The sequence below is a fragment of the Pseudomonas sp. IAC-BECa141 genome, assembly GCF_020544405.1.
In the GTDB taxonomy this organism is placed as follows: domain Bacteria; phylum Pseudomonadota; class Gammaproteobacteria; order Pseudomonadales; family Pseudomonadaceae; genus Aquipseudomonas.
In genome coordinates, this window is record NZ_CP065410.1 from 4350895 (window position 1) to 4812267 (window position 461373).

430 protein-coding genes, 12 tRNA genes, 14 pseudogenes and 1 riboswitch (2 of these 457 cut by a window edge) are annotated in these 461373 nt (G+C 59.7%); of the genes and pseudogenes, 166 read left to right on the forward strand and 290 right to left on the reverse strand.

The annotated features are described in order from the left end of the window. Positions 1-125, reverse strand: the 5' end (the start) of a protein-coding gene (locus tag I5961_RS19815; protein WP_227233147.1) for a sulfite exporter TauE/SafE family protein. 625 nt of this gene lie to the left of the window's left edge; 125 of the gene's 750 nt are visible here — the first part of the coding sequence; its start codon is at positions 123-125; the stop codon falls past the left edge of the window. Between the two features lie 112 nt (positions 126-237). Between I5961_RS19815 and I5961_RS19820 the strand changes: the two genes are divergently transcribed. From I5961_RS19820 to I5961_RS19835, 4 genes are all read left to right on the forward strand, one after another. Then, positions 238-1194: a LysR family transcriptional regulator gene (locus I5961_RS19820; RefSeq protein ID WP_227233148.1), complete on the forward strand. Its 957-nt coding sequence runs from the start codon at positions 238-240 to the stop codon at positions 1192-1194. An 83-nt stretch (positions 1195-1277) separates the two neighbouring features. Next, positions 1278-1742 (forward strand): MarR family winged helix-turn-helix transcriptional regulator, encoded by a 465-nt coding sequence (locus tag I5961_RS19825; protein WP_085700031.1) that lies wholly within the window; start codon positions 1278-1280, stop codon positions 1740-1742. 271 nt (positions 1743-2013) lie between these two features. After that, positions 2014-2433 carry an organic hydroperoxide resistance protein gene (locus tag I5961_RS19830; RefSeq protein ID WP_085700029.1) on the forward strand — a complete coding sequence of 140 codons (420 nt, stop codon included), beginning with the start codon at positions 2014-2016 and terminating at the stop codon, positions 2431-2433. Positions 2434-2466: 33 nt separating this feature from the next. Next, positions 2467-3480 carry an alpha/beta hydrolase gene (locus I5961_RS19835; RefSeq protein WP_085607156.1) on the forward strand — a complete coding sequence of 338 codons (1014 nt, stop codon included), beginning with the start codon at positions 2467-2469 and terminating at the stop codon, positions 3478-3480. Positions 3481-3545: 65 nt separating this feature from the next. Here the strand turns inward: I5961_RS19835 and I5961_RS19840 are convergent, their stop codons facing one another. Together I5961_RS19840 and earP are read right to left on the reverse strand one after the other, a co-directional pair. After that, complete coding sequence (locus I5961_RS19840; protein ID WP_007955690.1) at positions 3546-4115, reverse strand: elongation factor P; 570 nt, start codon at positions 4113-4115, stop codon at positions 3546-3548. Positions 4116-4163: 48 nt separating this feature from the next. Beyond that, positions 4164-5306 carry an elongation factor P maturation arginine rhamnosyltransferase EarP gene (earP, locus tag I5961_RS19845; RefSeq protein WP_227233150.1) on the reverse strand — a complete coding sequence of 381 codons (1143 nt, stop codon included), beginning with the start codon at positions 5304-5306 and terminating at the stop codon, positions 4164-4166. Between the two features lie 124 nt (positions 5307-5430). Here earP and I5961_RS19850 point away from each other — a divergent pair, with 124 nt between their 5' ends. Continuing rightward, the gene (locus I5961_RS19850) at positions 5431-5838 is read left to right on the forward strand and encodes a hypothetical protein (protein ID WP_227233151.1); all 408 of its coding nucleotides are present in this window, start codon (positions 5431-5433) and stop codon (positions 5836-5838) included. A 2-nt stretch (positions 5839-5840) separates the two neighbouring features. Further along, positions 5841-6323 carry a GreA/GreB family elongation factor gene (locus I5961_RS19855; RefSeq protein WP_085704410.1) on the forward strand — a complete coding sequence of 161 codons (483 nt, stop codon included), beginning with the start codon at positions 5841-5843 and terminating at the stop codon, positions 6321-6323. A gap of 22 nt (positions 6324-6345) precedes the next feature. Here I5961_RS19855 and cysB read toward each other — a convergent pair whose 3' ends face one another. The 5 genes from cysB to I5961_RS19880 all read right to left on the reverse strand — a co-directional run bounded on the left by cysB (position 6346) and on the right by I5961_RS19880 (position 10304). Further along, positions 6346-7320 (reverse strand): HTH-type transcriptional regulator CysB, encoded by a 975-nt coding sequence (gene cysB / locus I5961_RS19860; RefSeq protein WP_085700020.1) that lies wholly within the window; start codon positions 7318-7320, stop codon positions 6346-6348. 113 nt (positions 7321-7433) lie between these two features. Further along, a complete protein-coding gene (locus I5961_RS19865) occupies positions 7434-7937 on the reverse strand; it encodes a universal stress protein (protein WP_007955683.1) in 504 nt (167 codons plus the stop codon). 98 nt (positions 7938-8035) lie between these two features. Further along, complete coding sequence (locus I5961_RS19870; protein WP_085700018.1) at positions 8036-8941, reverse strand: 5'-nucleotidase; 906 nt, start codon at positions 8939-8941, stop codon at positions 8036-8038. Between the two features lie 23 nt (positions 8942-8964). Continuing rightward, positions 8965-9921: a putative 2-dehydropantoate 2-reductase gene (locus I5961_RS19875; RefSeq protein WP_227233152.1), complete on the reverse strand. Its 957-nt coding sequence runs from the start codon at positions 9919-9921 to the stop codon at positions 8965-8967. Beyond that, positions 9918-10304: a thioredoxin family protein gene (locus I5961_RS19880; RefSeq protein WP_085700014.1), complete on the reverse strand. Its 387-nt coding sequence runs from the start codon at positions 10302-10304 to the stop codon at positions 9918-9920. Before I5961_RS19880 ends, I5961_RS19875 begins: the two co-directional genes overlap by 4 nt. Here I5961_RS19880 and I5961_RS19885 point away from each other — a divergent pair. Together I5961_RS19885 and I5961_RS19890 are read left to right on the forward strand one after the other, a co-directional pair. After that, positions 10303-10746 (forward strand): PilZ domain-containing protein, encoded by a 444-nt coding sequence (locus I5961_RS19885; protein WP_227233154.1) that lies wholly within the window; start codon positions 10303-10305, stop codon positions 10744-10746. The genes I5961_RS19880 and I5961_RS19885 overlap by 2 nt on opposite strands. A 130-nt stretch (positions 10747-10876) precedes the next feature. Further along, complete coding sequence (locus I5961_RS19890) at positions 10877-11953, forward strand: 3-deoxy-7-phosphoheptulonate synthase (protein WP_011335309.1); 1077 nt, start codon at positions 10877-10879, stop codon at positions 11951-11953. Positions 11954-12021: 68 nt separating this feature from the next. Here I5961_RS19890 and I5961_RS19895 read toward each other — a convergent pair whose 3' ends face one another. Then, positions 12022-12303 (reverse strand): GNAT family N-acetyltransferase, encoded by a 282-nt coding sequence (locus I5961_RS19895; RefSeq protein WP_007955658.1) that lies wholly within the window; start codon positions 12301-12303, stop codon positions 12022-12024. Between the two features lie 636 nt (positions 12304-12939). Between I5961_RS19895 and oprI the strand changes: the two genes are divergently transcribed. Then, entirely contained in the window at positions 12940-13191 is a 252-nt protein-coding gene (oprI, locus tag I5961_RS19900) for an outer membrane lipoprotei OprI (protein WP_011335311.1), read from the forward strand. Positions 13192-13314: 123 nt separating this feature from the next. Here the strand turns inward: oprI and I5961_RS19905 are convergent, their stop codons facing one another. The 3 genes from I5961_RS19905 to I5961_RS19915 all read right to left on the reverse strand — a co-directional run bounded on the left by I5961_RS19905 (position 13315) and on the right by I5961_RS19915 (position 15393). After that, the gene (locus I5961_RS19905; RefSeq protein ID WP_064383316.1) at positions 13315-14286 is read right to left on the reverse strand and encodes a L,D-transpeptidase family protein; all 972 of its coding nucleotides are present in this window, start codon (positions 14284-14286) and stop codon (positions 13315-13317) included. 150 nt (positions 14287-14436) lie between these two features. Continuing rightward, positions 14437-14730 (reverse strand): hypothetical protein, encoded by a 294-nt coding sequence (locus I5961_RS19910; RefSeq protein WP_003226812.1) that lies wholly within the window; start codon positions 14728-14730, stop codon positions 14437-14439. A gap of 57 nt (positions 14731-14787) precedes the next feature. Further along, the gene (locus tag I5961_RS19915) at positions 14788-15393 is read right to left on the reverse strand and encodes an arylesterase (protein ID WP_085704408.1); all 606 of its coding nucleotides are present in this window, start codon (positions 15391-15393) and stop codon (positions 14788-14790) included. Positions 15394-15403: 10 nt separating this feature from the next. Here I5961_RS19915 and I5961_RS19920 point away from each other — a divergent pair, with 10 nt between their 5' ends. From I5961_RS19920 to greB, 3 genes are read left to right on the forward strand one after another with little or no spacing between them, the layout of a single operon-like run. Beyond that, positions 15404-16087, forward strand: a complete 684-nt coding sequence (locus I5961_RS19920) for an ABC transporter ATP-binding protein (RefSeq protein ID WP_007955651.1) — start codon at positions 15404-15406, stop codon at positions 16085-16087. Next, positions 16087-18591: an ABC transporter permease gene (locus I5961_RS19925; RefSeq protein ID WP_085704406.1), complete on the forward strand. Its 2505-nt coding sequence runs from the start codon at positions 16087-16089 to the stop codon at positions 18589-18591. The genes I5961_RS19920 and I5961_RS19925 overlap by 1 nt, the downstream gene beginning before the upstream one ends. Before the next feature lie 34 nt (positions 18592-18625). After that, positions 18626-19123: a transcription elongation factor GreB gene (greB, locus tag I5961_RS19930; RefSeq protein WP_039770483.1), complete on the forward strand. Its 498-nt coding sequence runs from the start codon at positions 18626-18628 to the stop codon at positions 19121-19123. Between the two features lie 3 nt (positions 19124-19126). Here the strand turns inward: greB and I5961_RS19935 are convergent, their stop codons facing one another. The 3 genes from I5961_RS19935 to I5961_RS19945 all read right to left on the reverse strand — a co-directional run bounded on the left by I5961_RS19935 (position 19127) and on the right by I5961_RS19945 (position 21649). Next, positions 19127-19435 (reverse strand): hypothetical protein, encoded by a 309-nt coding sequence (locus tag I5961_RS19935; protein ID WP_085607170.1) that lies wholly within the window; start codon positions 19433-19435, stop codon positions 19127-19129. Positions 19436-19685: 250 nt separating this feature from the next. Then, entirely contained in the window at positions 19686-20120 is a 435-nt protein-coding gene (locus I5961_RS19940) for a DoxX family protein (protein ID WP_085704404.1), read from the reverse strand. Positions 20121-20227: 107 nt separating this feature from the next. Next, positions 20228-21649 (reverse strand): transglycosylase SLT domain-containing protein, encoded by a 1422-nt coding sequence (locus tag I5961_RS19945; RefSeq protein ID WP_227233155.1) that lies wholly within the window; start codon positions 21647-21649, stop codon positions 20228-20230. Positions 21650-21884: 235 nt separating this feature from the next. Here I5961_RS19945 and I5961_RS19950 point away from each other — a divergent pair, with 235 nt between their 5' ends. The 3 genes from I5961_RS19950 to I5961_RS19960 all read left to right on the forward strand — a co-directional run bounded on the left by I5961_RS19950 (position 21885) and on the right by I5961_RS19960 (position 24767). After that, entirely contained in the window at positions 21885-22691 is an 807-nt protein-coding gene (locus tag I5961_RS19950) for a TatD family hydrolase (protein WP_227233157.1), read from the forward strand. A gap of 108 nt (positions 22692-22799) precedes the next feature. Beyond that, complete coding sequence (locus I5961_RS19955) at positions 22800-24281, forward strand: methyl-accepting chemotaxis protein (RefSeq protein WP_227233158.1); 1482 nt, start codon at positions 22800-22802, stop codon at positions 24279-24281. Between the two features lie 120 nt (positions 24282-24401). Next, entirely contained in the window at positions 24402-24767 is a 366-nt protein-coding gene (locus I5961_RS19960; protein WP_039770492.1) for an Mpo1-like protein, read from the forward strand. A 1-nt stretch (position 24768) separates the two neighbouring features. On the opposite strand, the gene I5961_RS19965 is transcribed toward I5961_RS19960, so the two are convergent. The 3 genes from I5961_RS19965 to I5961_RS19975 all read right to left on the reverse strand — a co-directional run bounded on the left by I5961_RS19965 (position 24769) and on the right by I5961_RS19975 (position 26808). Next, complete coding sequence (locus tag I5961_RS19965; RefSeq protein WP_085699998.1) at positions 24769-25563, reverse strand: acyl-CoA thioesterase; 795 nt, start codon at positions 25561-25563, stop codon at positions 24769-24771. Between the two features lie 121 nt (positions 25564-25684). Beyond that, positions 25685-26452 (reverse strand): CHAD domain-containing protein, encoded by a 768-nt coding sequence (locus tag I5961_RS19970; protein WP_085699996.1) that lies wholly within the window; start codon positions 26450-26452, stop codon positions 25685-25687. 77 nt (positions 26453-26529) lie between these two features. Further along, positions 26530-26808, reverse strand: coding sequence for a hypothetical protein (locus I5961_RS19975; protein ID WP_007950948.1), 279 nt, complete (start codon positions 26806-26808; stop codon positions 26530-26532). A gap of 217 nt (positions 26809-27025) precedes the next feature. Between I5961_RS19975 and I5961_RS19980 the strand changes: the two genes are divergently transcribed. After that, entirely contained in the window at positions 27026-28063 is a 1038-nt protein-coding gene (locus tag I5961_RS19980; RefSeq protein ID WP_085699994.1) for a patatin-like phospholipase family protein, read from the forward strand. Here the strand turns inward: I5961_RS19980 and I5961_RS19985 are convergent. From I5961_RS19985 to kdpF, 6 genes are all read right to left on the reverse strand, one after another. Then, positions 28060-28758 (reverse strand): response regulator, encoded by a 699-nt coding sequence (locus I5961_RS19985; RefSeq protein WP_039770498.1) that lies wholly within the window; start codon positions 28756-28758, stop codon positions 28060-28062. The two genes, I5961_RS19980 and I5961_RS19985, sit on opposite strands and share 4 nt — an antisense overlap. A 48-nt stretch (positions 28759-28806) precedes the next feature. Next, a complete protein-coding gene (locus I5961_RS19990; protein WP_227233160.1) occupies positions 28807-31458 on the reverse strand; it encodes a sensor histidine kinase in 2652 nt (883 codons plus the stop codon). 153 nt (positions 31459-31611) lie between these two features. After that, positions 31612-32157 carry a potassium-transporting ATPase subunit KdpC gene (gene kdpC, locus I5961_RS19995; RefSeq protein ID WP_085699990.1) on the reverse strand — a complete coding sequence of 182 codons (546 nt, stop codon included), beginning with the start codon at positions 32155-32157 and terminating at the stop codon, positions 31612-31614. Between the two features lie 57 nt (positions 32158-32214). Next, positions 32215-34272 (reverse strand): potassium-transporting ATPase subunit KdpB, encoded by a 2058-nt coding sequence (kdpB, locus tag I5961_RS20000; protein ID WP_227233162.1) that lies wholly within the window; start codon positions 34270-34272, stop codon positions 32215-32217. A 10-nt stretch (positions 34273-34282) separates the two neighbouring features. After that, positions 34283-35977 carry a potassium-transporting ATPase subunit KdpA gene (gene kdpA, locus I5961_RS20005; RefSeq protein ID WP_085699986.1) on the reverse strand — a complete coding sequence of 565 codons (1695 nt, stop codon included), beginning with the start codon at positions 35975-35977 and terminating at the stop codon, positions 34283-34285. An 8-nt stretch (positions 35978-35985) separates the two neighbouring features. Next, entirely contained in the window at positions 35986-36075 is a 90-nt protein-coding gene (kdpF, locus tag I5961_RS20010) for a K(+)-transporting ATPase subunit F (RefSeq protein WP_007899818.1), read from the reverse strand. Between the two features lie 431 nt (positions 36076-36506). On the opposite strand from kdpF, the gene eat reads away from it, so the two are divergent. Continuing rightward, entirely contained in the window at positions 36507-37871 is a 1365-nt protein-coding gene (gene eat, locus I5961_RS20015) for an ethanolamine permease (protein WP_085704392.1), read from the forward strand. A 119-nt stretch (positions 37872-37990) separates the two neighbouring features. Continuing rightward, the gene (locus I5961_RS20020) at positions 37991-38158 is read left to right on the forward strand and encodes a DUF2897 family protein (protein WP_007950938.1); all 168 of its coding nucleotides are present in this window, start codon (positions 37991-37993) and stop codon (positions 38156-38158) included. A gap of 44 nt (positions 38159-38202) precedes the next feature. Here I5961_RS20020 and I5961_RS20025 read toward each other — a convergent pair whose 3' ends face one another. Beyond that, entirely contained in the window at positions 38203-39054 is an 852-nt protein-coding gene (locus tag I5961_RS20025) for an urea carboxylase-associated family protein (protein ID WP_085607190.1), read from the reverse strand. Between the two features lie 175 nt (positions 39055-39229). On the opposite strand from I5961_RS20025, the gene I5961_RS20030 reads away from it, so the two are divergent. After that, entirely contained in the window at positions 39230-39787 is a 558-nt protein-coding gene (locus I5961_RS20030; RefSeq protein ID WP_085699980.1) for a TetR/AcrR family transcriptional regulator, read from the forward strand. On the opposite strand, the gene fabF (I5961_RS20035) is transcribed toward I5961_RS20030, so the two are convergent. The 6 genes from fabF (I5961_RS20035) to I5961_RS20060 form a co-directional block, all read right to left on the reverse strand. After that, positions 39784-41058 carry a beta-ketoacyl-ACP synthase II gene (gene fabF / locus I5961_RS20035; RefSeq protein ID WP_227233163.1) on the reverse strand — a complete coding sequence of 425 codons (1275 nt, stop codon included), beginning with the start codon at positions 41056-41058 and terminating at the stop codon, positions 39784-39786. The genes I5961_RS20030 and fabF (I5961_RS20035) overlap by 4 nt on opposite strands. 26 nt (positions 41059-41084) lie before the next feature. Further along, a complete protein-coding gene (locus I5961_RS20040) occupies positions 41085-41879 on the reverse strand; it encodes an SDR family NAD(P)-dependent oxidoreductase (protein ID WP_227233165.1) in 795 nt (264 codons plus the stop codon). A 217-nt stretch (positions 41880-42096) separates the two neighbouring features. Continuing rightward, positions 42097-42432 (reverse strand): ComEA family DNA-binding protein, encoded by a 336-nt coding sequence (locus tag I5961_RS20045; protein ID WP_085699974.1) that lies wholly within the window; start codon positions 42430-42432, stop codon positions 42097-42099. A 110-nt stretch (positions 42433-42542) separates the two neighbouring features. Beyond that, positions 42543-44537: a polysaccharide biosynthesis protein gene (locus I5961_RS20050; protein WP_085704507.1), complete on the reverse strand. Its 1995-nt coding sequence runs from the start codon at positions 44535-44537 to the stop codon at positions 42543-42545. Between the two features lie 109 nt (positions 44538-44646). Further along, complete coding sequence (locus tag I5961_RS20055; protein ID WP_085704384.1) at positions 44647-45675, reverse strand: MraY family glycosyltransferase; 1029 nt, start codon at positions 45673-45675, stop codon at positions 44647-44649. Then, positions 45672-46643 (reverse strand): UDP-glucose 4-epimerase family protein, encoded by a 972-nt coding sequence (locus I5961_RS20060; protein ID WP_085704382.1) that lies wholly within the window; start codon positions 46641-46643, stop codon positions 45672-45674. The genes I5961_RS20055 and I5961_RS20060 overlap by 4 nt, the downstream gene beginning before the upstream one ends. Before the next feature lie 469 nt (positions 46644-47112). Here I5961_RS20060 and I5961_RS20065 point away from each other — a divergent pair, with 469 nt between their 5' ends. The 10 genes from I5961_RS20065 to I5961_RS20110 all read left to right on the forward strand — a co-directional run bounded on the left by I5961_RS20065 (position 47113) and on the right by I5961_RS20110 (position 59550). After that, positions 47113-48093 (forward strand): glycosyltransferase family 2 protein, encoded by a 981-nt coding sequence (locus I5961_RS20065; RefSeq protein WP_227233166.1) that lies wholly within the window; start codon positions 47113-47115, stop codon positions 48091-48093. Between the two features lie 191 nt (positions 48094-48284). After that, positions 48285-49118: an ABC transporter permease gene (locus tag I5961_RS20070; RefSeq protein WP_085704378.1), complete on the forward strand. Its 834-nt coding sequence runs from the start codon at positions 48285-48287 to the stop codon at positions 49116-49118. Then, the gene (locus I5961_RS20075; RefSeq protein ID WP_227233168.1) at positions 49108-50448 is read left to right on the forward strand and encodes an ABC transporter ATP-binding protein; all 1341 of its coding nucleotides are present in this window, start codon (positions 49108-49110) and stop codon (positions 50446-50448) included. Before I5961_RS20070 ends, I5961_RS20075 begins: the two co-directional genes overlap by 11 nt. Positions 50449-50452: 4 nt before the next feature. Continuing rightward, a complete protein-coding gene (locus I5961_RS20080) occupies positions 50453-54043 on the forward strand; it encodes a glycosyltransferase (RefSeq protein ID WP_176247765.1) in 3591 nt (1196 codons plus the stop codon). Then, positions 54040-54285: a hypothetical protein gene (locus tag I5961_RS20085; RefSeq protein WP_227233169.1), complete on the forward strand. Its 246-nt coding sequence runs from the start codon at positions 54040-54042 to the stop codon at positions 54283-54285. The genes I5961_RS20080 and I5961_RS20085 overlap by 4 nt, the downstream gene beginning before the upstream one ends. Positions 54286-54303: 18 nt before the next feature. Then, positions 54304-55398, forward strand: a complete 1095-nt coding sequence (locus I5961_RS20090) for a glycosyltransferase (protein ID WP_227233171.1) — start codon at positions 54304-54306, stop codon at positions 55396-55398. Positions 55399-55473: 75 nt separating this feature from the next. Further along, positions 55474-55929, forward strand: coding sequence for an acyltransferase family protein (locus I5961_RS20095; protein ID WP_227233172.1), 456 nt, complete (start codon positions 55474-55476; stop codon positions 55927-55929). A gap of 125 nt (positions 55930-56054) precedes the next feature. Next, positions 56055-57143, forward strand: coding sequence for an acyltransferase family protein (locus tag I5961_RS20100; protein WP_227233174.1), 1089 nt, complete (start codon positions 56055-56057; stop codon positions 57141-57143). 57 nt (positions 57144-57200) lie between these two features. Beyond that, positions 57201-58592 (forward strand): glycosyltransferase, encoded by a 1392-nt coding sequence (locus I5961_RS20105; RefSeq protein ID WP_085704368.1) that lies wholly within the window; start codon positions 57201-57203, stop codon positions 58590-58592. 16 nt (positions 58593-58608) lie between these two features. Beyond that, the gene (locus tag I5961_RS20110; protein ID WP_085704366.1) at positions 58609-59550 is read left to right on the forward strand and encodes an NAD-dependent epimerase/dehydratase family protein; all 942 of its coding nucleotides are present in this window, start codon (positions 58609-58611) and stop codon (positions 59548-59550) included. 381 nt (positions 59551-59931) lie between these two features. On the opposite strand, the gene I5961_RS20115 is transcribed toward I5961_RS20110, so the two are convergent. From I5961_RS20115 to mtnA, 22 genes and pseudogenes are all read right to left on the reverse strand, one after another. Next, on the reverse strand, positions 59932-60429 hold the full coding sequence (locus I5961_RS20115; RefSeq protein WP_227233175.1) for a glycosyltransferase family 2 protein: 498 nt from the start codon (positions 60427-60429) through the stop codon (positions 59932-59934). A gap of 14 nt (positions 60430-60443) precedes the next feature. Then, the gene (locus tag I5961_RS20120) at positions 60444-60800 is read right to left on the reverse strand and encodes a multidrug transporter (protein ID WP_085704364.1); all 357 of its coding nucleotides are present in this window, start codon (positions 60798-60800) and stop codon (positions 60444-60446) included. Next, positions 60797-61633 carry a sugar phosphate isomerase/epimerase family protein gene (locus I5961_RS20125; protein ID WP_085704362.1) on the reverse strand — a complete coding sequence of 279 codons (837 nt, stop codon included), beginning with the start codon at positions 61631-61633 and terminating at the stop codon, positions 60797-60799. The genes I5961_RS20120 and I5961_RS20125 overlap by 4 nt, the downstream gene beginning before the upstream one ends. Further along, positions 61630-62412 (reverse strand): NAD-dependent epimerase/dehydratase family protein, encoded by a 783-nt coding sequence (locus I5961_RS20130; protein WP_085704360.1) that lies wholly within the window; start codon positions 62410-62412, stop codon positions 61630-61632. Before I5961_RS20130 ends, I5961_RS20125 begins: the two co-directional genes overlap by 4 nt. A 32-nt stretch (positions 62413-62444) precedes the next feature. After that, a complete protein-coding gene (locus I5961_RS20135) occupies positions 62445-64223 on the reverse strand; it encodes a hypothetical protein (RefSeq protein WP_227233177.1) in 1779 nt (592 codons plus the stop codon). A gap of 225 nt (positions 64224-64448) precedes the next feature. Beyond that, positions 64449-65570 carry an FAD-dependent oxidoreductase gene (locus tag I5961_RS20140; RefSeq protein ID WP_227235623.1) on the reverse strand — a complete coding sequence of 374 codons (1122 nt, stop codon included), beginning with the start codon at positions 65568-65570 and terminating at the stop codon, positions 64449-64451. Continuing rightward, positions 65563-66600 carry a glycosyltransferase gene (locus I5961_RS20145; protein WP_227233179.1) on the reverse strand — a complete coding sequence of 346 codons (1038 nt, stop codon included), beginning with the start codon at positions 66598-66600 and terminating at the stop codon, positions 65563-65565. The genes I5961_RS20140 and I5961_RS20145 overlap by 8 nt, the downstream gene beginning before the upstream one ends. 110 nt (positions 66601-66710) lie before the next feature. Further along, positions 66711-67625 carry a glycosyltransferase gene (locus I5961_RS20150; RefSeq protein WP_085704352.1) on the reverse strand — a complete coding sequence of 305 codons (915 nt, stop codon included), beginning with the start codon at positions 67623-67625 and terminating at the stop codon, positions 66711-66713. Positions 67626-67675: 50 nt separating this feature from the next. Further along, positions 67676-68566, reverse strand: a complete 891-nt coding sequence (rfbA, locus tag I5961_RS20155) for a glucose-1-phosphate thymidylyltransferase RfbA (RefSeq protein WP_085704350.1) — start codon at positions 68564-68566, stop codon at positions 67676-67678. Further along, positions 68563-69455: pseudogene (rfbD, locus tag I5961_RS20160) on the reverse strand (dTDP-4-dehydrorhamnose reductase). Before rfbD ends, rfbA begins: the two are co-directional and overlap by 4 nt. Continuing rightward, entirely contained in the window at positions 69452-70528 is a 1077-nt protein-coding gene (gene rfbB, locus I5961_RS20165; protein WP_085704346.1) for a dTDP-glucose 4,6-dehydratase, read from the reverse strand. Before rfbB ends, rfbD begins: the two are co-directional and overlap by 4 nt. Positions 70529-70757: 229 nt before the next feature. Beyond that, positions 70758-70997 carry a LapA family protein gene (locus tag I5961_RS20170; RefSeq protein ID WP_227233180.1) on the reverse strand — a complete coding sequence of 80 codons (240 nt, stop codon included), beginning with the start codon at positions 70995-70997 and terminating at the stop codon, positions 70758-70760. A gap of 27 nt (positions 70998-71024) precedes the next feature. Beyond that, positions 71025-71321, reverse strand: coding sequence for an integration host factor subunit beta (ihfB, locus tag I5961_RS20175; protein ID WP_007950920.1), 297 nt, complete (start codon positions 71319-71321; stop codon positions 71025-71027). A gap of 151 nt (positions 71322-71472) precedes the next feature. Beyond that, on the reverse strand, positions 71473-71751 hold the full coding sequence (locus tag I5961_RS20180) for a hypothetical protein (RefSeq protein WP_085699939.1): 279 nt from the start codon (positions 71749-71751) through the stop codon (positions 71473-71475). 206 nt (positions 71752-71957) lie between these two features. Continuing rightward, positions 71958-73643: a 30S ribosomal protein S1 gene (gene rpsA / locus I5961_RS20185; protein WP_085699937.1), complete on the reverse strand. Its 1686-nt coding sequence runs from the start codon at positions 73641-73643 to the stop codon at positions 71958-71960. A 120-nt stretch (positions 73644-73763) separates the two neighbouring features. Next, positions 73764-74453 (reverse strand): (d)CMP kinase, encoded by a 690-nt coding sequence (gene cmk, locus I5961_RS20190; RefSeq protein ID WP_227233182.1) that lies wholly within the window; start codon positions 74451-74453, stop codon positions 73764-73766. After that, positions 74450-76657: a bifunctional prephenate dehydrogenase/3-phosphoshikimate 1-carboxyvinyltransferase gene (locus I5961_RS20195; RefSeq protein WP_264373535.1), complete on the reverse strand. Its 2208-nt coding sequence runs from the start codon at positions 76655-76657 to the stop codon at positions 74450-74452. The genes cmk and I5961_RS20195 overlap by 4 nt, the downstream gene beginning before the upstream one ends. Positions 76658-76685: 28 nt before the next feature. Further along, positions 76686-77798 (reverse strand): histidinol-phosphate transaminase, encoded by a 1113-nt coding sequence (gene hisC, locus I5961_RS20200; RefSeq protein ID WP_227233185.1) that lies wholly within the window; start codon positions 77796-77798, stop codon positions 76686-76688. 12 nt (positions 77799-77810) lie between these two features. Further along, complete coding sequence (gene pheA / locus I5961_RS20205; protein ID WP_007950913.1) at positions 77811-78905, reverse strand: prephenate dehydratase; 1095 nt, start codon at positions 78903-78905, stop codon at positions 77811-77813. Then, entirely contained in the window at positions 78905-79990 is a 1086-nt protein-coding gene (serC, locus tag I5961_RS20210) for a 3-phosphoserine/phosphohydroxythreonine transaminase (RefSeq protein WP_085699929.1), read from the reverse strand. The genes pheA and serC overlap by 1 nt, the downstream gene beginning before the upstream one ends. Before the next feature lie 64 nt (positions 79991-80054). Further along, positions 80055-82718, reverse strand: coding sequence for a DNA gyrase subunit A (gyrA, locus tag I5961_RS20215; RefSeq protein WP_085699927.1), 2664 nt, complete (start codon positions 82716-82718; stop codon positions 80055-80057). A gap of 439 nt (positions 82719-83157) precedes the next feature. Beyond that, complete coding sequence (gene mtnA, locus I5961_RS20220; RefSeq protein ID WP_085705401.1) at positions 83158-84234, reverse strand: S-methyl-5-thioribose-1-phosphate isomerase; 1077 nt, start codon at positions 84232-84234, stop codon at positions 83158-83160. 108 nt (positions 84235-84342) lie between these two features. Here mtnA and I5961_RS20225 point away from each other — a divergent pair, with 108 nt between their 5' ends. The 5 genes from I5961_RS20225 to I5961_RS20245 all read left to right on the forward strand — a co-directional run bounded on the left by I5961_RS20225 (position 84343) and on the right by I5961_RS20245 (position 89221). Continuing rightward, the gene (locus I5961_RS20225; protein WP_227233187.1) at positions 84343-85677 is read left to right on the forward strand and encodes a TRZ/ATZ family hydrolase; all 1335 of its coding nucleotides are present in this window, start codon (positions 84343-84345) and stop codon (positions 85675-85677) included. A gap of 57 nt (positions 85678-85734) precedes the next feature. Then, positions 85735-86433 carry a bifunctional 2-polyprenyl-6-hydroxyphenol methylase/3-demethylubiquinol 3-O-methyltransferase UbiG gene (gene ubiG / locus I5961_RS20230; protein WP_065257165.1) on the forward strand — a complete coding sequence of 233 codons (699 nt, stop codon included), beginning with the start codon at positions 85735-85737 and terminating at the stop codon, positions 86431-86433. A 4-nt stretch (positions 86434-86437) separates the two neighbouring features. After that, entirely contained in the window at positions 86438-87109 is a 672-nt protein-coding gene (mupP, locus tag I5961_RS20235; protein WP_085699919.1) for an N-acetylmuramic acid 6-phosphate phosphatase MupP, read from the forward strand. 82 nt (positions 87110-87191) lie between these two features. Next, positions 87192-87932, forward strand: a complete 741-nt coding sequence (locus I5961_RS20240) for a YciK family oxidoreductase (RefSeq protein ID WP_085705398.1) — start codon at positions 87192-87194, stop codon at positions 87930-87932. Between the two features lie 362 nt (positions 87933-88294). After that, on the forward strand, positions 88295-89221 hold the full coding sequence (locus I5961_RS20245) for a GGDEF domain-containing protein (protein WP_227233188.1): 927 nt from the start codon (positions 88295-88297) through the stop codon (positions 89219-89221). Positions 89222-89281: 60 nt separating this feature from the next. Here the strand turns inward: I5961_RS20245 and I5961_RS20250 are convergent, their stop codons facing one another. Continuing rightward, on the reverse strand, positions 89282-90076 hold the full coding sequence (locus tag I5961_RS20250) for a TenA family transcriptional regulator (protein ID WP_085705394.1): 795 nt from the start codon (positions 90074-90076) through the stop codon (positions 89282-89284). A 46-nt stretch (positions 90077-90122) separates the two neighbouring features. Beyond that, the gene (locus I5961_RS20255; RefSeq protein ID WP_085705393.1) at positions 90123-92585 is read right to left on the reverse strand and encodes an EAL domain-containing protein; all 2463 of its coding nucleotides are present in this window, start codon (positions 92583-92585) and stop codon (positions 90123-90125) included. 389 nt (positions 92586-92974) lie between these two features. Here I5961_RS20255 and I5961_RS20260 point away from each other — a divergent pair, with 389 nt between their 5' ends. After that, positions 92975-93121, forward strand: coding sequence for a hypothetical protein (locus I5961_RS20260; RefSeq protein WP_227233190.1), 147 nt, complete (start codon positions 92975-92977; stop codon positions 93119-93121). A gap of 18 nt (positions 93122-93139) precedes the next feature. Here the strand turns inward: I5961_RS20260 and I5961_RS20265 are convergent, their stop codons facing one another. From I5961_RS20265 to I5961_RS20285, 5 genes are all read right to left on the reverse strand, one after another. Next, complete coding sequence (locus tag I5961_RS20265) at positions 93140-94957, reverse strand: ABC transporter ATP-binding protein (RefSeq protein WP_085705391.1); 1818 nt, start codon at positions 94955-94957, stop codon at positions 93140-93142. Beyond that, entirely contained in the window at positions 94950-95585 is a 636-nt protein-coding gene (locus I5961_RS20270; protein WP_227233191.1) for a DsbA family protein, read from the reverse strand. The genes I5961_RS20265 and I5961_RS20270 overlap by 8 nt, the downstream gene beginning before the upstream one ends. Before the next feature lie 2 nt (positions 95586-95587). After that, entirely contained in the window at positions 95588-96538 is a 951-nt protein-coding gene (locus I5961_RS20275) for a rhodanese-related sulfurtransferase (protein ID WP_085699904.1), read from the reverse strand. A gap of 117 nt (positions 96539-96655) precedes the next feature. Next, entirely contained in the window at positions 96656-96955 is a 300-nt protein-coding gene (locus I5961_RS20280) for a BolA family protein (RefSeq protein WP_065257175.1), read from the reverse strand. A 12-nt stretch (positions 96956-96967) separates the two neighbouring features. Beyond that, entirely contained in the window at positions 96968-97486 is a 519-nt protein-coding gene (locus tag I5961_RS20285; protein WP_085699902.1) for a DUF2059 domain-containing protein, read from the reverse strand. A gap of 193 nt (positions 97487-97679) precedes the next feature. On the opposite strand from I5961_RS20285, the gene I5961_RS20290 reads away from it, so the two are divergent. Then, on the forward strand, positions 97680-99074 hold the full coding sequence (locus tag I5961_RS20290) for a class II fumarate hydratase (RefSeq protein ID WP_227233193.1): 1395 nt from the start codon (positions 97680-97682) through the stop codon (positions 99072-99074). Between the two features lie 123 nt (positions 99075-99197). Here the strand turns inward: I5961_RS20290 and I5961_RS20295 are convergent, their stop codons facing one another. Further along, a complete protein-coding gene (locus I5961_RS20295; protein ID WP_227233194.1) occupies positions 99198-100157 on the reverse strand; it encodes a DMT family transporter in 960 nt (319 codons plus the stop codon). A gap of 214 nt (positions 100158-100371) precedes the next feature. Here I5961_RS20295 and I5961_RS20300 point away from each other — a divergent pair, with 214 nt between their 5' ends. After that, positions 100372-100566: a DUF6316 family protein gene (locus tag I5961_RS20300; RefSeq protein ID WP_227233196.1), complete on the forward strand. Its 195-nt coding sequence runs from the start codon at positions 100372-100374 to the stop codon at positions 100564-100566. Between the two features lie 129 nt (positions 100567-100695). On the opposite strand, the gene I5961_RS20305 is transcribed toward I5961_RS20300, so the two are convergent. After that, on the reverse strand, positions 100696-101880 hold the full coding sequence (locus I5961_RS20305; protein WP_064383416.1) for a thiolase family protein: 1185 nt from the start codon (positions 101878-101880) through the stop codon (positions 100696-100698). Between the two features lie 102 nt (positions 101881-101982). Then, on the reverse strand, positions 101983-103497 hold the full coding sequence (pap, locus tag I5961_RS20310; protein WP_085704678.1) for a polyphosphate:AMP phosphotransferase: 1515 nt from the start codon (positions 103495-103497) through the stop codon (positions 101983-101985). 173 nt (positions 103498-103670) lie between these two features. Here pap and mnmC point away from each other — a divergent pair, with 173 nt between their 5' ends. The 5 genes from mnmC to I5961_RS20335 all read left to right on the forward strand — a co-directional run bounded on the left by mnmC (position 103671) and on the right by I5961_RS20335 (position 110877). After that, positions 103671-105650: a bifunctional tRNA (5-methylaminomethyl-2-thiouridine)(34)-methyltransferase MnmD/FAD-dependent 5-carboxymethylaminomethyl-2-thiouridine(34) oxidoreductase MnmC gene (gene mnmC / locus I5961_RS20315; protein ID WP_227233198.1), complete on the forward strand. Its 1980-nt coding sequence runs from the start codon at positions 103671-103673 to the stop codon at positions 105648-105650. Positions 105651-105816: 166 nt separating this feature from the next. Next, positions 105817-107589, forward strand: a complete 1773-nt coding sequence (locus I5961_RS20320; RefSeq protein ID WP_227233199.1) for an N-acetylglutaminylglutamine amidotransferase — start codon at positions 105817-105819, stop codon at positions 107587-107589. A 3-nt stretch (positions 107590-107592) separates the two neighbouring features. After that, positions 107593-109338, forward strand: a complete 1746-nt coding sequence (gene ngg / locus I5961_RS20325) for an N-acetylglutaminylglutamine synthetase (protein WP_227233201.1) — start codon at positions 107593-107595, stop codon at positions 109336-109338. Positions 109339-109399: 61 nt separating this feature from the next. Continuing rightward, complete coding sequence (locus I5961_RS20330) at positions 109400-110590, forward strand: osmoprotectant NAGGN system M42 family peptidase (RefSeq protein WP_085704684.1); 1191 nt, start codon at positions 109400-109402, stop codon at positions 110588-110590. A 59-nt stretch (positions 110591-110649) separates the two neighbouring features. Further along, positions 110650-110877, forward strand: a complete 228-nt coding sequence (locus I5961_RS20335) for a YheU family protein (protein ID WP_003192759.1) — start codon at positions 110650-110652, stop codon at positions 110875-110877. A 6-nt stretch (positions 110878-110883) separates the two neighbouring features. On the opposite strand, the gene csrA (I5961_RS20340) is transcribed toward I5961_RS20335, so the two are convergent. From csrA (I5961_RS20340) to I5961_RS20350, 3 genes are all read right to left on the reverse strand, one after another. Beyond that, the gene (csrA, locus tag I5961_RS20340; protein ID WP_227233202.1) at positions 110884-111069 is read right to left on the reverse strand and encodes a carbon storage regulator CsrA; all 186 of its coding nucleotides are present in this window, start codon (positions 111067-111069) and stop codon (positions 110884-110886) included. A 138-nt stretch (positions 111070-111207) separates the two neighbouring features. Next, positions 111208-111540, reverse strand: a complete 333-nt coding sequence (locus tag I5961_RS20345; RefSeq protein WP_007950874.1) for a YnfA family protein — start codon at positions 111538-111540, stop codon at positions 111208-111210. Positions 111541-111604: 64 nt separating this feature from the next. After that, the gene (locus I5961_RS20350) at positions 111605-112420 is read right to left on the reverse strand and encodes an SDR family oxidoreductase (RefSeq protein WP_085696956.1); all 816 of its coding nucleotides are present in this window, start codon (positions 112418-112420) and stop codon (positions 111605-111607) included. A 256-nt stretch (positions 112421-112676) separates the two neighbouring features. Between I5961_RS20350 and I5961_RS20355 the strand changes: the two genes are divergently transcribed. Next, complete coding sequence (locus I5961_RS20355; RefSeq protein WP_169432680.1) at positions 112677-112835, forward strand: DUF3309 family protein; 159 nt, start codon at positions 112677-112679, stop codon at positions 112833-112835. A gap of 61 nt (positions 112836-112896) precedes the next feature. Here the strand turns inward: I5961_RS20355 and I5961_RS20360 are convergent, their stop codons facing one another. The 10 genes from I5961_RS20360 to I5961_RS20405 form a co-directional block, all read right to left on the reverse strand. Further along, the gene (locus I5961_RS20360; protein ID WP_227233204.1) at positions 112897-114990 is read right to left on the reverse strand and encodes an LTA synthase family protein; all 2094 of its coding nucleotides are present in this window, start codon (positions 114988-114990) and stop codon (positions 112897-112899) included. 313 nt (positions 114991-115303) lie between these two features. Then, the gene (locus tag I5961_RS20365) at positions 115304-115909 is read right to left on the reverse strand and encodes an START domain-containing protein (RefSeq protein WP_085704686.1); all 606 of its coding nucleotides are present in this window, start codon (positions 115907-115909) and stop codon (positions 115304-115306) included. 41 nt (positions 115910-115950) lie between these two features. Beyond that, positions 115951-116205: a YkgJ family cysteine cluster protein gene (locus tag I5961_RS20370; RefSeq protein WP_085683506.1), complete on the reverse strand. Its 255-nt coding sequence runs from the start codon at positions 116203-116205 to the stop codon at positions 115951-115953. A gap of 166 nt (positions 116206-116371) precedes the next feature. Next, on the reverse strand, positions 116372-116851 hold the full coding sequence (locus tag I5961_RS20375) for a translation initiation factor 2 (RefSeq protein WP_085696959.1): 480 nt from the start codon (positions 116849-116851) through the stop codon (positions 116372-116374). Between the two features lie 74 nt (positions 116852-116925). After that, on the reverse strand, positions 116926-118365 hold the full coding sequence (locus I5961_RS20380; protein ID WP_007950868.1) for a PLP-dependent aminotransferase family protein: 1440 nt from the start codon (positions 118363-118365) through the stop codon (positions 116926-116928). A gap of 201 nt (positions 118366-118566) precedes the next feature. Beyond that, positions 118567-119379 (reverse strand): OmpA family protein, encoded by an 813-nt coding sequence (locus tag I5961_RS20385; protein WP_085704690.1) that lies wholly within the window; start codon positions 119377-119379, stop codon positions 118567-118569. After that, on the reverse strand, positions 119376-119732 hold the full coding sequence (locus I5961_RS20390; RefSeq protein WP_170929698.1) for a DUF4398 domain-containing protein: 357 nt from the start codon (positions 119730-119732) through the stop codon (positions 119376-119378). Before I5961_RS20390 ends, I5961_RS20385 begins: the two co-directional genes overlap by 4 nt. Before the next feature lie 9 nt (positions 119733-119741). Continuing rightward, the gene (locus I5961_RS20395) at positions 119742-120578 is read right to left on the reverse strand and encodes a substrate-binding periplasmic protein (protein ID WP_085696962.1); all 837 of its coding nucleotides are present in this window, start codon (positions 120576-120578) and stop codon (positions 119742-119744) included. 80 nt (positions 120579-120658) lie between these two features. Continuing rightward, positions 120659-121588, reverse strand: coding sequence for an electron transfer flavoprotein subunit alpha/FixB family protein (locus I5961_RS20400; RefSeq protein WP_085704692.1), 930 nt, complete (start codon positions 121586-121588; stop codon positions 120659-120661). A 2-nt stretch (positions 121589-121590) separates the two neighbouring features. Continuing rightward, positions 121591-122340, reverse strand: coding sequence for an electron transfer flavoprotein subunit beta/FixA family protein (locus I5961_RS20405; RefSeq protein WP_085704694.1), 750 nt, complete (start codon positions 122338-122340; stop codon positions 121591-121593). A gap of 525 nt (positions 122341-122865) precedes the next feature. On the opposite strand from I5961_RS20405, the gene I5961_RS20410 reads away from it, so the two are divergent. Next, positions 122866-124530, forward strand: coding sequence for an electron transfer flavoprotein-ubiquinone oxidoreductase (locus tag I5961_RS20410; RefSeq protein WP_085704696.1), 1665 nt, complete (start codon positions 122866-122868; stop codon positions 124528-124530). 66 nt (positions 124531-124596) lie between these two features. On the opposite strand, the gene I5961_RS20415 is transcribed toward I5961_RS20410, so the two are convergent. Beyond that, a complete protein-coding gene (locus tag I5961_RS20415) occupies positions 124597-125487 on the reverse strand; it encodes an AraC family transcriptional regulator (protein WP_085704809.1) in 891 nt (296 codons plus the stop codon). A gap of 190 nt (positions 125488-125677) precedes the next feature. On the opposite strand from I5961_RS20415, the gene I5961_RS20420 reads away from it, so the two are divergent. After that, positions 125678-126730, forward strand: a complete 1053-nt coding sequence (locus I5961_RS20420; RefSeq protein WP_085704698.1) for an NAD(P)-dependent alcohol dehydrogenase — start codon at positions 125678-125680, stop codon at positions 126728-126730. Between the two features lie 4 nt (positions 126731-126734). Here the strand turns inward: I5961_RS20420 and I5961_RS20425 are convergent, their stop codons facing one another. The 6 genes from I5961_RS20425 to I5961_RS20450 form a co-directional block, all read right to left on the reverse strand. Beyond that, positions 126735-127544, reverse strand: coding sequence for an IclR family transcriptional regulator (locus I5961_RS20425; protein ID WP_085704700.1), 810 nt, complete (start codon positions 127542-127544; stop codon positions 126735-126737). Between the two features lie 60 nt (positions 127545-127604). Beyond that, positions 127605-128915, reverse strand: coding sequence for an MFS transporter (locus I5961_RS20430; RefSeq protein ID WP_085696968.1), 1311 nt, complete (start codon positions 128913-128915; stop codon positions 127605-127607). A gap of 175 nt (positions 128916-129090) precedes the next feature. Continuing rightward, a complete protein-coding gene (gene dgoD, locus I5961_RS20435; protein ID WP_085704704.1) occupies positions 129091-130239 on the reverse strand; it encodes a galactonate dehydratase in 1149 nt (382 codons plus the stop codon). Between the two features lie 47 nt (positions 130240-130286). Further along, positions 130287-130907 (reverse strand): 2-dehydro-3-deoxy-6-phosphogalactonate aldolase, encoded by a 621-nt coding sequence (locus tag I5961_RS20440; protein WP_085704706.1) that lies wholly within the window; start codon positions 130905-130907, stop codon positions 130287-130289. A gap of 19 nt (positions 130908-130926) precedes the next feature. After that, positions 130927-131916 (reverse strand): 2-dehydro-3-deoxygalactonokinase, encoded by a 990-nt coding sequence (locus I5961_RS20445; protein ID WP_227233205.1) that lies wholly within the window; start codon positions 131914-131916, stop codon positions 130927-130929. Positions 131917-132109: 193 nt separating this feature from the next. Next, on the reverse strand, positions 132110-132592 hold the full coding sequence (locus tag I5961_RS20450; RefSeq protein ID WP_039770630.1) for a GNAT family N-acetyltransferase: 483 nt from the start codon (positions 132590-132592) through the stop codon (positions 132110-132112). 242 nt (positions 132593-132834) lie between these two features. Here I5961_RS20450 and I5961_RS20455 point away from each other — a divergent pair, with 242 nt between their 5' ends. From I5961_RS20455 to I5961_RS20470, 4 genes are all read left to right on the forward strand, one after another. Next, positions 132835-133503 carry an HD domain-containing protein gene (locus tag I5961_RS20455; RefSeq protein ID WP_227233207.1) on the forward strand — a complete coding sequence of 223 codons (669 nt, stop codon included), beginning with the start codon at positions 132835-132837 and terminating at the stop codon, positions 133501-133503. A gap of 82 nt (positions 133504-133585) precedes the next feature. Continuing rightward, positions 133586-133930, forward strand: coding sequence for a hypothetical protein (locus I5961_RS20460; RefSeq protein ID WP_227233209.1), 345 nt, complete (start codon positions 133586-133588; stop codon positions 133928-133930). A gap of 52 nt (positions 133931-133982) precedes the next feature. After that, entirely contained in the window at positions 133983-134237 is a 255-nt protein-coding gene (locus I5961_RS20465; protein WP_227233210.1) for a hypothetical protein, read from the forward strand. Between the two features lie 87 nt (positions 134238-134324). Continuing rightward, the gene (locus I5961_RS20470) at positions 134325-134705 is read left to right on the forward strand and encodes a Rho termination factor N-terminal domain-containing protein (protein ID WP_227233212.1); all 381 of its coding nucleotides are present in this window, start codon (positions 134325-134327) and stop codon (positions 134703-134705) included. A 130-nt stretch (positions 134706-134835) separates the two neighbouring features. Here I5961_RS20470 and I5961_RS20475 read toward each other — a convergent pair whose 3' ends face one another. From I5961_RS20475 to I5961_RS20605, 27 genes and pseudogenes are all read right to left on the reverse strand, one after another. Next, positions 134836-135765: a PfkB family carbohydrate kinase gene (locus tag I5961_RS20475; RefSeq protein ID WP_227233213.1), complete on the reverse strand. Its 930-nt coding sequence runs from the start codon at positions 135763-135765 to the stop codon at positions 134836-134838. Further along, positions 135758-137224 (reverse strand): purine-cytosine permease family protein, encoded by a 1467-nt coding sequence (locus I5961_RS20480; RefSeq protein ID WP_227233215.1) that lies wholly within the window; start codon positions 137222-137224, stop codon positions 135758-135760. Before I5961_RS20480 ends, I5961_RS20475 begins: the two co-directional genes overlap by 8 nt. Before the next feature lie 234 nt (positions 137225-137458). Next, a complete protein-coding gene (locus I5961_RS20485; RefSeq protein WP_085696978.1) occupies positions 137459-138457 on the reverse strand; it encodes an ADP-ribosylglycohydrolase family protein in 999 nt (332 codons plus the stop codon). After that, positions 138454-139167, reverse strand: a complete 714-nt coding sequence (locus I5961_RS20490; RefSeq protein WP_085704720.1) for a GntR family transcriptional regulator — start codon at positions 139165-139167, stop codon at positions 138454-138456. The genes I5961_RS20485 and I5961_RS20490 overlap by 4 nt, the downstream gene beginning before the upstream one ends. Positions 139168-139353: 186 nt before the next feature. Then, positions 139354-140322, reverse strand: coding sequence for an L-arabinose ABC transporter permease AraH (gene araH, locus I5961_RS20495; RefSeq protein WP_085697229.1), 969 nt, complete (start codon positions 140320-140322; stop codon positions 139354-139356). A 12-nt stretch (positions 140323-140334) separates the two neighbouring features. Further along, positions 140335-141879: an L-arabinose ABC transporter ATP-binding protein AraG gene (araG, locus tag I5961_RS20500; protein WP_227233216.1), complete on the reverse strand. Its 1545-nt coding sequence runs from the start codon at positions 141877-141879 to the stop codon at positions 140335-140337. A gap of 56 nt (positions 141880-141935) precedes the next feature. Beyond that, positions 141936-142940 carry a substrate-binding domain-containing protein gene (locus I5961_RS20505; RefSeq protein WP_085696981.1) on the reverse strand — a complete coding sequence of 335 codons (1005 nt, stop codon included), beginning with the start codon at positions 142938-142940 and terminating at the stop codon, positions 141936-141938. A 143-nt stretch (positions 142941-143083) separates the two neighbouring features. After that, positions 143084-143902, reverse strand: coding sequence for an SDR family oxidoreductase (locus I5961_RS20510; protein ID WP_085696982.1), 819 nt, complete (start codon positions 143900-143902; stop codon positions 143084-143086). Positions 143903-144172: 270 nt separating this feature from the next. Continuing rightward, positions 144173-145048: an SMP-30/gluconolactonase/LRE family protein gene (locus tag I5961_RS20515; protein WP_227235624.1), complete on the reverse strand. Its 876-nt coding sequence runs from the start codon at positions 145046-145048 to the stop codon at positions 144173-144175. Positions 145049-145081: 33 nt separating this feature from the next. Beyond that, positions 145082-145789, reverse strand: a pseudogene (locus I5961_RS20520) (FadR/GntR family transcriptional regulator); the annotation flags it as partial. Positions 145790-145890: 101 nt separating this feature from the next. Beyond that, on the reverse strand, positions 145891-146451 hold the full coding sequence (locus I5961_RS20525; RefSeq protein WP_085696984.1) for a DUF1285 domain-containing protein: 561 nt from the start codon (positions 146449-146451) through the stop codon (positions 145891-145893). A 15-nt stretch (positions 146452-146466) separates the two neighbouring features. Next, positions 146467-147072: a DUF4823 domain-containing protein gene (locus tag I5961_RS20530; RefSeq protein ID WP_007950810.1), complete on the reverse strand. Its 606-nt coding sequence runs from the start codon at positions 147070-147072 to the stop codon at positions 146467-146469. 121 nt (positions 147073-147193) lie between these two features. Then, positions 147194-148162: a GTP 3',8-cyclase MoaA gene (locus I5961_RS20535; RefSeq protein ID WP_227233218.1), complete on the reverse strand. Its 969-nt coding sequence runs from the start codon at positions 148160-148162 to the stop codon at positions 147194-147196. 138 nt (positions 148163-148300) lie between these two features. Continuing rightward, a complete protein-coding gene (locus I5961_RS20540; protein WP_007950805.1) occupies positions 148301-148939 on the reverse strand; it encodes a TetR/AcrR family transcriptional regulator in 639 nt (212 codons plus the stop codon). 340 nt (positions 148940-149279) lie between these two features. Then, on the reverse strand, positions 149280-150065 hold the full coding sequence (locus tag I5961_RS20545) for a TatD family hydrolase (RefSeq protein WP_085704732.1): 786 nt from the start codon (positions 150063-150065) through the stop codon (positions 149280-149282). A gap of 15 nt (positions 150066-150080) precedes the next feature. Then, a complete protein-coding gene (locus I5961_RS20550) occupies positions 150081-150437 on the reverse strand; it encodes a PilZ domain-containing protein (protein WP_085704734.1) in 357 nt (118 codons plus the stop codon). 42 nt (positions 150438-150479) lie between these two features. Further along, positions 150480-151463, reverse strand: coding sequence for a DNA polymerase III subunit delta' (locus I5961_RS20555; RefSeq protein WP_085704736.1), 984 nt, complete (start codon positions 151461-151463; stop codon positions 150480-150482). Then, positions 151456-152088: a dTMP kinase gene (gene tmk, locus I5961_RS20560; RefSeq protein ID WP_085696988.1), complete on the reverse strand. Its 633-nt coding sequence runs from the start codon at positions 152086-152088 to the stop codon at positions 151456-151458. Before tmk ends, I5961_RS20555 begins: the two co-directional genes overlap by 8 nt. A gap of 19 nt (positions 152089-152107) precedes the next feature. Beyond that, positions 152108-153288, reverse strand: a pseudogene (gene mltG, locus I5961_RS20565) (endolytic transglycosylase MltG). A 3-nt stretch (positions 153289-153291) separates the two neighbouring features. Beyond that, positions 153292-154107, reverse strand: a complete 816-nt coding sequence (gene pabC / locus I5961_RS20570; RefSeq protein ID WP_227233219.1) for an aminodeoxychorismate lyase — start codon at positions 154105-154107, stop codon at positions 153292-153294. Continuing rightward, positions 154107-155351: a beta-ketoacyl-ACP synthase II gene (gene fabF / locus I5961_RS20575; RefSeq protein WP_038860467.1), complete on the reverse strand. Its 1245-nt coding sequence runs from the start codon at positions 155349-155351 to the stop codon at positions 154107-154109. The genes pabC and fabF (I5961_RS20575) overlap by 1 nt, the downstream gene beginning before the upstream one ends. A gap of 108 nt (positions 155352-155459) precedes the next feature. Beyond that, a complete protein-coding gene (acpP, locus tag I5961_RS20580; protein ID WP_085696991.1) occupies positions 155460-155696 on the reverse strand; it encodes an acyl carrier protein in 237 nt (78 codons plus the stop codon). Positions 155697-155892: 196 nt separating this feature from the next. Continuing rightward, entirely contained in the window at positions 155893-156636 is a 744-nt protein-coding gene (fabG, locus tag I5961_RS20585; RefSeq protein WP_085696992.1) for a 3-oxoacyl-ACP reductase FabG, read from the reverse strand. A gap of 16 nt (positions 156637-156652) precedes the next feature. After that, positions 156653-157591: an ACP S-malonyltransferase gene (gene fabD / locus I5961_RS20590; protein WP_227233221.1), complete on the reverse strand. Its 939-nt coding sequence runs from the start codon at positions 157589-157591 to the stop codon at positions 156653-156655. A 125-nt stretch (positions 157592-157716) separates the two neighbouring features. Beyond that, positions 157717-158727: a phosphate acyltransferase PlsX gene (gene plsX, locus I5961_RS20595; RefSeq protein WP_085704742.1), complete on the reverse strand. Its 1011-nt coding sequence runs from the start codon at positions 158725-158727 to the stop codon at positions 157717-157719. Positions 158728-158731: 4 nt separating this feature from the next. Next, positions 158732-158914, reverse strand: coding sequence for a 50S ribosomal protein L32 (gene rpmF / locus I5961_RS20600; RefSeq protein WP_003179396.1), 183 nt, complete (start codon positions 158912-158914; stop codon positions 158732-158734). A 13-nt stretch (positions 158915-158927) separates the two neighbouring features. Then, positions 158928-159455 carry a YceD family protein gene (locus tag I5961_RS20605; protein WP_003204262.1) on the reverse strand — a complete coding sequence of 176 codons (528 nt, stop codon included), beginning with the start codon at positions 159453-159455 and terminating at the stop codon, positions 158928-158930. A 106-nt stretch (positions 159456-159561) separates the two neighbouring features. On the opposite strand from I5961_RS20605, the gene I5961_RS20610 reads away from it, so the two are divergent. Beyond that, positions 159562-160140: a Maf family protein gene (locus I5961_RS20610; RefSeq protein ID WP_227233223.1), complete on the forward strand. Its 579-nt coding sequence runs from the start codon at positions 159562-159564 to the stop codon at positions 160138-160140. A gap of 47 nt (positions 160141-160187) precedes the next feature. Here the strand turns inward: I5961_RS20610 and sppA are convergent, their stop codons facing one another. The 3 genes from sppA to rluC are packed head-to-tail and all read right to left on the reverse strand — an operon-like array spanning position 160188 to position 162813. Then, positions 160188-161177 carry a signal peptide peptidase SppA gene (gene sppA, locus I5961_RS20615; RefSeq protein WP_085697230.1) on the reverse strand — a complete coding sequence of 330 codons (990 nt, stop codon included), beginning with the start codon at positions 161175-161177 and terminating at the stop codon, positions 160188-160190. Between the two features lie 24 nt (positions 161178-161201). Next, positions 161202-161864, reverse strand: coding sequence for an HAD-IA family hydrolase (locus tag I5961_RS20620; RefSeq protein ID WP_227233225.1), 663 nt, complete (start codon positions 161862-161864; stop codon positions 161202-161204). Then, positions 161851-162813 carry a 23S rRNA pseudouridine(955/2504/2580) synthase RluC gene (rluC, locus tag I5961_RS20625; RefSeq protein ID WP_227233227.1) on the reverse strand — a complete coding sequence of 321 codons (963 nt, stop codon included), beginning with the start codon at positions 162811-162813 and terminating at the stop codon, positions 161851-161853. Before rluC ends, I5961_RS20620 begins: the two co-directional genes overlap by 14 nt. 699 nt (positions 162814-163512) lie before the next feature. On the opposite strand from rluC, the gene rne reads away from it, so the two are divergent. Beyond that, complete coding sequence (rne, locus tag I5961_RS20630; protein ID WP_227233228.1) at positions 163513-166743, forward strand: ribonuclease E; 3231 nt, start codon at positions 163513-163515, stop codon at positions 166741-166743. Positions 166744-166810: 67 nt separating this feature from the next. Here rne and I5961_RS20635 read toward each other — a convergent pair whose 3' ends face one another. The 12 genes from I5961_RS20635 to I5961_RS20690 all read right to left on the reverse strand — a co-directional run bounded on the left by I5961_RS20635 (position 166811) and on the right by I5961_RS20690 (position 178275). Next, entirely contained in the window at positions 166811-167407 is a 597-nt protein-coding gene (locus I5961_RS20635) for a nucleotidyltransferase family protein (protein WP_227233230.1), read from the reverse strand. Further along, positions 167404-168384: an XdhC family protein gene (locus tag I5961_RS20640; protein WP_085704750.1), complete on the reverse strand. Its 981-nt coding sequence runs from the start codon at positions 168382-168384 to the stop codon at positions 167404-167406. The genes I5961_RS20635 and I5961_RS20640 overlap by 4 nt, the downstream gene beginning before the upstream one ends. Next, positions 168384-170705 carry a xanthine dehydrogenase family protein molybdopterin-binding subunit gene (locus I5961_RS20645; protein ID WP_085704752.1) on the reverse strand — a complete coding sequence of 774 codons (2322 nt, stop codon included), beginning with the start codon at positions 170703-170705 and terminating at the stop codon, positions 168384-168386. Before I5961_RS20645 ends, I5961_RS20640 begins: the two co-directional genes overlap by 1 nt. Continuing rightward, positions 170702-171172: a (2Fe-2S)-binding protein gene (locus I5961_RS20650; protein ID WP_039770687.1), complete on the reverse strand. Its 471-nt coding sequence runs from the start codon at positions 171170-171172 to the stop codon at positions 170702-170704. Before I5961_RS20650 ends, I5961_RS20645 begins: the two co-directional genes overlap by 4 nt. Positions 171173-171431: 259 nt before the next feature. Then, positions 171432-172451 carry a UDP-N-acetylmuramate dehydrogenase gene (gene murB / locus I5961_RS20655; RefSeq protein WP_085704754.1) on the reverse strand — a complete coding sequence of 340 codons (1020 nt, stop codon included), beginning with the start codon at positions 172449-172451 and terminating at the stop codon, positions 171432-171434. After that, positions 172448-172912, reverse strand: a complete 465-nt coding sequence (locus I5961_RS20660) for a low molecular weight protein-tyrosine-phosphatase (RefSeq protein WP_007950772.1) — start codon at positions 172910-172912, stop codon at positions 172448-172450. The genes murB and I5961_RS20660 overlap by 4 nt, the downstream gene beginning before the upstream one ends. Further along, positions 172912-173676 carry a 3-deoxy-manno-octulosonate cytidylyltransferase gene (gene kdsB, locus I5961_RS20665; RefSeq protein ID WP_085704756.1) on the reverse strand — a complete coding sequence of 255 codons (765 nt, stop codon included), beginning with the start codon at positions 173674-173676 and terminating at the stop codon, positions 172912-172914. The genes I5961_RS20660 and kdsB overlap by 1 nt, the downstream gene beginning before the upstream one ends. Next, positions 173673-173858, reverse strand: coding sequence for a Trm112 family protein (locus I5961_RS20670; protein WP_003179363.1), 186 nt, complete (start codon positions 173856-173858; stop codon positions 173673-173675). The genes kdsB and I5961_RS20670 overlap by 4 nt, the downstream gene beginning before the upstream one ends. Before the next feature lie 24 nt (positions 173859-173882). After that, positions 173883-174893 (reverse strand): tetraacyldisaccharide 4'-kinase, encoded by a 1011-nt coding sequence (gene lpxK, locus I5961_RS20675; RefSeq protein WP_085697004.1) that lies wholly within the window; start codon positions 174891-174893, stop codon positions 173883-173885. Beyond that, the gene (locus I5961_RS20680; protein ID WP_085697005.1) at positions 174893-175321 is read right to left on the reverse strand and encodes an ExbD/TolR family protein; all 429 of its coding nucleotides are present in this window, start codon (positions 175319-175321) and stop codon (positions 174893-174895) included. The genes lpxK and I5961_RS20680 overlap by 1 nt, the downstream gene beginning before the upstream one ends. Continuing rightward, the gene (locus I5961_RS20685) at positions 175318-175953 is read right to left on the reverse strand and encodes a MotA/TolQ/ExbB proton channel family protein (protein WP_085704813.1); all 636 of its coding nucleotides are present in this window, start codon (positions 175951-175953) and stop codon (positions 175318-175320) included. Before I5961_RS20685 ends, I5961_RS20680 begins: the two co-directional genes overlap by 4 nt. 78 nt (positions 175954-176031) lie before the next feature. Further along, a complete protein-coding gene (locus tag I5961_RS20690) occupies positions 176032-178275 on the reverse strand; it encodes a DNA internalization-related competence protein ComEC/Rec2 (protein ID WP_085704758.1) in 2244 nt (747 codons plus the stop codon). 136 nt (positions 178276-178411) lie between these two features. Between I5961_RS20690 and I5961_RS20695 the strand changes: the two genes are divergently transcribed. Next, complete coding sequence (locus I5961_RS20695) at positions 178412-178930, forward strand: DUF2062 domain-containing protein (RefSeq protein WP_085697008.1); 519 nt, start codon at positions 178412-178414, stop codon at positions 178928-178930. A gap of 54 nt (positions 178931-178984) precedes the next feature. Here the strand turns inward: I5961_RS20695 and I5961_RS20700 are convergent, their stop codons facing one another. The 4 genes from I5961_RS20700 to I5961_RS20715 form a co-directional block, all read right to left on the reverse strand. After that, entirely contained in the window at positions 178985-179764 is a 780-nt protein-coding gene (locus I5961_RS20700; RefSeq protein ID WP_085697009.1) for an ABC transporter permease, read from the reverse strand. Next, entirely contained in the window at positions 179761-180693 is a 933-nt protein-coding gene (locus tag I5961_RS20705; protein ID WP_085697010.1) for an ABC transporter ATP-binding protein, read from the reverse strand. The genes I5961_RS20700 and I5961_RS20705 overlap by 4 nt, the downstream gene beginning before the upstream one ends. A 131-nt stretch (positions 180694-180824) precedes the next feature. Continuing rightward, on the reverse strand, positions 180825-181448 hold the full coding sequence (locus I5961_RS20710) for a glutathione S-transferase family protein (protein ID WP_085697011.1): 624 nt from the start codon (positions 181446-181448) through the stop codon (positions 180825-180827). 43 nt (positions 181449-181491) lie between these two features. Continuing rightward, on the reverse strand, positions 181492-182151 hold the full coding sequence (locus tag I5961_RS20715) for a transglutaminase-like domain-containing protein (protein ID WP_085704761.1): 660 nt from the start codon (positions 182149-182151) through the stop codon (positions 181492-181494). 248 nt (positions 182152-182399) lie between these two features. On the opposite strand from I5961_RS20715, the gene I5961_RS20720 reads away from it, so the two are divergent. Together I5961_RS20720 and I5961_RS20725 are read left to right on the forward strand one after the other, a co-directional pair. After that, positions 182400-184847: an acyl-CoA dehydrogenase gene (locus I5961_RS20720; RefSeq protein WP_085704763.1), complete on the forward strand. Its 2448-nt coding sequence runs from the start codon at positions 182400-182402 to the stop codon at positions 184845-184847. Between the two features lie 74 nt (positions 184848-184921). After that, on the forward strand, positions 184922-185329 hold the full coding sequence (locus tag I5961_RS20725) for a PA2817 family protein (protein WP_007950758.1): 408 nt from the start codon (positions 184922-184924) through the stop codon (positions 185327-185329). A 57-nt stretch (positions 185330-185386) separates the two neighbouring features. On the opposite strand, the gene I5961_RS20730 is transcribed toward I5961_RS20725, so the two are convergent. After that, on the reverse strand, positions 185387-186382 hold the full coding sequence (locus tag I5961_RS20730) for a LysR family transcriptional regulator (protein WP_085704765.1): 996 nt from the start codon (positions 186380-186382) through the stop codon (positions 185387-185389). 90 nt (positions 186383-186472) lie between these two features. Between I5961_RS20730 and I5961_RS20735 the strand changes: the two genes are divergently transcribed. The 4 genes from I5961_RS20735 to I5961_RS20750 all read left to right on the forward strand — a co-directional run bounded on the left by I5961_RS20735 (position 186473) and on the right by I5961_RS20750 (position 190535). Then, a complete protein-coding gene (locus tag I5961_RS20735) occupies positions 186473-187099 on the forward strand; it encodes a hypothetical protein (protein ID WP_085704767.1) in 627 nt (208 codons plus the stop codon). A 90-nt stretch (positions 187100-187189) separates the two neighbouring features. After that, positions 187190-187960, forward strand: a complete 771-nt coding sequence (locus tag I5961_RS20740; RefSeq protein ID WP_227233231.1) for a 2OG-Fe(II) oxygenase — start codon at positions 187190-187192, stop codon at positions 187958-187960. A gap of 1 nt (position 187961) precedes the next feature. Continuing rightward, positions 187962-188600 carry a LysE family translocator gene (locus I5961_RS20745; protein WP_085697017.1) on the forward strand — a complete coding sequence of 213 codons (639 nt, stop codon included), beginning with the start codon at positions 187962-187964 and terminating at the stop codon, positions 188598-188600. A gap of 195 nt (positions 188601-188795) precedes the next feature. Then, the gene (locus tag I5961_RS20750) at positions 188796-190535 is read left to right on the forward strand and encodes a dipeptidase (RefSeq protein WP_227233233.1); all 1740 of its coding nucleotides are present in this window, start codon (positions 188796-188798) and stop codon (positions 190533-190535) included. Between the two features lie 121 nt (positions 190536-190656). Here I5961_RS20750 and I5961_RS20755 read toward each other — a convergent pair. The 6 genes from I5961_RS20755 to I5961_RS20780 form a co-directional block, all read right to left on the reverse strand. Continuing rightward, positions 190657-190732: transfer RNA gene (locus I5961_RS20755), tRNA-Gly, on the reverse strand. A gap of 2 nt (positions 190733-190734) precedes the next feature. Continuing rightward, a tRNA-Glu gene (locus I5961_RS20760) sits at positions 190735-190810 on the reverse strand. A gap of 58 nt (positions 190811-190868) precedes the next feature. Then, a tRNA-Gly gene (locus I5961_RS20765) sits at positions 190869-190944 on the reverse strand. Positions 190945-190947: 3 nt separating this feature from the next. After that, a tRNA-Glu gene (locus I5961_RS20770) sits at positions 190948-191023 on the reverse strand. A 104-nt stretch (positions 191024-191127) separates the two neighbouring features. Further along, positions 191128-191203, reverse strand: a tRNA-Gly gene (locus I5961_RS20775). 2 nt (positions 191204-191205) lie between these two features. After that, a tRNA-Glu gene (locus I5961_RS20780) sits at positions 191206-191281 on the reverse strand. A gap of 389 nt (positions 191282-191670) precedes the next feature. Between I5961_RS20780 and I5961_RS20785 the strand changes: the two genes are divergently transcribed. Further along, positions 191671-192429: a hypothetical protein gene (locus I5961_RS20785; protein WP_011335462.1), complete on the forward strand. Its 759-nt coding sequence runs from the start codon at positions 191671-191673 to the stop codon at positions 192427-192429. Between the two features lie 500 nt (positions 192430-192929). Here the strand turns inward: I5961_RS20785 and I5961_RS28875 are convergent, their stop codons facing one another. The 4 genes and pseudogenes from I5961_RS28875 to I5961_RS20800 all read right to left on the reverse strand — a co-directional run bounded on the left by I5961_RS28875 (position 192930) and on the right by I5961_RS20800 (position 197360). Beyond that, the gene (locus I5961_RS28875) at positions 192930-193811 is read right to left on the reverse strand and encodes a methyl-accepting chemotaxis protein (protein WP_371807389.1); all 882 of its coding nucleotides are present in this window, start codon (positions 193809-193811) and stop codon (positions 192930-192932) included. Further along, positions 193791-194894 (reverse strand): annotated as a pseudogene (locus tag I5961_RS28880) (HAMP domain-containing protein); the annotation flags it as partial. The gene I5961_RS28875 and the pseudogene I5961_RS28880, both read right to left, overlap by 21 nt. 108 nt (positions 194895-195002) lie before the next feature. Then, positions 195003-196403, reverse strand: a complete 1401-nt coding sequence (locus I5961_RS20795) for a PLP-dependent aminotransferase family protein (RefSeq protein ID WP_085704773.1) — start codon at positions 196401-196403, stop codon at positions 195003-195005. A 195-nt stretch (positions 196404-196598) separates the two neighbouring features. Continuing rightward, the gene (locus I5961_RS20800) at positions 196599-197360 is read right to left on the reverse strand and encodes an SDR family oxidoreductase (protein ID WP_007917441.1); all 762 of its coding nucleotides are present in this window, start codon (positions 197358-197360) and stop codon (positions 196599-196601) included. A gap of 227 nt (positions 197361-197587) precedes the next feature. On the opposite strand from I5961_RS20800, the gene I5961_RS20805 reads away from it, so the two are divergent. Continuing rightward, positions 197588-198592: an NADP-dependent oxidoreductase gene (locus I5961_RS20805; protein ID WP_085704775.1), complete on the forward strand. Its 1005-nt coding sequence runs from the start codon at positions 197588-197590 to the stop codon at positions 198590-198592. Positions 198593-198643: 51 nt separating this feature from the next. Here the strand turns inward: I5961_RS20805 and pyrF are convergent, their stop codons facing one another. Continuing rightward, the gene (gene pyrF, locus I5961_RS20810) at positions 198644-199342 is read right to left on the reverse strand and encodes an orotidine-5'-phosphate decarboxylase (protein ID WP_170929700.1); all 699 of its coding nucleotides are present in this window, start codon (positions 199340-199342) and stop codon (positions 198644-198646) included. Positions 199343-199625: 283 nt separating this feature from the next. Between pyrF and I5961_RS20815 the strand changes: the two genes are divergently transcribed. The 3 genes from I5961_RS20815 to xopAW all read left to right on the forward strand — a co-directional run bounded on the left by I5961_RS20815 (position 199626) and on the right by xopAW (position 202182). Beyond that, positions 199626-200387 carry a response regulator gene (locus tag I5961_RS20815; RefSeq protein WP_371917913.1) on the forward strand — a complete coding sequence of 254 codons (762 nt, stop codon included), beginning with the start codon at positions 199626-199628 and terminating at the stop codon, positions 200385-200387. Further along, positions 200387-201442, forward strand: a complete 1056-nt coding sequence (locus I5961_RS20820; protein ID WP_227233235.1) for a sensor histidine kinase — start codon at positions 200387-200389, stop codon at positions 201440-201442. The genes I5961_RS20815 and I5961_RS20820 overlap by 1 nt, the downstream gene beginning before the upstream one ends. Before the next feature lie 104 nt (positions 201443-201546). After that, positions 201547-202182 carry an EF-hand domain-containing protein gene (gene xopAW, locus I5961_RS20825; RefSeq protein ID WP_085697026.1) on the forward strand — a complete coding sequence of 212 codons (636 nt, stop codon included), beginning with the start codon at positions 201547-201549 and terminating at the stop codon, positions 202180-202182. Between the two features lie 232 nt (positions 202183-202414). On the opposite strand, the gene I5961_RS20830 is transcribed toward xopAW, so the two are convergent. From I5961_RS20830 to I5961_RS20870, 9 genes are all read right to left on the reverse strand, one after another. Continuing rightward, positions 202415-203467: an AI-2E family transporter gene (locus I5961_RS20830; protein ID WP_085697027.1), complete on the reverse strand. Its 1053-nt coding sequence runs from the start codon at positions 203465-203467 to the stop codon at positions 202415-202417. A gap of 68 nt (positions 203468-203535) precedes the next feature. Then, positions 203536-204342, reverse strand: a complete 807-nt coding sequence (locus tag I5961_RS20835) for a DUF4892 domain-containing protein (RefSeq protein WP_085697028.1) — start codon at positions 204340-204342, stop codon at positions 203536-203538. A 127-nt stretch (positions 204343-204469) separates the two neighbouring features. Beyond that, positions 204470-205324, reverse strand: coding sequence for an alpha/beta hydrolase (locus tag I5961_RS20840; RefSeq protein WP_085704777.1), 855 nt, complete (start codon positions 205322-205324; stop codon positions 204470-204472). Continuing rightward, positions 205321-206127, reverse strand: a complete 807-nt coding sequence (locus tag I5961_RS20845; RefSeq protein ID WP_085697030.1) for an alpha/beta fold hydrolase — start codon at positions 206125-206127, stop codon at positions 205321-205323. The genes I5961_RS20840 and I5961_RS20845 overlap by 4 nt, the downstream gene beginning before the upstream one ends. A 118-nt stretch (positions 206128-206245) precedes the next feature. Beyond that, positions 206246-206689 (reverse strand): hotdog fold thioesterase, encoded by a 444-nt coding sequence (locus I5961_RS20850; protein ID WP_025112971.1) that lies wholly within the window; start codon positions 206687-206689, stop codon positions 206246-206248. A gap of 31 nt (positions 206690-206720) precedes the next feature. After that, on the reverse strand, positions 206721-208376 hold the full coding sequence (locus tag I5961_RS20855; RefSeq protein WP_227233236.1) for an AMP-binding protein: 1656 nt from the start codon (positions 208374-208376) through the stop codon (positions 206721-206723). Positions 208377-208457: 81 nt separating this feature from the next. Then, positions 208458-208910: a phosphohistidine phosphatase SixA gene (gene sixA / locus I5961_RS20860; protein WP_085697032.1), complete on the reverse strand. Its 453-nt coding sequence runs from the start codon at positions 208908-208910 to the stop codon at positions 208458-208460. After that, on the reverse strand, positions 208907-209254 hold the full coding sequence (locus I5961_RS20865) for a DUF4389 domain-containing protein (RefSeq protein ID WP_085697033.1): 348 nt from the start codon (positions 209252-209254) through the stop codon (positions 208907-208909). The genes sixA and I5961_RS20865 overlap by 4 nt, the downstream gene beginning before the upstream one ends. Positions 209255-209272: 18 nt before the next feature. Continuing rightward, a complete protein-coding gene (locus I5961_RS20870) occupies positions 209273-210298 on the reverse strand; it encodes an NAD(P)H-dependent glycerol-3-phosphate dehydrogenase (protein ID WP_085697034.1) in 1026 nt (341 codons plus the stop codon). 196 nt (positions 210299-210494) lie between these two features. Here I5961_RS20870 and I5961_RS20875 point away from each other — a divergent pair, with 196 nt between their 5' ends. The 6 genes and pseudogenes from I5961_RS20875 to I5961_RS20900 all read left to right on the forward strand — a co-directional run bounded on the left by I5961_RS20875 (position 210495) and on the right by I5961_RS20900 (position 217908). Then, positions 210495-212618, forward strand: coding sequence for a TonB-dependent receptor plug domain-containing protein (locus I5961_RS20875; RefSeq protein ID WP_227233238.1), 2124 nt, complete (start codon positions 210495-210497; stop codon positions 212616-212618). Beyond that, positions 212619-213539, forward strand: a pseudogene (locus I5961_RS20880) (ABC transporter substrate-binding protein); the annotation flags it as partial. Between the two features lie 7 nt (positions 213540-213546). Next, a complete protein-coding gene (locus I5961_RS20885; protein ID WP_085697037.1) occupies positions 213547-215448 on the forward strand; it encodes an ATP-binding protein in 1902 nt (633 codons plus the stop codon). Positions 215449-215695: 247 nt separating this feature from the next. After that, positions 215696-216211 (forward strand): 3-hydroxyacyl-[acyl-carrier-protein] dehydratase FabA, encoded by a 516-nt coding sequence (gene fabA, locus I5961_RS20890; protein ID WP_085697038.1) that lies wholly within the window; start codon positions 215696-215698, stop codon positions 216209-216211. Between the two features lie 11 nt (positions 216212-216222). Continuing rightward, positions 216223-217443 (forward strand): beta-ketoacyl-ACP synthase I, encoded by a 1221-nt coding sequence (gene fabB / locus I5961_RS20895; RefSeq protein WP_085697039.1) that lies wholly within the window; start codon positions 216223-216225, stop codon positions 217441-217443. 276 nt (positions 217444-217719) lie between these two features. Continuing rightward, on the forward strand, positions 217720-217908 hold the full coding sequence (locus I5961_RS20900; RefSeq protein ID WP_007957795.1) for a hypothetical protein: 189 nt from the start codon (positions 217720-217722) through the stop codon (positions 217906-217908). A gap of 97 nt (positions 217909-218005) precedes the next feature. Here the strand turns inward: I5961_RS20900 and I5961_RS20905 are convergent, their stop codons facing one another. The 7 genes from I5961_RS20905 to I5961_RS20935 form a co-directional block, all read right to left on the reverse strand. Next, complete coding sequence (locus tag I5961_RS20905) at positions 218006-218548, reverse strand: DUF2058 domain-containing protein (RefSeq protein ID WP_085697040.1); 543 nt, start codon at positions 218546-218548, stop codon at positions 218006-218008. Positions 218549-218574: 26 nt separating this feature from the next. Beyond that, positions 218575-219408 (reverse strand): nucleoside triphosphate pyrophosphohydrolase, encoded by an 834-nt coding sequence (gene mazG / locus I5961_RS20910; RefSeq protein ID WP_085697231.1) that lies wholly within the window; start codon positions 219406-219408, stop codon positions 218575-218577. A gap of 5 nt (positions 219409-219413) precedes the next feature. Then, positions 219414-221657 (reverse strand): GTP diphosphokinase, encoded by a 2244-nt coding sequence (gene relA, locus I5961_RS20915; RefSeq protein WP_085697041.1) that lies wholly within the window; start codon positions 221655-221657, stop codon positions 219414-219416. Between the two features lie 88 nt (positions 221658-221745). Further along, the gene (gene rlmD / locus I5961_RS20920; RefSeq protein ID WP_227233240.1) at positions 221746-223131 is read right to left on the reverse strand and encodes a 23S rRNA (uracil(1939)-C(5))-methyltransferase RlmD; all 1386 of its coding nucleotides are present in this window, start codon (positions 223129-223131) and stop codon (positions 221746-221748) included. Continuing rightward, positions 223131-224033 (reverse strand): cysteine synthase CysM, encoded by a 903-nt coding sequence (gene cysM, locus I5961_RS20925; RefSeq protein ID WP_085697043.1) that lies wholly within the window; start codon positions 224031-224033, stop codon positions 223131-223133. The genes rlmD and cysM overlap by 1 nt, the downstream gene beginning before the upstream one ends. A gap of 141 nt (positions 224034-224174) precedes the next feature. Further along, positions 224175-225599 (reverse strand): sensor histidine kinase, encoded by a 1425-nt coding sequence (locus tag I5961_RS20930; protein WP_085697044.1) that lies wholly within the window; start codon positions 225597-225599, stop codon positions 224175-224177. Continuing rightward, on the reverse strand, positions 225586-226308 hold the full coding sequence (locus I5961_RS20935) for a response regulator transcription factor (RefSeq protein WP_085697045.1): 723 nt from the start codon (positions 226306-226308) through the stop codon (positions 225586-225588). Before I5961_RS20935 ends, I5961_RS20930 begins: the two co-directional genes overlap by 14 nt. Before the next feature lie 216 nt (positions 226309-226524). Between I5961_RS20935 and I5961_RS20940 the strand changes: the two genes are divergently transcribed. Together I5961_RS20940 and I5961_RS20945 are read left to right on the forward strand one after the other, a co-directional pair. Continuing rightward, positions 226525-229278, forward strand: coding sequence for a response regulator (locus I5961_RS20940; protein ID WP_227233242.1), 2754 nt, complete (start codon positions 226525-226527; stop codon positions 229276-229278). Between the two features lie 83 nt (positions 229279-229361). Next, entirely contained in the window at positions 229362-230351 is a 990-nt protein-coding gene (locus tag I5961_RS20945) for a 2-hydroxyacid dehydrogenase (protein WP_085704795.1), read from the forward strand. A 10-nt stretch (positions 230352-230361) separates the two neighbouring features. Here I5961_RS20945 and I5961_RS20950 read toward each other — a convergent pair. Next, a pseudogene (locus I5961_RS20950) lies at positions 230362-230801 on the reverse strand (hypothetical protein). A gap of 133 nt (positions 230802-230934) precedes the next feature. Here I5961_RS20950 and I5961_RS20955 point away from each other — a divergent pair. Together I5961_RS20955 and I5961_RS20960 are read left to right on the forward strand one after the other, a co-directional pair. Continuing rightward, positions 230935-231369: a hypothetical protein gene (locus tag I5961_RS20955; protein ID WP_227233244.1), complete on the forward strand. Its 435-nt coding sequence runs from the start codon at positions 230935-230937 to the stop codon at positions 231367-231369. Further along, complete coding sequence (locus I5961_RS20960; protein WP_039772881.1) at positions 231369-231773, forward strand: META domain-containing protein; 405 nt, start codon at positions 231369-231371, stop codon at positions 231771-231773. The genes I5961_RS20955 and I5961_RS20960 overlap by 1 nt, the downstream gene beginning before the upstream one ends. Before the next feature lie 155 nt (positions 231774-231928). Here the strand turns inward: I5961_RS20960 and I5961_RS20965 are convergent, their stop codons facing one another. Then, on the reverse strand, positions 231929-232396 hold the full coding sequence (locus tag I5961_RS20965; RefSeq protein WP_007957768.1) for a TlpA disulfide reductase family protein: 468 nt from the start codon (positions 232394-232396) through the stop codon (positions 231929-231931). A 114-nt stretch (positions 232397-232510) separates the two neighbouring features. On the opposite strand from I5961_RS20965, the gene arsC reads away from it, so the two are divergent. The 3 genes from arsC to I5961_RS20980 are packed head-to-tail and all read left to right on the forward strand — an operon-like array spanning position 232511 to position 233884. After that, a complete protein-coding gene (arsC, locus tag I5961_RS20970; protein ID WP_085704803.1) occupies positions 232511-232864 on the forward strand; it encodes an arsenate reductase (glutaredoxin) in 354 nt (117 codons plus the stop codon). Next, on the forward strand, positions 232861-233457 hold the full coding sequence (gene wrbA / locus I5961_RS20975) for an NAD(P)H:quinone oxidoreductase (RefSeq protein WP_085683574.1): 597 nt from the start codon (positions 232861-232863) through the stop codon (positions 233455-233457). The genes arsC and wrbA overlap by 4 nt, the downstream gene beginning before the upstream one ends. 1 nt (position 233458) lies before the next feature. After that, on the forward strand, positions 233459-233884 hold the full coding sequence (locus I5961_RS20980) for a DUF2069 domain-containing protein (RefSeq protein ID WP_085704805.1): 426 nt from the start codon (positions 233459-233461) through the stop codon (positions 233882-233884). Between the two features lie 153 nt (positions 233885-234037). Here I5961_RS20980 and I5961_RS20985 read toward each other — a convergent pair whose 3' ends face one another. Further along, positions 234038-234712 carry a DNA-3-methyladenine glycosylase I gene (locus I5961_RS20985; protein WP_085697051.1) on the reverse strand — a complete coding sequence of 225 codons (675 nt, stop codon included), beginning with the start codon at positions 234710-234712 and terminating at the stop codon, positions 234038-234040. Between the two features lie 145 nt (positions 234713-234857). Further along, entirely contained in the window at positions 234858-235682 is an 825-nt protein-coding gene (gene ttcA / locus I5961_RS20990; protein WP_064598661.1) for a tRNA 2-thiocytidine(32) synthetase TtcA, read from the reverse strand. 289 nt (positions 235683-235971) lie between these two features. Here ttcA and I5961_RS20995 point away from each other — a divergent pair, with 289 nt between their 5' ends. Together I5961_RS20995 and I5961_RS21000 are read left to right on the forward strand one after the other, a co-directional pair. Continuing rightward, positions 235972-236574 (forward strand): Yip1 family protein, encoded by a 603-nt coding sequence (locus I5961_RS20995; protein WP_007957761.1) that lies wholly within the window; start codon positions 235972-235974, stop codon positions 236572-236574. A gap of 172 nt (positions 236575-236746) precedes the next feature. Then, positions 236747-237241: a SprT family zinc-dependent metalloprotease gene (locus tag I5961_RS21000; protein ID WP_085697052.1), complete on the forward strand. Its 495-nt coding sequence runs from the start codon at positions 236747-236749 to the stop codon at positions 237239-237241. Between the two features lie 83 nt (positions 237242-237324). Here I5961_RS21000 and I5961_RS21005 read toward each other — a convergent pair whose 3' ends face one another. Then, positions 237325-238506 carry a CaiB/BaiF CoA transferase family protein gene (locus I5961_RS21005; RefSeq protein ID WP_085697053.1) on the reverse strand — a complete coding sequence of 394 codons (1182 nt, stop codon included), beginning with the start codon at positions 238504-238506 and terminating at the stop codon, positions 237325-237327. Positions 238507-238651: 145 nt separating this feature from the next. Further along, entirely contained in the window at positions 238652-239986 is a 1335-nt protein-coding gene (locus tag I5961_RS21010) for a dicarboxylate/amino acid:cation symporter (protein ID WP_085697054.1), read from the reverse strand. A 352-nt stretch (positions 239987-240338) separates the two neighbouring features. On the opposite strand from I5961_RS21010, the gene I5961_RS21015 reads away from it, so the two are divergent. Next, on the forward strand, positions 240339-241337 hold the full coding sequence (locus tag I5961_RS21015) for an AraC family transcriptional regulator (protein WP_085697055.1): 999 nt from the start codon (positions 240339-240341) through the stop codon (positions 241335-241337). Positions 241338-241341: 4 nt separating this feature from the next. Here I5961_RS21015 and I5961_RS21020 read toward each other — a convergent pair whose 3' ends face one another. From I5961_RS21020 to I5961_RS21030, 3 genes are all read right to left on the reverse strand, one after another. After that, positions 241342-242688 (reverse strand): ATP-binding protein, encoded by a 1347-nt coding sequence (locus I5961_RS21020; protein ID WP_085697056.1) that lies wholly within the window; start codon positions 242686-242688, stop codon positions 241342-241344. Further along, positions 242685-243362: a response regulator transcription factor gene (locus I5961_RS21025; RefSeq protein ID WP_085683580.1), complete on the reverse strand. Its 678-nt coding sequence runs from the start codon at positions 243360-243362 to the stop codon at positions 242685-242687. The genes I5961_RS21020 and I5961_RS21025 overlap by 4 nt, the downstream gene beginning before the upstream one ends. A 104-nt stretch (positions 243363-243466) precedes the next feature. After that, positions 243467-244072: a hypothetical protein gene (locus tag I5961_RS21030; protein WP_085683581.1), complete on the reverse strand. Its 606-nt coding sequence runs from the start codon at positions 244070-244072 to the stop codon at positions 243467-243469. A gap of 142 nt (positions 244073-244214) precedes the next feature. On the opposite strand from I5961_RS21030, the gene I5961_RS21035 reads away from it, so the two are divergent. Together I5961_RS21035 and I5961_RS21040 are read left to right on the forward strand one after the other, a co-directional pair. Continuing rightward, the gene (locus I5961_RS21035; RefSeq protein WP_227233246.1) at positions 244215-245006 is read left to right on the forward strand and encodes a dienelactone hydrolase family protein; all 792 of its coding nucleotides are present in this window, start codon (positions 244215-244217) and stop codon (positions 245004-245006) included. 98 nt (positions 245007-245104) lie between these two features. Continuing rightward, positions 245105-245830, forward strand: coding sequence for a 4'-phosphopantetheinyl transferase family protein (locus I5961_RS21040; RefSeq protein ID WP_227233247.1), 726 nt, complete (start codon positions 245105-245107; stop codon positions 245828-245830). Positions 245831-245945: 115 nt separating this feature from the next. On the opposite strand, the gene I5961_RS21045 is transcribed toward I5961_RS21040, so the two are convergent. Together I5961_RS21045 and I5961_RS21050 are read right to left on the reverse strand one after the other, a co-directional pair. Then, positions 245946-247556 carry an ATP-binding protein gene (locus I5961_RS21045; RefSeq protein WP_085697059.1) on the reverse strand — a complete coding sequence of 537 codons (1611 nt, stop codon included), beginning with the start codon at positions 247554-247556 and terminating at the stop codon, positions 245946-245948. Beyond that, positions 247553-248275 carry a response regulator gene (locus I5961_RS21050; protein WP_085697060.1) on the reverse strand — a complete coding sequence of 241 codons (723 nt, stop codon included), beginning with the start codon at positions 248273-248275 and terminating at the stop codon, positions 247553-247555. Before I5961_RS21050 ends, I5961_RS21045 begins: the two co-directional genes overlap by 4 nt. A 735-nt stretch (positions 248276-249010) precedes the next feature. Between I5961_RS21050 and I5961_RS21055 the strand changes: the two genes are divergently transcribed. After that, positions 249011-251905: a ribonucleoside-diphosphate reductase subunit alpha gene (locus tag I5961_RS21055; protein ID WP_085697061.1), complete on the forward strand. Its 2895-nt coding sequence runs from the start codon at positions 249011-249013 to the stop codon at positions 251903-251905. A 252-nt stretch (positions 251906-252157) separates the two neighbouring features. On the opposite strand, the gene flgE is transcribed toward I5961_RS21055, so the two are convergent. The 6 genes from flgE to I5961_RS21085 form a co-directional block, all read right to left on the reverse strand. Continuing rightward, positions 252158-253489 carry a flagellar hook protein FlgE gene (gene flgE / locus I5961_RS21060; protein ID WP_085697062.1) on the reverse strand — a complete coding sequence of 444 codons (1332 nt, stop codon included), beginning with the start codon at positions 253487-253489 and terminating at the stop codon, positions 252158-252160. A 30-nt stretch (positions 253490-253519) separates the two neighbouring features. Further along, positions 253520-254248, reverse strand: coding sequence for a flagellar hook assembly protein FlgD (flgD, locus tag I5961_RS21065; RefSeq protein WP_085697063.1), 729 nt, complete (start codon positions 254246-254248; stop codon positions 253520-253522). 15 nt (positions 254249-254263) lie between these two features. Then, positions 254264-254707 carry a flagellar basal body rod protein FlgC gene (gene flgC, locus I5961_RS21070; protein WP_054593596.1) on the reverse strand — a complete coding sequence of 148 codons (444 nt, stop codon included), beginning with the start codon at positions 254705-254707 and terminating at the stop codon, positions 254264-254266. 3 nt (positions 254708-254710) lie between these two features. Next, positions 254711-255118 carry a flagellar basal body rod protein FlgB gene (gene flgB, locus I5961_RS21075; RefSeq protein ID WP_085697064.1) on the reverse strand — a complete coding sequence of 136 codons (408 nt, stop codon included), beginning with the start codon at positions 255116-255118 and terminating at the stop codon, positions 254711-254713. 241 nt (positions 255119-255359) lie between these two features. Beyond that, the gene (gene cheR / locus I5961_RS21080) at positions 255360-256187 is read right to left on the reverse strand and encodes a protein-glutamate O-methyltransferase CheR (protein WP_085697065.1); all 828 of its coding nucleotides are present in this window, start codon (positions 256185-256187) and stop codon (positions 255360-255362) included. Between the two features lie 47 nt (positions 256188-256234). Continuing rightward, complete coding sequence (locus I5961_RS21085) at positions 256235-257167, reverse strand: chemotaxis protein CheV (RefSeq protein ID WP_085697066.1); 933 nt, start codon at positions 257165-257167, stop codon at positions 256235-256237. Positions 257168-257249: 82 nt separating this feature from the next. Here I5961_RS21085 and flgA point away from each other — a divergent pair, with 82 nt between their 5' ends. The 4 genes from flgA (at position 257250) to I5961_RS21105 (ending at position 259903) form a co-directional block, all read left to right on the forward strand. Further along, positions 257250-258011, forward strand: a complete 762-nt coding sequence (gene flgA / locus I5961_RS21090; protein WP_227235625.1) for a flagellar basal body P-ring formation chaperone FlgA — start codon at positions 257250-257252, stop codon at positions 258009-258011. 207 nt (positions 258012-258218) lie between these two features. Beyond that, entirely contained in the window at positions 258219-258545 is a 327-nt protein-coding gene (flgM, locus tag I5961_RS21095) for a flagellar biosynthesis anti-sigma factor FlgM (RefSeq protein ID WP_007960324.1), read from the forward strand. Positions 258546-258593: 48 nt separating this feature from the next. Then, positions 258594-259061, forward strand: coding sequence for a flagella synthesis protein FlgN (locus I5961_RS21100; protein WP_085683591.1), 468 nt, complete (start codon positions 258594-258596; stop codon positions 259059-259061). Positions 259062-259156: 95 nt separating this feature from the next. Further along, complete coding sequence (locus I5961_RS21105) at positions 259157-259903, forward strand: flagellar brake protein (protein WP_085697068.1); 747 nt, start codon at positions 259157-259159, stop codon at positions 259901-259903. 60 nt (positions 259904-259963) lie between these two features. On the opposite strand, the gene I5961_RS21110 is transcribed toward I5961_RS21105, so the two are convergent. The 5 genes from I5961_RS21110 to I5961_RS21130 form a co-directional block, all read right to left on the reverse strand. Next, the gene (locus I5961_RS21110; protein ID WP_085697069.1) at positions 259964-261328 is read right to left on the reverse strand and encodes an MFS transporter; all 1365 of its coding nucleotides are present in this window, start codon (positions 261326-261328) and stop codon (positions 259964-259966) included. Positions 261329-261396: 68 nt separating this feature from the next. After that, entirely contained in the window at positions 261397-262638 is a 1242-nt protein-coding gene (locus tag I5961_RS21115; RefSeq protein ID WP_227235626.1) for a glutamine synthetase family protein, read from the reverse strand. A 219-nt stretch (positions 262639-262857) separates the two neighbouring features. Further along, positions 262858-263550, reverse strand: coding sequence for a sensor histidine kinase (locus tag I5961_RS21120; protein WP_007960318.1), 693 nt, complete (start codon positions 263548-263550; stop codon positions 262858-262860). Next, the gene (locus I5961_RS21125) at positions 263547-265151 is read right to left on the reverse strand and encodes a tetratricopeptide repeat-containing response regulator (protein ID WP_085697072.1); all 1605 of its coding nucleotides are present in this window, start codon (positions 265149-265151) and stop codon (positions 263547-263549) included. The genes I5961_RS21120 and I5961_RS21125 overlap by 4 nt, the downstream gene beginning before the upstream one ends. Positions 265152-265427: 276 nt before the next feature. Further along, positions 265428-265504 (reverse strand) — tRNA-Arg (locus tag I5961_RS21130). A gap of 284 nt (positions 265505-265788) precedes the next feature. Here I5961_RS21130 and I5961_RS21135 point away from each other — a divergent pair. Beyond that, positions 265789-266016, forward strand: coding sequence for a hypothetical protein (locus I5961_RS21135; protein WP_085701582.1), 228 nt, complete (start codon positions 265789-265791; stop codon positions 266014-266016). Between the two features lie 19 nt (positions 266017-266035). After that, on the forward strand, positions 266036-266215 hold the full coding sequence (locus tag I5961_RS21140) for a PA3371 family protein (RefSeq protein ID WP_007960291.1): 180 nt from the start codon (positions 266036-266038) through the stop codon (positions 266213-266215). Here the strand turns inward: I5961_RS21140 and phnN are convergent. After that, on the reverse strand, positions 266190-266759 hold the full coding sequence (gene phnN / locus I5961_RS21145; RefSeq protein WP_227235627.1) for a phosphonate metabolism protein/1,5-bisphosphokinase (PRPP-forming) PhnN: 570 nt from the start codon (positions 266757-266759) through the stop codon (positions 266190-266192). The two genes, I5961_RS21140 and phnN, sit on opposite strands and share 26 nt — an antisense overlap. A gap of 389 nt (positions 266760-267148) precedes the next feature. On the opposite strand from phnN, the gene I5961_RS21150 reads away from it, so the two are divergent. Further along, positions 267149-267475, forward strand: a complete 327-nt coding sequence (locus tag I5961_RS21150) for an Arc family DNA-binding protein (RefSeq protein WP_003178899.1) — start codon at positions 267149-267151, stop codon at positions 267473-267475. Positions 267476-267589: 114 nt separating this feature from the next. Here the strand turns inward: I5961_RS21150 and mgtE are convergent, their stop codons facing one another. Next, on the reverse strand, positions 267590-269032 hold the full coding sequence (gene mgtE / locus I5961_RS21155) for a magnesium transporter (RefSeq protein ID WP_011335525.1): 1443 nt from the start codon (positions 269030-269032) through the stop codon (positions 267590-267592). A 320-nt stretch (positions 269033-269352) separates the two neighbouring features. Here mgtE and I5961_RS21160 point away from each other — a divergent pair, with 320 nt between their 5' ends. Further along, on the forward strand, positions 269353-269871 hold the full coding sequence (locus I5961_RS21160) for a cell envelope protein SmpA (RefSeq protein WP_085697075.1): 519 nt from the start codon (positions 269353-269355) through the stop codon (positions 269869-269871). 19 nt (positions 269872-269890) lie between these two features. Here the strand turns inward: I5961_RS21160 and I5961_RS21165 are convergent. From I5961_RS21165 to ltaE, 8 genes are all read right to left on the reverse strand, one after another. After that, positions 269891-269967, reverse strand: a tRNA-Arg gene (locus I5961_RS21165). 72 nt (positions 269968-270039) lie between these two features. Beyond that, positions 270040-270116, reverse strand: a tRNA-Arg gene (locus I5961_RS21170). 72 nt (positions 270117-270188) lie between these two features. Further along, positions 270189-270265, reverse strand: a tRNA-Arg gene (locus I5961_RS21175). A 107-nt stretch (positions 270266-270372) separates the two neighbouring features. After that, positions 270373-270463: transfer RNA gene (locus tag I5961_RS21180), tRNA-Ser, on the reverse strand. 62 nt (positions 270464-270525) lie between these two features. Next, positions 270526-270714: a carbon storage regulator CsrA gene (csrA, locus tag I5961_RS21185; RefSeq protein WP_002554426.1), complete on the reverse strand. Its 189-nt coding sequence runs from the start codon at positions 270712-270714 to the stop codon at positions 270526-270528. Positions 270715-270900: 186 nt separating this feature from the next. Continuing rightward, the gene (locus tag I5961_RS21190) at positions 270901-272142 is read right to left on the reverse strand and encodes an aspartate kinase (protein ID WP_007951048.1); all 1242 of its coding nucleotides are present in this window, start codon (positions 272140-272142) and stop codon (positions 270901-270903) included. A 90-nt stretch (positions 272143-272232) separates the two neighbouring features. Beyond that, the gene (alaS, locus tag I5961_RS21195; RefSeq protein WP_227233249.1) at positions 272233-274857 is read right to left on the reverse strand and encodes an alanine--tRNA ligase; all 2625 of its coding nucleotides are present in this window, start codon (positions 274855-274857) and stop codon (positions 272233-272235) included. 146 nt (positions 274858-275003) lie between these two features. Beyond that, the gene (gene ltaE / locus I5961_RS21200; protein ID WP_085701586.1) at positions 275004-276008 is read right to left on the reverse strand and encodes a low-specificity L-threonine aldolase; all 1005 of its coding nucleotides are present in this window, start codon (positions 276006-276008) and stop codon (positions 275004-275006) included. A gap of 197 nt (positions 276009-276205) precedes the next feature. Next, a riboswitch (FMN riboswitch) is annotated at positions 276206-276377 on the forward strand. 102 nt (positions 276378-276479) lie between these two features. On the opposite strand from ltaE, the gene I5961_RS21205 reads away from it, so the two are divergent. Next, positions 276480-276989 (forward strand): 6,7-dimethyl-8-ribityllumazine synthase, encoded by a 510-nt coding sequence (locus tag I5961_RS21205; RefSeq protein ID WP_039772077.1) that lies wholly within the window; start codon positions 276480-276482, stop codon positions 276987-276989. Positions 276990-277136: 147 nt separating this feature from the next. Here I5961_RS21205 and astE read toward each other — a convergent pair whose 3' ends face one another. From astE to I5961_RS21240, 7 genes are all read right to left on the reverse strand, one after another. Next, the gene (astE, locus tag I5961_RS21210; protein WP_007951052.1) at positions 277137-278147 is read right to left on the reverse strand and encodes a succinylglutamate desuccinylase; all 1011 of its coding nucleotides are present in this window, start codon (positions 278145-278147) and stop codon (positions 277137-277139) included. A gap of 12 nt (positions 278148-278159) precedes the next feature. Next, on the reverse strand, positions 278160-278450 hold the full coding sequence (locus I5961_RS21215) for a hypothetical protein (protein WP_011335531.1): 291 nt from the start codon (positions 278448-278450) through the stop codon (positions 278160-278162). A gap of 59 nt (positions 278451-278509) precedes the next feature. Continuing rightward, complete coding sequence (astB, locus tag I5961_RS21220) at positions 278510-279856, reverse strand: N-succinylarginine dihydrolase (RefSeq protein ID WP_085701588.1); 1347 nt, start codon at positions 279854-279856, stop codon at positions 278510-278512. Between the two features lie 137 nt (positions 279857-279993). Then, positions 279994-281463 carry a succinylglutamate-semialdehyde dehydrogenase gene (astD, locus tag I5961_RS21225; RefSeq protein WP_227235628.1) on the reverse strand — a complete coding sequence of 490 codons (1470 nt, stop codon included), beginning with the start codon at positions 281461-281463 and terminating at the stop codon, positions 279994-279996. Further along, a complete protein-coding gene (astA, locus tag I5961_RS21230) occupies positions 281460-282485 on the reverse strand; it encodes an arginine N-succinyltransferase (protein ID WP_011335534.1) in 1026 nt (341 codons plus the stop codon). The genes astD and astA overlap by 4 nt, the downstream gene beginning before the upstream one ends. A 51-nt stretch (positions 282486-282536) precedes the next feature. Beyond that, on the reverse strand, positions 282537-283556 hold the full coding sequence (gene aruF, locus I5961_RS21235; protein ID WP_064598807.1) for an arginine/ornithine succinyltransferase subunit alpha: 1020 nt from the start codon (positions 283554-283556) through the stop codon (positions 282537-282539). Positions 283557-283757: 201 nt separating this feature from the next. After that, positions 283758-284978, reverse strand: coding sequence for an aspartate aminotransferase family protein (locus I5961_RS21240; protein WP_085697082.1), 1221 nt, complete (start codon positions 284976-284978; stop codon positions 283758-283760). Between the two features lie 306 nt (positions 284979-285284). Between I5961_RS21240 and I5961_RS21245 the strand changes: the two genes are divergently transcribed. Together I5961_RS21245 and I5961_RS21250 are read left to right on the forward strand one after the other, a co-directional pair. Beyond that, positions 285285-289682: a dermonecrotic toxin domain-containing protein gene (locus I5961_RS21245; RefSeq protein WP_227233251.1), complete on the forward strand. Its 4398-nt coding sequence runs from the start codon at positions 285285-285287 to the stop codon at positions 289680-289682. Then, the gene (locus I5961_RS21250) at positions 289679-293017 is read left to right on the forward strand and encodes a leucine-rich repeat domain-containing protein (protein WP_227233252.1); all 3339 of its coding nucleotides are present in this window, start codon (positions 289679-289681) and stop codon (positions 293015-293017) included. The genes I5961_RS21245 and I5961_RS21250 overlap by 4 nt, the downstream gene beginning before the upstream one ends. A 48-nt stretch (positions 293018-293065) precedes the next feature. Here the strand turns inward: I5961_RS21250 and argR are convergent, their stop codons facing one another. The 7 genes from argR to acs form a co-directional block, all read right to left on the reverse strand. Beyond that, positions 293066-294046, reverse strand: a complete 981-nt coding sequence (gene argR, locus I5961_RS21255) for a transcriptional regulator ArgR (protein ID WP_085709719.1) — start codon at positions 294044-294046, stop codon at positions 293066-293068. Between the two features lie 111 nt (positions 294047-294157). Then, positions 294158-294922, reverse strand: a complete 765-nt coding sequence (locus I5961_RS21260) for an ABC transporter ATP-binding protein (protein ID WP_003227281.1) — start codon at positions 294920-294922, stop codon at positions 294158-294160. 23 nt (positions 294923-294945) lie between these two features. Continuing rightward, positions 294946-296058, reverse strand: coding sequence for a succinylglutamate desuccinylase/aspartoacylase family protein (locus tag I5961_RS21265; protein WP_227233253.1), 1113 nt, complete (start codon positions 296056-296058; stop codon positions 294946-294948). A gap of 1 nt (position 296059) precedes the next feature. Further along, the gene (locus tag I5961_RS21270; protein ID WP_085697085.1) at positions 296060-296758 is read right to left on the reverse strand and encodes an ABC transporter permease; all 699 of its coding nucleotides are present in this window, start codon (positions 296756-296758) and stop codon (positions 296060-296062) included. Next, the gene (locus I5961_RS21275; protein WP_007951063.1) at positions 296755-297444 is read right to left on the reverse strand and encodes an ABC transporter permease; all 690 of its coding nucleotides are present in this window, start codon (positions 297442-297444) and stop codon (positions 296755-296757) included. The genes I5961_RS21270 and I5961_RS21275 overlap by 4 nt, the downstream gene beginning before the upstream one ends. 91 nt (positions 297445-297535) lie before the next feature. Next, positions 297536-298309, reverse strand: a complete 774-nt coding sequence (locus I5961_RS21280) for an ABC transporter substrate-binding protein (protein WP_064383630.1) — start codon at positions 298307-298309, stop codon at positions 297536-297538. A 730-nt stretch (positions 298310-299039) separates the two neighbouring features. Further along, a complete protein-coding gene (gene acs, locus I5961_RS21285; RefSeq protein ID WP_085697086.1) occupies positions 299040-300995 on the reverse strand; it encodes an acetate--CoA ligase in 1956 nt (651 codons plus the stop codon). A gap of 452 nt (positions 300996-301447) precedes the next feature. On the opposite strand from acs, the gene I5961_RS21290 reads away from it, so the two are divergent. Then, positions 301448-301708, forward strand: a complete 261-nt coding sequence (locus I5961_RS21290; RefSeq protein WP_085683611.1) for a DUF2790 domain-containing protein — start codon at positions 301448-301450, stop codon at positions 301706-301708. A gap of 555 nt (positions 301709-302263) precedes the next feature. Further along, the gene (locus I5961_RS21295; protein ID WP_085683612.1) at positions 302264-303514 is read left to right on the forward strand and encodes a ribonucleotide-diphosphate reductase subunit beta; all 1251 of its coding nucleotides are present in this window, start codon (positions 302264-302266) and stop codon (positions 303512-303514) included. 70 nt (positions 303515-303584) lie between these two features. Here I5961_RS21295 and I5961_RS21300 read toward each other — a convergent pair whose 3' ends face one another. The 6 genes from I5961_RS21300 to dcm all read right to left on the reverse strand — a co-directional run bounded on the left by I5961_RS21300 (position 303585) and on the right by dcm (position 310462). Continuing rightward, positions 303585-304337: a DUF6339 family protein gene (locus tag I5961_RS21300; protein ID WP_227233255.1), complete on the reverse strand. Its 753-nt coding sequence runs from the start codon at positions 304335-304337 to the stop codon at positions 303585-303587. A gap of 4 nt (positions 304338-304341) precedes the next feature. Then, positions 304342-305160 (reverse strand): hypothetical protein, encoded by an 819-nt coding sequence (locus I5961_RS21305; protein WP_227233256.1) that lies wholly within the window; start codon positions 305158-305160, stop codon positions 304342-304344. Positions 305161-305448: 288 nt separating this feature from the next. Next, positions 305449-307041: a hypothetical protein gene (locus I5961_RS21310; protein WP_227233258.1), complete on the reverse strand. Its 1593-nt coding sequence runs from the start codon at positions 307039-307041 to the stop codon at positions 305449-305451. A gap of 99 nt (positions 307042-307140) precedes the next feature. Then, positions 307141-307602, reverse strand: coding sequence for a very short patch repair endonuclease (locus tag I5961_RS21315; RefSeq protein ID WP_227233260.1), 462 nt, complete (start codon positions 307600-307602; stop codon positions 307141-307143). A gap of 14 nt (positions 307603-307616) precedes the next feature. Further along, positions 307617-308747 (reverse strand): MvaI/BcnI family restriction endonuclease, encoded by a 1131-nt coding sequence (locus tag I5961_RS21320; protein ID WP_227233261.1) that lies wholly within the window; start codon positions 308745-308747, stop codon positions 307617-307619. A gap of 278 nt (positions 308748-309025) precedes the next feature. Beyond that, positions 309026-310462 carry a DNA (cytosine-5-)-methyltransferase gene (gene dcm / locus I5961_RS21325; RefSeq protein WP_227233263.1) on the reverse strand — a complete coding sequence of 479 codons (1437 nt, stop codon included), beginning with the start codon at positions 310460-310462 and terminating at the stop codon, positions 309026-309028. A 572-nt stretch (positions 310463-311034) separates the two neighbouring features. On the opposite strand from dcm, the gene I5961_RS21330 reads away from it, so the two are divergent. The 5 genes and pseudogenes from I5961_RS21330 to I5961_RS21350 all read left to right on the forward strand — a co-directional run bounded on the left by I5961_RS21330 (position 311035) and on the right by I5961_RS21350 (position 313859). Beyond that, entirely contained in the window at positions 311035-311544 is a 510-nt protein-coding gene (locus tag I5961_RS21330) for a Bro-N domain-containing protein (RefSeq protein ID WP_227233264.1), read from the forward strand. Between the two features lie 170 nt (positions 311545-311714). Next, a pseudogene (locus I5961_RS21335) lies at positions 311715-312700 on the forward strand (hypothetical protein). Between the two features lie 65 nt (positions 312701-312765). Continuing rightward, a pseudogene (locus I5961_RS21340) lies at positions 312766-313176 on the forward strand (helix-turn-helix domain-containing protein); the annotation flags it as partial. Between the two features lie 93 nt (positions 313177-313269). Next, the gene (locus I5961_RS21345; RefSeq protein ID WP_227233266.1) at positions 313270-313587 is read left to right on the forward strand and encodes a helix-turn-helix domain-containing protein; all 318 of its coding nucleotides are present in this window, start codon (positions 313270-313272) and stop codon (positions 313585-313587) included. A gap of 20 nt (positions 313588-313607) precedes the next feature. Beyond that, positions 313608-313859, forward strand: a complete 252-nt coding sequence (locus tag I5961_RS21350) for an XRE family transcriptional regulator (protein ID WP_227233267.1) — start codon at positions 313608-313610, stop codon at positions 313857-313859. 42 nt (positions 313860-313901) lie between these two features. Here I5961_RS21350 and I5961_RS21355 read toward each other — a convergent pair whose 3' ends face one another. Then, a complete protein-coding gene (locus I5961_RS21355; RefSeq protein WP_085701599.1) occupies positions 313902-314954 on the reverse strand; it encodes an MBL fold metallo-hydrolase in 1053 nt (350 codons plus the stop codon). Between the two features lie 213 nt (positions 314955-315167). Between I5961_RS21355 and I5961_RS21360 the strand changes: the two genes are divergently transcribed. From I5961_RS21360 to I5961_RS21375, 5 genes and pseudogenes are all read left to right on the forward strand, one after another. Further along, on the forward strand, positions 315168-315776 hold the full coding sequence (locus I5961_RS21360; protein WP_085701600.1) for a TetR/AcrR family transcriptional regulator: 609 nt from the start codon (positions 315168-315170) through the stop codon (positions 315774-315776). Positions 315777-315923: 147 nt separating this feature from the next. Next, positions 315924-316976 carry a diguanylate cyclase gene (locus tag I5961_RS21365; protein ID WP_227235629.1) on the forward strand — a complete coding sequence of 351 codons (1053 nt, stop codon included), beginning with the start codon at positions 315924-315926 and terminating at the stop codon, positions 316974-316976. A 175-nt stretch (positions 316977-317151) separates the two neighbouring features. Beyond that, a pseudogene (locus I5961_RS28885) lies at positions 317152-317925 on the forward strand (PAS domain-containing protein); the annotation flags it as partial. 108 nt (positions 317926-318033) lie between these two features. Then, positions 318034-318471 (forward strand): annotated as a pseudogene (locus I5961_RS28890) (methyl-accepting chemotaxis protein); the annotation flags it as partial. A 125-nt stretch (positions 318472-318596) separates the two neighbouring features. Continuing rightward, a complete protein-coding gene (locus I5961_RS21375) occupies positions 318597-319139 on the forward strand; it encodes a DUF1003 domain-containing protein (protein ID WP_227233269.1) in 543 nt (180 codons plus the stop codon). 7 nt (positions 319140-319146) lie between these two features. Here I5961_RS21375 and I5961_RS21380 read toward each other — a convergent pair whose 3' ends face one another. Beyond that, positions 319147-320088 carry a LysR family transcriptional regulator gene (locus tag I5961_RS21380; protein WP_085701602.1) on the reverse strand — a complete coding sequence of 314 codons (942 nt, stop codon included), beginning with the start codon at positions 320086-320088 and terminating at the stop codon, positions 319147-319149. 15 nt (positions 320089-320103) lie between these two features. Here I5961_RS21380 and I5961_RS21385 point away from each other — a divergent pair, with 15 nt between their 5' ends. Both I5961_RS21385 and I5961_RS21390 read left to right on the forward strand, forming a co-directional pair. Then, positions 320104-320811: a CTP synthase gene (locus I5961_RS21385; protein ID WP_227233270.1), complete on the forward strand. Its 708-nt coding sequence runs from the start codon at positions 320104-320106 to the stop codon at positions 320809-320811. Further along, positions 320808-321122 carry an antibiotic biosynthesis monooxygenase family protein gene (locus tag I5961_RS21390; RefSeq protein WP_085701604.1) on the forward strand — a complete coding sequence of 105 codons (315 nt, stop codon included), beginning with the start codon at positions 320808-320810 and terminating at the stop codon, positions 321120-321122. The genes I5961_RS21385 and I5961_RS21390 overlap by 4 nt, the downstream gene beginning before the upstream one ends. An 85-nt stretch (positions 321123-321207) precedes the next feature. On the opposite strand, the gene I5961_RS21395 is transcribed toward I5961_RS21390, so the two are convergent. After that, positions 321208-321534, reverse strand: coding sequence for a DUF2025 family protein (locus tag I5961_RS21395; protein WP_085701605.1), 327 nt, complete (start codon positions 321532-321534; stop codon positions 321208-321210). Between the two features lie 217 nt (positions 321535-321751). Between I5961_RS21395 and I5961_RS21400 the strand changes: the two genes are divergently transcribed. Together I5961_RS21400 and I5961_RS21405 are read left to right on the forward strand one after the other, a co-directional pair. Further along, on the forward strand, positions 321752-322879 hold the full coding sequence (locus tag I5961_RS21400; RefSeq protein ID WP_227233272.1) for a glycerophosphodiester phosphodiesterase: 1128 nt from the start codon (positions 321752-321754) through the stop codon (positions 322877-322879). Positions 322880-323017: 138 nt separating this feature from the next. Next, complete coding sequence (locus I5961_RS21405; protein WP_007951089.1) at positions 323018-323323, forward strand: PepSY domain-containing protein; 306 nt, start codon at positions 323018-323020, stop codon at positions 323321-323323. A gap of 60 nt (positions 323324-323383) precedes the next feature. Here the strand turns inward: I5961_RS21405 and I5961_RS21410 are convergent, their stop codons facing one another. From I5961_RS21410 to I5961_RS28900, 3 genes and pseudogenes are all read right to left on the reverse strand, one after another. Continuing rightward, positions 323384-323827, reverse strand: a complete 444-nt coding sequence (locus I5961_RS21410) for a hypothetical protein (protein WP_085701607.1) — start codon at positions 323825-323827, stop codon at positions 323384-323386. Positions 323828-323939: 112 nt separating this feature from the next. Further along, positions 323940-324707, reverse strand: coding sequence for a methyl-accepting chemotaxis protein (locus I5961_RS28895; RefSeq protein ID WP_371917914.1), 768 nt, complete (start codon positions 324705-324707; stop codon positions 323940-323942). A 165-nt stretch (positions 324708-324872) separates the two neighbouring features. Then, positions 324873-325562: pseudogene (locus tag I5961_RS28900) on the reverse strand (methyl-accepting chemotaxis protein); the annotation flags it as partial. A 275-nt stretch (positions 325563-325837) separates the two neighbouring features. Between I5961_RS28900 and I5961_RS21420 the strand changes: the two are divergent. Together I5961_RS21420 and I5961_RS21425 are read left to right on the forward strand one after the other, a co-directional pair. Then, on the forward strand, positions 325838-326860 hold the full coding sequence (locus tag I5961_RS21420; protein ID WP_085606510.1) for a transporter: 1023 nt from the start codon (positions 325838-325840) through the stop codon (positions 326858-326860). A gap of 250 nt (positions 326861-327110) precedes the next feature. Further along, a complete protein-coding gene (locus I5961_RS21425; RefSeq protein WP_227233274.1) occupies positions 327111-328724 on the forward strand; it encodes an inorganic phosphate transporter in 1614 nt (537 codons plus the stop codon). A gap of 25 nt (positions 328725-328749) precedes the next feature. On the opposite strand, the gene I5961_RS21430 is transcribed toward I5961_RS21425, so the two are convergent. Then, a complete protein-coding gene (locus I5961_RS21430; protein ID WP_227233276.1) occupies positions 328750-329646 on the reverse strand; it encodes a LysR family transcriptional regulator in 897 nt (298 codons plus the stop codon). 121 nt (positions 329647-329767) lie between these two features. On the opposite strand from I5961_RS21430, the gene I5961_RS21435 reads away from it, so the two are divergent. After that, a complete protein-coding gene (locus tag I5961_RS21435; protein WP_227233277.1) occupies positions 329768-330523 on the forward strand; it encodes an SDR family NAD(P)-dependent oxidoreductase in 756 nt (251 codons plus the stop codon). A 58-nt stretch (positions 330524-330581) separates the two neighbouring features. Here I5961_RS21435 and I5961_RS21440 read toward each other — a convergent pair whose 3' ends face one another. Next, positions 330582-331019, reverse strand: coding sequence for a multidrug/biocide efflux PACE transporter (locus tag I5961_RS21440; protein ID WP_227233279.1), 438 nt, complete (start codon positions 331017-331019; stop codon positions 330582-330584). Between the two features lie 88 nt (positions 331020-331107). Here I5961_RS21440 and I5961_RS21445 point away from each other — a divergent pair, with 88 nt between their 5' ends. Then, a complete protein-coding gene (locus I5961_RS21445) occupies positions 331108-331962 on the forward strand; it encodes a LysR family transcriptional regulator (protein WP_085701613.1) in 855 nt (284 codons plus the stop codon). Between the two features lies 1 nt (position 331963). Here I5961_RS21445 and I5961_RS21450 read toward each other — a convergent pair whose 3' ends face one another. Continuing rightward, positions 331964-332800: a LysR family transcriptional regulator gene (locus I5961_RS21450; RefSeq protein WP_227233280.1), complete on the reverse strand. Its 837-nt coding sequence runs from the start codon at positions 332798-332800 to the stop codon at positions 331964-331966. 111 nt (positions 332801-332911) lie between these two features. Between I5961_RS21450 and I5961_RS21455 the strand changes: the two genes are divergently transcribed. Continuing rightward, positions 332912-333637, forward strand: a complete 726-nt coding sequence (locus I5961_RS21455; RefSeq protein ID WP_085697110.1) for an SDR family oxidoreductase — start codon at positions 332912-332914, stop codon at positions 333635-333637. A gap of 122 nt (positions 333638-333759) precedes the next feature. On the opposite strand, the gene I5961_RS21460 is transcribed toward I5961_RS21455, so the two are convergent. From I5961_RS21460 to I5961_RS21470, 3 genes are read right to left on the reverse strand one after another with little or no spacing between them, the layout of a single operon-like run. Further along, positions 333760-334989, reverse strand: coding sequence for an RNA polymerase sigma factor (locus I5961_RS21460; protein WP_227233281.1), 1230 nt, complete (start codon positions 334987-334989; stop codon positions 333760-333762). Continuing rightward, positions 334982-335326 carry a YciI family protein gene (locus tag I5961_RS21465; protein ID WP_007951101.1) on the reverse strand — a complete coding sequence of 115 codons (345 nt, stop codon included), beginning with the start codon at positions 335324-335326 and terminating at the stop codon, positions 334982-334984. Before I5961_RS21465 ends, I5961_RS21460 begins: the two co-directional genes overlap by 8 nt. 40 nt (positions 335327-335366) lie before the next feature. Continuing rightward, positions 335367-335792 (reverse strand): YybH family protein, encoded by a 426-nt coding sequence (locus I5961_RS21470; protein WP_227233282.1) that lies wholly within the window; start codon positions 335790-335792, stop codon positions 335367-335369. Between the two features lie 141 nt (positions 335793-335933). Here I5961_RS21470 and I5961_RS21475 point away from each other — a divergent pair, with 141 nt between their 5' ends. Continuing rightward, positions 335934-336419 carry a GNAT family N-acetyltransferase gene (locus I5961_RS21475; RefSeq protein WP_227233283.1) on the forward strand — a complete coding sequence of 162 codons (486 nt, stop codon included), beginning with the start codon at positions 335934-335936 and terminating at the stop codon, positions 336417-336419. A 115-nt stretch (positions 336420-336534) separates the two neighbouring features. Here I5961_RS21475 and I5961_RS21480 read toward each other — a convergent pair whose 3' ends face one another. The 3 genes from I5961_RS21480 to I5961_RS21490 form a co-directional block, all read right to left on the reverse strand. Continuing rightward, positions 336535-337023 carry a GNAT family N-acetyltransferase gene (locus tag I5961_RS21480; RefSeq protein WP_085697114.1) on the reverse strand — a complete coding sequence of 163 codons (489 nt, stop codon included), beginning with the start codon at positions 337021-337023 and terminating at the stop codon, positions 336535-336537. Positions 337024-337340: 317 nt separating this feature from the next. Beyond that, a complete protein-coding gene (locus tag I5961_RS21485) occupies positions 337341-337835 on the reverse strand; it encodes a GyrI-like domain-containing protein (RefSeq protein WP_085697115.1) in 495 nt (164 codons plus the stop codon). A gap of 68 nt (positions 337836-337903) precedes the next feature. After that, positions 337904-338566: a LysE family translocator gene (locus tag I5961_RS21490; protein WP_085701618.1), complete on the reverse strand. Its 663-nt coding sequence runs from the start codon at positions 338564-338566 to the stop codon at positions 337904-337906. Positions 338567-338705: 139 nt separating this feature from the next. Between I5961_RS21490 and alaC the strand changes: the two genes are divergently transcribed. After that, positions 338706-339914, forward strand: coding sequence for an alanine transaminase (gene alaC / locus I5961_RS21495; protein WP_085697117.1), 1209 nt, complete (start codon positions 338706-338708; stop codon positions 339912-339914). A 192-nt stretch (positions 339915-340106) separates the two neighbouring features. Here the strand turns inward: alaC and I5961_RS21500 are convergent, their stop codons facing one another. Next, positions 340107-341459, reverse strand: a complete 1353-nt coding sequence (locus I5961_RS21500; RefSeq protein ID WP_085697118.1) for a GntP family permease — start codon at positions 341457-341459, stop codon at positions 340107-340109. 82 nt (positions 341460-341541) lie between these two features. Continuing rightward, positions 341542-342075 (reverse strand): gluconokinase, encoded by a 534-nt coding sequence (locus I5961_RS21505; RefSeq protein ID WP_085701620.1) that lies wholly within the window; start codon positions 342073-342075, stop codon positions 341542-341544. 216 nt (positions 342076-342291) lie between these two features. Here I5961_RS21505 and I5961_RS21510 point away from each other — a divergent pair, with 216 nt between their 5' ends. Continuing rightward, positions 342292-343323, forward strand: coding sequence for a LacI family DNA-binding transcriptional regulator (locus tag I5961_RS21510; protein WP_085697120.1), 1032 nt, complete (start codon positions 342292-342294; stop codon positions 343321-343323). Between the two features lie 70 nt (positions 343324-343393). Here the strand turns inward: I5961_RS21510 and I5961_RS21515 are convergent, their stop codons facing one another. Continuing rightward, positions 343394-344266: a LysR family transcriptional regulator gene (locus I5961_RS21515; protein ID WP_227233284.1), complete on the reverse strand. Its 873-nt coding sequence runs from the start codon at positions 344264-344266 to the stop codon at positions 343394-343396. Between the two features lie 120 nt (positions 344267-344386). Here I5961_RS21515 and I5961_RS21520 point away from each other — a divergent pair, with 120 nt between their 5' ends. From I5961_RS21520 to I5961_RS21530, 3 genes are all read left to right on the forward strand, one after another. Continuing rightward, on the forward strand, positions 344387-344827 hold the full coding sequence (locus I5961_RS21520; RefSeq protein ID WP_085697122.1) for a PACE efflux transporter: 441 nt from the start codon (positions 344387-344389) through the stop codon (positions 344825-344827). Between the two features lie 125 nt (positions 344828-344952). Further along, positions 344953-346374 (forward strand): MFS transporter, encoded by a 1422-nt coding sequence (locus I5961_RS21525; protein WP_227233285.1) that lies wholly within the window; start codon positions 344953-344955, stop codon positions 346372-346374. Positions 346375-346528: 154 nt separating this feature from the next. After that, positions 346529-347095 (forward strand): hypothetical protein, encoded by a 567-nt coding sequence (locus I5961_RS21530; protein ID WP_085701623.1) that lies wholly within the window; start codon positions 346529-346531, stop codon positions 347093-347095. An 86-nt stretch (positions 347096-347181) separates the two neighbouring features. On the opposite strand, the gene I5961_RS28905 is transcribed toward I5961_RS21530, so the two are convergent. The 6 genes and pseudogenes from I5961_RS28905 to I5961_RS21555 form a co-directional block, all read right to left on the reverse strand. Next, a complete protein-coding gene (locus I5961_RS28905) occupies positions 347182-347721 on the reverse strand; it encodes a methyl-accepting chemotaxis protein (protein ID WP_371320920.1) in 540 nt (179 codons plus the stop codon). Between the two features lie 9 nt (positions 347722-347730). Further along, positions 347731-348501, reverse strand: a pseudogene (locus I5961_RS28910) (PAS domain-containing protein); the annotation flags it as partial. 579 nt (positions 348502-349080) lie between these two features. Continuing rightward, entirely contained in the window at positions 349081-350094 is a 1014-nt protein-coding gene (locus I5961_RS21540) for an ABC transporter substrate-binding protein (protein ID WP_227233288.1), read from the reverse strand. Further along, positions 350091-350636, reverse strand: coding sequence for a sigma-70 family RNA polymerase sigma factor (locus I5961_RS21545; RefSeq protein WP_227233289.1), 546 nt, complete (start codon positions 350634-350636; stop codon positions 350091-350093). The genes I5961_RS21540 and I5961_RS21545 overlap by 4 nt, the downstream gene beginning before the upstream one ends. Positions 350637-350763: 127 nt before the next feature. After that, entirely contained in the window at positions 350764-351555 is a 792-nt protein-coding gene (locus I5961_RS21550; RefSeq protein ID WP_085701627.1) for a phosphate/phosphite/phosphonate ABC transporter substrate-binding protein, read from the reverse strand. Between the two features lie 7 nt (positions 351556-351562). Next, positions 351563-352504: a fatty acid desaturase gene (locus tag I5961_RS21555; protein WP_227233291.1), complete on the reverse strand. Its 942-nt coding sequence runs from the start codon at positions 352502-352504 to the stop codon at positions 351563-351565. Between the two features lie 120 nt (positions 352505-352624). Between I5961_RS21555 and I5961_RS21560 the strand changes: the two genes are divergently transcribed. Next, positions 352625-353044: a GNAT family N-acetyltransferase gene (locus I5961_RS21560; protein WP_227233292.1), complete on the forward strand. Its 420-nt coding sequence runs from the start codon at positions 352625-352627 to the stop codon at positions 353042-353044. On the opposite strand, the gene def is transcribed toward I5961_RS21560, so the two are convergent. The 3 genes from def to I5961_RS21575 form a co-directional block, all read right to left on the reverse strand. Further along, positions 353045-353584: a peptide deformylase gene (def, locus tag I5961_RS21565; RefSeq protein ID WP_007951144.1), complete on the reverse strand. Its 540-nt coding sequence runs from the start codon at positions 353582-353584 to the stop codon at positions 353045-353047. Between the two features lie 2 nt (positions 353585-353586). Beyond that, positions 353587-354537 carry a YihY/virulence factor BrkB family protein gene (locus I5961_RS21570; RefSeq protein ID WP_085697131.1) on the reverse strand — a complete coding sequence of 317 codons (951 nt, stop codon included), beginning with the start codon at positions 354535-354537 and terminating at the stop codon, positions 353587-353589. Positions 354538-354714: 177 nt separating this feature from the next. Then, positions 354715-354906 (reverse strand): CsbD family protein, encoded by a 192-nt coding sequence (locus I5961_RS21575; RefSeq protein WP_039766114.1) that lies wholly within the window; start codon positions 354904-354906, stop codon positions 354715-354717. Between the two features lie 197 nt (positions 354907-355103). Here I5961_RS21575 and I5961_RS21580 point away from each other — a divergent pair, with 197 nt between their 5' ends. Continuing rightward, positions 355104-355481 (forward strand): hypothetical protein, encoded by a 378-nt coding sequence (locus I5961_RS21580; RefSeq protein WP_007951149.1) that lies wholly within the window; start codon positions 355104-355106, stop codon positions 355479-355481. Between the two features lie 92 nt (positions 355482-355573). Here I5961_RS21580 and fadD1 read toward each other — a convergent pair whose 3' ends face one another. Together fadD1 and fadD2 are read right to left on the reverse strand one after the other, a co-directional pair. Beyond that, on the reverse strand, positions 355574-357271 hold the full coding sequence (gene fadD1 / locus I5961_RS21585) for a long-chain-fatty-acid--CoA ligase FadD1 (RefSeq protein ID WP_085697133.1): 1698 nt from the start codon (positions 357269-357271) through the stop codon (positions 355574-355576). 347 nt (positions 357272-357618) lie between these two features. Continuing rightward, positions 357619-359307, reverse strand: coding sequence for a long-chain-fatty-acid--CoA ligase FadD2 (fadD2, locus tag I5961_RS21590; RefSeq protein ID WP_227233294.1), 1689 nt, complete (start codon positions 359305-359307; stop codon positions 357619-357621). 258 nt (positions 359308-359565) lie between these two features. On the opposite strand from fadD2, the gene I5961_RS21595 reads away from it, so the two are divergent. Together I5961_RS21595 and I5961_RS21600 are read left to right on the forward strand one after the other, a co-directional pair. Further along, positions 359566-360510: an alpha/beta hydrolase gene (locus I5961_RS21595; protein ID WP_085697135.1), complete on the forward strand. Its 945-nt coding sequence runs from the start codon at positions 359566-359568 to the stop codon at positions 360508-360510. Positions 360511-360552: 42 nt separating this feature from the next. Further along, positions 360553-361023: a MaoC family dehydratase gene (locus I5961_RS21600; RefSeq protein ID WP_085697136.1), complete on the forward strand. Its 471-nt coding sequence runs from the start codon at positions 360553-360555 to the stop codon at positions 361021-361023. Between the two features lie 69 nt (positions 361024-361092). Here the strand turns inward: I5961_RS21600 and I5961_RS21605 are convergent, their stop codons facing one another. Then, positions 361093-361569 carry a ferritin-like domain-containing protein gene (locus I5961_RS21605; protein ID WP_227233295.1) on the reverse strand — a complete coding sequence of 159 codons (477 nt, stop codon included), beginning with the start codon at positions 361567-361569 and terminating at the stop codon, positions 361093-361095. A 205-nt stretch (positions 361570-361774) separates the two neighbouring features. Here I5961_RS21605 and I5961_RS21610 point away from each other — a divergent pair, with 205 nt between their 5' ends. After that, on the forward strand, positions 361775-362011 hold the full coding sequence (locus tag I5961_RS21610; RefSeq protein WP_003213031.1) for a DUF3820 family protein: 237 nt from the start codon (positions 361775-361777) through the stop codon (positions 362009-362011). 30 nt (positions 362012-362041) lie between these two features. After that, on the forward strand, positions 362042-363223 hold the full coding sequence (locus I5961_RS21615; RefSeq protein ID WP_085701633.1) for an aminotransferase class V-fold PLP-dependent enzyme: 1182 nt from the start codon (positions 362042-362044) through the stop codon (positions 363221-363223). Here I5961_RS21615 and I5961_RS21620 read toward each other — a convergent pair. The 4 genes from I5961_RS21620 to zwf form a co-directional block, all read right to left on the reverse strand. Beyond that, positions 363220-363906, reverse strand: a complete 687-nt coding sequence (locus tag I5961_RS21620) for an intradiol ring-cleavage dioxygenase (RefSeq protein WP_227235630.1) — start codon at positions 363904-363906, stop codon at positions 363220-363222. The genes I5961_RS21615 and I5961_RS21620 overlap by 4 nt on opposite strands. 231 nt (positions 363907-364137) lie before the next feature. Further along, positions 364138-364803 carry a bifunctional 4-hydroxy-2-oxoglutarate aldolase/2-dehydro-3-deoxy-phosphogluconate aldolase gene (locus I5961_RS21625; protein ID WP_011335602.1) on the reverse strand — a complete coding sequence of 222 codons (666 nt, stop codon included), beginning with the start codon at positions 364801-364803 and terminating at the stop codon, positions 364138-364140. A 17-nt stretch (positions 364804-364820) separates the two neighbouring features. Further along, a complete protein-coding gene (pgl, locus tag I5961_RS21630; RefSeq protein WP_227233297.1) occupies positions 364821-365534 on the reverse strand; it encodes a 6-phosphogluconolactonase in 714 nt (237 codons plus the stop codon). Beyond that, positions 365521-366987, reverse strand: coding sequence for a glucose-6-phosphate dehydrogenase (gene zwf / locus I5961_RS21635; protein ID WP_085697141.1), 1467 nt, complete (start codon positions 366985-366987; stop codon positions 365521-365523). Before zwf ends, pgl begins: the two co-directional genes overlap by 14 nt. Positions 366988-367213: 226 nt before the next feature. Between zwf and I5961_RS21640 the strand changes: the two genes are divergently transcribed. After that, on the forward strand, positions 367214-368074 hold the full coding sequence (locus I5961_RS21640; protein ID WP_169842436.1) for a MurR/RpiR family transcriptional regulator: 861 nt from the start codon (positions 367214-367216) through the stop codon (positions 368072-368074). Between the two features lie 41 nt (positions 368075-368115). Here I5961_RS21640 and I5961_RS21645 read toward each other — a convergent pair whose 3' ends face one another. The 11 genes from I5961_RS21645 to edd all read right to left on the reverse strand — a co-directional run bounded on the left by I5961_RS21645 (position 368116) and on the right by edd (position 381490). Next, positions 368116-368970, reverse strand: a complete 855-nt coding sequence (locus tag I5961_RS21645) for a D-hexose-6-phosphate mutarotase (RefSeq protein WP_227233298.1) — start codon at positions 368968-368970, stop codon at positions 368116-368118. A 114-nt stretch (positions 368971-369084) separates the two neighbouring features. Continuing rightward, positions 369085-370431: a carbohydrate porin gene (locus I5961_RS21650; RefSeq protein ID WP_085697143.1), complete on the reverse strand. Its 1347-nt coding sequence runs from the start codon at positions 370429-370431 to the stop codon at positions 369085-369087. Positions 370432-370563: 132 nt separating this feature from the next. Continuing rightward, the gene (locus I5961_RS21655; RefSeq protein ID WP_227233300.1) at positions 370564-371724 is read right to left on the reverse strand and encodes an ABC transporter ATP-binding protein; all 1161 of its coding nucleotides are present in this window, start codon (positions 371722-371724) and stop codon (positions 370564-370566) included. A 2-nt stretch (positions 371725-371726) separates the two neighbouring features. Next, the gene (locus I5961_RS21660) at positions 371727-372572 is read right to left on the reverse strand and encodes a carbohydrate ABC transporter permease (protein ID WP_007951164.1); all 846 of its coding nucleotides are present in this window, start codon (positions 372570-372572) and stop codon (positions 371727-371729) included. Continuing rightward, a complete protein-coding gene (locus I5961_RS21665) occupies positions 372565-373473 on the reverse strand; it encodes a carbohydrate ABC transporter permease (protein ID WP_085697145.1) in 909 nt (302 codons plus the stop codon). The genes I5961_RS21660 and I5961_RS21665 overlap by 8 nt, the downstream gene beginning before the upstream one ends. A gap of 93 nt (positions 373474-373566) precedes the next feature. Next, positions 373567-374868: an ABC transporter substrate-binding protein gene (locus tag I5961_RS21670; protein WP_085701636.1), complete on the reverse strand. Its 1302-nt coding sequence runs from the start codon at positions 374866-374868 to the stop codon at positions 373567-373569. 118 nt (positions 374869-374986) lie between these two features. Then, on the reverse strand, positions 374987-376246 hold the full coding sequence (locus I5961_RS21675) for an AGE family epimerase/isomerase (RefSeq protein ID WP_085701637.1): 1260 nt from the start codon (positions 376244-376246) through the stop codon (positions 374987-374989). Between the two features lie 104 nt (positions 376247-376350). Further along, positions 376351-377778 carry an ATP-binding protein gene (locus tag I5961_RS21680; RefSeq protein WP_170929627.1) on the reverse strand — a complete coding sequence of 476 codons (1428 nt, stop codon included), beginning with the start codon at positions 377776-377778 and terminating at the stop codon, positions 376351-376353. A gap of 31 nt (positions 377779-377809) precedes the next feature. Continuing rightward, positions 377810-378541: a response regulator gene (locus I5961_RS21685; protein WP_085697149.1), complete on the reverse strand. Its 732-nt coding sequence runs from the start codon at positions 378539-378541 to the stop codon at positions 377810-377812. A gap of 172 nt (positions 378542-378713) precedes the next feature. Beyond that, positions 378714-379667 carry a glucokinase gene (locus I5961_RS21690; protein WP_227233301.1) on the reverse strand — a complete coding sequence of 318 codons (954 nt, stop codon included), beginning with the start codon at positions 379665-379667 and terminating at the stop codon, positions 378714-378716. Next, positions 379664-381490: a phosphogluconate dehydratase gene (gene edd, locus I5961_RS21695; protein ID WP_227233303.1), complete on the reverse strand. Its 1827-nt coding sequence runs from the start codon at positions 381488-381490 to the stop codon at positions 379664-379666. Before edd ends, I5961_RS21690 begins: the two co-directional genes overlap by 4 nt. A gap of 221 nt (positions 381491-381711) precedes the next feature. Between edd and gap the strand changes: the two genes are divergently transcribed. The 9 genes and pseudogenes from gap (at position 381712) to I5961_RS21735 (ending at position 392263) form a co-directional block, all read left to right on the forward strand. Beyond that, complete coding sequence (gene gap, locus I5961_RS21700) at positions 381712-382713, forward strand: type I glyceraldehyde-3-phosphate dehydrogenase (RefSeq protein ID WP_227233304.1); 1002 nt, start codon at positions 381712-381714, stop codon at positions 382711-382713. Positions 382714-382903: 190 nt separating this feature from the next. Continuing rightward, positions 382904-383422 carry an RNA polymerase sigma factor gene (locus tag I5961_RS21705; RefSeq protein WP_085697151.1) on the forward strand — a complete coding sequence of 173 codons (519 nt, stop codon included), beginning with the start codon at positions 382904-382906 and terminating at the stop codon, positions 383420-383422. Positions 383423-383544: 122 nt separating this feature from the next. Next, complete coding sequence (locus tag I5961_RS21710; RefSeq protein ID WP_227233306.1) at positions 383545-384510, forward strand: FecR family protein; 966 nt, start codon at positions 383545-383547, stop codon at positions 384508-384510. A gap of 122 nt (positions 384511-384632) precedes the next feature. Further along, the gene (locus tag I5961_RS21715) at positions 384633-387218 is read left to right on the forward strand and encodes a TonB-dependent receptor (protein ID WP_227233307.1); all 2586 of its coding nucleotides are present in this window, start codon (positions 384633-384635) and stop codon (positions 387216-387218) included. A 111-nt stretch (positions 387219-387329) separates the two neighbouring features. Beyond that, entirely contained in the window at positions 387330-387926 is a 597-nt protein-coding gene (locus I5961_RS21720; protein WP_227233309.1) for a biliverdin-producing heme oxygenase, read from the forward strand. A 180-nt stretch (positions 387927-388106) separates the two neighbouring features. Continuing rightward, positions 388107-388502 (forward strand): YbaN family protein, encoded by a 396-nt coding sequence (locus I5961_RS21725; protein ID WP_085697155.1) that lies wholly within the window; start codon positions 388107-388109, stop codon positions 388500-388502. 453 nt (positions 388503-388955) lie between these two features. Beyond that, positions 388956-389963 (forward strand): annotated as a pseudogene (locus tag I5961_RS28915) (HAMP domain-containing protein); the annotation flags it as partial. Between the two features lie 102 nt (positions 389964-390065). Continuing rightward, complete coding sequence (locus tag I5961_RS28920) at positions 390066-390821, forward strand: methyl-accepting chemotaxis protein (RefSeq protein ID WP_371320921.1); 756 nt, start codon at positions 390066-390068, stop codon at positions 390819-390821. A 92-nt stretch (positions 390822-390913) separates the two neighbouring features. Next, a complete protein-coding gene (locus tag I5961_RS21735) occupies positions 390914-392263 on the forward strand; it encodes a CoA transferase (RefSeq protein WP_227233312.1) in 1350 nt (449 codons plus the stop codon). 74 nt (positions 392264-392337) lie between these two features. Here the strand turns inward: I5961_RS21735 and arcD (I5961_RS21740) are convergent, their stop codons facing one another. Beyond that, positions 392338-393765 (reverse strand): arginine-ornithine antiporter, encoded by a 1428-nt coding sequence (arcD, locus tag I5961_RS21740; RefSeq protein ID WP_085701644.1) that lies wholly within the window; start codon positions 393763-393765, stop codon positions 392338-392340. Positions 393766-394213: 448 nt separating this feature from the next. Here arcD (I5961_RS21740) and arcD (I5961_RS21745) point away from each other — a divergent pair, with 448 nt between their 5' ends. From arcD (I5961_RS21745) to I5961_RS21800, 12 genes are all read left to right on the forward strand, one after another. After that, positions 394214-395641 carry an arginine-ornithine antiporter gene (gene arcD / locus I5961_RS21745; RefSeq protein WP_227233313.1) on the forward strand — a complete coding sequence of 476 codons (1428 nt, stop codon included), beginning with the start codon at positions 394214-394216 and terminating at the stop codon, positions 395639-395641. 34 nt (positions 395642-395675) lie between these two features. Continuing rightward, a complete protein-coding gene (arcA, locus tag I5961_RS21750; RefSeq protein ID WP_085697159.1) occupies positions 395676-396932 on the forward strand; it encodes an arginine deiminase in 1257 nt (418 codons plus the stop codon). 69 nt (positions 396933-397001) lie between these two features. Beyond that, positions 397002-398012, forward strand: a complete 1011-nt coding sequence (locus I5961_RS21755; RefSeq protein ID WP_085697160.1) for an ornithine carbamoyltransferase — start codon at positions 397002-397004, stop codon at positions 398010-398012. 149 nt (positions 398013-398161) lie between these two features. Then, entirely contained in the window at positions 398162-399091 is a 930-nt protein-coding gene (arcC, locus tag I5961_RS21760) for a carbamate kinase (RefSeq protein ID WP_227233315.1), read from the forward strand. A gap of 62 nt (positions 399092-399153) precedes the next feature. Next, positions 399154-399516, forward strand: coding sequence for a DUF5064 family protein (locus tag I5961_RS21765; RefSeq protein WP_085697162.1), 363 nt, complete (start codon positions 399154-399156; stop codon positions 399514-399516). 209 nt (positions 399517-399725) lie between these two features. Next, on the forward strand, positions 399726-401234 hold the full coding sequence (locus I5961_RS21770) for a sigma-54-dependent transcriptional regulator (protein ID WP_227233316.1): 1509 nt from the start codon (positions 399726-399728) through the stop codon (positions 401232-401234). 450 nt (positions 401235-401684) lie between these two features. Further along, a complete protein-coding gene (gene gcvH / locus I5961_RS21775; protein WP_007951190.1) occupies positions 401685-402068 on the forward strand; it encodes a glycine cleavage system protein GcvH in 384 nt (127 codons plus the stop codon). A gap of 10 nt (positions 402069-402078) precedes the next feature. Further along, the gene (gcvP, locus tag I5961_RS21780) at positions 402079-404931 is read left to right on the forward strand and encodes an aminomethyl-transferring glycine dehydrogenase (protein ID WP_227233318.1); all 2853 of its coding nucleotides are present in this window, start codon (positions 402079-402081) and stop codon (positions 404929-404931) included. Positions 404932-405006: 75 nt separating this feature from the next. Then, positions 405007-406383, forward strand: a complete 1377-nt coding sequence (locus I5961_RS21785; protein WP_085701648.1) for an L-serine ammonia-lyase — start codon at positions 405007-405009, stop codon at positions 406381-406383. 116 nt (positions 406384-406499) lie between these two features. Next, positions 406500-407624, forward strand: a complete 1125-nt coding sequence (gene gcvT, locus I5961_RS21790) for a glycine cleavage system aminomethyltransferase GcvT (RefSeq protein WP_227233319.1) — start codon at positions 406500-406502, stop codon at positions 407622-407624. A gap of 405 nt (positions 407625-408029) precedes the next feature. Beyond that, positions 408030-408242 (forward strand): cold-shock protein, encoded by a 213-nt coding sequence (locus I5961_RS21795; protein ID WP_011335634.1) that lies wholly within the window; start codon positions 408030-408032, stop codon positions 408240-408242. Positions 408243-408339: 97 nt separating this feature from the next. Further along, positions 408340-408828, forward strand: coding sequence for an RDD family protein (locus tag I5961_RS21800; protein ID WP_085701649.1), 489 nt, complete (start codon positions 408340-408342; stop codon positions 408826-408828). Positions 408829-408886: 58 nt separating this feature from the next. Here I5961_RS21800 and nadA read toward each other — a convergent pair whose 3' ends face one another. The 19 genes from nadA to I5961_RS21895 form a co-directional block, all read right to left on the reverse strand. Beyond that, positions 408887-409945, reverse strand: a complete 1059-nt coding sequence (nadA, locus tag I5961_RS21805) for a quinolinate synthase NadA (protein ID WP_039766022.1) — start codon at positions 409943-409945, stop codon at positions 408887-408889. A 271-nt stretch (positions 409946-410216) separates the two neighbouring features. Continuing rightward, positions 410217-410292, reverse strand: a tRNA-Lys gene (locus I5961_RS21810). A gap of 63 nt (positions 410293-410355) precedes the next feature. Continuing rightward, entirely contained in the window at positions 410356-411048 is a 693-nt protein-coding gene (queC, locus tag I5961_RS21815; RefSeq protein ID WP_085701650.1) for a 7-cyano-7-deazaguanine synthase QueC, read from the reverse strand. A 1-nt stretch (position 411049) separates the two neighbouring features. Beyond that, the gene (queE, locus tag I5961_RS21820; RefSeq protein ID WP_085701651.1) at positions 411050-411697 is read right to left on the reverse strand and encodes a 7-carboxy-7-deazaguanine synthase QueE; all 648 of its coding nucleotides are present in this window, start codon (positions 411695-411697) and stop codon (positions 411050-411052) included. A gap of 165 nt (positions 411698-411862) precedes the next feature. Continuing rightward, positions 411863-412702: a tol-pal system protein YbgF gene (gene ybgF, locus I5961_RS21825; RefSeq protein WP_085701652.1), complete on the reverse strand. Its 840-nt coding sequence runs from the start codon at positions 412700-412702 to the stop codon at positions 411863-411865. A 6-nt stretch (positions 412703-412708) separates the two neighbouring features. Beyond that, positions 412709-413206, reverse strand: coding sequence for a peptidoglycan-associated lipoprotein Pal (gene pal, locus I5961_RS21830; RefSeq protein WP_003178634.1), 498 nt, complete (start codon positions 413204-413206; stop codon positions 412709-412711). Between the two features lie 52 nt (positions 413207-413258). Next, positions 413259-414539, reverse strand: a complete 1281-nt coding sequence (gene tolB, locus I5961_RS21835; protein WP_166742344.1) for a Tol-Pal system beta propeller repeat protein TolB — start codon at positions 414537-414539, stop codon at positions 413259-413261. 17 nt (positions 414540-414556) lie between these two features. Beyond that, positions 414557-415636 (reverse strand): cell envelope integrity protein TolA, encoded by a 1080-nt coding sequence (gene tolA / locus I5961_RS21840; RefSeq protein WP_085697170.1) that lies wholly within the window; start codon positions 415634-415636, stop codon positions 414557-414559. Next, entirely contained in the window at positions 415636-416088 is a 453-nt protein-coding gene (gene tolR / locus I5961_RS21845) for a protein TolR (RefSeq protein ID WP_162803534.1), read from the reverse strand. The genes tolA and tolR overlap by 1 nt, the downstream gene beginning before the upstream one ends. A 23-nt stretch (positions 416089-416111) precedes the next feature. After that, entirely contained in the window at positions 416112-416807 is a 696-nt protein-coding gene (gene tolQ / locus I5961_RS21850) for a protein TolQ (protein ID WP_007912733.1), read from the reverse strand. Continuing rightward, positions 416797-417264: a tol-pal system-associated acyl-CoA thioesterase gene (ybgC, locus tag I5961_RS21855; protein WP_007951203.1), complete on the reverse strand. Its 468-nt coding sequence runs from the start codon at positions 417262-417264 to the stop codon at positions 416797-416799. Before ybgC ends, tolQ begins: the two co-directional genes overlap by 11 nt. Positions 417265-417391: 127 nt before the next feature. Beyond that, positions 417392-418453, reverse strand: a complete 1062-nt coding sequence (gene ruvB / locus I5961_RS21860; protein ID WP_085689401.1) for a Holliday junction branch migration DNA helicase RuvB — start codon at positions 418451-418453, stop codon at positions 417392-417394. After that, positions 418454-419062: a Holliday junction branch migration protein RuvA gene (gene ruvA / locus I5961_RS21865; RefSeq protein ID WP_007951205.1), complete on the reverse strand. Its 609-nt coding sequence runs from the start codon at positions 419060-419062 to the stop codon at positions 418454-418456. Positions 419063-419176: 114 nt separating this feature from the next. Next, positions 419177-419704 (reverse strand): crossover junction endodeoxyribonuclease RuvC, encoded by a 528-nt coding sequence (gene ruvC / locus I5961_RS21870; RefSeq protein ID WP_007951206.1) that lies wholly within the window; start codon positions 419702-419704, stop codon positions 419177-419179. Between the two features lie 158 nt (positions 419705-419862). Continuing rightward, positions 419863-420609: a YebC/PmpR family DNA-binding transcriptional regulator gene (locus tag I5961_RS21875; RefSeq protein ID WP_085697172.1), complete on the reverse strand. Its 747-nt coding sequence runs from the start codon at positions 420607-420609 to the stop codon at positions 419863-419865. Positions 420610-420732: 123 nt separating this feature from the next. Then, the gene (gene aspS, locus I5961_RS21880) at positions 420733-422508 is read right to left on the reverse strand and encodes an aspartate--tRNA ligase (RefSeq protein WP_085697173.1); all 1776 of its coding nucleotides are present in this window, start codon (positions 422506-422508) and stop codon (positions 420733-420735) included. A gap of 108 nt (positions 422509-422616) precedes the next feature. Continuing rightward, positions 422617-422838 (reverse strand): FmdB family zinc ribbon protein, encoded by a 222-nt coding sequence (locus I5961_RS21885; protein WP_007951210.1) that lies wholly within the window; start codon positions 422836-422838, stop codon positions 422617-422619. A 113-nt stretch (positions 422839-422951) separates the two neighbouring features. Further along, positions 422952-423299: a ribbon-helix-helix domain-containing protein gene (locus I5961_RS21890; protein WP_085697236.1), complete on the reverse strand. Its 348-nt coding sequence runs from the start codon at positions 423297-423299 to the stop codon at positions 422952-422954. 241 nt (positions 423300-423540) lie between these two features. Then, positions 423541-424011, reverse strand: coding sequence for a Dps family protein (locus I5961_RS21895; RefSeq protein WP_085697174.1), 471 nt, complete (start codon positions 424009-424011; stop codon positions 423541-423543). A gap of 308 nt (positions 424012-424319) precedes the next feature. Between I5961_RS21895 and I5961_RS28705 the strand changes: the two genes are divergently transcribed. Continuing rightward, positions 424320-424922 (forward strand): cold-shock protein, encoded by a 603-nt coding sequence (locus I5961_RS28705; RefSeq protein ID WP_085697175.1) that lies wholly within the window; start codon positions 424320-424322, stop codon positions 424920-424922. 87 nt (positions 424923-425009) lie between these two features. Here I5961_RS28705 and I5961_RS21905 read toward each other — a convergent pair whose 3' ends face one another. Continuing rightward, on the reverse strand, positions 425010-425216 hold the full coding sequence (locus I5961_RS21905; RefSeq protein WP_085689409.1) for a SlyX family protein: 207 nt from the start codon (positions 425214-425216) through the stop codon (positions 425010-425012). A 3-nt stretch (positions 425217-425219) separates the two neighbouring features. Continuing rightward, positions 425220-425645, reverse strand: a complete 426-nt coding sequence (locus tag I5961_RS21910) for an HIT family protein (protein ID WP_085697177.1) — start codon at positions 425643-425645, stop codon at positions 425220-425222. An 899-nt stretch (positions 425646-426544) separates the two neighbouring features. Here I5961_RS21910 and I5961_RS21915 point away from each other — a divergent pair. Beyond that, entirely contained in the window at positions 426545-427894 is a 1350-nt protein-coding gene (locus I5961_RS21915; RefSeq protein ID WP_085701655.1) for an OprD family porin, read from the forward strand. Between the two features lie 122 nt (positions 427895-428016). Here I5961_RS21915 and I5961_RS21920 read toward each other — a convergent pair whose 3' ends face one another. Next, complete coding sequence (locus tag I5961_RS21920; RefSeq protein ID WP_064599011.1) at positions 428017-428856, reverse strand: mechanosensitive ion channel family protein; 840 nt, start codon at positions 428854-428856, stop codon at positions 428017-428019. A 139-nt stretch (positions 428857-428995) separates the two neighbouring features. After that, positions 428996-429481, reverse strand: coding sequence for a YajQ family cyclic di-GMP-binding protein (locus I5961_RS21925; RefSeq protein ID WP_065258535.1), 486 nt, complete (start codon positions 429479-429481; stop codon positions 428996-428998). 140 nt (positions 429482-429621) lie between these two features. Between I5961_RS21925 and I5961_RS21930 the strand changes: the two genes are divergently transcribed. The 3 genes from I5961_RS21930 to I5961_RS21940 are packed head-to-tail and all read left to right on the forward strand — an operon-like array spanning position 429622 to position 433209. Next, the gene (locus tag I5961_RS21930; protein ID WP_227233321.1) at positions 429622-430539 is read left to right on the forward strand and encodes a putative 2-dehydropantoate 2-reductase; all 918 of its coding nucleotides are present in this window, start codon (positions 429622-429624) and stop codon (positions 430537-430539) included. 45 nt (positions 430540-430584) lie between these two features. Continuing rightward, positions 430585-432621, forward strand: a complete 2037-nt coding sequence (locus I5961_RS21935) for a HAMP domain-containing sensor histidine kinase (RefSeq protein ID WP_085697180.1) — start codon at positions 430585-430587, stop codon at positions 432619-432621. 3 nt (positions 432622-432624) lie between these two features. Then, complete coding sequence (locus tag I5961_RS21940) at positions 432625-433209, forward strand: cob(I)yrinic acid a,c-diamide adenosyltransferase (RefSeq protein WP_227233323.1); 585 nt, start codon at positions 432625-432627, stop codon at positions 433207-433209. 137 nt (positions 433210-433346) lie between these two features. Here the strand turns inward: I5961_RS21940 and I5961_RS21945 are convergent, their stop codons facing one another. The 4 genes from I5961_RS21945 to secA all read right to left on the reverse strand — a co-directional run bounded on the left by I5961_RS21945 (position 433347) and on the right by secA (position 439061). Beyond that, positions 433347-434291: a Nudix family hydrolase gene (locus I5961_RS21945; RefSeq protein WP_227233325.1), complete on the reverse strand. Its 945-nt coding sequence runs from the start codon at positions 434289-434291 to the stop codon at positions 433347-433349. Next, entirely contained in the window at positions 434288-434920 is a 633-nt protein-coding gene (locus I5961_RS21950; protein ID WP_085697183.1) for a glutathione S-transferase family protein, read from the reverse strand. The genes I5961_RS21945 and I5961_RS21950 overlap by 4 nt, the downstream gene beginning before the upstream one ends. A gap of 62 nt (positions 434921-434982) precedes the next feature. Next, entirely contained in the window at positions 434983-436200 is a 1218-nt protein-coding gene (gene argJ, locus I5961_RS21955) for a bifunctional glutamate N-acetyltransferase/amino-acid acetyltransferase ArgJ (RefSeq protein ID WP_064383762.1), read from the reverse strand. A gap of 122 nt (positions 436201-436322) precedes the next feature. Further along, the gene (gene secA, locus I5961_RS21960; protein WP_227233327.1) at positions 436323-439061 is read right to left on the reverse strand and encodes a preprotein translocase subunit SecA; all 2739 of its coding nucleotides are present in this window, start codon (positions 439059-439061) and stop codon (positions 436323-436325) included. A gap of 307 nt (positions 439062-439368) precedes the next feature. Between secA and I5961_RS21965 the strand changes: the two genes are divergently transcribed. Then, positions 439369-439824, forward strand: a complete 456-nt coding sequence (locus I5961_RS21965; protein ID WP_085697185.1) for a DUF721 domain-containing protein — start codon at positions 439369-439371, stop codon at positions 439822-439824. A gap of 10 nt (positions 439825-439834) precedes the next feature. On the opposite strand, the gene I5961_RS21970 is transcribed toward I5961_RS21965, so the two are convergent. Then, positions 439835-441322 (reverse strand): helicase HerA-like domain-containing protein, encoded by a 1488-nt coding sequence (locus I5961_RS21970; protein WP_227233329.1) that lies wholly within the window; start codon positions 441320-441322, stop codon positions 439835-439837. A 187-nt stretch (positions 441323-441509) separates the two neighbouring features. Here I5961_RS21970 and I5961_RS28925 point away from each other — a divergent pair. From I5961_RS28925 to I5961_RS21990, 5 genes and pseudogenes are all read left to right on the forward strand, one after another. Then, positions 441510-442541, forward strand: a pseudogene (locus I5961_RS28925) (cache domain-containing protein); the annotation flags it as partial. A 93-nt stretch (positions 442542-442634) separates the two neighbouring features. Then, the gene (locus tag I5961_RS28930; protein WP_371917915.1) at positions 442635-443399 is read left to right on the forward strand and encodes a methyl-accepting chemotaxis protein; all 765 of its coding nucleotides are present in this window, start codon (positions 442635-442637) and stop codon (positions 443397-443399) included. Positions 443400-443557: 158 nt separating this feature from the next. Continuing rightward, positions 443558-444670: a glycosyltransferase family 4 protein gene (locus I5961_RS21980; RefSeq protein WP_085697187.1), complete on the forward strand. Its 1113-nt coding sequence runs from the start codon at positions 443558-443560 to the stop codon at positions 444668-444670. After that, the gene (locus I5961_RS21985) at positions 444663-445439 is read left to right on the forward strand and encodes a DUF2334 domain-containing protein (RefSeq protein ID WP_227233332.1); all 777 of its coding nucleotides are present in this window, start codon (positions 444663-444665) and stop codon (positions 445437-445439) included. The genes I5961_RS21980 and I5961_RS21985 overlap by 8 nt, the downstream gene beginning before the upstream one ends. After that, complete coding sequence (locus I5961_RS21990) at positions 445436-446434, forward strand: lysylphosphatidylglycerol synthase transmembrane domain-containing protein (protein ID WP_227233334.1); 999 nt, start codon at positions 445436-445438, stop codon at positions 446432-446434. Before I5961_RS21985 ends, I5961_RS21990 begins: the two co-directional genes overlap by 4 nt. Here I5961_RS21990 and I5961_RS21995 read toward each other — a convergent pair. Next, a complete protein-coding gene (locus I5961_RS21995; RefSeq protein WP_007951232.1) occupies positions 446418-446594 on the reverse strand; it encodes a hypothetical protein in 177 nt (58 codons plus the stop codon). The two genes, I5961_RS21990 and I5961_RS21995, sit on opposite strands and share 17 nt — an antisense overlap. A 58-nt stretch (positions 446595-446652) precedes the next feature. Further along, entirely contained in the window at positions 446653-447501 is an 849-nt protein-coding gene (gene purU / locus I5961_RS22000) for a formyltetrahydrofolate deformylase (RefSeq protein ID WP_011335666.1), read from the reverse strand. A gap of 339 nt (positions 447502-447840) precedes the next feature. On the opposite strand from purU, the gene mvaT reads away from it, so the two are divergent. Continuing rightward, positions 447841-448218, forward strand: coding sequence for a histone-like nucleoid-structuring protein MvaT (mvaT, locus tag I5961_RS22005; RefSeq protein WP_007951234.1), 378 nt, complete (start codon positions 447841-447843; stop codon positions 448216-448218). 101 nt (positions 448219-448319) lie between these two features. On the opposite strand, the gene sbcB is transcribed toward mvaT, so the two are convergent. Continuing rightward, positions 448320-449750 carry an exodeoxyribonuclease I gene (gene sbcB, locus I5961_RS22010; RefSeq protein ID WP_227233336.1) on the reverse strand — a complete coding sequence of 477 codons (1431 nt, stop codon included), beginning with the start codon at positions 449748-449750 and terminating at the stop codon, positions 448320-448322. A 180-nt stretch (positions 449751-449930) separates the two neighbouring features. Between sbcB and I5961_RS22015 the strand changes: the two genes are divergently transcribed. The 6 genes from I5961_RS22015 to I5961_RS22040 are packed head-to-tail and all read left to right on the forward strand — an operon-like array spanning position 449931 to position 456653. Further along, on the forward strand, positions 449931-450656 hold the full coding sequence (locus tag I5961_RS22015) for an RDD family protein (protein WP_227233337.1): 726 nt from the start codon (positions 449931-449933) through the stop codon (positions 450654-450656). Further along, positions 450653-451630, forward strand: coding sequence for a stage II sporulation protein M (locus tag I5961_RS22020; RefSeq protein WP_227233339.1), 978 nt, complete (start codon positions 450653-450655; stop codon positions 451628-451630). The genes I5961_RS22015 and I5961_RS22020 overlap by 4 nt, the downstream gene beginning before the upstream one ends. Then, positions 451617-453161, forward strand: coding sequence for a DUF4129 domain-containing protein (locus I5961_RS22025; protein ID WP_227233340.1), 1545 nt, complete (start codon positions 451617-451619; stop codon positions 453159-453161). Before I5961_RS22020 ends, I5961_RS22025 begins: the two co-directional genes overlap by 14 nt. Continuing rightward, positions 453158-454324, forward strand: coding sequence for a DUF4350 domain-containing protein (locus tag I5961_RS22030; protein WP_227233342.1), 1167 nt, complete (start codon positions 453158-453160; stop codon positions 454322-454324). Before I5961_RS22025 ends, I5961_RS22030 begins: the two co-directional genes overlap by 4 nt. Beyond that, positions 454321-455322, forward strand: a complete 1002-nt coding sequence (locus I5961_RS22035; RefSeq protein ID WP_227233343.1) for an AAA family ATPase — start codon at positions 454321-454323, stop codon at positions 455320-455322. The genes I5961_RS22030 and I5961_RS22035 overlap by 4 nt, the downstream gene beginning before the upstream one ends. Beyond that, positions 455319-456653 (forward strand): DUF58 domain-containing protein, encoded by a 1335-nt coding sequence (locus I5961_RS22040; RefSeq protein WP_227233344.1) that lies wholly within the window; start codon positions 455319-455321, stop codon positions 456651-456653. The genes I5961_RS22035 and I5961_RS22040 overlap by 4 nt, the downstream gene beginning before the upstream one ends. A gap of 23 nt (positions 456654-456676) precedes the next feature. Here I5961_RS22040 and I5961_RS22045 read toward each other — a convergent pair whose 3' ends face one another. The 4 genes in view from I5961_RS22045 to I5961_RS22060 are tightly spaced (at most 23 nt apart) and all read right to left on the reverse strand, a layout consistent with a single transcriptional unit that may run on beyond the window. Next, the gene (locus I5961_RS22045) at positions 456677-457129 is read right to left on the reverse strand and encodes a hypothetical protein (RefSeq protein WP_227233346.1); all 453 of its coding nucleotides are present in this window, start codon (positions 457127-457129) and stop codon (positions 456677-456679) included. Positions 457130-457152: 23 nt separating this feature from the next. Next, positions 457153-457653: a hypothetical protein gene (locus tag I5961_RS22050; RefSeq protein WP_227233348.1), complete on the reverse strand. Its 501-nt coding sequence runs from the start codon at positions 457651-457653 to the stop codon at positions 457153-457155. After that, positions 457646-461368, reverse strand: a complete 3723-nt coding sequence (locus tag I5961_RS22055; RefSeq protein ID WP_227233350.1) for a hypothetical protein — start codon at positions 461366-461368, stop codon at positions 457646-457648. Before I5961_RS22055 ends, I5961_RS22050 begins: the two co-directional genes overlap by 8 nt. After that, positions 461365-461373, reverse strand: partial view of a neuraminidase-like domain-containing protein gene (locus I5961_RS22060; protein WP_227233351.1) — the 3' end only. It continues 4095 nt past the right edge of the window; only the last 9 of its 4104 coding nucleotides appear in the window; its start codon lies off the right edge, out of view; the stop codon is at positions 461365-461367. Before I5961_RS22060 ends, I5961_RS22055 begins: the two co-directional genes overlap by 4 nt.

A 461373-nucleotide genomic window follows, 5' to 3' on the forward strand; every position in this document is an offset into this window, starting at 1 on the left:
TGCTGATCAAGCCCGAACCACACGCCCAGCAGCGGAATGGCAATCAAGCCACCGCCGATGCCGAATATTCCGCCCAAAGTGCCGAGGGCGGCGCCAAATACCAGGTACAGCATAAAATCGATCACAGCGGCATTCCTCATACGTCAGTCAGCGCATCGTACGCAGTCGGTGCTGGCACGGAAACGCATAGCAACGCACAATGGCTTTGCCAAATTCGCATAGGCGCTGAGCTGATCGATGAACCCCAATCAATTGACCGAACAACTTGGACTGTTCCTCGATGTGCTGGAGAGCGGCAGCTTTTCTGCTGCTTCACGGCGACATCCGCTGACGCCCTCGGCCGTCGCCCGGCGCATCGACAGTCTGGAAAGCGCTGTCGGCAGCCAGTTGTTTATCCGCAGTACTCATGCGGTGCGCGCCACGCCCGCCGGTCTTGCGTTTGCCGAACGGGCACGGCGCATCGTGGCGGAGTTGCAACTGGCCCGGGCTGAAGCGGTGTCTCTAAGCAGCGCGCCGGAAGGCTTGATTCGGGTGGATGCGCCGGCGGCATTCGGGCGTCGGCATTTGGCCCCGGTGATTGCCGATTTTCTGGTGCTGTATCCGGGACTCGACGTGCAACTGCATCTGATAGACAGCTTCGTCGACATGGACGGCTCGAACCTGGGCAAGGTCGACCTGGTGCTGCGTGCCGGACAGATGGCCGACACCCGCCTGGTGGCCACGCCATTGGCGAGCATCGTGCGCATTGCCTGCGCCAGCCCCGACTACCTGAAGCGTCGGGGCGTACCGGGCGAGCCCGCGCAATTGAGCGAGCATGACGGCCTCGATTGGGACGGCCTCGCCCCACCTTTCGCCTGGCGTTTCGAGCAGGACGGACAGATGCAATTGCACCGCCCGGCACGGGTGCGCATGAGCGCTAACAACGCCGAGGCTTTAGTCTGCGGCGCACTGGCGGGGCTTGGGATTGCGCATCTGCCGACCTGGCTGGCCAGCGAATACCTGTTGCGTGGCGAGTTGCTGCCGCTGTTCTGTGAAAATGGCCTGCCTACACCGGAAAGCGCCGGCATTTACGCGCTGCGGCTGCAACAGCAGGCCAGCTCCCGCAGCCGCCTGTTGCTGGAATACCTCAAGACCCGGTTCAGCCCAGTGCCGCCGTGGGATCTGGCCCTGCAACGAGAGTTGGGCCGGCACTGACCGATTCGCCACCGGGCACAATTGTCTGGCGCATTAAAGATTCGAGCGCTAGATTCATCGGTATCACCGTTCAAGGCACCGACATGACCAACGACCGCAACACCTCCGATCACTGCGAAGACCTGCTGCTCGATAATCAGGCCTGCTTCGCCCTGCATTCCACTTCGCTGATGATGACCAAGGTCTACAAGCCACTGCTGCAAGCGCTTGGCCTGACCTATCCGCAATACCTGGCGATGATGGTGCTGTGGGAGAAGGATGGTTTGACCGTCGGAGAAATCAGCACGCGCCTGCTGACCGATCCGGGCTCGCTGACCCCGCTGCTCAAGCGTCTGGAGGGTGAAGGTTTGCTGAGCCGTACGCGAAGCCGTGAGGATGAGCGGGTAGTGATCGTTGAACTGACTGCCCAGGGACGCGCCTTGAAAGACAAGGCCCGAACCGTTCCACAATGCATCCTCGGTGCCAGTGGCTTCACGCTGGAGCGTCTGCAAAACCTGCAAGCCGAGTTGCAGGCCTTGCGGGGTCATTTGCAGGACAGCCTCGCTTAAGACCTTCCCTTCCCTACGGGCGCAGCCTTGCGCCTGTAGGCGAATCGCCCCTTCCCGGCTTACCCACGAAAAAAAATTTCCTCTCGCTTACGTTAAAAAAATCTTATATATCAAAAACTTGAGATCACGACTCCACCTGATCCAAGTGCCAATTGCCGATCTTTTCGAAAATTTATCTTGCACGCTAAATATTCGCGCAGTACATTTACTTCGCACCTAGTTAGCGCGCAAACAATTAGCGCAACAAATCACACTTAATGAGGCTCACACCATGCAAACTCTCTACACCGCAATCGCAACTTCCACCGGCGGCCGTGACGGTCGTGCGATCTCCAGCGACAACATCCTCGACGTCAAACTGGCCACCCCGAAAGAACTCGGCGGTGCCGGCGGCGCGGCCACCAACCCTGAGCAACTGTTCGCCGCCGGTTACTCGGCCTGCTTCATCGGCGCGCTGAAATTCGTCGCCAGCCAGACCAAACGCAAAATCCCGGACGACTCGTCGATCACCGCTCACGTCGGCATCGGCCAGATTCCTGGCGGTTTCGGTCTGGACATCGACCTACACATCAGCCTGCCGGGCCTGGAACAGGCTGACGCGCAAAGCCTGGTCGACGCTGCGCACCAGGTCTGCCCGTACTCCAACGCCACTCGCGGCAACGTCGATGTGCGTCTGCACGTCACCGTGTAATCACTGACACTCAGGCCCGTACAGGAAATGAACATGAACACTTTCAGCAAAGTCTTGACCGGTACCCTTCTCGCTCTGTCCATCCACAGCGCATTTGCCGGGGAGGTTGAACACAACACCCAGGCGTTCCTCGATGTGCTGAATGCCGGCACCGGCAAACCGATGGAACAGCTGACACCCAAGGATGCCCGAGCCGTTCTGACCGGCGCACAGTCCGGGGTCAAACTGACGTTGCCCAAGGCGGACGTCAGCGAGAAGACCATCCAGGTCGATGGCCAACCGTTGAGCCTGACCATCGTCCGGCCGGCCGGAGTCAAGGGCGAGCTGCCGGTGTTCATGTTCTTCCACGGCGGTGGCTGGGTGCTGGGGGATTTCCCGACCCACGAACGTCTGGTGCGGGATCTGGTGGTCGGTTCGGGGGCGGCGGCGGTGTTCGTCAACTACACCCCTTCGCCGGAAGCGCATTACCCGGTGGCGATCAACCAGGCTTACGCGGCGACCAAGTGGGTGGCCGAACACGGCAAAGAAATCAACGTCGACGGCAAACGTCTGGCGGTGGCGGGCAACAGTGTTGGCGGCAACATGGCGGCAGTCGTCGCCCTGATGGCCAAAGACAAAGGCACCCCGGCGATCAAATTCCAGGTGCTGCTGTGGCCGGTAACCGATGCCAATTTCGATACGGGTTCGTATAACCAGTATGCCGAGGGGCACTTCCTCACCCGCAACATGATGAAGTGGTTCTGGGACAACTACACCACCGACGCCAACCAGCGTAACGAGATCTACGCCTCGCCGCTGCGGGCCACCACCGCGCAGTTGAAAGGTCTGCCGCCTGCACTGGTACAGACTGCGGGGGCCGACGTACTGCGTGACGAAGGCGAAGCCTACGCCCGTAAACTCGACGAAGCCGGCGTGCCGGTAACCTCGGTACGCTACAACGGCATGATCCACGACTACGGTTTGCTCAACGTGGTCAGCCAGGTGCCGGCGGTGCGTTCGGCGATGCTGCAGGCTTCGGAAGAACTGAAGCAACACCTGAAGAAGTAATTTTCATCAGGTACAAAAAAGCCCGACTCAATGGTCGGGCTTTTTCTTTCCGCAAAAAACAGTGCTTATTTGGCACGGCCTTTGTAGGAACCGCCTTCGCGGGTATCGATCTCGATCATGTCGCCGATTTCGATGAAGTCAGCAACCGACAGCTCGGTACCGTTCTTCAGTTTGGCAGGCTTCATCACCTTGCCGGAAGTGTCACCGCGAGCGGAACCTTCGGTGTAGTCAACCTGACGCACGATGGTGGTCGGCAGCTCTACGGAAACCAGACGGCCTTCGAAGAATACCGCTTCGCAAACGTCGGTCATGCCTTCTTCCACGAATGGCAGAACGCTTTCGATGTCTTCGGCGTTCAGCTCGTACATGGTGTAGTCGGTGGTGTCCATGAACGTGTAGGAGTCACCGCTGATGAAGGACAGGGTCGCTTCTTTACGATCCAGGATCACGTCGTCCAGCTTGTCGTCCGCACCGTAAACGGTTTCGGTCTTGTAACCGGTCAGCAGGTTCTTCAGCTTGGTCTTCATGATCGCGCTGTTACGGCCCGACTTGGTGAATTCAGCTTTCTGAACCAGCCAAGGATCGTTGTCGATACGGATCACGGTACCGGGTTTGAGTTCTTTACCAGTTTTCATTGCGAATATCCGAATTTGGATGGGATTTACAAAAATCTAGGCCGCGTATCATATCCAATTTCGGTAAAACTGTACCAGCGCCGTCGCAAGATCCGCCTGGGAGGCCTGTTCCAGACACCACGCGCGGGCATTTTCCTGCAGTGCAGGCCAGTGTTTTCGGGCCTCGAGCCAGTGATCGCCGATAGGCTGCCCGGCACTCCAGGCACGCCAGAGACCGTTCATCGCCTCGGCAGCTACGGGCGAAAGGCGCTTTGTGTAGAGCGCAAGGAAGGCGTCGAGCTTGTCGAGATGGATGTCTTCGTCCTGCTGATAGATGTGCCACAGCATCGGACGCCCCGCCCATTGCGCCCGGACAAACGAGTCCTCGCCGCGCACCGCATTGAAATCGCAGCACCAGAGCAATTGGTCATATTGATCCTGCCGGACGAACGGCAGCACCTGCACGGTTAGCGACTGGCGAACATGTTTCGACCCGACTGCCAGCGATTCGACTTCGAGCCAGCGCGCGACATCACCGAGAATCCGCCCTTCCGGCACCAGCAGATGAGTGGGCGTCGAGTCAGCGGCGAGTACATCCAGCCAACTGGCGAGTCCGGCATTCTCGTAGGCAAACAGCGAAATCAACTGCGCACCGGGCACAGGAACGATCCCCAGACCGTGCAGGAATTGTCGCTGCGCCTCGGGATCCTGCTGAAACTGCTGGCGCCGCTCCAGCAAACCGCTCTCACGCAACAGGCCACCGGTCCCCGGCTGGAATCCCGGAAAGAAAAAGTACTTCTGCACCGACTTGTACTTCACTGACGGCAGACCGTGGCAACCGACCACCCAGTCTTCGGCACTGAGGTAGTCGAGGTTCATCCACAACGGCGGCTTCTGCCGCGCGGCCATGGCGTCCATGTAGAGACTCGGCAACTGGCAGGCAAACGCGGCGATCACTACGTCGGCGGCGTCCGTTTCCGACCATTCAGCCGGCCAGTGTCGGACTTCGACACCCTGCTGCCTTTGCTGGTCAAGATGGATGTCGATTTCCGGGCAGATGCGCTCGAAGGCGCGCAGGTCATCGACCCACAGTCGCACCGTCATTGCATGTTCACTGACCAGTTGCCGGGCCAGACGCCAGGTCACGCCGATGTCGCCGTAGTTGTCGACGACCGTACAAAAAATGTCCCAGCGGGTTATCGGTTGCGGCATTCAAGGCTCCCGTTGGCAAAAGCGCCGATTGTCCGCATAAATGTCTCCATGCAGAAGAGCCGACGGTAATTAATCTTCGTGCGACAATCGCCACTCGCCCGCATTCATCCGCCAGGAGGCAGCCATGCCCTATCGTCCCAATCCCCGTCGCCCCTTGCCTGTTCAGCTTAGCGCGCTGCAATTGACCGGCAGCATTGCGCTGGGTTTGTGGCTGGGTTTCCTGGCCATTGCGCTGACGTGCTGGCTCGCCTCGTCTCTCTTCAGCCATCAGTTGCAGCCGGTGGCGCAGGCGGTACAACAACTGAGCAAGCCTGCGGTGGCCGCCCAGCCACAGCCAGAACCTGAGCCACAAAACCGCCTGTTCGAGCAGTACGAAGAAAACCTGCGCAAGAACGAACAACAGGCACGCCTGGATCAGGCCCGAGGCAACACACGCAATCTGTCGAATCCCAAATGCCAGTTCTGGCTGCAACAGGATCAGACGGCCCCGAGCGAAAAAAGCCGCGCCAATGTCCTGCAATTCTGCGATTGATCATGAATAAACAGACGGTTCACCAACTGATTCTCGACAGGCTGCGCGTCGACCTCGACATCGCCGAACGCGCGGCGCAAACCGCTTACGAAACTGCGACCCACGAAGAGAACATCGCCGAAAACAAGTACGACACCCTGGGACTTGAGGCTTCGTACCTGGCGGCGGGCCAGGCAAAACGGGTCGAGGAGATTCGTCACTCGCTGGCGCTGTGCCAGAACCTGACGCTGCGTGCATACGACGATCAGCGAGGGATTGAAGTCGGCGCCCTGCTTGGTCTGGAAGACGAAAAAGGTCGCGAGCAATGGCTGTTTCTCGCGCCGGATGCCGCGGGCTTGAAAGTCGACGTGGTGGGTCAGCCGATTACCGTCATCACCCCGCGCTCGCCGCTGGGCAAAAGCCTGCTGGGCAAGTTCGAGGGTGACGAGGTGGAGATTCTGGTGGCAGGCACCCGGCAACAGTTTGCTGTCACCGAGGTGCTGTAGACAGGCGCTTGGTGACAGGGGCTTAGTGGACCGGCAGTTCGACGCCTTCGAACAGCTCTTCCAGTTCCTGCTTGTTGTGGCACTGAATGGCCTTGGCCATGACATCGCGAGTCAGGTGCGGCGCGAATTTTTCAATGAAGTCGCACATGAAGCCGCGCAGGAAAGTGCCACGACGGAAACCGATCTTGGTCACGCTGGACTCGAACAGCTCGCTGGCATCGAGCACCACCAGATCGTTATCGAGTTTGGTGTCGACTGCCATTTTCGCCACGATGCCCACACCCAGCCCCAGGCGCACATAGGTTTTGATGACGTCGGCGTCGGCAGCGGTGAACACCACTTTCGGCGTCAGGCCGCGATGGCTGAAGGCTTCGTCGAGTTTCGAACGGCCGGTGAAACCGAACACGTAAGTCACGATCGGGTATTCGGCCAGCGCTTCGAGGGTCAGCTTCGGCAGCTTGGTCAGCGGGTGGCCCTGAGGCACGACCACGCAACGGTTCCAGCGGTAGCACGGCATCATCACCAGATCGCCGAACAGCTCCAGCGCTTCAGTGGCGATGGCGAAATCGACGGTGCCGTCAGCGGCCATTTCGGCGATCTGCATCGGCGAACCCTGGTGCATGTGCAGCGCCACGTCCGGGTATTGCTTGATGAAGTTGCTGATCACCGGCGGCAGTGCATAACGCGCCTGGGTGTGAGTGGTGGCGATCGACAGGGTGCCCTTCTTCTCGTTGGAGAATTCCTGAGCGATCTGCTTGATGCTTTCGACCTTGCGCAGAATCTCACCGGCAGTGGTGATGATGCGCTCGCCGGCCGGGGTGACGCGGGTCAGGTGCTTGCCGCTGCGGGCGAATACTTCGACGCCCAGTTCGTCTTCCAGCAGACGGATTTGTTTACTGATGCCCGGTTGCGAGGTATAGAGGCTTTGGGCTGTAGCGGAAACGTTGAGGTCGTGGTGCGCCACTTCCCAGATGTAGCGCAATTGTTGAAGCTTCATATGAATCCCTCAAAGCAGGTAGACGCCACGGGCATCAGCGACGATATATAACTATATTAATGGTTTGAATAATAAATCTAGAACTTTTTTATCAAAGGGCCATTATTCCTGCTTCAGCGATCCTCCCGACGCCGACGCTCCACCAACGGCACCAGATAAACCGGCACCTTGGACAATTGCAGCAGCCGTGCTGCCGTTCGCCCCAGGGGTGTCTCCGCCCCGACCCCATGGCTGTGACTCCCTACGATCAGCAAATCGACAGAGAGTTTCTGCACCTGATCGAGAATCACCTGTGACGGATCGCCCTGCAGCACCCGTACTGCGCGTATCCGCTGCAGGTCCTGCTCGCCCTCGTCCCCCAGCTCTTCACGAAAGCTGTCGAGCACCCGTTGCTCGATATTGGCGATAACGGTTTTCAGACCCTGACTGTGGAATTCGTTCAATGCCTGTTCGTCGAGATAGCTCTGCAACACCGATTCGGCAAACAGCCCCATGGGCTCCACCGCGTGCACCACGTACAGATCGGCATTGAACGTTCGTGCCATTGCCAAGGCATGCTGCATCACTAACGGTGCGTACAGACCGAGGTCAGTGGCATACAGCATCGAACGAATCATATGACCTCCTCGCGTGCCAACATGGCGGAGATTTGATTCAGCTTAGCAGTGCCTTCGCGAGTACGACGTGCGACGCAACGTCTTGAACCACGTGCGCTCTAGACCGCCGGTTCGTTGCTGATGCCGTGAGGTACGTGACCGGTTGCCACGACTTCCCGGGCCAACTCGCAGTGGCCGGCCTGATCGTCGAAAAACACGTCGGCGGCGAAGGCTTCGAGGAACGCCGATTTGTTCAAGCCACCGAGAAACAGCGATTCGTCCAGACGAATGTCCCACTCACGCAAGGTGCGAATCACCCGCTCGTGGGCCGGAGCCGAACGCGCAGTGACCAGTGCCGTACGGATCGGGCATTCCTCATCGGAGAATTCGCGCTGCAACAGATTGAGTGCCGCGAGGAAGCCCTTGAACGGACCGCCGCGCAACGGTTCGCGCGCGGATTCACGCTCCTTGGCCTGGAAGGCTTCGAGGCCACCGGATTGATAAACCCGTTCCGACTCGTCGGAAAACAGCACCGCGTCCCCGTCGAAGGCGATGCGCAATTCATCGCTGGCCGCACGGCTGGCGCCGCCGGACAGAATGGTCGCCGCCGCAAAACCGGCATCCAGTGCGGCGCGCACGTCTTCGGCATGGGTGGAGAGAAACAGGTCGCAACCGAAAGCCTTCAGGTACGGATAAGGACTGCGCCCGCCGACAAACGCAGCACGGGAAATCGCCAGGCCGTAATGACCAATGGAATTGAAAACGCGCAGGCCGGTGTCAGCACTGTTGCGCGACACCAGAATCACCTCGACCCGGGCGCGGCCGAGGCGACTGTTGAGGTTGAGCAGTTTTTCCACCAGCGGAAAGGCATCGCCCGGCGCGAGAATTTCGTCTTCGTGATCGATCTGATATTGCCGGTAGGCTTCCACGCCACTCGACTCATACACCTTGTGACTTTCGCTCAGGTCGAACAGGGCACGGGACGAAATCGCCAGCACCAGTTTGTCATCGATATTCTTGGCCATGCCTTTCCCCCCGTGCGACCGGTTTATACGTTGCGCCGATCGATAAAGCTCAATGTGCGATACAACGACTCGATACGCGGCAACTCGCAGCCTGCCGCTTTTGCCGCCGCCAAAGGACGAGCGTAGATCGCCTCCAGTTCCAGTGGTCGCTTGTGCAAAAAGTCGTGGTACATGCTCGGCCAATAGTCGGGCATTTTCTCGGTCATCATGAACAGGTATTCGGCGTAACCGGGCGGCATGTCGTGGCCGCAGGCCCTGGCGCCCTGCACCACTTCAGCCATCAGCGCCTGAATCAATGCGCGGCTGTCAGTGTCGGCCATCAATGGCGTGGTGCCGGCACCGAGCAACACCGAAAGCCCGTTGTAGGGAATGTTCCACACCAGCTTCTGCCAGCGCGCCTGATGCAGGTTCGGCATCGCCTGGGAGTCGAGACCGGCGGCCCGAAACAGGCCGGCGCCCTCCTCGACGATCGCCATGCGCGCCGCTTCATCCGGTGCCGGGCCGCTGTGATAACCGACGTTCACCGCCCCCAGCGCCTGGTGAGTGACCTGCCCCGGCCCTTCACGGTGGACGCAGATCAGGCACAAGCCGCCCAGCAAATGCAGGGAATCGGGCAGCAATGCACGCAAGCTGTCTTCGACATCGAGGCCGTTTTGCAACAACAGCACTTTCGCGTCGGGTTTCGCCGCCTGAATGATCGACGGTGCCAGCCCGGCATTGCTGGTGGTCTTGGCGCCGACCAGCAGCCAGTCGCAGGGCGGCATGTCTTCTGCCGACGAATAGGCCTGCACCGGGTTCAGCGTCAATGCGCCATGCACGGCACTGTCCACTTGCAAGCCGCGCTCGGCGACTGTTGAAAATTCACTGCGCAATAGAAAGTGCACATCGAATCCGGCCCGAGCCAGCATCACTCCGTAAAACCCTCCGATGGCGCCGGTGCCAATGATCCCCACCACCGGTTTGTTGACTGCTCCCATCACGGCAACTCCTCTGCAATTCGACCCAGCGCCTGCGCCACGGCTGCGTTCAGCTCATCGACATTCAGGCGCGTGTGCACTGCCCCAAAAAACTCGCCGTCGCGCACCACAAACAGCGCCGGCAAATGAAAGACCTGATAACGCTCGACCAGTCCGCCGTTGTCACCGGCATCGATCCAGCACACGCGATCGACGGTCAAGTCGAACCCCGGCAACACTTCGCGGGCATAGCGACAACTGGCGCAGCCGACACTGGTGAAGATCACCAGCGAAACGCCGTCCATCGCCAGCAGCCGTTGGTCGGCGTCGAAATCGGTCAGCTGCGATTCGACCACTATACTGGGGGAAACAATGTCAAATGGCCGACACAGGGAGTCTGTGCTCATGGGACGGTTTATTCCTCATCCGGATGATGTGCCCGTTGAATTGACCTTGCTCACACCGGAGTGTATTTCGCGTCAACGGCTGCACACTATCAGCCTCGGCGGCATCGCTTGCAATTACCACCGTGCCTGGCGCCATGGCACCGCCTTGCAGGTACGCATGCCGACCCTCAACGCCGACATCTGTTATCCGGGCTACGTGGCCTGGTGCCTGCGACGTAAAAAAGGCTATCTGGTGGGCATCGCCTTCACCGACGAACAGACGCTGTTCAGTGCGCGAATGGGTGAACAGGTGTGTCAGATCGAACGCTATTGCCGACTCAACGATGCCCACGACGATCTCCAGGATATTCAGGCCCTGGCCCTGCAATGGGTCGAACAACACGCCGACGAGTTCTCTCACGACACCGTTCGCAAAGCTTTTGCGCATCCAGTGCTGGACTGAACAGTTACTTGCCCATTGTCTAGCAGGCGCCTAACGCGATAAGGTTCGGCTCCCCGACGCGCTTAAATCCGCTGTGCTCCGCCGCGCGGGGATCGCTGGCGGCCGGCACCCGTGACCTGACGAGTAAACGATGGCTGATTTACCGATCAACGACCTGAACGTCGCTTCCAACGAGACCCTGATCACTCCTGATCAGCTCAAGCGTGATATCCCTCTGAGCGACGCTGCCCTGCGCACCGTCACCAAGGGTCGCGAAGTCATCCGCAACATTCTCGATGGCACTGACCATCGTCTGTTCGTGGTTATCGGCCCCTGCTCGATCCACGACATCAAGGCTGCCCACGAATATGCCGATCGCCTGAAAGTGCTGGCGGCAGAAGTGTCGGACACCCTGTATCTGGTCATGCGCGTTTACTTCGAGAAGCCACGGACCACCGTCGGCTGGAAAGGCCTGATCAACGACCCATACCTGGATGACTCGTTCAAGATCCAGGACGGTCTGCACATCGGTCGCCAGTTGTTGCTGGACCTGGCCGAGAAAGGCCTGCCGACTGCCACTGAAGCCCTCGACCCGATCTCCCCGCAGTATCTGCAGGACCTGATCAGTTGGTCGGCCATCGGCGCACGGACCACCGAATCCCAGACCCACCGCGAAATGGCTTCCGGCCTGTCCTCGGCGGTCGGTTTCAAGAACGGCACCGACGGCGGCCTGACTGTGGCAATCAACGCCTTGCAGTCGGTTTCCAGCCCGCACCGTTTCCTGGGCATCAACCAGGAAGGTGGCGTGTCGATCGTCACCACCAAGGGCAACGCCTACGGTCACGTGGTGCTGCGCGGTGGTAACGGCAAGCCGAACTACGATTCGGTGAGCGTCGCCCTGTGCGAGCAGGCGCTGAACAAGGCGAAGATCAAGCCGAACATCATGGTCGATTGCAGCCACGCCAACTCCAACAAGGATCCGGCCCTGCAACCGCTGGTGATGGAGAACGTTGCCAACCAGATCCTTGAAGGCAACCAGTCGATCATCGGCCTGATGGTCGAGAGTCATCTGAACTGGGGCTGCCAGGCGATCCCGAAAGACCTCGCCGACCTGCAATACGGCGTGTCGATCACCGATGCGTGCATCGACTGGTCCGCTACCGAAAACACCTTGCGCAGCATGCACGCCAAGCTCAAGGATGTCCTGCCGAAACGTCAGCGCGGCTGACAGCCGTTTCGCAGGCATAAAAAAACGCCGGGCATTGCCCGGCGTTTTTGTGTGTGCGGTGAGGTCAGTCAGATCTTGGCGGTGCGCCGCTGATGACGCTCCATATAACGCTCCACGTAGGAGCACGAAGGAATGACCGTGTAACCCATTTCATCGGCGTACTGCAACGCCCGCTCGGTGAGGGCAGCCGCGATGCCTCGGCCACGCAAGGCGTTGGGCACGAAGGTGCGGTAGATATCCAGGGTCTGTTTCCCCAGATCCATATAGGTCAGGTAGGCACGATGACCGTCCACATTGGTCTCGAACTGATGACCAGCCTGGTCATGGTGGATGGACAACGCCTCGCTCATCACTACTCCTCGCGGGTCTCGAATTCTGACCCCTACCTTACCGATGTTTTCCCGGCGAAGGAACATCTACGCCACCCTGTGCCTGATGGACACCGAGAAGAACTGCACCGATCTCGCGCAACCCGAGCACGTATCAAATAGTAGGCACCATTGGCGAAAATGCTCAAGGTACGCTCGTCTTTACTCAGATCGACGGGGCAATTTCAGTGGACTCAGGTCCGGTTCGGGAGACGATCTTCCCGAGCCGAAAGGCTGAACATCGCCGGATGTTGAGACTTAAGACGAGCCCCCTGTTTTAAAGTCACCTCAACATGGACAAAGATATGCGAGGCGCTGCGCAAATTCGCAACAGAAGTGTGGACGAATCCATATAGACAGACTTTAGCCACTACCTGCAAAACAGCGAAGGGCAACGGGAACTTTTTCTCATTAACTCACTCATCTCGCGGCTTACAGGTGGATATTTTTTATACAGCCCAGTTAAAAGTTGCTCGAAAAAGAATCAACGCCTACAATTTTTTTGCTTCTTGCCTCACGTCAGTTTACTTACTACAAGTAATGGGTAGTATGTACGCCGGCTATTTCCTCAATCGGAGGAGACAGCCACTTAATTGAAAGTCCTTGAAGGGGAACACGATGAACAACGTTCTGAAATTCTCTGCTCTGGCTCTGGCCGCAGTTCTGGCTACCGGTTGCAGCAGCGCATCGAAAGAAACCGAAGCACGTCTGACCGCTACTGAAGACGCAGCTGCTCGCGCCCAGGCTCGTGCAGACGAAGCTTACCGTAAAGCTGATGAAGCTCTGGCTGCTGCTCAAAAAGCACAACAGACTGCTGACGAAGCTAACGAGCGTGCTCTGCGCATGCTGGAAAAAGCTAGCCGCAAGTAATAGTCCTTCGGGATTGTTATCAAGCCGACCCGTTTTTCGGGTCGGCTTTTTTGTGCCTGCGGTTTTCGGCAGGCAACAAAAAACCCGCCGCTGCGCAAGCCTCGGCGGGTTTCATCTTTCAGCTTATTGCTGCAGGTCGATCGGTGCGCTGGAGACCATTGGCGCCGAGGTGTTCGGTGTGCCGATTTCGGTTGGCAGGCCATCTTCGGCCGCCACCACATCACGTACCACATCCCAGTTCATGCGCAGGTTGTTGGTGATGTCTTCGCGCTTGAGCATCGCGTTGATCACGGCGGTGTGCTTGTCGACCACCGACGGGTTGCCCTTGTCGTCGATCGGCGTGTGCGCTTCCAGATAGATCTTGCCGCCACTGCGACCGAACTTGTAAGCGTCGTTGAGGATTCGTACCGAAGTACCCACCGGCACCATGCTGGCCATTTCCAGCACGTTGTTGTTGAACATGCGGAAACAGCCATGGCTGGTACGCATGCCGATACCGAACTTCTTGTTCGAGCCGTGGATCAGGTAGCCCGGCGTGCCCAGAGTGAACTTGAACGGACCCAGTGGATTGTCCGGACCCGCCGGCACCACGTTCGGCAGCGGATCACCATCAGCGGCGTGTTCCGCCTTGATCGAGGCCGGTGGCGTCCAGGTCGGATTCGGTGTCTTGGCAGTGATCGTGGTGTGGGCGATCGGCGAGCCCCAGCCTTCACGACCGATACCCAGCGGGAAGGTGTACACCACGTTCCGGCCTTTCGGGTAGTAGTAGAGGCGGTATTCGGCGAGGTTGATCACAATGCCTTCACGCGGGCCCGGTGGCAGGATGAAGCGGGTCGGAAGAACGATTTCGGTGCCGGCGCCCGGCAGCCAGGCATCGACGCCCGGGTTGGCCGCGACCATTTCCGAATAGCCAAGATCGTAGGTGGTGCCCAGATCGGCAAAGGTGTCTTCGTACTTGGCCTTGATCACCTGCACCTGGCCGATGATGTCTTCACCAGGCGGTGGCAGGGGAAACTCCAGTGCGGCAACGGGACCGGCCACGCACAGGGCGGCAAGAGACAGGCAGCGGGTGACGGCAGGAAAACGCGGCAACATCCGGAGAATCCTTCGCAAGATCGACAAGGGTAATAAGAACGCGATTGTACACCGCGCCCAGAGAATTCGGGGAGATGCGCCGATGGGCTGGCATCACTCTTCACGATTGAAGCTGGCGCTAGCTCCGACTGCATTCGGAGATGGCTGAGCTTAAAGCTCGAAACGCAACTCGGGCCAGATCGGCGAGGTGCCGCGCTTCTGCGATTCGAGGATCGCCCGGCACAGCGAGCACAGGCGCTGATCCTGAAACACCCGGCGATCCACGCTCGACCAGCGCGGTTGCGCCGGCAGCAGACTGCCGCACAGGGTCCGGTCTGCCGAGCCGCCGAGCTCCAGTTGACGGGTCACCAGATGCACCCGCACTTCCTGGCAGGCGAACAGATCCAGCTGTTCGTCAGGCTCGATCAGTTGGTAGGCAAACAGGGACCAGGCAGGACGCGGCATCGGGGGCTCCAAATAAGGGGGCGCCACATTAGCCGAAAGCCTGCCGCTAGAAAAGCCTCATAGCAGCGGTTTTAGCGTCGGCCAGACATTTTCCAGCAACTTGCCCTGAGCCCCGGCTGCCGGGTGCAGACCGTCGGCCTGCATCAGGTCCGGATGCCCGCCCACGCCGTCGAGGAAAAATGGCACCAGCGGGATTTTTTTCTCCTCGGCGAGTTTGCCGTAAACCTCGGCAAAGGCATCGGTGTAGCGCTTGCCGTAGTTGGGCGGCAATTGCATGCCAAGCAACAGCACCTTGGCACCGCTCTGCCGGGAGCTGTCGATCATCGAAGCAAGATTTTGTTGCAATTGCGTGGGCGGCATTCCGCGCAGGCCATCGTTGCCGCCCAATTCGAGGATCACCAGTTCCGGTTTGTGCTCTGCAAGCAGCGCAGGCAGCCGCGCCTGGCCTCCAGAACTGGTGTCGCCACTGATGGACGCATTGACCACTTTGTCGTCAAACCCTTCGGTCTTGAGCCGCTGTTCGAGCAACGACACCCACCCCAGCCGGGTATCCAGTCCGAAACCGGCGCTGATACTATCGCCAACGATCAGGACTGTACCCGCCGCTGCGTTCTGGGCCATGCACATCAGGGCCAGGCCAGCACTCAAAAACCACACACGCATCGGATTCTCCATGGGCGCAAGCATTCTCACCGCGAAGAACCTTAGCAAAGTGGTTCCCAGCGCGGAAGGTGAACTGACCATCCTGCACGAACTCAGCCTGGAACTGAACAAGGGCGATAGCCTGGCCATCGTCGGCGCGTCCGGTTCCGGTAAATCCACCCTGCTGGGTCTGCTTGCCGGCCTCGACCTGCCGAGCAGCGGCGAAGTGACTCTCGCCGGGCAAGGCCTGAGCAATCTCGACGAAGACCAGCGCGCGCGCATTCGTGCCGAGCATGTGGGTTTCGTCTTTCAGTCGTTCCAGTTGCTCGACAGCCTCAACGCGCTGGAAAACGTCATGCTGCCGCTGGAGCTCGACGGCCGCAAAGACGCCAGAAGCCGCGCCACCGAACTGCTGCAACGGGTCGGCCTCGGCCAGCGCCTGACTCACTCGCCGCGCCAACTCTCCGGGGGTGAGCAGCAACGCGTTGCAATTGCCCGGGCCTTCGCCGCCGAGCCGGACGTGCTGTTCGCCGACGAACCCACCGGCAACCTCGACAGTCACACCGGCGAGCGCATCAGTGACTTGCTGTTCGAATTGAACAAGGAACGCGGCACCACCCTGGTGCTGGTGACCCACGACGAACGCCTGGCCCATCGGTGCCGGCGCCTGATCCGTCTTGAAGCCGGCCTGTTGGTCGCCCCTCTGGAGCCTTGATGGCACGTCTGCCGCTGTTGCGTCTGTTCAGTCTCGCCCTGCGCCAACTGATGCGCGATGCCCGCGCCGGTGAACTGCGGGTGCTGTTTTTCGCCTTGGTCGTGGCGGTGGCGGCGAGTACCGCGATCGGTTATTTCGGCGCCCGCCTCAACGGCGCAATGATGCTGCGCGCCACCGAGTTTCTCGGCGCCGACCTGTCGCTCGAAGGCAGCTCGCCAGCCCGACCGGAGCAGATCCGGAGCGGCACCGAGCTGCGGCTGGACCATGCGCAGGTGGTGGAGTTTTCCAGCGTCATCGCTACGGACAACGGCATTCAGCTCTCCAGCATCAAAGCTGTCGACCGCGCCTATCCGCTGCGCGGCGAGCTGAAAAGCGCCCCCGCCCCTTACGCGACGGAAGAAGCCGGAGGCGAGCCGCAGCCCGGTGAAGCCTGGGTCGAAGCACGCCTGCTGACGGCGCTGGACCTGAAAATCGGCGACAGTATCGACGTCGGCATGAAGACATTGAAACTGACGCGAGTGCTGACCTACGAGCCCGATCGCGCGGGCAACTTCTACAGCCTCACACCACGCGTAATGATCAACCTTGACGACCTCGCCGCGACCGGCGTGGTGCAACCCGGCAGCCGGGTGAGCTATCGCGAACTCTGGCGCGGTGAGCCGCAAGCGCTGGAAACCTATCGTCAACTGATCAAACCGGGCCTCGCCGCCAACCAGCGGATTCAGGATGCCCGCGACGGCAACCGACAGATCGGCGGCGCACTGGGCAAGGCCGAACGTTATCTGAACATGGCCAGTCTGGTCGCCGTGCTTCTGGCGGGGGTGGCGGTGGCGTTGTCGGCCAACCGCTTTGCCAGTCGACGTTTCGATGCCAGCGCCCTGCTGCGTTGCCTGGGCTTGTCGCGCCGGGAAACCCTGGTGCTGTTCAGTCTGCAACTGACAGTGCTCGGCCTGCTCGCCAGCCTCAGCGGCGCCCTGCTCGGCTGGCTCGCACAATTGGGATTGTTCGCGCTTTTGCATGATCTGCTGCCGACCGACGTACCGCCGGGTGGCTTGCTGCCGGCGCTCGCCGGAATCGGCACCGGACTGGTCGCCCTGGCAGGTTTCGCCCTGCCACCGCTCGCCGCACTGGGCCGCGTGCCGCCATTGCGGGTATTGCGCCGGGACATGCTGCCGATTCCGTCGAGTACCTGGATGGTCTATGGCGCGGCACTCGGCGCGCTTGGGCTGATCATGTGGCGCCTGAGTCTGGACCTGCTGCTGACATTCGCCCTGCTTGGCGGTGGCGTGGTGGCCGCGCTGGTGCTCGGCGGCTTGCTGCTGTTGCTGCTGCAGAGTCTGCGTCGCCTGCTCGCACGCGCGTCCCTGCCGTGGCGGCTTGGTCTGGGTCAGTTGTTGCGCCATCCTTTGGCGGCGGCTGGCCAGTCATTGGCCTTCGGGCTGATTCTGTTGTCCATGGCTTTGATTGCACTGCTGCGCGGCGAACTGCTCGACACTTGGCAAAACCAGTTGCCGAAAAACGCACCCAACTACTTCGCTCTGAACATCCTGCCGGCGGACAAACAGGCCTTCACCGATCACCTGATCAATGTCTCGGCCCAGGCCGCGCCGTTGTATCCGGTGGTGCCGGGACGGCTGATCAGCATCAATGGCGAGGCGGTGCAGCAGATCGTCAGCAAGGATTCGGCCGGCGACCGTGCCATCCAGCGCGACCTGAGCCTGACCTGGGCGGCCGACCTGCCGGCGGGCAATAAAATCACCGCCGGCTCGTGGTGGACCGGTCAACCTTCGGATGACGTTCCGGGCGTTTCGGTCGAAGGCAAAGTGGCCGAAAGCCTGAAACTCAAACTGGGCGATCACATGGTGTTCAGCGTCGGCGGGGTCAATCGCGAGGCGAAGGTCACCAGTCTGCGGGAGATCAACTGGGACAACTTCCAGCCGAACTTCTTCATGATCTTCCAGCCCGGCACCTTGAAGGATCTGCCGGCGACTTACCTGACCAGCTTCTATCTGGCGCCCGGCCACGATCAGCAGATTGTCGAGTTGTCGCGAGCGTTTCCGGCGGTGACCATCCTGCAGGTCGAAGCCTTGCTCGAACAGCTGCGCAGCATCCTCGCCCAAGTCACCCTGGCGGTGGAGTATGTGCTGTTGTTTGTGTTGGCGGCGGGGATGGCGGTGCTGTTTTCAGGGTTGCAGGCAACGCTGGATGAACGCATTCGCCAGGGGGCGCTTTTGCGTGCGCTGGGTGCCGAGCGGCAGTTGTTGATCAAGGCGCGACGGATCGAGTTCGGCTTGCTCGGCGCGGTCAGCGGATTGCTCGCGGCCATCGGTTCGGAAGTGGTGAGCCTGGTGCTGTATCGCTTCGCCTTCGATCTGCCTTGGCATCCCCATCCGTGGTTGCTGCTGTTGCCGTTGATCGGCGCGGCGCTGATTGGTGGCGCCGGGGTGTTCGGCACACGGCGTGCGCTCAACGCCAGCCCGCTGACAGTGTTGCGTGAGGGTTGATAGACTCCAGCCGTCTCCCTCAAAAGAACTTGCCATGAGCCGTTATCGCCCTCCCCGCACCGCTGGCACCGCGCTGATCACCCCTGAGGGTGAAGCGCGGATGCGGGCCGAATTCCATGAGCTGTGGCATGTGCGCCGTCCGCAAGTGACGCAATCGGTCAGCGAGGCAGCGGCTCAGGGTGATCGTTCGGAAAATGCCGAGTACACCTACGGCAAGAAAATGCTGCGCGAGATCGACAGTCGCGTGCGTTTTCTCACCAAACGCCTTGAAGCGCTCAAAGTGGTCAGCGAAAAACCGAGTGATCCGAACAAGGTCTATTTCGGCGCCTGGGTGACCATCGAAGACGAGGACGGCAAACAGTCGCGCTATCGCATCGTCGGCCCGGACGAACTGGACCTGAAACTCGGCCTGATCAGCATCGACTCACCACTGGCCCGCGCCCTCATCGGCAAGGCGCTGGATGCGGAAGTGCGGGTACAGACGCCGACCGGCGAACAGTTCGTCTACATCGTGGCGATCGAATATCCCTGACGCTCAGCGCCGGGTAATCAGGCCCTGGCGTGCGACGCGGGTCAGTTGGCGAATCATTTCCGGCGCTTCTTCAAGACTCGGAGCCTGAATGACGGCCAGATCGAAGCTGTCATCGGCAAAACGCGCCAGCGACTCACCGTCTTCGACAAACTGGATCAGAAATGCGGCAGGACCGCCGCTGCGACGTGGCCAGCCATCGAGATAACGCAACAGCGTCGGCTGATGTTTGCCGCCAAGCAGGATTTTCGGATTGCGCTGGGTGATGTGTGCCGTGATCGGCGCGGGACGTGCTGGAGGGCGTAGTGCATTCATCGTGTCGTGTCTCTGCCTCAAAAGTCTGCATGGCAGGTGAGAGGCAACACCGAACCAGCGCTTTAGCGGTATTTCGAAGCCCTGTTCCGGCTTCTGACGGCAACTGAAGAATAGTCACCTGGCGCCCCGCAAGTAGCTGTTTAAATCGGCGCATGAGCGGCATCCTAGAGAACGTGACCGGCCAGTGTCAAGAATCAGCCGCAACAAAAAAGGCCCGCATAATGCGGGCCTTTTGCTTGAGCCAGAGCCTTCAACCGGCGATGGCGCGATCCACCGAGAGCTTGCCGGCACCTTCGATCAGTACCGCGAGGCTGCCACCGAGCAGAGCCAGGGCGAACTCGTAACCATTGTTGGCCATGAACAGACCGTTGCTGATGTGCACAGTGAAAATGGCCACCAGCGACAGGAAGGTCAGACCCAGTGCCGCCGGGCGCACCAGCAGGCCGATGATCAGCGCCAGACCGGCGAAGAACTCGGTGCCGCCGGCCAGTGTGGCCATCAGATAACCCGGGGTCAGACCGATGCTTTCCATGTATTGCGCGGTGCCTGCCAGACCGTAGCCACCGAACAGACCAAAGAGTTTCTGCGAGCCGTGGGCGGCGAAGATCACGCCGACGGCAATGCGCAGAAGGGTCAGACCGTAGCCGGCGCGGGTGAACAGGACCTTGTTGATCAGAGAGCTCATGTTGCGTTTCCTTGTGGTCAGAAGTGCTTGTTGGTTGGCCGCTATATTAATCAGTTAATTTCATGTTAAAAGCGCAAAAAATCCGCCATAACAATCAACTTATTAGATCATTTGCGTGAGACCACTTTTTGCCCTGCGGGCTCCAACGACTCCCGCTCCCGGTCGAACGCCAAGTAATACTTGTTCACGCTATTAACATAGCTGACGGCTCCCATTCCCACCTGCTCCATGGCGATGCGCTCGACCTGGAAGAACCATTGGTTGGGATTCAGGCCGCGACGCCGCGCTTCTGCACGCATGCCTTGCACCCGCTCCGGCCCGATGTTGTAGGCGGCCAGAGTGAACGCCATGCGCTCGCGCTCGTTGAGTTTCGGGCTATTGAAGAACTTGCGGCGGATCATCGCCAGGTACTTGGCCCCGGCCTGCACATTCGCATCGAGATTCTGGATATTGTTGACGCCGACCCGCTGCGCAGCGGACGGCGTGATCTGCATCAACCCGGTTGGCCCGCCGCCGCTGCGCGCGCTGGGTTGCAGCGCAGACTCCTTGAAGGCCAGCGCCGCCAGGTTGAGCCAGTCCATATTTTGCGCTTCGGCGTGTTTCTGCAGCGTCGGGCGCAGTTTTTCCAGTCGCTGACGGTCAGCCTTGGCCAACGGATAGTGCACTTGATAGAGGCGGCGGTAGATCCGCAGGAATGCCGCATCTTCGTTCGACGGTTTTTTGTAGCCGGTCAGGAAGCGGTCGATGCTGGCCCGTAACATCGAGGCATCGCGGCGCACGAACCAGTATTCCTCGCCCGGTTCGCTGATCATCACCTGCCGGTCGAAACGCAGCTTGGGCAGGATCTTGCCCCAACGCTCGGCAATCGGTTGCTCGACGATGGTCAGGTGGAAGATACCGCCCTGGACCATTTCCAGCACATCTTCGACCGCCAGCGTCGGATCGACCCATTCGATCTTGATCGGCGCCAGTTTGTGTAGCGCCAGCTTCTGGTTGAGCTGACTCACCGCCTCCCCTGCCGCACTGCCGGTGGGCAATGCCAGGGTTTTGCCGGCCAGTTGTTCGACCTTGGTGTAGCGCTTCTCGCCCTTGATGCCGACCAACACCAGCGGCACGTTGCTGGCAATCGGCTCGCTGCTTGCGACCGCGTGGCCCGGTTGCAACTCGAGCAGTTCGCCCGGCGCAACAAGATCACCTTCGCCGCGCTGCAACGCGCCGAGCAATTGGTCCTTGGCTTTGGGGATGATCTTGAGGGTGACTTCCTGGCCGTCGCGGGCGTGGCCGTTGAGGTACTGCTCGAAGGCACGCAGACGGTGGTATTCGACGCCGATGGCCTGACCCTGGACTTCGCCAGAGCTGTTGCGGCTCTGGTTGACCAGCACCCGCAGGACGCGGCTGCTGCGGATCTCGGTCAGGTCGCGGACCTTGGCGGTCGGCACGGCTTGCAGCGGCCCGGGCAGCCGCGCGACCGCCGTCATCGGCAGCAGCAACGAACCACACAGCAGGAGCAAAACCGACGGACGAACCATCCACTCTCCGGAAAGAATACGGGCGTTTTCACCGCTGAACGGTCGCAAAACACCGACGAAAACAGAGCGCCTGGAGCGCTGATAAAGTGCGAGAGACTGGCACAGTGATAGCAATGCTGTCACACCTGCCTGCCTCGCGGCCTCAACAGACAGCCATAAGCCGTTGTAGTTCTTGGCTTTTCTTATAAATCTACAGCTCTGATATGCTTTCCGGCCTTCGGCCCGAGGTAGCACCATGCAACTCATCGATATCGGCGTCAACCTGACCAACCCCAGTTTCGCCGACAAACACCAGGCCGTGCTCGACCGCGCCTACGCTGCCGGGGTCTGCCAACTGGTGCTGACCGGCACCAGCGTCGAGGGCAGCGAACAGGCGCTGGAACTGTGCCAGCAACTGGATCCGGACGGCCAGCGACTGTTCGCCACCGCCGGCATTCACCCGCATTCGGCCAGCGACTGGAATGCCGACAGCGCACGGCGTCTGCGCAGCCTGCTGCAAGAATCGAACGTAGTGGCGGTGGGCGAGTGCGGGCTGGATTTCAACCGTGATTTCTCGCCGCGCCCGCAGCAGGAAAAAGTCCTCGAAGAACATCTGGCGCTGGCGGCCGAACTGCAATTGCCGGTGTTCCTGCACGAACGTGATGCGAACCAGCGCCTGCTGGAAATCCTCCGAGACTTTCGCGACAGATTGCCCGCCGCCGTGGTGCATTGCTTCACAGGTGAGCAGAAAGCGTTGTTCAGTTACCTCGACCTGGATCTGCACATCGGCATCACCGGCTGGATCTGCGATGAGCGTCGCGGCACTCATTTGCATCCGCTGGTGAAGGAGATCAAACGCGGTCGCCTGATGCTGGAAAGCGATGCGCCGTACCTGCTGCCACGCACATTGCGGCCAAAACCGAAGAACGGTCGCAACGAGCCGGCGTATCTGACCGAAGTGCTGCGTGAAGTGGCCTTGCATCGAGGCGAGACCGAGGAAGATCTGGCGGCCCACACCACCGCCTGCGCGCGGGCGTTTTACGGTCTACCTACCCTGCCCTAGCCGGGGCGAATGCATCACTTGTTGATGCACATCAAAATCCGGGCACCTGGGTAGCGGCACAATAATGGCACCTTGCCAAAACTGTTTCCGCTATCAGAGAAGACCTCCATGGGTGCCTGGCTTAGCAATATCTCGCTGAAATACAAATTCTGGGCGGTCAACGCGGTCGCCTTTGTCACCACCCTGTTGCTGGTGCTGTACGCCGTACAGCTCGAACAACAGGCCCGCAGTCACGCCGCGCAAACCTCGGCCCAGGCCCAGGCACAGTTGCTCAAGGCCTGGCCGGCCGGGCAGGCGCTGCCCAAATCCGATCAAGTGCTGACGTTCAAACGCGGCGAAGCACCGCGCCTCAACGATCAGCCGTTGCTGGAGATCACCGACACCAACGGCTGGATCGAGATCAGTCACTTGCCGTTGTTCGGCGAAAACCCGCTGCTCGGCGCGGAGGTATTCAGCCGTGCCGATGGCCAGCAGGTCGCCGTGATCGCCTGCGCGCCCAGCCTCAGTCAAGTGTTCAGCGAGCGCTTCGCCAACTATGCGGTGGCGGTGCTCATCCTGATGCTGGCGATGCTTGGCGCTTCACAGTTGCTGATCCGCTTTCTGCTCAGCCAGCTCAACACCCTCAAGGACGTAATGCTGCACGTGGAGAAAACCGGCGACCTCGCCGCTCGGGTGCCGCTGGCCTGCAAGGATGAAGTCGGGCAGATGGCCAATGCGTTCAACGCGATGCAGGCCGGTTATCAGCGGGTGGTCACCACCGTGGCCAACACCGCGCGGCAACTGGATATCGGCGCCGCGCGACTGGCGTCGAGCATGAACGAAGTGCGCCACGGCATGCTCGGCCAGCAGAGTGAAACCGATCAGGCCGCCACGGCGATCAACGAAATGACCGCCACCGTCTACCACATCGCTCAGCACGCCGGCGCCACGCGCGACCTGTCGCAGACCGCCGACGGCCTGGCCGGCAGCGGTCAGCAAGTGGTGAGCCGAGTGCAGACGTCGATTGCCGGGCTGTCCAGCGGCGTGCAGCAGACCGCCGAGATGATTCAGCGCCTGGCCGAGGACAGCCAGAAGATCAATGGCGTGGTCAGCGTGATTCACAGCATCGCCGAACAGACCAACCTGCTGGCACTCAACGCCGCCATCGAAGCGGCCCGAGCCGGGGAAATGGGCCGCGGGTTCGCGGTGGTCGCCGACGAGGTGCGCAACCTCGCCAAACGCGTGCAGACCTCCACCGATGAAATCACCACCATGGTGTCAGCGTTGCAGGCCGGCACCCGTGACGCGGTGGACTTCATGCAGGAGAGTTCGTACAAGGCCGACGACTGCGTGCAGCAGGCGCAAGAGGCCGGCGAAGCGCTGGCGGAAATCACGGGGGCGGTGGCGCAGATGCGTGAGAGCAACACGCAGATTGCGGTGGCGGCAGAACAGCAAAGTCAGGTTGCCGAAGAGATGAATCGCGCCGTGGTGAGCATTCGCGATGTCACCGAGAACACTGTGCAGCAGACCGTGGATTCGGCGACCACCAGTAACGAGTTGGCGACGCTGGCCGGGGAACTGAACAAGGCGATCGGTCAGCTCAAGCTCTAGGGCGCAACATCAAAAATGGCCATTGTCCCTATTACTTCAATAGCCAACCTTGATTCGCCGCTCTGGCTGCCCGGGCCTATTCTTCAACCATGTACTGAACATGGATCGAGGAGCAGCAACATGGGCAAACGTCACCCCAACCTTCCCGCGTGGCAATGGCGCGCATATCCGAACAACCATCAGCATCCGACCAATCTGGTGCTGCACCTGATTGCCGTGCCGCTGTTCATCGTCGCGTTTCTGTTGATCGTCTCCGGTGTGTTCAGCCTGAGTCTGGCCAGTGTGGCGATCGGCGTGATTGGTATCATCGCGGCGCTGGGTCTGCAGCGCCACGGTCACAGCCTGGAGGCGCAAGCCTCCGAGCCGTTCAGTGATCGCAAGGACGCCGTCTCGCGTCTGCTGGTCGAGCAGTTTCTGACGTTTCCGCGGTTCTTCCTCAGTGGCGGCTGGTACCGGGCCTGGCGTGAGCGTCACCGCCGCCATTGAGTCAGGCGAAGATCGTCACCGTCTGCCGGCTCATGGCAATCAGTTCACCCTGCGCGCTCCACAGCTTGGCGGCGACATGGCCGTAACCGTCGGCCGCATACTCGATGTCCGCCAGGTACTGGCAAAAATCCAGCGTGCTCAAATCCCGTAACGGCTGAACGAATTCGATGGTCCAGGTCAACGTGCTGCCCGGTGCCGGTTTCTTCAGGTACGGCAACAGCGCCGGTGGCCAGGCATCGACCAGCGCAAGCAGGTGCGCCTCGTTGACCGGCTCTTCCTTCACATCCCCGCGCAAGCGCACCCAACCGCCCATCAGCCGCGATTGAATGCCGGTGAACGGCATGCCGCCGACACTCCAGCGCATCGCCAGATGACGCATGAATTCCGGGGTTACGCCTTTGATGTATGGCAGTTCCTGGCAGTCGTCCCAATGTTTCATCTCGGGTGCCGGATAGGCTTCCACCGCCACTTCCGACGGCCGCGAAGCCCCGAAGCTGCCTTGCACCATCGTCACCACCTGACCGTTCTGCACGGCGCGCCCCAGCACCTGACTGACCGCCTTGCCTTCGCGCAGCACTTCGACTTCAAAGCTCACCGGCACTTCGGGCTCGACCGGGCCGACAAAGGTGATCGCCAGCGAACGTACCGGCCGATCAGTCGGTACTCGGGTGCGCATCACTTCAAATTGCAGTGCTGCCACCAACCCGCCAAAACTGGCCCGGCCCTGGCCCCACTCCGCCGGAATCGTTACCTCCGGTTGACGACGGACAGCATCGATCAGATCGCAAAAGCGCATGGAAACCTCGGACACGAAAAAGGGAATGACCGGATCTTAACCAGCGCGGCAGAGCCGCGCAGCGTCCATTCCGGTCAAAGAGACTGACAGATAAGACAGCGGCGCTGCGCGCCAGCGGGTTTCAGGACTTGAAGCAGGCCGCGCTGAGTTTATCCAGTACCCGGTCGGCCTTGATTTCGGCTTTGGCCATGGTCGCCTGCCAGGTGGCGACGCAGGGTCGCAGATCCGGCTCCAGTTCGGCACGCGCCAGCCATTGCCAGCAATCGTGCCAGTCACCGAGGGCACCTTGTGCGGATTTCAGACGGGTTAATGCGGCTTCCGGCAGACGATCGAGTTCCGGGTAAGCCTCGATGCCGTAACGCACGCGCTTGATCAGCAAACGCAGACGATGGCGGTCGTGGGCCGGGTCGTGCAGCGCCACGTCGAGGTTTTTCCATTGTTTGCCCAGACGTTTCTCGATGCGTTTGTCCAGGCGCTTGAGCAATCCCTGGCGCTGGGACGCTCGCAGAAAGCGCGGGAAGGCGTCGAGGATCATCAGCAGCGAAGCCACTTCGGCGCTGGCCGCCAGCGTCGGATACGCCTCGGCCATTTGCGCCATGCGGCGCTGCGCGGCTTCGGGCTGATCATGTTTGATCAGCCAGGCCGCCAGCACTTCGCGGTCGCGCCATGGCGTGGTCAGTTGCCCCACCGCAGCCGCCGCATCTTCCAGTTGCTCGACACCGGGCAAACCGCGCAACGGCCGCAACAGGCTGCGCAAACGGCGCACGGTGGTGCGCAAATCATGCAGCGCCTCAGGGTCGGTCCGCGCAGTCAGACGGGCCTGACAGCCCAGCAGCCGTACTTCCAGGCTCAGGACATGGGCCACCAGCCGATCAACCAACGCAGACATCGCTTGCTCCTGAATTCAATGGCTTTGCACGAGTGTGAACTGGCGCAAGACACCTGCCCTTGCGCCACGTCAGCAGCTTAGCGTCCGGCGCGGGATTCGCGAATGTAGAAACGCGCCTTTTCGGCCTTCTTGGTGCAGCCTTCGAAACCCTCGAATTGCTGCTGAGTCTTGGCCGCCGTCAACAGCGACAACGCCTTGGAATAGCTGACGGTGCCGGCAAACCCTTCGGCCTTCGCCAGGTCCAGTTCATGCCACGCCGCGTCGAGCTGGCTGCCGCAGCTGTCGCGATAAGCGGTCTTGCCGGCGCAACCGGCCAATGCCAGAGCCATCAACGGCACACAGATCCAGGCTTTCATCACTCACACCTCAAAGATAGGTCAACAGTCGTGCAGGTAAGACGGTAAGGCAGCGAAAAAGTGCCTTGTACCCCGCAATTGCACCGCACTGCAAAAGATAGCGCCGACGGGTCATGAAGTATCGAAAAAACGACGCCATGGCCGCCCCGAGCGACCCCGGCGATTGAAGCCCGGCCCTCGATGGGTGCATTGTGGAACCTTGCCGGGAGGAAGACGGATGAAAAAACGTGTCGCACTGGTGCTGGGCTCCGGTGGCGCCCGGGGCTATGCCCATATCGGGGTCATTGAAGAGATCGAACGACGGGGCTATGACATCAGTTGTATTGCCGGCTGTTCAATGGGGGCCGTGGTCGGCGGAATCTACGCCGCCGGCAAGCTCGACGAGTACCGCAACTGGATCGAAAGCCTGGATTACCTCGACGTGCTGCGCCTGGTGGATGTCAGCTTCCGTCTCGGCGCGATCCGTGGCGAGAAAGTCTTCGGCCAGATCCGCAAGATCGTTGGCGAGATCAACATCGAAAACCTGCGCATTCCCTACACGGCGGTGGCCGCCGACCTCACCAATCAGCAGGAAATCTGGTTCCAGGAAGGCTGCCTGCATCAGGCCATGCGCGCCTCGGCAGCGATTCCCAGTCTGTTTACCCCGGTGATGCAAGGCAACCGGATGCTGGTGGACGGCGGCATTCTCAACCCGTTGCCGATCGTGCCGGTGGTGTCGAGCCACTGTGACCTGATCATCGCGGTCAATCTCAACTCGACCAACCAGCGCCATTACAAACTGCCGGTGATCCAACGCCCCGCCGCGTTCCGTACGCGCTTCGACAGCCTGATCAGTTCGCTGGGTTCGAAGATGCCGTTCCGCCGCAAACAGGCCGAGCAACTGCTGATCCTGGAACAGGAAGCGCTGCGTGCCGAAGCGGCGGACATCAATCCTTGGGTCGAAAGCGCCGAGCCGGAAGCCCAGCAACCGGCCGCCGCCCCGGAGCGCGACGGCGCACCCAAGTCCGCCACCGGTTCGTTCATCGTCGATAACGTCGGGCCGGCGTCATTGCTGGACCTGATCAACCAGAGTTTCGAGGTGATGCAGACCTCGCTGGCGCAGTACAAGATCGCCGGGTATCCGCCGGACATCCTGATCAACGTGCCGAAGCGGGTGTGCCGGTTCTTCGAGTTCTACAAGGCGCCCGAATTGATCGCGCTGGGTCGCGAGATCGCCCGGGATACGCTGGATCGCTACGAGAGCGAACAGAACTAAAGGCTGCTCTCGCTCAACAAGCGATAACCGACACCGGCCTCGGTCACGATGAAACGGGGCCGGGTCGGATCGTCCGCCAGTTTCTGTCGCAGATGACCGACCACGATCCGCAGGTAGTGACTGTCCTCGGTGTGAGTCGGGCCCCAGATGTCCTTGAGCAATTGCTGCTGGGTGATCACCCGCCCCGGATGCCGCGCCAGTTGCGCCAACACTGCATATTCCTTGCGGGTCAGGGCGACTTCGACGCCGTCGAGCAACACGCGGCGATATGCCAGGTCCACGGTCAGCGGGCCGAAATTCAACGCGGCCTGCTGCGCTTCGCCGGCCGGCGCCTGACGCAGCAACGCGCGCACCCGGGCGAGAAATTCCTGAATGCCGAACGGCTTGGTCACGTAGTCATTGGCGCCGCCATCCAGCGCCTGGACTTTCTGCCCTTCGCTGGCACGCACCGAGAGCACCAGCACCGGCGCCGTGGCCCACTCGCGAAACTCGCGCAGCACTTGCTGGCCGTCCATGTCCGGCAGGCCGAGGTCGAGCACCAGCAGATCGGGTTTGTTCAGCGCCGCCTGGGCCAGGCCCTCGGCGCCGGTGCCGGCCTCCAGCACTTTGTAGCCCTGGGAAGCGAGGCTGATACGCAGGAACTTGCGGATCTGCGGTTCGTCATCGATGACCAAAATGGTCGCGGTCTGGCTCATGAATTCACATCAACACAAAAGAGTGGCAAGAGAGTAGCGCAGCGCGGTTCAGGCTTCACCGTCCATCCCCGGTTGCGTCTGCAACGGCAAGTGCAGGGTGATGCAGGTGCCGCGTCCGTCGATGCCGTCGCCGACACTGATCCGCCCGCCATGGGCGCCGACCATACCCTGACAGATCGCCAACCCGAGTCCCGTGCCCTGGCCGCCACGATCACCTCGGGCGGCGGTGTAGAACATGTCGAAAATCTTCGCCCGCTCATCGACGGGAATCCCCGGCCCTTCATCGCTGACCGAGAAAAACACTTCGCTGTCATCCGCCCCGGCGCGCAGTTGCAGACGGCCGTGAGACGGCGAGAAGCGTGCGGCGTTTTCCAGCACGTTCACCAGCGCCTGTTCAATCAACGCGGCATGCACGTACAGCAGCGGCAGTTCGGCTGGCACATCGGTGCTCACCTGCAAAGATGAGAGCACTGCCCGCAGTCGATTGAGCGCACTGCCGACGATGTCCGCCGGCGACACCCAGTCCCGCGCCAACTTCAACGCACCATGCCCGAGACGGGTCATGTCCAGCAGGTTCTGAATGTAGCGATCGAGACGTTCGGCTTCGTCGCGTGTGCCTTCGAGCAGCTCGCGGCGATCCTCCAGCGGGATCGCTTTGCCGAGGGCCAGCAGGCTGTCGATGCTGCCGCGCATCGAGGTCAGCGGCGTGCGCAGATCGTGGGACACCGAGGCCAGCAAAGCGCTGCGCAGTTGCTCGGTTTCACCGTGCAGGCGCGCGGCTTCCAGATCATCGGCCAATTGCGCCCGGGCCAATGCCTGGGCCAGCGGCTGACTCAACGCGGTCAGCAAACGACGACGCTGGCCGCTCAAGGTCCGGCCCTCTTTGGCGCACACCCCGAGCAGCGCCAGCGGTCCGTCCTCCACCGACAGCGGCCACCACCACCAGCGACCGAACGGCAACGTGCCGGTGCCCATGCCCGCCGGTTGATCGTGTTGCCAGGCCCAGTCGGCGGCGGCGCGTTCGGATTCGGTGAACTGCAACGGCCCGCCGGTTTCGACTTTCCAGCCACCCTGCCCGTCACGATTTAGCAGGCACAGTTGCAGATCGCTCCAGCCATTGAGGTGTTGCGCGGCGGCGCTGACCACGGCCTGACGGTCGGTGGCGGCGGTGAGTTTGCGTGACAGGTCGAGCAGTTCGGTGGTCTCTTCCTGGGTATCGCGCAGCGCCTGCAATTGCCGCCGCTGTCGCGCCGCGAGGTTGCCGGTGAGCGCCGCCATCAGCAGGAAGAACAGCAAGGTCAGCACGTCTTCTTCGCGCTGGATGCTGAAGGAGAAATTCGGCGGGATGAACAGAAAGTCATAGGTCAGAAACGACAGCGCCGCACAGGCCAGCGCCGGGCCGAGGCTGCTGCGCACCGCCACCAGCAGCACCGCCGCAAGGAACACCAGCGAGATATTCGGCAACGGCAGCACGCTGGACACCGCCCACGCCAGCGCACTGGCCAGCACTGTGGCGACCAGCACCAGCGCATAGTCGAACCACACCAGCGTCGGCGCTACACGCGGGCGCGGCTGATGCTGTTCCTGGTCACTGTCCAGCACGTTGATTTCCAGGCCATGAGCCTGACGCAGCAAACGCGCCGCCAGCCCACCGCCGAACAGGCGCCTGCGCAGACGCGGCCGGGACTGGCCGACCAGCACCAGACTCGCCCGTCGTTCAGCCGCATGCTGGATCAGGGTTTTCGCCACTTCGCCGGCCCGCAACAGCACCACCTCGCCGCCGAGGCGTTCGGCCAGTTGCTGGGCGCTTTGCAGGCGCAGGCGCGATTGCTCGTCGCGCACGCTGCCGTTATCGACGTGCACCAGACTCCATGGCAGATGTCGCCGCTGGGCGACGCGGCTGGCGTGACGCACCAGCCGTTCGGCCTGCGCATCGCCATCGACCCCGACCAGCAAGCGCCCGCGCACCGCCGGCGCGGCCTGGCCGAGCTGGCGATAGCCCTGAGCGAGATCGTTATCGACCTGCGCGGCAGCGGTCTGCATCGCCAGTTCGCGCAGTGCGGTGAGGTTGGTCTGAGTGAAGAATGCATCGATCGCGGCGCGTGCCTGCTCAGGCACGTAGACCTTGCCTTCGCGCAGGCGCTCGAGCAGTTCGCGGGGCGGCAGGTCGATCAGCAGCAGTTCGTAGGCTTCTTGCAGCACCCAGTCCGGGAGGGTTTCGCGTACCTGGACACCGGTGATGCCGCGCACCTGATCGTTGAGGCTTTCGAGGTGCTGGACGTTGACCGTGGTGTACACGTCGATACCGGCGGCGAGCAGTTCCTGAATGTCCTGCCAGCGTTTGGCGTGGCGGCTGCCGGGGGCGTTGCTGTGGGCAAGCTCATCGACCAGCACCAGTTTCGGCCGGGCCGCGAGCAGGCCATCGAGGTCCATTTCTTCAAGCGTCACGCCACGGTATTCCGAGCGCACCAACGGCAGTTGCGGCAAACCGCCAAGCAGCGCTTCGGTTTCGGCGCGACCATGGGTTTCAACCACTCCGGCGATGACTTTCACGCCCTGGCGCAATTGGCTGTGGGCGGCCTGCAACATCGCGTAGGTCTTGCCCACACCCGGCGCAGCGCCGAGGAAAACCTTGAGCCGGCCGCGTCCATCGCGGGGCAAGTCTGCTAACAGCGCGTCGGCGCGGCCGGAGTCACTCATGCTTGAAGCTCTCTTCCTGAAGTTGATCGTTCCCACGCTCTGCGTGGGAAAGCAGCCCAGGACGCTCTGCGTCCCGCACAGGCTGACGCACAGCGTCTTTTAAGGCGTTCCCATGCAGACGGTTCGACGCCTGGACGTGGGAACGAACATCCACTACAGCTTTTCCAGCGCCATGTTCAGCGTCAGCACATTCACCACCGGCGGGCCCACCAGCGGCTGTTCGATGTGCGCGTCGAGCAGTTGCTGCAAGGTCGCCACCGGCAGATTGCGCGCGGCCGCAACACGCGCCAGTTGATAGGCAATCGCCGCCGGTGGCAAGTGCGGATCGAGGCCACTGCCGGAGGTGGTCAGCAGCGCCAGCGGCACCGGGCCCTGACCGGGCACCTGCAGCTTGTTGGCGTCATCGATCACCCGAGTGGCCAGCGCCGGATTACTTGGCGACAGGTTGCTCGCGCTGCTCGACACGGTGGCAAAGGCACCGGCCGAAGGGCGCGGATGAAACCAGGCATCGCCGACAAAGTCCTGCGCGATCAGCGACGAGCCGCGCACCTTGCCTTCGGCGTCGCGCACCAGGCTGCCGTTGGCCTGCTCGGGGAAGGCGACCTGGGCAACGCCGGTCACCACCAGCGGATAGGCAACGCCGGTGACCAGGGTCATCAGCACCAACAGGCTCAGGGCCGGACGTAACATTGTGGACATTTCAAAATCCTCGAATTCGTGCTTGAAGCGGTGTGCCCGGCACACCGCTGTTCAGGTTCAAACCAGATGCAACGCCGTCAACAGCATGTCGATCGCCTTGATCCCCACAAACGGCACCAGAATCCCGCCCAGGCCGTAGATCAGCAGATTGCGTCGCAGCAACGCCGCCGCACTCGCTGCCTGCACCCGCACGCCGCGCAGGGCCAGCGGAATCAGCACCACGATGATCAACGCGTTGAACACGATGGCCGACAGGATCGCGCTCTGCGGACTGCTCAACTGCATGATGTTCAGCACGCCCAGTTGCGGGTAGATCGCGGCAAACAGCGCCGGCAGGATCGCAAAGTACTTGGCCACGTCGTTGGCGATGGAAAAGGTCGTCAGCGCGCCACGGGTCACCAGCAGTTCCTTGCCGATCTGCACCACGTCCAGCAGCTTGGTCGGGTCGCTGTCGAGGTCGACCATGTTGGCCGCTTCGCGCGCGGCTTGCGTGCCGTCGTTCATCGCCATGCCGACGTCAGCCTGGGCCAGCGCCGGGGCGTCGTTGGCGCCGTCGCCGCACATCGCGACCAGACGACCGTCGTTCTGCTCATGACGGATGCGCGCCAGTTTTTTCTCCGGTGTGGCTTCGGCCAGTACATCATCGACACCTGCTTCAGCGGCAATCGCGGCGGCGGTCAGCGGGTTGTCGCCGGTGACCATCACCGTGCGAATCCCCAGCTTGCGCAGCTCGGCGAAACGCTCGCGGATGCCCGGCTTGACCACGTCTTTCAGGTGGATCGCCCCGAGCAGTTTGCCGTCGGCGCAGACCAGCAACGGGGTCCCGCCGCTCTGGGCAATCTTGTCGATTTCCCGGGACAACGGCGGGGCCAGATCCTTGCGTTGTTGACCGAGGAAGGCCAGCAGCGAATCCACCGCGCCCTTGCGAAATACACGGCCCTGATAGTCGACTCCGGACAAGCGGGTTTCGGCACTGAACGGCACGGCGGTCAGGGTTTCCGGCGAAGGTTCCGGCTGCGGATTGGTGCCGCGCAGGTACTCGACGATGGACTTGCCTTCGGCAGTTTCGTCAGCCAGCGAGGCGAACAGAGCGCCTTCCGCCAGCTCACGGGCGTTCACACCCGGCGCGGCATATACCGCGCTGCAACGACGGTTACCGAAAGTGATGGTGCCGGTCTTGTCCAGCAGCAACACGTGCACATCACCCGCCGCTTCCACTGCACGACCGGACTTGGCGATCACGTTCAGGCGCACCAGGCGATCCATCCCGGCAATACCGATCGCCGACAGCAGACCGCCGATGGTGGTCGGAATCAGCGTGACCAATAACGCCACCAGGAACACCAGCGGCAAGCTGCCGTTGGCGAAGTGGGCGAACGGTTGCAGGGTCACGACCACCAGCAGAAAGATCAGGGTCAGGCCGATCAGCAGGATATCCAGCGCCACTTCGTTCGGGGTCTTCTGGCGTTTGGCGCCTTCGACCAGCGCGATCATGCGGTCAAGGGTCGATTCACCGGGGTTGGCGGTGATCTTCACCAGCAGCCAGTCGGACACCAGCCGGGTGTTGCCGGTGACGGCGGAACGGTCGCCGCCGGACTCGCGAATCACCGGCGCCGATTCACCAGTGATCGCCGCTTCGTTGACCGCCGCAATACCTTCGATGACTTCGCCGTCACCGGGGATCATCTCCCCCGCTTCAACGCGCACCACGTCGCCCTTGCGCAGGCTGGTGGCCGGTACGACCTGGAAGCTGCCGTTGGCCAGTTTGCGGCGGGCGCTGAGGCCTTCGCTGCCGGCCTTGAGGCTGTCGGCGCGGGCCTTGCCACGACCTTCGGCCAGCGCTTCGGCGAAGTTGGCGAACAGCACGGTGAACCACAGCCACAGGGCAATTTGCGCGGCCACGAAAGTCGGCACGCCGTTGTCGGGAATGAAGCACAGCACGGTGGTCAGGATCGCCGTCAGTTCCACCACCAGCATCACCGGCGAGCGCTGCAACTGGCGCGGGTCGAGCTTGACGAACGCTTGCACCAGCGCCGGACGCCACAGGGCGCTGATCGCGGTTTTCGCTTGTTCCGGCGCCTTGGCGACGACGGGTTTGATTGCGGGCATATTCATCATCAGCTCCTTAGAAGCCCATGCTCAGGTGTTCAGCGATTGGGCCCAGTGCGAGGGTCGGCAAGAATGTCAGGCCGCCCACCAGCAAAATGGTCACGGTCAACAGGGTCACAAACAGCGGGCCGTGGGTCGGGAAGCTGTTCTGGCCGATCGGTGCGGTTTTCTTCATCGCCAGGCTGCCGGCCAGAGCCAGTACCGGCAGGATGTAGCCGAAGCGACCGATCAACATGCCCAGTCCCAGCATCAGGTTGTGGAACGCGGTGTTGGCGCCGAAGCCGCCGAACGCCGAACCGTTGTTCGCGCTGGCCGAGGTGTAGGCGTAGAGCAACTGACTGAAACCGTGCGGGCCGGGATTGCTCACCGCCGCCACTGGGCCCGGCAGACTCGCGGCAATCGCGCCCAGCACCAGCACGCCGACCGGCATCACCAGCAGAGTGACAACCAGCAGCTGCACTTCACGGGCCTGAAGTTTCTTGCCGAGGTATTCCGGGGTGCGGCCGATCATCAGGCCGGCGAGGAACACCGCGATCAGCACGTTCAGCAACATGCCGTAGAGCCCCGCGCCGACGCCGCCGAAGATCACTTCGCCGACCATCATGTTGACCAGCGCAACCATGCCGCTGAGCGGGTTTAGGCTGTCATGCATGCCGTTGACCGAACCGTTCGACGCCGCCGTGGTGGTCACCGACCAGAGCACGGTGGCGGTGGTGCCGAAGCGCGCTTCCTTGCCTTCCAGCGGCGCGGTCTGTTCGACGGCGACGTTGTTCAGCGCCGGATTCGGCTGGTACTCGGCCCACAGCGAAGTGGCGCCGCCGATGATGAACAGCGCGAGCATGCAGCCGATGATGGCGCGGCTCTGACGCAGGTCCTTCACGTAATGGCCGAAGGTGAACACCAGCGCTACCGGGATCAGGATGATCGATGCGACTTCGAACAGGTTGCTCCAGGCAGTCGGGTTCTCGAACGGATGCGCCGAGTTGACGCCGAAGAAGCCGCCACCGTTAGTGCCCAGTTGCTTGATCGCAATCTGGCTGGCGGCCGGGCCTAGCGGGATCACCTGATCAACACCCTGCATCGTCACTGCATTCACATATTGCGCGAAGGTCTGCGGCACGCCCTGCCACACCAGGTACAGCGCCAGCAGCAGGCACAGCGGCAGCAGACCGTAGAGCGTGGCGCGGGTCATGTCGACCCAGAAGTTGCCGAGGGTTTTGGTGGACTTGCGCCCGATGCCACGGCACAGCGCAACCAGTACGGCGAGGCCGGTGGCGGCACTGACGAAGTTCTGCACGGTGAGGCCGACCATCTGGCTCAGGTAGCTGAGGGTCGCTTCACCGCTGTAGGACTGCCAGTTGGTGTTGGTCATGAAGCTGACGGCGGTGTTGAACGCCTGGGTCCACTCCTGGCCCGGCAGGTTTTGCGGGTTCAGCGGCAGGTGATCCTGAAACAGCAGAATCGCGAACAGCAGCAGGAAACCGGCGAGGTTGAACGCCAGCAGTGCCAGCGTGTACTTCTGCCAGCTCTGTTCGTCCTGCGGATTGACCCCGGCGATGCGGTAACAGCCGCGCTCGACCGGGCCGAGAATCGGCGTCAGCCAGGTGCGCTGACCTTCCATCACTTTGTAGTAGAACCGCCCGAGGAACGGCGCCGGCAGCAACACCAACGCGAAAAACGCGAGGATCTGCCAATAGTCATAACTGTGCATAACCGCTCCTAGTTCCGATCCGCGCGCAACAGCGCAACCAACAGATAAATGAACAGCCCCACTGCCAGCAGCAGTGACACCCCGTCCAGAACGCTCATGGAAGATCTCCGTGTTACGGCGTATTGCCGCGTGTGGAGGCATTGTCGGAAAGGAGGCTGTAAAGGAACGAGACCGAGGGTGCGCGCGGGGCATAAAGAAAGCGTAAAGAGTGGGTTTACGCGGGCGTTACAGCAGAGTTTTGCGTCGTGTGGACGGGCCTCTTCGTCGGATCGCCGCCCGGACCAGGCCCGCTCCCACGTTTTGAAACGCGCTCGTCCAGACACCACTTACACCTGTGGGAGCGGACTTGCCCGCGAAGACGGCAATACAGACAACATCGCACCCAACTGGCGCACAACTCTGTGGGCATTGCGCCGCGAACATCCCCGATACGACAGCTTTAAGCGCATTACGACCCGCCAATACAAAATGGCACGTCCACTGCACACGCCTTTCCCCGAGCTTTCCAAACCGTTCAGGGAGCAAACGCATGAACACTCAACTCAAACCCACGCTGGGCACGTTGCATCTGTGGGGCATCGCGGTGGGGCTGGTGATTTCCGGGGAATATTTCGGCTGGAGTTATGGCTGGGGCGTCGCGGGAACTCTCGGCTTTCTGGTGACCTCATTCATGGTCGCAACCATGTACACCTGCTTCATATTCAGCTTCACCGAACTGACCACGGCGATTCCCCACGCGGGCGGGCCATTTGCCTACAGTCGCCGGGCTTTCGGTGAAAAAGGCGGATTGATCGCAGGCCTGGCGACACTGATCGAATTCGTCTTCGCCCCGCCGGCGATCGCCCTGGCGATTGGCGCGTATCTGAACGTGCAGTTTCCGGCCCTCGACCCGAAACACGCGGCGGTCGGCGCATACATCGTGTTCATGACCTTGAACATCCTCGGGGTGAAACTGGCAGCGACCTTCGAACTGGTGGTCTGCGTGCTGGCAGTGGCCGAGTTGCTGGTGTTCATGGGCGTGGTCGCCCCGGCGTTCAGTTTCAGCAACTTCGCGCTGAATGGCTGGGCCGGCTCGGACATCTTCGGCGCTCCGGCGATTGCCGGGATGTTCGCGGCGATTCCGTTTGCGATCTGGTTTTTCCTCGCCATCGAAGGCGCGGCCATGGCCGCCGAAGAAGCCAAGGATCCGAAACGCACGATTCCCAAGGCCTACATCAGCGGCATTCTGACCTTGGTGTTGCTGGCCATGGGCGTGATGTTCTTCGCCGGTGGCGTCGGCGACTGGCGCACCCTGTCGAACATCAATGATCCGCTGCCGCAGGCGATGAAAACCGTGGTCGGCGACAACTCCGGCTGGTTGCACATGCTGGTCTGGATCGGCCTGTTCGGGCTGGTGGCGAGTTTCCACGGGATCATTCTTGGCTACTCGCGGCAATTCTTCGCCCTCGCCCGCGCCGGTTACCTGCCCGCTTCGCTGGCGAAGCTGTCGCGCTTCCAGACCCCGCACCGCGCCATCATCGCCGGCGGCGTGATCGGCATCGCGGCGATCTACAGCGACGGGCTGATCAACCTCGGCGGCATGACCCTCACCGCCGCGATGATCACCATGGCCGTTTTTGGCGCAATCGTGATGTACATCATGAGCATGCTCAGCCTGTTCAAACTGCGTAAATCCGAACCAAATCTGGAGCGCACCTTCCGCGCGCCGTGCTATCCGCTGATTCCGTTGATCGCGCTGGCGCTGGCCGTGGTGTGCCTGGTAGCGATGGCCTGGTTCAATGCGCTGATCGGGCTGATCTTTCTCGGCTTCATGGCGGTCGGTTTCGGCTACTTCCTGTTGACCGGCCAATTGCGCGCCAACGCCCCGGCAGACGCCATGCTCACCGGACTGTAAACCGCGACGGGCATAACCGGCCTAGAATGGAACCACTGCGAATGCACTTCGCTCAAAGTGGTATGCAGCGTTGAACGGCGAAACCCTCGCCCGTCGACCTGTCTTTAAGGAGAGCCGTTATGCCCTGGTATGCCTGGTTGATTCTGGTCGTTGCAATCGGCTCGATCGTCGGCGGTCTGATGATGTTGCGTGACACCGCCAACAAGGTCGAACTGACCGATGAACAGCGCAAGCGCGTCGCTGAACGCAATGCCGAAGCGGACATCAAGGACGCGCAGGACCGCTGAACGAAAAACCCCGCCTGAATCGGCGGGGTTTGTTTTTATCGCGGCTATTTTTCCCATTCAGCCTTGGCGATGTGCAAGCCATGCAGGCCTTTGTACGCCGCGCGTTCCGGCTGGCTCCAGCCTTCGAGCAGCGCATCGTCCAGACGATAGATTTCCACGCCGAGCGGGCGGCACACGGTCAGCGGATCCTGCGCATCCGGCCCCCACATCGCCAGCGACAGATCACCGCCGGGGCACGTCGACAATGCACACAGCAAGTCGATTTCCGCAAAGAACTCCAGATAGTCACCCTTCTGCGCCGGGCAGGCCTTCATGAAGTACAGGTCATCGTGATTCAGGCCCGTGCACTGGAAGATGTTCAGCACGTCATGCACGTCGAACTCGGTCAGGCCATGGGGCAACACGGCGCGGGTCAGGTTTGAATGGCAGTGATGATGGAAATCCTCGCCGGTGAGCATCTTGTTCACGTAGGGATCACAGCGCGTGCCGAGCAAATCGTGCAGGCGCCCACCGTGCTCGTCGATGCCATAGTCGGCCAGGCTGTCATCGGTGATGGTCACCAGCGGACGAAGAAAAGGCAGGTTCGACCAGAGCCGGTCGTGGGTGCTGACATGGGCGCCCTGCAATTGCCGGGTGCGCGCCGCCCACATCCGTTCACGCGGATCGTGTGCGTTCCACACATTGAAATCGCCCACTTGTGGCCCGACCGGTGTGGTGACACGAAACACATGCCCCGCCGGCACATGCCAGGCACGACCGGTGCGGATCGGCACTTCGAATTGTTCGATCAGTGTGCGCCCGTCCTTGCGGTCGCGAATCCGTTCGTAGAAAGGTGTATTGACCTGTAGCGCCGAGCCTTTGCTGACCTGATAGGCGGCCGGGTAGTCTTTGTACATGATTCTCCTGCTCCTCAAGTGATGGCAACTTTGCAAGCTGCAACCACTATCCGTGCCAACCGTTTATGGTTGTTACGAACTTGTTGGATTCACCGGCAGGCTTTTTAGAAGTAGAAGTACAGTCACCATTCAATTTGCATTGGTTAAGATGGCGGTCTTGTTGCGGAGAGTTTAAATGCGTTACTCGCAGGATCATAAAGCCCAGACCCATCAGCGCATTATCAAGGAAGCGTCCGAGCGGTTTCGCAAGGACGGCATTGGTGCGACCGGGCTGCAACCCTTGATGAGGGCACTGGGCCTGACGCACGGCGGCTTCTATTCGCACTTCGCGTCCAAGGACGAACTGGTGGAAAAAGCGCTGCAAGCTGCCGGCGAGCAGGTAGCGGGGCTGTGCGCGGAAATCTTCGCCCAGGACAAACCGTTGGAGGTGTTCATCGACACCTACCTGTCCGAATGGCACCAGACAAGTCCCCATGAAGGCTGTCCGTTGCTGACCATTTCTTCGGAGCTTGGACTGCGTGGCCAGCCTAGTCCGACCAGCGATTCAGTCTTGAAGGCTCGCCTCGACCAGATCGAAGGCACCCTTGAAGGCGAGAACGCCGCCGAACGCAGCATCGTCATCATGGCGACACTGGCCGGGGCGCTCCTGCTGTCACGCAGTGTTGCGGATGCCGAATTTGCGCAGCAGATCCTCGACGTCACCCGCGAACACCTCAAGCGCTCCGAAGGCTAAGCCTGCCAGCGCTTGAACAGCACGCTGGCATTGACCCCACCGAAGCCGAAGCCGTTGGATAACGCATACTCGATCGGCATCGACCGCGCCTGACCGTGGACGATGTCCACGCCTTCGCTCGCCGGATCGGGATTCTCGAAGTTGAGCGTTGGCGGAATGGTTTGATCGCGGATCGCCAGCAACGTGAAAATCGCCTCCAGACCTCCCGCCGCACCCAGCAAATGCCCCGTCGCGGATTTGGTCGAGGTCACGGCAATCTCGTTCTGGGTCCCGAATACCGATTTAATCGCGGCCAGTTCACCGAGATCACCCACTGGCGTCGAGGTCGCATGTGCGTTCAGATGTTGCACCTGATCCGGCGTGACACCAGCCTGGGCCAGCGCCAGAGTCATCGCCCGGCGTGCACCGCTGCCGTCTTCCGGCCCGGCGGTCAGGTGATAGGCGTCGGCGCTGGTGCCATATCCGACCAGTTCGGCTAATGGCTGCGCCCCCCGTGCCAATGCGTGCTCAAGTGATTCGATCACCAGCAGCCCCGCACCCTCGCCCATCACGAAACCGTCGCGCCCGCTGTCGAACGGGCGTGAGGCGCGCTCAGGCGTCTCGTTGTAGCCGCTGGACAAGGCCCGCGCCGCCGCGAATCCGGCAAGGCTGACGCGATCGATGCATGCTTCCGCACCGCCGCACACGGCAATATCGGCCTCGCCGACATGAATCAGCCGAGCGGCATCACCGATCGCCTGCACGCCGGCGGCACACGCCGTGACCGGCGCACCGAGCGGGCCCTTGAGACCGTGCTGGATCGAGACATGGCCCGCCGCAAGGTTGACCAGAAACGAAGGGATAGTGAACGGTGACAAGCGACGCGGACCACGGCTGTCGGTGGTGCGAACCGCATCGGCGATTGCACCGAAGCCGCCGACACCTGAGCCGATGATGGTGGCCGTGCGTTCCTGAGCGTGGGATTGCGTCGGGTGCCAGCCCGCCTGTTCAAGCGCCTGCCGTGCAGCCTCCATCGCGAACAGAATGAAACGATCCATTTTCTTCTGTTCTTTGGGCGGCGTGGCGCGATCCGGATCGAACCCCGCTTCGGCGTCCTCCTCCATTGTCGGCACCACGCCGCCGACCCGCGTCGGCAGATCGGCAATGACCGCTTCCGGCAGGTTTCGCAATCCCGACCGCCCGGCCAGCAAGCGCTGCCAGACAACTTCGACGTCGCTTCCCAAGGGCGATACCAGGCCCATACCCGTGACAACTACTCGACGCTGATCCATATCGGGTTGACCTCTCACGAATCAATTTACTTGTAACGGCTGGCCGCCGAACTGTGGGACAGATTCGGGGCCATTACATGACGCGCGGCGACAAAGGCTTGCCATTCCCCGGCATCGGGCAGCGAAGGAATCGTGACGAGTTCGCCCTGATCCAGACCGGACAGCGCAGCATCGACCATCTCGCCCGCCTCCATGACCATTTCCGCCGGAATACCGCTGGCATCGAAACCGGAGCGATCCCAGATTTCGGTGCGTGTCACACCGGGCAATACCGCTTGCACCTTGACCCCGGTGCCTTCGAGTTCGGTATTGAGCGATTGAGTCAGGCTTAGCACGTAAGCCTTGCTGGCGCTGTAGGTGGCGTTGAAACGTTCGGGGAATAAGGCAACCACCGATGCAATGTTGATGATCGTGCCACGCCCGGCGCGGGTGAACGCCGAGGCTGCTGCGGCTGCCAGCCGGGTCAGGGTTGTGACGTTCAACTGGATCAGTTGCTCCAGCACCTCGGGATCGGCGTTGGCCAGCAAGCCGTTTACCGCTACGCCCGCATTGTTGACCAGCAGGCTGATACTGGAGTCGCTGCGCAGGCGCTGCTCAAGCTTGAGCACTTCATTCTTCTGGGTCAGATCGGCTTTCAGGACTTCGACCTGAACGCCATGTGCGTCCCGAAGCTTGCTGGCCGCGGACTCCAGACGCTCCTGATCGCGAGCCACCAGCAACAGATCAAAACCACGTGCCGCCAACCGCTCGGCATACACCGCACCAATGCCGGAAGAAGCGCCAGTGACCAGCGCCGTGCCTTGGGATTTCGGGGAATTCATGACGATACTCCTGGAATGCGTGAGGAATGAGCGACCGCTGAAAAGCAGAGGGCTTCAGTGGCGACTGAAATTATTATAGGCATAATCTCAAAGCAATATGATAGCCGTAATTTTCTATTTTCCGACGGAAAGGCTGTCGTCCTTCTGCGATGTACCCAAGAATCGGGAACCAAAAAGGGCCGGTCAATGACCGGCCCCTTGGCGTTGAACAATCAGCTTAGTTCACTTCCAGCTTGTCGCGATTGCGATCCAGGATCGCCTTGCCGATACCTTTCACCTCAAGCAATTCGTCCACCGATGCAAACGGCCCGTTTGTTTCACGATAAGCAACAATCGCTTTCGCCTTGGCCTCGCCCACGCCTGCAAGTTCCTTCTGCAGAGTGGCCGCATCGGCACCGTTCAGATCGACCTTCTGATTTTCAGAAGCGGCTGACGCGTCCATCACCACAGGCGCCCTGTTCGTTTCGGTAGACGCCAGAGGCGCAGCGATTGCGGCAATCGAGGCGCTGGTCAGCAAGGCAAAAATCAGGGAGTAGAAATAACCGGTACGCATAAGTGACGCTCCATCATCAATTGAGAAAGCAGCTTTTCCGAAGCTGCTCTCCAAACTTAGGCGATGATGGGAGCCTGTCAAAAACGTGTCCGTTACAGGATGTGAAACAATCAGGGTTCGAGACGGCGCTGCTGGTAGATCCAGTCAACGATTTCGCCGTCAGGGGTGTAGCCGCTGACGGTTTCGCGCAGAATCTGGCGGACGCGGGAATAGTCATCCGCATCGACAGCAGCGAGCAGCTCTCCCAACCGGGATTTAAGAACATCCCAAGGCAAGTGATCCTCACTGGCGGTCATAATCATCGGATGCGGCGTCGCGGCAACGTTGTCGCCAATCAGCAGTTCTTCGTAGAGCTTTTCACCCGGGCGCAAACCTGTGAACTCGATGGAAATGTCGCCCTGCGGATTGCGCTCGGAACGAATACTCAAACCGGACAGATGAATCATTTTCTCGGCCAGTTCCACGATTCTCACCGGCTCGCCCATATCCAACACGAACACATCGCCACCCTGCCCCATGGAGCCCGCCTGAATCACCAGTTGGGCGGCTTCCGGGATCGTCATGAAGTAGCGGGTGATTTTCGGGTGTGTGACCGTCAGCGGACCGCCGGACTTGATCTGACTGTGAAACAGCGGGATTACGGAACCGGACGAACCCAGCACGTTGCCGAATCGGACCATGGTGAAGCGGGTCTTGTTGACCCGGGAGACGTTGGCTGCGTCACCAAACAATACCGGCGCCACCTCACGACTCAGCGCCTGGAGAGTCAACTCTGCAAGACGTTTCGTGCTACCCATGATATTGGTCGGACGGACAGCCTTGTCAGTCGAGATCAATACGAAATTCGAAACGCCTGACTGCAAAGCGGCTTGCGCAGTATTAAGCGTACCAATCACGTTGTTCAACACACCTTCAGCAATGTTGTGCTCGACCATCGGTACATGTTTGTAGGCCGCTGCGTGATAGACCGTGTCGACCCTCCAAGATTTCATCACGTCGAGAAGCTTTTGAGAGTGCCGGATCGAACCGAGTATCGGCAGTAACCGGACAGGGATCGATTCGCGACTGCCACGCTGTTCGAGTTCAGACAGAATGCTGTAAAGGTTGAATTCGCTGTGTTCGAACAGAATCAGGGTAATCGGTCCCAGCGCAAAGATCTGACGGCACAACTCAGATCCGATCGAGCCTCCCGCCCCCGTCACCATCACGGTCTTGCCCTTGATGCAACGCTCCAAAAGGTCAGGCAACGCAGGAACAGCATCACGCCCCAACAAGTCGCCGATATCTACTTCTTGAATATCTTCGACCCTGACCCGACCACTGGCCAGGTCGGTAAAGTTAGGAACACTTCGAACATGTAGTGGAAAGCCTTCCAGAACGTTCAGGATTTCCCTGCGTCTTGCCCGGGTCGAAGAAGGCAAGGCGAGAAGAATTTCCTGCGCACCAGTAACATCAATCATTTGTTGAATATGTTTGGGTTTGTAGACCTGCAATCCTGAAATGGAGCGATCGGAAATACCCGGATCATCATCGATAAATGCTACCGGACGCATGACACGCCCCATGCGAAGGGCCGCCACCAACTGATTTCCGGCAACGCCGGCGCCATAGATGGCTACCTTGGTCAAACCATCATCGCGATTGGTAAAGGGAACGTGCTGGGCGGCAGTGAACCAGTCGCCCATGAAATATTGACGCATCAGCAGGCGCAGGCCGCCGATGATCACCATGCTCACCCACCAGTAATTGAAGATTATCGAGCGAGGAACGACAGTTTCGTGATTGCTGTACCAGTAAACAATCAACGCCAGAATTAACGATGAAAGGCTGACGGCCTTGATGATCGCAACCAGCGCATCATTGCCGAAGTAACGCATCACAGCCCGGTACATACCAAAACGAATGAACAACGGAATAGCCACGAAAGGCGCCGAGGCAAACAACCAAAGATGAACACGCAGCGGGTTGTACATGTCATCGATGCCAAGACGAACGATAAAGGCCAACCAGAGTGCCAGCCACACCAATACTATGTCGGTGGCGACCTGAATCAGCCTTTTACGACGCCGGGGCAAACCCAGCAAATACGTTCTTACCTTGTCCATCATCCCGTCAAACACCTCAGCACTGTTCCTTTCAACTGACCTTACTATCACGCCTTCCCCTCAATGAGAGAGGGAGTAACACAGCATAACCAAACAGTAACATTGTTTTTCACGTGTTTGACGACCGGCTCTCCAACTGCCCTGCCTCGTACCTCACAGCCAGCCAAACAAGAGGCAAGTAGGCCAGGATCAGAACCAGGGCACCATCCCAGTGAAAAACGACGACTCCCAACGCGAGTGGCAACAACCACAGCAAATTGATCAAACCAACCGTCAATGTTACTGGCAAGTGAGCGCCATGGACGCGTGACGCAAACTGATAGGCATGACTGCGATGCGCCTCATAAACCTTATCACCACGTATGAGGCGTCGCAGCAAAGTGAATGTGGCATCAACAATGAAAACCCCCAGTAGAATCAGCCACCCCCATAACAACCCGGGACTGTTCCAGGCCGCCTGCAAAGACATAAGCCCTAACACGATGCCAAGAAAGCCGCTGCCCGCATCGCCCATGAAAATTTTTGCCGGCGGGAAATTCCAGCATAGAAATCCCGCTACGCATGCGGCAAGCATTACGGATGGCCAGGCGACATCGGCTGCTCCACTGACCCAATAAAGAAGTGCGGCACCTAAACAGACACTCATCGCTTCGATACTGGCGATCCCATCGATACCATCCATGAAGTTGTAAAGGTTGAGCATCCATACCAGATAAATCACGGCCAGAAGATGTCCGCTCCATCCGGAATCAAGGGTGAAACCGAAGAGTGTCACAGGCGCAAGCCCACCCAGCCAGTAAACGCCCCAACCTGCGGCCACAAAATGCGCAAGCAATCGCCACCGAGCTGCAATGTGTCCGTGGTCATCAAGAAAACCGATGACAGCGATGACTCCGCCTGCTCCAAGGAATGCCACAAAAGCGTCGAAAGAGATCAGTTTCCAGCCATACATCAACCCGAGTGCAGCGAGGAAGCTCAGGACGATCGCCACACCGCCCCCACGAGGCGTCGGCATGGAATGGGAACTGCGATCATTGGGAACATCGAGAAGGCTACGAGACATCGCATAACGGCGCAATGTGGCGGTAAGTACAAAAGAAAGACCGGCCAGCGCCGGAGCAAGCCAACAAAAGTTCATTGTGATTGCGATTCCAGATAAGACTGAACGGTAGTTCTGATTCCGTGATCCAGACTAAAGGGTGGCACCCATCCCAAGAGCTGTCTGTTTTTGCTTATATCAACTTGAAGGGATCCGAAGAGACGCTGAGCGAGCGCATCCTTTCCAACAAGCTTCGCCCCAAATCGCATCAAGACTACGGGGAAAGAAATAAGCCTTGCCGGCTTGTTCAACGCATGACTGATTTTTCTTAGCAACTCAGTGGTGGAGACATCGGCCCCATCACTTGCAAGGAATGTCTGATTTGCCGCCCCGGGATGATCAAAACAAGTGACGATCAGGTCGATCAGATTATCAAGGCTTACCAGGCTGCGTTTATTGTCGACTGCACCGAATGGCAGCGGCACACCACGTTCCAGCCAGCGAATCATGGTGAGAAAATTGGCCTTTACCCCTGGGCCGTAGACCAGTACCGGACGAATGATGACCAGCTCCATTTCCGTCGAAGCAACGAATTCAGCAAGCGCCTGTTCTGCTTCATGTTTGGAAAGACCGTAGGGATCGGCGGGCGAAGCCGGGTCGTTTGCAGTAAACGCTACCCCTGGCGCAGTGTTCTCACCATTGACCTTTACGGAGCTTATATAGATAAACCGCCGCACACCTGCCTGCGCAGCCTGTTGCGCCAGATTCATCGTGCCGTCGACATTGACCAGACGGAATTCTGCGAGTGGGTTCCGAGAGGACTCTTCCATTACATGCACCCGTGCAGCAGCGTGAACGACGATATCGACGCCGGACAACGCTTGTCGCCAATCTTGCTGAGGTGTAAGACCCTCGATCGGGAAAGTTTGTACTGATGACGGCAGATCCGCAGCCTGGCGCCTTGATGCTGTACGCAGAACGTAACGATTCAAGGGAACCAATGTCCTTAACAAGGCGCCGCCCAGAAAACCTGATCCACCTGTAACAAGTAGGGTACTTGCGCTCATTAATCTCGTTCTTCTCAAGCATAATCATTTAAAAGCGAACCTGAAGGCTCAAGTCCTGGAGCGCTCCCCTGGATGCCAGTATCCACAGCGCTCCGCAAAAGGTGCAACCCACAGCTGGCATGTCTTCAAGACCGGCGGGGTTGATAAGGGTAAAGCCTTACAATTTTCAGCGTCACTGGATGAGGAACATCATGAAATCCCTTGGTGAAGACTTCATGCGATCAAAGCGGTGAATCGATATCTTACCTGATAGCGGGTCGTCCGCCGGTCAATCTCCCTGCTCCATGGCAGTCAGGCACTATCAAGCACAAGCGCATTTTCGCTACAATGCCCGTTTTGATTTGGGTCATTCGATCTAGTATGTGCGTTGCATTCAGCAATCATGCTCTCGTTGAAAACCTTTCTGACCTTCGAGTCATTTTTGCAATGGAGTGCTAGGTTGCTTAACCCTTTACCACCAGATCATCAAGTGGACGCCACCTCCCAAAGCCAAAGCAGGCATACAGATACTCTTCTTGGATCTTCGTCTAAAAGCGTTGCAGTGCTTATGTGCACGTATAACGGTCAGCGCTTTCTCGCCGAGCAATTGACGTCCATAGGGCGTCAGACCCACGACAACTGGACAGTCGTGATATCGGACGATGGTTCGACTGATAAGACCCTCGAGGTTATTGAATCGTTTGCCAATCGCCTCGATCAAATCGGTAAAGTCAGCGTCGTGCAAGGGCCTAAACGGGGATTTGCAGCCAATTTCCTGACTTTAGCCTGTCGTAAGGAAATCCAGGCAGATTTCTATGCCTGGTCTGATCAGGACGATATCTGGCAGGAAAATAAAATTGAAACAGCTTTGGACTGGATCAAGACAATTCCTTCCCAGGTACCTGCGCTCTATTGCGGAAGAACCCGAGGAATGGACTCGCAGGGCACCCCCCTCGAATGCTCACCTCTTTTCTCTCGCCCCCCAGCCTTTGCCAATGCACTCGTGCAGAGTCTCGCGGGTGGCAACACCATGGTATTCAACCAAGCAGCGCGGGAGCTGTTCATCAGTGCGGGGGAGCAACTGGATATCGTTTCTCATGACTGGTGGGCCTACCTGCTGGTGACCGGTGCGGGCGGCCAGGTGTTCTATGACGCACAACCGTTCGTTCTTTACCGGCAACATGAAGACAATCTTGTAGGCTCGAATTCAGGCTTTACAGCACGGCTGTCCCGGTTGCGCATGATGCTCAAGGGTCGATTCTCGAACTGGACCGAGCAAAACATCAACTGCCTGGGCTCAGCACACCACCTGCTGACAGTCGAAAACCAGCAAATACTGGAGCGGTTTCGCCTGGCAAGGCAGAGCCCTCTTCCACGCCGCCTGGTGGGGCTATTGCGTGCTGGTGTCTACCGACAAACATTGCCAGGCAATATCGGACTGTTCCTCGCAGCCATTGTGAGGGGCATTTGACCGATGAACAAAACACGAGTGTTGCATTCCATAATCGTCAACGCATGTCGATGCACGAGCCTCGGCGAGCATGAAACGGGAGAGACTTCTACGCGATCCCTGGATCGGCCATCGTCCCCAACGCACGAAATATTCAGCGCCGCTCATAAAATTTTTCGACATAAAGAACGGCTGCCATTGGAGCTATTGCCTTGAACATGCATGATTCATTTCCAACGTCGCCCCTGAGAATGTTGACGAGTGCGATCAGGAATCGCCAGTTGATCATTCAACTGACGAAACGGGAAATTTCTTCTCGCTACCGCGGTTCTGTCGGAGGCGTGGCATGGTCATTCATAAACCCGCTGCTGCTGCTCGCGATATACACGTTTGTATTTTCAACAGTATTCAATGCCCGGTGGGGAGGTGGCGCGGCCACAGGCTCCAAAGTCGATTTCGCGCTGATCCTTTTTACCGGCCTCATCATTCATGCATTCTGCGCTGAGTGCATAAATACCGCGCCGAAACTGATCACGAGTAATGTCAACTTTGTAAAAAAAGTGGTTTTCCCTATTGAAACCCTCGCACCGACTTCCGTACTGAATGCGTTGTTTCATCTATGTGTCAGCCTTTCAGTCCTTTTGGTTGCGCAAATGGTATTCAACCATTCGATTCCACTTACTGCGCTCCTTTTTCCGCTGGTCCTGCTCCCGTTGATTCTGATGGTGATCGGTCTGTCCTGGATCCTGTCCGCGCTCGGCGCCTATATTCGCGACATAGGCCAGGTAACCGGCATGGCAGCAACGGCCCTGCTGTTCCTTTCACCTGTTTTCTACCCGATCAGCGCCCTGCCGGAAGAGTACCGTGGCTGGCTCTACATCAACCCCCTGACGGCCATCATCGAGAATGGCCGTGCAACCCTGCTTTTCGGTCAAATTCCCGACCTGCATACACTCGGCACAAGCTACATCGTCGGGATCGTCATTTGCTGCCTCGGCTTTGCATTCTTTCAAAAAACTCGCGCAGGCTTTGCTGATGTCCTCTAAAGATGTTGCCATTCACGTCAATGGCCTCTCAAAGCGTTTCAACATGTATGAGAAAGCACACGACCGCTTGCTCCAGATGATCCTGCCATCGAAAAAGCTTCACCATGAATTCTGGGCGCTGAAGGACATAAACTTTGAAGTGGCACGTGGTGAGTCCGTGGGCATCATTGGCAAAAACGGATCGGGCAAGTCCACACTCTTGCAGATCATTTGCGGCACGCTCACGCCAACTACCGGAACGGTCAATGTTGACGGGCGTATTGCCGCACTGCTTGAGCTTGGTTCCGGGTTCAATCCGGAGTTCAGCGGGCGGGAAAACGTTTATCTGAACTGTGCGATTCATGGCCTGAGCCGAAGCAAGACCGACGAACTGATGGACGACATCCTGTCATTTGCGGATATCGGGGAATTTGTTGACCAGCCCGTCAAAACCTACTCAAGCGGCATGTTTGTACGCCTGGCATTCTCTGTGCAGGCCAACCTGAAACCCGAAATCCTGATCGTCGACGAAGCTCTCGCCGTCGGCGATGCGCTGTTTCAGAAACGTTGCTATGAACGCATTGAAAAGCTCACAAGCAGCGGAACTACTCTGCTGTTCGTTTCTCACGATGAAGAATCCGTTCGAACTTTGACACAGCGAGCAATTTTTTTATCGAACGGCAAAATCGAAAGCATTGGTTCATCGGCTGACGTCATTCTCGACTACCGCAGAAACCTGCACGAACAGGAAAGTCTTTACCTGCAACAGCTGACCAAAAGTCTTTCCGATAAAGCGGTTCAGCATCAGAAAGACAGCGGCCAGACAGAGAAGGCTGAATCGAAAACAGCGGATCGTTTCTCTTTCGGGAATCAGGACGCGGAAATTCTGGATGTCAGGGTTCTCAACGCAGCAGGCGAGGAAACTCAGGTTTTTTACGCAACAGACATCGCCGTCATTCGGGTCTCTTTCCGTAGCAATGTGGATCTTGAGCATCTAAACGTCAGTCTGCGTCTACGCAACAAGGAAGGCGTCAAGATTTACTCGTGGGGCACACTGAATCAGGACATGGCCATTGCCGCCAACCTGGCAACGGGCGAAACATTCTGGAACAAGACGTTCTCCGCAGGCACGGAATCATCGGTGGACTTTCAATTTGAATGCAGCCTGGGCGCCAACCTTTATGAAATTCAGGCGGCCGTTTCCCAGGAAGGCAAACCTTACTACGCAGAACAACGCATTCTCCATTGGAGAGACGAAGCAGCATTCTTCACGGTGGCAACCAAGCCACGGGAGTATCACTTCGGCGGTGTATTGGATCTTCGCATGAAAGCAAATGAAATTAAGGGCTGAGCCTATGACTATCTCTGACACAAACATTTGCTCGGCCGCCGAAGCACACACGACCTCGCTGACAGCGGGAGAGCGCGCACAACTGGTGTCGCAGGTACTTTCCGCCTGTGGCAATGGCAACCTGCTGCATATCGGCCTGCCTGATACAGAACTGCTACGCTCGTTCCTGTTGGAAGGCGTCCAGGTTTCCAGCGTTTACCCGGGAGCCGAAGTCGGCAATTACAATGCCCAGCTACCGGGTCGATTCATCGAATGGAAGAGCGACGATCTGCCATTGGGCGATGAGAGCTATTCGACGGTTCTGATCACCACCCGTGCTGACGACATTGAATTGTCGCTTCAGCGCTTGGCCATTGAGGCGACAAGAGTTTCTCGGCGCAATATTTTCCTGTTCCTGGATACTCGCACTGAACCCGATACGAAAGAGGCTCGCAAAGCCTGGGAAATGGTGTTTTTCGACAACGGCGCTCGAAAACATCCGGCCTACTATCGCGTCAACGATTACCAATCCCTGCAATACGAACAGGGCAAAATCGCGATTCCACTTGAAAAACTGCCCAAGGAAGCCGCAGCCATTTATCCATTGGAAGCGCTTAAAGAAGAGCGCGACCTGCATATGGACATGACGCGCGAACCTGGCAGTCGCTCCGATGGCCATATCATTCGCTACTTGCTGGCAAGTCGTTATGTGCGCAATGGCGACCGTGTCCTGGATGCGGCCTGCGGACTGGGCTATGGCGCCTATACCCTGTTCAATTGCTCGGACGCCAGTTCGATCCTGGGTGTTGACGGAAGCAACTACGCGATCAAATACGCAGAAAAGAATTTCTCCGCCGTCAATCCACAACTGACCTTCAAAGAAGGCTGGTTGCCGGAAGCATTGAACGATATTCCGGACAACTCAATCGACCTGATCACATCATTTGAAACACTGGAGCACGTTCCGGACCCGGTCGGCCTGCTTGCCGAGTTCTACCGCGTCCTCAGCCCTTCAGGGCGAATTGTGCTTTCTGTTCCAAATGACTGGTCCGATGAAACCGGAGAGGATCCGAACGAATTCCATTTCCATGTCTATACGTGGGAACGCATTCTCAAGGAACTTGAGAAGGACTTCATTGTTGAAGCGGCGTACGCTCAGACCGCCGATCAATACAAACCGAAAATCAACAACTCCTATGAATGGGCAGTCGGCGTTCGTGAAATGTACGAAGTCGACACCAAGACACTGATCGAAAAAGATCCGTCTTGCGAATGGTGCATTCTGGTCGGGATGAAATCGCCGACACTGGGTGCGACAGTGCCTTACCGTGAAAGCACGTATGACCTTTATCCGGAAAATCCCGAGTGGAAAGTCACGCGCTTCGACGATTACGCCAACCCCTGGCTGGTAAAAGGACTGGTCACGATAGGTGACCGCATCGAGGATCGTCAGCAACTGCTTGAACTGTCCCGCGAAGCAGCCAGTCAGGCGTCGTCGACATCTCCCGATCTCGGCGCGGCGCTCTGCATTCAGGCCTATCAGCTCCTGCAAGCTTCAACGCTGACGGTGAGCGAGTTGGAAGTGTTTGCCCAAGGCACCGACACATACATGAACCAACTCGACCATTCCCCCCAGCAATTGCGCTGGAAAGTGTCGCTGGCGTTCGTCATGGCTCAACTCTGGCAGGTCGTCGGCAATACGGCTCGCGCTATCGAACTGTATGAACGCTGCGTGGCATACGACTGCTTGCAGTACAGCCCGACACTGATCACCAAGCAGATTCGATCGTACCTGAATCTTGGCTTGATCGAGTCGGGCGCAGGCAACTATCAAAAGGCTGTGGAGTATTGGCGTGCAGGTGTTGCCGGCGCAGAAAAAGCGCTTGGTGCAGACTGGCGCTCGTCAATCGGTTCGCTCGACAAACCGACTGATTTCGGCCTGTCCGAGCTCGGTGCCATTGTCGAGCTCGCCTCCTCATGCGCTTATGCCTTACGGTATGTTTCCAACGCTCAGAATCGCACCCCGCAATGGTGGCACCAACACCTTCGCGACCGCGACTCTCAATTGTCGAAAGTACCAGGTATCGTCGCCGAAACCGCGCGTCTGAATAAGGTGATCCTGCAGAAGGATGCGGCACTGCAGTCCATTATTTCAGACGCCAGCAAGGCCGCTCTGGAAGAGGCCAGGGCGGCAGCCAATGCAGCTCGGGAAGAGGCCAATGCAGCTCAAGAGCAGATCAACGCCCTGAACCAGCACCTGGAGCAGAAAAACGCGATTGTCCAGCTGCTGAATGCTGAAGTTGCACAGCGTGAACAACGCTTGCAAACCATTGCCCGGAGCCGTTTGTTCCGTTTGAGTCAAGCGTTTGCAGCTCAGCCCAGCGACCTGAAAAAATACCTTCGCGTGGCTTACGTACTGGCTTCCTTGGTGACACCAACACCGGTTCGACGCTTGCTGAGTCCGGCAGTTTCAGCTCTGAAGAAAAATCTCAAGCGCGAACCTGCCGCCACGCAGGTCACCGAAAAGACTTTCGACATCAACCAAGACACCTACATCGTCAAGCAACCGACCTCGCTCAACGCAGCAAGGCCGCAAGTGCTGCATGTGATTGCGAACTTCATGACCGGGGGCTCCTCTCGTCTGGTGGTGGACATCTACGAGTACCTGGGCGGTCGGTTCGATCAAAGCATCCTGACCAGTTTCGCACCAAATCCAGCGGCTTATTCCGGTATTACCATCAAGGAAATCAAACTGTCTGCAGATGAAGCGCCTTTTGTCGAATATCTGCAGACCTTGCAGCCAGACGCCATCCACATGCACTACTGGGGTGATTGCGACGAACCCTGGTATGACCAAACCATGCGCGCTGCACAACAACTCGGCATTCCAGTCATTCAGAACATCAATACACCCGTGGCTCCCTATGTATCGCCGGCCATCAAGCGGTACGTCTATGTCAGTAACTATGTGCGCAATGTATTTGGTACTGCCGAGGCACCGAACGCAACGGTATACCCTGGCTCTGACTTCTCAATCTTTGAAGCCGACGCTCCCAACCAATCGGCGACCGACACAATTGGCATGGTTTATCGACTGGAGACGGACAAACTCAACGCTGATTCCATTACGCCGTTCATCAAAGCCGTACAAAAGCGCCCTCAGACTCGCGTACTGATTGTCGGCGGCGGCAGCCTGATGGAGACGTTCAAGGAAGCAGTAAACGCTGCGGGGTTGACCGATAACTTTGAGTTCACCGGCTATGTGGCTTACGGGCAACTGCCGGACCTGTACCGCCGTATGAAATTGTTTGTGGCACCGGTCTGGAAAGAAAGCTTCGGCCAGGTCAGCCCTTTCGCAATGAATATGCACGTTCCCGTCGTCGGGTACGACATTGGTGCAATCGGTGAAATTGTCGACGATACAAGCTTGCTGGCACCTTACGGTGACGCAGACAAACTGTCGGACATCATCGTCAACCTGCTGGATGACAGCGCACGTCGAACCTTGATTGCCAACCGCCACAGCGAGAGAGCGCAGGCTCACTTCTCGATCAAAGCAATGATTGAGAACTACGACCAGATCTATGCCGAGACCCTGGCGGAAACCAAACAATGAAGATCGTATTTTTTGTGCACTGTTTCTTTCCTGACCACTTCTACGGAACAGAGACCTATACGCTGGAACTGGCCAAGAACTACCGCAACTGGGGACACGAGGTGGTCATCGTCAGCGCCTTGTTTCAGGGTGAACCCGCGGCAGCGGAGCTGATTACTGCCTATGAGCATGAAGGCTTTAAAGTTGTCCTTATCGACAAAAACAAAATCCCTCATGCCAACATCAAGGAAACGTACTACTAGGCAGAAATGCGCCCGGTCTTGACCGATATCCTCTCCGACTTGAAACCGGACATCGTTCACGTCACGCACTTGATCAACCATACCAGCGCCTTGCTCGAAGCCACCAAGGCTTTGGGCATTCCAACCTATGCAACTTTCACGGACTTTTTCGGCTTCTGCCTGACCAATAAGCTGGAAGCCGCCGATGGTGCACTTTGCGCAGGCCCGTCCAGGACTCGCAGCAACTGCGTGGCGTGCTACTTGAAAGAGACGGCGCGCACCTCGAAAGACGGTTGGATCAAATACGCAAATAATGGCACTTCAGCAAAATTGATCGCGAGCGCTGTCACCGCCCTACGAAAACTGCCGGGCGTGAAAAACAGTGTTTTCGATAAAACGATCGACTACATCGCAGAGCGACCTGACATCCTGGGTGCCCTCTACAACGGTTCTTACGCGGGAGCCGTCGCCCCAACCACCTTTTTAAGGGAAGCCTACGTCAAAAACGACATCAAGGTACCTATGAAAACCTTGTGGTTCGGCATCGACGTCGATCGTACACCGAAGCCGGTACGAGACGCCGACCACATACCCGTGATTGGTTTCATTGGCCAGATAGCACCGCACAAAGGTACAGATTTGTTGATTGATGCCTTCAATCGATTGCCAAAAGGCAGTGCACGATTGTTGATCTATGGGCCGACCGATCAGGATCCGGCATACATGGAAGAGCTGAAAGCCAAAAGCGCCGGCACACAAATCGAGTTCCGCGGCGTTTTCGAGAGCAAGGACATGGTCAACATCCTGCGTGACATGGACACTTTAGTGATTCCTTCGCGCTGGTATGAAAACAGCCCGCTGGTACTGTTGAACGCTCTCGCAACCCATACCCCGGCACTCGTTTCGGATGTGCGCGGGATGACGGAGTTCGTTGAAGCCGGCGTAAACGGAGAGATCTTCGATCGTGGCAGCGCAGAAGACCTGTATCGAAAGCTGTCGGCCTGGGTTGCCAACCCGAAAGTCCTCTATGACCTGGCGAAAACCACGAACTACGAACGGACGCCGGAATTAATGGCGAGGGAAACATTTGCCATGTATTCAAAAACAGCAGCTGCGTCTAACAAGATAGCTTGATCAACGAGGGCCAAGGAGGGCCCTGACAAGTTTTTTAAAATTCGCATCAAATATCAAGCTCACAGGATTCATGTTATGCATGCGACAGTAAAACTTGACGCCCTGACATCATTACGTTTTTTTGCCGCCGCGATGATTGTATTGGGGCATACTCACGGCGCCTTCGGTTCACTGGGTCTGGCAACTACATTATCCTTGGCACAAGGTGTATCTTTCTTTTTTGTACTTTCCGGCTTTATCCTTGCTTATAACTACCCCTCTCTATCATCGCGCCAAGAACTCTCCCATTTCTTTAAAGCCCGAATTGCACGTATCTGGCCAGCACATATTGCAGCAATCATTTTGCTTTACCTGCTCACGTCAGGTCTCAACCTCGGAGGATTGACACATTTACAGGCTGCCTTCACTGCTGTAGCAAACATATTTCTAATTCAATCACTTATACCGCTAAGAGATGTGTATCTGACATTTAACGGTGTCGCCTGGAGCATCTCTACGGAGATGTTTTTTACTTCAGCTTTCCACTTCTAATTTCCAGCCTTATACCGGGATGGAAAATAAAAATACTGTTTTTAGGTACAATCGCGGCGTTGTTTTTCGGATTCGCCGTTGCCTGGAACCTCCCAGCAGACGATGGAGCCCCCCAAGTCAGCCTGATGGGATTACTTTACGTAAATCCGCTTGTCCGAATCGTCGAGTTTTTTGCGGGAATTCTCGCTTGTGGCGTATATAAAACAATATATCACCGCATCAAGAGCGAAACAGGCGTCCTTTTTTCCGTAATCGAATTACTGGCCATCTGCTTGGCAGTAGTCGCCATGTGGCTGACCCCCAAGCTTATAATGTATATTGGAATTCACAGCACTTTCGGAAGTGTCATAAATTATTACTTGATCAAATCGGGGAGCTTCCCGGTATTTGCAGCTTTAATTGTTATTTTCGCCTTGGGCAAAGGAATATTTTCAAAAGCGCTCTCCGCCCCTTTTCTGGTACTGCTGGGTGAAATAAGTTTCTCTCTGTACCTGGTACACATGACAATATTTCAGTGGTACCAGTCCAACATCTTGTACTTCAGTCATGTTCCGCTCATCGTTCAGACTACAGGTTATTGGGCTATTGCCCTTTCTATGGCTTTTCTCATGCACAAAGCAGTAGAAAATCCGTGCCGCAAGTTTATTCTTGGCATCAACAAAACCACAGTTTCAAACGCGCTGTCCTCAGCTTACAACGTCCGCTCACTTGCTTATCTCGTAACAGCAAGTGCTCTGATCCTGGCGCTTAACACACTACCTGCGGCGTTTGCCCCTAGAGGTTGCCAGTCGGATGAATGCACCTCGCTGGTAAGAAACCATGTTTTAAACAACTCACCTATATTTGGTGAAAACCTGCGTCTTATTGCTGCAAAGTCTCTGAAAAACGACTCAGGCAGTAACACTATCGAACTGGCGTTCGAACTGATAAAACCTCTTCCCAAGGGATATATACTGGCTGTTCACCTCTTGGATAAAGACGCGCAGATTCTCGACAAATCGGATTCGGCACTCTCGAAGTCTGAAAAATTGAGGCCCGGCGATCAATGGGAAGAAGTTGTTACTCTAAAATCAGGTTTAGACAAACCCATGCCGGAAATGCTGGGGTTGGCGATATACTCGGATCCCGCCAGCCCTATAACAGTACATGACACTCGCTCTGACTATAATGGGCGCCGAGCACTACTACAACTTTCGAACATTCAGACGAATTGAGAACTACGACCTTGGTAAAAATGACTGGATATATCGACATGGACATCGTTGCTTATCATGCACAGTGATTTGGCTATTGCCAATGGCAAACGCATTCTATTGTGCGCCCATCAATTTTTCCCGCATTTTTCTGCTGGAACAGAAGTGCTTACCTTGTCGACCGCTCAAGCGTTAAAAGAAGAAGGTTATGCGGTAGAAATTGTAACTGCACAGCTTGGGGCGCAAGATACGCTGAGAACCCGCTCCTATAATCACAAGGGCTTCACAGTACATCAGTTGGAGATTCCTTACATCGCAGGAAAATTCTCCAGCACAATTGTAGTGAACGAATACAACAACCCATCGGTATACACGCCATTCAAGAATCTGCTCGAGCAGATCAAACCGGATCTGGTGCACTTCTTCCATCTCAAGAATCTGACTTTATCGGCGCTTCAGGCCTGCATTGATAGCAAGATTCCGACGGTGTACACGCCCACAGATTATTGGATCAACTGTCGCTCCTGCCAGTTGGTTAAGCCATGGGGCAAAAATGAATGCCCCGGGCCAAGCTTATTGGCCGGAAACTGCCTCAAACACATAGTCGTGAACAACAGAAGGGGTATTGTTAGAAAGATTTCAGCGATGACTCCTCAGCTCCTGTTTTCAACAATAGTGGCCCTTGCCCCCGCGTTTGTAAGAACACGACTGAGGAGTGCCGCTCAGGCGATGACCGATTTACGCGATCGAGAACAGACCATTTCCCAAGCGCTGCTCAAAATCGACCAGATCCTCCCGCCGACCCAATTTATAGAGAATTTGCTCATCAGTGCCGGGGTCCCACAACAGAAGATCAGACGACTAAAATACGGGATTCAGCCTCCGATCATTTACCCGGTCGCGCCGGACTTGATCAATACAGCGAAAAAACGCGCTGCAATCGGCTTCATTGGAACGCTGTCTGATCATAAAGGCTGCCATGTACTTATACAGGCAATCAAATTAATCCCCAATATCGATGCCGACTTTCTAATTTACGGCGACATTCAACAAAACCCTGATTACCTGAAAAAGCTAAAGTCTATTTCTCAAGGCGACCCCCGAATACGCTTCGTGGGAACTTTCCCTCATGAAAATATCGGCAATATTTTGAGCACATTGGATGTACTCGTCATACCCTCAACCTGGAGGGAAAACGCTCCATTGGTTCTTTTGAATGCTTTGGCTTGTGGCACCCCTGTGATTGCCAGCGATGTAACAGGCATAACTGAATATCTTGGAGAGGAGGACAATGTAACCGTCTTCAAGCCTGGGAACGCCCAAGAGCTGGCCCAACAGCTTAAGTCGTACCTTGCATTGGGTGGTGAGCCAGCCCACAATCGGGGCGCAGGAAGGATAGCGGGTGAACCACTGCACGCCTATGTCAGCGTACTGTCGGGCGTTTATGCGGACCTCATCCAAATCTCATGAAAAATTGGAATAAATTATGAAGTACGTAATCTTTGGCGGCGGGGGCTTCATCGGCTCGAACATAGCAGACAAGCTCCTCGAAGAGGGGCACAGCCTGCGTATTTTCGAGCGACCACGTGTCCCGCCGTACCGCACGTTTGAATCCCATGAGGACGTTGAATGGATCTCTGGAGATCTTCAGAGCAAACACGACCTTGAAGAAGCAATCCGGGGCGTAGATGGCGTACTCCACCTGGTATCTACTACCCTACCTAAATCGTCTAACGATGATCCAATTTATGACATTCAAACTAATGTCATCGCAACTCTAAACATGCTGAATGTCATGGTAGAGCAAAAAGTAGAGCAGATCGTCTTTATTTCATCTGGAGGAACGGTTTATGGCAAACCTATCCAGTGCCCACTACCGGAAAGTCACCCTACCGATCCAGAAGTTTCTTACGGCATCAGCAAACTGACTATTGAAAAATATCTATATCTGTATAAGAAGCTTCACAATATCAAACCGGTAATTTTAAGGGTTGCCAACCCTTATGGTGAAAGACAAAGAATTGAAACTGCACAAGGAGCAATCGCCGCCTTTGTTAGCAGAGCTACAGCAGGAAAAGCGATAGATATATGGGGTGATGGTTCAGTCACAAGAGACTATATATACATAAAAGATATCGCCAATGCTTTTTCAAAAGCCCTTCAATACAAAGGTTCAGAAACAATTTTCAATATTGGCTCAGGTGAAGGAACTTCACTCAACACCTTGATCGGGCTTATTGAGAGCATAACTCACAACGTGGTGGAATGTAATTTCTCACCCGCAAGAGCTTTTGATGTTCCCATCAATGTACTTGATTGCTCACTTGCAGAAAGAGAACTGAACTGGAAGGCAGAGTTCAGCCTTCACGAAGGTTTAACACAAACAATAAACTGGTACATTGATAGCCTGAAATCTACCGGAAAATAATATAACGCTTAATATCCAAACGGGGTAAGAAGCAATCTTTACCCCGCTTTACAAATCAATATCAAGAACACTATTTCGGGTTGTAGTAACCACTGCATGCACGAAACAATACGGCCAAAACTGCAAAATTCCCCTTCATGCCGTTAATTTTTGTCGGAACTTTGCCGACAGGGTAACGCCTTACCGTTGCCAACTCTTTGCACCAAAATCCGAGTTTGGGGGCTATATAACTCAGATAGGCAAGCAGTTCATATGTCATAAAGACACTACGAAATGGTGAAATTCTAGTATCCAAGAGCATTTTCCGACTATAAGCGCGGAAACCTTGAGTAGTGTCGGTCCATTTAAACCCTGAAGAAATACTTAGTAAGGGTGCATGAATCAGCCGGATGGCCAGATCTCTGGATTTCGGCGTATTTTCAGCAAGTCCCCCTCCAGAAATCTGGACGCTTGAACGAAATCAACTCCTTTCTCCAGCTCGCTAATGAATCTCGGGATCGCTTCTGGATCATCCTTATCATTACCGTCGATAGTTACAATTCCGTCATAGCCCTGATCAAGAGCGAAAGCATATGCGCAACGTAACTGCGCACTCAGCTTCCCTGGACCGCGCTTGATCAACAAACCGCGAACGTTATTATTATGCAAAAACTCTAGAGCGAGAGAGTTATCCGTACTCCCACCATCCACAATAATGACATCTGCGATCTCACTGATATTCAGATGTGTCATTCTTTCAAGAAGATTTCTAATTCGATCACCTTCGTTAATGACGGGAATCACAACACACCAAGGTTTTACACGCCCCTGCCAAAAGGCTTCCTCGTACGCCGGCACCTCCCAACTGAAACGCTCATCAACCATTTTGTCTACTTTCATGTTCGTTATTACCATTAAGTCGAGCGAAGTGTGATCAAAAACACACCGACAATTACTAATACTATTCCAGCTATTGTAGTGGTATGAAACGGCTCTCTAAAAATAACCACAGAGGAAACAGCGACCGTTGCAACTGCACCGGCTGTAAGAACAGGGTGCGCTATATTCAGTGGTAGGCGCGCTAGCGCGGCTGCATACAACAGGAATGCAGCGCCGTACAATCCCAAGCCAAGCCAAAATGGCCAGTTCGCCAACGCCGCGAGCGGGTCAGTAAACGAAGGAAACTTACGCGGCGCCATCATGGCCATTTTAATTAATACACTGGCGGATGCATTAGACAAAATCCCTACGATCAAAATAAGCCATTTCATGATAAACATCCGGAGATATTTTCTCGATAGCAACCGACAGCAATGCCCAAGGCACGCTCAATCGATACAATATTTGGCTCGTTTTTTTGACCTAACATCTCGATACAGACTATATGTTTCGGTAAGTAATCGTGAAGTGCACGGCTCATCACTTTATGGTCAGTGGCACCATCGCCAAGCGGGACCAGGTTGGGCTCACTGGAGTGAACATGGCCAATCAGATCAGCAAACTGCTCCAAAGCCGTTGAGGGCTGTTCACGAGTAATCGTCAACGCTCCAGTATCAAACTGCATCTTGATGAATGGATGATCGACTTCGCGGACGACCTGCGCGGTTTCAGCACTGGTTACCATATAGTTTGCACCATAGCAGACAGGGTTCGGCTCCAGGCATAGAGTGGTGCCATACTCTCCGGCTACGTCTCCGAGTTTTCGGAAAAAAGGAATTGCAATTGAGGCGGCTTCCGCATCCGTTAATCCGCTGCGATCCCTGTTTTTGGGGGATCCAAAAACCAAATGCTTTGCACCCAGCCCTTCCCCGATCCGGCATATATTAGACAGATGCTTGATCATCTCACTTCTACTTTCATCTGTGCCGAATACATTTAATCCGGTAGTTCCGAAAAGCAAGGACTGCATGCCGACTATTTCAATGCCCCTAGAATTCCACCAATCTCTGACACTCGATATGTCTGAACTTCGAGCTTTGGCAGGTTCCGAAAAATACTTACTCGGAGCCACATCTATAGCATCAACCGAAAACCTGTTCAATATACTCGCAACAGCTTCGTCGTGTTCAACGCTCCAAGCTATATTTGAAATGGAAATCCTCATAGAGCAGACCCCTTGGTCTTTGGCTCGGATTGCGCGTAAGCTCTGACCGCCTGAATTGTTTCACGATAACTATATTGATAATTACTTTTCACACCGAAAAGACTAGCATGTATAGTTCGCATATCGTAAACAGGGGATGGCTTATCATTAGTATTCTGAAATTCCACGCCGAAACCGGATTTTGATATATCACCAACCGATATGGGAGCAGCTGTCAGATGAACAAGCTTTAGATTTGCATTAACTGCTATCGATATATCGTACCAAAGGTTAACCATAGGATAAAATTGAAAAACCGCATTACTGTCGATAGACTCAACATTATTATTATTCAAAAAATCATAAATAACATTTTTTCGCAACCCCGGTCCTACTAAGCCAGGCAACCTTACAATCAGGTGGTTGGAAAACTGTTCTTCTACAAATTTCTCAAGTAGCCGTCTATGAAGACCATAGGGATGAAGGTCAATCTCGTTAATCTGTGTATTTTCATCGACAGCTACTGCATGCATGAAAACATCTACTGTACTTATCAAAATAAATTTTTTACATTTTAAGCTCTTGAGAATATCAATAAGCCCCAGTATGTTTTCTAGGTCAGCTTCAGGTCGGGAGTTGGCAATCCATTTTTGCGCAGGTGCGCCGGCGCAAACAACAGTGTCAAATTCCTTACCCTGAATTTCAGCAATATTCGTGGAGCGATAAAGAAAATCAAAATGGGTTTGATTTTGCAGTGTTCCTCCGACGAAACCACTGTAACCGATAAGTGCATTAGCCATTCTACCCTCCATTTAAGAAACATTGACCTTCATTACCGAACCTCAATAAGATTCGGGTAGCCATCAAGACTTGGACTTAAGGTCTTACCACTAACTGTCACATTAATAAATTGATCGCTATATTCCAGCGCAGTAACTTTACGAAAGCCAGAGGCGGAAAAATTCAGTCCAACATCAAGAAATAGAGACTGTCTATTTGAAAAATTATTTTTAACGAAAAACCGAACTCCAGAAACTCCATTAACCCAGTTCAAGTCCGTCATATTAAATGCAACGATTTTTTTATTGTTTGCCTGCTTATCAAGAACCATTGAGTCACGCCAAATGATATTTATGGAATTACCCAAAACGGTATACTGGCCAAAATCAATTTTTTCGACACTGTAATTTGGCAGTTTTACCAGGGCCGCGCACGATGCCGCATATTTTGAGGGCCACAACGGCGAGGGCAATTCAAAGCGCTTCCATTCGAAATCCAGATTTTCATATTGATTGGGACTTGATGACGCGCCATTTTTGTATACATGCAGATAAAATGTCTTACTTGTGTCTAACTGACTGCAGTCGTGGGAGTAAAAAGCCAACTCTCCTTGCTGGGTGACTTTCACCATTATACCTACCGAAGTTTTAATCTCACGACCAGGATCCGCCAGTAGATTCGCGAAAGTCTCCTCGAACAACGTTCCACGCTCGTAATTCGCCCCGAACACCACCATCAAAAGCAGTACTAAAATATGACAAACCAATAACGCAGGCTTATAAAATGAGCGCTGCTTCGCCGATTGCCACAGATCCTGAACACAAAGAATTAGACAAGAGATCGTAATATACGCTAACGCTTGAACAAAACCAAAATACCACAGCACGTAGTTTAATTGAGTGTGGATATAAGAGTGGCCTTTAGCTAAGACCAGCCAAGATGCAGAAGCAGCAAAAAACACTAAAAACACAACACTGTTCTTTGCGCAAAACTTCCGACTGGAAATAGATACATAAAGAAGGCCCGCCAAAGATATCAGTATCAGCCACTTAAAAGCAGCACCAGGCAAGTAAAAGAAAAGCTGAGTTTCCCAGACATTAATATAGCGCTGCACTACATCAAATGGAGAGCTTTGAAGCGATGCTTTGAAAACATCATCAAAAGTAGATGGATCACCGTAGGTTCGTCGCTTCACATCTTGCTCGAAAATGTTCTGCAGACCAGCGACGATAGTATCTCCACGCATTCCAGCATGAAGCAATAGTGCAAAAATAAAACCAACCACGCAAAACGAAAACGTTAATAAAAAGAACTTCAGATTGCGACGACAATCAGATTCTTGCCTACTAAAAAACGGTGCAACGATAAATATGGAACAGGCAAATAGAGTAATCGCCGAAAGATATTCATATCCCGCCAAGCTCTTTATAAAAACTGCCAAACCTGTCAGTACGCAGTAGGCCAGTCTTTTGGCATTCCCAATAGACTTGTATGCTAAAGCTGAAAAAACTGCTGGTAAAAACCAAAGCACCGGAACCCAATAAAGATTTCTGGCAAATGCAACGACCCATGGAGAGCTAATCATTACGACAAAAAAAACCAATGCAAAGCGACTACTGTAGACTTTCGAATACAATAGTGAAAGAACACCAACAACTAAAGCAAACAATACAGAATTAATAAGTTGCAACTTATCGATGCTATCAAGACCAAGCAAAGCATATGCCGTTGAAAAGAAAAGTCCCTGAATACCATATTGCGATTTGTAGGGTGAAAAATATATATCTTTACCAGACGCATCTCCGGCAAATACAGGATAAGCGTCCAGCATATTTTTTGCGTAATCAAATTTCTGCCCAATCGAGATAAAACCTATATGGGCACCATCTTTGGCAAGTCCGGAGTTATCAGCCGTAATCCCCCTAGGATTAACGCCTGAGACCCCTTGTCGAAATTATCAAAAAAATACTGGTCGGAGAATTTGAAATAATTAAACTGATAGCTGAACGTGGCCACGACCACCATAAAAAATAAAGCTAAAAGATTGAACTTATTCTTAGTCAAGATGTTCAGCATCGAGCTTCTCCAGCACATCATAGATATTATCGATTTTTCCACCAAGTATTGAAAAGCATCTCGGTAAGTCTTCATATTTCTCGAACAAGATTGGACGACCGTCATCACTTTCGTTTTTCATCAAGATCGTCTTTACTTCAAACAATGATTCAACGTACTGCGCCTTTGAAAGCGACGGAAGATACCTGGACACGTCTCGCACCATACGGTCTACTTGTGAAATCCGCGGATAATCGCTGAGTTTTTCATAAGGACTTATCCCGGGTTCATCACGCCATTGAAGGTGTGGCGTGTATCGAACGTGAGATAACGTATGAAGCCCTTTTGCGGGGAAAGGCATTAACGAAAAAAAAGGCCCATCCATCACGGTGATACCCAAATCTGCCAGAGGAGCAGGCATTTTCATGAGCGCCATTTCGGTAATTTCCTGCTTCAACTCCGTTTTTACACCTGGAAAATCACCCTTCAATTGGTTTATCCCGCTATAACTGCAATTGAAAATATATCGACTTGATAATACTTTACGCTCTCCGCCCGTATCGCAAATCGCGATGGAGAGTTCTCCGGATGTTGCCTTGGAGATGGATGCCACTTGGGTATCAAGCAACAGGTCAACCCCTGACTCTAACAGTTCAAGCCGTGCTTTATTGGCAATCAAAGTTGAGTTGAAAGCATACTCCTTGACCAAGTAAACATCTTCAATCAGCCGAGGTTCAAATAGCTTGCGCATTGCCGGATCGGCTGTTTGTATTTCCGCACCAATATCGGTACAGAAACGAACAAATTGCTTTGCGGTGACTTTTGAGTTTCGTCGAGAAATAGCGTACAGCTTTGTGAACTCTTGATTTACGGCTTCAGGCCAATCTCGCACAAATTTTGGCAAATTCAGGCGGCTGCGGTAAGCGGTAGTGAAGCTTCGCGGATAATGATAGCCATTGTGCACACGCGCTTGATTATTGTAAGAAGCTCTTAGGAGAAGAGACGATTCTCTTTCTACTAAAAGCACTCTTTTAAATCCGCGATTTTTTGCAAGATAGATAGCGATGGCACAGCCATAAAAGCCGCCACCAATAATTACTGCGTCGAAATCCGTTTCAGACATTGGCATTATCAACTTGCTCATCATCTGAATTTGTGTTTCGTTTGGAATAGGCGGACACTTCTTCTATGTTCAACTTTTCACGGCGCGTAACTTTCGAACTCGTCATTTCCTGAGCCACATGATATAGCGGTGCTTCGTTAGAAAGGCTCGCCATATGCAGGATATATTCGCCAAGCACAAACAGCACTAAAGAAATCAGGAAAAACATGCCTGACTGTTGAAGCGAGACACTAATCCACCCTGGAGCAACATCAGTTTTAAACAAGCCTACTGCAATAACATAAACACAATAAAGTAAATTCGCCATCGCCCCAAACAAGGAGAGAGAAGTGACAAGTCGCATAGGTGCTCTGGTAGTGGATACCAACAATCGCATCCCTCTATCAATACTTTCTGCCAGTCGTTTTGGCTGAGATGCCTTAGGTGGCGCGCTATACGAAAGTCGAACCTGTGAAAACCCTCCCGTCGCCGGCAGATGGCGATATGTCATGGCTGACTGAGGATGTTGCAAAATAAAATTAATTACCTTCTTGCTCAACAGCCTAAACTGCGGCGCCTCTTTAGCAAGGTGAACTCCGTTGAAATGATTGTACATACCATGAAAAACGGCGAAAGCTGCTCGGTATCCGAGGCTATGAGTAGGTTTTTTCTCGTTATTTGCAAAGACGACATCAACTCCATCAATTGCCTTTTGCAGCATTGATGGCAAAAATTCTATACTATCGACAAGCGGATCAATTACTGCGACATAGTCACCCAAAGCACTTTCTAGCCCAACCCACGACGCAGTATCTGAATCGACTTCTTTTGTCAGTGCGTAAACTTGCAGATTGGCAATGCCATCTTCACTTGTCAGTCGCTTCATTACTGAAATGCTTTCATCTTCAGAAGCATTATCTACAATAATAATCTCGTAATCACGCACGACTTCAGAGACTACACTAGTAGCATCCGTGATAATCTTTTCAAGATCCAGCGCTTGATTCCTGACGACAAAAACAACAGAAACAAAACAAGGAAAAAAACTCATACCATCGCCCCTCTAAAGCCCACAAAAAAATCAACTTCCAAGTCACCCTTTTGTTATCGTTGCTGCAATTGTCGCCCCTCCGAGCAGCAAAGACTTTTCAAGATCAAATTTCAGCTCCCCCGATTCACAGCCCGGAGGCAACAGACAAAGAAAAAGAGAATTTTATCTCGCAAACGGCGACGACACTTCCAGGCATGCAGGGATAGCGTCAGAAACTCCAACCTTCCCATCATTTTCCATGAACTGAAAAATGGATGTTGGTTCATACCCACTAGCGCAGCTATTAACCTGACCTGTGAAAACCACCAACCATCCTGAATGGTTTTATATCTTGAAATAAGCGACTTTATCCCAGCATTCGCACCGACCTGATTCCTTTCATGCTGTCGATAGCGCAGTGTTGAGCGAGGATCGATAAACCATTCAAACCCCCTGCTTCGGGCAAACGCATAAACATACCAATCATGCAGGGAAACAGATTGAAGTTTTTCCCAACTCTGCAGCATTAATGCCTTTAACGGGTCGGCGACTTTCCGGCTCATCAAATAAGTACAGCCCGGACCCGCGGCCTCAAATAGATAATCCCACTCGACCTGAGGTTGCGCCTTGTCCAACAAGAGAGTTTTGCCGCTTGGCCAAAATGCGGTGACGTTACTGGAATACGCATCAACATTATGACTCTGAAGCATCCGGACAGAGTGATCGAGCTTGTTCGTATCCCAGATATCATCCTGATCAGAAAACGCTACGTAGTCATAGCCTTCAAAACTAACGTCGCGAATCAGACGGAAAAAGTTACGGGCAGCGCCTCCGAACTTCTCGGAGACAGGCAGGAGAACCACCTCGGTATGCTCGGCCGCACAAGCGGCGCACCACTGCTCGGTACCATCAGAGGAAGGGTCGACACTGATGTAAATTGTCAGGTCCACCGCCGTCTGGTGGCGGATTGACTCAATCTGTTCCTCTAACCAGTGCACGCCATTATAAGCCGCCAGTAAAACAGCGATTCGGGGTTTTACTGGCATATGGTTTTTTCGAGCACTCACGAAACATCCTTTGCATCAAATCGCTATTTTCAGCGATTAGTTGGTTCCAAGAGTTTCTGCAAGTACTGTCCGTATCCCGTCTTCTTCAGCGCATCAGCCTGCGCACCCAGCTGCTCAGCATTGATCCAGCCATTGTGGTACGCGATCTCCTCCAGGCAAGCCACCTTGAGCCCCTGACGCTGCTCGATGGTGTGTACGAAGTGGCTGGCTTCAAGCAGCGAATCGTGTGTACCTGTATCGAGCCAAGCGAACCCACGACCGAGCATTTCAACACTCAGTGTCTTTCTCTCAAGATACGCACGGTTGACGTCAGTGATTTCCAACTCACCGCGCTCCGATGGCTTGATGCTCTTCGCAATCTCGACGACATCGTTATCGTAGAAATAAAGACCGGTCACGGCGTAGTTGGATTTTGGCTTGAGCGGTTTTTCTTCAATACTCAGAGCACGACCCGTTTTGTCGAATTCGACAACACCGAAACGCTCTGGATCGGACACGTGATAACCGAAGACCGTAGCACCTTTCTGCTGAGTAGTTGCCGAACGCAAATTATCCGAGAAATGCTGACCATAGAAGATATTGTCGCCAAGAATCAGGCAGCAAGGGTCTTTGCCGATGAATTCTTCACCGATGATGAAGGCTTGAGCCAGACCATCCGGGCTAGGCTGCTCGGCATAGGTAAGCTTGATACCGTAGAGGCTGCCATCACCCAACAACTTGCGGAAACATGGCAGATCTTCCGGTGTGGAGATGATCAGAATTTCACTCATTCCCGCCAGCATCAGTACAGATAGCGGATAGAAGATCATCGGCTTGTCGTAGATCGGCAGCATCTGCTTCGACACGCCAAGGGTTAACGGATGCAGGCGTGTGCCCGAGCCGCCAGCGAGGATGATGCCTTTACGATTTGTCGTAATCATTTGTTCAGAACTTCCCTAAGCATTCGGGTTACACCACTTTGCCAATCCGGCAAGTGTAGAGAAAAATTGTCACGCAGCTTCTGAGTATTCAGTCGCGAATTCAGCGGCCGACGCGCGGGCGTGGGATAAGCGGAGGAATCAATCGGATTGACCACCTTGACGGCGAGTTCCTCGCCATTACCCCTCGCAAATGCAATCACATGGCTGGCGTAGCCGTACCAGGACACTTCGCCACTCGCTGCGAGGTGATACACACCTGACAGCTCTGGCCGCTCCGCAGCCTGGCGGATGGCCAGCGCGGTGACATCGGCAATCAGATCAGCTCCTGTAGGGGCGCCGACCTGATCATCAATCACGTTCAACGTTTCACGGTCTTTAGCCAGGCGCAACATGGTCTTTGCAAAGTTATTGCCGCGAGCGGCATACACCCAGCTCGTGCGAAAAATCAGATGCTTGCAGCCCGACGCAATGATCGACTGCTCCCCAGCCAGCTTACTTGCGCCGTATTGATTCACCGGGGCGACTGGATCTGACTCCTTCCACGGCTTGGAGCCTTGGCCATTGAAGACATAATCAGTCGAGTAATGAATCAACCAGCCCCCAGAGCCTTGGCTTCCTCCGCCATGAGCTGGCTGGCTTGAGCATTCACGCGATCGGCCAGCACCGCCTCCACTTCAGCCTTGTCGACAGCAGTATAAGCTGCAGCGTTGACAATGATGTCTGGCTTGAGCTTTCGAATTGTGACGCGAAGCGCCTCCAGATTGGACAAGTCGCCGCATAATCCATCATCGGCATGGCGATCAAGCGCTATCAGCTCGCCCAGTGGCGATAGCGAACGCTGCAGCTCCCAACCTACCTGGCCATTTTTGCCCAACAGGAGAATTTTCATGCCTTGTCAGAGCGATCTGCGTAGTTCTGATCGATCCATTGCTGATAGGCACCGCTCTTCACGTGCGACACCCACTCAGAGTTATTCAGATACCACTCAACTGTTTTGCGGATACCTGTTTCGAAGGTCTCTTCTGGCGTCCAGCCCAGCTCGCGCTGGATTTTGCTGGCGTCGATGGCATAACGCTGATCATGACCCGGGCGATCCTGAACGTAGGTGATCAGGCTCGCGTGCGGGCGGTGTGCGGAATTCGGGCGCAATTCATCGAGTAGTGCACACAGTGTATTAACTACTTCAATGTTTTGTTTCTCGTTATGGCCGCCGATGTTGTAGGTCTCACCGATGACGCCTTCTGTAACAACCTTGTACAGCGCGCGAGCGTGATCTTCGACATACAACCAATCGCGAACCTGATTACCTTTGCCATAGACAGGCAGCGGCTTGCCTTCCAGGGCATTGAGAATGATCAACGGGATCAATTTCTCGGGGAAGTGGCAAGGACCATAGTTATTCGAGCAATTGGTGACCAGCGTCGGCAAACCATATGTACGAGCCCAGGCGCGGACCAGGTGATCGGAACTGGCTTTACTGGCCGAGTACGGCGAGCTTGGCTGATACGGGGTGGTTTCCGTGAAGAGATCTTCCGGGCCTTCCAGATCGCCGTAAACTTCATCCGTCGAAATATGGTGGAAGCGGAAAGCGGCCTTGCGGGCATCATCCAGCGCCGCCCAGTAATGGCGCGCGGCTTCCAGCAAGGTGTAAGTACCGATGATGTTGGTCTGGATGAACTCGGAAGGACCGGAAATAGAGCGATCTACATGGGACTCTGCCGCCAAGTGCATGATTGCATCCGGTTGATGCTCCTTCAGAACGCGGTCGATCTGCTCACGATCGCAGATATCGACGCGCTCAAATGTGTAACGCGAGTTTCCGCTGACTTCGGCCAGCGACTCAAGGTTACCGGCATACGTCAGCTTGTCGACGTTTACCACTGCGTCGGTAGTATTGGAGATGATATGACGGATAACAGCTGAGCCGATAAACCCGGCGCCGCCGGTTACTAGAATTTTCACGCGAAACCATACCCTTGAGTTGCTGACAGGGCTGCCAACCGAGCGCTGTCTAATCCATGAATGCAAAAGCCATCAGCTAGCTGTGACTTCTGACAGAGTCAGTCTGTACCGATGTGGGAATACGTCACTATCGGACAAGCACAGCATTTTACAGCTTAATGAACGTTTTACTAATGGATATAGACAAGCTGTGGCTAAAGTTTAGTTCGCCTTTCCTTCCATGTTGCAATCAGACCAGACGCTTGCGTAAGGCCCTGGACGAACGTCCCAGAAACCAGCCAAAAACCGGCCCGATCAGCATACCCACCAGAAATGCACCAACCGCAATCACTGATATAGGAAGTTGTGGTCCTGCCCAACCAAGAAACAACAGGGAGACCGATTGCTGATTTTCGAGAACGAACGCAAGGATCGCCAACACAAGCAATAGAATTAAAACGGAAAACAAAATGCGCTTGAGATTACTCATAAGCGACTCCTTGCGTAACGGTGACCGTCAAGCCCCCTCCTCCTCTTCTTCATTCACGCGATCGCGCAGCTCTTTGCCTGGCTTGAAATGCGGGACGAATTTTCCATCAAGGCTGACGGACTGGCCGGTTTTCGGATTACGCCCAACACGCGGCGCGCGATAGTGCAATGAAAAACTGCCAAAACCACGGATCTCGATGCGATCACCCGTAGCCAGACACTGGGACATTTGCTCAAGCATGGTCTTGATGGCCAGCTCCACATCCTTGGATGAGAGCAGCCCCTGATGGGTGACAATTCGTTCGATCAACTCCGACTTCGTCATATTTTTCCCTTCTTTTTCAAGCAGCTAGATCAGCGCTTGAAAGGTTTTAGCACGCCCTGAAGATTTTGAACAGCCCAGGGCTTGACATATCTTTCCGCTCGCCGAAACGCCCATTTTCAGGGCATCGGATCGCAAGCAGGCCAACGCTCACTCACCGACAAATCACCAGCATTGTTCGAGTTACGTAACCGGCAGGATTAAAGCCAAAGGGAAACTCATCCTCATCCCGGGCATCATCAGATCGCGTAATCACCTTATAACCTGCACCCTTGCACTCCTTGGCTGCGCGCTTCTGACACCTCTCCCAGCCCGACCCCAAACCCGAGCAATCGACTTCGATGCCGCTAACTCCGCGCACCGCATGGGTCTTGGCGCTGGTAGTACACCCTGCCAACACCAACACACCCAACAGAACTATAAACTTGTTCATTCACATCCTTATGCCAGGCACCTGCCCGACTACTGCGATCTTCAGACTAAGCCTAGACGCGAATAGACGATTGATCCGATTAAAGAAACAGACCGCCGCACAAAGGGAATGGTTTCACCGGGACAACGCACAGCATGACGCCAAATAAATCACAGGCACAAAAAAGGGCGACCGAAGTCGCCCTTTTTTTAATGATCAGACAGAACTCAGTTCTGTTTGGCCATTGCTTGACGCAGCAGTGCCGCCATGGTGGTGTCAGCTGCTTCACCTTCCGGAGCTGCTTTCAGGCTCTGGATGGCTTCTTTCTCTTCAGCATCGTCTTTCGATTTGATCGACAGCTGGATTACGCGGCTCTTACGATCAACGCTGATGATCTTGGCTTCTACTTGCTGGCCTTCTTTCAGAACGTTGCGCGCGTCTTCAACGCGGTCACGGCTGATTTCGGAGGCTTTCAGAGTCGCTTCGATATCGTCGGCCAGAACGATGATGGCGCCTTTGGCGTCAACTTCTTTCACGGTGCCAGTAACGATTGCGCCTTTGTCGTTAACCGAGACGTACTCGGAGAACGGATCGCTTTCCAGTTGCTTGATACCCAGGGAGATACGCTCACGCTCCGGGTCAACCGACAGGATAACGGTGTCCAGCTCGTCGCCCTTCTTGTAACGACGCACGGCTTCTTCGCCGGTTTCGTTCCAGGAGATGTCGGACAGGTGAACCAGACCGTCGATGCCGCCGTCCAGACCAATGAAGATACCGAAATCGGTGATCGACTTGATGGTGCCGGAGATCTTGTCGCCCTTGTTGAACTGGCCAGAGAAGTCTTCCCATGGGTTCGACTTGCACTGCTTGATGCCCAGGGAGATACGACGACGCTCTTCGTCGATATCCAGAACCATGACTTCCACTTCGTCGCCGACTTGTACGACTTTCGAAGGGTGGATGTTCTTGTTGGTCCAGTCCATTTCCGAAACGTGTACCAGACCTTCAACGCCTTCTTCCAGCTCAGCGAAGCAGCCGTAGTCGGTCAGGTTGGTTACGCGAGCGGTAACGCGAGTGCCTTCTGGGTAACGGGCTTTGATAGCAACCCATGGATCTTCGCCCAGTTGCTTCAGGCCCAGGGAAACACGGTTGCGTTCGCGATCGTATTTCAGAACCTTGACGTCAATCTCGTCACCAACGTTGACGATCTCGGAAGGATGCTTGATGCGCTTCCAGGCCATGTCGGTGATGTGCAGCAGGCCGTCCACGCCACCCAGATCGACGAATGCGCCGTAATCGGTGAGGTTTTTGACGATACCTTTGACTTGCTGGCCTTCCTGCAGGGATTCCAGCAGAGCTTCACGCTCGGCGGAGTTCTCGGCTTCCAGGACGCTGCGACGGGAAACGACAACGTTGTTGCGCTTCTGATCCAGCTTGATGACCTTGAATTCCAGCTCTTTGCCTTCCAGGTGCGTGGTGTCGCGCACTGGACGGACGTCAACCAGGGAACCTGGCAGGAACGCACGGATGCCGTTAACGTCGACAGTGAAGCCGCCTTTAACCTTACCGTTGATAACGCCCTTGACCACTTCCTCAGCTGCGAAGGCTGCTTCCAGAACGATCCAGCATTCAGCGCGCTTGGCTTTTTCACGGGACAGCTTGGTTTCACCGAAACCGTCTTCAACCGAGTCCAGAGCAACGTGAGTTTCGTCACCGACGTTGATGGTCAGTTCGCCAGCTTCGTTGTAGAACTGCTCAAGCGGGATGAGCGCTTCAGACTTCAGGCCCGCATGAACGGTAACCCAGCCATTTCTGTCGTCAATATCAACGATAACGCCGGTGATGATGGAGCCTGTCTGAAGGTTCAGAGTCTTCAGGCTTTCTTCAAAGAGTTCCGCAAAGCTTTCGCTCATTTTAATTCCTGTTGATTAGGGCGAAAAATACGCCCATCTCCACATCCCAGACGATGCGGGTCAGTTTCATGTAAAGGAAGCCACCGCAGGACTATGACTGGTCCCCTGCGGCCTTCCTGGTCACCCGGCGATATCGCGAATGGCAATCTCGCTCATGATGCGTTCAAGCACCTGATCGATGGACAACTCCGTGGAATCCAGCTGTATCGCGTCGGCCGCCGGCTTGAGCGGGGCCACCGCTCGCTGGGTATCACGCTCATCGCGCGCACGGATCTCATCTAGCAGACTCGACAGACTAACACCCTCGACTTTGCCCTTCAACTGCAAATATCGACGGCGCGCCCGCTCCTCGGCACTGGCGGTCAGGAAAATCTTCAAGGGTGCGTTCGGAAAAACCACCGTTCCCATGTCGCGACCATCGGCCACCAGACCAGGCACTTCCTGGAAAGCGCGCTGGCGCTGCAGCAGCGCCTCGCGAACGGCCGGCAATGCAGCCACCTGGGAAGCGCCGGAACCGACGCTTTCAGTGCGGATGACATCGCTGACTTCGTCACCTTCCAGAATGATGCGCTGCAACTGACCGTCGGTCGCGGCGATGAACTGCACATCCAGATGAGCGGCCAGTTTCTTCAGCAGCTCTTCATTGGTCAGGTCGACACCATGATTGCGCGCAGCAAACGCCAGCAGGCGATAAAGCGCGCCGGAATCCAGCAGATTCCAGCCCAGACGCTTGGCCAGAATCCCGGCTACGGTGCCTTTGCCCGAGCCGCTTGGCCCATCGATGGTGATGACCGGTGCAATGTTGTTCACGACTGAGCCTCTTGCGCCACACGAATGCCGACCTGCGCGCACAGCGCCAGGAAGTTCGGGAACGACGTCGCGACGTTGGCGCAATCATGGATGCGGATCGGTGCAGTGGCGCGCAGCGAGGCCACGCTGAAAGCCATCGCGATGCGGTGATCGCCATGACCATGCACTTCGCCGCCGCCGATCTGGCCGCCGTCGATGATGATGCCGTTCGGGGTCGGCTCGCACTTGACGCCCAGCGCCAGCAAACCGTCCGCCATGACCTGGATACGGTCCGACTCCTTGACCCGCAGCTCCTCGGCGCCGGTCAGCACGGTGCGCCCTTCGGCACAGGCCGCAGCCACGAACAGCACCGGGAATTCGTCGATGGCCAGAGGAACCAGCGCCTCCGGAATCTCGATACCCTTGAGTTTAGCCGCCCGCACGCGAAGATCCGCTACTGGTTCGCCGCCTACTTCACGCTGGTTTTCCAGGGTGATGTCGGCGCCCATCAGGCGCAGGATGTCGATTACGCCAGTACGGGTCGGGTTGATGCCGACGTGTTCGAGCACCAGCTCCGAACCTTCAGCGATCGACGCTGCTACCAGGAAGAACGCCGATGACGAGATATCACCCGGCACCTCGATGTGGGTCGCAGCCAGCGTGCCACCGGACTCGACGGACGCAGTCGCGCCGTCAACGCTCACCGGATAGCCAAAGCCGCGCAGCATGCGCTCGGTGTGGTCACGAGTCGGAGCCGGCTCGGTCACGGTGGTCTTGCCTTCGGCGTACAGACCCGCCAGCAACAGGCAGGATTTAACCTGGGCACTGGCCATCGGCATGGTGTAGGTCAGGCCTTTGAGCTTGTGACCGCCACGAATGGTCATCGGCGGACGACCGTCGGCAGCGGTTTCGATCACTGCGCCCATTTCCCGCAGCGGGTTGGCGACGCGATTCATCGGGCGTTTGGACAGCGACGCGTCACCGGTCAGGGTGCTGTCGAAGTCCTGCGCGGCCAGCAGGCCGGACAGCAGGCGCATCGAAGTACCGGAGTTGCCCAGATAGATCGGGCCCGGCGCAGGCTTCAGGCCGTGCAGGCCGACACCGTGGATGGTCACGCGGCCGTGATGCGGGCCTTCGATGACCACGCCCATGTCGCGGAACGCCTGCAAGGTCGCCAGGGCATCTTCGCCCTCGAGGAAGCCTTCGACTTCGGTAACGCCCTCAGCCAGGGAACCGAGCATGATCGAACGGTGGGAAATCGATTTGTCACCCGGTACGCGAATCCGACCGGACAGGCGGCCACCAGGTTGAGCCAGGAAAATCAGATCGTTGGAATTCATAGCGTCCACATAGGCCCTGCGGGCCAGGATTTTACTGAAATGCTCGCGGGCAACCCGGGCGCGCGTGAAGACGCCCAACAATTGGTGCCCATCCCCTGCATCGACCGCGTCGCGCAAGGCGTCGAGGTCGCTGCGAAATGTATCGAGTGTGCGCAGGACAGCCTCGCGGTTGGCGAGAAAGATGTCATGCCACATGACCGGGTCGCTTCCGGCAATTCTTGTGAAATCACGGAAACCGCCCGCAGCGTAACGGAAGATCTCAAGATTTTCATTGCGCTTGGCCAACGAATCGACCAGACCGAAGGCCAGCAAGTGCGGCAGATGGCTGGTCGCGGCCAGCACTTCATCGTGACGCTCGACCTGCATGTGCTCGACGTCGGCGCCCAGCTCGCGCCACAAGCGATCAACCACCGCCACGGCAGACGGATCGGTCTGCTCCAGCGGGGTCAAAATCACTTTATGACGGCGGAACAGCTCCGAGTTGGAGGCTTCCACCCCGCTCTGCTCGGAACCGGCAATCGGATGCCCCGGTACGAAACGCGTCGGCATGCCGCCAAACGCTTCGGTCGCCGCGCGCACCACATTGCCCTTGGCGCTGCCGACGTCCGTCAGGATTGCCTGCCCAAGATCCATGCCGGCCAGACGAGCCAGCACTTTTTCCATGGCCAGGATCGGCACCGCCAACTGGATCACGTCCGCGCCCTGGCAAGCGGCCACCAGATCGTCTTCGCAGCGATCCACCACGCCCAACTCGACCGCCAGCTTGCGCGATTGCGGGTCGAGATCAACGCCGACCACTTCGCGGCACACACCGCTTTCACGCAAGCCTTTGGCAAACGAACCACCGATCAACCCCAGACCGACCACCACCAGGCGCCCGATCATAGGTGCAGCAGATTGCAGCGCAGTGACATCACCCACGAGCCAGAACCTTGCGCAGCGCTTCAAGGAAGCGGCTGTTTTCCGCCGGCAGACCAATGGTCACTCGCAGATGGTTCGGCATGCCGTAGTTGGCCACCGGACGCACGATCACGCCTTCGCGCAGCAGGCCCTGGAACACCGGAGCCGCCACTTGACCCAGATCGACACAGATAAAGTTGCCCTTGGACGGTATCCAGCTCAGACCCAGCTCGCGAAAACCCGCTTCCAGCTGCTGCATGCCGGACTCATTGAGCTGACGGCTCTGCGCCAGATATTCCTCGTCCTTCAGCGCCGCACAGGCCGCGGCCAAGGCCAGGCTGTTGACGTTGAACGGCTGGCGTACACGGTTCAGCACGTCTGCCACTACCGGAGTGGACAGACCATAGCCAACGCGCAGCGCCGCCAGACCGTAGGCCTTGGAGAAGGTGCGCGAGACCAGCAGGTTCGGGTAAGCCGCGAGGAAGTCCAGGCCATCCGGCAGATCGCCGCCTTCGGCATATTCGATGTAGGCTTCGTCCAGTACCACCAGCACATGCTCAGGCACGTCCTGCAGGAACTCATCCAGCGCTTCAGCGCCGAACCAGGTACCGGTCGGGTTGTTCGGGTTGGCGATGAACACGACGCGAGTGTTGGCGTCGATGGCCGCCAGCATGGCCGGCAGGTCATGGCCCCAATCCTTGGCCGGAACGACCTTTGCCTGAGCGCCGACCGCCTGGGTCGCGATCGGGTAGACCGCGAACGCGTGCTCGCTGAACACTGCATTCAGGCCCGGCGCCAGATAGGCGCGCGCCACCAGTTCGAGAATGTCGTTGGAGCCATTGCCCAGCGTCACCTGGTTCAGCTCGACGCGACACTGCTCGGCCAGCAGGGATTTGAGTGCGAAGCCGTTGCCGTCCGGGTAGCGGGTCAGCTCGTCCAGCGCTTCGCGGATCGCGGCCAGCGCTTTCGGACTTGCGCCCAACGGGTTTTCGTTGCTTGCCAGTTTGACGATGCTTGCCGGATCCAGGTCCAGCTCGCGCGCCAGCTCGTCCACGGGCTTGCCCGGCACGTATGGCGAAAGTTGTTGCACGCCCGGCTGTGCCAGAGCGAGGAAGTTGCCACTCATTGCTACCACCCCTTAAAGAACTGCTTTCGGGTAGGAACCCAGCACCTTGAGTGCTACTGCTTCCTGACTGATCTTTTCCAGTACACCTTTGATCAGCGGATCACGGTGGTGACCGACGAAGTCGATGAAGAACACGTAGGTCCACTTACCGCTGCGCGACGGACGGGTTTCGATCCGGGTCAGGTCGATCCCGTTGTCATGGAACGGCACCAGCAGCTCATGGAGCGCGCCGGGTTTGTTGCTCATCGACACGATGATCGAAGTTTTGTCGTCGCCGGTCGGCGGCACTTCCTGGTTACCGATCATCAGGAAGCGCGTGGAGTTGTCCGGACGATCCTCGATCTTCTCGGCCAGACGCGTCAGGCCGTACAGCCCGGCCGCCATGTCACCGGCGATCGCCGCCGAGTTCCACTCACCCTTGACCCGCTTGGCCGCTTCGGCGTTGCTGGACACCGCCACACGCTCGACATTCGGGTAATGGGCATCCAGCCATTTGCGGCACTGGGCCAGCGACTGGGCGTGGGAATAGATGCGGCTGATGCTGTCGGTCTTGGTGTTTTCACCGACCAGCAGGTGGTGGTGAATCCGCAGCTCGACTTCACCGCAGATCACCATGTCGTGCTCAAGGAAGCTGTCGAGGGTGTGGTTGACCGCGCCTTCGGTGGAGTTCTCCACCGGCACCACGCCGAAATTCACCGCACCAGCCGCCACTTCACGGAACACTTCGTCGATCGCCGCCATCGGCTTGCTGATCACCGCGTGCCCGAAGTGCTTCATGGCCGCCGCCTGGGTGAATGTGCCTTCCGGACCGAGATAAGCGACTTTCAGCGGGTTCTCGAGGGCCAGGCACGAAGACATGATTTCGCGGAACAAGCGCGCCATCTCTTCATTGCCCAGCGGCCCCTTGTTGCGCTCCATCACGCGCTTGAGGACCTGCGCCTCACGCTCGGGACGATAGAACACCGGCTGCTCGCCCTCGGCCAGACTGGCCATCTTGACCCGGGCAACCTCTTCGGCACAGCGCGCGCGATCGCTGATCAACTGGAGGATTTTCTCATCCAGGTTGTCGATGCGAACGCGCAGCGCCTTGAGCTCCTGCTCGGACATCAGGAATGCTCCTTCTCGAATTCAGCCATGTAGCCAACCAGGGCTTCGACGGCGTCCAGCCCCAGGGCGTTGTAGATCGAGGCACGCATGCCGCCGACCGAACGATGGCCCTTGAGGTTGAGCAGGCCACGGGCGTCGGCGCCAGCCAGGAACGCTTTGTCCAGACGTTCGTCAGCCAGACGGAACGGCACGTTCATCCACGAGCGGGCGTTGGTGCTGATCGGGTTGGTATAGAAGTCGCTGTTGTCGATGAAGCCGTACAGGCGATCTTTCTTCGCCTTGTTGCGCTGCTCCATCGCGGCGACGCCGCCCTGCTCCTTCAGCCACTCGAAGACCAGACCCGAGAGGTACCAGGAATAGGTGGCCGGCGTGTTGTACATCGAACCGTTGTCGGCCGAAACCTTGTAGTCGAGCATGGTCGGGCACGAACTGCGGGCACGACCCAGCAGATCCTCACGAACGATCACAACGACGAGACCACTCGGGCCGATGTTCTTCTGTGCGCCGGCATAAATCAGGCCGTACTGCGACACATCGATGGGACGCGAGAGGATGTCAGAGGACATGTCGACCACCAGCGGAACGTCACCGGCCTCGGGAACCCAGTCGAACTGCAGGCCGCCGATGGTTTCGTTCGACGCGTAATGCAGATAGGCCGCACCCGGGGTCAGCTCCCACTCGTTCTGACCAGGGATGGCCAGGTAGTCATAAGGCTTGGCGCTGGCAGCGACGTTGACGTTGCCGAAGCGACGCGCTTCCTCGATGGCTTTCTTCGACCAGATGCCGGTTTCGACATAGTCGGCAGTGCCGTTCTCGGGCAGCAGGTTCAGCGGAATCTCGGCGAACTGCTGGCTCGCACCGCCCTGCAGGAACAGCACTTTGTAATTGGAGGGGATGGACAGCAGGTCGCGCAGGTCTTGCTCGGCCTTTTCGGCGATGGCCACGTAGTCATCACTGCGATGGCTCATTTCCATGACCGACAGACCCTTGCCATGCCAGTCGAGCATCTCGGACTGGGCACGCAACAGGACAGCTTCAGGCAGCGCAGCGGGACCTGCGCAGAAGTTAAAGGCTCGTTTGCTCACATCCACTCTCGCTATGCAATCACGGTAGCGGACAGAGCAAACACTCTGCCCTGCTACGATTTGGTTAGTCTTGCGACTCTTCTTCGTCTGCGGCGTCCGCCTGCAGGTTGTCGACCGCATCGTCCGGTTCGGCGCCGGTCACGCCTTGTTCCAGCTCGACACCTTCTTCACCCTCCAGCTCGTCACCTTCGACTTCCGACGGTTCCTGGACCCGCTCCAGACCGACCAGGGTTTCATCCTTGGCCAGTTTGATCAGGGTCACACCCTGGGTGTTACGACCCAGGCTGGAAACTTCGTCGACACGGGTACGCACCAGCGTGCCCTGGTCGGAAATCAGCATGATCTCCTCGCCGTCGAGCACCTGAACTGCACCGACCAGACGGCCGTTACGCTCGTTGCTGACCATGGCGATCACGCCCTGACCGCCACGCTTGTACTCAGGGAACTCGGTGATCGCGGTGCGCTTGCCATAACCACGCTCGGAAGCGGTGAGGATCTGGCTGCCTTCTTCCGGGATCAGCATCGAAATCAGCTTCTGCCCTTCCGGCAGACGCATGCCGCGCACACCACGAGCGGTACGGCCCATGGCACGAACGTCGGATTCCTTGAAGCGAGTCACCTTGCCGCCGTCGGAGAACAGCATCACTTCACGCGCGCCATCGGTGATGGCTGCGGAAATCAGCACGTCGCCTTCGTCCAGCTCCAGCGCGATCAGACCGACGCTGCGCTGACGGCTGAAGGATTCCAGTGGAGTCTTCTTCACGGTGCCGTTGGCGGTGGCCATGAAGATGTAGTGACCTTCAGTGTATTCCTCGACCGGCAGCATGGTAGTGATGTATTCACCGTCATCCAGCGGCAGCAGGTTGACCAGCGGACGACCACGGGCAGCACGGGATGCTTCCGGGATTTCGTAGGTTTTCAGCCAGTACACCTTGCCCTTGCTGGAGAACAGCAGCAGCGTGGTGTGGCTGTTGGCAACCAGCAGGTGAGCGATGTAGTCCTCATCCTTGACGCCGGTAGCCGATTTGCCTTTACCGCCACGGCGCTGGGCCTGATACGCAGCCAGCGGCTGGGTCTTGGCATAACCGCCGTGGGAGATGGTCACGACGCGCTCTTCTTCCGGGATCATGTCGCCCAGGGTCAGGTCGAGACGGGCATCGAGGATTTCGGTGCGGCGCACGTCGCCGTATTCGGCGCGGATCACTTCCAGCTCTTCGCGAATCACTTCCATCAGGCGCGTGGCGCTGTTGAGGATGCGGATCAGCTCGCCGATCTGGTTGAGGATCTCTTGATACTCGGCCAGCAGCTTTTCGTGCTCCAGACCGGTCAGACGGTGCAGACGCAGCTCCAGAATGGCTTGCGCCTGTTCCGGCGACAGGAAGTACTTGCCGTCGCGCAGACCGTATTGCGGATCGAGGTTTTCCGGACGGCACGAATCGGCACCGGCGCGCTCAACCATGGTCATCACCGCACTGGATTCCCACGGCGTGCTGACCAGCGCTTCCTTGGCTTCCGACGGGGTCGGCGAGGCCTTGATCAGGGCGATGACCGGGTCGATGTTCGACAGGGCGACGGCCTGACCTTCGAGAATGTGACCACGCTCGCGCGCCTTGCGCAGTTCGAACACCGTGCGGCGGGTAACCACTTCGCGACGGTGACGGACGAAGGCTTCCAGCAGGTCCTTGAGGTTCAGGATCCGTGGGCGGCCGTCGATCAGCGCAACGATGTTGATGCCGAATACCGATTGCAGCTGGGTCTGGGCGTAGAGGTTGTTGAGGATAACCTCAGGCACTTCGCCGCGACGCAGTTCGATCACGACGCGCATACCGTCCTTGTCGGACTCGTCGCGCAGCTCGGTGATGCCTTCGAGCTTCTTCTCTTTTACCAGCTCGGCGATCTTCTCGATCAGACGCGCCTTGTTCAGCTGATAAGGGAGTTCAGTGATGACGATCTGCTGACGGCCACCGACCTTGTCGATGTCTTCAATGATCGAACGGGCGCGCATGTAAATGCGGCCGCGACCCGTGCGGTAGGCTTCAATGATGCCGGCGCGACCGTTGATGATCGCGGCCGTCGGGAAGTCCGGACCGGGGATGTATTGCATCAGCTCATCGACGGTCAGCTCAGGGTTGTCGATGAGGGCCAGGCAACCGTCGATGACTTCACCGAGGTTGTGCGGCGGAATGTTGGTTGCCATGCCCACGGCGATACCGCTGGAACCGTTGACCAGCAGGTTCGGCACGCGGGTCGGCATGACCGCCGGGATCAGTTCGGTGCCGTCGTAGTTCGGCACCCAGTCCACGGTTTCCTTGTGCAGGTCGGCCAGCAGCTCGTGCGCCAGCTTGGTCATGCGCACTTCGGTGTATCGCATGGCCGCGGCGTTGTCGCCGTCCACCGAACCGAAGTTGCCCTGGCCGTCGACCAGCAGGTAACGCAGGGAGAAAGGCTGCGCCATGCGGACGATAGTGTCGTACACCGCGGTATCACCGTGCGGGTGATACTTACCGATCACGTCGCCGACGACACGGGCAGATTTCTTGTACGGCTTGTTGAAGTCGTTGCCCAGCTCGCTCATCGCGAACAGCACGCGACGGTGCACGGGCTTCAAGCCATCGCGCGCATCCGGCAGTGCACGGCCGACGATCACGCTCATCGCGTAGTCGAGATAGGACTGTTTCAGCTCGTCTTCGATATTGACCGGGAGGATTTCTTTGGCCAGTTCGCCCATGAGAAGCCTGATTCCTTTTTCTGGTGAAACTTCGCCATATCCATAGGGGACGCACGAAGCTCGTCGATGCAGGCCGAGTGCCATGCGCCGACTTACGACAAATCGACAAGTTGACCCTGGATTTGCGCAGTGAAGACAACCCCGTGGGACTGCCTCGGAAAACGCCGGATGTTATCACAAGAGCCGCCACGCACCTATCCCCCAGATGCGCATGGAGCATAGTTAGATGACCGATGACAGGCTTAACGGGGACGAGAGAGGCTCAGAGCTTCCCTGAATGCAAATTTGAGGTCAGGTTTGGGGATGTTTATTGACATTTATGGCCTCATCGCTGGCACGTCGAGTCGTCGCACCGCAGCTCCCACAAGATCGGCGGCATGCACAAAACCTGTGGGAGCTGGCTTGCCAGTGATAGCGTCCGAACAGACGCCAGAGTCAATCAATGCAGGCGCTTGCGGCACATCAACTGCGCCATTTTCGCGGTATCCGGCCGTTCGACGATGCCTTTCTCGGTGACGATCGCATCGATCAGGTCTGCCGGGGTCACGTCAAACACCGGGTTGAACGCTTCAACTTCAGCGCCGACGCGCTTGCCGCCAACTTCCAGCAATTCGGCGCCGGCGCGCTCTTCGATCGGGATGTCATCACCGCTGGCCAGATTCATGTCGATGGTCGAACTCGGCGCCACCACCATGAAACGAACGCCATGATGCATGGCGTTGACTGCCAGTTGATAGGTGCCAATCTTGTTCGCCACGTCGCCGTTGGCCGTGATCCGGTCGGCGCCGACGATCACCCAGGTCACGCCTTTGGTTTTCATGATGTGCGCAGCGGCGGAGTCAGCGTTCAGGGTCACCGGAATGCCTTCGTTGGCCAGTTCCCACGCGGTCAGGCGCGAGCCTTGCAGCCACGGCCGGGTTTCGTCGGCGTAGACGCGCTCGACCATACCCTCGATGAATGCTGCGCGAATCACTCCGAGTGCCGTGCCGAAACCGCCGGTGGCCAGGGCGCCGGTGTTGCAGTGCGTCAGAATGGCCTGAGCATTGCCCTGATGCTTGCGGATCAGGTCAACGCCGAGCTGGGCCATGGTCAGGTTGGCTTCGCGATCGCTTTCATGGATGGCGATGGCTTCGGCCTCCAGCGTCGCCAGCGGATCGGCGTTTTCTTTCAACCGGTCCAGCCGGTCATGCATGCGGTTCAACGCCCAGAACAGATTCACCGCCGTCGGCCGGGAATCGGCCAGCAGCATGAAATCCTCTTCCAGCGCCGCGTACCAGTCGCCACCTTCGGCAATCCGGGCACGGGCGGCCAGCACGATGCCGTAGGCCGCACTGATGCCGATGGCCGGCGCACCGCGCACTACCATCGAACGAATCGCCTCGGCCACGCCGGCGGCGCTGGTGTAGGCGATCCAGTTTTCCTCGAACGGCAAAACGCGCTGATCCAGCAGGTGGAGCGCGCCATCACGCCAATCGATGGCCTTTACTTTCTCCGCAGCCAATAGTCGATCGCGCATCCCTCACCCCGCACTCATGAACAAAAGCCGCCGATTATAGCGATCCCCCCGCGAAGACGCTCGGGTATACTTCGCCATCCTTTACAAAAGCACTGGAACCGACCCTCGATGCCGAAACCTGCCGTTGCGCTCGACTTATTATTGCTGCCGACCTGGCTGGTACCCGTCGAACCTGCAGGCGTTGTGCTCAAGGAGCATGGCCTGGGCATCCGCGACGGCCGCATCGTGTTTATCGGCCCGCGCGCCGAAGCGCTGAAGTGTAACGCCGCCGAAGTCCGCGAACTGCCGGACGTACTGCTCAGTCCCGGTCTGATCAACGCTCACGGCCACGCCGCGATGACGCTGTTTCGGGGCCTGGCCGACGATCTGCCGCTGATGACCTGGCTGGAAAACCACATCTGGCCGGCCGAGGGCAAATGGGTCGATGAAGATTTTGTGCGTGACGGCACCGATCTGGCCATCGCCGAACAGATAAAAGGTGGCATCACCTGTTTTTCGGACATGTACTTCTTCCCGAAGGTTGCCAGCGAGCGCGTGCACAACAGCGGAATCCGCGCACAGATTGCGATTCCGATCCTCGACTTCCCGATTCCGGGGGCCGCCAGCGCCGATGAAGCCATTCGTCAGGGCGTCGAACTGTTCGGCGACCTCAAGCATCACGAGCGCATCAAGATCACTTTCGGCCCTCATGCACCCTACACGGTTGGCGATGAGAACCTGGAAAAAATCCGTGTGATCGCCGAAGAGCTGGACGCCTCGATCCACATGCACGTCCACGAAACCGCTTTCGAAGTACAGCAAGCAGTCGAACAGCGCGGCGAACGCCCGCTGGCCCGGCTCGGTCGCCTCGGCCTGCTCGGCCCGCGCTTCCAGGCCGTGCACATGACCCAGATCAGCGATGACGACCTGGCGTTGCTGGTAGAAAGCAACACCAGCGTGATCCACTGCCCGGAGTCGAACCTGAAACTGGCCAGCGGTTTCTGCCCGGTGGAGCGCCTGTGGCAGGCCGGGGTCAACGTCGCGGTCGGCACCGATGGCGCCGCGAGCAACAATGACCTGGACCTGCTGGGCGAAACCCGCACCGCCGCCCTGCTGGCCAAAGCCGTCGCCGGCTCGGCCACCGCGCTGGACGCCCATCGGGCGCTGCGCATGGCCACGCTGAACGGCGCGCGAGCCTTGGGGATCGAAGCCGAGACCGGCTCGCTGGAACTCGGCAAGGCGGCAGACATCGTCGCCTTCGACCTGTCCGGCCTGGCGCAGCAACCGGTCTATGACCCGGTCTCGCAGCTTATTTACGCCACCGGCCGCGACTGCGTGAAACACCTGTGGGTTGCCGGCAAGCAGTTGCTCGACGACCGCCGTCTGACCCGCCTGGACGAACAACAGCTCGGCGAAACCGCCCGGGCCTGGGGCCGTCGCATCAGCGGCCACACCGAATCGTAAACACCCCGGGCAGACTCCGGGGCTACAGCCCTTTTTCAAGTTTTAGAGGATTGAATCATGAGCAACGTCGACCACGCCGAAATCGCCAAATTCGAAGCCCTGGCCCATCGCTGGTGGGATCGCGAAAGCGAATTCAAACCGCTGCACGACATTAATCCGCTGCGGGTCAACTGGATTGACGAACGGGTCAATCTGGCCGGCAAGAAGGTTCTGGACGTCGGTTGCGGCGGCGGCATCCTCAGCGAAGCCATGGCCCAGCGCGGCGCGACCGTGACCGGCATCGACATGGGCGAAGCGCCGTTGGCGGTCGCGCAACTGCATCAGCTGGAGTCCGGCGTGAACGTTGAGTACCGGCAGATCACCGCCGAAGCCCTGGCCGAAGAAATGCCCGAGCAGTTCGACGTCGTCACCTGCCTGGAAATGCTCGAGCACGTACCGGATCCATCCTCGGTGATCCGTGCCTGCTTCCGCATGGTCAAGCCCGGCGGCCAGGTGTTCTTCTCCACCATCAACCGCAACCCGAAGGCGTACCTGTTCGCCATCGTCGGCGCCGAATACATCATGAAGCTGCTGCCGCGCGGCACCCACGACTTCAAGAAATTCATCCGCCCTTCCGAGCTCGGCGCCTGGAGCCGCATGGCCGGCCTGACCGTCAAGGACATCATCGGTCTGACCTACAACCCGCTGACCAAGCACTACAAACTGTCGGCGGACGTTGACGTCAACTACATGATCCAGACCCTGCGCGAGGAATAAGCCGATGGCCATCAGAGCAGTCCTTTTCGACATGGACGGCACTCTGCTCGACACCGCGCCGGACTTCATCGCCATCTGCCAGGCGATGCGCGCGGATCGTGGCTTGCCGCCCATGAACGACAAACACATCCGCGATGAAATTTCCGGCGGTGCCAAGGCCATGGTCGCGGTGACATTCTCGATGGATCCGGAGTCGCCGGGTTTCGAGGAACTGCGCCTGGAGTTCCTTGAGCGCTACCTCGTCGGTTGCGCCGTGCACAGCAAGCTGTTCGAGGGCATGGGCGAATTGCTGGCCGACATCGAGAAAGCCAATCTGGTCTGGGGCGTGGTCACTAACAAACCGCTGCGCTTCGCCGAGCCGATCATGCAGCAACTGGGGCTGGCCGAGCGCTCGGCACTGCTGATCTGCCCGGATCACGTGAAGAACAGCAAGCCGGATCCCGAGATGCTGATCCTCGCCTGCAAGATGCTTGATCTGGATCCGTCGACCGTTCTGTTTATCGGCGATGATCTGCGCGATATCGAATCCGGCCGTGACGCCGGCACCAGGACCGCTGCCGTGACCTATGGCTACATTCACCCGGACGACAACCCTCGGCACTGGGGCGCGGACGTGGTGGTGGATCATCCGCTGGAGCTGCGCAAGGTGCTGGATAACGCACTTTGCAGCTGCTGAGGCCTGACGCGGAGCGTTATTGGCTGCATTCCCGCGCCGACGGTTCGACGTGGGAATGATCTGACTCTTGATGAGGTTTTTTATGTTTGATTACTCCGCTCGCCCCGAATTGCTCAAGGATCGGGTCATTCTGGTCACCGGTGCCGGTCGTGGCATCGGCGCGGCTGCCGCCAAGACCTACGCCGCCCACGGCGCGACCGTGCTGTTGCTGGGCAAGACCGAAGCCAACCTGACCCAGGTCTACGACGAGATCGAAGCGGCCGGGCATCCGCAGCCGGCCGTAATCCCGTTCAACCTCGAAACCGCCCTGCCCCATCAATACGATGAGCTGGCGGCGATGATCGAGACCGAGTTCGGCCACCTCGACGGCCTGCTGCACAACGCCTCGATCATCGGCCCGCGCACGCCGATCGAGCAGTTGTCCGGTGAAAACTTCATGCGCGTCATGCAGGTCAACGTCAACGCCACTTTCATGCTGACCAGCACGCTGTTGCCGCTGCTCAAACTGTCGCAGGACGCGTCGGTGGTCTTCACCTCCAGCAGTGTCGGGCGCAAGGGTCGTGCTTACTGGGGCGCCTATGGCGTGTCGAAGTTCGCCACCGAAGGCTTGATGCAAACCCTGGCCGACGAAGTCGAAAACGTGGCCCCGGTGCGCTCCAACAGCATCAACCCGGGTGCCACCCGCACCAGCATGCGCGCCCAGGCTTACCCGGGTGAAAACCCGCTGAACAACCCGACACCGGAAGAGATCATGCCGGTCTATCTGTACCTGATGGGCCCCGACAGCACCGGTATCAATGGCCAGGCCTTCAACGCCCAGTAATACCATACGTCGCATTTGTTGCCGTGGCGGAATCCCGTCGCGGCATGCAATTGCCGCTCTGAGTAGCGCAAACTCAGTCAAATATCCATCATCTTTACCGCCTACAAAGTCCCAACCTGTTGATTCAAAACGGTTTTCAAACAATATGAACCGTATGGCACGACTTTCGCTCTACATTTCCTCAAAGCACGCCGAGTGAAGGCAGTCGGGCGAGGCCCGATTCGATAGCTGACTAATCGTCATCGCGCAGACTAAACTTGTGACAAATGTCCTACGGGACTGATGGATCAGTATGACGCGCAGCCCATAGCCGCTCTCACCCAGCCTGTAAGACAGACTTACTGCTTAGGGGCTCACGCCATATGAAATCACCCTCCCAGACCACTGCAATTGACTTCGACAGTGCCAAATTGCAACGCCTGGGCTTTGGTCAGCATCCGTCTCTGCTGGCGCGACCTGTCAGCCTGGCGCAATTGCGCCAGCAAATGAGCCTGCAACTGCAAACCAGCCTCGAGCCACAACGCATCCTCGGTCTGTTTTTCCGCGAAGTTCAGCGCCTCGTGCCGCTGGACGCTCTGACTTATATGCACAGCGGCAGCGACCTGCGCCTGGAATTCGGCGCCCGCGGACACCACTCGGCCAGTTACAGCCTCAGTCACGAAGGCGAGCACATGGGTGAACTGGTATTCCGCCGCAACCAGCGCTTCAGCGAACAGGAACTGGGCAATCTCGAGTCGCTGCTGTCGGCCCTGCTGTATCCGATGCGCAATGCCCTGCTGTACCGTGCCGCCACGCAAAGCGCCTTGCGTGATCCGTTGACCGGTGCCGGCAACCGCATTGCCATGGAGCAGACGCTGCAACGGGAAATCGAGATGTCCCGCCGGCACCTGCAACCGCTGTCGTTGCTGATGCTGGACATCGATCATTTCAAACAGGTCAACGACCTTCACGGCCACGGCGCTGGCGATGACGTACTCAAAGCCGTAGCCGCATCGATCAAGGGCCAATTGCGCAATGTCGACATGGTGTTTCGCTATGGCGGCGAAGAGTTTCTGATCCTGCTGTCCAACACCGCCCGCGATGCGGCCGCCATGGTCGGCGAGCGCCTGCGTCAGGCAGCGCAGGCCCAGGATTACTACGCCAATAATCAATTGATCGAACTCACCGTGAGCCTCGGCTGCTCGACCCTGTTGCCGGGCGAATCCGCCGACAGCCTGCTGCGCCGCGCCGACAGCGCGCTATATGTCGCCAAGCGCGAGGGTCGCAATCGCCTGACCATGGCGGGCTGATTTTTCGCAGCCGACAAAAACGGGAGCCGAGGCTCCCGTTTTTTATTGATGTCGCCGAAATCAGCTCTCGACCAGCGCCCGACGCTCACGTCCGACCATCACCCGCTCCGACAGCTCAAGCTGCATGCAGCGCTCCAGAAACAGGTACATGTAGTCGTAGCTCTTGCAAATCGCCTGTCGCAGTTCCACCTGCAAGGCCTTGCTAGGGTTCGTCCCGGCCAGGGTGCAGATGATCTCCAGTGCTTCCCAAGGGTGGGCATCGTCGTACTGGGCGTGCATCTTCAGCCACTTCATCGCCCGCTTGCGATCCTCTTCAGGGAAGGCGGCGGCATAGACACCCGTCGAACACACCAGCGCCGACCACTCCCCGGTCGCGCCTTCGATGGCGTAGTTGGTGGCCGCAATGGCCACGATCAGTGAATCCGCCGAACTGGTGTGCCAGCACCAATGGCTCAGAGCATGCAGCTCCGGTGGCACTTGCTGCGCCTGCAAATCTTCCAGGCTCACCCCATGGGCCCGGCTCCAGTGCAGCCAGTAATCGGCATGGTTGAGTTCAACGCGGATGTTGCGCATCAACCAGCGCCGCGCCATGTCTTCACCCGGGTGACGGGCGAATTTGGTTTTGGTGAGGTTCTGCGCCATGTACAAGGCGAATTGCTCAACGACGGGCCAGCCCCCGATCAGGTACTGGCGCATGGTTTTGGCGCTGAGCTTGTTATCACGCATGCGCAGATAAAGTTCATGTTCGACAACCCGGCGTTTGCTCTCGCTGCAATCCTGGATCAACTGTTGCGCCCAGGCGGGATAACTTGCAGCTTCCATGAGTGGTCCGGTTCGGTTGAATGTGTCGATCACTGTTCGGCTCCTTTTGATTTGTGATTGTAAGGATCGGCAAGAGACTTCAACGGAATTTGCCAGGCGCCTTGAATAACAGTGGCTGCGGTCTGGCGGGCCGACTTTGCAAACTGTCACAGGTAAACAACTGCGGGCGTTCCACAACATAACCCTGAGCGTAATCCACGCCGATTTCAAGCAACGCCTGCTCGATCTGCGCCGTTTCAACAAACTCGGCAATTGTCTGCTTACCCATGACATGCCCGATGTGATTGATCACTTCGACCATTGCACGGTTAATCGGGTCGTCCAGCATATCCTTTACGAAACTCCCGTCGATCTTCAGGAAGTCTACAGGCAAATGTTTCAAATAAGCGAATGAAGACATTCCGGCACAAAAGTCATCGAGCGAAAAATAACAACCCAAGCCCTTGAGTTCATTAATAAATCTGATTGCACTACCGAGATTTGCAATGGCACTGGTTTCTGTAATTTCAAAACAAATCATTTCAGGCGGTATGCCGTAGTTATCAAACTGCTCGCGTAGAAAGTGCAAAAAAGCGTCATCTCCGATAGTAATGCCTGAAAGATTAATCGCACACATTGCCAGAGGCCCTTCGCACTCTTCGTTAATACATTGAGCAATAACCTTAAATACATTCTGCACAACCCAGCGATCCAATGAGGTCATCAAACCGTAACGCTCAGCCGCCGGTATGAAACTGTCCGGGAGAATCATCCGACCCGCTTCGTCATGCAGGCGCAGTAGAATTTCGATGTGCCCGCGGGAGCCTCCGGCAACCGAATTCAGCGGAGCGATTTCCTGGGCGTAGAGACAGAAACGGTTTTCCTCCAGGGCCATGTGCAGGCGCTGTACCCATGCCATCTCGCCGAAGCGCAGAGACAGCTCCGAATCGTCGGCGTGATAGACCTGCACCCGGTTGCGGCCCTTTTCCTTGGCCATGTAGCAGGCCATGTCGGCGGCCCGCAATGAGGCTTCGAGGGTGGTCGGGGTTTGCGCGACGTGCACCAGGCCGATGCTGACAGTGGTCAGGAACGGCCGGCCCTTCCAGACGAAATGCAGGTTCTGCACGGTCTGGCGCAGCCCCTCGGCGATTTTCTCGGCCGCCTCCGGCGCGCAGTTCTCCAGCAGGATGCCGAACTCGTCCCCGCCCAGCCGCGCCAGGGTGTCGCCCTCGCGCAGGCCCGATTGCAGCAACGCACAGATATGCCGCAACAACTCATCGCCGGCCGCATGCCCGCAAGTGTCATTGACCAGCTTGAACTGATCGAGATCGAGGAACATCAGCGCATGCCGTCCCGGCTGCCGGGTCAGGTTGTGCAGGGCCTGTTCGAGGCGGTATTCGAACTCGCGACGGTTGGCCAGCCCGGTCAGCGCATCGTGAGTGGCCTGCCACGACAGATTGGCGATGTATTGCCGCTCCTGGGTCATGTCATGCAGCACCAGCACGGTACCGCTGACCTTGCCGGCGTTGCGGATCGGCGCGCCGACCAGGGTTACTGACACGGTGCTGCCATCCAGCCGCTGGATCAGCTTCGAATGCTCGCTGCCGCCCGTGAGCTGGCCGCTGAGAATGTGCTCGATCAGCGTCAACCCCTCATTCTGGGCGTTGTCATCCAGCAGGTTGAACAACGCCGCCAGCGGGAGACCGGCAGCCTGCTCGGCCTTCCAGTGGGTCAACGCCTCGGCGGCCGGGTTCATATAGTCGATCGCCCCGCTCACATCGGTGGTGATCACCCCGTCGCCGATCGAGTGCAAGGTGACATGGGCGCGGTCCTTTTCCAGTTGCAGCGCTTCGGCGAAAGCGTGCCGCTGCTTGAGCAATTTGCGGGTGCGCAGCAGTGCCAGCACAATCAGGCCCAGCGCGGTGGCAAGGTTGGTGAACAGCAGCAGGCGCAGGATCATCCGCGAGCCTTCGCCCAAGGCATCGCTGAACGCCTTGGCGGCCGGGGTCACGCCATCATTGATGGCAAAAATCCGCTCTTTCCAGCGCCGGATATCGGCCTCGGTGGCGGCATTGGCAGTGATGCGCTGATGCATCTCCTGCGCCACGCCGTCGAGCTCCACCAGATAGGCATCGCCCAGCGTCCAGCGGTCGATGGCGGTTTCCAGGTAACTGAAGTGACGGAAATTCAGGTACAGCCAGATCAGACTGGACACGTCGTCCGGATGATTGCCGCCCTTGAGGATGCCTTCGCGCGCCGCTTGCAGGTCGGGCGGTTGCTTGTCCAGCGCCAGACGCAACTGATGGCCACCCTGAGGCACGGCAATCGCGGTCTGGTATTTGAGGTAAATCGCCTCGTCTCGGCTGTCGGCATACAGATTGAGGTAATAGATGGCGTCTTTCTGGCCCTTGGACCAGAGGCTTTCGCCCGCCACATAACCTCGAACGGCCGACAGGACGTAAAGACTCACGCCCCCCAGCAAGGCTTGAAACAACACGACGGCAATGAATGGCCAGACGATGCCCAGCAACCGAGGCGTTCCGAGAGTCCGCTTTTGTTTCATTGGATTCCTTGCGTGGTCACTGCCTGATCGTCCGTCTCTATCAGACCAACTCCCAAAGACTAGGAGGCGTTCGGGGTTACGGCAAGCGGCGGATCGGCCCTGATTCAGTACAAACGCAGCCTTATATATATGTAACGCCGCACAATTGGCTGGCGGCGTTTCACTGGCACTCCAGTTGTTCCCTCTCAGGGCAGGAAATCGTTCTCGCGGAGTGCTGCATCACATCGATCTCTCTTGCTACAACCGACACACCAGACACTCAGGAGTTTCGTGTCAGACAAGCATCGGGACTTGATTCGGGCCCCGACATCAAAGACCTGGTTCCCTCACCCGTCGCACGAGAAAACCATCAATCGCATAAGGCGAGAAACATCGCGCATGCCGACGTCGTGACCGCCAGCAATGACGTGCCGACCTCACTGGAAAGCGAGGCCAAACTGGTGGGCTTGTTGCGGAAAAAGTATCGCCTCGGTGGACGTGGCCACAAGCCTGCCGCCGAGCAACAGCTGGTCACGACGCCACGACAGATGGATTGAAGGTGCTGCGCAGCTGATCTACAACCGCTGCAAATGCCCATAAAGCTTGGCGTACAACCCGCCATCGGCAATCAGTTGCTGATGGTCGCCATCCTCGGCCACTTGCCCGCCGTCGAACACCAGCACCCGGTCCGCCTGCTTCACCGCTGACAAGCGGTGGGCGATGATCAGCGTGGTGCGGCCATGGAGGAACCGCGCCATGGCCTGGTGCAGGTTGTATTCGGTGGCGGCGTCGAGGGCTGACGTCGCCTCGTCGAGAATCACCACTTTGGGTTCGGCGAGAATCATCCGCGCGATCGCCAGACGTTGCCGCTGACCGCCGGACAAGCGCACGCCGGAGCGGCCGACGATGCTGTCCAGCCCGTCCGGCAAGGCGCGGATGGTGGGTTCGAGCTGGGCGATTTCCAGTGCCTGCCAGCAGGCTTCGTCGCTACGGGTGCGGCCCATGGTCAGGTTGGCGCGCACGCTGTCGTTGAACAGCGCCGGATGTTGCAGCACCACCGCGACATTTTCCCGAACCGTTTCCAGGCCGATTTCCTGCTGGGTCGATCCGCCGAAGCGGATCGTCCCGGCCAGTGGCGTGTAGAGCCCCAGCAGCAATTGCACGAGGGTACTTTTGCCGCCACCACTGGCGCCGACAATCGCCACTTTTTCACCAGGAGCGATGGACAGATTCAACTGGTCCAGCACCAGTTCGTCGCCGTAACCGAAGCTCAACCCTTGCACCTGAATCCCGACGGTATCGCGGCCCTTGAACGGATCGACACCGCCGGGGTATTGCGGCTCGTCGGCGCGCGCCAGCAGTTCGTTGATCCGCGACAGCGCACCGCCTGCCGCGTAGTAGGCGTATTGCAGGTTCAGCAGTTGTTCGACCGGGCCGATCATGAACCACAGATAGCTGAACACCGCGAGCATCTGGCCGATCGACAGATCGGAGAACAACACCGTGAGCATGGCCGCCGCGCGGAAGATATCGATGCCGAACTGAAACAGCAGACCACTGGCCCGGTTCGAGGCGTCGGTCTTCCATTGCGAATTGACTGCATAGTTGCGCACTTCCTGCGCTCGCAGGCCGAGGCGCCCGAGAAAAAAGCCCTGACGGTTGCCTGCGCGCACTTCCTGTATCGCATCAAGGGTTTCGCTCAGCGCCTGAGTGAAGCGCGAGGTGCTGTCGTTCTCCAGTTTCTTCAGGTGCTTGACCCGCTTGCCCAACTGCACCGTGGCGTAGATCACCAGCGGGTTGAACAGCAGGATCAGCAATGCCAGTTTCCAGTGCATCCACATCAGGATGCTGGCGGTGCCGACCAGGGTCAGCATCGCCACCAGGAAACGGCTGAGGGTTTCGCCGACAAACTTGTCGAGGGTGTCGAGATCGGTGACCAGGTGGGTGGTGACCGTGCCGCTGCCCAGGCTTTCGTATTCACCGAGGGAAATGCGTTTCAGACGCTCGATCAGCCGCACGCGAATGCGATAAACGATGTCCTTGGCCAGCCGCGCAAACAACCGCGCCTGCAATACGCCAAAACACAGGGCGCTGCAGCGCAGGGTCAGCGTCACCACCAGCATCAGGCCGATATAGCCTGCCGCCTGCTGCCACATCGAAGGCAGTACATGGTTCATGACTTTCAGCGCCGCATCGCCGTGACCGAGCAGGACTTCGTCCACCAACAACGGCAACAGCAGCGGAATCGGCACGCTGCACAGCGTCGCCAGTACGGCCACGCCGTTGGCGATCCACAGGGATTTTTTGTGATGAAGTGCCAATCGCCGGACTTCAGCCCAGCTCAGCCGGTCGACACGCTTGACGGCTGGCGTGTCATCGGCCGGGTCAGACACAGGCCGCGCGCTCCAGCCATCGACCGAGCAACGGCGACAGTTCACTGAGCGGCTGGTAACCGTTGGTCAGCAACGCCAGTTGGCCATTGCGCTCGGCGAGCAGGGTCGGGAATCCGGCGATGCCCAGATCCTGCACCCAGCTGAAATCGGCCTGGGTCGCCTTGTGTTGATCGGCATGATCAAACAGGGCAGCAAATTCGATGCGCGGGACGCCGGACTTCTCGGCCAGCTCCACCAGAACGCTGGCCTGGGTGACATCGCGACCTTCGACGTAAAACGCGTGCTGGATCAACCCGACCAGTTTCCACGCGCAATCCGGCGCCAGGCTGCGCGCGGTGACGATGGCCCGGCAGGCAGGTTCGGTGTCGTAGACAAAACCTTCCGGCAATGCGCCTTCCAACTTGAACGGCTGGCCAGTGGCCTCGGTAACCGCCTGCCAGTGTTCGAGAATGTAGCGCCGGGTGGTCGGCTCAAGCGCCGCACCGCTGCCGGTGCGCAACCCGCCGACCACCAGGTGCAGTTCCACCCCGGCTGCCTGCGCCTGCTCCACCAATGCCTTGGCTACCGGAGCAAATCCCCAGCACCACGAACACATCGGATCCATCACATAGAGCAGGCGTGCAGACATGATTAAGCCTCGGTGGATGCTTGCTTATCTTGCTTATAGTTGTAGCCGATCGGGTGCGGCATGTTGCGCGCTTTTGCCAGTTCGATCTGCTTCTGGCGGTCGATGGCGCTGCGGCGGGTCTTCTCGCTCAGGGTGTCCCAGCAGTGCGGGCAGCTGATGCCGGCCACGTAATGCTCGGAGGCGCGATCTTCAACGCTGACCGGGGTGCGGCAGGCATGGCACTGATCGTAGTCGCCTTCGCTCAGGTCATGGCGCACGGTCACGCGGTTGTCGAACACAAAGCAGTCGCCCTGCCATTTGGTTTCTTCCTGCGGCACTTCTTCGAGGTACTTCAGGATGCCGCCCTTGAGGTGGTAAACCTCTTCGAAACCTTCGCCGAGCATGTAGCTCGAGGCTTTTTCACAACGAATGCCGCCGGTGCAGAACATCGCGACCTTCTTGTGCACGGCCGGATCGAAGTGTTCTTTGATGTAGTCGGGGAATTCGCGAAAACTGGTGGTTTTCGGATCGATGGCGCCTTCGAAGGTGCCGATCGAGACTTCGTAATCGTTGCGGGTGTCGATCAGCAACACTTCCGGATCGCTGATCAGCGCATTCCAGTCCCGCGGTTCAACGTAGGTGCCGACCTTCTTGTTCGGGTCGACGCCTTCGACGCCCAGGGTCACGATCTCTTTCTTGAGCTTGACCTTGGTGCGATAGAACGGCTGCTCGTCGCAGTACGATTCCTTGTGATCGATATCGACCATGCGCGGATCGTTGCGCAGCCAGGCCAGCAGGCCGTCGATGCCTTCACGGCTGCCGGAAACCGTGCCGTTGATGCCTTCTTCGGCGATCAGCAGAGTGCCTTTGATGCCGTTGTCGACCATCGCTTGCAACAGGGGCTCGCGCAGGCTGACGTAATCTTCGAGGGTGACGAACTTGTACAGTGCCGCCACGACAATCGGTTGTGTCATGGGTATTTCTCCAGGTGGCTACCCTCGTAAAGGGTGAACCGGATGCGAAAAAAAACGCGCCGGGTCAGCGGCGCGTTGCGGATTCTAGCAAAAAACCTCAGTTCATTGCTGCAAGGCTCAATGCTTGCTGCCGCCGGCACAGGTCGGCGACGCCGGAGCGGCACCCACCTCTGCCCATTCCTGCGGGGTGTAGGTGTGCAGCGCCAACGCATGGAACTCGCCCATCAGCTCGCCGAGCGTGCCGTAGACTTTCTGGTGGCGCTTGACCCGGTTCAGGCCTTCGAACTGCGCACTGACCACCACTGCCTTGAAGTGGGTCTGCAACCCGCGACTGTGCATGTGGCTTTCGTCCAGCACTTGCAGATGCTCAGGCTGAAGCAGCGCCAGCGTCGATTCGATGCGTTGTTGCATGGTCATCACGAACTCCGCTTACTTCTTCTTGGCCGGAGCCGCGCCTTTCGGTGCCAGCTCGTTGGTCATGTCGTCCAGCAGCTTGTTGACCACCGGTACCGCGCTTTCCAGTTTGGCCTGGGTCATCTGGGCCGATTGCTGAGTCAGCTGCGGCATTTTTTCCAGGACTTTCTTGCCCAGTGGCGACTGGTAGAACGCGACCAGATCTTTCAACTCCTGTTCGCTGAAGTTGCTGGTGTAGAGCTTGACCATGTCCGGCTTCAGCTTGTTCCAGCCGATGGCCTGGTCCAGGGCGGCGTTGGCCTTGGCCTGGTAGGTATCCAGTACGGCTTTCTTGGATTCCGGCGCCTTGGTCTGTTCAAAACGCTGGGCAAACATCTGCTGAACCTGCATGTACACCGGAGTGCCCAGCTTGTCAGCGTGCGCCAGGGTCAGGAAAGTTTCGGCACTGGCGTTGTGGCTGGCGGTATCGGCAAACACCTGGCCGCTGGCGCAAACCAGGGCAACCGCGGTGCAGATGGCACGAAGACGAATCATCGAGTTTCCTTTTCAGCTAGGCGAGGTCAAACCCCAAGGGCGACCATTCTGCGCCTGAATAACGCTGCGGCTCAACCCCCGGCCCTTGCCGCGCTTGATTGGCGGGGATTTGCCAGTCAACAATCGGCCGGAGGGAACCACCCGGGCCGACACCGGCCTAAACTGCGCAAACAGACCAACAGGAGTGTGCACGATGAGCCGTAACGAAACCGACAGCCTGGGCCCGATCGAAGTCCCGGACGACGCTTACTGGGGCGCTCAGACGCAACGCTCGCTGATCAACTTCGCCATTGGCCAGGAACGCATGCCCTTGCCGGTCCTGCACGCCCTGGCCCTGATCAAGAAAGCCGCGGCCCGGGTCAACGACCGCAACGGCGACCTGCCAGCCGACATCGCCCGCCTGATCGAACAGGCCGCCGACGAAGTGCTCGACGGCCAGCATGACGACCAGTTCCCGCTGGTGGTCTGGCAGACCGGCAGCGGCACGCAAAGCAACATGAACGTCAACGAAGTGATCGCCGGTCGCGCCAACGAACTGGCCGGCAACCCGCGCGGTGGCAAGACGCCAGTGCACCCCAACGATCACGTCAACCGCTCGCAGAGTTCCAACGACTGCTTTCCCACCGCCATGAGCATCGCCACTGCGCAAGCGGTGCAGGCCCAACTGCTGCCCGCCATCGCCGAGTTGTCGGGCGGCCTCGCCGAGCTGTCGGCACGGCATATGAAACTGGTGAAAACCGGTCGCACCCACATGATGGACGCCACGCCGATCACTTTCGGCCAGGAAATCTCCGGCTTCATAGCGCAGCTGGATTACGCCGAACGAGCGATCCGCGCAGCGTTGCCCGCAGTCTGCGAACTGGCGCAGGGCGGCACGGCCGTCGGCACCGGACTCAATTCGCCACACGGTTTCGGCGAAGCGATTGCCGCGGAACTGGCGGCGCTGTCGGGCCTGCCATTCGTCACCGCGCCGAACAAGTTCGCAGCCCTCGCCGGCCATGAGCCGCTGACTACGCTGTCCGGCGCCCTGAAAACCCTCGCCGTGGCGCTGATGAAAATCGCCAACGACTTGCGTCTGCTGGGCTCGGGCCCACGCGCAGGTTTTGCTGAAGTGAAATTGCCGGCCAACGAACCAGGCAGTTCGATCATGCCCGGCAAGGTCAACCCGACGCAGTGCGAAGCGTTGTCGATGCTCGCCTGTCAGGTGCTGGGCAACGACGTGGCAATCGGTTTTGCCGCCAGCCAGGGTCATCTGCAACTGAACGTGTTCAAACCGGTGATCATCCACAACCTGCTGCAATCGATCCGCCTGCTGGCCGACGGGTGCAGCAACTTCCAGCAGCACTGCATCGCCGGGCTTGAACCGGATGCCGAAGTCATGGCGAAACATCTGGAACGCGGGCTGATGCTGGTGACGGCGCTGAACCCGCACATCGGCTACGACAAGTCGGCGGAAATCGCCAAGAAAGCCTACAGCGAGGGCAAGACCCTGCGCGAAGCGGCGCTGGAGCTGGGTTATCTGACCGATGAGGAGTTCGACGCCTGGGTACGGCCGGAGAACATGATCGAGGCCGGGGCCAAGGGCTGAATCCCGTAGCGCCAGAAAGTCCGTCATCGCGAGCAAGCTCGCTCCCACAGTTGACCGCATTCCCCTGTCAGGAATGCGGTTGAATGTGGGAGCGAGCTTGCTCGCGAATGAGGTTGACGCGGTTTAGCTGGCGGCCATCTTCATCCGCCGGGCCTTTAGCCCGGCAATCAGCGAAGGCCCGAGCGCCACCAGCGCCGACCCCAGCACCACCAGCACCGCCCCGCCATACCCCAGCAGATTGATTTGCTCGGCATGCACATACTCGGGCCACACCACGGCCGCCACCGCTACTGCGCCGAACGTCACCAGCGGCGTGATCGCGAGCGTCGCACTGACCCGTGAGGCTTCCCAATGCGCCAGTGCCTCGGCAAATGCGCCGTAGGCGATCAGGGTGTTCATGCAGCACGCCAGCAGCAGCCAGCCCTGCAACGGGCTCAGCGACAGTGCTTCGAGCGGATGCACCCAAGGCGTCAGCAACATGGCGCAGAACAGGTAGATCACCATCATCACCTGCAACGAATTCCACACCGTCAACAATTGCTTCTGCCCCAACGCGTAAAAGGTCCAGACGGTCGAGGCCAACAGCACCAGCAACACGCCGGCGGTGTAATCAGATAAAGAGGTGAGCAATTCCGCCAGACGCTGATTGAAGAACAGCGCAAAACCGATCAGCAGCACCACCAGGCCAATGCCCTGGCCGATGCTGAAGCGCTCCTTGAACACGAACAGACTGGCGATCAGCAACATGATCGGCCCCATCTGCACCACCAGTTGCGCAGTGCCGGGGCTGAGCAGGTTCAGGCCCATCAGGTACAGCACGTAGTTGCCCACCAGCCCGAGCACGGCCATCAGTACCAGCCAGCCGCCCTTCGGCCCGAGCACCTTGCGACTCGGCAGCCGTTTGGTCGCCGCCAGATAAATGAACAGACAGCCGCCGGACACCAGCAGACGAAACCAGGTCACCGTGACCGGATCCATCACCATCAGCACCTGCTTGAGCTTGATCGGCAGGATTCCCCACAGAAACGCCGTCAACAGCGCCAGGAACATGCCGTACACCCAACGACCCGATGAAACGTGCATGAGAACCCCAAGCGCCAGAGACAGGAGCGCTCATTCTAGGCGCACAGATCCGCCCGACACAGGGACAGTTGCGCTCAAGCCGCAAATGAAACTGTGCAGGTCGCAGCAGAAAATTGACGAAGGGCCGTTGATCGGCTGGCCGGGCAAGGTAAGTGGTTCAGGCATAAGCTCCTTGGATCCAGCCCGGGACAACACTCACCAAGGAGACGCCGTCATGTTAGGCATGCGCGCCCAGGACACCGCCCCCGCCATGCACTTTCGCAGCGACCGCGTATGCCGGGTCAATGGCGAGCTGTATTTCAGCACCCGGGAAAACACCCTCGAAGGGCCGTTCGACAGCCCCGAGAAAGCCGAGCAGCAGATAAAGGCCTACATCGCGCGGATGCAGTTGCTGGATTCCGGCAGGTAGATCCGGTCGCCCCATTCGCGAGCAAGCTCGCTCCCGCATTCGATCACATTCCTTCAATAAGAATAGGGTCAACTGTGGGAGCGAGCTTGCTCGCGAAAGCCATCGAGAGAGCAAAACAAATTCCCGGACTTAACGCACGGCCTCAAACAATCCGGTCGCGCCCATTCCGCCGCCCACGCACATGGTCACGATCCCATAGCGCAGATTGCGTCGCTGCAACTCGCGCACCAGATGCCCGACCTGCCGCGACCCGGTCATGCCGAACGGGTGACCGATGGAAATCGAGCCGCCGTTGACGTTGTATTTCTCGTTATCGATTTCCAGTCGGTCACGGGCGTACAGGCACTGCGAGGCGAACGCTTCGTTCAATTCCCAAAGATCGATGTCCGCCACCTGCAAGCCTTTGGCCTTGAGCAGTTTCGGCACCGAGAACACCGGGCCGATGCCCATTTCGTCCGGCTCGCACCCGGCTACGGTAAACCCACGGAAAAACGCTTTCGGCTTGAGCCCCAGTTGCAGGGCTTTTTCCAAGCTCATCACCAGCGTCATCGAGGCGCCATCGGACAACTGCGACGAGTTGCCGGCGGTCACCGAACCGTCCTCGGCGAATACCGGTTTCAATCCGGCGAGGCTTTCATAAGTGGTATCCGGACGGTTGCAGTCATCGCGATCAACGATGCCGTCGAGGATCTGCACTTCACCGCTGTTCTTGTCTTCAACGCGGTACTTCACCGCCATCGGCACGATTTCATCGTTGAACAGCCCTGCTGCCTGCGCCTGGGCAGTACGGATCTGACTTTGCAGCGAGTAACGATCCTGCGCCTCGCGACTCACGCCATAACGGCGCGCCACCACTTCGGCGGTCTGGCCCATGGTGTAGTAGATACCTGGCGTCTGCTGCTTGAGCAACGGGTTGATCAGGTGATCAGTGTTGACGCTTTTCAGGGTCAGGCTGATCGACTCGACGCCGCCGGCGACGATGATGTCGCTGCAACCCGATGCAATCTGGTTGGCGGCAATCGCAATCGCCTGCAAGCCCGACGAACAGAAACGGTTGAGGGTCATGCCCGCCGTGCCAGTGCCCAATTGCGAGAGCACCGCCACGTTACGACCGATGTTGTAGCCCTGGGCGCCTTCGTTGGAGCCGGCGCCGACGATGCAATCCTCGACGCTGGCCGGGTCGATGTCGTTGCGCGAGAGCAACGCATTGACGCAATGGGCCGCCATGTCATCGGGACGGGTCTGGTTGAACTTGCCGCGAAAGGACTTGGCCAGGCCGGTCCGTACGCTGTCGACGATCACCACTTCACGCATGGCATACCTCATTGTTGCAGTCAGTTGAGAGTGGACCGAGCATATGTCCACTCAATCGCCGACCGCGACAATCATTCACCTCGCGTATGCGGGCCCATCGGCTCAGTCCTTGTGTTTCCTGGCTCGTTTGTCGGACTTCTCGAAAGCTTCTTCCAGCGCACGGTTGATCGTGCGCAAGACCTTGACCCGAGCCCAGCGCTTGTCGTTGGCCTCAACCAGGGTCCAGGGGGAAATTTCGGTGCTGGTGCGGTCGACCATGTCGCCCACCGCGGCACGATAGGCGTCCCACTTGTCGCGGTTGCGCCAGTCGTCTTCGGTGATCTTGAAGCGCTTGAAGGGGATTTCTTCACGCGCCTGGAAGCGTTCAATCTGCGTGTCCTTGTCGATGGCCAGCCAGAACTTGACCACGATCACCCCGGCATCGGCGAGCTGCTCTTCGAAGTCGTTGATTTCGCCGTAGGCACGCATCCAGTCGGCGGTGCTGCAAAAACCTTCGATCCGCTCTACCAGCACCCGGCCGTACCACGAGCGGTCGAACACGGTGAACTTGCCCCGGGCCGGGATGTGTCGCCAGAAACGCCACAGGTAAGGCTGTGCCCGCTCCTCCTCGGTCGGCGCGGCAATCGGCACGATGTTGTACTGACGCGGATCGAGCGCCGCCGCCACCCGACGGATCGCCCCGCCCTTGCCCGCCGCATCGTTGCCTTCGAAAACCGCCACCAGTGCATGGCGGCGCATGCGTTTGTCGCGCATCAGGCCGGACAGCCTCGCCTGTTCGGTGATCAATTGTTCTTCGTAATCTTTCTTTTCCAGACGCTGATCCAGGTTGAGGCTGTCGAGCAGATTCAACTGATCCACCGACGTGCCCAGCGGTTGGGCACTGACCGCACTCGAATGCACGTCGGGGCGCTTCAACGCGTTTTGCAGGCCTTCAAGCAAAATCTTGCCAACGGTCAGGCTGCGGTAGTTGGCGTCCACCCCTTCGATGACATGCCACGGCGCATAGTCGCGGCTGGTTCGGCGCAACACACGTTCGCCGTATTTGACGAACTTGTCGTAGGTCTGCGATTGCTGCCAGTCCAGCGGGCTGATCCGCCAGCTGTGCAGCGGGTCGTCGGCCAACGCCTTGAGCCGCGCCTTCATTTGCTTCTTGGAGAGGTGGAACCAGAACTTGAAGATCAGCGCACCTTCGTCGCACAGCATCTTTTCCAGGCGTTCGGCCCCGGCGATGGCCTGATCCAGTCGCGGATCCTTGAACAAGCCGTGGACCCTGCCCTGCAGCATCTGGCTGTACCAGTTGCCAAAGAAAACCCCCATCCGCCCCTTGGCCGGCAGCATCCGCCAGTAACGCCAGGCCGGTGGCCGCGCCAGCTCTTCATCGGTCTGCTGGTCGAAAGTGCGCACTTCGATCAGACGCGGATCCATCCACTCGTTGAGCAATTTCACCGTCTCGCCCTTGCCGGCGCCTTCGATGCCGTTGATCAAAATGATCACCGGAAAACGCTTCTGCTGCTGCAACTCGAACTGGGCTTCCAGCAACGCTTCACGCAGAGCGGGCACGGCGGCTTCGTAGGTGTCTTTGTCGATGGCGTGACCGATTTCAGCGGATTCGAACATAGGGACGGCTCCTTCCAGGATTCAGCAAGACTAGCGGATTGGGCTCTGGCGCGGCACAGAAATTCCCGTCGGCGGCGGATTGTCCTCGAGTGATCGTCAGCCAGGCTTGCCATGGATCAAGCGCCGCCTGCGTGATCGGCTAGAATGGCCGCCTTGTCGTTGCCGAGCCTGCCATGAAACCTGTAATGCCCCACGCCCAAATCGACTGGGATGACCAGGGACGCCCGCGTTCGCGAGTGTTCGACGATGTGTATTTTTCCGACCAGTCGGGGCTGGATGAAACCCGCTACGTGTTCCTCGAACAAAACCGTCTGGCCGAGCGTTTTGCCGCGCTGCCGGCGGGTGGGCGACTGGTGATCGGTGAAACCGGGTTCGGCACCGGGCTGAATTTTCTCTGCGCCTGGCAGTTGTTCGAACAGCATGCGGTGGCCGGTGCGCGGCTGCATTTCGTCAGCGTGGAAAAGTACCCGCTGAGCCCTGCCGACCTGCAGCGGGCGTTGGCGTTGTGGCCGGATCTCAAGCCGCTGTCCGATCAACTGCTCAAGCATTACGTGGCAATCCATCAAGGCTTCCAGCGTATTGTTCTGGATAACGGTCGCGTGACCCTGACGCTGCTGATCGGCGATGCGCTGGAACAGTTGCCGCAACTGGACGGCCAGATCGACGCCTGGTTTCTCGACGGTTTCGCCCCGGCGAAAAACCCGGAGATGTGGACCGCCGAACTGTTCGCCGAACTGGCGCGACTGGCGGCGCCCGACTCGACCATCAGCACCTTCACCAGTACCGGCTGGGTGCGGCGCCTGCTCAACGCTGCCGGGTTCAAAATGAAGCGCACGCCGGGCATCGGCCACAAGTGGGAAATCCTGCGCGGCGAGTTTCTGGGCTGGCCCGAGGATGTGCCTTTACCCGTTGCGACCAAACCATGGTTTGCCCGCCCGGTTCAGTTGAGCAGTGAGCGTCGCGCTCTGGTGATCGGCGCCGGTCTGGCCGGTTGCGCCACGGCGGCCAGCCTCGCGGCGCGGGGCTGGCAGGTCAGTCTGCTGGAGCGACATGACGCCGTGGCCCGGGAAGCCTCGGGCAATCCTCAAGGCGTGCTGTACCTGAAACTGTCCGCCCACGGCACCGCACTGTCGCAGTTGATCGTCAGCGGTTTCGGCTACACCCGGCGCCTGCTGGAAACCCTGCAACGGGGTACCGACTGGGACGACTGCGGCGTGCTGCAACTGGCGTTCAATGAAAAGGAACGCGAGCGTCAGGGGCAACTGGCGGCGGCGTTTCCCGAAGACCTTCTGCAATGGCTTGATCAACCCGAAGCGCAGGCCCGTGCCGGGGTCGGTCTGGCCCATGGCGGTTTGTACTATCCCGAGGGCGGCTGGGTGCATCCGCCCGCGTTGTGTCAGGCGCAATCCGCACAACCGGGCGTCACGCTGCTCACCCATCAGGAAGCCGTGGAACTGCGCAAGGTTGACGGCCAGTGGCAGGCCTTCGACGGTGATCGATTGATCGCAACAGCACCCGTCGTGGTGTTGGCGGGTGCCGCCGAGATCAAGCGTTTCCCCCAGAGTGCCGACCTGCCCCTCAAACGCATTCGCGGACAAATCACCCGACTGGCGCAGACCACACAAAGTCAGGCACTGGCCACCGTGGTGTGCGCCGAGGGTTATGTCGCACCGGCACGCTTGGGCGAGCACACTCTCGGCGCCAGTTTCGATTTCAACAACGACGACCTGACCCCGACCACCGCCGAACACCTGGGCAATCAGGCGATGCTCGAAGAAATCTCCACGGATCTGGTCGCACGCCTGCACATCAGCGAACCCGACGCCGACTGCTTCGAGGGTCGCGCCGCCTTCCGTTGCACCAGTCCCGACTACCTGCCGATTGTCGGCCCGCTCGCCGATCACGAAGCCTTCACCGACGCGTATCGCGCCTTGAGCAAGGATGCCCGGCAAGTGCCGGACGTTCCCTGCCCATGGCTGGACGGTCTGTACGTCAACAGCGGTCATGGTTCACGCGGATTGATCACCGCACCCCTGTCTGGCGAGTTGCTGGCCGCGTGGCTCGATAACGAACCGCTGCCGCTGCCGCGCAGCGTGGCCGAAGCCTGTCATCCCAACCGGTTTGCCCTGCGCCGTCTGATTCGTGGCAAATGAACCCGGGCTCGATCAGTCAGCGGGCACAATGCGATCGGTCAGGTCGACACGCTTATAACCGATCGTTCTAAAACTCCCACATGCGTGCCGGGTCAGTTTCTGGGTACCGGCCATTTCGGCGCGGTTCAGCAACACCCTCCCCAACGGAAAAACCGGTAAGGACTTTATGTGCGGATTAGCTGGCGAGTTACGTTTTGATCAACAACCTGCAGACCTTGCAGCCATCGAGCGAATCACCCATCACCTGGCCCCTCGCGGCCCCGATGCGTGGGGCTTCCATGCCCAGGGACCGATTGCCCTGGGCCATCGACGCCTGAAAATCATGGACCTGTCGGACGGCTCGGCGCAGCCGATGATCGACAGCCAACTGGGCCTGTCCCTGGCCTTCAACGGCGCGATCTACAACTTCCCGGAACTGCGCGCCGAACTCGAAGCGCTCGGTTACGCGTTCTATTCCGGCGGCGACACCGAAGTGCTGCTCAAGGGGTATCACGCCTGGGGCGAAGCACTGCTGCCGAAACTCAACGGCATGTTCGCCTTCGCCATCTGGGAGCGTGACGCCCAGCGCCTGTTCATCGCCCGCGACCGTCTCGGTGTGAAGCCGCTGTACCTGTCGCGCACCGGCCAGCGCCTGCGTTTTGCGTCGGCCCTGCCGGCGCTGCTCAAGGGCGGCGACATCAACCCGATCCTCGATCCGGTGGCGCTCAATCATTACCTGAATTTCCACGCCGTGGTGCCCGCGCCGCGCACCTTGCTGGCCGGCATCGAAAAGCTGCCGCCGGCGAGCTGGATGCGCATCGAAGCGGACGGCACCACCGAGCAGAAAACCTGGTGGACCCTGCCCTACGGCCCACACGACGACGAGAAGAATCTGACACTCGAAGACTGGCGCGACCGCGTGCTCGACAGCACCCGCGAAGCCGTGGCGATCCGCCAACGAGCGGCAGTGGATGTGGGCGTGCTGCTTTCCGGCGGCGTCGATTCCAGCATGCTCGTCGGCTTGCTTCGTGAAGTCGGCGTGGAAAACCTGTCGACCTTTTCCATCGGTTTCCAGGATGCCGGCGGCGAGCGCGGTGACGAATTCCAGTATTCCGATCTCATCGCCAGGCACTACGGCACCCGGCACCATCAATTGCGCATCGATGAAAAAGAGATCATCGAGCAACTGCCCGCCGCGTTCCGCGCCATGAGCGAGCCGATGGTCAGCCACGATTGCATCGCCTTCTATCTGCTGTCCCGCGAAGTGGCCAAGCACTGCAAAGTGGTACAGAGCGGCCAGGGCGCCGACGAACTGTTCGCCGGTTATCACTGGTATCCGCAAGTCGACGGCGCGGCCGATCCGTATGCGGCCTATCGTGAGGCGTTCTTCGACCGCAGCTACGACGATTACGCCGCCACGGTGCAGCCGAAATGGCTGACCGCCAATGACGCCGCCGGCGACTTCGTGAAGGAACATTTCGCACAGCCCGGCGCCAATGCAGCAGTCGACAAGGCTCTGCGCCTGGACAGCACTGTGATGCTGGTGGACGACCCGGTCAAACGGGTCGACAACATGACCATGGCCTGGGGCCTGGAGGCGCGCACGCCGTTTCTCGACTATCGCCTGGTGGAGTTGTCGGCCCGTATTCCCGGCAAATTCAAACTGCCGGACGGCGGCAAGCAGGTGTTGAAAGAAGCCGCGCGACGGGTAATTCCGAGCGAAGTGATCGACCGCAAGAAGGGTTACTTCCCGGTGCCGGGTCTCAAGCATTTGCAGGGCGATACCCTGAACTGGGTACGCGAACTGCTGCTCGATCCAAGTCAGGATCGCGGCCTGTTCAACCCCGCCATGCTCGACAAATTGCTGACCGATCCACAAGGTCAGTTGACCCCGCTGCGCGGCTCCAAGCTATGGCAACTGGCGGCCCTGAACCTGTGGCTCAGCGAACAAGGAATCTGATCGATGAAACCTCACGCCACGGCTTACAGCCAACGGCTGCTGCGCGGTCAGACGCCGTCCTACGAGCGCTTGCAGGCGCGACTGGCCGAGGACGGCAGCGAGCCGGCCGCCGAACCGATTGCAGTGCACTGCGGCTGGGGCCGATTGCTGATCGGCCACACCTTTCCCGATCCGGCGAGCCTTGCCCGGGAACTGCTGAACGAGCAGACCGGCGAGCGCGACATCGCGTTGTACGTCGCCGCGCCGCAGCAGATTCTCGGCCTGGAACCGACCCAACTGTTTCTCGACCCGTCCGACACCCTGCGGTTGTGGTTCAGCGATTATCGTCAGGCAACCCGGGTATTTCGTGGCTTTCGCATTCGTCGTGCGCAAAGTGACGCGGACTGGCAGGCGATCAATCAGCTGTATCAGGCACGCGGCATGTTGCCGATCGATCCCACCCTGCTCACCCCGCACCATCAGGGCGGCCCGGTGTATTGGCTGGCGGAAGACGACGACAGCGGCGCGGTAATCGGCAGCGTCATGGGCCTCAATCACCAGAAGGCTTACAACGACCCGGAAAGCGGCAGCAGTCTCTGGTGCCTGGCAGTCGATCCACAGTGCTCGCGTCCCGGTGTCGGCGAAGTGCTGGTACGGCATCTGATCGAGCATTTCATGAGCCGCGGCCTGAGCTACCTCGATCTGTCGGTGCTGCATGACAACCGTCTGGCGAAAAATCTCTACGCCAAGCTCGGTTTTCGCAACCTGCCGACCTTCGCCATCAAGCGCAAGAACGGCATCAATCAGCCGCTGTTCCTCGGGCCGGGGCCGGAGGCGCAGTTCAACCCTTATGCGCGGATCATCGTCGAGGAAGCCCATCGGCGCGGCATCGATGTGCAGGTGGACGACGCCGACGCCGGGCTGTTCACCCTCAGCCACGGCGGGCGCCGGGTGCGCTGCCGCGAATCCCTGAGCGACCTGACCAGCGCCATCAGCATGAACCTGTGTCAGGACAAGAGCCTGACCCACAAGGTGTTGAAAACTGCCGGACTGAATGTGCCGTCACAGCAATTGGCGGGGAACGCGGACGACAATCTGGCGTTTCTCGACGAATACCAGCGAGTAGTCGTCAAACCGCTGGATGGCGAACAGGGACAGGGCGTGGCGGTGGATCTGCAGACCATCGAGGACGTGCAGCAGGCCATCGAAGCCGCCAGGCAGTTCGACACTCGCATACTGCTCGAAAGCTTCCACGAAGGCCTGGACCTGCGAATTCTGGTGATCGGCTTCGAGGTGGTTGCAGCGGCAATCCGGCGGCCGGCAGAAGTGGTCGGCGACGGTCATCATTCCATCGGCGCGCTGATCGAAGCCCAGAGCCGGCGACGGCAAGCGGCGACCAGCGGCGAAAGCAAAATCCCGCTGGATCACGAAACCCAGCGCACCCTGCACGCGGCCGGTTATGACTACAACAGCATCCTGCCGGCCGGTGAGCATCTGTTCGTGCGACGCACGGCGAACCTGCACACCGGCGGCACGCTGGAAGACGTCACGGCGATTCTGCACCCGACTCTGGCCGACGCTGCCGTGCGCGCGGCCAGGGCGCTGGAGATCCCGATGGTCGGCCTCGACCTGATGGTGCCAGCGGCGGATCAACCGGCGTACGTGTTCATCGAAGCCAACGAGCGGGCGGGTCTTGCCAACCATGAACCGCAACCGACGGCCGAGCGGTTTGTCGATCTGTTGTTTCCGCACAGTCAGCCGGCCGTTTGATTTCTCTTCGGCGTCATTCCCGCGTTCAACGCGCGAATGACGCCCCGCAACAGGAGTTTCCATGACCACCCAAATTCCCGAACCGGACCTGGACTACCTGCAGAAAGTCCTGCTGGAAATGCTCGCCATTCCCAGCCCCACCGGGTTCACCGACACCATCGTGCGCTACGTCGCCGAGCGTCTCGAAGAACTTGGCATTCCCTTCGAAATGACCCGTCGCGGAACGATTCGCGCCACCCTCAAAGGCAAGAAAAACAGCCCCGACCGCGCAGTGTCGGCGCACCTCGACACCATCGGCGCCGCCGTGCGCGCGGTGAAAGACAATGGGCGTCTGACCCTGGCCCCGGTGGGTTGCTGGTCGAGCCGGTTTGCCGAGGGCAGCCGCGTCAGCCTGTTCACCGACAACGGCGTGATTCGCGGCAGCGTGTTGCCATTGATGGCTTCCGGTCATGCCTTCAACACTGCCGTGGACGAGATGCCGATCAGTTGGGATCACGTCGAGCTGCGTCTGGACGCCTACTGCGCAACCCGCGCCGATTGCGATTCGCTGGGCATCAGTGTTGGCGATGTGGTGGCCTTCGATCCTTTGCCCGAGTTCACCGAAAGCGGCCACATCAGTGCCCGCCATCTGGACGACAAGGCCGGTGTCGCCGCGCTGCTGGCCGCGCTGAAAGCCATCGTCGACAGCGGCCAGGAGTTGATGATCGACTGCCATCCGCTGTTCACCATCACCGAGGAAACCGGCAGCGGCGCGGCGGCAGCGTTGCCGTGGGACGTCAGCGAATTCGTCGGCATCGACATTGCCCCGGTCGCACCGGGCCAGCACTCCAGCGAACATGCCGTGAGCGTGGCGATGCAGGATTCCGGCGGCCCGTACGACTATCATCTGTCGCGGCACCTGTTGCGGCTGGCGGGTGAACACGAGCTGCCGGTGCGCCGCGACCTGTTCCGCTATTACTTCAGCGACGCCCATTCGGCCGTCACTGCCGGTCACGACATCCGCACCGCCCTGCTCGCCTTCGGCTGCGACGCGACCCACGGCTACGAACGTACGCACATCGACAGCCTCGCGGCACTCAGTCGCTTGCTCGGGGCCTACATTCTGAGCCCGCCGGTGTTCGCCAGCGATGCACAACCGGCCAATGCTTCACTGGACCGATTCAGTCATCAGATCGAACACGAAACGCAGATGGAGAGCGACACCCGTGTGCCGTCGGTGGACAGCCTGGTGGGGCAACGCTCGGAGAGTTGAGTCTGGCCCTCGGCGGTCATTCGCCGTAGCATCCCGACATTGATTTAGCCGAGGTGCCCATGCTGATTCCCTACGACGCGCTAGAAGTCGACACCCTCACCCGCCTGATCGAGGATTTCGTCACCCGTGACGGTACCGACAACGGTGACGACACGCCGCTGGAAACCCGCGTGCTGCGGGTTCGCCAGGCACTGACCAAAGGTCAGGCGCTGATTGTCTTCGATCCGGAAAGCGAGCAATGCCAATTGATGCTCAAGCACGACGTGCCCAAGCACCTGTTCGACTGAAAACGGTCAGCGGCCCTTGCCGCTGGCCTGTTTGCGCTGGATCCGTTCGTAGACCTCGGCGCGATGCACGCCGACCTGCTCCGGCGCTTCGACGCCGAACCGCACACTGGAGCCGTTGACCGCCAGAACGCGCAGAGTGAGGTTGTCGCCGATGGAAATCAGTTCACCGACAACACGGCTGAGTACAAGCATGGGAGGTGTCCTTCAAGGTTTGCGAGCCTTGAAGATGCGCGGGTTTCGCCCGCCCTACAATGCACGCCGGGCAATTCAGTCATTCCCTACGCGCCAAGGCGCGCAAGCCTTCAGACGTTTCCTTCAGGCCTGCGAGATTCAGCTCGCGGAAAACCTCGGCCCGAACAGAATCACACTCGCCCCGATCACACACAACGCCACTCCGATCCAGTCCGAACCCAGCGGGCGGATGCGTTCGACCACCGCCAGCCAGCCAATCGAAGCAATGATGTAGATGCCACCGTATGCGGCATAGGCGCGACCGGCGTAGGTCGCTTCGACGCGCGTCAACAGCAGCGCGAACAGGGTGAGGCTGATCAGCGCCGGGATCACCCACAGAGCGCTCTTGCCCTGGCGCAACCACATCCAGAACGCGAAACAACCGGCGATTTCGAACAGCGCGGCGAGGAAAAACCACAGGTAGTTGAGCATGCAAAACATCTCGTCGGGGTGACTGTTGCGGCCACCCTAACGATGCGGCGAACGCGGGGCAAGTTCAGCCGTTGTTCTGCCTGGCCTTGGCGCGCATCTTTTCAGCCATCGCGGTCATTTCGTTGTAAAGCAATTGCGGGTTCTTCTGCTTGAGCGCCCAGGCCATGCGTCCTTGTTCGTGGGGCAGGATCATGAACTCACCGGCCGCGACTTGTTTGTAGATGTAGTCAGCAATATCGCTGGCGGTAATCGGCGAACTTTCCAGCAACTTGCCGACCTGGGCTTTCATCGCCGGCGTCGGGCCACGGAAAGAATCCAGCAGGTTGGTCTGGAAGAACGACGGGCAGACCACATGAACCCCGACTTCCTGTTGAGCCAGTTCGATCAACAGACTTTCCGACAGCGCCACCACGCCAGCCTTGGCCACGTTGTAGTTGCTCATCGCCGGGCCCTGCATGAGCGCGGCCATCGAGGCAATGTTGATGATCTTGCCCTTGCTCTGCTCCAGCAACGGCAGGAACGCCTTGCAGCCCTTGACCACGCCCATCAGGTTGATCGCGATCTGCCAGTCCCAGTCCTCCAGCGACAGCTCGCTGAAGAAACCGCCCGAGGCCACCCCGGCGTTGTTGACGATGATGTCGATGCCGCCAAGTTTCACTTCGCAGGCCTGGGCGAATGCGGTGAGCTGGCTGTAATCACGCACGTCGCAGCGCTGGATGAAGCCATCGCCGCCAGCCTCGCGAACGAGTTTCAGGGTCTCTTGCAAACCGGGCTCGCTGACGTCGGACAAGGCCAGTTGCCAGCCTTCACGCGCCCAGCGCAGCGCGATTTCGCGACCCAGGCCTGAGCCCGCGCCAGTGATCATCATGCGATTTTGCATAGCAGACAGCCTTGTTGTTCCGGGGAAGATGCGCGGAGTGTAGCGAAGGATCATCAGCGACCCACGCTCCATCAGATTGCTGAATGGCGAGGGCAAACCGCGACAACAAACGAAATAAGCACGCGAGCCAAATACCTTAAAAAAACATTGAATTTTCTTTCATGCGCACCAGTCGGAATTTGTAAGCCGTCTGGAATTAGTTCAACTTCCAGCCGCCCTTGAACACCAAGACTTCACAGACGCTATCAACAAGGAAATAGACATGGGCACAATTCTAATCATCATCCTGATCCTGTTGCTGATCGGTGGTCTGCCGGTCTTCCCGCACTCCAGAAGTTGGGGTTATGGCCCTTCGGGCATTATCGGTGTGGTGCTGGTAGTACTGTTGGTGCTGTTGTTACTCGGTCGGATATGACTGTTTGACCGACAAAAAAAGAGGCCCTTCAAAAGGGCCTCTTTTTTATTGCGCCGAATGATCAGTCCGGCTTGCCGTTAATCACACCGGCGGTATTGTCGAGCAGGCTCTTGGTAGCCGTCTGCAGGAACGCTTCGAGCTTGAGCTTCAGCTCGGCGGTGCGCGGTGCGTCCGGAATGATTTCGGCAGAAGGATTGGCGCCCAGTTGGTACTGATAGATCTTCGGTGCCATTTCCTTCTCTTTCGGCAGCACCAGGATCTGGTCGGCGGTGACGATGGCGGTGGTCTGCTCGCTGCCCGACGGCTTGATCACACCGAAACCGGTGTCACCCTGCGGCAGGTTCAGCAGATCGCGGCCCCAGCACTGATGGCGCACTTCGCCGCCGAGGCGACCCATGATGGTCGGCACGATGTCGATCTGGGTGCCCACAGTGTGGTCACGGGTACCGAATTTCTCCTGGATGCCCGGTGCGATCATCAGCATCGGCACGTTGAAGCGGCCCAGGTCCATTTCGGTGATCTGACGCTCGTTGCCAAAACCGTGGTCGCCGACGATGACGAACAGGGTTTCCTTGAAGTACGGCTCCTTGCGGGCCTTCTCGAAGAACTGGCCCAGCGCCCAGTCTGCGTAACGCATGGCGGTCAGGTGCTCGTTGAGCGGGCCACGATCGGTGACGCGCTCGACCGGCAACGGCGTCGGCAAGGCATACGGCGTGTGGTTGGACAGGGTCTGCAGCAGCGCGTAGAACGGCTTGCCGTTTTCCCGCGCCTTGAGCTCCACCAGACCACGGTCGAACATGTCCTGGTCGGACACGCCCCAGGTCGGATCGGAGAACACCGGGTTCACGAAGTCGTTGCGGCCGACGAAGTTGGTCATGCCCTGGTTGCTGAAGAATCCGGACTGGTTGTCCCAGGCAAAGTCACCGTTGTAGACGTAGACATCGTCATAGTCGCGCGCGCTGAGCAACTGCGGCAGACCGGACAGTTTGTGGCTGCCCTCCGGGGTCTGCATCAGATACTCGAAACCCGGCAGGTTCGGGAAGCAGGCCATGGTGGCGAACATGCCCTGGTGGGTATGGGTGCCGTTGGAGAAGAAGCGGTCGAACAGCAGGCCTTCCTTCGACAGCTTGTCGAGGTACGGCGTGATGTTGCCCGGCGCGCCCAGAGCACCGACCGAGTGACCGGCCATGCTTTCCATCAGGATCACGACGACGTTCTTGATCGGCAGGGTCTTGTCGGCAGGCGGCGTGTATTCACGACGCACGGCGGCGATATCGGCATCTACCAGTTTGTCGTCCGGCATCACCAGCATCTCGCGCACGACTTTCTGCGCCTGATCCTGCGGCAGCGTAGCTTTCCAGATGTTGTCGCGATCCTCGCCCATCCGGTCCTTGGCCGCCGCGATCAGCGACAGCGTGCCGTTGAGGCCGAGCTGGTTGGCGAAGTTCGAATCGGTGGTGTACACGTCACCCCAACGCAGCGGCGGGCCTTGACGCAGAGTGCCGCGAGCGGCGACCACGCAGATCAGCAGGCACACCACGAACACCGCCAGACGCGCATACCAAGGCGCCACTTGACGGGTGCCGACGTTGCCACCGCTGAACGGGCCACGTGGGCGGGTCAGACGGTCGGCGCCCTTGAACGCCAGGGTCAGGATCAACGTGCCCACGACCCACGCCAACAGGTAGCGCACCACCGGGAAACCGTACCAGAGCATGCTCATCACGGTTTTCGGATCTTCCTTCACGTACTGGAACACCAGGCCGTTGAGGCGCTGGTGGAACTCGCGATAGAAGTCCATCTCCATCAGGCCGAGGAACAGCGCGATGCTCGAAGCGACAGTCAGCCACAGACGGAAGAACCCGCGCGCCGCCATGGCCCGGGCACTGAATAGCGCCAGCACCAGCGGAATGCAGACATACACCACCAGGCGAATATCGAAGCGCAGGCCGTTGGCGAAGGCTTCGAGGAACGTCGAGGCCGGGGTGTCGAGGATCATCTCGCGGTTGTAGACCAGCAGCGCGAGGCGCAGCACGGAAAACATCACCATCATGACCAGCGCGCACAGGAGCGTGTAGGCCAGATGCGATTTGACGGTCGGTTGCAGCAGGCGACTGGAAGATCGCTGCTGACTCAGGGCGTCCGGGTTTGCCATGTCGTTTTAGGACCCATTGGAAGTTGAAGTTGCAAAAATTCAGCTGCGCCCTGCCCTCTGTTGGCCGTTCCAGGCCCCGGGGCTTGCGCGGAGCGCAAATGTTGCACGATCACCGGCGGCATTGCCATTGATTAGTGCCCGCTGCCGGACGCTTTCATTCAAGGCACAGCGCATCGGGACAGGTGCAAACAGCGCGGGCGAATTGTCTTGGAGACTTTGTGAAAATTTCGTTCAACGCATATCCGGAAACACAATAAGCCTTGAAAACAAAACGCCCCGAATTCTTCGGGGCGTTTACAGATGAACGCGATATTTATTTCTCGGCGCGTTCTTTCAAGGCTTTCAGGGTGTTGAACGGTGCATCGACCACAAACTTGTTGGCGATCATCGACGGCACGCTGCCACCTGGCTCGGTGTGAACCTGATAAGTCACTTCAACCTGATCGCCCTTTGGCACGAACTTCCAGAAACCTTTGACCTGCGCGACCCGCACAAAGCCCTTCTCTTCGGGCAGGTACTTCGGCAAGCCTTCCAGATTGCGGGTCAGGCTGCCATCGGCGCCTTCAACAGTGGTGACATGCAGGATGGAGTCGCGCGGAGTGACCGGCCATGGCGTGTTGAACTGAGTGTAGGTCCAGCTCTGGTCACCTTCGTGCTTGAGCAGTTTCTGGGTCTTGCACTCGTGAATCCAGGCGCACGCACCGGAAACGTCTTCCTGCAAGGCGCGCAGTTTGGCGACGGTGGTCTTCATCAAGGTCACGCCCTGATAAGACTTGTAGTCCGAACCCGGCACTTCGCTCAGGGAGACCTTGATGCCGTCCTCGTTCTTGGCGACTTTCCAGTCTTCAGCCTGGGCGGCCGAGGTGGCCAGCACGGCAGTCAAACCACACAACACAGCGATACGATGCAGCGAACCCATAGTCTTATTCCTTATTGTTGAAGTTCCGTTCGTTTGACACATCACGCCGCCGTCATCTGCTCCCACCAGCCGAGCAGTCTGATCGCGTCTTCCTGGCTGCTGCCGCAGACGTCGGGATCGGCCTTGAAGCCTGAACAGACCGCCGGACGCTCCGGTCGGCCGAAAATGTTGCACAGGTTATCGACCGACAACTGAACGCAGCGTTCACCGGCAGGTTTGCCATCGGGCATGCCTGGAATCGGCGAACTGATGGAGGGGGCAATGCAGCAGGCGCCACAGCCTTCACGGCATTTCATGACGACGCGTTCCTCGCAGCGGGCAATGTGTTAAAGGGACGCGGAACAGGGTAACCGCTTAAACGGCTGTTTTAAATTCCCTGAACCGGGGTTTTTACGCAGAAACGAAAGTGACTGACCAGTCTCCGACAAAGCGTCTGGTCTGCGGGTCACCGATGGGGACGATTTATTGCTTGAACTCGAAATCCAGCGCCGCGCCTTCGACTTCCCGACGCTCCTCATTGCGCAGCTGCAACTGCATTTCGTTGCTGAGCAAACGGCCGTTGAGCTGGAACCCGCTGTTCTTGTCGCCGAACATTTGCGGCAGGATCGGTTCGCGCTTGGGCAGCGTCACGGAGCCAGGTGGTTTCAATTCCTGGACCATGTCTTTGGGCAGACTCAAATCGAGCTTCGTGGACGGCAACGGCGTCTTGGCCACTTCTTTCGCCGACTTGGACTTGGAAGCGACCGGAGCGCGCTTCTTGGCTGGAACAGCCTTTTTCTGCGGTTCTTTCTTCGCTGGAACGGCTTTCTTGACCGTGACCGTTTTTTTCGCGGTGGCTGCAGCCGGCGTCTTTTCCTGAGCCGCGGCCGCCGTCGCGCCAGGCACATGACCCATCATCAACAGGCAGAGCACAACCCATGCGACAGAAAATTTCGCTTTCATGAACCCAACGAAGCTAACGGCAGAGGGCCATATGCTCGCCTGTTGGACGCCACATGACAAGCTCCGCCACTGTTTCAAAATCCGCCGGCCATCTCCTGGCAGAGCTGGGTCGCCAACATGCCAAGGGTCATCAGCGCCCGTTCCGCTTCACGATTCCACGGTATGCCGCAGTTCAACCGGATGCAGTGGTTAAACTGCTCGGTGTTGCTGAAAATCAGGCCCGGCGCAATGCTGATGCCCTGTTGCAGCGCCCGCACGTGTAATTCCTGAGTATTGACCCGCCCCGGCAGACTGACCCACAGAATGAATCCGCCGGTCGGCCGGGTCATCTGTGTGCCTTCGGGAAAGTATTGCTGAACCGCCAGCTGGAACGCACTGAGATTTTTTCGGTATTCCTGGCGGATGTACCGTAAATGCCGGTCATAACCGCCATTTTCCAGGTAAGCCGCGATGGCCATTTGCGTGACACTGCACGCCGAATGGGTGCTGAAGGTCTGCAAGCGCTGGATTTCCTGCTGATACTTGCCGGCGATCATCCAGCCGATGCGCACACCGGGGGACAACGTCTTGGAAAAACTCGAGCAATAGATCACCCGATCGAGCCGGTCGTAGGCCTTGAGCGACTTGGTGCGGCCCTGCTCGAACATCAACTCGCCATAGATGTCGTCTTCGACAATCTGGATATCGAAGTCCGAAGCCAGTCTCAGCAGTTGTTTTTGACGCTCCTCTGGCATGGTGCCGCCGAGCGGATTACTCAGGCGCGTGGTCAGCACCAGCGCCTTGATCGACCATTGGTTGGCCGCCAGTTGCAGGGCTTCGAGGCTCATGCCGGTGGCGGGGTCGCTGGGGATCTCGATGACTTTCAGGCCCAGCAGATCCGCCAGTTGCAGCAGTCCGTAATAAGTCGGTGATTCGGCGGCGATCAGGTCGCCGGGGCGGGTCAGCACCCGCAACGACATCTGCAAGGCGTCGACGCAGCCGTGGGTGATCACTACTTCCGAGGGGTCAACGACCACGCCTGCATCGCGCATGCGAATTGCCACTTGCCGGCGCAACGGTTCGAAACCGGGGCTGAACATATAGCTGAACGCCCGAGGGCTGTGAAACCGGGTGACCTTGGCCAGTTGCTGATGCAGGGCACGCACTGGCAAGTAATCGACACTCGGCACCGCCGCTCCCAGCGGGAACACGCCTTCACGACGTGATTCGACCAATACTTGCTGAATGATGCTGCTGCGGGTGACCAGGCCTGGCCGTTCGACCCGGGCGATGTCCGGCGTGGGCGCCGTCAGTGCGGGAGTCTGGTGCACGTAGTAACCGGACTGCGGCCGCGCGCGGATCAGGCCCTGATCCTCGAGGTTGGCGTAAGCCTGCAGCACCGTGGCATGGCTGACGTTGAGCTGCGAACTCATCTTGCGCACCGAAGGCACGCGCTCGCCCGGTTGATAGACGCCACGGCGGATATCTTCGGCCAGCTGTTGAGCAATACGTTGGTAGAGCAAGAGATTGGTCATGACGCAGCACTCGATTTCACGGGCGTTTTATTCTTGTGTGAAACAATACCGGAACAGTTTGGAAGTGTACTGGGACAGTTGCCATATTAGTCAACCATACAGTGCAGTGTCGGTGAAATCTGTACTGCTTTGTGAGGTAATCGACAGACGTAAAAAAGCCCGGCGCTGCCTGACAGCCCGGGCTTTCCAGTAACGCCACCCTCAGCGGGCGGCGCCGAGCTGGCCTTTTTCGTCGGAGAACACGATTTCCACCCGACGGTTCTGTGCACGCCCGCGCTCGGAAGCGTTGGCGTCCACCGGGTATTCGTCGCCGTAACCTTCGACCTGAATACGCTTTTCGTCGATGCCCAGATCCGTCAACACGTCTGCTACCGACTGCGCGCGATCGCGGGACAGTTTGAGGTTTTCCTGTTTGCCACCGGTGCTGTCGGTGTAACCCTCGATACGCACCACGCGTTTCGGGTTGAGTTGCAGGAACTGCACGATTTTCAGCACAACGCGGTTGGCCGAGTTTTTCAGTTCGGCTTCACCGGTGTCGAACAGCACGTCACCCAGGGTCATCACCAGACCACGGTCGGTCTGGGTAGTGGCCAGTGCAACGATCTGCTCTTCCAGCCATTTACCCTGCTGTTGCACGCTCAGCAGTTTGGACTCGCGCAGTGCCAGTTGCAGGCGTTGGCGCTCCAGTTCCAGCTTCGCTGCGCGCTCTTCGTTGAGGACATGATTGGTGTGCTCACGGGCAATTTCGCTGTAGCGCTGACTCAGGTAGGCGTAATGCACCACGTCCGAGCCGCTGCCCCAGTACGTCGACAGTCGATCGGCACGGGCCAGGGACTCGCCGGCACGAATCACGTCTTTCGGCGCGATGCGCAGCACGTTGGAATCCTCCTTGACCTTCTGGAAATCGGTGCTGGCCTGCTGCAATGCGGATTCGCTGTGCTGACCGGCGCAGCCGTAAAGGCTGGCGCAACCGGCAAGGAGCAGAGCGCCAATGGCTTTGGACTTCGGGCTCATTGGGCATCCCCCAGTTGCTTGCGCAGTCGGACGATGCGGGTATTGAGCACATTCACATGCTCTTCGCTCTTCTGGGTCAACACTTTGGCTTCCGCCAGACGTGCGTCGAGTTCGGCCTGTTCGAATCGCATTCGCGCATTTTTGTAAGACTCACCCGCCATACTGCCTTTGGCCCGGTTGAACTTGTCTTCTGCCAGTTTCATTTCCGGCACGTCTTCGGCGGTGGCGCCCACGGCTTTGGCTTGCTCAAGGGCCTGCTCGGTCAGGCGCATTTGTTCGTTGGGTGCCGGATCGCTCGCGCAACCGGCCAGGGCCAGAACGGCCATGGCCGCGAAAAGAAGTCGATTACTCACTAAGAATCCCTACTGTTTTGGGGCGCTGACAGGTGCTTGCGGTGGCTGTTGCTGCTGCGCCTTCCAGCGCTCGATGTTGCGTTGCAGCGCGGCTTCCGTCAGGCCGGATGCGGGCAATTCTGTCATCTTTTTGGCCAGCTGTCCGCGCAACCACGGATCGTTGCAGGCCGAGTTGTGCGAAACCGCCAGGAACAGACCAGGCCGATCGATAGGTTGTTCAAAGGCCAGCAGATCATTGGCCATACCCAGTGCCTGCGCGGCCGCCATGCCCGAATAGCGACCGGCCAGTACATATTCCACCTCGCCCAGCAGAAGTTTCTGAAACGCCTGGGTCAGGTTTGCCGTACGGCTCAGGGTCAATTGCTGCTCGGCGAAAGTGCCGAATGCCGGAGTCATTCGAGACTTTTCCGACAAGCCGCCGGTATGCCCGTGCAGATCAATGGCTTCGGTGTAAACCAGCGTCGAGCCTTTACGCGTCCATACCAGGTAATCGTTTTCCAGCAACGGCGGGTGAATGTAGTCGAAATTTTCCAGCTCATTGAAGGTCATCGGCGCGTCGGCCAGCATGTCCATGCGCCCGCTGCGCACTTCGTCGAGGGCCTGGGAACGCTTGCCGGCATACAGCAGTTCGACTTTGATGCCCAGATCCTTGGCCACCTGTTGCAACAGGTCGGCACTGGCACCGATCAGTTGTTTGGGATTCTGCGGATCCTGCCAGAGGTACGGCGGTGCATCCGGGCTGCCGGTCACGACGAGCCGCTCGCACTTGCCCGCCGCCACCGACAGGCCCGGCAACAATGCCAGCCCCAGCAACCACGAACAGCCCAACCGACGATGCAGATCCATGGCGAAACGCTCCCACTCAAATCCGAGACAAAAAAAAGCCCGACCAAAAGGTCGGGCTCTTTATAAGTGAAGCAGCCGGATTAGACCAGCTTCTCCAGCTCAGGTACGGCTTCGAACAGATCCGCCACCAGGCCGTAATCGGCCACCTGGAAGATCGGTGCTTCTTCGTCCTTGTTGATCGCAACGATCACTTTGGAGTCTTTCATGCCGGCCAGGTGCTGGATCGCGCCGGAGATACCGACGGCGATGTACAACTGTGGCGCAACGATCTTGCCGGTCTGACCGACCTGCATGTCGTTCGGTACAAAACCTGCGTCGACCGCGGCGCGGGAAGCACCCACGGCAGCGCCCAGCTTGTCGGCCAGAGCGTACAGGTGCTTGAAGTTGTCGCCGTTCTGCATGCCGCGGCCGCCGGAAACGACGATCTTGGCAGCGGTCAGCTCAGGACGATCGGACTTGGCCAGTTCCTCGCTGACAAAGCTGGAAGTGCCGGCATTGTGAGCAGCAGCAACCGCTTCAACAGTAGCCGAACCGCCTTCAGCGGCAACCGGGTCGAAACCGGTGGCACGCACGGTGATCACTTTGATCGCAGCGGTCGATTGCACGGTAGCGATGGCGTTACCGGCGTAGATCGGGCGCTGGAAGGTGTCAGCGCTTTCTACCGAGATGATCTCGGAGATCTGGTCAACGTCCAGCTGTGCAGCAACGCGCGGCAGGATGTTTTTACCGTTGGAAGTGGCAGCAGCCAGGATGTGGCTGTAGCCAGCGCCCAGCTCTGCTACCAGCGGAGCGACGTTTTCCGGCAACTGATGCGCGTAGGCAGCATTGTCAGCGTTCAGGACTTTGCTCACGCCAGCGATTTTCGCAGCGGCTTCAGCCACGGCGCCAGCGCCCTGGCCTGCAACCAGAACGTGGATGTCGCCACCGATTTTGGCAGCGGCAGCAACGGTATTCAGAGTGGCCGGGGCCAGCACCTTGTTGTCGTGTTCGGCGATTACCAAGATAGTCATGATTAGATTACCTTCGCTTCGTTTTTCAGTTTCTCGACCAGTTCAGCCACCGACTTGACCTTGATGCCCGCGCTGCGTGCAGCCGGCGCTTCGACTTTCAGGGTCTTGTTGGTGGAGGCGGTGGAAACGCCCAAAGCGTCCGGAGTCAGCGTCTCGAGAGGCTTCTTCTTGGCTTTCATGATGTTTGGCAGGGACGCATAACGCGGCTCGTTCAAACGCAGGTCGGTGGTGACGATCGCTGGCAGTTTCAGGGAAACGGTCTGCGCGCCGCCGTCGATTTCGCGGGTCACGGCGACGGTGTCACCGGAAACTTCGACTTTAGAGGCGAAAGTGCCCTGACCATAGCCGCTCAGTGCAGCGAGCATCTGGCCGGTCTGATTGTTGTCGCTGTCGATGGCCTGTTTGCCCAGGATCACCAGCTGAGGCTGTTCCTTGTCGACCACGGCCTTGAGCAGTTTGGCCACGGCCAGGGAAGTCAGGTCTTCAGCGGATTCGACGAGGATGGCGCGGTCGGCACCCAGAGCCAGTGCGGTACGCAGCTGTTCCTGAGCAGTGGACGGACCGATGGAGACGACGACGATTTCAGTCGCAACGCCTTTTTCTTTCAGGCGTACGGCTTCTTCCACTGCGATTTCGCAGAACGGGTTCATCGACATCTTGACGTTGGCGAGGTCTACGCCGGAATTGTCCGCCTTGACGCGAACCTTGACGTTGTAATCCACAACGCGTTTGACAGCTACAAGAACCTTCATGGATTCCTCGTTACTCTCCGGTGAAAAGAAAGTCGCCTAGGCGAACCTGGCGGTTGATGCTCATCGGGCACAAGGGCACCTCTAAAAACGCCGGCTGAGCGGGATGACCGTTCGTCAGTCGTGACCGACGAGTCATGCCGCGCCGCGGTGTGTAAACTGCGCGCCAAACCTGCGCTGCGCATCACCGGTTACCGCCTACGCCCTGTCTTTAGAGGTGCTCTTGAAACCACCATTCAGCCTACGGCGAGCGCAAAACCGCCCGTATCTTGACCGGAACGCCCATTCTGGTCAATACGCCAAAATGCCCTGTCATAAGCCGCGCTTCTTTGATTTCTCTGGCCTGGAGCCGATTCAAACAAACGTTTGTATTGGACGCTAAGAGTGGTGTAGATATAATGCGCCGCCTAGAGAGAAAGGTGGTTTGCCCATTATTAGCCTTGACGTTAACGTAAAGGCAATAACGGATACGACACCGAACCTCCAAATTAGAAAAAAAACTGTTGAGCCTTGAGTAGGAGATAGCCTGTGGAACGCGAACACATGGAATTCGACGTGGTCATCGTCGGTGCCGGCCCCGCTGGCCTGTCCGCCGCCTGCCGTCTGAAGCAGAAGGCCGCCGAAGCCGGTAAGGAAATCAGCGTCTGCGTGGTCGAAAAAGGCTCGGAAGTCGGCGCGCACATCCTGTCCGGCGCCGTATTCGAACCACGGGCCCTGAACGAACTGTTCCCGGACTGGAAAGAACTCGGCGCTCCGCTGAACACGCCAGTCACCCGCGATGACATCTTCGTGCTGAAAAACGCCGAAAGCGCGCAGAAAATTCCTGACTTCTTTGTGCCCAAGACCATGCACAACGAAGGCAACTACATTATTTCCCTCGGCAACCTTTGCCGCTGGCTCGCTCAGCAGGCCGAAAACCTGGGCGTGGAAATCTACCCGGGCTTCGCCGCTCAGGAAGCGCTGATCGATGAAAACGGCATCGTGCGCGGGATCATCACCGGTGACCTCGGCGTCGACCGCGAAGGTCATCCGAAAGAAGGCCTGTACACCCCGGGCATGGAACTGCGTGGCAAATACACGCTGTTCGCCGAAGGCTGCCGTGGCCACATCGGCAAGCAACTGATCAAGCGCTACAACCTCGACAGCGACGCCGACGCCCAGCACTACGGCATCGGCCTGAAAGAAATCTGGGAAATCGACCCGGCCAAACATCAGCCAGGCCTGGTCGTACATACCGCCGGTTGGCCGATGGACATCATGGGCACCGAGAACACCGGCGGTTCCTTCCTCTATCACCTGGAAAACAACCAGGTGGTGGTCGGTCTGATCGTCGATCTTTCCTACAGCAACACCTACCTGTCGCCGTTCGACGAGTTCCAGCGCCTCAAGCATCACCCGGTACTGAAGCAATATCTGGAAGGCGGCAAGCGCATCAGCTATGGCGCACGTGCGATCTGCAAGGGCGGCCTGAACTCGCTGCCGAAAATGGTGTTCAAGGGCGGCGCATTGATCGGTTGCGACCTCGGCACCCTGAACTTCGCCAAGATCAAGGGCAGCCACACCGCGATGAAGTCCGGCATGCTCGCCGCTGAATCCGTGGCCGACGCGTTGTTCGCTGAAAAGGACGGCACCGAAGAGCTGACCACTTACGTCGACGCGTTCAAGAAGAGCTGGCTCTACGAAGAACTGTTCGCCAGCCGCAACTTCGGCCCGGCGATCCACAAGTTCGGCGCCATCGTCGGCGGCGGTTTCAACTGGCTGGACCAGAACATCTTCGGCGGCAAACTGCCGTTCACCCTGCACGACACCAAGCCGGACTACGCCTGCCTCAAGCTCGCGGCCGACTGCAAGAAGATCGACTACCCGAAACCCGACGGCAAGATCAGCTTCGACAAGCTGAGCTCGGTGTTCATCTCCGGTACCAACCATGAAGAAGAACAACCGTGCCACCTGAAGCTCACCGACCCGAGCATCCCGCTGAGCAAGAATCTGCCGCTGTACGACGAACCGGCGCAGCGCTACTGCCCGGCCGGCGTTTATGAAGTGATCACCAAGGAAGACGGCGAGAAGCGCTTCCAGATCAACGCCCAGAACTGCGTGCACTGCAAGACCTGTGACATCAAGGACCCTTCGCAGAACATCACCTGGGTGACGCCGGAAGGCGCTGGCGGCCCGACCTACCCGAACATGTAAGTCGACCCGCTGGACATCAAGGCTCCCGAAACGGGGGCCTTTTTGTTGCCCGCGATTTGTACAGGATCACGCCGCGCGTTCATCCCCCGGACTGCGTTCGAAATAACGTTTGTACTCGCGACTGAACTGCGACGTGCTCTGATACCCCACCCGATGCGCCACCTGTGCAACCCCCAGCCCCTCGGCGATCAACAACGTCTGCGCCTTCAACAAACGTAAACGCTTCAAGTACTGCACCGGCGACAGCAGCGTGCTGCGTTTGAAGTGTTCGTGAAAGGTCGAAACGCTCATGTTCGCGCAACCGGCCAATGTCTCGACGTTCAAGGGCTCGGTGTAGTGCGAGTGCAAATGGCTGATCGAAGCCGCGATACGGGCAAACTGCCCCTGCTGCTCCACCAATGCCCGCAACACATCGGCCTGAGGTCCGCGCAACGCGACGAACAACAATTCACGCACCCGCGCCGGCCCCAGAATCTGGCACTCCAGCGGATCGTGCAGACAACGCAGCAGGCGCTCGACGCAACCGCGCATGTCATCGTCGAGCACCACCGAGGTCATCGATTCCGGTGTCTGCGCCGGAATATGCCGTCCCGGCGCCAGCCCCATGGCCAGCACCAGTTCACCGAGCAGCACCCGGTCGATCGCCACCGATACGCCAAGCAACGGTGCGTCCGGTAACGCATAGGTTTCGCACTCGAACGGCACCGGCAACGCCTGAATCAGATAATGCCCAGCGCCGTACTCCATGGTGCGCGGCCCCAGATACGCGAGCTTACTGCCCTGGGCGATGATCATCAGGCTCGGTTCATAAATATGCGGGCCACGGGCGACATCGCAACTGGCGCGCAACACCTGCACGCCCGGCAGCCCGGTCTGGCTGTAACCATCGCGCAGCGCCAGCGGTTCGATCAGCGAAACCAGGGTGGCGTTGGCGTCAAGGTGGCGGGTCAATTGCATCGGGCGGCTCTTCAGAAAAATCACGGAAAAAGGGATGAACGCATCATCGCAGATCCTTTTGCCAATGCGACCGATCAACCCCGCATGCCGGAGGATTAGGCATGACACCCGGAGGAATCGCCATGGCCGGACGACCGGGCGGCGCCCAGAATGCGCCGCCTCACCTGTCACTGCTTTTGCGAGGTTTCACATGTACACCGCCATTGGCTACGCCGCTCAAACGGCCACCACTCCCCTCGCCCCGATGAAGTTCGAACGCCGCAGCCCACGGGCCGACGACGTCGCCATCGAAATCCTGTACTGCGGCGTCTGCCACTCCGACATCCATCAGGCGCGCAACGAGTGGGGCATCGCCGTTTACCCGTTGATGCCCGGCCACGAGATCGTCGGAAAAGTCACCGCCGTCGGTGCGAATGTCACCAGGCACAAGGTAGGCGATCTGGTCGGCGTCGGCTGCATGGTCGACTCCTGCCGGACCTGCGAAGCCTGCCAGTCGAACCTGGAGCAATACTGCCTCGAAGGACCGACCATGACTTATGCCACCCCGGATCGGGTCGATGGCAGCAACACCATGGGCGGTTATTCGGACAGCATCGTGGTCAGCGAGCACTTTGTGGTGCGCATCCCCGAGAAGCTGGATCTGGCAGCCGCCGCGCCGATTCTCTGCGCCGGCATCACCACCTATTCGCCGCTCAAGCACTATGGCGTGAAGGCCGGCGACAAGGTCGGGATCCTCGGCATGGGCGGCCTCGGCCATATGGGCATCAAGTTCGCCAAGGCCATGGGCGCTGAAGTGACGCTGTTCACCCGTTCGGCAAGCAAGGCTGAGGAAGGTCGTCGTCAGGGCGCCGATCACGTGATTGTCTCAACCGACGAGGAACAGATGAAAGCGGCGGCCGGTCGATTCGATTTCCTGCTGGACACCATTCCGGTGCAGCACGATCTGAACCCGTACCTCGATACCCTGCGCTTCGACGGCGTGCACATTCTGGTGGGCCTGATCGAACCGATCGATCCGCCGGTCCACGCCGCCAAACTGGTATTGGGCCGTCGCGTATTGGCCGGCTCGCTGATCGGTGGCGTCGCAGAAACCCAGGAAGTGCTGGATTTCTGCGCCGAGCACAACATCAGCTGCGACATCGAAATGCTCGATATCCGCCAGATCAACGAGGCTTACGCCCGCATGATTGCCGGTGATGTGAAGTACCGCTTCGTGATCGACATGGCGACCTTGAAGCTTTAAACCTTCAAGCCTGCACTTTTAAACCAAGTTCAGCCGAGAGCCGGGCCGTGACCCCTTTGATCAGGGGAATCAGCTCGGCCATTTTCTCCAGCGGCATGTACGGCACGGTGCTGGCGATGCTGATGGCCGCGACGATGCGCTTGCTCGCGTCGCGGATCGGCGCCGCCACGCAACGGATCGACGGTTCGTTGTCTTCCAGGTCGAACGCGTAGCCGCCGGCCACGTATTCGGTCATCCGCTGCTCCAGCTGCTCCCACGACTGCTGAGGGTGCTGCGGCCAGAACTGACTTTTCCCACCCGCCGGCAGGCTGATGTCGTACAGACGCTGCCAGTCCTGCGGTGCGTCATCCAGCATCAGCGCCTTGCCGATTCCGGTGCGCGCCAGCGGCATGCGATGGCCGACCCGCGAGCGCATTTCCGGGCCGTTGCGCCCCGGATTCTTCAGCAGATAAAGCACCTCGTCGCCTTCACGGATTCCCAGGTGAACGGTATCGCCGGTCAGCGCCGACAACTCGTCCAGGTAAGGCCCGGCCAACGTCACCAGCGGTAACTCTTCGCGCGCCTGGAAACCCAGCTCAATCAATTTCGGCCCCAGCAGATAACCGACTTGCGGCACGACGCGCAGGTAACGTTCGTCCACCAGACAACTGGCCAGACGATGGGTGGTGCTGCGCGTGGTGCCGATCAGGCGGGCGATCTCTTTGAGATCGCGGGCGCCACTGGCGACGGCCTGCACCACACCCAACCCGCGAAGCAGGGTCTGGGTGCCGGTCGGCGCGGCGTCCTTGGCGGTTTTTGGGGCGTCTTCCTGCATATCCAGCCTTTAGCGTTGAGCGAGGGAACGGGCGGCATTATGGTCGCCCGACATAGCCGACTACAACTCGATGCGTTCGACCTTGCCCACCAGCAGCACGTAGGACAAAGCACCGATCAATGCCAGAACCGCGATGTAGGTGATTGCCGGGGCGAACGAATCACCACTGGCCAGGAAGCCGATGACAATCGGCGTGGCAATCGCCGACAGATTGCCGATGAAATTGAACACCCCACCGGTCAAGCCCAGCAAGCGCGCCGGTGCCAGTGTCGAGACCAGCGACCAGGTGATCGACGCCAGCCCGTTGCCGAAAAACGCCAACGCCAGGAAGGCAATCACCAGCGGCGTCGACTCAACGAAGTTGGCGCCGATGATCGAGGTGGAAATCAGCAGCCCGCCAATGATCGGCAACTTGCGCGCAAACCCGACGGTGCAACCACGACGAATCAGGAAGTCGGAAAAGAACCCGGAGCACAGCACGCCGATGAACGCGGCGAGAAACGGCAGCGACGCCAGCAGGCCGGACTTGATGAAGTCCATGCCGCGATATTTCACCAGATAGGTCGGGAACCACGTCAGGAAAAACCACAGCGTCGAGTTCAGGCAGAACTGGCCGAGGTAGATCCCCCACAACTTGCGTTTGCTGAGGACGATGCCGAGATCGGTCCAGCTGAATTTCGCCTTCACCTTGGCAGTTTCGGCTGCGATATCCACCAGGCCGCCGCCCTCGCGAATCAGGTCGATTTCGCCTTGGTTGGCACCTTTGAAATCACGTGGTTCGCGATACACCGCGTACCAGATCGCCGCCCACACGATGCCCACCGCACCGGTCACGACAAACACCATGTGCCAGCCAAATTCATGTTGCAGCCACGCCAGCACCGGGGTCAGAAACGCCAGCCCGACAAACTGCCCGGAGGTGTAGAAACCGATGGCCGTAGCCCGTTCACGCTCGGGGAACCAGGTCGTCACCACGCGGCTGTTGATCGGATAGGCCGGCGCTTCCAGCGCACCGACCGCCATGCGCAGCACAAACAGCGCGATGAAACTGGCGGCGAAACCGAGCATCACGGTGGCCAGCGACCACAGCAGCAATGCGACGCTATAAAGGATGCGCGGCGGCACCCGGTCCACCAGCCAGCCGCCAGGGATCTGCATTGCGGCGTAGGTCCAGCCGAACGCCGAGAAGATCAGCCCGACGTGCACCGGGTCGATGCCCAGATCCGTCGTCAGTGCCGGGGCGGCAATCGACAGGTTGCTGCGGTCGAGGTAGTTGATGACCACGGTGATGAACAGCAACACCATGATGAAAAATCGTTTGCGGCTGGGCGTGACTAACGTCGCTTGCCCGGTGAGGGTTTGCGGTTGCATGGGGAGCGCCTCTTCTTATGTTTATTGAGGTCGAGGGTTGTTGGCGAGATCGTTCCCACGCTCCGCGTGGGAATGCAGCCCGGGACGCTCTGCGTCCCAAGAGCGGACGCAGAGCGTCCATTGAGGCATTCCCACGCGGAGCGTGGGAACGATCGCTTAGAAGGGAATCAGCGACTCACCACTCGGCAAAACTGCCATCGGCATGACGCCAGATCGGATTGCGCCAGCGGTGGCCGACCGCCGCGCGTTCGATGACGTATTCCTCGTTGATCTCGATCCCCAGTCCCGGGCCGTTCGGGATTTTCACAAAGCCTTTGTCGTAGTCGAACACCTGCGGATCCTTCACATAATCGAGCAGGTCATTGCTCTCGTTGTAATGGATGCCCAGGCTCTGCTCCTGGATAAACGCGTTGTAACAAGCGGCGTCCAGTTGCAGGCACGCCGCCAGCGCGATCGGCCCCAGCGGGCAATGCAGTGCCAGCGCCACGTCGTAGGCTTCGGCCATGTTGGCAATCTTGCGGGTCTCGGTGATGCCGCCGGCGTGGGACGCATCCGGCTGGATGATGTCGACGTAACCTTCGCTCAACACCCGTTTAAAGTCCCAGCGCGAAAACAGCCGCTCGCCGAGGGCAATCGGGGTGCTGGTCAGCGGTGCCAGTTCTTTCAGCGCTTCGTAGTTTTCGCTGAGCACCGGCTCTTCGATGAACATCAGCTTGTACGGGTCGAGCTCCTTCATCAGCACCTTGGCCATGGGTTTGTGCACCCGGCCATGGAAGTCGACGCCGATGCCGACGTTCGGCCCGACCGCATCGCGCACGGCGGCAACGTTGGCCAGCGCCAGATCGACTTTCTCGAAGGTATCGAGAAATTGCAGTTCTTCGGTGCCGTTCATTTTCACCGCCGTGAAACCACGGCCCACCGCCTCTTTCGCGGCCCGCGCGGTGTCCGCCGGACGGTCGCCGCCGATCCACGAATACACGCGGATCTTGTCCCGCACCTGACCGCCAAGCAGATCGCTGACCGACACACCGAGGGCCTTGCCCTTGATGTCCCAAAGCGCCTGGTCGATGCCGGCCAGTGCGCTCATATGGATTGCGCCGCCCCGGTAGAAGCCGCCGCGATACAGCACGGTCCAGATGTCTTCAATGTTGCGTGGGTCTTTGCCGATCAGGTAGTCGGACAATTCCTCAACCGCTGCGGCGACCGTGTGGGCGCGGCCCTCGACCACGGGCTCGCCCCAACCTGTCACGCCCTCGTCGGTTTCGACCTTGAGGAAGCACCAGCGCGGCGGGACGATGAAGGTGGTGAGTTTGGTGATTTTCATCTCTTGTCTCTCTTGTTGGATGCAGCGCACGCAGCGCCGGAAAAGTCTTAGTGAAGGGCTTTCCAGGCCGCCACGTAGGCCTTGGCATTGGCCGCCACTTGCTCAGTCGTCATGCCCGGTTTGAACAGCCCGGAGCCGAGGCCGAAGCCTTTGACGCCAGCGTCGATGAACGCCTGCATGTTGTCCGGCGTGATGCCGCCGACCGGCGCCAGAATCGTCCCGACCGGCAACACCGCCAGCCAGGCTTTCACCACCGCAGGTCCCATCTGCTCGGCCGGGAACAGCTTGAGAATGTCCGCGCCCTCCTCCAGTGCCGCGAAGGCTTCAGTCGGTGTGGCAACACCCGGCGACAGGTACAGCCCCGCCGCTTTTGCAGCCCGCAACACCTTGGCATCGCTGTGGGGCATGACAATGACCTGGCCGCCAGCCTCCTTCACCCGTTCGACCTGTTCCGGGGTCAGCACCGTGCCGGCACCGATCAGGCAATCGGCGGGCAGGGTCTTGCGCAGGGTGCGAATGCTTTCGTACGGCGCGGGGGAATTGAGCGGTACTTCGATGACGCGAAATCCGGCGGCATACAGGACTTCTCCGACAGCGGCGGCTTCCTGCGGATGCAGGCCGCGCAGGATCGCGATCAGACCGTTTTGCGCCAGTGCTTGCTTGAGCATGTCAGGCCTCCAGTCAGGGTTAACGGGGTGAGGAATCGATCAGTCCGGCGGCGAGCGCCAGTTGCCACAGACCACGCTCGGTGGCTTGCTCGGCCAGAGTCACCCGGGCGAAACCACAGGCGTCGAGGGCCCGGCTGTAACGGGCGCACAATTGCGCGTTGCCGATGAGGATGATCGAAGGAAGATGTGCGCTGTTGCGCCGGCGTCGTTGCACTGCGGCCAGTGCCGACAGTTCATGGCCGATCAACAGGCCGGACAGATAATCCGGTTGCGCGGTGGCGCTGAGTTCACCGGTCAGGCCCAGACTGCGGGCGCTGAACAGGGTCGACAGCACGCCTGTCTCGCCCTCTGCCGACAACGCCACTTGCACGCCGCGATCAAATGCCTCGGCGTCGAACGTCGCGCTGTGCTGTTGGGTACGACCGAGAATGCTGTGTTCGCTGAGCACGGCGAACACTTCGCCGGTCATGAAGGTATCGAAACGGGTGATGCAGCCGTCGGCCACTTCCACCCATTTTGAATGACTGCCCGGCAGGCCGATCAGCAGATCATGGGTCGCCTCGAGCGGCAGATTCTGCAGGACGCCGAGGACCTGGGTTTCTTCGCCGCGCATCACGTTCGGCAGTGCCGAGCGCTGAATCACACCCGGCACGATATGCACATTTACACCGCGAAGACTGCGAACGGTTTGCAGGGATTTTCCGAGATCGGCCACATTGGCCGGCGTATCGCGGTAGGACGCTTCGCGCCAGCCCTGAGCGCTGCCGACCATGCCGCAGGCAATCACCGGCAAGCCGGGCTGCGCATCGAGCCAGTCGCCGCATGCCTCGTCGAACGCCAGTTCAAAACCCTCGGCGCATTCACGACCGTTGATGACCCGCGGCGTCTTCGGCAACTGCATGATCCCGAACGACAGCGACCGCTGCGCCAGCACCTGCCCGCCCGCCCCAAGTTTGTAAGCACGTAGTGAGGTCGTCCCCCAATCGAGCGCGATCAATTGCGCCAGCATCGCTTCACCTGTTTTGTTATTGGCAGTGAGTGAGCTGGACTATAAACCCGGGCACAACAAAATCTCAATATATAAATATCATTCCCACATTATGGGATGAGGCAAAAAAAATATCGCAGGCAGAAACAGCGCCTACAGAGAAATTCAATTTCCCTGCAGGAATCGTCTCGGGCTGCGATATTCCTGGCGCGGCTCAGTTGCCCTCGGCAAACTCGCGCAATACCTTGCCATCCATGCGGTAACGCACCCACTCTTCCTGCGGCTGGGCGCCGAGGGATTTGTAGAATTCGATGGCCGGGGTGTTCCAGTCCAGCACGCTCCATTCGAAGCGGCCGCAGTCGTTGGCGCAGGCTATTTTCGCGAGATGGCGCAGCAGGGTTTTGCCGGCGCCGCCGCCCCGTTGTTCCGGGGTAATGTAGAGGTCTTCGAGGTACAGGCAGTTGCTGCCCAGCCAGGTCGAATAGCTGAAGAAGAACACCGCAAAACCGATTGGCAGACCATCGCGCAGGCAGATCAGGCCATGGGCGGTGGCGCCTTCGCTGAACAGACTGCGCTCGATGTCGGCGACGCTGGCGATAACTTCGTGACGGGCCTTTTCGAAGTCTGCCAATTCGGTGATGAACGCGAGGATTTGCGGAGCATCGCTGGGGGTCGCCGGGCGGATTTCGATCGTCATGGACGGGCCTTGTCGGAAAAAGGAAAACGCCATACTAAGGTGCCGCGCGGCGCTCGTCACATGGCAATCCAAACACTACCCTACTCAATCACAGAAACACGGCGATCCGTGTGGGAGCGAGCTTGCTCGCGAAGGCGTCCCGCCAGTCGATGGAGGTATTGCCTGTGCCGAGGTCTTCGTCGGATCGCCGCCCGGAGCAAGCTCGCTCCCGCAAGGATTGTTGTTTGCTTTATAGGACATGCATGAACACGATCGCTTTCGAACCACTGGCCTCACTCGCCGCCGAACTGCTACCCCATGCGCTGGAACCGTCGGAGGACGGCGCTCATGACCTGTCGCACCTGCAACGGGTCTGGCACAACGTGCGCACTTTGCAGGCCGAGGAAGGTGGCGACCTTGAGGTGCTGCTGGCGGCGGTGTTGCTGCATGATTGCGTCGCGGTGGAAAAGAACTCGCCGCTACGTTCACAGGCTTCACGCCTGGCAGCGAAAAAAGCATCAACGGTATTGGCAAACCTGAACTGGCCCGAAGCCAAAATCAGCGCCATCATCCACGCCATCGAAGCCCACAGTTTTTCCGCCAACATCACCCCGCTCACCCTCGAAGCCCGACTGATGCAGGACGCCGATCGTCTCGACTCCCTTGGCCTGCTCGGCGTTGCCCGCACCTTCTACACCGCCGGGCGTATGGGCAGCGCGCTGTACGACCCGAACGATCCCGAGGCTCGGGAAAGGGACTACGACGACACGCGATTCTGCCTCGATCATTTCCAGACCAAACTGCTGCACCTCGCCGACGGTTTCCAGACCGCTGCCGGTCAGCGTCTGGCGCAAATCCGTCATCAGCGCCTGAAGGGTTTCATGGAGCAATTCAAGGAAGAGATCGGCCTCGAAAGCACTCAGCCCTTCTGAACCGTTCGTCGATCATCAGGCACCAATCTTTCACGAGGGCAGACCAACATGAGGTAAGGATTTCAATCACTGGAGACACCCTATGATCCCGTCAAGGTTGACTGCGCTCGTATTCGCAACCCTCCTCAGCCCTGCGGCATTCGCCGCCTCGACCACCGTCGCCGGCACCGGGCCGACCGATCCGGTCACCCAGCCCAGAGCACCCGCCATCAACAGTGCCCCCGGTATGAATACCGATGGTTCGGGTGTACCGCTGATCAACCAGCCACCCGCAACGGGAACCGATCCTCGCACCCAGGGCAGCGATCCCGGCCGCCAGGGCGGGATGAACACCCCCGACGCTCCGGCCGCCCCCGACAACGCCGGTCCCGGCGTCGGCTCGAAAACCACCACGGGTGGTTCGGGCTCTGAAGGCGCAGGACAGTGATCCGTGCTTCATCCACGCAACGTGTCTTATCCACTTCCCTGAAGAGGTAACCATGAACGTCGATAAAAACCTGGAAAAAGAAGTCCTCACCCGCCTGTTGCATGCCCACCCAAGCGGCCTCGGCAAAGAGGTGCTGGACAATTATCGCGGCGAGAAAGTCGTGGCCGGTGCCCTCGCCGCCCTGCAGGAGCGTGGACTGATTCACCACGGCCACATCACTTGCAATGAAGCGGGAGAGCATTCGCTGAATCTGCCGATCAAGCTCAGCGCTGCAGGTGTGGAAGCGGCGCGTAAGCTCGATAACTGACGCTTCCGGTCACTGGCGCAAGCAGTGTTCGGATGCATTGCCTGCGCCGGTCATTCCGAGATTCATCCAGCCACCAGGAGACCTGCCATGCCTCGTGGAAGCAAAGCCAAATACACCGCCGAGCAAAAGCGCAAGGCCGCGCACATCGAAGACAGCTATGAACAGAAAGGCGTTCCGAAGGACGAAGCTGAAGCGCGAGCCTGGGCGACGGTAAACAAACAGTCTGGCGGAGGCGAGAAAGCCGGTGGCTCCGGACGCCGAAAACCTGCCAGCGCCAAGGCCGACGATCGCAAGGAATCGGCGCGACGCGCGACAGTAAGCCGTGAGGGACATTCGCGCGATAGCAAGGCTTCACGCGAAGTGCAAACGGTCGAGAGCCTGCGCAAGGAGGCCCGGGAGCGGAAAATCCCTGGGCGTTCGTCGATGCGCAAAGATGAGTTGATTGCGGCGTTGCGCAGAGCCGGCTAGGTCCAGACTGGATGTAACGGCTGAAGGCCTTATCGCTGGCAAGCCAGCTCCTACAGAAATCAAAGGGCCCGCAAAAACTGCGCCCCCTACTGAAACCTGTGGGACCTGGCTTGCCAGCGATTGCGAGCGTTCAGTCAGTGCATTTTTTGCTGATCAGCACATCAACCTCGGCAGTGCCAGGAGCGGTCGCCGGGCCCCATCGGGTGACGGCCAATGCAGCCGCAGCGTTAGCGCGCCTTGCGGCCTGGTGAGCGGTCAGTCCCTGCGCCAACCCGGCCATGAACACGCCGGCATGCGCATCACCCGCGCCATTGCTGTCCACGGCTTGTACCTTGAAACCCGGTACGTGCTGGCGTTCGCCCCGCTGATGAATCCAGCAACCTTGCGGGCCGTCGCGCACGACCATCAGCACTTCCTGCGGCAGGTGCACGGTCAATCGTTCCAGCGCGGTTTCGATGTCCGTTGCGCCAGTGAAGCGCAACGCCTCGACGCGGTTGCTGGTCCACACATCAATGCGCGGCAACAACGCCTGCATCATCGATGAGTCCGGAGTTTCCACCAGCGGCCCCGGATCGAACACCACGTTGATCGCCCTCGGCAACGCCAGCGTCCAGTCCAGCAACGCCTGGGCCTTGCCGCTGTGCAGCAGGCTGTAGCCGCTGACGTAGACGTAGTCCCCCGGCTCGGCGGCGACGCTGTTCAGCTCCGCCGCCGTGACCTCACCTTCAGCGCCGATGTAGGAAATGAAACTGCGCTCGGCCGACGCATCGGTCAGCGCCACGCAGATGCCGGTGTCGCGTGCTGCAGGCTGTTCGATGCCGATGCGGATGCCTTCGGCGTTCATCGCCTGGCGCGCCAGATCGCCGAAACGACCATTACCGTGGCGACCGAGATAGACCACCGGCATGCCATTACGCGCAGCGGCAGCCATTACATTGAAGCCGCCGCCAGCTTCGAAACTGGCGGACTGCGCCAGCACGTCACCACCGATTGGCGGCAGCGCATCCACGGCCATGACCAGGTCGATGATGACCTGGCCGGTGTGCAACATCTTAGGCATGAGCATTCTCGGATTGCGCAGCGCGGCGATCTCTCGCCCCGCCGAGTACGAAGTAAATGCCGCCGGCGACCACGAACGTCACAATCCAGCCGAGGCCGTTGTGGCCCAGCCACGAGTCGGACAGGAAGCCCTTGAACCAGACGTTTTCAGCCGTGGTGCCGATGGTGGTGAAACTGAAGCCCAGCACAATCGCAATCGCCCACGCGCCGAATGCGCGCCACTCGATGCCGCCGTTGTACCAATAGGCGCTGCTCGGGCTGACGTCGAGCAGGTCTTTGGGGCTGTAGTAGTGACGATGAATCAGATCGACCACGAAGATCCCGACCCATGCGGTGATCGGCACGGCCAGCAACGAAATGAAGGTGATGAACGGGCCGTAGAAACTGTCGGCGATCAGCATGAAGTAGATCGAACCGGCGAAAATCGCAACGATATCGACCACCACCGCGTACACGCGCTTGACCTTCAGGCCGAGGGTCAGCGTGGTCAAACCGGCGGAGTACACCGACAGGTTGTTCGACAGCAACAGACCGCCGAACGCGGTGATCAGGTACGGCACGGCCATCCAGGTCGGCAGCATGTCGCGGATCGCCACGATCGGGTCAGTCGCCGAAGCGAGGTCGTTGTTGCCGACCGACAACAGGCCGCCGAGGGTAATCAGCAGCACCAGTGGAATCCCCGCGCCGAACGCTGCAGAAGCGACCAGGCGCACGGCTTTGACGCTGCGATGCTGATAACGCGACATGTCGGCGCCGGCATTTGCCCAGCCGATCCCGGTGCCGGCCGCCATGGTGCCGATACCGATGATCATCGCGCTCATCGGCGCCGGGGTGGCGTTGAACACCGCGCTCCAGTCGATGGTCGCGCAGAGGAAGCCACCGACCAGAATGTTCAGCGCGCCGAACACGTAAGTCGCCCACTTCTGGATCACCAGCAAAGTGGCGTGGCCCAGGCCGGACACCGACAAGGTCAGCAGCACGAAAATCGCGATGAAGATCAAAGTCAGCACCGGTGCGCTTTTGGCTTCCACCGGCGAGCCGAACAGGATCGAGCACAACGACAACAGCACAAACGCCGCCGTGGTTGTGTTGACGGTTTCCCAGCCCAGGCGCGACATCAGCGACACCAGCGTCGGGCCGATATTGCCGCGCACCCCGAAGATCGCCCGCGACAGGGTCAGGCTCGGCGCACGACCGCGACGGCCGGCAATCGAGATGATCCCCACTACCGCGAACGAACCGGCAGCGCCGAGGATCGCGACAATGATCGCCTGCCAGATCGCCAGGCCGCGAAACGCAACCAGCGTGGCGCCCAGCGGCAGGCCGAGGATGGAAATATTGGCAGCAAACCAGACCCAGAACAGTTGCAGCGGATGGCCGTTGCACTCGCCTTCCGGCACCGGTTCGATGCCCCGGGTTTCCAGTTGCCCGACACTTTGCCCGGCGTTCGATGAACTCATGAAAAATGCTCCTGTTTGCCTTTATTGTGGTTGTGGCAATGACGCAGAACGACTAGACATCCCGCCCTTCCTGGGCCTGTCTGCGCGATCCATTGCGGGTGATTATTCAAGACTTGTGGTGCACCCATCGCTGGCAAGCCAGCTCTCACAGGTTCGAAGCGAACCTTGAGATTGCACTGTCCCTGTGGGAGCGAGCTTGCTCCGGGCGGCGATCCGACGAAGGCGTCAGTTCAATCAGCGCAAGGCCAACAGCCCTGTCACCAACGGCTCAAGCTCCAGATCGTTGACGGCCTTCACCGTTTCAATCATCGGTGCCGGCCAGCTCTGCAGGCCCAGGCAGGCCCCGAGCATGGCGCCGAGAATCGCGGCGATGGTGTCGGTGTCCCCCCCCAGGCTCGCGGCCATGCACAGCGCATCGAACGGCGTCATTTCACCGACCGCGACTTGCTGCGCGAGGGCGAACGAGACCACCACCGATTCCTGCGAGGCCACCGAGGTGCCGATCACGTCGTACAGCAGATCCGCGAGCAACACCGGATCGCTCTCGACACTGATGCTGCGCGCCCAACTGATCCGCGACGCGATGCGCCCGCCGGCCACCCAGTGCCCGTGCGCTTCCGCTTGCTGGGCAATCTGTTGACCGAGGTTCAGCGCCTCGCCCAGATCCAGGCCGTTGATGCCGGCCGAGACCACCGCCGCCACCGCCGCCGCGCTGGAAATCCCCAGTGTGGTGTTGTGAGTGACCTGACACGCTTGCACCACCGCCGCGATAAAGCGCTCGGGGTTGGCGACATCCGCCGCGATTCCCACCGGGGTGATGCGCATCGCTGCGCCGTTGGTGGTCCCATAGCGCCCGGCCTCTTCCGGCGAATGGCCGGCGAGGATCATTTCGATCGCACGTTTGGTCGACGGGCCGAGCAAGTCCTGCGAGCCCTTGGCCTGCATCTCGGCTTCCCATTCGATCAGCCGTTGCGCCAGCACCGCCGGCTCGATCCGGCCGCGACCTTCGACCAGCAATTCGCCGACCAGAATCGCCTGTTCGGTGTCATCGGTGATCGAGCCCTTGGGCATGTTCGCGGCAATCGGTTGCAACGGGCCGGCGTCTTGCAGATCGGTGATCTGGCCGAAGCGCTGCCTGATGGTTTCGCGGTTCAGGGATTGCGTCGGCATCCCCAGCGCATCGCCGAGGGCCAGGCCGTAAAACGCGCCCAAGGCACGGTCAAGGGCGGTCATTTCGATTCTCCGAATTGCAGGTGCAGACGAAAATGCACCGGGTCGAGCAGGCTTTCGACCTGTTCCATGAAACGGTTCTGCCGGTCGTAGGTGGTGCGCAATGCCTTGAGGAACACCGTGCCTTCCGGACGACCGAGCAGTTCGGCGTCCACCGCGTTGAGCGGTTCGGCGCCGATCCATTGATCGCCGCGCTCGCCGATATAGCCGTAAGCGGCCAGGGTGATGGTCAGGGAATTGTCGATCAGGCCGACCCGCGGCAAGCTTTCCAGGCCTCCGGAGGCGGGCATCAGAGAGCGTTCAAGGGACACCGCCGTGCCATCGTTGGAACGGCGGCGACGTTCGAGAAGAATGAATTGATCGGAGCCGAAACGCGCAAGCAGATCCGCGCGAGTCACGGCTTCCAGACGCAACACGTCGGTATTGATCATCGCCCCGCTGTCGGCCAGGGCCTGGGCCCAGCCGCTGCGCTGATCGAGCACCATCCCGTCAAATGTGACGATCGAGCCGACCCCGCTTTGCGTGGCGATGTAATTGCGCCGCTTCAATTCGGCCAGCGCTTCGCGCAACGTGCCTCGGCTGACGTTGAATTCCTGAGCCAACTGATGCTCGCCAGGCAACAGAAAGCCGTCCTCCATGAGGCCGCTTTCGATGCGTCGGACGAGTTCGTCGACCACCCGTTGTTTCTTGTCAAATCGTACCTGTCTAATCATGTACAAATTGATAACCGAAACAAGACAGGACGAGCAAGGAGTATTTATCCGGGAGTGACGGAAGGTTCGTTAGAAAAGGTGAACTGTGGGAGCTGGCTTGCTCGCGATAAGGCCTGCGCATCCGACATCAACGTGCCGGATCTACCGCTATCGCGAGCAAGTTCGCTCCCCACAGGGTATTGCGGATTACCGTTGCTTGAGTCGGTCGATAACCACAGCCAACAGCAGAATCGAACCCCGAATCACATACTGATAAAACGTGTCGATATTCTTCAGGTTCATCGCATTCTCGATAATCGCCAGAATCAACACCCCGGCAATCACATGCCGGATCATCCCGATCCCGCCGCTCAACGAAACCCCGCCCAGCACGCAAGCCGAAATCACCGTCAGCTCGAAACCCTGCCCGATCATCGGTTGCCCGGACGTCATCCGCGACGCCAGAATCACCCCCGCCAGCGCACCGATTACACCATGCACCGCGAAGATGATGATCTTCGTGCGATCAACATTCACCCCCGCCAGCAGAGCCGCTTCCTGGTTGCCACCGATGGCCATGGTGTTGCGCCCGTAGGTCGTGTAGTTCAGCAACCAGCCGAAAAACAGGAAGCAGACAATGGTGATCAGGATCGGCACCGGCACGCCGAACAACTGGCCGTTACCGAACACGAAGAACGATTCCTGGGACACCCCCACCGCTTTGCCATTGGCAAAAATGTAAGCCAGGCCACGGACGATCTGCATGGTCGCCAGCGTCGTGATCAGCGCATTGACCCGCAACTTGGCGATCACAATGCCGTTGATCAAGCCGACGATCAGGCCCATCACCAGCGCGGCGCTGACGCCGAGGAACACGCTGTTGGTATCGCGCATCACCACCGCCGCAACCACCCCGGCGCAGGCAATCACCGAGCCTACCGACAAGTCGAAATGCCCCGACGCCAGGCAGTACAACATGGTGCATGCCGCGATGCCGGTGGTGGAAATCGCCAGGCCCAGGCCACGCATGTTCAGCGGCGAGAGGAAGTTGTCGATCAGCAAAGTGCAGGCGAGAAAAATCCCCACCGCCGCCAGCAACATGACCCAGTCATCGAGGAAGCGCCGCATATCCAGAGGTTTGCGCGCGGTCGGCAGGGTTTCGTTTTGGGTTGTCATCATAGTCACCTCTCAGTTCGCCACGCCGTCAGCGCGGTGGCGCGGCAAAGCCAGTTGCAGCAGGTTGGATTCGTTGGCCTGGTCGCGGCTGACTTCGCCACGCAGGGCGCCCTCGCACAGCACCAGAATGCGGTCGGAAATGCCCATCACTTCCATCAGATCGCTGGACACCACGATTACCGAAATACCATCGGCGGCCAGGTTATGGATGATCTGGTAGATCTCGGCCTTGGCGCCGATGTCGATGCCCCGGGTCGGCTCGTCGAGCAGCAGGACTTTCATCGGCATCGACAGCCAGCGGCCGAGAATCGCCTTCTGCTGATTGCCGCCGGACAGGAACTTGATCTGTTGCCCGGCGTGGGGCGTTTTCACTTTCAGGGCCTTGATCTGTTTGTCGGCGTTGCCCTTTTCCCAGATCCCGCGCAGCAGGCAACCGAGCCCGGAGTTCGCGCCGCGCGCGCTGATGTTGATGTTTTCGGCGACGCTCGCCAGCGGAATGATGCCTTCCTTCTTGCGGTCCTCCGGGCACAGCAGAATCCCGGCGGCGATCGCATCGCGAGGCGACCGCAGCTTCAGTTCATGGCCGCGCAATTCCAGGCGTCCGGCGGTGTTTCGCTCCAGACCGCTGAGCAGCCGGAACAACTCGGTGCGCCCTGCCCCGACCAGCCCGAACAGGCCCAGAATCTCGCCTTTGTGCGCATCGAAACTGATCGGCTCCCGCAGGCCCGGGCCGAGCAAACCATCGACTCTCAGCGCCACGGCACCGCGCGGGCGGCCGCGATAATCGTAGATGTCCTGAATGTCGCGCCCGACCATGCAGGTCACCAGTTGATCGTGGGTCAGCTGGCTCATGTCGTCGAAAGTGCGCACGTAGCGACCGTCCTTGAACACCGTCACCGCGTCGCAGATACGGAACACTTCCTCCATGCGATGGGAGACGTAGAGCACCACTTTGCCCTCGTCGCGCAGTCGGCCGATGATCGCCATCAAGCGGTCGATTTCCCGCGCCGAGAGACTGCTGGTCGGTTCGTCGAAAGCAATCACATGGGCGCCACGGGACAGTGCCTTGGCGATTTCGACCAGTTGTCGCTGGCCGAGGGACAGGCGTCCGACCTTGGTCTGCGGGTCGATTTCATCGGCCAGACCCTTGAGACAAGCCAAGGCCTGCTGACGCAGCGCGCCGCGATTGATCAAGCCGAAACTGGCCGGCAGATGACCGAGGAACAGGTTCTCGGCCACGGTCATTTCCGGCACCAGATGCAGCTCCTGGTGAATCACCGCCACGCCGCTGCCGATGCTGTCGGCAGTGCACTTGAAGGCCATCGTCCGCTCGCCGATCTGCAACTCGCCGCTGCTCGGGATGTAGGCGCCGCCGAGGATTTTCAGCAGGGTCGATTTGCCGGCGCCGTTCTCGCCCATCAGGGCGTGAACCTGCCCCGGGTGCGCGACGAAACTGATGCCGTCCAGCGCCTTCACGCCCGGAAAGGTCTTGCCGATCCCGTTGAAACGCAGGCTGCCACTGGCGCTGTGTTCTTGTGTCTGTACTTGCGCGTGCATTTAAGCCACCTCATCACACCGTTCAAGCGGCCCGGCTGCCCGGGCCGCCGCTGCCGTCAGTTCCACAGGCCGATCTTCTCCAGCTCCTGCTTGAAGTTGTCGCGGGTGATCAGAGTGACGTCGTCCATCGCGGTGTACTTCGGTGGTTCCTTGCCGGTGGTGACCCACTCAAACATCATCTCGGCAGTCTTGTAGCCTTCGATGTGCGGGCTCGGCAGCATCGAACCGTAGAAGCCGCTGTTGGGCTTTTTCAGCTCGCCGATGGCGTCGGTGCCGTTGATGCCGATACCGATCACGTTGGCGGCGGCAAACCCGGCGGCTTCGGTGGCGCGCACGCCGCCCAGCACGGTGTTGTCGTTCATACCGCCGATGATCAGGTTCTTCGCCGCGCTCGGCAGCTTGACCAGCGCCGAGTTGGTGGCGTCCATGCTGCCCGGTACGTCGAGGGTTTTCAGGGCGGCGGTCAGGATGTGCTCTTTCGGCAAGCCGGCGTCTTCGAGCGCTTTCATCGAACCGTCGGTGCGTTTCTTGCCGGTGTCGAGTTCGTTGTAGGTGTTGACCACCGCGTAGGTGTCCTTCCAGTCCCAGTTACGCTTTTTCGCCTCGGCGGCCATGGCAGCGCCCTGCTTCTGGCCGACTTCGAACGCGGCCATGCCGAGGTACGGCACGTCTTCCATGAACTTGCCATTGGCGTCGACAAAACGGTCGTCGACGGCAATGACTTTCAGATCATTGAGCTTGGCCTTCGCCATGATCGCAGGGCCGAGGGACACGTCCGGCGGGCAGATGACGAAGCCCTTGGCGCCGTTGGCCGCAAGGCTGTCGATGGCCGAGAGGGTTTTCTCGCCGTCCGGCACGGCGATCTTGATCAGCTCGAAGCCTTTGTCCTTGGCAGCTTTCTCGGCGAAGGCCCATTCAGTCTGGAACCATGGCTCTTCGGCCTGCTTGACCAGGAAACCGATTTTCACAGGGTCAGCGGCCAGCAGCGAACTGCTCAGGCTGAACGCAGTAACCGCCAGCGCGGTACTGCAAAGGGTACGAATCCCGAAACGACGTTTCATAAGCAGACTCCTTGTTATTTTTCTTGAGCGTTATTTGAAAAGCGTTACAGCGGTCGAAGCGTTTGCCGCAAATCATGACGACAATAGTCATATCGTATGATGATTGGATTTCAGGCAGACGTTCCCGCCTGAAATCCGCTTTTTCAGTCGTGGTACATCACCGAGCGACCACCATCGATGGTGATGCACGAGGCGTTGATGAACGGCGCTTCGTCGCTGGCCAGGAACACGGCGGTCATCGCCACTTCAATCGGCTGACCGATGCGTTTCGGTGGATGCAGATCAAAGGCGCGCTGGCGTTCGGCGTGCGGATCGGCGAAACCGTTCCAGTAATCGACGTTGAGCTGGGTCTCGATGTAGCCAGGGGCAATGGCGTTGACGCGAATGCCCTTCGGCGCGTACTCGATGCCCAACGCGCGGGTCAGTCCGAGCAAGCCGTGCTTGGCCACCGGGTACGGGAAGCAGCCGGGAATGATATTCGTGGAATGGGTCGAGGCAATATTGATGATGCTGCCGATGCCTTGCTCGATCATCTGCGGCAGCACGGCCTTGCAGCCATACCAGGCGCCGTCGAGGTCGATGGCGAAACAGCGTTTCCAGTCTTCTTCGGTCATCTCCAGCGGATCGCGGAACACGTTGACCCCGGCGCAGTTGACCAGCACGTCGATACGACCGTGCAGTTCGATGGCCAGTCTGGCCATGGCGTGCAGATCCTCCTGACGCGATACGTCGGCCTTGATCGCTTGCACATCGGCGCCCTGCTCGCGCCAGTGTGCGGCGACTTTCTCGACCTTTTCAGCCTGGATATCGCTGATCACCAGTTTGGCCTGCTGGGAGGCGAAGGTTGCGACGATCGCTTCGCCGATGCCTTGGGCGGCGCCGGTCAGCAACACAACCTTGTTTTTCAGGCGCTCACCTTTCGGCGGCTCGGGCACTGGTGGCAGGGACAGAGGTTCAGCCATGAATCAGGACTCCTGTTCGAAAGCATAAAAAAACCGGGCATCTGACGATGTCCGGTCTGGAAGGCTTCTGGAACAAAACAGGCGAGCGCACGCCGCGGAACCGGAACGGCCCGAAGCGCTGACTCCGCTGTGGAGTGCGATGGAAATTCGCTGCATCACTTCACCTGTTTTGTTCTTTTTAAGTGTGAGTGCGTGTTACTGCTGGAGCCGACTATAAACCCGACCGCCAAATAATCTCAATATATAATTTTGCGTCCCATATTTTGGGATTTAACTGGCAAATCGCGTACACAGCTTTCCGGCAACATCCACCTGCAGCGACAGCACGGCACCGTCCAGCGGATGGTTCAGCGGACTTTTGGCGCTGGTGATGTAAAGGGTTTTCAGGTCTGCGCCGCCGAATACGCAACTGGTCGGGCGACTGATCGGCAGGTCGATCTTGCGGTCGATGTGCCCATCCGGCGTCAAACGCAGCAGGCAACTGCCGTCCCAGCGGGCGTTCCACACGTAGCCTTCGGCGTCCATCGCCGAACCGTCCGGGCCACCGTGCTGATCGGCGCTGTACCAAGGCTGAGCAGTGTCGAGGTTGCCGTCGGTGTGAATGAAATAGCGGTACAACGTGCTGTCGAGGCTGTCGCCGAATAGCAGCGTGGTGCCGTCGTCACTCCAGAGCAGCGTGTTGGGAATGCCCAGGTTGCGCAGCAATGGCGTGACCCTTTTATCCGGATCAATCCGGAACAGCCCGCCGGAACGTCGAGTGATCGGCAGATCCTCGCCCCGTTCGCCGATGTTGTTTTGCATAGTGCCGAGCCACAAGCGGCCCTGGCCATCGCAACGTGCTTCGTTGGCGCGGTTGCCCGGTTGCGGATCGGCGACGCAGAACAGCGTCAGTCGCGGCTCAAGTCCGGGGGAATCCAGATCGAGCCGGTAGACGCCGCTGCTCAGGGTCACCAGTGCGTCGCCGCTGGCGCAGGGAATGAACGCCGAAACGTGCTCCGGCATCTGCCAGATCTGCACGTTCTGCCCGATCAGCCGCAGCGCCTGCTTGCCGGCAATGTCGACCCAATACAGCGCCTGGGTCGGTGCGTCCCAGAACGGTCCCTCGCCCAGTTGCGCCCGATGCTCTGTCACCGCAGTCCACGTCATGCAACCTCCTGTCTTGTTGTTTTTGTCAGCTGGCTTTTTGTCGGCCATTACCTGCGGGTAAAACCGCTTGATGGCCAGGTCGGCATTGTCGATCAGGGTCATGCAGGCCCATACACCGCGCGCGGCATCCCGGGCGGCGATGGCGTCGGCCATGTCTTTATGGATGGGCAGAGTGCGGCGCAATTCATCGGGGTCGGCCGCAGAAACTTCGAAGGACACCGCGAGCAACGCGCCGAGGGCCGGCACCATCTGCTCGATGAATTGATTGTGGCTGGCAGCGAGAATGCATTCGTGGAAGAACTGGTCGGCGCGGTTGTAATCGATGCCGCTGTCCACCGCCCGCTCCAGCGCGTTGTAGGCCTGCCGCACGGCTTGCACCTGTTCGACGGTCGCCCGCTCACAGGCCCAGCGCACCGCCATCGGCTCGATGGTGCGGCGCAGGTCGAGCAAGTCATCGACAAAGTTTTCCGGCAGGCCGCTGCGTGACAGCCAGCCGACGACTTGCGGATCGAACAGGTTCCAGCGCTTGATCGGCAGCACTCGCGTGCCGACTTTCGGCCCGACTTCCAGCATCCCTTTTGCGACGAGGGTCTTGATGGCTTCGCGGATCACGGTGCGGCTGACCCCGAGCTGCTCGCCCAGATCGGCCTCGACCTTGATCGCCTGCCCCGGTTTGACCTGGCCGGCGGCAATCCAGGCGCCCAGCCAGTCAACCGTTGATGCGTGAAAACTGCTCGACATGGACACCCCGAAGCCGTTCGCTGTGGGTGCCTAAGCTAATCATCATACGATTGAGAGTCAACGACAAAAAACCGCAGCCTGCTTCCACAGACTGCGGTTTTTCAAGGTTCGAGGCCGATACGAAAGAACTCGCCGCCACTCCAGACGCCGAGCCAGCGCTGGCCATCGATTTCACGGCTGACTGCCAGCTCGACCAATTGGTAGAACACGTTGCGGTGGATCAGCGCCTCGAGATTGGTGCGCACATGCACGTAGGGCGCGGGTTCTTGCGTTGCGGGATCAATCTCGACGCGGATCGGATGTTCCGCGCCGGCTTCGGTGGTTTCATCGACATTGGTCGTGAAGCGAAGCCGTTGCGCCTCGCCCTCGCCTTCCACCTCGACGGCAATCGCCACAAACGGCGCGTCGTCGACCTTGATCCCGACTTTCTCTACTGGAGTGATCAGGAAATAGTCATCGCCATCGCGGCGGATGATCGTGGAGAACAGCTTGACCATCGGCTTGCGCCCGATCGGGGTACCCAGGTAGTACCAGGTGCCGTCGCGGGCGATGCGCATGTCGATGTCGCCGCAGAAATCCGGGTTCCACAAGTGCACCGGCGGCAAGCCTTTGGTTTTGGGGATTTGCCCCAGCAGGTCATTGGCTTTTTGCGGGCCACTCATGGCGTACTCCTTGAATTACTGGTCCCCGACGCCCAGCAGGCTGCGCGCGTACTGCGCAAGCGGTGGGCCGATCAGGTCTTCGGGTTTGTTGTCGTGGAACGTCAGTAAACCGCCACGACTCTTGATCCGTGCAGTATCAATCAAATACTGGGTGCTGGTCTCGATCAACATGATCTGAATCACGCCGCCGTCGATGCCGAGACGATCCACGGCTTCCTGATCCAGCCACTCATCGGAGTTGCCGATGCGGTCGTCGGCCTTGGCGAAACGCGTGTACAGCAGGTAGTGGGCACCGGCGTCGCGGGCCTCGCCCATCGCCTGGTCAAGGCCTTCCGGCGCACGGGCGCGGCGGACCATTGGGAAGTATTCGACGAAGCCTTTGAAGGCCTCTTCGGCCACCACGTTGGGACGCGGGTAAGAACCGCCCGGCGGTGCGAACGAGCCTTGCGCAATGTAGATGAACGAATCCGGCTGAATGCGGAAATTGTTTACGCGACGGCTGTCGCTGTGGTCCAGCAAGCCCGCGTCGCTCATCTGGTAGCGAGTCCCTTCGGCCATGTCACTGACAGTCATACAGCCGCCCAGCGCCAAAACGGCCAGCAGCAAAACCAGGCTACGCATCCTAATCCTCCAGAAGCCGGTGACGGAAAACCGGCGAATGGCCGTAGGATGCAGCTTTTGCGCCAGTCCTTGGAAATGCGCAGGTATCCGCTTTGAAACAGGGCTTTTTGTGGCGAAGGACTCAGCCGCCGATGATCTTCATGACGGTGGCGCCGCCGGAGAATGCGACTTCCTGTTTGTCACCCAGCGCCTTGACCAGCAGTCGCTGCAGCGCCGGTAGCGCCTCGTGACGTGGTTTGTCGAGCAGGTCACCGACGTAGTGGCGGTTGCTCGACGACAGACAACCATGCAGCCATCCGGTGGACGAGAGGCGCAGGCGCGAGCAGGTTCGGCAGAACGGCACGCTTTCGTTGGCAATCACGCCGAAGTTACCCCGACCGGGAATCGCATAACGAACCGCCGTGGCGTCCACCGGCGCGTCGGTTTGCGCGTACTCGTAATGCTCGCCGATCAGGCTCAGCAGTTGTTGCAGGCTGACGAACTGTTGCAGAAAGGCGTTGGAGTCAGTGGCCAGGTGGCCCATGCGCATCAGCTCGATGAAGCGCAGCTCGAAACCACGCTCGAGGCAGTAATCGAGCAGCGGCATCACCTGGTCGAGATTCTGTCCGCGCAACGGCACCATGTTGACCTTGATCTTCATCCCCGCCGCGGCCGCCTGATCCATGCCGTCCAGCACGGTGGCCAGATCACCGCCACGGGCAATGCTGCGGAACGCGCCGGCGTCCAGGGTATCGAGGGAAACGTTGATGCGTCGCAGGCCGGCATCGACCAGCAACGGGAGTTTTTTTGCCAGGAGCTGGCCGTTGGTGGTCAGGCTGATGTCTTCCAGGCCCAACTTGCCGACGGCGCTCATGAAAGATTCGAGTTTGGGGCTGACCAGCGGCTCGCCGCCGGTGATGCGCAGCCGCTCGATGCCGGCGGCTTCGATCAGATAAGCCACGCCGCGCGCCATGGCCTCGGCCGACAGTTCATCCTGCGCAGCCACCAGCCGCTTGCCGTTTGGCACGCAGTAGGTACAAGCGTAATTGCAGGCTGAAGTCAGACTGATCCGCAAATTGCGAAAACGCCTGCCTTGACGGTCAACGATCATGAAGCACTCCGGCGATGGAAAATCGAGCGGCTAAAACTTGACTCACAATTCAAGTTTTAGCAAGCCCTATGCCTGAGTATATTCCTGCGGTACTGCGCCATGTAATGAAAAACACGGCGCATAAGGCGACTGAATGATTCAGCTGCTTGGCGTTTCCGGGTCGCGCTTGCGCTTGTTGCCCATGCGCACGCCGATATCCATCAGGAACTGGAAGAAACCTTCCTGATCTTCCAGCACATTGCTCCAGAACGGCGAGTGATACAGCGCCACCGCGCCGTGCACTAGCGCCCAGGATGCGCAGTAGTGGAAGTACGGCGGCACGTCTTCGAGCTTGCCTTCGCTGATGCGGCCCTTGATGAGCAGCGTCAGGCGTTCGAAGTTCGAGGCACGGATCTTGTGCAGTTCCTCGACCATCTCCGGCACCTGATTGCCCTTGACCACTTTTTCTTCCAGGCGATCGAACAGACGATAGCGCTGCGGATCGCGCATGCGGAATTCAAAGTAGGCACGGGACAGCGCTTCCTTGTCCTTGTCGACATCGGCCGAATGCAACAGCTCGTTCAAGTCGCGCTCGTAATCGAGCATCAGGCGCAGATAGATCTCGGCCTTGGACTTGAAGTGCTTGTAGATCGTGCCTTTGCCGATACCCACGGCATCAGCAATCATCTCGACGGTGACACTGTCTTCACCTTGTTCGAGGAACAGCTTGAGCGCGGTATCGAGAATTTCTTGCTCGCGGCGACGAAACTCACGGACCTTACGAGGTTCTTTGTGCATAAGAAAAGGTCTGTAGGGGTCAAAATTCGAAGCCGCGTATTATGCCTAACTTGCGCAAAAATGCACGGATCATCCGACCATATCTGTGTTTCTTGTTCATTTCACGAACGTTTCGGGGGGAATGAGAACATAACCGAAGCGAACGTATTCCAAATTTGTTTAAAAACCCCGACCGGCCAACTGGACTGAACGCCAGACTGATCAATACTTGAACTGTCGGGCGACATCTCCCCCAAGTGTCGCGCCGGTAAAGGTACCAAGGGACCGCGTGCCTTTGTTTTACTCCTAATGGTCTTAACCCGGATTCACCCCCAGAACCCGGGTTTTTTTTGCCTGCGATTCAGGCTTTTACATTCGCCAGCGGAAACAATCGCTTGAAGTTCTCGGTGGTCTGCTCGGCAAAACGCTCATAGTTCTCGCCGCGCAGCATCGCCAGAAACTCTGCCACTTCCCGCACGTATTGCGGCAGGTTCGGTTTGCCGCGATACGGGATCGGCGCCAGGTACGGCGAATCGGTTTCCACCAAGAGGCGATCGGCCGGAACCTTGCTCGCCACATCGCGCAACGCATCGGCGTTGCGGAAGGTGACGATGCCCGACAGGGAAATGTAGTAACCCATGTCCAGCGCGGCCTTGGCCATGTCCCAATCTTCGGTGAAGCAATGCAGCACGCCGGCCTGGGGTAACGCGGCTTCGCGCAGCAGCTCGAGCGTATCGGCGCGGGCGCCACGGGTGTGGATGATCACCGGTTTGCCGGTCTGCTGGGCGGCTTGCAGGTGCAGACGGAACGACTCCTGCTGCAATTCAGCGGCTTCCGGCTCGTAGTGGTAATCCAGACCGGTTTCGCCGATCGCCACCACTTTCGGGTGATTGAGCTCGTGCAGCAGCCAGTCCAGCGCCGGCGCCGCGCCCGGCTGAACATCCAAAGGATGCACGCCGACCGAACAATCGACGTCCTCGTAACGCTCGGCCAGGGCTTTGACGTCGGCCGCGTTATCGGCACTGACGCCGATGCACAGGAAATGCCCGACTCCGCGCAGACGGGCCGCATCCAGCGCGGCATCCAGGGAACCGTCGTGAGCGGCGAGGTCGAGGCGATCAAGGTGACAATGGGAATCTACGAGCATAAAAAGGACTGCAACTTACATCGTATGAGTGGGACGGTCGGACTTCAGGGCTCCGGCCAGATGAGTTTCAATGCGACTGCGCGCCGTGTTGTCGCCATCGTTGAATTGCACGCCGACGCCGGCCGCGCGGTTGCCCTGGGCGCCTTTGGGGGTGATCCAGGCCACTTTGCCGGCCACCGGAATCTTCTCCGCCTCGTCCATCAGGTTCAGCAGCATGAACACCTCGTCGCCCAACTTGTAGCTCTTGTTGGTCGGGATGAACAGGCCACCGTTCCTGATGAACGGCATGTATGCGGCGTAAAGGACCGACTTGTCCTTGATGGTCAGGGACAAGATGCCGTTGCGCGGCCCCGGGCTGACAGGTTCGTTCATGTTGACCTCCACTGCTGATGTTCAGAGTCTAGGTACACATTCTTATCTTTGGCCAGGCAAGCTCGCCCATTGCACCAGCAACGCTTCCAGCAACAACGCCGCATTGAGGTTGGCCTTGCTCAGGACTTTCTGGCGCTGGGCGAGGATCCAGTCCTGAATATCGAGCACTTTAGCCTGGGCACTTTTCTGCGCCAGATACTGCACGACTTTGCGCATGTCGGTCAGGCCGAGGCCCGCTTCATCCTGGGTCAATTGATAGCGCAGGATCAGGCTCGACCAGTCACAGAACCAGTCGAACAGCCGCAGCATCGGAATGTTTTTCCACTCCTCGGCCAGTTGCGTCGGCGATTGCTGCTGTTTGAGCAACTTCTTCACGCCTTCGACAACCTGCGCGCGCTGGTCACGCACGCCCTGCCCGTGCAACGTGACAGCGGCCAACGGCGAACCGGCGGCCAGGGTCAACAGTTCGACACGTTCGTCTTCGGAACATTCCGGCAATGCCTGAGCCAGCCATTGCAGGCTCATGGACTCGCTCGGCAGCGGACAGGCCTGCTGCACGCAGCGGCTCTTGATGGTCGGCAACAATCGGCTCGGCTGGTGGCTGACCAGCAACAGCACGGTATCGCCGGACGGTTCTTCAAGGCTTTTGAGCAAGGCGTTGGCGGCGTTGATGTTCATCGACTCCACCGGCTCGATCAGCACCACCTTGCGCCCGCCCAGCTGCGCGGTCTGCACCACGAAACTGACCAGATCGCGCACCTGGTCGACCTTGATCGCCTTGTCCGCCTCTTCCGGTTCAAGGATGTAATTGTCCGGGTGGCTGCCGGCATTGAGCAGCAGGCAGGATTTGCACTCGCCGCAGGCTTCAGGTGTCGGCCGCAGGCACAGCAGGCTGGCCATCAGCCGCTCGGCCAGCGCGCGTTTGCCGATCCCGGCCGGCCCGTGCAGCAGATAGGCGTGGGCGTGCTGAGCGCGACCGGCCAGTTGCTGCCAGAGGCTGTCCTGCCACGGATAGGCCTCAGCCACGGCTCAGCTCCAGCAGGTTCGGAATCAAGGTATCCAGCGATTGTTGAACCTTGGCCAACGGCTGACCGGCGTCAATCCGCACATACCGCGCAGGATCTGCCTCGGCGCGCTTGAGGAACGCATTGCGCACCGCCTCGAAAAACTCACGGCCTTCCAGCTCGAAACGGTCCAGACGACCACGGGCACTGGCGCGGGCCAGGCCGATTTCCACCGGCAGATCGAAAATCAGCGTCAGGTCGGGACGCAGGTCGCCCTGCACGAAAGTCTCCAGCGCCGCGATGCGCTCCAGCGACAAGCCGCGACCGCCGCCCTGATAGGCGTAAGTCGAATCGGTAAACCGATCACACAGCACCACCGCGCCACGGGCCAGCGCCGGGCGAATGACTTCAGCCAGATGCTGGGCACGGGCGGCGAACACCAGCAGCAGCTCGGTGTCCGGGTTCATCACTTCGTCGACCGGAGCCAGCAACACCTCGCGAATGCGCTCGGCCAGCGGCGTACCGCCGGGTTCGCGGGTCAGCACCACTTCGATACCGGCGGCGCGCAGGCGCTCGGCGAGGTATTCGCGGTTGGTGCTTTTGCCGGCGCCTTCCGGGCCTTCCAGGGTAATAAACAAGCCAGTCACAGGCAGTCCTTAATCAAAGTCATTGCGTGTTTTGGGGAGCGGAGGCTTCCGGTTCAGGCGCCGGTGCAGGTTCTTGAGCAGGCGGTTGCGGCAACGATTCCGGTGCGGTATCGGGGAGGTGGCAGGAATCGCCTCCTCTCCTGCCGGAGAGGCCTCGGGCGCGGCCGCTGGCGCCGGGCTGGAGCGGTAATCCGCGCGCCGCTTGAGCTGGTACTCGCGCACCGCGTTGTTGTGCGCGTCCAGATCATCGGAGAACACGTGACTGCCATCGCCACGAGCAACGAAATAGAGGCTGGTGCCATCCACCGGGTTGAGTGCGGCGTGAATCGCTTCGCGTCCGACCATGGCGATCGGCGTCGGCGGCAGGCCGGGAATCATGTACGTGTTGTACGGCGTGGCTTCTTTGAGATGGGCACGGGTCAGCTTGCCGTTGTAGCGATCACCCAGGCCATAGATCACCGTCGGATCGGTCTGCAGCTGCATGCCCAGCGCCATGCGACGCACGAAAACGCCGGCAATCTGCCCACGTTCCTGAGGCACGCCGGTTTCCTTCTCCACCAGTGACGCCATGATCAGCGCCTGATAGGGCTCGGTGTAAGGCACATCGGCGGATCGCTTTTCCCACTCCTTCGCCAGCACCTCGTCGAGGCGATCGAAGGCCTTTTTCAGCAGTTCGGCATCGGTCACACCGCGCACGAAGCGGTAGGTATCGGGGAAAAAGCGCCCTTCAGGGAACAGACCCTTGTGACCGATTTTGGCCATCACATCACTGTCGCTCAGGCCATTGAGGGTCTGTTCGATCTTTTCGTCTTTGGCCAGCGCGGCGCGCACTTGATGAAAGTTCCAGCCTTCGACCAGCGTCAGGCTGTACTGAACTACATCGCCGCGCTTCCACAGGTCGATCAGACCGTTGACGGTCATGCCCGGCTGCATGCGGTATTCACCGCTGTGAATCGGCGTGCCGGCGAGATTGAAACGCCAATAGACCCGCAGCCAGAACGCGTCCTTGATGACGCCATCGGCTTCGAGTCCAAGAAAAGTACGGGTCGGGGTGGATCCCTTGGGCACATCCAGCAGTTCTTCCTGCGTGATGTTCAGGGGCTGTTCCAGTGCCGAATGAATCTTCCAGGCGCTGGCGCCCAACAGCAGCCCTGCCAGAACCAGTCCGGTTTCCAGCAGCAGCAAAAGTTTACGTCTCACGAATCAGGCATCCAGTAGCGCGCGGGCAATGGTTTGCAGTTTACGGGTGAGCGGGCCAACCGGCCAGCTCAGAGCAGCACAGGCGCGTACCGGCCAGACGCCATACACGCTGTTGCAGACGAAGACCTCATCGGCCCATTGCAGCTGTTCGAGGGGGATGTCGGTGATCTGCACAGGAATGCCCAGGGACTCGGCCTGAAACAATATTTCTGCACGCATCACACCGGCCACGCCGCAGCGTTTCAGGTCCGCCGTGATCAACACACCGTCACGCACCATGAACAGATTGCTGAACACGCCTTCAATCACCCGACCGGCCTGATCGAGCATCAAACCTTCGGCATGTTCACTGTCCTGCCATTCGGCGCGGGCAATGACCTGTTCCAGTCGATTGAGGTGTTTGAGCCCGGCGAGCAACGGCTGCCTGGAAAGGCGCGTGCTGCACGGAAACAGGCGCACGCCCTGCTCGGCGTGGGTCGCTGGATAAACAGCGGGAGGATTGCCTTGCAAAATGCGTCGGCCCTGCGCCGAAGGGTCCGGCGCATAACCGCGCAATCCGTCACCACGAGTAAGGATGAGCTTGAGCACACCCTCGCCCATCGCGGCGGCATAGGATTGCAGCTCATGGCGAACCCGCTCGATGTCGGCAGCAATGGCCAGACGCGCACAGCCTTCGGCCAGACGCGTCAGATGCCGATCCAGCAGCAACGGCTGACCACTTCGCACGGCGATGGTCTCGAACAGACCGTCGCCGTAAGCCAGGCCGCGATCTTTCAGCGACAGAGCGTCAGCCGGCAGACCGTCGACCCAGCAGTCCATCAGCCGGCGAACCGACGGAACGCCAACGTGCCGTTGGTGCCGCCAAACCCGAACGAGTTGGACAGCACGACATCGATATCCATGTTGCGCGCGGTGTGCGCCACGAAGTCGAGGTCGCAGCCTTCGTCCGGCTCATCGAGGTTGATGGTTGGCGGCGCCACCTGGCTGTTGATCGCCAGCACGCTGAAGATCGCCTCGACCGCGCCCGCCGCACCCAGCAGGTGACCGGTCATGGACTTGGTGGAGCTGACCGCCAGCTTGTAGGCGTGATCACCGAACACCGACTTGATCGCGTTGGCTTCAGCGAGGTCGCCGGCCGGCGTCGAAGTGCCGTGGGCGTTGATGTATTGCACTTGATCAACGTTGATCTTCGCATCGCGCAACGCGTTGGTGATGCAGCGTGCAGCACCGGCGCCATCGGCGGGTGGCGAGGTCATGTGGAACGCGTCACCACTGGTGCCAAAACCGATCAGCTCGGCGTAGATGGTCGCGCCACGGGCCTTGGCGTGTTCGAGTTCTTCGAGCACCAGGGCACCGGCGCCGTCGGACAGCACGAAGCCGTCACGGCCCTTGTCCCACGGACGGCTGGCACGGGTCGGCTCGTCATTGCGAGTCGACAGTGCACGGGAAGCACCGAAGCCGCCCATGCCCAGACCGCACGCGGCCATCTCGGCACCGCCGGCAATCATCACGTCGGCTTCGTCGTACATGATGTTGCGCGCAGCCATGCCGATGCAGTGCGTACCGGTGGTACACGCTGTGGCGATGGCGTAGTTGGGCCCCTGTGCACCCAGGTGGATGGACAGGAAACCGGAAATCATATTGATGATCGAGCCAGGCACAAAGAACGGAGAAATCCGGCGCGGGCCAGTCTCGTGCAGGGTGCGGCTGGTTTCTTCGATGTTGGTCAGACCGCCGATACCCGAACCCATGGCCACGCCAATGCGTTCACGGTTGGCATCGGTGACTTCCAGACCGGCATTGCGTACGGCTTGAAAGCCGGCCGCCAGACCGTACTGAATGAACAGGTCGAGCTTGCGCGCTTCCTTGACCGACAGGTATTCCTCGACATTGAAGCCCTTTACCGAGCCGCCAAAGCGGGTGGAATAGGCAGAAAGGTCGGTGTGTTCGATCAGACCAATGCCACTGCGGCCAGCCAGAATGCCCTGCCAACTGCTCGGCACATCCGTGCCCAGTGGCGACAACATACCCATACCGGTGACTACGACGCGTCTACGCGACACAGCACTCTCCTTTTTCAAATGACGACTTTGCATCAGGCCTAAAGAAAAAACCGCACGCCATGATGGCAGTGCGGTTTTTCCATGACAGCAAGCAACGATTACAAACTATTACGCCTGGTGGCTAGTAACGTAGTCGACTGCAGCTTGTACAGTAGTGATCTTCTCAGCTTCTTCGTCAGGGATTTCGGTCTCGAATTCCTCTTCCAGAGCCATCACCAGCTCAACGGTGTCAAGGGAGTCGGCACCCAGGTCGTCAACGAAAGAAGATTCGTTCTTCACTTCTTCTTCTTTAACACCCAGTTGCTCGGCAACGATTTTCTTGACGCGCTCTTCGATGGTGCTCATACCTTGTTTTCACTCCTAATGGACAAATTCAGGCAGCTGGCCAGTGGGTAAGTGTATAGAAAGACTTTTCAGCTTTTCAACTGAAAGCTTCACTCCTCAAACCCTGGAGCCCTCTGCCTATAAATAGATTGCAGCTTTATAACGGATTTTAGACAGCTCGTATGACATTTTTTTGAAGCAATCCGTCACATTTGAATTACATGTACATCCCGCCGTTAACCGGGATTGTAGCCCCGGTCACGTATGCCGCACCGTCGGATGCAAGAAAAGCGACCACGGACGCGATCTCTTGAGCCTGTCCCAGACGGCCCAGCGGAATCTGCGTCTGCAAGGCTTCACGCTGTGCTTCAGGCAGTTCGCGGGTCATATCGGTGTCGATGAACCCTGGGGTTACCGAGTTGACCGTAATTGATCGCGAACCGACTTCGCGCGCCATGGCACGGCTGAAACCTTCCAGACCGGCCTTGGCGGCTGCATAGTTTACTTGGCCAGCGTTGCCCATGGCACCCACCACCGAGCCAATACTGATAATTCGGCCCCAACGCGCCTTGGTCATGCCGCGCAGAACGCCTTTGGACAGGCGATACAGACTGTTCAGGTTGGTATCGATCACGTCGTACCACTCGTCGTCTTTCATACGCATCATCAGGTTATCGCGGGTGATGCCGGCATTGTTGACCAGAATCGCCACCGGCGCCCCGAACTGCTCCTGAATGTTCGCCAGCACTGCGCTGACCGATTCGTCACTGGTGACGTTCAGTTCGAAACCTGCGCCCTGAATGCCGTTTTCCTTCAGGGTCGCAGCAATGCGCTCGGCGCCCGAAGCGGAAGTCGCGGTGCCAACAACGATGGCACCCTGACGGCCCAGTTCCAGTGCGATAGCCTGGCCGATGCCACGGCTTGCGCCGGTGACCAGTGCAACTTTACCTTGCAGACTCATGCAAGCTTCTCCTGATTCAGACAGCCGCTGCACGAGCGGCAGCGAAAGCGTCTGGGGTATTGAGGTTGGAAGTCGAAACGCCCTCGGCGCAACGTTTGTTCAGACCGGCCAGCACCTTGCCAGGGCCGCACTCGACCAGATTGGTCGCGCCTTTGGCGGCCAAGGTCTGTACGGACTCGACCCAGCGAACCGGCTTGTAGAGCTGTTCGAGCAGATCACGCTTCAGGGTTTCCAGATCCGCCGGCACCTGAGCGCTGACGTTCTGTACCACAGGGATCTGCGGTGCCTGCCAGTCGATGGCAGCAATGGATTCCGCGAAGCGCTCGGCAGCCGGACGCATCAGTTCACAGTGCGACGGCACGCTGACCGGCAGCGGCATGGCACGCTTGGCGCCACGGGCCTTGCAACCTTCGATGGCGCGGTCTACTGCCGCCTTGGCACCGGCGATCACCACCTGGCCCGGGGAGTTGAAGTTCACCGCGCTGACCACTTCGCCTTGCGCCGCTTCAGCGCAGGCAGCGAGAACGTCGGCATCTTCCAGACCAAGGATGGCAGCCATGCCGCCCTGCCCCGCTGGAACAGCTTCCTGCATCAACTGGCCACGGCGCTCGACGAGCTTCACCGCGTCCGCCAGGCTCAGGCTGCCGGCGGCAACCAGCGCGCTGTATTCACCCAGGCTGTGACCGGCAACAAAGGCCGGACGCGCACCACCTTCCGCCAGCCACAGACGCCACAGGGCGATCGAGGCGGTCAGAATGGCCGGTTGGGTTTTGTCGGTTTGATTAAGCAGCTCTTCCGGGCCCTGCTGGGTCAGCGCCCACAGGTCGTAGCCCAGAGCATCGGATGCTTCTTTGAAAGTTTCGAGGATCAGTGGATATTGCGCGCCCAGCTCGGCCAGCATGCCGTGGGACTGCGAACCCTGTCCTGGAAAGACGAATGCGAGGGAAGCAGACATGTAACAAGCCCCTAATGATCTTGTCGTCGGAAAAATGGCATCCCGCTAGTGGGACGCAAGAAACTGACAGTTGGATGGCCCTTTGAACCGGGCGGTCACATTTAAGCATTGTCCGACGAAAACGCCTAAGACAACAAATCCTCCAGACGGCCGTGCAGGCGCTCGGGAAGATTCTCCTGAATCTCGATAAGCGCCCGCTGAATGGCACTCTGAAATCCCTGAACCCCGGCCGAACCGTGACTTTTAACGACAATACCCTGCAAACCGAGGAAGCTTGCGCCGTTATGTCGCGCCGGCGCCAGATCAGCCTGCAGACGTTTCATCAATGGCAGCGCCAGTGCACCGACGACGCGCGATGCCAGGTTTTTCTTGAACAACGCCTCGATGCGCGCAGCAATCATGGTCGCCAGGCCTTCGCTGGACTTGAGCAGGATATTGCCGACAAAACCGTCGCAAACCACCACATCCGCCTCGCCGCGATACAAACCGTCGCCCTCGATGAAACCGATGTAATTGACGCCCCGGGCAGCCTGCAGCAACGTCGCGGCCAGCTTGACTTGCTGATTGCCCTTGATGTCTTCGGTGCCGATATTCAGCAATGCGACTCGAGGGCGGGCAATGCCCAGCGTTTGCGCCGCCACGGACCCCATCACGGCGAACTGCAAAAGATGCTCGGCGCTGCAATCGACGTTGGCGCCCAGATCGAGCAGCTGACAGTAGCCCTTCTGAGTAGGGATCGCCGCGACCATGGCTGGACGGTCGATTCCGGGCAGGGTCTTGAGCACAAATCGCGACAGAGCCATCAACGCACCGGTATTGCCGGCGCTGACACAAGCCTGGACCTTGCCATCACGCAGCAACTCGAGGGCGACACGCATCGACGAGTCCGGCTTGCCACGCAGGGCCTGGGCAGGTTTTTCGTCCATGGTGATGACTTCGGACGCCGGAACAATCGTCAGGCGCGCGCGATCGGCAGCCGATTGGCCGGTGATCAATTCTTCAAGAAGGGAGGGTTGACCGACGAGGGTCAGGTGCAGCGAGGGCGTAGCAGAAAGGCAAGCAAGGCTGGCCTGAACAATGCTGCGGGGACCGAAGTCCCCGCCCATTGCGTCAATCGCGATGACTTGAGCGGACAAGTGATTACTCGTCAGCGCCCTTGTCGATCACTTTACGGCCACGGTATACGCCTTCTGGCGATACGTGGTGACGCAGGTGAACTTCACCAGTGGTTTTTTCTACAGACAGAGTGCTAGCCTCGAGAGCGTCGTGCGAACGGCGCATGTCACGGGCAGAGCGGGATTTTTTGTTCTGCTGAACAGCCATAATTGATTAACTCCTAAACGTTTGGGTCACGCTTTAACTGCGCCAATACACTGAACGGGTTGGACCGCGTTACCTCGTCCTCGCTCGGTTCGGGCTCATCTGCTCCCGCCGGCTGCTGGCATTCTTCCGGATGATGAGCAGGCACAATGGGCAAGGCGAGCAGAAGCTCCTCCTCGATCAGTGACTGCAGATCCAATGGATCTTCGCCCAGTTCCAGCACGTCATAACCTTTCGGTAACGACTGGGTATTCGCACCCTCCTTCACTACAGCGTAACTGCATTCGCTGTGGATCGGCAGGGTGACCAGCTCAAGACAACGCTGGCAAACCATTTTGACTTCGGTGTCGATAAAGCTGTGGATCACCACAGATTTACGTTCATCTCGTTCAAAAACGAATTTTGCCTGCACCGTACCGACATCGTCGGAAAGCGGGTCGCAGAGTCTCTTCAAATCGGCCAGCAGCAGTTCACCTTGAAGGGTGGTGCCACGGTCAGCCAATTTGCGCGGGTCAACGTGAGGTGGAATCGGGTCATTCAACATAGGCGCAGCATTATAGGGATGCACCCACCCATGTCAAAGGAAATTGTGCCCTGTCCGTCACTTGCGCGGCTCCGCTAGAATCTGTCGCCTGCCTCAGGAGATGCGAATGCTGCCTTTATTACTCGCTTCAAGCTCGACCTATCGTCGGGAATTGCTCAGCCGTCTGCACCTGCCGTTCGTCTGTAGCTCGCCGGATATCGATGAAAGCCGTCGCCCGGACGAGTCAGCCCTCGAACTGGTCAAGCGCCTCGCCGAACAAAAAGCCCGAGCCCTGGCCGCCAGCCACCCCACTCACCTGATCATCGGCTCCGACCAGGTTGCCGTACTCGGCGAGCGCATCATCGGCAAGCCCCACACCTTCGAAAAAGCCCGCGAACAACTGATGGCCGCCAGCGGCGCCAGCGTGACCTTTCTCACCGGCCTTGCCCTGCTCAACAGCCAGACCGGCCACTGCCAGGTCGACTGCGTGCCTTTTACCGTGCATATGCGCGTACTGGATCAGGCCCGCGTCGAGCGCTATCTGCACGCCGAGCAACCCTACGACTGCGCCGGCAGCTTCAAAGCCGAAGGACTGGGCGTGAGCCTGTTTCAATCCACCGAAGGACCGGACGCAACCAGCCTGATCGGCCTGCCACTGATTCGCCTGATCGACATGCTGCTGGCCGAAGGCGTACAGATTCCCTGACCCACAAAAAAACCGGCTCTCAGGCCGGTTTTTCTTGCAGCATTCGATCAGCGTAACGACGGGCCGCTGAAACCCATCCACATTGCCAGTTTCTCGGCAACGCTGGCACCCAGCTTCTTCGAAAAGCGGTCGAACGGCGATTCCTGAACGGTGAAGTCCACCAGTTCCTTTTCGCCAATCACGTCGCGCGCCACCGAACTGGCATTACCCAGCCCATCGATCAACCCCAGCGGCAGCGCCTGTTCGCCAGACCAGACCAGCCCGGAGAACAACTCCGGATGATCCTTGTCTTTCAAGCGATCGCCACGCCCTTGCTTGACGCTGTTGATGAACTGCTTGTGCGTGGTATCCAGCACGCTCTGCCAGAACGCCGTTTCTTCCGGCTTCTGCGGCTGGAACGGGTCGAGGAACGCCTTGTGTTCGCCGGAGGTATAGGTGCGACGCTCGACGCCAAGCTTCTCCATGGTGCCGACAAACCCATAACCGGCCGCCGTCACGCCAATGGAACCCACCAGACTGGCCTTGTCGGCATAGATCTGATCCGCCGCGCTGGCGATGTAATAGGCACCGGAAGCGCCCAGGTCGGAAATCACCGCGTACAGCTTGGTATCCGGATGCAGACCGCGCAGGCGCTTGATCTCGTCATACACATAACCCGACTGCACCGGACTTCCGCCCGGACTGTTGATGCGCAGGATCACGCCCTTGACCTTCTTGTCCTCAAACGCCGCGCGCAGACTACCGACAATATTGTCGGCGCTGGCAGGCTCTTTATCGGCAATCATGCCGGTGACGTCGATCAGTGCGGTGTAGTTCGGACCGCGAGTGGCGCTTTTTTCCATGTCCATCAACGGCGTGAACAGAATCAACGCAACAAACAGATAAACAAAGGTCAGCAACTTGAAGAAAATGCCCCAGCGCCGCGACCGACGCTGCTCCTGCACGCCAGCCAGCAGTGTCTTCTCCAGCAGCTTCCAGCTTTTCGCATCACCGTCGTCGGCAGTTGCCTTGGCCGGTGCTTTCCATTCGTCGGTCATGCCATCCACCCCAGCAAAAACGTATTAGGCCTGCTTCTCCAGCCAGGCGTGCAATTCGGAAAAATGGTCGATCGACAGTCGCGGCGCAAACTGCTGCAGCGATTCGATCGATTGCGCGCCATAACTGACCGCCACCGAATCCATCCCCGCATTGCGCGCCATCAACAGATCGAAGGACGAATCGCCGACCATCAGCGCCTGCCCGGCACGCACACCGCAATGCGCAAGGATCTGCTCCAGCATCAGAGGGTGCGGCTTGCTCGCAGTTTCATCGGCAGCGCGGGTGATATCGAAATAATCTTCCCAGCCATTGGCCTTGAGCACCCGATCCAGACCGCGACGGTTCTTGCCAGTCGCGACAGCCAGGTGATAGCCCTGCTCGCGAAACGACGCCATCGACTCGACTACACCTTCGAACAACGGCGAGGGTACGGCTTCTGCAGCGATGTAGTGATCGGCGTAATACTCGCGGAACAAGGTCATTTCCGCATCGCTGATTTCCGGATACAAGGTACGAATCGCCTCGGGCAAACCCAGACCGATGATGCCTTTGACGGCAAGGTCATCACGCAACTCGAAACCTGAACGCCCGGACGCCGAGTGCATTGCCTCGACAATCCGATGAATGGAATCGGCCAGCGTGCCGTCCCAATCGAAAATCAGCAGTTTGTAATCAAATGGGCGCACTCAATCGCTCCACAGTCTTGGCCCACATTTCATCGACCGGGGCCTGCAACTTGAGTTCACCACCATCGGGCAGCGGCACGGTCAGCATGTAAGCGTGCAGGAACAGGCGCTTGCCGCCCAGATCACGGATTTCCTTACTGAAACTGTCATCGCCGTATTTGGTGTCACCGGCAATGCAGTGCCCGGCGTGCAACGTGTGGACGCGGATCTGGTGCGTGCGGCCGGTGATCGGCTTGGCTTCGATCAAAGTGGCAAAATCGCCAAAGCGACGCAGGACCTTGAACACGGTCACAGACTCCTTGCCCTCCTCCTCATCGACCTCGACCATGCGCTCCCCGGAGCGCAGATTGCTCTTGCCGAGCGCGGCCCGGACTTGCTTGATCGAGGTCGCCCAGTTGCCGCGAACCAGTGCCATGTAGCGCTTGTCGACACCGTCACCGCGCAACGCGGCATGCAAGTGGCGCAACATGCTGCGCTTTTTGGCGATCATCAGCAGACCGGAGGTGTCGCGATCGAGACGGTGAACCAGCTCGAGTTCCTTGGCATCGGGGCGCAACTGACGAAAGGCTTCGATAACGCCGTAATTCAGGCCGCTGCCACCGTGAACCGCAATGCCGGCGGGCTTGTTGATCACGATCAGAGACTTGTCTTCGTAGACAATCGAGGCTTCCAGGCGCTGCAGCAGGCCTTGAGCCAAAGGCACCGGTTCGTCACGCTCAGGCACGCGAACCGGCGGCACGCGCACGATATCGCCGGCCTGCAGCTTGTATTCGGGCTTGATCCGACCTTTGTTCACGCGCACTTCGCCTTTGCGCAAAATGCGATAAATCAAGGTCTTGGGCACACCTTTGAGCCGGGCGAGGAGAAAATTGTCGATTCGTTGGCCGGCATATTCCGGCGAGACCTCAAGCAGTTGAACGCCTGGAGTCGTAGGGGCAGTAGTCGTCATGGCGCGGATAATAACAATTTTTTATGGAATTGAAGCACTTAATCATTGCTGCTATAGTCGCGAACGCCGCCAAAAGCGGCCTGGACAGCGGAACCACGGTCAAAAACCGGCCCTGACCAACGCAATTCACCAGGACGCGAGGCCGTCCTACGGGGCTTTTGCTACGTAACGGTGGAGTTTGCAGCTGTAACAAGCGCAGGTGACATGAGGCCTGAATCACGCCGCAAAGCAGAGTTTTCACTCGCCACGCGAGCCATATTCACGGCCAGTTCACAAAGTGCAGTCAGCCGCGGATGACCCCGAGCGAAGGCTCCGGAAACACCGCCTGAATTAGCCATGATGCGTGACCTCCCCTTTCGGAGCTCACGGTAAATGCCAACCCGCTGCGGATTCTGCGCGCGGCAGCACCCGAATTATCAGGGATACGTGTAGGGTGGAGATGCACAACCGCTGGACTGTGTAGCAACAGGCTTTATCAAGACGCTTCATCTCGTCCACAGCCACCGGTTGATTCCTCCTCCTGACTGAGTGCTTAAGTAGCCACAGCAAGCAGGACGCGTACGTCGCGATAACGGCCCAATTGGCCGGACATCGCTGGACACGGGAATGGCCAACCACTCCCGACGCACCTGACACCGACCGTGAGAAGTCGTGTGTGCCGAACGCCGTTTCCGGCAGCCCGGAAACCGACGGTACTACATGAAAAGAATGCTGATTAACGCAACTCAACCCGAAGAGTTGCGTGTTGCACTGGTAGATGGCCAGCGCCTCTACGACCTGGACATCGAATCCGGTGCACGCGAGCAGAAAAAGGCCAACATCTATAAGGGCCGCATCACTCGCATCGAACCAAGCCTTGAGGCTGCCTTTGTCGATTTCGGCTCCGAGCGCCACGGCTTCCTGCCCCTCAAAGAAATCTCCCGCGAATACTTCAAGAAAGCCCCTGAAGGCCGCGTCAACATCAAGGACGTCCTGAGCGAAGGCCAGGAAGTCATCGTCCAGGTCGAAAAAGAAGAACGTGGCAACAAGGGCGCAGCCCTGACCACCTTCATCAGCCTGGCCGGTCGTTACCTCGTTCTGATGCCGAACAACCCGCGTGCCGGCGGCATCTCCCGCCGCATCGAAGGCGAAGAGCGCAACGAACTGCGTGAAGCCCTGAACGGTCTGGTCGCTCCAGCCGACATGGGCCTGATCGTGCGCACTGCTGGCCTTGGCCGCAGCAGCGAAGAAATGCAGTGGGACCTCGATTACCTGCTGCAACTCTGGACCGCCATCAAGGAAGCCTCGCTGGATCGTTCCGCGCCGTTCCTGATCTACCAGGAAAGCAACGTCATCATCCGCGCCATCCGCGACTACCTGCGCCAGGACATCGGCGAAGTGCTGATCGACAGCGTTGAAGCCCAGGACGAAGCCCTGACCTTCATCCGCCAGGTGATGCCGCAGTACGCCAGCAAGATCAAGCTGTACGAAGACAGCGTTCCGCTGTTCAACCGCTTCCAGATCGAAAGCCAGATCGAGACCGCTTTCCAGCGCGTCGTCGAACTGCCGTCCGGCGGCTCTATCGTCATCGATCCGACCGAAGCCCTGGTGTCCATCGACATCAACTCGGCACGCGCCACCAAAGGCAGCGACATCGAAGAAACCGCCCTGCAGACCAACCTGGAAGCGGCCGAAGAAATCGCCCGTCAGTTGCGCCTGCGCGACATCGGCGGCCTGATCGTCATCGACTTCATCGACATGACCCCTGCCAAGAACCAGCGCGCCGTGGAAGAGAAAGTCCGCGAATGCCTGGAAGCCGACCGCGCCCGTGTGCAGATCGGCCGCATCTCGCGCTTCGGCCTGCTGGAAATGTCCCGTCAGCGCCTGCGTCCTTCGCTCGGCGAAAGCAGCGGCATCGTCTGCCCGCGCTGCAGCGGCACCGGCATCATCCGTGACGTCGAATCGCTCTCTCTGGCGATCCTGCGCTTGATCGAAGAAGAAGCCCTGAAAGACCGCACCGCCGAAGTTCGCGCTCAAGTGCCGATCCCGGTGGCCGCGTTCCTGCTCAACGAAAAACGCAACTCGATCACCAAGATCGAATTGCGCACCCGCGCCCGCATCGTCATCCTGCCGAACGATCACCTCGAAACCCCGCATTTCGAAGTTCAGCGCCTGCGTGACGACAGCCCGGAAGCCGCGACCAACCAGTCCAGCTACGAAATCGCTGCCGCTGCCGCCGATGTCGAAGACGTCCAGCCAGCCGCCGCGACCCGCACCCTGGTTCGCCAGGAAGCCGCGGTCAAGACCGCTCCGTCCCGCGCCAACGCTCCGGTTCCGACCGAAGTCGCCGCGCCGGCCCCGGCACCTGCTCCGGTTGCCGCGCCAGAACCAAGCCTGTTCAAAGGCTTGGTGAAGTCGCTGGTCAGCCTGTTCGCCACCAAGGAAGAGCCTGTTGCGCCGGTTGTGGTTGAAAAACCTGCCACCGAGCGTCCGGCCCGCAACGAAGAGCGTCGCAACGGTCGTCAGCAGAGCCGCAACCGTAACGGTCGCCGCGATGAAGAACGCAAGCCGCGCGAAGAACGTGCACCGCGTGAAGAACGCGCCCCACGTGAGCCGCGTGAAGAGCGTCAACCACGCGAAGTCCGCGAGCCACGCGAATCCCGTGACGAAGCACCGACAGCCCGCGCAGAACGCGCACCGCGCGCGCCTCGTGAAGAACGTGCACCACGTGCCCCGCGTGAAGATCGCAAGCCACGTGGCGAGCGTGAAGAACGCGTACGCGAACTGCGCGAGCCTCTGGATGCCGCTCCCGCCGTTGCTGCCGCCGCCACCGCTGAAGAGCGTCCGGCCCGTCAGCCGCGTGAAGAACGTGCGCCACGTCCTGCGCGTGAAGAGCGTCAGCCGCGCGCCGAACAGGCCGCTGCCGCTGTCGCCGAAGAAGAGACCAACATTAACGAAGAGCAACTGCCGGAAGACGGTTCGGAGAACGCCGAAGGCGATCGTCCACGCCGCCGCTCCCGTGGTCAGCGTCGTCGCAGCAACCGTCGCGAACGTCAGCGTGATGCCAATGGCAACGTGATCGAAGGTTCGGAAGAATCCGAGTCCGGCGAAAACGCTCAAGCGCCAAGCACTGCCGATCTGGCCGCTGGTCTGGCTGTTACCGCTGCTGTTGCCAGCACCGTGATCAGCGCTCCGGCTGAAGCTCAGGCCCATGAACAAGCTGAACGCGCCACCGCTGCCACTCTGGAAACTGCTCCAGCAGAAGCGCCGGTCGTTGAAGCAACCACTCCGGTAGAAGTAGTTGCCGCTCCGGAAGTCGAAGTGGCTCCGGCTCGCGAAGCTCAGCCCCTGGTTGAAGCGGCCGCTGAACCAGCGGTGACCTTCGAAGCACCAGCCGCAGTCGAAGAGTCGGTTGTCGAGACCGTCGCTGAAACCGTGACCGAAACCGTTCGTGAAGTTCGCGAAGAACAGACCGCTTTCAACTGGGTCGCCGAGCCGGCTGTCGCTGAAACACCAGCGCCAGTGGTCCAAGCGCCTGCTGTTGAAGAAGCCAAGGCTGTCGAGCCAGCAGTGGTTGCCGAACCGGCACCGGTCGTTGAAGCCCCAGCGGTTGAAGCGCCAGTGGTCGCCGAAGCACCTGCCCCGGTAGTTGAAGCGGCTCCACTTGTCGCCCCGGTCAGCGCCCTGACCCCAAGCGGCCGCGCACCTAACGACCCGCGTGAAGTGCGTCGTCGCAAGCGTGAAGAAGAGCGTCTGCAGAAGGAAGCGGAACTGGCTGCCGCTGCCGCCGCTGCTCCAACTGCCGAAGTGATCGAGGCAGCGCCTGCCCCGGTCGCTGAAGAAGTTGCCGTTGAAGCCGTGATTGCCGAAGCTCCACGCTCCGTTCAGGAAGCGGTCGAGCAACACGAAGAGGCCCAGGAAAAAGAACACGAGCCTAAACCCCTCGTCTGATTCCAAACGCCACTAAAAAGCCCCGCCTGGTAATCCAGGCGGGGCTTTTTTATATCTCAAGGTTTTATCAGGACGGCGGGAAAACCAGCGCATCCGGCACGTCGATATCCCACAACACGCCCGGATCATCCACCGCGACTTCAACCACCCGCCCTTGGGCAAACAACGGTCGCGCGCCCCGGTCACCGGACAAGGCCATCAGCCCCGCTGCAAACGAGCGACCAAACCCGACCGGATGCCCATAGTCACCATTGAACGTCGGCACGCTGACCGCATCCTCGGCAATGGCCGCCACGACACGTTCAATACTCGACGGCAGGATGAACGGCATATCCCCCAGGACAATCAGCCAGCCATCGGCATCCGGGCAAGCCGCCACGCCCGCCGCAATGCTGTCACCCATCCCGGTGGACTCGATCGAGACAATGTCACACCCATAAGCCTGCGCCATGCGCATTGCCTGTGGGCGCGCCTCGGTCGTCACCAGCACTCGCTGATCGAGACTCGCCGGCAGGTTCACCAACACCTGCTCGATCACCGAACGCACCGCGCCATCGCGCCCGGTGCAATCGGCCAGCAGCTTGTCCTTGTCTGCGCCCGCCACTTCGCGAAAACGGCTACCCTCGCCCGCCGCCAGCACAATCACTCCTATGGTTCGGCTCATACACTCTCCACGGTTTTCTTCTGCTTGAGCTCGACACCATTCTTGATCGCGACGATCTCCGCCAACAGCGACAAGGCGATTTCCGCCGGTGAATGGCTGCCAATATGCAAACCGATCGGCCCGTGCAAACGGGCGATGGCCGCTTCTGACAAGCCTAGTTCAGCGAGATTTTCCCGACGCTTGCGGCTGTTGACCCGAGAGCCCAGCGCACCGACATAGAACGCTTTGGAGTCGAGCGCCGTGAGCAGCGCCATGTCGTCCAGCCGTGGATCGTGAGTCAGCGCGACGATCGCCGTGCGCTCATCGGTCTGGATATTCAGCACCGCTTCGTCGGGCATGCCGGGGACAAACCGTCCATGCTGCTCTTCCCAGCCATAGACGAATTCGGTACGCGGATCACAGATCAGCACTTCGAAATCCAGCAGTCGCGCCATCTCGGCCACATACCGTGACAACTGCCCGGCACCGATCAACAGCAAGCGCCAGCGCGGACCGTAAATGGCACGCAGGGTCTGGCCGTCGAAGCTCAAGGTGTCGGTCTTGCCGGCGGGTCGCAACACCACTTCGCCAGTGCCGATGTTCAACTCGCGCGCGACGATTTCATGGGCCTCGCAGCGATCCAGCAACTCGGCAACCCACGCCGGATCGCCGACCCGCTCCTCGGTCAGGCGCAGAGTGCCGCCGCAGGGCAGGCCGAAACGCGCGGCTTCCTCCTGCGTCACGCCGTAGGTGATCAACTGCACCGGCGGCCCGTTGGCGGGAATCCGCCCATCGTGCAACCGGGCGATCAGATCGTCCTCGACGCAACCGCCGGACACCGAACCGATCACCACGCCGTCCTCGCGCAACGCCAGCATCGCGCCAGGCGCCCGAGGTGCGGTGCCCCAGGTCTGCACCACCGAAAACAACACTACCCGTTGCCCGGCGCGGCGCCATTCGAGCACGCTGCGCAGGACATTTAGATCGGCGCTGTCCATTACGCTTGCGCCTTTTGCCAGCCCTGCAACTGGTAACGCACCGGCAGGCTGCGGATGCGCTGGCCGGTCGCGGCAAAGATTGCGTTGCACAGCGCCGGCGCAATCGGCGGCACGCCCGGCTCACCAACACCGCCCAATGGCACCTCGCCCGGCGGCGTCACCAGGTGCACCGCGACTTCCTTCGGCGCCAGCGACATGCGCGCCACTTCATACATATGGAAGTTGTCCTGCTGCACCTTGCCGTCCTTGAAGCTGATTTCGCCCCATACGGCATTGCCCAGGCCCATCACGCACGCGCCTTCGAATTGCGAACGGATCCGCTCGGGGTTGATCTGCGGGCCGCAATCGACGGCGATATCGGCCTTGTGCACGATCAGCGTGCCGTCGTCCTTGACCTCGACTTCGATCACCGCCGCCACATAGGTAACGAAGCTGTAATGCACCGCCAATCCGAGACCACGGCCCTTGGGCAACTGACGCCCCCAACCCGCCGCCTTGGCCGCCGTTTCCAGCACGGTGCGCATGCGCCCGGTGTCGATCGGATAACGCTCGGGGGACTCGCCGTAGTTCCACTCTTCACTGAGCGTACGCGGGTCGATCTGCCGGTCCGGGCCGAGCAATTTGATCTGGTACTTGAGCGGATCTTCCTTGGCCTTGTGCGCCAGTTCGTCGACGAAACTCTGAATCGCAAAACCATGGGGAATGTTCGACACCGAACGGTACCAGCCAACCCGTGTATGCACCGTGGCCTCGGGGTTTTCCAGGCGCACGTTGGGAATCGCGTAGGCCATGTTGGTAAAGCCCATGCCCAACTCGAACGCGGCTTCGTGATTCATGCCCGGTGCAAACAGCGCAGTGATGCTCGGCGCTACCGTGCGGTGCAGCCAGGCGGACGGCAAGCCATCCTTGCCCACGCCGGCCTTGAGGTATTCGGCGGACACCGTGTGGAAATACGAATTGTGGATGTCATCTTCGCGGGTCCATTGCACGCGCACTGCCTTGCCAGGAAATTCCTTGGCGAGCACGGCCGCTTCAACGACGAAGTCCGGTTTGGACTTGCGCCCGAAACCACCGCCCAACAGCGTGACATTGAAGGTCACGTTATCGAATGGCAGCCCCAGACGTTCGGCGATCCGCTCGCGGGTGACCTGCGGCGCCTGGCTCGGTGCCCATGCCTCGCAGGTGCCATCCTTGTAACGGGCAATGGCAACCATCGGCTCCATGGGTGCCTGGGCCAGATGCGGCAAATAATAAGAGGCTTCCAGCGTGCTGGCAGCACTGCCGATGGCTTTGTCGGTGTCACCGGTGTTGCGCACGACTTTGCCCGGCTTCTGCGAAGCGGCTTCGATCTCCTTGCGATAGGCGACCGAGTCGTAACTGGCGTTCGGGCCATCGTCCCACTCGATCTTCAGTGCCTCGCGGCCCTTCAATGCGGCCCAGGTGTTGCTGGCCACCACGGCCACGCCACCCAATGGCTGGAATTCCGAAGGCAATGGCCGGGGTTCGATCTGGATGACTTTGAGTACGCCCGGCACTTTCAGCGCGGCGCTGTCGTCCACCGACTTGACCTTGCCGCCGTATACCGCCGGACGCGCAATGACCGCGAACAGCATGCCGTCGAAATGCACATCGGCCCCGTACACCGCGCGGCCATTGACGATGTCGGCACCGTCGATGGCTTTGGTGCCTTCCTTGCCGATGTAGCGGAATTCCGCCGGTTGCTTGAGCCGCAGGCTGTCACGGGCCGGCACCGTCAGTGCACTGGCCGCAGCAGCCAGCTCACCGTACCCCAGCTCGCGCCCGGACGGTGTGTGAATGACTTTATGCAGTTGCGCGCGGCATTCGCCGACCGGCACCTTCCACTGCGCGGCGGCGGCCTGCTCCAGCATAGTCCGGGCGGCAGCGCCGCAACGGCGCATCGGCTCGTACCAGTGACGCATGCTGCGCGAGCCGTCGGTGTCCTGGTTGCCGAAGCGCACTTCATCCCCCGGCGCCTGCTGAACCTTGACGTGCGCCCAGTCGGCTTCCAGTTCATCGGCCACCACCATGGTCAGGCTGGTGCGCACGCCCTGGCCCATTTCCGAGCGGTTGCAGACCACAGTCACCGTGCCATCGGCGGCAATGCTGACGTAAACCTTCGGATCGTCGATCCAGCCGTTGGGCATGCCGTCGGCGCCGAACTGCTTCGGTTTGTCTTCGGCCAGCGCATCCTGCCAGCCCCAGCTCGCCGCCAGTACCAGTGCACCGGTGGCGCCGACGCCCTTCAGGAAGCCCCGGCGACTCAGATTGCTCAGGGCGAAATCGTTCGGTAAACGGCTCATGCCTTGGCCTCCTTCAGATGAGTGGAGGCCTGACGGATCGCAGTCTTGATCCGGTTGTAGGTGCCGCAGCGGCAGATGTTGCCGACCATCGCTTCTTCGATCTGTTCGTCGCTCGGGTTCGGGTTGGTCTTGAGTAACGCAGTGGCGGACATGATCTGCCCGCCCTGGCAGTAACCACATTGGGCTACAGCCGTGTCGAGCCAGGCTTGCTGGACGATCTGGCCAACCGGGTCGGCATGCAGGTTGTCGATGGTGGTCACGTTCTGCCCGACCACCGAACCGATCGGCGTGATGCAACTGCGCGCCGGCGCGCCGTCGATATGAATGGTGCATGCACCGCACAGGCCCATGCCGCAGCCGAACTTGGTGCCGTTGTAACCGGCGACGTCACGGATCGCCCACAACAGCGGCATGTCCTCGGTGACATCGAGTGGATGGTCTTGACCATTGAGTTTCAGGGTAATCATGGGCACGCCCGCATATTCATGGAGGTTATGGGGTCGAGCCATCTGCCACCGCAGGGACAGTGGTGGTTCGCGCAGATCGGCTCAGGCTAATCAGGCTCTCTTGTGCCGACGGGAACGTCTGCACCGGGCCTTTGGTGAAACAAATAGTGGAGTAAATGACCGGTATCGTTAGCTGGCTACGTTAACCCGCGATTAACAAAAAAGCCCTGTACTTTTTTAAAAAGTGCAGGGCTTTTTGTTCAGCCTTGAAAGCGTAGCCTCAATAGCGATTGGGCTCCATTTCCAACTCGACATTGAAACGCTCTGAAATGTCTTTCTGGATGCGCTGGGCCAGATCGAGCAATTGCAGCCCGGTCGCCGCGCCGTAGTTGACCAGCACCAGCGCCTGCAATTTATGCACGCCGGCATCGGCCTCACGAAAACCTTTCCAACCGGCACGCTCGATCAACCAGCCGGCCGCCAGTTTCATCTGCCCGTCCGGTTGCGCGTAGGCCACCAGATCCGGATGCCGCGCCTTGATCTGTGCGACTACGGCCGCCGACACCAGCGGGTTCTTGAAGAAACTGCCAGCATTACCGAGCACTGCTGGATCCGGCAGCTTTTCGCTGCGGATGCTGCAAATCGCTCGACTGACGTCCGTCGGTGTCGGCTGCTCGATACCCTGCTCGATCAGGCGCTGACGTACCGGGCCGTATTCCAGGTGCAGATGGGCGACTCGATCCAGTGCGAAGCGCACCCGCAGGATCAACCAGCGACCCGGCTGCTGTTTGAACACGCTGTCACGGTAGGCGAAGTTGCACTCTTCCAGACTGAAGTCACGCAGCTCGCCGGTCTGGCGATCCAGCGCCGTCAGGCCGGCGAAGACGTCCTTGATCTCGACACCATAGGCACCGATGTTCTGCATCGGCGCGGCACCGACCGTGCCGGGGATCAGGCTGAGGTTTTCCAGCCCGGAAAAGCCCAGCGCCAGCGTGTGCTGGACAAACGGATGCCACGGCTCACCGGCTTCGGCTTCAATCACCACGCGGTTGCCGTCGTCACTGATGACGCGGATGCCACGGCTGGCCATGCGCAGCACCAAAGCCGGGATATCCGCCGTGAGCAACAGATTGCTGCCGCCGCCGATCACCAGCAACGGCACGTCGTGGGAGGTCGCGTAAGCCAGGGCTTCGCGCACATCAGCATCACTGTGGGCTTCGGCAAACAGCTGCGCGCGAACGTCAACGCCAAAGGTATTGAAGGGTTTCAGGGAAACCTGCGGTTGCACCTGCAAACTCATAACCGCCCCTTCACTTCGATCAACAGCTGATCGCAGGCACGCTCGATCAGATCCAGCACCTGCTCGAAGCCCTGATCGCCGTCGTAATAAGGATCCGGCACTTCGTCGACCACACCTGCATAGCGGCGCAGGAACAGGTCCAGCTCGGCCTTGCCGGTGGACGGCTGCAGGGCCTTGAGGTTACGCAGGTTGCTGTTGTCCATGGCGAGGATCAGGTCGTAGCTGGCGAAATCGGCGCGGCTGACCTGCTGAGCGCGCTGCGCCGACAGGTCATAACCACGCAGCTTGGCCGCGGCCTGACTGCGCTTGTCCGGCGGATTGCCGACGTGCCAGTCGCCAGTGCCGGCGGAGGCCACTTCGACCTGATCCGCCAGCCCCGCTTCGCGCAACTTGTGGCGCAGCACACCTTCGGCAGTGGGCGAACGGCAGATGTTGCCCAGGCACACGAACAAAACGCGCATCAGGCCTCCAGCAGGCGACGGACGCGCTCAAGGTCTTCGGCGGTGTCGACTCCGGTTGGCGGCGCGATCAAGGCGTCAGCCACATGAATCCGCACGCCGTGCCACAGGGCACGCAGCTGTTCAAGGGATTCGGTGTTCTCCAGCCAGCAAGGGCCCCAGCTCACGAAGTCCTGAAGGAAGCCTGCGCGGTACGCATAAATGCCGATGTGGCGACGATACGGCACGCCTTCCGGCAGCACGTCGCGACTCTTGGCGAAGGCATCGCGAGCCCATGGCAGAGTCGCGCGACTGAAGGTCAGCGCCAGACCGTTGAGGTCACTGACAACCTTGACCACGTTCGGGTTGAACAGCGTTTCGACATCTTCGATCGGCTCGGCCAGAGTGGCCATGCCTGCTTCGGTGTGGGCCGCGAGGTTGGCGGCGACCTGATCGATCACGCTCGGCGGGATCAGCGGTTCGTCACCCTGCACGTTGACCACGATGGCATCCGGCTCCAGGCCCAGCTTCGCGGCCACTTCGGCCAGACGATCGGTGCCGGAGTTGTGATCTTCACGGGTCAGCACCACTTCGGCGCCGAAGGCCTTGCAGGCTTCGACGATGCGCGCATCGTCGGTCGCCACGACCACACGGCTGGCGCTGCTTTTGCTGGCCTGCTCCCAGACGTGCTGGATCATCGGCTTGCCGGCGATGTCCAGCAGCGGCTTGCCCGGAAGACGGGTCGAGGCGAAACGCGACGGGATGACAACGGTGAAGGCTGTGGTCATTTATCCAGACGCTCGTCGGTGGTCAGGGTGCGGGCTTCGCTTTCCAGCATCACCGGAATGCCATCGCGGATCGGGTACGCCAGGCCGGCGCCCTTGCTGATCAGTTCGGTCTTGTCGGCGCTGAGCTTGAGCGGGCCTTTGCAGACCGGGCAGGCGAGGATGTCGAGCAATTTGGTGTCCATGAACATTCCCTGGATAAAAACGGATTAAGGCAAAAGACGATCCGGCAACAGGCGCATCAACTGCGTATCGAACCAGGCCACGAAGGCCGGAGACGGCACGGCATCGACCGCCAGGTACCACCAGTCGGCAGCAGCGAAGGCACGGCACTTCACCGCATCCTTTTCAGTCATCACCACTGGCAATGACGGCGTGAAACTCAAGGCCTGCACGCTGTATTCGGCGTGGTCGGCAAACGCGTGGGGCACAGGCCGCCAGTCTAGCGCTTCGAGGGTATTGAAGAAACGTTGCGGGTTGCCGATCCCGGCCACCGCGTGCACGGCCTGACCGGGCGAAAAATGATCGAGCGACCGGCGTTCGCCGCTGCGCAGATTGACCAGCGCCGAAGGCTTGAGGCGGAAAGCGAAACCGCCATCGCGATCGTCGAGGGCGCCGTTGAACAACACGCCGTCGACGCTTTGCAGACGCTCGATCGGTTCGCGCAGTGGGCCGGCGGGCAGGCAACGCTGATTGCCAAGCCCTCGGGCGGCGTCGATCAGCACCAGCTCAAGATCGCGCGCCAGACGGTAATGCTGCATGCCGTCATCGGACAGGATCAGGTCCAGCGGCTCGCTGTCCAGCAGGGCTCTGACGGCGGCGCTGCGATCGGGATCAATCATCAGCGGCACGCCGGTGCGCTGCACAATCAGCAAGGGTTCGTCGCCGGCGATGTCGGCAGTCTGATCGGCTTCGACCCGCCATGGCAGTTGCGCCGGTTTGGCGCCGTAACCACGGCTGACCACACCGACCCGCAGTCCGTGGCGTCGGCAGTGCTCGATCAGCCACAGGATCATCGGGGTCTTGCCGGTGCCGCCAACGGTGATATTGCCGACCACGATCACCGGCACCGGCGACTGATAAATCTCGCCTTCGCCGTCGAGAAAACGCTGACGCTTGCCGGCCACGACGCGACGGTACAGCCACTCCAGCGGCCGCAACAGCGTCAGGGCCGGGTGCCCCTGATACCACGCGGCGAGCAGACGATCGGACATGGCCATCAGGATTTTGGCGCCGCCTCGACCGTGGTCATGCGCAGATGGCTGAAACCGAGCTTGCCGGCCGCGTCCATGGCGGTGATCACGGATTGGTGCTGAGTCTTGCCGTCAGCACTGATCGACAACGGCATGCTGGTGTCGCCATTGGCTTCCTTCTGCATGGCTTCCATCAGAGTCGCCAGGTCGTTCTTCGGCAGAATCTTGTTGTTCACCGAGAACACACCTTCGGCGCTGATGGCGACGTCCAGTTGCTTGACCTGCTGATCCTCGGCCGGTGAACCGCTGACCGCTTCGGGCAGATCGACGCGCAGCTGGGTTTCGCGGGTGAAAGTGGTGGTCACGACGAAAAACAGCAACAGGATGAACACCACGTCGATCAGCGACGCGAGGTTGATGTCGATCGTTTCCCGGGGTTTGCGACGGAATTTCACGCTTTGCCCCCGGCCAGATCGACGTCACGGTCGCCCTGCACCACTTCCACCAGTTTGATCGCTTCCTGTTCCATGCCCACCACCAGCTCATCGATGCGGCGTTGCAGGAAACGGTGGAAGAACACCGCCGGAATACCGACCATCAGGCCCGCGGCGGTGGTGATCAGCGCCTTGGAAATACCGCCGGCCAGCACCGCAGCGTTGGTGGTCATGCCGGAACCGGTGAAAGCGCTGAAAATGTCGATCATGCCCAGCACCGTACCCAGCAGCCCCAGCAACGGCGACATCGCAGCGATGGTGCCCAGCGCGCTGACGTAGCGTTCCAGCTCGTGGATGACCCGGGCGGCGGCCTCTTCGATGCACTCCTTCATGATCTCGCGACCATGCTTGGAGTTGGCCAGACCCGCGGCGAGGATTTCCCCCAGCGGCGAGTTGGCGCGCAATTCCTTGAGTTTTTCCGTGTTGAGCTGCTTGTCCTTGATCCAGACCCAGACCTGACCCAGCAAATGCTCAGGGGTGACGCGACTGGCGCGCAGGGTCCACAGGCGCTCGGCGACAATCGCCATGGCGGCGATGGAACTCAGAATGATCGGCAACATCATCCAGCCGCCGGATTTGACCAATTCCCACACAGTGACAGCCCCCTCGAAAAAGTGCGCCACTTTACCATACCGGTTCGCGATAAAGACCCGTCGCCCCGACGACCGTGCTCAACGGTACTCTGCCTCCGACAACGGCGGGTCGCGCCAGAACCGGCGTTGTTGACGCATCGACCGGGCCGGCTGAAACCGCCCCAGTTGCAGATGAATGGCACCCTGCTCGGCGCTGTCGTGGATATGCACTCCCTGTTTGCGGTAGCGGGCAATGACGGTCGGGTGCGGATGGCCGAATGAATTGCCTTGCCCTCGGGAAATCAGCACGGCCCGGGGCTGCAAAGCCTTGAGCAAGGCCATCGAAGAGGAACTGCGGCTGCCGTGATGCGGGGCTTGCAGCCATTGGGTATGAACTGCCAGCACGCTGTCGAGCAGGTCCCGCTCGGCAGCGCTGTCGATGTCGCCGGTCAACAGCAAGCGTTCGCCATTGGCTTCGATCTGCAGGACGCAGGACCGCTGGTTGCTGTCATGGGCGTCGGCCCACTGCCATAGCTGAAAGGCAACGCCGTCCCACTGCCATTGCCGGCCGCTTTCGCAGGCCTCGGCGGTCAGCGCTTCGGGCAGCCCCGGCGGATCGCCGCTGATGATCCGCCTGACAGTCATCCCTTTCGCCACGGCGAGCGCGCCACCTGCGTGGTCGGCATCGGCATGGCTGAGCAGCATCAGATCGAGGTGTTCCACCCCAAGTTTGCGCAATGCCGGCAGCACCACTCGCTCGCCGAGGTCGAAGTCACCGAAACGCGGGCCGCTGTCGTACAGCAAGGTGTGATGGCGGGTGCGGATCAGGATCGCCAGGCCCTGACCGACGTCGAGTTGCCAGACATCGGCCACGCCTTCGGCCAGAAGCTCTCGCGGCGGAAATGCCAGCACCAGCAGCAACGGCCAACCCAATGGACGCAAAGGAACGCCCCGGGGCAGCAATAACAACACGGCACCAAGACCTCCCAGCACCCAGACCCACCCTTGCATCGTCGGCGGCACCCACGCCGGCCAACGCCCGGCAATCAGGGCCAGCGTGCTGAACAAGCCATCGATCAGCCCGCCGGCCAGCCACAGCAACCCTTCCCCGACATGAGGGATTGGCAGCAACAAAGTGCCCAGCAGCGCCGGCGGCAGCACCGCAAAACTGACCCACGGCACCGCCAGCAGATTGGCCAGTGGCCCACTGAGGCTGATCGGCAGGCTCAACGCCACCAGCACCGGGCACAAGCCGATCGCGATCAGCCATTGCGCGCGCGTCCAGGTCTGCCACCAGCGCCACGGCCCCAGTCGGCCGCCGAAGGTAAAGATCAAAACACCCACTGCCGCGAATGACAGCCACAACCCGGGACGCAGGCTGGCCAGCGGATCCATCAACAACACGCCGTCGAACGCCAGCAGCAACGGCCACCACGCACCGAGATGGCGAAAACGCAAACGCCACAACAACACCAGTGCAACCATTACGCACGCCCGCCGCACCGGCACGTCGAACCCGGCCAGCAGGCCGTAACCCAGCGCCGCCGTGAACGCCAGACCACACGCCCAAGGCAGCCAGGGCCAACGCAACGGCCAAATCCCGACCCTTGCCAGCCCGGCGACCAGCGCATACATCAACGCCGCCAACAGCCCAATGTGCTGCCCGGAAATCACCAGCAGGTGCACGGTGCCGGTATCCTGCAAGGACTGCCAGTCTTCGCGACTGAGTCCCGAGCCATCGCCCAGCACCAACGCGGCCAAGGCTCCGTTGCGTCCCTGAGCATCCACCGCAAGCAAGCGCTGACGAATGCTGTCGCGCCAGGCCCACTGCGCCGGCGCCAGACGCTGGCCATCCTTCACCGTCCCGGTGGCGCCGATGCGCTGCGCCAACAGCCAGGCTTCATAATCGAACGCATCTGGATTGAGCAGCCCACCGGGGCGCTTGAGCTTGACCGCCACTCGCCAGCGTTCGCCACTTTTGACCTCAGGCCCGGCATACCAGGCCAGACGCATCAGTGATGGCAGCTTCTCGTGACGTGAGTGCGCATCGGCCAGTTCAAAGCGCACGACGCTCTCCACATTCTGCGGCAAGCCGACGACCCGCCCTTCCACCCAGCGCGTTTCGCCATCCAGCCGGTGAGGCAGTCGATCATTAAGCGCCATCTGCGCGTTGAAACCCGCCCATGTGAATCCAAGCAGCAAAAACGCCAGTGGATAGCTGCGAAACGGCAGCAGCATCAGCGCCACCCACGGCAACACCACCAATACCCCGACCGGCGGCAAGGCCGGTAAAAAAACCGCAGCCAGCAGACCGGCTGCCAGCGCCATCATCCCTGTGCGCATAAGCCCGTCCTTGAGAGTCCCACCCTCAGGCATAGCGGTTGCGGGACACGGGCGTCGTTATCAATTGTCACAAAGTCTGAATGGGCGGTTCGTAGAATCCAGACATACTTGCCGCCTTAACCGACCGAGAAGCCTTATGCCCCGGCGCTTATTCAAACGTTACATGCCCGATCCGACGAGCATCAGGGAACACAAATCCTTACGCTTTCTCGGCACGTTGCTGCATGACCCGAACCTCTGGCACCTCAACCGACACTCGGTGGCCCGCGCCATGGCCGTGGGCCTGTTTGCCGCGTTCCTGCCGATTCCCGCACAAATGCTGGTGGCCGCCGTCCTCGCGATCATGGTGCGCGGCAACATGCCGATTGCTGTCAGCCTGGTCTGGCTAACCAATCCGATCACCATGCCGGCGGTGTTTTTCTGCACGTATCAGGCCGGGGCCTGGCTGATGGATGTGCCCGCCCGCACCCTCCCCGATGAATTGACCTGGGAATGGATCAGCGGAGAGCTCTCGACCTTGTGGCAACCGTTCCTGCTGGGGTCGGTGGTGGTCGGGCTGGTACTGGGTGCCCTCGCCTATTGCCTGGTGATGATGTACTGGCGCTGGTGGGTGGCGCGGCAATGGGCGCGGCGCAAAAAAAGTCGTCAGGCGTGAATGCAAAACGGCCTCCACTGTGGGAGGCCGTTTTTCATTGCAACATCGAAGAAATCAGGTACGCATTCCGCGCCCGCTCACCAGCAGCCGCGCGCAACCGAAATACAGCACCACCGTCGCCACAAGCATGAAAGTGATCGCGATACCGATGCGGATATCCGACACTCCGAGGATGCCGTAACGGAAGGCGTTGACCATGTGCAGCACCGGGTTGGCCAGCGACACGGTCTGCCAGAACGGCGGCAGCAAGGTGATCGAATAGAACACGCCACCGAGGTAGGTCAGCGGGGTCAGCACGAAGGTCGGGATGATCGAGATGTCATCGAAGTTGCGCGCAAACACCGCGTTGATAAAGCCCAGCAGCGAGAAAATCGTCGCCGTCAGCACCACCACCAGAACGGTCACGCCCAGGTGATGCACCTGCAGGCTGGTGAAGAACAACGACAGAATCGTCACGATCACGCCCACCATAAGGCCTCGCAGGACGCCACCAATGGTGTAACCGATCAGAATCGTGTGCGGCGACACTGGCGACACCATCAATTCTTCGATGGAGCGCTGGAACTTGCTGCCGAAGAAGCTCGACACCACGTTGCCGTATGAGTTGGTGATCACCGACATCATGATCAGACCCGGCACGATGTATTCCATGTAGGTGAAGCCACCCATGTCGCCGATCTGCCGGCCGATCAGGTTACCGAAGATCACGAAGTACAGAACCATGGTGATCGCCGGGGGCAGCAGGGTCTGCGGCCAGATCCGGGTAAAACGTCTGACTTCGCGGTAAACGATGGTGTTGAGGGCAATGAGGTTGGGGCGCAGCTCGGAACTCATACCGCCACCTTCGACAGATTTTTCTCCACCAGGGACACGAACAGCTCCTCGAGGCGATTGGTTTTATTGCGCAGGCTCAGCACTTCTATGTTCTGCAGGGCCAGTTGGCCGAACAGCGCAGTGATGCCCATGGACTTGTCGACCTGGACTTCCAGCGTATGCGCATCCACCAGACGGGCCGGGTAGCCGGCCAGTTGCGGCGCGACCGCCAGATCGTTCTTCAGGTCGAGCAGGAAGGTTTCCACATGCAGTTGCCCGAGCAACTGACGCATGCTGGTGTTCTCGACAATGGTGCCGTGGTCGATGATGCCGATGTTGCGGCACAGCTGCTCAGCCTCTTCCAGGTAATGGGTGGTGAGGATGATGGTGATGCCTTTCTGGTTCAGTTCGGTGAGGAACGTCCACATCGAGCGGCGCAGCTCGATATCCACCCCGGCGGTCGGTTCGTCGAGGATCAGCAGACGCGGTTCATGCACCAGCGCCCGGGCGATCATCAGACGGCGCTTCATGCCGCCGGACAGCGAACGCGACGGCACATCGCGCTTGTCCCACAGACCGAGCTGAGTCAGATACTGCTCGGCGCGTTCCTTGGCGATCTTCGCCGGAATGCCGTAATAGCCGGCCTGCGTCACGACGATGTCGAAGGTCTTTTCGAACTGGTTGAAGTTGAATTCCTGGGGTACCACGCCGATGGAGCGCTTGAGCGCCGCCGGGTTCTTGTCCAGGTCGTTGCCAAAGATATTCACGGTGCCGCTGGTCTTGTTGACCAGGGTCGAGAGAATGCCGATGGTCGTGGATTTGCCGGCGCCGTTGGGGCCGAGCAAGGCGAAGAAGTCACCTTCAGCGACGTCCAGATCGATACCACTCAAGGCCTGGAACCCGTTGCCGTAGGTTTTGGTTAGCTGCCGGATGGACAGAGCGGAACTCATATCGGATTACGCACCAAGAAGAGAAAAAGGACTGAATGACGGCGGGCGGCGAGGGAGACAACCGCGGCGCACAAGCGCAATGGTGCTTGCCGCCGCCGCACAAGTACAGTCAAGTGTGTCGATAGTAGGTATTAAGTCAACGCGGTCATGACGGCTTTGCGATACGCCGGACGCTGCTTCAGTCGCGCGTACCAGGCCTCCAGATGCGGCATCGGCGCGCGCTCGATCGGCATCTCGAACCAGGCATAAATGAAACTGCCGAGCGGGATATCGCCCATGCCGATTTCGTTGCCGGACAGATACGGCTGATGCTTCAGCGCCTGATCGGCCATCGCCAGCAAGCTGTCACACTCCTTGATCGCCGCATGGATCGCCGGCCAGTCCTGCTTGTCTGCCGGGGTACGCAATACGCCCCAGAACACCGTGCGAAACGGCCCTGCAAAACTGGAAGTCGTCCAGTCCATCCACTTGTCAGCGGTGGCGCGGGTCTGCGGATCCGCCGGGTACCACGCGGTATCGGCTGCATGTTTTGCCAGCAGGTAACGCACGATGGCATTGGATTCCCACAGCACAAAACCGTCGTCCTGTATCACCGGCACCCGCCCGTTCGGGTTCATTGCCCGGTACTCCGGTGTGTCGACCACACCAAACGCGCCACCGGCGTCGATGGCCTCGTAGGCCAGCCCGAGTTCTTCGGCAGCCCACAACGGTTTTCTGACATTCGACGAATTCTTGCGACCCCAGATCTTCAGCATGACCGCCTCTTTTCCAGTGAATGGGCAGGCAGCATACGCCGGATCAGAGGCTGCCGACATCACCGCGCATGTCACTGGACAATGGTTTCTGCTGATCGTTGAACAGGTGCGGATAACATTTCTGCAGATGTTCGAAGAAAAAGGATTCCGGTACATCGGCGAACTGGCCGTGATCGACCAGGTACTCCATCAACAGCGCGCCATCACTGTTGTAAGGGTGAAAAACGCTGTCGTTCATGCCGTCGAATTCCAGCGGGGCAACGTTGAACATTTCGCAGAGCTTCTGGTTGAACGCGGGTGTGGCTTTCACCCAGCGACCATTGAGAAACAGCTCGGTATAACCATGCATGGCGAACACCTCGCTTCTCAGCAGCTCAAGCAGACGCGGCGTCGACAGATGATTTTTCACATCCGCCAGACCAATCCGTGCGGGGATCCCGCAATGGCGCGCGCAACCGGCGAGCAGCGTGGCCTTGGGCACGCAATAGCTCTCACCCGCCGCCAGCGCGTAACTGCCACGCAAGGTTTGCGGGTCGCGGCTGAAGGTGTACATGTTGTAACGCACCGCCTCGCGCACGGCGTAATAAAGACTGATCGCCTGCGCGAGCGGATCGCGGCTGGTACCACGGTGCTGCTCGGCGAACTCCACCACCGAGGGGTGGTCACTATCGATGAAGCGGCCGGGGCTCAGATACTCGTGCATGACGACACTCTCCTGATTGAGCCTCGAGTCTAGCGAGAGGTTCAGCACAGAGATAACGACGTTTCGGCCAAACATGCACGCAAAGACGCGGAAGCTGCGAACGATTTCCCACGCGTGTTGCCCACCGAACCTACAAAAGACATCCGGGGTTTCCCACGATTTCAATCACCTTGCTCTGACCGCCCCGTTTTGCAGATGCCGTCTAAGCTCTGGAGGGTCGGTTCGCCCTGGTTCACGGAGGATTAAATATGCTGTTGTTGTGGATACTGGTTCTGATCGTCGGCGTGGCGTATCTGGCCCACCGGCGCATCGCCCCGCTGCCTGCACTGGGCATCGTTGCCGCTTACCTGTTGGCGATGGGGATTTTCAGCCACGCGCCGGGCTGGCTGTTGCTGATTTTCTGGATCGTGCTGGCCCTGGTTGCTGCCCCGCTGCTGTTACCTGACCTGCGCCGCAAACACTTCACCGCGCCGCTGTTCAGCTGGTTCCAGAAAACCCTGCCCCCGATGTCGCAGACCGAACGCGACGCGATCGATGCCGGCACGGTGTGGTGGGACGGCGAACTGTTCAGCGGGCGCCCGGACTGGGACAAGCTGCTGTCCTATCCAAAAGCGCAACTGAGCGACGAAGAACAAGCGTTCATCGACGGCCCGACCGAAGAGCTTTGCGCCATGGTCACCGACTGGCAGATCGGCCAGTCGATGGACCTGCCGCCAGAAGCCTGGACGCACATCAAGGAACACGGATTCTTCGCCCTGATCATTCCCAAGGAGTTCGGCGGCAAGGGTTTCTCCGCCTACGCTCACTCCCAGGTGGCGATGAAACTGGCGACCCGCAGCGGCGACCTTGCCTCCACCGTGATGGTGCCCAACTCCCTCGGCCCGGCCGAACTGCTGCTGCACTACGGCACCGACGAACAGCGCAATCATTACTTGCCACGACTGGCCCGAGGCGACGACATCCCGTGCTTTGCGCTGACCGGCCCGCTCGCCGGCTCCGACGCCGGCGCCATGCCCGACACCGGGATCGTCTGCAAGGGCGAATGGGAGGGCCAGGAAACCCTCGGCCTGCGCCTGAACTGGGAAAAACGCTACATCACCCTCGGCCCGGTCGCGACCTTGCTCGGCCTGGCCTTCAAGGCCTATGACCCGGATCACCTGCTCGGCGACAAGGAAGACCTGGGCATCAGTCTCGCGCTGATCCCGACCGACACCCCCGGCGTGGAAATCGGCCGTCGCCACCTGCCTCTGGGCGCTGCGTTCATGAACGGACCGAACTCCGGCAAGGACGTGTTCATCCCGCTGGAGTTCCTCATCGGCGGCCAGGAAATGCTCGGCAAAGGCTGGATGATGCTGATGAACTGCCTGTCGGTCGGGCGTTCGATCTCGCTGCCGGCAGTCGGCACCGGCGCGGCCAAGTTCACCAGTCTGGTGACCGGGCAATACGCGCAGATTCGCGAGCAGTTCAACGTGCCGCTGTCAGCGTTCGAAGGCATTCAGGAGGCCATGGCGCGGATCGGCGGCAACGCGTGGATGATGGATGCTGCGCGGATGCTGACTGCCAATGCGGTGGATCTGGGCGAGAAGCCGTCGGTGCTGTCGGCGATTCTCAAGTACCACCTCACCGAACGCGGTCGCGAGTGCATCAGCCACGCCATGGACGTGCACGGCGGTAAAGCGATCATCATGGGCCCGAACAATTATCTGGGCCGCAGCTGGAACGGCGCACCGATCTTCATCACCGTGGAAGGCGCGAACATTCTTTCGCGCAACCTGATGATCTTCGGCCAGGGCGCGATCCGCTGCCATCCGTTCGTGCTCAAGGAAATGGCCCTCGCCGGACGCGAGGACAAGGATCAGGCGCTCAAGGAATTCGATGGCCTGTTGCTCAAGCACATCGGGTTTGCCGTAAGCAACGCCGCCAGCACACTGGTGCTGAACCTTGGTTTCGGCCATTTCGAACATGCGCCGGGAGACAGACTCAGCCAGGGTTACTTCCGCGCCCTCAACCGACAGGCCGCCGCGTTTGCCATGCTTGCCGACCTGAGCATGATGCTGTTGGGTGGCGAGCTGAAACGCCGCGAACGTCTGTCGGCACGACTGGGTGATGTGCTGAGCAACCTCTATCTGGCCTCGGCAGCGCTCAAGCGTTATCACGATCTCGACTCCCCGGCGTACATGGAACCGTTGTTCAGATGGGCCATGGAAGAAAGCCTCGGCCAGTCGGAAAAGGCGCTGGACGAATTGCTGACCAACTTCCCGAACCGGGTCTTCGGCTGCCTGCTGCGGGTGATCGTGTTCCCGTTCGGTCGCCGTCACAAAGGGCCGTCGGACAGACTCGGTGCAGAAGTCGCTGCGGTCATCGGCCGGGCCAAGGGCGATCCGGCGCTGGAAGAACTGCTTGCCGGCTGCTATCGCCCGCAATCGGCAGACGATGCGGTCGGTGCGCTGCAACACGCCTTCGATCAGTTGAACGCTGCGCAACCACTGCACAAAAAATTGCACACTTCACTCAAGAGCGGTCAGGTCAAACCGGTAGCCGGCGAACACGTCATCGATGCAGCACTGGAGGCCGGGGTGTTGCAGGCCGTGGAAGCCCAGTCCCTGCGTGATGCCGAAGCGGCGCGGCGCAAGGTGATCGATGTCGATGATTTCGACAAAGAGGAGCTGAAACCCGCGGAAGGCAAAATCCGCTGATCCCTTCAATCAGTGAAAAACGGGCGCAGGGGCTTTATACTCCCGCGCCCGTTTTGCTCTTGAGGACTTATCTCGTGTCCAACGTCGTTGCCGATCATCTGGTTTTGCTCGACCACCTGCGCAGCATCCTGGTCGCCGTAGGTGAGGCCGATCAGGTTCCCGAAGAAAGCCATGCCCTGTTCCTGGAGCGTTTCGACGAACTGCTGGCTTCACTGCCGATCGAGCCGATCGAAAGCCAATACCTGGGCCAGGACATCCTGACTCAGGTGATTACCCGTTACCCGCAAATTGCCCACCTGATCCCGCGGGATCTGCTGTGGTTCTTCGCCGGCGACTGCCTGCACTACCTGTCCGACGAAGAAATCGACATGTATCAGGCGCTGGAAGAACGCCGCTACGAAGCCGAACAGAACGACGAACCGTTCGACTGGAACCAGGAAAAACAGCTGCTGGCGATGTCCGCCCAGGACAGCAAGCACTGATTTTTGCCTGATAAAAAAAGGCCCGCATGGTGATCCATGCGGGCCTTTTTCATGGGGTCAAAGCAACCCTTCACTCTCGGGCAATTCGTACTCGGCCAAAGGTTTTGTTCCGCCAGACTTTCCCGGTTTGCTCAGGGTCGGCTCTTTCCCCAGGCACTCCACCAGATAGTCGATGAACACCCGCAGCTTCGGCGGCAAATAGCGCGTCGGCGAGTGCAGCAACCACAATCCGCCGTGGTAGGACGCCAGGAATGTCCAATCCGGCAACACCTGTACGATCAGCCCCTGCTCCAGTGCATAACGCGCAGTGAAATACGGCAGGCTGCCAATACCGATGTGCTGCAACACCGCGCCCAGGCGCACGCCAGTGTGATTGGCGGCATACCGGCCGCGCACGCCGACGGTGACGGCTTTCGTGCATTTCTTGAATTTCCAGCGCGCATCGCTCGGAGTTTCGCCCAGATAGATGCAACTGTGGTTGAGCAAGTCGTGGGGATGAGTCGGCGTCCCGCGTTCAGCCAGGTATTGCGGTGTCGCGCAGAGCAAATGATCGATGGTCAGCAGTTGTCGTCCGACCAGTCCGGCCGGTGGACGATCCGTGATGCGAATGGCCAGATCGACATGGTCGTCGATCAGATCCACCTGGCGGTCTTCGAGCAACAACTCCACATCGACTTTCGGATAGCGCCGCAAAAACTCCGGCATGTGCGGATGAATCACGAAACGCCCCACCGCTTTCGGCACGCTGACCCGCACCAGCCCTTCGGCTTCGTGGTTGAACTGGCCGCTGATCTCCATCACCGACTTCGCTGCACTGACCATTTCCTGACAGCGCTTGAACACCTCTTCCCCGCCATCACTCAAGCGCAGTTTGCGCGTGGTGCGTTGGAGCAGCCGCGTGGCCAGTGCCTTCTCCAGCCGGGAAATACTGCGGCTGACCGCCGACGGCGATGAGCCCAATTGGCGAGCGGCTTCGGAGAAGCTGCCGGTCTCGACGACCTTGACGAAAATCGCCATTTCACCGAGCAGCGGCAGGGGAAGATTTATGCTCACAGCGCAACAGTCCTTTGATGTTTGAACGGATTATCACGTTATTGCACGATTCATATAATTAAAAAAGAAACTTTAATAAGGGCATGGAATATGACGCTTCGCCTCTTTTTCCATAGTGATGACCTCAAGGCCAATGTGGAAGTCCTCGACTGCACGCCCCACGAGAACGAATTCGCCGTTGTGTTGCGCGCCACGCTTTTTCATCCTCAGGGTGGTGGCCAACCCTGTGATACCGGCTGGATTGGCGACAGCCAAGTGCTGCGGGTCGTCCAGGAAGCGGACCGAATCATTCATTTCATCAATCAACCGGTGCCGCTGGGCATGACCCAGATTCGTGTCGACGAAGAACGCCGCCGCTTTAATACCCGCATGCACTCTGCCGGGCATCTGATCGGCCACTTTGTCCAGGCCCTGGGCTGGATGCCGGTCAAGGCCCACCACTGGCCGGACGAGGGCCGGGTGCAATTCAAACCTGGAGATTCGGCCCAGGAAGTCGATGCACAAATTGTTCAGTTCGGCATCGGCCAGTGGATCGAACACGATCTGCCACGCCTGACATCCCTGCGCGAAGGCGCGCGGGAAATCGGTTTCGGTGAACTGCCAGCCTATGGCTGCGGCGGCACCCATGTACGCAGCCTGAAGGATCTGGGCACAGTCACGATCGCGTCCCTTTCGCAGAAGAAAGGCACGTTGTCCGTCCACTACAGCGTGGATTGAGGATTTCGGGCGCTGCCAGATGCAGCGTCCGGCGCCGGGGGAACCGCGTTCGCCGGTTCCGTTGACTATTCGATAGATGGACCTGAAACCATGATGCTTGACGTCGAGCGTCTCGATGAGACGTGCATAAAAAAACTGGCCAACGAAGAAGTCCTCGCCATCCGCGTCAAAGGCTTTCTGCCCCACGCGCAGGCGATCCAGATTGGTGACAAGATCCTCGCCCCTGGCTTCGAGGGTTACATCAACGCGCCCAGCATCGGCCGGATCGGCATGGCGTTCTACGAGGCGGAAAACCAGCCGCTGCTGATCGAAGATTATTTCGAGCGCGCCACCAGCAACATCGCCGAACTGCGTAACCGTTGCGCGCCCTACTCGTCGCCGGTCGACACCCTGCGCTGCATGCTCGATGAATCCTGGCCCGCAGGCGCCCATCTGGAGAACCTCTATGGGCGCAAGATGTACGTTGGCCTGTCCCGGGTAGTGAAACCGGGCGTGTGCTTCCTCGCCCACCACGACATATTCGCCAAGGATGCGCCGGAGAGTTTCCAGGCTCGCAGTCTGGAGGCGCAGTTCGCCTGCAACGTCTACCTCAACATGCCGACTGAAGGCGGCGCATTGCAGATGTGGGAAGACGACATCTCGCCAGACCGTTTCGACGAAATGCGCGGCGACAGCTACGGCATCGACCCTGCGCTGCTCGGCCCGCCCGCCCTCGAAGTACGCCCGGAACCGGGGGATTTCATCATGTTCAATTCGCGTCGCATGCACTCGGTGACGCCGGGCATAGACGATCCGCGCCTGAGCCTATCGTTTTTTGTCGGCTATCGCGGCAATGCATCACCCCTGACTTTCTGGAGCTGAAATGACATCGAATTACCTGGGCGAGTTTCTGGCACTGGCCACCATCCACTTTCTGGCCGTGGTCGCTCCCGGCCCGGACTTCGCCGTGACCATCCGCCAGAGTGTGCGTTTCGGCCGACTGGTCGGCATCTGCACGGCATTGGGCATCGGCGCGGGAATTTCCGTGCACGTTCTGTACACCCTGCTGGGCGTCGGCGCCTTGATGCACACCACGCCCTGGCTGCTGACCGTCGCCAAAGTGGTCGGCGGCGCTTACATTCTTTACTTGGGCATCAGCCTGATCCGCAGCAAACCCAAGACGACAATGGAAGGCGAAAAAGCCAGCGACGAACCGCTGGTCGAGCAATCGCTGTTCAAGGCGTTCTCCACCGGTTTCCTGACCAACGCCACCAACCCCAAGGCCACGCTGTTTTTCCTGGCGATCTTCACCACGATCATCAGCGCCAGCACGCCGCTGCAAATCCAGGCCCTGTACGGGTTGTGGATGTGCGGGGTGAATGCGTTGTGGTTCGTGATCGTCGCGCTGTTCTTTTCCAGCAGCAAAGTGCGCGTGCTGTTCATGCGCATGGGCCACTGGTTCGAGCGCAGCATGGGGGTGATTCTGATCCTGTTTGCCGGGCGTCTGGTGCTGTCGATGTAAGCACATTGATCGGAGAAGCCCGACCCAGACAGATTGGGCGGGCTTTTTCGATTCTGCGCCGCTTTTGCATTTCTGTGCGACGCGTCCCACTTCGGGGGCTCCCCTATCACTCGCGGGTGGTGTTAGTTTGCGAAACCGTCTGACGCATCGATCAGACACTTCCTACTCACCGCCTGCAAAGGAATGCCCTTAGCAATGGACTTTTCACTCAAGCAACTGGCCGCCTCGACGCTGATTCTGGCCAGCCTTTCGTCCGTCACACTGCCAGCCCACGCCAACCTGACCGAGCAGCAGAGCGCGACCATCCTCAAGACATTCAATGAGGCAAAAGTCAGTGATTTCAGAGCGTTTCTCGGCGATCTGGCCAAGAACGACCTGAGCAAGACCGACGATCTGCGTCCCGCCATCAGCGCCTTCCTCGACAACAAGACGCTGACCGCCGAACAACAGAATGAGATCCATCGCCTGCTCGGCCTCTACACCCGCGTAAAGTACGGCAAAGCCGCTCTGGAAACCCTGCGCGAACTGGTGGAAATCCCGACCTTCCGCAAGGACGGTGTCGATCAGCACGACAACCCCGAATTCATCAAGATCGCCGGCAAGATCAAGGATCTGGCGGAGTCTTTCGGCCTGAACTATCGCAACATCGACAACCGCGTTTACGAAATCTCCCTCGACGGCAGCGGCAAGGAAGTCGTGGGCATTCATGCGCACGCCGACGTGGTGCCGGTAACACCGGAGAACTGGGTGCTTAAGGACGGCACCAAACTTGATCCGTTCAAGGTCACGCTGATCGGCGACCGCATGTACGGCCGTGGCACCGAGGACGATAAAAACGGCATCGTCGTGACGCTGTATGCCATGAAGGTGATCAAGGAAGAAAAGCTGCCGCTGGCGCGCAATTTCAAACTGCTGGTGGACACCACCGAAGAAACCACCGGCGACGCGATTCCCTACTACTTCGAACGCAACCCGACGCCGGAGTACAACCTGGCACTGGACGGTGGCTACCCGGTGGTGATTGCCGAGAAAGGTTACGGCACGGTCATGGCCAAGTTCGCCAAGCGCAAAGCCGAGGGCAAAGGCGCGGAGCTGGTCTCGATGACCGGAGGCATGGCAACCAACCAGATTCCGTCTGTTTCCGCCGTCACGCTGGTGACCGACAAACCCGCCGAACTGGCGGCCAGCCTGCAAAAGGCCGGCACTGAATATACCAAGCAAAATGGCGGCGATTTCGAAGTGAACGCCAAGGTCGATGGCAAAGACGTCAAACTCACCGTCACCGGTGTTTCCGCGCACTCATCCGAACCGGAATCCGGGGTCAACCCGGTTGCCCGTATGCTCGACTTCATTCACAGCGTGGACGGCAAGATTGCGTTCAAGCACAACCACATCACCGACGCTGCGCACTACGCCGCTGACAATTGGGGTCTGGATTACAAGGGTGGCAAGTTGGGCGTCGGTTTCGCCGATGACTTCATGGGCCCGTTGACCACGTCGCTGACCTACGTCGGCATGGACGACAAAACCTTCAAACTCGCGGTCAACCTGCGCGTGCCGAAGGGCAAGTCGCCGGAAGTGCTCAAGACCGAAATCGCCGACAAACTGGCAGCCTGGAGCAAGAAAAACCATGTCGCGGTGAACTTCGACTATTCGATCGCCGAACCGATGTACCGCAACCCTGAAGGCGAGTGGGTCAAGGCACTGTTGGCCGTGGCCACCGAAAACCTGGGCATGAAACACGAGTTCGGCACCTCGGCCGGCGCCACCTCGGTGCATGAACTGCCGAACGGCGTGCAATTCGGCCTGGCACGACCGGAGGTCAAGTACACCGGTCACACCGATGGCGAATTCAAGACCGTTGACCAGTTCTTGCTGGACCTGCAGATCGTCACGGAGATGATGGGGCGTATCGGGCAACTGCCGAAGCTCTGATGGCGTTTCGGGCCTGCCCCGTTGGCAGGCCCACAAAAAGACCTCGCGGTCTTTTTTACTGCGTGACAAAAAACGCACAAACAAAAACGCCGCTCATCACTGAGCGGCGTTTTTGTGAATTTGGAGCGGGAAACGAGACTCGAACTCGCGACCCCGACCTTGGCAAGGTCGTGCTCTACCAACTGAGCTATTCCCGCAATGGCGTCCCCTAGGGGACTCGAACCCCTGTTACCGCCGTGAAAGGGCGGTGTCCTAGGCCACTAGACGAAGGGGACAGGCTACAACTTTCACTAATAAAAACGCCGCTCTTTGCAAAGCGGCGCTTTTTGAATTTGGAGCGGGAAACGAGACTCGAACTCGCGACCCCGACCTTGGCAAGGTCGTGCTCTACCAACTGAGCTATTCCCGCAAATGGCGTCCCCTAGGGGACTCGAACCCCTGTTACCGCCGTGAAAGGGCGGTGTCCTAGGCCACTAGACGAAGGGGACACGCTACCCGGAACACATGGTGTGTGTTTCGGTGTCCAGATCCGCCTCCGAAGATTGGGTTCTGGTTTCACTCAGCACCGCCGTTAAGCGTCGCTGTTTAAAATTGGAGCGGGAAACGAGACTCGAACTCGCGACCCCGACCTTGGCAAGGTCGTGCTCTACCAACTGAGCTATTCCCGCATTGGCGTCCCCTAGGGGACTCGAACCCCTGTTACCGCCGTGAAAGGGCGGTGTCCTAGGCCACTAGACGAAGGGGACACACTACAACATTCACTCCCTGCCGCGTTTCGCTGTGTGCTTTACGCTGCAAGTGGCGCGCATTCTATGGATGGATTGAAAGGTCGTCAACCCCCAGATATAAATTTATTTAAATCAATGACTTCGACCTGCTTTACCGGCCGTTTCCGGCTTTTGCGTCGCCCGACGATTGACGCCTATATTCCGACACTCGCCAAGGCGTTATAGTCCACCGCAAAGGTGATGGCAATCTGCACCCCAAGGGCCAGCATTTATATAAGCGGCTCCCTGGCCGATACAGATAACAGCTTCGCCGATCCAAACCCGTCGAGCGGCGCTAGGCTCCTCCATGCCAAGCCACTACACTCGCACGCGAACCCTATAAAGAGGTCTTACCGGTGACACCACTCATGATCACCCTGCTAGTCATAGCCGGGATCGCAATCTTGATCGCCATTGGCTACATGAACCATGTGGTGGAAAACACCAAACTGGAGAAGGCCCGCACCAAGGTCGAACTCAACGACCGCCTGCGCCGCTGCGGCGAACTGACCGAAACCTTCCCCGGCCAGTTCATGACCCCGGCCCTCAAGCTGCTGCTGACCCGCCTTGAGCTGAATGTCTGCCAGCGCCTGCTGAACCTGGAAAAAACCAGCGCCACCACCAAGGCCCGCATCACCGAACTGAGCGCCCTCGTCGCCCAGGGCGAATCGATCCCGGTCAACAACCCGCCGGCCCCGATCCAGACCGAAGCCAAGGCCAAAGACGTTCGCTTCCTCCTCGAAGCCCTCCACGGTCAGATCACCCGCGCCGCCCAGGACGGCTTCCTGCCACCGAACGAAGCCAAACACTGGATCCGCGAAGTACGCCACATCCTCGTCCTGCTGCACATCGAGTTCTTCAACAACCTCGGCCAGCACGCCCTCCAGCAAAACCAGCCAGGCCAGGCCCGCCTCGCCTTCGAACGCGGCGTGCAATACCTGCGCAAACAGCAGGACCCGCAAATCTACGCCGAACAACTCCAATACCTGGAAAAACTCCTGGCCCGCGCCAACGCCCAGGTCATGGACAAAATCGCCCCGGTCGAAGGCGAAGAAAACCAACTGACCGCCGGCCTCAAAGATGTCGAGGCTGACGCGGACTGGAAGAAGAAAGTGATCTACGACTGAGTCCAGTCAAAGAGAGAAGCCACCGAGAGGTGGCTTTTTTGTTGGCTTAAGTTCAGGAGTAAACCAGAAAGCCCTCAGCCGACTGGCAAACAGCATTCGCGAGCAAGCTCATTCCCACAGAAAGCAAAAGCAGCCGCACCCACTCCTCACCACGATGAGCGTTAGCTCGAGTAAGGCTTTTGACGTACCGGCCCCATCGGCCGGCTGAGTGGAGGGATTTATCCGGGGGTGGGAGCGCAGCGACCGTGCGGCGAAGCCGCATGCATCGAGAGGAGGTGCAGCGAAGCAAACCGTAGGCGATGCCCCCGGATGAATCCCGTAACGAAGGAACACCGAGCCAAAGCGAGGTGCCGAACGCCGGGGCCCAGCGTTTTTGGTTACTTTTTTGGCGTTTGAAAAAAGTGACTCGCCGTAAGGGCGAAACCGCCAGCAGCAGCACCCGCAGAAACGGATATAAACGCAATAAAACGGGAACCTGGTCGGCCCGAAGGCCGCCAAGGTCAAAGCCGAAAATGCCCCACCATCCCCTTGAGCTCACTCCCCAACTGCGCCAGCTCAACACTCGAAGCCGCATTCCCCCGCATGGCAATCGAAGACTGATCCGCACTCGCCCGAATACTCGTCACACTGCGATTGATCTCCTCCGCCACCGAACTCTGCTCCTCGGCCGCCGCCGCAATCTGCTGGTTCATCTGCTGAATCAACGAAACCGCCGCCGCAATACTCCCCAACGCACTCTCGGTCTGCAACGCATCACTCACCGCCAGCTTCACCAGCTCGCCGCTGCTCTGAATCTGCTGCACCGATGAATGCGCCGCCGAACGCAAGGCACTGACCAGCCGCTCGATCTCCTCGGTCGACTGCTGAGTGCGCCGAGCCAGCGCCCGCACTTCATCGGCGACCACCGCAAAGCCCCTGCCCTGCTCACCCGCCCGCGCTGCCTCGATCGCCGCGTTGAGCGCCAGCAGGTTAGTCTGCTCGGCAACACTCTTGATCACCTCAAGCACCGTGCCGATATTCTGGATTTCCGCACTGAGGCTTTCGATGCTCGAACTGGCCGACGTCGCCGAATCCGCCAACTGCTCAATCCGCGCCATGCTCTGGCGCACCACCTGCTGGCCACTTTCGACCTTGCCGTCAGCAGTCTGCGCCGCAAGCGCCGCCTCTTCTGCATTGCGCGCCACATCGTGTACGGTGGCGGTCATCTGATTCATCGCCGTGGCGACCTGTTCGGTTTCCTCTTTCTGGCTGCTGACCTCAAGGTTGGTCTGTTCGGTCACCGCAGACAGCGATTGTGCCGAACTGGCCAGTTGCTCGATCCCCGCCTGCAATCCGCTGACAATCGTGCTCAAACCCGCGCCCATCTGCTGCATGGCCAGCATCAACTGGCCGATTTCGTCGCGGCGGGAGACCTCGATCGTTGCACTCAGATCACCGGCAGCAATCTGTTGCGCCACGTGAATCACGCTGCGCAACGGCGCCACGATCAGGCGGGTGATCACCCACGCCGCGATCAGCCCGACCAGCAACGCCAGCGCCGATGAGCCAATGATCAGCACCGAATTCTTTTTCAGTTCGCCCTGCATCGCGCTGTCTTGCGCGACATACGCCTGATCGACCCGCGCCACGACTTCGTCGGCCCGCTGATGCAACTGCTGATAGACGGTCTTTTCCTGGGCCAGCAACCCGGTGTACTCGGCAAGCTTTTCACTGAAACCGGCAATGTGTCCGGAGACCTCATTGAGCACCGTCAGATAGCCTTCGTCCTTGACCGTGGTTTTGAGCTGTTCAGCCTGGGCCTGAGCCTGCGCGGCCTGTTCGATATTGCCCTGGCCGGCACTGTCATCACCCTTGCGGCTTTGATCCAGGCGTACCCGCGCTTCGTTCATCGCCTGCAACATCAAGCGTGAGACCTGGCTGACCTGCCCAGCCTGCTCGATGAACTGCGCCCCGTCCTTGCCCTCGCTGTCTTTCAGCGTGTACGCACCGTCGTCGGCCAGACCGGCCTGCAACACATCAAGATTGTTGGCGACGCTGGACACCGACCAACTGGCCATTTCCAGCGCCAGGTCCTTGGCCTGGGACAACGAGACGAATTCATCGAACGCCTTGCGGTATGCGCCCAATGACTGTTGAACGTCGCTCATGACCGACTCGTTGCCCGGCGACAAAATCTTGAGTTGGTCGGCCATGGCGATCAGGCCATCGACACCCTCGTGCAAGGCATCGACGGTTTTCGGATTGCCGTGCAAGGCGTAATCCTGCTCCAGCAGCCGCACCTTGAGCAGGCCACTGTTGAGCGATGACATCTGCTTGAGCCCGTCGAAGCGATGACTGATGGTTTGCAGTGACCAGACGCCAATGGCCGCCACCAGAGCAGTCAGCAACAACACCAGCACAAACCCGATACCCAGTTTTTTCGCCATACCGAGGTTGGCAAAACGTCCTTGCACGGCCGAAATCATTGCGCGTAGTCCCCTGCCATAGTCTGTTACCGAAGATTCGCAACGGCCTTGAAGCAGCACAAGTCTCTGGCGTCGGAATAATGGCAAAAAGCTACGCACGCGTCGTTTTCAGAACGCTTGAGGTCGATCCACGGTCGTGCTTCGAAAAAACTGTCGCGCCCGTGGATCACAGGCGTAAGCCACATTGATGCGCTGCCAGTCGCAGGCTTCGCCACTGGGGCTGAACGAGGTTGCACAAGACAACTGCACCCCGCAGCGCGACGCTTGCCTGCGCAAATGCTGCTCACCAGCCCGTGGCGCGCGCGCCCAGATGAACAGCCCGCCCGAGGGTTTGCCGAACACTTCCCAGTCAGCATCTTCCAGGGCCTGCAAGGCCGCCACACGATCGGTATTGAGGCGCTGACGCTGGCGCTGCACCAGTTTGCGATAGGCGCCGCTGGCCAGCATCCCGGCCAGCACCGCCTCAGAGAACCTCGAGGTGCCCATGCAACTGATCATCTTGACCCGCGCCATCCGCTCGATCAGCTCACCATCGGCCAGCACGAAACCCACTCGCAGCGAGCTGCTCAGGGTCTTGGAAAAGCTGCCGAGGTAAATCACTCGCCCCTCGTCATCCAGCGCAGCCAGGCGAGTGCCACTGCCATTGTGCAGGTCGGCGTAGACATCATCTTCTATCAGCCGCAGGTCATGGATTCTGCTCAATTCGAGGATGCGTCGAGCGACCGCCGGCAACAGGCAACTGCCCGTAGGATTGTGGTGATGACTGTTGATGAACATCGCGGTGGGCCGAAACTGCCGCAGCAACGCCTCGAGCGCCTCGACATCCGGACCGACCGGCGTGCGGCGAACCTCCAGCATGCGCACGCCATGCAAGCGCAGGAGATCGAACAGTGGCGCATAACCGGGAGTTTCGACCACGACACAATCGCCGGCCTTGAACAACGTGCGCACGATCAGATCCAGCCCGTGGCTGGCGCCAGCGGTGGTCATCACCTGCCCCTCGACAGCCTCGATACTCAGCAATCCCAGGCGCTTGACGATCTGCTCGCGCAACGCCGGCAGGCCCAGTGGCGTGCTGTAGTTGAACAGGCTGGCCATGTCGGCCCGTGTTACCTCGCGGATCGCATAACCGAGATCGTCGGGCTCGCGCCAACTCTCCGGCAGCACGCCACTTCCCAGCGTCAAACCGCTGCGCCAGCCGGAGGCCGGATCGCCCCCGTTGCGCTCCCTCTCGCACCCTGAGCCATCGATTGCCTTGCAGCAACCGGGCAACGAAGCCGCCACCATGAAACCCGAGCCCTGACGCGAGGCCAGAACCCCTTGCGCCACCAGCCGCTCGCAAGCCTCCATGACACAGGACTGGCTGAGCAGATTGCACCGCGCGATCTCTCGCACGGAGGGCAGACGCGTCATCGGCGGCAGCTGCCCCTGCATGATCCACTCGATCAATCCGTCAACAATCTGCTGTACGACCGGCACCATTGCCAGTCGGTCAATTCTCAATTCCATGAGCACGCAAACTCCTGTCCATTTTGCTGGCGGCAGTTAATCACAGCCGCGCCCTTCAGGCTGTGCGACAAAACCGCCAAAAGCCTCCGTTCTCACCATTTGATACACATTGTTTAGCGGATTCACGGAACCGCTCCCCAAGTAAAAAAAAATCCGCCGAAGGGCGGATTCTTTCAAGCATCAGTCAATGTCGCCTTAGAAGGCGGTCACGCCGCCATCCACGGCCAGCGAATGGCCGGTGGTAAAGGCCGCACCATCGCTGCACAGGTACAGCACGGCGCTGGCAATTTCCTCGACCTTGCCGATGCGCCCGACCGGGTGCATCGCGTTGGCGAATTCGCCTTTCTTCGGATCTGCCTCATAGGCGCGGCGGAACATGTCGGTATCGATCACCGCCGGGCAAACGGCGTTGACGCGGATTTTCTTCTTGGCGTACTCGATGGCGGCGGACTTGGTCAGGCCGATCACCGCATGCTTGGAAGCCGCGTAGATGCTCATCTTCGGCGCAGCGCCCAGCCCAGCCACCGACGCAGTGTTAACGATCGCCCCGCCGCCCTGGGCCAGCAGCAACGGCAGCTGATACTTCATGCACAGCCAGACGCCCTTGACGTTGACGCCCATGATCGCATCGAACTCATCCATCGAGCCTTCGGCCAGTTTGCCCTTCTCGATCTCGATCCCGGCGTTGTTGAAGGCATAGTCGAGACGGCCGTAGGTATTGATCACCTCGTCCATCAGATTTTTCACTTCGCTTTCGACGGTCACGTTGCAGCGCACGAAAGTCGCTTCGCCGCCGGCTGTACGAATCAGCGCCACGGTGCCCTCGCCCCCGGCCGCATCCAGATCGGCCACCACCACTTTCAGACCTTCGGCGGCGAATGCCTGGGCCGTCGCGCGGCCGATGCCGTTGGCCGCGCCGGTGACCACGGCTACCTGACCGGAAAACGTCATGCTCATTGTTATGTCCTCGAATGCGGGGGATTGATGAAGGCAGCATAGCCACAGGGGCCTGAGTGACGTCAGCACTATCAAAAGGCCGGTTAGGCTTGCATGAATCGCAGTGATGAAACCCCGCCGGGGACTATCACCGTACTGGATCGGCCTGCATTCGCCCCGTGAGCCAACCTTGCGACATCGCGCATGAAGGTCTATCAACAAGGCTTCATTCATTTCGAGTGCCTGTCATGACCAACCAGACCAATCGCCAGTTCCTGCTCGCCAAACGCCCGGTGGGCGCCGCCACCCGCGAGACCTTCACCTATCAGGAAGTACCGGTCGGCGAACCGGCGGCGGGGCAGATTCTGGTCAAGAACGAATACCTGTCCCTCGACCCGGCCATGCGCGGCTGGATGAATGAAGGCAAGTCCTACATTCCGCCGGTGGGTCTGGGCGAAGTCATGCGCGCCTTGGGCGTAGGCAAAGTCATCGCGTCAAACAATCCGGGGTTTGCCGTTGGCGACTACGTCAACGGTGCCATTGGCGTGCAGGATTATTTCCTCGGCGAGCCAAGAGGTTTCTACAAGGTCGATCCGAAACTGGCACCGCTGCCGGTTTACCTGTCCGCATTGGGCATGACCGGCATGACCGCCTACTTCGCCCTGCTCGATGTCGGCGCACCGAAGGCCGGCGACACCGTGGTGTTGTCCGGCGCAGCGGGCGCGGTCGGCAGCATTGCCGGGCAGATTGCCAAGATCAAGGGTTGCCGGGTGGTCGGGATTGCCGGCGGCGCCGACAAGTGCAAGTTTCTGGTCGATGAACTGGGCTTCGACGGCGCCATCGACTACAAGAGCGAAGACGTGTTGGCCGGCCTTAAACGCGAATGCCCGAAAGGCGTGGACGTGTATTTCGACAATGTCGGCGGCGACATCCTCGACGCCGTGCTCAGCCGTATCAACCTGAAAGCACGCGTGGTGATCTGCGGCGCCATCAGCCAGTACAACAACAAGGAAGCGGTCAAAGGCCCGGCCAACTACCTGTCGCTGCTGGTCAATCGCGCGCGGATGGAAGGCTTCGTGGTGATGGACTACGCCGCACAATACGCCAGCGCCGCCCAGGAGATGGCCGGCTGGATGGCCAAGGGTCAGCTCAAGAGCAAGGAAGACATTGTCGAAGGCCTGGAAACCTTCCCGGAAACCCTGGGCAAACTGTTCAGCGGTGAGAACTTCGGCAAGCTGGTGTTGAAGGTCTGAAAACAAGGAAGGGAGCCATTGGGCTCCCTTCTTGATGCTTCAGCTGTTCGCTCAGGCCAGTTGCGCAACCACCGAGGCCAGTGCCTTGGCCGGATCTGCCGCCTGGCTGATCGGACGGCCGATAACCAGATAGTCGGAACCCGCATCCAGGGCCTGACGTGGAGTCAGGATGCGACGCTGATCGTCCTGGGCGCTGCCCGCCGGGCGAATCCCCGGGGTCACCAGTTGCAGCGACGGGTGCGCGGTTTTCAGCGCAGTGGCTTCCAGCGCCGAGCACACCAGACCGTCCATCCCGGCCTTCTCGGCCAGTGCCGCCAGACGCAGCACCTGCTCCTGCGGCTCGATGTCCAGACCGATACCGGCCAGATCCTCACGTTCCATGCTGGTCAGCACGGTCACGCCGATCAGCAATGGCTGCGGGCCGCTGCGCTTGTCCAGCTCTTCACGGCAGGCCGCCATCATGCGCAGGCCACCGGAGCAGTGAACGTTGACCATCCACACGCCCATCTCGGCAGCGGCCTTGACCGCCATCGCCGTGGTGTTGGGAATGTCGTGGAATTTCAGGTCCAGGAATACTTCAAAACCCTTGTCACGCAGGGTGCCGACGATTTCCGCCGCGCAACTGGTGAACAATTCCTTGCCCACTTTGACCCGGCACAGCTTCGGGTCCAACTGGTCGGCCAGCTTCAGTGCGGCGTCACGGGTGGGGAAATCCAGGGCGACGATGATAGGAGTCTGGCAGGCGGACATGGGTGGGCTCTCAGGCAAGTCGAAATCGGCGCGCATTGTAGCGGAACCGGCGACGGCGCGGCACCCGATGATCGGTAAATCGTCGCGCCAGCCGAGATCAGCATAGCCCTGCAGGATATTGTGTCGAAGCCGATACACAACCGACACGCCGGCAACATGCGCCCGCGCTAGCCTCGCCAGCCGCAACAAGTCCTTACAGCAGCCCTTCCCGCCTCACGGCCGGACGCCTATGCTGAAACCACAACCTCGCAGCCTATCTTTGTGGTTGGCGGCCTACTGGCAGATGAACAGCCTCATGCACAACTCCCAAGTCTCCGTGAACGACGAGCAGAAAGACGACAAGCGCTGGAACATTCGTGCCCTGATCGTCGACGATGACGTGCCGATCCGCGAACTGATGATCGACTACCTGGCCCGCTTCAACATTCACGCCAGCGGCGTCACCGACGGAGCGGCGATGCGCCAGGCGATGCAGGCCGAACACTTCGACGTGGTGGTGCTCGACCTGATGCTGCCCGGCGAAGACGGTTTGTCGCTGTGCCGCTGGCTGCGCGCGGAGTCGGACATCCCGATCCTGATGCTCACCGCCCGCTGCGAACCCACCGACCGGATCATCGGCCTGGAACTGGGTGCCGATGACTACATGGCCAAGCCGTTCGAACCTCGGGAACTGGTGGCGCGGATCCAGACGATTCTGCGTCGGGTACGCGACGACCGCACCGAACAGCGTGCGAACATCCGCTTCGACAACTGGCGCCTGAACAGCGTCCTGCGCCAGCTCATCGCTGACGATGGTCTGGTGGTGCCGCTGTCCAACGCCGAATTCCGCCTGCTCTGGGTGTTCATCGAACGTCCGCGCCGGGTCCTCAGCCGCGAACAGTTGCTGGACGCTGCCCGAGGTCGCTCGATCGAAGCCTTCGACCGCAGTATCGACCTGCTGGTCTCGCGTCTGCGGCAAAAACTCGGCGATGACCCCAAAGCCCCGCAACTGATCAAGACCGTACGCGGTGAAGGCTACCTGTTCGACGCACGAGACATCGGCTGATGCGGGCGCGCTTCGACACGCTGTTCGGCCGCCTGTTCGGCGTGCTGTTGGTGGCGATCGTCCTGGCGCACTTGCTGGCCTTCGCCTGGTTCCGCCTCTACGGCCCGCCACCACCGCCACCGCCGCCGGAGTTCTCGGAAAGCCTCGACAGCAAACAGCCGCCACAGGATCCGCGCTACCCGCCCCGCCCGCCGCGCCCCTGGTTCGGCGGGCCGATCGTGCCGCTGACTTTTCAGTTCATCTCGCTGATCATCGCCGCCTGGTACGGCGCCAAACTGCTGACCCGGCCTATCCAGCGCCTGAGCGATGCAGCCGAACGCCTGAGTGAAGACCTCGACAGCCCGCCGCTGGACGAAACCGGCCCCCGGGAAGCACGGCAGGCTGCGCACACGTTCAACTTGATGCAGCAGCGCATCCGCGAACAGGTGCAGCAGCGGGCGCGGATGCTCGGCGCCGTCTCTCACGACCTGCGCACCCCGCTGTCGCGGCTGAAACTGCGCCTGGAAAACATCAACGACGACAAACTGCAAGGCCAGATGCGCCAGGACCTGGACGACATGATCGGCATGCTCGACGCCACCCTCACCTACCTGCACGAACAGCGCACCAGCGAAGCCTTGCAACTGATGGACGTGCAGGCGCTGGTCGAATCCCTGTGCGAAAACGCCCAGGATCAAGGCGCGGACGTACAGGTCAGCGGCCATTGCGCCCCCTTGCAGGTGCAGCCGATGGCACTGCGCTCATGCATCAACAACCTGATGGACAACGCCCTGCGCTATGCCGGCCACGCGCTCATCGAACTGCAAGACCAGCGCGAACAACTGCTGATCCGCGTCATCGACCATGGCCCGGGCATCGCGGCGGACAAGCGTGAAGCCGTATTCGAACCGTTCTTCCGCCTCGAAGGCTCACGCAACCGCAACTCCGGCGGCGTCGGCCTGGGCATGACCATCGCCCGGGAAGCGGCGCAGCGCCAGGGCGGACAACTGACCCTGGCAGAAACACCCGGCGGCGGCCTGACCGCCGTGATCCAACTGCCTCGCCACTGCGCCTGACTGTGTACCGACCGGTACAAACCTCACATACCCACGACACGTTGCGACTGGAGGCTGCATAAGCCGGTACACCCACCGGTTTTCCAGTCCAAGGAGTGAGCCCGATGATCGGTAGCGTCAGCAACTACACGAGCTATACCAGCACCAGCAGCACCTCCACGCAAAACGCCCGCAGCCAGCAACTGCAAAAGGAACTGTTCGCCAAACTCGACAGCAACGGCGACGGCGCGGTGGATCAGGACGAACTGGGCAGCGCCCTGTCGCAACAGTCCAACGACGGCCTGCTGGTCAGCCTGAACCAACAATTCGGCGATCTGGACAGCGACGCCAGCGGCAGCCTCAGCGCCGAAGAAATGACCGCCATGGCCCCACCGCCACCACCGCCCCCTCAAGCCTCCAGCGACGAACTGTTCAGCCAACTCGATGCTGACGGCGACGGCACGGTGACCGCCACCGAACTGAACAGCGCGTTGCAGGTCAGCGACAGCACCGCCTCGAACAACACCGACACCGCTGCCGCCCTGCTCAAGGTGCTGGACAGCGACAGCAGCGGTGGCGTCAGCAGCGACGAACTGAAAGCTGCACTGCATGCAGCTCGCGAACACCCAAGCGACGAAGAAACCGCCAGCAGTAACCAAACCACTACCGAAGCGCTGAACCGCATGATTGCCAACCTGAGCAAGCAGTACTCGCTCGAAAACACCGCATCGGTGGGCAAGTATTTGAATGTGGCGACGTGAGGTAATCCAAAAAACAGGATGAGCGCCAGCTCGACAGCGCTCTTGATCTTGATCCGCCCGCCCCTTCGGAAGGCTGAGTGGAGGTGTTCATCCGGGGATTGGCACGCAGTGCCGTTTGGCGAAGCCGGACTCATCGACAACGTCGATGCCCCCGGAGGGACGTCGGAGCGAAGGAACCCGAGCCAGCGAGGGCCGAACGCCGGGGCGAGTGAACGGCCGCCAAGGCTCACCATCAACGCCGATCGTCGACCCGAGCCTGACTCTTGCTCCAATCCGTCAACAAACTATAAGCGACCGCCAAAAGCGTAGGCCCGATAAACAAGCCGATAAAGCCAAATGCAATCAACCCGCCAAACACCCCAAGCAACACAATCACCAACGGCAGATTCCCGCCACGGCTGATCAGATACGGCTTGAGCACGTTATCCACGCCACTGATGACGAACGTCCCCCAGATCCCGAGAAACACCGCCATTCCGTACTCACCCTTCCAGGCCAGCCACGCCGTGGCCGGAATCCATACCAGCGGCGGCCCCATCGGAATCAGACTGAGCAGGAACGTCACGATCCCCAGCACCAGCGCCCCCGGCACCCCGGCAATCAGGAACCCGATCAGCGCCAGTATCGCTTGTGCCGCCGCCGTACCGATCACCCCGTTGACCACCCGTTGCACCGTACCGGCCACCAGATCGATGTAGTAACCGGCCCGATCACCGATCAGGCGCTGCAGCAGACTGTGCACGAACGCCGCCAATCGCGGTCCGTCACGGTAGAAAAAGAACACGAAAACAATGCTCAGGGTCAGCTCGAGAATTCCGCTGCCGATCTGCGCACTGCGCGCCAGCAACCAGTTGCCGACCTGCCCCAGATAAGGTTTGACCGTCACCATCAGGGCCGCGCCCTGCTGATCGATGCTGTTCCAGATTCCCACCAGCCGCTCGCCCACCAGCGGCACGCCGCCCAGCCAGCTCGGCGCCTCGGGCAATCCATCGACCTGCACATCCTTGATGAACGCCGTGGCATCACGCACGTGATCGGCCAGGTTAAAGCCGAGCCACACCAGCGGCCCCGCCACCAGCAACATCCAGCCCATGGTCAGCAACAGGGCCGCGAGGGATTCCCGGCCACTGAGCCAGCGGGTCAGCAGGCGCATCAGCGGCCAACTGGCAAACGCCAGCACCGCGCCCCAGAACAGCGCCGACCAGAACGGCGCCATCACCCACAGGCTGGCGCCGAACAGCACCAGCAACAGGATCTGCACCAACAGGCGATCGTTATTGAGCATGCGAGGTCTCGAAAAAAACATTCATCCAAAGAGTAGGCGAACACGCGGCGCGTGCCCGCCCGATACACCTACCGCAACAGATCGATGCGCAGACCTTCGCCATCGACACTGCCGGTTTCCATTCGCGCGGCACGCACGCCCTGCCCGATCAACGCCTGCCGCCAGGCCTCGGCTTTCGGCCCGGACACCGTCACCCGCAAGGTGGTGTCGAGGTTCAGACCACGGGACAGCAAACGCAGCCAGGTATCATCCGGATCGCCAACCAGCTTCGGAAAATCCAGTTCGCCAGTGCTTTTCAACTCCCGCAGCAGCGTGGCCGAGGTCGGCAGCAGGTCACCGAGCGGTGCCAGCGCCTGGAACTGTTCAACGTGCAGATAGGCTTTGCGATTGCCGCGAGTGATGCTGTAAAGCGCCACCAGCGTGTTGTCGCGCGGCGCCGCGAGCCTCAGCAGCAGATAGGCCTGCTGCTCGTCGGCACCGTACAGTTTGGCGTTGCCGAACACCTCGTTGGCCCACAGGCTGCTCTCGCCGCAATCCCGGGCCTGGCACCAGAACAACAGTTGGGCATCCTGCTTTTGCAGGGCTTCGCGAGCGAGAGTGAAAGCTTCGGTGGCGGAATGTTCCGGCGGCAACTCGTAGGTCACCGAGGTGGTTTGCCCCCGGGCGCTGACCTGGCCGTCGAAACGCAACTGGCCGCTGATCTTGCGGATCGAGCCGAGCGGGTAGATCCGCTCCAGCTCTGCGGCAGGGCGATAGTCGACGATCTGCGCATCGGCCACACGCGGCACGATCGGCAGATCCTGACTGCCCGGCAGGTCGGCAGCGAATGGAAAGGGACTGAAACAGCACAGCGCCAGCAGACTGATAGATCGCATGGACAGGCTCATCGCAGGGACATGGCCTGGGTGCCTTGAGGGCAGTTCGAAGTCGCAGCGGTGTAGAAATCCATCTTGGTTGTCTCCCATTTCAACCCGCCCAGCCTCGACAGTTGCCGGGAGCAAGTCAAGGAATGGCGAAGAACCGATTGAAACAGTCTGCGACAAGCTCGGCCCCGGCCTCATCGTTCAGGTGCAGGTGATGCCCGCCCGGCAGCTGCTCCCGGTCAAAGGGTAGACGCTCCAGCAGCTCCGGATGTCGGGCCAGCATGCCGTCGGCGGCGACCACCAATTGCGCGGGACAGGCAATGCGCTGCACGAACGCCATCGCCTGTTCCTGGGTCAGACGCAACGGCGACGGCAAGGTCAGGCGGTTGTCGGTGCGCCAGGTGTAACCGCCGGGCACCGGCATCAGGCCGCGTTGCGCCAGCAGTTCGGCGGCTTCGCGACTGACCGCCACCAGCCCTTTCATCCGTGCTTCGATGGCCCGGTCGAGGGTGTTGTAGACCGGTTTGCGCTTTTCCCGAAGATCGAGCTGTGCCTGTAAGGCCATGCCCATGCGCTCGGCGGCATTTTCGCCTTTGTCGGTAGGAGGAATCACCCCGTCGATCAGCGCCAGATGGGTGATGCGTTCGGGCAACGAGCCGGCCAGCACCAGCGAAACGATCGCGCCCATGGAATGCCCGAGCAGGCCGAAACGTTTCCAGCCCAGTTGCTCGGCGACCTGCAGCACGTCATGGGCGTAATCCCAAAGTGCGTAACCGGCACCAATCGGGCGATGCCCGGAGTGCCCGTGACCGGCCATGTCCAGTGCCACGATGCGCAGGCCTTTGAGCTTGGGCGCCAGGCGCGCGAAGCTGTTGGCGTTGTCCAGCCAGCCGTGCAGGGCGATCACCGGCAACCCGTCTTCCGGGCCGAACAGGTGCGCCGCCAGTTCGATATGCGGCAGGCTCAGGCGCACTTCTTCGACGGCGGGGTTCATGCGCAATCCTTTTGCTGGCGACCTTCCCATCGGGTGAACAGGCTTTTCAGCAGCAACGCCGTATCCTGCGGGCGTTCAAGGGGAAACATGTGCCCACCGGGCACGGTCAGCGCCTCGCCCTGAGGCAGACGCCCGACAAACCGGGTGTGATGGTTCATCACCACCCGGCTCTTGTGTCCACGCACCACTGCCAGCGGCACCTTCAATTGCCGGGTATGAGCAGGACTGGTGTGCGGCACGCCGCGATAAATGCTGATCTCGGTCGCAGGATCGAAGCGCAGGCGCAGCTTGTCGCCGACCTTGTGCAGACCGTGCTGCAGATAAGCATCGAAGCATTCCGGATCAAAGCTGCGGAACAAGGTCTTGCCGGCGAAATAACCACGGGCGCTGTCTAGATCGGCAAACTCTTCGCGGCGCCCCAACGTGCGGCCGGCCGGGGTCAGTTTGTCGATGAAACCAAAGCGTTTGGCGGCGCGGATCACCCATTGATCGGTGCGGGTCAGCACCGGCGAGTCGAGCATCACCACACCCCGATACAGTTCCGGGCAACGCAGTGCGGCGTGCAAATGCAGCATGCCGCCGAAGGAATGGCCCACGCCCCACACCGGTTCATCTTGCTGTTGAAGATGATGGATGAGTTCGTCGACCAGGTGGTACCAGTTGTCACCCGCCGGGAAACGCGGGTCATGGGCGTGTTGTTCCAGATGCGCGACCCGGTACTCGGGCGCCAGCGCCGCGAACAGTTTGCCGTAGGTACCCGAAGGGAAACCGTTGGCGTGGGCGAAGAAGATCGGTTGCGACATACCGGCAAATCCATGAGCGGAAAACAGGCGTTGATTGTCCGTAAGACCACGTCCTACAGCAATGACCGTAACTGCCAGGAATGATGACAGTCCGGTCAGGGCTATGACGCTTGAGCCATCAACGCGCCGGCGGTTGTTCTCCCAGCGGCACCACCGCCATGGTCAGACGCGACACACAACTGGCCTTGCCTTCATCGCTGGTCAGGCGGATGTCCCAGACATGGGTGGTGCGGCCAATGTGAATCGGTCTGGCCACCGCCGTCACCCGACCGCTGCGCAGGCCACGCAAGTGGTTGGCGTTGATTTCCAGCCCCACGCAATAGAACTTGCTGGCATCGATGCACAGGTAGCTGGCCATCGAGCCGACGGTCTCGGCCAGCACCACCGAGGCGCCACCGTGCAGCAGGCCGTAAGGCTGATGGGTGCGATGGTCTATGACCATGCTGGCCGTCAGCGACTCCTCGTCGAAGGACTCGAAGCGAATGTCCAGCACTTCGCCGATGGTGTTTTTCTGGATTGCGTTCAACTGCTCGATGTTCGGAGTGGTGCGCCACAAGGTCATCGCAGGCTTCCTTTGTTGTTTTGATCGACGCTCAATCCTGCCACAGCACCGTCTCACTGCGCTCGCTCCATTCTTCGAAACGTGCTCCGTAGGTGTCTTCGATGATGTTGCGTTTGATTTTCAGGGTCGGCGTGAGAAAGCCGTTCTCCACCGCCCAACTGTCCTTGACCACCACCAGCCGGCGCAGGCGCTCGTGCTTGTCGAGTACGGCGTTGACTTCCTCCAGCAGTTTTTCCAGGCTCGAATGCAGCGGTGCGCGGGGCTCTTGCCGGCCCACGGCCGAGAGCACGCACAACCCCAGCGGCGCACTCAGGCCATCGCCGACCACGCAGACCTGTTCGATCCGCGAATGCACCGCCAGCCGATTTTCGATCGGCGCCGGAGCGACGTATTTGCCCTTGCTGGTCTTGAAGATTTCCTTGAGCCGCCCGGTCAGGCGCAAACGCCCTTCGGCGTCCTGTTCGCCTTTGTCGCCGGTGCGCAGGAAACCGTCTTCGGTGAGGGTTTCGGCGGTTTTCTGCGGCTCCTTGAAATAGCCGAGCATGTTCGCCTGGCTGCGCACCTGCACTTCGCCGGACTCATCGATACGCACTTCCACGTCAGGACACGGCCGACCGATCCAGCCTTCCTTGTATTGCCCCGGCAGGCAGATGTGCGAATAACCGCAGCTTTCGGTCATGCCGTAGACCTCCAGCACGTCGAGCCCGAGTTTCTGATACCAACGCAACAAGGTCAGCGGCACCGGCGCCGCACCGGACAACGCCACGCGCAACGCATCCAGCCCCAACCCCGCCAACACCTTGTGGCCGACCCGCTTGCCGATGAAGGGCAGGTCGAGCAGGAAGTCCAGGCGTTTCGCCGGGATCTTGCTGTAGACGCCCATCTGGAATTTGGTCCAGATCCGCGGCACACCGAACATCGCCGTCGGCCGCGCCCGCTTGAGATCGGCGAGGAAGGTATCGAGGCTCTCGGCGAAAAACACCGTCTGCCCGGTATAGATCGACGCCAGTTCGACGAACATCCGCTCGGCAACATGACACAGCGGCAGATACGACAGCAGCCGGTCGTTCTCATTGAGACCGAACAGCTGCGTGCCGCGCGTCGTCGCGAACCCGAGGTTGGCAAAGCTGTGCATCACACCTTTGGGCAGGCCGGTGGTGCCGGAGGTGTAAATGATCGTCGCCAATTGCTCGGCGGCGGGACGCGGATCGTCCTGGATCGGCGAGCTGCGCTGCACATCGTCCCAGTTGAAATCGAACGTGCCCGGCGGATGCAGCGGCAGGCTGACCGTTGTCAGACCGGCTGGTACACCCGCTGACATGCCCGGCCAGTCATCAAGCTTGCCGATGAACGCCAGCACGCTTTCCGAGTGGGTGAGCACCTGATTCACGGATTCGGCGGTGAGGTTCGGATAGAGCGGTACCGAGACATGCCCGGCCATCCAGATCGCCAGGTCGGCGATGATCCAGTGCGCGCAGTTTTTCGAGATCAGGGCGATATGGCTGCCTGGCGGCAACTCCCGGGATCGCAACCAGTGCGCGGCGCAGCGGGCCTGATAGCCAACGTCGGCCCAGGTCAGGGTTTCGACCTGCCCGCCGCCGATCGGCTGCACCAGAAAACGCTGACGCGGGTGCCGGGCCTCGCGTTCATAAAACACGTCCAGCGGCAAACGGAAGGCAGAAGACATTCGACTCGCTCCTGTTTTTTGGTCTGGAGCAAGCGTAGTCAACCAAGCAAGTGCTTGGTTGACTATTTCGTACAAAAAATTTCAGGGATGTTTAAGACTATTCAGCTTCATCGAACCGATCAGCAACTCGCTGTGTTCGAGCTCGGCCAGCCCGGCGGTGCTGACTTTTTCCGGCGGATAGCCGGCACCGTGTTGCAGGTAGCTGAGCAGATTTCCCACCAGCGGATTGTGGCTGACCAACAAAACGTTGCTCACCGAAACCAGTTGCTCGGCCACGCGGTCCGGGTCAACTTCCGGGGTCAACCACTCGACGGTGCGGATCTCCGGCTCAAAGCCCAGGGCTTCGCGCACCAGTTGCGCCGTCTGCTGTGCCCGCAGGTACGGGCTGGCATAGATGGCGGTCAGCGGCTGGCCCATCAAGCGGGCTGCGCTGCTCAACACTTCCTTGCGACCGTGGGCGGTCAGTTCCCGCTCGGAGTCGGGGCGTGAGCCGTAGGGCTCGGCCTCACCGTGACGCAATACCCAGAGTTTCATAGCTTGGGTTCCTCATCCCGGGCCGGATGCGGTGCCGGCGCGACAACGTGTGGCGCCTCACCTTCCGGAGTACGCGGCGCCGGCCAGTCGGCGAACGGCCAGGGTTTCTGGTCGCTGTGGAAGCTGCCGAAACGACCGATCTGCGCCAGAAACTGGCTCAGGCTGTCGCCGAAATTCATCAGGCTGGCGCTCGGGGCGCCATAGATCAAACGATAGATCAACTGCACCAGCACCACCGCGCCGAGGATGAACTGCGCTACCTGCCAGACCAGCACGTAGATGATCATCCACAACGCCCGCAGGAGGATGGATTCATATTTGGCTTCGGTTTTCGGATCGTTCATGCCCTGCTCCCTGCTGAATCAGTTGAAACCACTGGTGGAAATAAAGTCGACGTCGGTTTTCGGCTCGCCTCGCATCAGAAGACCGATCACCTGCTCAAGCGTGCGCCCTTCGAACAGGATTGCATGCAGTCCGGCGACCAGCGGCATGTACACGCCAACCTCCTGGGCCTTGGCCTTGAGCACTTTCAGGGTGTTGACCCCTTCGGCCACTTCACCGAGACGCGACACCGCTTCGTCGAGGCTCAAGCCCTGACCAAGAGCGAAACCGACCTGATAGTTGCGGCTTTTCGGCGACGAGCAAGTGACGATCAGATCGCCGACCCCGGCCAGACCGAGGAAGGTCATCGGGTTGGCGCCTTGATTCACTGCAAACCGGGTCATCTCGGCCAGGGCGCGGGTGATCAGCATGCTCTTGGTGTTCTCGCCCATCTGCAGCGCCACCGCCATGCCGGCGATGATCGCGTAGACGTTTTTCAGTGCCCCGCCCAGTTCCACGCCGAATCGGTCGGCGCTGGCGTAGACGCGGAAAGTACGGCCATGCAACGCGGCCTGCACGGCTTTGCACAGTTCTTCGTCTTCACTGGCGACCACAGTGGCGGTCAGCGCGTGCTCGGCGATTTCCCGCGCCAGGTTCGGCCCGGACAGCACGCCGATGCGCGCCTTCGGGGCGATCTCTTCGAGAATCTGGCTCATCAGTTTGAAGGTGTGGGCTTCGATGCCTTTGGTCAGGCTGACCAGCATCTTGCCGCTCAGGCGTTCGGCATGCGGCGCCAACACTGTGCGCAGCGCGCTGGACGGCAATGCCACGAAACACAAATCGCAGGCGTCGAGGGTTTCCTGCAGGTCGGTGACCGGGGTCACGCCGGGCAGAATCTTGATGCCTTTGAGGTAACGCGGGTTCTCGCGATTGACCCGGATGGCCTCGGCCTGCTCGGGGTCACGCATCCACTGCCGGACTTGATGGCCGTTCTCGGCCAACAGATTGGCCACGGCGGTACCGAAACTTCCGCCTCCCAGGACCGCAATCGGGCGCTGTTCAGTCATATGTAATCCGTTAATCCATACCAGTGGCGATGCCGGCATTATACGGAGCGTCCCCCTCTCGGACAGCCCCGGCGTCAATTACCCGCACTTATAGGAAGAAGACCAATAAAACCGAGGAAAATGCCTGCAACGTGACTGGAAAAGTCGTCGCCCTCGGTTAACATGCGCGCCAATTCTCTGCTATCAAGGCTGCGTCGTGTTTTCTGGCCCCCCTTCACCGCGTTCGTCCCTGCTGCTGGCGCTGCTGTTCAGCCCGGTGCTGTTGGCGGATGACCTGTTTGTCGACAGTGAGGCCTTGCCACAGATCCTGACCGCCACCCGCCTGAAGCAGTCGCCGGCGGAAGTCCCGGGCAGCATGACGGTGCTCGACAGCGAACTGATCAGCGCCAGCGGCGCCCGGGACATCAGCGAACTGCTGCGCCTGGTGCCGGGGATGATGGTCGGCAGCATCAGCGGCAATCAGGCCGTGGTGAATTATCACGGAACCAACGCCACTGAAGCCCGCCGCATGCAGGTGCTGATCGACGGCCGCTCGGTGTACCGCGCCGGACTCGCGACCGTGGACTGGAGCGACATCCCGGTGGCCATGGAAGACATCGAGCGGATCGAAGTCTTTCGCGGCCCGAACACCGTCAGCTACGGCGCCAATGCGCTGATGGCGGTGGTCAACATCATCACCCGCAACCCGGCGGACAGCCACGGCACGCGGCTGAAGCTGACACGCGGCCAGCGCGGCATCAACGACTTCTATGCCAGCCAGAGCACCGGCTGGAATGGCGGCGATCTGCGTCTGTCGCTGTCCGGTCTGGAAGACGACGGTTTTGACAGCGATCGCACCGGCGCCGATTACCGCGACAACCGCCGCTTGAACCGCTTAAGCCTCGCGGTCAGCCAGACCCTGGGCGACAACCAGAGCCTGGACTGGCAGGTCAACGCCAAGGACGGGACCAATCAGCGGCCTTATACCTACCGACCGGTGTTCTCCGGGATTACCGCTGCCGGGAACAATTCCGACGTGGTTGCCAAGGACTACGCCGGCTCGGTGCGCTGGAATCTCGACCTCAATCCCGATCACAGCCTTTACGTGCAAGGTTCTGCGCAACACTGGGACCGTCAGCAGACCTGGCGTGCCTGTGACGCCGAAGTGTCGTTCAGCCCGCAATTGACGGAGCTGTGGCAACTCAACCCGAACTACACCGAACGCCTGGCGCGCAACATGACGCTGTTTACCGGCCCCGGCGCACCCGCCGGCACACCGCAGGAAATGGCCCTGGCCAATCAGGTGCTGGACCAGTGGCGCAACGGCGCGCGCCAGACCCTGTGCGGCGACATCGACCAGAGTGCCCGGGAATCGCGTTACGACCTGGAATTGCAGGACACCCTCAGCCTGTCCGACAGCCTGCGTCTGGTCAGCGGCCTGAACTATCGTTACGACCGGGCCGATTCCGAGACCTATTTCAACGGCACGCTCGACGACACCACTTGGCGCGCCTTCGGCCAACTGGAATGGCGCGCCAGCGAACACTGGCTGTTGCAGGGCGGCGCCATGTTCGAAGACACGCAATTGATCGGCAGCTCGCTGACGCCCCGGTTTGCGGTCAACTACCTGTTCAACCCGCGACACAGCCTGCGCGCGGTGTATTCGGAAGCCATCCGCTCGCCGGACATGTTCGAGAACAACGTCAACTGGAGTTATCAGGTGACCAACCTGCGGCCCGCCGCCTATGGCCAGTCTTCGGCCCGCTACTTCGTCAAGACCCGGGGCCCCGGTGATCTGGACCAGGAACACATGCGCTCGCGGGAACTGGGCTACAACGGCTATTTCCCGGAGTGGGGGCTGGCGCTGGACGTGAAGCTGTTCTACGACGAAATCACCGGGATGATCAGCGAGCCGCTGCGCAACAATCAGTACATCGCCAGCAACGCCAACGATTCGCGCTTTCGCGGCACCGAAACGCAAATGGACTGGCGCCTGAGTGCGGCCGACCGCTTGCGCCTGACGTATGCCTTCGTCGACGCCGAGGCGAGCAATCCGCTGGATCAGCAATTCACCGCGCGCAACAGCGGCTCGGCGGGCTGGCTGCGCGATTGGGGCCAGGGCTGGAACAGCGCCTTCTTCTACTATGCTGACAACGCGCTCAACGGTTACCGTTTCGAGCGGGTCGACACGCGCATCGCCAAACGCATCGCCTTGGGCAAGGCCCAACTGCAACTGGCCGGTGTGCTGCAACAACGCCTGGACCATGAGCCGACCACCTTCGTCGATAACAATTACGACGAACGCCGGGTGGTGTATTTCAGCGCCGAGCTGGAGTTCTAGATGCGTTACGCCATGTCACGGAAGATGCCAACGCTCGGCCAATGGCTGGCCGGGCTTTGTCTGTTCCTGACAGCGTGGCTGCATGGCGTGGCGGTGCAGGCGGCCGATATTCTGCTGACCGGCGCCGAGGAAAGCCCCGGCGTGCAATCGTTCGTCCAGGCCCTGAGCGAACTGCGCCCCACCGACCGCGTGCATTTCCAGCCACTGGCGAGCCTGCCGGCGCCGGGCAAGTTGCCGTCGAGTCTGCGCCTGATTCTGCTCGATTTGCCGAGCCTCGATTGGCGCATGCAGGAAAGCCAGGGCCCGGCGACTCTGGTCCTGCGCATCAGCCGCTTGCAGGCCCGGCAACGCTTCGGCGACATGCAGCCACCCCACTTGAGCCTGCTGTGGGCCGATCCGCCGCTGAGTCGTCAGTTGCAACTGATCCGCCGGATTCTGCCCCAGGCCGGGCGCGTCGGCGTGCTGTTCGACCAGCACAGCGAGTTCCTGCTCAAGGAGCTGCAATCGGCGGCCCAGCCGCTGAATCTGCAAATCGTCCCGCAGCGCTGGGACAACACCCACGACAGCCGCCCCTTGCAGACTGTGCTGAAAAACAGCGACGTGTTGCTGGGCCTTGACGACCCTGACCTGTACAACCCGAAAACCGCGAAGAACCTGTTGCTCAGCAGTTACTCTCGGCAACTGGCGCTGGTCGGGCCGAATGTCGCTTTCGTCCGTGCCGGCAGCCTGGCCAGTACCTACAGCGATCAGAACGACTGGCTGGCAGTCCTCGACGAGTTGCTGGACCGGCCACCGGCCACCTGGCCGCGCACGCTCTACCCCGAGCGTTTTAAAGTCTCAAGTAATGCACAGGTGGCTCGTTCCCTAGGGATAGAACCGATCAATGAAGCGTCTGTTGCCGCAGAGCTGGCCGAAGGAGAGCGCCCCCATGATTTTCCGCCGTTGGGACATCAACACCCGCACCCAGTTGATCAGCCTGGGCCCTGCGCTGTTGCTGACCTTGCTGCTGATCAGCTTTTTCACCTTCGTGCGCATTCAGGATTTGCGTCAGGAGCTGAACCACACCGGCCAATTGATCGCCAACCAACTCGCACCAGCCACCGAATACGGGGTGATTTCCGGCAACAACGAGGTGCTGGAAAGCCTGCTCAAGGCCACGCTGGCCACGCCGAATGTGCGATTTCTGGAAGTGCAGGACAGCGCCAACCGGATTCTGGCCTACGTCGAACAGCCGGCGGATGCGCACAACCGCCCGCATCAGGTCGAAGTGTTCCAGGCGCCGGTGCGGCTGCAACGCATCGCCCTGCACAACGATTTCTTTCAGGACGGCAAAAGCAGCCCCGGCGTGGCCAGCGAGGATTATCTGGGCCGGGTGATCGTCGGTCTGTCCAACGACGCCTTCAGTCAGCGCCAACAGGAAATTTTGCTCAAGGCCGCAATTCTGGCGTTGTTCGCCCTGCTGTTCACGTTTGTTCTGGCGCGGCGACTGGCCGGAAGCCTGTCGCAGCCGATCCGTGATATCGGCAATGCGGTCAAGGCAATTCAGGACGGCGACTACAAAACCCCGCTGCCGATTGTCGATGACACCGAGCTGGGCGCCCTTTCGCAACACATCAACAATCTGGCCCAGGCGCTGGAACAGGCCAGCCGCGAGCAGCATCAGGCGATGGCGCAACTGATCCAGACCCGCGAAGAGGCGGAAAAGGCCAACAACGCCAAATCGGATTTCCTGGCGATGATGAGCCATGAACTGCGCACCCCGATGAACGGCGTGCTGGGCATGCTGCAATTGCTCGAAACCACCGAAATGACCGAGGAACAGGTCGAGTACGCGGCGCTGGCTTCCGAGTCCACCGAACATTTGCTCAAGGTGATCAACGACATTCTGGATTTCTCGCGCATCGAGCGTTCGGAACTGGAACTGGAGCACATTCCGTTCAACCTCGCCGACCTGATCGGCGCCTGCGCCCAGTCGTTCCAGCACAGCGCCGCGCAACGCGGGCTGGCCCTGGAACTGCGAATCCCCGAAGACATGCGCGACTTGCAGGTACAAGGCGATCCGACACGAATCCGGCAGATTCTGGTCAACCTGGTCGGCAATGCCTTGAAGTTCACCGAACAGGGGCGCGTCAGCATCGAGGCGCAGTGGCAGTCGCTGGATCACGAATTGCTGTGGTTCACCTGCGCGGTGCGTGACAGCGGCATCGGCATTTCGCCGCAGAGCCTGGAACTGATGTTCAACGCGTTCCAGCAGGCCGACAGTTCGATTTCCCGTCGTTATGGCGGCACCGGCCTGGGCCTGCCGATTGCCCGCACTCTCGCCGAGCGGATGGGCGGCACCTTGCGCGCCCAGAGTGAAGAAGGTCGCGGATCGGTATTCACCCTGGAAATTCCTCTGGCTTTATATAAGCAGGCACTCCCTGCGCTGGCGGCACCGCGCACGCTGAACGGCGACGGTCACGGCGAAGGGCGCAATGTGCTGCTGGTCGAGGACAACCCGGTCAACCAGACGGTGATCGAAGCGATGTTGCGCAGCCTGGGCTTTACCGTCAGCGTCGCCACCGACGGCGTGCAGGCGGTGCGCAGTGCCGGCGACAGCCGTTTCGAGGCGATCCTGATGGATTGCCGCTTGCCGCTCATCGACGGTTACGAGGCAACCCGACAGATCCGCCGCCTGCCCGGCTGCGGCCATGTGCCCATCATCGCCCTCACCGCCAATGCGTTGCAGGGCGATCGGGAAAACTGCCTGTCGGCGGGCATGAACGATTACCTGGCCAAGCCATTCAAACGCAATGATCTGCAGCAGATTCTGCAGCGCTGGGTGCAGTGACGGGGCCCTTTCGAGCATCTGCGACTGGCGTGAAAAGCGAAAGTGCGGCAGTCTTAGGCACCCTGACGAGCCTCAAAAGGGGCTTGAATAAAAATTTCAGTGCACAAGTGTACATTCATGTCCTTGGTGCTGTGACTTTCACTACAACGCAATAGTCTATGAGTAGGCTGCCGGTACGAAGCATGAACGCATCGATCGGCCGGGAAGATTTGCCCCACCTGCCGCATGGGATTATTGAGGAGCTCGCATGACCAAACAAAACGCCTTTACTCGGGAAGACCTGCTGCGCTGCAGTCGCGGTGAGCTGTTCGGCCCAGGTAACGCGCAACTGCCCGCCCCGAACATGCTGATGGTGGATCGCATCACCCTGATCAGCGAAGAAGGCGGCAAGTACGGCAAAGGTGAATTGGTCGCCGAGCTGGATATCCACCCCGACCTGTGGTTCTTCGCGTGCCACTTCGAAGGCGATCCGGTGATGCCGGGCTGCCTGGGTCTGGACGCCATGTGGCAACTGGTCGGTTTCTTCCTGGGCTGGCAAGGCCTGCCGGGCCGTGGCCGTGCGCTGGGTTCGGGCGAAGTGAAATTCTTCGGCCAGGTCCTGCCGACCGCCAAGAAAGTTACTTACAACATTCATATCAAGCGCGTCCTCAAGGGCAAGCTGAACCTGGCCATTGCCGACGGTTCGGTGACTGTCGACGGTCGCGAAATCTACACCGCCGAAGGCCTTCGCGTCGGCGTGTTCACCTCCACTGACAACTTCTAAGGGTTATTCGCATGCGCCGCGTCGTTATCACTGGTCTGGGCATCGTTTCTTGCCTGGGCAATGACAAAGAGACCGTCTCCGCTAACCTGCGTGCAAGCCGCCCTGGCATCCGGTTCAACCCGGAATACGCCGAAATGGGTCTGCGTAGCCAGGTTTCCGGCTCCATCGACCTCAACCTTGAAGAGCTGATCGATCGCAAGATCTATCGCTTCGTCGGCCACGCAGCGGCTTACGCCTATCTGGCCATGAAAGACGCCATCGCCGACTCCGGTCTGACCGAAGAGCAGGTGTCCAACCCGCGTACCGGCCTGATCGCAGGTTCCGGCGGCGCGTCGACCCTGAACCAGATGGAAGCGCTGGACATCCTGCGCGAGAAAGGCGTCAAGCGCGTCGGCCCATACCGTGTAACGCGGACCATGAGCAGCACCGTTTCGGCTTGCCTGGCCACGCCATTCAAGATCAAGGGCCTGAACTACTCCATCGCCTCTGCCTGCGCCACCAGTGCTCACTGCATCGGTACCGCCATGGAACAGATCCAGATGGGCAAGCAGGACATCGTGTTCGCCGGTGGCGGTGAAGAAGAGCACTGGAGCCAGTCGTTCCTGTTCGACGCAATGGGCGCTCTGTCCAGCAAGCGTAACGACACTCCGGAAAAAGCCTCCCGCGCCTACGACGCCGACCGTGACGGTTTCGTCATCGCCGGCGGTGGCGGCATGGTCGTGGTTGAAGAGCTGGAACACGCTCTGGCCCGTGGCGCGAAGATCTACGCGGAAATCGTTGGCTACGGCGCGACGTCCGACGGCTACGACATGGTGGCTCCGAGCGGCGAAGGCGCCATCCGCTGCATGCAGCAGGCGCTGTCCACCGTCGACACCCCGATCGACTACCTGAACACCCACGGTACTTCGACTCCGGTCGGCGACATCGCGGAAATGAAAGGTGTGCGTGAAGTGTTCGGCGACAAGGCCCCGGCCATCAGCTCCACCAAGAGCCTGTCGGGTCACTCCCTGGGCGCCGCCGGCGTTCACGAAGCGATCTACTGCATGCTGATGATGGAAGGCAACTTCATCGCCGGTTCCGCCAACATCGACGAACTGGACCCTGAAGTGGCCGATCTGCCGGTGCTGACCAAGACCCGCGAGAACGCCACCATCAACACCGTGATGAGCAACAGCTTCGGCTTCGGTGGCACCAACGCCACCCTCGTGCTGAAGCGCTGGGAAGGCAAGTAATTCCCTCTCGCTGAGCCGCACACGAAAACGCCCCGACTGGTTCGGGGCGTTTTTTTTCGGCTGGAGAAAGGCATTTTCAGCGGCGCCAAGATGAAACGTTTGTCATGCAACTTACCGCCCTGCGACTGAATGTCGCGGTTTATGCGGGCTCCAGCGCTGTTGCAGATTTCGCAAAAATAGATTGCACAAATCAGGCGTTTACTTAGCAGGCTAACAAATTTTATAAAAGAGCCCTGCACACGCCTTGTTGCAGATAACAGAGATTGGAGCTAGCAGATGACTGTAAAAGTAACTGAACGCGACGATTCACACATGTCCCATGAAGGCGTAGCTGCCGGCGTACGGATCTGGGATGTGCACCAACAAGACTTGCTGGTCGGCATGTTCCACAACGAGATCGACGCCCACAACTACAAGGCCGAACTGGAACTGCAAGAACGCCAGCGGGATCTGAAATCCGCCTGAATCAAAACCACAGCATTGAAAACGACAAACCCCGCGATGAGCGGGGTTTGTCGTTGCTGGGTGCTTCAAGGGCGCTTCGCAGCCCGGTGAAACCCGCTTACCACATCAGATCATCCGGGATCACATAAGCCGCGTACGGATCGTCCTCGGTATTGACCTCTTCGACCTTCTCGTTGAGCTGCACGATGCGCTGTGGATCGCGCTCCTGAATCTTCAGGGCCGCCTCACGAGGAATCACTTCGTAGCCGCCGGCATGGTGCACGATCGCCAGCGAACCGCTGCTGAGCTTGTTGCGCATCAGCGTGTTGACGGAGATGCGCTTGACCTTCTTGTCGTCGACGAAGTTGTAGTAATCCTCAGTGGTCAGCTTCGGCAGACGCGAGACTTCGATCAACTGCTTGATCTGCGCCGCACGGGCCTTGGCTTCAGCCTTCTCCTGCTGCTGACGGTTCAGCTCCTGGTCGCGCTTGACCTTCTCGGCCATGGCTTCCTGGGCAGCACGCTGCTGGGAGTCGTCCAGCTCGATCTGACCTTTGTGGGCCAGGCGCTGTTGCTTCTGTTTTTCCTTGCTGACCTGCTTGGCCTGCTTTTGGTTGACCAGTCCTGCCTTGAGCAACTGGTCGCGAAGGGAAAGGCTCATTGATGCTTACTCACTTGGGCAACGGCTCAGCCGCAGCTGGGCAAATTCTTTTCCTGACGTTTGGCTTCGCCCCACAGGGCGTCCAACTCTTCGAGGGTGCAATCTTCCATGGGTCGGTGGGTGTCGCGCAATGCCTGTTCGATAAAACGGAAACGTCGCTCGAACTTGGCGTTGGCGCCACGCAATGCGGTTTCCGGATCGACCTTCAGATGCCGGGCCAGATTGACCACGGAAAACAGCAGGTCGCCGATCTCGTCGGCCACCGCATGCGGGTCATTTTCGGACATGGCTTCGAGCACTTCATCAAGCTCTTCACGGACCTTGTCCAGCACCGGCAACGCATCCGGCCAGTCGAAACCGACCTGCCCTGCGCGCTTCTGCAACTTGGCCGAGCGGGACAACGCCGGCAACGCGGCCGGCACATCGTCGAGCAGTGACAGTTGCTGCGGCTCGGCGGATTTCTCGGCGCGCTCTTCGGCCTTGATCTCCTCCCAGCGCTGCTTGACCTGCTCTTCGCTCAGACGTGGCACATCCAGAGGCGCATACAGGTCACCGGTGGGGAATACGTGCGGGTGACGACGAATCAACTTGCGGGTGATGCTGTCGACCACGCCGGCGAATTCGAACCGCCCCTCTTCCCGCGCCAGCTGGCTGTAATACACCACCTGAAACAGCAGATCGCCCAACTCGCCCTGCAAGTGGTCGAAGTCGCCGCGCTCGATGGCGTCAGCGACTTCGTAGGCCTCTTCAAGGGTGTGCGGGACGATGGTCGCGTAAGTCTGCTTGATGTCCCACGGGCAACCGTACTGCGGATCCCGCAGCCGGTTCATCAGGTGCAACAGGTCTTCAAGGCTGTAGATCGGTTTCATGGAGTCCGGTTACGCCGCGTTTCGATGATGTTCGGCAACTGGGAAATCCGCCCCAGCAGCCGTCCCAGCGCGTCCAGACCCGGAATCTCGATGGTCAGGGACATCAGCGCGGTGTTGTCTTCCTTGTTCGAGCGGGTGTTGACCGCCAGCACGTTGATCCGCTCGTTGAGCAGCACCTGCGAAACGTCACGCAGCAGACCGGAACGGTCGTAGGCGCGGATGACGATGTCCACCGGATAGGTGAGCACCGGCACCGGCCCCCAGCTGACCTGGATGATCCGCTCCGGCTCGCGCCCGGCCAGTTGCAGCACCGAGGCGCAGTCCTGACGGTGAATGCTCACGCCACGGCCCTGGGTGATGTAGCCGACGATCGCATCGCCCGGCAACGGCTGGCAGCAGCCGGCCATCTGGGTCATCAGGTTGCCGACACCCTGGATCTGAATGTCGCCGCGCTTGCCCGGTTTGTAGCCGGTGGCCTTGCGTGGAATCAGTTCCAGCTGTTCGTTGCCGCGTTCCGGCTCGACCAGTTGCTGTGCCAGATTGACCAGTTGCGCCAGACGCAGGTCGCCGGCCCCGAGGGCGGCGAACATGTCTTCGGCGGTTTTCATGTTGGCCTTGTCGGCCAGCTTGTCGAAATCCACCGCCGGCAGGCCAAGGCGATTGAGCTCGCGCTCGAGCAGGGTCTTGCCCGCCGCGACGTTCTGATCGCGAGCCTGCAGCTTGAACCAGTGAACGATCTTCGCCCGCGCCCGGGACGTGGTGACGTAACCGAGGTTCGGGTTCAGCCAGTCACGGCTCGGGGTGCCGTGCTTGCTGGTGATGATCTCGACCTGCTCGCCGGTCTGCAGGCTGTAGTTGAGCGGAACGATGCGCCCGTTGATCTTCGCGCCGCGGCAGTTGTGACCGATTTCGGTGTGCACGCGGTAGGCGAAGTCCAGCGGCGTCGCGCCTTTCGGCAGGTCGATGGCGTGACCGTCGGGGGTGAAGATGTAGACCCGATCCGGCTCGATATCGACCCGCAACTGTTCGGCCAGACCACCGATGTCGCCCAGCTCTTCGTGCCACTCGAGGACCTGACGCAGCCAGGAGATTTTCTCTTCGTAATGGTTCGAGCCGGACTTGACGTCGGTGCCCTTGTAGCGCCAGTGCGCGCAGACGCCGAGTTCGGCCTCTTCGTGCATCGAATGGGTCCGGATCTGGACTTCCAGCACCTTGCCTTCCGGGCCGATCACCGCCGTGTGCAGCGAGCGGTAGCCGTTTTCTTTCGGGTTGGCGATGTAGTCGTCGAACTCTTTCGGAATGTGCCGCCACAGGGTGTGGACGATGCCGAGCGCGGTGTAGCAGTCGCGCATTTCCGGCACCAGCACGCGGACCGCACGCACGTCGTAGATCTGGCTGAATTCCAGACCCTTGCGCTGCATTTTGCGCCAGATCGAATAGATGTGTTTCGCCCGGCCGCTGATGTCGGCTTCGACGCCGGTGGCCTGCAATTCGTCCTTGAGCTGGGTCATCACGTCAGAGATGAAACGCTCACGATCCAGCCGCCGCTCGTGCAGCAGCTTGGCGATCTGTTTGTATTGATCGGGTTCCAGATAACGGAAGGACAAGTCCTCCAGTTCCCATTTGATATGACCGATGCCGAGTCGATGCGCAAGCGGCGCATAGATGTCGAACACTTCCCGGGCGACCCGGTTACGTTTTTCGTCGTCGGCGGTTTTCACCGCGCGGATCGCGCAGGTACGTTCGGCGAGTTTGATCAGCGCGACGCGCACGTCGTCGACCATCGCCACCAGCATCTTGCGCAGGTTTTCCACCTGACCCTGGGTGCCCATCACCATCGACTGGCGCGGGCTGAGACTGGCGCTGATTGCGGCCATCCGCTGCACGCCGTCGATCAGCTTGGCGACCACCGGGCCGAAGCGCTGGCTGACCGCCGACAGCTCGATCTGGCCTTCGCGCACGCCACGGTAAAGCACCGCCGCGACCAGCGAATCCTGATCAAGCTTGAGGTCGGCGAGAATTTCCGCGATCTCAAGGCCCGTGCTGAAACTGCCGCTGCCTTCGGCCCAGAGATTCTTCGCCGCATTGGACTGTTGCTCGGCCTGGCGAGCGTACTCGCAGGCCTCTTTCAAGGCTTCGCGATCCAGTGCCAGATCGACACTGACCGCATGATCGAGCCAAGCCTCGAGATTGATACTGCCGTCAGTGTTGATCGGCTGGTGTGCTCTCACCTGTACCATCTTGCTTTACCTTCCCTACGACGCAGATTCAATGCGTCAAATCACTGACCTTCAATGCCCGTTCGCGCTCGCGGGGCCAATACGAGCGCTACGGACGACCAGTCGGATCAGACGAGCCATCCTGGCTCGCTTCAAATAACGCCATGGCCTCGACATGCGCCGTCTGAGGAAACATATCGAGAATCCCGGCACGTTTTAACCGGTAGCCCTGCTTGATCAATTCGATCGTATCGCGCGCCAGAGTTGCAGGGTTGCACGACACGTACACCAGTCGTTTGGCGCCCAGGGTCGCCAGCTTGCGCACCACCTCGAAAGCACCGTCGCGCGGTGGGTCCAAGAGTACCGCAGAAAAGCCGTTTCCGATCCACTGAGCATCGGTCAAAGGCTGGGATAAATCGGCCTGAAAAAACTTTGTGTTATGCAAATTGTTGCTAGCGGCATTTGCCGCCGCGCGATCGACCATCGTCTGCACGCCTTCGACCGCCACCACTTCACGCGCGGCTTTTGCCAGCGGCAAAGCGAAGTTGCCCAAACCGCAAAACAGATCGAGCACGCGCTCATCGCCTGTCGGTTTCAACCAGTCCAGCGCTTGGGCGACCATGCTCTCGTTGACACCGGCATTGACCTGAATGAAATCCCCCGGCCGGTAGGCCAGTTGCAGGTCCCATTGCTCCAGGCGATAGCCGAGCGACTGGGCCTCATCCACCGGCTGCGGTTCGCCTTCGCCATGCAGCCAGAGTTGCGCTTCGTGGAATGCGCAGAAATCCTTGAGGATCGTCAGGTCGGCGTCGGACAGCGGCGCCATGTGACGCAGCAGAACGGCTAGTGACGAGCCACTGAACAATTCGACATGCCCCAGCGCCTGAGGTTTGCTCAGGCGACGAAGCATCTCCGGCAAGCGGGTCATGATCGGCTGCAAGGGCTGTACCAGCACCGGGCATTCGCTGATCGCGACAATGTCCTGGCTGCCGGCGGCACGGAAACCGACTTCAAGCTTTTTGGCCTTGCTGTCCCAGCGCACGGCGATCCGGGCACGGCGACGGTAGCCGAATTCGGGACCGGTCAACGGCGCCGCCCACTCCTCCGGTTCGGCACCGGCGACTCGCGACAACTGCTCGGCGAGCATGCGCTGTTTGAGGGCAAGCTGTTCGTTATGGGGCAGATGCTGGACGCTGCAACCGCCGCAGCGTCCGGCGTGCTGGCAAGGTGCAGGACGACGCAATTCACTGGCGCTGAACACGCGTTCGGTGCGCGCCTCGACCACTTTGCCGTGGGCGCCGAGCACCCGCGCTTCGACCTCTTCACCGGCGAGGGCGCCGAGGACGAACCAGGTTTTGCCTTCGAAAAACGCGATGCCGCGACCGTCATTGGCCAGGCGCTCGATGCTCAGGCGCTGCTTTTTGCCGGCCGGGATTTGCGGGGCCTTGCTGCCGCCGGTGGGCTGGAAGCGCAGGCCTCTCTCATGCCTGGCCATCAGTTGGGCGCGTCGAAAATGCCGGTCGACAGGTAACGGTCGCCACGGTCGCAGATGATCGCGACGATCACCGCGTTTTCAACTTCCCTGGACAGGCGCAACATCGCTGCTACCGCACCGCCCGAGGACACGCCACAGAAAATGCCTTCTTCGCGGGCCAGACGACGGGTGACGTCCTCGGCTTCGCTTTGCGCCATGTCGACGATACGGTCGACGCGCTCGGCCTGATAGATCTTCGGCAGGTATTCCTGCGGCCAGCGGCGGATGCCGGGAATGGCCGAGCCTTCCATTGGTTGCAGGCCGACGATCTGTACGTTGTCGTTCTGCTCCTTGAGGTAGCGCGACACGCCCATGATGGTGCCGGTGGTGCCCATGGAGCTGACGAAATGGGTGATGGAGCCCTGGGTCTGACGCCAGATTTCCGGGCCGGTGGTGGTGTAGTGCGCTTCAGGATTGTCGCCGTTGGCGAACTGATCCAGCACCTTGCCACGGCCTTCGGCTTCCATCCGCTGGGCGAGATCGCGAGCGCCTTCCATGCCCTCTTCCTGGCTGACCAGAATCAGCTGCGCGCCGTAAGCGGTCATCGCCGCTTTACGTTCGGCACTGGAGTTGTCCGGCATGATCAGGATCATCTTGTAACCCTTGATCGCAGCGGCCATCGCCAGGGCGATCCCGGTGTTGCCCGAGGTCGCTTCGATCAGCGTATCGCCTTCATGGATCTGCCCGCGCAACTCGGCACGGGTGATCATCGACAGCGCCGGACGATCCTTGACCGAACCCGCCGGGTTGTTCCCTTCGAGCTTGAGCAAAAGGGTGTTGCTGGTGACACCGGGCAGGCGCTGCAAACGCACCAGCGGCGTGTTGCCGACGCAATCGGCGATGGTTGGGTACTGCAAGGTCATGGCGTTTTTCGCAATCCGGACAGCGGGGGCGCCTATCATACCGGCAAACCTGCGCGTGCCATATCACGCAAAGTGTGGTGCTTATGGTTTCTTGGAATAAGCATTAAAAGTCTCGCCAGTGGTGAGACTTTCCTGTGCCGCTCACACAATCGGCGGGCGGGCCATGTCCATGGTGGGAGCTGGCTTGCCAGCAACGATGTCGGGACTGACAGCACTGTCATCCGCCATCAGCCGCAGATTCAAGCGTAATCCCGACGGGCCGTTCTCGGCCCACAGGGTTCCGCCCTGGCGTTGCACCGCGTTCCTCGCGATGCTCAGTCCCAGACCAAACCCGTCGTCCCCCGGCCGCGAGCCGTCGAGTCGGATGAACGGCGAGAAGATTCGCTCAAGATCAGCTTCGGCCACGCCGCCGCCCTCGTCCTCCAGCCACAGGTGCCAGTAATCGCCATCCCGCCGGCCGTCGAGCCGCACGATGCCGCCGGGTGGCGAATGGCGAATCGCATTGCGCAGAATGTTTTCAAGAGCCTGGGCCAGGCTGTTGAGATTGCCGCGCACCCAGCAGCAAGCGTCAACGCCGCACTGCAACTGCCCCACTGGCCAGCAGCTTTCGTAGCAGGCATTTTCCGTGAGCATTTCCCACAGCGCCTGAATCTGGATCGCTTCGTCCGGCAGCGGCGCGCGCTCGGTGTCGAGCCAGGCCAATTGCAGGGTGTCCTCGACCAGACGCTGCATCACGTCGACTTCGCGACCGATGCGCTCGCGCAACGGTTGCAGCTGCTGCTCGCTTTCGCTGGCGACGCGCAGCCGGCTCAGGGGGGTACGCAGTTCGTGGGACAGGTCGCGCAGCAGTTGCTGTTGCAGAGCCACGGTGGATTGCAGGCGTTCGGACATCGAGTCGAAGGCGCGGGCCAGTTCACCGAGTTCATCGGGGCGCTGGGTGATACCGCTCGACAGCCGCACATTCAGTTGATCGGCGCGCCACGCCTTGGCCTGCTCGCGCAGATTGTTCAGCGGCACCACCAGCAGGCGATACAGGCCGACGCACAGCAGCAGGGTAAACAGGCCGGGAATCACGCCGTTGGTCATGACCCGCCAGAACACCCGGTATTTCCCCGGCAGGAATCGCTCGGGCAACTCGATCACCAGGCTGCCGGCAGTCGGATCCGATGGGAACGGAACCCGCAGCCACGGTCGGCCCTTTTTATGAATCGGCCAGTCAAGGCCTCGCAGGAAGGTCAGGCGCTGGAGTTCTTGAGCGCTCAACGGCTGGCTGCCCAGCGACTGCAGATTGCTGCCGATCACGCCGACCCAACCGGCTTCGCGCAGCTGCATGCCTTGCAGCCAGCTATCGATGCCATCGCGCTCGCCCTGCTGCCACGCGCGCTCGGCCTCGGCGGCATAACCGCTCAGGGTGCGACGGGCGTCGTCGGAGAGGAACTGATTGCGCTGCTCCATGTACCAGCCCCAGGACCAGCTCAGCCAGATCATCAGCAGACAGAACGCCACCAGCAGGCAGGCGAGTTTCCAGAACAGCGAGTGCCGGCCCGGCAGGTCAGACACTTTCATCGACGGCACTCAGGACGTAACCCTTGCCCCACACCGTGCGCACTTCCCGCTCGGTGTAACCGACCGATTTGAGTTTGCGGCGGATCTGGCTGATGTGCATGTCGAGGCTGCGGTCGTGGGCTGCGTAACCGCGCTGAAGAACGTGCTGGTAAAGGAAGGCCTTGCTCAGCACTTCCTCGTCGTTGCGGTCGAGGGTTTCCAGCAGGCGGTATTCGCTGCGGGTCAGTCCGGCGGGCTGATCGAGATAGAACACCTCGCACTGTTCATCGTCGAAACGCAGCCCGCCGACCGGCACCACCGGAGCGATGGCCGCCGGGCGACGGTCGAGGGCGACCCGGCGCAGGATCGCTTCGATCCGCACATGCAGCTCGGCCATGCTGAAGGGTTTGGGCAGATAGTCGTCGGCACCGAGGCGGAATCCGCTGATGCGGTCGGCTTCGGCACCGAGGGCTGACATCAGCAGCACCGGGGTGGAATGGCTCTGGCGCAGTTGGGTCAGGACATTCAATCCGTCGAGCCCCGGCAACAGAATATCCATCAACACCACATCGAACGGCTGACGCCGGGCGATGCTCAGGCCTTCGCTGCCGTTCTGGCACCAGGTGACCTGAAAGCCACTGCGGCCCAGATGCTCATGGACATAGGCACCGAGAACGGGATCGTCTTCGATGGAAAGAATGCGGGGCTGGCCAATAGAGACAGGAGTCATGACTATCTGCAAATAATTCTCAGTTGGGCGATTATTCAAGATTGCCCGGCGCCCGGCAACCCAAGCTTGACCTGTCGGACAGATGACCACTGCTTGAGCGAAGGACGGCGACATCATTTTTCCCAAGATTGCCCGCAAGCAAATCGCTACACTGCGCCGATACCGCGTGCCGGACGCACGTGTGAGTCAACGATCAGCGGGATGCAGGAGAAAGGCGTGCTCAAGAAACTGGGAATCAAAGGTCGCGTATTGTTGCTGACCCTGTTGCCGACCAGCCTGATGGCACTGGTGCTGGGCGGGTATTTCACCTGGACGCAGCAGTCCGACCTGCAGACCCAACTGATGCAGCGCGGCGAAATGATCGCCGAGCAACTGGCGCCGCTGGTGGCACCGGCCATGGGCCACGGCGATGCCGAACTGCTCGAGCGCATCGCCACCCAGTCCCTCGAACAACCGGACGTGCGCGCCGTGACCTTCCTCGCGCCCGACCGCTCTCCCCTCGCCCACGCCGGCCCGACCATGCTCAACCAGGCGCCAAGCGGCGACAGCGCGCACTTGCTGCGACGCAGCGGCAACGACGCCACCCGCTATCTGCTGCCGGTCTTCGGCAAACACCGCAACCTCGCCGGCGAGCTGATCCCGGAAGAGTCCGACCGACTGCTCGGCTGGGTCGAACTGGAGCTGTCGCACAACGGCATGTTGCTGCGCGGCTATCGAAGCCTGTTCGCCAGCCTGCTGCTGATCGGCGCGGGTCTGGCCGGCGCCGCGTTACTGGCTTTGCGCATGGGCCGCACGATCAACCGCCCGCTGAGCCAGATCAAACAGGCCGTCGCGCAGCTCAAGGACGGTCACCTGGAAACCCGCCTGCCGCCGCTGGGCAGTCAGGAACTGGATGAACTGGCGTCCGGCATCAACCGCATGGCCGGCACCTTGCAAAACGCTCGCGAAGAATTGCAGCACAGCGTCGATCAGGCCACCGAAGACGTACGCCAGAACCTGGAAACCATCGAGATCCAGAACATCGAGCTGGACCTGGCGCGCAAGGAAGCGCTGGAAGCGAGCCGGATCAAATCCGAATTCCTCGCCAACATGAGCCACGAGATCCGCACGCCGCTCAACGGCATTCTCGGTTTCACCCACCTGTTGCAGAAAAGCGAGCTGACCCCGCGCCAGCTCGACTATCTGGGCACCATCGAAAAGTCCGCCGACAGCCTGCTGGGGATCATCAACGAGATCCTCGATTTCTCGAAGATCGAGGCCGGCAAACTGGTGCTCGACCATATCCCGTTCAACCTGCGCGACCTGTTGCAGGACACCCTGACCATCCTCGCCCCTGCGGCCCACGCCAAGCAGCTGGAACTGGTGAGTCTGGTGTACCGCGACACGCCGTTGTCGCTGGTCGGCGATCCGCTGCGCCTCAAGCAGATCCTGACCAACCTTGTGAGCAACGCGATCAAGTTCACCCGCGAAGGCACCATCGTCGCCCGTGCCATGCTTGAAGAAGAAAACGACGACAGCGTGCAACTGCGCATCAGTATTCAGGACACCGGCATCGGTCTGTCGAGCCAGGACGTACGCGCACTGTTTCAGGCCTTCAGCCAGGCCGACAACTCCCTGTCGCGCCAACCTGGCGGCACCGGTCTGGGGCTGGTGATTTCCAAACGTCTGATCGAGCAAATGGGCGGCGAAATCGGCGTCGACAGCACGCCGGGCGAAGGCTCGGAGTTCTGGATCAGCCTGAACCTGCCCAAGACCCGCGACGACGCCGAAGACCTGCCCGTCGCGCCATTGCTCGGGCGTCGGGTGGCGGTACTGGAAAACCATGAACTGGCGCGTCAGGCCTTGCAGCATCAATTGGAGGATTGCGGCCTCGACGTCACGCCGTTCAATACGCTGGAAAGCCTGACCAATGGCGTCACCGGTGCCCATCAGACCGATCAGGCCATCGATCTGGCAGTGCTCGGCATTACCAGCAACGACATGCCGCCGGAACGCCTCAACCAGCACATCTGGGACCTTGAACACCTCGGTTGTCGAGTGCTGGTATTGTGCCCGACCACCGAACTGACGCTGTATCACCTTTCGGTGCCCAACCCTCACAGCCAGCTGCAGTCGAAACCGGCCTGCACCCGCAAACTGCGCCGGGCGTTGTCGGACATGGTCAACCCGCGCCAGCCGCGCAGCGAACCGGGCGAACCGTTGTCGAGCCGTGCGCCGAAAGTGCTGTGCGTCGACGACAACCCGGCCAACCTGTTGCTGGTGCAAACACTGCTCGAAGACATGGGTGCCAAGGTGCTGGCCGTGGAAAGCGGTTACGCCGCAGTCAAGGCGGTGCAGAACGAAACCTTCGATCTGGTGCTGATGGACGTGCAGATGCCCGGCATGGACGGACGCCAGAGCACCGAGACGATTCGCCAGTGGGAAAGCGAGCGGCACTGCACGCCGCTGCCGATCGTTGCCCTCACCGCCCACGCCATGGCCAATGAAAAACGTGCGCTGCTGCAAAGCGGCATGGACGACTACCTGACCAAGCCGATCAGCGAGCGGCAACTGGCGCAGGTCGTGCTGAAGTGGACCGGCCTGGCATTGCGTAATCAGGCGCCGGACCGTGGTGGCGAAAGTCTGCTGGGTAATCAGGAACTGCCGATTCTCGATCACGAAGAAGGCCTGCGTCTGGCTGCCGGCAAGGCCGATCTGGCAGCGGACATGCTGGCAATGCTGCTGGCCTCACTCGAGGCCGACCGCGAAGCCATCCGCACCGCCCGCGACAATCAGGACCAGAACGGCCTGCTTGAACGGGTACACCGCCTGCATGGCGCCACCCGTTACTGCGGCGTGCCGCAATTGCGCGCCGCCTGCCAGCGCAGCGAAACCCTGCTCAAGCAGCAGGATCCCAAGGCCTCGACCGCGCTGGACGAGCTGGAACGGGCGATCAATCGTCTGGCGGCCCAGGCGAAGATCAGCGCCTGATCCACGGCAATGCCGGTCAACGCCGACGCGGCTAAAGTTGTCGCGGGTGATTTGCGCCCGCGTCGATGCTCCAGGAGGATTTCATGCGCACGATCGTTTTCAGCAGCCAGACCTATGACCGCGACAGCTTCCTCGCCGCCGACTGTCCGGCCGGTATCGAACTGCACTTTCAGCCGGCGCGGCTCAGTGTCGACACGGCGGCGCTGGCCGAACATCACGAGGTGGTCTGCGCGTTCATCAACGATGACCTGAGTGCGCCGGTGCTGGAACGCCTGGCTGCCGGCGGCACACGCCTGATCGCCTTGCGCTCGGCCGGTTACAACCACGTGGACCTGGCCGTCGCCAAACGCCTCGGGCTGGCCGTCGTGCGCGTGCCGGCCTACTCGCCCCACGCGGTAGCCGAGCATGCGGTGGCATTGATCCTCGCCCTCAACCGGCGCCTGCATCGCGCCTACAACCGCACCCGCGAAGGCGATTTCAGTCTGCACGGGCTCACCGGTTTCGATCTGGTGGGCAAAACGGTCGGCATCGTCGGCACCGGACAGATCGGCGCGACCTTCGCGAAGATCATGCACGGCTTCGGCTGTGAACTGCTGGCCTACGATCCTTATCCGAATCCTGACGTCGAAGCGTTGGGCGCCCGTTACCTGAGCCTGCCGGACCTGCTGGCGCAGTCGCGGATCATCAGCCTGCACTGCCCGCTCAACGAACAGAGCAAACACCTGATCAACCGCGATTCGCTGGCGCACATGCAACCGGGGGCGATGTTGATCAACACCGGGCGCGGCGGTCTGGTGGACACGCCGGCGCTGATCGACGCCTTGAAGGACGGCCAGCTCGGTTATCTGGGACTGGACGTGTACGAAGAGGAAGCGCAGCTGTTTTTCGAGGACCGTTCCGACCTGCCGCTACAGGACGACGTGTTGGCGCGGCTACTGACGTTCCCCAATGTGATCGTCACCGCACATCAGGCGTTTTTGACCCATGAGGCGCTGGGCGCGATTGCCGCGACCACTCTGCACAACATCGCGACCTGGGCGGCGGGTACGCCGCTGAACCAGGTCGAAGGCTGAGCGATCGGACTCAGACCGGAGGCGGCGTCGGGGTAATCGCCACGCACAGGATCAACAGCGCCATCCAGCCGAATCCCAGTAAACGTTGTTTGAGGGAGTGCCCGCTGCGCAGCAGGAACCAGACAAACACCAGCGGCATCAGGAACGCCATGATCTTCAACCAGCCTTCCACCGGGCGCGAACCGTCCGGGTTCAGCTCCGGCTCGACCGGCTGCGAACGACGGCGGCGGCCTGCAGCGGCCGGCATTATCTTCGGCCGCTCGGGGCCGGTGGCGGAACGTAGGCCTCGGGCACCGCCTTGTTGCGCGGCAGGCTGCCAAAGGAAATCGTCGACTTGCCCTTTTCGGCGTGAGGAGCCTGCGCCTCTGCCTGCGGAGCCCCGCAATGAATGCACGCCGTGGCTTCGGAGCTGATGCTCCGCTTGCATTCATAACATTCGATCAGCGCCATGTTCCGTTCCTTGAAAATGAAGGCGGCAGTTTGCCACGACTGCGGTGTCGATTTGAACCGGATCGAAGGTCGCACGCGCGCATCATCCTGCAATCAAGCCCGTGCTAGCATGTCGCGCATATTTGGAGGACCCATGGTCGAACACGATTTTCGCTACACCCTGATGAACCCGCAACACACCCTCACCGAATGCCGCGCCCTGGTTCCGGGCCGTTATCAGGTCACCGGCAACGGTGGCTCGATTCGCATCGGCGACGTGCTGGTCGTGACCCTCAAAGGCAGCAAGGACTTGTCCATGCGCCTGACCGTCGACACCGTCCGCCACCTGATCAATCCGCCAGGCCAATGGACTGCCATGACCACCGGCCCGGTGTTCGGTGAGCTGGCGATCCACACCTGGCAGGTCAACTGCGACAGCTGCGCCAAGGAATTGAGCTTCGAATTCGCCGTGGACGCCAGGTTGGGCAAGCCTGCGGAAAAACCGGCCGCCACCGCACGCATCGCGGAACTGGGCTGGAAAACCGTCGGCGACAAGCACCTGTGCCCGAACTGCCAGGAGCCGGCGTGATGAAACACCTGGCCCTGACCGCCGTTGTCGGCGCCGGCCTGATGGGTTGCGCCGCGGAGCCTGTGCAACTGCAACAGAACCGCAGCTACATTCTTGAATGGATCGGCGAGCGTCCGCTGATGGACTACAGCCACCTGACCGTGACCCTCGGCGATGATGGCCGGGCGTATGGCAATGGCGGCTGCAACCATTGGTTCGCGCCGTACACCCTGGAAGGCGACAAGCTGAGCTTCGGCAAGATCGGCAAGACCCGCAAACTCTGCGCACCGGCGCTGATGGAGCAGGAGCAGCGCTTCCTCCAGGCGCTGGAGCACGTGGAGCGCTGGGACATTTCGCCGATCGAGCAGATGCGCTTCTGGCCGGCTGAAGGCAAGCCGTTGCGCTGGTGGCTGGAAGAAGGCTGATCCTTCGACCATTCCCACGCGCAGCATTTGATCGTTCCCACGCTCTGCGTGGTAACGCCGCCCCGGACGCTCCGCGTCCGCTGTGACGCAGAGCGTCACGGGATGCATTCCCCCGCGGAGCGCGGGAACGATCAGCGACGATCAGCCAAGGCGAATCAGTTGGTCGCCTGCAACGCCTCAAGCTTCGCCATCACTCCCGCCGCCGTCTGCTCGCCCATCAACTGTTCCCGCACCTTGCCCTTGTTGTCGATGATGTAAGTCACCGGCAAGGCTTCACTGCGCGGCAGTTCGAACAGTTCCGATGGATCCTGCGCCAGCACGGTGAACTTGATGCCCAGTTTTTCGCTGGCGCTCTTCAGCTCTTCACCCTGCACGTTGTCGAAATTGACCCCGAACACGCCGATCTTCTTGCCCTTGAGTTCGTCGGCCAGGTGATTGAGTTCCGGGATTTCCGTGCGGCACGGGCCGCACCATTCGGCCCAGTAGTTGAGCACGACCCATTGTTTGTCGAGGCGCTCGGACGCCACTTTCTGCCCGTTCTGGTCGATGCCGTAGTCGTTACCGCAGCCCCCGAGCATCAACGCCCCGATGATCGTCAATGCCGCTGCCAGTGCCCGTGTCATGTCGTGTTCCTTGTGCAAAATTGAATGCGCCTGCGACCCATCGCCTCTCAAGGTTCTGGATTGCGCGCTGCACAGTTAGAATAGCCGCCACTCTACGCAAGAAGCGACCCGCCCATGACCGATCTGACGCTTTATCACAACCCGCGCTGCTCGAAATCCCGTGGTGCGCTCGAACTGCTCGAAGCCCGTGGCCTGACGCCGAACGTGGTGCGCTACCTCGAAACGCCGCTCGACGCCGCGCAGATCAAGACCTTGCTCGGCAAGTTGGGAATCAGCGCACGGCAACTGCTGCGCACCGGCGAAGACGAATACAAGACCCTGAACCTGGCCGATGCCAGTCTCACCGAGAAACAATTGATCGACGCGATCGCCGCACATCCGAAGTTGATGGAGCGACCGATTCTTGAAGCCGGCGACAAAGCCGTCATCGGCCGTCCACCGGAGCAGATCCTGGAGCTGCTGCCGTGAGTGCGCCGTACATTCTGGTTCTCTATTACAGCCGCAGCGGCTCGACCAACGAGATGGCCCGGCAAATCGCCCGTGGCGTCGAACAGGCCGGCCTCGAAGCGCGCCTGCGCACCGTGCCGGCGATCTCCACCGAGTGCGAAGCGGTGTCGCCGGACATTCCGGATGAAGGCGCGCTGTACGCCACGCTGGATGACTTGAAGAACTGTGCCGGCCTGGCCCTCGGCAGCCCGACCCGTTTCGGCAACATGGCCGCGCCGCTCAAGTATTTCCTCGATGGCACCAGCAACCTGTGGCTGACCGGCGCGCTGGTCGGCAAACCGGCCGGGGTGTTCACGTCCACCGCCAGTCTGCACGGCGGGCAGGAAACCACTCTGCTGTCGATGATGCTGCCGCTGCTGCACCACGGCATGCTGATCACCGGCCTGCCCTACAGCGAATCGGCGCTGCTGGAAACCCAGGGCGGCGGCACGCCTTACGGCGCCAGCCATCACGCCGGGGCCGATGGCAAAAGTGGTCTCGATCAACACGAAGTGGCGCTGTGCCGCGCCCTCGGTGCACGTCTGGCCAAAACGGCCCAGAAACTGGGGAACTGAGATGGCCAGAAAGCCGAAAGTCCTGCCGGCCGTCGAGTGGCTGGAGCCACGGGTGCGAGCAATGCGGGTGATCAGTCTGCTGTGCTTTTTCGCCCTGGCCGGACTGCTCGCCGCGTATTACCTGGTGTTCGCCGACCTGCACGGCGCGCGGCCGTGGGTGATTCTGCTGATCGAGCTGATCCCGTGGATCGTGCTTGCACCGGGCATGATCATGGGCAGCGCACGCGGGCACTCGTGGATGTGCTTTGTGGTGAATCTGTATTTCATCAAGGGCGCATTGGCGGCGTATGACCCGAGCCGGCAGTTGTTCGGCGTGCTGGAGATGATCGCCAGTCTGGCAGTGTTCTGCTCGGCGTTGCTGTTTGTGCGGTGGCGGTATCAGTTGAATCGCAAACTGGCGGGCGAAGGCGAAGTTTCCGTCGCCTGACAGACCGCTATCGCTGGCAAGCCAGCTCCCACAGGTTCCGGGATCGTTCCCACGCTCTGCGTGGGAATGCCGCCCGGGACGCTCTGCGTCCCTGAGACGCAGAGCGTCTCTTTATGCATTCCCACGCGGAGCGTGGGAACGATCGCTTTGAACTCAATGGTTGACGGTGTACGCCAGCATCATCGAAATCTGGCTCATCGGCCGTCCACCGCTCTCTTCATGCCACTGGTTGAATGCGTTCTGCACCGTCGCCAGATCCCGCAGACTGCTCGGCACCTTGTCGACGATCTTCTGTGCGTTCAACGCCGCCACCACGTCGTAGCTCGGCACGAAGGTATCCTTGCCGACCATCCGCAAGAAGCGTGGCGCCGACAGGCCGCCCAATTGACTGCCATGCTTTTTCAGGTACGTCCATAAACCGACGATGTCGGTCACCGGCCAGTCGGCGAGCAACGCACCGAAACTGCCCTTCTCTTTCTCGACGTCCAGAATGAACTGCGCATTGCGCGGTACGCTTTTGAGTTTGCCCAGGTGGCGGATGATCCGCGCGTCCTGCATCAAGCGCTCAAGGTGTTCGGCGCTCATCAGCACGACTTTTTCCGGGTCGAACTTGAAGAACACTTCTTCGAAGGCCGGCCATTTGGCGTCCACCAGGCTGTGCTTGAGCCCGGCGCGGAACACCCGCAGGGCCATGGTCGAGAGATAGCGGTCGTCGCTGATCTTGCGCAGTTGCGTCGGGGTCTTGGGAACAGGCAGATGGGCTTCCAGTTCAGCCGCCGAACCGAAGCGGTTCAGACAGTATTCGTGCAGCCACTTGTAGTCGCGCATGCCCTCTCCTTTTGATGAAACGAAAAACCAATGTGGGAGCGAGCTTGTTCCGGGTGGCGATCCGACGATTGCGGTGTGTCATCCAGTGTTGATGCCGGCTGACACGACGCTTTCGCGAGCAAGCTCGCTCCCACAGTGACGGTGTTTACAGGTTTACGACGTTAACGAATCGCGAAGCGGCGGTTTCATCAATCTTCAGGCTGGTGAAGTCAAACAGATTGCGGTCAGCCAGCTGCGAAGGGATCACGTTCTGCAGGCTGCGGAAAATGCTCTCGGTGCGGCCCGGGGTCTTGCGCTCCCAGTCCACCAGCATTTCCTTGACCACCTGACGTTGCAGGTTTTCCTGAGAACCGCAGAGGTTGCACGGGATGATCGGGAATTGCTTGAAGTCCGAGTAGGCCTGGATGTCTTTCTCGTTGCAGTAGGCCAGCGGACGGATTACCACGTTGCGGCCGTCGTCGGCGCGCAGCTTCGGCGGCATGGCCTTGAGGCTGCCGTTGAAGAACATGTTGAGGAAGAACGTCTCGACGATATCGTCGCGGTGATGACCGAGGGCCATCTTGGTCGCGCCGATTTCGTCGGCGAAGGTGTACAGCGTGCCGCGACGCAGGCGCGAGCATAGCGAGCAGGTGGTCTTGCCTTCCGGGATCAGCTCCTTGACCACCGAGTAGGTGTCCTTCTCGACGATGTGGTACTCGATGCCCAGTTCTTTCAGGTAGGCCGGCAGCACGTGTTCGGGGAAACCCGGCTGCTTCTGGTCCATGTTCACGGCGACGATCTCGAACTTGATCGGTGCAACCTTCTGCAGGTGCATCAGCACGTCGAGCATGGTGTAGCTGTCCTTGCCCCCGGACAGGCAGACCATGACCTTGTCGCCGTCCTCGATCATGTTGAAGTCGGTGACGGCTTCGCCGGCCAGGCGGCGCAGGCGCTTTTGCAGTTTGTTCTGGTTGACCGTAAGAGTGCCCATGACGCGAAATCCGTGAGGTGTGACGAAAGGCGGGCATTTTACGCAAAAAGACCGAGGTTGTGGCCACAGGTTGTCGCCCCCTCGAATGCCCGCTCGCACAGACCTCGACGCGATTACCCCGAGGTTTTACAGCGCGATTTGCTCTAAGCCCCTACCACCTGTGCGGTTAAGACCTTTCTATACTGCGACATAAGGTCGCACACAATCTGAAGACCTGTATTTGCTCGGCCGCATTGGCCCGTACGCGCTCCGCTGGGGGGCGATGGCAATAACGAGAGGAGTGACTGGCATGATCCATCACGTAGTGGGACTTTTTACCCACCCCGATCAGGAATGGAAGGAAATCCGTGGCGACCAAGAGGAAAGCATCAGCCACATGTACCTGACGCACACGCTGATTCTGGCGGCGATCCCCGCTGTTTCGGCATTTATCGGCACCACTCAGGTCGGCTGGGTGATCGGCAACCGCGCACCGGTGATGCTCACCGTCGAAAGCGCGTTGTGGATGACGATCATGTCGTACCTGGCGATGCTCGGCGGGGTCGCGGTCATGGGTGCCTTTGTGCACTGGATGGCCCGCACTTATGACGCCAACCCGAGCCTGGCCCGTTGCGTGGCATTTGCCACCTACACCGCGACACCGTTGTTCGTCGGCGGGCTGGCGGCGCTGTATCCGCACATGTGGCTGGGGATGATCGTCGGCACGGCGGCTATCTGCTACACGGTCTACCTGTTGTATGTGGGGCTGCCGACCTTCATGAACATTCCGTCCGACGAGGGCTTCCTGTTTTCCAGCTCGGTGCTGGCGGTGGGTCTGGTGGTGCTGGTCGCCATCATGGCGTTTACCGTGATTGTCTGGGGACTGGGCGTGGGGCCTGTCTATACCAATTAGAGAGCCACCAACTGGCTGGCTGCAACGCCGAAAAGAACAAGATCCGCCAACACAGGCCGCCGCAAGGCGGCCTTCTCATGCCTGAAAGAGACGTTGCGACCATTCGGCAGTCTGGCGATGCGCAAGACCGGACGGTTGCGGCATACTCCAAACCTCTGGAGATCCATCAAGCATGCCCGAGCAACTCAATACCCGCGTCGAAGACTGTTTCCAACTCGCTGAATCCTTTTTCAAACGTCCTTTCAAACGCCCCGTGGTGAGCCTCAAGCTGCGCGGGCAAAAAGCCGGGGTCGCGCATTTGCACGAGAATCTGCTGCGCTTCAATCCGCAGCTGTACCGGGAAAACACCGAACACTTCCTCAAGCAGACCGTGGCCCACGAAGTCGCACACCTGATCGCCCATCAACTGTTCGGCGACCGCATCCAGCCCCATGGCGAGGAGTGGCAACTGATCATGCGCGGGGTCTATGAGTTGCCGCCGGATCGCTGCCATACCTATGAAGTCAAGCGCCGCAGCGTTACCCGCTACATCTATAAATGCCCGTGCGCGGATAGCGATTTTCCGTTTTCGGCGCAGCGTCATAGCCTGGTCAGGCAAGGTCGGCGCTATTTGTGCCGGCGCTGTCGCAACACGCTGGTGTTCAGTGGCGAGACGCGAGTCGAGTAAGTCCCCACCTCGTTCCCACGCACTGCGTCACAGTGGACGCGGAGCGTCCATGGCGGCGTTCCCACGCAGAGCGTGGGAACGAGCTACAAAACCACTTTCGCAGCACGTAATTCGGCAATCCGCTCTGGGCTCAACCCCAACTCCCCCAACACCTGATCCGTATGCTGCCCCAGCGCCGCGCCGACATGTCGCGGCGCCGGCAATGCTTCAGAGAACTTCAGCGGGCAAGCGATCTGCGCCTGCGTCGAACCATCGCCACGGGGCACCTGCGTCACCAGTTCCCGGGCCTGTAATTGCGGATGCTGCACCGCCTCGCCAAGGTTCAACACCGGTTCGACGCAGGCATCAATGCCGGCGAACAGCTCGCACAGTTCGGCAAAATCATGCTTTTCGAACTCGACCTTCAAGGCGTCCTTCAGCGCGCGTTGTTGCTCAGGCTTGGGTGACAAGCCTTGCGCCGCCAACTCAGGCCGGCCCAGTGCCGCGCACAGTTGCTGCATGAAGGCTGGCTCCAGACTGCCCACCGACATCCAGCGCCCGTCGCGGGAGCGGTAGTAATCGTAGAAACTGCCGCCATTGAGCATCTGTTCTTCCCAGCCCGGCTCCTCGCCGCACGCCAGATACCCGGCACCGGCCATGGCGTTGAGGCTGAATGCACAGTCGGTCATGCTCACGTCCAGATGGGTGCCCTGCCCGGTCTGCTGGCGGGAAATCACCGCCGCCAACAAGCCGATCACCCCGTGCAGCGAGCCACCCGCGACATCCGCCACCTGCATGCCCAGCGGCAACGGCCCGCTGTCGGCGCGCCCGGTGTAGCTGGAGAGCCCGGCCAGGGCCAGATAGTTGATGTCGTGGCCGGCGCGATCCTTGTACGGCCCGGTCTGGCCGTAACCGGTGATCGACACATAAATCAGCTTCGGATTGATCGCCTTCAACGCTTCGTAACCCAGCCCCAGCCGCTCCATCACACCGGGACGGAACTGCTCCAGCACGATGTCGTAATCCGCCAGCAACTGCTTGACCAGCTCAAGCGCCTCGGGCTGCTTGAGATCCAACGCCAGGCTGCGCTTGTTGCGATTGAGATAAGCGTGACTGGCAGAGACGCCGTGATCGTGGGGCGGCAAGACCCGCACCAGGTCGAGGCGGGTCGGCGATTCGATGCGCAGCACGTCGGCGCCCATGTCCGCCAGCAGCAGCGAGGCGAAAGGCCCCGGCAGCAGGGTCGAGAAATCCAGAATCTTCAGTGAGGCCAGCGGTGCAGACATGGGCGATCTCCATCAACGATGCATGCAGCCTAGGCAGCCATCGGCGATGGGGCAATTACCGGATCCATCAGTTGCGCTGACCGTTGCGCTCAAACAGCAGACAAGAAAAAACCCGCCGAAGCGGGTTTTTCCAGGCAAGCGATGCTTACTTCACATTGCTCGGGGTCGGGCCTTCGGCCACGCCCAAGTCATCTTCAGGCCGGGTATCGGCGATACCGCGACCGCCCGACGCCAGCTCGGCATCCAGCACGTCGGTGTCCAGTTCCTTGACCCACTTGGCCACAACGATGGTGGCAACGGCGTTGCCGACCAGGTTGGTCAGGGCGCGGGCTTCGGACATGAAGCGGTCGATACCCAGGATCAGCGCCAGACCGGCCACCGGCAGGTGACCTACCGCCGAAAGAGTGGCCGCCAGTACGATGAAGCCAGAACCGGTCACACCGGCTGCGCCTTTGGAGGACAGCAGCAACACCACCAGCAGCGTGATCTGGTGAGTGATGTCCATGTGGGTGTCGGTCGCCTGAGCGATGAACACGGCCGCCATGGTCAGGTAGATCGCGGTACCGTCGAGGTTGAACGAGTAACCGGTCGGGATCACCAGACCCACTACCGATTTCTTCGCGCCCAGACGCTCCATCTTGATCAACATGCGTGGCAGTACCGATTCCGAAGAGGAAGTACCCAGCACGATCAGCAGTTCTTCACGGATGTAGCGGATCATCTTCAGCACGCTGAAACCGTGCATGCGGGCGATGCCACCCAGCACGATCAGGATGAACGCCAGGCAGGTGATGTAGAAGCAGGCCATCAGTTGACCCAGCTGCACCAGCGAACCGACACCATAGGCACCGATGGTGAACGCCATCGCACCAAAGGCACCGATCGGCGCGAGCTTCATGATCATGTTGATGATGTTGAACATCACATGGGCGAAGCGATCGATGAAGTCCAGGATCGGCTTGCCGTAGGCGCCCAGGCGGTGCAGGGCAAAACCGAAGATCACCGAGAACATCAGCACTTGCAGGATGTCACCGGTGGCGAACGCGCCGACGATGGTGTTCGGGATTACGTTGAGCAGGAAGCCGACGACGCTCTGGTCAGCACCTTGTTGCACATAGGTCGCCACTTTGGAGGCGTCCAGCGTGCTGACATCGACGTGCATGCCGTTGCCCGGTTGCACGATATTGACCACGATCAGACCGACCAGCAGGGCGATGGTCGAAACGATCTCGAAATACAGGAGTGCATAACCGCCGGTCTTGCCGACCGATTTCATGCTTTGCATGCCAGCGATGCCGCTGACCACGGTGCAGAAGATGATCGGGGCGATGATCATTTTGATCAGTTTGATGAACCCGTCACCCAGCGGCTTTACGGCCACGCCGAACTGCGGGTAGTAGTGGCCGAGCGCGATACCGATACAGATTGCGACGATCACCTGGAAATACAGGGATTTGTACAGTGGCTGACGAGTCGTCATTGCAAAGTTCCTCAAGAGTCCCGCGCGGCAACATCCATCTGTTGTACGCGACACTTGAATTGCGAACCCTCCTGCACTGGAGGGATTTGTTGTGTCGAACGGCGCTTCCCGGACCGGCTCGGCGCACGCTTCTGTCGCTCTTATCGCAAACGTCGTGCCACTTTGGTGCAAATCGCTGCAAGCCTTTTGATATCAGGGGATACAGGTTTTTTTGTGTCACCGTTCGGTGACTCAAGTGTGGCGGATTTCCGCCAACTCGCCCGACCTCGTCCTACAATTTGGCGGAAATCCGCCTTGTTACCGATCAAAGGCAGCCGCTACCATCGGTCGCCAGAGGAAGGATCTGCCGCTCATGCGCGAACGCACCATCGCCAGTCATTTCGCCCGCGCCGCCCTCGGTGGCGCACGGCGCTCGGGTTACGACTATTCGGACCTGCTGCAGCAACTGGGCATCAGCCCCGAACTGCTCGACGAGCCGCGCGCGCGGATCGCCCCGGAGCAATTCACCCAACTGATCCAGAACCTTTGGCTGGCCCTGGACGACGAATACCTGGGTTTCGGCAACGCGCCGAGCAAACCCGGCAGCTTCGCCATGATGTGCCACGCCATCATTCATTGCCGCAGCCTGGAGAAGGCTCTGCAACGCGGCTTATTGTTTTATAGCCTATTCCCCGAAGCCCCGCGCCTGACCCTGAGCCGTGAAGACGAATGGGTGCGCCTGAGCCTCGACGATGCGCAATTGTGGGATCCGGATCACTTTCTCAGCGAGAGCCTGCTGGTGATCTGGCATCGCCTGGGCAGTTGGCTGATCGGCCAGCGGATTCGCCTGGAGCAGGCCAGTTTCAGCTACCCGAAACCGGCGCACGGGGCGGAATACGATCTGCTGTTTTCCTGTCCGCTGGAATTTTCGGCAGCGCAAAGCAGCCTGGTGTTTCACAGCCGTTATCTGCAAATGCCGCTGTTGCAGGATGAACGCACCCTCAAGCATTTCCTCGAACGCTCCCCCGCCGACCTGCTGTCCCGCCCGGACGACGGCAACAGCCTGAGCAGCCGGCTGCGGCGCTTGCTCAGCCACGACAGCGCACGCTGGCCGGACCTCGAAGCGGTGGCGGCGCACCTGCACATCAGCCCGCAAACCCTGCGCCGGCACCTACGCGAAGAAGGCACCAGTTTTCAGGAATTGAAGGATCAGTTGCGGCGGGACATCGCGATTTATCACCTCGGGCGGGCGGATCTGTCGTTGCAACAGATCGCCGAACAGCTCGGGTTTTCCGAGCCGTCGGCGTTTCATCGGGCGTTCAAGAAATGGACAGGGCTGACGCCGGGGGCTTATCGGGCGCAGGAGCAGTAAGCCGTCACACCGCCGGAAAATGAATCCTGAACGCCGCCCCGCCCATCGGCGAGTCCCCCAGCGTCAGCTTGGCGTTGTAGCTCTCGATGATGTCCTTGACCACCGCCAGCCCGATCCCCTGCCCCGGATGCTGACGGTCCAGACGCTCGCCGCGTTCGAGAATCCTTGCGCGCTGATCCGGTGGTACGCCGGGGCCGTCGTCTTCGATGCACAGTTCGCTTCCGGAATGGCTTTCACGCACACTGACGCGCACTTCGCCCAGGCACAGGCGATAGGCGTTTTCCAGCAGGTTGCCGAGCATTTCCAGCAAGGCGCCCTGCTCGATCGGCACATAACAGTGCTCCGGCAGATCGAAGGCAACGCGCACGTGTTTGTCGCGGTAGACCTTGTCCAGCGTGTCGCACAGGCTTTGCAGCACCGGGCGCAGGCGCACCTGATGGCGCACCAGACCGCTTTTGCGCAGGCTGGCGCGCTGCAACTGGTAGCCGATCTGCTGGCTCATGCGTTCGATCTGGGTTTGCAGCACCCAGGCCTGATCGCGGTCTTCGGGGCGCTGGGCCATGTCTTCGCTGACGCCTTGCAACACCGCCAGCGGGGTTTTCAGACTGTGGGCCAGATCGTCGAGGGAGTCGCGGTAACGGCTGCGCTGCTGGCGTTCGCTGTGCAGCAGGCGGTTGAGGGAACCGGTCAGGCGCAGCAGTTCGCGCGGGTGCTGTTCGCTGAGGCTTTCGAGGGTTCCGCCCTCGATTTCGTCGAGTTCCTGACTGAGCCGGCGCAAGGCTTTCAGGCCCCAGGTCAGGCCGATCCACAGCAAGGCGAGCAGCACCAACAGCGCCGCACCAAAACCGAGGTAGAGATTTTCCCGCAGACCTTCGAGGGTGGTTTCGTATTCGCGCACCGGTTGCAGGGCCACGATACTGAAGGCCGCGCTCTTGCCGCCGAGCAGTTTGACCTCAACGTCGTAGACGAAGAATTCCTGACCGTTGGCCTCGCGGATCCGCGCGAACTCGTTGCCGAGGCCGTCGTAGCGCGGCGTGTAGTTGATCTTCTCTTCCTGTGTGCCCTTCGAACGCCAGACCAGATGCCCTTCGCGGTCATAGATGTAGCCGAGCAGGCGATTGTCCGTAAGGTTGAAGCGCTCGTCGGGCAACTGTGCCGGCATCATCAAGCGGTTGTTTTCAACCCGCGCGGCGGAGATCAGCGTAGTGACGTCGGACGCCAGCCGCTGCTCGATCGAGTCCTGCAACGCCAGGCTGAACGCGCCCTGCATTGCCGGGAGCAACGCGAGCATGAACAACACCGCCAGGGTGGTGGCGGCGAGCATCAGCCGGACGCGAAGGGAACGGATCAAGTGCAGCGCTCATTGAACAGGTAACCGAGGCCGCGCACGGTATCGATCGGCTTGAACCCGGCCGGGCCTTCGAGCTTGCGGCGCAGACGGCCGACCAGCACTTCGATCACGTTCGGATCGCGCTCGTCGTCATCCGGGTACAACTGCTCCATCAGCCGATCCTTGGGCACCACCTGCTGGTGATGGCGCATGAGGTATTCGAGGATCCGGTATTCGTAGGCGGTCAGCGCCAGCGGTTGCTCGTCGAGAGTTGCCTGCTTGCGATTCAGATCCAGCAACAGCGGGCCGGCGATGATGGTCGACTGGGTGAAACCGCTGGAGCGACGCAGCAACGCATTGAGCCGCGCTTCGAGTTCTTCGAACTGGAACGGCTTGACCACGTAATCGTCGGCGCCGGCGGCCAGGCCTTCGACCTTGTCCTGCCAGTTGCCGCGCGCGGTGAGAATCAGGATCGGAAAGGTCTTGCCGCCCGAGCGCAACTGGCGGATCAGGTCGAGCCCGCCCATGCCCGGCAGGCCGAGGTCGATTACCGCCAGGTCAAAGTTGAATTGCCCGGTCTGGTACAACGCCTCTTCGGCGTTGGCCACGGACTCGACCACGTGACCACTCTCCGTCAGGCGGGTTTGCAGGTGATGGCGCAACAGCGCTTCATCTTCGACGACCAACAGTTTCATGACGCTCTCCCGGGTAAATCGACAACTCCAAAGGCTTTCGCCTCACATGGCTGCGCCGGGTCGCCCCTCGAAGGACGACCCGGCGCGGGCCTGACGCCAATCGCTTAGAAAGCGTAGTTGGCCGACAGGTAAGTCTGGGCGCTGCTGGTCAAATCCAGCGAGCCTTGCTTGCTGCCGCCGCTCTCTTTCATCTCGGTGCTGGCGTTGCTGCGCAGGTAACGGTAACCGAGTTCGACCGAGGTGTTCTGCGAGACTTGCTGCAGCACACCGAACTGGCCGCCGACGGCGTAACCGATGTCGCTGTCGCGGCTGTAGCCCGGCGAATCCTGGGTCAGCTTGGTCAGGCCCGCGGTCGCACCGCCGAACAGCTTGGTGCTGCCGCCCACCGGGTAGAACAGATCGTAGCTGCCCAGCAGGTTTTCCTGGCGCAGTTTAATGCCATTGTGCGAGCCGGACACGTTGTCGTAGGTGGCGTAGTAGCGACCCTGGCTGTTTTGCTGACCCAGGCGCAGGCCGTAGGTGTTGTTGCCGTCGATGGCCGCGGTGGCATCCGGGTGGCCGAGGTTGTCGTTCAGGGCGTTGGATTTCTTGATCTTGTCGCTGGTCTGGCCAAAGGTCAGGCCGGCGAAGTTGGTGGTGGTGTCGGCATGGGCGGCAATGCTTGCGCTCATGACAGTGAAAGCCAGCAGCAGTTTGTTCAAACGAGTCATTGAGTGTTCCTCTCAGTTGTGCTCTTCGGGTATGGCGCAAGGTTACTGACCCTCCCCTGTACCGCCCCTGAACGCTCTCTGAACCTGGCCTGAATGAAATGAACTAGGCTGTTTTGACCCTTTATTGTCCGGAGACCCGATCATGCGCCTGCTATTGACCCTCGCCCTGCTCGTCTTCAGCGGCCTCAGCCAGGCTGCGATCAAGACCGAGGAAATCCCCTATCAGAGTGCCGACGGCACAAAGCTGATCGGTTATTACGCCTACGACGACGCGATCAAGGGCCCGAGCCCCGGCGTGGTGGTGGTGCATGAATGGTGGGGACTGAACGACTACGCCAAGCGCCGCGCCCGGGATCTCGCCGGGCTTGGCTACAGCGCGCTGGCCATCGACATGTACGGTGAGGGCAAGAACACCGAGCACCCGAAAGACGCGATGGCCTTCATGCAAGCCGCCACGCAAAACGCCGATGCGGCCAGCAAGCGCTTTCAGGCCGGGCTGGATCTGTTGAAGAAACAGCCGCAGACCGACAAGGATAAAATCGCCGCCATCGGTTACTGCTTCGGCGGTGGCGTGGTGCTGAATGCGGCGCGTCAGGGTGTGCCGCTGGCCGGCGTGGTGAGTTTCCACGGAGCGCTGGCCACCAAGACGCCAGCTGCGCCGGGCAGCGTGAAGGCGAAAATCCTCGTCGAGCACGGCGCGCTGGACAGCATGGTCACCCCGGACAACGTCACGGCGTTCAAGTCGGAAATGGACAAGGCCGGCGCCGACTATCAATTTGTCAGCCTCGAGGGCGCCAAGCACGGCTTCAGCAACCCCGATGCGGATCGCCTGAGCCACGGCGATCACGGTGGCCCGGATATCGGCTACAACAAGGCTGCCGATGAAAAATCCTGGGCGGACATGCAGGCGTTCTTCAAGAAGATTTTCGGCTGAACCCGATCGCCCTCAAACGCTGATCGTTCCCACGCACAGCGTGGGAACGATCATGTCGGCACTATCCAGCCCGAAGACAACCCGGCAAAATGCCCGACATGACTGCCAACCCTTTCCTCCCCGCCTGCTGCACCCCGCTCGATGCCCATTGGCCGCTGCCGACCGCATTGCCCGACACCGCGTTTCTGAGCACCCATTTCGACCCGTCGCAATTGCTCGGCGATGACTTTCGCCGCAGCGCCATTGAGCCGCCGTCGAGTATCCAGCGTTCGGTGGCCAAGCGGCAGGCGGAATTCCTCGCCGGGCGGATTTGCGCCCGGGCGGCGTTGCAGCAGCTGGAAGGCACAAGCAGCGTTCCGGCGATCGGTGAAGATCGTGCACCGGTATGGCCGGCGCACATCTGCGGCTCGATCACCCACAGCACCGGTCGTGCGGCGGCGATTGTCGCCAACAAACAGCACTGGCGCGGGCTGGGCATGGACCTGGAAAACCTGCTCAACGCCGAACGCGCCGAGCGACTGGCCGGAGAGATCCTGACCCCGCCGGAAATGCAGCGCATGGCCGCCGGTTCCCGGGATCAGATCGCGCTTTGGGTGACCCTGACCTTTTCAGTAAAAGAAAGCCTGTTCAAGGCGCTGTACCCGATCGTGCAGCAGCGCTTCTATTTCGAACACGCCGAAATGCTGGAGTGGGATGAACAGGGTCAGGTGCGGCTGCGGTTGCTGACGGATCTGTCCGGCGAATGGCGCAACGGCACGGAACTCGATGCGCAATTCAGCGTGCAGGACGGCCAGTTGCTGAGTCTGGTCAGCATTCCTGCCTGAAGGTTTGTTTTATTTGGAATCACCCTTTCGCGAGCAAGCTCGCTCCCACCCTGAAGCGCGCTGACCTGTAGGAGCGAGCTTGTATGCGAAAGGGTCAGCTTGACCAATGCAAGATTCAGCGCCGCTCCTGATTCCTCGGCCAGCTCAGGCTGAAACACGCCCCGCCCAAGCTCTTGCTCTTGCCGATCAATGCGCGGCCGTCGTGCCAGTGGATGATCCGCCGCACGATCGACAGACCCAGCCCGTGCCCGCCGGACGCCCGAGTTCGGCTGTCGTCCAGGCGCAGGAACGGCGTGAAAATTTTCTCCCAGGCGGTTTCCGGCACACCGGGTCCGTCGTCCTCGACATCCACCCGACAGCGCATCTGCCCGACCTGATAACTGACCGTGACCTTCGAACGTGCATGGCGCATGGCGTTGCTCACCAGGTTCTGCAAGGCGCGGTGCAGGTAGCGCGGCTCGGCCTCGACCCACGCATCATCGCAATCCGCCGCTGACAGGCACAGACCGCGTTGCACTGTGACCTCGGCGCGCAGAGGCGCCAACTCTTCGATCACCTGATTGACCAGTGCATCCAGATCGATGCGCTGGAACGTCAGCGCCGGCGAACCCTGCTCCAGCCGGGCGTAGGTGAGCATTTCATCAACCAGTTTGTCGAGGTCTTCGATGTCGTGGTCCATGCCCTCGCGGTATTTTTCCAGCGCCTGCGGGGTCGTGGCCGAACCGATCATCTCCAGGCCGAAACGCAGGCGCGCCACCGGCGTGCGCAATTCGTGGGACACCGCGCGCACCAGTTCACGCTGGATGGCGAGCAACTGCTGCAAGTGCTCGGCCATGCCGTTGAAAGCCGCTGCGAGTTTGCCCACCGAGTCGGCACCCCGGGCCGGTACGCGGGTTTCCAGGCTGCCTTTGGCGATGCGCGTGGCGGCGGCTTCGAGCCCGCGCAAACGTCGCTCGAGCTGGCGCACCAATAAATAGACGATCAGGCCGATCAGGGTCAGGCCGAGGGCGGCGATCAGCACCAGCCACTCCGGCGGGTACGGATTCATCTGATACAGCGGCCCGATTTCCAGCACCCACGGCGTGCCGACCATGCCGGCGAACACCCGGATCGAATCGCCGCCCTTGCCCAGCGCCATCACCGTATCGCCCTCGGCCACCCGACGGCTCTGGTCTTCGTCCATGTCGGCATCGCTGACGGTGACCAGCCGCAAGTCGAAACCGAAGCCTTTGTCTTCCTTCAATTGCGCCAGCCGTTTGGGCTGCTCGCCCACCGGCACCCGCACCAGTTCATCGGCCAACAGGTAAATGGTCGCCCGTGCCAGTTGCTCGCTGATCTGCTGCACCTCGCCCACCAGCACCAGTTGATCCTTGTCGCTGACCAGTCGATAGACCTTGGCCGCGTGCGGGCCGGTCTGTTCGACCAGCGCCTGCCCGCGCTGCACCCGAGTGCGCTGGGTCAGGTCGAGGTCGGTCTGGGCAAAGGTCTTCAGCGCCAGCGGAATCCCGAGCAGGCGCTCCCACACCAGCAAGGCGCGATGGCGCTCGGTTTCGTTCATCGGTTGCAGGTTGTCGGCCATCAGCGAAAACGTGCCATGGGCCAGACGCTCGCGGTATTGCTCGCTGCGCACCTGATTGAGCAGGTGCAGTGCCAGCACGCCGAGCACCGCCACCAGAATCAGCGCCGCGCACATGCCGCCATAGATGCGCAGGAAGATCGAATTCACAGCGGCAGGTCTGCGCAGGCTTCCGGCACGAACAGATAACCTTTGCTGCGCACGGTCTTGATCAGGCGCGGGTGATCGGGGTCGTCGCCGATCTTCGGGCGGATGCGCGAGATGCGCACATCGATCGAGCGGTCCTGGCCGTCGTAGCCGATACCGCGCAACGCGGTGAAGATTTCTTCCCGGGACAGGATGCGTCCGGCGTTGGATACCAACAGCCAGAGCAGGTCGAATTCGGCACTGGTCAGCTCGATGCCGCTGTCACTGAGCCAGGCTTCGCGCAACGCGTTGTCCACCACCAGCGGGCCGAATTGCAGACGACGCGGATTGCCTGCCGATGGCTCCGGTGTGTCACTGCGTCGCAGCAACGCCTGGATCCGCGCCAGCAGCAGCCGTGGGCGCACCGGTTTGCACACGTAATCGTCGGCGCCGAGGTCGAGACCAAGGATCTGGTCGGCGTCATCGGTGCGCGCGGTGAGCATCAGGATCGGCCCGTCGTAGCGGTCACGGACCTTGCGGCAAATGCTCAGTCCGTCTTCGCCGGGCAGCATCAGGTCGAGGATTACCAGGTCCGGCTGTTCCTTGATGATCCGCGCCGCCGCCAGTGCACCGTTGCCTTCGATCTCCACGCGCAATCCGTTGGCTTGCAGGTATTCACGGGTCAGTTCGGCCAGACGCTGGTCGTCCTCGACTATCAATACCTGCCAGGCTTCTTGCTCCACGGGTGACCTCTGCTTGCCGATGCTGCTTATAAAGGAAGGTCCTCCCGTCTTTTTGTCATCCTTCAGGAGGATAAGAATGCGTGCGCACGGGCCGATTGTATAAACGGCGTACAGCCAGAACACAAGTCGGTAAATGCGTTCGGACAAGGCGGATTTTTGTGATAGGGTTCGCGCCCTCAAAATTCCGCTGAAGCGTTTTTCCCGGCGAAAAAACAGTGACAAACGGTCTAGCTCAGCAGGTTCGCGGCCTACACGGGTTTTCCTGGTTTCTTACACAATTTACGCACAGGTTTATCCACAGCTCGTACGTTGCAAGCCCCCTCGAAACGCATTATCTTGTAGCGCGGCGCAAGGGAAGCCCCTACATATAGGGTTTTCCGTTTTAGAGCCCAACCACATTTCAGACCTGAAACTCAAGCGCTTTATTGCTGGTTTCCGGTTGAACCAAGCAAGTTTTTCAAAGCCCAAACCGCACTTGCGGATGGCACCGTTTTTCAGGTTGGAAACGACTGGAACGGTACGGGTGTTGCAGTCATTACTGTCACCCGAGAAGTAATTCGGCTCGAGCCTTGGCTCGCGGCCAAAAACTTCGGCAAGGATGCGGCTTCATTAGCCTTTTTCCTACTGGTCCGAAGTTGTTATGCCCGACGCCCGTCGGCTGTAGTGCTTCGGACCAGAACGGTGAGCACCATGATGGTGCCCAAACAAACATAGAGAATGTGGAGATCACCCCCCATGCAAACCGACACAACTCGCGAGAACCCGCAGGGCACCTTGCCGCAGGCCGCCGATTCGAATTCGGATCTGGCAGCCACCGCGCCAGGTCAACTGCGTGTGATCAAGCGTAATGGCACTGTCGTTCCTTACACCGATGACAAGATCACCGTCGCTATCACCAAAGCGTTTCTCGCAGTTGAGGGCGGCACCGCTGCCGCCTCGTCGCGAATCCACGACACCGTTGCCCGCCTGACCGAACAGGTCACCGCGACCTTCAAGCGTCGCATGCCATCGGGCGGCACCATCCACATCGAAGAAATCCAGGACCAGGTCGAACTGGCCCTGATGCGTGCCGGCGAGCAGAAAGTGGCTCGCGACTACGTGATCTACCGCGACGCCCGTTCCAAGGAACGCGCCACCCGCACCACCGCCGAAGCACCGGTGCAAGCGCACCCGTCGATCCGCATCACCCGCGCCGACGGCACCCTCGCGCCACTGGACATGGGCCGCCTGAACACCATCGTCACCGAAGCCTGCGAAGGCCTGGCCGAAGTCGACGGCGACCTGATCCAGCGCGAAACCCTGAAGAACCTGTACGACGGCGTGGCCCTGAACGACGTCAACACCGCACTGGTGATGACCGCGCGTACCCTGGTCGAGCGTGAGCCGAACTACTCGTTCGTGACCGCCCGCCTGCTGATGGACACCCTGCGTGCCGAAGGCCTGGGCTTCCTGGGCGTCGCCGAGAGCGCGACTCACCACGAGATGGCCGACCTGTACGCCAAGGCACTGCCGGCCTACGTCGCCAAAGGTATCGAGTTCGAACTGCTGAACCCTGTGCTGGCCGACTTCGACCTGGAAAAACTGGGCAAGGCGATCAACCACGAGCGCGACCAGCAATTCACCTACCTGGGCCTGCAGACCCTGTACGACCGCTACTTCATCCACAAGGATGGCGTGCGTTTCGAACTGCCGCAGATCTTCTTCATGCGCGTGGCCATGGGCCTGGCGATCGAAGAGAAGCAGAAAGAAGACCGTGCGATCGAGTTCTACAACCTGCTGTCCTCGTTCGACTACATGGCTTCGACTCCGACCCTGTTCAACGCCGGTACCCTGCGTCCACAGCTGTCGAGCTGCTACCTGACCACCGTTCCGGATGACCTGTCGGGCATCTATCACGCCATCCACGACAACGCCATGTTGTCGAAATTTGCCGGTGGCCTGGGCAACGACTGGACGCCGGTTCGTGCACTGGGTTCGTACATCAAGGGCACCAACGGCAAGTCCCAAGGCGTGGTTCCGTTCCTGAAAGTGGTGAACGACACCGCCGTCGCCGTTAACCAGGGTGGCAAGCGCAAAGGCGCTGTGTGTGCCTACCTGGAAACCTGGCACATGGACATCGAAGAGTTCATCGAGCTGCGCAAGAACACCGGTGATGACCGTCGTCGTACCCACGACATGAACACCGCCAACTGGATCCCTGACCTGTTCATGAAGCGCGTCTTCGATGACGGCAAGTGGACCCTGTTCTCGCCGTCCGAAGTACCGGACCTGCACGACCTGACCGGCAAGGCCTTCGAAGAGCGCTATGAGTACTACGAAGCCCTGACCGAATACCCGGGCAAGATCAAGCTGTTCAAGACCATCCAGGCCAAAGACCTGTGGCGCAAGATGCTGTCGATGCTGTTCGAAACCGGCCACCCATGGCTGACTTTCAAAGACCCGTGCAACCTGCGTAGCCCGCAGCAGCACGTCGGCGTGGTTCACAGCTCGAACCTGTGCACCGAGATCACCTTGAACACCAACAAGGACGAAATCGCGGTCTGCAACCTGGGCTCGATCAACCTGCCGAACCACATCGTCGACGGCAAGCTGGACACCGCCAAGCTCAAGCGCACCATCGACGTCGCCGTGCGCATGCTCGACAACGTGATCGACATCAACTACTACTCGGTACCGCAGGCGAAGAACTCCAACTTCCGCCACCGTCCGGTCGGTCTGGGCATTATGGGCTTCCAGGACGCGCTGTACCTGCAGCACATCCCTTATGGCTCCGAAGCTGCCGTCGAGTTCGCCGACAAGTCGATGGAAGCGGTCAGCTACTACGCGATCCAGGCGTCCTGCGACCTGGCCGACGAGCGCGGCTCGTACGAGACGTTCCAGGGCTCGCTGTGGTCCAAAGGCGTGCTGCCGCTGGATTCGCAACAGATCCTGATCGAAGCCCGTGGCCAGAAGTACATCGACGTCGACCTGACCGAGTCCCTGGACTGGGCACCGGTTCGCGCCCGTGTACAGAAAGGCATCCGCAACTCGAACATCATGGCCATCGCACCGACCGCGACCATCGCCAACATTACCGGCGTATCGCAGTCGATCGAACCGACCTACCAGAACCTGTACGTGAAATCGAACCTGTCGGGCGAATTCACCGTGATCAACCCGTACCTGGTTCGCGACCTCAAGGCTCGCGGTCTGTGGGACTCGGTCATGATCAACGACCTGAAGTACTACGACGGTTCGGTTCAGCAGATCGAGCGCATCCCGCAAGAACTCAAAGAGCTCTACGCGACCGCGTTCGAAGTGGACACCAAGTGGATCGTTGACGCCGCCAGCCGTCGTCAGAAGTGGATCGACCAGGCCCAGTCGCTGAACCTGTACATCGCCGGCGCATCGGGCAAGAAGCTGGACGTGACCTACCGCATGGCCTGGTACCGTGGTCTGAAAACCACCTACTACCTCCGTGCCCTGGCCGCGACCAGCACCGAGAAGTCGACCATCAACACCGGCAAGCTGAACGCTGTATCCAGCGGCGGCAACCACGGTGACGACTCGGTCCTGGCAGCCCCTGCCGGCCCGGCTCCAGTACCGAAGGCCTGCGCCATTGACGAGCCGGATTGCGAAGCTTGCCAATAAGTTGAGCTGAATCGGGCGTTGCGAAACGCCTGATCCGAGAAACCCCCGACAGACTTCCGGTTTGTCGGGGGTTTTCTTTTGCCCGCGAAAAAAGTCAAAAGCGGCCCTCAGCCCTCCCCTCTTCCTGAGGGAAAGGGAACTGAACGAGCTGTTCTCAAGAGATGCGCCAGCTTGAAATAACGATCCCCCCCAAATCCAAGACAAAAAAAGCCCCTCAAAAAGAGGGGCTCCTTAACCAGCCAAAACCAGAAATCAGGTCATCTGAATAATGGTCTGCATGATAGTGCTCTGAGTCGAAATGGTCTTGGCGTTCGCCTGATAGTTGCTCTGGCCCTTGATCAGATCAACCAGCTCATTGGTCAGGTTAACGTTCGACTCTTCCAGCGAGTTCGAAACAACCGAACCCAAAGTACCGGTTTCCGGCGCATCGTAGCCCGGGATACCCGAAGCGAAAGTCTCTTTCCAGCTGGTACCGCCGATAGGCTGCAGGCCCTGTTCGTTGGTGAAGCTGGCCAGCGCAACCTGGCCGATGGCCTTGCTCTGGTTGTTGCTGAAGTTGGCGAACAGCGTACCGGTGCCATCGATGGTCAGGTTGGTGATCTGGCCGGTGGCGTAGCCATCCTGAGTCGGGATCGATCGCGCGGTGTCAGCGTTGTACTGAGTGGTCTTGGCCATGGAGATGGTGATGCCGGCCGGGTTTGCCGAAGCGCCGTTGGCAGTCCATACACCGTTGGTCACGGTACCCGGCACCCAGCCAGTGAGTTTCAGGTCGCTGCTGATGATCGGCGTACCAGGGTTCGCAGGATCCGGGGTGCTGACCTGAGTCAGTTTGCCGGTGCTGTCGAAGCTCATGGTCGAGGCCACCGGTGCCGTGGTTTTCGGATCACTGCCGGTGGCATCCGGGTTGCGACCGTCCACCAAGGTGTAGACCTTCCAGGTGTTGGCACCGGTCTTGACCATGTATTGATCCATGGTGTGCTGGTTGCCCTGGCTGTCATAGATCGGCGTACTGAACGACTTGGTGTAGGTCGCCGTGTTGGTCGGATCGAATTTGCCTGCCGCCGCAGTATCGTCGATCACCGGAGCGGTCGAGTTCAGGTTGATGGTCGAGGTCACCAGCGAGGTGGACTTCGGTGCCAGGTTCGAAGTGTCGATCTTCAGATCGGTCAACACACCGTTGATGATCTTGCCGTTGGAGTCCACACCGTAGCCTTGCAGACGCGAGGTGTAGTCGGTGTTGGTGATGAAACCATCCTTGTCGACCTTGAACGTACCGGCACGGGTGTAGGAGATCGAACCGTTGTTGCTCAGAGTGAAGAAACCCGAACCGTTGATGCCCATGTCCAGCACGTTGCCGGTGTTGTTGATGTCGCCCTGGGTGAACTGCTGGGAAACGTTGGCCAGACGCACACCGTTACCGATGACCTTGCTGCCGCTGCCCAGGCGAGTGGCCGAGTAGACGTCTTCGAATTCTGCACGGGACGATTTGAAACCGGCGGTCGCGACGTTGGCGATGTTGTTGCCGGTCACGTCCAGTTGTTTGTTGGCTGCATAGAGACCGCTAAGGCCGATATTGAAAGACATATTCCACTCCTTTGTGCCGGTTAGTCGGCTCTATATACCAATGGTTTGTACTTTGGACAGGGCAACGGTGCCCTTGCCGGACAGGTTGAGCATCAGCTCGCCACCGGTCTGGCTGATCGTCACGCTGGTGACCGTGGCTGGCAGGTAGGTCGCCAGGTCGGTCGCGGTGCCGTTGATCGAGGCGTTCGCCTTGACGGTGTAGGTACCGGTTTTCACCAGGTTGCCGTCCTTGTCCTTGCCGTCCCATGTGAAGCTCGCATTGCCTGCGGCGCGACTGCCCAGATCGATGGTGCGAACAACGGCGCCGCTGCTGTCGGTGATGGAGACGGTACCGCCGGCGATCGACGACGGAACGGTGACCGAACCGGTCATGCCTTTGCTCGGGTCATCCAGCTGAACAGTGTTGGTCTGCACGATCACGTTGCGACCCACCAGCGAAGAAGCCTGCAGGGCTTGCGACGAGTTGTAGTTGCCGGCCAGCGAGCTGACGGTGCTGTTGAGGGTGGTGATCCCCTCAAGGCTGCTGAACTGCGCCAGCTGGGCAACGAACGCGCTGTTGTCCTGCGGGTCGAGCGGGTTCTGGTTCTTCAGCTGGGTAACCAGCAGTTGCAGGAACGCGTCCTTGCCCAGGGCCTGGCCGCCGGTCGAGCTGTTGGTGGCCGAAGCGATGCCGCCGGTGGTCGTGCTACTGGTCTTCTTCGAAGAGTTGGCCAGTATGTCGTTCATCGTCAGGCTGCTGGTGGTATCGGTAACACTCATGGCAGTCGCCCCTTATTACTGACCGAGGGTCAGTACCTTCTGCATCATGGTCTTGGCGGTGTTCATCATCTCGGCGTTGGTCTGGAACGACCGGCTCGCGGAAATCATGTCAGCCATTTCTTCCACCACGTTGACGTTCGGGTAGTAGACGTAGCCCTTGGCATCGGCCGCCGGATGGTTCGGCTCGTAGCGCGCTTCGAGGTTGCTCTGGTCTTCGACCACGCCGAGCACCTGCACGCCTTGACCGGCTGCATCCTGGTTCTGGAACAACGAATTGCTGCCGCCGCTCTGGCCGCCCTGGAACATGGTGGCGAATACCGGGTGACGGGCACGGTAGGTCTGGTCGATGCTCGACGAGACGGTCTCGGCGTTGGCGATGTTCGAAGCCACGGTGTTCAGACGGGTGGTCTGGGCGCTCATGCCGCTGCCGGCAATGTTGAAAACGCTGGACAGGGACATGGATTATTCTCCGCGCAGGGCTGACACCAGCCCTTTGAACTTGCTGTTGAGCAGGGTGAAGCTCGCCTGGAAGTCGACAGCGTTTTGCGCGTAGTTCGACTGTTCCAGCTGGGCGTCCACGGTGTTCTGGTCGATCGACGGCTGCATCGGCGTGCGATACATCAGCGACTCGTCGCCATTGCCCAGGCCTTCAGCTTCGATGTGACGGCTGTTGGTCATGTTCAGGGCGATGGTGCCGTTGGCGTTCTTCTGGCTCTGTGCTTCGAGCACTTTGGAGAACTCCAGATCCCGCGCCTTGTAGTTCGGGGTGTCGGCGTTGGCGATGTTGTTGGCCAGCACTTCGGCACGCTGGGCGCGGAAGCCCAGAGCCTTTTCGTGAATGCCGAGCGCTTTATCGAAGCTGATGCTCATGTCGGGAACCTTCAGGTGACCGGATTTTTCGTAACAGGGTCATAGCAAGCGTCGTGCCAGTTTGAGAAAGCCCCGGATTACGGGGCTTTGCCGGGGATCGGCAATGCGGCAATGCCAGAAAAGCGGCAACCGGTTTCCGCCAGATGCCGCTTTTCTGCCGCCGCCTGCCCCCGGCAAAACCTTCAGGCATAAAAAAACGGGAGCCCCTGAGGACTCCCGTTTCTTGTGTTGCCGATCTTGATCACTTCGCCTGGTAGATGATCCCCGGGCTGCACTGAACCATCTGGTAATGATCCGGCAGACCGTTCAGCGCTTCGGAAGCGCCAAGGAACAGATAACCGCCCGGCTTCAGCGTGCTGTGGATGCGCAACAGAATGTCTTTCTTCACCTCGGCGGAGAAGTAGATCAGCACGTTGCGGCAGAACACGATGTCGAACTTGCCCAGGCTTGCGTAGCTGTCCAGCAGGTTGAACGAGCGGAACTCCACCCGGTTCTTGATCGGCGCCTTGATCACCCAGCGTCCCGGCCCTTTCGGATCGAAGTAGCGCTGCAGACGATCGGCGGACAGACCGCGACCGATCGCCAGACTGTCGTACTCGCCGGTCTTGCAGTTGGTCAGCATGCTGCCGGACAGATCGGTGGCAACGATCTGCACGCCCATTTTCAACTGACCGATGTTGGCTCGTTCGAACTCGTCGATCGACATCGACAGCGAATAGGGTTCCTGACCCGACGAGCAGGCCGCCGACCAGATCCGCAGACGCTGGTTGGGAGCGGCCTTGATCGCCTCGGGCAGCACCTTGTTCTTCAAGACTTCAAACGGATAGGTGTCACGAAACCACAAGGTTTCGTTGGTCGTCATGGCATCGACCACCTGCTCGCGCAAACCGCTGCGCGGCTGGGTCTGGATGCGCTGTACCAGCTCACCCAGGGACTTGATGCCTTGCTGCTCCATCAGTTTGTTGAGACGGCTCGACACCAGGTACTGCTTGTTTTCACCGAGCAAAATGCCACAGGCTTTTTCCAGGAAGACCCGGAACTGTTCGAAATCCAAATTACCCGTAGACAAATGATGCCGCCTCTTAAATCGTGTTGAACGCCAGGGGCAAAAGGCCCTTAGCTGATATCTGCTGCTCTGATCCGGTCGACTACCCGGGATGCCAGGTCATCAGGACGGAACTTGGCCAGGAAGTCATCGGCACCGACTTTCTTGACCATCGCCTGATTGAACACTCCCGACAACGAAGTATGCAGGATGATATGAAGCTTTTGCATGCGAGGGTCGCTGCGAATCTCGGCCGTCAGGGTGTACCCGTCCATCTCCGGCATTTCAATGTCGGAGATCATCATCAGGAACTCTTCTTCCGGCTTCTTGCCCTCGTCGACCAGCTTGCGCAGGTAATCCAGCGCCTGCTTGCCGTCGTTCAACGCCACCACTTCGACGCCGACCGTCTGCAGGCAACGCGTCACCTGCTTGCGCGCCACCGACGAGTCATCGACCGTCAGCACCCGCAACGACAATGCCTTGCTCTGGGTCTCGACATCCACCACGCCGACCGAAATCGCTTCCGGCGTCGGCGCAACTTCCGCCAGCACCTTCTCGACGTCGATGATTTCGACTAACTGATTGTCGACCCGAGTCACAGCGGTCAGGTAATGATCACGTCCAGTGCCCTTGGGCGGCGGATGAATCTCTTCCCAGTTCATGTTCACGATGCGTTCCACCGAGCGCACCAGGAAACCCTGGGTCTTGGTGTTGTATTCCGTGATGATCACGAACGGACTGTTCTTGTCTTTCAAAGCTCCGGAGCCGGTCGCCATCGCCAGATCAAGGATCGGAATGGTCGCCCCCCGAATATTCGCCACCCCGCACACGACAGGACTGGACTTGGGCATCAGCGTCAGTTGCGGGCATTGCAGCACTTCCCGAACCTTGAACACGTTGATCCCGTAGAGCTGCTGACCGTCGAGACGGAACAACAACAGCTCCAGGCGATTCTGCCCCACCAGTTGCGTGCGCTGGTTCACCGAATCCATTACACCAGCCATGCCCAGACTCCTACCCCAACGCCAAGTGTTGTTGCGACGCACATTCATTGCTAAACGGCACGGCGCTTGCTTTTTAACTCGTATGAACGCTCAAACGACATTTTTCCGACGCCTGACATATCCCCTCCGCAGAGGGCTTTGCGCGATGTCCGCCGTATGCCTTTTTTTCGCTGGCAGCCCTGCCGGTGCTGATGCGGTTACCTTGCCTGACATGCTTATCGGCGTCACTCAGGGCTTTCTTGAATTCACCGTAGAAGACTATCTGGCTACCAGTCAAACGGAAGGTCGTTATGAAATCGAGGTCAAGCAGCTTGATCCACGCATGCGCATGCCTATGTGCGACAAGGAATTGACAGCGACGCTGGAGAGTCCGGCACGTCCTCTGGGCCGTGTCACGGTCAAAGTCCGCTGCGAAGGCGCCTCCCCCTGGACGGTGTTTGTGCCCGCTCAAGTCCGCCTGTTTCGCGAGATTGTCACCACCACGCGGCCACTCAAACGCGCCGGCATCATCGAACCTCAGGACGTGACCTTGCGCGAGCGCGACGTCAGTACGATCAATCAGGGTTTCCTGACGTCGGTGGATGAAGCCATCGGACAGAAATTGACCCGACCAACGGTAGCCGATCAAGTCATTACCCTGGTGCATCTGGAACAGGCGGAAGTGGTTCGCAAGGGCGATCAAGTGGTAATCACCGCCCGCAGCGGCACCTTGGCCGTCCGAATGCCGGGCGAAGCGCTGGCCAACGGCGGCCTGAAAGAACAGATTCGCGTGAAAAACCTCAACTCCCAACGGGTCATCAAGGCGCAGGTCGTCGCGCCCGGCCAGGTGGAAGTGGCCATGTGAGCGGCGATGCAAACGGTTGCATGAACGGATATTTGAAAAGCCCCTGAGTAACCAGGCAGAAAACTGGCGCTGACCAGAGCTGTTCCCTAAACTGTGCCGCAGCAGGATCTGCAACGGCGCATGCAAGCTCATTGCTAAATGAGCCTAAAGTTTTCCAGGGGATGGCCGAGAACATGGCAAGCGTCCAAATTCCCAGAGGTTTTTAACATGGTCATCGATTTCAGCCGTTTGAACAGCTCCTCGTCACTTACGGGCAGTACACGTACCAGCAACGCCAAGGAAACCGCCGAAACCGGCACCTCCGCGCCGCTGAATACCCCGGCCGAACAGGCCAGTACCGCAAAAAGCGGGGAATCGGTACACCTCAGCAATGAGGCTCAACAGTTGCAGAAGGTCACTGACAAGCTGCGCGATCAGCCTGCCGTCGATAAAGCCCGCGTGGCCGAGTTGAAAGCAGCGATTGCCGATGGCAGCTACAAGGTCGACAGCAACCGTGTAGCCAGCAAACTGCTTAATTTCGAAGCCCAGCGCTAGGCCTCGGTCAGCGCCAGGCTTTTGGACGCTTAAAACCCAAGGCCAGCCATGCACGACACTAATTTATTGCAACTGATCACCGACGACTTTGCTCCAGCTCAACAATTGCTGGAGTTACTGCAAACCGAGTCCCTCGCCTTGCACGGTCGCGACATGCCTCTGCTGGAAGAAATTCTGGCGCGCAAACAGGCATTGATCATTCTGCTCGAACAGCATGGCCGCAAGCGCAGCGAAATCCTCGCCAGTCTCAATCTGTCGCTCGACCGCGCCGGCCTGGAACAACTGGCCAGTCAGTCGAGCATCGGCGACCAGTTGCTCAGCCAGAGCGACGTCCTCACCGACCTGATTGCCCAGTGCCAGGCAGCCAACGCCAAGAACGGCCAGTCGATCATCATGCAGCAGGCCGCCACCGCCAATCAGCTGAAAATCCTCACCGGCGGCGAGCCTCCCGCGCTCTACGATGCCAGTGGCACCTTCTCCAAACTGCAGAAACCACGCGCGCTCAGCCAGGCGTGATGCTTTCTTCAATGCTTGCGCCCTATCAACGTGCGAAACATGCTGGCAAAATACTGGCCAGCCGTAGTCAAATTTTGTCTGGAGATTGATTTAACGTGTCCAACGTCCTCAGCGCGGATGATGCTCCGCAGCCCCCAAAGGTGCTCACCACACCTCTGGAAATCTCCAGCAACCTGCGCCAGCTGCAAGAGAGCCACGATCCGCTGATCATCACCTTCCACGAGCGCAGCCAGCGCTTCCAGAGTTACCTGATCAAGGTTGACCGGGAAACCGCCACGATTGCCCTGGACGAAATGATCCCGCGCGATGGCGAACGCTTCCTGCTCGCCGGCGAACCGTTCAAGGTCGAAGGTTTTCATGACGGCGTGCGCATTGCCTGGGAATGCGACGGCAAGCTGAACATCGAAGAATCCAGTGGCGACCGCTTCTACACCGGCGACCTGCCCACCGAAGTGGTTTACCACCAGCGCCGCAACGCCTTCCGCGCAGCCCTGAAGCTGACCGATCTGGTCAGCGTCGTGCTCGGTGGCGAAAAGCTCAAGTCACCGATCGACGGCAAGCTGCTGGATATCTCCGCCACTGGCTGCAAACTGCGTTTCGAAGGCGACATTACCGACCGCCTGCAACTGGGCCAGGTCTACGATCGGCTGATCGCCGCACCGCTGTTCGGCAACCAACCGGCCTCGGTCGAACTGCGTTACCTGCACTTCGAAGAAAAACTCAACATCACCTTCGCCGGCCTGCGCTTTCACAACATCAGCGGCCCGGCAGCACGCAACGTCGAGCGTTTCGTTTATCAGCTGCAACGCGAAGCGCGACGGTTTGATAAAGACGACTTCTGATCGGAAGGCATGAAAAACGGGCAGTCATTGCGGTGACTGCCCGTTTTTTTTATGCCCGGATCAAGGCCTGGCGGGGCTGATGTCCGGCCCTTCGCCCTCGACTGTCGAGTCGGTTGGCGTGACAGGTTCCGGATCAGGTTCCGGCTCCGGTTCAGGAGCGACCGTATTCTGCATCTGCTCCTGCACTACCTGCTCGTCTACCCGTGGGTCAAGCGCAGCCACCAGCGGCGAACTGGACATGCTGTCCGGCATCGCCACGTGATGCAGCGGCGCATCGTCGACCTGATGCAGATTGGTCACGGCTTTCGGCCGGATCCGCCACACCAGCACCAGCGCGAAAAAGGTGAAGAACGCGTACAGGCTCTGCGGCCCGAACAGCTTCATCAGCACCCCGGCCGCCAGCGGCCCGACACTGGCACCCACGCCGTAGGTCACCAGCAACATCGCCGTCAGCGACACCCGGCGCTCGCCTTCGACATGGTCATTGGAGAACGCCACCGCCAACGGGTACAGGCAGAACTGCACCAGCGAGCAGAGGAAGCCGACCACGAACAGCACCTCCAGAGGCACCTGCGGCAGGATCGCCAGCGGTAATGCAGCGACTGCCAGAAACAGCGCAAAGCAGCGAATCAGCAAGGCCCGGTCATAACGATCCGACAACCAGCCCAACGGCCACTGCACCACCAGCCCGGCAAAAATGCAGCTACCCATGAACAGACCGACCTGTTCGGTCGACAACCCCTGCTGCGAGGCATACAGCGGCGCCAGACCGTAAAACGAACCAATGATCAGCCCGGCCCCGAGCACGGTGCTCAGCGACTGCGGCACACGCTTGATAAAGAAGCGCGGCTCCATCGGCGCCGGATGCAACGGCGCCGGGTGAATCCGCCGGGTCAGCGCCACCGGCACCAGACACAGGGCGAAGCACAGCGCGACCAGCATCAGCAGTTCCAGGCCAAGGCCCGGGTGCATGACCAGAATCAGCTGACCGAGCACCAACCCCAGATACGACGCGATCATGTAGCCGCTGAACACCAGACCGCGCTGATTGGCGTCAGCCTGCTCGTTCAGCCAGCTCTCGATGACCATGTATTGGCACATCATGCCGAGGCCAACGATGGTCCGCAGCACCAGCCAGGCCGGCAGCCAGTCCACCAGACCATGACCGAGCACCGCCGCGCCGACGATCCCGGCGCACGCCGAGTAGGCACGGATATGCCCGACCCGGGCAATCAAGCGGTGACCGATCTTGCCGCCCAGCACCAGACCGAAATAGTTGGCCGCCATCAGCGCACCGACCCACAACCCGTCGACATGGTCGGCCGCCAGACGCAACGCCAGATAAGTAGAAAGAAGGCCCGAGCCGATCAACATCATCAGCGAGGCGAAATACAGCGCTCGAAAGGATTTCCAGATTTGGCGCATCGGCGTTCCGAGCGGCTCCTTGCGGTAAGTATCGGGCTATCAAACGATAGCCCGACGGCGACATTTCGTCAGGCCTGGGCAGCTAGAACACGGCGTTCCCAGGGAGTGATTTCATCAAAGAAACTGGTCAACTCCATGGTCTTCGAAGCGACGTAGCCTTCGATGAACTCCGTGCCGAACAGTTCCTTGGCCAGTTGACTGCGCTTGAGACGTTCGAGCGCCGCGTGCAAGGTACACGGCAGCGAAAGATGGTCCGGGACATCGAACTCGCCCTGAATCGCTTCGCTTGGCTCAAGCTCATGCTCGATGCCGTACAAACCGGCGGCCAGACTCGCGGCAATCGCCAGATACGGATTGGCATCAGCGCCCGGCAAGCGATTCTCGACCCGGCGCGCGACCGGCGAACTGGCCGGAATACGCAGACCGGCGGCGCGGTTGTCGTGGGACCAGCAGGCGTTATTCGGCGATGCAAACGGATGGCACAGACGCTGGTACGAATTGACGTTCGGCGCAAACAGCGCGGTGAAATCAGCCATACCCGCCTGCTGCCCGCCGATGAAGTGGCGAAACATTGCGGTCGGCTGACCGTCCGCGTCGCTGAACACATTCTTGCCGCTGCCGATTTCGACGATGCTCTGGTGAATGTGCATCGAACTGCCCGGCGTGTGCGCCAATGGTTTGGCCATGCACACCACGGTCAGACCGTGCTTGAGCGCGACTTCCTTGAGCAGGTGCTTGAACAGGAAGGTCTGGTCGGCCAGCAGCAGCGGATCGCCGTGCAGCAGGTTGATCTCGAACTGGCTGACGCCCATTTCGTGCATGAAGGTATCGCGCGGCAGACCGAGGGCCGCCATGCATTTATAGACTTCACTGAAGAACGGTCGCAGGCCGTTGTTGGAGCTGACACTGAACGCCGAGTGGCCGTCCTCGCGACGACCGTCGCGGCCGACTGGCGGCTGGAACGGTTGGGTCGGGTCGGTGTTCGGTGCGAACACAAAGAATTCGAGTTCGGTCGCCACCACCGGCGCCAGACCAAGGGATGCGTAGCGGGCAATGACTTTCTTGAGCTGGCCACGGGTCGACAGGTTGGAGCTCTCGCCGGTCAGCTCGTCGGCATCACAGATGGCAAAGGCCCGTGGTTCGTCACTCCATGGCAACGGATGGATCTGCGCCGGATCAGCCACCAGCGCCAGGTCACCGTCATCGCTGCCATAGAATCTGGCGGCGGGATAACCACCCATGATGCATTGCAGCAGCACCCCCCGGGCCAACTGCAAACGCCGCCCTTCGAGGAAGCCCTCGGCGGTCATTACCTTGCCACGTGGCACGCCGTTCAAATCCGGCGTGACACATTCAATCTCATCAATGCCCGTCAATCGCTGCGCGAGTGAACGCTGGCCATCGGTTGTCATGACGCAATCCTTGTTATTGTGCGAGCCGCGAACGGCGACCCGGACAAAATAGGCTTCGGCTGTTCGGAATATCAAGCAGCAGCCAACAAAAAGAATTCCGGTCGATGAATCCGTGATTCAGGGCAGGTAAATACTGAACACGCCGCCGCCCAACGGGCCGCCATTACGGATCTCGGTCCGGCCACCCACACCGTTGCGCTGATGCAGCGCAGCGATGCGCCCGGCGAAGTACAGACCAAGGCCAGTGCTGCCACTGCTGTGGTTGATGCCCTGCACGTAATCGGACTGGCGCTCGAGCATTTCGGCCGGATAACCGTCGCCGTCGTCATTGATGCTCAGCACCAGTTGCCCGGCCTCGTCGCTGACGGTGATCAGCAGCGATTCACGGGCGTAGCGGATCGCGTTGTTGATGCAGTTGCCCAGCACTGAGGCGATCAGTTCGCGGTCGAAAAAACCCAGGGGACTGAGCGGATCGACTTCGTAAGTGGCGATGATTCCACGGCTGGCGAACACTTCCTGATGCGCCGCCAGTTGCGCCTCGATGAAATCGTCCAGCTCGTGATAGGCCGGCTGCAACGGCATCTGGTTGACCCCGAGCTTGTACAGTCCGAGCAACTGCACCAGCATGCCGTTGAGGTGAGCGAACTCGAAGTCGATCACGCCCTGCTCCGCCCCTTGGCGCTGCGCCTCGGGCAGACGCGCCAGCCATTGGCTATGGGCCTGCATCAGCATCGCCAGAGAGTTCTTCATGTCGTGCACGGTGGAGGCAATCACCGTGGAAAAATCCAGTGCCTGCTCGTCTTGGTTCATTCGCCAAACGCCTTGCTTTTCAGCTTCTGATAACGCGGATAACGCGCGTCGGTATCGGGCATCATGCCCACCAGTTTCAGGCAGGCCCGACATTCTTCCAGCTCCGCCGACGGCACACTGGTGTCGGTGCCGTGCAGCAGCGACTGGGCCATGTTCAGCGCAATACTGATGTTCTTCGGTTGCATCTTCAGCGCCTTGCGGAACACCTCGCGGGCCTCCACCAGGTTGCCGGTCTTGTACACGCGCACGCCCTGACGGTTGAGGTCGGCGGCCGCATTACTTGAGCTGAGAATAGTCGGGTCATCGGTGAGCTTGGCGATGTCTTTCATCACCGCCGGGTCATCGCCGTAGATCTCCGCGCAACTCTTGAGCATCGACGTGCCCGCCTCGGCCTGACCGAGCATCTGCAGTTGCTTGGCCACCAGCAACGCAGCCTCGGGGCTCATGAACTGCTCCATGCCGTCGAGGCGCATCAGCGCTTGTTCGGTGAGTTTTTCAGCGGTCTCGGCATCGTTGAGCAACAGGCTGGTGGCCTTCATCAGGCGCGCGCGAATTTGCAGGCCCGGATCGGTCGGGTTTTCCTTGGCCACTGCGCTGAGAGTGGTGTTGATCTCCAGACGCGTACGGGTATCGAGCCCGCGCTCGCTGCCCTTGCTGATCAGCGCGTGCGCCAGGCCCAAATTGCTTTCCGGATCCTTGAACCGCGATTGCGCGCCCTGATTCACCGCCTGGCGATAAGCCCGGGAGGCGGTGTCGAAATCTTCGTTGGCCATCGCCAGCTTGCCCAGCAACGCCTGACGACGCACCGCCAGCGGCGACAGACGAATCGCCTCCTCCAGCACTTGCTGCGCGCCTTTGGTATCACCCTCGGCGACCAGCACGTCGGCCATCCCGTCATACAGCGCCGGCATCATCGGAAAGACCTTCAGGGCTTTTTCGTAAACGCCCTTGGCCTGACTGACCTGCCCGCGCTTGAACAGCAACTTGCCCAACCCGGCAAAGGCCCACGGCAACGGCCGGTCGGCGATGATGCTGTCGTAAAGGCGCTCGAGCGCTTCGTTCTGGTTCATGTCGCGCAACGCATCAGCGCGATAGCGCAGGCACAGCGGCGAATAACGGATGTCCTGTTTGCACAGGGCAATACAGGCGTTGAGCACCTCGACCGGTTTGCCACGGTCGAGGGCTTGCAGAATCGGCTTGAGCAACGTCTTGCGCTGCTCCAGACGCTCCAGGCGCTGAGCCAGGCCAGAGCGGTTGAACGGCTTGGTCAGATACGCGTCGGGCTCGTGCTCCAGAGCACTGAGCACCATCGCCTGACTGGTTTCGGCCGTCACCATCACGAACACCGCTTCGTGGCTGATCAGCTTCTCCATCATCAGGTCTTCCAGCACCTGCTGACCGTTCTTCTTGCCGTCGCCGAGGTGGAAGTCCTGGAGGATGAAATCGTAGGACTTCTGCGCACACATTTTCAGCGCCTGCTCACCGGTGTCGGCGGTGTCCACATCCTTGACGCCCAACTCGCGCAACATCGAACGCACGGAACTGCGGAAATCCGAGAAATCATCGACGATCAGAAAACTCTTTTGGTGATACGACAGCATCGAGGATTTCCAGGCAATTGAAGAAGATGGTCCATTTCCAGGCGCGCAGATGATAGCTGCCGGCCAAATGCTATCAAGCGATTTCGCGCGACTCTGAAGTCACCGAACGGGTTATCGGCCGGATCAGCGGTTCTCTTGAAGCGAGGGTTCAAGATTCGTTGTGCAGAGGTCGACACATCGATTGGCAAAACTGAGGATGGCGCCGAGACATTCCATGACTTTTCCCAAGCAGCAAAAAGCCCCGCCAGATTACTCTGCTCGGGGCTTTTCAATAGATGGTGTCCCAGGGCAGGTTCGAACTGCCAACCTTCCCCTTAGGAGGGGGATGCTCTATCCAATTGAGCTACTGGGACACAGGGCTGTCGGTGCGACAGACGGCGTGCATGTTAACGGCCAGGCCCTGATTTGTCATGTCGTCCACAGGGCTTTTTAAGTGTAGGCAGGCGCCCTGCACGGGTGCCGGACGTTTTACCGTGCAATTTGCATCGGCGCAGAAAGCCATCATTGCAGATTGCAATGCAGCCCTTCCGAAAAACACTTATAAATGCTTGTTTTTAAAGGACTTAACAGCAGTTAGACTATTGGCACGACGGCTGCTTTACCGGTTCTTATACAAGAACAGTCGGAGACTCGTCTCATGAACAGCGCCCTCGTGTTCGCAAACGCAATCGCACTGGCCGTCCTGGTGGGCTTTCACTTCGTCCCCGAGGACAACGAGAAAGTGGCCGGGCGCATGCCGCATTACCTGCAAGTGCAGAAGGCGCCGCAATGGGCGGTGTTGAGCGATCAGAGCTTCGCCCCGCAAGCGGTCAGCGAGTCTGAACAGGCGTTGCCGGCGCATTCGACTGAACGTCTGGTTTTTTGAATATCTTCAGGAGTACAGCATGTCCAAGTCAGCTGCGGGGTTTCTGATCCTCGCCTTATTGAGTGGCCTCGGGCATTTTTCGCTCTTCGAGGAAACCGAAATATCCCTGCCCCTGATCGGTTGCGGCGTGTTTTCGGCACTGTTCGTACTGGCGCTGGTGGCCGGACGCAAAATCAAGTTTGATCCGGTATTACGCTAAACCTGACCAGCTCCAGCAAATGATTGACCGCGTCGGCCAGGTCGCCCGAGTTATCGATCTGGTGCACAGGGCTGTCGGTTGAACGCCTCTGCTTGAACAACGTGTTGCGGGCCAGCCGCGCATCAATCTGCTCACGCGTCTCCCGGCCACGCCGGAGCAGGCGCTCACGCAGGACATCATCTCGAACCGTCAGCAACACCGGCACCAGCGTCGGATAGCTTTGCTGCGCTTGCCGAAGGTTCGCCCGAGAGCCGTTCACCAGGACGTGTTTACCGGCTTTCAACCATTGATCCATTTCCACTGGAATCCCGTAGGCGAGAGCGTTGGCCTCCCACGCCAGCGAAAAATCGCCAGCGCGCTGACGTTGCTCGAACTCCTGCGGCGTCACGCCGATCGCATCCTCGCCAACGGATTCGGCCGAACGGGTGATCACTCGTCGCATGATTTCGCAGTTCAACGCCCGCAAGGGTTCACGCGCAGCCTCGATCAGACTGTCCTTGCCGGAACCGGAAGGCCCCATGAGGTAAATCAGCCTGCCATCCATCCTGAAAACGCCCTCCGACGGGCACTTGCCCCTAGTAAATCGGCCATTTGCCACTATCCTGTAAAAGGTAAGGAACAACGATTCAACCCGCATAGCATGCACGTTCTGCCTCCTTCGGGCATCAGTCGACATGCTTCAGGACGCGGTCAGCGATACGGGCCGAAGCTTTCTTTTCAAACCAGTCCGCATTTCTGATAATTGGTGCTGGCATTACGCCTTTACCCGGATCAATATTTGTCACAGAATTGACGCCAATGATCTGGCAATTTTGAGGCATGATGCGCGCCTCTTAACAATTCAGGTTGAACCATTTGGCGCGGATGCTTGTCCTACCACACATCCTGCGGCCAATCCCGAGAACCGCTCCCCTGAACTAACCGGTTAAATATATGCGCCCATTGAAACAGGCAATTTATTCCAGCCGTACGGCTGACAAGTTCGTCGTACGTCTGCCAGACGGAATGCGTGAACGCATTGCCGAGGTGGCTCGCAATCATCATCGCAGCATGAACTCCGAGATCATTGCGCGCCTTGAGCAGAGTCTTATTCAGGAAGGCGCACTGGGCGAAGAGCTGAGCATGCGCCTGGACAGCCCGGAGCTGTCGCTGCACGAACGCGAGTTGCTGCAACGCTTCCGCCAACTCTCCCATCGCCAGCAGAACGCGCTGGTTTCTCTGATCGCCCACGACGCCGAAATGGCCGCAGACGCATCCTGAGTCAAACCGAACATCTCAAGCCAGCATGAATGCTGGCTTTTTTTTGCCCGTAATTTGAGCTTTTCAGGGACGAAAAAAAGCCCGCCAATCGGCAGGCTGTTTCAATGCAGTCGGTCAGAGCAGGAAGATCGTCGCCAATCCCAGGAAGATGAAAAAACCACCACTGTCGGTCATGGCCGTAATCATCACGCTGGCGCCCATCGCCGGATCGCGGCCCATCTTCGCCAGCGTCATCGGGATCAACACCCCCATCAGCGCCGCCAGCAAAAGGTTCAACGTCATGGCAGCCGTCATCACCACACCCAATGACCAACTGCCGTACAGCATGTAGGCGACCACACCGATCACCCCACCCCAGACCAGGCCGTTGATCAACGCGACGGCCAGCTCTTTGCGCATCAGGCGTGAGGTGTTGCCGGTGCTGACCTGATCAAGCGCCATGGCACGAACAATCATGGTGATTGTCTGGTTGCCGGAGTTACCACCAATACCCGCTACGATCGGCATCAGCGCCGCCAGGGCCACCAGCTTTTCGATCGAACCTTCGAACAGGCCGATCACACGCGATGCGACGAACGCCGTGATCAGGTTGATCGCCAGCCACGCCCAACGGTTGCGCAAAGACTTCCAGACGGAGGCGAAGATGTCTTCCTCTTCACGCAGACCCGCCATGTTGAGGACTTCGCTTTCGCTCTCCTCACGAATCAGGTCGACCATTTCGTCGATGGTCAGACGGCCGATCAGCTTGCCGTTCTTATCGACCACCGGGGCCGAGATCAGGTCATAACGTTCGAACGCCTGAGCGGCGTCGTAGGCGTCTTCGTCCGGGTGAAAACTCACCGGGTCACTCGCCATGACTTCGGAAACCTGTTTCTCCGGGTCATTGACCAGCAAACGCTTGATCGGCAGCACGCCCTTGAGCACGCCGTCGTAGTCGACCACAAAGAGCTTGTCGGTATGGCCCGGCAGCTCTTTCAGTCGACGCAGGTAACGCAGCACCACTTCGAGACTGACATCCTCACGGATGGTCACCATCTCGAAGTCCATCAGCGCACCGACCTGCTCCTCGTCGTAGGAGAGAGCCGAACGCACACGCTCGCGTTGTTGCTGATCCAGAGTCTCCATCAGCTCATGGACGACGTCTCGCGGCAGCTCGGAGGCCAAGTCAGCAAGTTCGTCGGCATCCATGTCCTTGGCCGCAGCCAGGAGCTCGTGATCGTCCATGTCGGCGATCAGCGTTTCACGGACAGAATCGGATACTTCGAGAAGAATGTCGCCGTCGCGGTCGGCCTTGACCAGTTGCCAGAGCGTCAGACGATCGTCGAGCGGCAGGGCTTCAAGAATGTAGGCGACGTCGGCGGAGTGCAGATCATCGAGTTTGCGTTGCAGCTCGACGAGGTTTTGCCGGTGGACCAGGTTCTCGACCCGGTCATGATGCGGGCCTTCCTGGCGATGAGTCAGGTCTTCGACGACCCGCTGGCGCTGCAGCAGCTCGACGACCTGAGCCAGGCGATCCTGCAGGCTTTCCTGTGTTTTCTTTACTTCGATTTCGGACATAGGCGAACTCCACTCCCAGCAGCGGGGCACGCCGGAAGGATCAATCAGTCAATTCATGATTGGTGAAACGGGCTACTGAATAACTACTGGGTAAGTCCATGGAGGTTTTCCATAAGCCCCGGCGGGGCTGACGGGCGCAATGATACACCGCATGACGGTTTTAAACGTTAAAAAATCGTGTCTGAAACAAGCGCTTGCGAGACAAAGCTGAACGCTGTCCTGATCCTTCAGACTGCGACGACTCATTCTGAAAAGAAAACACACCGGCGGTGAAAAAACTGCCGGCTACGCTTGAAGAGGATCGTCACGGAGGACGCCGAATGCCATCGAAAACATCCCGACTCATGCTGACCACCCTGCTCTGCCTGCCCGCCATCGGGAGCGCAACCACACTTCATCGCTGCGAAGCTTCTGATGGTAGCGTCACATTCACGACGCTGAGCTGTGCGAACGATGAACACCTTTCATTGCAGGAAGTACGACCCTACTCGCCTGGTTCGACCGTGGCACTGATACCCGAAGCCCGTCACGAAGAAATATCGGGCATGAATATCAGAAAACGAGAAATGGCCGTCGTCGGGCGCACTCACGACAAATGTGGAGATCTGATCGACGCACGACAGAAACGCGAGGCGATCATCAATCAACGAATCATCGCCGGCATGAGCCAGCAGGACGTTGAGAGCGCTCTGGGCAAACCCGACAAGGTAAATATCCGCAATTCGGCAACAAGCTATCGTTACGACCTCAAGCGAGGGCGCAGTGCTCAAATCGATTTTGATGAAAAAGGATGCGTGACGGGAAAAGCCAAATCCCGGACAGCAAAAAGCCCGCGTTAAACGCGGGCTTTTCGATATATGGTGCACTCGACAGGATTCGAACCTGTGACCGCTCGGTTCGTAGCCGAGTACTCTATCCAGCTGAGCTACGAGTGCAATTTGTGTTTTTAGACCAGACCACAACTGGCTGTAACCAAGTCATCTGCATTGCTGCAACCGACTCTTAAATGGTGCACTCGACAGGATTCGAACCTGTGACCGCTCGGTTCGTAGCCGAGTACTCTATCCAGCTGAGCTACGAGTGCAATTTGTGTTTTTAGACCAGATCACAACTGGTTGAAGCCGAGTCATTTACATCGCTGCAACTAACTCTTAAATGGTGCACTCGACAGGATTCGAACCTGTGACCGCTCGGTTCGTAGCCGAGTACTCTATCCAGCTGAGCTACGAGTGCATTTGTTGCGCCGCATTATAGCCCGTCTAATCTCTATTCCAACCACTTTTTCTATAAATTTCAATAACTTACAGAAGAAGCCAGATTACAACGTACTAAGCAAATAATGGCGGAGAACGGGGGATTCGAACCCCCGACACCCTTTTGAGGTGTACTCCCTTAGCAGGGGAGCGCCTTCGGCCACTCGGCCAGCTCTCCGCAACACGGGGCGTATATTAACCACCTTCTTCCCCGTTTGCAAACATAAAAATCGATAAAAATTAATGGCTTGGTTCTTCGTCCTTCTCTTTCTTTATACGCAGATAGATTTCTTCACGGTGCACGGCCACCTCTTTCGGGGCATTGACGCCGATACGCACTTGATTTCCTTTAACGCCGAGCACGGTCACGGTGATTTCGCCATCACCGATAATCAGGCTTTCTGCGCACCGACGAGTCAGAATCAGCATACCTTTCTCCTCACGCGAATCATTTCAGGGACAACAGTCTGCAAAAAAAAGGCACCCGACCTACAACCGGAGCGATCGTAGCCCTACATGCCTGAGTATTGACCAGCGCGAGCAAAAGAACAGTTAAGGGCTCACGCCATTCAAAAAATAAAGGGCGCGGTCAGACCGCGCCCTTCAGACAACGCATCACTCGCCCTGACGGGCCGGAGCGTCGAGTTCGAAAGCCGTGTGCAGGGCGCGCACGGCCAGTTCCAGGTACTTCTCTTCGATCACCACGGAAACCTTGATTTCCGAGGTCGAGATCATCTGGATGTTGATGCTTTCCTTTGCCAGGGATTCGAACATGCGGCTGGCCACGCCTGCGTGGGAGCGCATGCCGACACCGACGATCGAGACCTTGGCAATCTTGGTGTCGCCAACCACTTCACGGGCACCGATCTCGCGAGCGGTGTTTTCCAGCACGGTCTGCGCGGACTGGTAGTCGTTGCGGTGTACGGTGAAGGTGAAGTCGGTGGTGTTATCGTGCGCGACGTTCTGCACGATCATGTCGACTTCGATGTTCGCGGCACTGATCGGGCCGAGAATCTTGAACGCCACGCCCGGGGTGTCTGGCACGCCACGGATGGTCAGCTTGGCTTCATCGCGGTTGAAAGCGATGCCGGAAATGATCGGCTGTTCCATGGTTTCCTCTTCATCAATAGTAATGAGGGTGCCCGGACCCTCCTTGAAGCTGTGCAGTACGCGCAGCGGAACGTTGTACTTGCCGGCGAACTCCACCGCGCGGATCTGCAACACCTTGGAACCGAGGCTGGCCATTTCCAGCATCTCTTCGAAGGTGATCTTGTCCAGACGCTGAGCAACGGACACCACGCGCGGGTCAGTGGTGTAGACACCATCGACGTCGGTGTAAATCTGGCACTCGTCAGCCTTCAGCGCAGCGGCCAGCGCCACGCCGGTGGTGTCGGAACCGCCACGACCCAGGGTCGTGATGTTGCCGTGTTCGTCGACGCCCTGGAAACCGGCGACCACAACCACGCGACCGGCCTTCAGGTCGCCGCGAATCTTCTGATCATCAATCTGCAAGATACGCGCTTTATTGTGCGCGCTGTCCGTCAGGATCCGCACCTGGTTGCCGGTGTAGGACACCGCCGGCACACCGCGCTTGATCAACGCCATGGCCAACAGGGCGATCGTCACCTGCTCACCGGTGGAAACGATCACGTCCAGTTCACGGGGAACCGGTTGATCTTCGCCACTGATTTGCTTGGCCAGATCGATCAGACGGTTGGTTTCGCCGCTCATTGCAGACAGCACAACCACCAGGTCATCGCCGGCATCGCGGAATTTCTTAACCTTGTCGGCGACCTGCTCGATTCTCTCGACAGTGCCGACCGAGGTGCCTCCAAATTTCTGTACGATCAAAGCCATTTCAAAGCCGCCTCTGCCCATGAAGGGCGCCCAATAATCACTCAAACAGCCGCCCGGCCCGCCACTAGACTGCGGGCCCGACGGGCCGTCTTATAAACCCTGCTCGACGAATGGAACGGTCAGCGCCAGAGCGCCATCCAGTGCGCCGGCGTCGACACCGCCGCCCTGCGCCATGTCCGGACGACCACCGCCCTTACCGCCCACTGCCGCAGCAGCCTGTTTCATCAAATCACCGGCTTTGAGTTGGCCAGTCAGGTCCTTGGTTACGCCTGCAACCAGTACGACCTTTTCCTCATGGACACTGCCGAGCAGGATCACTGCGCGGCCGAGTTTGTTTTTCAGCTGATCGACCAGCGCCAGCAGCGCCTTGCCGTCCTGACCATCCAGGCGCACGGCCAGCACTTTCACGCCCTTGACGTCCACGGCCGAGGCCGACAGATCGTCGCCTGCAGCGGCGGCGGCCTTGGCCTGCAACTGCTCGAGCTGCTTTTCAAGCGCGCGGTTGCGCTCCAGCACAGCCGACAGCTTGTCGATCAGGTTGTCGCGGCTGCCCTTGACCAGGCTGGCCGCTTCCTTGAGTTGTTCTTCAGCAGCGTTCAAGTAAGCCAGCGCCGCTGCGCCGGTGACGGCTTCGATACGACGCACGCCCGATGCCACACCACCTTCGCTGATGATTTTCAGCAGACCGATGTCGCCGGTACGGTTGGCGTGGATACCGCCGCACAGCTCGACGGAGAAATCACCGCCCATGCTCAGTACGCGCACGTTGTCGCCGTACTTCTCGCCGAACAGCGCCATCGCGCCTTTCTGCTTGGCGGTTTCGATGTCGGTTTCTTCGGTTTCAACGGCGGAGTTCTTGCGGATCTCGGCGTTGACGATGTCTTCCAGCGCCTTGATCTGCTCCGGCTTGATCGCTTCAAAGTGGCTGAAGTCGAAGCGCAGGCGCTGACTGTCGACCAACGAACCTTTCTGTTGAACGTGATCGCCCAGCACTTTGCGCAACGCGGCGTGCAGCAAGTGAGTGGCCGAGTGGTTCAGCGAAGTGGCGTGACGCACGTCGGCTTCGACGTGGGCTTCCACCGGTGCGCCAACGATCAGGCTGCCCGACGCCAGCACGCCGTGGTGCAGGAACGCGCCGCCGGTCTTGGTGGTGTCGCGCACGTCGAAACGGCTGTTGCCGGCCTGCAGATAACCGCAATCGCCAACCTGGCCGCCGGATTCGGCGTAGAAAGGCGTCTGGTTCAGAACCACAACGCCTTCCTGCCCTTCGCTCAAGACGTCTACGGACTGACCGTCTTTATAAAGGGCAACGACTTTCGCCGAACCGCTGGTGGCGTGATAACCGGTGAACTCAGTGTCCACGTCAACCTTGACCAGGCTGTTGTAGTCCAGGCCGAACGAGCTGGCGGAACGGGCACGGACGCGCTGGGCTTCCATTTCACGCTCGAAACCGGCTTCGTCGATGGTCAGGCTGCGCTCGCGGGCGATGTCCGCGGTCAGGTCCATCGGGAAACCGTAGGTGTCGTAGAGTTTGAACACCACGTCGCCCGGAACCACGTCGCCTTTGAGTTCGGCCAGATCCTGCTCGAGAATCTTCAGGCCCTGCTCCAGGGTCTTGGCGAATTGCTCTTCTTCGGCTTTCAGTACGCGCTCGATGTGCGCCTGTTGGGATTTCAGCTCAGGGAAGGCATCGCCCATCTCGGCCACGAGTGCGGCGACGATCTGGTAGAAGAAGCTGCCCTTGGCGCCCAGCTTGTTGCCGTGACGGCAAGCGCGACGAATGATCCGGCGCAGCACGTAGCCGCGACCTTCGTTGGACGGCAGCACGCCGTCGGCAATCAGGAAGCCGCAGGAACGGATGTGGTCAGCCACGACTTTCAGCGACGCCTGATTGTCGTTGCTGCAACCGATGGCCTTGGCCGAAGCGGCCAGCAGGCTCTGGAACAGGTCGATTTCATAGTTCGAGTGAACGTGCTGCAGCACGGCACTGATCCGCTCAAGGCCCATGCCGGTGTCCACCGACGGGGCTGGCAGCGGGTGCAACACGCCATCGGCGGTGCGGTTGAACTGCATGAACACGTTGTTCCAGATTTCGATGTAGCGGTCGCCGTCTTCTTCCGGCGAGCCCGGCGGGCCGCCCCAGATGTCGGCGCCGTGATCGTAGAAAATCTCGGTGCAAGGACCGCACGGGCCGGTATCGCCCATGGTCCAGAAGTTGTCGGACGCGTATGGCGCGCCTTTGTTGTCGCCGATGCGCACCATGCGCTCGGCCGGCACACCGACTTCCTTGGTCCAGATGTCGTAGGCCTCGTCATCGCTGGCGTAGACGGTGACCCACAGCTTTTCCTTCGGCAGGTTCAGCCACTTCTCGGAGGTCAGGAAGTTCCAGGCGTAGGTGATGGCATCACGCTTGAAGTAGTCGCCGAAGCTGAAGTTACCCAGCATTTCGAAGAAGGTGTGGTGACGGGCGGTGTAACCGACGTTTTCCAGGTCGTTGTGCTTGCCGCCGGCGCGCACGCATTTCTGGCTGGAGACGGCGCGGGTGTACGCGCGCTTTTCCTGGCCCAGGAAGCAGTCCTTGAACTGGTTCATCCCCGCGTTGGTGAACAGCAGGGTTGGGTCGTTGCCCGGAATCAAAGAGCTGGAGGCTACACGGGTGTGGCCTTGCTCTTCGAAGAAGCGAAGGAAGGCTTCACGGATTTCTGCGCTTTTCATTAGGTTCTTCCACGGAGGCTGCGGCCAAAGGCCTGTACGAAACGTCAACAGACGAAACGACGGCAAAGGGCCGCATTATATCGGCCCTGCGCGCGGGGTACAGCGTGTTTATACGATAGAAACGGTCAATTGGGTGGCTAACGCTGTCACTTGCGCGAAAACTCGACGAATGTCGCGACCACTTGCTCGATTTGCGCGCGGTTGACGTCCATGTGCGTGACCATTCGCAGCCGCGCGGCAGCGCTCAATTTGATCCCGCGCTCGGCAGCGAATGCCTTGATCGCATGGGCACGATCACCCATCTGCACGTAAACCATGTTGGTCTGCACCGGCTCGACACTGAAACCGGCCTCGCGCAAGCCTTCGGCCAGCAACTGCGCGTTGGCATGGTCATCCGCCAGACGCTCGACGTTGTGATCCAGCGCATACAGCCCCGCCGCCGCCAGCAATCCGGCCTGACGCATGCCGCCACCGACCATTTTGCGCAGGCGCCGGGCCTTTGCAATCAACGCCGACGAACCGCACAGCACCGAACCGACCGGCGCGCCGAGGCCTTTGGACAGGCACACCGAGACCGAATCGAAATACTGGGTGATTTCCCGGGCATCGACCCCGAGCTTGACCGCCGCGTTGTACAGCCGCGCGCCGTCCAGATGCAGCTGAAGGCCATGGCTCTGAGTGAACTGACGGGCACGGGCCAGATACTCCATCGGCAACACTTTGCCTTGCATGGTGTTTTCCAGCGCCAGCAGACGGGTGCGGGCAAAGTGGAAGTCGTCAGGCTTGATCGCCGCTGCCACCTGATCCAGGTCCAGCGAGCCATCGGCCTGCACTTCCAGCGGCTGCGGCTGGATCGAGCCGAGCACCGCCGCGCCGCCGCCCTCGTACTTATAGGTGTGCGCCTGTTGACCGACGATGTATTCGTCGCCGCGCTCGCAGTGCGCCATCAACCCCAGCAGGTTGCTCATGGTGCCGGTCGGGACGAACAGCGCCGCAGCAAAACCCAGCCGTTTTGCCAGTTCGGTCTCCAGACGATTGACCGTCGGATCTTCGCCATACACGTCGTCGCCGGTATCGGCGCGAGTCATCGCATCGAGCATGGCGGGAGTCGGTTGGGTGACGGTGTCGCTGCGAAGATCGATAACGCTCATGAACCTGGCCTCTGGTCAGCAGGGGAAATCCCTTTACGAAGACGAATTACTGCGGGCATGGCGCGGATTAATCAACCCTTGAGCAAGGAAAAGTCGTTTGTGTGCTTCGAAAAACTCGATGGCAATCATCACAAAGGCGCAATGCACTGCCCGGAAATCTGTGTTAAAAACGCTGCGCCGCCCGATAAAGGGCGGCGAAACGTTCTCAGGGCGGGGTGCAATTCCCCACCGGCGGTAATTGCGCGCAATGCGCATAGCCCGCGAGCGCTTGGTGACGTACACGGCAAATGCCGTGAGCGGCGGCAAGGTCAGCAGACCCGGTGTGATTCCGGGGCCGACGGTCACAGTCCGGATGAAGAGAGAACGGGATTGACGCCAAAGGGCCGTCCGCCGTGTTCGCGCGAGCGTGCGTACCCTTGAATCCCTTTCGATTCATAACGCCCTGTTTTTCACACAAACAGGAGTCAGAACATGCAACCCACCGCTATCGACAGCAAAAGCAAACACCCTCACGGCGAGCGCGTCGCGTTCATCCAGGCCTGCTGGCACAAGGAAATCGTCGACCAGAGCCGCAAGGGCTTCCTCGCCGAAATGATCGCTCAGGGATATCAGGAATCGGACATCGATTTCTTCGAAGTCGGCGGCGCCTTTGAAATGCCTCTGCACGCCAAGCTGCTGGCCAAGACCGGTCGTTATGCCGGTATCGTTGCCGCCGCCCTGGTGGTGGACGGCGGAATTTACCGTCACGAGTTCGTTGCCCAGTCGGTGGTCAGCGGCCTGATGCAGGTTCAGCTGGAAACCGAAGTGCCGGTGTTCTCGGTGTCGCTGACCCCGCACCACTTCCATGCCGGCGAAGAACACCAGAAATTCTTCTTCGAGCATTTCGTGCACAAGGGTCAGGAAGCGGCGAAGACCTGCGCCGATACGCTGCAGAAAGTGCGTGCGTTGCGCCGTACCGAGCCGCGCGCTGTAGCGGTCTAAGCATCATAAAAAAACTGCCATGATCGTTCCCACGCTCTGCGTGGGAATGCTGCCCGGGACGCTCCGCGTCCCTAAAGCGGACGCAGAGCGTCCATTAAGGCATTCCCACGCAGAGTGGGAACGATCAGTCATCTAGTAAGACGATCATCAGGCAAGATTTTCGTCAGTGGTCGGCACGATCAGGATGCCCGCCCGCAGGCCGTTCTTGACCTTGGGATTGGGGAAAATGATCCGCGCGCCCTGCTCTTCGATGATCCAGCGGGTATTGGCCAGGTCTTCGGCCAGCACATAACCCACATCCAGTTCCGAAAAGTTTTCGATGTCCGCCGGCAGGTTCAGGCGGAACGCATCGCTGTGCTTGATGATTTCCCGCGCCACGCTGAACAGTTGCAGACCGTCCAGGCCCTGCTCGGCCATCTCAGGCTCAGTGCCTTCGATGATCTGCTTCAGACGGGTTTCCAGCAGCGACACATTGACCCCGGCGTTCTGTCCGAACGGCCGCGCCTTGCCCAGCTCCAGCGTGAAGGACTCTGCACCCAGCTTGTCGTAGGTGTAGGAGCTGAACACGATCGACGGTTTGTTCTGCAACAGCACCGCTTCCATGCCGGCGGCGCGCAGGCGGGCCAGCTCGAGACGGGAATGCTGGCGACCTTCCTTCCACGGATACAAAGCGAACTGCTCGATCTTCGAACCACGAATCGCGGTGTGCAGGTCGTAGTGCAGACGCTGACGATCAGGAAGGCTGAAGAAACTTGCCGCCAGACGTTCCAGCTCGCAGGCGCGCAGGGCTTCGGAGCCGCTGCTTTGTTCGTGACGGCCGTTGAACAGTCGATTGACGTCCTGTTCGACGAAACGCTCGCCCTTGCGAATCGCTTCCGGGTTGCCGAACAGGAACAGAATGCGTGCGCGCGGCTTCAGGTCGCCGCGAGCGATGTCATGCAGCAGCCGGTCGAGCAATTCGATCGGTGCCGTTTCGTTGCCGTGGATGCCTGCCGACAGCAGCAGGTCCAGGCCATTGTCGCGCGCTTCGGGTGGCCGGACTTCCAGCGCACCCTCGCTCAACCAGCGCATGCGCACGCCTTCGACAGTCAGTTGAGTCTTCTCCGCCGGTTCACGGCCGGCGAGGGTCAGTTCAAGCAGTTTGCCGAGGGCGAGCATAGAGCGGTTTCCTTAGTGGTCGTGATTGCAATCCGGGCCGTGCACGTGGCCGTCATCGTCGCCGAGGTCAGCCGGTTCCATCTCCAGTTGCAGACTTACCAGATTAGTCGCCAATGGACGCAACAGCAGGTTGGCGTACTCTTCGTCGCCCTCTTCGACGTCCACGCCGATCAGCAGTTGGCCGCGGCCGTCCTGCTGGATCCACAGCTCTTTGCCTTGCCACATGACCGCGACGCGGGTGCAGGAAGTTTGCAATTGCGTGCCGTCAGTGTCTTCAAGGATCAGCTGCAGGGAATCGCTCATGTTTTACGCTCTCTTGGGGAGATGAAACCGTGCGCCGCGACGAGGCGGCGCACCGGTCATCAATTGATCTGGAATGGATAAACCGCGCCCAGTTTAAGGATTTGCGTCAGTTCATCCAGTGCCGTCCGGCATTCAAGCAGCAATTGCGGATCCGCCAGATCACTTTCGGTCAGGCGGTCGCGGTAGTGCTTTTCAACCCATGCGGTCAACGAACCGTACAACGGGGCGGTCATGATAACCCCTGGGTTGACGGCCGCCAGCTCGGTTTCGTTGAGCGCGACGCGCAGTCGCAGGCACGCCGGGCCACCACCGTTCTGCATGCTTTGCTTGAGGTCGAAGACTTTCACTTCGCGGATCAGGCCGCCGGAGCTGATCAGGCCTTGCAGGTAATTCCACACGCGCTCGTTGCCACGGCACTCTTCCGGCACGATCAACAGCATCGAACCGTCAGGACGCGACAGCAACTGGCTGTTGAACAGGTAGGAACGCACCGCATCGTCCACGGTGACCGCCGAACGCGGCACGCAGACCGACTGGAAGTTGCCGCCGACCTTGGCCAGTTTGGCTTGCAGTTCGGCCAGCATCTGATCGGTGTCGAGGAACGCGTCCTCGTGATAGAACAGCACCTCGCCGTTGCCCACCGCGATCACGTCGTTGTGGAACACGCCCTGATCGATCACCGCCGGGTTCTGCTGCGCGTAGACCACGCCGTCGTCACGCAGGCCGTGCAGACGGGCAACCGCTTGCGACGCTTCGAGGGTCTGGCGCGCCGGGTATTTCTGTGGTGCCGGGTAGCGGGTGTCGAACGCACTGCGACCGAACACGAAGAACTCGACACCGGCCTCGCCGTACTCACGGCAGAAACGCGTGTGGTTGGCTGCGCCTTCGTCGCCGAACTGCGCCACCGCCGGCAACGCGGCGTGGTGAGCGAAGTGTTGCTGGTTGGCGAACATCGCGCCCAGCACGCGACTGGTGGTCGGGTGCTCGATGCTGCGGTGGTATTTGCAGTTCAGGTTGGCGGCGGTGAAGTGCACGCGACCGTCAGCGGTGTCGGCGCTCGGGCTGACCGTAGCGGCGTTGGCCACCCACATGCTCGACGCCGAGCAACTGGCAACCAGCAGCGGCATCGCTTCTTTTGCAGCGCGCTCGATCACCTGAGCGTCGGTGCCGCTGAAACCCAGACGGCGCAAGGCAGCCACGTCCGGACGCTCCTGTGGTGCGAGGACGCCCTGCTGAAAGCCCATCTCCATCAGCGCTTTCATTTTTGCCAGACCTTGCAGCGCCGCTTCCTTCGGGTTCGAGGATTGCTGGCTGTTGCTCTGGGACGCAACGTTGCCGTAGGACAGACCACCGTAGTTATGGGTCGGCCCCACTAGACCGTCAAAATTGACTTCATAGGATTTCATCAGCGAGGCTCCACGAGAATCTGTTGTTATAGGCTTCAGTAACTATTCTTTGAGACCGCGACGCGGCCATCGCCGGCAAGCCAGCTCCCACAGGAATCTCATCGTCCTTGTGGGAGCTGGCGTGCCAGCGATGGGCATCACGCCATCTTCACGCCAGGCGTCAGGGCCGCCGGCAACACCAGGCTCGCGGTTTCGAGCGAGGCCACCGGGTACGCGCAGTAATCCGCCGCGTAGTAGGCGCTGGCGCGGTGGTTGCCCGAAGCGCCGACACCGCCGAACGGTGCGCTGCTGGCAGCACCGGTCAATTGCTTGTTCCAGTTGACGATCCCGGCACGGCTTTCCAGCCAGAACTGCTGGTAGCGCTCTTCGGAATCCGACAGCAGGCCGGCGGCCAGGCCAAACGCGGTGTTATTGGCTTCGGCAATCGCCGCCGCGAAGTCGGCGTAGCGGATCACCTGCAACAGCGGGCCGAACAGTTCTTCATCGGAGCGATCGGCAACCGCCGTCACATCAACGATGCCGGGGGTCAGCAGCGCCGACTGCGCCTGTGGCTGCGTCATTGCCAGCAGCGACACCGCGCCGTTGGCCAGCAGATGCGCCTGGGCATCCATCAACGATTTAGCCGCGCCGAGGGAAACCACCGAGCCCATGAACGGCGCCGGTTGCTGATCGAAAGCACCGACCTCGATGGTCGAGCTGACTTCCACCAGACGCTTTAGCAGGCTGTCGCCCCACGCGCCTTGCGGCACCAGCAGACGACGGGCGCAGGTGCAGCGCTGACCGGCGGAAATGAATGCCGACTGAATGATCGTGTAGACCGCCGCGTCGAGGTCGGCGACCTGATCGACCACCAGCGGGTTGTTGCCGCCCATTTCCAGCGCGAGGATCTTGTCCGGACGACCGGCGAACTGCTGGTGCAGGTGATTGCCGGTACGGCTCGAGCCGGTGAAAAACAGACCGTCGATGCCCGGGTTTGCCGCCAGTGCGATACCGGTTTCGCGGGCACCTTGCAGCAGGTTCAGCACGCCGGCCGGCAGACCGGCCTCGATCCAGCACTTGACCGTCAGTTCGGCGACTTTCGGGGTCAGCTCGCTGGGCTTGAACAGCACGCTGTTACCGGCCAGCAGCGCCGGCACGATATGGCCGTTCGGCAAGTGACCAGGGAAGTTGTAAGGGCCGAACACCGCGACCACGCCATGCGGCTTGTGGCGCAACACGGCGGTGGCGTCGCCCAACGGGCCGCTCTTCTCGCCGGTACGTTCGCGGTAGCTCTGCACCGAGATCGCGATCTTGTTGACCATGCTGGTGACTTCGGTCGCGGCTTCCCACAGCGGTTTGCCGGTTTCCTCACCGATGGTGCGGGCCAGTTCGTCGGCGTGTTTTTTCAGCGCGGCGGCGAACGCCTCGAGCACGCTGATGCGATCTTCCAGGGTACGACGGGCCCAGCCCGGGAACGCCTGACGCGCAGCCTGCACGGCCGACTCGACCTGAGCGGCGGTGGCGCCCTCCCCCGACCACAGCACTTGCTGGGTCACCGGGTTCAGCGATTGAAAGGCCTCGCCCTGACCGGCCAGCCACTCACCTGCGATGTATAGCGAATTCATTATTTCGACTCCCGTGCAGCGGACAACGCCACGGCGCGAACCTGATCGCCAGCGTTGAGTTGAAGACGTTTGGCGGTCAGCGGATCGACCACCAGCGTACCGGCGGCCAGACGGGCCGGCGCAGCCGTGATGCGGCAGTCTTCGCGTTTGCGGTTATGGATGATGAACGGCGTGGCATCGTCGCCCGGCGTGCCGATGGCCAGCACCAGCGCTTCGCTGTCACGCACCGCGCGGATCTTGCTGGTCTCGCACTCGATGGCCGGGCCGGCGTCGAAGATGTCGACGTAACCCTGATAGCTGAAGCCTTCGCTCTTGAGCATCGCCAGCGCAGGCTCGGTGTCCGGGTGAACCTGGCCGATGACATTGCGCGCGTCCGGCGACAGGAAGCAGGTGTACAGCGGGAATTTCGGCATCAGTTCAGCGATGAACGCCTTGTTGCCGACGCCGGTCAGGTAATCGGCCTGGCTGAATTCCATCTTGAAGAAGTGACGGCCCAGGCTTTCCCAGAACGGCGAACGGCCGGCGTCATCCGACACGCCGCGCATCTCGGCGATGATCTTGTTGCCGAACAATTCAGGGAATTCGGCGATGAACAGCATCCGCGCCTTGGACAGCATGCGGCCGTTGAGGCCGGTGCGGTAATCGGCATGCAGGAACAGCGAGCACAGCTCGGAGTTGCCGGTCAGATCGTTGGCCAGGAACAGCGTCGGGATCTCGCGATAGATGTTCAGTTCCTGCGAGGCGCTGACGGTCAGGCCGACGCGAAAGTTGTACCACGGCTCGCGCAGACCGACAGCGCCGGCGATGGCGGAAATACCCACCACGCGACCGTTGTCGTCTTCGAGCACGAACAGGTAGTCCGCGTCGCCACGACCGGCTTCACCGCGAAAGGTCTTCTCGGCCCAGCCGACCCGGTGAGTCAGGCGTTCTTCGTTGGCCGGCAAGGTGGTCAGGCCGGTGCCGGTGCTGCGGGCCAGGTCGATCAGAGCGGACAAATCGCTGCTGCGTACGGGGCGAACAATCATGCTATCTCCTCAAACGGGCCGCCGTGGCCACCCGTGAAACTCGCTAAGGCGTTAAACCGCCACCAGGCGCACGCTGGCACCTTCACCGACGCCCAGGGCTTCGGCCGCTTCCAGATCCAGGGTCACCGGTTTGCCCGGCGCGTAATCCAGTTCCAGCAGTACCGCGCGGTAATCCTGCAATTGGGCATTGGCTACCAGATACTGGCGCCCGGCACCTTTGACCGGCTCGCCGAGCTTCACCGGCACCACACGGCTCTGGGCGATCGAACGGATCCCCGAAACCCGCGCATGCAGGGTCGGGCCACCGTCGAAGATGTCGATGTAGTGATCGGTCTCGAAGCCTTCGCGCATCAGGATGTCGAAGGTGATCTGCGCACGCGGGTGCACCTGGCCCATCGCTTCCTGAGCGGAGTCCGGCAGTAACGGCACGTAGATCGGGTAATGCGGCATCAGTTCGGCGAGGAACGTGCGGCTTTTCAGGCCACACAGACGCTCGGCCTCGGCGTAGTTCAGGTCGAAGAAGTTACGACCGATGGCGTCCCAGAATGGCGAGTCGCCGTTCTCGTCGCTGTAACCGACGATCTCGGTCACCACCGAATCGGCGAAACGCTCCGGATGGCTGGCAACGAACAGCAGACGGCCGCGGGAGTTGAGTTCGGCCCACGGCGAACCCACCAGCTCGCGCTGCACATAGAAACTGGTCAGCAAGCTGTTGCCGGTCAGGTCGTGGCATTGCGAGAGCACGTGGATCTTGTTGTGGATCTTCAGCTCGCGGGAGGCGTGCACGAAGGTCTCGTTGCGAAAACTGTAGAACGGCTCGGAATAACCGGCCGACGCAACGATCGCCGAGCAGCCCACCAGCTTGCCGGTGGCGGTGTCTTCGAGGACAAAGAAATAACTCTCTTCGCCGTTGAAGCTCACTTCGGCGGCAAACGAGGCTTCGCTCGCGGCAATCTTGTCGCTCAGGCGTTCAACGTCATCCGGCAAGGAAGTGACACCAATCGGGCTGTCCGCAGCCAGACGCTGTACCTCGCCCAGATCAGCCATTTGCGCGGGGCGCATCACCAGCATGGTGTCACTCCTTTCTCTTATAAATTCACAGTAAAAAAACGCCGGACACTGTGGGAGCGAGCTTGCTCGCGAAGGCGGTTCACTAGTCGACAAACAGGTTGTCTGACCCACCGCATTCGCGAGCAAGCTCGCTCCCACTTTGATTTGCCCGGCATCAAAATTGGGTTCGGCGCCTGAAAGCTCCAGGCGCCGAAGGATCTATCAGGCTTGCGTCAGTTTCGCTGCAGCACGTTCGAAACGATCCAGACCGGCGTCGATGTCCGCGTCTTCAACCACCAGGCTCGGGGCGAAACGGATCACGTCCGGGCCGGCCTGCAGAATCATCAGGCCTTCTTGTTCAGCGGCGTTGAAGATGTCCTTGGCCTTGCCTTTCCAGGCATCGCTCAGCACGCAACCGATCAGCAGACCGAGACCGCGCACCTGGGTGAACAGGCCGTACTTCTCGCCGATCTGTTGCAGGCGGGTCTTGAACTTGTCGTGCTTGGCGTTGACGCCGTTCAGCACCTCAGGGGTGTTGATCACGTCGATCACCGCTTCAGCCACGGCGCACGCCAACGGGTTGCCGCCGTAAGTGGTGCCGTGAGTGCCGACAACCAGATGCTTGGCCAGCGCTTCGGTGGTCAACATTGCGGCGATCGGGAAACCGCCGCCCAGGCTCTTGGCGCTGGTCAGGATGTCCGGAACCACGCCGAAATGCTGGTAGGCGAACAGGTTGCCGGTACGGCCCATGCCGGTCTGCACTTCGTCGAACACCAGCAGCGCGTTGTTCGCGTCGCACAGCTCACGGGCGCCTTGCAGGTACGCCTGCTCGGCCGGCAGCACGCCGCCCTCGCCCTGGATCGGTTCCAGAACGACCGCGCAGGTCTTGTCCGAAACAGCGGCTTTCAGCGCCGCCAGATCGTTGTACGGCACGTGGGTGATGCCGGTGATTTTCGGGCCGAAACCGTCGGAATACTTCGACTGGCCGCCGACGTTCACGGTGAACAGGGTGCGGCCGTGGAAGCTGTTGAGCGCGGCGATGATTTCGTACTTCTCGGTGCCGAAACGGTCGAACGCGACGCGACGGGCCAGCTTGAAGGCGGCCTCGTTGGCTTCAGCGCCGGAGTTGCAGAAGAACACGCGCTCGGCAAAGGTGGCGTCGATCAGCTTGTGCGCCAGGCGCAGGGCTGGTTCGTTGGTGAACACGTTGGACACGTGCCACAGCTTGTTCGCTTGCTCGGTCAAGGCACCGACCAGCGCCGGGTGCGCATGGCCCAATACGTTGACGGCGATACCGCCGGCGAAGTCGATCAGCTCGCGGCCGGCCTGATCCCAGACGCGGGAACCGGCGCCACGCACCGGAATGAAAGCGGCAGGCGCGTAGTTGGGAACCATAACCTGGTCGAAATCGGCGCGTTGTACCGCAGCGTGCTCAACGGACATCGGAGTCTCCTGATGAGGGCCACCCGCCTGAAACTGGCGAGCGATGGGGGGATTGTAAGGACAGTTTTGTGCCCGGCCTTGTCGCCAAGCGACAACTTCTTATAGCGCAAACCCCGGATTTTCCCGGGTTTACGGCAATGCGACATATAGCGTCGCAAAGGCGCAGTTTAAACTGCCGCCGGCCATTGCAGCAGGCCTGCGAGCATATCAATTGCGAAGGCGCTGCCTGTCATACATCTCTACCACCTGCCGATGGCCGGCTGCTGTTTTGCTTGGGCTCCATTTCGATGCTCAAGGACGCCAACAATGCCATCCAATACCGGGCACTTGCCCGCCCTTCCACTCACGCCCGGCGCGGCGGCACTCAACCCTCCGTCTCACTATGAACCGCTGGTCAAAGCGCTTCCCGAATGGCTGGGCAATGCCTCACCAGCCCGGCGCCTCGCCTTGAAGAACAACCGCCACCGCCTCCACCATGCCGTGAAGGCAGCCCCGCGAGAGCAGCACGATGCCCTCAGAACGCTCATTGTCGAGTACATGAAGGCGCAAAACGGTGTCGATCAGGTGCTCGATCGCGTTCAGGACGCCAGCACCTTCGCCGAACCGCTGCTGACCGAGGCGCTCAAATCAAGCTTCGGCGTTGACGTGAATGTCAGAGAAACCTTCCTGCACTTGTACATCCCCGTGACCGCTTCCGGCATTACCACCGGCACCCGGACATGGACGGTGTCTCTGCTCGACGCGGCCTTGCATAACTTCGAGACCGACGAAACCGTCGCCGACGCCTATGCCGCCGGCTCATCGTTCGTCACCCGACCCTCGGCAAGCGGGGCATACGAAACGCTGGCGCCCCTCAACATGAATCCGGGGATTGCCCCTTTCACCCGACTGTGCCGGGAACTGGACATCGGCAGCCGCTACAAAACCTATCTCGAAGAAAACCTGGCAGTGTCCAGTCCGGTGGCTGCCGCAGTCTTGCGCCACAAGATCAATGCGGCGCAAAAAGCCGCACTGCGCGCCGCCCTGAAACTGGCGCGGATGAAGGGCGATATCGACCACGCGCATCTGCATGCGATTGAACGCCTGCTCGATGGTGCCCACAACGTGCAAGTGAATGGCCAGCCGCTACTGTGCCAGGACCTGACGATGATGTCGGTCGAACTGACCGGGATTGTGCTGTTCGCACCCGACCTCGAACAGGTACGAACCGCGGCGCAAGTGGTGGCTTACATACCTGGCCACCCTGAACACCCGGTCAAGCAATACGCGTCTACAGCCCAACTGACAGAAGCGCTGATCCGGCAATTGCGCGAAGCGGCCTTCCAGCGATTCTTCAGCCGTTTTGTCGCCCACGATCAACGCGGGCAATTCTTCGGCCAGCTCAGGCAGCGCCTGAGTCAGGTGACCTATCACAAGCCGCAGGCCGGCGATTTATCGCCTCCCTGGCGCGAAACGCCAGTCGCAAGGCCGATTCTGCAAATTGCCGCTACGCCCATCGCCGGCGAACTCTGGGAACACCTCTATCAGCGCAAGTTGAACAAGATACTCAACGATGCCGCCGCGATCGCGATTTCCACTGCGACGGTTGATCGCAACGCTCGCTGGCAGCGCTGGGATGCACTGGTCAGTGTCGCCGAGTCGATCCTGGAAGCGGCCGCGTTCGTTGTTCTGCCGTTCGTGCCGTTTCTGGGTGAAATGATGATGGCGTACATCACTTACCAGTTGCTTGACGAAGTCTTCACGTTCGTTGTCGATCTGTCCGAAGGACTCACCACCGAAGCTTGCGAACACTTTTTTGCCGCACTGGAATCCATGATCCAGCTCGGTTCATTCGGAGTCGGAACCGGCATTGCCATGGCGGAACTCCCCAAAGTATTACCGCCCGAAGTGGTGGCGTTCATGGATCGCTTCCAGCCGGTGAAACTGCGCAATGGCAAGACCCTGTACTGGAAACCGGACCTGAAACCCTACGAGAGCCCATTGACCCCAGCGGCCGATTCCAGTCCCGACGCACAGGGTCTGCACCTGCTCGACGGAAAAAAACTGCTGCCTGCCGACCAGGCGCACTACACCGTCAGCGATCACGAACATCCCGGCAAGCTGCGCATCGAACACCCCACCGATCCGGATGCCTATCAGCCGATTGTGCGGCACAACGGCGAAGGTGCTTTTCATACCGAGCTGGAAAACCCGCTGCAATGGGACCGCGCCACGGTATTGCAACGTATCGGCCCACGCATGGAACCGTTTGCTGCGGCAAAGCGCGAGCGAATTCTGCAAGTCAGCGGTTACACCGAAGACGGGTTACGCAAAATGCACGTCAATCAGGAGCGAGTGCCACCCTTGCTGGCCGATACCATCGAGCGCTTCAAGATCGATCAGGACCTGCAGACCTTCATACAACAGCTCTCCAGCAACGACCCGACCGAGTACCGGATGGCCGATCCGTTGATTCAGCTGCAATTGCTCAACGAGCAGGGTTTGTGGCCTGCCAACCGGCGACTGCGCTTGCTCAACGCCCGGGGCGAAACCCTCTGGCAATCCTCAAGCGATGCGCAGCTTGCGCTGACAGACATTCACCAAGGCCAGCTGACCGACGGTGATCTGCTCAAGACCATGCTGGAATCGCTCAGCGAGTCCGAAAAAAACACGCTGCTCGACGAAGAATTCGGGCAGGTGCTTTCCATTGAATCCCGCACCCGGCGACTGCGCGCCAGACTCGCCGCAATCGCCGATCAACAGCGCCCGAACCTGTTCGAAAAACGCTATCAGTCACTTCAGCACCGCGAGGCTCCACTGATAAAGGCGGTGGCCCGGCATGTGCCGCAACTGCCCGTCAGAATTGCCGAAGAGCTCATAGACACCGCCACGGGCACCGAGCTGCTGCAACTGGGCGAAGGACAGTTTCCGCAGCGTCAGCAAGAGCTTTCCCAAACCGCCATGCACGAGCTGCGCATTACCCGCGCCTATGAGGGGCTGGAAATCGATTCGGTGCGTAATCCGGATTCCGAGATGCTGGCCCTGTACAGCCTGCAGCTGTTGCCCGGCTGGCCCGAGGGCCTGAGCCTGGAAGTCCGTGACCTGACATTTGCCGGAAACAGGCTCGATGGCACCGGCCCCATGGATGCAGCCATCAAGAAAATCCTGGTACGCCGGGCCGATGGCCTGTGGCAACCGTTCGATTCGGACGGATTGCAATTGCACGGTGCGACGGACTTTTACACCTGCGTGCTTCAAGCCTTGCCGGACGCCCAGCGTCAGGCGTTGAACCTGCAGATCGGCGAAGGAGCGAAACTCCACCAACTCATACGCGACAACCCGCTGCCCCGCTCCAACCTGCGTCTCACGCTGACCGACGCACCGGTGCCGACCCCGACACGCGACACCTTGCGCCTCCTGGGCACCGAGGGTTATTCACGCAATCGATCGACGGGCAGCTCGCCGCCTACCCTGGAAACACGCACAAGAGACATGTTTCCAGGGATCACCCGGGACGGCCTGCAAGCGATGGTGCAACACCTGCAAAATCTTCCGGGAAATCCGGTTGCCGAACTCTCGCGCCTGCGCCTCGAATACGCACGCCTGGAGAGCGACCTCGATCAATGGCGGTTCAGGGCCATGCGGACCGATCCTGCGACCGGCCGGGAACTGTCCCTCGCCCAGCGGGAAGCCGCAGAGCGCAATCGCCATTTGTTTGCCCGCACCCTGCTCAGTTGCTGGCGCCGGGAAACCCTGGACCGAATTGGCTATCGCCTGCAGTTCAACGAACCCCTGTTGGGCGATCTCCCGCAGCTGTCAGCCGATTACAGCCATGTCGTCAGCCTGGAACTGAGTGGCAGCGGAACGTCCTCAGGCATCGCAGCGTTCATCAGTCACTTTCCTGAACTGAGGCGCCTCGATCTGCGCAACTTCGACCTGCACGATCTGCCAACAGTTATCGCAAAGCCCTCCCTGCGCCAACTTCGGCTGCGCACATGCGGGATCGTACTGACCCCGGAAAACCAGGCACTGCTGGCCTCCCTTGATGAATTGATCGAACTGGACCTCAAGGACAACCCGCTGGGCACACGCCTTGATGTCACCCGCATGTCATCGCTGACCTACCTCAATCTCTCCCGCACCGCGATCGCCGAGATGCCTTTCGGGGTGATCGCCCACCCGAGGATCAGAAGCGCATGGTTGAGCGAAAACCTGATCACCTCTGTGCCTGATGCCCTGTTTGAACTCACGCCCGATGTCGGCGCCGGGTACGACCTCTCGGGCAACCCGCTCTCTGCGGCCACGCGCGAACACATCAAAAACTATTTCACCCGGACCGGACTCAATTTCGGCGTGCGTGCCGAGCAGGCTGATATAGCCCGAACCCGGGCGCTGTTTCCGGATATCGATGACGGCCAGGCCAGCAGCCTGATCTACAACCTGCCCGGCTCGCTGAATCAGGGTCGCCTGCAACTGACCGTGTGGGAAACGGAGCTGGCCACGCTGAACGCCGATCTGGCTTCATGGGCAAGAGATATTCCCGACCGCGATCCAATCAGTGGCACCACACTGGAGGCGAATGAGCGCTTTACCGAAATTGACGCCCGCGAAACTTTCGCCGGCAATCTGTTGCGCCTGTGGCGACACCGCTCAACCAGCCCTCCATACGTCAGAGCCGACGTCCTTTCGATACAGGCCGGTTTCAGGGGGATTTGCCGGTATTGAACGCCGATTTCAGCCATATCACTCAGCTGACTCTCAACGGCAACAAGGGGATTGGCGGCAACACGGCATTCCTGAGAAGTTTCCCCCGACTCAGACAGCTGATGCTGCGCAACGGCAAGATTGATCAGTTGCACACGATGCTCAATGGCCTGCCGATGATGGAGATACTGGTCATGGAAAACTACGGTGTGACGTTCACTGCCGAGTCGCTGACAGCGCTGGCCAGCATGCCTGGGCTCGAGTCACTGGAACTGCCCGGCAACACGCTGGGGCTGGCGCCCGACCTGCAAATGCTGAACTCACTGACCTATCTCGATCTGTCGCGCACCGGCCTTAGGGAAATACCGTCCGGTCTGATCGGCCACCCGAGACTCGAGACCGTTATTCTCAGCGAGAACCAGATCACCGAGTTGCCGGAAGGTTTGTTCGAAATACCGAATCAGGTCGCCGACGGCTATGACCTGTCGAACAACCCGCTGAATGCGGCCACCCGCGAACGTATCAAGCAACACCAGCGTGAAGCCGGCCAGGATTTCGCGGTGCTCGCCGACCGCGCAGATATCGAGTCCATCCAGCAACTGTTTTCCGACCTCGATGATCAAGATGCCAGCGACGTGTTCTACAGCTTGCCGGGGTCGATCGAGCATGGTCGCAGCCAGGTCAGGCACTGGCAGGCGGAACTACGTCAAATGAAAGACGAACTGCTGCAGTGGGAGGCGGCTGCGCCGAACATTCACCCGCTTACGGGACAGAGGCTGACCCCGTGGCAGATGTCGGCGATGCGTACCAGCCGGCGGGTTTTCACCCAACGTATTGAAGAACTGTGGCGCCACCGGTCTGCCGAAAAACCCACGGAGCGCGGCGATGTACTGATGGCCAGTCTGACCTTCATTGGAGACTTGCCTGAGCTGTCGGCCGACTTCAGTCATATTCTCGACCTGACGCTCGATGGCAATCCGAATCTGGGCAATATCGACGCGTTCCTCTCGGGCTTTCCCGGCCTGCGCCACCTGGAATTGCATGATTTCAGACTCGAGCACCTGCCACAGGCTTGCGAACGCATGCCTTTACTGGAGCGTCTGGTGCTGGAGTCCTGTGGGCTGAGCCTCACACCGCAAACCCAGGCCCGCCTCTCTTCAATGAGCCGATTGCAGTTCCTCAATCTCAGCCATAACCCGCTGGGTGCCACACCACAGTTGAATACATTGCCGGCACTGGCCCGCCTGCGTCTGGTAGACGCCGGGATCTCTGAGCTGCCGGACGGCCTGATCGAACACCCGACGCTGAAAATGGCTGACTTCGATCAAAACCGGATCAGCGAACCGCCCGACAGTCTTTACCAACGCTCGGCACTGTCGCCCAAGCAATTCACCTTGAGGGATAACCCTCTGTCCCCGGCCGCTCGCGACCGGATCAAGACCCACTACCAGCGCAATCGGCAGAACTTCGGGGTATCGATGCCACAGGCCGACATCGACCGTGTACGCGCACTGTTTCCAGCACTGGATGCCGAGCAAGCGAATCAGTTGCTCTATTGGTTGCCGGGAACAATGGATGAGGGACGTGCCCGGATCGGCCACTGGGAAACGGAGTGGCAGCAGATGAATGCGACTCTCGGAGAATGGGCCGCGGAAATTCCCGAACGACATCCATCCAGCGGCATACGACTTACCGATGAGGAAAAAGCCGCTGAGCGCGCCGGGCGTGATCAATATCGCCGCGACCTGCAAGCGTTCTGGCGCGAACGCTCGACAATCCGCCCCGAAGTTCGCTCGGACAGCCTGACTCTCAACCTGTCCTTGATCGGTGAATTGCCCCCACCGAGCGCAGACTTCAGCCACGTCACAGCGCTGTCGATAACCGGCACTGGCCGATTGCGCATCGGCGACAACTTCTTCAGCACGTTCACAGGGCTGAAGACTCTGGAATTGCGTGATTTGGGATTGCGGCAGATACCGGCCTCATTCAGGCAGATGTCAGCCATGGAAAGCCTGGTGCTGAGCAACTGCGCCTTGAAACTGGATGTCGAAGGTCGCGCCACTCTCGCCACGATGACAGGCCTGAAAAAACTCGATCTGTACAACAATCCGCTGGGGCTGGCACCGCACATTGATACCCTGCCGAATCTGGATTTTCTGGATCTGGCCAGCACCGGGTTGGACGAATTGCCTGCCGGGATAATCAATCATCCGACGCTGGGCATCGCCATTTTCAACAACAATCGCATCAGCGAAATTCCTGATGAGATTTTCAACTTGCCGGCAGAAAGCGGTGACGGCTACGACTTTGGCAAGAACCCCCTGAGCCCTGCGACTCGCGAGCGGGTCAAGGACTACTTCAGGCGTACCGGCAGTGATCTCGGCGTGCTTGCCGATGAGAGGGATCTCGCTCGGGTGCAAACCCTCTACCCCAGTCTGGATGATGAGCAGGCCAGCACCCTGTTTTATCGTTTGCCCGGCAGTCTGGCCGACGGTCGCAACGAACTGACACGTCTGGAAAAGGTACTGAGCGATCTCAACCGCAATCTCGCTCGCTGGATCAGCGACATTCCGCTCGATCCGCGCACCGGCGAGCCACTGTCCGAAACCGCGCGATCGCACCAGGAGCAACTGCGCTCACAGTTCGCCGAGGAACTGCTGACCTGCTGGCGCAAGGTTCCGCTGGAAGACTCGACCCTCGACGCTTACGCGTTCAACCATGCGATTAACTTCGCCGGAGACCTGCCGATACTGGGCACCGAATTTCCTCACGTACATGATCTGTATCTGACGGGCGACGGCCACTCGACGCGACTCGGGCATTTCCTTGAAGCGTTCCCCAATATCGACAGCCTGGCCATCCGGGCAATCCATCTGGGCGACATACCCAAGGACATTTACACCCTGAATCGACTGACAGCCCTGAGCCTTTCGGATTGCGGAATCAGCCTGACACCCGAATCTGTGGCGGCACTGGCAGGTATGGATAAGCTCGAGGTGCTCAACCTGAGCGACAATCCTCTGGGACTGACCCCCGACCTCAGCAACCTGCAGAGCCTGACCGAACTGGACCTGAGTCATACCGGCATCTCCGAAATCCCGAAAGGCGTGCTGGAAAACCTGCACTGGGGTGAGATTGACCTGTCCGGCAATGCCATTACCGAAGTGCCGGAAACCCTGATGGAAGTGCCCCCGACCATCGGTGACCGCTACGACCTGGGCGGCAACCCATTGTCGGCACAAAGCCTGGCGCGCATCCGCGCCTACTATGAGGAAACGGGTAACGACCTGAACGTCGCAGGCATTGACGGCACTCCACCACCACAGGTGAGGCCGGATATGGAAATAGAAGACTGATCGTGCTGCAGCCATGGCCGCTCGTGCCATGGCTGTATCGGCTATGGATCAACCGCGCTCGGGCGGCACCGACGACAGTTCGAAAGGACTGCTGCTGCGCCGCTGGTTGCGGTCTTCCCGTGGCGTGGCGCCGAAGAAGTTGCGATAGGCGCTGGAGAAATGCGGCCCCGAAGAGAACCCACAGGACAGGCCGATCTGGATGATCGACTTGCTGGTCTGCATCAACATCTGCCGGGCCTTGTTCAGGCGCAGTTCCAGGTAGTACTGGCTCGGCACACGGTTGAGGTATTGCTTGAAGATCCGCTCCAGCTGACGGCGGGATACGCACACATGCTGGGCTATTTCGTCGGTGGTCAGCGGCTCCTCAATGTTGGCTTCCATCAGCAGCACCGCCTGGGTGAGCTTCGGATGGCTGGAGCCGAGACGGTTCTGCAATGGAATGCGCTGACGCTCGCCGCCCTCGCGGATGCGCTCGACCACCAGTTCTTCGGAGACCGCACCGGCCAGCTCCGCACCGTGGTCACGGGCCAGCACAGCCAGCAGCAAATCGAGCACCGACATGCCGCCGCACGCGGTCAGGCGATCGCGATCCCAGTCGAACAGATGGCTGGTGGCGATGACTTTCGGGAAGCGTTCGGCGAAATCGTCCTGCCAGCGCCAGTGCACCGCCGCGCGGTAACCATCGAGCAGACCCAGTTGCGCCAGCGGGTACACACCGGCCGACAGACCACCGATCACACAACCGGCGCGCACCAGTTGCTTGAGCGCGCTGCTGAGTGCCGGCGCCAACGTCGTGGGAGGCTCATCGGCGAGCAGGAACAGTTTCTGGAAATTCTCGAGTTTGCCGGCCCAGGGTTCGCCGGGCAGTTGCCATTCACCTTCGGTCGGGGCTTCGGCCTGCAGGAATGACAACTCGTAAACCACGTCCGGATGCACACGCTGGGCGACACGCAAGGCCTCCTCTGCCAGCGCCAAAGTCAGAGCTTTAGTGCTGGGCCAAATCAGGAAACCAATTCGATGGGCAGTCATGGCGGGCGATCCGAAACGTAAACAGAGGGAAAAACCGAAATCGGCTGCAACCAAATTAGACCATCTGGCGCGCTGCGCAGCATGACCTAATTTGGTGCATAACGGGAGCGATTACTTGAGGCTGCCCGAGAGGAATTGTTGCAAACGTTCCGACTGCGGATTGACCAGCACTTCACGCGGGTTGCCGCTTTCTTCGACGACACCTTTGTGCAGGAACACCAGCTGGTTCGACACTTCACGGGCGAAGCCCATTTCGTGGGTTACCACCACCATGGTCCGGCCTTCCTGAGCGAGGGCCTGCATGACTTTCAGCACGTCGCCGACCAGTTCCGGGTCGAGGGCCGAAGTCGGTTCGTCGAACAGCATCACTTCCGGCTCCATCGCCAGCGCACGGGCGATCGCCACACGCTGCTGCTCGCCACCAGACATGTGCCCCGGGAACGCGTCTTTACGATGGGCCACGCCGACCTTGTTCAGGTAGTGCTCAGCTTTCTCGCGAGCTTCGGCCTTGGACACGCCAAGGACGTGAACCGGCGCTTCCATGATGTTTTCCAGCGCGGTCATGTGCGACCACAGGTTGAAGTGCTGGAACACCATCGACAGGCGCGAACGCATGCGTTGCAGCTGTTTCGGGTCAGCGGCTTTCAGCGCGCCGTCCTTGTTGGCGACCAGTTTCAGCTCTTCGTTGTTGAGCAGGATCTTGCCCGCGTGCGGCTGCTCGAGCAGGTTGATGCAGCGCAGGAAAGTACTTTTGCCGGAGCCACTGGAGCCGATGATGCTGATCACATCGCCGGCGGCCGCTTTCAGGGAAACGCCCTTGAGCACTTCGTGACTGCCATAGCGTTTATGCAGGTCTTGGACTTCAAGCTTGTACATGCGGTCGGTTCTCACAAAAACAGTCAGTCGTTGAGCAAAGGGCCGTCGCGCAGCGCATCGCGCCCCGCCACTTTGGCCAGCCAGAAACCGGGTTGGGCGTAACGCAGCCGCTCAATGGCAAACAGCACCCCGGACGTACCAGCACACACCGTGCTGACCCGATCCGACAGCGGATCGATCACTTCGAAAATCTTGTCACCGGCTTCAACCCACTCGCCGGGCTTGCGCAGGAAACTCACCACGCCCGGATGCGGCGGCAGAAGCAATTCAGTGCCCTCGAACGGCATGCCTTCGCACGGTTCGTGCGCCGCGCCCGGCCACTCGCCCCGGATCAGGCCTTGCTCGGCAAGGAACGCCAGAATGCCTTCGGCCCAGGCTTCAGCCTGTGCAGGCGTGGTGTCAGCCTGACCGCCCAGTTCGACAGTCGTCGCCAGGCACGCCAGCGGAATCTGTGCATCCGGGAACAGACGCGACAGACGCAGCCACGGCAGCGAACAGGCTTCGTCGAACGAGCTGCCGCCGGAATCTTCCGCCAGCAGGCCGACTTTCACATCCAGGTGCGCAGCGAGCGAACGCCACAGCGGCCAGTGCTGCGGCAAGGCATACATGTGCAGCGCGGCTTCACAGTCGCAATGCAGGTCCAGCACCACATCGGCGGTGGCGGCGTGTTGCAGCAGGATGCGCTGCATGCCTTGCAACTGGCTGCTGGCCTCGGGCAATGCGGCCAGATGATCGGCCATCGCCTGACGGATCAGACGGATGTTGGCGTGCGGGTCATCACCGAGATGTCCTTCCAGCCTGGCGGCCACGGGGGCGCTGAGCTCGACGAAATCACGGTTGAAATTCTTGCCGCTGCCAGCCTCGAAACGGCCCTGATGATTGCCTTGCAGCAACTGGCCAAGACCCAGCGGGTTGGCCACCGGCACCAGCTCGATGACGCCGTTGAGCAGGCCCTTGGCTTCGAGTTCGCCGAGGCGTTTTTTCAGTTCCCAGGCGGTGCGCATGCCGGGCAGTTCGTCAGCGTGGAGGCTGGCCTGGATGTAGGCCTTGCGCTCGCCGCTGCCGAATCGAAATACCGAAATCCGGCGCTCGCTGCCCAGGTGGCTCCACGGCAGAACGTGGTCGATGCGTTCCATATCAGTGCTTCCTCGGGGCCAGGTAGCTCAGCCAGCGACGCTCGGCCAGCTTGAACAGGCGCACCAGAATGAAGGTCAGGCACAGGTAGAACACGCCGGCGGTGATGTACGCCTCGAACGGCAGGTAAAACTGCGCGTTGACGGTACGGGCCGCGCCGGTGATGTCGATCAGGGTCACGATGGACGCCAGACTGGTGGTCTGCAGCATCATGATCACTTCGTTGCTGTACTGCGGCAGCGCCCGGCGCAGGGCCGACGGCAACAGAATGCGCTTGTACATCTTGACCCGCGACATGCCCATGGCCTTGGCCGCTTCGATCTCACCGTTCGGCGTGGCCTTCAGGCTGCCGGCGATGATTTCGGCGGTGTAGGCGCTGGTGTTGATCGCGAACGCCAGGCACGCACAGAACGTGGCGCTGGACAGCCACGGCCAGAGGAAGCTTTCACGCACCGCTTCGAACTGGGCCAGACCGTAGTAGATCAGGAACAGCTGAACCAGCATCGGCGTGCCGCGAATCACGTAGGTGTAGAGCCACGCCGCGCCGTTGACCACAGCGTTCTTGGATACCCGCATCAGCCCCAGCGGCAGCGCCGCGAGCAGACCGAAGAACAGCGACAGCGCGAGCAACTTGAGGGTGGTGACCAGACCGCCGAGGTACAGCGGCAGAGCCTCCCAAATGACGTTGTAGTCGAAGATCATAGATCAGCCGCCCTTACGCCTACCGAGTAGCGCTTCTCAAGGTGACGCAGCGCCAGCAACGAGACACTGGTGATCACCAGGTACATCGCCGCCACTGCGAGGAAGAAGGTGAAAGGCTCGCGGGTGGCGTCGGCCGCCTGCTTGGCCTTGAACATCATGTCTTGCAGACCGACCACGGAAATCAGCGCGGTGGCCTTGGTCAACACCAGCCAGTTGTTGGTGAAGCCCGGAATCGCCAGACGGATCATCTGCGGCACCAGCACCCGGAAGAACACCTGGAAGCTGCTCATGCCGTACGCCATGCCGGCTTCGGCCTGACCTTTGGGGATCGCCATGAACGCGCCGCGGAAGGTTTCCGACAGGTACGCACCAAAGATGAAACCGAGGGTGCCGATACCGGCGGCCAGCGGGTTCAGGTCGATGTAGTCGTCATAGCCGAGCATCGGCGCGACGCGGTTGAGCAGGTCCTGACCGCCGTAGAAGATCAGCAGGATCAGCACCAGGTCGGGAATCCCGCGAATCACCGTGGAATACAGATCGCCCAGCCACGCCAGCCAGCGCACCGGCGACAGGCGCAACGCGACGCCGATCAGCCCGAGAACGATGGCCAGGGCCATGGACGACAAGGCGAGCTGAAGCGTCAGCCAAGCGCCATCGAGGATGACAGCCCCGTAGCCTTTCAACATGATTCAGGTCCTCGAAAGTTGGGATGAAAAAATGGCGCAAACCGCAGAGATCCTGTTGCTTGCGCCATTTCGGACGGGTCGAGCGACGTCTTTACTTGCCGTAAATGTCGAAGTCGAAGTACTTGTCCTGGATTGCCTTGTACTTGCCGTTTTCGCGGATGGCCGCGATGGCAGTATTGATCTTGTCTTTCAGGGCGTCGCCCTTGCGTACCGCGATGCCTACGCCGTCGCCGAAGTATTTGACGTCGGTGAACGCCGGGCCGACGAACGCGAAGCCTTTGCCGGCGTCGGTTTTCAGGAAGCCGTCATTCAACAGCGTAGCGTCCGCCACGGTGCCGTCGAGGCGGCCGGCGGCCACGTCGAGGTAGATTTCGTTCTGCGAGCCATACGGCTTGATCTCGGCACCCAGCGGGGCCAGGACTTCGCGGGCGAAACGCTCGTGGATCGAACCACGCTGCACGCCGATGTTCTTGCCCTTGAGCTCGGCCAGACCTTCGCTGACCTGAGTGCCTTCCTTCATCACAAGGCGAGCCGGGGTGTTGTAGTACTTGTTGGTGAAGTCCACGGACTTCTTGCGGTCTTCAGTGATCGACATGGACGACAGGATCGCGTCGATCTTGCGCACTTTCAGTGCTGGGATCAGACCGTCGAACTCTTGCTCGACCCACTGGCACTTGACCTTCATTTCTTCGCACAGTGCGTTGCCGATGTCGTAGTCGAAACCGACGATGCTGCCGTCCGGCGCTTTGGAGGCGAATGGAGGGTAAGCCGCTTCGATACCGATTTTCAGAGGCTTTTCATCGGCGAATGTCGGCAGGGACAGCACGGACAGTGCCAGGGCGCCAAGCAGCACAAGTTTCTTCATCTTGGGACTCCATCGGTAAAGGGCAAAAACGGCAGAGTGAGCGACAGCCCAATATGCGAATGGGTGTAACGAAATCGATTGCTGCGTGCGTGGGACAGTTCCAGTCAAAACCGCGAAGGTTTCAACGCAAGCCACGACGAGCGAGTGATCGGCATTCTAACGACAGGCCCGAAGCCGATATTTCTTCAATGCGACAACTAATTACAGATGCACCGAGAAACCCGCCTGAGCACATTGACAGCCCTGCAATTTCATGCAAGAGCGAAAGACAGTGAACCGATCTATGCTGCAAATTGCGGGCCTATTATTCGCAAACCCTTCTAATCCGGCAAGCGCGGGGATGCGTCTTATTTTTCACCGGGGGTTTTGAGGCTCTAAAACGGGGCGATGCGTTTCCGGACGCCCCGTTGCGGAGCGGGCGGTTACACATTCAGTTACTTGAAGGCTGGCGGGTAACAGTGGGAATGGGCTGACGGAGCAATTCGATAATTATTGGCCGAAGATTCCCCACGCCCCGAACCCGGCCACACCCCGTAACTGATCGTTCCCACGCTCCGCGTGGGAATGCAGCCCGGGACGCTCTGCGTCCCAAGAGCGGACGCAGAGCGTCCAGGGAGGCGTTACCACGCGGACGGTTCGACGCCTCGACGTGGGAACGATCACGCCACAAATGAAAAAGCCCCGCCCGGCGCGATGCCGGGCGGGGCTTTTCAGCCTTCAGACCCGCCGCTTACGCGACGTTCATGGTCTTGTGCGTATCGATCAGGTGTTGCACCACACCCGGATCGGCCAAGGTGGAAATATCACCCAACCCTTCGTACTCGGCCGTGGCGATCTTGCGCAGGATGCGGCGCATGATCTTGCCCGAACGGGTCTTCGGCAGCCCCGGCGCCCACTGGATCACGTCCGGCGAAGCAATCGGACCGATCTCCTTGCGCACCCAGTTCTTCAGTTCCAGACGCAGCTGCTCACTCGGCTCTTCGCCGTTTTTCAGGGTGACGTAGACATAAATGCCCTGCCCCTTGATGTCGTGCGGCACACCGACCACCGCCGCTTCGGCGACTTTCGGGTGAGCGACCATCGCGCTTTCGATCTCGGCGGTGCCCATGCGGTGGCCGGACACGTTAAGCACGTCGTCCACGCGACCGGTGATCCAGTAGTAACCGTCGGCATCGCGACGGGCGCCGTCACCGGTGAAGTACATGCCACGGAAGGTCTTGAAGTAGGTGTCGACGAAACGGTCATGATCGCCGTACAGCGTGCGCGCCTGACCAGGCCACGAATCAAGAATCACCAGATTGCCTTCGGCCTCGCCCTCGATGATGTTGCCGAGGTTGTCCACCAGCGCCGGCACCACACCGAAGAACGGACGTGCTGCAGAACCCGGCTTCATTGCATGAGCGCCCGGCAGCGGGCTCATCATGTTGCCGCCGGTTTCGGTCTGCCACCAGGTATCGACGATCGGGCAACGGGACTTGCCGACGTTCTTGTAGTACCAGTCCCAGGCTTCCGGGTTGATCGGCTCGCCCACCGAACCCAGCAGACGCAGGCTGCTGCCGTCCGCGCCTTCAACAGCGGCGGTGCCGGAGGCCATCATCGCGCGGATCGCGGTCGGCGCGGTGTAGAGGATGTTGACCTTGTGCTTGTCGACGATCTTCGCCACCCGGGTGATGTCCGGATAGTTCGGCACACCTTCGAACAACAGCGTGGTCGCGCCGTTGGCCAGCGGGCCGTAGACGATGTAGGAGTGACCGGTGACCCAGCCCACGTCGGCGGTGCACCAGTAGATTTCGCCCGGACGGTAGTCAAACACGCGCTCGTGGGTCATGGCCGCGTACAACAGATAGCCACCAGTGGTGTGCTGAACGCCCTTCGGCTTGCCGGTGGAGCCGGAGGTATAAAGGATGAACAGCGCTTCTTCGGCGCCCATCTCTTTCGGCGCGCAGACGGTCCCCGCTACCTTCATCAGGTCTTCGTACCAGATGTCGCGGTGCTGGTTCCACTTGATGTCACCGCCGGTGCGCTTGCACACGATGACTTTCTGGATGCTGCTGGTTTCCGGGTTGGTCAGGGCGTCGTCGACGTTGGCCTTGAGGGAAATCTTCTTGCCGGCGCGGATGCCTTCGTCAGCGGTGATCACCACTTTCGAGCGGCAGTCGATGATGCGACCGGCCAGGGCTTCCGGCGAGAAACCGCCGAACACCACCGAGTGAATCGCACCGATCCGGGTGCAGGCCAGCATGGCGACCACGGCTTCGGGAATCATCGGCATATAAATGGTCACCACGTCGCCGCGGTGTACGTCCTGACCACGCAGGGCGTTGGCGAACTTGCACACTTGTTCGTGCAGTTCGCGGTAGGTGATGTTGCGGCTTTCGGAAGGATCGTCGCCTTCCCAGATGATGGCGACCTGATCGCCGCGCTCGGCCAGATGACGGTCGAGGCAGTTGTAGGAAACGTTCAGGGTGCCGTCGGCAAACCATTTGATGTCGACATGGTGATCGTCGAACGAAGTCTGTTTCACCGTGGTGAAAGGCTTGATCCAGTCGAGGCGCTTGGCTTGTTCGCGCCAGAAGCCGTCAGGGTTGACGACCGACTGTTGGTACATGGCTTTGTAGGTCGCCTCGTCGGTCAGCGTATTGGCCAGAACCTCGGGACGAACGGGATACAGGGAAGCCGCACTCATCTTTCCTACCTCGGTGTAATAGTTGTTTTTGTATGACCCTGTTGTAGCCGGGGCGCCCGTATAGAACCATTCGACGATGGTAGTAACAAGCCCCTACAAAACATCCAGAAATGCCCGGAACACCCCTGAAGCAAACGACGCAACCCTTGTGGGAGCTGGCTTGCGAGCGATTCAGACGACCCGGTTTCCCGAGAAAGCCGCAGCGGTGGTCACACGATATCCAGCGATTGTTACCAAATCTGCCAAAGGTGTTTATCAAAACCGGGTCTGTTTACCCCTACTCCGCCTCCCTAAAATTCACCTCGCCGACAAGGCAAAGCGATTAACAAGGTTACAGCCCCCACGAAGGCCGTTAATCCAGTTCTGAAGTAACAAAGCAAAACGATGAAGTTCCACACGCAACCCCAAAAAGGTTGCGTGACCCCACTCGACCTCAAGAAGGTAAATTTCAAATGAAAGCTTTATTGGTTCTGGCCCTCAGCAGTCTGTGCGCAACCGCCATGGCAGACGAGGTTCCGACTGATGTCGCACAGCAACAACCCGCCATCGAGGAATACACTTACTCCACTCACCTGGACATCGCCAAAGTTGTTTCCATGAGCGAAGTTCCAAATGTCTGCGAAGTAGTACCGATGAAAATGGAGTACGACGACTCCAAGGGTCAGCGTCACATCCTGCGTTACAGCATCATGGGCAACGGCTGCACCAATTGATGTTTTGAGACTGCACCGAATCGGATCGCTCAGCGCAACATCGAGGGTCGATTCCAGCCCGGCTTCGGTCGGGCTCAGTTGTGTTTGAAGCGACGCAAAAGGCTTGCAAAACACAAGATATAGTGAAAAACACGGTTTTTTGCTCGTTTTTTGAGCAATCAATCACACGCCAAAAAATTAATGAAAAAAAATTCTCCGGGGCCAATCCCGGCGAAAGCCCTGTAAACCCTCGCTCCGAACGAAATCACCTTCGCGCTCGACCACCCTGCGCTGTTTCGCCCTCCCCCACGCGGTTGTTTTTTTCCCTATAATGCCGCCCCATCGGGTCAGCAATATTCCCTTACAGGGATCAAAGCCATTCTGAAGCCCCGCAGCAGCGTCAACGCTGACTCGCGCCCGTCAGAGGCTCTCGGAAACCCGAAAAAAATTTTCTGTTTATTGCCTGCGTAGCACCGCTGCAAAAAACGACATCCAACGCGGCCTGTACGGCCGTGTGAAAAACCAACCCATCAGTTTTCACACGGGCACAGGCCCTCACGCAGGAGACGACACGTCATGCTGAGCTGGGACGAATTCGACAAAGAAGACAGTGAAGAAGCAGTAGTGAAAGGCGCCAACGCCGGCCACGCTAGCGAAGCCAACATGGACCGCCTCGACAGCGCCGGCGGTGCCGCCGCCCTCGAAGCCCGTGCCGTGACCGCCGAAGACTCGGCCGCCGTGGCCCGCGCCAAGGCTGCACTGGATTCCCTCGACGTCGCCGAAGGCCTCGCCGAACTCGAAGGCTCCGCCGCCCGTGTCGCCGTTGACGAAAAGCGCATGATCAACTGCCGCGCCGACCTCAACCAGCTCGTGCCATTCAAGTACGACTGGGCCTGGCAGAAATACCTGGACGGCTGCGCAAACCACTGGATGCCGCAAGAAGTCAACATGACCGCCGACATCGCCCTCTGGAAAAACCCGGAAGGCCTGACCGACGACGAGCGCCGCATCGTGATGCGCAACCTCGGCTTCTTCTCCACCGCCGACTCCCTGGTGGCCAACAACCTGGCCCTGGCCGTGTACCGCCTGATCACCAACCCGGAATGCCGCCAGTACATCCTGCGCCAGGCCTTCGAAGAGGCGATCCACACCCACGCCTACCAGTACTGCATCGAATCGCTGGGCATGGATGAAGGCGAGATCTTCAACATGTACCACGAGATCCCGTCGGTCGCGAAAAAAGCCGCCTGGGGCCTGAAATACACCCGCGCCATCTCCGACCCGGAATTCAACACCGGCACCGTCGAGACCGACAAAGAACTGCTGCGCAACCTGATCGCCTACTACTGCGTCCTGGAAGGCATCTTCTTCTACTGCGGCTTCACCCAGATCCTCTCCATGGGCCGCCGCAACAAAATGACCGGCGTCGCCGAGCAGTTCCAGTACATCCTGCGCGACGAATCCATGCACCTGAACTTCGGCATCGACGTGATCAACCAGATCAAAATCGAAAACCCGCACCTGTGGGATGCCGAAATGAAGGAAGAAGCCTCGCAGATGATTCTGCAAGGCACTCAGCTGGAAATCGAATACGCGCGTGACACTATGCCTCGCGGCGTACTGGGCATGAACGCAGCGATGATGGAGGACTACCTGAAGTTCATCGCTAACCGTCGCTTGTCGCAGATCGGTTTGAAGGAAGAGTACCCAGGGACTACCAACCCGTTCCCTTGGATGAGCGAGATTATGGACTTGAAGAAAGAGAAGAATTTCTTTGAGACTCGGGTTATTGAGTATCAGACTGGTGGGGCGTTGAGCTGGGATTGATTGATATCTTTATCCGATAACGAAACCCTAATAAAAGGGCTGCCATTAGGCAGCCCTTTTATTTTAGCGATTAATTTGATTCTAAATTTCGCTGCGCTCTTTCAGCACATCGCAACATTACACTATCAATTACAGTGTCCGGAAGCACTTCAAAAAGCACTCCTCCCGCGTCACGATTCACTTCAACCATAAATTTCTGAAACGCACGCCCAGTGGATGTAATCCACTGATTACTGCGTATTGCTCGCATCAAAGCTCTAATAATCGGTACTCTCGCAGCAGTATTTGGGCGCTCCACGAGGGCCATTCGAACATCTGCGTTTTTAAGGATAAGCTTGAGGGCACCTTCTGGATCTTCGGGATCGGCGATATTTGCAATATGCATATTCCACCATAACCTAGAAACCGCATTATCATCACGAACACCAGTGCGTCCTTTAGCAAAGAAATGTTTGAGAATATGATCTACTTGTTCTTCATCACTTCCCTTTAGAGGCCAACGCTCGCGAGCGTACTTTAGACACTCAAGATGTGCAAAGCGCACCCAAACTCTCTCCTCCATTGCTAAAGCCGGGGTCATTCCTTGGAGTGATTTATATACAGTGATAGAGCTTTCAAAATCAGACGAAGCTCCTTGGCCACCGCTCAAACTTGAAAGCCTGTCAGAATCAACAAACACCGAATCACTACTAATAGACCAACCATTACTAGAGGAAATATCAGAAAAACTTTCTGAACGATATAGTTCTAAATTCTTCACAACAGCGGACCTGAGCTCATACAAACTCGACTCAGATAAGTACTTAAGTTTTTCTGAGGCCATGTCATTACTCCTTGATTACTTTATCCAACTTAAGCGCTGGAAATTCAAGAAGCTTCTGAGCGCCTTCCAGTATTGAAACGCCCGATTCAAGAGCAACACCCTTAGCTCTGCATTTTTCCGTAAATGGGACAAACCATCGCCACGTATCATATGAGTGATCCCCCTGCAACCGATCGAGAACCTCCATAACCGCAGGTAAATAAATAGAATTTAAAACAACCGCCATTTCTCGCTGACGCAGGAGCTCAATAACAGAAAAAGTACTAGGAGAAACTAGTATAGAAATTCTGTCCCCTTCTAGATCCACACAAACCTCCCCCTCCCCAACTTCAGAAGAGTTATTTAATTCGAAGATACTTTCGATAGAGGCAAGCTTCGCCTGACCGACACTAATTTCAGACTCCGCTCCAATTGCTATAACATCCCCCAACCCCATGAAAAGCGGAGCTAAAAACTCCGAATGAAGCCCTTCCGGACTCCAGCCCTTCAACTCAGATGATAACCAGACTATTGGGCGCAAAGAAACCTTGTTAAGTAAACTCCCTGGAGCAAAATCAATATTACCGTCAGGATAAGAAAGTGTTCGAAGTTCGTTATAAAATGTATCACTACACTTTACAAGACAGCCTACTACTGCCTGACCGCTCGCCACCAAATGCGCTAAATCAAGATGAGTCAACACAATATTATGACGAAGAAAAAGAGCTCCCGTCTTCAAATTTTCAGAAACATCAAAATCAACAGAAAATGCGCCATTTAGGAAATCTCCCGTAAATGGGCTTAAAACAGGATGAGGGAACTTAGTAACGTCTGACAGTCTCATTCAGGGACCTCCATGCGTTCAGCATACGATGCCAGCACTTCTATTGGTCCCTCATAAGGCTCATCGAACGAAACCAAGATAGAATAGCGTTCACCATTAGAAACATCTACCATCACTCCCGCACCACTAACAACACCGACATCCACCGAATTTACAACAAGATTCACTGGCGAATTCAAACCAACAGCCTTTATGGCTAACTTAACTTTCCCGCTAACATCAGCACTAAAAAAATCCTACGTGAAATTCCTTTCTGCTTAGAATCCTCTATACGATTTCTAACATCCTTTAAGTCGATAAAAGCGTCACGTCCAAAACTTCCTTTTTCGCCCTCACCTCGCTCCTTTCCCTCCCCCTCTGTTGAGTTCTACCTCTACCTCCGCCCCCTCTCTGATGCCAACCTCCCGCATCACCGTGACCACCTAACTTTTCTTTATTTTCTTTACGCTTAGCTGAATATCTATAATTTTCCGGATCGTTTTCTCCGCTAGAGCTTGATGATTCGCCGCTCCGACTTTCGCCAGTAAAAAACTCTCCCAGCTCGTCAAGAATTACCGAAGATTGAGACTGAATTCCTGTAACGTCCTTTATAGTTTGGCGTAGTAAGTCACCTAGCTTCCGCAATGCCTTAACTGCAACGCCACGCTTAGCGCCATCATTAATTCGCTCAGCTGAAAATGCATCATGGGCAGGATTCTCGAGACTTTTCAAGAGTTTGCTGGCCGCATCATCTATGGGCTCAACTACTGCTACAAAGTCCCTAGAATTCTGAAACCTGGCTAGAGGCCGATCAAAGTAACGTAAATTATCTGTTATCAACATTCCGTTACGGACAAACCCAATTCGTCTCGGCAGTCCTTTATCGACCAGAATTCTGACGCGCATTTTCCCTAGATCTGGAACATCAAGAATGGTAATCGATGCATTCGCCGAAACCATGCATCTATAAAGTTCCCGTGCAAACTCCAAACCAGATCGGGCACCCGACTCCTCAGCAGCCTTAAGTACACTTACATCTGAAAGCATATTTTCAATAGTATTTGAGTTGATATTGATTCTTCCAGAATCAACCTCGAACACCATTGTCTTATCATGAACAGCTGCGAAAAAATTAGTTAGAAGCGAGGAGGCCATCCTTTCAGCCCAATCATCAGCATATCGGAACCCCAAGCTAAATATTGATGTCCCACGACTATCTCTCTGCATCCACTCTGGCACAGAATATTTTTCTGTTACAGCCTGAAATGACCTCCACCCCCAGTACCCTGTTGCCTTATATTGATTACCCTTAAAATCACAGTGAGAAATAAGCTTGACCTTACCTTGAGCGGCAAACTTTAGACTTTCGTCTTGCTCACACTGATAAATAGTCGAATAGAACACTGCTTGTAAATCTGATACGGCAAAGGAGGCATTCTTTCCGATTCCAAAAGAGCCTCCCGAGGTTTCGCTGTCCTTTATACTAACGCCAGAGCCCTTCAGCAAAGCATTAAATGGGGAATTCCGGGTACTTGGAGGCCCCAACAACCCCTTAGTATTAAAGTCAGCTATCCTCAGTATAGTCAGATTTGGTTTTTTAATCGTAAGCCTTGCATTATCAAAAAAATCTCGTTCCTTCTCACTGGATACTTGTTCAAAACAGCTATCAATGACACTCGACAGATAATCAATGGACGGAATTTCTTTCGCCGGAATGCTAAGAACATCGAAAGTTATTCTAACGGGCTTATCGTTATTAAGATTAGCATCTCTTGAGTTCTGACCAGCCTCACGCGCGCAACTACCATATGGTGCGTCGCGAAAGGTTTCTATTCCGGCATCACCAAGCCCCTCCTGTTCATCACCCGCATTTGGTAAAAACTCAAAAGCCGGCTTTGTCATATTTCTTCCTCCTGAAAAAATCAAACTCAAACGAAAAAAAAAAAAAAAAAAAATTTATAGATAAACAAATACCAAAACCATTAAATACCAAAACCAGCTCTAATCCAGCTTTGATCGCGGCGGCAAAGCTGGCCACTCAAAAAATCCATCTTCCGCCCTTATAAACTCTAACAACTCACCAAACTTGGAAATTGAATGTTTAAGACCACACTCCCAGATAACTAACACCCTCCACCCACTTCCTAACAATTCAGAAACATGCGATACATCTCGCAATGCGTTCCCCTCCAACTTAGTTCGCCAGAAGTCCTCTCGCGAGGCAGGAATAGTGGAGTAAAAACACCCAGCATGGAGATGCCAAAAGCACCCATGCACAAATATGACCAATCGGTACTTCGGGAGAACAATATCTGGTTTTCCTGGCAGATCTTTGCGATGCAACCTAAAACGAAAACCAGATTTATGAAGAAAACGTCTAACGACCAACTCTGGTTTAGTATGCTTGCCTTTTATACTCGACATCATTCGAGAGCGAGTAGCAACACTGACCAAGTCATTCAAGTCTTCTCACCTCACTACAGATCTGTAAGCAATACCCTTTCACTTATTTCATAGAGACTATCAATGCCTTTCCACCCAACTCTAAATTGATTTCGCTTCTTGGGCTTCCATTCACCATCGACAAGCTTCATATTTATACCCGGATCGTGATAAACCTTATTCTCATACATCGCATGGAGAAAAAGTTTTAAGTCGGCACCACTACATAGTAGAATTTCTGGCCCGAACCTATAATAGTTCACATCTTTTGCAACGACCTTATACGAAACATATGCGGTCTGCGCATGCTTCCTAGACCAATGCGTGAGGATTTTGTTAAACGTCCACCCTAAGGCTACGTCTCCTTGCAGGTTTCGCATAATTAACCCTCCATCAGGGTCAACTACTTCATTTTTTTCCGGATCATATCCCTCCATCCGAAATGTTAGACCACTGCGCTCATTTAGGACGCCTATGAGATGCCTTCCAGTAAAGTCACGTCGTGATTCAGTACAACTCCCATATTCTTTTAAAAACTTCCCTAAATCCGCTTTATAAGTTCCCGAGTCAGGTTCTGGGGTCATCAAGGTTACTGCACCGGAGCGGTGTGACTTCAGTTCCCAATCGTGAAAATCAGGTTCTGATCTTCCATTTGGAACTATTCCAAACATTCTTTCGAGAGTATAACCTGCGCCATTTTTCGCATGATATTCAATCACCTCCCCCGCTGGACTTAAACGCCCAGACCGGACAAAACCACCTCGATAGATTTCCGATAATTTTTCTAAAAGAAGTATGCGCCCTTCCTGTATAGGCTGTTCCAGTTCATAAAAAACTGAAGCAACCCTTGATATTTTCCCGCATTCAATCCTCGCATTAGCATCACGGGCAAGTTTGCCGTCCCAAACTCCGGAATAGGCGAGGATAGTATTATCTGCACATATGCCGAAGACAAGGCACCGTTGTGATTGCCCGCGCAAGGCCCTTTGTTCGGGCGTTGGTGGTTGCATAAGCTTGGAAGGTGCGAGAGCAGAACCGCGAAGAAACCCAGACAGTCTGACCTCTGGATAGCGAGGATAGAAAATTAATTGTGCGCCGGGAGCGGGTGAAGGAGGGGCGTCAGACTCGATATCAATCCAGCTAAGCTTCAAGGAAGCTTTATACATCACCCCTTATCCTTAGTAGTTTCCCCCACAAGATCTCCATGGGGTATCAACCGCAAAACATCAAAATCACTTCCGAAGTAAATTTGCTGTTTCGAATTGTCGTTGTTTGCCAACAACTTAAAGACAACGCGCCTTGCTCCGAGGCGACGCATCACCCTTGACACATATTCCAAAGGTGACTCATTAGCTCCTGACACGACAGCTCCTGGATTTAGCCTACATCGAAGCGGCATGGCCGCTCCGTTCTCTAGTAGTAGCTAAATAACACCAGGGTAGTGCTAATTGGCAAGAGCAATTTCTAATTGTGGTTGTTCTGCATCAGAAATTTTGGCTTTTGCCGCCAGGATTCGGTCCTTCATCAGCGTCGCAACAGCCTCGAACACGGGGACCGCAACCGAGTTCCCAAACTGTCGATACGCTTGGGTATCGGACACAGGAATCACAAATTTGCTTTCCCCAGGCTTATCGAAACCCATCAGGCGCGAGCACTCATGCGGTGTCAGTCGGCGCGGGCGATTGAGCTGATTCAACTCACTGTTGAAGTCCAAGGTGTCCACGAACCCACGATCAACCAGGATTTCCGAACCATCCTTGTGATATCTCGCCGAAAGCGTACGAGCAACGTCGTTTGGACGAGTCAGACCAAAGCCAAAACCATTGCCTTTTTCGCGATGTTTCTCGGCATATCGGTAGAGGTAATCCCAGAGCTTCGGAGTAAGGATGTATTTTTCGTCCACGTCTTTATCAAGCAGATCACCGAAGCTAGGTCGGTGCTTCGGTATGAGCTTGCTGATGTCGCTCAGAGTGAATCCCTGGTGAACATTCAAGTCACGACGGAAACCGACCAGCACAATTCGCTCACGATGCTGAGGGACAAAGTGCTTGGCATCGATGACCTTCGGGTCTGAGCCTTTCGGTGCATTCACGTCTGCAACCTCATAACCCAGCTCATCCAACGCTTCGCAAATGATCCGGAACGTATTGCCCTTGTCATGGCTTTTCAGGTTTTTGACGTTCTCAAGCAAGAATGCAGCAGGGCGTTTCGCGGCAATAATCCGCGCCACGTCAAAGAAAAGGGTGCCCTGGGTCTCACACTCGAAACCGTGCTTGCGCCCCAGTGAGTTCTTCTTGGAAACACCGGCAAGCGAAAACGGCTGACATGGGAAACCTGCCAACAGAACGTCGTGATCAGGAATTTCGCGATCAATATTCTTGTACGCTTCTTCGTCGCTGATTTCAGGCTTGTCCGAAAGCGTGACCGAACGGATGTCGAGATTGAACCGGTGACGAGCCGGATCACAGAAGTGGTTAGCCTTGTAAGTCTTGACCGCGTACTTGTTCCATTCGGACGTGAACAGGCACTCGCCGCCGATGGCTTCAAACCCTTTTCTGATACCGCCGATACCGGCAAAGAGATCGATAAAGGTAAATGAAGGTTTATGGTTCAAACGCTTGGGCAGCAGATCCTTGAGGCGGGTGAACTCAATGTGGGAGAGCTTCGGCGAAGCCTTGCCCTTGATCCATCGATTGATGGTTTCACGGCACCAGTGACTCGGGCTCACATCGTTGAGAATTTCGGCCAACTGCCCTTGGTCGTAGATCTCCAGCAGCTTGTGCAGTAACGCAAGGTCGGTAACAGGATGGGTATCAGGCTCATAAGAATCCGAGGTCGTTTCGCTCAAGGATTCAAAAGATGCTGTTTCAAAAAGATTCATGAGCCGGAAATTCCTCTGGGTCAAAGCTGTGACGAATGGTCACCATTCTAGCCCTGAAAACTTCAAAGTAAATGAAATTTCCCGTAATCCGTGAGATCAGTCATGGCGACAGGGGCTGGGAGAATTGGAAGAACAGTGACGACCAAATACTGGATATAAACACAGCATAATTTACTCTACGCCATTGTCCAGATTTCGTTTTGCCTCACGATCGGTAGGAAAAGTCGCTGGTTGACGACCATCCCTGATCCCCCTACCCTCAGCTCCGAGCCTAAGAAACTCTACAAACCAGAGCGGTCCTCCGCACCCGGCAGTCATGCGGCTTTTTTCGTCTGCGGTTTCTCTACGCCTGCGAAAAGTCCCGTTATGTCGGGAGTGGGCGAATACAAGACCCGAAAGGGGAATATGTCCGGCCCGTCTCTGGTGGGTTTCTTAGCTCCCGACACCCTAACGAATGCCCTAAGAAAGCAGCCAGAGGTAAATGGAAATGCCTGACTACTCAGCCTTCATGACGAAGGCGAATCGCCGTACCCGCCGTTTGAATCCCGTGCTCCCGACTCGGGAGGCACGCCATGTCTGAACCACTGCTTCCGACTCGTTTTACCCGTAACAAAACCCACCTGCATGCCCTTCTGGTGGAGAACCAGGCCTGGTTCTGCGTCCATGAACTCGGGCGTCTGATGGGCAAATATCTGGATGAGCGACAGCTGCGCAAACTCGACGCCGATCAGCGGCAGATGATGTGCGTGGAGACCTACGGCGAGCCCGGAGAACATCTGATGGTGAGCGAGTCAGGTGTGTATGCGTTGCTGATCTATCACTACTGCCCCGAATATCGGCAGCTTCGCGAGTGGGTGACGCATCAGGTTGTGCCCGCGCTGCGAGATGCCCGTCCGACGCGCTCGGTTGAGCGTCCGATACTGAGTGTTTTGAGCTGGCCGAAGATGTCGTTGAGCACGCTGCACTGGCAGGACGAGCCGTGGATTCGTTTGCGGGATATGCCGTGTTTGCTGGCGGAGGATCCGTTCAATCGGCAGGAATCCTGGTGGCGTAAAGCTTCACGAATGCTGCGTAGTTACTGACATCAAAAAACCGCTGCTTGAGTTTTCAAGCAGCGGTTTTTTATGAGCCGGTGTCTGGGAAAGCCAATCCTCGACAGACTGGTTCTGCATCATTCTGAAAACAATCAGTGCAACCCACCCCACCACCCGCTATTAATACCCCTCCCCCACTCAAGGACCCGAGCCCCACCATGAAATTCGACCTCGCCTACTGCCTCAGCCTCGACGACAAGTTGTCGATCTATGACGTTCGCGATCTCAATTTCGATGAGACGGTGGCGTTCGATTCTGCGAAAGAACACTTCCAGTGCCCCAACGACGCCTGTCGTGCGGCGTTCGATGCGTCCAACGAGTTGGGCACGTTCAACGCCAAGAACGTCAATTACGTGCGCACGCCGCACTTCAAGAATCTGCCCGGTACGCAGCATGTGGCGGGTTGTCCGTATGTGAGTTTGAAGACGTCGGCGTCGGGGGGTGAGGCGGCGGATGGGGAAGCGGATGACGGGCGGGAGGAGCATTTTCCGTCGGAGTTGTTGCTAACGCGCCGTGAGTATGTGCGCAAGCCTGCCGCGCCTGCGGGGCGGCGGATGTGTTGCGGGATGATCCGGTGCGGGTGGCGACTTCCCCCTCAAAAGAGTCGCCGAGTCGTGAGACGGCGCCGGACAAGACCAGTGTCTTCGCTCACCCCGTGGAGTGTTTTGTGTCGAACTTCGCGGACAAGGATTTGCTCAAGCGCATGCCGTTGAAGATTGGCGAGCATACGGCGCCGTACAGTTCGTTCTTCAAGAAGATCGAGTATTTGATGGATAACAAGGGGCTGATTTACTGGGGCCGGATCAAGAAGATCGAGGACTTCCACAGCGCCAGTTTCCGGATCGATTTCGAGGACAAGGTCTGGTTCAAGAAGCCGGATGACAGCAAGAAGAAGCCTTATCCGGTCAGTGTCTATCTGAACAAAAAGCTGATCGACAACTACCGCAAGCGCAAGGCGTTTCTGGAAGAGATCAAGCACGCGATCGACAGTGATAAGGAGTTGTTCTGCTTCTTCTATGGTGTGACGCCGGAGTTGAAGCAGGTGCCGGGCAAGAAGAACCCCGAAAAGCCTTTCGAGGTCTTCAATGCCAATATCGAGAACCTGGATCACTTCATCATTCGTGAAGCACCGGGGCTGGCGTGATGGTCAGCCCTGGGGCAGTTGCAGTTTGACGGCGCCGGGGTTTGATCAGGGAGTACAGCCAGACGTATGACCTGAGCGGGCGCGACGGTTCGCTGATCGATTTGTTGCTGCATGAATTGCTACGCAGTGCGCCGTTGCCGCTGCATATCCCGCTGCCGCCTGACGGAAGACTGCTCGAACTTTGTCAGACCTTTCTGCATCAGCCGAATGCCCACCAATCACCCCAGCAATGGGCCGATCAGCTGCACGTAAGCTTACGCACCTTCAACAGACTGTTTCGTCAGCAGACCGGCCTGAGTTTCAGCCAATGGCGCCAGCGCGCCTGCGTGGTATTGGCGCTGGCACGGCTGGCGGCCGGTGAAGCGGTGACGCGAATTGCCCTGGATTTCGGTTATGACAGCCCGGCGGCGTTCTCGACGATGTTCCGCCGGATCCTCGGGCAGGCACCGTCCGTCTGGTTGGAGGCGGCGAACTAGGGCAAATCAAAAAATGCGTTTGATCCCGGCCGAAAACAACTGTACAAAAACACAGTACATTTTCCATCAGCACTCTCGAGCCCGGAGCACACCATGGCCTCTTCTGCGATGAACCTCATCCTCGAACGTATCGCCCTTTTCCAGTTCACCCCGACCCATTGCGCCCAGGCCCGAGAGATATTGGGCTGGAGCGTGGAACAACTGTCGCGGGAAGCCGGGGTTTCGGTTGACGACATTCAGCGGTTCGAAGCGCAGCAGGACGTTGCGGATGCGGCGCGGCTGGCGTTGACGTATCGGTTCGAGGCGCAGGGGCTGGTGTTCTTTCCGGGGTTTGCGCCGGGGCGTTCGACAAGCATCAAAGGGACCACGGCCGAGTCGGTGGAACGTGGGAATTATGCGATGGCAGACTGAAGACTCAGGACTTGATCAAAATGGAAGAAAGCACAGGTAACGTTTATCAAGACCTAGGCGTTGGTGATGCATACGAGATGCAGACCAAGGCAGAAGCGGTGATGAAGTTGGCTGCACTGATGGAAACTGCGCAGATGAGCGGAATTGAAGCGGCGGAGAAACTTGAGATATCGCTGGAGAAACTAGAGGGCATGCTCCGAGGACGATTCCGCGATATACCATCCGCCACAATTTCAAAGTACCTGAATCAGATTTCGGTAAAAGAAGCCTGAAAGAGCGGTTCGCTCCGATGGGGAGCGAGCCCGAGAAACTCGTCAGGCCCCTTGAACCACCGCCTCACTCTCCCCTTCAACCTCCAACCACCACGCATTCCCGCGTTGCGGTTGTGCCAGGTTGAACGCCTCGCCCATTTGAGGGGTGGTAATGGAAACACTGCGCTCCCAGGCCAGCGCCAGAATGCGATCAAACGGTTCATGCCACGCATGCATCGCCAGATCGAACGTGCCGTTGTGGATCGGGAATAACCAGCGGCCCTTGAGGTCGATGTGGGCTTGCAGGGTTTCTTCCGGTTGCATGTGCACGTGGGGCCATTCGACGTTGTAGGCACCGGTTTCCATCAGGGTCAGGTCAAACGGGCCGTACTGTTCGCCGATGCGTTTGAAGCCGTCGAAGTAGCCGCTGTCACCGCTGAAGAAAATCCGTGTGTCGCCGTGGATGATCACCCAGGAAGCCCACAGGGTCTGGTTGCCATCGAACAGACCGCGACCGGAAAAATGCTGCGACGGGGTGGCGATGAAGCGGATGCCGGCGACTTCGGTGCCCTGCCACCAGTCGAACTGGTGGATCTTGTCGGCATCGATGCCCCATTTGATCAGGGTGTCGCCGACGCCCAGCGGGGTCAGGAAGACGTTGACCTTGTCGGCCAGTTTCAACACCGCTTCGTAGTCGAGGTGGTCGTAGTGGTTGTGCGACAGGATCACCGCTTCGATCGGCGGCAATTCGTCGATGCTGATTGGTGGTTGGTGAAAGCGTTTCGGCCCGGCCCATTGCACCGGCGAGGCACGCTCGGCGAACACCGGGTCGGTGATCCAGAATTTGTCTTGCAGTTTGAGCAGCAGGGTCGAGTGACCGAGGCGATAAACGCTGTGGTTGGGCGCCGCGATCAGGTCCGCGCGGGTCAGTGGCTGCACCGGAATGGCCGCGGCCGGCCGGGTGTTGCGCGGTTTGTGGAAGATCATGTTCCACATGATTCGTAGCATCTTGCGCACACCTTCGCGCTGCACCGGCGCATGGTTGCGGAATACGCCTTCGGCTTGACGCGAAGGTTCAGGAGTTTGACTGCCCGCAGAAGCAATGGATTTGGCCATGACTGAATGACTCCGGAAACACCGCGCAATTCACGGATTCCCACGGTGGGACGATAATGGCCAAGGCACGCACGCATCAGCCGGACATCTGGTTTTAAGTTGCACCGATTAACGCAGCATTACACTGACCGGTGTACTTTCTAGGTTGCATCAATCCTGGTGACAAGTAAACTGCCGAGTGTAATTTCACCCTTTTCCTGCCGAATCGAATTTATGACAGCCCCCCAGCGCCTCACCGACCGTAAACGCGAAGCCATCATCCAGGCCGCGATCACCGAATTCCGTACCAACGGTTTCGAGGTCACCAGCATGGACAGGATTGCGGCCACTGCCGGGGTGTCGAAGCGCACGGTGTACAACCATTTCCCCAGCAAGGAAGAGCTGTTCGCCGAAATTCTCAACCAGTTGTGGGCACGGATCAGCACCGAGCAAGCCGTGTCGTACCAGCCCGACCAGCCATTGCGCGATCAATTGCGAACGATGCTGCTGGCCAAACTGCAGACGATGGCAGACGACAACTTCATGAACCTGGCCCGGGTCGCTATCGCCGCCGCGATCCACTCCCCCGAGCGCGCGCAAAACATGGTGGCGCGCATGGGCGAACGTGAGGAAAGCGTGACCGTGTGGATTCGTGCCGCCCAGGCCGACGGTCGCTTGAAACCGGTTGATCCGGAGTTCGCCGCGCATCAGGTGCAGGGGTTGTTGAAGGCGTTTGCATTCTGGCCGCAGATCTCCATGGGCCAGCCCTCACTCGACAGCACCACGCAAAATGCCGTGGTCGACTCTGCACTCGATATGTTTCTGGCCTGTTATCAGCTCTAGACAAGGACCTGCGCCACGGTAAATGGCTCATAAGGACACTGAATTTTCCCGCTGGAATAAATGACAATGTCTGCCTTTGGCCGATGAACGGTCTGTCTGAAGAATGACACTGCAAAGTGTTTCAGAATGAATCTGGCGCAGAACATCATGGAAAACCAACGCGGCAAAGGCTTGTCATTCGCCAAGCGCATTTACTTGCCACGGGCCATCGGGTTGGGCATCGGTTTTTTCAGTGTCGGTGCCGCGCTGTATCCGTTGAACATACCGGGCTGGCTCTGGGCGCTGTTGCTGTTCAACGGTTTTCTCTGGCCTCACGTGGCCTATCAATGGTCGACCCGCTCGGCTTTCCCCTATCGCGCCGAACGCCGCAACCTGCTTTATGACTCGGTTTGCGGCGGCTTCTGGACCGCGTGCTTCCAGTTCAATCCGCTGACCACAGTAACCATTCTGTCGATGATGACCATGAACAACGTGGCCGCCGGCGGCCAGCGCCTGTTCCTGCTCGGCGCCCTCGCTCAGGTGATCGGCGTGCTGCTGGGCTGGTCGGTGTTCGGCGTCCATTTCACCCTGACGGCCACGCCGATTCAGGTTTGGGCCTGCCTGCCAATGCTGACCCTTTATCCGTTGGCGCTGGGCATGGTCTGTTACCGGTTGGCGATCAAAGTCGCCGAACACAAACGCACCCTGAGCGCCCGAAGCCGCACCGACAGCCTGACCGGACTGCTCAACCACGGCGCCTGGAAAGACCTGCTGCATCTCAAGTTCCAGCAGTGCCGACAACACAATTCCCAAGCCATTCTGGCGCTGATCGACATTGATCATTTCAAGTCGATCAACGACAGTTACGGGCACATCGTCGGCGATGCGGTGCTGCGGCAATTGAGTCGCGAGCTGAAATTCGTGCTCGACGAAAGCGAGCTGGCCGGGCGTTACGGCGGCGATGAATTCTGCGTGATCTTGCCCAACCTGCCACTGAACAGGGCCGAAGCACTCATGGAGCAATTGCGTCAGGGAATGGATCGTTATCGCCACCCCGACGTCGCCGAACTGCGCGTCAGCCTGAGCATCGGCCTCGCCCGCTATCAGACCTTCTACGCCGACGCCCTTGAGTGGTTCGACGATGCCGACAAGGCGCTATACACCGCCAAGCACGCGGGACGTAATACGATCAGCGTAGCGTTGAGCCGATCCAGCGCCTGAAAAAACTTGTACAAAATTGAAAAAAATCGATTTCTTGTACAAGTTTATAAAGTTTTGTATAAGTGAGCTCGCCAGCCTGGATGCTGGCACACTGCTGCCAGCCATCGACATGTCTGGCTGACTGACGCGGAAACAGGGAACCCACTATCAGCCCTATTTCCAGAGTGCCTCCAGCATGTTTTTCAATCGCCACAAGACCGTCCTCGCCGATCTCCAAAACACCATTACCGAACAGTCCAGTCTGCTGGAAGCGATCAACCGCTCCATGGCGGTGATCGAATTCGATCTCGACGGCGTCGTGCTCAGTGCCAACGAGAACTTCCTGAAAACCATGGGCTACACGGCTGAACAGGCGATCGGCCAGCCCCATCGCCGCTTCTGCCCGCCAGCGTTTGCCAATGGCCATCAATACACCGAGTTGTGGTCGCGATTGAAAAGCGGCCAGTTCCAGTCCGGCACCTTTGAACGAATCGACAGCCAAGGCCGACCGATCTGGCTCGAGGCCAGCTACAACCCGATCAAGGATGCCTCGGGCCGGGTAGTGAAAGTGGTCAAATACGCCATGGACGTCACCACCAAAGTCCAGCAGGAAAGTGAAGCCAACGCCAAGTTGCAGGCCATCGATCGCGCCATGGCGGTGATCGAATTCGATCTCGACGGCAATATCCTCACTGCCAATCAGAATTTTCTGACGCGCATGGGTTACACACTCGCCGAGTTGAAGGGCAAGCATCATCGGCTGTTCTGCCCGGCGGATCTGGTCAACAGCAGCGACTATCAGGACTTCTGGCGCCGGTTGAACCAGGGCGAGTTGTTTCAGGGGCAGTTCGAACGCATCGACAAACGCGGCCAGACCGTGTGGCTGGAAGCCAACTACAACCCGGTCTACGACGCCGCCGGCCGCTTGTGCAAAGTCGTAAAATTCGCGTCCGACGTAACCGCCCGGGTCGAGCAGCATGAGCAGGATGCACGCAGCGCCAGTGCCGCTTATCACATCTCCGTCGCCACCCGAAAAGTCGCCGAGCAAGGCACGCAAGTGATCCAGCAAGCGGCCAGTGAAATGCGCGAAATCGCCGACGACATTGCCGAGTCATCCACACTGATTGCGCAACTGGGCGAGCGCTCCGAACAGATCACCGCCATCGTCAACACCATCCGCGCAATTGCCGACCAGACCAACCTTTTGGCCCTGAACGCCGCCATCGAAGCCGCCCGTGCGGGCGAGCAGGGTCGCGGCTTTGCGGTGGTGGCCGATGAAGTGCGGCAGTTGGCGGCGCGCACCAGCGGCTCGACAGCAGAGATTTCCAATATGATCGGCCTGATCCAGAGTGAAACCCGTCAGGCGATCAAGAGCATGGACGGCACCCGGGGTCGCGCAGCGCAGGGTGTTGAACTGGCGGATCAGGCCGGCACGGTAATCCTGCAGATTCGTGACGGCGCCAGCGAGGCGGTGGAAGCCGTAAGCATGTTCGCCAATGAGCGGGCGCGAGGATGAAATCCGCCACCATCGGCTAGCCCCCGGCGCTGGCATCTCTTTCGGCAGCCAGCTGCCAGCGCTGGGCACAAGCTCCACGGCGCGGGACTATAGTGTCTTCAGTCCCAAGCGTCACCGAGCCCATCATGACTACCAAACATCCCGAATCGCCTTCCCCTGCCGCCGCCGATCACCTGCGCTTCCACCGCCCCCACGCCCATCTCAACACGACGTTCGGCAACGACAAGTTCGCCTTGCGCGCCGAGGCGTTTGCACGATTCTTCGGCACGCCGACCTTTCTCGGCGCACAGACTCTGATTGTGGTGCTCTGGATGGGGCTCAACGTCAGCGGTGTAACCGGGTTCGACGCTTACCCGTTCATCCTGTTGAATCTGGCGTTCAGTCTGCAGGCCGCCTATGCCGCGCCGCTGATTCTGCTGGCCCAGACCCGTCAGGCCGCACGGGACAAGGCGCAATCAGAGGCCGACGCACAGCATCGTGAGGCGCTGGCGGTGGCCAACAGCGAACGCCAGGCGGAGGCGGCGAAGAACACTGCGCAACTGCTCGAATTACTGCAGCAGAACACACACCTGACCGAGATGACCAAGGACCTGACCGAGCGCATCGAAATCCTCACACGCGAAGTTCATCAGCACATCCTGCAACAGGAACAACGCCCTTCGTCATGATTCCTCTTCAGGCCAGACGCAACGCCCGCCCCAACTCATCGAACAACGTGACCACCGAGCGCAATGCGCGGCAGTCCGGGCGGGTCAGCAACCACAGCGCGGTGTCATAACCGTGCAAGGGTTCGCTCAGAGCTTGCAGCCCTTCGTTGATGAGAAAGTCCGGCAACGCCGCCACGCCCAGTCCGGCGCGGACCAGTTCGGTCACAGACAGCATGCTGTTGCAGCGATAACTTGGCGTCACACCCGGCAACTGCTGACGGCGCCAGGCAACGGTCGGGTGATCGGGCAGAAAGTCGTCCGGGGCGATCCAGGTCAGCGCTGCCAGATCGGCCGCTTCAACCTTTTGTAGATAACGCGGACTGGCGCAGACCCGGTAGGAAATCTTCGCCAGCTCCCGTCCGACCAGATGCTCCGGCGGTGTACGCGTCAGGCGCACGGCGATGTCGGCATCACGACGGCTGAGGTTGGCGAAATCGTTGGACGTGCTCAGCTCGATGGTCAGCGCCGGGTAGTTCGGCATGAACTGCGCCAGCGCCGGCAGCAACAGACTTTGCAACACCGAGTCGGTGCAGGTCAGGCGCACCGTGCCGCTGACCACTTCACCGCCCTGCTCCACACCAATACGCGCCGCTTCCAGTGCTTGTTCAGCACGTTCGGCCTGCTCGGCCAGGGTTTGCGCGAGGCTGGTGGGCAGGTAACCGGCGCGGCTTTTTTCGAACAGTTGCTGACCCAGTGCAGCTTCCAGTCGGCGCACGGCGCGAAACACCGTCGACACATCGACCTTCAGCAGCTGCGCGGCCCGGGCCAGAGAGCCGCCACGCACTAAAGCGAGGATCAGGGCCAGATCCGGGAAATCCAGTCGGTATTGCGTGGCTGCATTGATCACTTGGGCAAACGCCAATTTTGAGTGCGTGAACGCCAATCTATAGTGAGCGCCATCCCTCAACAAGCACAGCGAGTACTCATGGAACCCAGAGCCCTGCGCGTCGCCCTGATCGGTGATTACGATCCGCAAGTCACCGCCCACCAGGCCATCCCGGTCGCCCTTGGTCTGGCGACGGAGCACCTTCGCCATCCGGTCGATTTCGACTGGTTGGCCACCGACCGAATCCTGCCCGAGACGCCGCTGGAAAATTTCGACGGTTTCTGGTGTGTGCCGGCCAGCCCCTACAAAAGCGAAGTCGGTGCACTGCGAGCCATTCGTTTTGCCCGCGAACAGCAGCGCCCTTTCCTCGGCACCTGCGGCGGTTTTCAGCATGCGGTGCTGGAGTTTTCCCGCAACGTACTGGGTTGGGCCGACGCCGAGCATGGCGAAACTTCACCTGACTCGAGCCGTGCGGTGCTCTCGCCGCTGACGTGTTCACTGGTGGAAGCGGTGGACAGCATCCATCTGGTGCCCGGTTCGTTGATCGCCAAGGCGTACGAAACGTCGGAGATTCGCGAAGGCTATCGCTGCCGCTATGGTGTGAATTCGCAGTTCGAACGGGAGTTGCTGATCCATGATCTGCACGCCGTGGGTCACGATTCGGCAGGTGATCTGCGCGCCATCGAACTGAAAAACCATGTGTTCTTTGTCGCGACGCTGTTCCAGCCGGAACGCGCAGCACTCAAGGGGCAATTGCCACCGCTGGTGCGGGCGTTTGTCGAAGCCTGCGCGGAGCAACCTCGATGAAACCGAACACTGAATGTTTCGCCGTGATCTTCACCTCAACCCGCACCGAGGGTGACAACGGCTACACCGAGGCCTCCGAGCGCATGATGCAATTGGTGGCCGAGCAACCGGGTTTTCTCGGTATCGATTCGATCCGGGGCGCGGACGGCGTGGGGATTACGGTTTCGTACTGGGAGAGTGAGGCGGCGATTCTGGCCTGGCGCGAGCATCCGGAGCACCGGGTGATTCAGGCGCGCGGGCGGGCGGAATGGTATTCGGCGTTTCATACGCGGGTGTGTCGGGTGGAGCGGGAGTATCGGTTTGCTCTGTGAGTATTGAGGCGTGCTCACTGGCTTCATCGCGGGCTTGCCCCGGGCGGCGTTCCGACGATGAAGCCAGAAAAGTCGCAGCAGAACCTCAGCCCTTCACCAGACTGCGCACCGCCTCAATCTCCGGCACTTCACGCTTGCTCATGTAAACGCGCAACGGCTCGGTGATATTGATCCGGTCGTCGATGTGCTGATCGAGCAGCAACTGGATCAACTCGCGCTTCAACGTCATGGTCTGTTCGGTGGCCGGTGCCCAGACGAATTCGCTGGCGGGAATAATGCCGTCATCGGCCACGTCCATGCCGAACGAGTCCTCACTGAAGCGCACGATGTACTGGCCGGTCTTGCGGTTGAGGCCGACGAAGCCCTTGAGGTCGTCGGCGGCCTGGCAGATGAGTTGCGATGTGATGCGCATGGTAAACCTCACGAAAAGGATCGATGGTCTACACGCAGGGCAATGGGAGGCGCGCCCTCTGCCGGGGCGGTTGCCGTGGCCAAGCGTACTGCAAACGAACGCACAAAAGTGCGGAAATATTCGCTTTCAGTACGTTTATGTCGGTCTCGCGATAGCACGTTTTCGTTTGAGTTGCTAAAAGGTACATCTTCGAAAATACCTGCGAAAGGACCTCGACATGCCCGCCACGTTCACCAAAAGCGCACTGCTGCTGAGCCTGATGCTCGGCCTCGGCCAGGCTCATGCCGCCGCCCAGCCAAGCCCTGCTGCGCTCGCTGCCTCCGAGGGCATTCCGCGTCCGGCGGTGATCGCCCACCGTGGCGCGTCCTTCGATGCCCCGGAATCCACCGCCGCCTCCTACAAACTGGCCCGCGACCTGGGCGCCGATTACCTGGAAATGGACTTGCAGCGCAGCAAGGACGGCGTGCTGTTCGCCCTGCACGATGACAATCTGCAGCGCACCACCGACGTCGCCACCAAGTTTCCGGAGCGCAAGGACAGCCCGGCCAATGCCTTCACCATGGCCGAACTGAAAACCCTCGACGCCGGCAGCTGGTACAACGCCAAGTACCCGGATCGCGCGCGTCCGTCCTACGTTGGTCTGAAGATTCTGACCCTGGACGAAATCATCGACATCGCCCAGGCCAATCCGAAGCACAAGCCGGGTCTGTACATCGAAACCAAGGAGCCGAAACTGTTCCCGGGGATCGAGCATGACCTGAAGGAAAAACTCCAGGATCGCGGCTGGCTCAGCCCGGCCGGTTCGAAACTGGCGAAAAGCGCTCTCGGTGTCGGCCAGGGTAAAGGCAGGGTGATCCTGCAAACCTTCGAAAAGAGCAGCCTTGAAATGCTGCAGAAGGAAATGCCGCAGGTGCCAAAAATCCTGCTGCTGTGGGTGGGCGAAGGCAGCATCGAGCCGAAATCCAAAGTGACCTTTGCCGAATCCGGCGAGAAGGACAAGAACGCGTTCTACGGCAAGCAAGAGCCGAAATCCGAAGCCGAATTCAAGCAGTGGATCGACTACGCCAAGGCCCAGGGCGCCATCGGCACCGGCCCTTCGGCGAAGCTGACCCACGGCGGCGATCAGAGCTATTCGGACCTGGTGCAGCCATGGATGAACCAGTACACCCACGACAAGGGAATGCTGGTGCACGTCTACACCGTGGATGAGCCGGTGGACTTCGAGAAGGTCATGGACTCCGGCGTCGACGGCATCTTCACCAACCGCGCCAGCGAACTGTTGAAGTTCTATAAACGCCCGGCCGCCGCCAGTGTGGATCAGGTGTTGAAGAACAACGGCTTCTGATCTGCAAATCAGGGTGTCAGTACCGCGAGCAGGCTCGCTCCCTTGGGGAGTCCGGCCTGCTCGCTGCGTTTTAAGGGTGAATTAAGTTGCGGCGATTAACCTGAACTCACTTAAACGAATCACCCAAAGGAATAACCCATGAAAACCCTGACTGCCCTGTTTACCGCTGCCGCCCTGACCCTCACCGCTGGCCTGGCCCAGGCTGACGTTCGCGTCGACCAGATCCCGCAACTGGTCAAGGAAGGCAAGATCAAGTCGCTGGAGTCGATGAACGAACAAGCGCTGAAACTGCATCCGGGTGCGACCATTACCGACACGGATCTGGATAACCACTTCAATGGTTATGAGTACGAAGTTGAATTGCGTACGGCTGATGGCAAAGAGTTCGATGTGGACTTCGACGCAACGACCGGCAAGGTGCTGACCAACAAGCAAGACACTTGATTGGCTGATAAGACAAAGCCGCACGATTAATGAATCGTGCGGCTTTTTTGTGTCCGCAAATTATGCGGAGGTACTGACCAGCGAGCCAGACGTACTCGAATCCGAATCCTGCAACGCCTGCAACAACGCCGCCGTTGCCGTTTGCAACGACGCCGAGGTGCTGGTGACCTGAGCTTGCGCGGCGGCGACTTCGGTCATCCTGGCCTGATCACTTTCCTTTTTGGCCTGAGCCGCTTGCAGCGCCTGTTGCTCTTCCTGCAACTGCTTCTGCAACTCGGCAATCTGCTTGCGCAGTTCTTTTACGGTGTCCGATTCATCGCTGCTGGAATTGCTGTCCCCCGCCGGCGCCGCACCACCGCCCGCCGCAACTTTACTGGTATCGGCTTTCACCCCGGTGCTGGCCGCCGCAGTGGTCGAGGTGTCGTCGCCCGTATCGGCAATCGAGGTTTTGCTGGTGGGCGTGGTGACGGTCTGATTGATCGAAACAGACGTGATGCTGACCATGGGAAATCTCCAATGCCGGTTATAGATGACCGGGCATCGGCGGCGGTCTGCACGAATTGAGATCGACTGTGTACCGACTCGGTAACCGAACCGGTACACAGTCACTGGCCGGTCAGACGCTCAGGCGCGCGGTGACGTCGTTCAGTTGGCCCGACAGGCCGTGCAGGTTCCGGCTGGCGCTTTCGGTGCGCTGCACGTTGTCGAGGTTGGTGCTGGCGATCGAGGTGATCTCGGTCAGGTTGCGCGAGATGTCTTCGGCCACCGAGGTCTGTTCTTCGGCCGCCGTGGCGATCTGGCGGTTCATGTCGCGGATGGCTTCCACCGCGTGGGTGATGCGCTCGAGCATGGCGCCGGCCTGGGTCACTTGCTCGACGCTTTCATCGCTGCGGGTCTGGCCGCTGTCGATGGCCTGGGCAGCGTCCACCGCACCGGTCTGCACGCTGTGGATGATCTGGTTGATCTCGATGATCGACTCCGCCGTGCGCTGCGCGAGGTTGCGCACTTCATCAGCGACCACCGCAAAACCACGCCCGGCTTCCCCGGCCCGGGCCGCTTCGATGGCGGCGTTGAGCGCCAGCAGGTTGGTCTGCTCGGCGATCCCGCGAATCACTTCCAGCACCTTGCCGATGCGGCCGCTGTCGGCTTCCAGACGCCGGATGACCGTGGCGGTGTTGGCGATTTCACCGCGCATCTGGGTGATGCTGTGGATGGTGCTCTGCATGACCTTCTCGCCCTGTTGCGCGGACTGGTCGGCATCGTCGGCAGCACGCGCAGCGTCAGCCGCATGACGGGCGACTTCCTGGGCGGTGGCGGACATTTCGTTCATCGCCGTGGCCACCTGATCGGTGCGGTTGAACTGCTCGTTGGTGCCGCCGGCCATCAGCGTGGCGATGGCGTTCAACTCGCCGCTGGCGCTGTCCAGATCCTTGGCGCTGCGTTGCAGGTGATTGAAGGTTTCGGCGAGGAAATCGCGCAGGGTGTTGGCGGCAGCCGCCAGGTTACCCAGCTCGTCCTGACGGTCGCTGGCCACGCGCTCGACCAGACGGCCCTTGCTCAACTGGGTGACGTAGTCGATGAGTTTGCGGATCGGTTCGACCAGATTGCGGTTGACCAGCCACAGGCTCAGCAAACCGATCAGCAGGCCCGACGCAAGCATCACCAGCAGCCCCAGCCAAACGGTGCGATCGGCACTGGCGCTGATCTGCGCCGATTGTTCGGTGCCCTGCTTGCGCAGCTCGGCCACCAGTTCACTCATCTGGTCGCTGGCGGCTCGGTCGACGCCTTTGACGGCGGCGTCGCCAGCGGTCGGATCGGCACCGGCGGCGACGTAGGCATCGCGGCCCTTCTGATACGCAGCACCGAGCTGACGATGTTCTTCGCGCAGACGTTCGATGCGGGTTTTCAGTGCAGGCTCAAGGCTTTTCTGATTCGCAAGCTCACCGAGGATACCCTGCACATCGCGCTGACGGTCTTCGAACTGGCTCCAGTATTTGGCCAGATCCGCCGGTTGCTTGCCGCGCAGCAGAACGTTTTTCCACTCCTGGACCTGCACCTTGAATTGCAGGTTGGCTTCGTCGATCAGTTGCGAGGCGTGCAAGGGGCCGGCGATCAACTGGCTGTAACTCTGCACGCCGTTGGACAGGAAGTGAAAACAAGCCAGCGCGATCAACAGCATCGCCAGCAGGCTGCCGCTCAGCAGGGCAAGAATTTGCGCTCTCAGGGATTTTTGCAGCATCGCAGGTACTCGGGACAGGGATGAGGCACGTCCGGCAAGACGTGATTTTTTAACCGGACATCCCTGTCGGCGAACCTTGGCTCTTGGCCGAAGGCGCGCAACCTAACCCATGCGTGATCGGCGTGCCAGAGCCCTTCTTTAGAAATATCCGACCGCCGGTAACGCGTTGATTTGACATCATTTTGCTGTCACACAAGCGTCATGTGACATTGCGATGATGCGGCTCAGGTGAATCTGCAAATCCCGCGACAGACGCCTCCTCGCAGCGAGCCTTCATGAACCACAGCCTCGATATCAGTCATCGTGATCCTGACCTGTTCGGCCTGCTTTACGGTTTTCGGTTTCGCCCCGGTGAACGCGGGCGCGAGGTGGATTCGGCGACCGCCCTGCGCTGCCTGCAAGACGACAGCGAGGGCGATGAATTTCTCTGGCTGCACCTGAACCTGGCCCACGCCGCGTGCGAGCGCTGGATGAAAAGCCATCTGCAATTGCCCGAAGAGTTTTTCGAAGCGCTGCACGAAGGCTCGCGCTCGACGCGCATCGAGCATGTCGATTCGGCGTTGCTGGCAGTGGTCAACGACGTGGTGTTCAACCTCAGCAGCATGGTGTCGTCGGACGTGTCGACGCTGTGGGTCTGCGTGCGCAGCAAACTGATCGTCAGTGCGCGCCTGCAACCGCTGCACTCGGTGGACAAGCTGCGCTCTTCGGTGAAGTCCGGCGAGTGCTTTCGTTCGCCGCTGGAACTGCTGGTGCATCTGCTGCGTGATCAGGGTGAAGTGCTGACCCAGATCGTGCGCAAGACCAGCATGAGCGTCGATCAGGTCGAAGACGAATTACTCTCCTCGCGACTCTCGACCAACCGCGCCGAACTCGGCGCCAACCGCCGGGTGCTGGTGCGCCTGCAACGATTGCTGGCGCTGGAGCCGGGTTCGCTGCTGCGCCTGCTCAACCGGCCGCCGCCGTGGTTGCAGAAGGAAGACGTGAAGGAGCTGCGCAAATCCACCGAGGAGTTCGCGCTGATCATCAACGACCTCACCGCCCTCGGCGAGCGGATCAAGCTGTTGCAGGAAGAGATCGCCGCCAACCTCAACGAACAGAGCAACCGCACCCTGTTTACCCTGACCGTGGTCACGGTGTTGGCGCTGCCGATCAACATCATTGCCGGCTTTTTCGGCATGAACGTCGGCGGGGTGCCGCTGGCCACCGATCCCGAAGGGTTCTGGATTCTGGTGGCGCTGGTGGCAACGTTCACCGTGATCGCCGGGCGCTGGGCGTTTCGCAAGCGACGGGATTATTAAGAGCCGATCTCCTTGTGCCGCTCGTTCCCACGCTCCGCGTGGGAATGCCGCCCGGGACGCTCCGCGTCCCTGTGACGCAGAGCGTCACCTTATGCATTCCCACGCGGAGCGTGGGAACGATCATCAACGATCACCGCCTTCAGATCAGCGGTGAAGCTAAAAACCCAAATACTGATCTATCGCAGATTCTCTGTAATATTTAGCAACGATCATGAGCGACACTCCTTCCCCCGCTCAGGATTGTCCGCCCATGGCTACTCCCTCCCTGACCGCCAGCCCGGCCTCCGCTGCCAGTGGCAGACCGGTCCTCGACAAGAAAACCGGCCCGTTCACCTACGTGGTGTTTTTTGCGGTGCTGGCGATGGGGCTGCTGTTCACCGCCTACAGCCTGATGCACGACATGCACCAACTCGGCACGGTGGTCACCACCTGGACCCCTTTTCTGCTGCTCGGCGTGGCGCTGTTGATTGCGCTGGGCTTCGAGTTCGTCAACGGTTTCCACGACACCGCCAACGCCGTGGCCACGGTGATTTACACCCATTCGATGCCGCCGTATTTCGCGGTGGTCTGGTCGGGGTTCTTCAACTTCCTCGGCGTGTTGCTGTCGAGCGGCGCGGTGGCGTTCGGCATCATCGCGCTGCTGCCGGTGGAGCTGATTCTGCAGGTCGGTTCGTCCGCCGGGTTCGCGATGATCTTCGCCCTGCTGATCGCGGCGATCCTGTGGAACCTCGGCACCTGGTGGCTGGGCCTGCCGGCTTCGTCGTCGCACACGCTGATCGGTTCGATCATCGGCGTCGGCGTGGCCAACGCGTTGATGCATGGCCGCGACGGCACCAGCGGTGTGGACTGGGCCCAGGCGACCAAGATCGGTTACGCCCTGCTTCTTTCGCCGCTGGTGGGTTTCGGTTGTGCGGCGCTGTTGCTGCTGGCGTTGCGCGCATTCGTGAAGAACCGTTCGCTGTACAAGGCACCGAAAGGCAACACCCCGCCGCCGTGGTGGATTCGCGGTCTGCTGATTGCGACCTGCACCGGCGTCTCGTTCGCCCACGGCTCCAACGACGGACAGAAAGGCATGGGCCTGATCATGCTGATTCTGGTCGGTACGCTGCCGATGGCTTATGCGCTGAACCGCACCATGCCTGCCGATCAGACGTTGCAGTTCGCGGCGGTGGCCGAGGTCACCCAGCAGGCGCTGGTGAAAAGCGCCCCGCTGCCGGCCCCGGCCGATCCGCGTCCGGTGCTCTCGGATTACGTGCGCAGCAAGCAAGCCACGCCGCAACTGATCCCGGCCCTTGCTTCCCTGACCGGACACATCGGTGAAGAAGTCAAAGGCTACGGCTCGCTGGCGAAAGTGCCGGCCGAGGCCATGGGCAACGTGCGTAACGACATGTACCTGGCCAGCGAAACCATTCGCCTGATGGACAAGAGCAAGGTCGGTAACTTCGACGCCGATACCACCGGCAAGCTGCAACTGTTCAAGCAACAGATCGACAACGCCACGCGGTTTATTCCGTTGTGGGTGAAGATTGCCGTGGCGATCGCGTTAGGGCTGGGCACCATGGTCGGCTGGAAGCGGATTGTGGTCACGGTCGGCGAGAAGATCGGCAAGACCCACCTGACCTACGCCCAGGGCGCCTCGGCAGAAACGGTTGCGATGCTGACCATTGGCGCCGCCGACATGTTCGGTCTGCCGGTGTCGACCACTCATGTGCTGTCCTCGGGCGTGGCCGGGACCATGGTCGCCAACGGTGGCGGCCTGCAGATGAAGACCATCCGCAATCTGCTGATGGCGTGGGTGCTGACCTTGCCGGCGGCGATTGTGTTGTCGGGCAGTCTGTATTGGCTGTTTACCCAGATCTTCTGAACACTTCGGGCTTTTGTGGGAGCTGTTAAAGCGTTGAGCGAATCAAATCCCCCAACCAATCCATGAACACCCGAACCCGCAACGGCAGATGCCGCTGCCTCGCGTACAGCAGTGAAATGCCCATCGCCGGCGCGGCGTATTGCGGCAGCACGGTGACGATCTCGCCGCTGTCCAGATAGGTGTTCATGCCGGTGCGCGGCACCTGAATCAGACCGAATCCTCCCAGGCACGCCGACTCGTAGGCATCGGTGCTGTTGACCGTCACGCTGCCGGCCATCGGCACGCGATGGACCTGCCCGTCCTGCTCGTAGACAAACCCTTCCGATCGCGAACCGAGCACACCGACGTAGTGCACCAGCCGATGCTGCGCCAGATCCTCAAGCGTTTGCGGCACGCCGTAACGCTCCAGATATGCAGGGCTGGCGCAGTTGATCATGCTGAAATCCCCCAGATGCCGCGCCACCACGGATTGATCCGGCTGCGCGCCGACACGCAGCACGCAATCGAAGCCTTCGGCGAGCAGGTCGACCCGGCGATCGGTGCTGCTGATTTCCAGTTCCAGATTCGGATGACGGGCCATGAACTCCGGCAGCTTCGGCATGATCAGCCGCCGCGACAGAATGTTCGGCATATCGACCCGAATCCGCCCGGTCAGCGACGCTTCGTCCTGACGGAACAGGTTCTCGATTTCGTCCATGTGCGACAGCAGATCCTTGCTGCGCTCGTACAGCGCCAGCCCGTCCTGAGTCGCCTGTACCCGGCGTGTGGTGCGCTGCAGCAGGCGCGTGCCGAGCAGGGTCTCCAGCGCCTGCACCTGTTCGGACACCGTCGAACGCGGCAACCCCAGACTCTCCCCCGCCTTCGTGAAACTCGACAATTCGCTGACCCGGACGAAGGTGCGCAGCAGTTCCAGTTTGTTCATGAGCCATCCATTGATTGTTCGGTCAATCCGACCAGTGATTCCGGTTTCAGTCTGTTTATCACCTCACGGCGGATAAATAAACTTTGCCCCATCAACCGTCACCGCCAAACGAGGAAGACCCATGAACCGCAAAATCGCATTGATCACCGGTGCCAGCCGTGGCCTCGGCAAGAACGCCGCCCTGCACCTCGCCGCCCAAGGCGTGGACATCATCGGCACCTACAACAGCCGCGCCGATGAAGCGCAGTCGTTGGTCGCGGAACTGAAAAATCGCGGCGCCAACGCCGTGATGCTGCAACTGGATGTCAGCCGCAGCGAAGGCTTTGCCGATTTCGCCGTGCAAGTCGAACAGGCGCTGCAACAGCTCGATCGTTCGCGCTTCGATTTCCTGATCAACAACGCCGGGATTGGCGTGCATGCGTCGTTCGCCGACACCACGCCGGAGCAGTTCGACCTGCTGATGAACGTGCAGTTGAAAGGGCCGTTCTTCCTGACTCAGCAACTGCTGCCGCTGATCAACGATGGCGGGCGGATCATCAACATCTCCAGCGGTCTGGCCCGTTTCACCCTGCCGGGTTATGCCGCTTACGCGGCGATGAAAGGCGCGATGGAAGTGCTGACCCGCTATCAGGCCAAGGAGCTGGGCGCGCGGCAGATCGCCGTGAATATCCTGGCCCCGGGCGCCATCGAAACCGACTTCGGCGGCGGCGCGGTGCGCGACAATTCGGCGCTGAACGCGATGGTCGCCAGCAACACCGCGCTGGGTCGTGCCGGTCAGCCGGATGACATTGGCGGCGCGTTGGCGCTGCTGCTGTCGCCGGGGGCGCAGTGGATCAATGGTCAGCGGATTGAAGCGTCGGGCGGGATGTTTCTCTAAACCCTCAACAAAAACCGGACAAAAAAATCGCAGCCCTCTCAGGCTGCGATTTTTTGTTTCAGCTCTGGCAAGCGTTGCGTATCACCAGCCGCTCGCGCACCACGTCATAACCCCAGTGGTAAATGTAGGTGTACGGCAGGAAGAACAGCAGCACGCCGATGTCGAGCAGGAACGCCTGCCACAGACTGACCGACAGCCACCAGGCAATCAGCGGCACGCCCATCACGATCAACCCGCCCTCGAACAGCAGCGCGTGCGCCACCCGCACCCAGGCGTTGTGCGGGATGTTCCAGCGTTTGAGCATGCGATCGAAGAAGCCGTTGAACACCACGTTCCAGCCCAGGGCCAAGAGCGCGATGGCAATGGTGACAGCCCCCATTTCGACCAGCGGCTTGCCCATGATCCAGGCCAGCAACGGAGTACAGATCAGGATCGCCAAAAGTTCGAAACCGATGGCCTGGAAAATACGTTCAGTGATGGATTTGTTGGCAGTCATGGCCGAACTCCTCTGTGAAGATGGTTGCCATGATCCAGCACCAAACCGATACTTCAAAACCAATAACCATCGATCAAGGCGATAGTTCATGGCCTCTCAGGAAGTGTTGCTGGCGTTTGTCCAGGCGGCGACTCAAGGTTCTTTTTCGGCGGCGGCGCGCAAACTCGGGCGCAGTCAGTCGACGGTGAGTGCGGCGGTGGCCAGCCTTGAGATTGATCTGGACTTGATCCTGTTCGACCGCAGCAGCCGCAAACCGACGCTGACCCCGGCCGGCCACGTGATGCTGCAACGGGCCGAGGCGATTCTGGCGGCCACCAGCCGACTGGAAATGACCGCCCGGCAATTGGCCCAAGGTGTTGAGCCGAAACTCACGGTGGCGATTTCCGACACTTATCAGTCCGACCGTTTCGAAGCCGCATTGGTGGGTTTCGAGCAGCGTTATCCGGATCTGGAACTGGAATGCCTGATCGCCGAATGTGATGACCTGGTTGAACTGGTGCAGCGCGGTCGGGCGCACCTGGCGTTCGCCGAGATGCAGGACAACTACCCGCCGGATCTGGCGACTGCGACCGTCGCCGAACGCACTGAAATCGCCTTGTTCGCCGGTCGCAACCATCCGTTGGCAACGCAGGAATCCATCGATCAAACAGTCCTTGAACAACATCGCGAGCTGCGCCTGGCCACCATCGTCAATCCTTACGACAGTCGCGGCAAAGGCCGGGTGTGGTCGGCGCCGAGTTATCTGATGCTGCTGGAAATGGCGGAAAAAGGTTTCGGCTGGGCGCCACTGCCGCGCTGGCTGGTGGAGCGCTTCGGCAATGACTTGCTGGTTGAACTGAAGGTGCGCGGCTGGCCGAAACCGGTGTTCGTCGATGCCCTGTGGTCGCGGCTGTACCCGCCGGGGCCGGCGGGCAGCTGGTTGCTCAGCAAAATGCTGGAATAGCTCAGGCCGCCTCGATGGCGGCCGGGCGATTGACCTGAAAATACTCGTGCAACCGGCGCATCGTCGGCAACTCCAGCGCCTGCGCCGCGTAACACAATCCCACCCGCCGGGTCGGCGCCGGCAGGTGCAGCGCACGCACGACGATACGCTCGTGCCCGCTGACCAGCGACCGCGGCAACATCGCCACGCCAACGCCCGCCGCCACCATGTGCAACGCCTGTTGCAGTGAACCGGCATGCCCCGCCACGGCTTCCGGCGACCGCCCATAAAGCGCCATCAAACGCTGATGGGACGGATGTTGCGGACAGGTGATCCAGTCCTCGATCGGCGCCCAGCCGGCCTGCGCGTTGGCCATCGGATGATCAAGGGGCAGCGCCATCACATAGGATTCTTCCCACAACGGCAGGAACAGTTCGTCCTCGCAGCACATTTCCTCGACCGCCAATCGACCATCGCCGTGACAACCCTCCTCCAGGGTCAGCAGCAGATTGGGCAACGCCTGATGGGCCATGCGCACGAAGGCTTCGATGTGGCTGGCGGCGATGTCGCCCTCGATGCCGAGGGTCAGCGGCGCGCGGTTTTCGCGGCCGCGAAACATCCGGCTCAGCGCCTCGGCTTCGGCCACCATCCGCCGCGCCTGCGGGTACAACAATCGCGCTTCGTCGCTGACCTCCACACCACGGGGCTGACGCACGAACAGCGGCGCGCCGAGTTCTTCTTCCAGTTGTTTGATGGTCACCGACAACGTGGGCTGGCTGATGAACAGCCGTTGCGCGGCAGCGGTGATGTTGCGTTCCTCGAACACGGCGAGGAAGGCTTTGAGATGGCGGATATCCATAGGAGATTCCGATAGCAGACAGAGGAATAAGGCATTTTTCAGCCTTCAGCGAGCTAAATATACTGCGCCACGAATCTGGTTATTTGTTTTTCTTATTTCAGGAGTTCAACCATGGGCAAGCCATTGATCATCATCACCGGTGCCAGCTCGGGCATCGGCGAAGCCACCGCTCGCCGCTTGAGCGCTGCCGGCCATCCTCTGCTGTTGCTGGCCCGGCGCATCGAACGCCTTGAAGCACTGGCCCTGCCGAACACCCTCAACCGCCGCGTCGACATCACCGACCGCGCCGCGTTGCTGGCCGCTGTTGCCGAGGCGCAAGCGCAGTTCGGCCCGGCCGATGCACTGATCAACAACGCCGGCGTGATGCTGCTGGGCGAGATGAGCAAACAGGACCCGGCGCAGTGGGACCAGATGCTCGACGTCAACGTGAAAGGTTTGCTCAACGGCGTACACGCGGTGGTGGCCGGGATGATCGAGCGCAAGCACGGCACCATCATCAACGTCAGCTCGGTGGCCGGGCGCAAGACCTTCCCCAACCATGTGGCGTACGTCGGCACCAAGTTTGCGGTGCACGGGTTGTCGGAGAACCTGCGTGAAGAGTTGTCGCCGCATAACGTGCGCGTGATCACGATTGCGCCGGGTGCGGTGGAGACCGAATTGCTGAGCCATACCACGGATGAGGCGATCAAGACCGGGTATCAGGCGTGGAAGCAGGACATGGGCGGCACGGTGCTGAGCGCCGAAGATGTGGCGACGGCGATTGCCTATGCGTATGGGCAGCCGCAGGGGGTTTGTATTCGCGAGATTGTGATGGCTGCTACGCGTCAGCAGGCCTGATCCATTGTTACAGACCTAAATGGCCCCTTCGCGGGCAAGCCCGCTCCCACATTTGATCGCATTCCAATTGTGGGAGCGGGCTTGCCCGCGAAGAGGCCAATATTGCCAACGATCCTTTCGGATCAGTCCAGTGCTTTAAGCCGCCCCTCGATAAACCGCCGCTCCGGCTCCTGCCGCGTCAACTCCAGCGCCCGCGTATAAGCCGCCCGAGCCTCCTCGACCCGCCCCAACTGTCGACAAAACTCCGCCCGTGCCGAATGCGCCAGGTGGTAATCCTGCAGCTCCCCGCGCTGCAGAATCCCCTCGATCAAGGTCAACCCGGCCAGCGCCCCGTCGCGCTTGGCCACCGCCACCGCCCGGTTCAACTCGATCACCGGCGACGGCACCGCCCGCAGCAAAACGTTGTACAGCCCGACGATCTGTGCCCAGTCCGTCGCCTCTGCTGTCGGCGCCTCGGCGTGCACCGCCGCGATTGCCGCTTGCAGGCAATAAGGGCCGAAGCGTCCGGTGGTCAGCGCCCTCTCCACCAAATTGCAGCCTTCGGCAATCAGCTCGGCATTCCACGAACTACGATCCTGGTCATCCAGCAAAATCAACTCACCATCCGGAGAAGAGCGCGCCGACCGCCGCGACTCATGCAGCAGCATCAACGCCAGCAACCCCATGACTTCCGGGTCCGGCAACAACTCCAGCAACAACCGCCCGAGGCGAATCGCCTCGCGGGTCAAATCCTCGCGGGTCACCTGGGCGCCGCCGGACGCCGAGTAGCCTTCGTTGAACACCAGATAAATCACCCGCAACACGCTGTCGAGGCGTTCGGGCAACTCACTCAGACTCGGTACTTGATAAGGGATTTTCGCGTCGCGAATCTTCGCCTTGGCCCGCACGATGCGCTGGGCAATCGCCGCCGGGGCCGAGAGGAATGCGCGGGCGATTTCTTCGGTGGTGAGGTCGCAGACTTCACGCAGGGTCAGCGGCACTTGCGCGTCCGCCGCCAGCGCCGGGTGACAGCAGGTGAAGATCAGGCGCAGGCGATCGTCTTCCACGTCTTCAGCGTCCCATTCGGCCTGTTCCAGCTCTTCCAGTTGCGCCAGCAACAATGGTTGCGAGGCCTTGAACCGGGCGCGACGGCGCAACACGTCGATGGCCTTGAAACGCCCGGTGGACACCAGCCAGGTCCGCGGATTGTCCGGCACGCCGTCACGCTGCCAGCGCTCGACCGCGACGAAGAACGCCTCGTGCAAGGCTTCTTCGGCGAGGTCGAAATCGCCGAGCAGGCGGATCAGGGTCGCGAGGATCCGCCGCGAGTCTTCGCGATAGACCTGCTCGACCCGCGCCCTGACTTCAGACATTCAACTGGCGCACGGGACGCACTTCGACGCTGCCGACCCGGGCCGCCGGAATGTTCCCGGCGACCTGAATCGCCTCGTTGAGATCCCGCGCGTCGATCAGGTAGAAACCGGCCAGCTGCTCCTTGGTCTCGGCGAACGGGCCGTCAGTGATCGACAGCTTGCCGTTGCGCATGCGTACCGTGGTGGCGGTCTGCACCGACTCCAGCGCTTCGGCGGCGACCATCCGCCCGCTGCCCTGGATCGACTCGGCATAGGCCCAGCACTCGGCGTCTTCCGGGCTGTCGGGCGATGAATGCAGCAGGCGCTCGTCGCTGTAGACCAGGCATAAATACTTCATAACGTTCTCCTGAATCGGACGGATCAACTATGGCTGAAGATCAGGGTTTCGCATCGAACAGGGTCGCACCAGTCATCGGATCGAACGGTGCCGACCAGTGTTCGTGGGCAATTTTCCAGGCATCGCCGACCAGCCGATAGCAGGCAGTGGCGCGCATCCAGCAACTCTGGGTTTCGCCTTTTTCATTGGTCCCGCCGCAGTTGGCGACCCAGTGAGCGAAGGCGATGTTGTCGCCGGTCTCGATGGTGATTTCGTGGAATTCGAAGATGTGCGGGCCGGGGCACATTTCCATGCAGGCGATCCAGTGGGCGCGGTAGGCCTCCTTGCCCTTGAATTGCAGGGCCTTGATCGCATCGAACGAGAGGATGTCGTCGGCGTAAAGGGTCATGACCTTGTCCACGTCCTTGGTCATGACGGCCTGACGGTAGGTGTCGATCACGGCTTGAATCTGCGCTTGCGTACTCATGGGGTTTCTCCCTGGTTTTTGTTGTGAAGACACCCTTAGTCGTTCGGCGATTGGCCGGATCGACAACCGAAACAAAAAATTACCGAAGAAGCCAAAATCGCTAGAATCCGAGGCTCATCTTTGCAGGAAAAGGAAATTCCCGTGTCAGCCCGACTCGTACCTTACGAAAGCCTGAACGCCGCCCAACGCCAACAGGTCGAGGCCATTGAAATCCACCCCGAGCAGATCAAATTTTCCGGCGACATCCACGGCGCCCTGCACACGCTGCTGTCCAAACCCGGCCCAGGCGTGAAGGGATTCGCGCTTTTGGCCGAAGACGTGCCGGTGGCCTTCCTGCTGCTCAAGCGCCCGCCGGCGTTGCCGGAATGGGCCGATGAACACAGCGCCACCCTGCACGCATTGCAGGTCGATCACCGCGCCCAGGGCAAGGGCTATGGCAAGGCCTGCCTGCTGGCGCTGCCAGAAGTTGCGCGCGCGGCATGGCCGGAAATCAAAGGGCTGGAACTGTCAGTGGACGCCGACAACGACGCCGCGATTGCGCTGTACGCCAAGTACGGCTTCGTCGACAGCGGCGAAGCGTACAAGGGCCGTATCGGTTACGAGCGGCGGATGGGGTTGTTCTTCTAATCGTCGGGGGAGCAACGATGATCGAGAGTAAGGCGCGGGTGCGCGACATGCTCTACCGACCCACCCGTTGATCGTTCCCGCGCTGCGTGAGAACGATCAGGTCAGGGGCTGTTCCTCAGAGGGTCAGGATCATCTCGTGCCACGCCATCCCGCCGTGGTCGGACTCGGACGGTTTGATATAGGCAAAACCGAATCCGGCGTACAGCGGGATGTGCCGCTCCTTGCACATCAGGTGAATCGTTGCCTTGCCCTGCTCGCGCATGCGTTCGATGAATTCACCCAGCAGACGCTTGGCCAGACCCTGGCCCTGATAGTCCGGGTGCACCACCACCGACATGATCACCACGTTAGGCCCGGCCGGGTCGTGGCCGATCAGTTCCTTGAACGCCTCGTCGGACATCTGCACATCGAACGCCGCGCCGGAGTTGATGAAGCCGGCCACCTGCCCGTCCACCTCGGCGACGATGAAACCGTCCGGCCAGGTGGCGATGCGCGTGGCGATCTTCTCGCGGGTCGCGGCTTCGTCGCCTTCATAGGCGAGGGTTTCGATGGCGTAGCAGCGGTCCAGGTCGGCGGCGGTGACGTGGCGGATGACGGTGTTCATGGCGGCTCGAAATCAGTGGAAACAAGGCGGCCAAGGATAAAGGAATAAGGTGTTCATATCGATCCGCGCGGGGAGCGTAAAGCCTGCGTATAAGCGCTTTTCTTCGGATTCGGGACGGTCTATTTCTGACGTCTGTCTCTGATCACCCGAGGAGGGAACCGTTTATGAGCAGCGTGGAAATCGGTTTGTTGATGGTGTTGGGCATCAGTGTCTTCGGTTTCATCACCCTGTGCATCGACCTGTTGCGGGCACGACGGATCAAGGGCAAGTAAGGCTCGACCGGCAGCGCGAAGCGGGTTCGCGCTGCCGGTTGTCGATCAGGTTTTCTTTTCGACCGGGACACAGATTTCCAGCTTGCCGGTATTGAGCTTCGGGTTGAAGTCGGCGCTGTAGCGCTCCAGCTCCGGGGCGTTGAGCCCCTTGTAATCAGACGCCGGCAGCCAGGTGTTGTAGATGTAGTCAATGGTCTGCGGCAGCTGATCCAGCGTCCCCTTGTGTTCGAACACTGCGTACTGACGCGGCAGGATTTCGATCCACGGATACTTTTCCTGCGGGAAGTCATCCAGCTTCCTGATTTCGACCCCGGCCATGTAATCGAAACCGCCGTTACCGTCGAAATTGCTGCAAACGCCGTAGGTCACCTCGCCCTTTTGACCCGGAATGCTTCCGATGTGCGGGATCAGTTTTTCCCACAGCGCGGAGATGTCCTGAACGGTCTCTTTGGTAAAGCGATCGCGAAAACCTGCAATCAGCAGGAAGTGCCCATGTTCGAAGCGAGGTTCAGCCACTTCGACGCGTTTTTGCTCATCCATGACGCGACTCCTTGAACGAAAAAAGGGGGTTCGGCTGGGAGTATAGAAGCCAAACCCGATTCGCACATTTACAGCGTATGCAGGGCCTCGGCGGCGCCTGAACCGACGAATTCGTTATAACCGGATACGATCACGTAGACCGCGAAATAGCAGAAGATCGCCGCAGATGCCAGGTAGGAATAGCGCAGCAGCTTGTCGCCGAGCAACTTGCCGCCGTGGCTCGCGGCGAAACACAGCCCCGCCGACCACAGCAGCCCGGCGCACAAGAAACCGCCGAGGAACAGCGCCGAGCTCAAAGGACCGCCGCCACCGGAACGGGCGATCAAGGTGCCGCCGACGGCCGCGAACCAGAGGATGGCGCTCGGCGACGACATGGCGAGAAAAATCCCGCGAAAGAACTCCTTGCGATGGGAGTTCTGCCCGACTTCGGCGGTCGCCGCCAATTGCGCTTCGTGATGAATCGCCGAATGGATCATCTTCGCCGCGAAATAGACCAACAACGCCGAACCGCCGATCCACAGCACCCAGCGCACGGTTTCGTATTGCAGCAGAACGGTCATCCCGGCCAGCGCCAGCACCGCGTAGATCAGGTCGCCGACGCAGGTGCCGAGGCCCAATGCGAAGCCCTGAAAATAGCCACGCTGCATGGCCAAAGTGATCATGGCGATGTTGGCCACGCCGATATCCAGGCACAGCGAAAGGCTCAGCAAGAAGCCACTGGTGAATTCCATTAACCGTTTTCCTTGGGAAAAAATTGTTGTCGTGCACGCTGGACAGTCAGCCATTGCTGCCCTTATCTTCCGCCACAGGTCACCGCAGTGACCAGCGTCGCTCGGACGGTTCCGGGCGCTTACGTTATCCGAGGCAACAATGGCTGAACAAGGTTCGCCGCGCCGCTTTGCGCGCATTGATCGACTCCCCCCTTACGTTTTCAACATCACTGCCGAGCTGAAGATGGCCGCCCGACGTCGTGGCGAAGACATCATCGACTTGAGCATGGGCAACCCCGACGGCGCCACGCCGCCGCACATCGTTGAAAAACTGGTGCAGGTTGCACAACGCGAAGACACCCACGGTTATTCCACGTCCAAGGGCATTCCGCGCCTGCGTCGGGCGATTTCCAACTGGTACAAGGAACGCTACGAGGTCGAGATCGACCCGGAAAGCGAAGCCATCGTCACTATCGGTTCCAAGGAAGGCCTGGCGCATCTGATGCTGGCGACCCTGGACCAGGGCGACACCGTGCTGGTGCCGAACCCGAGCTACCCGATTCACATCTACGGTGCCGTGATTGCCGGCGCCCAGGTGCGGTCGGTGCCGCTGGTGCCGGGCGTGGACTTCTTCGCCGAACTGGAACGGGCGATTCGCGGCTCGATCCCGAAACCGAAGATGATGATCCTCGGCTTCCCGTCCAACCCGACCGCGCAATGTGTGGAACTGGATTTCTTCGAGCGGGTGATCGCCCTCGCCAAACAGTACGACGTGCTGGTGGTGCATGACCTGGCCTACGCCGATATCGTCTACGACGGCTGGAAAGCCCCGTCGATCATGCAGGTGCCGGGCGCCAAGGACATTGCGGTGGAGTTCTTCACCCTGTCCAAGAGCTACAACATGGCGGGCTGGCGCATCGGTTTCATGGTCGGCAACCCGGAACTGGTCAGCGCGCTGGCGCGGATCAAGAGCTACCACGATTACGGCACGTTCACCCCGCTGCAGGTGGCCGCGATTGCTGCGCTGGAAGGCGATCAACAGTGCGTGCGTGACATCGCCGAGCAGTATCGCCAGCGCCGCAACGTACTGGTCAAGGGCCTGCATGAACTGGGCTGGATGGTCGAGAACCCGAAAGCCTCGATGTACGTCTGGGCGAAGATTCCCGAAGCCTACGCGCACCTCGGTTCGCTGGAGTTCGCCAAGAAGCTGCTGGCCGAGGCCAAGGTCTGTGTCTCGCCGGGTGTCGGCTTTGGTGAGTACGGCGACGATCACGTGCGCTTCGCGCTGATCGAAAACCAGGACCGGATTCGTCAGGCGGTCCGCGGGATTCGCGGGATGTTCCGGGCGGATGGCCTGGGCACTAAGTAACTGCCTCCTCCCCACCTGATCGTTCCCACGCTCCGCGTGGGAATGCAGCCCGGGACGCTCCGCGTCCCTGCCGAAAGCGGACGCAGAGCGTCCATTGAGGCATTCCCACGCGGAGCGTGGGAACGATCACTCGCGAATTGCACCCACAAAAAAACCGCATCGCTGCGGTTTTTTTGTGTCTGCGATTCGCCGTTAGACGAAAAGCGACAGCAACAGAATAAAGCCCAGGCCAACCACCGACAGGATGGTTTCCATCGCCGTCCAGGTTTTGAAGGTCTCGGCCACAGTCATGTTGAAGTACTGCTTCACCAGCCAGAAACCGGCGTCGTTGACGTGGGACAGAATCAGCGAGCCGGCACCGGTGGCCAGCACCAGCAACTCACGATTCACGCCCGGAATCATCCCGACCACCGGCACCACAATGCCCGCGCCAGTGATGGTCGCCACGGTGGCCGAACCGGTCGCGATGCGAATCACCGCCGCCACCAGCCACGCCAGCAGGATCGGCGAGATTTGCGCGCTGACCGCCATGTGGCCGATCACGTCGCCCACGCCGCTGGTCACCAGCATCTGCTTGAAACCGCCGCCGGCACCGATGATCAGGATGATCGCGGCAGTCGGCGCCAGGCTCGCGTCGAGCCATTTGAGCATCTGCTGAGAACCGATGCCCTGCTTGTAGCCGAAGGTGTACAGCGACAGCAGCAACGCCAGCAGCAGTGCCGAGATCGGGTGACCGATCATGTCCATCCAGGTGCGGAAGAAATGACCCTCCGGCATCACCACGTCAGCGAAGGTTTTCAGCAGCATCAGGAACACCGGCAACAGCACGGTGACCAGCGTGATGCCGAAACTTGGCAGATCCTGCGAGTCCGACTCACGGGCCAGTTGATCGACCAGTTCCTGATTCGGTGTACCGGGAATGTGCTTGGCGATGAACGTACCGAAGATCGGGCCAGCGATGATGGCGGTCGGCAGCGCGACGATCAGACCGTACAGAATGGTCTTGCCGATGTCGGCACCGAACACGCCGATGGCCAGCAGCGGGCCCGGGTGCGGTGGCACCAGACCATGCACGGCGGACAGGCCGGCGAGCAGCGGGATACCGATCTTGATGATCGACACACCGGTGCGGCGAGCCACGATGAACACCAGCGGAATCAGCAGCACGAAGCCGATTTCGAAGAACAGCGGAATGCCCACCAGGAACGCGGCGAACATCATCGCCCACTGAACCTTGTCCTTGCCGAACGCGCGGATCAGGGTCTGGGCGATCTGATCGGCACCGCCGGATTCGGCCATCATCTTGCCGAGCATGGTGCCCAGCGCGAGGATGATGCCGACGAAACCGAGCACGCCACCGAAGCCGTCCTGGAACGCCTTGATGATGGTGCCGATCGGCATGCCGGACGTCAGGCCGAGGAACGCGGCGGCGATGGTCAGGGCAATGAAGGGGTGAATCTTGAACTTGGTGATCAGGACGATAAGCCCGATCACCGTGACCACTGCATCAAGCAGCAGGTAGGCGTCATGGGACATGCCAAACATTGGGGGTGTCTCCTGGTTTGTTGTTGTTATTAAAGCGGGTTAATCAGAAGCCGTAATGACAGCGCTATCTTCGCAATCACACTCATACCGCCTGTTTCAGGCCGTGGGCCTGCCACCAGACGTGGGCTTGCGACGCCAGTTCTTCGACGCTGTGGATCGAAGCATTCAGGGCCAGGGTCAACGGCTCGCCTATCGGCGATTCGAGGGTGGCGAACTGGCTCTCGATCAAGGTGGCCGGCATGAAGTGGCCCGGGCGATGGGAAACGCGGTCGGCGGCGACTTCAGGCGTCAATTCGAGGAATACGAAGCCCAGGCCCGGCAAGGCGCTGCGCAGGCGTTCGCGGTAAATGTGCTTGAGGGCCGAGCAGGTCAGCACCGGGCGTTCGCCCAGGGCGTCGACGCGACGCAGTTCGTCGCACAGGCTGTCGAGCCAGCCGGCACGGTCTTCGTCGTTCAGGGGGATCCCCGCGCTCATCTTTTCGATGTTCGCGGCCGGATGGAAAGTATCGCCTTCAATGGCAGTGGCGCCGCTCAATTGGCACAGGGCCTGGCTGACGCACGTCTTGCCGCAACCGGCAACGCCCATGATGACCAGGGCGGTGATGGGATGATTCATGTAACACCTCAGCGCGCAGACAGCGCTACCTTTGCTAGCTATGACTCTAGTGCACAGGCAGAAGTTGCCGACGCCTTCTTGTCGTTTTTTTGGGTTGCAGCAGGTTTTGTCGGTACGCCAAAAAGCGAGGATCAGGCAGGACCTCGCTTACGCATTTGCAGCTGCATAAGGACAGCGCTACCTTAGTGCCTTGATTTTTGTTTGGCAAGCCGCCCGATGACCACCCCTAAAAACGATAAAAACACCCGCACCACCGGCCGTCCCACCCTCAACGAAGTCGCCCGTCTGGCCGGCGTCAGCCCGATTACCGCCTCGCGCGCCCTGCGCGGGGTCAGCACGGTTGCCACCGAACTGGTGGAAAAAGTCCAGAAAGCCGCGCTGGAACTCAACTACGTGGTCAACCCCGCCGCCCGCGCCCTGGCCTCGGCCCAGAGCCATTCGGTGGTGGTGCTGGTGCCTTCGCTGTCCAACCTGTTGTTCATCGACACCCTGGAAGCCATTCATCGGGTGCTGACGCCCAAGGGCTTCGAAGTGCTGATCGGCAACTTCCACTACTCGCGCGATGAAGAAGAAAACCTGCTGCGCAACTACATGGCCTATCAGCCACGCGGCCTCCTGTTGACCGGTTTCGACCGCACCGAAAGTTCGCGGCGGATGATCGAGGCCAGCAACATTCCCTGCGTGTACATGATGGAGCTGGACAGCGCCGCCGGGGTGAATTGCGTCGGTTTCTCACAGCTCAGCGCCGGCGAAACGGCTGCCGAACATTTATTGTCCCGTGGCCGCAAGCGTCTGGCGTACATCGGCGCGCAGCTCGATCAGCGCACATTGCTGCGTGGCGAAGGCTTTCGCAAAGCACTGCAAAAGGCTGGTCGTTACGACCCGGATCTGGAAGTGCTGACCCCGCGTTCATCGTCCGTGGGCCTGGGCGGCGAGTTGTTCCTGCAATTGCTGGCGGCGCATCCGGATGTCGATGCGATCTTTTTCGGCAACGACGACCTGGCTCAGGGCGCCCTGCTCGAGGCCCTGCGCAACGGAATCAGGATCCCCGAACAAGTGGCGATCCTCGGCTTCAACGATTTGCCGATGTCGGAGCACATGGTGCCGCGCCTGAGCAGCATCAACACCCCGCGTGAAGCCATCGGCCGGCGTGCGGCGGAACAGATGCTGACGCTGATGGCCGGCAACAGCGTGGCGCGGCCGGTCGAGGACATGGGCTTCGAATTGAAAATCCGCGAGAGCACCTGACCTCTGCGTTCGGCTCTTGAAGGGACGCGGAGCGTCCCGGACTGCATTCCCACGCAGAGCGTGGGAACGATCACCGGCCGAGTATTTCAACCAATGCCGCCGCCCCCTTCTGCAACGGCTGGCTCTTGAGCCACACCGCATGCACCGGCAGCACCAGGCCGTTTTCGATGTTGCGGAAACTCAGCCGTTTCAATCGCCCGTTATCGAGCCACGGCTGCACCACCGACAGCGGGAAATTGCCCCAGCCCAAACCCGCCTCGACCATCTCCAGCGCCGTCTCCAGGCTATCGGTGCGCCAGTGGGATTCAGCCACCAGCGGCCGTGTTTCGCTGATCGGCAAATCACGACTGCCGACCACGATCTGCCGCACATGCACCAGATCCTCGAGAAACAGATCCTGCCCCTGCAACAGCGGACTGTCCGCCGCCAGCGTCGCAATCATTCGCTCACTGCCGACAAACTGAAAGCGCTCCAGCACGTTCACACTCAACCCGGCGAACGCCAGGCACACGCTGACCCGGCCACTGTGAAGCATCGCCAGCACATCGTCCTGCGGCGCAGTCAGCACTTCGATATCGAGCAACGGATGACGCTCGCTGATCTCCCTGATGGCCGCCAACAACCGTCGACGATCAATATCCGCCGCCACGCCGATCGACAATTTGCTCTCCAGCCCCAAGGACAATTGCACCGCATGCACCTGCAATTGCTTGAGCTGATCGGCGATCAATCGCGCGTGAGGCACCAGCGATAGCGCCATGGCCGTGGGTTGCGGTTCGCGGTGACGGCGGTCGAACAACGCATAGCCGAGTTCGGCCTCCAGATTGCCAATAGCCATGCTCACCGCCGACGGGACTTTACCCAATGCTCTGGCAGCGGCGGAAAACGAGCCGCGCTCGATCACGGCGAGAAACAGTTCGATGCTTTCGCTGTTGAAATTCACTTCAAACACCTATCAATAAAACTGAAAGCTACTTACTTTTTCTGTCACCTCAATTGAAGCTATCTTTCGTCGCCTTCGCCAGTCCCACTGGCCACAAGTCGCAAGAAAGAGGCAATTCCCATGCAAGGCGTCAAACGCAAACTGGTCTATGTGTCGCTCTATGAAGTGATCGGCATGACCTTCTCGGCCCTCGGTCTGGCGCTGCTGTCCGGCACTTCGCCCGGCAGCACCGGCCCGCTGGCGGTGATCATTACCACCATCGCCGTGACCTGGAACTTCATCTACACCTCGCTGTTCGAGCGTTGGGAAAGCCGTCAGGTGTCACGCACCCGCACGGTGAAACGGCGCATCGCCCACGCCGTCGGCTTCCAGCTGACGCTGATCGTGTTCCTGATTCCGCTGATCGCGTGGTGGATGAAGATCAGCCTTGTGCAGGCCTTTTTGCTGGATCTGGCGCTGATCGTGTTCATCCCTTGCTACACCTTCGCCTTCAACTGGCTGTTCGATAAAGTGTTCGGCCTTCCGGCCTCGGCATTGCCGGATCCGCAGCCCGCGACATAAATCGTTAATTGGTAAGCAGATATTGCAAGAAATCGGCGGTTTTTCCGCGCCAGCCGCCGATATAAACAATCCTTGATTTCCGATAGCAGGCTAAGCTTTTCCATCAATAAAAAATGGATCAGCCCATGACTGCACACGCCCCCGCCGCACAACGCGACGGCATCGACCCGATACGCGCCGCACAGATTTCCGCCCGCATCGACCGCCTCCCGGCCGTCGCCACAATCTGGCGGCTGGTGGCGCTGCTGTCGATCGGTGGTTTCTTCGAACTCTACGACCTGTTCCAGACCGCCTACATCAGCCCCGGGCTGATCCGCGACGGCATCTTTGCCACCGGCAATCAGGGCGTGTTCGGTTTCTCCGATCAGGCCGCGTTCGCCTCGGCGACGTTCCTCGGCCTGTTTCTCGGCGCCAGTCTGCTCAGCCCCATGGCGGATCGGTTCGGGCGGCGGGCGATCTTCACGTTCGCGCTGGTCTGGTACACCGTCGCCACGGTGCTGATGGGCGTGCAGAGTTCGGCGCTGGGGATCATCTGCATGCGTTTTCTGGTGGGCATCGGCCTCGGCATCGAGCTGGTAACCATCGACGCCTACCTCTCGGAACTGGTGCCCAAACGCATGCGCAGTTCGGCATTTGCCTTCGCGTTTTTCGTGCAGTTCCTGTCGGTGCCGGCGGTGGCGCTGATGTCCTGGTGGCTGGTGCCGCAGGCGCCGTTCGGGGTGTCCGGCTGGCGTTGGGTGGTGCTGGCAAGTGCGGTGTTTGCGTTGTTCATCTGGTGGCTGCGCAAGCGTCTGCCGGAGTCGCCGCGCTGGCTGGCCCAGCATGGCCGCTTCGATGAAGCGAACCGGATTCTCGATGGCATCGAGGCACGCTGCGAGAAAGATCACCGTCAACCACTGGACGCACCGCAAGCCGTGCCCGTCGACGTTGAAGGCAAGGGCCGTTTCGCTGATATCTGGCAACCACCGTACCGGCGCCGCGCGCTGATGCTGATCGTCTTCCACATCTTCCAGGCCATCGGTTTCTTCGGTTTCGGCAACTGGCTGCCGGCGCTGCTTTCCGGCCAGGGTGTCAGCGTCACTCACAGCCTGATGTACGCGTTCATCATCACCCTCGCCTACCCGCTCGGGCCGTTGCTGTTCGTGAAATTCGCCAACCGCTTCGAGAACAAATGGCAGATCGTCGGCTCGGCGCTGGGCGCCATGACCTTCGGTACCTTGTTCGCCCTGCAGACCAGCGCCTTCGGCCTGATCTTCTGCGGGGTGATGATCACCTTCTGCAACGCCTGGCTCAGCTTCAGTTATCACTCCTATCAGAGCGAACTGTTCCCCACCAACATTCGCGCCCGGGCGGTGGGCTTCTGCTATTCATTCAGTCGTTTGTCGACGGTGTTCAGCAGCCTGTTGATCGGTCTGTTCCTCGACCACTTCGGCACACCGGGCGTGTTGGCGTTCATCGTTGTCAGCATGCTGATCGTGATGCTGACCATCGGCTATTTCGGCCCCCGCACCCGCAACCTGGCGCTGGAAAACATCGCCCATCGCTGACGGACAACGGTCATCCTCTGCCGCCCACCGGCAAGGGATGACCGCTTCATCCGGTTATCCTTGAACCCAAACAACTGAAATAAAACGACTTTTTCGAAAGGCACGGTATTTGCTGGCGTAGGACTGACAGTCATTACCTACAGGTCTATCCATCATGTTGGTCAGTGCAAAACAACAGCAAATCATCCATCTGCCCAAGCACCTGAATGATGATGCAACCACCACCGCCGCTGCCGGCCTGCAAGGCGGGTTGCATGGCGCAATGCTGCAAACCCTGCAAGCCCAGACACAGGCGCAAACCGCCGAAGCCACCGCCAAGGTGCAAGAGTCGGCCACCCAGCTCGCCACCCAGCAAGTCAGCGAAGCCACGCGCATCAGCGACAACGTCGACGAGGCATTCGCCAAGACCCGCGTCGCCCTGCAAACCTCCGATAACTCGCCGACCAAATCCTCAGGTTCATCGGCGCTGGACGAGTTCAAGGACTACATGAGCAAGACGCCGGAACAGCGTTTGCGCGACAGTATCCTCCAGGAAATGGGCCTGACCGAAGACGACATCAAAGCCATGCCGCCGGAGAAACAACTGGCCATCGGCAAAGAGATCGCCGAGCGCCTGCAGGACAAGATGAAGCTGGCCGAAGCCGAGAAGCAGAACAAGCAAGACGCCAACTCGGCGAAGATCAGTGACGAGTCGGCTGACAAGTTCCTCGCCGCACTCTGACTGCTGCCGGTTGAATCGCATTAAGCACTAACACCTGTGGGAGCGGACTTGCCCGCTCCCACAGGTTTTTCGGATGTTGCGATCAGTCAGTTCAGCTGCAACGTCTCGTTGAACTGGCTGATCGCATCCACCACATGCCGCGAGCCCTGCTGAATCTCACGGATCGCGTCGCCCGCCTCGTTCGCCAGTTCCACCCCGAGCCCGGTGCGGCTCAGGCTCGACTGCATGCTCGACACCGCACTCAGTGACAACTCATGGTTCTTGCGCACCACATCGACGATCTCCAGGGTCGCCTGGCTGGTCCGCGCCGCGAGGCTGCGCACTTCGTCCGCCACCACCGCAAAACCGCGTCCGTGCTCACCCGCCCGCGCCGCTTCGATGGCCGCGTTGAGCGCCAGCAGGTTGGTCTGGTCGGCGATCCCGCGAATGGTCTGGACGATGGTGCCGATGATGTCCGACTGTTTGCTGACCGCATCGATGCTCAGCGCCGCTTCATTGAGATCGCGGGAAATGTCCTGAATGATCTGCACCGTTTGCTGCACGACCTGTGAGCCTTTTTGCGCGCAGGCGTCGTTTTGTACCGAAGTGCTGTGGGCCGATTCCGCAGCAGTCTGCAAGGTGGTCATCTGGTGGGTGATGTCGCTGGCGAACTTCACCACTTTGTACAACCGGCCCTTGGCGTCGAACAGCGGGTTGTACGAGGCTTCGAGGTAGACGGTCTGCCCGGACTTGTTCTTGCGCTCGAAACGGTGCGAGTGATATTCGCCGCGATTGAGCGAAGCCCAGAACGCTTTGTACTGCGCGGATTCGGCTTCGGCCCGGTGACAGAACAGACTGTGATGGTGGCCGACGATTTCGTTGAGCGAGTACTGCATGGTCTTGAGGAAGTTGTCGTTGGCCGAGATCACATTGCCTTCCGGGGTGAACTCGATCACCGCCATCGAACGGCCGATCGCGGCCAGCATGCTTTCCTCTTCCTTTTCCTTGTTCACGCGCGCCGTAATGTCCGACGCCACTTTGATCACACTGCGGACTTGTTTGTCCGGGCCATACACCGGCATGTAACTGGCTTCGAGCCAGATCTCCCGGCCACTCTTGTTCAAGCGCAGGAAAGTACCGCTGATGGGTTCGCCCCGGGCCAGGTCACGCCACAACTTGGCGTATTCCTCGCTGCGATAGAACTCTTCTTCACAAAAGATCCGGTGATGTTTGCCACGCACTTCTTCGGCGCTGTAGCCCATGGTCTTGCAGAAGTTCTCATTGGCATCCAGCACGATGCCTTCGGGAGTGAATTCGATCATTGCCATCGAACGGCTGATCGCCGCCAACTTGGCGTTGGCTTCGGTCAGGGCACAACTGAAGCGTTCGATTTCCTGCAGGTCAGCCTTGTGATGTAGGTTGAACATGTCTCGATCACCTTGAGCGCAGTCTTTTGATTTGATGAAAGTTCAGGTCTTTCAGAATCCACCACTACGTTCCACGGAACAGGCACACGCATTCCTCCACAGGAGGAAGTTGTCAGGTGATAAACGATGATCAATCGGAGGGTCCATGCGGCGACGCTCTAATCAAGACATCCTTCTCTTGATAGCCCGGTGACGGGCCATTCCTAACATGCAGAAGAACTTCCCTTTAAAAACAGCTCCTTGTCGGTCAAGTGTCGGTGCCTTGGATTGCGCACTCTGGCAGCTTTGAGATCGGTAACTGCTAGCGGTCGAACCACACTGAAGGCGTTCGACATAGTTAGTTATGAATGAGCATAGACAGCGCAATGCTTTGCGCAAGGCCACTAGTCGGCCAGCATTGAGTGAATTCGGACAAGAAGCGGACGAGAAACGGTTCAGCGAATGTGTTTTGTTTGATCTACCACTTTCGCGGGCAGGCCCGTTCCCACAGGTTCTACGCGCTGTTCAAGTCAGCGTTATACCTGTGTGGGCTTGCCCGCGATGGCGACGGTGCAGCACTACAGAAATATCAGAAAAGAATTACAGACTCCCGCTCACCTTGCTCGCCACATCACCCGGCACCCAAGGCGTCCACACTTGCGGTTGATCGCGCAGAAACGCTTCGGCCACCTGGCGTGGTTGCTGGCGCTTTTCGCTCATCCCGGCCAGGGTCTGGTTCAGCAGATCAATCGGCAAATCGACTTTCTCAAAGAACGTCACCAGTTCCGGGTACTGCGCCTTGAACGGCGCCGACACGCCAATCGCCAGACTCGCCGGCATCGAGCGGGTACCTTTCGGGTTTGGGTTGCTGGCATCGGCCAGGGTTTTCCAGGCTTCGGCGTCGAACGGCGGTTCTTCCAGCTTCACCAGTTTGAAACGGCCGAGCAACGGCGTCGGCGACCAGTAATAGAACAGCACCGGCTTGCCGCGCTTGATCGACGACGCCACCTCGGCATCCAGCGCCGCGCCGGAACCGGTACGGAAGTTGACGAAGCTGTCGTTCAGCGCATACGCCTTGAGCTTCTGGCTGTTGACGATCTCCGAAGTCCAGCCCGTCGGGCTGTTGAGGAAACGCCCGCGGCTCGGGTCTTCCGGATCCTTGAACACATCCTTGTAGCGCGGCAGGTCGGCCACCGATTTCAGCTCCGGCGCCAGCGGTTTGATCCCGCGCTCGGGGTCGCCCTTGATCACGTATTCCGGCACCCACCAGCCTTCGGTGGCGCCCTTCACGGTGTCGCCAAGACCGAACACCTTACCTTCGGCAGCGGCCTTGACCCACGCCGGACTGCGCCCTGCCCACTCTTCACCGATCACTTGAATATCGTTTTTCGCCAGCGCCGCTTCCAGGCTGACGGTGCTGCCCGGCAGTGTGTCGGTCGGGTAGCCGTAGCCTTTCTCGACGATCAGGCGCAGCACTTCGGTGATGAAACTGCCGCTTTCCCAGGTGATGTCACCGAAGTGGATCGGCGCTCTCGTTTCCGCGGCGCCAACATGCCCGGTCGTCAGGGTCAGGGCCAGCAGCGAACTGCCGAGCAGGGTTTTGATCGATCTCATGCGGACCTCTTGTTCTGGGAGGAAATCAGGGTTTGATTGGCGCTGTGGCGGTTGCACAGCGCCTGGGAACGGGTCATGTACAGGCTCACCGAACGCTGGGAGATGCCCAGTTCGGCGGCGATTTGCGGGTAGGTCAGGCCGTCGATGCGCGCCAGCAGAAAGGTCGAACGGACTTTGCCCGGCAGGCGCTGGAGCGTCCGGTCCAGATGTTTGAGGCTCTGTGACAGGTCGGCCAGTTCCTCTGGGGACGGCCCGTGATCAAGGTCACTCTGTCGCAGTTGCTGGAGATGCCGACGCTCCAGATCGCCGCGCCGCCAGCGTTCGTACAGCAGGCGTCGGGCGATGGTGGTGAGCAAGGCGCGGGGTTCGCGGATGGCGGTCAGGCCCGGGGCTTCGAGCAGTTGCGCGAAGGTTTCGGCGGCGATGTCTTCGGCCGTGGCCGCATCATTCAATTGCCGACGCAGACGCGTGCACAACCACGGGTAATGGTCGCGAAACAACGTGTTCACATGATTGCGATGGGATGAGTCGGCGCCGGACATGGGGGCTCCTTGGTCAAGGGTCGCTGAATGTCCGGTCGTCCGGTGGCGCGATCCTAGCAAGGTGCCTTATGCGTTAAAAATACTTAAAAAGAATTCTTATATTCCATTAGTGAATTAATCGAGAGCCCTAACGCAAGCGGCCATAACCCAGTTCTTCGGCCTCGCGCTGGTAATCCAGCAGGATGAGGTAATCGTTTTCGCTGGCAGGCAGGACTTCTGACAAGCCGAGGATGCGGGCCACCTCGGGCAGGTCTTGAAGGCTGCGGTTCATGGCTCGGCGCAAGCGTTCGATCTGCTGGTCCGACGTGCTGGCGGCGGTGATAAAGGGCAAGGTCGGGCTGAACGCACTGCGCGCCAACACCCGCAATCCAATGACCTCTTCAACGGCGTACTGCGCCAGGTACGCGAAGGTCACGCTGTCGATGGCCGCCAGATCGGCACGGTCCTCGCGCAACCAGCGCAGGCTTTCGCGATGGCCGCCACTGATGCCCACCGAAGCAAAAAACTGCCCGTCCCGCTGCAATGGCGCCAGACGCTGACGCAACAGGTTCATGCCGCTGTTGGAGTCTTCGCTGTTGATCACTCCGCGACTGTCGAAGAACTCCGCCAGATGTCGGCGCGGATCATCGGCGCGGGCAAGGATCAGGCTGCAATGATTGCCGGCCGTGGCGTCCGGCAATTCGTAGCGCGGACGGCCGACAATCCTCACCTGCCTGCGCAGTGCGGTCATCAGCGGGTAGCCGCAGGTCTGGGTCAGCAGCAGTTGCGGCGACAGCCAGAGCTCCGGCAGCGACAAACCTTCGGCACTGAGCCGCGAATAGCCCAAGTGCTCGAGAATCCGCGCCAGCCACTGTTCATTGGCCGCGCGGATCGGCGCGGGGGCGATGTACATCAACAGTTCTGCGTAACCTGACGTCATGCTGGCCTCAAATAAACGGATGCTGCGGGCTGTCGATCGGCTTGATGCCGTGCTGGCGCCACAGTTGCCCGTAACCTTGCACCAGAAATCCACCGCTGCGCGCCACCCATTGCTCCCGACGCATGCGGTAGGCCTTGGGCAAGTCGTACCACGAAAGCTTCGGCAAATCGTGGTGCACGAGGTGGAAATTCAGGTTCAGGAACAGCCAGCGCCAAGGCCACCCGGCTTCGTTGAGCACCGTGCGCTGTTCCGGTTGTGTGTGCGGCCGGTGTTCATAGTAAGAGCGAACCATCGCAATCGACAGCGCCGGCACGCTGATCAAAAACAGGTAATGCCAGACCGGCAACACGCTGTAGCGGGCGATGAAAAACAGCATCAGCACCGCCAGGGCGCCGTGGGTCAGCCACATCAGCCAGGCCTGGCGCTCGCGGCTTTTCAGTCGTTGCAATTCTTCACCGGCCAGCGCCAGCAACGCCAGCGGCGCGCCAAGAATGAATCGGCCCAATACGGTTTTGTTCAGCCAGTGCAGGCTGCGTTCGAACAGCGAACTGCCCTGCCAGCGCTCGGCGCTCAGGTAGCGGCTTTCGGGGTCGAGGCCAGGAATCGTCAGGTCTTCATCGCAATGGTGCTGCAAATGGCTGTCGCGATAGAGCGTATAGGGATACCACACCGCAAACGGCGCATAGCCGAGGACTTTGTTGACGAAGGTCCAGCGCGTCGGATGACCGTGAAGCAACTCGTGCTGCACGGACAGCCACAGCACCAGCAATGGAATCAGCAGCAGCGTGCTCCACCAGACGCCAAGCCAATTGCTGCCCAGCATCAGGGCGAACCAGCCGGCATACACGCCAATCAGCAGCAACCAGGTCGGCCAGTCGGTACGGGCTGTGAAGCGTTGACGCAGGGTTTCGATCTGTTGGCGATGGGCATCGTCGAAATAGTGGGGCATGGCGTGGCTCGGAACGAAGGTCTGTTCGTTCTGTGCAACACCAACGGGAAATCTTGCAGATTATTTTTGCGAGCCGGGATCCTTATAATCCCGTCTCTTTTTGCACCGGCAGTCCGAGTGATGACCGATACCCGATATAGCCAGCTCGATGAATTGTCCTGGCCCTTGATGAACAAGTTCTACCGCCAGCATCAATCGTCGATGAAAGCGGTGCGCGAGGCGCAATTGTGGGTGGCGCGGCGTGAGGAAATCGTGGCTGCGCTGTGCCTGCGGCCGGTGTTCGGCGGGCATTGGCTGACCGGGTTGTTCGTTGATCCGGCCTGCCGCGAACAGGGCATAGCTGCGCAGTTGATCGCGGCGGCGGTGAACGATGTGGAGGCCCCGGTGTGGCTGTTCTGCCACCCGGACCTGCGTGGTTTCTATGAGCGGCGCGGCTTCACCTTCGACCCCGCCCTGCCCCAGGCCATGGCCGAGCGCATGAGCCGTTATGCGCGGAGCAAGCCGATGATTGCCATGGAGCTGGCCCCGCGCAGCGGATGATCAGTCGTCAGCGTTGGGATCGAGATCCGGGAACATCACTTCGGTAAAACCGAACTTGCTGAAATCGGTGATGCGCGACGGGTACAACCGCCCGATCAGGTGATCGCATTCGTGCTGCACCACCCGCGCGTGGAAGCCCGAAGCCACACGCACAATCGGCTCGCCCTTGGGATCGACGCCTTCGTAACGGATCTGCTGGTAACGATCCACCGCGCCACGCAGACCAGGTACCGACAGGCAGCCTTCAAACCCCTCTTCCATGAGCGGACTGAGTGGCGTGATCAGCGGATTGATCAGGATCGTCTGCGGCACGGCTTCGGCATCCGGGTACCGTTCGCTGTGCTCGAAGCCGAAGATCACCAGTTGCAGATCGACGCCGATCTGCGGCGCGGCCAGGCCGACACCGCCGACGCTTTCCATGGTCTGGAACATGTCGTCGATCAGTTGCCACAGCTCCGGGCTGTCGAGCATCTCGGCGGGCACTGGCGGGGCGATACGCAGCAGGCGTTCGTCGCCCATCTTCAGAATTTCACGAATCATGATCAGGCTTCGTCGGTGTTCGGCTTGAGCGAGTGATCGCGCCCGAGGCCGGAAACGTGTTGTTTGGGATGTTCATCGAGTTCGCCGGGGACTTTCTCGCCCGGATCCTTGCCCTCGTTGGACATGTGTTCGATCACCGCATTCATCTCCGCACCGAGCAGCAACACGGCGGACGAAATGTAGAAATACAGCAACAGCACGATGATCGCACCGATGCTGCCATACATGGCGTTGTAGTTGGCGAACGTCTTGACGTAGAACGCGAATCCCAACGACGCGATGATCCACACCACCACCGCCAGAACCGAGCCCGGCGTGATGAAGCGAAACTCCTGTTTGACGTCGGGCATCACGTAATAGATCAGCGCCACGGCCACCATCATCAGGATCACGATCACCGGCCAGCGGGCGATGGTCCACACCGTGACGATGAAATCTTCCAGCCCGACCTGCGCGGCGATCCAGCCCATCACCTGCGGGCCGAGCACCATCAGCGCGGCGGCCACCAGCAGCATGCCGGCGATGCCGACGGTGTAGACAATCGACAATGGAAAGCGCTTCCAGATCGGCCGACCCTCGACCACGTCGTAGGCCGCGTTCATCGCGCTCATCATCAGGCGCACGCCGGCGGACGCAGTGTACAGGGCGATGACGATACCGACCGACAGCAGGCCGCCCTTGGATTGCTGCAGTTGATCGATCACCGGGTTGACCTGCTCCAGCGCCTGAGGCGGCAGGACCAGTTCCGATTGCAGACGCAGCCAGGAGAAGAAGTCCGGCAGGTGCAGGAAACCGATCAGGGCAATCAGGAACAGAATGAACGGGAACAGCGAGAACAGCATCTGGTAGGCCAGTGCCGAGGCATAGGTCGACATTTCGTCGTCCATGAACTCGGTGACGGTGCGCACGATGACCCGGTGCAGGGGCAGGCCTTTCATGTCGGGGAAAATCATTCGCGTCTCCTTTCGCCGCAAAACAGGTTGAAGTCGTGGCGACTCAGGGGCCGTTTTTCTCTCATCAAAGTAGCTCACTTGGCGACTTTGAAACACTGTGATCCATGACCGCATGTGAACGGGATACAAAAACGGCCATCCTTGGATGGCCGCTTCGTTGTTTCGTTCAAGGCTCGATCAAGCCTTGTCGACGCCTTTCTTGACCGCGTCCTTGGCTTTGCCCACCGCTTGCTGGGCCTCGCCTTTCTTCTCTTGCAGTTTGCCTTCGGCTTGCAGCTTGGTGTTGTCGGTGGCTTTGCCGACACCTTGCTTGACGTTGCCGACCGCTTCGTTGGCCATGCCTTTCACTTTATCGCTCGTGCTGCCCATGGTGATTCTCCTTGGAACATTAACGGGGAAAGTCAGTACGTAATGATTGACAGGCCCGGTTTGCGCCAAGTTTCATTTATTTTCACGGCTTCATTTCGTCGCCATGCGCAGGTTGGGCTTTATGTTTGCGAGCGTAGCCCCGAGAATGCCCGGCATAAGGGCGCCAGGCGCCACAGAACCGATCCCGCAGGAATGTTATGAAACTCGATAAAAAGCAGGCCATCGCCCGTCGCAACCAGGAACTGGGCGGTGCCGTGCTCGGCACCAACAACTGCCACTTCGCCGAACTGAACCGCAACCGCAACATCTGGTGGTTCGACTTGCCGGTGTCGCGCCTGGCCATCGGTCAGTACGAGTGGATTCACCTGTTGATGCACACCCCGGCCACTGACGAACTGCTGCACCTGAAAGTACCGACCGTGTTCCTGCGCGAAAAGCTCGAAGGCCTGGTCATCCGCAACGAAGGCAAACGCAAGGCAGCCCTGAGCCTGGAACTGAGCGCCGACAAGGACTCGTACCTGCAGGACATGCGCCCGGCAGGCACCAATGTGAACTTCGCGCCGTTCCGCCAATAAGCCTTTTATGCTGACCGACGTGATCGTTCCCCTGCTCTGCGTGGGAATGATCATCTACAACAAAAAGCCCCGCATCTGCGGGGCTTTTTGTTTTATGCGGCGCTCTTCGCCTTGATCTTTTTCAGCTCTTCGTCGCGCAGTTCGCGACGCAGGATCTTGCCGACGTTGGTGGTCGGCAGCGCATCGCGGAATTCCACCGAACGCGGCACCTTGTAGCCGGTGACGTTGGCGCGCATGTGCTCCATCACCTGTTCCTTGGTCAGGGTGACGCCCGGTTTGGCGACGATGAAGATCTTGATCGCCTCGCCGGATTTCTCGTCCGGAATGCCGATGGCCGCGCACTGCAACACGCCCGGCAGGGCCGCCAGCACGTCTTCCAGCTCGTTCGGGTACACGTTGAAACCCGAGACCAGGATCATGTCTTTCTTGCGATCGACAATGCGCATGTAGCCGTCCGGCTGGATCAGCGCGATGTCACCGGTCTTCAACCAGCCTTCGCTGTCGAGCATTTCATCGGTGGCTTCCTGACGCTGCCAGTAGCCCTTCATCACTTGCGGGCCCTTGACGCACAGCTCGCCGATTTCGCCCAGCGGCTGCTCGACGCCGGCATCGTCGACGACTTTGCACAGGGTCGACGGCACTGGAATGCCGATGGTGCCGATCTGGATGTTCTGGATCGGGTTGACCGTGGCCACCGGGCTGGTTTCGGTCATGCCGTAACCTTCGCAGATCGGGCAACCGGTGACCGCTTTCCAGCGCTCTGCCGCGGCCAGTTGCAGGGCCATGCCGCCGGACAGGGTGACTTTCAGCGCCGAGAAATCCAGCTTGCGGAAGCCTTCGTTGTTGCACAGGGCCACGAACAACGTGTTGAGGCCGACGAAGCCGCTGAACTTCCACTTCGACAGTTCCTTGACCATCGCCGGCAGGTCGCGCGGGTTGCTGATCAGGATGTTGTGGTTGCCGATCAGCATCATCGCCATGCAATGAAAGGTGAACGCATAGATGTGGTACAGCGGCAGCGGGGTGATCAGGATCTCGCAACCTTCATTGAGGTTGGAGCCCATCAGCGCCTTGCACTGCAGCATGTTGGCGACGAGGTTGCGGTGGGTGAGCATCGCGCCCTTGGCCACGCCGGTGGTGCCGCCGGTGTATTGCAGCACCGCGACGTCGCCGCTGTCAGGATTGGCTTCGGCGACCGGCTGGCCCTGGCCCTTGCTCAGTACGTCATTGAACTTGACGGCTTTGGGCAGGTGATAGGCCGGCACCATTTTCTTCACGTACTTGATGACGCTGTTGATAAGCAGGCGCTTGATCGGCGGCAGCAGATCCGCGACTTCAGTGACGATGACGTGCTTGACGCCGGTTTTCGGCACCACGGCTTCGGCCAGATGCGCCATGTTCGCCAGGCACACCAGCGCCTTGGCACCGGAGTCGTTGAATTGGTGTTCCATTTCCCGCGCGGTGTACAGCGGGTTGGTGTTGACCACGATCAGCCCGGCACGGATCGCACCGAAGACGGCGACCGGGTACTGCAACACGTTGGGCAGTTGCACGGCGATTCGATCACCTGGCTGCAAATCGGTATGCTGTTGCAGATAAGCGGCAAACGCACCGGACAATTCGTACAGTTCACCGTAGGTGATGGTCTTGCCCAGGTTGCTGAACGCCGGTTTGTCGGCGAAGCGTTGGCAGGATTGCTTCAACACTGCCTGAATATTCGGGTACTCGTCTGGATTGATGTCGGCAGCAATTCCAGCGGGGTACTTATCCTTCCAAAAGTCTTCGATCATGGAAGCCCACTCCTCAGCAACGCGAATTCAGCACCGCATTTGATGCGATTATTATTGGTGTTTGTTTATTGGTGAGTCTGGCTTTTTACAAGGCCGAGAAGTCACAAAGCGCGCCGAGAGTAGCAGCTTTGCCAAGGGTCGACTAGAGCCAAAAGCGGCCCCTACAGTCATTTTCATGACTCAAGAACTACTGGCAGTCATTTTAGAGCAAAAATCCTATAACCCCTTGAAAGTCCCGGTTTTCGGGGACAACGTCGGGGATACAAAGCAAAAGATCGCAGCCTGCAGCAGCTTGAGGAAGCCGCCAGAGGCTGCGATCTTTCAGTTTCAACGGTGCGCGTCACCGATCAGGCGATATCGCGCAACTCCCGCCGCAGAATTTTCCCGACAGGCGTCATCGGCAACGACTCACGCAGCACGATGTGTTTTGGCACCTTGTACGCCGTGAAATTCTCTTTGCAGTAGGCCTTCAGCTCTTCCAGGCTCACGCCGGTTTCCCGCGCCACCACGAACAGCTTCACCGCCTCCCCGGAGCGTTCGTCCGGTACGCCGATCACTGCGCAGTTGGCGACTTTCGGGTGAGCCATCACCACGTCTTCGATCTCGTTCGGGTACACGTTGAAACCGGAGACGATGATCATGTCTTTCTTGCGGTCGACGATGCGCACGAACCCGTCCGGATCGATCACCGCGATGTCGCCGGACTTGAACCAGCCCTCCGCGTCCAGCACCTCGGCGGTAGCCTCGGGTTTCTGCCAGTAGCCCTTCATGATCTGCGGGCCCTTGATGCAGAGTTCGCCGCGTTCGCCCAAAGGCTGTTCGACGCCGTCGTCATTGATGACTTTCAACCGGGTGCCCGGCACTGGCAGGCCGACCGTGCCGATCCGAGACAGCTCGCCGTACGGGTTGGTACAGGCTACCGGCGAGGTTTCGGTCAGGCCGTAGCCTTCGGTGATGCGGCAACCGGTGATCTTCTCCCAACGTTCGGCGGTGGCCTTGACCAGCGCGGTGCCGCCGGAGTTAGTGAGCTTGAGAGTGGAGAAATCCAGGGTCTTGAAGTCCGGATGATCCATCAACGCAACGAACAGTGTGTTGAGCCCCAGCAGCGCCGAGAACTTCCAGTTCTTCAGCTCCTTGATAAAGCCGCCGATGTCACGCGGGTTGGTGATCAGTACGTTGTGGTTGCCCGACACCATCATGCACATGCAATTCGCGGTGAACGCATAGATGTGGTACAGCGGCAGCGGCGCGATCATCACCTCCTGCCCTTCGCGCAACAGCGGCTGGCCGTCGCTGCCGAACTGACCGAGACAGGCGCGCACCTGCTGCATGTTCGCCACCAGATTGCCGTGGGTCAGCATCGCGCCCTTGGCCAGGCCGGTGGTGCCGCCGGTGTATTGCAGCACGGCGATGTCATCCAGACCGACCTTCAGCGGCTTGATGCCCAGGCCCCGGCCCATGCGCAACGCGCTCTTGAAGGAAATCGCCTGGGGCAGCGAATACGCCGGGACCATTTTCTTCACTTTGCTGACCACGGTGTTGACCAGCCAGCCCTTGGCGGTAGGCATCAGGTCGCCCATCTTCGCTTCGATCAGATATTGAATGTCGGTGTCCGGCAGCACTTCCTGGACTTTCTGGCCGAATATGTTCAGGTACACCAGCGCCCGGGCGCCGGAGTCCTTGAACTGATGACGCATCTCGCGCGCGGTGTACAGCGGGTTGGTGTTGACCACGATCAGCCCGGCGCGCAACGCGCCGAACACGGCGATCGGATAATGCAGGACGTTGGGCATCTGCACCGCGATGCGATCCCCCGGTGCCAGATCGGTGTGGGTTTGCAGATAACCGGCGAACGCGGCGCTCTGGCGCTCCAGCTCGGCGTAGGTCAGGGTCACGCCCATGTTGCTGAACGCCGGGCGATCAGCGAATTTCTTGCAGGAACGCTCGAACACCTCGATCACCGACTTGAATTCACCCGCGTCGATGTCCAGGGGTACGCCCGCCGGGCGTTTGTCATTCCAGAAATCAGGTTGCATTGTTCTTGTCCTCTTTACCTGAGCCGATCCGGGGCCGCTTCGCTGTCATTTTTGTCTGTCCCTGAAAAAGCCGAGAGCAAAAAGCGGGGCTTCACGGACACTAGCAGCTATGGTCAATCAGGCAAATATGGGCAAGGTCGTCATTGATCGTGTGAATCTTCCTGCCGTGGCGAGAGCTGATCGGACGCGCTATACAATGCAACCTCTGCAAGACGCATCAGCAACATTCAGCAATATCAGGCCGCAAAAGGAATCGCCATGATCCACGACACCTTCTGGCTGGACGCGAGTGACCGCAGCCGCCTCTACGTCAACCTGTGGCTGCCGAACACGCCGCTGAAGGCGCTGATTCTGCTGGCCCACGGCATGGCGGAACACAGTGGCCGCTACGCACGCCTGGCAGAGGCCTTCTGTGCCGAGGGCTACGGTGTGTATGCGCCCGATCAGCGTGGCCATGGCAAAACCGCCGATCATGGGACGCTGGGGCATTTCGCCGATGATGATGGCTGGTGCAAAGTGGTTGGCGATATCGCCAGCCTCAACCAGTTCCTCGGCCAGCGTCATCCGGGGGTGCCGATCGTGCTGCTCGGGCACAGCATGGGCAGCTATATTGCCCAAGCGTATCTGCTGCATCACAGCGCCAGCCTGCACGGCGCAATTCTCAGCGGATCGAATTTCCAGCCGGTCGCGCTGTACCGCGCGGCCCGACAGATCGCCCGGTTCGAAAAACTGCGCCAGGGCCCCAAGGGCCGCAGCGCGTTGATCGAATGGCTTTCGTTCGGCTCGTTCAACAAGGCATTCAAACCGGCACGCACGCCTTTCGACTGGCTCAGCCGCGATCCGGCCGAGGTCGACAAGTACGCCACCGATCCGCTGTGCGGCTTTCGTTGCACCAATCAGTTGTGGATCGACCTGCTCGGCGGGTTGCAGCAAATCAGCAAAGCGTCCAATCTCGCCCAAATCGATCCGGGCCTGCCGCTGCTGGTAATCGGCGGCGAATGTGATCCGGTGAGCGAAGGCAAGCGTCTGACTGATCTGGCCAACGCCTTGCGCGCGGCCGGCAGCCAGAACCTGCAACTCAAGATCTACCCGCAGGCGCGGCACGAATTGTTCAACGAGAGCAACCGCGAGGAAGTGACCGCCGATGTGCTGACCTGGATCGACCAGGCACTGAGCCATCGCCGGCCGCACCGCAGCGAATAATTTTTTGTGGATTCATTTCATCCGTCACAGGAATTCAGCCCCATGACCCAGGTTACCAACATCCCTTACGAAGCCCTCGAAGTGGGCCAGACCGCGACCTACAGCAAGACCGTCGAGGAACGCGACATTCAGCTGTTCGCCGCGATGTCCGGTGACCACAACCCGGTGCACCTGGACGCCGAGTTCGCCGCCGCCAGCATGTTCAAGGAGCGCATCGCCCATGGCATGTTCAGCGGCGCGCTGATCAGTGCCGCAGTTGCTTGCGAGCTGCCTGGGCCGGGGACCATTTATATCGGCCAGCAGATGAGCTTCCAGAAGCCGGTGAAGATTGGCGACACCCTGACCGTGCGTCTGGAAATCCTCGAGAAACTGCCGAAATTCCGCGTGCGCATTGCCACCCGTGTTTTCAATCAGCGTGATGAGCTGGTGGTGGACGGCGAGGCCGAAATTCTGGCGCCGCGCAAGCAACAGACCGTTACCCTGCCGACGTTGCCGGCTATCAGCATCGGCTGATCATCCTCGGTTTGATCCGGACAAAAAAAAACGCCAGACCCGCTGGCGTTTTTTGTTGGCCTCGAACGCTTACGAGCGTGCGCGGGCCTGGTCACGCAACACTTTCACCTGATCGTGATTGCGTTGCACACCGTGGTACTGCTTTTCGACCAGGTCAAAAATTTTTGTCAGGCCGTGATCTTTAATCTTGGTAAGCTTATCGATCGCTTCACGATAAGCCTTCAGGGCGTGGTCTTCACCGCGCTCGGCTTCGTTGAGCACCGCTTCTTCATCCTTGCCGGTGAACATCGCTTTGACGTCGACCCAACGACGGTGCAAGTCACCGCTCACGCTGGTCGAGGTTTCCGGATCGCCACCCATCGAACGCACCGCAGCTTGCAGCTCGGCCGCAGCCGTTGCGCAATCGGCGGAGCGTTTCACGAACAGCGTTTTCAGCTCTGGATGCTTGATGTCTTCAGCGCAGGTCTTGAACCCTTCCTGACCGTCCTTGCTGGTTTCGATCAGGTCGTTGAGGACGGAGATGGCTTCTTTATTCATGTCAGTCATTTTTCAATTCCTTGCGTGGGTTAAAGATGCAAGGAGTGTTGCAGCAGCCGTGCCAGATTCTATTAAAGAATTTAATCGTTATTTTTCAATAAGTTATAGATACAGCAAAAATCTGTATGCCTGTTATTTGCATGATCTGTCATTTGGCCTGCATGCAGAATGCCTGTATTTTCCAAAGTGTTTTCAAAGCCAGACGACTCCAACGATGAACCCTGAAAAGCTCGAACTGCTGATCACCCGCGAAATGCCCTTCGGCAAGTACAAGGGCCGGATCATTGCCGACCTGCCGGGCCCTTACCTGAACTGGTTTGCCCGGGAAGGATTTCCCCATGGCGAACTGGGCGGGCTGTTGGCGTTGATGCAGGAAATCGACCACAACGGCCTGTCGGAACTGCTCGAACCGCTGCGCGCCAAACACGGCAAACCCGCCCCGCGCCACTGAGGCGTCACCCTGATCCGAGTCGAGTCGACCATGCCCGATAACACCCGCCGCGCCCGAGACGAAGCTTTCTGGCAAACCTTCGCCGACCGTTACGACCGCCACCCTGGCCCCGTGAATCTGGAGAACGGCTATTTCGGGCGCATGTCGCGCACCGTGGTCGAGGAGTACCAGCGCAACATCGAGCTGATCAACAACAGCAACTCGATCTACGTGCGCCAGCGTTTCGAACAGCACGACAGTTTCGACATCCGCGCGCAACTGGCCGAGTTGATCGGCGTGCGCGCGCAAAGCGTGGCGTTCACCCACAACGCCACTGCCGGCCTGCAATCGCTGATCCGCAACTACAATCGCCTGCAGCCAGGCGACCAGGTGTTGATCTGCGATCTGGAGTACGACACGGTCAAGGGCGCCATGCGCTGGCTGGCGCAGTATCGCGGAGTCGAGGTGATCGAAATCGAGCACGCCCACCCCGCCACCTTCGACAGCCTGCTGGCCACGTACCGCGAAGCCTTTATCCGCCATCCAAAGCTCAAGCTGATGGCCCTGACCCACGTCACCCACCGTACCGGGCTGGTGATGCCGGTGCAGGCCATTGCCTCGCTGGCCAGGGAGTACGGCGTCGATATCATCCTCGATGGCGCCCATGCCCTTGGCCAGATCGAGTTCAATCTTGAAGCGCTGGGCATCGCCTTTGCCGGGTACAACCTGCACAAGTGGATCGGCTCGCCGCTGACCCTCGGTTTTATTTACATCGCACCGCAGCGCCTGGCCGACATCGACCCGGACATGGGCGAGATGCATTTTCCGGCTGGCGATATCCGCTCACGCACGCCCCACAGCACGCCGAACATTCCGGCACTGATGACCCTGCCTCTGGTGTTCGAGGAGCACCGCTCACTGGGTGGCGCGGCGGCCAAAGGTGCACGGATGAATTACCTGCGCAACCTGTGGGTCAGCGCCGTGCGCAACCTGCCAGGCATCGAAGTCACGACCCCGGACGATCCGCGCCTGTATTGCGGCATCACCTCGATGCGTTTTACTCGCCATACCGACCAGCAGGCGATGGTCGAACGCCTGCTCAACGACTACAACCTGTTCACTGTCGTGCGCAACGGCGCAGCCTGCGGACCGTGCATCCGTATCACGCCGTCGCTGACCACGACGGCGGCGGAGATTCAGTCGCTGATTCTGGCGCTGAATGAGCTGCGTTAAACCGTGTACTTGTCGAAATCCTCGGGCTTGATCTGCGACGACACCGCAAAGGTGTCGATGCCGATCGTGAGGTGGCCGAAGTAACCGTCCTCGTGTGACTCGCGACCGATCGGCCACACCGTCAGGGTCGACTCTTCACCGCCCATGTTGGCGAAGTAGGGATCGTCTGCGTTGCACACCGGCAGCGAGCTGCGCCCGCGATAGGCCTTGGCATTGAGCACGCCACGGGAAACCACCTCCGGAAAATACAACTGCCCGACCCAGGCCACATTGCGCTCCTCCAGGTATTCGGTGCCGGCGACGATGCGCACCGCCACATGAATATGCAGGGCACGGCCGGCGTAGAACCCCGGATAGATCGTGGTGAAGCGCACCCTGCCCTTGTGGTCGCTGAACTGGCCGCCGCGCAGATAGGTGTCGTCGTCGGTTCGCGGAATCGAGCCGATGTCCTCGACGTCGACTTCCAGATCCGGGTTCACCCGACTCCAGCCGGAATAGGCGCCGCGTGCGTTGCAATGCCAGATATCCACCAGCGCACCGCTGACCGGCTCGGCAGTCATGGCGTCGACGATGGTCAGGCGCAGCAGCAGCGGCAGGCCTTCGGCACCTTCGCTGATGTTGCGGCGCAACAGTTTGGGATTGCGAAAATACGGCCCGGCGACTTGCTCGGGGCCAGTTGATATACCGGGGGTGCTGAAAGCTGGTTATCCATGACGCGCTCTCTCTTCCATAAGATGAACGCAGGTTAACGCCACACGCGAAGCCAGGTGCGGTAACTATGTATCTCCAGATAACGTATCCCCAGATAACGTATCTCCAGATAACGAAGTTTTTCGCGGGCAAAAAAAAACGGTGCACCGACCAAGCGCACCGTAAAGCCGTAGAACACACAACGAAGTGTAGGGTTGAACCAATCAGTCCAGCAGCGCCAACGCCTCGGCAGTGCATTCCTGAATGCGGGCCCAGTCGCCGTTCTTGATCCACTCAGGATCAAGCATCCAGCTACCGCCCACGCACATGACGTTTTTCAGCGCCATGTAGCTTTTGATGTTGGCAGGGCCGACGCCGCCGGTCGGGCAGAATTTCACTTCGCCGAACGGGCCGCCAAGGGCCTTGATTGCCGCCACGCCGCCGCTGACTTCAGCCGGGAACAGCTTGAAGCGGCGATAACCCAGGCCATAGCCTTCCATGATGCCGGAGGCATTGCTGATGCCCGGCAGCAGCGGGATCGGGCTTTCGACGCTGGCTTCCAGCAGATCACGAGTGATCCCCGGGGTGACGATGAATTGCGAACCGGCGGCTTCGGCCGCAGCCAGCATGTTACGGTCGAGCACGGTGCCGGCACCGGTCACCAGTTCCGGGCGCTGCTCGCGCAGGATCTGGATCGCCTTGAGGCCGAACTGCGAACGCAGGGTCACTTCCAGCGCGGTCAGACCACCGGCAGCCAGGGCGTCGGCCAGCGGCAGCACGTCCTGTTCACGGGCGATGGTGATCACCGGCAGAATCCGCGCCTTGGCGCAGAGGCTGTCGATCAGGGCAACTTTGTCCGCCATGGAAACGGTCGGGGATGGGGTTGTCATAGCGGCTGTTCCTTGGCTCATGGGCACCAGTAAATATCTAACGTAGGTTGCAGAAACGCGCGAACCGGCATGGCGGCGACGTCGTTGGATGCCACTGCGGCATTCAGGGTGGTCAGTTTCGACTGACCGGAAATCGACAGAATCTTGTGCTTCGCCGAAGCCAGCAGCGCCCGGCTCATGGTCAGGCGTTGACGCGGTACGCTCGGCGCCAGCATCGGCCAGCAGCGGCGAGTGCCATCGACTTGCAGGGCTTCAGCCAGGTTCGGACTGTCCGGGAACAGCGACGCGGTGTGACCGTCATCGCCCATGCCCAGCACCAGCACGTCGATGGGCGGCAACTCGGCGAGCAAACGATCGGCCTGCTCCGCAGCCTGCTCGACGTTGGCCGCCGCGCTGTAAAGGCTGAGGAACTGCGCCTTTGCCGCCGGGCCCTTGAGCAGATACTGCTTGAGCAGACCGGCGTTGCTGTCGGCATGTTCGACCGGTACCCAGCGTTCGTCAGCGAGGGTCACGACGACCTTCGACCAGTCCAGTTCCTGCTTGGCCAGGTGCTGGAAAAACGCCACCGGGCTACGACCGCCGGACACCACCAGCACAGCGTTGCCGCGCGCTGCCAGTGCTTCGCTCAACTGTTTGGCGACGTTCAGCGCCAAACCTTCGGCGAGCAACACCGGGCTCTTGAATTCACGGGCATTCACGCCCTCGGGCAGTTTCACATCAGATATCGCCATACCACGACCTCCCGTCCCGCGTGATCAATGCAATAGAGCTCATCGGCCCCCACGACCCGGCCGCATACGGCTTGGGCGCGTCACCGGATTTTTTCCACCCGGCGATCAGCTGGTCACACCATTTCCACGCGGCTTCAATTTCATCTTTACGGACAAACAGGTTCTGATTGCCGTTCATCACTTCCAGCAACAACCGCTCGTAGGCATCGGGGATCCGAGCGCTGCGCCAGGTGTCGGAAAAATTCAGTTGCAGCGGGCCGCTGCGCAGTTGCATGCCCTTGTCCAGGCCTTGCTCCTTGGTCATCACGCGCAAGGAAATGCCTTCGTCCGGCTGCAGGCGGATGATCAGTTTGTTGCTGATCTGCAGGCGCTGCTCGGGGGCAAAGATATAGTGCGACGGTTCCTTGAAGTGGATGACGATCTGCGACAGTTTCTGCGGCATGCGCTTGCCGGTACGCAGGTAGAACGGCACGCCGGCCCAGCGCCAGTTGCGGATGTCGGCACGCAGGGCGACGAAGGTTTCAGTGTCGCTCTGGGCGTTGGAATTCGGTTCTTCGAGGTAGCCCGGCACGGACTTGCCCTCGCTGTGCCCGGCGATGTACTGGCCGCGCACCACTTGGGTGGTCAGTCCTTCCGGACTGATCGGCGCCAGGGCCTTGAGCACCTTGACCTTTTCGTCGCGGATGCTGTCGGCGGACAGGTCGGCCGGCGGATCCATGGCGATCAGGCAGAGCAGTTGCAGCAGGTGGTTCTGAATCATGTCCCGCAGCTGACCGGCCTTGTCGAAGTAGCCCCAGCGGCCTTCGATACCGACCTTCTCGGCCACGGTGATTTCCACGTGGGAGATGTAGTTCTGGTTCCACTGAGTTTCGAACAGGCTGTTGGCGAAACGCAGGGCGATCAGGTTCTGGACGGTCTCTTTGCCCAGGTAGTGGTCGATGCGGTAGGTGCGGTTCTCCGGGAAGAATTGCGCCACGGCGTCGTTGACCTTGCGCGAGGATTCCAGGTCCGAACCGATCGGTTTTTCCAGTACCACGCGGGTGTTTTCTGCCAGACCGACATTCGCGAGGTTCTCGCAGATCGCGCCATACACCGCCGCCGGAGTGGCGAAGTAGGCAATCATGCGTTGTGTGTTGCCGGCCAATTCTGCCAGCGCCACGTAATCTTCAGCCTTGAGGAAGTCGACGTGCAGGTAGGTCAGGCGCGCCAGAAAGCGCTCGGCCACGGCCTCGTCCAGCTCTTTGCCCACATAACGGCGCAGCTCGGCGGCGATGAACGCCAGGTGCTGCTGCTCGGTACCCGCCTCACGGGCCAGTGCGATAATGCGCGTGTCCTCGTGCAGCAGGCCGGCGCCGTCAAGGTGATAAAGGGCAGGAAACAGCTTGCGCAGGGCCAGATCGCCCAAGGCGCCGAACAAGGCGAAGGTGCACGGTTCAACCGTAATCGAAGGCATGATGTTTGTTCTTTTATCAAGTTAAGCTACAAATACCTTTTTTCAAGGCATCACTCAAGGGAAAATGTAGTAATAACCACAACATTTTCGCAAAATACAGATTCCGAGTGGTGGTCGGTCGGAGCCATCAGTAGGATAGGCCACCGTCACGGGCCACATCAAAGGCCCAATTTGCATAGCCGCGCGCTTATCGGCGCCGGTGAATCTAGGAATTCTTATGGACCGCGTGCGAAATTTACTGGAACAGATCCAGAGTCGCCTTGAAGAGCTGAACAAGGCCGAACGCAAAGTCGCCGAAGTGATCCTGCTCAACCCACAGCAGGCCACCCGCTTCAGCATCGCCGCCCTCGCCCAGGCAGCGTCGGTCAGTGAACCGACGGTCAACCGTTTCTGCCGTTCGTTCGGCGTCAGCGGCTACCCCGAACTCAAGTTGCAACTGGCCCAGAGCCTGGCCAGCGGCGCGGCCTATGTCAGCCGCGCAGTAGAAGCCGACGACAATCCCGAGGCCTACACGCAGAAGATTTTCGGCAGCGCCATCGCCTCGCTGGACAGCGCCTGTCAGGCATTGGACCCGAACCTGATCAGCCGCGCCGTCGACCTGTTGATCCAGGCACGGCAGATCCACTTCTTCGGCCTCGGAGCTTCGGCTCCGGTGGCTTTGGATGCGCAGCACAAGTTCTTCCGCTTCAACCTGGCGGTGACCGCCCACGCCGATGTGCTGATGCAACGCATGATTGCTTCGGTGGCGCACACCGGCGAGCTGTTCGTGATCATCTCCTACACCGGGCGCACCCGCGAGCTGGTGGAAGTGGCGCGCATCGCCCGGGAGAACGGCGCGTCGGTGCTGGGCCTGACGGCAGAAAACTCGCCGCTGGCCAAGGCCAGTACGCTGAGCCTGAACATTCCGTTGCCGGAAGACACCGACATCTATATGCCGATGACTTCGCGGATCATTCAGTTGACGGTGCTGGATGTGCTGGCGACGGGAATGACGTTGCGTCGCGGGGTGGATTTCCAGCCGCATCTGCGCAAGATCAAAGAGAGCCTGAACGCGAGCCGGTATCCGGTGGGTGACGAGTTCAACTAGTTCGCGCTGATCGCTCCCACGCTCGCGCGTGGGGGCAATGACTAAGCAGCAGCCCAAGCCTGCAAACTCAAATGCGCCTTCTCGCCCGGCGCCAGATGCAGGCTGTCGGTGCCCCCCGCCGCCGCTTCAACACAGACAAATTCCGAGATCTCGTCCCAACTCACGCCCAGCAACGGCCGTGCTCCCGGATGCCACACCACGGTGTCCGCGCTGTCACCGGTATCGATGCACAATTCGCGTTGCCAGGCGTGATCCTTGAGCTGCAATTCGCCGTCGTGCTGGAACACTCGCTGACAGCCACCATCGACCCGTAACTCGCCCTCCTGCTGGCAGACCTCACGGTTCAACTGATCATAACCCTGCGCGCCTTCGAGCCCAGACAGCGCTATCTCACTCACATCGCCAATACGCCAGTAAGCGTGCAAAGCCTGGCTCAACTGGCACGGCATGTCGTCCTGATGCTCGGTGCTCAGGCGCAATTCCATGCGTTCGCCCAGGTGCGCGTGCAGGTCCACCTGCCAGTCGCACAGTTGCAATTGCCAGTGCAGGCGCACGCCGTCATCGGCGCTGCTGCTGTCGAGCAGTTTCCAGTCCAGCAGTCGCGCCCAGCCATGGGACGGCCACGCGTTTTCGCTCGGGTGACGGCCATACCACGGCCAGCACACCGGCACGCCGCCGCGAATCGCGCCGACATGCGGCCACTTCGCCGCGCACCACAACCACGGTTTCTGACCTCGCGGCTGAAAATGCAGCAGTTGCGCGCCCTGACGACTGAACACCGCCTGACACAGTGGATGATCGATCACCAGCACATCGCGCATCTGATAGCGCTCCCAGGCGAACACCGGTCGTTCGCGCAGGGATTTGAAGAAGCGTTGCAGCGGATGCTCATGCATGGGCCACGGTTCCAGATTCAACTTTCATGGGCTGCGACACCCCTTCCAAAAAAAGCGGACAGCCTTGGCCGTCCGCAAATATGCGCACATAGAGAGGAGCTTATCGCAGACGCGTCAGAACGTAGACTGAATTTTCAGGCCAGCGACCAAAGCGTTATCCACTTCATCCACACCGCCCGGATGAGTGATGTATTGCAGGTTCGGGCGTACGGTCAGCCAGTTGGTCACGTGGAAGCCGTAGTTGATCTCGTAGTTGTATTCGGTTTCACGAATCGGCGAGAACACCGGATTGTCGTAGTCCGAAACACCGTTGGAGACGTTCAGCAGTTCAGCGTTCTTCTTCACGTCATCGTTGACATGAATACGTGCCGCACCGATACCGAAGTCATCTTTCGGACGCGCGTCGAACGGACCTTTGTACACAAACATCACGGACTGGTAGTTGTCGATGAAGTTGGTGTCCTTGTCGTGGAACGTGGCGTTGGCAGCGATGCTCAGGCCACGGCTCTTGTCACCGTTGTGGCTGGTGAGTTGCTGTTGCGCAACGAACCAGTAACCGTGCTTGCTGCTGTGGGTGCGGTAGGCATCACCGGTGGTCGCCGCGTCGAAACCGTTGACGTCTTCGCGAACGTCGTCGGCATCGGCCGTGCTTTTGTAGTAACCGACACGGTATTCGCCCGGCAGGCCGCTCGGGTTAGGCGACCAGACCAGTTCCACTGGCAACACGGTGCCTTTGGTGCCGCTGCCGCTCAGCTTGAAGCCGTTGCCGTGTTCCAGTTGCGACGGGTTCTGGTTGTACGCACCGATCTGCGCATACAGCTCGTCGTTGATGTTGTACTTGACGCGAATGGCCGCCTGGCTGACCGGCCAGTTGTACCAGATGTTGGTCGCCCAGTTGCCCACTTGCGAACCGCAGAACGCCAGGTTCTGGAAGTCGCACGGGAAGGTGTTGAAGTCTTCGCCTTCGCCGAAGTAACCGGCCTTGACGTCGAGTTTGTTGTCGAAGAACTGGTGTTTGATCCACAACTGGGTCAGACGCACCATGTGGCCACGACCGTAGACTTCCTGCGAGGAGCTGAGTGTGCCGGCACGCGGATCGCCAACACGGTCGTTGGAAATGTTTTCGCCATTACGGTTGGTCAGCTGGATCTTGGCCTGGGTGTTGTCCCAGCCCCACAGTTTTTGCAGGTCCAACGCCACGCCCAGACCGAACTGGTCGGAGTAACGCGCCGTCTTGTCGTTGTTGTAGCCGCCGTGCAGGTTGCCGCCCACCTCACCGACGTAGTCCATCTTGATGTCGATACCCTGCTCGATCAGCTTGGTACGTTCGCCACCCCAGTCCCCGGTCATCCACTCCGAATCGGAGCTGAACGCGTCAGCCGCGTGGACGCTACCGGCCAGCATCATTGCCGCAATCGCCGACAACTGGCCGATACGCTGAGCGTTGTTGTTCTTCTTCATCCCTACATCCTCGTTTTATTGTTATTAACTGTTCTTCTTATCTAACGCGGTTTACATCTGATGCGGCGCGCGACAGGCCACGCACCGCGTGCTCCCTGCGGAAACGGGCGAGCCCGCTCCCGCATTTGTTGATCAGCGCCCCTTGAACTGGGCCACGTTTGCGCTGTGCGACTCGGTTTTCGGCAGGCCCGCAACCCCAAGGCGCTCACCGGACTTGGCGTCGAACAGCAGCACTTTCGACGGATCGAATTGCAACGTCAGGGTTTCGCCCACCTGCGGCGCGACGTCCGGCGCCAGACGGCAGCAGACCTTGGTGTCGTTGAGGTTGACGAACACCAGGGTGTCCGGACCGGTCGGCTCGGTGACCTGCACTTCAGCCTTGATGCTCGGCAGGCCATTGCCCTCGCCGTTCGCCAGAGCGATCTGCTCCGGACGCAGGCCGAGGATCACTTCGCGATCTTCGAGACCGGCGTCCTGCATCGCCATCGGCAACTCGCAACGGGCCTGGCCGCTGTCGAGCAGCGCCACCAGACGGCCGTCCTTGCGTTGCAGGCGCAGCGGGATGAAGTTCATCGGCGGCGAACCGATGAAGCTCGCCACGAACAGGTTGGCCGGGTCGTTGTAGATCTCCTTCGGCGTACCGAACTGCTGGATGATCCCGTCCTTCATCACCGCTACTTTGTCGCCCAGGGTCATCGCTTCGATCTGGTCGTGGGTCACGTAGACCGTGGTGGTTTTCAGACGCTGATGCATCAGTTTCATTTCGGTGCGCATCTCGACGCGCAGCTTGGCGTCGAGGTTGGACAGCGGCTCGTCGAACAGATAAATCTTCGGGCGACGCGCCAGGGCGCGGCCCATCGCCACGCGCTGTTGCTGACCGCCCGAGAGCTGGCCCGGCTTGCGATTGAGCAGGTGCTCGATCTGCAACAGCTTGGCCACGCGGGCGACTTCTTCGTCGATGGCCGATTGAGGCATCTTGCGAATCTTCAGACCGAATTCGATGTTCTCGCGCACGCTCATGGTCGGGTACAGCGCGTAGGACTGGAACACCATCGCGATGTCGCGATCTTTCGGGCTCATGCCGCTGACGTCCTGGTCACCGATCATGATCGCGCCGCCGGTGATGGTTTCCAGGCCGGCGATGCAGTTCATCAGGGTCGACTTGCCGCAGCCCGAAGGCCCGACGAGGATCAGGAATTCACCGTCCTTGATCGACAGTTCGATGTTCTTCAGTGTGTCCGGCAGGCCGGTACCGTAGGTCTTGTTTACATTGCGAAGTTCAAGCGTAGCCATGATTACCCCTTGACTGCGCCGGCCGTCAGCCCGCGCACGAAATACTTGCCTGCGACCACATAGACCAGCAGGGTCGGCAGCCCGGCGATCATCGCCGCCGCCATATCCACGTTGTATTCCTTGGCCCCGGTGCTGGTGTTGACCAGGTTGTTCAGCGCCACCGTGATCGGTTGCGAATCACCGCTGGAGAACACCACGCCGAACAGGAAGTCGTTCCAGATCTGGGTGAACTGCCAGATCAGGCAGACCATGATGATCGGGGTGGACATCGGCAGGATGATCTGGCGGAAGATCGTGAAGAACCCCGCGCCATCGAGACGTGCCGCCTTGATCAGCGCATCCGGAATGCTCACGTAGTAGTTACGGAAAAACAGCGTGGTGAACGCCAGGCCGTAGACCACATGGATGAACACCAGGCCCGTGGTGGTGCTCGCCAGCCCCATCTTGCCGAGGGTGAACGACGCCGGCAGCAGCACGGTCTGGAACGGCAGGAAGCAGCCGAACAACAGCAGACCGAAGAACAGCTGCGAACCTCGGAAGCGCCAGAACGACAGTACATAACCGTTCAATGCACCGATGGCGGTGGAGATGATCACGGCCGGAACGGTGATCTTGATCGAGTTCCAGAAGTAGCCGTCAACGGTGGCCCAGGCTTTCACCCAGCCGATGCCGCTGACCACGGTCGGCCAGCTCAGCAGGTTGCCGGTGGAGATGTCTTCCGGGGTCTTGAAGCTGGTCAGCAGCATGACCACCAGCGGTACCAGATACAGCAGGACCGCGAGGATCAGCACCGCGTAGATCGCGATGCGACTCAGGCTGATGGCCGGTTTGGAGGCGAGACTAGTCATGACGCTTGGTCCTCAGCTCGGAGTACAGGTAAGGCACGATGATCGCGAGGATCGCGCCGAGCATCAGGATTGCACTGGCCGAGCCCATGCCCATCTGTCCACGGCTGAAGGTGAACGAGTACATGAACATCGCCGGCAGATCGGAGGAATAACCCGGGCCGCCGGCCGTCATGGCCGCCACCAGGTCGAAGCTCTTGATCGCGATGTGCGCCAGGATCATCACTGCACTGAAGAACACCGGACGCAGGCTTGGCAGCACCACTTTCCAGTAGATGCGCGGCATGCTCGCGCCGTCGATCTGGGCGGCACGAATGATCGACTGATCAACGCCACGCAGACCGGCGAGGAACATCGCCATGATGAAGCCCGAAGCTTGCCAGACCGCCGCAATCACCAGGCAATACACCACGCGATCCGGGTCGATCAGCCAGTCGAGACGGAAGCCTTCCCAGCCCCAGTCCCGCAGCAATTTGTCCAGGCCCATGCCCGGGTTGAGCAGCCATTTCCACGCAGTACCGGTGACGATCATCGAGAGCGCCATCGGGTACAGGTAAATGGTGCGGATAAAGCCTTCGCGGCGGATTTTCTGGTCGAGGAAAATCGCCAGTGTCACGCCGATCACCAGGGTGATGCCGATGAACATGCCGCCGAACACGGCCAGGTTCTTGCTCGCTACCCACCAGCGGTCGTTGTCGAACAGCCGCGCGTATTGCGCCAGGCCTGCCCACTTGTAGTTCGGCAGGAAGGTCGACGTGGTGAACGACAGGACAAACGTCCAGAGGATATAGCCATAGAAGCCCACCAGAACGATGAACATGCTCGGCGCCAGCACCAGTTTCGGTAGCCAGCGCTGCAATGCGTCGAACGGCGAGGCCTTGCTGAACACAGCAACAGAACTCATGGGAAGATCCAGTAAAGAAAATGAAGGACCGCTGCAAGCTGCAAGCTTGAGGCCGATGCGCGACCTCAAGCCTGCAGCTGCTCTACGCTGACGTTACTTGGCAGCCTTGATGGCGGTGCCGAGTTTTTTGGCAGCGTCGGCCGGGTCGGCTTTCGGGTCGTTGATGTAGTTGGTCACGACATCAAAGAACGCACCCTGCACCGCCAGCGTGGTCGCCATGTTGTGCGCCATGCTCGGCTGCAGGCCGCCATTCTTGGAATCAGCCAGGAAGTCCTTGGCAGCGGTCTGGGCGCACGAGTCGAAACCGTACTTGCCCATGTCGGCGAGCATGTCGTTACGCACCGGGATCGAGCCCTTGTTGATGCTGAAGACTTTCTGGAAGTTTTCACCCAGCACGACTTTGGCGATGTCCTGCTGACCGGCCGCGGTGCCCGCGTCCTTCTGCTTGAACACGGCCAGCGAGTCGATGTTGTAGGTGAACGCCTTGTCGGTGCCCGGGAAAGCTACGCACTCGTAGTCCTTGCCGGCGACTTTCTTGGCGGCGGTCCATTCGGATTTGGCCCAGTCACCCATGATCTGCATGCCGGCCTTGCCGTTGATGACCTTGGCCGCTTCCAGGTTCCAGTCCTGACCTTTGCCGTCGACGTCCATGTAGGTCGCGACTTTCTTCAGCTCGGTCAGAGCCTTGACCATTTCCGGGCCGGTCAGGGCAGCGTTGTCCAGGTCGACCAGGGCTTTCTTGTAACCATCAACGCCCATCACCGACAGCACGACCGCTTCGAACACGGTGCTGTCCTGCCATGGCTGACCACCGTGAGCCAGCGGGATGAAGCCCGCCGCTTTCAGCTTGTCGCCGGCGGCGTAGAACTCTTCGAGGGTGGTCGGGGCTTTTTCGATACCGGCTTTCTTGAAGACTTCCGGGTTGATCCACAGCCAGTTCACCCGGTGAATGTTCACCGGCACGGCCACGTAATCACCTTCGAACTTCACGGTGTCGGAGACTTTCTTGTCGAGCAGGCTGTCCCACTTCTCGGACTTGGAAACGTCCTTCAGCACGTCAGTGTCGAGCAGACCGGTCGACGCCCATTCCTGGATGTCCGGGCCTTTGATCTGGGCAACGCCCGGCGGGTTGCCGGCTACCGCGCGGCTTTTCAGCACGGTCATGGCAGTCGCACCGCCGCCGCCGGCGACAGCGCCGTCTTTCCAGGTGAAGCCGTCTTTCTCGACTTGAGCCTTGAGCACATCGACGGCGGCTTTTTCGCCACCGGACGTCCACCAATGCACGACTTCCACCGAACCTTTGGATTCGGCAGCGGAAACACTCAGGGGCAGCACAGCGAGCGGGAACAGGGAGGCGACAGAAATGACAGTAGCGAGGCGAGAAATCGCATTCATCTGAGATGTACCTTTCTTGTTGTTATGCATGCAAGTCTGGTGCTTGCGCTGCACACGAGTTTAAACAGAGCGTTTCCCCTCGCAGGTAACGAAGGGACGCGCGAATGTCACCACATGGTTACACAGGAACGCTTCGTGAAAGCTGTGCCAGAGCACTGGCCATGCTTGGCGCCAGCGGCAGACGCGGGATCAGCACGGCCTGCCAGGCGTGGTACAGATCCGGTTTGCCCGCCCAGATATCGGCACTTGGACGGTTTTGCGGATCGAGTTCGTGATGCCAGCTGCCGTCGCAGCGGTCGATGAAATTCGCTTCGCAGAATTCCCAGAACAGGCGGTACCAGGTTTCGTACTGCGCATCGCCGGTGCGTTTGAGCAAGGCACTGGCGGCAGCGCTGGCCTCGGCGTGAGTCCAGTGCAGGCGATGGCGCACCACCGCTTTGTTGTTCCAGTCGAGGGTGTAAACGATGCCCGGCGCACCGTCGACGTCCCAGCCATGGCGGCAGTTTTGTTCGAACAGTTTTTGCGCGTCGGTGGCCAGCCAGCCGGGGGTCAGCATGCCAGCCTGGACCCGCGCCGCTTCAAGGTGCAGCAACAGCCGCGCCCACTCGAAACCGTGGCCCGGCGTGGTGCCGTAGGGACGGAAACCGTCGGCGGGATTGTCCTGGTTGTATTCGCGCAGTGGCTGCCAGTCGCGGTCGAAATGCTCGATCACCAGGTAATCGTTGGCAGCGGCGTGACCGTGAATCACCCGTTCGACGATGCGCTGCGCACGCACCAGCCAGCGCGGATCTTCTGTGGCATCGGCCAGCGCCAGGAAGGCTTCAGTGGCGTGCATGTTGCTGTTGGCGCCGCGATAGGCTTCCTCTTCGCGCCAGTCGCGATTGAAGAACTCGCGCATGGCGCCCTCTTCTTCGCTCCAGAAATAGGTGTCGATGATGTCGATGGCGTCATCCAGCAACGCTTGGGCGCCGGGGCGTTGCGCGACCACGGCGGAGCTGGCCGCCAAGGCGACGAAAGCATGCAGATAAGCGTTCTTGCCGGTGTTGCCGTCACGATGTTCAGCGACGGCGAACCAGCCGCCGTGCAGCGCATCGCGCAACGGACCGCGCAGGGCCGCGATGCCGTGATCGACCAGCTCGGCAAAGCCCGGCAGGCCCTGAATATGGGCCATGGCGAAGCTATGGGTCATGCGCGCGGTGTTCATGGTTTCGGCTTGCGCGCCAACCTGGAGCTGGCCGCGCTCATCAAGATTGCCGAAGCCTTCGGGCAATCGTGAAGCCTTGGCAAATGCCAGCAGACGCAGGCCTTCGTCGGCAAGCCATTGCTGGTGGGCAGGGGCGTTCAGCCAACTGCTGAAGTCCGGATTGAAGTGATCCATGGGTGGCCTTTTTTGTTGTTATGACTGCGGGGAGTCTAAACAACGGGCCGAGGTGGACTTGTAACGAAGGGGGCGGGTTTTGTCACCGATCGGTTACATTCAGATCAATCCGCCGAACGCGGCAATTGCAGGGTCACCCGCAATCCGCCCTCACGCAGATTCTGCAACGTCACTTCACCGCCATGGCTATGAGCAATGTTGCGGGCGATCCCTAACCCGAGCCCATACCCCTGCTGCTGCCCCGCCAACCGGAAGTGCGGCTCGAATACCTGCTCCAGCCGCTGCTCCGGCACGCCAGGCCCTTCGTCATCGACATGCAGCACGAATGCACTCTCATCGTCATCGATATGCAGATGAGCTTTCTGCCCGTACTTCAGTGCATTGTCGATCAGGTTGCCGATACAGCGCTTGAGCGCCAACGGCTTGCCCGGATACGCTGCTAATGCCCGTCCCTGCTGGGTTACACGGCCATTGCCGTTGGGCGCCAGATACGGCTCCACCAGGCAGTCGAGCACATGATTGAGATCCACCGGCTCAATGTTTTCGTGGATGTCGGTGTCTTTGACGCATTGCAGCGCACCCTTGACCAGCAGCTCCAGCTCATCCAGGTCACGGCCAAACTTGGTTTGCAGTTGTTCGTCTTCGAGCAGTTCGACCCGCAGACGCAGGCGGGTGATCGGGGTACGAAGGTCATGGGAAATCGCGCTGAACAACTGACTGCGCTCGGTCAGGTAACGGCTGATCCGTTCGCGCATGGTGTTGAACGCGCGGCCCACTTCGACCACTTCGCTGCCGCCGCCCTCGGCCACCGGCTCGACGTCGGCACCCAGCGACAAGTCCCGCGCCGCCCGCGCCAGACGCTTGAGCGGCCGACTCTGCCAGTGCACCAGCAAGCCGATGAACAGCAACAGAAATCCGCTGGTGAACACAATGAACCACACCTGCTGGGTCGGCAGGCCTTGCTCTTCAAGACTGGTGTAGGGCTCGGGCAGCAGCGAGGCAATGTACAGCCATTCACCGGGCGCCAACTGAATCTGGGTCACCAGCACCGGCGGATTCACCGGTTCCAGGGTCAGCGCGTAGTGCGCCCAGGAGCGTGGCAGCTCGTCGAGTTTCAACCCGGCGTTGAAGATACGCAGGTCATCGGGGCTGACGAAGGTCACCAGAATGTCAGTGTCCTGGCCCAACGACTGACGCAACACTTCGTCCACCGCTTGAAGCACCGCTGCCTTGCGCGGTGTAACCGGCAACACTTCCATGCCCAGCGGTTTGTCGTTCAGCGTCACCACAAATCGGGTGCCGCCCATGCTGCGCAACTGATCGAGCACCAAAGGCCGGTAAGCCACCGGCAACGAGCGGAAATAACTGACGCTGGCGGTCATCGAATGGGCGAGGCTGCGGGCGCTGGTGACCAGGCCTTCGAGCTGGGTCGCACGCAACTGGGACACCCAGATCACGCTGGACAGGGTCTGGGCGAACAACACCGCGAGCAACGTCAGCAGCAACATCCGTCCAAGCAGCGAACGCGGCATCGGCACTTTGCGTGCAGTGTTGCGCAGGAACTCAGTGACCATTGCCGGCAACCACATTGGCTGCCAGCTGGTAGCCGCTGCCACGCACGGTGCGGATCAGCCGTGGCGGCTTTTCGGTGTCGCGCAGACGCTGGCGCAAACGGCTGACGGCCATGTCGACGATGCGGTCGAGGGGCATCAGATCGCGGCCACGGGTGGCGTTGCCGATGGTGTCGCGGTCGAGGATTTCCTGAGGGTGGTCGAGGAACAGTTTCAGCAGAGCGAAGTCGGCGCCGGACAGAATCACTTCCTCGCCGTCGGTGTGAAACAGTCGATGGCTGACCATATCCAGCCGCCACTCATCGAACGCCAGCACTTCACTGCCGCCGCGCTCCTGACCGAACTGGGCGCGACGCAGCAGGGCCTTGATCCGGGCTTGCAGTTCGCGGGGGCTGAAAGGTTTGCCGAGGTAATCGTCGGCGCCGAGTTCCAGGCCAATGACCCGGTCGGCTTCGTCGGAACTGGCGGTGAGCATGATGATCGGCACCTGGGCCTGACGCGGATGCTGGCGCACCCAGCGGCACAGGCTGAAGCCGTCTTCATCGGGCAGCATCACATCGAGGATCACCAGATCGCTCGGCGCTTCGTTCAGCGCCTGACGAAAACCGGCGCCATCCGCCGTGGCCCGTACCTGAAAACCCGCGCGGGTCAGGTAGGTTTCCAGCAACTCGCGTATCTCCTGGTCGTCATCGACCAACAAAATCGACTTGTTGACTGAGCTCACTTCGAAGGCATCCTTGTTGTTGGAATTGGGCGGATTATGCCTGATGTGTAGACCGATCGTTCCCACGCTCTGCGTGGGAATGTATCAAGGGACGCTCCGCGTCCAGTGACGCAGAGCGTCACGGGCTGCATTCCCACGCGGACGGTTCGACGCCCCGACGTGGGAACGATCTTCAGCCTTCCTGCTCGAGCGCCACTCCTGCACCGACAAGCCCCGAGTACGGCGCCGTCACCAGCCACACCGGAATGCCCTTGAAGTAATCGCTCATGCAGCCCTTGTCGGCGAAGCTGCGGGCGAAACCGCTTTCGAGGAAGAAATCGGCGAAACGCGGAATCACGCCACCCACGATGTACACCCCGCCACGGCCGCCAACGGTCAGCACGTTGTTGCCGGCCACGCGACCAAGCCAGCAGCAGAATTGCTCCAGCACTTCCAGGGCAATCGGGTCGCCCGCAAGGCCTGCCGCAGTGATGGCTTCCGGCGTGTCGAGTTTCGGTTCATGCCCGTCCACCGCGCAGATCGCACGGTACACCCGCGGCAAGCCGCCGCCGCTCAACGCGGTTTCCGCGCTGACGTGGCCGATTTCGTTGTAGATGTGCTGCCAGAGCTGGGTTTCGCGCGGGCTGCTCAGCGGCAGATCGACGTGACCGCCCTCTCCCGGCAACGCGGCGAACCGCCCTTCACCGAGATCAAGCAACGTGCCGACGCCCAGGCCGGTGCCCGGGCCGATGACCACTGCCGGGCGCAATGGCTCCGGCTCGCCTTCGCAGACCACGCGGAATTCGCCGGGCTGCAAACGGGTCATGCCCAGCGCCATCGCCGAGAAGTCGTTGACCAGCAACAACTGCTCAACCTGCAAGGTCTGGCAGAACGCCTTGCGACTCAGGCGCCAGTGGTTGTTGGTGAACTTGAATTCATCACCGCTCACCGGCCCCGCCACCGACAGGCACACCGAACCGATGGCACCCGGCGTCAGACCCAGCCCGCTCAGGTAGAGGCTGATCGCCTCTTCCGGGCTGGCATGGTCGGCGGTGGCCAGCACCTGAACCGATTCGAGCTGCTGATCTTTCCACAACGCAAACCGCGCGTTGGTGCCTCCGATGTCACCGACCAAAGCCAGTTTCAATTAAGCGTCTCCAGGGCAGAAGTGAAGGCGCTGGCGCCCTGCTCCGCCGAGCTGAAGGCCAAACGCATGAAGCCAAACAGTTCGCGACCGCTGCCGATGTTGTTGCCCAACAGGCCTTTGGCGGGTTCGCGCGCTGCGAATTCGGCGGCGTCCACCTTGAGTTCCAAAGTGCCTTTGACGCCATCGACGCGGATGATATCGCCCTCTTGCACGCGCGCCAAAGCGCCACCCACATAAGCTTCCGGACTGACGTGGATCGCCGCCGGGATTTTCCCCGAGGCGCCGGACATGCGTCCGTCGGTCACCAGTGCAACCTTGAAGCCGCGATCCTGCAGCACGCCGAGGAACGGCGTCATCTTGTGCAGCTCCGGCATGCCGTTGGAACGCGGACCCTGGAAGCGCATCACCGCGACAAAATCCTTCTCCAGCAGACCGGCCTTGAAGGCGTCGGCCAGATCCTGTTGATCCTGGAACACCATGGCCGGTGCTTCGACGATCTGGTTTTCGAGCGCGACGGCGGACACTTTCATCACGCCACGACCGAGGTTCCCTTCCATCACCCGCAAGCCACCCTCTGCCGAGAACGCACGAGCCACCGGACGCAGGATGTTTTCGTCGAGACTTTCGGTCGGGCCTTCGCGCCACACCAGCTTGCCGTTATCGAGGAACGGCTCTTTGGTGTACTGGCTCAAACCGTGGCCGAGCACGGTGTTGACGTCTTCGTGCAGCAGGCCGGCTTCAAGCAGTTCGCGGATCAGGAACGACATGCCGCCGGCGGCCTGGAAGTGGTTGATGTCAGCCTTGCCGTTCGGATAGACGTGGCTCAGGGTCGGCACGACTTCGGAGAGGTCGGCCATGTCCTGCCAGGTCAGTTGAATGCCCGCCGCCATGGCGATGGCCGGCATGTGCAGGGTGTGGTTGGTCGAACCGCCGGTGGCGTGCAGCGCGACGATCGAGTTGACCAGCGCCTTCTCGTCGACGATTTCGCCGATCGGCAGGAAGTTGCCGTTCTGCTTGGTCAGACGGGTGACCTGATGCGCGGCTTCGCGGGTCAGGGCTTCACGCAGCGGCGTGTTCGGGTTGACGAAGGAGGCGCCCGGCAAGTGCAGGCCCATGACTTCCATCAGCAACTGGTTGGTGTTGGCGGTGCCGTAGAACGTGCAGGTGCCCGGGCTGTGGTAGGACTTCATTTCCGATTCCAGCAGCTCTTCGCGGGTCGCCTTGCCTTCGGCGTACTTCTGCCGCACGTCGGCTTTTTCCTTGTTGGAAATCCCCGAGACCATCGGCCCGCCCGGAACGAAAATCGTCGGCAGGTGACCGAAACGCAGCGAGCCCATCATCAGGCCCGGCACGATCTTGTCGCAGATGCCGAGCATCAGCGCGCCGTCGAACATGTTGTGGGACAGCGCCACCGCCGTCGACATGGCGATCACTTCGCGGCTCGGCAGGCTCAGTTCCATGCCGGGCTCGCCCTGGGTCACGCCGTCGCACATCGCAGGCGTGCCGCCGGCGAACTGGCCGACCGAGCCGATTTCGCGCAGGGCGTTCTTGATCTGTTCCGGGAAGACTTCATACGGCTGGTGCGCCGAGAGCATGTCGTTATATGACGAAACAATTGCGATGTTTGCCGAGTTCATCATCCGCAGGCTGTGCTTGTCGTCGCTGCCACATCCGGCCACGCCGTGGGCGAAGTTGGCGCATTGCAGCTTGCCGCGCATCGGCCCGTCAGTTGCAGCGCCGCGAATCAGCGCAAGGTAAGCCTGACGCGTGGCGCGGCTGCGGGCGATAAGCCGTTCGGTGACCTCAAGAACGCGGGGATGCATGTTTAGAACTCCAGGCTAACGGATGTGGCGACCTGATTGTCTATGCTGATCAAGGAGCCCGCACGCATGGGATGACGGGCGGTTTTCTTGATCATTCGGACCAGTTGATTCAGGTCACTCGTTGTAGATAAAACAAAATATTGCCACTAAAAAGGCTTGTTTTCTATTTTTATGCGAATAATCTTGTAATTCCAACAACAAAACGACGGCGGCGCTGCTCAATGACTCTTCGAATCGCAATCAATGGTTTTGGCCGCATCGGCCGTAATGTCCTGCGTGCACTGTATACCCAGGGCTATCGTCAGGATTTGCAGATCGTCGCCATCAACGATCTGGGCGACAGCGCGATCAATGCGCATCTGCTCAAATACGACACCGTTCATGGCACATTCGACGCCGAAGTTGCTCATGACGACGAGAGCCTGACCGTCAACGGCGACCGCATTTCGGTCAGCGCCATCCGCAACCCGGCCGACCTGCCATGGGCCGCGGAAAAGATTGATGTGGTGTTCGAATGCACCGGTCTGTTCACCGACCGGGCCAAAGCCGCCGCGCATATTACCGCCGGTGCACGCAAAGTGATTATCTCGGCCCCGGCCAAAGGCGCCGATGCCACCGTCGTTTATGGTGTGAACCACGACATTCTGCGCCAGTCGCACCAGATCATTTCCAACGCGTCTTGCACCACTAACTGCCTGGCGCCGGTGGCCCAGGTGCTGCACCGCGAACTGGGCATCGAGAGCGGTCTGATGACCACGATTCACGCCTACACCAACGACCAGAACCTGACCGACGTCTATCACACCGACCCGTACCGCGCGCGCTCCGCCACCCAGAACATGATCCCGAGCAAGACCGGCGCTGCCGAAGCTGTGGGCCTGGTGCTGCCGGAACTGGCGGGCAAACTGACCGGCATGGCCGTGCGCGTACCGGTGATCAATGTGTCGCTGGTTGACCTGACCGTGCAGTTGAAGCGCGAAGCCTCGGCCGATGAAGTCAATGCACTGATGAAAGCCGCGAGCCAGCATTCGAAGATCCTCGGCTACAACACCCTGCCGCTGGTCTCGAGCGATTTCAATCACAACCCGCTGTCGTCGATCTTCGACGCCAACCACACCAAATCCAGCGGCAAGCTGCTGAAAGTGCTGGCCTGGTACGACAACGAGTGGGGCTTCTCCAACCGCATGCTCGATAACTGCCTGGCGCTGTGCAACGCGGAATAAACAGCTATCCACCAGTGGGATCGAGCTTGTTCGCGAAAGCGGCAGGTCAGTCGACATTTAATTGCCTGACACGACGCCTTCGCGAGCAAATCCCCTCCCACAGTTTTTTGATCTCAATCTGAAATCAACACTTGACCACTCCGGCGGATGATAAGCATTATCATTCGCTCGAAACGGATCAGGTCCTCCCGTGAGTCATTCGCAGTTCAATCACGTTTTCCTCGCCCAGCGCACCTCACTGCTGCGAACGCTGGAACGCATGGTCAACAACCACAGCACCGCCGAAGACCTGTTGCAGGAAACCTACCTGCGCGTCACCCGGGCGCTGAGCGAGCGGGACATCGATCACCTTGAACCCTTTGTTTTCCAGACCGCGCGCAATCTGGCGCTGGACCATTTGCGTGCGCGCAAGATTCAATCGCGAACCATGGTCGACGACGTGCCGCAGGACGTGGTGCACAGCGTCGCCGCCCCCGCCAGCAGCGCCGAAGACGCCGCCCACGCCGAACAATTGCTGGAGCGCCTGAACGTGAGCCTCGGTGAACTCAGCCCCCGCCAGCAGCAAATCTTCATCCTCAGCCGCCTGCATGGGCGCAGCTATCAGGAAATCGCCGAAGAACTGAGCGTTTCCCTCAGCACGGTGCAGAAAGAACTCAAACTGATCATGACCATCTGCATCGGTGTCGCCGAACGCTTGAACGGCGACTGATCGGCAGCCTTGTCGGTATTGGACAGGATCGACTGCACTGATCATCGGGCTTTGTTACCCTTGCCCGACTTTTACGCTTCACCAAAAAAACAGCCGTGCACAGACACTGCCGAGGAAACACCGTGACGGACATCCACCGCTCCCCTTCGCCTGCATCGGCGCAGGACGCCGCAAGTGCAATGGACCAGGCGCTGGACTGGCTCATCGTGCTCGGCAGTCCGGACGAGGAGCAGACCCGGCAATTCCATGCCTGGCTGGCGGCCGATCCGTTGAATGGCGAGGCGTTCGCCAAGGCCCAGGCGATCTGGGACGGTCCGCAGATCGCCCAGTGCGCGAAGGACCTCGCAGCCAAACCGAAGAAAGTCCCCGTCCTCACTCGTTTGCGTCCGCACTGGAAACCGCTGGCCACCGCCGCCGTGCTGCTGCTCGGCCTGTTCAATTTCAGCAACCTGCCGATGCGTTTGCAGGCCGATCACCTGACCGTGGTCGGCGAACGTCAGCGCTTGCAGCTTGAGGACGGTTCGAAAGTCCTGCTCAACACCAATTCCGCGTTCTCCAGCACGATCAACGATCAGCAGCGAGTCGCGCGGCTGTATCAGGGCGAAGCGTTTTTCGAGATCCCGGCCAGCCGCAGCCAGCCGCTGGAAATCGATGCCGGCCCGGTGAAAGCCAGCGTGCGCGACACCGCATTCGCCGTGCGTTATCTGGACGGCGTGGCGCAGGTGCGCGTGCAGCGCGGCGATGTCGATCTGCGGGCTACCCGTGACGATGCCCGTGTGCGGCTGTCCGCCGGGGAAAGCATCCGCATCGGCCCGAACGGTTTCGACCGCCCGGCCAAGGTCGACGCCGCCACCGATCTGGCCTGGGTACAGGGTCGGCTGATCTTCGAGAACTGCCCGCTGAGCCAAGTGCTGGCGGAACTGCGCCGCTACTATCCGGGCTTCATCATCAACACCAGCGAACGGTTGGCCGACGTCGCCGTCACCGGCAATTACCGCCTCGACCAGCCGCTGGACGCAGTGCGTTCGCTCGCTCACATCACCTCGGCCAAGCTTCAGGAATTCCCGGCGCTGGTGATTTTGAACTAAATGAGAATTATTTTTACTCGATAGCCGAAGCTCGTTCGTCTCGTTATAGCCAATGCAATTGATTCGCATCTCGCGAGTTCAATCAGCACCTATAAAGATTCGTGCGACACGGAGCGCTATCGATGTCCTCACGCCTTACCCGCCAGACTTCTTCCCCTTCCCGCGTGCTGTCGCTGCTGACCGCCGCCCTCCTGATGGCCGGCACCGCGCCGCTGATGGCCGCCACTGAACAGCCGACGCGCAACATGGGCGATTACTCGTTCGCCATTGCCCAGCAGCCGTTGGTGTCGGCGCTCAATGCGTTCACCGCCGTCACCGGCTGGCAGGTCGGTTTGCCGGCGGAACTGGGTCAGGACGTCTCATCGCCGGGCGTGCGCGGTTCGCTGCCACCGGAAAAAGCCCTGGAGCGCCTGTTGGTGGGGACCAATCTGAGCTTCCGCAAACTGAGCAACAACAACGTCGTGCTGGAAAAACGCGTCAGCAGCGGCGCACTCAACCTCGATCAGGTGACCATCAGCGCCACCCGTCAGGAACAGTCGATCAACAGCGTGCCGGCCACCGTCACCGTGCAGACCCGTCAGGATCTGGACCGCAACAACGTCAACACCATCAAGGATCTGGTGCGCTACGAGCCGGGCGTGTCCGTGGGCGGCGCCGGCCAGCGTGGAGGGATCAGCGGTTACAACATTCGCGGGATCGACGGCGACCGCATCCTGACTCAGGTCGACGGTGTCGAAGTGCCGGACGGTTTCTTCAACGGCCCCTACGCCAAGACCCAACGCAACTACGTCGACCCGGAAATCATCAAACGTGTCGAAATCCTCCGTGGCCCGGCCTCGGTGCTGTACGGCAGCAACGCCATCGGCGGCGCCGTCAGCTACTACACCCTCGACCCGGACGACATCATCAAGCCCGGCAAAGACGTCGGTGCCCGCCTGAAAACCGGCTACAGCTCCGCCGATGAGAGCTGGCTGAAATCCGCCACCGTCGCCGGTCGCGCCGACCAGTTCGACGGTTTGCTGCACTACAGCCAGCGCGACGGTCACGAAACCGATTCCTACGGCAGCAACAACGCCACCGGTCTTGAGCGCACCGCCGCCAACCCGGAAGACGTGAAAGCCACCAACGTGCTGGCCAAGATCGGCTGGAACTACAACGAAGGTTCGCGCCTGGGCCTGACCTACGAAAAGTACAAGGATGATCGCGACACCGATCAGAAAAGCGCCTACGGCGGCCCGTACTTCAACGGTGCCCCGACGATCCCGAACAGCGTGCTGCCCGGCGGCATGTACCAGTGGCGTACCGGCAACGACACCATCACCCGCGAGCGTTTCGGTCTGGAGCACAGCTTCGAGCTCGACAGCCTGCTGGCGGACAACGTGAAGTGGAGCCTCAACCACCAGACCGCCAAGACCGACCAGAGCACCGACGAGTTCTACTACCCCATCACCCGTAAAGTGCTGCGTACCCGCGACACGATCTACGAGGAGAAACAGTGGGTCTTCGACGCGCAACTGGACAAGGCTTTCAGCATCGGCGCCACCGATCACGTGCTGACTTACGGCACCACCCTCAAGCAGCAGAAAGTCACCGGCTCGCGCAGCGGCGACGGCAAGTGCCTGGCGGTCGGTCGCGGCTGCACCGCCATCGGTGCCACCAGCGCAGCCGACGTGCTGAAAAAATCCAGCGACTTCCCGGACCCGACCATCAACACCTACAGCCTGTTCGCCCAGGATCAGATCAGCTGGAACAACTGGACCTTCCTGCCGGGCCTGCGCTACGACTACACCCGGCTCAAGCCGCACATCACCCAGGAGTTCCTCAACACCGTGGCCGCCGACGGCAACGGCACGGTCAGCGACGAGAACAAGACCTGGCATAAAGTCTCGCCGAAATTCGGCCTGACCTACGCCCTGACCGAAAACTACACCTGGTACGGTCAGTACGCCGAAGGCTTCCGCACCCCGACCGCAAAAGCGCTGTACGGCCGCTTCGAAAACAGCACCACCGGCTACAACGTGGCGCCGAACCCGGACCTGGAACCGGAAAAGAGCAAAAGCTATGAAACCGGCCTGCGCGGCAACTTCGAGCAAGGCTCGTTCGACGTGGCGGTGTTCTATAACAAGTACCGCGATTTCATCAACGAAGACGCCGTCACTCCGGGCTACGACGAGCTGACCTTCCAGTCGAGCAACATCAAGCACGCCACCATCAAGGGCGCCGAAGTCAAAGGGCGTCTGAATCTCGACGCGTTCGGCGCGCCGCAAGGCCTGTACACCCAGGGCTCGATTGCCTATGCCTACGGTCGCAACAACGACACCGGCGAACCGCTCAACAGCGTCAACCCGCTGACCGGCGTGTTCGGTCTGGGTTACGACCAGGACAACTACGGCGGCCTGCTGAGCTGGACCGTGGTCAAGAAGAAGGATCGCGTCGACGACAGCAACTTCAAGTCGCCGGACGGTGTGAGCAGCCAGTTCAAGTCGCCGGGCTTCGGCATTCTCGATCTGACCGGGTTCTACAAAGTCACTGACGACGTCACCGTCAGCGGCGGCATTTACAACCTGACCGACAAGAAATACTGGCTATGGGACGACGTGCGCGGTTACGACAGTGTCGGCGAAGCCTCGGTGACACAACCGGCCAACCTCGATCGCCTGACCCAGCCGGGTCGCAACTTCGCGATCAATCTGGTCTGGGATATCTGATCCGGATGACCTCACGGCACGCGTGCATTGCCGCGCCGTGAGGTTTTTTTACTGTCCGGCGCTTGCCCGTACGTCTCGTTATCAAGCGCCTCTTCTTTTCAAGGACATCTCATGAGCACCCAGGAAAAAGCCCTGCGTTCGCAACGCTTGAACCAGATCACCCACGAGCCGCACAGCAAGCTCGATGCACTGGTCAAGGCCCACGCGCCGTTCGAGAACCGCGCCAACTTCGCCCGCTTCGTGGTCGCGCAGTACCTGTTCCAGTCGGAACTGGTGTCGCTTTACAACGATGCCGAACTGATCGCCATCGTCCCTGACCTGCCGGCCCGCTGCCGCGCCGAAGCGGCCAGGGCAGACCTCGCGGACCTCGACACCGAAGTGCCTGTACCCGTCGCCGGTGCGCTGAAAAACCCGAGCAAGGCCCGCGCCCTGGGTTGGATCTTCGTGTCTGAAGGCTCCAAGCTCGGCGCTGCGTTTCTGATCAAGCGCGCCGTTGCCCTGGACCTGAGTGAAACCTTCGGCGCCCGTCACCTGGGCGAGCCTGAAGGTGGTCGCGCCGAAGGCTGGAAGCGCTTCGTGCGCACCCTCGATTCGCTGCAACTCAGCGCTGAAGAAGAAGCTGAAATGGAGCAGGGCGCGATCGATGCGTTCAACCGCTTCACCGTGCTGCTGGAGCAGGCTTACGCCACAGAAGCCGAACCGGCCTAAAGCGACACCGACCGCCCATTGTGGGAGCGAGCTTGCTCGCGAAGAGGCCGTCAGATTCAACATCATCGTTGACTGACGTACCGCTTTCGTAGGAGCGCCGCCCGGAGCAAGCTCGCTCCCACAGGGAACTGCACAAGTCTGTAAGATTGCCATTTCGCCTCACGCATTCCCCCCGAGCCCATGCCCCAACCCGCCTCTTCTCGACTCGCCCGCCTGCTGTTCGGCCTGCTCGCCTATGTCAGCCTCGGTATCGGCCTGATCGCCATCGTCGTGCCCGGCCTGCCGACCACCGAGTTCATCCTGCTCGCCGCCTGGGCCGCGACCCGCAGCTCGCCGCGCCTGAGTGCCTGGCTGGAAAACCATCGGCTGTTCGGGCCGATCCTGAGCAACTGGCGCAACGGCAAGATCATCGCCCGCAAGGCCAAGGTCAGCGCCACCGTCAGCATGCTGCTGTGCGCGACCCTGATGCTGGTGATGCTCGATCACGGCTGGCCGATTTATCTGGCGATTGCAGGGATGACGATGGGCAACCTGTGGATCTGGTCGCGACCCGAAACGCTGCCGAAGATTTCCTGATTTTCCCCTTGTTTTCAGGGCTTTTACCCACGCAAACGTTTAGTCATGACCGTTCGTCGGCATGTCGCTCATGCACTCTCGCCTCGCGCCGATGAGCATTGAATGGCGCTGAATGGATTTGGCGATCCGGGCTCCTCCCTGCCCCGCAGCCAACAGTTCATTCATTCGCGAGAACGTCCCATGTTCGACTCTCTATCCATACGCCTGAAAATCGTCCTGCTGTCCGGCCTGTGCCTGCTCGGTGTGGTTGCGCTGATCGTCGGCATCAATATCTACCAGACCAACCAGAACGACGAACTGGTCAGCCAGTCGAGCAGCAGGATGCTCACCGCCAGCGTGCAGAACCTGCTGCAGGCCAAGGCTGCCGAACAGGCGGTGCAGGTACAGAAAACCTTCGGCGAAAGCCTGCTGGTGATTACCGCGCTGGCCGACCAGATCAAGGACATGCGCGTCATGGCCGCCAAGCGTTCGCTGGACGCCGGCGCCCTGCGTGAAGAGTTGAACCTGAGCCTGAAGACCGCGTTCGAGCGCAACAGCAAGGTGCTCGGCATCTGGCTGGCCTTCGAACCCAATGGCCTCGACGGCAAGGACAGCGAGTTCGTCAATGACGCCGCGCGCCAGTCCAACGAAGCCGGGCGCTTCGCCACCTACTGGAGCCGCGCCGCCGGTTCTGCGCTGAACACGATCATGGTCGAAGACGACATGAACAAGACCACCCTCAGTGTCAGCGGCACGCCTTACAACAGCTGGTACACCTGCCCTCGCGACAACAAGCGCACCTGCCTGCTCGACCCTTACGCCGACACCGTGGGCGGCAAGGAAATGCTCATGACCACCATTGCCGTGCCGCTGCTGGTGGATGGCAAGGCTATCGGCGTGGTCGGCGTCGACATCGCCCTTGATGCACTGCAAGCGGCGGCCGTGGGTTCCCAGCGCGAACTGTTCAACGGTGCCGGGCACATGCTGATTGTCTCCGGCAGCGGCGTGTTGGGCGCCTACAGCACCGACGCGACCAAGGTCGGCAAAGGCATCGCCGAAACCCTCGGCACCGAAGGCAAGGACATCCTGCAACTGCTGAGCGCCGGCACGCCGAAGATTCTGGAACAGGGCGATCTGATCCGCGCCGTTTACCCGGTCGATCCGATCGGCAACTCCCGCGCCTGGGGCGTGGTCATCGACTTGCCGAAACAAGTGCTGCTGGCCGACTCGGTCAAACTGCAAGCGGTGCTCGACGACGCTCAGCAAACCGGCCTGATGACCGCGCTGACGGTGGCCGTGATCGCCGGTCTGATCGGCCTGGTACTGATCTGGCTCACCGCCTCGGGCGTGACCCGTCCGATCAACAGCGTCGCCGAAATGCTGAGGAACATCGCCAGCGGCGAAGGCGACCTGACCCAGCGCCTGAACTACACCAAGAAGGATGAACTGGGCGAACTGGTGAACTGGTTCAACCGCTTCCTCGACAAGCTGCAACCGACCATCGCCCAAATCAAACAGAGCATCACCGAAGCCCGTGGCACCGCCGATCAATCGTCGGAGATCGCCCGCCAGACCAGCGAAGGCATGCAGGTGCAGTTCCGCGAGATCGATCAGGTGGCGACCGCGTCCAACGAAATGAGCGCCACCGCCCACGACGTCGCCAACAGCGCTTCGAATGCCGCCAACGCGGCGAAAGGCGCCGACCAGTCGGCCAAGGACGGGATGTCGATCATCGAGCGCAGCACTCGTGACATCAATCAACTGGCCGACGAAGTCAGCAAAGCGGTAACCGAGGTCGAAGAGCTGGCAGTCAACAGCGAGCAGATCGGTTCGGTGCTGGAAGTGATCCGCAGCATCGCCGAACAGACCAACCTGCTGGCGCTGAACGCCGCGATCGAAGCGGCCCGTGCCGGTGAAAGCGGTCGTGGTTTCGCGGTGGTGGCGGACGAAGTCCGTAACCTGGCCAAGCGCACCCAGGATTCGGTGGAAGAAATCCGCGTGGTCATCGAACGCATCCAGACCGGCACCCGTGGCGTGGTCGCGACCATGCACTCGAGCCAGACCCAGGCCCACAACAACGCCGGGCAGATCCGCCAGGCCGTGGACGCCCTCGGCAAGATCAGCGATGCAGTCACTGTGATCAGCGACATGAACCTGCAAATCGCCAGCGCCGCCGAACAGCAGAGCGCCGTGGCCGAAGAGGTCAACCGCAACGTCTCGGCGATCCGTACCGTCACCGAAACCCTGACCGAACAAGCCACCGAATCGGCGGCGATCAGCAGCCAGCTCAACGCCCTGGCCAGCCAGCAGATGAAATTGATGGATCAGTTCCGCGTGTAATCGCTCGCCCTGACTCCCACAGGGGACAGTGTGTTTCATCGAGGTCGATAGCGTTTTGCACTATTCTGCCCTCTCGTTCCGGAGGGCCTTCGATGACCGATCTGCTCACGTCCATTCAAGCCGCACTCGGCTTGTCCCCCACGCCGATTGCATTTACCGCCGAGGGCGCCCTGCCCTCGGTGTTTGCCGTCACCGACCTTGCCTGCGCCAGTATTGCCGCTGCCGGGCAAGCGGTTGCCGAACTCCTTCAGCAGCAGACCGGCGACTTGCCCACTGTAGAAGTCGACCGACGTCTTGCGTCGTTCTGGTTCGCCACCTCGCTGCGACCGATCGGCTGGGCAGTGCCGCCGCTGTGGGATCCGGTGGCCGGCGACTACGCGACCAACGACGGCTGGATCCGCCTGCACACCAACGCCCCGCATCACCGCGCCGCCGCTGAAAGCGTGCTCGGCGCTTGCGCCGACCGGGCGGCGATGGCGGCGAAAGTCGCGCAATGGGCCAGTGCCGATCTGGAGCAAGCGGTGGTCGATGCCAAGGGTTGTGCTGCCGAAATGCGCAATTGGGCGCAGTGGCAAAAACATCCGCAGGGGTTGGCGGTGAATGCCGAACCCTTGGTGCATTTCAGTGACGGGAAAGACGAAAGCCATCAACCCTGGCAAGGCTCGGTGGCGCAACCATTGGCCGGGCTCAAGGTGCTCGATCTGACTCGCGTACTCGCCGGGCCGACTGCCAGCCGTTTTCTTGCAGGGCTCGGCGCCAATGTGTTGCGCATCGACCCGCCGACCTGGAACGAACCCGGCGTGGTGCCGGAAATGACCCTCGGCAAACATTGTGCGCGGCTGGATCTCCATCAACCGGCGGATCGTGCGGTGTTTGAAGGGTTACTTCAGGACGCTGACATTCTGTTGCACGGCTATCGCGCCGACGCTCTTGAACATCTCGGCTTCGGCGTCGAACGTCGCCGGCAACTGGCACCGGGGCTGATCGATGTCTGCCTCAATGCCTACGGCTGGAGCGGCCCGTGGCAGAACCGTCGGGGTTTCGACAGTCTGGTGCAGATGAGCAGCGGCATCGCCGAGGCCGGGCAGCGCTGGAAGCAGGCAGACAAACCGACACCGCTGCCGGTACAGGCGCTGGATCATGCGACGGGGTATCTGATGGCGGCGAGTGTGATTCGGTTGCTGGCTGAACGGTTACGCAGTGGTCGAGGTGGCTCGGGGCGGTTGTCGCTGGCGCGGACGGCGAAGCTGTTGATCGAACATGGGCCGGGGACGGGCGAAGTGCTGCGTCCGGAGGATGCAAAGGATCAGAGTTTGCAAATGGAACAGACGCCGTGGGGGCCGGCGCATCGGCTGCAAGTGCCGCTTCGTATTGCTGGAACGCCGTTGCAGTGGGCTTTGCCGGCAACCGAGTTGGGCTCACATCCAGCGCAATGGCTTTGAAGGAGTGCGGATATCAATCCGCACGACTCAAGGTTGTCCACAGCACCTGCGCCGCATCCCCCGGAGCCGCAATCTCACAGTGACAACACGCCGCTGTACAACCCGTAGGCCGCGAGCCCGGCCCCGGCGATGACGCAGGTGAAAATCCCTTTCTCGAGCGTGGTGAACAGTGGCTCGCCCTGCTCATGTTTGGCCTTGGCGAACAGGATCACCCCCGGCGCATACAGCAGCGCCGACAGCAGCAGGTATTTCACCCCGCCGGCATACAACAGCCACACCGCGTAACACAGCGCGATGCCGCCGATCAGCAGATCCTTGGTGCGTTCGGCGGAGGCATGTTCATAGGTTTCACCCCGTCCGCTGAGCAACACGGCGTAGGCCGCCGACCACAGATACGGCACCAGAATCATCGACGAGGCGAGGTAGATCAGGCTGGTGTAAGTGCCGGCGGAAAACAGCGTGATCAGCAGGAAAATCTGGATCATCACGTTGGTCAGCCACAACGCGTTGACCGGCACATGGTTGGCGTTTTCCTTTTTCAGGAACGCCGGCATCGTATTGTCCCTGGCGGTGGCGAACAGGATCTCCGCGCACAACAGCGCCCACGACAACAACGCACCGAGCAACGAAATGGCCAGGCCCACGCTGATCAGCAACGCGCCCCATGGTCCTACTATGTGTTCCAGCACGGCGGCCAGCGACGGGTTCTGCAAGATCGCCAGTTCCGGCTGACTCATGATCCCCAGCGACAACACATTGACCAGCACCAGCAGCGCCAGCACACCGAGGAAACCGATCACCGTGGCGCGGCCGACGTCCGTGCGTTTCTCCGCCCGCGCCGAGTAAACGCTCGCGCCTTCGATACCGATAAATACAAACACGGTGACCAGCATCATGTTGCGCACCTGATCCATCACGCCGCCGAAATTCGGATTGCTGCGGCCCCAGATATCGCGGGTAAAAACGTCGGCCTTGAACGCCACGGCGGCGATGATCACAAACATGATCAACGGAATGATCTTGGCCACGGTGGTCAACTGATTGATCAGCGCTGCTTCCTTGATCCCGCGCATCACCAGAAAATGCACGGCCCACAGCAACACCGAGGCACAACCGATGGCGATTGGCGTGTTGCCCTGGCCGAACACCGGAAAGAAGTAGCCGAGTGTGCTGAACAGCAACACGAAATACCCGACGTTGCCCAGCCAGGCGCTGATCCAGTAACCCCACGCCGAAGAGAAACCCATGTAATCGCCGAACCCGGCCTTGGCGTAGGCATAGACGCCGGAGTCCAGTTCCGGTTTGCGGTTGGCCAGGGTCTGGAACACGAAGGCCAGGGTGAGCATGCCGATCGCCGTGATCCCCCAGCCGATCAGGATGGCCCCGGCATCGGCCCGGGCCGCCATGTTCTGCGGCAGGGAGAAAATCCCCCCGCCAATCATCGACCCCACCACCAGGGCGATCAGTGCGCCAAGGCGCAGCTTTTGCGTCGGTTGCGACATTCCAGCGTCTCCAAGTTCCAGAGCGGCAACTGCCGCGAAACCGTTATGCAACCGGCTTTTAACTAAATGGATAAAGCGTAATGACGTTTATTGAATAACGCCAATCAACACCCGTTATATATAGCCATCGGCACTAACGCATAGCACGTTCAGTTAGTTTTGTGCGCGAATCCTGATAAATCAATTCTGTGCTGAAAACAACGATGAAAAATTTGCCAAAACCTGAAAAGGAACTAGCGTGATAATTCGAAAGTAATAGGATCCATTCTTAACCACTTCGGACAAAGGCCTCTAGGACGGGCCTTCCAGAAAATAGCCTTATGCCTCCAGACGTTTCATAAGTCATTCATTAACAATGGAATGTGACTATGCACTGATCTAAGTCAGCTGTTTGAAAAGCCAACAGAACTACGCTGTGAACTCTTCTCTCCTGCAATGGAGTCATGCAATGTCTGAAGCTTCCGGAAAACTACGACTAGGTGCACTGGTTGCATTGGTAGTCGGTTCAATGATCGGTGGCGGGATATTCTCTTTGCCACAAAACATGGCCGCCAGCGCCGACGTCGGCGCGGTATTGATTGGCTGGGCCATCACTGCCGTCGGCATGCTCACCCTCGCTTTTGTCTTCCAGACCCTCGCCAACCGAAAGCCTGACCTTGATGGCGGTGTCTACGCCTACGCCAAGGCCGGTTTCGGCGACTACATGGGTTTCTCTTCGGCCTGGGGCTACTGGATCAGTGCCTGGCTGGGTAACGTCGGTTATTTCGTTCTGCTGTTCAGTACCCTCGGTTATTTTTTTCCGATTTTCGGGGAAGGCAACACTGTTGCCGCCGTGATCGGCGCCTCTGTCCTGCTATGGGCCGTGCACTTTCTGGTGCTGCGCGGGATCAAGGAAGCGGCGTTCATCAACCTCGTGACCACTGTCGCCAAGGTCGTGCCGCTGCTGCTGTTCGTCTTGATCGCGCTTTTCGCCTTCAAACTGGACATCTTCACCGCCGACATCTGGGGTGCGAAGAACCCGGACCTGGGCAGCGTGATGAACCAGGTGCGCAACATGATGCTGGTCACCGTATGGGTGTTCATCGGCATCGAAGGCGCGAGCATCTTCTCGGCCCGGGCGGAAAAACGTTCGGATGTCGGCAAGGCGACGGTGCTCGGCTTCATCACCGTGTTGCTGTTCCTGGTGCTGGTGAACGTGCTGTCGCTGGGCATCATGACTCAGCCGGAACTGGCCAAACTGCAGAACCCGTCGATGGCCGCCGTGCTGGAACATGTGGTCGGTCACTGGGGCGCGGTGCTGATCAGCGTCGGTCTGGTCATCTCGCTGCTGGGAGCGTTGCTGTCGTGGGTGCTGTTGTGTGCGGAGATCATGTTCGCCGCCGCCAAAGACCACACCATGCCGGAGTTCCTGCGCAAGGAGAACGCCAACCAAGTGCCGGTCAACGCCCTGTGGCTGACTAACGCGATGGTGCAGCTGTTCCTGATCATCACCCTGTTCTCGGCCAGCACTTACCTGTCGCTGATCTACCTCGCCACTTCGATGATTCTGGTGCCGTACCTGTGGTCGGCGGCCTACGCCCTGCTACTGGCGGTGCGCGGCGAAAGCTACGAAGGCTTCGCGGCCGAACGGCGCAAGGATCTGATCATCGGTGCCATCGCCCTGATCTACGCGATCTGGCTGCTCTACGCCGGCGGCGTGAAGTACCTGCTGCTGTCGGCCCTGCTCTATGCCCCGGGCGCGATCCTGTTCGCCAAGGCCAAGCTCGAACTCAATCAACCGGTTTTCACCAACGTCGAGAAGCTGATTTTCGCCGCAGTGGTCGTGGGTGCCCTCGTGGCCGCCTACGGACTGTACGACGGCTTCCTGACTCTGTAATTGCCCAACGTTTTCTCTCTGGAGGATCACTGAAATGACCACGGAAAAAGTTAAGTACGGCGTCCACTCCGAAGCCGGCAAACTGCGCAAAGTCATGGTTTGCTCCCCAGGTCTGGCCCATCAGCGGCTGACCCCGAGCAACTGCGACGAACTGCTGTTCGACGACGTCATCTGGGTCAATCAGGCCAAGCGCGACCACTTCGACTTCGTCACCAAAATGCGCGAGCGCGGGATCGAAGTGCTGGAAATGCACAACCTGCTGACCGACATCGTCGGCAACCCCGAAGCGCTGAAATGGATTCTGGATCGCAAGATCACCCCCGACACCGTCGGCGTCGGCCTGACCAACGAAGTGCGCAGCTGGCTCGAAGGCCTGGAGCCACGCAAGCTCGCCGAGTTCCTGATCGGCGGCGTCGCCGGCGAAGATCTGCCGGACAGCGAAGGCGCCAGCGTGATCAAGATGTATCGCGACTACCTGGGCCATTCCAGCTTCCTGCTCGACCCGCTGCCCAACACCCAGTTCACCCGCGACACCACTTGCTGGATCTACGGCGGCGTGACGCTCAACCCGATGTACTGGCCGGCCCGTCGCCAGGAAACCCTGTTGACCACCGCCATCTACAAGTTTCACCCCGACTTCACCGGTGCCGACTTCGAAGTCTGGTACGGCGATCCGGACAAGGACCACGGCAAAGCCACTCTCGAGGGCGGCGACGTGATGCCGATCGGCAACGGCGTGGTGTTGATCGGCATGGGCGAGCGCTCCTCGCGCCAGGCCATCGGTCAACTGGCCCAATCGCTGTTCGCCAAAGGCGCGGCCGACAAAGTCGTGGTCGCCGGCCTGCCGAAATCCCGCGCGGCAATGCACCTGGATACCGTGTTCAGCTTCTGCGACCGCGACCTGGTGACGGTCTTCCCGGAAGTGGTCAAGGAAATCGTGCCGTTCATCATCCGTCCTGACGAAAGCAAACCTTACGGTCTGGACGTACGACGGGAGAACAAAACGTTCCTCGAAGTCGTGGCCAACTCGCTGAACCTGCCGAATCTGCGCGTCGTGGAAACCGGCGGCAACAGCTTCGCCGCCGAGCGCGAGCAATGGGATGACGGCAACAACGTGGTGGCCCTGGAGCCCGGGGTCGTTATCGGCTACGACCGCAACACCTACACCAACACCCTGCTGCGCAAGGCCGGGGTCGAGGTCATCACCATCAGCGCCGGCGAACTGGGCCGTGGCCGTGGCGGCGGCCACTGCATGACCTGCCCGATCGTGCGCGACCCAATCGACTACTAAACGACCATCTCCCCGGCCGCACTGACCCTGTCGCGGCCGGGCCGATTACCGAATCCAAGGAGAATCATCATGGCGTTCAACATTCACAACCGTAACCTGCTCAGCCTGGAACACCACACCCCACGTGAGCTGCGCTACCTGCTCGACCTGTCCCGCGACCTCAAGCGCGCCAAGTACACCGGCACCGAGCAGCAACACCTCAAGGGCAACAACATTGCCCTGATCTTCGAAAAAACCTCGACCCGCACCCGCTGCGCGTTCGAAGTCGCCGCCTATGACCAGGGCGCCAACGTCACCTACATCGATCCGAACTCTTCGCAGATCGGCCACAAGGAAAGCATGAAGGACACAGCCCGCGTGCTGGGTCGCATGTACGACGCCATCGAGTACCGTGGCTTCAAGCAGGAAATCGTCGAAGAACTGGCCAAGTTCGCCGGCGTGCCGGTGTTCAACGGCCTGACCGATGAATATCACCCGACCCAGATGATCGCCGACGTGCTGACCATGCGTGAGCACGCCGACAAGCCGATCCACGAAATCAGCTATGCCTACCTGGGCGACGCGCGCAACAACATGGGCAACTCGCTGCTGCTGGTCGGCTCCAAACTGGGTATGGACGTGCGCATCTGCGCGCCGAAAGCCCTGTGGCCGCACGATGACCTGGTCGATCGCTGCAAGCAATACGCAGAGGAAAGCGGCGCTCGCATCACCCTGACCGAAGACCCGAAAGCGGCGGTCAAGGGCGTGGATTTCATCCACACCGACGTCTGGGTATCGATGGGCGAGCCGGTTGAAGCCTGGGCCGAGCGGATCAAGCAACTGCTGCCGTATCAGGTCAACGCCGAGCTGATGAAAGCCACCGGCAACCCGCGCACCAAGTTCATGCACTGCCTGCCGGCGTTCCATAACAGCGATACCAAGGTCGGCAAACAGATCGCCGAGCAGTATCCGCACCTGGCCAACGGCATCGAAGTGACCGACGACGTGTTCGAGTCGCCTGCCTGCATCGCCTTCGAGCAAGCGGAAAACCGCATGCACACCATCAAGGCGATTCTGGTGTCGACTCTGGCTGATCTGTAACCCGGCTTTGGCACTGATCGTTCCCACGCTCCGCGTGGTAACGCCGCCCCCGGACGCTCCGCGTCCGCTGTGACGCAGAGCGTCACGGGATGCATTCCCACGCGGGAGCGTGGGAACGATCAGCGATCAACACGAAAAGGACATGCACCATGCGTATCGTCGTAGCTCTGGGCGGTAACGCCCTGCTCCGCCGTGGTGAGCCGATGACCGCTGACAACCAGCGCGCCAACATCCGCATCGCCACCGAGCAAATCGCCAAGATTCACTCCGGCAATCAACTGGTCATCGCCCACGGCAATGGCCCGCAAGTCGGCCTGCTGTCGCTGCAGGGCCTCTCCTATAAACCCGATGAAGCCTACCCTCTGGACGTGCTCGGTGCCGAAACCGAAGGCATGATCGGTTACATCATCGAACAGGAACTGGGCAACCTGCTGGACTTCGAAGTGCCGTTCGCCACCCTGCTCACCCAAGTCGAAGTCGACCCCAAAGACCCGGCTTTCAAAGACCCGACCAAATTCATCGGCCCGGTCTATGCCAAAGAAGAAGCCGAGCGCCTGGCCAAAGAGAAAGGCTGGGTGGTCAAGGCCGACGGTGACAAATACCGTCGCGTGGTGGCCAGCCCGAAACCCAAGCGCATCTTCGAAATTCGCCCGATCAAATGGCTGCTGGACAAGGGCAGCATCGTGATCTGCGCCGGCGGTGGCGGCATTCCGACCATGTATGGCGCTCATGGCAAGCTGCAAGGCATCGAAGCGGTGATCGACAAGGACCTGTGCTCGGCGCTGCTGGCCGAACAATTGGAGGCGGACTTGCTGGTGATCGCCACCGACGTCAACGCGGCGTACGTCGACTTCAAGAAACCGACCGAGAAAGCCATCGCCCAGGCCCATCCGGACGAACTCGACCGCCTGGGTTTCGCCGCCGGTTCCATGGGGCCGAAGGTGCAGGCAGCTTGCGAATTTGCGCGCCATACTGGCAAGGTCGCGGTGATCGGTTCGCTCTCGGACATCGAAGCCATCGTCCAGGGCACCGCCGGTACGCGGGTCAGCACGGCAGCGCCGGGCATCACCTATCGATAAAAAGAAACTCCGGGGGCAGACCTCAGGTCTGCCCTTCTCCCATGCCTTGAAAGGAGAAAACCATGGCCCAGTTCGAACCCGGTCATTTGCATATTGAGCGGCATGCGTTGACTGACGATGACGTCAATTACAACGTGCACCTCGACTATGAAGTGTTCACCGACCCTCAGAAAGGCAAAGGGATACAGTTCACCCTTCACGGCAGCATGCAGGGCAAAGAGGTCAACGAACCGTTCTTTCTGCCCAAGGAGGAAGCCTACAACTTCGCCCGCAACGTGACGCAGATTGCTGAAAAGTACGGCATCCCCAAGAGCCACAGCCAGCTCGGCTCGGTGCACAAGCATTACGACCTGATGTTTGAAGACATCCGCAAGCAGTTGAACATGCAATCCGGGGATCCGGTCAATCTCGAGCATTTCGAGTGACTCGAACTCACCCCATACCCCCTGTGGGAGCGAGCTTGCTCGCGAAAGCGCTCTGTCAGTCCATATCTTCATTGCTGATACACCGCATTCGCGAGCAAGCTCGCTCCCACAAGGGTATGTAGCCAGCGGAAGAACGCGCCCGGTTTCACCATTTCCCCGCCCCAAGGCATACTTGCCACCCTCCGTACTCCAGAACCCAGAACCACCCCATGCGTATCCACGTCAGCTTCATCGACCGCGTCGGCATCACCCAGGAAGTCCTGGCGATCCTCGGCGGACGCAATCTCAATCTGGATGCGGTGGAGATGATCCCGCCCAACGTCTACATCGACGCCCCGACCTTGAGCCCGCAAGTGCTCGAAGAACTGAAAGATGCGCTGTTTCGCGTGCGTGGCGTAGAAGCAGTGACCGTGGTCGACATTCTCCCCGGCCAGCGCCGGCACTTGCAGCTCGACGCCTTGCTCGCGGCAATGACCGACCCGGTACTGGCACTGGACAGCGCCGGCAAGGTGCTGCTGGCCAACCCGGCGCTGATCGCCTTGTACGGCCGGGAGCCGGCAGGCGAAAGCGTTTCGGAACTGTTCAATGATCCGGTCCTTTTGGAAACGTTGCTGGAGCAGGGGTTCCGCCTGCCGCTGCGGGAAATCACCGTCAACGGCCAGACCCTGTTGCTGGACGCCACGCCGATCACCGACGCCGGCGCCCTGCTCACCCTGTATCAGCCGAACCGCATCGGCGAACAACTCTCGGCGCTGCACCACGACCATGCCGAAGGTTTCGATGCGCTGCTCGGCGAATCCCCGCCGATCCGTACCCTCAAGGCCCGCGCGCAACGCGTCGCGGCCCTCGATGCACCGCTGCTGATCCAGGGCGAAACCGGTACCGGCAAGGAACTGGTGGCCCGCGCCTGTCACGCCATCAGCGCCCGACACAGCGCGCCGTTTCTGGCGCTGAACTGCGCGGCCCTGCCGGAGAACCTCGCCGAGAGCGAACTGTTCGGCTACGCCCCCGGTGCCTTCACTGGTGCACAACGCGGCGGTAAACCGGGGCTGATGGAACTGGCCAACCAGGGCACGGTATTCCTCGATGAGATCGGCGAGATGTCGCCGTACTTGCAGGCCAAGCTGCTGCGCTTCCTCAATGACGGCAGCTTCCGCCGGGTCGGCGGTGATCGCGAAGTAAAGGTCAACGTGCGGATTCTCAGCGCGACCCATCGCGACCTGGAAAAAATGGTCAGCGAAGGCCTGTTCCGCGAAGACCTGTTCTACCGCCTCAACGTGCTCAACGTCGAAGTGCCGCCGCTGCGCGAACGCGGCCAGGACATTCTCCTGCTGGCGCGCTATTTCATGCAGCAGGCCTGCGCGCAGATCCAGCGCCCGGTCTGCCGCCTCGCCCCGGGCACTTACCCGGCGCTGCTCGGCAATCGCTGGCCGGGCAACGTGCGGCAATTGCAGAACGTGATCTTCCGCGCCGCCGCGATCTGCGAAAGCAGTCTGGTGGACATCGGCGACCTCGACATCGCCGGCACCTCCGTGGCGCGTCAGACCGACAGCGACGTCGACAGCCTGGAAGAAGCCGTGGAAGCTTTCGAGAAATCCTTGCTGGAAAAGCTCTACGTCAGCTACCCCTCGACCCGCCAACTGGCCAGCCGCCTGCAGACCTCGCACACCGCGATCGCCCACCGATTGCGCAAATACGGCATTCCCAACAAACCCTGATCTCACCGCAAATCACCTGTGGGAGCGAGCTTGCTCACGATGGCGGTGCGACATCCAAAAAGCTGTCGAATGACACGCCCTCATCGCGAGCAAGCTCGCTCCCACAGGGTTTTCCATCCAGCCGGCTCTCCATCCAGTTGAGGGTCCCAGCCCAAAAGCGACCTCCATCTGTACTGAAAGCGCTACAGCGGAACGATATCGCTACACCCTTCTCCGATCACCGCCGTGCAAGGCTTTGATCCGCTTCAGCTTTTTTCTTCGCCCCGAGCTGTAGCGATTTCGCTACAAGCCCCACCCTCAAAGCCTATCGGAAAAATATCAACTCATTGATTTATAACGATATTTTTACGTTGGCCGCGTTCTTGCTAAGTAACCGCTCATAAAATCAGGGCATTGCCGCCCGAGTATTCCACCGCGTCCACCAGACGAGTCTGGCCCCTAGGAGATTCCATGAGCGAGTTGCGTTTTACTGAAGATCACGAATGGCTGCGCGCCGAAGCCGATGGCTCTGTCACCGTTGGCATCACCGCTTTCGCGCAGAACGCCTTGGGCGACGTGGTGTTCGTGCAACTGCCTGAATTGCAGGCGTACGAGAAAGGCGCCGAAGCCGCCACCGTGGAATCGGTAAAAGCCGCCAGCGGCGTTTACATGCCACTGGACGGCGAAGTCCTGGCCACCAATCCGGCCCTGGAAGACAGCCCTGAACTGGTCAACGAAGATCCGCTGGGCGAAGGCTGGTTCTTCCGTTTCAAGCCGGCCGACGCATCGGCCGTCGCCAAGCTGCTGGATCAGGACGCCTACGACCGCCTGATCAAAGCCCAAGCCGAAGCCTGAGGAACCTGACATGACCCAAGTTAATCTCGGCACCGCCAACGAATTCATCACCCGTCACATCGGCCCGCGCGCCGGTGACGAGCAAGCCATGCTCAACAGCCTCGGCTTCGACTCGCTCGAAGCCCTGAGCGCCAGCGTCATCCCGGAAAGCATCAAGGGCACCAGCGTGCTCGGCCTCGACGACGGTCTGAGCGAAGCCGACGCCCTGGCAATGATCAAAGGCATCGCCGGCAAGAACCAGTTGTTCAAGACCTACATCGGTCAGGGCTACTACAACTGCCACACGCCGTCGCCGATCCTGCGCAACCTGCTGGAAAACCCGGCCTGGTACACCGCTTACACCCCGTATCAGCCAGAAATTTCCCAGGGCCGTCTCGAAGCGCTGCTGAACTTCCAGACCCTGATCAGCGACCTGACCGGTCTGCCGATCGCCAACGCTTCCCTGCTCGACGAAGCCACCGCTGCTGCCGAAGCCATGACCTTCTGCAAACGCCTGAGCAAGAACAAGGGCAGCCACCAGTTCTTCGCCTCGATCCACAGCCACCCGCAAACCCTCGACGTGCTGCGCACCCGTGCCGAGCCGCTGGGCATCGACGTGGTCGTGGGCGATGAGCGTGAACTGACCGACGTGACGCCTTTCTTCGGCGCGCTGCTGCAATACCCGGCCAGCAACGGTGATGTGTTCGACTACCGCGAACTGACCGAGCGCTTCCACGCCGCCAACGCTCTGGTGGCCGTGGCTGCCGACCTGCTGGCCCTGACCCTGCTGACTCCACCGGGCGAATTCGGCGCGGACGTGGCCATCGGCAGCGCCCAACGCTTCGGCGTACCGCTGGGCTTCGGCGGCCCGCACGCTGCTTACTTCTCCACCAAGGATGCGTTCAAGCGCGACATGCCGGGCCGTCTGGTCGGTGTCTCGGTTGACCGCTTCGGCAAGCCGGCCCTGCGTCTGGCGATGCAGACCCGCGAGCAACATATCCGCCGCGAGAAGGCCACGTCGAACATCTGCACCGCACAAGTGCTGCTGGCCAACATCGCCAGCATGTACGCCGTGTACCACGGCCCGAAAGGCTTGACCCAGATCGCCAACCGCGTGCATCACCTGACCGCGATCCTGGCCAAGGGCCTGAGCGCCCTGGGCGTGACCGTCGAGCAAGTCAGCTTCTTCGACACACTGACCCTGGCCACCGGCGCGCAAACTGCTGCGTTGCACGACAAGGCTCGCGCTCAACAGATCAACCTGCGCGTGATCGATGCCCAGCGTCTTGGCCTGTCGGTCGACGAAACCACCACCCAGGCTGATATCGAAACCCTGTGGGGCCTGTTCGCCGACGGCAAGACCCTGCCGGACTTCGCTGCTCTGGCCGCTGCCGCGCAATGCACCATTCCTGCCGCGCTGGTTCGCCAGTCACCGATCCTCAGCCACCCTGTGTTCAACCGTTATCACTCGGAAACCGAGCTGATGCGCTACCTGCGCAAGCTGGCGGACAAGGACCTGGCCCTCGATCGCACCATGATCCCGCTGGGCTCGTGCACCATGAAACTCAACGCCGCCAGCGAAATGATTCCGGTGACCTGGGCCGAGTTCGGCGCCCTGCACCCGTTCGCCCCGGCCGAGCAAAGCGCCGGTTACCAGCAACTGACCGACGAACTGGAAGCGATGCTCTGCGCCGCCACCGGTTACGACTCGATCTCCCTGCAACCGAACGCCGGTTCCCAGGGTGAGTACGCAGGTCTGCTGGCAATCCGCGCCTACCACCAGAGCCGTGGCGAAGACCGTCGCGACATCTGCCTGATCCCGTCGTCCGCTCACGGCACCAACCCGGCGACCGCCAACATGGCCGGCATGCGCGTGGTCGTGACCGCCTGCGACGCCCGTGGCAACGTGGACATCGAAGACCTGCGCGCCAAGGCCATCGAGCACCGCGAACACCTCGCCGCGCTGATGATCACTTACCCGTCGACTCACGGCGTATTCGAAGAAGGCATCCGCGAAATCTGCGGCATCATTCATGACAACGGCGGCCAGGTGTACATCGACGGCGCCAACATGAACGCGATGGTCGGCCTCTGCGCACCGGGCAAGTTCGGCGGCGATGTCTCGCACCTGAACCTGCACAAAACCTTCTGCATCCCGCACGGCGGTGGCGGTCCGGGCGTCGGCCCGATCGGCGTGAAATCGCACCTGACTCCGTTCCTGCCGGGCCACGGTCACATGGAACGCAAGGAAGGCGCGGTCTGCGCAGCACCGTTCGGCAGCGCGAGCATTCTGCCGATCACCTGGATGTACATTCGCATGATGGGTGGCGCAGGTCTCAAGCGCGCTTCGCAACTGGCGATCCTCAATGCCAACTACATTTCCCGTCGCCTGGAAGAGCACTACCCGGTGCTGTACACCGGCAGCAACGGTCTGGTGGCGCACGAGTGCATCCTGGATCTGCGTCCATTGAAAGACAGCAGCGGCATCAGCGTCGATGACGTCGCCAAGCGCCTGATCGACTTCGGCTTCCACGCCCCGACCATGTCGTTCCCGGTGGCCGGCACGCTGATGATCGAGCCGACCGAAAGTGAATCCAAGGAAGAACTGGACCGCTTCTGCGACGCCATGATCCGCATCCGCGAAGAAATCCGCGCAGTGGAAAACGGCACCCTGGACAAGGACGACAACCCGCTGAAGAACGCGCCGCACACCGCTGCAGAGCTGGTTGGCGAGTGGACTCACCCGTACAGCCGCGAACAAGCGGTGTACCCGGTGGCGTCGTTGATCGAAGGCAAGTACTGGCCGCCGGTCGGTCGCGTCGACAACGTGTTCGGCGACCGAAACCTGGTCTGCGCCTGCCCGTCGATCGAAAGCTACGCTTGACCTGTGAGGGGGCGGGTTCGCCCGCCCCTTTCATGCGTGCCTGATGTGCCTATAACAAGAAACCGGAGAACAACCATGTCGTTAAGCGTGTTCGACCTGTTCAAGATTGGCATCGGCCCCTCCAGCTCCCACACCGTCGGCCCGATGCGCGCAGCTGCGCGTTTCGTCGAAGGCCTGCGCCGGGAAAACCTGTTGTCGGCCACTACCAGCGTCAGGGTCGAGTTGTATGGATCCCTCGGCGCCACCGGCAAGGGTCACGGCAGCGACAAGGCCGTGCTGCTGGGCCTGGAAGGTGAACACCCGGACACCGTGGATACTGAAACCGTCGCCGCCCGTCTCTCGGAGATTCGTGGCAGCGGGCGTTTGAATCTGCTCGGCGAACACAGCATTGCGTTCAACGAGAAAGAACACCTGGCAATGATCCGCAAACCGTTGGCCTATCACCCCAACGGCATGATTTTCCGTGCCTTCGATGCGGCGGGATTGCAGATCCGCAGCCGCGAGTACTACTCGGTCGGCGGTGGTTTTGTGGTCGACGAAGATGCGGCCGGTGCCGACCGCATCGTCGAGGACGCCACCCCGCTGACCTTCCCGTTCAAAAGTGCCAAGGACTTGCTCGGTCACTGCACCACCTATGGCCTGTCGATCAGCCAGGTGATGCTGACCAACGAAAGCGCCTGGCGCCCGGAAGCGGAAACCCGCGCCGGTCTGCTGAAGATCTGGCAAGTGATGCAGGACTGCGTGGCTGCCGGCTGTCGCAACGAAGGCATCCTGCCAGGCGGCCTGAAGGTCAAGCGGAGGGCGGCGGCGCTGCACCGGCAACTGTGCAAGAACCCGGAATCGTCGCTGCGCGACCCGCTGTCGGTGCTGGACTGGGTCAACCTCTACGCCCTCGCCGTCAACGAAGAAAACGCCAATGGCGGGCGCGTGGTTACGGCACCGACCAACGGCGCGGCGGGGATTATTCCCGCCGTATTGCATTACTACATGCGCTTCATTCCCGGCGCGAACGATGACGGCGTGGTGCGCTTCCTGCTGACTGCGGCGGCCATCGGCATTCTGTACAAGGAAAACGCCTCGATTTCCGGCGCCGAAGTCGGCTGTCAGGGCGAGGTCGGTGTGGCCTGTTCGATGGCGGCCGGCGCGTTGTGCGAAGTGCTCGGCGGCAGCGTGCAGCAAGTGGAAAACGCTGCCGAAATCGGCATGGAACACAACCTCGGCCTGACCTGCGACCCGATTGGCGGACTGGTGCAAGTGCCGTGTATCGAGCGCAACGCCATGGGCTCGGTCAAGGCGATCAATGCCGTGCGCATGGCCATGCGCGGCGACGGGCAGCACTTCGTCTCCCTCGACAAGGTCATCCGCACCATGCGCCAGACCGGCGCCGACATGAAAAGCAAATACAAGGAGACCGCCCGTGGCGGTCTGGCGGTCAACATTATCGAGTGCTGACAGACGCCCTCTCCCGATGGGAAAGGGATGAATAAATTTCCTCTCCCGACGGGAGAGGGTCGTAATGAGCTCCCTCTCCCTCCGGGATAGGGTTGGTGTGAATCAAGGAGTCACGCATGTCCACCGAACAACTGTCGAAAACCCCGCTGCACGCTCTGCACATCGAACTCGGCGCCCGCATGGTGCCGTTTGCCGGCTACGACATGCCGGTGCAATACCCGCTGGGCGTGATGAAAGAACACCAGCACACCCGTGAGCAGGCCGGGCTGTTCGATGTCTCGCACATGGGCCAGATCCGCCTGACCGGCGCCAATGCCGCCAAAGCTCTGGAAACCCTGGTACCGGTGGACATCATCGACCTGCCAGTGGGCATGCAGCGCTACGCGATGTTCACCAACGAAACCGGCGGCATCCTCGATGACCTGATGGTTGCCAATCTGGGCAATGACGAACTGTTCCTGGTGGTCAACGCCGCGTGCAAGGATCAGGACCTGGCCCATCTGCAAAAACACATCGGCGATCAATGCACCATTACCGAGCTCTTCGAAGCACGCGCCCTGCTCGCCCTGCAAGGCCCGGCCGCCGTGACCGTACTGGCACGCCTGGCGCCGCAAGTGGCGAAAATGACTTTCATGCAATTCGCCCGCGTGACTCTGCTGGGTGTGGATTGCTTTGTCAGCCGTTCGGGCTACACCGGTGAAGACGGTTTCGAAATCTCGGTTCCGGCAGCCGACGCGGAAAAACTCGCCCGCGCCCTGCTGGCCGAACCGGAAGTCGCCGCCATCGGCCTCGGCGCCCGTGACTCGCTGCGCCTGGAAGCCGGTCTGTGCCTGTACGGCCACGACATGAACACCGAGACCACCCCGATAGAAGCCAGCCTGCTGTGGGCAATCTCCAAGCCTCGGCGTGCCGACGGTGCGCGCGCCGGTGGTTTCCCCGGCGCGGAGCAAGTCTTCGCTCAACAGCACAATGGTGTTCAGCGCAAACGTGTCGGCCTGCTGCCGCAAGAGCGTACGCCGGTCCGTGAAGGTGCAGAGATCGTCAACGAAGCGGGCGAGATCGTCGGCAGCGTGTGCAGCGGCGGCTTCGGCCCGACCTTGGGCGGCCCGTTGGCCATGGGTTACCTGGACAGCGCCTACGTTGCACTCGATACGCCAGTTTGGGCAATTGTTCGTGGGAAAAAGGTGCCATTGCTTGTAAGCAAAATGCCATTTGTTCCACAACGCTACTATCGCTGTTGATTGACTGTTTCTATAAGTAACGCGATTGCGTTATGCGTGCACTAATGTGTAACGCAATCGCCATAAAACAGTGCACTCAGTTTACTTTCGTTTCGAATATGAACTTGGTTTATAACGTTCGAAAACAATTGAACGAGCTAATCGTATAAGCCGGTCTAGTGGACCTACCAAAGTGCCGGCAAGCGCAGGAAACCCGGGGCCTTAACGGGGCTTGTTTTTCCTCCCGTAGTTGGCGTAGAGTTTGTCCACTGTGTTTGCATGGGTCAGCTTGGAATCGTGACCTGGGCAGTAGCCTACAAGTTAGCTACATCCCGTTCGACGTCTTCTTACTCTCCTGCAACCAGCCCCAGTACTCTTTCATGAGGAAGAGACTGTCATCAATTTTTGCGTCAAAGGAAATAAGAAATGTCCCAACGTCAGAGCGGTACCGTCAAGTGGTTTAACGACGAGAAAGGTTTTGGTTTTATCACTCCAGAAAGCGGTCCGGATCTGTTCGTGCATTTCCGTGCCATTCAGGGCAACGGCTTCAAGAGCCTGAAAGAAGGCCAGAAAGTGACCTTCGTTGCAGTGCAAGGCCAGAAAGGCATGCAGGCTGACGAAGTTATCGCAGAAGCCTGATTTTCTGTTACGAAAAAGCCCCTGATATTGATATCAGGGGCTTTTTTGTGGGCGCAAATCCGTAAAATGGCGCTTCACTTTCCGTCCAGAGGCTGCCATGTCGAAACACCTGCTCACTCCCCAGGGCGATTTCCCCACCGTCGGCCTGGGTCGTCGTCTGGCAGCGATGTTCTATGACTTTCTATTGTGCACCGCCCTGCTGATCGTGACGGGTGGCGTCTACAAGATGATTCAGGCGGCAATCATCGGCGAGGAGCGTCTGCGGGTTCTGACTGACGCCGGGCAGCTGGATGGCGATCCGCTGTATTCCACAGTGCTGCTGCTGGTGCTGTTCGGCTTCTTCGCCAAGTTCTGGACTCACGCCGGGCAGACCCTGGGCATGCAGGTCTGGGGCATTCGCGTGCAGAACGCTGATGGCACTGCGATCAGCCTGTGGCAGGCGTTGCTGCGGTTCATGGTATCGATTGCGTCGTGGCTGTGCCTGGGCCTTGGGTTCTTCTGGTCGCTGTTCGACAAACAGAAACGCACCTGGCATGACATCTACTCCGACACGCAGCTCGTGCGAATCCCGAAAAAGACCAAATAATCCTCCAGATGCAAAAACGCCCCGATCCAATCGGGGCGTTTTTGTTTGCAGCTCAGAGTCAGGCGTTGCCGGCCAGCTTCATCCGCGCAGCCTGAGTGAAATCGAGCATGCGCTTGAGCGGGCGGATCGCCTGTGGGATCAGGGCCGGGTCGACGAAGATCTCGTTCGAGCCTTCCTTCAGGCACTTGAGGGTACGCTCAAGGGTGTTCATGGCCATCCACGGGCAATGTGCGCAACTGCGGCACGCCGCGCCGTTACCGGCGGTTGGCGCTTCGATGAAGACCTTGTCAGGGCACAGCTGCTGCATCTTGTAGAAGATGCCGCGATCGGTGGCGACGATCAGGGTCTTGTTCGGCAGCGATTGAGCGGCGGCGATGAGCTGGCTGGTGGAGCCGACGGCGTCCGCCAGTTCGATCACCGAGGTCGGCGACTCCGGGTGCACCAGAATGGCAGCGTCCGGGTACAGCGCCTTCATGTCTTCCAGCTGCTTGGACTTGAACTCTTCGTGGACGATGCAGGCACCGTCCCACAGCAGCATGTCGGCGCCGGTCTGACGCTGGATATAGGTGCCCAGGTGCTTGTCCGGGCCCCAGATAATGGTTTCGCCGTTATCCATCAGGCTTTCGACGATTTCCAGTGCGCAGCTGGAGGTCACTACCCAATCGGCCCGGGCTTTGACGGCAGCCGAGGTGTTGGCATACACCACCACGGTGCGTTCCGGATGCTGATCGCAGAACGCCGAGAACTCGTCCACCGGGCAACCCAGATCCAGCGAGCAGGTCGCTTCCAGGGTCGGCATCAGCACGCGTTTTTCAGGGTTGAGAATCTTCGCGGTCTCACCCATGAATTTCACGCCGGCGACCACCACGGTCTTGGCCGGATGGGCGTTGCCGAAGCGGGCCATTTCCAGGGAGTCAGAAACGCAACCGCCGGTTTCTTCGGCGAGGGCCTGGATGATCGGATCGCAATAAAAGTGGGCAACCAGCACCGCGTCCTGAGCCTTGAGCTCGGCGGCGATGGCGGAACGGTAATAGGCCTCTTCCTCGGCCGTCAGCGGCTTGGGCTGCTTGGCGTCGAGGTGGGCTTGTACCAGAAGGCGTTCGGAAATCTGCGTCATGTTCGCAAGACCTGCAGGCGCATTCGCGCGAAAGTCGAGTATACACCCGGCTCCGGACCGCTTGAGGGTACCGCCGGGAAAGTGAGTATTATCAGGCACGGACAGCGTTGGAGCTGCGCAAGGCTACAGAATATCCCGGTGATACAAAAGATGATTCTGACCTGCGTCACGGCGGGAAGAAACGAAGGGTCGGATGCCTGAATCGCAGGCAAAAAAAAATCCGGAAATCCTCACTTTCGTGGGCCTTCCAGACTTTTAAAAACAGCAAAAATGGTGGGTCGTGTGGGATTCGAACCTACGACCAATTGGTTAAAAGCCAACTGCTCTACCAACTGAGCTAACGACCCGCTGTGTGGTGGCGCGTATAATACTGATTTTTAAGGACTATTCAACACCTAATTTGAAAAAAATCAAAAATAAGGTGTCGGGTCGCTGATTCCGGCCGCCGCGAAGCCTTCTGCACGCAGTCGGCAGCTGTCGCATTTGCCACAAGCGCGGCCGTCATCGTCGGCCTGATAGCAGGAAACGGTCAGCGCGTAATCGACGCCCAGCTTCACGCCAGCCTGGACGATCTGCGCCTTGCTCAGGTTCTGCAGTGGTGCCTGGATGCGGAAACCATTGCCTTCCACACCAGCCTTGGTCGCCAGATTGGCCATGCGCTCAAACGACTCGATGAACTCGGGACGGCAATCCGGGTATCCGGAGTAATCCACTGCGTTGACGCCGATAAAGATGTCACTGGCGCCGAGCACTTCAGCCCAGCCCAAGGCCAGCGAAAGGAAAACCGTGTTGCGCGCCGGCACGTAGGTCACCGGAATGCCTTCGCCCAACTCTTCCGGAATATCGATGCTGGTGTCGGTCAAGGCCGACCCCCCCATGCCATTCAGGTTCAGGCCGATCACCTTGTGCTCGACCACACCCAGATCGCGAGCAACGCGAGCAGCAGCATGCAGTTCAGCGTGGGAACGCTGACCGTAATCGAAACTCATGGTGTAGCAGGCGTAGCCTTCAGCGCGCGCCATCGCCACGACCGTGGCCGAGTCCAGCCCACCCGAAAGCAGGATTACCGCACGTTTTTGGCTAGTATTCAGTTGTTCAGTCATCTCAGCGCCCCGGCTCATCATTCCATAGATATTTATGCAGCTGCAGTTGCAGGCGCACTGGCAGGTTATCCGCCACCACCCAGTCCGCCAGATCCCGAGCATTCAGGTCGTGGTGACTTGGGGAAAACAGCACTTCACCTGCACGTCGCTCGAGACCGTACTGGATCAGCTTCGATACCGCCCAGTCATAGTCCTCCCGCGAGCAGATGACAAACTTCACCTGATCGTTGGGCGTCAGCAGTTCGATGTTCTCGTAACGGTTGCGATGGGCTTCTTTGGAGTCAGGCGTCTTCAGGTCGACCACCCGACTGACCCGCGGATCGACCGCCGAGATGTCGAGGGCGCCGCTGGTTTCCAGCGAGACTTCGTAGCCGGCATCGGACAATTGCTTGAGCAAAGGGATGGCGTTGGGCTGAGCCAGCGGCTCACCGCCAGTGACACAGACGTAGCGCGGGCGAAAGCCGGCCACTTGCTCGAGGATGTCGTCGAGGGTGCGGATCGTGCCACCGCTGAATGCGTAGGCGCTGTCGCAGTATTGGCAACGCAATGGGCAACCGGTCAGGCGCACAAAAACCGTGGGCAGCCCGGCAGTCCGCGTTTCCCCCTGCAACGAGTAGAAAACTTCGGTGATTCTCAATGTGTCTTGCATAGTCGCCACGGGCGTAACAGCTAAACAGGCTGTCCGCCTCCGTCAGGCACTTCAGGCAACCCCGCCAACGCGTAGATCACCAGAAGCGTGTTTCATAAAAGGGCGTGAATTCTAACGAAAAAACCCGCGACAAGCGCGGGTTTCTTCCAAACGGGTCAAACGCTGTTACATGCGTTGCAAGTCGCGCTGGGCCAACTGAGCGGCGGATGTGCCCGGATACTGGGCCACCACCTGCTGCAGAATGCCTTTGACCTTGTCGGTATGACCGAGGCGGCGTTCTACGTCAGCCAGCTTGTACAGCGAATCCGGCACTTTGGCGTGCTTGGGATACAGCTGCGAAACCTTGGCGAAAGCTTGACCTGCGCCTTGCAGATCCCCCTTGGCCAGGTTCACTTCACCCAGCCAGTACTGGGCGTTGCCCGCGTATTGGCTGTTCGGGTACTTACGCAGGAAAGCGGCAAACGCCTGGCTGGCCTTGTCGAAATCCTTGGCCTTGATCAGGTCGAAAGCTGCATCGTAATACAGCTTTTCCTTGGCCGGATCAGCCGGTTCGCCACCCGCAGCAGGTGCCTGGGCGGCAGCAGCGGCCCCGGCTCCAGCGGCGGCACCGGCAGCAGCACTTGCATCGCCACCGGCAGAAGAATTCTCGGGATTCGCGGCAGGTGCAACGCCGGACCCTATGCGCCGATCGAGATCCTGGTATCGCTCCAGGGATTCCTGTTTCATGCGCGAAACCTGGTTCTGCAGTTCTTCGATCACGCCTTGCTGGCGCGACAGTTGATCCTGCATTTGTTGCAGTTGGTTGAACAGCATGCCTTGTGCCGAGGCAGGGGCCGAAGCCGCTCCCCCGGCATAGGCGCCGTTCGTACCGTAACCTGCAGGCGGATAACTGCTCCCGCTATTGTTATAACCGGAGTTGTCATCGACCACAGGAACCGCAGCCCACGCCGCAAGCGGCGCGAGGCTGAGAGCCAGAACAGTTACAGCACGACGGCACGTTCGCATATCGAATTACTTACGCAGTTCGACGCGACGGTTTTGAGCCCAGGACTGCTCGTCGTTGCCGGTAGCAACTGGACGCTCTTCGCCGTAGGAAACCAGTTCCAGCTGAGCTGGGGAAACACCTTGCAGTACCAGGTAGCGCTGAACGGCTTTCGCACGACGCTCGCCCAGTGCCATGTTGTACTCACGAGTACCACGTTCGTCGGTGTTGCCTTCCAGAACAACGCGAGCGCCGTTTGCTTTCAGGTCTTTGGCGTGAACGTCCAGAGCGCGCATGGCTTCTGGCTTCAGGTCCGAGCTGTCGTATTCGAAGTAGAAGGTGGTGATTGCGCGCAGAGCAGCTTCTTCGCTCAGGGAACCGTCAACTGCACCAGTGTTTGCGCCGTAACCAGCGTTTGGATCAACAGCGCCTTCACCGGCGTTGTCGCCGCCTTTGGACGAGCAACCTACAGCTACAGCCATGGCCAGAGCCAGCGCAGCAAATTTACCAAACTTCAGCATTTCCATCGTGAAACTCCTAATGAACCCCAGTGTGTTAAGTAAAACGTAAAGCGCCGCGTCAGTTCAGGTAAGGGGACCAGGACGGTTCTCTGACTTCGCCTTGAGCGGTAGGAAGCGGGAGCCTCACGCGTCCATTAATGGACACGAGCATCAAGACTCCCCGGCCCTGCTGGCGGGTGGCGTAGATTACCATGGTGCCGTTGGGCGCAACAGTAGGCGACTCGTCCAGAGTGCTATCAGTGAGGATTTTTACACTTCCGCGCTGCAAATCCTGGGCCGCCACTTTGAAATTGGTGAAACCGTCCTGACGATGGATCATCACCAGGGTCTTTTCATCTGCCGAAAGCTTGGGGTTGGCGTTGTAGTTGCCCACGAACGTCACGCGCTCGGCACCGCCGCCACCGGCGCTGGTCTTGTAGATCTGCGGCTTGCCGCCACGGTCGGAGGTGAAGTAGATGGTCGAGCCATCCTTGCCCCAGTACGGTTCGGTGTTGATGCCAGGACCTGCGGTCACGCGGGTGATCTGACGCGAACCGAGGTTCATCACGTAGATGTCCGGGTTACCGTCCTTCGACAATACGAACGCCAGGCGATTGCCGTCCGGCGACCAGGCTGGCGCGCCGTTCAGGCCTTCGAAGTTGGTGATCTGCTCGCGGCGACCGGTGTCGATGTTCTGCATGAAGATGCGCGGACGCTTCTGCTCGAACGACACGTAGGCGATACGCTTGCCGTCCGGTGCAAAACGCGGCGACAGGATCGGCTCACGCGATTGCAGCAAGGTCACGGCGCGGGCGCCGTCATAGTCCGAGCGCTGCAGGGTGTAACGGGTGTTCTTCTCGGAGAAACGCTCGGCTGTGACGTACAGCAGGCGAGTCGAGAATGCACCTTTAATGCCGGTCAGTTTTTCGAAGGACTGATCGGAGATGTAGTGCGCCATGTCGCGCAGCTGTTCGGTGGTGCCGGACACACTGCCGTCAGCCACTTTCTGCTCGGTGGCGACGTTGAACAAAGCCCACTGCACCTGCAGACGGCCGCCGGCCGGCACGATGCTGCCGACCATCATGTATTGCGCGCCCACCGCCTTCCAGTCGCGGAAGATGATTTCGCTCGGCTGGCTTGGCTGGCTGATCATGTTTTGCTTCGGAATCGGCGAGTAGTAGCCCGAGTTGCGCAAATCGTTACCAATGATTTCAGCCATGTCATCCGGCAGGACGGCACCGCCCTGGAAACCGAACGGCACGACGGCGATCGGAGTCGCCCGATCGCTGCCGCTGGTGACCAGAATGTTCTTTTCATCCGCCATCGCGATCCCTGCCATGCAGCAGATCACGACCAGCATTCCTCGAAGAAGGTTTCTCACAAGGCTAGATCCTCAGGTGTGAATGTCATCTTGAATGAACGATACGGAGCGAAATCGCTCGGCTTCATTCCCTGCATTTCCGTCAAACGTCCAATATTCTTGACCGCTGCCACTGCAGACGCATCGAACGGACCGTCGCCACTGGACTTCGCCACGCTGACCGAAGTCACCGTACCGTCCGGCAACATGCCGATCTGCAGCACAACCGTCATGCCTTTGCGTGCCGAAGGTGGACGTGCCCAGCCTTCCGCTGCCCGCGCACGAATCAGGTCATCGAAACTGCCCGCGACTTCATCGCCCTGCTCATCGGCCAAAGCCTGCTGGCGCTGCGGCGTGTCGGAAAGCAAATCTGCCAGGGCCTGAGCCTTTTTGTCTTCAGCGGATTTACGTGCCGCTTCCTGCGCTTTCTTCTTCGCAGCATCGGCAGCAGCTTTCTTCTTCGCGTCTTCGGCGACTTTCTTCTTCGCCTCTTCAGCTTCAGCTTTCTTCTTGGCGTCTTCGGCGGCTTTCTTTTTCGCGTCTTCGACGATCTTCTTCTTGGCTTCTTCAGCGGCCGCTTTCTTGGCCTCTTCTTCAGCAGCCTTCTTGGCTTCTTCTTCGGCTTTCTTCTTGGCTATATCAGCCAATTGTTTCTCTTCTGCCTTCTTGGCTTCGGCGGCTTTCTTCGCGTCTTCGGCTTTCTTGGCTTCATCAGCCTTCTTCGCCTCGTTCGCTTTCTTCGCCTCATCGGCCTTCTTGGCTTCCTCGGCCTTTTGAGCCGCTTCTTCTTTCTTTTGTTCCGCAGCTTTCACCGCTTCCTGCTCGACCTTTTTCTGCTCCATCTGCTCGACTTCGGTCTGGCGCGCGGCGGATTTCTTCGCCTCACCCGCAATCTTCTGATTGGTCTGGGTGGTCGCCTGACTTTTCGATTTCAGCTGGTACAGGGTCGCCTGGACAATCGGCTTGGCCGGCGGCAGCTCAGGCGTCATGGCGAAACTGACAAACAGCATGCCGAACACCAGCACGTGCAAGCCAATCGCCCAGACGCTGGGCCAGAAGTAGCTTTCCGAGGCGGACGGCTCTCGCTGTTGCTGCATCAGGGCGCCTCGGTGATCAAGCCAACGTTACCGACCCCGGCTTTCTGCAACCCGCCCATGGCGCCCATGACGGAGCCATAATCGACGGACTTGTCGCCACGGATGAAGACCTGGGTACGCTTGCCGCCTTCAGTGCCGGCGCGAATGATCTTGGTCACCGCGTCGGTCATCTGTGGCAGGGTCATGGCCCGGTCCTGTTGCTTCTCGGTGTCGACTTCGCTGCCAAGGTTCCAGTAGTAGGTCTTGTCAGCCTTGATCGAAATGGTCAGCACCTGGGTGTTGTTGTCCTGCGGCAAGGCTTCGCTGGAAACCTTGGGCAGATCCACCTTCACGCCCTGATTGAGCATCGGCGCAGTCACCATGAAGATGACCAGCAGCACCAGCATCACGTCGATGTAAGGCACTACGTTCATCTCGGCGACCGGCTTGCGCTTGTGTCGGGCTCGAGTGATTAAAGCCATCGGGAAATACCTGCTTATTCTTCGCTGGTGTGCACTTTGCGGTGCAGGATCGCCTGGAATTCATCGGCGAAGGTGTAGTAGCGGCTCAGCAAGGTTTCGCTGCGGGCAGAGAAACGGTTGTAAGCGATAACGGCCGGGATTGCGGCGAACAGACCGATCGCAGTGGCGATCAGGGCTTCGGCGATGCCGGGTGCCACAGTGGCCAGGGTGGCCTGTTGTGCGCTGGCCAGACCACGGAAGGAGTTCATGATCCCCCAGACGGTACCGAACAGACCGATGTACGGACTGACGGAACCCACGGTAGCGAGGAACGGCAGGCTCTGCTCGAGCTTTTCTTCTTCGCGGGAGATGGCGACCCGCATGGCACGGGCCACACCTTCCATCACCGCTTCAGGATCGACACCTGGCTGCTGACGCAGACGGGAAAACTCCTTGAAGCCGGCGCGGAAGATCTGCTCGACGCCCGAATCCGGATCCGGGTTGCTGCCGGCCTGACGATAGAGCTTGGACAGGTCGATACCCGACCAGAAGCGCTCCTCGAAGCTCTCCAGGGCGCGTCGACCGGCGCGCAGCAGATTGCTGCGCTGAAAGATCATGATCCATGAGGTCACCGATGCGGCCACCAGGGTCAACATTACCAACTGCACCACGATGCTGGCATTGCTGACCAGGCTCCACATGGAGGAATGGTCGACGACGTTAGCTTCCACGCTTTATCTCCTGCTTTGAGTGTGTACCCGTGCCGACCGCGTCGGCAAAGGCCGCACGCAGGTCTTCGGGAAGGGCCCGGGGTTTCAAACTGTTAGTGCGCACACAGGCCACCAGAAACTGCCCTTCGCAGAGCAGCACATTATCCGTTGCCCGCCTGACCTGCTGTCGAAAGCGCAGGCTGGCACGGTTCAATTCGATTACATCAGCGCTTACCAGAAGCTCGTCGTCCAGTCGCGCCGGCGCGTGATAACGCGCTTCGCTGGAATGCACGACGAACAACAGGTCCTCCCCTGCCAGCGCCGACTGGGCAAAGCCCAGCTCCCGGAGCCGCTCGGTTCGAGCCCGTTCCATAAACTTGAGGTAATTAACGTAATACACGATGCCGCCCGCATCGGTGTCCTCGTAATAAACGCGACAACGATGTGCGAACGGCTCAAGCCCGTTTTGCGCGCGCATACTCTAGTGCTTACTCCTCGGGTTGCCAATCCGGCCAGGCAACTGTTTTTCAATGTTCAAAGGCTTTACCGCAAAAGTACCGTCCTGAGACAGTACAAACGCTGAATAAATCGCCATTAAATGTGTATCAATCGTCCACGGCATCAAGAAACTCGTCTGCCACGGGCATTTCGCCCATTCGTGTCGGAATGTTTAAACCAAAATGCAGGTACGCGTGGCGAGTAACCACCCTGCCGCGCGGCGTCCGCATGATGTACCCCTGCTGAATGAGGTACGGCTCGAGCACGTCCTCGATGGTGTGGCGTTCTTCACTGATCGCCGCCGCCAGACTGTCGATGCCCACCGGGCCGCCATCGAACTTTTCGATCATGGTCAACAGCAGACGCCGGTCCTGATGATCGAAACCGTGCTCGTCGACATCCAGCAGGTTCAGCGCCAGATCCGCGACGGACTTGGTGATGTGCCCCTTGGCCCGGACTTCGGCGAAATCCCGCACCCGGCGCAACAATCGGTTGGCGATTCGCGGCGTGCCCCGAGCGCGGCGAGCGATCTCGAAAGACCCTTCCGGATCCAGCGGCAGACCGAGAATGCTCGCCGAACGGCTGACAATCGTCGCCAGATCAGCTGTGCTGTAGAACTCGAGGCGCTGGACGATGCCGAAACGGTCGCGCAACGGGTTGGTCAGCATACCTGCCCGCGTGGTTGCACCGACCAGGGTGAACGGCGGCAGATCGAGTTTGATCGAACGCGCCGCCGGCCCTTCACCGATCATGATATCGAGCTGGAAATCTTCCATGGCCGGGTACAGCACTTCTTCAACAATCGGCGACAGACGATGGATTTCATCGATGAACAGCACATCGTGCGGTTCAAGATTGGTCAACAGCGCCGCCAGGTCCCCCGGACGCTCAAGCACCGGACCGGAAGTGCTCTTGATCGATACGCCCATTTCCTCGGCGATGATGTTCGCCAGGGTGGTTTTACCCAGCCCCGGCGGACCGAAGATCAGGGTGTGGTCGAGGGATTCGCTACGACCACGAGCGGCCTGGATAAACAGTTCCATCTGCTCGCGAACGGTCGGCTGGCCGATGTATTCGGCCAGACTGACGGGACGTATCGCCCGATCCTGGACTTCTTCGCGCTCACGCGGACTGTGCGTGGCGGCGATCAGACGATCAGCTTCAATCACTTAAATCATTCCCTTCAGGGCGCGTCGAATCATGTCTTCGCTGCTCAGGCCTTTCTCTTTGATTGCGGAAATCGCCTTGCTCGCTTCCTGTGGCTTGTAACCCAGAGAAATCAGCGCGCTGACCGCATCATTCTCGGCGGTATTGACCGGCGCCGGGCCGTCCGGCTGGTTCGGAACCAGCGCAAACATGGCCGGCGAGGTTTCCCAGGCCTTGAAGCGATCCTTGAGCTCGACCAGCAGACGCTCGGCGGTTTTCTTGCCCACGCCCGGCACCTTGGTCAGCGCCGAGGTGTCCTGGGACTGCACGCAGCGGATCAGCTCATCGACTTCCAGACTCGACATCAAGGCCAGGGCCAGTTTCGGCCCCACACCATTGAGACGGATCAACTCGCGAAAAAAGTCTCGCTCACGCTTGCCGGCAAAACCATAGAGTAACTGCGCGTCTTCGCGTACGACCAAATGGGTGTGCAAGGTCAGCGGTTCACCGACCGACGGCAGACGATAAAGGGTGGTCATGGGCACTTCCAGCTCATACCCGAGGCCATTTACATCCAGAATCAGGTGCGGCGGCTGTTTCTCAGCCAGAGTGCCGCGCAAGCGTCCAATCACGTTTCAGATCCTTGAGCGTTGGCCAGCCGTGGGCTGGCGACCGACAGAACATGGATTTACGGCCGACGACCCAGGCGCGAAATCCAAATTCCGTGAAATTGACTGCTGATGCTATCAGAGACGCAGGCGCCCGCCACGACTGCGTGCCGTTCCCAGGCCGTGCGGCAACAGACTGGAGCGGGTGTGAGCGTGACAAATGGCGATGGCCAGGGCGTCCGATGCGTCGATTTGCGGTTTGCTGGTGAGCTTGAGCATATGCATGACCATCATCTGCACCTGCTCTTTATTGGCGGCGCCGGTGCCGACCACGGCCTGCTTGACCTGAGTAGCTGTGTACTCGGCAATCTCCAGGCTCTCTTCGGCGCCGGCAACGATAGCGGCCCCACGGGCCTGCCCGAGCTTGAGCGCCGAATCGGCGTTTTTCGCCATGAACACCTTTTCGATGCCCATGGTCACCGGGCCGTAGGTCTGAATGATTTCCCGCACGCCGCGATAGACGATCTGCAGGCGCTCGTGCAGCTCGCCGGCACCAGTGCGGATGCAACCCGAGGCGACATAGATGCAACCGCCGCGTCCGGTATCGCGAACAATGCCGTAACCGGTAATGCGCGAACCGGGGTCGATACCAAGAATTAAAGTCATAACGCCTGCAGGTTCGGTAAAAGCACTGAATTCGAGATAACGCATAACAAATGTGGGAGCTGGCTTGCCAGCGATGGCGGTGTGTCAGGCACCATCATTACCTGATGTGCCGACGCCATCGCTGGCGAGCCAGCTCCCACATTGCAGCCTAGCCGCTCTTAACCGAGCTGAGCGGCCACGTCTTCCGGAATGTCCGCGTTGGAGTAGACGTTCTGCACGTCGTCCAGGTCTTCCAGCATATCGATCAGCTTGAGCACCTTCTCGGCCCCCTCCAGATCCAGTTCGGCGCTGGTGGTCGGCTGCATGACGATTTCCGCGTCATCACCCTTGAAACCTGCGGCTTCCAGGGCAGTGCGCACCGCATAGAAACTGGTGAACGAGGTGAACACGTCGATCGAGCCGTCTTCGTGGCTGACCACGTCGTCGGCATCGGCTTCCAGCGCCGCTTCCGTCAGCGCGTCTTCGTCGACGCCTGGCGCAAAGCTGATCTGGCCCTTGCGTTCGAACAGGTAGGCTACCGAACCGTCGGTACCTAGGTTGCCGCCACACTTGCTGAACGCATGGCGCACAGCCGCTGCGGTACGGTTGCGGTTGTCGGTCATGCACTCGACCATCACCGCCACGCCACCCGGGCCGTAACCTTCGTAGGTCAGCTCTTCAACGTTGTCGGCTTCGGTCGCACCGGCGCCACGGGCAACGGCACGGTCGATGATGTCCCGGCTCATGTTGGCGCCCAGCGCCTTGTCCAGGGCCAGACGCAGACGCGGGTTGGAGCCCGGATCACCGCCGCCCTGACGGGCCGCCACGGTCAGTTCGCGGATCCACTTGGTGAAGATCTTGCCTCTCTTGGCATCCTGGCGTTCTTTGCGGTGCTTGATGTTCGCCCACTTGGAATGACCTGCCATAACTCGCTCCGAATTCTCTTGAACAATGCCCGCCATGCAGGTGCATCGGCCAGCAAAAAAACTTGTTTTCAATCACTGCAGAAAGAAAAAAGGCGCATCCGAAGATGCGCCTTCAGGCCCGTCTTACTCGGCCTTTGGCGTCTCGCGCAAACGAATGTGCAATTCGCGCAATGCCTTCGCATCCACAACACCCGGCGCCTGCGTCATCACATCGGCAGCACTCTGGGTTTTCGGGAAGGCGATCACTTCACGGATCGACTGGGCGCCGGTCATCAGCATTACCAGACGGTCCAGACCGAAGGCCAGGCCACCGTGCGGCGGCGCGCCGTATTTCAGGGCGTCGAGCAGGAAGCCGAACTTCTCTTCCTGTTCCGCTTCGTTGATGCCCAGCTGACGGAACACCGCCTGTTGCATCTCTTTACGGTGGATACGGATCGAACCGCCACCCAGTTCGGTGCCGTTCAGCACCATGTCATAGGCACGGGACAAAGCGCCTGCCGGGTTGGCTTCCAGCTCTTCAGGCGAGCACTTCGGCGCGGTGAACGGGTGGTGCAGAGCCGAGAAGCTGCCGTCGTCGTTCTCTTCGAACATCGGGAAGTCAACGACCCACATCGGAGCCCATTCGCAAGTCAGCAGCTTCAGGTCGTGACCGAGCTTGATACGCAGCGCGCCCAGGGCTTCGCTGACGATCTTGGCCTTGTCGGCACCGAAGAACACGATATCGCCATCGACTGCGCCGACGCGATCGAGGATCACGTTCAGGTTGGCTTCCGGGATGTTTTTCACGATCGGCGATTGCAAACCTTCAACACCGGCAGCGCGCTCGTTGACCTTGATGTACGCCAGGCCCTTGGCACCGTAGATGCCGACGAACTTGGTGTAGTCGTCGATCTGCTTGCGCGGCATGCTCGCCCCGCCTGGAACTCGCAGCGCGGCGATACGGCATTTCGGATCGTTGGCAGGACCGCTGAAGACCTTGAAATCAACTTCTTTCAGCTGATCGGCCACATCGACCAGTTCCAGCGGGTTACGCAGGTCCGGCTTGTCGGAACCGTAACGGCGCATGGCTTCTTCAAAAGTCATGTGAGGGAATTCGCCGAATTCCAGATCCAGCACTTCCTTGAACAGGTTGCGGATCATGCCTTCGGTCAGGCCCATGATGTCCTTTTCGTCGAGGAAGCTGGTCTCGATGTCGATCTGAGTGAACTCAGGCTGACGGTCGGCACGCAGGTCTTCGTCGCGGAAGCACTTGGCGATCTGGTAGTAGCGGTCGAAGCCGGCGACCATCAGCAGTTGCTTGAACAGCTGTGGCGATTGCGGCAGCGCGAAGAACGAACCAGCGTGGGTACGGCTCGGCACGAGATAGTCACGCGCGCCTTCCGGAGTGGCACGGGTCAGGATCGGCGTTTCGACGTCGAGGAAGCCGTTTTCGTCCAGGTAGCGACGGATGCTGGTGGTCATGCGCGAACGCAGACGCAGCTTCTCGGCCATTTCCGGACGACGCAGGTCCAGGAAGCGATAACGCAGGCGGGTTTCTTCGCCGACGTCGGAGAACTCGTTCAGCGGGAACGGCGGGGTTTCCGACTCGTTCAGCACTTCCAGCTCGTAGCCCAGCACTTCGATCATGCCCGACGCCATGTTGGCGTTGGTGGCACCGGCCGGACGCAGGCGAACCTTGCCGGTGATCTTCACGACGTATTCGCTGCGCACGCGATCGGCAGCGGCGAAGCTCTCGGCGCGATCCGGATCGAACACTACCTGGGCCAGACCGTCACGATCACGGATATCGAGGAAAATCACCCCGCCGTGGTCGCGACGACGGTGAACCCATCCGCAAAGGGTAATTTCCTGGCCTTCCAGGCTTTCGTTCAGTTGGCCGCAATAATGGCTGCGCATCATGGTAGTGGTTCGCTTCTCGTAATTCGAAATTCGGTGGAGATCCGGTTGCACTCAAGCAATGTGCAATCTGTGGAAACTCGCGCGTGTCGTTCGACCTGGGTTTGAACCCTAGTCAGATTTGTCGCCACCGGCCAGATTCTTCTTCGCGCCGGTCTTGAAATCGGTTTCGTACCAGCCGCTGCCACTGAGGCGAAAGCCCGGCATCGACAGTTGCTTCTTGAGTTCCGGCGCCTGGCAGGCAGGGCAATCGACCAATGGTGCGTCACTGATCTTTTGAATGGCTTCCAACTGATGACCACAGGAAGCACATTGGTAATCGTACATCGGCATGGGGTTGTCTCGGCAATCAGATTGCCAGCACACGCAGGGCTGTGCGGCGAAAGAGCGGGATTATATCCATTAAATGCGGCCTGTGCAGCCGGAAGACTGCACAGGCCGTCTTGTCAGTGACAACCCGCGGCGGGCGTCCCCGGAGAATCCCGCAGGCCATGCACCACGCACACCACCCGCACCAGACCGCTGAAGTTTTTCACCCCGCCATGGCGCAGGTGCACTTCACGATCGACACGGGACAACAGCGCGCCGACCGAACAGCAATTGTCTTCGGCCATCCGGCCTAGAATATTCCAGTAAACCTGCTCCAGCCGCATGCAGGTCGCGAACCCGTTCAAGCGTACCGATCGGGACAGTGGCCGGATCAACTCCATGTCGAACCCGCCGAGAAACGGCTCCCCGAACTTTTCCTGCTGCAAATCGACTGCAATATCTCGTCGCCTGCCTCCACCTTCCATATAGCTGACACTCCTTTGCCATTTTGCGCCTGTGTTCAAGGCGAAATCCTGTGACCTCATTAAAAGCGCAGGTGCAAAGGCGGATCCAGACGACTTATTGACCATCCACGTAGGATAAGCCAACACGATACGGAGGATCATGGAGCGGCGGGTCGTCTTCCTGGTTTCCTACCGTCACGGGTGAAGTTTCCGAGGGGAAAGAAGAGCGCACGAACCATGAACATCCGTGCGCCTCCCGTCATCAGGCCTCGAGCAATGCACGCAGCATCCACGCGGTTTTCTCGTGAACCTGCATGCGTTGGGTCAGCAGGTCGGCAGTCGGTTCGTCACTGACCTTGTCCAGCAGAGGGAAAATCCCCCGCGCCGTGCGCGTGACCGCCTCCTGCCCCTCGACCAGTTGTTTGATCATGTCCTCGGCACTCGGCACGCCCTCCTCCTCTTTAATGGAAGACAGGCGAGCGTAGGTCGCGTACGCGCCCGGCGCCGGAAAGCCCAGCGCCCGGATGCGCTCGGCAATCAAGTCGACTGCCAGGGCCAGTTCGTTGTATTGCTCCTCGAACATCAGATGCAGGGTCCGAAACATCGGCCCGGTGACGTTCCAGTGGAAGTTGTGGGTCTTCAGATACAACACGTAAGTGTCCGACAGCAGGCGCGAGAGCCCTTCGACGATGGATTTGCGGTCTTCTTCACTGATACCGATATCGATTGCCATGCTTACCCCCTAACGGCGATTGAAATTCATCCAGCAGGTGTCGGTTCACTGTAGCAAGGCCACCCCCGCCCCGCAGCCCCCGCATGGGCCCGATAGACGCGACAAATCGTCCGGTACCTGCCGCTGGCCGGCGTGATTTGAGTAGCCGCAGGCTTTACTGTTAAATAGGCAGTGTGTCGCTACGCCCCGTTTTCCGGGCCTGCGCATAGGCTGATGCCGTGCACGTGTCCAACGCCTCTTATTGTTCCGAAGCGAACCGTGCGCTCTCAGCTCTTCCTTGTGAGCCGTCATAACGTGAGTCAATAAAAATGTTGAAAATCGTCCACCTGCTAATGGGCGCAGCAGCCTTGCTGCTGTCCTTCATACCTAGCCTGAAGTCCGAAGCGGTACCTTACCTGCAACAACCCGATGCACTTTACCTGGCCTTTTTCGGCCTGCTGAACCTGATCCTTGCGCCAGTTATTCCCTACTGGAACAAAGGTCCGCGCCAGCATCTGCAAAATCTGGTCAGCGCCTTGCTGGTTCTGACCGTCGTCCTGCAAACCCTGACCCTGATCGCGCCGATGCCTGTCATCGCCGGCCAGCCAGCCGTGCTGTTCAGCCTGGTGATCGCTCTGGTTGCCGTGGTCCTGCACCTGGCCATCAGCTTCTACAAGTCCTCCCCGGCCGCCGCTCCCACCAGCTACGACATGAGCAATCGCGATACCGGCACCGTCAAGTGGTTCAACACCTCCAAGGGCTTCGGCTTTATCTCCCGGGATTCCGGCGATGATATTTTCGTGCACTTTCGCGCCATCCGTGGCGAAGGCCACCGCGTCCTGGTCGAAGGCCAGCGCGTGGAGTTCTCGGTGATGAACCGTGACAAGGGCCTGCAGGCCGAAGACGTGATCGCTGCCCTGCCGCGCCGCTGATCCACGTCCCCGCACTAAAAAAAACCGCGAACAGCCTGGCTGTTCGCGGTTTTTTAATGGGAGCACGGAAGCATGCCCGCACACATTTCAATAGTGTGGCGGTGGCGCATCTTCTTCAAACGATCCGATCTGCCCCACCATCTCTTCCTGGCGCTTGAGTACGGCTGCCATCTGCAATTGCAGGCGCTCGACCACTCGCTGCTGTTCCACCAGCACATCGTTCAATGCCTGAATGGTGTCGTCCTGAAACGCCAGGCGGCTTTCCAGTTCGGTAACACGTTGTTCGAAACTCATGACTCAGCCCTCCAGAAAAGTGAAGTCTTCGTCCAGCACCAGACGCAGGCGCTCGCGAATCGCAGCCACTTGCCCGGCACTGTAAGGCTTGGCGGGATGTTTGCCCCAGACCGGTGCCGGCCAGGCGGCATCGTCGCGTTTACGTACGATCACATGCATATGCAGTTGGCTGACCACGTTACCCAGGGTCGCAACATTCATTTTGTCGGCGTCGAAGGAATCCTTGAGCACTTCGGCCAGGGCGGTGGTTTCCTGCCACAGGCGCTGCTGGTCGGCGACATCCAACTGAAACAACTCGCTGATATCGTCGCGGCGTGGCACCAGGATGAACCATGGGTAGTTGGCGTCGTTGGACAACAGCAGTCGGCAAAGCGGGAAATCGCCGATGGTCAGCGTGTCCTGTTGAAGTCGTGAATCTAAAGCAAACACTGCGCGCACTCCCGGCGAATGACCTGTTTTTTCAGCTTAGCGCCCCGCCACGAACGCGGCGAGCCAAGCGACTGGATGGCAGCATACCTGCGATTGGAGAGACCTTCACGGCGAACAGCATTGCCGAAAGAATTCCTCCACGCCCCGAGATGTGACATTTATGACTTGAGCGCACCAGGACGGAACCGGGAGTGCGAATGAGCAGAGCAAAATGACCCGCACACACCTCAGTGTTCACGTTCATCCAGCGTCCCAACTGTATGAATTCAGTACAGCCTTTGAATTTTTTTGCACCAAAACCGCACAGTGCGTCTACGCTCAATGCGTCGGGCATCCGCCGAATACTCACTCACGGGGTGAACCGGTAACGTTTTTGGTTGTCGCGCAGCGAAACTGAAGGAGCAACACCATGCGAAGGATGGCGTCAAGCCTGTATGAAAGGCCCTCGAGGCCCCCGGTTTTATGAGGTTTTCACGGCGTCAGACGAGCACCTTGAAAAAAACCGGAACAATTCAGCGGTTTGTGCACGCTTGTTGCATTCATACCCATATGGGCTATAAGCGCACCACACGAAGTGGATGCCTTGAGCCCCATAAAAACAGTGGCAGGGTTGCCCGATGGAGATTCAAGCGTTTTGCCAAGGGACTCTTTTTACCGATGCTCAAGCTCTGTAAAACAGCGCTGAAGTTGTCAGTCCCATTGCATTTGGACTGTAAATTTGCGACATCTACCAAGCCGATTGCGACACGCTCGTAAAGAAGCTGAAAGGTTGGATTCGCAAGTATCGCCAACATGGTCGGCGTGATATAAGTTTGCGCCGACACAAAAAGAAAGAGCCGCCCAGATAATAAAACAGGTGGGACGGCAGTACTCTTCTAAAACCAAAGGAGCAAATCACGATGCGCGTGATGAAGTGGAGCATGATCGCACTGGCAGTTGCAGCAGCAGCCAGTACTCAAGTGGCTACGGCCGCACCGTTTGTAAGTGACCAGGCTGAAGCGAAAGGCTTTGTTGAAGACGCGAAGTTTGATGTGTTGCTGCGCAACTATTACTTCAACCGCGACAAGAAGAACACCACCTCCAATGACCAGAAAGACTGGACCCAGGGTTTCCTGAGCAACTTCAGCTCCGGCTACACCCAAGGCACCGTGGGTGTTGGTGTTGATGCATTCGGTTACCTGGGTATCAAACTGGATGGTGGCGACGGCACCACCGGTTCGGGCAACACCAGCCTCGACTCCCAAGGCCATGCCCACGACTCCCTCGGTAAAGCAGGCGCAGCGATCAAGGCCCGCATCTCCAAAACCGAGCTGAAATTCGGTGAGTTCCAGCCAAGCACAGCTCCAGTCTTCGCCGTCGGCGGCTCCCGTCTGATCCCTCAGACTGCTACCGGTTTCCAACTGCAGAGCAGCGAAATCCAGAATCTGGATCTGGAAGCAGGCCACTTCTACTCGGCCTCCAGCCAGGACGAGATGAATAGCAACGGTGAACTGCACTCGCAGTACGCCAGCACCACCGATAATCCTGTCACTGGCAGAACCATGGACTTCGCCGGTGGTAAATACGGCATCACCGACAATCTGAGCGTCTCGCTCTACGGTTCGAAGTTCAAGGACATCTGGAACCAGTACTACGCCAACGTGAACCTCACCACCCCAATCAGTGGTGACACTTCGCTGAACACCGACTTCAACATCTACCGCACCAACGACACCGGTAGTGCCAAAGCCGGCGACATCAGCAACACCACGTTCTCCCTGGCAACCGCACTGTCGTTCCTGAAAGCACACACCGTGACTCTGGCCTTCCAGAAAGTCGACGGCGACACCCCGTTCGACTACGTCGGCGTAGGTGACAACAACCGCGGTGGCGACTCGATCTTCCTCGCCAACTCCATCCAGTACTCCGACTTCAACGGTCCTAACGAGAAATCTGCACAGATTCGTTATGACCTGAAAATGGCCGAGTACGGCATTCCGGGCCTGAGCTTCATGACCCGTTACGTGAAAGGCTGGGACATCGACGGTACCAAAATGGATGCTGACAGCCCTTACCGCTCGTACGGTTACGGTGAAGATGGCAAACATCATGAAACCAACCTGGAAGCCAAATACGTAGTTCAGACCGGCCCGGCCAAAGATCTGTCCTTCCGTATTCGTCAGGCATGGCACCGTGGCAACACCGACCAGGCTGAAGGTGATATCAACGAGTTCCGTCTGATCGTCGACTACCCACTGTCGATCTTGTAATCGCCAACATTTAGTTTGCGGTAACAACAAAAAGGCCCATATTCCGATGGGCCTTTTTTATTGCCTGTCACTTGTAATAGATGCCTGACCGATAAGTCAGCCAATTAATTAGCAACCTATCATTACACCGCCGATTCCTGAACCACACGAATCACTCGTTGCGGGAAAGGAATATCAATGCCTGCAGTCTTTAAACGATCACGCGACTGTTCGTTAAACATGAACATCACATCCCAATAATCCGCCGTTTTAACCCACACGCGCAGGGAAACAGTGATCGAGCTGTCACCCAGTGTCGAAATAACGGCCTGCGGCGCCGGATCCTGCAGAACGCGCTCATCCTTGGCCAGATCCAGCAGCACCTGACGGGCCTTTTGCAGATCAGCTTCGTAATCCACACCTACGTCGAACACAACCTTGCGGGTTGGCTGACGGTTGGTGTTGGTAATGATGCCGTTCGACAGATTGCCGTTCGGGACGATGATGGTCTTGTTGTCGCCGGTGCGCAGCACGGTGTGGAAGATCTGGATGCTGTCGACGGTACCCGCCACACCCTGGGCTTCGATCCAGTCACCAATGCGGAACGGACGGAACAGCAGAATCAGCACGCCGCCGGCGAAGTTCGCCAGGCTGCCCTGCAACGCCAGACCGATGGCCAGACCCGCCGCACCGATCGCCGCGACGAACGAAGTGGTCTCGACGCCAATCATCGACGCCACGCTGACGATCAGCAGCACCTTGAGAATGATGTTGGCCAGGCTGCTGATGAAACCTTGCAGGGCCAGGTCGGCGTTGCGCAGAGCCAACAGGCCGCCGAGCTTTTGCGTGACCTTGTTGATCAGCCACCAGCCGATGGCCAGGGTGATCACCGCCAGCAGCACACGGCTGCCGTATTCCATGATCATCGGAATCCACGCCTGGGATGCCTTGACCAGGTTGTCTACCTCAGCATTCAAATCCATCTTTTATCTCCTGATTACCGGCTTCCCGGGCTGTAAAAAAACCAGCGGCAGAAAGACCGGGCCGTAAATGGCTCAATCGTTTCTGCCGTTGCTTGGGCCTCGGACGCTGTAAACGCCGAGAGGTTCCCGACCGGAAAGCTTAGTCGCGGAAGTTGTTGAACTGCAGTGGCATGCCGAATTCCTTGGCACGCAGGGCCGCGATGGCTTCCTGCAGGTCGTCACGCTTCTTGCCGGTTACACGTACCTGCTCGCCCTGAATGGCGGCCTGCACCTTGAGCTTGGCGTCCTTGATATGAGCGACGATCTTCTTCGCCAGCTCCTTGTCGATGCCTTCCCGAAGTACGGCATCCTGTTTCATCACTTTGCCCGATGCGTAAGCGTCCTTGACCTCAAGGCATTGCACATCAATCTTGCGCTTGACCAGTGCCAGCTTGAGGATTTCGATCATCGCTTCCAGCTGAAACTCGGCTTCAGCGGTCAGGTTGACGGTCAGTTCCTTTTCCTTGTACTCGTAGCTGCCCTTGCCTTTCAGGTCATAACGACGATCGAGATCCTTCGCGGCGTTCTCGACCGCGTTGGTGAGCTCGTGTTTGTCCAGTTCGGATACCACGTCGAACGACGGCATGTAATCTCTCCAATAAAAAGGCGCGCTCGTTCAGGACGTGGCGCGCTTGGCTTGCGGTTAAAATCGGGCTCATTATAACGGGTCTTTTCCCACCGACACCGCGAGCCTTGCATGCCTGTACCTTACCGAGTGAAAAACTGATGTCCACCCCCTGGCACATCCTCGGCGCCGGAAGTCTCGGCACGCTCTGGGCCACGCGTCTGGCCCGGGCCGGATTGCCGGTCCGGTTGATCCTGCGCGACGTCGACCGTCTGCATGACTATGCAACGGCGGGCGGCCTCACCCTCGTCGAACAAGGCGTGGCCAGCCGTTACACGATCCCCGGCGAAACGCCGGACAGTCCCGGGCCGATTCGCCGCCTGCTGGTGGCCTGCAAGGCCTACGACGCCGAAGCAGCCGTGGCCGCACTTGCCCATCGTCTGGCGCCGGACGCCGAACTGATTCTTTTGCAGAACGGCCTCGGCAGCCAGGAAGCGGTCGCCGCGCGTGTCCCGCAAGCCCGCTGCCTCAGCGCCTCCAGCACCGAGGGCGCGTTTCGCGATGGCGACTGGCGCGTGGTGTTTGCCGGTCATGGTTACACCTGGCTCGGCGACGCCGGTCACCCCGTGGCACCCATCTGGCTGGACGATCTTGAGGCAGCGAAAATCCCCCATGAATGGAGCGCCGATATCCTCACCCGCCTGTGGCGAAAACTGGCGCTCAACTGTGCGATCAATCCGCTGACGGTGCTGCACAATTGCCGCAACGGTGAGCTCCAGCAACATCACTGCGAAGTCGCGACGCTGTGCGGCGAACTGACCGAACTGCTCGAATGCTGCGGGCAACCGGCAGCGGCGGACAACCTGCAACAGGAAGTTGAACGGGTGATCCAGGCCACGGCGGCGAACTTCTCGTCGATGTATCAGGATATGGCCAATAAACGCCGCACCGAAATCAGCTATCTGCTCGGGCATGCCTGCAAGGTAGCCGAGCGTCATCAGTTGAACCTGCCGCATTTGAAGCAATTGCAGCAGCGCCTGAGCGCCCATCTGAACAGTCTCGGATTGCCCGTCGACTGAGCAGCGGCTACGCTGGCCACTTGTTCCTTTTCTGCGATAAACCTGATGCCATTGCGCCAGCGTCTTGAAAACCTGCCGGTCGGCCAGAAACTGCTGGCTGCCCTGCTGGTGCTGTTGACCACCGTGCTGCTGGTCGCCAACCTGACCTTTATCAGCGCCGCCTATTACATCTCCCAGGAAAGCATGGCGCCTCAGGCGTTGCAGACCATCGGCCGGCTGGTATCCAACCCGAGCCTGGTGGCCGAAGCCTTGCAGTCGCCGCAAAGCGCCGAGCGGCTGCTCAAGGAACTCGACAGCTATTCCCCGCTGCGCGCGGCCGCTTTATACGACGGCAAAGGCGAACGTCTGGCGCAGTTGCAACACGGCGACAAACTCAAATTGCCAGAGCGCTATCGACACATCGAAGCCTGGCAACTGACCGAATTTCGCAGCAATCAACTCATCACCCTGCCCCGCCCCGGCACTGCACCAGGCCACCTGCTTTTGGTGGCCAGCAGCGAACTGCCAGTAGCGTTCTATACCGGCACACTCACGGCCAGTCTGGGGATCCTGATTTTCAGTGTGCTGCTGTGGCTGGTCATCGCGCGGCAGATCAAGCGCCTGATTACCCGGCCGATCCATCAACTCGAAGAACTGTCCCGCCAGGTGACCCGCGAAGAGAATTACGCCCTGCGCGCCTCACGGGGCAACCGTGACGAAATCGGCAGTCTGGCCGAGGCGTTCAACACCATGCTCTCGCGCATCGAGGCCCGGGAGCAGCAACTCAAACGCGCCCGTGACGATTCCCAGGCAGCCTACGATCAGGCCCAGGGTCTGGCCGAAGAAACCCGCCACACCAACCGCAAGCTGGAACTGGAAGTCCAGGTGCGCAGCAAGATCGAGAAGAAGCTCACCGGTTTCCAGAACTACCTCAACAGCATCATCGACTCCATGCCCTCGGCGCTGATCGCACTCGACGAACAGCTCTACGTCACGCAATGGAACCAGGAAGCCAGCGCCCTCTCCGGTACACGGCTGGACGAAGCGCTGAATCAGCCGATCTTCCTCGCCTTCGCGCCGCTCAAGCCGTTCCTGCCGCAACTCAAGCAGACCGTCGAGCAACACACGGTGGCGAAAATCGAGCGGGTGACATGGTTCAAGGACGACGAGCCCAAACACTACGCCCTCACCTTCTACCCGTTGATGGGCGGTGCCGGACGCGGCGTGGTGATCCGGATCGACGACATCACCCAGCGCCTGTCGCTGGAAGAAATGATGGTGCAGTCGGAGAAAATGCTGTCGGTCGGTGGCCTCGCCGCCGGCATGGCCCACGAGATCAACAACCCGTTGGGGGCGATCCTGCACAACGTGCAGAACATTCGCCGACGTCTGTCGCCAGACCTGCCGAAAAACCTCGAACAGGCCGAGCAACTGGGCATCGAGCTGGACGCAGTCAACCGCTACCTGCAAGGCCGGGAAGTCCCGCAATTGCTGGATGGCATCCAGCAGGCCGGCGCCCGGGCGGCAAAAATCGTCACCCACATGCTCAGCTTCAGTCGTCGCAGCAACCGCCAGATGGCGCCGTGCGATTTGCCGGCATTGATCGATCAAGCGGTGGAAATCGCCGGTAACGACTTCGATCTGGCCATCGGCTTCGACTTCAAGGGTCAGGCGATCATTCGCCAGTTCGACCCGGCGCTGGGCCCGGTGCCCGGCACCGCCAACGAACTTGAGCAGGTGCTGCTCAATCTGCTGAAAAACGCCGCGCAGGCAATTCACCAGCGTGAAGATGACAGCGAGCCGGGGCGGATCACTCTGCGTACCCGGCTCAATCCACCCTGGGCCGAGATCCAGGTCGAGGACAACGGCATCGGCATGAGCGAGAACGTGCGCAAGCGCACCTTCGAGCCGTTCTTCACCACCAAGGAAATCGGCCAGGGCACGGGACTCGGTTTGTCAGTGTCGTACTTCATCATCACCAACAACCACAAAGGGCAGATGGAAGTGCAGTCAGCGCCGGGGCAAGGTACCTGCTTCACCCTGCGTCTGCCACTGGCACAACCGGCGCCCATCGCCGCCGAAACCAATCAACTACCGAGGTAAACCATGGGCTTTCGCTTGTCGAAGATCTACACACGCACCGGCGACAAGGGCGAAACCGGCCTCGGCGATAGTCGCCGCGTCCCCAAGGATCACCCGCGCATCGAGGCCATTGGCGAAGTCGACACCCTGAACAGCCAGGTCGGCGTGCTGCTGGCCGGATTGATCGCCGAACGCGAAAACTGCCCCGGACTCAATGAATTGATCGACGTGTTGGCGCCCTGCCAACATCGACTGTTCGACCTGGGTGGCGAGCTGGCAATGCCGGAATATCAGGCGTTGAACGCAGCAGAAATCGAACGGCTGGAAGCCGCCATCGATGTGTGGAACGAGGAATTGGGGCCGCTGGAGAACTTCATTCTGCCCGGCGGTTCCATGCTGATTGCCCAGGCCCATGTGTGCCGCAGCCTGGCGCGAAGTGCCGAGCGGCGTTGTCAGCATTTGAATGCGATCGAACCGTTGGCCGGGGTTGGCCTGGCGTACATCAATCGCTTGTCGGATCTGTTGTTTGTCGCGGCGAGGTTGATTGCGCGGCGCCAGGGTATTGCCGAGATTCTGTGGCAACCGGCGGCGAAACCTTCACAGCAGTAGCGACTGTCAGAACGCCTTCGTCGGAACGCCGCCCGGAGCAAGCCCGCTCCCACAGGGAAATGTATTCCTACAGTTGGAATGCAATCAAATGTGGGAGCGGGCTTGCCCGCGAAGGGGACATCAGCCTCAGTAAAGAATCAAGCCTCAGGCCAGAACGCCCGAATCCCCGCCACACCCTGAGCCCCGGCATTCCACGCCTTCTCGCGCTCCGCCGGGCCGACACCGCCCAGCAGAAATACCGGTTTGCTGAAGCTTTCGATCAGCGTCGAAGCCTGCTCCCAGCCCAACGGCTGGGCATCCGGGTGAGTCAGGGTCGGCTGCACCGGCGACAGGGTGACGAAATCCACGCCCATCTGCTCGGCCAGCGCCAGTTCTTCAGCGTTATGGCAGGACGCCGCCAACCAGCGCTCCGCCGGCAGCGGCCGCCCCGCAGCCGCGTACTTGCGCAGTTGCGCCGAGGTGATGTGCCAGCCGGCGGCCGGGAAATCGCCCAGCCACTCGAACGGGCCTTTGATCATCAACTGCGCCTTGCCGGCACAGAGGCCGACCGCATCTACCGCCAGATCGCGGTACTTCGGGTCATAACCATTGGGCGCACGCAACTGGATCAGCTTGATCCCACCGGCGATCGCCTTCTGGATACCGCGCAGCAAGGCCGGGGTTTCCAGATCTTCCGGGGTGATCAGGTATTCGGCAGGCAGACGCGCCGCCGCGACGATCGGCTGGTTCGCCGCCGGGAATTCGTAATCCGTCAGCTCCTTGGCCGAAACCCAGGCCAATGGCTGGCCTTCGGCGCCATGGGGTTCGCCGGTGAAGCTCGAGACTTCCCAGACATCCAGCAACACCTGTTTGTCCGGATAATCGTGGCGCACCTTGATCAGCGGCCGCGCGGCGCCGACGACGATGCCCAATTCTTCGTGCAGCTCACGGGCCAGCGCGGTTTGCACCGACTCGTCGGCTTCGACCTTGCCACCGGGAAATTCCCAGAGGCCGCCCTGATGCTGGGTATCGGCACGCCGGGCGATCAGAATCTTGCCGCTGTCGTCACGAATGACGGCGGCGGCGACGTGTACACGTTTCACGACTGCAATTCCTCCAGTCCAGCCTTTTGCCAGGCCTTGAAGGCCGGCCATTGGTAGACGGTTTCAACATAGGCTTCATCTTCGGCGGGCAGCTTTACCTGATAGGTACGCAGGCGCACGGCAATCGGTGCAAAGAACGCATCGGCCAGCGACACCCGACCAAACAGGTAAGGTCCTGGCTCAGTCGCAACGGCGCGGCATTCGGCCCATAGCGCGAGCATGCGCTCGATGTCGACCTTCACCTCAGGCGGCACCGGATTGAGTGGCGCATCGTGGCTCAGGTTGAACGGCATGTGATTGCGCATCGCGAAGAAGCCGCTGTGCATCTGCGCGCAGGCGGAGCGGGCCTGGGCACGGGCGGCGATATCGGTCGGCCAGAGTTGTTCGGAAGGAAACTGTTCGGCCAGGTATTCGGCAATCGCCAGAGAATCGGCGATGGTGCCACGGGCAGTTTTCAGCAGCGGCACCTTGGCGGTCGGCGAGTGCGCCAGCAGCCGCTCACGAGTGTCGGGCTTGCCGAGTTTGACCAGTTCTTCGGTGTAGGGCGCGCCGGTCAGTTCAAGCGCCAGCGCCGCGCGCAGGGACCAGGAGGAAAGCAGTTTGTCGCCAATGATCAGGTGAAGGCTCATGTTCGGGTCCTTTCATGGGACAGAAGAAAAGGAGGTCCGCAGACCTCCCTCTTCGGCAGGGATCAGGTGCGGTATTCGGCGTTGATCTTCACGTACTCGTGGGACAGGTCGGTGGTCCAGATGGTTTCGCTGCAATCGCCGCGACCCAGCTCGATCCGGATGGTGATTTCTTCCTGCTGCATCACCGCCGAGCCCTGGGCTTCGGTGTAGGTCGCGGCGCGGGCGCCACGGCTGGCGATGCACACGTCACCGAGGAACACGTCGATCTTGCTCACGTCCAGATCCGGCACGCCGGCACGGCCAACGGCGGCGAGAATGCGGCCCCAGTTCGGGTCGGACGCAAACAGTGCCGTCTTGATCAGCGGCGAGTGGGCCACGGTGTAGCCGACATCCAGGCATTCCTGGTGATTGCCGCCGCCGTTGACTTCAACGGTCACGAACTTGGTCGCGCCTTCGCCGTCACGCACGATGGCCTGGGCCACATCCATGCACACTTCGAACACGGCCTGTTTCAGCTTGGCGAACAGCTCGCCTTCGGCACGGGTGATTTCCGGCAGCGCAGCCTTGCCGGTGGCGATCAGCATGCAGCAGTCGTTGGTCGAAGTGTCGCCGTCGATGGTGATGCGGTTGAACGACTTGTTGGCGCCGTCCAGCATCAGGTTTTGCAGCACGTCGCGGGAGACTTTGGCGTCGGTGGCGATGTAGCCGAGCATGGTCGCCATGTTCGGACGGATCATCCCCGCGCCTTTGCTGATGCCGGTGACGGTGATGGTCACGCCGTCATGCTGGAACTGGCGGCTGGCGCCTTTGGGCAGCGTGTCGGTGGTCATGATGCCAGTGGCGGCAGCTTCCCAGTTGTTTTCCGACAGATCGTCCAGCGCGGCCTGCAAGGCGCCCTCGATCTTCTCGACCGGCAGCGGCTCGCCGATCACGCCGGTGGAGTACGGCAGGATCTGGCTGGCATCCACACCGGTCAGTTCAGCCAGTTTGGCGGTGGTTCGCTCGGCGGCTGCCAGGCCCGGTTCGCCGGTGCCGGCGTTGGCATTGCCGGTGTTGGTCAACAGGTAGCGCACCGGGTTCTGCACGCGCTTCTTGGCCAGGATCACCGGCGCTGCGCAGAAAGCGTTCAACGTAAACACGCCCGCCACGGTGGAACCTTCGGCGCAACGCATCACGACGACATCCTTGCGCCCCGGGCGCTTGATGCCGGCCGAAGCGATACCGAGTTCAAAACCGGCAACCGGGTGCAACGTTGGCAAAGGACCAAGACCAACAGCCATGAATGCGCTCCTTACTCAATGATGTCAGCACCGCCAAGCGTAGTGGCGGTGGTGTAAATGGCAAAACGCCGCGACGGCTGGTGCCGGTCGCGGCGCGGGTATTTCAGCGATTGAAACGGGGTTTACTGGATCTGCCCGTGGCAATGCTTGAATTTCTTGCCCGAACCGCAGTAGCACAGTTCGTTGCGGCCCAGCTTCTGCTCGTTGCGAACCGGGGCGGCGGCGAGGGCCACATCGACCTCTTCACCGACCAGTTCCGATTGCGCTTCCAGGCCAGGAGCCTCGGCGTGTTCGAACTGCATGCGGGCGGCCAGTGCTTCGGCTTCCTGACGCAGGCGTTGTTCTTCTTCGGCCGGATCTTCGCGGCGAACCTGAACGTGGGACAGCACGCGGATCGAGTCGCGCTTGATCGAATCCAGCAGCTCGGAGAACAGCGTGAAGGACTCGCGCTTGTATTCCTGCTTCGGGTTCTTCTGCGCATAACCACGCAAGTGGATGCCGTGACGCAGGTGATCCATGGTCGACAGGTGGTCTTTCCACAGGTCGTCCAGTACGCGCAGCACGATCTGCTTCTCGAACGAGCGCAGGGCTTCGGCACCCGCCTGGTCTTCTTTTTCGTTGTAGGCGGCGATCAGCTCGTTCATCAGCTTCTCGCGCAGGGTTTCTTCGTACAGGTGATCGTCTTCGTCGAGCCATTGCTGGATCGGCAGCTTCACGCCGAAGTCGCTGGCGATCGACGCTTCCAGACCCGCCACGTCCCACTGCTCTGGCAGCGATTGCGGCGGAATGTGCGCGCTGACGGTGGCGTTCAGGACATCCTGACGGAAATCAGCGATGGTTTCGCCGATGTTGTCCGCAGCCAGCAACGTGTTGCGCATGTGATAGATCACTTTACGCTGCTCGTTGTTGACGTCGTCGAACTCAAGCAGTTGCTTGCGGATGTCGAAGTTGCGGCCTTCAACCTTGCGCTGCGCCTTCTCGATGGCGTTGGTCACCATGCGGTGCTCGATCGCTTCACCGGATTGCATGCCCAGGGCCTTCATGAAGTTCTTCACCCGGTCAGAGGCGAAGATGCGCATCAGGCTGTCTTCCAGCGACAGGTAGAAGCGGCTGGAACCGGCGTCACCCTGACGGCCGGCACGGCCACGCAGCTGGTTGTCGATACGACGGGATTCGTGACGCTCGGACGCGATCACCTGCAGACCGCCGGACTCCAGCACTTGCTGGTGACGCTTCTGCCAGTCGGCCTTGATCTGGGCAATCTGCTCAGGGGTGGGGTTTTCCAGCGACGCGACTTCAACTTCCCAGTTGCCGCCCAACAGGATGTCGGTACCACGACCGGCCATGTTGGTAGCGATGGTCAGTGCGCCCGGACGACCGGCCTGCGCGATGATTTCAGCTTCTTTTTCGTGGAACTTGGCGTTCAGGACCTTGTGTTCGATGCCTTCCTTCACGAGCAATGCGGACATGTGCTCGGAGGTTTCGATGGTCGCAGTACCCACCAGCACCGGACGGCCGGCGGCCATGCTTTCCTTGATGTCATTGACGATTGCCGCGTATTTCTCTTCGGCAGTCAGGAACACCAGGTCGTTGTAGTCCTTACGGGCCAATGGCTTGTTGGTCGGGATCACGACGACCTGCAGACCATAGATCTGATGGAATTCGAACGCTTCGGTGTCGGCGGTACCGGTCATGCCGGCCAGTTTTTCGTACAGGCGGAAGTAGTTCTGGAACGTGGTCGATGCCAGGGTCTGGCTCTCGGCCTGAATGTTCAGGTTTTCCTTGGCTTCGATGGCCTGGTGCAGGCCTTCGGACAAACGACGGCCGGGCATGGTACGGCCGGTGTGTTCGTCGACCAGTACGACCTGACCGTCCTGCACGATGTATTCGACGTTGCGGTGGAACAGCTTGTGCGCACGCAGACCGGCGTAAACGTGAGTCAGCAGGCTCAGGTTATGCGCCGAGTACAGGCTCTCGCCCTCGGCCAGCAGGCCGATGCTGGTCAGTTGGTCTTCGATGAACTGGTGACCGGCTTCGTTGAGTTCGACCTGACGGGTCTTTTCGTCGACGGTGTAATGGCCTTCCTGGGTGACTTCGCCTTCGACTTCCTCGACGTGCAGCTTGAGTTTCGGGATCAGCTTGTTGATCTCGATGTACAGCTTGGAGCTGTCCTCGGCCTGACCGGAAATGATCAGCGGGGTACGCGCTTCGTCGATGAGGATGGAGTCGACTTCGTCGATCACGGCAAAGTTGAGTTCGCGCTGGAATTTCTCTTCCATGCTGAACGCCATGTTGTCGCGCAGGTAGTCGAACCCGAATTCGTTGTTGGTGCCGTAGGTGATATCGGCAGCGTAGGCGGCGCGCTTCTCTTCCGGCGGCTGGAACGGCGTCACGATGCCGACGCTCAGACCGAGGAATTCATACAGCGGACGCATCCAGTTGGCGTCGCGGCGGGCCAGGTAATCGTTCACGGTCACAACGTGCACGCCCTTGCCGGACAACGCGTTGAGGTAAACGCCCAGGGTACCCACCAGGGTCTTGCCTTCACCGGTGCGCATTTCGGCAATCTTGCCTTCGTGCAGGGTCATGCCGCCGATCAGCTGGACGTCGAAGTGGCGCATGCCCATGACACGCTTGCCGGCTTCGCGGGCGACCGCAAAGGCTTCCGGCAACAGCTTGTCGAGGGTCTCCCCCTTGGCAATGCGGTCCTTGAACTCTGCGGTCTTGGCGCGCAGTTGATCGTCCGAGAGGGCGACCATCTTCTCTTCGAAGGCATTGACGAGCTGCACCGTCTTGAGCATGCGCTTGACTTCACGCTCGTTCTTGCTTCCAAAAAGTTTCTTTAACAAAGGCGCAAACATATCGGCAGGATCTTCCACACTAAAGGGATGGAGGGCGGCCCCGTGAGTCGCCCGTGCAGCCCTCATGGCCGCATGCGAACGAGCATTCTACCCGGAAACGGTGGTGAGGAAAGTGGGGATATTCCACGATGCTGGCACTGCGCTTTGACGGGGCTCACTTAAAATAGGGGCGTTTTGCTCAACTTCAAGCCGTACAGCGAAGAAGTTAGTCGTTGATTTAATGGGCAAAGCAGTGACAAAAGCAATGGGCGAGTGAAATGGGTGCCATCTGCTACCATGGCGCCTCTGCAACTTCAGGTCCTAGATCATGGCATTTCGCCCTCTCACAGCCAGAGCGCCCGCCGTTCTGCTACGCGAAGCCAGGCCGTTGAAAGCCATCCTCGGTCATGCCCAACGTCTGGCCCATCTGCAACGTCTGCTCGAAAGCCAGCTGCAACCCGCCGCCCGTGAACACTGCCACGTGGCCAAGTGGCGCGAAGGCGAGCTGTTGCTGATTGTCACCGACGGCCATTGGGCCACGCGTCTGCGCTATCAGCAGAAACGTCTGCAACGACAACTGCAGATGTTCGACGAGTTCGCCAATCTGACGCGGATCAAGTTCGCCGTGCGGCCACCGACCCTCCAGCGCGAGACGAGCGGATCCACGATCGATCTGTCGACGGATGCGGCGGCGACCATCCAGGCCACCGCCGAAGGGATCAGCGATCCAAATCTGCGAGCGGCCCTGGAACGACTGGCCGCCCACGCCAAACCCAAAACCTGAGCCTTATTGATCAGCGGCGCTTGCTGCCACCCAGCAATGACCCCATCAGACCGCGCACCAACTGTTTGCCCAGCGAATTCGCCGCCTGACGCATCGCCGATTTGAGCGCCTGCCCCGCCGCCGTGCCGAGGAACTCTCCGGCCCTGTCTGCCAGACTTGGCTCCTCAACCGCCGGTTTACCCGGCGCCGCTTCAGCCTCCGGTGCCAGCCCCTTGCGGCCCATCAGAATTTCATAGGCCGACTCGCGGTCGATCGGTTTGTCGTACCGCCCCTTGAACGGCGACCCGGCAATCAGCATCGTGCGCTCGGTCTCGGTCAACGGCCCGATCCGCGATTGCGGCGGCGCCACCAGCACGCGCTGGACCATTTCCGGCGTGCCCTTTTCCTGCAAGGTGCCGACCAGCGCCTCGCCAATCCCGAGCTCGGTCAACACCGACAACGTGTCGAACGCCGGATTCGGCCGGAAGCCGTCCGCCACCGCCCGCAGGGATTTCTGTTCCTTGGCGGTGAACGCGCGCAGGCCGTGCTGGATCCGCAGCCCCAGTTGCGCCAGCACATCATCCGGCAGGTCACCCGGCGACTGGGTGACGAAATACACGCCGACGCCCTTGGAGCGGATCAAACGCACCACTTGCTCCAGCCGTTCCTGCAAAGCCTTCGGCGTATCGCCGAACAACAAATGCGCCTCATCGAAAAACAGCGCCAGGAGCGGCTTGTCGGCATCGCCTCGTTCCGGCAGTTGCTCGAACAGCTCGGCCAGCAGCCACAGCAGGAAGGTCGCGTAGACCTTCGGCGCCTCATGCACCAGACGACTGGCATCCAGCAAATGAATCCGCCCGCGACCATCGGCGGCCGGGTGCAGAATGTCTTCCAGTTGCAGCGCCGGCTCGCCGAACAACGCTTCGGCGCCCTGCTGTTCCAGCGTCGCCAGACGCCGCAACAGCGCCTGGCTGGAGCCGGTGGTGAACAGCGCGGCGTCATCGCCCAGCAGTTGCGGATTGTCCTTGAGGTGGTTGAGCAGCGCTTTCAGGTCTTTGAGATCGAGCAGCAATAACCCTTCGCGATCGGCCACTTTGAACGCCGCGTACAACGCCGATTGCTGGCTGTCGGTCAGTTCCAGCAAGGCCCCGATCAATAGAGGGCCCATTTCACTCAACGTGGTGCGTAACGGATGACCGGACTGACCGTGGATGTCCCACAAGGTCACGGGATACGCCTGAGGCGTGTGCTTGAGCCACGGCATGCCGGCGATGCGCTCGGCGATCTTGCCCTGGGGATTGCCGGCGGCACCGAGACCACACAGGTCGCCCTTGACGTCGGCGGCGAACACCGCGACCCCAGCGTCGCTGAACGCCTCGGCCAGACGCTGCAAAGTAACGGTCTTACCGGTACCGGTGGCCCCGGCTACCAGTCCATGACGGTTGGCCAGGCGCATCGCCTGAGCGATCGGTTGCCCGGCGAGATCGGCGCCGATTACGAGTTGCAAGGAGTCAGGCATTTGGTCACCCAATGATTAATCTTTGTCGAGCATGGCCGATAGAGAGAGTGAGAGACCCGATCAAAAGTCCGGTCTGAGATTTCCCTAAGGAAAGAAGGAAATATCAGTGCGCTTTCACCCCTGCCCATTCTGCGCGCGTTTATAAAAGCACGCCTTGGACATTAAGACCTTAGCGGAACCCCAAGCCATGAACAAAAATCTGCGTTTCAGCCATAAAATTTTGCTTGCCGCGGCCCTCATTGTCATTGCCGCCTTCGCTTCGTTCACGCTGTACAACGACTGGTTGCAGCGCAATGCGATCCGCGAAGACCTGGACAATTACCTCAACGAGATGGGCGAGGTTACAGCCGACAACATCCAGACCTGGCTCAGCGGCCGCATCCTGCTGATCGAGAACGCTGCCCAGAACATTGCCATCAACCCCGAGCCGTCCGCCGTCGCCAGCCTGCTGGAACAGAAAGCCCTGACGTCGACCTTCATGGCCTCCTACCTCGGCGATGCCACCGGGCACTTCACCATCCGCCCGGATGCGAAGATGCCGGACGGTTTCGATCCACGCGTTCGCCCCTGGTATAAAGGCGCGGAAAGCAGCAGCACGTCGACCCTGACCGAACCGTACATCGACGCGGCCACCGGCCAGACCATCATTTCCATCGCCACCGCCGCGAAAAAGGCCGGCCAAAGCGTGGGCGTGGTGGGCGGCGACCTGAGCCTGCAGACCCTGATCAACACCCTCAGCGCCCGGGACTTCTCCGGCATGGGTTACGCGTTCCTGGTCAGCGCCGACGGCAAGATTCTGGTGCACCCGGACAAGGCCCTGGTGATGAAGTCACTGAAGGAAGCCTATCCGCAGGACACCCCGCGCATCAGCAGCGACTTCACTGAAATCACCGTCGACGGCAAGACCCGCATCGTCAACTTCACCCCGATCAAGGGCCTGCCATCGGTGAACTGGTACATCGGCCTGTCGGTGGACAAAGACAAAGCCTTCTCGATGCTCAGCGAATTCCGCACCTCGGCCGTGATTGCCACCGTAATTGCAGTGGCGATCATCATCGCTCTGCTCGGCATGCTGATCCGTATCCTGATCCAGCCGCTGCACGTGATGACCCGCGCGATGGAGGACATCGCCGACGGCGAAGGCGACCTGACCAAGCGCCTGACCATCCAGAACCAGGATGAATTCGGCGTACTCGGCACCGCATTCAACCGTTTCGTCGAGCGTATCCACGGCTCCATCCGCGAAGTGTCGTCGGCCACCGGCCAGGTCAACGAAGTCGCCCTACGCGTGGTCGCGGCCTCGAACTCGTCGATGTACAACTCCGACCAGCAAGCCTCGCGCACCAACAGCGTGGCCGCGGCAATCAACCAGCTCGGCGCCGCCGCCCAGGAAATCGCCCGCAACGCAGCCCAGGCCTCGACCCAGGCCAGCGATGCCCGCAACCTGGCCGAAGACGGTCAGCAAGTAGTGGATCGCAGCATCAAGGCGATGAATCAGCTGTCGAGCATGCTCAGCGCATCGAGCAGCAATATCGAATCGCTGAACAGCAAGACCGTGAACATCGGCCAGATTCTGGAAGTGATCACCAGCATCTCCCAGCAGACCAACCTGTTGGCGCTCAACGCCGCCATCGAGGCAGCGCGGGCCGGTGAAGCCGGGCGCGGTTTTGCGGTGGTGGCGGACGAGGTGCGCAACCTCGCCCACCGCACCCAGGAATCGGCGCAACAGGTGCAGACCATGATCGAGGAGTTGCAAGTCGGCGCCCGCGAATCCGTCAGCACCATGAGCGACAGCCAGCGCCACAGCCAGGACAGCGTGGACATCGCCAACCTTGCCGGCGAGCGCTTGAACAGCGTGACCCAGCGCATCGGTGAAATCGACGGGATGAACCAGTCGGTGGCGACCGCGACCGAGGAACAGACTGCCGTGGTTGAATCGATCAACGTGGATATCACCGAGATCAATACGCTGAACCAGGAAGGTGTCGAGAACCTGCAGGCGACGTTGCGTGCTTGCTCGGATCTGGAGCAGCAGGCTTCGCGACTGAAGCAGTTGGTGGGTAGTTTCCGTATTTAAAGCCGTTCTGTCGGTCGTCTTCATCGGTTCGTTGCCATCTGACGAAGACGACCAACAACCCTCCGCAACCGGCCTTGCGCCTCACCGCGAAACCCCGACCGAACATCTATTCTTGATAAGGGTCAACCAAGGGAGATCAACGCGGAGGGCCGTTCACCGTGCATATCGCCGACATCACCATGTTCTACGCCCCGGCCAGCGGCGGCGTGCGCACCTATCTGGATGCCAAGCACCGTCGGTTGGCGGTCAAACCCGGCATCCGCCACAGCCTGCTGATTCCCGGCGCGCATTTCGGCGAACGTGACGGCGTCTACACCGTTCCTGCCCCCGCCCTGCCTTTCGGCAAAGGCTATCGCTTCCCCGTGCGCCTGGCCCCCTGGCGCAAGGTGCTGCAGGATCTGCAGCCGGATCTGATCGAAGTCGGCGATCCGTACCTCACCGCCTGGGCCGCGCTCGATGCGCGTCGACAACTCGATGTGCCGGTGATCGGTTTCTACCATTCCGACCTGCCGCTGTTGGTGGGAAACCGCATGGGCCATTGGGTCACGCCGAATGTCGACGCCTATGTGCGCAAGTTGTACGGCAATTTCGACCGGGTGCTGGCGCCCAGCCAGGTGATGGCCGACAAGCTCAGCGGGCTGGGTGTGCGCAACGTCTACGTGCAACCGCTGGGCGTTGACCTGCACACCTTCCACCCTGATGCCCGCGATACCGGGTTGCGCAGCGAACTGGGGATAGCCGAGGACACGCGCCTGTTGATCTTTGCCGGTCGCGGTTCCAAGGAAAAAAATCTGCCGGTGCTGCTCGATTGCATGAAACGCCTGGGCCCGCGCTATCACCTGTTGCTGGTCGGCTCGTCGATGCCGGCGTCCGTCCCGGACAACGTCAGCGTGATCGACCGGTTCTGCCCGGCCGCACAGGTCGCGCGACTGATGGCCAGTGCCGACGCTTTGCTGCACGCCGGCGATCAGGAAACCTTCGGCCTGGTGATTCTGGAAGCCATGGCCTGCGGCATTCCGGTGGTGGCGGTGGCGGCCGGGGCATTCGAGGAAATCGTCAGCGAATCCTGCGGCCTGCTCTGCGCGCCGAACAATGCGCAAGCCATGGCCAATGCGGTGCGCGAACTGTTCAGTCGCGGGACTGGCGTACTCGGTCAACAGGCGCGCCAACACGTCGAACGACATTACGCCTGGGACACGGTGGTCGATAGCCTGTTGGGCCATTACCACGCCGTGCTCGGCGATTCGGCTCCGTGGGTGGCCAATGGCTGAATTTCGCGAGCGCCCGGCGCTGATGCTGGTGCTGCATGACGTGGCGCCCTCCACGTGGGCTGATTATCGGGGGTTCGTCGAAGCCGTTGACCGGCTGGGCAATGTTCCGATCACGTGGCTGGTGGTCCCGGACTTCCATCGACACGATGCACTTGAAGCCGATCCGGCGTTTTGTCGGATGCTCGACGAGCGGGTCGCTCGCGGCGATGAACTGGCCCTGCACGGCCACTTTCATGAAGACACCGAGCCTGGCCCGCACACGGCGCGCGACTGGTTCATGCGCCGGATCTACACCCATGAAGGCGAGTTCTATCAGTTGTCCCGTGAAGCCGCCCTCGCCCGCCTGCTCCCGGGCATCGATCTGTTTCGACGCCACGGCTGGCCACTGCATGGTTTCGTGGCCCCGGCCTGGTTGATGAGCACCGGCACCCGCCAGGCACTGCGCGAATTGCCGCTGCGCTACACCAGCGCTCCGCAGCATCTTTATCACTTGCCGGATTTCTCCGCGGTCGAGGCCCCCGGACTGGTGTGGAGCGCGCGCAGTGCCTGGCGTCGCGGGGTGTCGAAGATCATCAGCGAACAGCGTGAGCAGCGCTGGCGTCAGGCGCCGGTGATTCGTCTAGGCTTGCACCCGGTGGACATGCGCCACCGGTTTTCCCGGGATTACTGGTGGCGCACCCTTGAACGACTGCTGGCGGAGGGACGCGTGCCCATGACCAAAATCGACTGGCTGACGCGCCAGCGCACTCAAGCCGAGCGTGCCGCTTGAGCCGCGGCATTCTTTTGCTGATCGGCCTGCTGGTGGCCGTGGCGGTTCCCGTCCTGCTCGGGGGCGGCGAAACCTGGGAGCGCCTGCAGGCATTTCCACTGCGTTGGCTGTTGATCATGTTCGCCATGGTTCTGTTGTGCTGGGGCATCAACACCTTGCGCCTGCGGCTGCTGCTCGGCGATCAGCGTGACCGGGTCACGCCCGTCAAAAGTCTCGGGGTGGTGATGGCTGCCGAATTCGCTTGGTGCGCCACGCCCGGCGGCAGCGGGGGGCCGTTGACAATCATGGCGCTGCTGGCGCGCAGCGGCGTTCGTCCGGCCCGGGGCAGCGCCGTGTTTGCGATGGATCAATTGAGCGATCTGCTGTTCTTTCTCTGCGCCCTGAGCGGGATTCTGATCTACGCGCTGTTCCAGCATCTCAGCGACCGCATGGAGTGGCTGTTGATCGTCAGTGCCCTGTCGTTGACCGGCGGCCTGTTCAGTTGCGTGCTGGTCGCGCGCTATCACCGTCGATTGATCCGCCTGAGCGGGCTCCTGCTGGCGGGGATGAACGTCGAACCGCGTACCCGACGGCGCTGGGCGCGGCAGTTGCTGCACTTTCTGGCGGCTTTCACCGATGCGCTGAAATTGCCCTGGCAGACATTGATCAAGGTGTTCGTCCTGACCTGCGTGCATTGGTCGTTGCGATACAGCGTGCTTTATCTGGCGTTGCGCGGTCTGGGGGCGGATGTGCAATGGGCCTGGACCTTTCTGATCCAGATGCTTTCGCTGGGTGCGGGGCAATTCAGCCTGTTGCCGGGCGGTGCCGGTGCGGCGGAGTTGACCTCGGCGGCGCTGCTGGCGCCGATGGTCGGCAAATCGACCGCCGCGGCGGCGATCCTGATCTGGCGGGTGGTGACGTATTACTTCTATCTGCTGGTCGGTGGCCCGGTGTTTCTATTGATGCTGGGCCGGCCGTTGCTGAAAAAGCTGCTGAGCGTCAGACAGGCTTCTTGAGGTCATCCTCTTCGTCCTTGAGCTGTTCCCACAGTTCGGCAGCGCCGGGAAACTCCGTGCCGTCCTCCGGGCTCAGGTCATCCGGGTCATAGCGGCTCAGGCAGCCCTCACCCAAGGTGGCGGGGGCCTTGGAAGTGGCTTTGTCCAGTGGATCGCTCATCGGTCATTCCTCACGGTCCATGGATCGCTCCCGCGCTCTGCGCGGGAGCGAACCTGAATCAGAACACCACGGTCTTGTTGCCGTGCACCAGCACGCGGTCTTCCAGGTGATAACGCAGGCCACGGGCCAGCACCATCTTCTCGACGTCACGACCGAAACGCACCATGTCTTCGATGCTGTCGCTGTGGCTCACGCGCACCACGTCCTGTTCGATGATCGGGCCGGCGTCCAGCTCTTCGGTCACGTAGTGGCAGGTCGCACCAATCAGTTTCACACCGCGCATCGAAGCCTGGTGGTACGGCTTGGCACCGACGAACGACGGCAGGAAGCTGTGGTGAATGTTGATGACCTTGTGCGCGTATTCGCGGCACATGTCCGGCGGCAGGATCTGCATGTAGCGCGCCAGCACCACCACTTCGGCGTCGTGCTGCTTGACCAGACGCGACACCTCGTCGAAGGCCGGTTGCTTGTCCTGCGGATTGACCGGCACGTGGTAATAAGGAATGCCGTGCCACTCGACCATGCTGCGCAGGTCGTCGTGGTTGGAGATCACGCAGGAGATCTCGCAATCCAGCTCGTCGCTGTGCCAGCGGTGCAGCAGGTCAGCCAGGCAGTGGGATTCGCGGCTGGCCATCAGCACCACGCGTTTTTTCTGCTCGGTGTCGGTGATGCGCCAGTCCATCGAGAACTCTTCGGCGATCGGTGCAAACTTCTCGCGCAACACCTCGATACCGAAAGGCAGGGAATCGGCACGTATTTCGTGACGCATGAAGAACCAGCCGACCTGGTTATCCGAGTGGTGGCTCGCTTCGGTGATCCAGCCATTGTGGGCCGCCAGAAAGTTACTGACTTTGGCAACGATGCCAACGCGGTCCGGGCAAGAAATCACCAACCGAAAAGTGCGCATGAGGGGGAAACTCCAGAACTTCGCAAAGGCGGCCATTCTAGCGACTGCGCGGGAAAACTGCAGTATTGATGACCCTCGGAGCCTCACGACAGCCCGCCGCAATTTTTTTGACGCCTGCAAACGCCAGAATGATGGCGTAGCAATAGCCCTGCATGTGCAGACCTGTGTGAATATCTGCGAAGACTCCATCACAATATTTAACTGAACATTCAATTCCGGGCTTTTCAACGTAACTAATTCAAATAAAAACCCCGGTTAAATGTTTACTTGATGAAACAGCCTGACTATTATTGCCGCACTGTCCCCTGCCATCGCGCACTCCCACATAAGGTAGTAATCATGTCCTTGATCAACGAATATCGTGCCACCGAAGAAGCTATCAAAGAGCTGCAAGCCCGTTTGAAAAACCTGTCGCAAGACGACAAACTGCAAGCCGAGCTGGAATTCGAAGGCAAACTGCGCACACTGATGGGCGAATATTCCAAATCCCTGCGCGACATCATCGCGCTGCTGGATCCAGAGTCCAAAACCAAGGCACCACGTGGCGGCGCAGCCAAAACTACCGGCACCAAGCGTGCTCGCAAAGTTAAACAATACAAAAACCCGCACAACGGCGAAGTCATCGAAACCAAAGGTGGCAACCACAAAACTCTGAAAGAGTGGAAAGCCAAGTGGGGCGGTGACGTGGTTGAAGGCTGGGCTACCCTGCTGGGCTAAGCCGCAACCCTCGTCGCAGAGCGCTTCTGTGACACAAAAAAACGCCAGCGAATGCTGGCGTTTTTTTATGCCCGGCATTCAAGCGCCGAACATGTTCGATTTCAAAGATCCAAACGTTTGCGCAGTGCCTGGACATAGTTCTGCCATTCAACCAACACCTCGGCCTGCATCGGCGCAGCACTAAGCAACCATTGCTGCATCGCCTCGGCAAAAGATTGCAAGGTATTAGGGGCACCCCACTCCGACTCGGACAAGCGTTGCCGGCAAAAGATTTTCCAGCGTTCTTGCTCTTCGAAACTCAACGTATCGGGAAAGTTACGTGCTCGATATCGAAACAACAATTCAGGCAAACGTTCGTCATCGAACGGCCATTGCTCTCGCGCCAATTGAGCAGGATCGGTCGCTCTCACTTGCTCACATAAACGACGATCACGGTCACCGATAAATCCGTCGTACAACTGCTGTTCGGGATCGTCACTCGAGGTGAAATCTTCGCTGGCATAAATCGCCGAGACTTTATCTTTCCAAACTTGTTGTGCGTCACTTAGTCGCAACGCACGCGCCTGATACAACGCCATGTCCAGACCCAGACGCTGTTGATCGTTCGCACGCAACACCGACAATGGCGCCACCACCGGGCACTTGTTGATGTGGATGAGTTTGAGCGGTACCGGCAACTCGCCTTCGGCCAGGTCGTCACGCCGGGTGTACAGGCGCTGACGTAATGTTTCGGCATCCAGGTCGAGCAGACCCTGCGGATCCAGGTGCAGATCACAAACGATCAACGCGTTCTTGTTGCGCGGATGCCAGGCCAGCGGCAGCACCACGCCGACATAACTGCGCGCAGCGGAGAAACGACCGGAGATGTGCACCATCGGTTGCAACAGACGAATCTGGTCCATGACCTTCTGTTTGCTGCGCAACTGGAACAGCCAGTCATACAACTTCGGCTGCTTCTCGCGAATCAACCGGGCGAGGGCAATCGTGGCGCGCACGTCCGACAAGGCTTCGTGGGCATTGCCGTGATCGATGCCATTGGCGGCGGTGAGGCGTTCCAGCTTGAGCGTCACCCTGCCTTCGTCGTCGGTCGGCCACACCAGCCCGTCCGGGCGCAATGCGTAGGCGGCACGCACCACATCGATCAGATCCCAACGGCTGTTGCCGCCCTGCCATTCACGGGCATAGGGATCGAAAAAGTTGCGGTACAGGCTGTAGCGGGTCATCTCGTCGTCGAAGCGCAAGGTGTTGTATCCCGCACCGCAAGTGCCAGGAGCTGCGAGTTGGGCATGGACCCGGGTCATGAAGTCGGCTTCGCTCAAGCCTTGCTCGGCGAGGCGGCTCGGAGTGATGCCGGTGATCGCGCATGCCGCCGGATGCGGCAGGATGTCTTCGCTGGGCTGACAGTAGAGATTGACCGGCGCGTCGATTTCGTTGAGTTCGTGATCGGTGCGGATCCCGGCCACCTGCAAGGGGCGATCGCATCGGGGATTGATGCCGGTGGTTTCGTAGTCGTACCAGAAAATGGAAGTCACGGGCGGTTCCTGAACTGAAGATCGGCAAAGTCTAGGCGTTCAAGCGTCGTCGCGGCCAGCACCGCATCATTCAGTCACCTTTGGTTGAAGAATGTGTATGACATAGTTATGTCGTTTCCCCCCGAGAGGCTGCTAGCATCGGACGCACTTGCATCCCGATCCGGCAACATCAGGTAGCCCATGCTCGAGACCACAGCACCGCGAAGGAAAGCATCGCTGGCCCCGCCACTGGACACGCGGCACAAGGTCGAAACGCCGGAAGGCATCGACCTGCCGCTGCGCCCCGCCGGCCTGATGGTGCGCGCCGTGGCGTTCACCATCGATCTGGGGTTGCGCGGGCTGATCCTGGGACTGCTTTTCATGTTACTGGCGCTGCTCGGCAAACTCGGCATGGGCCTCGGATCACTGTTGCTGTTCGGGGTGAGCTGGTGGTACATGGTGCTGTTTGAAGTGCTGCGTCAGGGCCGCTCGCCGGGCAAGCAATGGATGGGCCTGCGGGTAGTGCACGACGATGGCACGCCGATCGGCTGGTCAGCCTCCCTGTTGCGCAACCTGCTGCGTTTTGTCGACCTGATGCCCTTCGGCTATTTCCTCGGGGCGATCAGTTGCCTGCAACACCCGACTTTCAAACGCCTGGGCGACATCGCTGCCGGCACGCTGGTGATCTACAGCGAACGCTCGCTCCAGCGCCCGCAGTTGCCCGATGCCGAACCCCGCCGCTCGCCGATTCCGCTGACCCTGACTGAACAACGCGCCCTGCTCGCTTTCGCCGAACGCCAGGCGGAACTATCGACGGCGCGAGTCAATGAACTTGCTGCATTGCTCGCTCAACCGCTGCACATCAGCGCGCCGAAAGCCGTTGGCGAACTTAACGGCATCGCTCGCGGCCTGTTGGGTCCGACATGAAGCAAAGCCTTTTCGAAACCCGCCACAAGGCCGAATGGGAGCGTTTCACCCTCGCCCTCGAACGTCTCGAACGAGGCATGGACACGTCGCAGGTCGCAGAATTTCCCAAGGCCTATCGCCGAATCTGCCAGCATCTGGCGCTGGCGCAGGAACGTGGTTACAGCAGTTTTCTCGTCGACTCATTGCAACAGCAAGTGCTGCGCGGCCATCAACAGCTTTACCGTCATCGCCGGCAAACTGGTTCCAGCCTGCTGAGCTTCATCTTCGCCGGGTTCCCCCGGCTGGTTCGCGCGCAATGGCCTTTCGTGTTGGTGGCCGGGCTGCTGTTCCTCGGCAGCCTGGCCGGTTTCGGGGTACTGGTGTATCTGAATCCCGAATTGATCTACAACCTTATCCCCGCCGAGCAGGTGCGCGAGATGCAAGGCATGTACGATCCGGTCGCCGGCCACCTCGGGCGCTCGGCCGAGCGCGCCGCCAGTGAAAACTGGGTGATGTTCGGCTACTACATCATGCACAACATCGGCATCGCCTTTCAGACCTTTGCCAGCGGTTTGCTGCTGGGCCTGGGCAGCGCGTTCTTCCTGTTCTACAACGGTCTGACTATCGGCGCGGTGGCCGGGCATCTCACCGAGATCGGCTTTGGCCAGACTTTCTGGCCGTTCGTGATCGGCCACGGCGCATTTGAACTCAGCGCGATTGTCCTGGCCGGTGCAGCGGGGTTGAAACTGGGTTGGGCGCTGATAGCACCGGGACGCCTGACGCGCGGCGAGGCCTTGAGACATTCGGCGCGCCAGAGCGTACTGCTGATCTGTGGGGTCATGCTGTTTCTGTTGATCGCCGCGTTTATCGAGGCGTATTGGTCGTCACGCATCGGGGTTTCGCCGCAGACCAAATACCTGGTCGGCGCCGGGCTCTGGCTCGGCGTGGCGATCTATCTGCTGTTCGCCGGAAGGACCCGCCATGCGCCTGAGTGACGCAACTGTGGCAATCCGTCCGCGCACCACCTGGGAAGCCATGGATCTGGGCGTGCTCATGAGCCAGCAACATCGGCGCCTGCTGATGACCAGCTGGGCCATCGTCACCCTGCCGCTGTTTGCGATGCTCAGCCTGCTGTTGTGGGATTCACCGTCGCTGGCCGTGTTCATCTTCTGGTGGCTGAAACCGGCGTACGAACGCTTGCCGTTGTACATCCTCTCCAAGGCGCTGTTCGGCGAAACACCCACCTTTAAACAGGCCTTGCGCCAATGGCCGCGTCTGCTCAAACCACAATTGCTCGCCAGTCTGACCTGGCGCCGCTTCAGCCTCAGTCGCAGCTTCCTGCTGCCCGTGCTGCAACTCGAAGGCCTCGACGGTAACGCCCGCCAGCAGCGTTTGCAGGTGCTGTTGCAACGCAACGCCGGCGCCGCGCAGTGGCTGACAATCATCGGTGTGCATCTGGAAACGGCGCTGTGGATCGGCCTGATGGTGTTGTTCTACCTGCTACTGCCGCAACAGGTCGAAACCGATTGGGACTGGCAAAGCCTGATCTTCGCGCCCGACTACGAATGGCGCTGGCTGGAGCATCTGACCAATGCGTTCTATGCGCTGATCCTGGTGATCTGGGAACCGATCTACGTCGCCTGCGGTTTCAGTCTTTACCTGAACCGCCGCACCGTCCTCGAAGCCTGGGACATCGAACTGGTGTTCCGCCGTTTGCGCCAGCGTTTGAACAGCAGCGTGATCGGCTTGCTGCTGGTGGTGTGCCTGCTGCTGCCGGGTGTGCCCTCGGCATGGGCCGCCGAACCTGACACCGCGCCGGATGCGCCCCGGCTCCTGAATCAGCCACTGACCAGTCAGACATCCCGTGACAGCATCAAGGCCTTGCTCGAACAACCGCCGTTCAAGAACAAGGAAACCGTCACCCGTTATCGCTTCGGCGACGATCCCGCTGCTGCCGAAAAAAACAAGGAAGGCGAAGCACCGCAATGGTTGAAAACCCTGCTCGACTGGCTGGACGGCCGACACCTCGAGGGCCTCGCCAAGGCGATCGAAGTCGTGCTGTGGGGCGCGCTGATCGCCGGAATTGGCTGGCTGGTCTGGCGCTATCGGGATTTTCTGCAAGGGTTCGTCGGCCGCCGTCCACGCTTGCCCAAACAGATCAAAAGGCCTTTGCCGCAACAGGCCTTCGGGCTGGATCTGCAAAAGGAAAGCCTGCCCGATGACATCGCCAGCCACGCGGAACAGCTCTGGCAAACCGAGCCGCGCGCAGCACTGGGCCTGCTGTACCGGGCACTGCTCAGTCATCTGTTGCACGACTTCAACCTGACCCTGAAACCTGCGGACACCGAAAACGAAGTGCTGGCCCGGATCGAACAGTTGCAGCGTCCCGACTTGCTCGCCTACAGCCGTCACCTCACTGGCCACTGGCAGAACATGGCCTACGGGCACCGCGTACCGGCGGCGCATCTGCAACAGCAATTGTGTGATGGCTGGCGGTCCCTGTTTGGCCAGGGAGTCGCCCGTTGAACCGGCGTGCGCTCTGGCTTTCGGGTGGCACGCTTATCGTCGCCCTGCTCGGTGCGCTGGGCATTTATCTGTACCTCATGGCCACGCCTTACCAGGCCGAAGTCGATCATGGCCCGTCCCCCGCCGCGCAAGCCAATCCTTATCTGGCGGCGGAGATGTTTCTGCGCGAACGCGGAATCGAGGTCACTCACGCCGAAAGCCTCGCCGTGTTGCCCGACATCGATCCGCGCCAGCACACACTGCTGATGTTCAATGACCGCTCGAAAATGACTCCGCGTCAGGTCGATCAGGCTCTGAACTGGGCCCGGGCCGGCGGAAGGCTGGTGTTCGTCGCCGAATCGATCTGGGATGAGAAGACCGGCCAGAGCAACGACCTGCTGCTCGACCGCGTGCAACTGCATCAATCCTTCACCAAGGATCTCGAGGGAACGCCACCGGATGCCGCCGAAGATCCATACCCCAATCTGACCAAGCTCTACCTGGAAGACGAAGACGCCCCGGCCTATGCCGGATTCGACACCGCGTTCCACCTCGACGACCCGAAAAACCTCGCCCAGGCCTGGGCCAACAGCGCGAAAGCCACGCACATGATGCAACTGGCTTTCGGCCTCGGCACGATCACCGTGGTCACCGATGCCGACCTGTGGAAAACCCCGGCGATTGCGCAACACGACAATGCCTGGCTGCTCTGGTACCTCAGCGCCGACACCGTCGTGACCTTGTTGTACAACACTGAACACGACAGTCTGCCGACCCTGCTCTGGCGCTATTTCCCACAAGCCATCGTCGCCCTGCTCGCGCTGATCGGTCTGTGGCTGTGGCATGTCGGCGTGCGTCACGGCCCGGTGCAGGCGCCCGCCCCGCGCAGTCGTCGGCAGTTGATGGAACACCTGCGCGCCAGTGCCGGTTTCAACCTGCGTCACAACGGACAACAGACCTTGCTGCAAGCGTTGCAGCAGGACGTCCTGCGCCGCGCCCGTCACCGTCATCCCGGTTTCGATCAACTGAATGTCGCCGAACAATGGCTGGTGCTGTCGCGTCTGACCCGCCAGCCGACCCGTGCCATCAGCCAGGCCCTGAGCCCGGCACCGAAGCGGCGCATGTCCGACGCCGAATTCTGCCGTCAGGTCGCCCACCTGCAAGCCTTGAGGAACACGCTATGACCGAACACATAGAACCCGGCTCGCCCGGCCACGCGGCCCAGCAACGCCAGCGAGCCAGTCAGTTGGCCCAAGCAGTGCGCGGCGAATTGCAGAAAGCGCTGATCGGCCAGAACCCGGTGATCGACGACGTGCTGACCGCACTGATCGCCGGTGGCCACGTGCTGCTCGAAGGCGTTCCCGGTCTCGGCAAAACCTTGTTGGTACGCGCCTTGGCAAAGTGCTTTGGCGGCGAGTTTGCGCGCATCCAGTTCACCCCGGACCTGATGCCCAGCGACGTCACCGGCCACGCGGTCTACGACCTGCAGACCGAGCAGTTCAAACTGCGCAAAGGCCCGTTGTTCACCCACCTGCTGCTGGCCGACGAGATCAACCGCGCCCCGGCCAAGACGCAAGCCGCCCTGCTCGAAGCGATGCAGGAACGTCAGGTCACCCTCGAAGGTCGCGCCCTGCCGATAGCCCAGCCGTTCATGGTGCTCGCCACGCAAAACCCGATCGAACAGGAAGGCACTTACCCGCTGCCCGAGGCCGAGCTCGACCGTTTCATGCTCAAGGTGCGCATGGATTACCCCGACGCCGATCAGGAGCTGGACATGGTGCGGCAGGTCAGCCGCTCGACCCGCGCCGACATGCTCGACGTGCAGCCGCTGCGCACCGTGTTGCAGGCCAAGGACGTGCAAGCCCTGCAACGCATCGCCAGTGATTTGCCGCTGGACGATCAAGTGCTCGATTACGCCGTGCGCCTGGCGCGCAGCACCCGTACCTGGCCGGGGCTGACCCTCGGTGCCGGACCTCGCGCCTCCATTGCACTGGTGCGCTGCGCCCGCGCCCGGGCCTTGTTGCGCGGTGGCGAATTCGTGATCCCGGACGACATCAAGGGCTGCGCGCTGGTGGTGCTGCGTCACCGGGTGCGCCTCGCACCGGAACTGGACATCGAAGGACTGCAAGTTGATCAAGTCCTTCAGCAACTGCTTGACCAAGTACCGGCGCCGCGCCTGTGAAACCCTCGCGTCGTTTGTTGATCTGGCTGGCAATTCTGCTGGCCATCGGCATTGTCCTGGGCGCGTTACAGGCGCTGGATGTGGAAGTGCCATCGAGCCTGTTGTCGATCAACTGGGGTTTGCTGCTGGCGCTGTTCGCGCTGAGCCTGCTGGACGCGCTGCGCCTCAGGCGCCTGCCCTCGCCCCGCGTGCAACGACAGATGCCCGGCAGCTTGGCATTAGGTCGCTGGAGCGAAGTGCGGCTGGAGGTAGAACATGATTTCGACCAACCACTGGCCATTCAGATCTTCGATCACGTACCCGATGGCCTGAGTTTCGAAAACCTGCCACTCGACACCGAGCTGCAACCGGGCCAGAGCAGCCTGATCGGCTATCGCCTGCGCCCGCTCAAACGCGGCCACTTCACCTTCGACACCTGCGAGCTCAACCTGCCGAGCCCCTTGGGTTTGTGGTCCGGCAAACGCCTGCTGAACATCACCGACCACACCCGCGTCTACCCCGACTTCGCCCGCCTCTACGGCGGCCAGTTACTGGCGGTCGACAACTGGCTCAGCCAGCTCGGCATACGCCAGCGCCAACGCCGTGGGCAGGGGATGGAATTCCATCAACTGCGGGAATTTCGCGAAGGCGACAGCCTGCGCCAGATCGACTGGAAAGCCACCGCCCGCCACCGCACGCCGATTGCCCGAGAGTACGAGGACGAACGGGATCAGCAGATTGTTTTCATGCTTGATTGCGGGCGGAACATGCGCAGTCAGGATGGGGAGCTGTCGCATTTCGATCATGCGTTGAATGCGTGTCTGTTGTTGAGTTATGTGGCGTTAAGGCATGGGGATGCGGTGGGGTTGATGACATTTGCCAGTGATCAGCCACGGTTTATTGCACCGGTCAAAGGAGCAGGACAGCTCAAGGCACTGCTAAACAGTGTTTATGATCTGGATAGCACGCAACGCACGGCCGATTACCCGGCAGCGGTGAACCGGTTACTGGCCAGACAGACGCGCCGGGCGCTGGTGGTATTGATGAGCAACCTTCGCGAAGAGGATGATGAGGGGGTACTGAGCGCCGTTAAACTCTTGAGCCAACATCATCCTGTTCTTTTAGTGAGTCTGCGCGAAATGGCTCCTGACCTTTTGCGCCGTTCATCAGTACAAACTTTGCAAGAGGCATTGTCCTACTGCGGTGCGGTTGATTACTTGAACACACGAGCCAACATCCAGGAACGACTCAGCACTCATGGATGCCCGGTGTTGGATACGCGTGCAGAAAAGTTGAATCATGAGCTTGTCACTCGGTATCTGGCCTGGAAGAAATCAGGCGTGCTGCAATGATCATGTATCTCCACTCCATTTCCTCAAATATTGGCATTCGGAACAACGAGCAAAGTCATGCCCTTGGACACGGTGAAATTAGGGCCATGAACGTGGGCCCAAATATATAAAGGTGGGCGTTCAAACATTTCTTGAGTAGCAAGCACACACGTTGACGTCCTGCCCAAGGCATTCGAGTAGCTCACATCATCCCCATAGTGACGATACTCCCAATCAACTTTTACCCCTTCCATGGGTTCCTGAGTAAGCGAAGACTGCAAGAGTGCTCGGACTTCTAAAGACTTTCCGACGGGCACTTCGTACTTATCAACTTCCAGCTTAATGACTGCAAGTAGCTGATCCTTGACTACGATACGCTGGATCTTGGGACTGGAAGAGTCTCCCGCCAGAGAGACTTCCAAATCATGCTCGCCAATGTCAGTTACCGTGAAAACAGATGATGCGATGCCATTTTTGTCTGAAGTGGAGTCAGGCAACGGCCTTCCTGCGTAGGTCCAATTCAGAGTGACTCCCGGCACAGGTCGACCGCTGGGGAAGCCAGCACCAAGGCCTGAGCATTGACTTCATATCCAACATAAGTCACAGGTCGATCGCACCTGAGCGAGTCGATAAGCACGTCCTCTATTTTTCCCGGTACCAACGGTGAAGGCGGCATCCCCTGATACAAAGGCATCTCAAAATGCAGTTCAAACGGTGCACCGGATGTCTTGTGAGCAGAAATATGCCAAGTCAGTTCGATAAGCCCTTCCTTCATTTCCACTAGTTGCCCAAAAGGCGGATCACACTCCAACCCCAACGACTCCGCGTCCGGCTCACAACACAACTTCAAAGGGGACTCCGGATCGCCAATCAAATAGCTGTATTCAAACTCCAGCGTCAGATCGATGCACTCTCCCGCCATCAGATACAAATACAGGTCAGGCCATTTTACTTTTGTGCTATTCACGTAGGGTCTGAAATTCTGCAACCAGGTCTGAGAACTTACGGAAATATTAGACATTAGGCACCCCCTTGAACTCGATTTGTTTGACACTCCAACCGGCAATCCCGCCTGTCACAGTTGCACGAAGAACAGCTGTGTTGAAGGCAGGTAATCTGAACACAGTCTCAGCCTCCCCTTTGTCGTCAGTCGTCGTCGGCGGGATGGAAAGATCAAGGAACTTCCATTCAACTTGGACGCCTTTCAAACGCCTGCCGCTGCTGGCCGACACCAAAATGATGTGTGCTGTGACCCTCGTCCCCGGTGTTCCCTCCGTTACATCGGAGAACAAGGCTTCAATCCGGCGAGGTTCATTCATGAAGTATTGGAAATCGACATACGCCGAGTCAGTGCCGCCCGCCACCGACGCACGAACTGCACCCGGGCCGGCAAAGTCGGGGACGAAGCTGATTCGCGTCATGCCCCGATGATTAGTGGTCGTAAACATCGCCTCATGTTCTGGCCGCTCCCACTTGACCCGCATGTTTGCCATCGACTTTCCGGTCAACGCACTCGTCAACTTGACTTCGCAAACAACCGGTTCCCCCCAATTGACAGTCTGAAACACACCGGCACTCGCATTGATGTGCGCAGCAATGGCTTGACTACCCAATGACATAGGTTGAGGAGGAGACAGTTCCAGCAAACGACTGGCGGCCAATCGAACGGCCATGCTGCCGTCCTTGATATCGCCGGCATTGAACGAGCATGTCAGTTCCTCACCCGTCCAATCCCGGAACTCACCCAACACCTCGCTGAATTCAAGCCCGAGCTCGCTCGGCACAGGATGATCCAGGCCGACAGCCAGCTGTTGATTGCGCAAGGGATGGGTATCGTCGGCCTGCAGATGAAAGCTGAACGGCTCAGCACGTCTGGGGAACAAAGCACGTTGCCCCCAAAGACCATCGAATGACTCGGTGACCAGCCGCAGACTTTTCCAGGGATCGTCCGGCAAGGTCTTGAGTTCGAAATGCTGCTCGGCCGTTGTCTGATCGTACAGATTGAGAGCGGTCGCGCTTACGGTACTGATACCCGCGCTTTGCGGCTTTGCGTCATACGTTGACCAGCCATCCGAATCTGTCAGGGCATTGACCGGATCTGCACTTTCCACATGCCATGCAATCGACGAAGACTCAACCGGCCGATCAGCAAATGCCGAGTAGAACTGTGCTTGCACTCGCGCACGCTGCCCCTTGCTCAAAACCGGATCAATCGCCGGCCCGAGAGCGGCCACCGATTTGATTTTATTGTGACCCAGCTTCAATTGAGTCTGCGCCGTCAGAGGCTCATCACCGACCATGACGGTCTCGGTCAATGTCATCACTGCATTGGCCGAGCTATTGGAAAAATTCAGTTCCCTGCGTGCCCCCCCCGCCGTCATGACAAGATCGGTTGACAGCGGCGGATCGATCACCAGACCAGGTGGAATCGGTGAAATGGCGGAGTTCACCGTCAGTCCGTGCAACGCACTGACCCCGTTTGGCATAAGTGCGGATTTGTGGGTAGCCCAAAGGCAGGGGTAAAGCGTGTCTTTACCCGGCTCTGCCGAAACATGATCAAGCATCGCACGGGCCTCACTGGCAAGATCGGCGGCCAGCAGCCGCAATGCAAACTCGCGTTTTTCCGGCAAATGAGAACTGCTGAACGCCAGGGTCGAGAATCCACTCTTGTCCGAGCCTGAAACAATGTCCCACTCAAGGCCGGAAATGCTCAGCTCCCGGGCAACGCCGACCGCCGGACTCAGCTGGAATCCCGGCAAAGGGGGTGTATTTCCGTTCCAGTTCAGAGCAATCGATTGACCGACAAAGCTGCTGCCCGCAACGGGATCAATCCGCAGCTTGTGCGGTCTGCCACGCCGGCAGACCATCCCCTGAATCAGCCGATCGACCGGTTTCCCGTCCAGAGAGACGTTGACCTGCCCTTCCCATGCGCTGGTGGGTAGAGCCTTGACGGCAAATGAACGCTCATCCACAGGAGCATCTTCATGGCGCTGAACCCGCGCGACGATTTCGTAATCTCCGGCCTCGGTCGGTGTGTGATCGACACTTCCCCAGCCATCTACACCCGTGAAAGATTTGACCGTACCGGCAGGGGTAACAAACTCGATTGCCACATTACCGACCGGTTGCCTGTCGCGTTTTTGTACTTTCACCATGCACGTGACGACATCGCGCTCGTCCACCACCGGTGATTTGTTCGGCCCCCAGATTTCGCCGATCTCGATTCTGTTGTGCGCCAGCGAAAGAGCATTGCCTGACGATACATGCTGCAAGCCTGTACAACCGAGAGCCCAATCAAACAGGCCATCTCGCTTGTCCTCGAAGTGCGTCGTCCAGAGGACCGTACCGTCAACAACAGGCGCAGGAGTACCGAAGCCCGGCTGAGCGGTTGCGCCCACATCCTCTTGAGAATCACCATTGGCCCAAATCAGGAAAAACCCGGCGGCGCTCAGAGGATGTCCCGCAGGCAAGTCCAGATTGACGAGGAAGCGCTCACCGCGCTCCGGATAGCGGGTTTTCGCCCCCCAGAGGGCCGGTGCTCCGCCATCGAAGCGAGCCTGCAAGGTTTTGAACGGATCAATAGCAAACGCCCAGACCCTGAATGTATGCGTCGCCTCGCCATTGTCGGACAGAAGACTGGCAACCGAGGCAGTGACCTGGCTCTCCCCCTCTTCGGTTGGTGTGTACTGGAAGGTCGCGCAACCTTGAGCATCGGTGTGTGCCCGGTGCAGAACCTTCCCCTCTTTACCTTCAACCCGCCAGACCACTTCTCTCGCTACCGGTGCCTGGGTGTAGAAGGATATGACCTGAACCCGCAGCTCCACCGATTGGTTGTACTCGATGACCGGGCACGTTTCGGCCTGCTTGAGTGCGCGCAACGCCAAGCGATGATGCCCCCAGTTAACCGACAGCGAATAAGGGGGCGCCGAGTATTTGCTATGAATTTTCGCGTTCAGTTCATAAGGTTCTTTACCTGACGGCTCCGGACAATCCAGCAACCAGTCCAGCTCGATGAGCTGGGGCTGCCCCAATTCGGGTTCAGCGGTAATGGCCTCCAGCGGGTTATCTTCAAACCACAGGCTGGCCTCGAGGTTTTTCCAGACACTCTGCGGATCAACCACAAAAGAAACCCTGTGGCGTTGGTCACCCGTTGCGCCCAGACAGATCGGCAAAACGCTCCCCGATTCGAAGCGCTTGCCATCATTGCTGACGGCCTCCAACGCCAGCGCCGGAAGATTCAGCTTTATCTCTATTCCGGTCAGACGGATTTCCACGGAGCTGGGTTCGCCCGCCGCCCTTCTCGGGCTGCTCAGATTGATCTCCAGCTCATCACCCGCCTGCAACCCCAGCCTGTCCGGCAATTCCTCCCGCACCTCAAGCAGATCAACCGCCAGAGGATCGGAAAATCCCGCCTTCGCCGGCAATTCGATTTCAAACTTTTCGTCACTGCCCCTTTTGTTGATCACCACCAGCCCGACCGAAGACGGATAAGTGTTTTCATAGAGAAAACGCAGGCTATAAAGGGCCTCCGCCTGCTGTTCGATCGGCACGAACAACCTTTGCCGAACCGCCGCACCGTGAGTCAGCGTCATGATCGAGACGATGTCTTCGCCCCATCGGTCGTCCCGGATACCGACGCCGCCCGGATTGGCCACATCGTCCCAGTGGTCATAGGCCTCAGTCATGTCGCCGTTCATCACGAAGTTGTGATCCGTTTCGATTTCTTTTGCGCTCATGATTG

What these genes read in the sequence shown, in the direction of transcription:
- I5961_RS19820 (WP_227233148.1), top strand. Translation starts at nt 238, where the DNA reads ATGAACCCCAATCAATTGACCGAACAACTTGGACTGTTCCTCGATGTG.
- I5961_RS19825 (WP_085700031.1), top strand. Translation starts at nt 1,278, where the DNA reads ATGACCAACGACCGCAACACCTCCGATCACTGCGAAGACCTGCTGCTC.
- I5961_RS19830 (WP_085700029.1), top strand. Translation starts at nt 2,014, where the DNA reads ATGCAAACTCTCTACACCGCAATCGCAACTTCCACCGGCGGCCGTGAC.
- I5961_RS19835 (WP_085607156.1), top strand. Translation starts at nt 2,467, where the DNA reads ATGAACACTTTCAGCAAAGTCTTGACCGGTACCCTTCTCGCTCTGTCC.
- I5961_RS19840 (WP_007955690.1), bottom strand. Translation starts at nt 4,115, where the DNA reads ATGAAAACTGGTAAAGAACTCAAACCCGGTACCGTGATCCGTATCGAC.
- earP (WP_227233150.1), bottom strand. Translation starts at nt 5,306, where the DNA reads ATGCCGCAACCGATAACCCGCTGGGACATTTTTTGTACGGTCGTCGAC.
- I5961_RS19850 (WP_227233151.1), top strand. Translation starts at nt 5,431, where the DNA reads ATGCCCTATCGTCCCAATCCCCGTCGCCCCTTGCCTGTTCAGCTTAGC.
- I5961_RS19855 (WP_085704410.1), top strand. Translation starts at nt 5,841, where the DNA reads ATGAATAAACAGACGGTTCACCAACTGATTCTCGACAGGCTGCGCGTC.
- cysB (WP_085700020.1), bottom strand. Translation starts at nt 7,320, where the DNA reads ATGAAGCTTCAACAATTGCGCTACATCTGGGAAGTGGCGCACCACGAC.
- I5961_RS19865 (WP_007955683.1), bottom strand. Translation starts at nt 7,937, where the DNA reads ATGATTCGTTCGATGCTGTATGCCACTGACCTCGGTCTGTACGCACCG.
- I5961_RS19870 (WP_085700018.1), bottom strand. Translation starts at nt 8,941, where the DNA reads ATGGCCAAGAATATCGATGACAAACTGGTGCTGGCGATTTCGTCCCGT.
- I5961_RS19885 (WP_227233154.1), top strand. Translation starts at nt 10,303, where the DNA reads ATGGGACGGTTTATTCCTCATCCGGATGATGTGCCCGTTGAATTGACC.
- I5961_RS19880 (WP_085700014.1), bottom strand. Translation starts at nt 10,304, where the DNA reads ATGAGCACAGACTCCCTGTGTCGGCCATTTGACATTGTTTCCCCCAGT.
- I5961_RS19890 (WP_011335309.1), top strand. Translation starts at nt 10,877, where the DNA reads ATGGCTGATTTACCGATCAACGACCTGAACGTCGCTTCCAACGAGACC.
- I5961_RS19895 (WP_007955658.1), bottom strand. Translation starts at nt 12,303, where the DNA reads ATGAGCGAGGCGTTGTCCATCCACCATGACCAGGCTGGTCATCAGTTC.
- oprI (WP_011335311.1), top strand. Translation starts at nt 12,940, where the DNA reads ATGAACAACGTTCTGAAATTCTCTGCTCTGGCTCTGGCCGCAGTTCTG.
- I5961_RS19905 (WP_064383316.1), bottom strand. Translation starts at nt 14,286, where the DNA reads ATGTTGCCGCGTTTTCCTGCCGTCACCCGCTGCCTGTCTCTTGCCGCC.
- I5961_RS19910 (WP_003226812.1), bottom strand. Translation starts at nt 14,730, where the DNA reads ATGCCGCGTCCTGCCTGGTCCCTGTTTGCCTACCAACTGATCGAGCCT.
- I5961_RS19915 (WP_085704408.1), bottom strand. Translation starts at nt 15,393, where the DNA reads ATGCGTGTGTGGTTTTTGAGTGCTGGCCTGGCCCTGATGTGCATGGCC.
- I5961_RS19920 (WP_007955651.1), top strand. Translation starts at nt 15,404, where the DNA reads ATGGGCGCAAGCATTCTCACCGCGAAGAACCTTAGCAAAGTGGTTCCC.
- I5961_RS19925 (WP_085704406.1), top strand. Translation starts at nt 16,087, where the DNA reads ATGGCACGTCTGCCGCTGTTGCGTCTGTTCAGTCTCGCCCTGCGCCAA.
- greB (WP_039770483.1), top strand. Translation starts at nt 18,626, where the DNA reads ATGAGCCGTTATCGCCCTCCCCGCACCGCTGGCACCGCGCTGATCACC.
- I5961_RS19935 (WP_085607170.1), bottom strand. Translation starts at nt 19,435, where the DNA reads ATGAATGCACTACGCCCTCCAGCACGTCCCGCGCCGATCACGGCACAC.
- I5961_RS19940 (WP_085704404.1), bottom strand. Translation starts at nt 20,120, where the DNA reads ATGAGCTCTCTGATCAACAAGGTCCTGTTCACCCGCGCCGGCTACGGT.
- I5961_RS19945 (WP_227233155.1), bottom strand. Translation starts at nt 21,649, where the DNA reads ATGGTTCGTCCGTCGGTTTTGCTCCTGCTGTGTGGTTCGTTGCTGCTG.
- I5961_RS19950 (WP_227233157.1), top strand. Translation starts at nt 21,885, where the DNA reads ATGCAACTCATCGATATCGGCGTCAACCTGACCAACCCCAGTTTCGCC.
- I5961_RS19955 (WP_227233158.1), top strand. Translation starts at nt 22,800, where the DNA reads ATGGGTGCCTGGCTTAGCAATATCTCGCTGAAATACAAATTCTGGGCG.
- I5961_RS19960 (WP_039770492.1), top strand. Translation starts at nt 24,402, where the DNA reads ATGGGCAAACGTCACCCCAACCTTCCCGCGTGGCAATGGCGCGCATAT.
- I5961_RS19965 (WP_085699998.1), bottom strand. Translation starts at nt 25,563, where the DNA reads ATGCGCTTTTGCGATCTGATCGATGCTGTCCGTCGTCAACCGGAGGTA.
- I5961_RS19970 (WP_085699996.1), bottom strand. Translation starts at nt 26,452, where the DNA reads ATGTCTGCGTTGGTTGATCGGCTGGTGGCCCATGTCCTGAGCCTGGAA.
- I5961_RS19975 (WP_007950948.1), bottom strand. Translation starts at nt 26,808, where the DNA reads ATGAAAGCCTGGATCTGTGTGCCGTTGATGGCTCTGGCATTGGCCGGT.
- I5961_RS19980 (WP_085699994.1), top strand. Translation starts at nt 27,026, where the DNA reads ATGAAAAAACGTGTCGCACTGGTGCTGGGCTCCGGTGGCGCCCGGGGC.
- I5961_RS19985 (WP_039770498.1), bottom strand. Translation starts at nt 28,758, where the DNA reads ATGAGCCAGACCGCGACCATTTTGGTCATCGATGACGAACCGCAGATC.
- I5961_RS19990 (WP_227233160.1), bottom strand. Translation starts at nt 31,458, where the DNA reads ATGAGTGACTCCGGCCGCGCCGACGCGCTGTTAGCAGACTTGCCCCGC.
- kdpC (WP_085699990.1), bottom strand. Translation starts at nt 32,157, where the DNA reads ATGTCCACAATGTTACGTCCGGCCCTGAGCCTGTTGGTGCTGATGACC.
- kdpB (WP_227233162.1), bottom strand. Translation starts at nt 34,272, where the DNA reads ATGAATATGCCCGCAATCAAACCCGTCGTCGCCAAGGCGCCGGAACAA.
- kdpA (WP_085699986.1), bottom strand. Translation starts at nt 35,977, where the DNA reads ATGCACAGTTATGACTATTGGCAGATCCTCGCGTTTTTCGCGTTGGTG.
- kdpF (WP_007899818.1), bottom strand. Translation starts at nt 36,075, where the DNA reads ATGAGCGTTCTGGACGGGGTGTCACTGCTGCTGGCAGTGGGGCTGTTC.
- eat (WP_085704392.1), top strand. Translation starts at nt 36,507, where the DNA reads ATGAACACTCAACTCAAACCCACGCTGGGCACGTTGCATCTGTGGGGC.
- I5961_RS20020 (WP_007950938.1), top strand. Translation starts at nt 37,991, where the DNA reads ATGCCCTGGTATGCCTGGTTGATTCTGGTCGTTGCAATCGGCTCGATC.
- I5961_RS20025 (WP_085607190.1), bottom strand. Translation starts at nt 39,054, where the DNA reads ATGTACAAAGACTACCCGGCCGCCTATCAGGTCAGCAAAGGCTCGGCG.
- I5961_RS20030 (WP_085699980.1), top strand. Translation starts at nt 39,230, where the DNA reads ATGCGTTACTCGCAGGATCATAAAGCCCAGACCCATCAGCGCATTATC.
- fabF (WP_227233163.1), bottom strand. Translation starts at nt 41,058, where the DNA reads ATGGATCAGCGTCGAGTAGTTGTCACGGGTATGGGCCTGGTATCGCCC.
- I5961_RS20040 (WP_227233165.1), bottom strand. Translation starts at nt 41,879, where the DNA reads ATGAATTCCCCGAAATCCCAAGGCACGGCGCTGGTCACTGGCGCTTCT.
- I5961_RS20045 (WP_085699974.1), bottom strand. Translation starts at nt 42,432, where the DNA reads ATGCGTACCGGTTATTTCTACTCCCTGATTTTTGCCTTGCTGACCAGC.
- I5961_RS20050 (WP_085704507.1), bottom strand. Translation starts at nt 44,537, where the DNA reads ATGGACAAGGTAAGAACGTATTTGCTGGGTTTGCCCCGGCGTCGTAAA.
- I5961_RS20055 (WP_085704384.1), bottom strand. Translation starts at nt 45,675, where the DNA reads ATGAACTTTTGTTGGCTTGCTCCGGCGCTGGCCGGTCTTTCTTTTGTA.
- I5961_RS20060 (WP_085704382.1), bottom strand. Translation starts at nt 46,643, where the DNA reads ATGAGCGCAAGTACCCTACTTGTTACAGGTGGATCAGGTTTTCTGGGC.
- I5961_RS20075 (WP_227233168.1), top strand. Translation starts at nt 49,108, where the DNA reads ATGTCCTCTAAAGATGTTGCCATTCACGTCAATGGCCTCTCAAAGCGT.
- I5961_RS20080 (WP_176247765.1), top strand. Translation starts at nt 50,453, where the DNA reads ATGACTATCTCTGACACAAACATTTGCTCGGCCGCCGAAGCACACACG.
- I5961_RS20085 (WP_227233169.1), top strand. Translation starts at nt 54,040, where the DNA reads ATGAAGATCGTATTTTTTGTGCACTGTTTCTTTCCTGACCACTTCTAC.
- I5961_RS20095 (WP_227233172.1), top strand. Translation starts at nt 55,474, where the DNA reads ATGCATGCGACAGTAAAACTTGACGCCCTGACATCATTACGTTTTTTT.
- I5961_RS20100 (WP_227233174.1), top strand. Translation starts at nt 56,055, where the DNA reads ATGGGATTACTTTACGTAAATCCGCTTGTCCGAATCGTCGAGTTTTTT.
- I5961_RS20105 (WP_085704368.1), top strand. Translation starts at nt 57,201, where the DNA reads ATGCACAGTGATTTGGCTATTGCCAATGGCAAACGCATTCTATTGTGC.
- I5961_RS20110 (WP_085704366.1), top strand. Translation starts at nt 58,609, where the DNA reads ATGAAGTACGTAATCTTTGGCGGCGGGGGCTTCATCGGCTCGAACATA.
- I5961_RS20115 (WP_227233175.1), bottom strand. Translation starts at nt 60,429, where the DNA reads ATGAAAGTAGACAAAATGGTTGATGAGCGTTTCAGTTGGGAGGTGCCG.
- I5961_RS20120 (WP_085704364.1), bottom strand. Translation starts at nt 60,800, where the DNA reads ATGAAATGGCTTATTTTGATCGTAGGGATTTTGTCTAATGCATCCGCC.
- I5961_RS20125 (WP_085704362.1), bottom strand. Translation starts at nt 61,633, where the DNA reads ATGAGGATTTCCATTTCAAATATAGCTTGGAGCGTTGAACACGACGAA.
- I5961_RS20130 (WP_085704360.1), bottom strand. Translation starts at nt 62,412, where the DNA reads ATGGCTAATGCACTTATCGGTTACAGTGGTTTCGTCGGAGGAACACTG.
- I5961_RS20135 (WP_227233177.1), bottom strand. Translation starts at nt 64,223, where the DNA reads ATGCTGGACGCTTATCCTGTATTTGCCGGAGATGCGTCTGGTAAAGAT.
- I5961_RS20140 (WP_227235623.1), bottom strand. Translation starts at nt 65,570, where the DNA reads ATGTCTGAAACGGATTTCGACGCAGTAATTATTGGTGGCGGCTTTTAT.
- I5961_RS20145 (WP_227233179.1), bottom strand. Translation starts at nt 66,600, where the DNA reads ATGAGTTTTTTTCCTTGTTTTGTTTCTGTTGTTTTTGTCGTCAGGAAT.
- I5961_RS20150 (WP_085704352.1), bottom strand. Translation starts at nt 67,625, where the DNA reads ATGCCAGTAAAACCCCGAATCGCTGTTTTACTGGCGGCTTATAATGGC.
- rfbA (WP_085704350.1), bottom strand. Translation starts at nt 68,566, where the DNA reads ATGATTACGACAAATCGTAAAGGCATCATCCTCGCTGGCGGCTCGGGC.
- I5961_RS20170 (WP_227233180.1), bottom strand. Translation starts at nt 70,997, where the DNA reads ATGAGTAATCTCAAGCGCATTTTGTTTTCCGTTTTAATTCTATTGCTT.
- ihfB (WP_007950920.1), bottom strand. Translation starts at nt 71,321, where the DNA reads ATGACGAAGTCGGAGTTGATCGAACGAATTGTCACCCATCAGGGGCTG.
- I5961_RS20180 (WP_085699939.1), bottom strand. Translation starts at nt 71,751, where the DNA reads ATGAACAAGTTTATAGTTCTGTTGGGTGTGTTGGTGTTGGCAGGGTGT.
- rpsA (WP_085699937.1), bottom strand. Translation starts at nt 73,643, where the DNA reads ATGAGCGAAAGCTTTGCGGAACTCTTTGAAGAAAGCCTGAAGACTCTG.
- I5961_RS20195 (WP_264373535.1), bottom strand. Translation starts at nt 76,657, where the DNA reads ATGATCGGGCGCCTGGTGGTGGTCGGTCTGGGGTTGATCGGTGGTTCG.
- hisC (WP_227233185.1), bottom strand. Translation starts at nt 77,798, where the DNA reads ATGAGTGGCAACTTCCTCGCTCTGGCACAGCCGGGCGTGCAACAACTT.
- pheA (WP_007950913.1), bottom strand. Translation starts at nt 78,905, where the DNA reads ATGTCCGAGCAGGAGCTCAAGGCGCTGCGCGTTCGCATCGACAACCTG.
- gyrA (WP_085699927.1), bottom strand. Translation starts at nt 82,718, where the DNA reads ATGGGCGAACTGGCCAAAGAAATCCTCCCGGTCAATATCGAAGACGAG.
- mtnA (WP_085705401.1), bottom strand. Translation starts at nt 84,234, where the DNA reads ATGCGCGATCGACTATTGGCTGCGGAGAAAGTAAAGGCCATCGATTGG.
- I5961_RS20225 (WP_227233187.1), top strand. Translation starts at nt 84,343, where the DNA reads ATGCCGAAACCTGCCGTTGCGCTCGACTTATTATTGCTGCCGACCTGG.
- ubiG (WP_065257165.1), top strand. Translation starts at nt 85,735, where the DNA reads ATGAGCAACGTCGACCACGCCGAAATCGCCAAATTCGAAGCCCTGGCC.
- mupP (WP_085699919.1), top strand. Translation starts at nt 86,438, where the DNA reads ATGGCCATCAGAGCAGTCCTTTTCGACATGGACGGCACTCTGCTCGAC.
- I5961_RS20240 (WP_085705398.1), top strand. Translation starts at nt 87,192, where the DNA reads ATGTTTGATTACTCCGCTCGCCCCGAATTGCTCAAGGATCGGGTCATT.
- I5961_RS20245 (WP_227233188.1), top strand. Translation starts at nt 88,295, where the DNA reads ATGAAATCACCCTCCCAGACCACTGCAATTGACTTCGACAGTGCCAAA.
- I5961_RS20255 (WP_085705393.1), bottom strand. Translation starts at nt 92,585, where the DNA reads ATGAAACAAAAGCGGACTCTCGGAACGCCTCGGTTGCTGGGCATCGTC.
- I5961_RS20270 (WP_227233191.1), bottom strand. Translation starts at nt 95,585, where the DNA reads ATGTCTGCACGCCTGCTCTATGTGATGGATCCGATGTGTTCGTGGTGC.
- I5961_RS20275 (WP_085699904.1), bottom strand. Translation starts at nt 96,538, where the DNA reads ATGACACAACCGATTGTCGTGGCGGCACTGTACAAGTTCGTCACCCTC.
- I5961_RS20280 (WP_065257175.1), bottom strand. Translation starts at nt 96,955, where the DNA reads ATGACCATGCAACAACGCATCGAATCGACGCTGGCGCTGCTTCAGCCT.
- I5961_RS20285 (WP_085699902.1), bottom strand. Translation starts at nt 97,486, where the DNA reads ATGATTCGTCTTCGTGCCATCTGCACCGCGGTTGCCCTGGTTTGCGCC.
- I5961_RS20290 (WP_227233193.1), top strand. Translation starts at nt 97,680, where the DNA reads ATGAGCCGTAACGAAACCGACAGCCTGGGCCCGATCGAAGTCCCGGAC.
- I5961_RS20295 (WP_227233194.1), bottom strand. Translation starts at nt 100,157, where the DNA reads ATGCACGTTTCATCGGGTCGTTGGGTGTACGGCATGTTCCTGGCGCTG.
- I5961_RS20300 (WP_227233196.1), top strand. Translation starts at nt 100,372, where the DNA reads ATGTTAGGCATGCGCGCCCAGGACACCGCCCCCGCCATGCACTTTCGC.
- I5961_RS20305 (WP_064383416.1), bottom strand. Translation starts at nt 101,880, where the DNA reads ATGCGTGAAGTGGTGATCGTCGACAGCGTACGGACCGGCCTGGCCAAG.
- pap (WP_085704678.1), bottom strand. Translation starts at nt 103,497, where the DNA reads ATGTTCGAATCCGCTGAAATCGGTCACGCCATCGACAAAGACACCTAC.
- mnmC (WP_227233198.1), top strand. Translation starts at nt 103,671, where the DNA reads ATGAAACCTGTAATGCCCCACGCCCAAATCGACTGGGATGACCAGGGA.
- I5961_RS20320 (WP_227233199.1), top strand. Translation starts at nt 105,817, where the DNA reads ATGTGCGGATTAGCTGGCGAGTTACGTTTTGATCAACAACCTGCAGAC.
- ngg (WP_227233201.1), top strand. Translation starts at nt 107,593, where the DNA reads ATGAAACCTCACGCCACGGCTTACAGCCAACGGCTGCTGCGCGGTCAG.
- I5961_RS20330 (WP_085704684.1), top strand. Translation starts at nt 109,400, where the DNA reads ATGACCACCCAAATTCCCGAACCGGACCTGGACTACCTGCAGAAAGTC.
- I5961_RS20335 (WP_003192759.1), top strand. Translation starts at nt 110,650, where the DNA reads ATGCTGATTCCCTACGACGCGCTAGAAGTCGACACCCTCACCCGCCTG.
- csrA (WP_227233202.1), bottom strand. Translation starts at nt 111,069, where the DNA reads ATGCTTGTACTCAGCCGTGTTGTCGGTGAACTGATTTCCATCGGCGAC.
- I5961_RS20345 (WP_007950874.1), bottom strand. Translation starts at nt 111,540, where the DNA reads ATGCTCAACTACCTGTGGTTTTTCCTCGCCGCGCTGTTCGAAATCGCC.
- I5961_RS20350 (WP_085696956.1), bottom strand. Translation starts at nt 112,420, where the DNA reads ATGCAAAATCGCATGATGATCACTGGCGCGGGCTCAGGCCTGGGTCGC.
- I5961_RS20360 (WP_227233204.1), bottom strand. Translation starts at nt 114,990, where the DNA reads ATGGCAAACCCGGACGCCCTGAGTCAGCAGCGATCTTCCAGTCGCCTG.
- I5961_RS20365 (WP_085704686.1), bottom strand. Translation starts at nt 115,909, where the DNA reads ATGGGTTCGCTGCATCGTATCGCTGTGTTGTGTGGTTTGACTGCCGTG.
- I5961_RS20370 (WP_085683506.1), bottom strand. Translation starts at nt 116,205, where the DNA reads ATGAAATGCCGTGAAGGCTGTGGCGCCTGCTGCATTGCCCCCTCCATC.
- I5961_RS20375 (WP_085696959.1), bottom strand. Translation starts at nt 116,851, where the DNA reads ATGAAAGCGAAATTTTCTGTCGCATGGGTTGTGCTCTGCCTGTTGATG.
- I5961_RS20380 (WP_007950868.1), bottom strand. Translation starts at nt 118,365, where the DNA reads ATGACCAATCTCTTGCTCTACCAACGTATTGCTCAACAGCTGGCCGAA.
- I5961_RS20385 (WP_085704690.1), bottom strand. Translation starts at nt 119,379, where the DNA reads ATGAGCCCGAAGTCCAAAGCCATTGGCGCTCTGCTCCTTGCCGGTTGC.
- I5961_RS20395 (WP_085696962.1), bottom strand. Translation starts at nt 120,578, where the DNA reads ATGGATCTGCATCGTCGGTTGGGCTGTTCGTGGTTGCTGGGGCTGGCA.
- I5961_RS20400 (WP_085704692.1), bottom strand. Translation starts at nt 121,588, where the DNA reads ATGACTATCTTGGTAATCGCCGAACACGACAACAAGGTGCTGGCCCCG.
- I5961_RS20405 (WP_085704694.1), bottom strand. Translation starts at nt 122,340, where the DNA reads ATGAAGGTTCTTGTAGCTGTCAAACGCGTTGTGGATTACAACGTCAAG.
- I5961_RS20415 (WP_085704809.1), bottom strand. Translation starts at nt 125,487, where the DNA reads ATGCAATTGACCCGCCACCTTGACGCCAACGCCACCCTGGTTTCGCTG.
- I5961_RS20420 (WP_085704698.1), top strand. Translation starts at nt 125,678, where the DNA reads ATGTACACCGCCATTGGCTACGCCGCTCAAACGGCCACCACTCCCCTC.
- I5961_RS20425 (WP_085704700.1), bottom strand. Translation starts at nt 127,544, where the DNA reads ATGCAGGAAGACGCCCCAAAAACCGCCAAGGACGCCGCGCCGACCGGC.
- I5961_RS20430 (WP_085696968.1), bottom strand. Translation starts at nt 128,915, where the DNA reads ATGCAACCGCAAACCCTCACCGGGCAAGCGACGTTAGTCACGCCCAGC.
- dgoD (WP_085704704.1), bottom strand. Translation starts at nt 130,239, where the DNA reads ATGAAAATCACCAAACTCACCACCTTCATCGTCCCGCCGCGCTGGTGC.
- I5961_RS20440 (WP_085704706.1), bottom strand. Translation starts at nt 130,907, where the DNA reads ATGCTCAAGCAAGCACTGGCGCAAAACGGTCTGATCGCGATCCTGCGC.
- I5961_RS20445 (WP_227233205.1), bottom strand. Translation starts at nt 131,916, where the DNA reads ATGCTGGCGCAATTGATCGCGCTCGATTGGGGGACGACCTCACTACGT.
- I5961_RS20450 (WP_039770630.1), bottom strand. Translation starts at nt 132,592, where the DNA reads ATGACGATCGAAATCCGCCCGGCGACCCCCAGCGATGCTCCGCAAATC.
- I5961_RS20455 (WP_227233207.1), top strand. Translation starts at nt 132,835, where the DNA reads ATGAACACGATCGCTTTCGAACCACTGGCCTCACTCGCCGCCGAACTG.
- I5961_RS20460 (WP_227233209.1), top strand. Translation starts at nt 133,586, where the DNA reads ATGATCCCGTCAAGGTTGACTGCGCTCGTATTCGCAACCCTCCTCAGC.
- I5961_RS20465 (WP_227233210.1), top strand. Translation starts at nt 133,983, where the DNA reads ATGAACGTCGATAAAAACCTGGAAAAAGAAGTCCTCACCCGCCTGTTG.
- I5961_RS20470 (WP_227233212.1), top strand. Translation starts at nt 134,325, where the DNA reads ATGCCTCGTGGAAGCAAAGCCAAATACACCGCCGAGCAAAAGCGCAAG.
- I5961_RS20475 (WP_227233213.1), bottom strand. Translation starts at nt 135,765, where the DNA reads ATGCCTAAGATGTTGCACACCGGCCAGGTCATCATCGACCTGGTCATG.
- I5961_RS20480 (WP_227233215.1), bottom strand. Translation starts at nt 137,224, where the DNA reads ATGAGTTCATCGAACGCCGGGCAAAGTGTCGGGCAACTGGAAACCCGG.
- I5961_RS20485 (WP_085696978.1), bottom strand. Translation starts at nt 138,457, where the DNA reads ATGACCGCCCTTGACCGTGCCTTGGGCGCGTTTTACGGCCTGGCCCTC.
- I5961_RS20490 (WP_085704720.1), bottom strand. Translation starts at nt 139,167, where the DNA reads ATGATTAGACAGGTACGATTTGACAAGAAACAACGGGTGGTCGACGAA.
- araH (WP_085697229.1), bottom strand. Translation starts at nt 140,322, where the DNA reads ATGACAACCCAAAACGAAACCCTGCCGACCGCGCGCAAACCTCTGGAT.
- araG (WP_227233216.1), bottom strand. Translation starts at nt 141,879, where the DNA reads ATGCACGCGCAAGTACAGACACAAGAACACAGCGCCAGTGGCAGCCTG.
- I5961_RS20505 (WP_085696981.1), bottom strand. Translation starts at nt 142,940, where the DNA reads ATGAAACGTCGTTTCGGGATTCGTACCCTTTGCAGTACCGCGCTGGCG.
- I5961_RS20510 (WP_085696982.1), bottom strand. Translation starts at nt 143,902, where the DNA reads ATGGCTGAACCTCTGTCCCTGCCACCAGTGCCCGAGCCGCCGAAAGGT.
- I5961_RS20515 (WP_227235624.1), bottom strand. Translation starts at nt 145,048, where the DNA reads ATGACGTGGACTGCGGTGACAGAGCATCGGGCGCAACTGGGCGAGGGA.
- I5961_RS20525 (WP_085696984.1), bottom strand. Translation starts at nt 146,451, where the DNA reads ATGAGTGGCCCGCAAAAAGCCAATGACCTGCTGGGGCAAATCCCCAAA.
- I5961_RS20530 (WP_007950810.1), bottom strand. Translation starts at nt 147,072, where the DNA reads ATGCGTAGCCTGGTTTTGCTGCTGGCCGTTTTGGCGCTGGGCGGCTGT.
- I5961_RS20535 (WP_227233218.1), bottom strand. Translation starts at nt 148,162, where the DNA reads ATGATCGTTGACCGTCAAGGCAGGCGTTTTCGCAATTTGCGGATCAGT.
- I5961_RS20540 (WP_007950805.1), bottom strand. Translation starts at nt 148,939, where the DNA reads ATGCACAAAGAACCTCGTAAGGTCCGTGAGTTTCGTCGCCGCGAGCAA.
- I5961_RS20545 (WP_085704732.1), bottom strand. Translation starts at nt 150,065, where the DNA reads ATGCTCGTAGATTCCCATTGTCACCTTGATCGCCTCGACCTCGCCGCT.
- I5961_RS20550 (WP_085704734.1), bottom strand. Translation starts at nt 150,437, where the DNA reads ATGAACGAACCTGTCAGCCCGGGGCCGCGCAACGGCATCTTGTCCCTG.
- pabC (WP_227233219.1), bottom strand. Translation starts at nt 154,107, where the DNA reads ATGGACTGCTGGGTCGACGGTCTGCCGGCTGACGCTCTGTCGCTGAAA.
- acpP (WP_085696991.1), bottom strand. Translation starts at nt 155,696, where the DNA reads ATGAGCACCATCGAAGAGCGCGTCAAGAAAATCGTTGCCGAGCAACTG.
- fabG (WP_085696992.1), bottom strand. Translation starts at nt 156,636, where the DNA reads ATGAGTCTGCAAGGTAAAGTTGCACTGGTCACCGGCGCAAGCCGTGGC.
- fabD (WP_227233221.1), bottom strand. Translation starts at nt 157,591, where the DNA reads ATGTCTGCTTCCCTCGCATTCGTCTTTCCAGGACAGGGTTCGCAGTCC.
- rpmF (WP_003179396.1), bottom strand. Translation starts at nt 158,914, where the DNA reads ATGGCTGTTCAGCAGAACAAAAAATCCCGCTCTGCCCGTGACATGCGC.
- I5961_RS20605 (WP_003204262.1), bottom strand. Translation starts at nt 159,455, where the DNA reads ATGTTGAATGACCCGATTCCACCTCACGTTGACCCGCGCAAATTGGCT.
- I5961_RS20610 (WP_227233223.1), top strand. Translation starts at nt 159,562, where the DNA reads ATGCTGCCTTTATTACTCGCTTCAAGCTCGACCTATCGTCGGGAATTG.
- sppA (WP_085697230.1), bottom strand. Translation starts at nt 161,177, where the DNA reads ATGACCGACGAATGGAAAGCACCGGCCAAGGCAACTGCCGACGACGGT.
- rluC (WP_227233227.1), bottom strand. Translation starts at nt 162,813, where the DNA reads ATGACGACTACTGCCCCTACGACTCCAGGCGTTCAACTGCTTGAGGTC.
- rne (WP_227233228.1), top strand. Translation starts at nt 163,513, where the DNA reads ATGAAAAGAATGCTGATTAACGCAACTCAACCCGAAGAGTTGCGTGTT.
- I5961_RS20635 (WP_227233230.1), bottom strand. Translation starts at nt 167,407, where the DNA reads ATGAGCCGAACCATAGGAGTGATTGTGCTGGCGGCGGGCGAGGGTAGC.
- I5961_RS20640 (WP_085704750.1), bottom strand. Translation starts at nt 168,384, where the DNA reads ATGGACAGCGCCGATCTAAATGTCCTGCGCAGCGTGCTCGAATGGCGC.
- I5961_RS20645 (WP_085704752.1), bottom strand. Translation starts at nt 170,705, where the DNA reads ATGAGCCGTTTACCGAACGATTTCGCCCTGAGCAATCTGAGTCGCCGG.
- I5961_RS20650 (WP_039770687.1), bottom strand. Translation starts at nt 171,172, where the DNA reads ATGATTACCCTGAAACTCAATGGTCAAGACCATCCACTCGATGTCACC.
- murB (WP_085704754.1), bottom strand. Translation starts at nt 172,451, where the DNA reads ATGAGTTTGCAGGTGCAACCGCAGGTTTCCCTGAAACCCTTCAATACC.
- I5961_RS20660 (WP_007950772.1), bottom strand. Translation starts at nt 172,912, where the DNA reads ATGCGCGTTTTGTTCGTGTGCCTGGGCAACATCTGCCGTTCGCCCACT.
- kdsB (WP_085704756.1), bottom strand. Translation starts at nt 173,676, where the DNA reads ATGACCACAGCCTTCACCGTTGTCATCCCGTCGCGTTTCGCCTCGACC.
- I5961_RS20670 (WP_003179363.1), bottom strand. Translation starts at nt 173,858, where the DNA reads ATGGACACCAAATTGCTCGACATCCTCGCCTGCCCGGTCTGCAAAGGC.
- lpxK (WP_085697004.1), bottom strand. Translation starts at nt 174,893, where the DNA reads ATGGCCATGTCCGATCGTCTGCTCGCCGCGTGGTATCAGGGGCACCCG.
- I5961_RS20690 (WP_085704758.1), bottom strand. Translation starts at nt 178,275, where the DNA reads ATGCGCACAGGGATGATGGCGCTGGCAGCCGGTCTGCTGGCTGCGGTT.
- I5961_RS20695 (WP_085697008.1), top strand. Translation starts at nt 178,412, where the DNA reads ATGCCCCGGCGCTTATTCAAACGTTACATGCCCGATCCGACGAGCATC.
- I5961_RS20700 (WP_085697009.1), bottom strand. Translation starts at nt 179,764, where the DNA reads ATGAGTTCCGAGCTGCGCCCCAACCTCATTGCCCTCAACACCATCGTT.
- I5961_RS20705 (WP_085697010.1), bottom strand. Translation starts at nt 180,693, where the DNA reads ATGAGTTCCGCTCTGTCCATCCGGCAGCTAACCAAAACCTACGGCAAC.
- I5961_RS20710 (WP_085697011.1), bottom strand. Translation starts at nt 181,448, where the DNA reads ATGCTGAAGATCTGGGGTCGCAAGAATTCGTCGAATGTCAGAAAACCG.
- I5961_RS20715 (WP_085704761.1), bottom strand. Translation starts at nt 182,151, where the DNA reads ATGCACGAGTATCTGAGCCCCGGCCGCTTCATCGATAGTGACCACCCC.
- I5961_RS20720 (WP_085704763.1), top strand. Translation starts at nt 182,400, where the DNA reads ATGCTGTTGTTGTGGATACTGGTTCTGATCGTCGGCGTGGCGTATCTG.
- I5961_RS20735 (WP_085704767.1), top strand. Translation starts at nt 186,473, where the DNA reads ATGACGCTTCGCCTCTTTTTCCATAGTGATGACCTCAAGGCCAATGTG.
- I5961_RS20740 (WP_227233231.1), top strand. Translation starts at nt 187,190, where the DNA reads ATGATGCTTGACGTCGAGCGTCTCGATGAGACGTGCATAAAAAAACTG.
- I5961_RS20745 (WP_085697017.1), top strand. Translation starts at nt 187,962, where the DNA reads ATGACATCGAATTACCTGGGCGAGTTTCTGGCACTGGCCACCATCCAC.
- I5961_RS20750 (WP_227233233.1), top strand. Translation starts at nt 188,796, where the DNA reads ATGGACTTTTCACTCAAGCAACTGGCCGCCTCGACGCTGATTCTGGCC.
- I5961_RS20785 (WP_011335462.1), top strand. Translation starts at nt 191,671, where the DNA reads ATGATCACCCTGCTAGTCATAGCCGGGATCGCAATCTTGATCGCCATT.
- I5961_RS28875 (WP_371807389.1), bottom strand. Translation starts at nt 193,811, where the DNA reads ATGCTGGCCATGCAGCAGATGGGCGCGGGTTTGAGCACGATTGTCAGC.
- I5961_RS20795 (WP_085704773.1), bottom strand. Translation starts at nt 196,403, where the DNA reads ATGGAATTGAGAATTGACCGACTGGCAATGGTGCCGGTCGTACAGCAG.
- I5961_RS20800 (WP_007917441.1), bottom strand. Translation starts at nt 197,360, where the DNA reads ATGAGCATGACGTTTTCCGGTCAGGTAGCCGTGGTCACCGGCGCGGCC.
- I5961_RS20805 (WP_085704775.1), top strand. Translation starts at nt 197,588, where the DNA reads ATGACCAACCAGACCAATCGCCAGTTCCTGCTCGCCAAACGCCCGGTG.
- pyrF (WP_170929700.1), bottom strand. Translation starts at nt 199,342, where the DNA reads ATGTCCGCCTGCCAGACTCCTATCATCGTCGCCCTGGATTTCCCCACC.
- I5961_RS20815 (WP_371917913.1), top strand. Translation starts at nt 199,626, where the DNA reads ATGAACAGCCTCATGCACAACTCCCAAGTCTCCGTGAACGACGAGCAG.
- I5961_RS20820 (WP_227233235.1), top strand. Translation starts at nt 200,387, where the DNA reads ATGCGGGCGCGCTTCGACACGCTGTTCGGCCGCCTGTTCGGCGTGCTG.
- xopAW (WP_085697026.1), top strand. Translation starts at nt 201,547, where the DNA reads ATGATCGGTAGCGTCAGCAACTACACGAGCTATACCAGCACCAGCAGC.
- I5961_RS20830 (WP_085697027.1), bottom strand. Translation starts at nt 203,467, where the DNA reads ATGCTCAATAACGATCGCCTGTTGGTGCAGATCCTGTTGCTGGTGCTG.
- I5961_RS20835 (WP_085697028.1), bottom strand. Translation starts at nt 204,342, where the DNA reads ATGCGATCTATCAGTCTGCTGGCGCTGTGCTGTTTCAGTCCCTTTCCA.
- I5961_RS20840 (WP_085704777.1), bottom strand. Translation starts at nt 205,324, where the DNA reads ATGAACCCCGCCGTCGAAGAAGTGCGCCTGAGCCTGCCGCATATCGAA.
- I5961_RS20845 (WP_085697030.1), bottom strand. Translation starts at nt 206,127, where the DNA reads ATGTCGCAACCGATCTTCTTCGCCCACGCCAACGGTTTCCCTTCGGGT.
- I5961_RS20850 (WP_025112971.1), bottom strand. Translation starts at nt 206,689, where the DNA reads ATGACCTTGTGGCGCACCACTCCGAACATCGAGCAGTTGAACGCAATC.
- I5961_RS20855 (WP_227233236.1), bottom strand. Translation starts at nt 208,376, where the DNA reads ATGTCTTCTGCCTTCCGTTTGCCGCTGGACGTGTTTTATGAACGCGAG.
- sixA (WP_085697032.1), bottom strand. Translation starts at nt 208,910, where the DNA reads ATGAAACTCTGGGTATTGCGTCACGGTGAGGCCGAGCCCTACGGCTCA.
- I5961_RS20865 (WP_085697033.1), bottom strand. Translation starts at nt 209,254, where the DNA reads ATGAACGATCCGAAAACCGAAGCCAAATATGAATCCATCCTCCTGCGG.
- I5961_RS20870 (WP_085697034.1), bottom strand. Translation starts at nt 210,298, where the DNA reads ATGACTGAACAGCGCCCGATTGCGGTCCTGGGAGGCGGAAGTTTCGGT.
- I5961_RS20885 (WP_085697037.1), top strand. Translation starts at nt 213,547, where the DNA reads ATGATTTTCCGCCGTTGGGACATCAACACCCGCACCCAGTTGATCAGC.
- fabA (WP_085697038.1), top strand. Translation starts at nt 215,696, where the DNA reads ATGACCAAACAAAACGCCTTTACTCGGGAAGACCTGCTGCGCTGCAGT.
- fabB (WP_085697039.1), top strand. Translation starts at nt 216,223, where the DNA reads ATGCGCCGCGTCGTTATCACTGGTCTGGGCATCGTTTCTTGCCTGGGC.
- I5961_RS20900 (WP_007957795.1), top strand. Translation starts at nt 217,720, where the DNA reads ATGACTGTAAAAGTAACTGAACGCGACGATTCACACATGTCCCATGAA.
- I5961_RS20905 (WP_085697040.1), bottom strand. Translation starts at nt 218,548, where the DNA reads ATGAGCCTTTCCCTTCGCGACCAGTTGCTCAAGGCAGGACTGGTCAAC.
- relA (WP_085697041.1), bottom strand. Translation starts at nt 221,657, where the DNA reads ATGGTACAGGTGAGAGCACACCAGCCGATCAACACTGACGGCAGTATC.
- rlmD (WP_227233240.1), bottom strand. Translation starts at nt 223,131, where the DNA reads ATGGCCAGGCATGAGAGAGGCCTGCGCTTCCAGCCCACCGGCGGCAGC.
- cysM (WP_085697043.1), bottom strand. Translation starts at nt 224,033, where the DNA reads ATGACCTTGCAGTACCCAACCATCGCCGATTGCGTCGGCAACACGCCG.
- I5961_RS20930 (WP_085697044.1), bottom strand. Translation starts at nt 225,599, where the DNA reads ATGAAAGTGTCTGACCTGCCGGGCCGGCACTCGCTGTTCTGGAAACTC.
- I5961_RS20935 (WP_085697045.1), bottom strand. Translation starts at nt 226,308, where the DNA reads ATGACTCCTGTCTCTATTGGCCAGCCCCGCATTCTTTCCATCGAAGAC.
- I5961_RS20945 (WP_085704795.1), top strand. Translation starts at nt 229,362, where the DNA reads ATGCGCACGATCGTTTTCAGCAGCCAGACCTATGACCGCGACAGCTTC.
- I5961_RS20955 (WP_227233244.1), top strand. Translation starts at nt 230,935, where the DNA reads ATGGTCGAACACGATTTTCGCTACACCCTGATGAACCCGCAACACACC.
- I5961_RS20960 (WP_039772881.1), top strand. Translation starts at nt 231,369, where the DNA reads ATGAAACACCTGGCCCTGACCGCCGTTGTCGGCGCCGGCCTGATGGGT.
- I5961_RS20965 (WP_007957768.1), bottom strand. Translation starts at nt 232,396, where the DNA reads ATGACACGGGCACTGGCAGCGGCATTGACGATCATCGGGGCGTTGATG.
- arsC (WP_085704803.1), top strand. Translation starts at nt 232,511, where the DNA reads ATGACCGATCTGACGCTTTATCACAACCCGCGCTGCTCGAAATCCCGT.
- I5961_RS20980 (WP_085704805.1), top strand. Translation starts at nt 233,459, where the DNA reads ATGGCCAGAAAGCCGAAAGTCCTGCCGGCCGTCGAGTGGCTGGAGCCA.
- I5961_RS20985 (WP_085697051.1), bottom strand. Translation starts at nt 234,712, where the DNA reads ATGCGCGACTACAAGTGGCTGCACGAATACTGTCTGAACCGCTTCGGT.
- ttcA (WP_064598661.1), bottom strand. Translation starts at nt 235,682, where the DNA reads ATGGGCACTCTTACGGTCAACCAGAACAAACTGCAAAAGCGCCTGCGC.
- I5961_RS20995 (WP_007957761.1), top strand. Translation starts at nt 235,972, where the DNA reads ATGATCCATCACGTAGTGGGACTTTTTACCCACCCCGATCAGGAATGG.
- I5961_RS21000 (WP_085697052.1), top strand. Translation starts at nt 236,747, where the DNA reads ATGCCCGAGCAACTCAATACCCGCGTCGAAGACTGTTTCCAACTCGCT.
- I5961_RS21005 (WP_085697053.1), bottom strand. Translation starts at nt 238,506, where the DNA reads ATGTCTGCACCGCTGGCCTCACTGAAGATTCTGGATTTCTCGACCCTG.
- I5961_RS21010 (WP_085697054.1), bottom strand. Translation starts at nt 239,986, where the DNA reads ATGACGACTCGTCAGCCACTGTACAAATCCCTGTATTTCCAGGTGATC.
- I5961_RS21015 (WP_085697055.1), top strand. Translation starts at nt 240,339, where the DNA reads ATGCGCGAACGCACCATCGCCAGTCATTTCGCCCGCGCCGCCCTCGGT.
- I5961_RS21025 (WP_085683580.1), bottom strand. Translation starts at nt 243,362, where the DNA reads ATGAAACTGTTGGTCGTCGAAGATGAAGCGCTGTTGCGCCATCACCTG.
- I5961_RS21030 (WP_085683581.1), bottom strand. Translation starts at nt 244,072, where the DNA reads ATGACTCGTTTGAACAAACTGCTGCTGGCTTTCACTGTCATGAGCGCA.
- I5961_RS21035 (WP_227233246.1), top strand. Translation starts at nt 244,215, where the DNA reads ATGCGCCTGCTATTGACCCTCGCCCTGCTCGTCTTCAGCGGCCTCAGC.
- I5961_RS21040 (WP_227233247.1), top strand. Translation starts at nt 245,105, where the DNA reads ATGACTGCCAACCCTTTCCTCCCCGCCTGCTGCACCCCGCTCGATGCC.
- I5961_RS21055 (WP_085697061.1), top strand. Translation starts at nt 249,011, where the DNA reads ATGCAAACCGACACAACTCGCGAGAACCCGCAGGGCACCTTGCCGCAG.
- flgE (WP_085697062.1), bottom strand. Translation starts at nt 253,489, where the DNA reads ATGTCTTTCAATATCGGCCTTAGCGGTCTCTATGCAGCCAACAAACAA.
- flgD (WP_085697063.1), bottom strand. Translation starts at nt 254,248, where the DNA reads ATGAGTGTTACCGATACCACCAGCAGCCTGACGATGAACGACATACTG.
- flgC (WP_054593596.1), bottom strand. Translation starts at nt 254,707, where the DNA reads ATGTCCCTGTCCAGCGTTTTCAACATTGCCGGCAGCGGCATGAGCGCC.
- flgB (WP_085697064.1), bottom strand. Translation starts at nt 255,118, where the DNA reads ATGAGCATCAGCTTCGATAAAGCGCTCGGCATTCACGAAAAGGCTCTG.
- I5961_RS21085 (WP_085697066.1), bottom strand. Translation starts at nt 257,167, where the DNA reads ATGGCTGGTGTAATGGATTCGGTGAACCAGCGCACGCAACTGGTGGGG.
- flgA (WP_227235625.1), top strand. Translation starts at nt 257,250, where the DNA reads ATGAACGCTCAAACGACATTTTTCCGACGCCTGACATATCCCCTCCGC.
- flgM (WP_007960324.1), top strand. Translation starts at nt 258,219, where the DNA reads ATGGTCATCGATTTCAGCCGTTTGAACAGCTCCTCGTCACTTACGGGC.
- I5961_RS21100 (WP_085683591.1), top strand. Translation starts at nt 258,594, where the DNA reads ATGCACGACACTAATTTATTGCAACTGATCACCGACGACTTTGCTCCA.
- I5961_RS21110 (WP_085697069.1), bottom strand. Translation starts at nt 261,328, where the DNA reads ATGCGCCAAATCTGGAAATCCTTTCGAGCGCTGTATTTCGCCTCGCTG.
- I5961_RS21115 (WP_227235626.1), bottom strand. Translation starts at nt 262,638, where the DNA reads ATGACCGCCGAGGGCTTCCTCGAAGGGCGGCGTTTGCAGTTGGCCCGG.
- I5961_RS21120 (WP_007960318.1), bottom strand. Translation starts at nt 263,550, where the DNA reads ATGAACCAAGACGAGCAGGCACTGGATTTTTCCACGGTGATTGCCTCC.
- I5961_RS21125 (WP_085697072.1), bottom strand. Translation starts at nt 265,151, where the DNA reads ATGCTGTCGTATCACCAAAAGAGTTTTCTGATCGTCGATGATTTCTCG.
- I5961_RS21135 (WP_085701582.1), top strand. Translation starts at nt 265,789, where the DNA reads ATGAACAGCGCCCTCGTGTTCGCAAACGCAATCGCACTGGCCGTCCTG.
- I5961_RS21140 (WP_007960291.1), top strand. Translation starts at nt 266,036, where the DNA reads ATGTCCAAGTCAGCTGCGGGGTTTCTGATCCTCGCCTTATTGAGTGGC.
- phnN (WP_227235627.1), bottom strand. Translation starts at nt 266,759, where the DNA reads ATGGATGGCAGGCTGATTTACCTCATGGGGCCTTCCGGTTCCGGCAAG.
- I5961_RS21150 (WP_003178899.1), top strand. Translation starts at nt 267,149, where the DNA reads ATGCGCCCATTGAAACAGGCAATTTATTCCAGCCGTACGGCTGACAAG.
- mgtE (WP_011335525.1), bottom strand. Translation starts at nt 269,032, where the DNA reads ATGTCCGAAATCGAAGTAAAGAAAACACAGGAAAGCCTGCAGGATCGC.
- I5961_RS21160 (WP_085697075.1), top strand. Translation starts at nt 269,353, where the DNA reads ATGCCATCGAAAACATCCCGACTCATGCTGACCACCCTGCTCTGCCTG.
- csrA (WP_002554426.1), bottom strand. Translation starts at nt 270,714, where the DNA reads ATGCTGATTCTGACTCGTCGGTGCGCAGAAAGCCTGATTATCGGTGAT.
- I5961_RS21190 (WP_007951048.1), bottom strand. Translation starts at nt 272,142, where the DNA reads ATGGCTTTGATCGTACAGAAATTTGGAGGCACCTCGGTCGGCACTGTC.
- alaS (WP_227233249.1), bottom strand. Translation starts at nt 274,857, where the DNA reads ATGAAAAGCGCAGAAATCCGTGAAGCCTTCCTTCGCTTCTTCGAAGAG.
- ltaE (WP_085701586.1), bottom strand. Translation starts at nt 276,008, where the DNA reads ATGAGCGTTATCGATCTTCGCAGCGACACCGTCACCCAACCGACTCCC.
- I5961_RS21205 (WP_039772077.1), top strand. Translation starts at nt 276,480, where the DNA reads ATGCAACCCACCGCTATCGACAGCAAAAGCAAACACCCTCACGGCGAG.
- astE (WP_007951052.1), bottom strand. Translation starts at nt 278,147, where the DNA reads ATGCTCGCCCTCGGCAAACTGCTTGAACTGACCCTCGCCGGCCGTGAA.
- I5961_RS21215 (WP_011335531.1), bottom strand. Translation starts at nt 278,450, where the DNA reads ATGAGCGATTCCCTGCAGCTGATCCTTGAAGACACTGACGGCACGCAA.
- astB (WP_085701588.1), bottom strand. Translation starts at nt 279,856, where the DNA reads ATGAAATCCTATGAAGTCAATTTTGACGGTCTAGTGGGGCCGACCCAT.
- astA (WP_011335534.1), bottom strand. Translation starts at nt 282,485, where the DNA reads ATGATTGTTCGCCCCGTACGCAGCAGCGATTTGTCCGCTCTGATCGAC.
- aruF (WP_064598807.1), bottom strand. Translation starts at nt 283,556, where the DNA reads ATGCTGGTGATGCGCCCCGCGCAAATGGCTGATCTGGGCGAGGTACAG.
- I5961_RS21240 (WP_085697082.1), bottom strand. Translation starts at nt 284,978, where the DNA reads ATGTCCGTTGAGCACGCTGCGGTACAACGCGCCGATTTCGACCAGGTT.
- I5961_RS21245 (WP_227233251.1), top strand. Translation starts at nt 285,285, where the DNA reads ATGCCATCCAATACCGGGCACTTGCCCGCCCTTCCACTCACGCCCGGC.
- argR (WP_085709719.1), bottom strand. Translation starts at nt 294,046, where the DNA reads ATGACTGCCCATCGAATTGGTTTCCTGATTTGGCCCAGCACTAAAGCT.
- I5961_RS21260 (WP_003227281.1), bottom strand. Translation starts at nt 294,922, where the DNA reads ATGTACAAGCTTGAAGTCCAAGACCTGCATAAACGCTATGGCAGTCAC.
- I5961_RS21265 (WP_227233253.1), bottom strand. Translation starts at nt 296,058, where the DNA reads ATGGAACGCATCGACCACGTTCTGCCGTGGAGCCACCTGGGCAGCGAG.
- I5961_RS21270 (WP_085697085.1), bottom strand. Translation starts at nt 296,758, where the DNA reads ATGATCTTCGACTACAACGTCATTTGGGAGGCTCTGCCGCTGTACCTC.
- I5961_RS21275 (WP_007951063.1), bottom strand. Translation starts at nt 297,444, where the DNA reads ATGTTGAAAGGCTACGGGGCTGTCATCCTCGATGGCGCTTGGCTGACG.
- I5961_RS21280 (WP_064383630.1), bottom strand. Translation starts at nt 298,309, where the DNA reads ATGAAGAAACTTGTGCTGCTTGGCGCCCTGGCACTGTCCGTGCTGTCC.
- acs (WP_085697086.1), bottom strand. Translation starts at nt 300,995, where the DNA reads ATGAGTGCGGCTTCCCTGTATCCCGTTCGTCCCGAGGTTCTGGCCAAT.
- I5961_RS21290 (WP_085683611.1), top strand. Translation starts at nt 301,448, where the DNA reads ATGAAAGCTTTATTGGTTCTGGCCCTCAGCAGTCTGTGCGCAACCGCC.
- I5961_RS21295 (WP_085683612.1), top strand. Translation starts at nt 302,264, where the DNA reads ATGCTGAGCTGGGACGAATTCGACAAAGAAGACAGTGAAGAAGCAGTA.
- I5961_RS21300 (WP_227233255.1), bottom strand. Translation starts at nt 304,337, where the DNA reads ATGGCCTCAGAAAAACTTAAGTACTTATCTGAGTCGAGTTTGTATGAG.
- I5961_RS21305 (WP_227233256.1), bottom strand. Translation starts at nt 305,160, where the DNA reads ATGAGACTGTCAGACGTTACTAAGTTCCCTCATCCTGTTTTAAGCCCA.
- I5961_RS21310 (WP_227233258.1), bottom strand. Translation starts at nt 307,041, where the DNA reads ATGACAAAGCCGGCTTTTGAGTTTTTACCAAATGCGGGTGATGAACAG.
- I5961_RS21320 (WP_227233261.1), bottom strand. Translation starts at nt 308,747, where the DNA reads ATGTATAAAGCTTCCTTGAAGCTTAGCTGGATTGATATCGAGTCTGAC.
- dcm (WP_227233263.1), bottom strand. Translation starts at nt 310,462, where the DNA reads ATGAATCTTTTTGAAACAGCATCTTTTGAATCCTTGAGCGAAACGACC.
- I5961_RS21330 (WP_227233264.1), top strand. Translation starts at nt 311,035, where the DNA reads ATGTCTGAACCACTGCTTCCGACTCGTTTTACCCGTAACAAAACCCAC.
- I5961_RS21345 (WP_227233266.1), top strand. Translation starts at nt 313,270, where the DNA reads ATGGCCTCTTCTGCGATGAACCTCATCCTCGAACGTATCGCCCTTTTC.
- I5961_RS21350 (WP_227233267.1), top strand. Translation starts at nt 313,608, where the DNA reads ATGGAAGAAAGCACAGGTAACGTTTATCAAGACCTAGGCGTTGGTGAT.
- I5961_RS21355 (WP_085701599.1), bottom strand. Translation starts at nt 314,954, where the DNA reads ATGGCCAAATCCATTGCTTCTGCGGGCAGTCAAACTCCTGAACCTTCG.
- I5961_RS21360 (WP_085701600.1), top strand. Translation starts at nt 315,168, where the DNA reads ATGACAGCCCCCCAGCGCCTCACCGACCGTAAACGCGAAGCCATCATC.
- I5961_RS21365 (WP_227235629.1), top strand. Translation starts at nt 315,924, where the DNA reads ATGGAAAACCAACGCGGCAAAGGCTTGTCATTCGCCAAGCGCATTTAC.
- I5961_RS21375 (WP_227233269.1), top strand. Translation starts at nt 318,597, where the DNA reads ATGACTACCAAACATCCCGAATCGCCTTCCCCTGCCGCCGCCGATCAC.
- I5961_RS21385 (WP_227233270.1), top strand. Translation starts at nt 320,104, where the DNA reads ATGGAACCCAGAGCCCTGCGCGTCGCCCTGATCGGTGATTACGATCCG.
- I5961_RS21390 (WP_085701604.1), top strand. Translation starts at nt 320,808, where the DNA reads ATGAAACCGAACACTGAATGTTTCGCCGTGATCTTCACCTCAACCCGC.
- I5961_RS21395 (WP_085701605.1), bottom strand. Translation starts at nt 321,534, where the DNA reads ATGCGCATCACATCGCAACTCATCTGCCAGGCCGCCGACGACCTCAAG.
- I5961_RS21400 (WP_227233272.1), top strand. Translation starts at nt 321,752, where the DNA reads ATGCCCGCCACGTTCACCAAAAGCGCACTGCTGCTGAGCCTGATGCTC.
- I5961_RS21405 (WP_007951089.1), top strand. Translation starts at nt 323,018, where the DNA reads ATGAAAACCCTGACTGCCCTGTTTACCGCTGCCGCCCTGACCCTCACC.
- I5961_RS21410 (WP_085701607.1), bottom strand. Translation starts at nt 323,827, where the DNA reads ATGGTCAGCATCACGTCTGTTTCGATCAATCAGACCGTCACCACGCCC.
- I5961_RS28895 (WP_371917914.1), bottom strand. Translation starts at nt 324,707, where the DNA reads ATGGCCGGCGGCACCAACGAGCAGTTCAACCGCACCGATCAGGTGGCC.
- I5961_RS21420 (WP_085606510.1), top strand. Translation starts at nt 325,838, where the DNA reads ATGAACCACAGCCTCGATATCAGTCATCGTGATCCTGACCTGTTCGGC.
- I5961_RS21425 (WP_227233274.1), top strand. Translation starts at nt 327,111, where the DNA reads ATGGCTACTCCCTCCCTGACCGCCAGCCCGGCCTCCGCTGCCAGTGGC.
- I5961_RS21430 (WP_227233276.1), bottom strand. Translation starts at nt 329,646, where the DNA reads ATGAACAAACTGGAACTGCTGCGCACCTTCGTCCGGGTCAGCGAATTG.
- I5961_RS21435 (WP_227233277.1), top strand. Translation starts at nt 329,768, where the DNA reads ATGAACCGCAAAATCGCATTGATCACCGGTGCCAGCCGTGGCCTCGGC.
- I5961_RS21440 (WP_227233279.1), bottom strand. Translation starts at nt 331,019, where the DNA reads ATGACTGCCAACAAATCCATCACTGAACGTATTTTCCAGGCCATCGGT.
- I5961_RS21445 (WP_085701613.1), top strand. Translation starts at nt 331,108, where the DNA reads ATGGCCTCTCAGGAAGTGTTGCTGGCGTTTGTCCAGGCGGCGACTCAA.
- I5961_RS21450 (WP_227233280.1), bottom strand. Translation starts at nt 332,800, where the DNA reads ATGGATATCCGCCATCTCAAAGCCTTCCTCGCCGTGTTCGAGGAACGC.
- I5961_RS21455 (WP_085697110.1), top strand. Translation starts at nt 332,912, where the DNA reads ATGGGCAAGCCATTGATCATCATCACCGGTGCCAGCTCGGGCATCGGC.
- I5961_RS21460 (WP_227233281.1), bottom strand. Translation starts at nt 334,989, where the DNA reads ATGTCTGAAGTCAGGGCGCGGGTCGAGCAGGTCTATCGCGAAGACTCG.
- I5961_RS21465 (WP_007951101.1), bottom strand. Translation starts at nt 335,326, where the DNA reads ATGAAGTATTTATGCCTGGTCTACAGCGACGAGCGCCTGCTGCATTCA.
- I5961_RS21470 (WP_227233282.1), bottom strand. Translation starts at nt 335,792, where the DNA reads ATGAGTACGCAAGCGCAGATTCAAGCCGTGATCGACACCTACCGTCAG.
- I5961_RS21480 (WP_085697114.1), bottom strand. Translation starts at nt 337,023, where the DNA reads ATGAACACCGTCATCCGCCACGTCACCGCCGCCGACCTGGACCGCTGC.
- I5961_RS21485 (WP_085697115.1), bottom strand. Translation starts at nt 337,835, where the DNA reads ATGGATGAGCAAAAACGCGTCGAAGTGGCTGAACCTCGCTTCGAACAT.
- I5961_RS21490 (WP_085701618.1), bottom strand. Translation starts at nt 338,566, where the DNA reads ATGGAATTCACCAGTGGCTTCTTGCTGAGCCTTTCGCTGTGCCTGGAT.
- alaC (WP_085697117.1), top strand. Translation starts at nt 338,706, where the DNA reads ATGGCTGAACAAGGTTCGCCGCGCCGCTTTGCGCGCATTGATCGACTC.
- I5961_RS21500 (WP_085697118.1), bottom strand. Translation starts at nt 341,459, where the DNA reads ATGTTTGGCATGTCCCATGACGCCTACCTGCTGCTTGATGCAGTGGTC.
- I5961_RS21505 (WP_085701620.1), bottom strand. Translation starts at nt 342,075, where the DNA reads ATGAATCATCCCATCACCGCCCTGGTCATCATGGGCGTTGCCGGTTGC.
- I5961_RS21510 (WP_085697120.1), top strand. Translation starts at nt 342,292, where the DNA reads ATGACCACCCCTAAAAACGATAAAAACACCCGCACCACCGGCCGTCCC.
- I5961_RS21520 (WP_085697122.1), top strand. Translation starts at nt 344,387, where the DNA reads ATGCAAGGCGTCAAACGCAAACTGGTCTATGTGTCGCTCTATGAAGTG.
- I5961_RS21525 (WP_227233285.1), top strand. Translation starts at nt 344,953, where the DNA reads ATGACTGCACACGCCCCCGCCGCACAACGCGACGGCATCGACCCGATA.
- I5961_RS21530 (WP_085701623.1), top strand. Translation starts at nt 346,529, where the DNA reads ATGTTGGTCAGTGCAAAACAACAGCAAATCATCCATCTGCCCAAGCAC.
- I5961_RS28905 (WP_371320920.1), bottom strand. Translation starts at nt 347,721, where the DNA reads ATGACCACCTTGCAGACTGCTGCGGAATCGGCCCACAGCACTTCGGTA.
- I5961_RS21540 (WP_227233288.1), bottom strand. Translation starts at nt 350,094, where the DNA reads ATGAGATCGATCAAAACCCTGCTCGGCAGTTCGCTGCTGGCCCTGACC.
- I5961_RS21545 (WP_227233289.1), bottom strand. Translation starts at nt 350,636, where the DNA reads ATGTCCGGCGCCGACTCATCCCATCGCAATCATGTGAACACGTTGTTT.
- I5961_RS21550 (WP_085701627.1), bottom strand. Translation starts at nt 351,555, where the DNA reads ATGACGTCAGGTTACGCAGAACTGTTGATGTACATCGCCCCCGCGCCG.
- I5961_RS21555 (WP_227233291.1), bottom strand. Translation starts at nt 352,504, where the DNA reads ATGCCCCACTATTTCGACGATGCCCATCGCCAACAGATCGAAACCCTG.
- I5961_RS21560 (WP_227233292.1), top strand. Translation starts at nt 352,625, where the DNA reads ATGACCGATACCCGATATAGCCAGCTCGATGAATTGTCCTGGCCCTTG.
- def (WP_007951144.1), bottom strand. Translation starts at nt 353,584, where the DNA reads ATGATTCGTGAAATTCTGAAGATGGGCGACGAACGCCTGCTGCGTATC.
- I5961_RS21570 (WP_085697131.1), bottom strand. Translation starts at nt 354,537, where the DNA reads ATGATTTTCCCCGACATGAAAGGCCTGCCCCTGCACCGGGTCATCGTG.
- I5961_RS21575 (WP_039766114.1), bottom strand. Translation starts at nt 354,906, where the DNA reads ATGGGCAGCACGAGCGATAAAGTGAAAGGCATGGCCAACGAAGCGGTC.
- I5961_RS21580 (WP_007951149.1), top strand. Translation starts at nt 355,104, where the DNA reads ATGAAACTCGATAAAAAGCAGGCCATCGCCCGTCGCAACCAGGAACTG.
- fadD1 (WP_085697133.1), bottom strand. Translation starts at nt 357,271, where the DNA reads ATGATCGAAGACTTTTGGAAGGATAAGTACCCCGCTGGAATTGCTGCC.
- fadD2 (WP_227233294.1), bottom strand. Translation starts at nt 359,307, where the DNA reads ATGCAACCTGATTTCTGGAATGACAAACGCCCGGCGGGCGTACCCCTG.
- I5961_RS21595 (WP_085697135.1), top strand. Translation starts at nt 359,566, where the DNA reads ATGATCCACGACACCTTCTGGCTGGACGCGAGTGACCGCAGCCGCCTC.
- I5961_RS21600 (WP_085697136.1), top strand. Translation starts at nt 360,553, where the DNA reads ATGACCCAGGTTACCAACATCCCTTACGAAGCCCTCGAAGTGGGCCAG.
- I5961_RS21605 (WP_227233295.1), bottom strand. Translation starts at nt 361,569, where the DNA reads ATGACTGACATGAATAAAGAAGCCATCTCCGTCCTCAACGACCTGATC.
- I5961_RS21610 (WP_003213031.1), top strand. Translation starts at nt 361,775, where the DNA reads ATGAACCCTGAAAAGCTCGAACTGCTGATCACCCGCGAAATGCCCTTC.
- I5961_RS21615 (WP_085701633.1), top strand. Translation starts at nt 362,042, where the DNA reads ATGCCCGATAACACCCGCCGCGCCCGAGACGAAGCTTTCTGGCAAACC.
- I5961_RS21625 (WP_011335602.1), bottom strand. Translation starts at nt 364,803, where the DNA reads ATGACAACCCCATCCCCGACCGTTTCCATGGCGGACAAAGTTGCCCTG.
- pgl (WP_227233297.1), bottom strand. Translation starts at nt 365,534, where the DNA reads ATGGCGATATCTGATGTGAAACTGCCCGAGGGCGTGAATGCCCGTGAA.
- zwf (WP_085697141.1), bottom strand. Translation starts at nt 366,987, where the DNA reads ATGCCTTCGATTACGGTTGAACCGTGCACCTTCGCCTTGTTCGGCGCC.
- I5961_RS21645 (WP_227233298.1), bottom strand. Translation starts at nt 368,970, where the DNA reads ATGCATGAGCATCCGCTGCAACGCTTCTTCAAATCCCTGCGCGAACGA.
- I5961_RS21650 (WP_085697143.1), bottom strand. Translation starts at nt 370,431, where the DNA reads ATGAAGAAGAACAACAACGCTCAGCGTATCGGCCAGTTGTCGGCGATT.
- I5961_RS21655 (WP_227233300.1), bottom strand. Translation starts at nt 371,724, where the DNA reads ATGGCTACGCTTGAACTTCGCAATGTAAACAAGACCTACGGTACCGGC.
- I5961_RS21660 (WP_007951164.1), bottom strand. Translation starts at nt 372,572, where the DNA reads ATGACTAGTCTCGCCTCCAAACCGGCCATCAGCCTGAGTCGCATCGCG.
- I5961_RS21665 (WP_085697145.1), bottom strand. Translation starts at nt 373,473, where the DNA reads ATGAGTTCTGTTGCTGTGTTCAGCAAGGCCTCGCCGTTCGACGCATTG.
- I5961_RS21670 (WP_085701636.1), bottom strand. Translation starts at nt 374,868, where the DNA reads ATGAATGCGATTTCTCGCCTCGCTACTGTCATTTCTGTCGCCTCCCTG.
- I5961_RS21675 (WP_085701637.1), bottom strand. Translation starts at nt 376,246, where the DNA reads ATGGATCACTTCAATCCGGACTTCAGCAGTTGGCTGAACGCCCCTGCC.
- I5961_RS21680 (WP_170929627.1), bottom strand. Translation starts at nt 377,778, where the DNA reads ATGCCGCGTTCGCTGCTTGGACGGATGTTGCTGCTGACGTTGCTCGCG.
- edd (WP_227233303.1), bottom strand. Translation starts at nt 381,490, where the DNA reads ATGCATCCCCGCGTTCTTGAGGTCACCGAACGGCTTATCGCCCGCAGC.
- gap (WP_227233304.1), top strand. Translation starts at nt 381,712, where the DNA reads ATGACTCTTCGAATCGCAATCAATGGTTTTGGCCGCATCGGCCGTAAT.
- I5961_RS21715 (WP_227233307.1), top strand. Translation starts at nt 384,633, where the DNA reads ATGTCCTCACGCCTTACCCGCCAGACTTCTTCCCCTTCCCGCGTGCTG.
- I5961_RS21720 (WP_227233309.1), top strand. Translation starts at nt 387,330, where the DNA reads ATGAGCACCCAGGAAAAAGCCCTGCGTTCGCAACGCTTGAACCAGATC.
- I5961_RS21725 (WP_085697155.1), top strand. Translation starts at nt 388,107, where the DNA reads ATGCCCCAACCCGCCTCTTCTCGACTCGCCCGCCTGCTGTTCGGCCTG.
- I5961_RS28920 (WP_371320921.1), top strand. Translation starts at nt 390,066, where the DNA reads ATGCAGGTGCAGTTCCGCGAGATCGATCAGGTGGCGACCGCGTCCAAC.
- I5961_RS21735 (WP_227233312.1), top strand. Translation starts at nt 390,914, where the DNA reads ATGACCGATCTGCTCACGTCCATTCAAGCCGCACTCGGCTTGTCCCCC.
- arcD (WP_085701644.1), bottom strand. Translation starts at nt 393,765, where the DNA reads ATGTCGCAACCGACGCAAAAGCTGCGCCTTGGCGCACTGATCGCCCTG.
- arcD (WP_227233313.1), top strand. Translation starts at nt 394,214, where the DNA reads ATGTCTGAAGCTTCCGGAAAACTACGACTAGGTGCACTGGTTGCATTG.
- arcA (WP_085697159.1), top strand. Translation starts at nt 395,676, where the DNA reads ATGACCACGGAAAAAGTTAAGTACGGCGTCCACTCCGAAGCCGGCAAA.
- I5961_RS21755 (WP_085697160.1), top strand. Translation starts at nt 397,002, where the DNA reads ATGGCGTTCAACATTCACAACCGTAACCTGCTCAGCCTGGAACACCAC.
- arcC (WP_227233315.1), top strand. Translation starts at nt 398,162, where the DNA reads ATGCGTATCGTCGTAGCTCTGGGCGGTAACGCCCTGCTCCGCCGTGGT.
- I5961_RS21765 (WP_085697162.1), top strand. Translation starts at nt 399,154, where the DNA reads ATGGCCCAGTTCGAACCCGGTCATTTGCATATTGAGCGGCATGCGTTG.
- I5961_RS21770 (WP_227233316.1), top strand. Translation starts at nt 399,726, where the DNA reads ATGCGTATCCACGTCAGCTTCATCGACCGCGTCGGCATCACCCAGGAA.
- gcvH (WP_007951190.1), top strand. Translation starts at nt 401,685, where the DNA reads ATGAGCGAGTTGCGTTTTACTGAAGATCACGAATGGCTGCGCGCCGAA.
- gcvP (WP_227233318.1), top strand. Translation starts at nt 402,079, where the DNA reads ATGACCCAAGTTAATCTCGGCACCGCCAACGAATTCATCACCCGTCAC.
- I5961_RS21785 (WP_085701648.1), top strand. Translation starts at nt 405,007, where the DNA reads ATGTCGTTAAGCGTGTTCGACCTGTTCAAGATTGGCATCGGCCCCTCC.
- gcvT (WP_227233319.1), top strand. Translation starts at nt 406,500, where the DNA reads ATGTCCACCGAACAACTGTCGAAAACCCCGCTGCACGCTCTGCACATC.
- I5961_RS21795 (WP_011335634.1), top strand. Translation starts at nt 408,030, where the DNA reads ATGTCCCAACGTCAGAGCGGTACCGTCAAGTGGTTTAACGACGAGAAA.
- I5961_RS21800 (WP_085701649.1), top strand. Translation starts at nt 408,340, where the DNA reads ATGTCGAAACACCTGCTCACTCCCCAGGGCGATTTCCCCACCGTCGGC.
- nadA (WP_039766022.1), bottom strand. Translation starts at nt 409,945, where the DNA reads ATGACGCAGATTTCCGAACGCCTTCTGGTACAAGCCCACCTCGACGCC.
- queC (WP_085701650.1), bottom strand. Translation starts at nt 411,048, where the DNA reads ATGACTGAACAACTGAATACTAGCCAAAAACGTGCGGTAATCCTGCTT.
- queE (WP_085701651.1), bottom strand. Translation starts at nt 411,697, where the DNA reads ATGCAAGACACATTGAGAATCACCGAAGTTTTCTACTCGTTGCAGGGG.
- ybgF (WP_085701652.1), bottom strand. Translation starts at nt 412,702, where the DNA reads ATGCGAACGTGCCGTCGTGCTGTAACTGTTCTGGCTCTCAGCCTCGCG.
- pal (WP_003178634.1), bottom strand. Translation starts at nt 413,206, where the DNA reads ATGGAAATGCTGAAGTTTGGTAAATTTGCTGCGCTGGCTCTGGCCATG.
- tolB (WP_166742344.1), bottom strand. Translation starts at nt 414,539, where the DNA reads ATGCTGGTCGTGATCTGCTGCATGGCAGGGATCGCGATGGCGGATGAA.
- tolA (WP_085697170.1), bottom strand. Translation starts at nt 415,636, where the DNA reads ATGCAGCAACAGCGAGAGCCGTCCGCCTCGGAAAGCTACTTCTGGCCC.
- ybgC (WP_007951203.1), bottom strand. Translation starts at nt 417,264, where the DNA reads ATGCGCGCGCAAAACGGGCTTGAGCCGTTCGCACATCGTTGTCGCGTT.
- ruvC (WP_007951206.1), bottom strand. Translation starts at nt 419,704, where the DNA reads ATGACTTTAATTCTTGGTATCGACCCCGGTTCGCGCATTACCGGTTAC.
- I5961_RS21875 (WP_085697172.1), bottom strand. Translation starts at nt 420,609, where the DNA reads ATGGCAGGTCATTCCAAGTGGGCGAACATCAAGCACCGCAAAGAACGC.
- aspS (WP_085697173.1), bottom strand. Translation starts at nt 422,508, where the DNA reads ATGATGCGCAGCCATTATTGCGGCCAACTGAACGAAAGCCTGGAAGGC.
- I5961_RS21885 (WP_007951210.1), bottom strand. Translation starts at nt 422,838, where the DNA reads ATGCCGATGTACGATTACCAATGTGCTTCCTGTGGTCATCAGTTGGAA.
- I5961_RS21890 (WP_085697236.1), bottom strand. Translation starts at nt 423,299, where the DNA reads ATGGAAGGTGGAGGCAGGCGACGAGATATTGCAGTCGATTTGCAGCAG.
- I5961_RS21895 (WP_085697174.1), bottom strand. Translation starts at nt 424,011, where the DNA reads ATGGCAATCGATATCGGTATCAGTGAAGAAGACCGCAAATCCATCGTC.
- I5961_RS28705 (WP_085697175.1), top strand. Translation starts at nt 424,320, where the DNA reads ATGTTGAAAATCGTCCACCTGCTAATGGGCGCAGCAGCCTTGCTGCTG.
- I5961_RS21905 (WP_085689409.1), bottom strand. Translation starts at nt 425,216, where the DNA reads ATGAGTTTCGAACAACGTGTTACCGAACTGGAAAGCCGCCTGGCGTTT.
- I5961_RS21915 (WP_085701655.1), top strand. Translation starts at nt 426,545, where the DNA reads ATGCGCGTGATGAAGTGGAGCATGATCGCACTGGCAGTTGCAGCAGCA.
- I5961_RS21920 (WP_064599011.1), bottom strand. Translation starts at nt 428,856, where the DNA reads ATGGATTTGAATGCTGAGGTAGACAACCTGGTCAAGGCATCCCAGGCG.
- I5961_RS21925 (WP_065258535.1), bottom strand. Translation starts at nt 429,481, where the DNA reads ATGCCGTCGTTCGACGTGGTATCCGAACTGGACAAACACGAGCTCACC.
- I5961_RS21930 (WP_227233321.1), top strand. Translation starts at nt 429,622, where the DNA reads ATGTCCACCCCCTGGCACATCCTCGGCGCCGGAAGTCTCGGCACGCTC.
- I5961_RS21935 (WP_085697180.1), top strand. Translation starts at nt 430,585, where the DNA reads ATGCCATTGCGCCAGCGTCTTGAAAACCTGCCGGTCGGCCAGAAACTG.
- I5961_RS21940 (WP_227233323.1), top strand. Translation starts at nt 432,625, where the DNA reads ATGGGCTTTCGCTTGTCGAAGATCTACACACGCACCGGCGACAAGGGC.
- I5961_RS21950 (WP_085697183.1), bottom strand. Translation starts at nt 434,920, where the DNA reads ATGAGCCTTCACCTGATCATTGGCGACAAACTGCTTTCCTCCTGGTCC.
- argJ (WP_064383762.1), bottom strand. Translation starts at nt 436,200, where the DNA reads ATGGCTGTTGGTCTTGGTCCTTTGCCAACGTTGCACCCGGTTGCCGGT.
- secA (WP_227233327.1), bottom strand. Translation starts at nt 439,061, where the DNA reads ATGTTTGCGCCTTTGTTAAAGAAACTTTTTGGAAGCAAGAACGAGCGT.
- I5961_RS21965 (WP_085697185.1), top strand. Translation starts at nt 439,369, where the DNA reads ATGGCATTTCGCCCTCTCACAGCCAGAGCGCCCGCCGTTCTGCTACGC.
- I5961_RS21970 (WP_227233329.1), bottom strand. Translation starts at nt 441,322, where the DNA reads ATGCCTGACTCCTTGCAACTCGTAATCGGCGCCGATCTCGCCGGGCAA.
- I5961_RS28930 (WP_371917915.1), top strand. Translation starts at nt 442,635, where the DNA reads ATGTACAACTCCGACCAGCAAGCCTCGCGCACCAACAGCGTGGCCGCG.
- I5961_RS21985 (WP_227233332.1), top strand. Translation starts at nt 444,663, where the DNA reads ATGGCTGAATTTCGCGAGCGCCCGGCGCTGATGCTGGTGCTGCATGAC.
- I5961_RS21995 (WP_007951232.1), bottom strand. Translation starts at nt 446,594, where the DNA reads ATGAGCGATCCACTGGACAAAGCCACTTCCAAGGCCCCCGCCACCTTG.
- purU (WP_011335666.1), bottom strand. Translation starts at nt 447,501, where the DNA reads ATGCGCACTTTTCGGTTGGTGATTTCTTGCCCGGACCGCGTTGGCATC.
- mvaT (WP_007951234.1), top strand. Translation starts at nt 447,841, where the DNA reads ATGTCCTTGATCAACGAATATCGTGCCACCGAAGAAGCTATCAAAGAG.
- I5961_RS22015 (WP_227233337.1), top strand. Translation starts at nt 449,931, where the DNA reads ATGCTCGAGACCACAGCACCGCGAAGGAAAGCATCGCTGGCCCCGCCA.
- I5961_RS22020 (WP_227233339.1), top strand. Translation starts at nt 450,653, where the DNA reads ATGAAGCAAAGCCTTTTCGAAACCCGCCACAAGGCCGAATGGGAGCGT.
- I5961_RS22025 (WP_227233340.1), top strand. Translation starts at nt 451,617, where the DNA reads ATGCGCCTGAGTGACGCAACTGTGGCAATCCGTCCGCGCACCACCTGG.
- I5961_RS22035 (WP_227233343.1), top strand. Translation starts at nt 454,321, where the DNA reads ATGACCGAACACATAGAACCCGGCTCGCCCGGCCACGCGGCCCAGCAA.
- I5961_RS22050 (WP_227233348.1), bottom strand. Translation starts at nt 457,653, where the DNA reads ATGTCTAATATTTCCGTAAGTTCTCAGACCTGGTTGCAGAATTTCAGA.
- I5961_RS22055 (WP_227233350.1), bottom strand. Translation starts at nt 461,368, where the DNA reads ATGAGCGCAAAAGAAATCGAAACGGATCACAACTTCGTGATGAACGGC.